The 461,373-nt window shown below is 68.2% G+C and carries 420 protein-coding genes, 5 tRNA genes, 10 pseudogenes and 1 riboswitch (2 of these 436 only partly in view); of the genes and pseudogenes, 163 read left to right on the top strand and 272 right to left on the bottom strand.

What is annotated here, in order from left to right; genetic code table 11:
* The 5 genes from TPAU_RS08760 to TPAU_RS08740 all read right to left on the bottom strand — a co-directional run.
* On the bottom strand, positions 1-456 hold the 5' portion of the coding sequence (locus TPAU_RS08760; RefSeq protein ID WP_013126394.1) for an MGH1-like glycoside hydrolase domain-containing protein. Its footprint begins 2,280 nt before the window's first position; only the first 456 of its 2,736 coding nucleotides appear in the window; the start codon lies at positions 454-456; the stop codon falls past the left edge of the window.
* Positions 457-510: 54 nt separating this feature from the next.
* The gene (locus TPAU_RS08755; RefSeq protein ID WP_013126393.1) at positions 511-1,236 is read right to left on the bottom strand and encodes a pirin family protein; all 726 of its coding nucleotides are present in this window, start codon (positions 1,234-1,236) and stop codon (positions 511-513) included.
* A 9-nt stretch (positions 1,237-1,245) separates the two neighbouring features.
* Positions 1,246-2,904, bottom strand: a complete 1,659-nt coding sequence (locus tag TPAU_RS08750; RefSeq protein ID WP_013126392.1) for an amidohydrolase — start codon at positions 2,902-2,904, stop codon at positions 1,246-1,248.
* Positions 2,901-4,376, bottom strand: a complete 1,476-nt coding sequence (locus tag TPAU_RS08745; RefSeq protein ID WP_013126391.1) for a purine-cytosine permease family protein — start codon at positions 4,374-4,376, stop codon at positions 2,901-2,903. Before TPAU_RS08745 ends, TPAU_RS08750 begins: the two co-directional genes overlap by 4 nt.
* Before the next feature lie 112 nt (positions 4,377-4,488).
* Positions 4,489-4,998 (bottom strand): Lrp/AsnC family transcriptional regulator, encoded by a 510-nt coding sequence (locus TPAU_RS08740; protein WP_013126390.1) that lies wholly within the window; start codon positions 4,996-4,998, stop codon positions 4,489-4,491.
* A gap of 98 nt (positions 4,999-5,096) precedes the next feature.
* Here TPAU_RS08740 and ald point away from each other — a divergent pair, with 98 nt between their 5' ends.
* The gene (gene ald / locus TPAU_RS08735; RefSeq protein ID WP_013126389.1) at positions 5,097-6,212 is read left to right on the top strand and encodes an alanine dehydrogenase; all 1,116 of its coding nucleotides are present in this window, start codon (positions 5,097-5,099) and stop codon (positions 6,210-6,212) included.
* Positions 6,213-6,221: 9 nt separating this feature from the next.
* On the opposite strand, the gene TPAU_RS08730 is transcribed toward ald, so the two are convergent.
* Positions 6,222-8,102, bottom strand: coding sequence for a putative nucleotidyltransferase substrate binding domain-containing protein (locus TPAU_RS08730; RefSeq protein WP_013126388.1), 1,881 nt, complete (start codon positions 8,100-8,102; stop codon positions 6,222-6,224).
* Between the two features lie 138 nt (positions 8,103-8,240).
* Here TPAU_RS08730 and TPAU_RS08725 point away from each other — a divergent pair, with 138 nt between their 5' ends.
* Both TPAU_RS08725 and TPAU_RS08720 read left to right on the top strand, forming a co-directional pair.
* Positions 8,241-9,812 carry an amino acid permease gene (locus tag TPAU_RS08725; RefSeq protein WP_013126387.1) on the top strand — a complete coding sequence of 524 codons (1,572 nt, stop codon included), beginning with the start codon at positions 8,241-8,243 and terminating at the stop codon, positions 9,810-9,812.
* A gap of 86 nt (positions 9,813-9,898) precedes the next feature.
* Complete coding sequence (locus tag TPAU_RS08720; protein WP_013126386.1) at positions 9,899-10,903, top strand: glycerophosphodiester phosphodiesterase; 1,005 nt, start codon at positions 9,899-9,901, stop codon at positions 10,901-10,903.
* A 59-nt stretch (positions 10,904-10,962) separates the two neighbouring features.
* On the opposite strand, the gene TPAU_RS08715 is transcribed toward TPAU_RS08720, so the two are convergent.
* Both TPAU_RS08715 and TPAU_RS08710 read right to left on the bottom strand, forming a co-directional pair.
* Positions 10,963-12,294 (bottom strand): M16 family metallopeptidase, encoded by a 1,332-nt coding sequence (locus TPAU_RS08715; RefSeq protein WP_013126385.1) that lies wholly within the window; start codon positions 12,292-12,294, stop codon positions 10,963-10,965.
* Positions 12,295-12,297: 3 nt separating this feature from the next.
* The gene (locus tag TPAU_RS08710; protein ID WP_013126384.1) at positions 12,298-14,550 is read right to left on the bottom strand and encodes a polyribonucleotide nucleotidyltransferase; all 2,253 of its coding nucleotides are present in this window, start codon (positions 14,548-14,550) and stop codon (positions 12,298-12,300) included.
* Positions 14,551-14,883: 333 nt separating this feature from the next.
* On the opposite strand from TPAU_RS08710, the gene lysX reads away from it, so the two are divergent.
* Together lysX and TPAU_RS08700 are read left to right on the top strand one after the other, a co-directional pair.
* On the top strand, positions 14,884-18,246 hold the full coding sequence (gene lysX / locus TPAU_RS08705) for a bifunctional lysylphosphatidylglycerol synthetase/lysine--tRNA ligase LysX (protein WP_013126383.1): 3,363 nt from the start codon (positions 14,884-14,886) through the stop codon (positions 18,244-18,246).
* A gap of 5 nt (positions 18,247-18,251) precedes the next feature.
* Complete coding sequence (locus tag TPAU_RS08700) at positions 18,252-18,899, top strand: hypothetical protein (RefSeq protein WP_013126382.1); 648 nt, start codon at positions 18,252-18,254, stop codon at positions 18,897-18,899.
* A 26-nt stretch (positions 18,900-18,925) separates the two neighbouring features.
* Here TPAU_RS08700 and TPAU_RS08695 read toward each other — a convergent pair whose 3' ends face one another.
* The 3 genes from TPAU_RS08695 to TPAU_RS08685 all read right to left on the bottom strand — a co-directional run bounded on the left by TPAU_RS08695 (position 18,926) and on the right by TPAU_RS08685 (position 22,027).
* Entirely contained in the window at positions 18,926-20,542 is a 1,617-nt protein-coding gene (locus TPAU_RS08695; protein WP_013126381.1) for an alkaline phosphatase D family protein, read from the bottom strand.
* A 165-nt stretch (positions 20,543-20,707) separates the two neighbouring features.
* Positions 20,708-20,977, bottom strand: a complete 270-nt coding sequence (rpsO, locus tag TPAU_RS08690) for a 30S ribosomal protein S15 (protein WP_013126380.1) — start codon at positions 20,975-20,977, stop codon at positions 20,708-20,710.
* Positions 20,978-21,064: 87 nt separating this feature from the next.
* Complete coding sequence (locus TPAU_RS08685) at positions 21,065-22,027, bottom strand: bifunctional riboflavin kinase/FAD synthetase (protein WP_013126379.1); 963 nt, start codon at positions 22,025-22,027, stop codon at positions 21,065-21,067.
* Between the two features lie 34 nt (positions 22,028-22,061).
* Between TPAU_RS08685 and TPAU_RS08680 the strand changes: the two genes are divergently transcribed.
* A complete protein-coding gene (locus TPAU_RS08680; protein ID WP_013126378.1) occupies positions 22,062-22,760 on the top strand; it encodes a metal-dependent transcriptional regulator in 699 nt (232 codons plus the stop codon).
* A gap of 6 nt (positions 22,761-22,766) precedes the next feature.
* Here TPAU_RS08680 and TPAU_RS08675 read toward each other — a convergent pair whose 3' ends face one another.
* Together TPAU_RS08675 and TPAU_RS08670 are read right to left on the bottom strand one after the other, a co-directional pair.
* The gene (locus TPAU_RS08675; protein WP_013126377.1) at positions 22,767-23,438 is read right to left on the bottom strand and encodes a DNA alkylation repair protein; all 672 of its coding nucleotides are present in this window, start codon (positions 23,436-23,438) and stop codon (positions 22,767-22,769) included.
* Entirely contained in the window at positions 23,435-24,508 is a 1,074-nt protein-coding gene (locus tag TPAU_RS08670; protein WP_013126376.1) for a citrate/2-methylcitrate synthase, read from the bottom strand. Before TPAU_RS08670 ends, TPAU_RS08675 begins: the two co-directional genes overlap by 4 nt.
* 53 nt (positions 24,509-24,561) lie before the next feature.
* On the opposite strand from TPAU_RS08670, the gene TPAU_RS08665 reads away from it, so the two are divergent.
* A complete protein-coding gene (locus TPAU_RS08665) occupies positions 24,562-25,683 on the top strand; it encodes a citrate/2-methylcitrate synthase (RefSeq protein ID WP_013126375.1) in 1,122 nt (373 codons plus the stop codon).
* Between the two features lie 78 nt (positions 25,684-25,761).
* Positions 25,762-26,937, top strand: a complete 1,176-nt coding sequence (locus tag TPAU_RS08660) for a GNAT family N-acetyltransferase (protein ID WP_013126374.1) — start codon at positions 25,762-25,764, stop codon at positions 26,935-26,937.
* On the opposite strand, the gene truB is transcribed toward TPAU_RS08660, so the two are convergent.
* The 3 genes from truB to TPAU_RS08645 are packed head-to-tail and all read right to left on the bottom strand — an operon-like array spanning position 26,890 to position 29,439.
* A complete protein-coding gene (gene truB, locus TPAU_RS08655; protein WP_013126373.1) occupies positions 26,890-27,783 on the bottom strand; it encodes a tRNA pseudouridine(55) synthase TruB in 894 nt (297 codons plus the stop codon). The genes TPAU_RS08660 and truB overlap by 48 nt on opposite strands.
* A gap of 1 nt (position 27,784) precedes the next feature.
* Complete coding sequence (locus TPAU_RS08650) at positions 27,785-28,453, bottom strand: 4'-phosphopantetheinyl transferase family protein (RefSeq protein WP_041944877.1); 669 nt, start codon at positions 28,451-28,453, stop codon at positions 27,785-27,787.
* The gene (locus TPAU_RS08645; RefSeq protein ID WP_013126371.1) at positions 28,453-29,439 is read right to left on the bottom strand and encodes a metallophosphoesterase family protein; all 987 of its coding nucleotides are present in this window, start codon (positions 29,437-29,439) and stop codon (positions 28,453-28,455) included. Before TPAU_RS08645 ends, TPAU_RS08650 begins: the two co-directional genes overlap by 1 nt.
* A gap of 41 nt (positions 29,440-29,480) precedes the next feature.
* Here TPAU_RS08645 and TPAU_RS08640 point away from each other — a divergent pair, with 41 nt between their 5' ends.
* Positions 29,481-30,353, top strand: a complete 873-nt coding sequence (locus tag TPAU_RS08640) for an ion transporter (protein ID WP_013126370.1) — start codon at positions 29,481-29,483, stop codon at positions 30,351-30,353.
* Here the strand turns inward: TPAU_RS08640 and TPAU_RS08635 are convergent.
* Positions 30,268-30,609, bottom strand: coding sequence for an HNH endonuclease (locus tag TPAU_RS08635; protein WP_013126369.1), 342 nt, complete (start codon positions 30,607-30,609; stop codon positions 30,268-30,270). The genes TPAU_RS08640 and TPAU_RS08635 overlap by 86 nt on opposite strands.
* Positions 30,610-30,675: 66 nt before the next feature.
* Between TPAU_RS08635 and TPAU_RS22355 the strand changes: the two genes are divergently transcribed.
* Together TPAU_RS22355 and fmdA are read left to right on the top strand one after the other, a co-directional pair.
* Positions 30,676-30,951, top strand: a complete 276-nt coding sequence (locus tag TPAU_RS22355; RefSeq protein ID WP_013126368.1) for an FmdB family zinc ribbon protein — start codon at positions 30,676-30,678, stop codon at positions 30,949-30,951.
* A gap of 29 nt (positions 30,952-30,980) precedes the next feature.
* Positions 30,981-32,237: a formamidase gene (gene fmdA / locus TPAU_RS08630; protein WP_013126367.1), complete on the top strand. Its 1,257-nt coding sequence runs from the start codon at positions 30,981-30,983 to the stop codon at positions 32,235-32,237.
* Between the two features lie 9 nt (positions 32,238-32,246).
* On the opposite strand, the gene TPAU_RS23135 is transcribed toward fmdA, so the two are convergent.
* The 9 genes from TPAU_RS23135 to rimP form a co-directional block, all read right to left on the bottom strand.
* Complete coding sequence (locus TPAU_RS23135) at positions 32,247-32,669, bottom strand: hypothetical protein (RefSeq protein ID WP_049825807.1); 423 nt, start codon at positions 32,667-32,669, stop codon at positions 32,247-32,249.
* A gap of 45 nt (positions 32,670-32,714) precedes the next feature.
* Positions 32,715-34,040, bottom strand: coding sequence for an MATE family efflux transporter (locus TPAU_RS08620; RefSeq protein WP_013126365.1), 1,326 nt, complete (start codon positions 34,038-34,040; stop codon positions 32,715-32,717).
* The gene (locus TPAU_RS08615) at positions 34,037-34,981 is read right to left on the bottom strand and encodes a DHH family phosphoesterase (protein ID WP_013126364.1); all 945 of its coding nucleotides are present in this window, start codon (positions 34,979-34,981) and stop codon (positions 34,037-34,039) included. Before TPAU_RS08615 ends, TPAU_RS08620 begins: the two co-directional genes overlap by 4 nt.
* Positions 34,978-35,451 (bottom strand): 30S ribosome-binding factor RbfA, encoded by a 474-nt coding sequence (gene rbfA / locus TPAU_RS08610; RefSeq protein ID WP_013126363.1) that lies wholly within the window; start codon positions 35,449-35,451, stop codon positions 34,978-34,980. Before rbfA ends, TPAU_RS08615 begins: the two co-directional genes overlap by 4 nt.
* Before the next feature lie 89 nt (positions 35,452-35,540).
* A complete protein-coding gene (locus tag TPAU_RS08605; RefSeq protein WP_013126362.1) occupies positions 35,541-35,831 on the bottom strand; it encodes a DUF503 domain-containing protein in 291 nt (96 codons plus the stop codon).
* Positions 35,832-35,842: 11 nt separating this feature from the next.
* Entirely contained in the window at positions 35,843-38,647 is a 2,805-nt protein-coding gene (gene infB, locus TPAU_RS08600; RefSeq protein WP_013126361.1) for a translation initiation factor IF-2, read from the bottom strand.
* Positions 38,648-38,847: 200 nt separating this feature from the next.
* The gene (locus tag TPAU_RS08595) at positions 38,848-39,093 is read right to left on the bottom strand and encodes a YlxR family protein (protein ID WP_013126360.1); all 246 of its coding nucleotides are present in this window, start codon (positions 39,091-39,093) and stop codon (positions 38,848-38,850) included.
* Complete coding sequence (nusA, locus tag TPAU_RS08590) at positions 39,090-40,091, bottom strand: transcription termination factor NusA (RefSeq protein WP_013126359.1); 1,002 nt, start codon at positions 40,089-40,091, stop codon at positions 39,090-39,092. Before nusA ends, TPAU_RS08595 begins: the two co-directional genes overlap by 4 nt.
* A complete protein-coding gene (rimP, locus tag TPAU_RS08585; protein ID WP_013126358.1) occupies positions 40,092-40,664 on the bottom strand; it encodes a ribosome maturation factor RimP in 573 nt (190 codons plus the stop codon).
* Between the two features lie 121 nt (positions 40,665-40,785).
* On the opposite strand from rimP, the gene TPAU_RS08580 reads away from it, so the two are divergent.
* From TPAU_RS08580 to TPAU_RS23705, 3 genes are read left to right on the top strand one after another with little or no spacing between them, the layout of a single operon-like run.
* Positions 40,786-41,295, top strand: a complete 510-nt coding sequence (locus TPAU_RS08580) for a hypothetical protein (RefSeq protein WP_013126357.1) — start codon at positions 40,786-40,788, stop codon at positions 41,293-41,295.
* Entirely contained in the window at positions 41,292-41,726 is a 435-nt protein-coding gene (locus TPAU_RS08575; protein ID WP_013126356.1) for a DUF4439 domain-containing protein, read from the top strand. Before TPAU_RS08580 ends, TPAU_RS08575 begins: the two co-directional genes overlap by 4 nt.
* A 27-nt stretch (positions 41,727-41,753) precedes the next feature.
* Positions 41,754-42,503, top strand: a complete 750-nt coding sequence (locus TPAU_RS23705; RefSeq protein ID WP_013126355.1) for a DUF4190 domain-containing protein — start codon at positions 41,754-41,756, stop codon at positions 42,501-42,503.
* An 85-nt stretch (positions 42,504-42,588) separates the two neighbouring features.
* Here the strand turns inward: TPAU_RS23705 and TPAU_RS08565 are convergent, their stop codons facing one another.
* The gene (locus tag TPAU_RS08565; protein WP_013126354.1) at positions 42,589-44,148 is read right to left on the bottom strand and encodes an HNH endonuclease signature motif containing protein; all 1,560 of its coding nucleotides are present in this window, start codon (positions 44,146-44,148) and stop codon (positions 42,589-42,591) included.
* A gap of 117 nt (positions 44,149-44,265) precedes the next feature.
* The gene (locus tag TPAU_RS08560) at positions 44,266-46,023 is read right to left on the bottom strand and encodes a proline--tRNA ligase (RefSeq protein ID WP_013126353.1); all 1,758 of its coding nucleotides are present in this window, start codon (positions 46,021-46,023) and stop codon (positions 44,266-44,268) included.
* 25 nt (positions 46,024-46,048) lie between these two features.
* On the opposite strand from TPAU_RS08560, the gene yaaA reads away from it, so the two are divergent.
* Positions 46,049-46,795 (top strand): peroxide stress protein YaaA, encoded by a 747-nt coding sequence (gene yaaA, locus TPAU_RS08555; protein WP_041944872.1) that lies wholly within the window; start codon positions 46,049-46,051, stop codon positions 46,793-46,795.
* A 32-nt stretch (positions 46,796-46,827) separates the two neighbouring features.
* On the opposite strand, the gene TPAU_RS08550 is transcribed toward yaaA, so the two are convergent.
* The 8 genes from TPAU_RS08550 to mqo all read right to left on the bottom strand — a co-directional run bounded on the left by TPAU_RS08550 (position 46,828) and on the right by mqo (position 58,732).
* Positions 46,828-49,041 carry an MFS transporter gene (locus TPAU_RS08550; protein ID WP_245537864.1) on the bottom strand — a complete coding sequence of 738 codons (2,214 nt, stop codon included), beginning with the start codon at positions 49,039-49,041 and terminating at the stop codon, positions 46,828-46,830.
* Positions 49,042-49,137: 96 nt separating this feature from the next.
* A complete protein-coding gene (locus tag TPAU_RS08545) occupies positions 49,138-51,411 on the bottom strand; it encodes an MFS transporter (protein ID WP_013126350.1) in 2,274 nt (757 codons plus the stop codon).
* 214 nt (positions 51,412-51,625) lie between these two features.
* The gene (gene cobA, locus TPAU_RS08540; RefSeq protein ID WP_013126349.1) at positions 51,626-52,861 is read right to left on the bottom strand and encodes a uroporphyrinogen-III C-methyltransferase; all 1,236 of its coding nucleotides are present in this window, start codon (positions 52,859-52,861) and stop codon (positions 51,626-51,628) included.
* Positions 52,862-52,978: 117 nt separating this feature from the next.
* Positions 52,979-54,325 (bottom strand): cobyrinic acid a,c-diamide synthase CobB, encoded by a 1,347-nt coding sequence (locus TPAU_RS08535; RefSeq protein WP_245537862.1) that lies wholly within the window; start codon positions 54,323-54,325, stop codon positions 52,979-52,981.
* Positions 54,315-54,932, bottom strand: coding sequence for a cob(I)yrinic acid a,c-diamide adenosyltransferase (gene cobO, locus TPAU_RS08530; RefSeq protein WP_013126347.1), 618 nt, complete (start codon positions 54,930-54,932; stop codon positions 54,315-54,317). The genes TPAU_RS08535 and cobO overlap by 11 nt, the downstream gene beginning before the upstream one ends.
* Before the next feature lie 16 nt (positions 54,933-54,948).
* Positions 54,949-56,805: a VWA domain-containing protein gene (locus TPAU_RS08525; protein ID WP_013126346.1), complete on the bottom strand. Its 1,857-nt coding sequence runs from the start codon at positions 56,803-56,805 to the stop codon at positions 54,949-54,951.
* Complete coding sequence (locus tag TPAU_RS08520) at positions 56,798-57,232, bottom strand: GNAT family N-acetyltransferase (RefSeq protein ID WP_013126345.1); 435 nt, start codon at positions 57,230-57,232, stop codon at positions 56,798-56,800. The genes TPAU_RS08525 and TPAU_RS08520 overlap by 8 nt, the downstream gene beginning before the upstream one ends.
* A gap of 3 nt (positions 57,233-57,235) precedes the next feature.
* Complete coding sequence (gene mqo / locus TPAU_RS08515) at positions 57,236-58,732, bottom strand: malate dehydrogenase (quinone) (protein WP_013126344.1); 1,497 nt, start codon at positions 58,730-58,732, stop codon at positions 57,236-57,238.
* 134 nt (positions 58,733-58,866) lie between these two features.
* Between mqo and TPAU_RS08510 the strand changes: the two genes are divergently transcribed.
* Positions 58,867-59,865: an alpha/beta hydrolase gene (locus tag TPAU_RS08510; protein WP_013126343.1), complete on the top strand. Its 999-nt coding sequence runs from the start codon at positions 58,867-58,869 to the stop codon at positions 59,863-59,865.
* Positions 59,862-61,271, top strand: coding sequence for a mycothione reductase (locus TPAU_RS08505; RefSeq protein ID WP_013126342.1), 1,410 nt, complete (start codon positions 59,862-59,864; stop codon positions 61,269-61,271). The genes TPAU_RS08510 and TPAU_RS08505 overlap by 4 nt, the downstream gene beginning before the upstream one ends.
* Before the next feature lie 113 nt (positions 61,272-61,384).
* On the opposite strand, the gene TPAU_RS08500 is transcribed toward TPAU_RS08505, so the two are convergent.
* The 5 genes from TPAU_RS08500 to TPAU_RS08480 are packed head-to-tail and all read right to left on the bottom strand — an operon-like array spanning position 61,385 to position 67,160.
* The gene (locus tag TPAU_RS08500; protein WP_013126340.1) at positions 61,385-62,218 is read right to left on the bottom strand and encodes an alpha/beta fold hydrolase; all 834 of its coding nucleotides are present in this window, start codon (positions 62,216-62,218) and stop codon (positions 61,385-61,387) included.
* Positions 62,219-62,229: 11 nt separating this feature from the next.
* On the bottom strand, positions 62,230-63,753 hold the full coding sequence (locus TPAU_RS08495; RefSeq protein ID WP_013126339.1) for a cobyric acid synthase: 1,524 nt from the start codon (positions 63,751-63,753) through the stop codon (positions 62,230-62,232).
* Between the two features lie 6 nt (positions 63,754-63,759).
* Positions 63,760-64,620 carry a type I methionyl aminopeptidase gene (gene map, locus TPAU_RS08490; protein ID WP_013126338.1) on the bottom strand — a complete coding sequence of 287 codons (861 nt, stop codon included), beginning with the start codon at positions 64,618-64,620 and terminating at the stop codon, positions 63,760-63,762.
* Positions 64,621-64,676: 56 nt separating this feature from the next.
* Positions 64,677-65,273, bottom strand: a complete 597-nt coding sequence (locus TPAU_RS08485) for a GNAT family N-acetyltransferase (RefSeq protein WP_013126337.1) — start codon at positions 65,271-65,273, stop codon at positions 64,677-64,679.
* 48 nt (positions 65,274-65,321) lie between these two features.
* Complete coding sequence (locus TPAU_RS08480; protein ID WP_013126336.1) at positions 65,322-67,160, bottom strand: penicillin-binding transpeptidase domain-containing protein; 1,839 nt, start codon at positions 67,158-67,160, stop codon at positions 65,322-65,324.
* Between the two features lie 122 nt (positions 67,161-67,282).
* On the opposite strand from TPAU_RS08480, the pseudogene TPAU_RS08475 reads away from it, so the two are divergent.
* Positions 67,283-68,577 (top strand): annotated as a pseudogene (locus TPAU_RS08475) (acetyl-CoA C-acyltransferase).
* Here the strand turns inward: TPAU_RS08475 and TPAU_RS08470 are convergent.
* A complete protein-coding gene (locus tag TPAU_RS08470) occupies positions 68,578-69,309 on the bottom strand; it encodes an SDR family NAD(P)-dependent oxidoreductase (protein WP_013126335.1) in 732 nt (243 codons plus the stop codon).
* Positions 69,310-69,347: 38 nt separating this feature from the next.
* Here TPAU_RS08470 and TPAU_RS08465 point away from each other — a divergent pair, with 38 nt between their 5' ends.
* Complete coding sequence (locus TPAU_RS08465; RefSeq protein WP_013126334.1) at positions 69,348-69,719, top strand: ion channel; 372 nt, start codon at positions 69,348-69,350, stop codon at positions 69,717-69,719.
* Between the two features lie 3 nt (positions 69,720-69,722).
* Here TPAU_RS08465 and TPAU_RS08460 read toward each other — a convergent pair whose 3' ends face one another.
* The 5 genes from TPAU_RS08460 to dxr form a co-directional block, all read right to left on the bottom strand.
* Positions 69,723-70,199, bottom strand: a complete 477-nt coding sequence (locus tag TPAU_RS08460; protein ID WP_013126333.1) for a DUF456 domain-containing protein — start codon at positions 70,197-70,199, stop codon at positions 69,723-69,725.
* 92 nt (positions 70,200-70,291) lie between these two features.
* Complete coding sequence (locus TPAU_RS08455; protein ID WP_013126332.1) at positions 70,292-71,125, bottom strand: GNAT family N-acetyltransferase; 834 nt, start codon at positions 71,123-71,125, stop codon at positions 70,292-70,294.
* A gap of 31 nt (positions 71,126-71,156) precedes the next feature.
* On the bottom strand, positions 71,157-72,308 hold the full coding sequence (gene ispG / locus TPAU_RS08450; protein WP_013126331.1) for a flavodoxin-dependent (E)-4-hydroxy-3-methylbut-2-enyl-diphosphate synthase: 1,152 nt from the start codon (positions 72,306-72,308) through the stop codon (positions 71,157-71,159).
* A gap of 16 nt (positions 72,309-72,324) precedes the next feature.
* Positions 72,325-73,563, bottom strand: coding sequence for a M50 family metallopeptidase (locus TPAU_RS08445; protein WP_013126330.1), 1,239 nt, complete (start codon positions 73,561-73,563; stop codon positions 72,325-72,327).
* An 88-nt stretch (positions 73,564-73,651) separates the two neighbouring features.
* Positions 73,652-74,794 carry a 1-deoxy-D-xylulose-5-phosphate reductoisomerase gene (dxr, locus tag TPAU_RS08440; protein WP_013126329.1) on the bottom strand — a complete coding sequence of 381 codons (1,143 nt, stop codon included), beginning with the start codon at positions 74,792-74,794 and terminating at the stop codon, positions 73,652-73,654.
* 111 nt (positions 74,795-74,905) lie between these two features.
* Here dxr and TPAU_RS08435 point away from each other — a divergent pair, with 111 nt between their 5' ends.
* Positions 74,906-75,478, top strand: a complete 573-nt coding sequence (locus TPAU_RS08435) for a DUF6928 family protein (RefSeq protein ID WP_013126328.1) — start codon at positions 74,906-74,908, stop codon at positions 75,476-75,478.
* 77 nt (positions 75,479-75,555) lie between these two features.
* Here the strand turns inward: TPAU_RS08435 and TPAU_RS08430 are convergent, their stop codons facing one another.
* The gene (locus tag TPAU_RS08430; protein WP_013126327.1) at positions 75,556-75,867 is read right to left on the bottom strand and encodes a DUF952 domain-containing protein; all 312 of its coding nucleotides are present in this window, start codon (positions 75,865-75,867) and stop codon (positions 75,556-75,558) included.
* A gap of 126 nt (positions 75,868-75,993) precedes the next feature.
* On the opposite strand from TPAU_RS08430, the gene TPAU_RS08425 reads away from it, so the two are divergent.
* Entirely contained in the window at positions 75,994-76,254 is a 261-nt protein-coding gene (locus TPAU_RS08425; RefSeq protein WP_013126326.1) for a DUF2631 domain-containing protein, read from the top strand.
* A 43-nt stretch (positions 76,255-76,297) separates the two neighbouring features.
* On the opposite strand, the gene rlmN is transcribed toward TPAU_RS08425, so the two are convergent.
* Entirely contained in the window at positions 76,298-77,413 is a 1,116-nt protein-coding gene (gene rlmN / locus TPAU_RS08420) for a dual-specificity RNA methyltransferase RlmN (protein ID WP_013126325.1), read from the bottom strand.
* Positions 77,414-77,470: 57 nt separating this feature from the next.
* Between rlmN and TPAU_RS08415 the strand changes: the two genes are divergently transcribed.
* A complete protein-coding gene (locus TPAU_RS08415) occupies positions 77,471-77,851 on the top strand; it encodes a LapA family protein (protein ID WP_013126324.1) in 381 nt (126 codons plus the stop codon).
* A 49-nt stretch (positions 77,852-77,900) separates the two neighbouring features.
* Positions 77,901-79,172, top strand: a complete 1,272-nt coding sequence (locus tag TPAU_RS08410; protein WP_013126323.1) for an MFS transporter — start codon at positions 77,901-77,903, stop codon at positions 79,170-79,172.
* Here the strand turns inward: TPAU_RS08410 and TPAU_RS08405 are convergent.
* The 9 genes and pseudogenes from TPAU_RS08405 to TPAU_RS08365 form a co-directional block, all read right to left on the bottom strand.
* Entirely contained in the window at positions 79,169-80,059 is an 891-nt protein-coding gene (locus TPAU_RS08405) for a phosphatidate cytidylyltransferase (RefSeq protein ID WP_013126322.1), read from the bottom strand. The two genes, TPAU_RS08410 and TPAU_RS08405, sit on opposite strands and share 4 nt — an antisense overlap.
* Positions 80,060-80,061: 2 nt before the next feature.
* Positions 80,062-80,619: a ribosome recycling factor gene (gene frr, locus TPAU_RS08400; protein WP_013126321.1), complete on the bottom strand. Its 558-nt coding sequence runs from the start codon at positions 80,617-80,619 to the stop codon at positions 80,062-80,064.
* Between the two features lie 45 nt (positions 80,620-80,664).
* Complete coding sequence (gene pyrH / locus TPAU_RS08395) at positions 80,665-81,423, bottom strand: UMP kinase (protein WP_013126320.1); 759 nt, start codon at positions 81,421-81,423, stop codon at positions 80,665-80,667.
* A gap of 10 nt (positions 81,424-81,433) precedes the next feature.
* Entirely contained in the window at positions 81,434-82,357 is a 924-nt protein-coding gene (locus tag TPAU_RS08390; RefSeq protein ID WP_147291074.1) for an SGNH/GDSL hydrolase family protein, read from the bottom strand.
* A 10-nt stretch (positions 82,358-82,367) separates the two neighbouring features.
* Positions 82,368-83,129 (bottom strand): helix-turn-helix domain-containing protein, encoded by a 762-nt coding sequence (locus TPAU_RS08385; RefSeq protein WP_245537861.1) that lies wholly within the window; start codon positions 83,127-83,129, stop codon positions 82,368-82,370.
* Complete coding sequence (locus TPAU_RS08380) at positions 83,126-83,521, bottom strand: VOC family protein (RefSeq protein ID WP_013126317.1); 396 nt, start codon at positions 83,519-83,521, stop codon at positions 83,126-83,128. The genes TPAU_RS08385 and TPAU_RS08380 overlap by 4 nt, the downstream gene beginning before the upstream one ends.
* Before the next feature lie 120 nt (positions 83,522-83,641).
* Positions 83,642-84,466, bottom strand: a complete 825-nt coding sequence (gene tsf, locus TPAU_RS08375; RefSeq protein WP_013126316.1) for a translation elongation factor Ts — start codon at positions 84,464-84,466, stop codon at positions 83,642-83,644.
* Positions 84,467-84,514: 48 nt separating this feature from the next.
* On the bottom strand, positions 84,515-85,363 hold the full coding sequence (gene rpsB, locus TPAU_RS08370) for a 30S ribosomal protein S2 (protein WP_013126315.1): 849 nt from the start codon (positions 85,361-85,363) through the stop codon (positions 84,515-84,517).
* 265 nt (positions 85,364-85,628) lie between these two features.
* Positions 85,629-86,858, bottom strand: a pseudogene (locus tag TPAU_RS08365) (alanine/glycine:cation symporter family protein); the annotation flags it as partial.
* A 68-nt stretch (positions 86,859-86,926) separates the two neighbouring features.
* Between TPAU_RS08365 and TPAU_RS08355 the strand changes: the two are divergent.
* A protein-coding gene (locus TPAU_RS08355; protein ID WP_086012697.1) for an IS3 family transposase occupies positions 86,927-88,161 on the top strand; the annotation gives its coding sequence in 2 pieces (ribosomal slippage) (positions 86,927-87,236 and positions 87,236-88,161; 1,236 coding nt in all).
* Here the strand turns inward: TPAU_RS08355 and TPAU_RS08350 are convergent.
* A pseudogene (locus tag TPAU_RS08350) lies at positions 88,161-88,511 on the bottom strand (alanine:cation symporter family protein); the annotation flags it as partial. The gene TPAU_RS08355 and the pseudogene TPAU_RS08350 overlap by 1 nt on opposite strands.
* A gap of 87 nt (positions 88,512-88,598) precedes the next feature.
* Entirely contained in the window at positions 88,599-89,192 is a 594-nt protein-coding gene (locus TPAU_RS08345) for a TetR/AcrR family transcriptional regulator (RefSeq protein WP_013126313.1), read from the bottom strand.
* A gap of 96 nt (positions 89,193-89,288) precedes the next feature.
* On the opposite strand from TPAU_RS08345, the gene TPAU_RS08340 reads away from it, so the two are divergent.
* On the top strand, positions 89,289-90,764 hold the full coding sequence (locus TPAU_RS08340) for a carboxylesterase/lipase family protein (RefSeq protein WP_013126312.1): 1,476 nt from the start codon (positions 89,289-89,291) through the stop codon (positions 90,762-90,764).
* 4 nt (positions 90,765-90,768) lie between these two features.
* Here TPAU_RS08340 and TPAU_RS08335 read toward each other — a convergent pair whose 3' ends face one another.
* Entirely contained in the window at positions 90,769-91,410 is a 642-nt protein-coding gene (locus TPAU_RS08335) for a TetR/AcrR family transcriptional regulator C-terminal domain-containing protein (RefSeq protein WP_013126311.1), read from the bottom strand.
* Between the two features lie 57 nt (positions 91,411-91,467).
* On the opposite strand from TPAU_RS08335, the gene TPAU_RS08330 reads away from it, so the two are divergent.
* Positions 91,468-92,376, top strand: coding sequence for a quinone oxidoreductase family protein (locus tag TPAU_RS08330; RefSeq protein WP_013126310.1), 909 nt, complete (start codon positions 91,468-91,470; stop codon positions 92,374-92,376).
* Here the strand turns inward: TPAU_RS08330 and TPAU_RS08325 are convergent.
* On the bottom strand, positions 92,363-93,727 hold the full coding sequence (locus TPAU_RS08325) for a dicarboxylate/amino acid:cation symporter (protein WP_013126309.1): 1,365 nt from the start codon (positions 93,725-93,727) through the stop codon (positions 92,363-92,365). The genes TPAU_RS08330 and TPAU_RS08325 overlap by 14 nt on opposite strands.
* Before the next feature lie 221 nt (positions 93,728-93,948).
* On the opposite strand from TPAU_RS08325, the gene TPAU_RS08320 reads away from it, so the two are divergent.
* From TPAU_RS08320 to zwf, 4 genes and pseudogenes are all read left to right on the top strand, one after another.
* A complete protein-coding gene (locus tag TPAU_RS08320) occupies positions 93,949-95,145 on the top strand; it encodes a multidrug effflux MFS transporter (protein WP_013126308.1) in 1,197 nt (398 codons plus the stop codon).
* Positions 95,146-95,154: 9 nt separating this feature from the next.
* A complete protein-coding gene (locus tag TPAU_RS08315; RefSeq protein WP_013126307.1) occupies positions 95,155-96,213 on the top strand; it encodes a M48 family metallopeptidase in 1,059 nt (352 codons plus the stop codon).
* A 102-nt stretch (positions 96,214-96,315) separates the two neighbouring features.
* The gene (locus TPAU_RS08310) at positions 96,316-96,825 is read left to right on the top strand and encodes a M23 family metallopeptidase (protein ID WP_013126306.1); all 510 of its coding nucleotides are present in this window, start codon (positions 96,316-96,318) and stop codon (positions 96,823-96,825) included.
* A gap of 164 nt (positions 96,826-96,989) precedes the next feature.
* A pseudogene (zwf, locus tag TPAU_RS08305) lies at positions 96,990-98,451 on the top strand (glucose-6-phosphate dehydrogenase).
* A gap of 1 nt (position 98,452) precedes the next feature.
* On the opposite strand, the gene TPAU_RS08300 reads toward zwf, so the two are convergent.
* The 5 genes from TPAU_RS08300 to TPAU_RS08280 all read right to left on the bottom strand — a co-directional run bounded on the left by TPAU_RS08300 (position 98,453) and on the right by TPAU_RS08280 (position 102,456).
* A complete protein-coding gene (locus TPAU_RS08300) occupies positions 98,453-98,791 on the bottom strand; it encodes a gamma-glutamylcyclotransferase family protein (RefSeq protein ID WP_013126305.1) in 339 nt (112 codons plus the stop codon).
* Between the two features lie 25 nt (positions 98,792-98,816).
* On the bottom strand, positions 98,817-99,713 hold the full coding sequence (locus TPAU_RS08295; protein ID WP_013126304.1) for a tyrosine recombinase XerC: 897 nt from the start codon (positions 99,711-99,713) through the stop codon (positions 98,817-98,819).
* Between the two features lie 135 nt (positions 99,714-99,848).
* Positions 99,849-100,541, bottom strand: coding sequence for a methionine ABC transporter permease (locus tag TPAU_RS08290; protein ID WP_013126303.1), 693 nt, complete (start codon positions 100,539-100,541; stop codon positions 99,849-99,851).
* On the bottom strand, positions 100,538-101,584 hold the full coding sequence (locus TPAU_RS08285) for a methionine ABC transporter ATP-binding protein (protein ID WP_013126302.1): 1,047 nt from the start codon (positions 101,582-101,584) through the stop codon (positions 100,538-100,540). The genes TPAU_RS08290 and TPAU_RS08285 overlap by 4 nt, the downstream gene beginning before the upstream one ends.
* Positions 101,581-102,456 (bottom strand): MetQ/NlpA family ABC transporter substrate-binding protein, encoded by an 876-nt coding sequence (locus tag TPAU_RS08280; RefSeq protein ID WP_013126301.1) that lies wholly within the window; start codon positions 102,454-102,456, stop codon positions 101,581-101,583. The genes TPAU_RS08285 and TPAU_RS08280 overlap by 4 nt, the downstream gene beginning before the upstream one ends.
* Positions 102,457-102,723: 267 nt before the next feature.
* Between TPAU_RS08280 and TPAU_RS08275 the strand changes: the two genes are divergently transcribed.
* Positions 102,724-103,257 carry a YdeI/OmpD-associated family protein gene (locus tag TPAU_RS08275; RefSeq protein ID WP_013126300.1) on the top strand — a complete coding sequence of 178 codons (534 nt, stop codon included), beginning with the start codon at positions 102,724-102,726 and terminating at the stop codon, positions 103,255-103,257.
* Positions 103,258-103,260: 3 nt separating this feature from the next.
* Here TPAU_RS08275 and TPAU_RS08270 read toward each other — a convergent pair whose 3' ends face one another.
* The 3 genes from TPAU_RS08270 to TPAU_RS08265 all read right to left on the bottom strand — a co-directional run bounded on the left by TPAU_RS08270 (position 103,261) and on the right by TPAU_RS08265 (position 106,266).
* Entirely contained in the window at positions 103,261-104,538 is a 1,278-nt protein-coding gene (locus tag TPAU_RS08270) for an MFS transporter (protein ID WP_013126299.1), read from the bottom strand.
* Positions 104,539-104,814: 276 nt separating this feature from the next.
* Complete coding sequence (locus tag TPAU_RS22915) at positions 104,815-105,018, bottom strand: hypothetical protein (protein ID WP_147291073.1); 204 nt, start codon at positions 105,016-105,018, stop codon at positions 104,815-104,817.
* 13 nt (positions 105,019-105,031) lie between these two features.
* A protein-coding gene (locus tag TPAU_RS08265; protein WP_086012687.1) for an IS3 family transposase occupies positions 105,032-106,266 on the bottom strand; the annotation gives its coding sequence in 2 pieces (ribosomal slippage) (positions 105,032-105,957 and positions 105,957-106,266; 1,236 coding nt in all).
* 79 nt (positions 106,267-106,345) lie between these two features.
* On the opposite strand from TPAU_RS08265, the gene TPAU_RS08255 reads away from it, so the two are divergent.
* From TPAU_RS08255 to TPAU_RS08250, 3 genes are all read left to right on the top strand, one after another.
* Complete coding sequence (locus TPAU_RS08255; protein ID WP_013126298.1) at positions 106,346-107,365, top strand: phthiocerol/phthiodiolone dimycocerosyl transferase family protein; 1,020 nt, start codon at positions 106,346-106,348, stop codon at positions 107,363-107,365.
* Positions 107,366-107,969: 604 nt separating this feature from the next.
* A complete protein-coding gene (locus TPAU_RS23130; RefSeq protein ID WP_013126297.1) occupies positions 107,970-108,107 on the top strand; it encodes a hypothetical protein in 138 nt (45 codons plus the stop codon).
* 169 nt (positions 108,108-108,276) lie between these two features.
* Positions 108,277-108,729: an ImmA/IrrE family metallo-endopeptidase gene (locus tag TPAU_RS08250; protein ID WP_013126296.1), complete on the top strand. Its 453-nt coding sequence runs from the start codon at positions 108,277-108,279 to the stop codon at positions 108,727-108,729.
* 17 nt (positions 108,730-108,746) lie between these two features.
* Here TPAU_RS08250 and dprA read toward each other — a convergent pair whose 3' ends face one another.
* From dprA to TPAU_RS08215, 7 genes are all read right to left on the bottom strand, one after another.
* Positions 108,747-109,913 carry a DNA-processing protein DprA gene (gene dprA, locus TPAU_RS08245; protein ID WP_013126295.1) on the bottom strand — a complete coding sequence of 389 codons (1,167 nt, stop codon included), beginning with the start codon at positions 109,911-109,913 and terminating at the stop codon, positions 108,747-108,749.
* The gene (locus tag TPAU_RS08240) at positions 109,910-111,430 is read right to left on the bottom strand and encodes a YifB family Mg chelatase-like AAA ATPase (protein ID WP_013126294.1); all 1,521 of its coding nucleotides are present in this window, start codon (positions 111,428-111,430) and stop codon (positions 109,910-109,912) included. Before TPAU_RS08240 ends, dprA begins: the two co-directional genes overlap by 4 nt.
* A complete protein-coding gene (locus TPAU_RS08235) occupies positions 111,430-111,798 on the bottom strand; it encodes a YraN family protein (protein ID WP_013126293.1) in 369 nt (122 codons plus the stop codon). The genes TPAU_RS08240 and TPAU_RS08235 overlap by 1 nt, the downstream gene beginning before the upstream one ends.
* A 192-nt stretch (positions 111,799-111,990) precedes the next feature.
* Complete coding sequence (locus TPAU_RS08230; RefSeq protein ID WP_013126292.1) at positions 111,991-113,259, bottom strand: DUF4032 domain-containing protein; 1,269 nt, start codon at positions 113,257-113,259, stop codon at positions 111,991-111,993.
* A gap of 126 nt (positions 113,260-113,385) precedes the next feature.
* Positions 113,386-114,765, bottom strand: coding sequence for an ABC transporter substrate-binding protein (locus tag TPAU_RS08225; RefSeq protein ID WP_041944350.1), 1,380 nt, complete (start codon positions 114,763-114,765; stop codon positions 113,386-113,388).
* Between the two features lie 11 nt (positions 114,766-114,776).
* Positions 114,777-115,712, bottom strand: coding sequence for a carbohydrate ABC transporter permease (locus TPAU_RS08220; protein WP_013126290.1), 936 nt, complete (start codon positions 115,710-115,712; stop codon positions 114,777-114,779).
* 13 nt (positions 115,713-115,725) lie between these two features.
* Complete coding sequence (locus TPAU_RS08215; protein ID WP_013126289.1) at positions 115,726-116,637, bottom strand: carbohydrate ABC transporter permease; 912 nt, start codon at positions 116,635-116,637, stop codon at positions 115,726-115,728.
* A 516-nt stretch (positions 116,638-117,153) separates the two neighbouring features.
* On the opposite strand from TPAU_RS08215, the gene TPAU_RS08210 reads away from it, so the two are divergent.
* Entirely contained in the window at positions 117,154-118,224 is a 1,071-nt protein-coding gene (locus TPAU_RS08210; protein WP_013126288.1) for an ABC transporter ATP-binding protein, read from the top strand.
* 34 nt (positions 118,225-118,258) lie between these two features.
* The gene (locus TPAU_RS08205; protein ID WP_013126287.1) at positions 118,259-119,482 is read left to right on the top strand and encodes a Gfo/Idh/MocA family protein; all 1,224 of its coding nucleotides are present in this window, start codon (positions 118,259-118,261) and stop codon (positions 119,480-119,482) included.
* A gap of 410 nt (positions 119,483-119,892) precedes the next feature.
* On the opposite strand, the gene TPAU_RS08195 is transcribed toward TPAU_RS08205, so the two are convergent.
* The 17 genes from TPAU_RS08195 to rpsP form a co-directional block, all read right to left on the bottom strand.
* A complete protein-coding gene (locus TPAU_RS08195; protein WP_013126285.1) occupies positions 119,893-120,198 on the bottom strand; it encodes a DUF2469 domain-containing protein in 306 nt (101 codons plus the stop codon).
* A gap of 42 nt (positions 120,199-120,240) precedes the next feature.
* On the bottom strand, positions 120,241-120,927 hold the full coding sequence (locus TPAU_RS08190) for a ribonuclease HII (RefSeq protein WP_013126284.1): 687 nt from the start codon (positions 120,925-120,927) through the stop codon (positions 120,241-120,243).
* Positions 120,928-120,933: 6 nt separating this feature from the next.
* Positions 120,934-121,800, bottom strand: coding sequence for a signal peptidase I (lepB, locus tag TPAU_RS08185; RefSeq protein WP_013126283.1), 867 nt, complete (start codon positions 121,798-121,800; stop codon positions 120,934-120,936).
* Between the two features lie 63 nt (positions 121,801-121,863).
* Entirely contained in the window at positions 121,864-122,205 is a 342-nt protein-coding gene (gene rplS / locus TPAU_RS08180; RefSeq protein WP_013126282.1) for a 50S ribosomal protein L19, read from the bottom strand.
* Between the two features lie 61 nt (positions 122,206-122,266).
* A complete protein-coding gene (locus tag TPAU_RS08175) occupies positions 122,267-123,244 on the bottom strand; it encodes a hypothetical protein (protein WP_013126281.1) in 978 nt (325 codons plus the stop codon).
* Positions 123,245-123,300: 56 nt separating this feature from the next.
* Complete coding sequence (locus tag TPAU_RS08170) at positions 123,301-125,691, bottom strand: Tex family protein (protein WP_013126280.1); 2,391 nt, start codon at positions 125,689-125,691, stop codon at positions 123,301-123,303.
* A 9-nt stretch (positions 125,692-125,700) separates the two neighbouring features.
* Positions 125,701-126,120, bottom strand: a complete 420-nt coding sequence (locus TPAU_RS08165; protein WP_013126279.1) for a hypothetical protein — start codon at positions 126,118-126,120, stop codon at positions 125,701-125,703.
* Positions 126,104-126,991, bottom strand: a complete 888-nt coding sequence (locus tag TPAU_RS08160; protein WP_013126278.1) for a hypothetical protein — start codon at positions 126,989-126,991, stop codon at positions 126,104-126,106. Before TPAU_RS08160 ends, TPAU_RS08165 begins: the two co-directional genes overlap by 17 nt.
* Positions 126,988-127,266, bottom strand: coding sequence for a hypothetical protein (locus tag TPAU_RS08155; RefSeq protein WP_013126277.1), 279 nt, complete (start codon positions 127,264-127,266; stop codon positions 126,988-126,990). The genes TPAU_RS08160 and TPAU_RS08155 overlap by 4 nt, the downstream gene beginning before the upstream one ends.
* Positions 127,263-127,565, bottom strand: coding sequence for a YbaB/EbfC family nucleoid-associated protein (locus tag TPAU_RS08150; protein ID WP_013126276.1), 303 nt, complete (start codon positions 127,563-127,565; stop codon positions 127,263-127,265). The genes TPAU_RS08155 and TPAU_RS08150 overlap by 4 nt, the downstream gene beginning before the upstream one ends.
* 81 nt (positions 127,566-127,646) lie before the next feature.
* Positions 127,647-128,723 carry a sensor histidine kinase gene (locus tag TPAU_RS22910; RefSeq protein WP_049825805.1) on the bottom strand — a complete coding sequence of 359 codons (1,077 nt, stop codon included), beginning with the start codon at positions 128,721-128,723 and terminating at the stop codon, positions 127,647-127,649.
* Positions 128,720-129,394 carry a response regulator transcription factor gene (locus tag TPAU_RS08140; RefSeq protein ID WP_041944863.1) on the bottom strand — a complete coding sequence of 225 codons (675 nt, stop codon included), beginning with the start codon at positions 129,392-129,394 and terminating at the stop codon, positions 128,720-128,722. Before TPAU_RS08140 ends, TPAU_RS22910 begins: the two co-directional genes overlap by 4 nt.
* A 79-nt stretch (positions 129,395-129,473) precedes the next feature.
* Entirely contained in the window at positions 129,474-129,764 is a 291-nt protein-coding gene (locus TPAU_RS08135; protein WP_013126273.1) for a hypothetical protein, read from the bottom strand.
* Positions 129,765-129,909: 145 nt separating this feature from the next.
* Positions 129,910-130,599, bottom strand: a complete 690-nt coding sequence (trmD, locus tag TPAU_RS08130) for a tRNA (guanosine(37)-N1)-methyltransferase TrmD (RefSeq protein ID WP_041944861.1) — start codon at positions 130,597-130,599, stop codon at positions 129,910-129,912.
* The gene (gene rimM / locus TPAU_RS08125) at positions 130,599-131,120 is read right to left on the bottom strand and encodes a ribosome maturation factor RimM (RefSeq protein WP_013126271.1); all 522 of its coding nucleotides are present in this window, start codon (positions 131,118-131,120) and stop codon (positions 130,599-130,601) included. Before rimM ends, trmD begins: the two co-directional genes overlap by 1 nt.
* 5 nt (positions 131,121-131,125) lie before the next feature.
* Positions 131,126-131,374 carry an RNA-binding protein gene (locus TPAU_RS08120; protein ID WP_013126270.1) on the bottom strand — a complete coding sequence of 83 codons (249 nt, stop codon included), beginning with the start codon at positions 131,372-131,374 and terminating at the stop codon, positions 131,126-131,128.
* Positions 131,375-131,842 carry a 30S ribosomal protein S16 gene (gene rpsP, locus TPAU_RS08115; RefSeq protein WP_013126269.1) on the bottom strand — a complete coding sequence of 156 codons (468 nt, stop codon included), beginning with the start codon at positions 131,840-131,842 and terminating at the stop codon, positions 131,375-131,377.
* A 215-nt stretch (positions 131,843-132,057) separates the two neighbouring features.
* Between rpsP and gad the strand changes: the two genes are divergently transcribed.
* The 3 genes from gad to TPAU_RS08100 all read left to right on the top strand — a co-directional run bounded on the left by gad (position 132,058) and on the right by TPAU_RS08100 (position 135,785).
* The gene (gene gad, locus TPAU_RS08110) at positions 132,058-133,446 is read left to right on the top strand and encodes a glutamate decarboxylase (protein WP_049825962.1); all 1,389 of its coding nucleotides are present in this window, start codon (positions 132,058-132,060) and stop codon (positions 133,444-133,446) included.
* A gap of 199 nt (positions 133,447-133,645) precedes the next feature.
* Positions 133,646-134,863, top strand: coding sequence for an acyltransferase (locus TPAU_RS08105; RefSeq protein WP_013126267.1), 1,218 nt, complete (start codon positions 133,646-133,648; stop codon positions 134,861-134,863).
* 34 nt (positions 134,864-134,897) lie between these two features.
* A complete protein-coding gene (locus TPAU_RS08100; RefSeq protein WP_013126266.1) occupies positions 134,898-135,785 on the top strand; it encodes a MerR family transcriptional regulator in 888 nt (295 codons plus the stop codon).
* A gap of 15 nt (positions 135,786-135,800) precedes the next feature.
* Here TPAU_RS08100 and TPAU_RS08095 read toward each other — a convergent pair whose 3' ends face one another.
* The 8 genes from TPAU_RS08095 to TPAU_RS08060 form a co-directional block, all read right to left on the bottom strand.
* Entirely contained in the window at positions 135,801-136,685 is an 885-nt protein-coding gene (locus TPAU_RS08095; RefSeq protein WP_013126265.1) for a hypothetical protein, read from the bottom strand.
* Between the two features lie 69 nt (positions 136,686-136,754).
* Positions 136,755-137,831 (bottom strand): amidohydrolase family protein, encoded by a 1,077-nt coding sequence (locus TPAU_RS08090; RefSeq protein ID WP_013126264.1) that lies wholly within the window; start codon positions 137,829-137,831, stop codon positions 136,755-136,757.
* Positions 137,832-137,854: 23 nt separating this feature from the next.
* Positions 137,855-139,423: a signal recognition particle protein gene (gene ffh / locus TPAU_RS08085; RefSeq protein WP_013126263.1), complete on the bottom strand. Its 1,569-nt coding sequence runs from the start codon at positions 139,421-139,423 to the stop codon at positions 137,855-137,857.
* A gap of 19 nt (positions 139,424-139,442) precedes the next feature.
* The gene (locus TPAU_RS08080; RefSeq protein ID WP_013126262.1) at positions 139,443-141,896 is read right to left on the bottom strand and encodes a [protein-PII] uridylyltransferase; all 2,454 of its coding nucleotides are present in this window, start codon (positions 141,894-141,896) and stop codon (positions 139,443-139,445) included.
* 14 nt (positions 141,897-141,910) lie between these two features.
* The gene (locus TPAU_RS08075) at positions 141,911-142,249 is read right to left on the bottom strand and encodes a P-II family nitrogen regulator (RefSeq protein ID WP_013126261.1); all 339 of its coding nucleotides are present in this window, start codon (positions 142,247-142,249) and stop codon (positions 141,911-141,913) included.
* Positions 142,250-142,296: 47 nt separating this feature from the next.
* The gene (locus TPAU_RS08070) at positions 142,297-143,562 is read right to left on the bottom strand and encodes an ammonium transporter (RefSeq protein WP_049825961.1); all 1,266 of its coding nucleotides are present in this window, start codon (positions 143,560-143,562) and stop codon (positions 142,297-142,299) included.
* A 212-nt stretch (positions 143,563-143,774) separates the two neighbouring features.
* On the bottom strand, positions 143,775-145,214 hold the full coding sequence (ftsY, locus tag TPAU_RS08065; protein ID WP_013126259.1) for a signal recognition particle-docking protein FtsY: 1,440 nt from the start codon (positions 145,212-145,214) through the stop codon (positions 143,775-143,777).
* 41 nt (positions 145,215-145,255) lie between these two features.
* Positions 145,256-146,497 carry an FAD-dependent oxidoreductase gene (locus TPAU_RS08060; RefSeq protein WP_013126258.1) on the bottom strand — a complete coding sequence of 414 codons (1,242 nt, stop codon included), beginning with the start codon at positions 146,495-146,497 and terminating at the stop codon, positions 145,256-145,258.
* Between the two features lie 160 nt (positions 146,498-146,657).
* Between TPAU_RS08060 and TPAU_RS08055 the strand changes: the two genes are divergently transcribed.
* The 8 genes from TPAU_RS08055 to TPAU_RS08015 all read left to right on the top strand — a co-directional run bounded on the left by TPAU_RS08055 (position 146,658) and on the right by TPAU_RS08015 (position 154,251).
* Complete coding sequence (locus tag TPAU_RS08055) at positions 146,658-147,254, top strand: hypothetical protein (RefSeq protein WP_013126257.1); 597 nt, start codon at positions 146,658-146,660, stop codon at positions 147,252-147,254.
* Positions 147,251-148,228 (top strand): hypothetical protein, encoded by a 978-nt coding sequence (locus tag TPAU_RS08050; protein ID WP_013126256.1) that lies wholly within the window; start codon positions 147,251-147,253, stop codon positions 148,226-148,228. The genes TPAU_RS08055 and TPAU_RS08050 overlap by 4 nt, the downstream gene beginning before the upstream one ends.
* The gene (locus TPAU_RS08045) at positions 148,225-149,016 is read left to right on the top strand and encodes a hypothetical protein (RefSeq protein ID WP_013126255.1); all 792 of its coding nucleotides are present in this window, start codon (positions 148,225-148,227) and stop codon (positions 149,014-149,016) included. The genes TPAU_RS08050 and TPAU_RS08045 overlap by 4 nt, the downstream gene beginning before the upstream one ends.
* A gap of 39 nt (positions 149,017-149,055) precedes the next feature.
* A complete protein-coding gene (locus TPAU_RS21865; RefSeq protein WP_013126254.1) occupies positions 149,056-149,856 on the top strand; it encodes a hypothetical protein in 801 nt (266 codons plus the stop codon).
* The gene (locus TPAU_RS21860) at positions 149,853-151,343 is read left to right on the top strand and encodes an ABC transporter ATP-binding protein (RefSeq protein WP_013126253.1); all 1,491 of its coding nucleotides are present in this window, start codon (positions 149,853-149,855) and stop codon (positions 151,341-151,343) included. Before TPAU_RS21865 ends, TPAU_RS21860 begins: the two co-directional genes overlap by 4 nt.
* A 28-nt stretch (positions 151,344-151,371) precedes the next feature.
* Positions 151,372-151,495: riboswitch (cobalamin riboswitch) on the top strand.
* 40 nt (positions 151,496-151,535) lie between these two features.
* Positions 151,536-152,501, top strand: coding sequence for an ABC transporter substrate-binding protein (locus tag TPAU_RS08025; protein WP_013126252.1), 966 nt, complete (start codon positions 151,536-151,538; stop codon positions 152,499-152,501).
* On the top strand, positions 152,498-153,238 hold the full coding sequence (locus TPAU_RS08020; RefSeq protein ID WP_013126251.1) for a (2Fe-2S) ferredoxin domain-containing protein: 741 nt from the start codon (positions 152,498-152,500) through the stop codon (positions 153,236-153,238). Before TPAU_RS08025 ends, TPAU_RS08020 begins: the two co-directional genes overlap by 4 nt.
* Positions 153,235-154,251, top strand: coding sequence for an LLM class flavin-dependent oxidoreductase (locus TPAU_RS08015; RefSeq protein WP_013126250.1), 1,017 nt, complete (start codon positions 153,235-153,237; stop codon positions 154,249-154,251). Before TPAU_RS08020 ends, TPAU_RS08015 begins: the two co-directional genes overlap by 4 nt.
* A 16-nt stretch (positions 154,252-154,267) precedes the next feature.
* Here the strand turns inward: TPAU_RS08015 and TPAU_RS08010 are convergent, their stop codons facing one another.
* The 7 genes from TPAU_RS08010 to TPAU_RS07980 all read right to left on the bottom strand — a co-directional run bounded on the left by TPAU_RS08010 (position 154,268) and on the right by TPAU_RS07980 (position 163,021).
* On the bottom strand, positions 154,268-154,840 hold the full coding sequence (locus TPAU_RS08010; protein WP_013126249.1) for a GNAT family N-acetyltransferase: 573 nt from the start codon (positions 154,838-154,840) through the stop codon (positions 154,268-154,270).
* Positions 154,841-154,851: 11 nt separating this feature from the next.
* Positions 154,852-156,294 (bottom strand): NADP-dependent phosphogluconate dehydrogenase, encoded by a 1,443-nt coding sequence (gene gndA / locus TPAU_RS08005; protein WP_013126248.1) that lies wholly within the window; start codon positions 156,292-156,294, stop codon positions 154,852-154,854.
* A 92-nt stretch (positions 156,295-156,386) separates the two neighbouring features.
* Entirely contained in the window at positions 156,387-158,051 is a 1,665-nt protein-coding gene (gene atzF, locus TPAU_RS08000; protein WP_013126247.1) for an allophanate hydrolase, read from the bottom strand.
* Positions 158,048-160,039, bottom strand: coding sequence for a 5-oxoprolinase/urea amidolyase family protein (locus TPAU_RS07995; protein WP_013126246.1), 1,992 nt, complete (start codon positions 160,037-160,039; stop codon positions 158,048-158,050). The genes atzF and TPAU_RS07995 overlap by 4 nt, the downstream gene beginning before the upstream one ends.
* Positions 160,036-160,635, bottom strand: a complete 600-nt coding sequence (locus tag TPAU_RS07990) for an urea amidolyase associated protein UAAP2 (protein ID WP_013126245.1) — start codon at positions 160,633-160,635, stop codon at positions 160,036-160,038. The genes TPAU_RS07995 and TPAU_RS07990 overlap by 4 nt, the downstream gene beginning before the upstream one ends.
* Positions 160,632-161,483 (bottom strand): urea amidolyase associated protein UAAP1, encoded by an 852-nt coding sequence (locus TPAU_RS07985; protein WP_013126244.1) that lies wholly within the window; start codon positions 161,481-161,483, stop codon positions 160,632-160,634. Before TPAU_RS07985 ends, TPAU_RS07990 begins: the two co-directional genes overlap by 4 nt.
* A complete protein-coding gene (locus TPAU_RS07980; protein WP_013126243.1) occupies positions 161,480-163,021 on the bottom strand; it encodes an amino acid permease in 1,542 nt (513 codons plus the stop codon). The genes TPAU_RS07985 and TPAU_RS07980 overlap by 4 nt, the downstream gene beginning before the upstream one ends.
* A gap of 134 nt (positions 163,022-163,155) precedes the next feature.
* On the opposite strand from TPAU_RS07980, the gene TPAU_RS07975 reads away from it, so the two are divergent.
* A complete protein-coding gene (locus TPAU_RS07975) occupies positions 163,156-163,851 on the top strand; it encodes a TetR/AcrR family transcriptional regulator (RefSeq protein WP_013126242.1) in 696 nt (231 codons plus the stop codon).
* A 258-nt stretch (positions 163,852-164,109) separates the two neighbouring features.
* Positions 164,110-166,206, top strand: a complete 2,097-nt coding sequence (locus TPAU_RS22340) for an ATP-binding protein (RefSeq protein ID WP_013126241.1) — start codon at positions 164,110-164,112, stop codon at positions 166,204-166,206.
* A 15-nt stretch (positions 166,207-166,221) separates the two neighbouring features.
* Here TPAU_RS22340 and TPAU_RS22335 read toward each other — a convergent pair whose 3' ends face one another.
* The 19 genes from TPAU_RS22335 to TPAU_RS23115 form a co-directional block, all read right to left on the bottom strand.
* Entirely contained in the window at positions 166,222-167,379 is a 1,158-nt protein-coding gene (locus TPAU_RS22335; RefSeq protein ID WP_013126240.1) for a DNA cytosine methyltransferase, read from the bottom strand.
* Positions 167,380-167,530: 151 nt separating this feature from the next.
* On the bottom strand, positions 167,531-171,115 hold the full coding sequence (smc, locus tag TPAU_RS07960) for a chromosome segregation protein SMC (protein WP_013126239.1): 3,585 nt from the start codon (positions 171,113-171,115) through the stop codon (positions 167,531-167,533).
* Between the two features lie 82 nt (positions 171,116-171,197).
* Positions 171,198-172,484: a glycosyl hydrolase family 28-related protein gene (locus tag TPAU_RS07955; protein ID WP_013126238.1), complete on the bottom strand. Its 1,287-nt coding sequence runs from the start codon at positions 172,482-172,484 to the stop codon at positions 171,198-171,200.
* Complete coding sequence (locus tag TPAU_RS07950) at positions 172,477-174,243, bottom strand: alpha/beta hydrolase family protein (protein WP_013126237.1); 1,767 nt, start codon at positions 174,241-174,243, stop codon at positions 172,477-172,479. Before TPAU_RS07950 ends, TPAU_RS07955 begins: the two co-directional genes overlap by 8 nt.
* Positions 174,240-175,535 (bottom strand): Wzz/FepE/Etk N-terminal domain-containing protein, encoded by a 1,296-nt coding sequence (locus tag TPAU_RS22905; protein WP_013126236.1) that lies wholly within the window; start codon positions 175,533-175,535, stop codon positions 174,240-174,242. Before TPAU_RS22905 ends, TPAU_RS07950 begins: the two co-directional genes overlap by 4 nt.
* Positions 175,535-177,016, bottom strand: a complete 1,482-nt coding sequence (locus tag TPAU_RS23125; RefSeq protein ID WP_013126235.1) for a hypothetical protein — start codon at positions 177,014-177,016, stop codon at positions 175,535-175,537. The genes TPAU_RS22905 and TPAU_RS23125 overlap by 1 nt, the downstream gene beginning before the upstream one ends.
* Complete coding sequence (locus tag TPAU_RS07935; protein WP_013126234.1) at positions 177,000-178,004, bottom strand: CgeB family protein; 1,005 nt, start codon at positions 178,002-178,004, stop codon at positions 177,000-177,002. The genes TPAU_RS23125 and TPAU_RS07935 overlap by 17 nt, the downstream gene beginning before the upstream one ends.
* Positions 178,001-179,242, bottom strand: coding sequence for a lipopolysaccharide biosynthesis protein (locus TPAU_RS07930; RefSeq protein WP_041944346.1), 1,242 nt, complete (start codon positions 179,240-179,242; stop codon positions 178,001-178,003). The genes TPAU_RS07935 and TPAU_RS07930 overlap by 4 nt, the downstream gene beginning before the upstream one ends.
* Positions 179,239-180,381, bottom strand: coding sequence for a glycosyltransferase family 4 protein (locus TPAU_RS07925; protein ID WP_013126232.1), 1,143 nt, complete (start codon positions 180,379-180,381; stop codon positions 179,239-179,241). The genes TPAU_RS07930 and TPAU_RS07925 overlap by 4 nt, the downstream gene beginning before the upstream one ends.
* A complete protein-coding gene (locus TPAU_RS07920) occupies positions 180,378-181,415 on the bottom strand; it encodes a glycosyltransferase family 4 protein (RefSeq protein ID WP_041944345.1) in 1,038 nt (345 codons plus the stop codon). The genes TPAU_RS07925 and TPAU_RS07920 overlap by 4 nt, the downstream gene beginning before the upstream one ends.
* Positions 181,416-181,450: 35 nt before the next feature.
* Positions 181,451-183,190 carry a condensation domain-containing protein gene (locus TPAU_RS07915; protein WP_147291071.1) on the bottom strand — a complete coding sequence of 580 codons (1,740 nt, stop codon included), beginning with the start codon at positions 183,188-183,190 and terminating at the stop codon, positions 181,451-181,453.
* Between the two features lie 50 nt (positions 183,191-183,240).
* The gene (locus TPAU_RS07910; RefSeq protein WP_013126229.1) at positions 183,241-184,356 is read right to left on the bottom strand and encodes a glycosyltransferase; all 1,116 of its coding nucleotides are present in this window, start codon (positions 184,354-184,356) and stop codon (positions 183,241-183,243) included.
* Positions 184,353-184,589, bottom strand: a complete 237-nt coding sequence (locus TPAU_RS07905; protein WP_013126228.1) for an acyl carrier protein — start codon at positions 184,587-184,589, stop codon at positions 184,353-184,355. The genes TPAU_RS07910 and TPAU_RS07905 overlap by 4 nt, the downstream gene beginning before the upstream one ends.
* Positions 184,590-184,787: 198 nt before the next feature.
* Positions 184,788-185,684, bottom strand: coding sequence for an amino acid--[acyl-carrier-protein] ligase (locus TPAU_RS07900; protein ID WP_013126227.1), 897 nt, complete (start codon positions 185,682-185,684; stop codon positions 184,788-184,790).
* Between the two features lie 8 nt (positions 185,685-185,692).
* Positions 185,693-186,142, bottom strand: coding sequence for a DUF350 domain-containing protein (locus tag TPAU_RS07895; RefSeq protein ID WP_013126226.1), 450 nt, complete (start codon positions 186,140-186,142; stop codon positions 185,693-185,695).
* A complete protein-coding gene (locus tag TPAU_RS07890) occupies positions 186,139-187,344 on the bottom strand; it encodes a glutathionylspermidine synthase family protein (RefSeq protein ID WP_013126225.1) in 1,206 nt (401 codons plus the stop codon). The genes TPAU_RS07895 and TPAU_RS07890 overlap by 4 nt, the downstream gene beginning before the upstream one ends.
* Positions 187,344-188,153 (bottom strand): hypothetical protein, encoded by an 810-nt coding sequence (locus tag TPAU_RS23120; protein WP_013126224.1) that lies wholly within the window; start codon positions 188,151-188,153, stop codon positions 187,344-187,346. The genes TPAU_RS07890 and TPAU_RS23120 overlap by 1 nt, the downstream gene beginning before the upstream one ends.
* Positions 188,154-188,156: 3 nt before the next feature.
* Positions 188,157-188,444 (bottom strand): acylphosphatase, encoded by a 288-nt coding sequence (locus TPAU_RS07880; RefSeq protein ID WP_013126223.1) that lies wholly within the window; start codon positions 188,442-188,444, stop codon positions 188,157-188,159.
* Positions 188,445-188,882 carry an OsmC family protein gene (locus tag TPAU_RS23115; RefSeq protein WP_013126222.1) on the bottom strand — a complete coding sequence of 146 codons (438 nt, stop codon included), beginning with the start codon at positions 188,880-188,882 and terminating at the stop codon, positions 188,445-188,447. It abuts the gene before it with no gap.
* 63 nt (positions 188,883-188,945) lie between these two features.
* Between TPAU_RS23115 and TPAU_RS23110 the strand changes: the two genes are divergently transcribed.
* Complete coding sequence (locus tag TPAU_RS23110; protein ID WP_160160262.1) at positions 188,946-189,452, top strand: DUF1648 domain-containing protein; 507 nt, start codon at positions 188,946-188,948, stop codon at positions 189,450-189,452.
* Between the two features lie 168 nt (positions 189,453-189,620).
* Here the strand turns inward: TPAU_RS23110 and mutM are convergent, their stop codons facing one another.
* From mutM to TPAU_RS07835, 7 genes are all read right to left on the bottom strand, one after another.
* Positions 189,621-190,481, bottom strand: coding sequence for a bifunctional DNA-formamidopyrimidine glycosylase/DNA-(apurinic or apyrimidinic site) lyase (gene mutM, locus TPAU_RS07865; protein ID WP_013126220.1), 861 nt, complete (start codon positions 190,479-190,481; stop codon positions 189,621-189,623).
* Positions 190,481-191,230 (bottom strand): ribonuclease III, encoded by a 750-nt coding sequence (gene rnc / locus TPAU_RS07860; RefSeq protein ID WP_013126219.1) that lies wholly within the window; start codon positions 191,228-191,230, stop codon positions 190,481-190,483. Before rnc ends, mutM begins: the two co-directional genes overlap by 1 nt.
* A complete protein-coding gene (locus TPAU_RS07855; RefSeq protein WP_013126218.1) occupies positions 191,227-191,811 on the bottom strand; it encodes a YceD family protein in 585 nt (194 codons plus the stop codon). Before TPAU_RS07855 ends, rnc begins: the two co-directional genes overlap by 4 nt.
* Before the next feature lie 72 nt (positions 191,812-191,883).
* The gene (locus TPAU_RS07850) at positions 191,884-192,675 is read right to left on the bottom strand and encodes an SPFH domain-containing protein (protein WP_013126217.1); all 792 of its coding nucleotides are present in this window, start codon (positions 192,673-192,675) and stop codon (positions 191,884-191,886) included.
* Between the two features lie 130 nt (positions 192,676-192,805).
* The gene (gene coaD, locus TPAU_RS07845) at positions 192,806-193,279 is read right to left on the bottom strand and encodes a pantetheine-phosphate adenylyltransferase (RefSeq protein WP_013126216.1); all 474 of its coding nucleotides are present in this window, start codon (positions 193,277-193,279) and stop codon (positions 192,806-192,808) included.
* A complete protein-coding gene (gene rsmD / locus TPAU_RS07840) occupies positions 193,276-193,836 on the bottom strand; it encodes a 16S rRNA (guanine(966)-N(2))-methyltransferase RsmD (protein WP_013126215.1) in 561 nt (186 codons plus the stop codon). Before rsmD ends, coaD begins: the two co-directional genes overlap by 4 nt.
* 24 nt (positions 193,837-193,860) lie before the next feature.
* Positions 193,861-195,162 (bottom strand): MFS transporter, encoded by a 1,302-nt coding sequence (locus tag TPAU_RS07835; RefSeq protein WP_245537899.1) that lies wholly within the window; start codon positions 195,160-195,162, stop codon positions 193,861-193,863.
* Positions 195,163-195,486: 324 nt separating this feature from the next.
* On the opposite strand from TPAU_RS07835, the gene TPAU_RS07830 reads away from it, so the two are divergent.
* Positions 195,487-197,112, top strand: a complete 1,626-nt coding sequence (locus TPAU_RS07830) for an alkaline phosphatase D family protein (RefSeq protein ID WP_013126213.1) — start codon at positions 195,487-195,489, stop codon at positions 197,110-197,112.
* Here the strand turns inward: TPAU_RS07830 and TPAU_RS07825 are convergent.
* The gene (locus TPAU_RS07825; protein ID WP_013126212.1) at positions 197,085-198,470 is read right to left on the bottom strand and encodes an LLM class flavin-dependent oxidoreductase; all 1,386 of its coding nucleotides are present in this window, start codon (positions 198,468-198,470) and stop codon (positions 197,085-197,087) included. The genes TPAU_RS07830 and TPAU_RS07825 overlap by 28 nt on opposite strands.
* 108 nt (positions 198,471-198,578) lie before the next feature.
* Here TPAU_RS07825 and TPAU_RS07820 point away from each other — a divergent pair, with 108 nt between their 5' ends.
* From TPAU_RS07820 to TPAU_RS07800, 5 genes are all read left to right on the top strand, one after another.
* Complete coding sequence (locus tag TPAU_RS07820) at positions 198,579-199,439, top strand: ribokinase (RefSeq protein ID WP_013126211.1); 861 nt, start codon at positions 198,579-198,581, stop codon at positions 199,437-199,439.
* Positions 199,436-200,320 carry a Vgb family protein gene (locus tag TPAU_RS07815; RefSeq protein ID WP_013126210.1) on the top strand — a complete coding sequence of 295 codons (885 nt, stop codon included), beginning with the start codon at positions 199,436-199,438 and terminating at the stop codon, positions 200,318-200,320. Before TPAU_RS07820 ends, TPAU_RS07815 begins: the two co-directional genes overlap by 4 nt.
* 104 nt (positions 200,321-200,424) lie before the next feature.
* Positions 200,425-200,955 carry a diaminobutyrate acetyltransferase gene (ectA, locus tag TPAU_RS07810; RefSeq protein ID WP_013126209.1) on the top strand — a complete coding sequence of 177 codons (531 nt, stop codon included), beginning with the start codon at positions 200,425-200,427 and terminating at the stop codon, positions 200,953-200,955.
* A gap of 61 nt (positions 200,956-201,016) precedes the next feature.
* Positions 201,017-202,348, top strand: a complete 1,332-nt coding sequence (gene ectB / locus TPAU_RS07805) for a diaminobutyrate--2-oxoglutarate transaminase (RefSeq protein WP_013126208.1) — start codon at positions 201,017-201,019, stop codon at positions 202,346-202,348.
* Positions 202,345-202,737, top strand: coding sequence for an ectoine synthase (locus tag TPAU_RS07800; protein ID WP_013126207.1), 393 nt, complete (start codon positions 202,345-202,347; stop codon positions 202,735-202,737). Before ectB ends, TPAU_RS07800 begins: the two co-directional genes overlap by 4 nt.
* A 25-nt stretch (positions 202,738-202,762) precedes the next feature.
* On the opposite strand, the gene TPAU_RS07795 is transcribed toward TPAU_RS07800, so the two are convergent.
* From TPAU_RS07795 to TPAU_RS07765, 7 genes and pseudogenes are all read right to left on the bottom strand, one after another.
* Positions 202,763-204,238: an amino acid permease gene (locus TPAU_RS07795; RefSeq protein WP_013126206.1), complete on the bottom strand. Its 1,476-nt coding sequence runs from the start codon at positions 204,236-204,238 to the stop codon at positions 202,763-202,765.
* Positions 204,239-204,330: 92 nt separating this feature from the next.
* Positions 204,331-205,212 carry a serine/threonine-protein kinase gene (locus TPAU_RS07790; protein WP_041944343.1) on the bottom strand — a complete coding sequence of 294 codons (882 nt, stop codon included), beginning with the start codon at positions 205,210-205,212 and terminating at the stop codon, positions 204,331-204,333.
* Between the two features lie 37 nt (positions 205,213-205,249).
* Positions 205,250-205,549 (bottom strand): annotated as a pseudogene (locus TPAU_RS07785) (MFS transporter); the annotation flags it as partial.
* Positions 205,550-205,778: 229 nt separating this feature from the next.
* On the bottom strand, positions 205,779-206,555 hold the full coding sequence (locus tag TPAU_RS07780) for an L-threonylcarbamoyladenylate synthase (RefSeq protein ID WP_013126204.1): 777 nt from the start codon (positions 206,553-206,555) through the stop codon (positions 205,779-205,781).
* A gap of 104 nt (positions 206,556-206,659) precedes the next feature.
* On the bottom strand, positions 206,660-207,841 hold the full coding sequence (locus TPAU_RS07775) for an MAB_1171c family putative transporter (protein WP_013126203.1): 1,182 nt from the start codon (positions 207,839-207,841) through the stop codon (positions 206,660-206,662).
* A 2-nt stretch (positions 207,842-207,843) separates the two neighbouring features.
* The gene (locus TPAU_RS07770; protein WP_013126202.1) at positions 207,844-208,428 is read right to left on the bottom strand and encodes a hypothetical protein; all 585 of its coding nucleotides are present in this window, start codon (positions 208,426-208,428) and stop codon (positions 207,844-207,846) included.
* Positions 208,400-208,855, bottom strand: a complete 456-nt coding sequence (locus TPAU_RS07765) for a helix-turn-helix domain-containing protein (protein ID WP_041944844.1) — start codon at positions 208,853-208,855, stop codon at positions 208,400-208,402. Before TPAU_RS07765 ends, TPAU_RS07770 begins: the two co-directional genes overlap by 29 nt.
* Positions 208,856-209,036: 181 nt before the next feature.
* Between TPAU_RS07765 and TPAU_RS07760 the strand changes: the two genes are divergently transcribed.
* The 7 genes from TPAU_RS07760 to TPAU_RS07730 all read left to right on the top strand — a co-directional run bounded on the left by TPAU_RS07760 (position 209,037) and on the right by TPAU_RS07730 (position 214,623).
* Positions 209,037-209,846 (top strand): SDR family NAD(P)-dependent oxidoreductase, encoded by an 810-nt coding sequence (locus tag TPAU_RS07760; RefSeq protein WP_013126200.1) that lies wholly within the window; start codon positions 209,037-209,039, stop codon positions 209,844-209,846.
* A gap of 38 nt (positions 209,847-209,884) precedes the next feature.
* The gene (locus TPAU_RS07755; protein ID WP_013126199.1) at positions 209,885-211,351 is read left to right on the top strand and encodes a 3-isopropylmalate dehydratase large subunit; all 1,467 of its coding nucleotides are present in this window, start codon (positions 209,885-209,887) and stop codon (positions 211,349-211,351) included.
* Positions 211,348-211,977 carry a 3-isopropylmalate dehydratase small subunit gene (locus TPAU_RS07750; RefSeq protein WP_013126198.1) on the top strand — a complete coding sequence of 210 codons (630 nt, stop codon included), beginning with the start codon at positions 211,348-211,350 and terminating at the stop codon, positions 211,975-211,977. Before TPAU_RS07755 ends, TPAU_RS07750 begins: the two co-directional genes overlap by 4 nt.
* Positions 211,977-212,864 (top strand): NAD(P)-dependent oxidoreductase, encoded by an 888-nt coding sequence (locus TPAU_RS07745; protein ID WP_013126197.1) that lies wholly within the window; start codon positions 211,977-211,979, stop codon positions 212,862-212,864. Before TPAU_RS07750 ends, TPAU_RS07745 begins: the two co-directional genes overlap by 1 nt.
* Complete coding sequence (locus tag TPAU_RS07740; RefSeq protein ID WP_013126196.1) at positions 212,861-213,904, top strand: 2-hydroxyacid dehydrogenase; 1,044 nt, start codon at positions 212,861-212,863, stop codon at positions 213,902-213,904. The genes TPAU_RS07745 and TPAU_RS07740 overlap by 4 nt, the downstream gene beginning before the upstream one ends.
* A 32-nt stretch (positions 213,905-213,936) precedes the next feature.
* A complete protein-coding gene (locus TPAU_RS07735; RefSeq protein WP_013126195.1) occupies positions 213,937-214,323 on the top strand; it encodes a GH3 family acyl-acid amido synthetase in 387 nt (128 codons plus the stop codon).
* Between the two features lie 147 nt (positions 214,324-214,470).
* Entirely contained in the window at positions 214,471-214,623 is a 153-nt protein-coding gene (locus tag TPAU_RS07730; RefSeq protein ID WP_041944754.1) for a hypothetical protein, read from the top strand.
* A gap of 53 nt (positions 214,624-214,676) precedes the next feature.
* Here TPAU_RS07730 and TPAU_RS07725 read toward each other — a convergent pair whose 3' ends face one another.
* The 4 genes from TPAU_RS07725 to ctaC form a co-directional block, all read right to left on the bottom strand.
* The gene (locus tag TPAU_RS07725; protein WP_425358565.1) at positions 214,677-215,936 is read right to left on the bottom strand and encodes an IS30 family transposase; all 1,260 of its coding nucleotides are present in this window, start codon (positions 215,934-215,936) and stop codon (positions 214,677-214,679) included.
* Positions 215,937-216,180: 244 nt separating this feature from the next.
* The gene (locus tag TPAU_RS07720) at positions 216,181-216,909 is read right to left on the bottom strand and encodes a hypothetical protein (protein ID WP_013126194.1); all 729 of its coding nucleotides are present in this window, start codon (positions 216,907-216,909) and stop codon (positions 216,181-216,183) included.
* Positions 216,910-217,009: 100 nt separating this feature from the next.
* Positions 217,010-217,441 carry a cytochrome c oxidase subunit 4 gene (locus TPAU_RS07715; RefSeq protein WP_013126193.1) on the bottom strand — a complete coding sequence of 144 codons (432 nt, stop codon included), beginning with the start codon at positions 217,439-217,441 and terminating at the stop codon, positions 217,010-217,012.
* A 3-nt stretch (positions 217,442-217,444) separates the two neighbouring features.
* Positions 217,445-218,545, bottom strand: coding sequence for an aa3-type cytochrome oxidase subunit II (ctaC, locus tag TPAU_RS07710; RefSeq protein ID WP_013126192.1), 1,101 nt, complete (start codon positions 218,543-218,545; stop codon positions 217,445-217,447).
* 232 nt (positions 218,546-218,777) lie between these two features.
* Here ctaC and asnB point away from each other — a divergent pair, with 232 nt between their 5' ends.
* Positions 218,778-220,742, top strand: coding sequence for an asparagine synthase (glutamine-hydrolyzing) (asnB, locus tag TPAU_RS07705; RefSeq protein ID WP_013126191.1), 1,965 nt, complete (start codon positions 218,778-218,780; stop codon positions 220,740-220,742).
* On the opposite strand, the gene TPAU_RS07700 is transcribed toward asnB, so the two are convergent.
* The 7 genes from TPAU_RS07700 to TPAU_RS07670 all read right to left on the bottom strand — a co-directional run bounded on the left by TPAU_RS07700 (position 220,739) and on the right by TPAU_RS07670 (position 226,148).
* Positions 220,739-221,386: a hypothetical protein gene (locus TPAU_RS07700; protein WP_013126190.1), complete on the bottom strand. Its 648-nt coding sequence runs from the start codon at positions 221,384-221,386 to the stop codon at positions 220,739-220,741. The genes asnB and TPAU_RS07700 overlap by 4 nt on opposite strands.
* Positions 221,383-222,132, bottom strand: a complete 750-nt coding sequence (locus TPAU_RS07695; RefSeq protein WP_013126189.1) for a MerR family transcriptional regulator — start codon at positions 222,130-222,132, stop codon at positions 221,383-221,385. Before TPAU_RS07695 ends, TPAU_RS07700 begins: the two co-directional genes overlap by 4 nt.
* Before the next feature lie 51 nt (positions 222,133-222,183).
* Positions 222,184-222,855 carry an oxygenase MpaB family protein gene (locus TPAU_RS07690; protein WP_013126188.1) on the bottom strand — a complete coding sequence of 224 codons (672 nt, stop codon included), beginning with the start codon at positions 222,853-222,855 and terminating at the stop codon, positions 222,184-222,186.
* On the bottom strand, positions 222,852-223,508 hold the full coding sequence (gene trhA / locus TPAU_RS07685; RefSeq protein ID WP_013126187.1) for a PAQR family membrane homeostasis protein TrhA: 657 nt from the start codon (positions 223,506-223,508) through the stop codon (positions 222,852-222,854). The genes TPAU_RS07690 and trhA overlap by 4 nt, the downstream gene beginning before the upstream one ends.
* 46 nt (positions 223,509-223,554) lie before the next feature.
* Positions 223,555-224,544: a carbohydrate kinase family protein gene (locus TPAU_RS07680; RefSeq protein ID WP_013126186.1), complete on the bottom strand. Its 990-nt coding sequence runs from the start codon at positions 224,542-224,544 to the stop codon at positions 223,555-223,557.
* 79 nt (positions 224,545-224,623) lie between these two features.
* Positions 224,624-224,977 carry a HesB/IscA family protein gene (locus tag TPAU_RS07675; RefSeq protein ID WP_013126185.1) on the bottom strand — a complete coding sequence of 118 codons (354 nt, stop codon included), beginning with the start codon at positions 224,975-224,977 and terminating at the stop codon, positions 224,624-224,626.
* Positions 224,978-225,047: 70 nt separating this feature from the next.
* The gene (locus tag TPAU_RS07670) at positions 225,048-226,148 is read right to left on the bottom strand and encodes a glycerate kinase family protein (RefSeq protein ID WP_013126184.1); all 1,101 of its coding nucleotides are present in this window, start codon (positions 226,146-226,148) and stop codon (positions 225,048-225,050) included.
* Between the two features lie 55 nt (positions 226,149-226,203).
* Here TPAU_RS07670 and TPAU_RS07665 point away from each other — a divergent pair, with 55 nt between their 5' ends.
* The 4 genes from TPAU_RS07665 to TPAU_RS07650 all read left to right on the top strand — a co-directional run bounded on the left by TPAU_RS07665 (position 226,204) and on the right by TPAU_RS07650 (position 230,696).
* Complete coding sequence (locus TPAU_RS07665; RefSeq protein ID WP_013126183.1) at positions 226,204-226,890, top strand: DUF3043 domain-containing protein; 687 nt, start codon at positions 226,204-226,206, stop codon at positions 226,888-226,890.
* A 3-nt stretch (positions 226,891-226,893) separates the two neighbouring features.
* The gene (gene cobT / locus TPAU_RS07660; protein WP_013126182.1) at positions 226,894-228,573 is read left to right on the top strand and encodes a nicotinate-nucleotide--dimethylbenzimidazole phosphoribosyltransferase; all 1,680 of its coding nucleotides are present in this window, start codon (positions 226,894-226,896) and stop codon (positions 228,571-228,573) included.
* A gap of 1 nt (position 228,574) precedes the next feature.
* Complete coding sequence (locus TPAU_RS07655) at positions 228,575-229,327, top strand: adenosylcobinamide-GDP ribazoletransferase (RefSeq protein WP_013126181.1); 753 nt, start codon at positions 228,575-228,577, stop codon at positions 229,325-229,327.
* Positions 229,328-229,478: 151 nt separating this feature from the next.
* Entirely contained in the window at positions 229,479-230,696 is a 1,218-nt protein-coding gene (locus TPAU_RS07650) for an oxygenase MpaB family protein (protein WP_013126180.1), read from the top strand.
* A gap of 11 nt (positions 230,697-230,707) precedes the next feature.
* On the opposite strand, the gene TPAU_RS07645 is transcribed toward TPAU_RS07650, so the two are convergent.
* The 6 genes from TPAU_RS07645 to TPAU_RS07620 form a co-directional block, all read right to left on the bottom strand.
* Complete coding sequence (locus tag TPAU_RS07645; RefSeq protein WP_013126179.1) at positions 230,708-231,811, bottom strand: branched-chain amino acid aminotransferase; 1,104 nt, start codon at positions 231,809-231,811, stop codon at positions 230,708-230,710.
* An 87-nt stretch (positions 231,812-231,898) separates the two neighbouring features.
* The gene (gcvT, locus tag TPAU_RS07640) at positions 231,899-232,999 is read right to left on the bottom strand and encodes a glycine cleavage system aminomethyltransferase GcvT (RefSeq protein ID WP_013126178.1); all 1,101 of its coding nucleotides are present in this window, start codon (positions 232,997-232,999) and stop codon (positions 231,899-231,901) included.
* 10 nt (positions 233,000-233,009) lie between these two features.
* The gene (locus TPAU_RS07635) at positions 233,010-233,213 is read right to left on the bottom strand and encodes a hypothetical protein (RefSeq protein ID WP_115329571.1); all 204 of its coding nucleotides are present in this window, start codon (positions 233,211-233,213) and stop codon (positions 233,010-233,012) included.
* 55 nt (positions 233,214-233,268) lie between these two features.
* A complete protein-coding gene (locus TPAU_RS07630; protein WP_013126177.1) occupies positions 233,269-234,606 on the bottom strand; it encodes a D-arabinono-1,4-lactone oxidase in 1,338 nt (445 codons plus the stop codon).
* On the bottom strand, positions 234,603-235,919 hold the full coding sequence (locus TPAU_RS07625) for an alanine racemase (RefSeq protein ID WP_013126176.1): 1,317 nt from the start codon (positions 235,917-235,919) through the stop codon (positions 234,603-234,605). The genes TPAU_RS07630 and TPAU_RS07625 overlap by 4 nt, the downstream gene beginning before the upstream one ends.
* Before the next feature lie 83 nt (positions 235,920-236,002).
* Positions 236,003-237,070, bottom strand: coding sequence for an AraC family transcriptional regulator (locus TPAU_RS07620; protein WP_013126175.1), 1,068 nt, complete (start codon positions 237,068-237,070; stop codon positions 236,003-236,005).
* 44 nt (positions 237,071-237,114) lie between these two features.
* On the opposite strand from TPAU_RS07620, the gene TPAU_RS07615 reads away from it, so the two are divergent.
* The 4 genes from TPAU_RS07615 to lipB all read left to right on the top strand — a co-directional run bounded on the left by TPAU_RS07615 (position 237,115) and on the right by lipB (position 242,207).
* The gene (locus TPAU_RS07615; RefSeq protein ID WP_013126174.1) at positions 237,115-238,632 is read left to right on the top strand and encodes a leucyl aminopeptidase; all 1,518 of its coding nucleotides are present in this window, start codon (positions 237,115-237,117) and stop codon (positions 238,630-238,632) included.
* Between the two features lie 156 nt (positions 238,633-238,788).
* Positions 238,789-240,549 (top strand): 2-oxoglutarate dehydrogenase, E2 component, dihydrolipoamide succinyltransferase, encoded by a 1,761-nt coding sequence (gene sucB / locus TPAU_RS07610; protein WP_013126173.1) that lies wholly within the window; start codon positions 238,789-238,791, stop codon positions 240,547-240,549.
* Between the two features lie 28 nt (positions 240,550-240,577).
* Positions 240,578-241,492: a TIGR01777 family oxidoreductase gene (locus tag TPAU_RS07605; protein ID WP_013126172.1), complete on the top strand. Its 915-nt coding sequence runs from the start codon at positions 240,578-240,580 to the stop codon at positions 241,490-241,492.
* A gap of 10 nt (positions 241,493-241,502) precedes the next feature.
* Positions 241,503-242,207, top strand: coding sequence for a lipoyl(octanoyl) transferase LipB (lipB, locus tag TPAU_RS07600; protein WP_013126171.1), 705 nt, complete (start codon positions 241,503-241,505; stop codon positions 242,205-242,207).
* Between the two features lie 4 nt (positions 242,208-242,211).
* Here the strand turns inward: lipB and TPAU_RS07595 are convergent, their stop codons facing one another.
* On the bottom strand, positions 242,212-243,393 hold the full coding sequence (locus TPAU_RS07595; protein ID WP_013126170.1) for an MFS transporter: 1,182 nt from the start codon (positions 243,391-243,393) through the stop codon (positions 242,212-242,214).
* Between the two features lie 97 nt (positions 243,394-243,490).
* On the opposite strand from TPAU_RS07595, the gene lipA reads away from it, so the two are divergent.
* Both lipA and TPAU_RS07585 read left to right on the top strand, forming a co-directional pair.
* Positions 243,491-244,516 (top strand): lipoyl synthase, encoded by a 1,026-nt coding sequence (lipA, locus tag TPAU_RS07590; RefSeq protein WP_013126169.1) that lies wholly within the window; start codon positions 243,491-243,493, stop codon positions 244,514-244,516.
* A 21-nt stretch (positions 244,517-244,537) separates the two neighbouring features.
* Entirely contained in the window at positions 244,538-245,299 is a 762-nt protein-coding gene (locus tag TPAU_RS07585) for a DUF4191 domain-containing protein (RefSeq protein ID WP_013126168.1), read from the top strand.
* Positions 245,300-245,315: 16 nt separating this feature from the next.
* Here TPAU_RS07585 and TPAU_RS07580 read toward each other — a convergent pair whose 3' ends face one another.
* Positions 245,316-245,798, bottom strand: a complete 483-nt coding sequence (locus TPAU_RS07580) for an RDD family protein (protein WP_013126167.1) — start codon at positions 245,796-245,798, stop codon at positions 245,316-245,318.
* A gap of 190 nt (positions 245,799-245,988) precedes the next feature.
* Between TPAU_RS07580 and glnA (TPAU_RS07575) the strand changes: the two genes are divergently transcribed.
* Positions 245,989-247,422, top strand: a complete 1,434-nt coding sequence (gene glnA, locus TPAU_RS07575) for a type I glutamate--ammonia ligase (protein ID WP_013126166.1) — start codon at positions 245,989-245,991, stop codon at positions 247,420-247,422.
* 83 nt (positions 247,423-247,505) lie between these two features.
* Here the strand turns inward: glnA (TPAU_RS07575) and TPAU_RS07570 are convergent, their stop codons facing one another.
* Both TPAU_RS07570 and TPAU_RS07565 read right to left on the bottom strand, forming a co-directional pair.
* Entirely contained in the window at positions 247,506-247,799 is a 294-nt protein-coding gene (locus TPAU_RS07570) for a P-loop nucleotide/nucleoside kinase family protein (RefSeq protein WP_013126165.1), read from the bottom strand.
* A 30-nt stretch (positions 247,800-247,829) separates the two neighbouring features.
* Positions 247,830-248,783: an NADP-dependent oxidoreductase gene (locus TPAU_RS07565; protein ID WP_041944339.1), complete on the bottom strand. Its 954-nt coding sequence runs from the start codon at positions 248,781-248,783 to the stop codon at positions 247,830-247,832.
* A 139-nt stretch (positions 248,784-248,922) separates the two neighbouring features.
* On the opposite strand from TPAU_RS07565, the gene TPAU_RS23830 reads away from it, so the two are divergent.
* The gene (locus TPAU_RS23830; RefSeq protein WP_013126163.1) at positions 248,923-249,753 is read left to right on the top strand and encodes an IclR family transcriptional regulator; all 831 of its coding nucleotides are present in this window, start codon (positions 248,923-248,925) and stop codon (positions 249,751-249,753) included.
* 11 nt (positions 249,754-249,764) lie between these two features.
* On the opposite strand, the gene TPAU_RS07555 is transcribed toward TPAU_RS23830, so the two are convergent.
* Together TPAU_RS07555 and TPAU_RS07550 are read right to left on the bottom strand one after the other, a co-directional pair.
* On the bottom strand, positions 249,765-251,363 hold the full coding sequence (locus TPAU_RS07555; protein ID WP_160160261.1) for a carboxylesterase/lipase family protein: 1,599 nt from the start codon (positions 251,361-251,363) through the stop codon (positions 249,765-249,767).
* A 229-nt stretch (positions 251,364-251,592) separates the two neighbouring features.
* Positions 251,593-252,432 carry an MspA family porin gene (locus TPAU_RS07550; RefSeq protein ID WP_013126161.1) on the bottom strand — a complete coding sequence of 280 codons (840 nt, stop codon included), beginning with the start codon at positions 252,430-252,432 and terminating at the stop codon, positions 251,593-251,595.
* A gap of 629 nt (positions 252,433-253,061) precedes the next feature.
* Between TPAU_RS07550 and TPAU_RS23465 the strand changes: the two genes are divergently transcribed.
* Entirely contained in the window at positions 253,062-253,433 is a 372-nt protein-coding gene (locus TPAU_RS23465) for a MerR family transcriptional regulator (protein WP_245537858.1), read from the top strand.
* Positions 253,434-253,453: 20 nt separating this feature from the next.
* Here TPAU_RS23465 and TPAU_RS07545 read toward each other — a convergent pair whose 3' ends face one another.
* Positions 253,454-254,446 (bottom strand): amidohydrolase family protein, encoded by a 993-nt coding sequence (locus TPAU_RS07545; RefSeq protein ID WP_013126159.1) that lies wholly within the window; start codon positions 254,444-254,446, stop codon positions 253,454-253,456.
* A gap of 256 nt (positions 254,447-254,702) precedes the next feature.
* Between TPAU_RS07545 and TPAU_RS07540 the strand changes: the two genes are divergently transcribed.
* The 3 genes from TPAU_RS07540 to TPAU_RS07530 all read left to right on the top strand — a co-directional run bounded on the left by TPAU_RS07540 (position 254,703) and on the right by TPAU_RS07530 (position 256,524).
* Positions 254,703-255,374, top strand: coding sequence for a class I SAM-dependent methyltransferase (locus TPAU_RS07540; RefSeq protein ID WP_013126158.1), 672 nt, complete (start codon positions 254,703-254,705; stop codon positions 255,372-255,374).
* 41 nt (positions 255,375-255,415) lie between these two features.
* A complete protein-coding gene (locus TPAU_RS07535; RefSeq protein ID WP_013126157.1) occupies positions 255,416-255,967 on the top strand; it encodes an FKBP-type peptidyl-prolyl cis-trans isomerase in 552 nt (183 codons plus the stop codon).
* Positions 255,968-256,047: 80 nt separating this feature from the next.
* On the top strand, positions 256,048-256,524 hold the full coding sequence (locus TPAU_RS07530; RefSeq protein WP_013126156.1) for a nitroreductase family deazaflavin-dependent oxidoreductase: 477 nt from the start codon (positions 256,048-256,050) through the stop codon (positions 256,522-256,524).
* 3 nt (positions 256,525-256,527) lie between these two features.
* Here TPAU_RS07530 and TPAU_RS07525 read toward each other — a convergent pair whose 3' ends face one another.
* Genes TPAU_RS07525 through glnA (TPAU_RS07515) form a run of 3 tightly spaced genes read right to left on the bottom strand, consistent with a single transcriptional unit; the run spans position 256,528 to position 261,903 of the window.
* Complete coding sequence (locus tag TPAU_RS07525) at positions 256,528-257,466, bottom strand: endonuclease/exonuclease/phosphatase family protein (protein ID WP_013126155.1); 939 nt, start codon at positions 257,464-257,466, stop codon at positions 256,528-256,530.
* A 55-nt stretch (positions 257,467-257,521) separates the two neighbouring features.
* Positions 257,522-260,551 carry a bifunctional [glutamine synthetase] adenylyltransferase/[glutamine synthetase]-adenylyl-L-tyrosine phosphorylase gene (locus TPAU_RS07520; RefSeq protein WP_013126154.1) on the bottom strand — a complete coding sequence of 1,010 codons (3,030 nt, stop codon included), beginning with the start codon at positions 260,549-260,551 and terminating at the stop codon, positions 257,522-257,524.
* Positions 260,552-260,562: 11 nt separating this feature from the next.
* The gene (gene glnA, locus TPAU_RS07515) at positions 260,563-261,903 is read right to left on the bottom strand and encodes a type I glutamate--ammonia ligase (protein WP_013126153.1); all 1,341 of its coding nucleotides are present in this window, start codon (positions 261,901-261,903) and stop codon (positions 260,563-260,565) included.
* Positions 261,904-262,013: 110 nt separating this feature from the next.
* Between glnA (TPAU_RS07515) and TPAU_RS07510 the strand changes: the two genes are divergently transcribed.
* Positions 262,014-262,595 (top strand): FKBP-type peptidyl-prolyl cis-trans isomerase, encoded by a 582-nt coding sequence (locus tag TPAU_RS07510; protein ID WP_013126152.1) that lies wholly within the window; start codon positions 262,014-262,016, stop codon positions 262,593-262,595.
* A gap of 1 nt (position 262,596) precedes the next feature.
* On the opposite strand, the gene TPAU_RS07505 is transcribed toward TPAU_RS07510, so the two are convergent.
* Positions 262,597-263,949 (bottom strand): alpha/beta hydrolase, encoded by a 1,353-nt coding sequence (locus TPAU_RS07505; protein WP_041944337.1) that lies wholly within the window; start codon positions 263,947-263,949, stop codon positions 262,597-262,599.
* Positions 263,894-264,175 (bottom strand): hypothetical protein, encoded by a 282-nt coding sequence (locus TPAU_RS22895; protein WP_147291070.1) that lies wholly within the window; start codon positions 264,173-264,175, stop codon positions 263,894-263,896. The genes TPAU_RS07505 and TPAU_RS22895 overlap by 56 nt, the downstream gene beginning before the upstream one ends.
* A gap of 54 nt (positions 264,176-264,229) precedes the next feature.
* Here TPAU_RS22895 and TPAU_RS07500 point away from each other — a divergent pair, with 54 nt between their 5' ends.
* From TPAU_RS07500 to TPAU_RS07485, 4 genes are all read left to right on the top strand, one after another.
* Positions 264,230-265,978, top strand: a complete 1,749-nt coding sequence (locus TPAU_RS07500; RefSeq protein ID WP_013126151.1) for an NAD+ synthase — start codon at positions 264,230-264,232, stop codon at positions 265,976-265,978.
* A gap of 66 nt (positions 265,979-266,044) precedes the next feature.
* A complete protein-coding gene (gene panB, locus TPAU_RS07495; RefSeq protein WP_013126150.1) occupies positions 266,045-266,905 on the top strand; it encodes a 3-methyl-2-oxobutanoate hydroxymethyltransferase in 861 nt (286 codons plus the stop codon).
* On the top strand, positions 266,905-267,897 hold the full coding sequence (pip, locus tag TPAU_RS07490) for a prolyl aminopeptidase (protein ID WP_013126149.1): 993 nt from the start codon (positions 266,905-266,907) through the stop codon (positions 267,895-267,897). The genes panB and pip overlap by 1 nt, the downstream gene beginning before the upstream one ends.
* A 2-nt stretch (positions 267,898-267,899) precedes the next feature.
* Positions 267,900-269,372, top strand: coding sequence for a CYTH and CHAD domain-containing protein (locus TPAU_RS07485; protein WP_013126148.1), 1,473 nt, complete (start codon positions 267,900-267,902; stop codon positions 269,370-269,372).
* A 4-nt stretch (positions 269,373-269,376) separates the two neighbouring features.
* On the opposite strand, the gene TPAU_RS07480 is transcribed toward TPAU_RS07485, so the two are convergent.
* The 4 genes and pseudogenes from TPAU_RS07480 to TPAU_RS07465 form a co-directional block, all read right to left on the bottom strand.
* Positions 269,377-270,111 (bottom strand): cutinase family protein, encoded by a 735-nt coding sequence (locus TPAU_RS07480; RefSeq protein ID WP_013126147.1) that lies wholly within the window; start codon positions 270,109-270,111, stop codon positions 269,377-269,379.
* A 4-nt stretch (positions 270,112-270,115) separates the two neighbouring features.
* Positions 270,116-271,522: an RNB domain-containing ribonuclease gene (locus TPAU_RS07475; protein ID WP_013126146.1), complete on the bottom strand. Its 1,407-nt coding sequence runs from the start codon at positions 271,520-271,522 to the stop codon at positions 270,116-270,118.
* Between the two features lie 11 nt (positions 271,523-271,533).
* Complete coding sequence (locus TPAU_RS07470) at positions 271,534-272,319, bottom strand: acyl-[acyl-carrier-protein] thioesterase (protein WP_245537857.1); 786 nt, start codon at positions 272,317-272,319, stop codon at positions 271,534-271,536.
* A 51-nt stretch (positions 272,320-272,370) separates the two neighbouring features.
* A pseudogene (locus tag TPAU_RS07465) lies at positions 272,371-272,718 on the bottom strand (ABC transporter permease); the annotation flags it as partial.
* A gap of 69 nt (positions 272,719-272,787) precedes the next feature.
* On the opposite strand from TPAU_RS07465, the gene TPAU_RS07455 reads away from it, so the two are divergent.
* A protein-coding gene (locus TPAU_RS07455; protein ID WP_245537794.1) for an IS3 family transposase occupies positions 272,788-273,980 on the top strand; the annotation gives its coding sequence in 2 pieces (ribosomal slippage) (positions 272,788-273,072 and positions 273,075-273,980; 1,191 coding nt in all).
* A gap of 43 nt (positions 273,981-274,023) precedes the next feature.
* Positions 274,024-274,401: pseudogene (locus TPAU_RS22320) on the top strand (type II 3-dehydroquinate dehydratase); the annotation flags it as partial.
* Positions 274,402-274,473: 72 nt separating this feature from the next.
* On the opposite strand, the gene TPAU_RS07450 reads toward TPAU_RS22320, so the two are convergent.
* Positions 274,474-275,844, bottom strand: coding sequence for an MFS transporter (locus TPAU_RS07450; protein WP_013126144.1), 1,371 nt, complete (start codon positions 275,842-275,844; stop codon positions 274,474-274,476).
* Between the two features lie 70 nt (positions 275,845-275,914).
* Between TPAU_RS07450 and TPAU_RS07445 the strand changes: the two genes are divergently transcribed.
* The 3 genes from TPAU_RS07445 (at position 275,915) to TPAU_RS07435 (ending at position 279,418) form a co-directional block, all read left to right on the top strand.
* Positions 275,915-276,781, top strand: coding sequence for a Sir2 family NAD-dependent protein deacetylase (locus TPAU_RS07445; RefSeq protein ID WP_041944336.1), 867 nt, complete (start codon positions 275,915-275,917; stop codon positions 276,779-276,781).
* 10 nt (positions 276,782-276,791) lie between these two features.
* Entirely contained in the window at positions 276,792-279,005 is a 2,214-nt protein-coding gene (locus TPAU_RS07440; protein WP_013126142.1) for a glycoside hydrolase family 3 C-terminal domain-containing protein, read from the top strand.
* A gap of 62 nt (positions 279,006-279,067) precedes the next feature.
* A complete protein-coding gene (locus tag TPAU_RS07435; RefSeq protein WP_013126141.1) occupies positions 279,068-279,418 on the top strand; it encodes a helix-turn-helix domain-containing protein in 351 nt (116 codons plus the stop codon).
* Between the two features lies 1 nt (position 279,419).
* On the opposite strand, the gene TPAU_RS07430 is transcribed toward TPAU_RS07435, so the two are convergent.
* The 13 genes from TPAU_RS07430 to TPAU_RS07370 all read right to left on the bottom strand — a co-directional run bounded on the left by TPAU_RS07430 (position 279,420) and on the right by TPAU_RS07370 (position 295,233).
* Positions 279,420-280,007, bottom strand: a complete 588-nt coding sequence (locus tag TPAU_RS07430; protein ID WP_013126140.1) for a ClpP family protease — start codon at positions 280,005-280,007, stop codon at positions 279,420-279,422.
* Positions 280,004-280,624, bottom strand: coding sequence for a ClpP family protease (locus TPAU_RS07425; RefSeq protein ID WP_013126139.1), 621 nt, complete (start codon positions 280,622-280,624; stop codon positions 280,004-280,006). Before TPAU_RS07425 ends, TPAU_RS07430 begins: the two co-directional genes overlap by 4 nt.
* A gap of 119 nt (positions 280,625-280,743) precedes the next feature.
* The gene (locus TPAU_RS07420; RefSeq protein WP_083773926.1) at positions 280,744-281,730 is read right to left on the bottom strand and encodes an AurF N-oxygenase family protein; all 987 of its coding nucleotides are present in this window, start codon (positions 281,728-281,730) and stop codon (positions 280,744-280,746) included.
* Between the two features lie 110 nt (positions 281,731-281,840).
* On the bottom strand, positions 281,841-282,974 hold the full coding sequence (proB, locus tag TPAU_RS07415) for a glutamate 5-kinase (protein WP_013126137.1): 1,134 nt from the start codon (positions 282,972-282,974) through the stop codon (positions 281,841-281,843).
* Positions 282,971-284,431, bottom strand: a complete 1,461-nt coding sequence (obgE, locus tag TPAU_RS07410; RefSeq protein WP_013126136.1) for a GTPase ObgE — start codon at positions 284,429-284,431, stop codon at positions 282,971-282,973. The genes proB and obgE overlap by 4 nt, the downstream gene beginning before the upstream one ends.
* A 140-nt stretch (positions 284,432-284,571) precedes the next feature.
* On the bottom strand, positions 284,572-284,835 hold the full coding sequence (gene rpmA, locus TPAU_RS07405; RefSeq protein WP_013126135.1) for a 50S ribosomal protein L27: 264 nt from the start codon (positions 284,833-284,835) through the stop codon (positions 284,572-284,574).
* Positions 284,836-284,882: 47 nt separating this feature from the next.
* Positions 284,883-285,194 (bottom strand): 50S ribosomal protein L21, encoded by a 312-nt coding sequence (gene rplU / locus TPAU_RS07400; RefSeq protein WP_013126134.1) that lies wholly within the window; start codon positions 285,192-285,194, stop codon positions 284,883-284,885.
* 150 nt (positions 285,195-285,344) lie between these two features.
* Complete coding sequence (locus TPAU_RS07395) at positions 285,345-288,467, bottom strand: translation initiation factor IF-2 N-terminal domain-containing protein (RefSeq protein WP_013126133.1); 3,123 nt, start codon at positions 288,465-288,467, stop codon at positions 285,345-285,347.
* A gap of 341 nt (positions 288,468-288,808) precedes the next feature.
* On the bottom strand, positions 288,809-289,219 hold the full coding sequence (gene ndk / locus TPAU_RS07390) for a nucleoside-diphosphate kinase (protein ID WP_013126132.1): 411 nt from the start codon (positions 289,217-289,219) through the stop codon (positions 288,809-288,811).
* Positions 289,220-289,337: 118 nt separating this feature from the next.
* Positions 289,338-289,739: a DUF4233 domain-containing protein gene (locus TPAU_RS07385; protein ID WP_013126131.1), complete on the bottom strand. Its 402-nt coding sequence runs from the start codon at positions 289,737-289,739 to the stop codon at positions 289,338-289,340.
* Positions 289,736-291,151 (bottom strand): bifunctional tetrahydrofolate synthase/dihydrofolate synthase, encoded by a 1,416-nt coding sequence (gene folC / locus TPAU_RS07380; RefSeq protein WP_013126130.1) that lies wholly within the window; start codon positions 291,149-291,151, stop codon positions 289,736-289,738. Before folC ends, TPAU_RS07385 begins: the two co-directional genes overlap by 4 nt.
* Positions 291,148-293,829 (bottom strand): valine--tRNA ligase, encoded by a 2,682-nt coding sequence (locus tag TPAU_RS07375; protein WP_013126129.1) that lies wholly within the window; start codon positions 293,827-293,829, stop codon positions 291,148-291,150. Before TPAU_RS07375 ends, folC begins: the two co-directional genes overlap by 4 nt.
* A gap of 48 nt (positions 293,830-293,877) precedes the next feature.
* A complete protein-coding gene (locus TPAU_RS07370) occupies positions 293,878-295,233 on the bottom strand; it encodes a neutral zinc metallopeptidase (RefSeq protein WP_147291069.1) in 1,356 nt (451 codons plus the stop codon).
* Between the two features lie 323 nt (positions 295,234-295,556).
* Here TPAU_RS07370 and TPAU_RS07365 point away from each other — a divergent pair, with 323 nt between their 5' ends.
* The 3 genes from TPAU_RS07365 to TPAU_RS07355 all read left to right on the top strand — a co-directional run bounded on the left by TPAU_RS07365 (position 295,557) and on the right by TPAU_RS07355 (position 299,423).
* On the top strand, positions 295,557-296,924 hold the full coding sequence (locus TPAU_RS07365; protein ID WP_160160260.1) for a DUF2207 family protein: 1,368 nt from the start codon (positions 295,557-295,559) through the stop codon (positions 296,922-296,924).
* A gap of 82 nt (positions 296,925-297,006) precedes the next feature.
* Positions 297,007-298,641 (top strand): ABC-F family ATP-binding cassette domain-containing protein, encoded by a 1,635-nt coding sequence (locus TPAU_RS07360; RefSeq protein WP_013126126.1) that lies wholly within the window; start codon positions 297,007-297,009, stop codon positions 298,639-298,641.
* Positions 298,638-299,423 (top strand): aminoglycoside 3'-phosphotransferase, encoded by a 786-nt coding sequence (locus TPAU_RS07355; protein ID WP_013126125.1) that lies wholly within the window; start codon positions 298,638-298,640, stop codon positions 299,421-299,423. Before TPAU_RS07360 ends, TPAU_RS07355 begins: the two co-directional genes overlap by 4 nt.
* A gap of 24 nt (positions 299,424-299,447) precedes the next feature.
* On the opposite strand, the gene clpX is transcribed toward TPAU_RS07355, so the two are convergent.
* The 4 genes from clpX to tig form a co-directional block, all read right to left on the bottom strand.
* A complete protein-coding gene (gene clpX / locus TPAU_RS07350) occupies positions 299,448-300,725 on the bottom strand; it encodes an ATP-dependent Clp protease ATP-binding subunit ClpX (RefSeq protein WP_013126124.1) in 1,278 nt (425 codons plus the stop codon).
* Between the two features lie 186 nt (positions 300,726-300,911).
* Entirely contained in the window at positions 300,912-301,580 is a 669-nt protein-coding gene (locus TPAU_RS07345; protein ID WP_013126123.1) for an ATP-dependent Clp protease proteolytic subunit, read from the bottom strand.
* A 17-nt stretch (positions 301,581-301,597) separates the two neighbouring features.
* The gene (locus tag TPAU_RS07340; RefSeq protein WP_013126122.1) at positions 301,598-302,191 is read right to left on the bottom strand and encodes an ATP-dependent Clp protease proteolytic subunit; all 594 of its coding nucleotides are present in this window, start codon (positions 302,189-302,191) and stop codon (positions 301,598-301,600) included.
* Between the two features lie 135 nt (positions 302,192-302,326).
* Positions 302,327-303,712 carry a trigger factor gene (tig, locus tag TPAU_RS07335; protein ID WP_013126121.1) on the bottom strand — a complete coding sequence of 462 codons (1,386 nt, stop codon included), beginning with the start codon at positions 303,710-303,712 and terminating at the stop codon, positions 302,327-302,329.
* Positions 303,713-303,882: 170 nt separating this feature from the next.
* Between tig and TPAU_RS07330 the strand changes: the two genes are divergently transcribed.
* The 5 genes from TPAU_RS07330 (at position 303,883) to TPAU_RS07310 (ending at position 307,710) form a co-directional block, all read left to right on the top strand.
* On the top strand, positions 303,883-304,266 hold the full coding sequence (locus TPAU_RS07330) for a DUF1304 domain-containing protein (RefSeq protein WP_013126120.1): 384 nt from the start codon (positions 303,883-303,885) through the stop codon (positions 304,264-304,266).
* A gap of 9 nt (positions 304,267-304,275) precedes the next feature.
* Positions 304,276-304,794, top strand: a complete 519-nt coding sequence (gene speG / locus TPAU_RS07325) for a spermidine N1-acetyltransferase (RefSeq protein WP_013126119.1) — start codon at positions 304,276-304,278, stop codon at positions 304,792-304,794.
* Positions 304,795-304,902: 108 nt separating this feature from the next.
* Positions 304,903-305,646 (top strand): YoaK family protein, encoded by a 744-nt coding sequence (locus tag TPAU_RS07320; RefSeq protein WP_013126118.1) that lies wholly within the window; start codon positions 304,903-304,905, stop codon positions 305,644-305,646.
* Positions 305,647-305,745: 99 nt separating this feature from the next.
* A complete protein-coding gene (locus TPAU_RS07315; protein ID WP_049825958.1) occupies positions 305,746-307,071 on the top strand; it encodes an MFS transporter in 1,326 nt (441 codons plus the stop codon).
* A 216-nt stretch (positions 307,072-307,287) separates the two neighbouring features.
* Positions 307,288-307,710 carry a nuclear transport factor 2 family protein gene (locus TPAU_RS07310; protein ID WP_013126116.1) on the top strand — a complete coding sequence of 141 codons (423 nt, stop codon included), beginning with the start codon at positions 307,288-307,290 and terminating at the stop codon, positions 307,708-307,710.
* A 19-nt stretch (positions 307,711-307,729) separates the two neighbouring features.
* Here the strand turns inward: TPAU_RS07310 and TPAU_RS07305 are convergent.
* Together TPAU_RS07305 and TPAU_RS07300 are read right to left on the bottom strand one after the other, a co-directional pair.
* A tRNA-Pro gene (locus TPAU_RS07305) sits at positions 307,730-307,803 on the bottom strand.
* A 20-nt stretch (positions 307,804-307,823) separates the two neighbouring features.
* Complete coding sequence (locus tag TPAU_RS07300) at positions 307,824-309,035, bottom strand: benzoate/H(+) symporter BenE family transporter (protein WP_013126115.1); 1,212 nt, start codon at positions 309,033-309,035, stop codon at positions 307,824-307,826.
* A 22-nt stretch (positions 309,036-309,057) separates the two neighbouring features.
* Here TPAU_RS07300 and TPAU_RS07295 point away from each other — a divergent pair, with 22 nt between their 5' ends.
* Positions 309,058-309,573, top strand: coding sequence for a helix-turn-helix domain-containing protein (locus TPAU_RS07295; protein WP_013126114.1), 516 nt, complete (start codon positions 309,058-309,060; stop codon positions 309,571-309,573).
* Here TPAU_RS07295 and TPAU_RS22685 read toward each other — a convergent pair.
* The 4 genes from TPAU_RS22685 to TPAU_RS23295 are packed head-to-tail and all read right to left on the bottom strand — an operon-like array spanning position 309,570 to position 312,915.
* Positions 309,570-310,097, bottom strand: coding sequence for a hypothetical protein (locus TPAU_RS22685; RefSeq protein WP_013126113.1), 528 nt, complete (start codon positions 310,095-310,097; stop codon positions 309,570-309,572). The two genes, TPAU_RS07295 and TPAU_RS22685, sit on opposite strands and share 4 nt — an antisense overlap.
* Before the next feature lie 54 nt (positions 310,098-310,151).
* Positions 310,152-310,928: an ABC transporter ATP-binding protein gene (locus tag TPAU_RS07285; RefSeq protein WP_013126112.1), complete on the bottom strand. Its 777-nt coding sequence runs from the start codon at positions 310,926-310,928 to the stop codon at positions 310,152-310,154.
* Positions 310,925-311,968 carry a FecCD family ABC transporter permease gene (locus tag TPAU_RS07280; protein ID WP_013126111.1) on the bottom strand — a complete coding sequence of 348 codons (1,044 nt, stop codon included), beginning with the start codon at positions 311,966-311,968 and terminating at the stop codon, positions 310,925-310,927. The genes TPAU_RS07285 and TPAU_RS07280 overlap by 4 nt, the downstream gene beginning before the upstream one ends.
* Positions 311,965-312,915 carry an ABC transporter substrate-binding protein gene (locus TPAU_RS23295; protein WP_013126110.1) on the bottom strand — a complete coding sequence of 317 codons (951 nt, stop codon included), beginning with the start codon at positions 312,913-312,915 and terminating at the stop codon, positions 311,965-311,967. The genes TPAU_RS07280 and TPAU_RS23295 overlap by 4 nt, the downstream gene beginning before the upstream one ends.
* Positions 312,916-312,950: 35 nt before the next feature.
* Here TPAU_RS23295 and TPAU_RS07270 point away from each other — a divergent pair, with 35 nt between their 5' ends.
* Both TPAU_RS07270 and TPAU_RS07265 read left to right on the top strand, forming a co-directional pair.
* Positions 312,951-313,643 carry a Type 1 glutamine amidotransferase-like domain-containing protein gene (locus tag TPAU_RS07270; protein WP_013126109.1) on the top strand — a complete coding sequence of 231 codons (693 nt, stop codon included), beginning with the start codon at positions 312,951-312,953 and terminating at the stop codon, positions 313,641-313,643.
* Positions 313,640-314,389 carry an isocitrate lyase/PEP mutase family protein gene (locus TPAU_RS07265; protein ID WP_013126108.1) on the top strand — a complete coding sequence of 250 codons (750 nt, stop codon included), beginning with the start codon at positions 313,640-313,642 and terminating at the stop codon, positions 314,387-314,389. The genes TPAU_RS07270 and TPAU_RS07265 overlap by 4 nt, the downstream gene beginning before the upstream one ends.
* On the opposite strand, the pseudogene TPAU_RS23825 reads toward TPAU_RS07265, so the two are convergent.
* Both TPAU_RS23825 and TPAU_RS07255 read right to left on the bottom strand, forming a co-directional pair.
* Positions 314,373-316,317, bottom strand: a pseudogene (locus tag TPAU_RS23825) (S9 family peptidase). The gene TPAU_RS07265 and the pseudogene TPAU_RS23825 sit on opposite strands and share 17 nt — an antisense overlap.
* A gap of 71 nt (positions 316,318-316,388) precedes the next feature.
* Positions 316,389-316,901 carry a GNAT family N-acetyltransferase gene (locus tag TPAU_RS07255; RefSeq protein ID WP_013126107.1) on the bottom strand — a complete coding sequence of 171 codons (513 nt, stop codon included), beginning with the start codon at positions 316,899-316,901 and terminating at the stop codon, positions 316,389-316,391.
* 251 nt (positions 316,902-317,152) lie between these two features.
* Between TPAU_RS07255 and TPAU_RS07250 the strand changes: the two genes are divergently transcribed.
* Positions 317,153-318,427 carry an acyltransferase gene (locus TPAU_RS07250; protein WP_245537854.1) on the top strand — a complete coding sequence of 425 codons (1,275 nt, stop codon included), beginning with the start codon at positions 317,153-317,155 and terminating at the stop codon, positions 318,425-318,427.
* A gap of 27 nt (positions 318,428-318,454) precedes the next feature.
* Here the strand turns inward: TPAU_RS07250 and TPAU_RS22310 are convergent.
* The 3 genes and pseudogenes from TPAU_RS22310 to TPAU_RS07235 all read right to left on the bottom strand — a co-directional run.
* Positions 318,455-319,546 (bottom strand): annotated as a pseudogene (locus TPAU_RS22310) (APC family permease); the annotation flags it as partial.
* A gap of 188 nt (positions 319,547-319,734) precedes the next feature.
* Positions 319,735-321,054 (bottom strand): proline-rich domain-containing protein, encoded by a 1,320-nt coding sequence (locus TPAU_RS07240; protein ID WP_013126104.1) that lies wholly within the window; start codon positions 321,052-321,054, stop codon positions 319,735-319,737.
* Positions 321,055-321,135: 81 nt separating this feature from the next.
* The gene (locus TPAU_RS07235; RefSeq protein WP_013126103.1) at positions 321,136-321,558 is read right to left on the bottom strand and encodes a DoxX family protein; all 423 of its coding nucleotides are present in this window, start codon (positions 321,556-321,558) and stop codon (positions 321,136-321,138) included.
* A gap of 544 nt (positions 321,559-322,102) precedes the next feature.
* Between TPAU_RS07235 and TPAU_RS22890 the strand changes: the two genes are divergently transcribed.
* The 3 genes from TPAU_RS22890 to TPAU_RS22885 all read left to right on the top strand — a co-directional run bounded on the left by TPAU_RS22890 (position 322,103) and on the right by TPAU_RS22885 (position 324,232).
* Positions 322,103-322,513, top strand: coding sequence for a hypothetical protein (locus TPAU_RS22890; protein ID WP_013126102.1), 411 nt, complete (start codon positions 322,103-322,105; stop codon positions 322,511-322,513).
* Between the two features lie 50 nt (positions 322,514-322,563).
* Positions 322,564-323,756, top strand: a protein-coding gene (locus TPAU_RS07220; protein ID WP_245537794.1) for an IS3 family transposase whose coding sequence is annotated in 2 segments (ribosomal slippage) — positions 322,564-322,848 and positions 322,851-323,756 — 1,191 coding nt in all. Because the reading frame shifts where the segments join, the coding sequence is not laid out codon by codon here.
* Positions 323,757-323,803: 47 nt separating this feature from the next.
* The gene (locus TPAU_RS22885; protein WP_013126101.1) at positions 323,804-324,232 is read left to right on the top strand and encodes a hypothetical protein; all 429 of its coding nucleotides are present in this window, start codon (positions 323,804-323,806) and stop codon (positions 324,230-324,232) included.
* A gap of 17 nt (positions 324,233-324,249) precedes the next feature.
* Here the strand turns inward: TPAU_RS22885 and TPAU_RS07215 are convergent, their stop codons facing one another.
* Complete coding sequence (locus tag TPAU_RS07215; protein WP_013126100.1) at positions 324,250-324,501, bottom strand: helix-turn-helix domain-containing protein; 252 nt, start codon at positions 324,499-324,501, stop codon at positions 324,250-324,252.
* Positions 324,502-324,636: 135 nt separating this feature from the next.
* Between TPAU_RS07215 and TPAU_RS07210 the strand changes: the two genes are divergently transcribed.
* A complete protein-coding gene (locus tag TPAU_RS07210; RefSeq protein ID WP_013126099.1) occupies positions 324,637-324,960 on the top strand; it encodes a hypothetical protein in 324 nt (107 codons plus the stop codon).
* Between the two features lie 7 nt (positions 324,961-324,967).
* Here the strand turns inward: TPAU_RS07210 and TPAU_RS23105 are convergent, their stop codons facing one another.
* Positions 324,968-325,432, bottom strand: coding sequence for a hypothetical protein (locus TPAU_RS23105; protein WP_013126098.1), 465 nt, complete (start codon positions 325,430-325,432; stop codon positions 324,968-324,970).
* 392 nt (positions 325,433-325,824) lie between these two features.
* On the bottom strand, positions 325,825-327,192 hold the full coding sequence (locus TPAU_RS07200) for a hypothetical protein (protein WP_013126096.1): 1,368 nt from the start codon (positions 327,190-327,192) through the stop codon (positions 325,825-325,827).
* Between the two features lie 521 nt (positions 327,193-327,713).
* Here TPAU_RS07200 and TPAU_RS07195 point away from each other — a divergent pair.
* From TPAU_RS07195 to TPAU_RS22305, 8 genes are all read left to right on the top strand, one after another.
* On the top strand, positions 327,714-327,926 hold the full coding sequence (locus tag TPAU_RS07195; RefSeq protein ID WP_013126095.1) for a hypothetical protein: 213 nt from the start codon (positions 327,714-327,716) through the stop codon (positions 327,924-327,926).
* A gap of 50 nt (positions 327,927-327,976) precedes the next feature.
* Positions 327,977-329,169 (top strand): IS3 family transposase gene (locus TPAU_RS07185; RefSeq protein ID WP_245537794.1). Its coding sequence is split into 2 segments (ribosomal slippage): positions 327,977-328,261 and positions 328,264-329,169, totalling 1,191 coding nucleotides; the frame shifts between segments, so codons are not numbered across the junction.
* A gap of 76 nt (positions 329,170-329,245) precedes the next feature.
* Positions 329,246-330,091 carry a hypothetical protein gene (locus tag TPAU_RS07180; protein ID WP_013126094.1) on the top strand — a complete coding sequence of 282 codons (846 nt, stop codon included), beginning with the start codon at positions 329,246-329,248 and terminating at the stop codon, positions 330,089-330,091.
* Between the two features lie 196 nt (positions 330,092-330,287).
* Positions 330,288-330,710 (top strand): hypothetical protein, encoded by a 423-nt coding sequence (locus TPAU_RS07175; RefSeq protein WP_013126093.1) that lies wholly within the window; start codon positions 330,288-330,290, stop codon positions 330,708-330,710.
* The gene (locus tag TPAU_RS21855; protein WP_013126092.1) at positions 330,707-333,133 is read left to right on the top strand and encodes a bifunctional DNA primase/polymerase; all 2,427 of its coding nucleotides are present in this window, start codon (positions 330,707-330,709) and stop codon (positions 333,131-333,133) included. The genes TPAU_RS07175 and TPAU_RS21855 overlap by 4 nt, the downstream gene beginning before the upstream one ends.
* Before the next feature lie 132 nt (positions 333,134-333,265).
* On the top strand, positions 333,266-334,126 hold the full coding sequence (locus TPAU_RS21850; RefSeq protein WP_013126091.1) for an HGGxSTG domain-containing protein: 861 nt from the start codon (positions 333,266-333,268) through the stop codon (positions 334,124-334,126).
* Positions 334,127-334,448: 322 nt separating this feature from the next.
* The gene (locus TPAU_RS07160) at positions 334,449-335,096 is read left to right on the top strand and encodes a recombinase family protein (RefSeq protein WP_013126090.1); all 648 of its coding nucleotides are present in this window, start codon (positions 334,449-334,451) and stop codon (positions 335,094-335,096) included.
* Between the two features lies 1 nt (position 335,097).
* Entirely contained in the window at positions 335,098-336,627 is a 1,530-nt protein-coding gene (locus tag TPAU_RS22305) for a tyrosine-type recombinase/integrase (protein ID WP_013126089.1), read from the top strand.
* Here TPAU_RS22305 and TPAU_RS21845 read toward each other — a convergent pair.
* From TPAU_RS21845 to TPAU_RS07130, 4 genes are all read right to left on the bottom strand, one after another.
* Complete coding sequence (locus TPAU_RS21845) at positions 336,624-337,049, bottom strand: hypothetical protein (RefSeq protein ID WP_049825797.1); 426 nt, start codon at positions 337,047-337,049, stop codon at positions 336,624-336,626. The two genes, TPAU_RS22305 and TPAU_RS21845, sit on opposite strands and share 4 nt — an antisense overlap.
* A 1-nt stretch (position 337,050) precedes the next feature.
* Positions 337,051-337,719: a hypothetical protein gene (locus TPAU_RS22875; protein WP_147291068.1), complete on the bottom strand. Its 669-nt coding sequence runs from the start codon at positions 337,717-337,719 to the stop codon at positions 337,051-337,053.
* 143 nt (positions 337,720-337,862) lie between these two features.
* Positions 337,863-337,933: transfer RNA gene (locus TPAU_RS07135), tRNA-Gly, on the bottom strand.
* Between the two features lie 52 nt (positions 337,934-337,985).
* Positions 337,986-338,765 carry a sulfite exporter TauE/SafE family protein gene (locus TPAU_RS07130; protein WP_041944815.1) on the bottom strand — a complete coding sequence of 260 codons (780 nt, stop codon included), beginning with the start codon at positions 338,763-338,765 and terminating at the stop codon, positions 337,986-337,988.
* Between the two features lie 86 nt (positions 338,766-338,851).
* Between TPAU_RS07130 and TPAU_RS07125 the strand changes: the two genes are divergently transcribed.
* Both TPAU_RS07125 and TPAU_RS07120 read left to right on the top strand, forming a co-directional pair.
* Positions 338,852-339,625 (top strand): AraC family transcriptional regulator, encoded by a 774-nt coding sequence (locus tag TPAU_RS07125; RefSeq protein WP_013126086.1) that lies wholly within the window; start codon positions 338,852-338,854, stop codon positions 339,623-339,625.
* A gap of 9 nt (positions 339,626-339,634) precedes the next feature.
* Entirely contained in the window at positions 339,635-340,435 is an 801-nt protein-coding gene (locus tag TPAU_RS07120) for a crotonase/enoyl-CoA hydratase family protein (RefSeq protein WP_013126085.1), read from the top strand.
* Here TPAU_RS07120 and TPAU_RS07115 read toward each other — a convergent pair.
* The gene (locus TPAU_RS07115) at positions 340,422-341,033 is read right to left on the bottom strand and encodes a helix-turn-helix domain-containing protein (protein WP_013126084.1); all 612 of its coding nucleotides are present in this window, start codon (positions 341,031-341,033) and stop codon (positions 340,422-340,424) included. The two genes, TPAU_RS07120 and TPAU_RS07115, sit on opposite strands and share 14 nt — an antisense overlap.
* Positions 341,034-341,130: 97 nt before the next feature.
* On the opposite strand from TPAU_RS07115, the gene speB reads away from it, so the two are divergent.
* From speB to TPAU_RS07095, 4 genes are read left to right on the top strand one after another with little or no spacing between them, the layout of a single operon-like run.
* Entirely contained in the window at positions 341,131-342,108 is a 978-nt protein-coding gene (gene speB / locus TPAU_RS07110) for an agmatinase (RefSeq protein WP_013126083.1), read from the top strand.
* Positions 342,105-343,565 carry an amino acid permease gene (locus tag TPAU_RS07105; protein WP_013126082.1) on the top strand — a complete coding sequence of 487 codons (1,461 nt, stop codon included), beginning with the start codon at positions 342,105-342,107 and terminating at the stop codon, positions 343,563-343,565. The genes speB and TPAU_RS07105 overlap by 4 nt, the downstream gene beginning before the upstream one ends.
* On the top strand, positions 343,562-344,377 hold the full coding sequence (locus TPAU_RS07100; RefSeq protein ID WP_013126081.1) for a carbon-nitrogen hydrolase family protein: 816 nt from the start codon (positions 343,562-343,564) through the stop codon (positions 344,375-344,377). The genes TPAU_RS07105 and TPAU_RS07100 overlap by 4 nt, the downstream gene beginning before the upstream one ends.
* Before the next feature lie 11 nt (positions 344,378-344,388).
* Positions 344,389-346,071 carry a flavin monoamine oxidase family protein gene (locus TPAU_RS07095; RefSeq protein ID WP_041944814.1) on the top strand — a complete coding sequence of 561 codons (1,683 nt, stop codon included), beginning with the start codon at positions 344,389-344,391 and terminating at the stop codon, positions 346,069-346,071.
* Between the two features lie 4 nt (positions 346,072-346,075).
* On the opposite strand, the gene TPAU_RS07090 is transcribed toward TPAU_RS07095, so the two are convergent.
* Positions 346,076-347,548 (bottom strand): cytochrome P450, encoded by a 1,473-nt coding sequence (locus TPAU_RS07090; RefSeq protein ID WP_013126079.1) that lies wholly within the window; start codon positions 347,546-347,548, stop codon positions 346,076-346,078.
* A gap of 61 nt (positions 347,549-347,609) precedes the next feature.
* Positions 347,610-347,762 carry a hypothetical protein gene (locus TPAU_RS23100; protein WP_013126078.1) on the bottom strand — a complete coding sequence of 51 codons (153 nt, stop codon included), beginning with the start codon at positions 347,760-347,762 and terminating at the stop codon, positions 347,610-347,612.
* Positions 347,763-347,935: 173 nt separating this feature from the next.
* Here TPAU_RS23100 and TPAU_RS07085 point away from each other — a divergent pair, with 173 nt between their 5' ends.
* Both TPAU_RS07085 and TPAU_RS07080 read left to right on the top strand, forming a co-directional pair.
* Positions 347,936-349,096: a sensor histidine kinase gene (locus TPAU_RS07085; protein ID WP_013126077.1), complete on the top strand. Its 1,161-nt coding sequence runs from the start codon at positions 347,936-347,938 to the stop codon at positions 349,094-349,096.
* The gene (locus TPAU_RS07080; RefSeq protein WP_013126076.1) at positions 349,093-349,761 is read left to right on the top strand and encodes a response regulator; all 669 of its coding nucleotides are present in this window, start codon (positions 349,093-349,095) and stop codon (positions 349,759-349,761) included. The genes TPAU_RS07085 and TPAU_RS07080 overlap by 4 nt, the downstream gene beginning before the upstream one ends.
* A 2-nt stretch (positions 349,762-349,763) precedes the next feature.
* On the opposite strand, the gene TPAU_RS07075 is transcribed toward TPAU_RS07080, so the two are convergent.
* Positions 349,764-350,555 (bottom strand): crotonase/enoyl-CoA hydratase family protein, encoded by a 792-nt coding sequence (locus TPAU_RS07075; protein WP_013126075.1) that lies wholly within the window; start codon positions 350,553-350,555, stop codon positions 349,764-349,766.
* A gap of 102 nt (positions 350,556-350,657) precedes the next feature.
* Here TPAU_RS07075 and TPAU_RS07070 point away from each other — a divergent pair, with 102 nt between their 5' ends.
* Together TPAU_RS07070 and TPAU_RS07065 are read left to right on the top strand one after the other, a co-directional pair.
* Complete coding sequence (locus TPAU_RS07070; protein ID WP_013126074.1) at positions 350,658-351,248, top strand: HhH-GPD-type base excision DNA repair protein; 591 nt, start codon at positions 350,658-350,660, stop codon at positions 351,246-351,248.
* A complete protein-coding gene (locus TPAU_RS07065) occupies positions 351,245-351,913 on the top strand; it encodes a hypothetical protein (protein ID WP_013126073.1) in 669 nt (222 codons plus the stop codon). Before TPAU_RS07070 ends, TPAU_RS07065 begins: the two co-directional genes overlap by 4 nt.
* Positions 351,914-351,917: 4 nt before the next feature.
* Here TPAU_RS07065 and TPAU_RS07060 read toward each other — a convergent pair whose 3' ends face one another.
* The 6 genes from TPAU_RS07060 to TPAU_RS07035 form a co-directional block, all read right to left on the bottom strand.
* A complete protein-coding gene (locus tag TPAU_RS07060) occupies positions 351,918-352,610 on the bottom strand; it encodes a hypothetical protein (RefSeq protein ID WP_013126072.1) in 693 nt (230 codons plus the stop codon).
* Between the two features lie 40 nt (positions 352,611-352,650).
* Complete coding sequence (locus TPAU_RS07055) at positions 352,651-352,983, bottom strand: hypothetical protein (RefSeq protein WP_013126071.1); 333 nt, start codon at positions 352,981-352,983, stop codon at positions 352,651-352,653.
* 71 nt (positions 352,984-353,054) lie between these two features.
* The gene (locus tag TPAU_RS23700) at positions 353,055-353,330 is read right to left on the bottom strand and encodes a DUF3618 domain-containing protein (RefSeq protein WP_013126070.1); all 276 of its coding nucleotides are present in this window, start codon (positions 353,328-353,330) and stop codon (positions 353,055-353,057) included.
* A 17-nt stretch (positions 353,331-353,347) separates the two neighbouring features.
* Positions 353,348-354,319 carry a PE-PPE domain-containing protein gene (locus tag TPAU_RS07045; RefSeq protein WP_013126069.1) on the bottom strand — a complete coding sequence of 324 codons (972 nt, stop codon included), beginning with the start codon at positions 354,317-354,319 and terminating at the stop codon, positions 353,348-353,350.
* A 108-nt stretch (positions 354,320-354,427) separates the two neighbouring features.
* Positions 354,428-355,231 carry an Fpg/Nei family DNA glycosylase gene (locus TPAU_RS07040; RefSeq protein ID WP_013126068.1) on the bottom strand — a complete coding sequence of 268 codons (804 nt, stop codon included), beginning with the start codon at positions 355,229-355,231 and terminating at the stop codon, positions 354,428-354,430.
* Positions 355,232-355,237: 6 nt separating this feature from the next.
* On the bottom strand, positions 355,238-355,720 hold the full coding sequence (locus TPAU_RS07035; RefSeq protein WP_013126067.1) for a ribose-5-phosphate isomerase: 483 nt from the start codon (positions 355,718-355,720) through the stop codon (positions 355,238-355,240).
* 332 nt (positions 355,721-356,052) lie between these two features.
* Here TPAU_RS07035 and TPAU_RS22300 point away from each other — a divergent pair, with 332 nt between their 5' ends.
* Positions 356,053-357,108, top strand: coding sequence for a M48 family metallopeptidase (locus tag TPAU_RS22300; protein WP_425358567.1), 1,056 nt, complete (start codon positions 356,053-356,055; stop codon positions 357,106-357,108).
* 46 nt (positions 357,109-357,154) lie between these two features.
* Here the strand turns inward: TPAU_RS22300 and TPAU_RS07025 are convergent, their stop codons facing one another.
* Positions 357,155-357,778: a mycothiol-dependent nitroreductase Rv2466c family protein gene (locus TPAU_RS07025; RefSeq protein WP_013126065.1), complete on the bottom strand. Its 624-nt coding sequence runs from the start codon at positions 357,776-357,778 to the stop codon at positions 357,155-357,157.
* A gap of 158 nt (positions 357,779-357,936) precedes the next feature.
* Between TPAU_RS07025 and pepN the strand changes: the two genes are divergently transcribed.
* Entirely contained in the window at positions 357,937-360,507 is a 2,571-nt protein-coding gene (pepN, locus tag TPAU_RS07020) for an aminopeptidase N (RefSeq protein ID WP_013126064.1), read from the top strand.
* Between the two features lie 59 nt (positions 360,508-360,566).
* On the opposite strand, the gene TPAU_RS07015 is transcribed toward pepN, so the two are convergent.
* The gene (locus tag TPAU_RS07015; protein WP_013126063.1) at positions 360,567-361,034 is read right to left on the bottom strand and encodes a nuclear transport factor 2 family protein; all 468 of its coding nucleotides are present in this window, start codon (positions 361,032-361,034) and stop codon (positions 360,567-360,569) included.
* A gap of 102 nt (positions 361,035-361,136) precedes the next feature.
* Here TPAU_RS07015 and TPAU_RS07010 point away from each other — a divergent pair, with 102 nt between their 5' ends.
* Positions 361,137-361,463 (top strand): YchJ family protein, encoded by a 327-nt coding sequence (locus TPAU_RS07010; protein ID WP_013126062.1) that lies wholly within the window; start codon positions 361,137-361,139, stop codon positions 361,461-361,463.
* 61 nt (positions 361,464-361,524) lie between these two features.
* On the opposite strand, the gene TPAU_RS07005 is transcribed toward TPAU_RS07010, so the two are convergent.
* From TPAU_RS07005 to TPAU_RS06990, 4 genes are all read right to left on the bottom strand, one after another.
* Positions 361,525-362,007 carry a DUF5130 domain-containing protein gene (locus TPAU_RS07005; protein ID WP_013126061.1) on the bottom strand — a complete coding sequence of 161 codons (483 nt, stop codon included), beginning with the start codon at positions 362,005-362,007 and terminating at the stop codon, positions 361,525-361,527.
* A complete protein-coding gene (gene ctaJ / locus TPAU_RS07000) occupies positions 361,994-362,251 on the bottom strand; it encodes an aa3-type cytochrome oxidase subunit CtaJ (protein ID WP_013126060.1) in 258 nt (85 codons plus the stop codon). The genes TPAU_RS07005 and ctaJ overlap by 14 nt, the downstream gene beginning before the upstream one ends.
* Positions 362,252-362,315: 64 nt before the next feature.
* Entirely contained in the window at positions 362,316-362,906 is a 591-nt protein-coding gene (locus tag TPAU_RS06995) for an HNH endonuclease (RefSeq protein WP_013126059.1), read from the bottom strand.
* 143 nt (positions 362,907-363,049) lie between these two features.
* Positions 363,050-364,501 (bottom strand): sensor domain-containing diguanylate cyclase, encoded by a 1,452-nt coding sequence (locus TPAU_RS06990; RefSeq protein WP_013126058.1) that lies wholly within the window; start codon positions 364,499-364,501, stop codon positions 363,050-363,052.
* A gap of 79 nt (positions 364,502-364,580) precedes the next feature.
* On the opposite strand from TPAU_RS06990, the gene TPAU_RS23440 reads away from it, so the two are divergent.
* Together TPAU_RS23440 and TPAU_RS06980 are read left to right on the top strand one after the other, a co-directional pair.
* On the top strand, positions 364,581-364,988 hold the full coding sequence (locus TPAU_RS23440; RefSeq protein WP_013126057.1) for a globin: 408 nt from the start codon (positions 364,581-364,583) through the stop codon (positions 364,986-364,988).
* Positions 364,989-365,050: 62 nt separating this feature from the next.
* Complete coding sequence (locus TPAU_RS06980) at positions 365,051-366,652, top strand: glycoside hydrolase family 13 protein (protein ID WP_013126056.1); 1,602 nt, start codon at positions 365,051-365,053, stop codon at positions 366,650-366,652.
* Between the two features lie 16 nt (positions 366,653-366,668).
* Here the strand turns inward: TPAU_RS06980 and TPAU_RS06975 are convergent, their stop codons facing one another.
* Positions 366,669-367,154: a DUF4188 domain-containing protein gene (locus TPAU_RS06975; protein WP_013126055.1), complete on the bottom strand. Its 486-nt coding sequence runs from the start codon at positions 367,152-367,154 to the stop codon at positions 366,669-366,671.
* An 88-nt stretch (positions 367,155-367,242) separates the two neighbouring features.
* On the opposite strand from TPAU_RS06975, the gene TPAU_RS06970 reads away from it, so the two are divergent.
* A complete protein-coding gene (locus tag TPAU_RS06970) occupies positions 367,243-367,908 on the top strand; it encodes a MerR family transcriptional regulator (RefSeq protein WP_013126054.1) in 666 nt (221 codons plus the stop codon).
* Here the strand turns inward: TPAU_RS06970 and TPAU_RS06965 are convergent.
* From TPAU_RS06965 to TPAU_RS06940, 6 genes are all read right to left on the bottom strand, one after another.
* Positions 367,872-368,513, bottom strand: a complete 642-nt coding sequence (locus TPAU_RS06965; protein ID WP_013126053.1) for a DUF8185 domain-containing protein — start codon at positions 368,511-368,513, stop codon at positions 367,872-367,874. The genes TPAU_RS06970 and TPAU_RS06965 overlap by 37 nt on opposite strands.
* Positions 368,510-368,914 carry an acyl-CoA thioesterase gene (locus tag TPAU_RS06960; RefSeq protein WP_041944807.1) on the bottom strand — a complete coding sequence of 135 codons (405 nt, stop codon included), beginning with the start codon at positions 368,912-368,914 and terminating at the stop codon, positions 368,510-368,512. Before TPAU_RS06960 ends, TPAU_RS06965 begins: the two co-directional genes overlap by 4 nt.
* Before the next feature lie 81 nt (positions 368,915-368,995).
* Positions 368,996-373,210: an NAD-glutamate dehydrogenase gene (locus TPAU_RS06955; RefSeq protein ID WP_013126051.1), complete on the bottom strand. Its 4,215-nt coding sequence runs from the start codon at positions 373,208-373,210 to the stop codon at positions 368,996-368,998.
* A 196-nt stretch (positions 373,211-373,406) separates the two neighbouring features.
* A complete protein-coding gene (ettA, locus tag TPAU_RS06950) occupies positions 373,407-375,080 on the bottom strand; it encodes an energy-dependent translational throttle protein EttA (RefSeq protein WP_013126050.1) in 1,674 nt (557 codons plus the stop codon).
* Between the two features lie 105 nt (positions 375,081-375,185).
* Positions 375,186-375,383, bottom strand: coding sequence for a hypothetical protein (locus TPAU_RS06945; protein ID WP_041944332.1), 198 nt, complete (start codon positions 375,381-375,383; stop codon positions 375,186-375,188).
* Positions 375,384-375,496: 113 nt separating this feature from the next.
* Positions 375,497-376,471 carry an NADPH:quinone oxidoreductase family protein gene (locus TPAU_RS06940; RefSeq protein WP_013126048.1) on the bottom strand — a complete coding sequence of 325 codons (975 nt, stop codon included), beginning with the start codon at positions 376,469-376,471 and terminating at the stop codon, positions 375,497-375,499.
* 162 nt (positions 376,472-376,633) lie between these two features.
* Between TPAU_RS06940 and TPAU_RS06935 the strand changes: the two genes are divergently transcribed.
* The 3 genes from TPAU_RS06935 (at position 376,634) to nirD (ending at position 383,432) form a co-directional block, all read left to right on the top strand.
* Positions 376,634-380,332, top strand: a complete 3,699-nt coding sequence (locus tag TPAU_RS06935) for a bifunctional nitrate reductase/sulfite reductase flavoprotein subunit alpha (RefSeq protein ID WP_013126047.1) — start codon at positions 376,634-376,636, stop codon at positions 380,330-380,332.
* A gap of 138 nt (positions 380,333-380,470) precedes the next feature.
* Positions 380,471-383,020 (top strand): nitrite reductase large subunit NirB, encoded by a 2,550-nt coding sequence (gene nirB, locus TPAU_RS06930; protein ID WP_013126046.1) that lies wholly within the window; start codon positions 380,471-380,473, stop codon positions 383,018-383,020.
* Between the two features lies 1 nt (position 383,021).
* Positions 383,022-383,432 carry a nitrite reductase small subunit NirD gene (gene nirD, locus TPAU_RS06925; RefSeq protein WP_013126045.1) on the top strand — a complete coding sequence of 137 codons (411 nt, stop codon included), beginning with the start codon at positions 383,022-383,024 and terminating at the stop codon, positions 383,430-383,432.
* A gap of 71 nt (positions 383,433-383,503) precedes the next feature.
* On the opposite strand, the gene TPAU_RS06920 is transcribed toward nirD, so the two are convergent.
* From TPAU_RS06920 to TPAU_RS06910, 3 genes are read right to left on the bottom strand one after another with little or no spacing between them, the layout of a single operon-like run.
* A complete protein-coding gene (locus TPAU_RS06920; RefSeq protein WP_013126044.1) occupies positions 383,504-384,220 on the bottom strand; it encodes a sirohydrochlorin chelatase in 717 nt (238 codons plus the stop codon).
* 23 nt (positions 384,221-384,243) lie between these two features.
* On the bottom strand, positions 384,244-385,380 hold the full coding sequence (locus TPAU_RS06915; protein ID WP_013126043.1) for a uroporphyrinogen-III synthase: 1,137 nt from the start codon (positions 385,378-385,380) through the stop codon (positions 384,244-384,246).
* 26 nt (positions 385,381-385,406) lie between these two features.
* Positions 385,407-386,819, bottom strand: coding sequence for a nitrate/nitrite transporter (locus TPAU_RS06910; protein WP_013126042.1), 1,413 nt, complete (start codon positions 386,817-386,819; stop codon positions 385,407-385,409).
* Between the two features lie 155 nt (positions 386,820-386,974).
* On the opposite strand from TPAU_RS06910, the gene TPAU_RS06905 reads away from it, so the two are divergent.
* Positions 386,975-388,186: a cation:proton antiporter gene (locus tag TPAU_RS06905; RefSeq protein WP_013126041.1), complete on the top strand. Its 1,212-nt coding sequence runs from the start codon at positions 386,975-386,977 to the stop codon at positions 388,184-388,186.
* Positions 388,187-388,190: 4 nt separating this feature from the next.
* Here the strand turns inward: TPAU_RS06905 and TPAU_RS21840 are convergent, their stop codons facing one another.
* On the bottom strand, positions 388,191-388,718 hold the full coding sequence (locus TPAU_RS21840; RefSeq protein WP_013126040.1) for a single-stranded DNA-binding protein: 528 nt from the start codon (positions 388,716-388,718) through the stop codon (positions 388,191-388,193).
* A 144-nt stretch (positions 388,719-388,862) separates the two neighbouring features.
* On the bottom strand, positions 388,863-392,180 hold the full coding sequence (gene car / locus TPAU_RS06895) for a carboxylic acid reductase (RefSeq protein WP_013126039.1): 3,318 nt from the start codon (positions 392,178-392,180) through the stop codon (positions 388,863-388,865).
* Positions 392,181-392,410: 230 nt separating this feature from the next.
* Here car and TPAU_RS06890 point away from each other — a divergent pair, with 230 nt between their 5' ends.
* From TPAU_RS06890 to TPAU_RS06880, 3 genes are read left to right on the top strand one after another with little or no spacing between them, the layout of a single operon-like run.
* Positions 392,411-393,529, top strand: a complete 1,119-nt coding sequence (locus TPAU_RS06890) for an LLM class flavin-dependent oxidoreductase (protein WP_049825951.1) — start codon at positions 392,411-392,413, stop codon at positions 393,527-393,529.
* 24 nt (positions 393,530-393,553) lie between these two features.
* Complete coding sequence (gene sfnG, locus TPAU_RS06885; protein ID WP_013126037.1) at positions 393,554-394,663, top strand: dimethylsulfone monooxygenase SfnG; 1,110 nt, start codon at positions 393,554-393,556, stop codon at positions 394,661-394,663.
* A complete protein-coding gene (locus TPAU_RS06880; RefSeq protein WP_013126036.1) occupies positions 394,660-395,847 on the top strand; it encodes an SfnB family sulfur acquisition oxidoreductase in 1,188 nt (395 codons plus the stop codon). The genes sfnG and TPAU_RS06880 overlap by 4 nt, the downstream gene beginning before the upstream one ends.
* 3 nt (positions 395,848-395,850) lie before the next feature.
* Here TPAU_RS06880 and iolD read toward each other — a convergent pair whose 3' ends face one another.
* The 5 genes from iolD to iolC are packed head-to-tail and all read right to left on the bottom strand — an operon-like array spanning position 395,851 to position 402,169.
* Positions 395,851-397,785, bottom strand: coding sequence for a 3D-(3,5/4)-trihydroxycyclohexane-1,2-dione acylhydrolase (decyclizing) (iolD, locus tag TPAU_RS06875; protein WP_013126035.1), 1,935 nt, complete (start codon positions 397,783-397,785; stop codon positions 395,851-395,853).
* The gene (iolB, locus tag TPAU_RS06870) at positions 397,782-398,705 is read right to left on the bottom strand and encodes a 5-deoxy-glucuronate isomerase (RefSeq protein ID WP_013126034.1); all 924 of its coding nucleotides are present in this window, start codon (positions 398,703-398,705) and stop codon (positions 397,782-397,784) included. Before iolB ends, iolD begins: the two co-directional genes overlap by 4 nt.
* 23 nt (positions 398,706-398,728) lie before the next feature.
* The gene (locus tag TPAU_RS06865; protein WP_013126033.1) at positions 398,729-400,264 is read right to left on the bottom strand and encodes a CoA-acylating methylmalonate-semialdehyde dehydrogenase; all 1,536 of its coding nucleotides are present in this window, start codon (positions 400,262-400,264) and stop codon (positions 398,729-398,731) included.
* Positions 400,261-401,211 (bottom strand): class I fructose-bisphosphate aldolase, encoded by a 951-nt coding sequence (locus TPAU_RS06860; protein WP_013126032.1) that lies wholly within the window; start codon positions 401,209-401,211, stop codon positions 400,261-400,263. Before TPAU_RS06860 ends, TPAU_RS06865 begins: the two co-directional genes overlap by 4 nt.
* Positions 401,204-402,169 carry a 5-dehydro-2-deoxygluconokinase gene (gene iolC / locus TPAU_RS06855; protein WP_013126031.1) on the bottom strand — a complete coding sequence of 322 codons (966 nt, stop codon included), beginning with the start codon at positions 402,167-402,169 and terminating at the stop codon, positions 401,204-401,206. Before iolC ends, TPAU_RS06860 begins: the two co-directional genes overlap by 8 nt.
* A 279-nt stretch (positions 402,170-402,448) precedes the next feature.
* Between iolC and TPAU_RS06850 the strand changes: the two genes are divergently transcribed.
* Positions 402,449-403,189 (top strand): GntR family transcriptional regulator, encoded by a 741-nt coding sequence (locus TPAU_RS06850; RefSeq protein ID WP_013126030.1) that lies wholly within the window; start codon positions 402,449-402,451, stop codon positions 403,187-403,189.
* Between the two features lie 3 nt (positions 403,190-403,192).
* On the opposite strand, the pseudogene TPAU_RS23820 reads toward TPAU_RS06850, so the two are convergent.
* Positions 403,193-404,215, bottom strand: a pseudogene (locus tag TPAU_RS23820) (LacI family DNA-binding transcriptional regulator).
* 194 nt (positions 404,216-404,409) lie between these two features.
* On the opposite strand from TPAU_RS23820, the gene TPAU_RS06840 reads away from it, so the two are divergent.
* Positions 404,410-405,294 carry a sugar phosphate isomerase/epimerase family protein gene (locus TPAU_RS06840; RefSeq protein WP_013126029.1) on the top strand — a complete coding sequence of 295 codons (885 nt, stop codon included), beginning with the start codon at positions 404,410-404,412 and terminating at the stop codon, positions 405,292-405,294.
* A 66-nt stretch (positions 405,295-405,360) separates the two neighbouring features.
* Here the strand turns inward: TPAU_RS06840 and iolG are convergent, their stop codons facing one another.
* The 5 genes from iolG to TPAU_RS06815 all read right to left on the bottom strand — a co-directional run bounded on the left by iolG (position 405,361) and on the right by TPAU_RS06815 (position 410,586).
* Positions 405,361-406,362, bottom strand: coding sequence for an inositol 2-dehydrogenase (iolG, locus tag TPAU_RS06835; protein ID WP_013126028.1), 1,002 nt, complete (start codon positions 406,360-406,362; stop codon positions 405,361-405,363).
* Positions 406,363-406,396: 34 nt separating this feature from the next.
* Positions 406,397-407,206: an ATP-binding cassette domain-containing protein gene (locus tag TPAU_RS06830; protein ID WP_013126027.1), complete on the bottom strand. Its 810-nt coding sequence runs from the start codon at positions 407,204-407,206 to the stop codon at positions 406,397-406,399.
* A gap of 5 nt (positions 407,207-407,211) precedes the next feature.
* Positions 407,212-408,270 carry an ABC transporter permease gene (locus TPAU_RS06825; RefSeq protein WP_013126026.1) on the bottom strand — a complete coding sequence of 353 codons (1,059 nt, stop codon included), beginning with the start codon at positions 408,268-408,270 and terminating at the stop codon, positions 407,212-407,214.
* On the bottom strand, positions 408,267-409,280 hold the full coding sequence (locus tag TPAU_RS06820) for a substrate-binding domain-containing protein (RefSeq protein ID WP_013126025.1): 1,014 nt from the start codon (positions 409,278-409,280) through the stop codon (positions 408,267-408,269). Before TPAU_RS06820 ends, TPAU_RS06825 begins: the two co-directional genes overlap by 4 nt.
* A 124-nt stretch (positions 409,281-409,404) precedes the next feature.
* On the bottom strand, positions 409,405-410,586 hold the full coding sequence (locus TPAU_RS06815) for a Gfo/Idh/MocA family protein (RefSeq protein ID WP_013126024.1): 1,182 nt from the start codon (positions 410,584-410,586) through the stop codon (positions 409,405-409,407).
* A gap of 187 nt (positions 410,587-410,773) precedes the next feature.
* Here TPAU_RS06815 and TPAU_RS06810 point away from each other — a divergent pair, with 187 nt between their 5' ends.
* Genes TPAU_RS06810 through TPAU_RS06800 form a run of 3 tightly spaced genes read left to right on the top strand, consistent with a single transcriptional unit; the run spans position 410,774 to position 414,874 of the window.
* A complete protein-coding gene (locus TPAU_RS06810; protein ID WP_218022107.1) occupies positions 410,774-413,233 on the top strand; it encodes an alpha/beta fold hydrolase in 2,460 nt (819 codons plus the stop codon).
* Positions 413,230-414,108, top strand: a complete 879-nt coding sequence (locus tag TPAU_RS06805) for an ABC transporter permease (protein WP_013126022.1) — start codon at positions 413,230-413,232, stop codon at positions 414,106-414,108. The genes TPAU_RS06810 and TPAU_RS06805 overlap by 4 nt, the downstream gene beginning before the upstream one ends.
* Position 414,109: 1 nt before the next feature.
* Entirely contained in the window at positions 414,110-414,874 is a 765-nt protein-coding gene (locus TPAU_RS06800; RefSeq protein ID WP_013126021.1) for a helix-turn-helix domain-containing protein, read from the top strand.
* On the opposite strand, the gene TPAU_RS06795 is transcribed toward TPAU_RS06800, so the two are convergent.
* From TPAU_RS06795 to TPAU_RS06775, 5 genes are all read right to left on the bottom strand, one after another.
* Positions 414,865-416,754 (bottom strand): S9 family peptidase, encoded by a 1,890-nt coding sequence (locus TPAU_RS06795; protein ID WP_013126020.1) that lies wholly within the window; start codon positions 416,752-416,754, stop codon positions 414,865-414,867. The genes TPAU_RS06800 and TPAU_RS06795 overlap by 10 nt on opposite strands.
* Positions 416,755-416,824: 70 nt before the next feature.
* A complete protein-coding gene (locus tag TPAU_RS06790; RefSeq protein WP_013126019.1) occupies positions 416,825-417,991 on the bottom strand; it encodes an alpha/beta hydrolase in 1,167 nt (388 codons plus the stop codon).
* Positions 417,992-418,063: 72 nt separating this feature from the next.
* Positions 418,064-418,723, bottom strand: coding sequence for a response regulator (locus TPAU_RS06785; RefSeq protein WP_041944331.1), 660 nt, complete (start codon positions 418,721-418,723; stop codon positions 418,064-418,066).
* On the bottom strand, positions 418,716-420,347 hold the full coding sequence (locus tag TPAU_RS06780) for a sensor histidine kinase (RefSeq protein WP_013126017.1): 1,632 nt from the start codon (positions 420,345-420,347) through the stop codon (positions 418,716-418,718). Before TPAU_RS06780 ends, TPAU_RS06785 begins: the two co-directional genes overlap by 8 nt.
* A 28-nt stretch (positions 420,348-420,375) precedes the next feature.
* Entirely contained in the window at positions 420,376-421,812 is a 1,437-nt protein-coding gene (locus TPAU_RS06775; protein WP_013126016.1) for a CitMHS family transporter, read from the bottom strand.
* A 285-nt stretch (positions 421,813-422,097) separates the two neighbouring features.
* Here TPAU_RS06775 and TPAU_RS06770 point away from each other — a divergent pair, with 285 nt between their 5' ends.
* Together TPAU_RS06770 and TPAU_RS06765 are read left to right on the top strand one after the other, a co-directional pair.
* Positions 422,098-423,843 (top strand): carbohydrate-binding domain-containing protein, encoded by a 1,746-nt coding sequence (locus TPAU_RS06770; RefSeq protein ID WP_013126015.1) that lies wholly within the window; start codon positions 422,098-422,100, stop codon positions 423,841-423,843.
* A gap of 221 nt (positions 423,844-424,064) precedes the next feature.
* Complete coding sequence (locus TPAU_RS06765; protein WP_041944330.1) at positions 424,065-424,523, top strand: FAS1-like dehydratase domain-containing protein; 459 nt, start codon at positions 424,065-424,067, stop codon at positions 424,521-424,523.
* A 24-nt stretch (positions 424,524-424,547) separates the two neighbouring features.
* Here the strand turns inward: TPAU_RS06765 and TPAU_RS06760 are convergent.
* Positions 424,548-424,621 (bottom strand) — tRNA-Arg (locus TPAU_RS06760).
* A gap of 88 nt (positions 424,622-424,709) precedes the next feature.
* Here TPAU_RS06760 and TPAU_RS06755 point away from each other — a divergent pair.
* The 3 genes from TPAU_RS06755 to TPAU_RS06745 are packed head-to-tail and all read left to right on the top strand — an operon-like array spanning position 424,710 to position 428,626.
* Complete coding sequence (locus TPAU_RS06755) at positions 424,710-425,975, top strand: oxygenase MpaB family protein (protein WP_013126013.1); 1,266 nt, start codon at positions 424,710-424,712, stop codon at positions 425,973-425,975.
* A 47-nt stretch (positions 425,976-426,022) separates the two neighbouring features.
* Complete coding sequence (locus TPAU_RS06750; protein ID WP_041944795.1) at positions 426,023-426,586, top strand: PadR family transcriptional regulator; 564 nt, start codon at positions 426,023-426,025, stop codon at positions 426,584-426,586.
* 9 nt (positions 426,587-426,595) lie between these two features.
* Positions 426,596-428,626, top strand: a complete 2,031-nt coding sequence (locus TPAU_RS06745; protein ID WP_013126011.1) for an NADPH-dependent 2,4-dienoyl-CoA reductase — start codon at positions 426,596-426,598, stop codon at positions 428,624-428,626.
* A gap of 3 nt (positions 428,627-428,629) precedes the next feature.
* Here TPAU_RS06745 and TPAU_RS06740 read toward each other — a convergent pair whose 3' ends face one another.
* A complete protein-coding gene (locus TPAU_RS06740) occupies positions 428,630-429,028 on the bottom strand; it encodes a PPOX class F420-dependent oxidoreductase (protein ID WP_013126010.1) in 399 nt (132 codons plus the stop codon).
* Positions 429,025-429,462 (bottom strand): DoxX family protein, encoded by a 438-nt coding sequence (locus TPAU_RS06735; RefSeq protein WP_013126009.1) that lies wholly within the window; start codon positions 429,460-429,462, stop codon positions 429,025-429,027. The genes TPAU_RS06740 and TPAU_RS06735 overlap by 4 nt, the downstream gene beginning before the upstream one ends.
* 180 nt (positions 429,463-429,642) lie before the next feature.
* On the opposite strand from TPAU_RS06735, the gene cmrA reads away from it, so the two are divergent.
* Entirely contained in the window at positions 429,643-430,449 is an 807-nt protein-coding gene (cmrA, locus tag TPAU_RS06730) for a mycolate reductase (protein ID WP_013126008.1), read from the top strand.
* Positions 430,450-430,523: 74 nt separating this feature from the next.
* On the opposite strand, the gene TPAU_RS06725 is transcribed toward cmrA, so the two are convergent.
* Positions 430,524-432,071: a helicase HerA-like domain-containing protein gene (locus TPAU_RS06725; RefSeq protein WP_013126007.1), complete on the bottom strand. Its 1,548-nt coding sequence runs from the start codon at positions 432,069-432,071 to the stop codon at positions 430,524-430,526.
* Positions 432,072-432,105: 34 nt separating this feature from the next.
* On the opposite strand from TPAU_RS06725, the gene orn reads away from it, so the two are divergent.
* Positions 432,106-432,702 carry an oligoribonuclease gene (gene orn, locus TPAU_RS06720; protein WP_013126006.1) on the top strand — a complete coding sequence of 199 codons (597 nt, stop codon included), beginning with the start codon at positions 432,106-432,108 and terminating at the stop codon, positions 432,700-432,702.
* Positions 432,703-432,792: 90 nt separating this feature from the next.
* Positions 432,793-432,868: transfer RNA gene (locus TPAU_RS06715), tRNA-His, on the top strand.
* Between the two features lie 73 nt (positions 432,869-432,941).
* On the opposite strand, the gene TPAU_RS06710 is transcribed toward TPAU_RS06715, so the two are convergent.
* Positions 432,942-433,139: a hypothetical protein gene (locus TPAU_RS06710; RefSeq protein ID WP_041944329.1), complete on the bottom strand. Its 198-nt coding sequence runs from the start codon at positions 433,137-433,139 to the stop codon at positions 432,942-432,944.
* A gap of 167 nt (positions 433,140-433,306) precedes the next feature.
* Here TPAU_RS06710 and TPAU_RS06705 point away from each other — a divergent pair, with 167 nt between their 5' ends.
* From TPAU_RS06705 to TPAU_RS06695, 3 genes are read left to right on the top strand one after another with little or no spacing between them, the layout of a single operon-like run.
* Positions 433,307-433,702 (top strand): GntR family transcriptional regulator, encoded by a 396-nt coding sequence (locus TPAU_RS06705; RefSeq protein WP_013126004.1) that lies wholly within the window; start codon positions 433,307-433,309, stop codon positions 433,700-433,702.
* Positions 433,699-434,613, top strand: a complete 915-nt coding sequence (locus TPAU_RS06700) for an ABC transporter ATP-binding protein (RefSeq protein WP_013126003.1) — start codon at positions 433,699-433,701, stop codon at positions 434,611-434,613. The genes TPAU_RS06705 and TPAU_RS06700 overlap by 4 nt, the downstream gene beginning before the upstream one ends.
* A complete protein-coding gene (locus TPAU_RS06695; RefSeq protein WP_013126002.1) occupies positions 434,610-435,311 on the top strand; it encodes a hypothetical protein in 702 nt (233 codons plus the stop codon). Before TPAU_RS06700 ends, TPAU_RS06695 begins: the two co-directional genes overlap by 4 nt.
* 42 nt (positions 435,312-435,353) lie before the next feature.
* Here the strand turns inward: TPAU_RS06695 and putP are convergent, their stop codons facing one another.
* Complete coding sequence (putP, locus tag TPAU_RS06690; protein ID WP_013126001.1) at positions 435,354-436,853, bottom strand: sodium/proline symporter PutP; 1,500 nt, start codon at positions 436,851-436,853, stop codon at positions 435,354-435,356.
* Positions 436,854-437,095: 242 nt separating this feature from the next.
* Between putP and TPAU_RS06685 the strand changes: the two genes are divergently transcribed.
* Both TPAU_RS06685 and TPAU_RS06680 read left to right on the top strand, forming a co-directional pair.
* Positions 437,096-437,923: a chymotrypsin family serine protease gene (locus tag TPAU_RS06685; RefSeq protein WP_041944328.1), complete on the top strand. Its 828-nt coding sequence runs from the start codon at positions 437,096-437,098 to the stop codon at positions 437,921-437,923.
* Between the two features lie 38 nt (positions 437,924-437,961).
* Positions 437,962-438,438 (top strand): nitroreductase/quinone reductase family protein, encoded by a 477-nt coding sequence (locus TPAU_RS06680; RefSeq protein WP_013125999.1) that lies wholly within the window; start codon positions 437,962-437,964, stop codon positions 438,436-438,438.
* On the opposite strand, the gene TPAU_RS06675 is transcribed toward TPAU_RS06680, so the two are convergent.
* Together TPAU_RS06675 and TPAU_RS06670 are read right to left on the bottom strand one after the other, a co-directional pair.
* Positions 438,410-439,945, bottom strand: coding sequence for a PH domain-containing protein (locus TPAU_RS06675; RefSeq protein ID WP_013125998.1), 1,536 nt, complete (start codon positions 439,943-439,945; stop codon positions 438,410-438,412). The genes TPAU_RS06680 and TPAU_RS06675 overlap by 29 nt on opposite strands.
* A complete protein-coding gene (locus TPAU_RS06670; RefSeq protein ID WP_013125997.1) occupies positions 439,932-440,456 on the bottom strand; it encodes a PH domain-containing protein in 525 nt (174 codons plus the stop codon). The genes TPAU_RS06675 and TPAU_RS06670 overlap by 14 nt, the downstream gene beginning before the upstream one ends.
* Positions 440,457-440,527: 71 nt before the next feature.
* Between TPAU_RS06670 and TPAU_RS06665 the strand changes: the two genes are divergently transcribed.
* Together TPAU_RS06665 and TPAU_RS06660 are read left to right on the top strand one after the other, a co-directional pair.
* Complete coding sequence (locus TPAU_RS06665; RefSeq protein WP_013125996.1) at positions 440,528-441,697, top strand: acyl-CoA dehydrogenase family protein; 1,170 nt, start codon at positions 440,528-440,530, stop codon at positions 441,695-441,697.
* Between the two features lie 103 nt (positions 441,698-441,800).
* Positions 441,801-441,873 (top strand) — tRNA-Lys (locus TPAU_RS06660).
* Between the two features lie 306 nt (positions 441,874-442,179).
* Here the strand turns inward: TPAU_RS06660 and TPAU_RS06655 are convergent.
* On the bottom strand, positions 442,180-442,575 hold the full coding sequence (locus tag TPAU_RS06655; protein ID WP_013125995.1) for a hypothetical protein: 396 nt from the start codon (positions 442,573-442,575) through the stop codon (positions 442,180-442,182).
* Positions 442,576-442,760: 185 nt separating this feature from the next.
* Positions 442,761-443,003 carry a hypothetical protein gene (locus TPAU_RS06650; RefSeq protein ID WP_013125994.1) on the bottom strand — a complete coding sequence of 81 codons (243 nt, stop codon included), beginning with the start codon at positions 443,001-443,003 and terminating at the stop codon, positions 442,761-442,763.
* Between the two features lie 109 nt (positions 443,004-443,112).
* On the opposite strand from TPAU_RS06650, the gene TPAU_RS06645 reads away from it, so the two are divergent.
* Positions 443,113-444,333, top strand: a complete 1,221-nt coding sequence (locus tag TPAU_RS06645; protein WP_013125993.1) for a L,D-transpeptidase — start codon at positions 443,113-443,115, stop codon at positions 444,331-444,333.
* Here TPAU_RS06645 and TPAU_RS06640 read toward each other — a convergent pair.
* Positions 444,274-445,602 (bottom strand): NAD(P)/FAD-dependent oxidoreductase, encoded by a 1,329-nt coding sequence (locus TPAU_RS06640; protein WP_013125992.1) that lies wholly within the window; start codon positions 445,600-445,602, stop codon positions 444,274-444,276. The genes TPAU_RS06645 and TPAU_RS06640 overlap by 60 nt on opposite strands.
* Positions 445,603-445,748: 146 nt before the next feature.
* Between TPAU_RS06640 and TPAU_RS06635 the strand changes: the two genes are divergently transcribed.
* The gene (locus TPAU_RS06635; protein ID WP_013125991.1) at positions 445,749-446,615 is read left to right on the top strand and encodes a LysR family transcriptional regulator; all 867 of its coding nucleotides are present in this window, start codon (positions 445,749-445,751) and stop codon (positions 446,613-446,615) included.
* Between the two features lies 1 nt (position 446,616).
* On the opposite strand, the gene TPAU_RS06630 is transcribed toward TPAU_RS06635, so the two are convergent.
* On the bottom strand, positions 446,617-446,991 hold the full coding sequence (locus tag TPAU_RS06630; RefSeq protein WP_013125990.1) for a hypothetical protein: 375 nt from the start codon (positions 446,989-446,991) through the stop codon (positions 446,617-446,619).
* A gap of 18 nt (positions 446,992-447,009) precedes the next feature.
* Between TPAU_RS06630 and bcp the strand changes: the two genes are divergently transcribed.
* Positions 447,010-447,483, top strand: a complete 474-nt coding sequence (bcp, locus tag TPAU_RS06625) for a thioredoxin-dependent thiol peroxidase (RefSeq protein ID WP_013125989.1) — start codon at positions 447,010-447,012, stop codon at positions 447,481-447,483.
* Positions 447,484-447,494: 11 nt separating this feature from the next.
* Positions 447,495-448,640, top strand: coding sequence for an acyl-CoA dehydrogenase family protein (locus tag TPAU_RS06620; RefSeq protein WP_013125988.1), 1,146 nt, complete (start codon positions 447,495-447,497; stop codon positions 448,638-448,640).
* A 1-nt stretch (position 448,641) separates the two neighbouring features.
* Here TPAU_RS06620 and TPAU_RS06615 read toward each other — a convergent pair whose 3' ends face one another.
* Positions 448,642-449,406, bottom strand: coding sequence for a MerR family transcriptional regulator (locus TPAU_RS06615; protein WP_013125987.1), 765 nt, complete (start codon positions 449,404-449,406; stop codon positions 448,642-448,644).
* A gap of 39 nt (positions 449,407-449,445) precedes the next feature.
* Between TPAU_RS06615 and TPAU_RS06610 the strand changes: the two genes are divergently transcribed.
* Positions 449,446-449,883, top strand: coding sequence for a DUF6194 family protein (locus TPAU_RS06610; RefSeq protein WP_013125986.1), 438 nt, complete (start codon positions 449,446-449,448; stop codon positions 449,881-449,883).
* Positions 449,884-450,155: 272 nt separating this feature from the next.
* Positions 450,156-450,491: an HIT family protein gene (locus tag TPAU_RS06605; protein ID WP_013125985.1), complete on the top strand. Its 336-nt coding sequence runs from the start codon at positions 450,156-450,158 to the stop codon at positions 450,489-450,491.
* 173 nt (positions 450,492-450,664) lie between these two features.
* Here the strand turns inward: TPAU_RS06605 and TPAU_RS06600 are convergent, their stop codons facing one another.
* The 3 genes in view from TPAU_RS06600 to TPAU_RS06590 are tightly spaced (at most 46 nt apart) and all read right to left on the bottom strand, a layout consistent with a single transcriptional unit that may run on beyond the window.
* Positions 450,665-456,100 carry an ATP-binding protein gene (locus TPAU_RS06600; protein WP_013125984.1) on the bottom strand — a complete coding sequence of 1,812 codons (5,436 nt, stop codon included), beginning with the start codon at positions 456,098-456,100 and terminating at the stop codon, positions 450,665-450,667.
* A 46-nt stretch (positions 456,101-456,146) separates the two neighbouring features.
* Complete coding sequence (acpS, locus tag TPAU_RS06595) at positions 456,147-456,530, bottom strand: holo-ACP synthase AcpS (protein WP_013125983.1); 384 nt, start codon at positions 456,528-456,530, stop codon at positions 456,147-456,149.
* Between the two features lie 17 nt (positions 456,531-456,547).
* Positions 456,548-461,373 carry the 3' portion of a type I polyketide synthase gene (locus TPAU_RS06590; RefSeq protein WP_013125982.1) on the bottom strand. The gene runs 4,483 nt beyond the window's last position, so 4,826 of the gene's 9,309 nt are visible here — the last part of the coding sequence; its start codon lies beyond the right edge, outside the window; the stop codon is at positions 456,548-456,550.

The raw sequence follows: 461,373 nt of genomic DNA, 5'->3' as shown, positions 1-461,373 counted from the left end.
GCGGTCTCGGGCGGCGTTCTCGTCCCGGAGCCGTTGGTAGGGGTACTCGGCCTGCGGATAGCGGTACATCCAGTGCATCCAGCTGTGGGTAGGCGTTCCGTCCAGGGGCCACCAATACTCCTTGACGTCCTCGCCGTGATTGCCCTGAGCGTTGGTGAGACCGAACAGGCGCTCCTTGAGGATCGGATCGTTGTGGTTCCAGAGTCCGACGGCAAGGTTGAGGAAGCCGTACCGATCGCAGATCCCGCCGAGGCCGTCCTCGCCCCAGCGATAGGCCCGACGGTGCGCCTGTTCGAATCCGAAGCTGGCCCAGGCGTCGCCATCGGCACTGTAGTCCTCCCGGACGGTGCCCCACTGGCGCCCGGAGAGGTACGGGCCCCACAGGCGCCAGGCCCCGTCGGGTCCGGGACTCTCCGCGAGGCGGCGGTGTTCGGCAGTCGGATCGGTCTCGCTCACGCGGAGAATCTTGCTACAGCATCACCGCTCGCGCAGGCCCGCCGCGCAATGGGTTCAGCGGATGGCGGAGCGAGCCTGGACGTGCATCTCCCAGAACAGGATCTCCGCGGGTTCGGCGGCGCGCACCCGGGACTCCCCCGCATCGACGGATCGGAGCGCGTCTCCCTCGGTGAGCCGCTCACCGTCGGTCTCGATCGTCCCGGTGACCACGAACAGGTGGCCGAAGGGGGCCGCAGGGAGGATCACGTCCTCGCCGGCGCCGAGCCGGGCCCCGTACAGCGCCGCCGCGTCGTTACCGATGGTCACCGCCGGGCTGTGCCCGGCGATACCGGAGGCCACGGTGACCAACCCGCGCCCGCCGAGCGCGACGTCCGCGGTGCGGTACTCGGGCTCGCCTCCGGGCTCGTTGGGCGGCAGCCACATCTGGATCACCCGAGCGACGGTGCCCGTGGCACGGGGGTTCTGCTCCCGGTGGTTGACGCCGGTGCCGGCGCTCATGGCCTGGACCTGCCCGGCGCGGACGAGCCCCGTCGACCCCGAGGAATCGTCGTGGTGGATCTCTCCGGTCACCACCCAGGTCACGATCTCGGCGTCACGGTGGAAGTGGCGGTCGACACCCGAACCGGGGTCTACCAGATCGTCGTTGTGCACCAACAACTGTCCGTGGGCGTTCGCTCCCAGATCGAAGTTCCCCGTGAACGGCATCGACTGCCGGGTATAGAGCCCCTCCCCTCGCCAGTGCGTGCGGTCGGCGGCGCGGATGACCCTGCTTTCGCTCACCCGTTCAGACTAGGCGCCGCCCCCGGGGGTGGCGGTACGCGAGTAGGCGACCTCGCCGAGAACGTAGGTGGCGCGGACTGTCGCGTCGAGGAGTTCTCGAGGATCCGCTTCGAGCAGGTCGATGTCGAGCACGACGAAGTTCGCTTGCAGCCCCCGGCGGATGCGCCCCGCCGCCGTATCGATACGTCCCGCGTAAGCGCCTCCCGCGGTGAGCGCTCGCAGCGCCTCGCCGCGGGTGAAGGCGCGCTCGGGGTGGTACGGAGGCAGGGTGGGCGCGAGAGCCGATCCTCCGGTCAGCGCGATGTACAGGTTGGCCAGCGCTTCGTGCGGGGCGGTCGGCGCATCGGTGCCCAATGCGATGGGGACGTCGGCGTCGCGGAACTTCTGCCACGGGAATCCCTGCTCCTTCCGACCATCCCCCAGGACTGCTTTCCAGTTGTCCATGATCGCCGGATCACTGTGCACCGGTTGCAAAGACGCGATGATTCCCAGCGCCGCCATACGCGCGATCGTGCGGTCGGTGACGGTCTCGAGGTGCTCGAGTCGATGGCGCGGTTCGCCTGACGGACCTGCTGCAGAGCGGGCGCACTCCTCCAGGATGTCGACGGCGATCTCGCTGGTTCGATCGCCGATCGCGTGCACGGCGATCTGCAGGCCCGCCGCATCGGCTGCCAGCGCGACCGGTGTGAGCCGTTCGGCGCTCCAGATCGGCTCGGCATTGCTCCCGTCCGCGTACGGGCGCCGCATCGCCGCGGTACACGCGTCGATCACGCCGTCCATGATGATCTTCACTCCGCCCACCGAGAACCATGCGGATTCACCGGTGGACTCGAGTTCATCCCGGAGGGCGACCACCCGGTCGACCTGGGCGAGGTTCTGCGCCGGATCGTCGTGCGCGATGAGCAGGACGTGCCCGGTGAGCGGGAACGGGAGCCGTCCATCGCGCGCGAGCACACCGCGCAGAGCGGCGATCTCGATGTCGGACAGCGCCATATCGGTCGCACCCGTGACACCGGACCGGAGATAGGCACGGAACGCGGCCTCGACCGCGTCCCTATGGTCGTCCGCGCTCTGTAGGCCGCTCGCGTAGTCCCTGCCGTACAGCATCCCCGCGGTCTCGTACAGCATCCCGGTCGGGTTTCCCTCGGCGTCGCGAGCAATGGCACCACCGATCGGATCGGCGGTGTCGGGCCCGACCCCGGCCTCGGCGAGCGCGGCCGCATTGACCCATGTGGAGTGAAAATCGTTGGCTTCCAAATAGACCGGCACATCAGGAAGAACTTCGTCGATCATCGCCGCGGTCGGTGCACCGCCGTCGACCGCGCTGAAGAACCAACCACTGCCGATCACCCGCGGTTCATCGGGGTGGGCCGCGCGCCAGTCCACGAGCCGCGACTGGATCTGGGCGAGCGTGGAGCAGTCTCGTAGTTGCACCCCACGCAGGGATGTGCCCAATCCATGAATGTGCACATGGGAATCGATGAACCCGGGTGCCACGAATCGCCCCTGGAGGTCGACCTCGTCGGCCTCGCCTTCCACGGACGCACGCACCTGGTCGAGACCGCCTACCGAGCCGAACACCCCGTCGGTGACGGCGAAGGCATCGGCGACGCCGCCGTCCGGCTCCGAGGTGAATACCGTCGCGTTGTGGAAAATGGTGGTCGTCATCGTTCGTCCTGACGTCGGGGATGGGGTATCGGTACGGCGGCGGCACCGGCGGTGCCGTCAGCCCGGTACAGCAGGGCGTAGCAGCCCGAAGCCACGAGGAGTCCGGCCGGGACGGACAGGTCCAGGCCCGTCAGCGCGGCGACCGGCCCGACCACGACCGTGGTGTTGACGCACAGGCTCGACGCCGCACCGCCGGCGATCAGACTGATCACCCCGGCGCCGCGGAATCCCCGGCGGAACCAGAACGGGCTGCCGGGCGAATCGTCCAGGAGCGCCGCCCCGTTGTAGCGGTTGCGGCGCAGCAGGACATCTGTCGCGAAGACGGCGATGAGCGGCCCGGCGGCGATGACGACGAGCTGCAACAATGCCGACACGGCGGTGGTGAAGTCGCGGGCCACGATCGACACGCCGGTGAGAGCGGCGCCGATCGCGGCGATGATCACCGTCGACGGGATCCGGCGGATCGGGATCCCCAGCGCCTGCAGCGATAGGCCGGCGCTGTACATGGTCATCGCATTCAGGGCGACGGCGCTCGCGATCACCGCGAGCGTGAAGACCGCGAACAGCCAGGTCGGCAGGCCCACACTGAACGCACCCATCGGATCGCCGACCATGTCGAATTGCGGAGCGGTGGCAAGCAGAGCACCCACCATCGTGGTCGCGATGCCGGGGATCGCGCCACCGAGCGCCGTTGCGGTACCGGTTCGCCACGGTGCCGTATCCGCGGGCAGGTAGCGAGCGAGATCGGGGCTGTTGATGAAGGACAGCGGTGTGGACACGAGGATCGTGGCGCCGATCGTCATCGCCCCGGCGAGGGCGAGTCCGGAGAGGGGTTCGGCCGGCCGGTAGGAGAGGTCCGCGTAGGGATCCATGAACGCGGCGGACACCGCCAGTACCACCGTGACACCGCCGATGACGTAGGGGTACGAGGCGACGATCAGCCCGTGCCCGTAGACCGCGAGCACGCTGGTCACGGCGACGATCACCACGATCACCGCGAGGGTGGACAGGGTCGATCCGTGCGCCCCGAACCGGCCGAGCAGCCCCATACCGTTGAGCGATGCGGCCGACCACGACAGCGAGATGTAGACGGCGGCGAGCAGCCAGCCGTAGAGGCCCACGACCAGCTTGTTGCCCCGCACTCCGTATACCGCGCGGGTGATCACCGAACTGGAGGTCCCGGACACCGGACCGCTCACGGCGATGAGGCCGACCAGCACCCATCCGCTCGACGCGATGATCGCGGTGACGAGCACCTGGAGCAGGCTGAGCCCGAGACCGGCGACCAACGTCGCACCCACCGAGATCGATAGGAAGCTGACGCTCGGCGTGGCCCAGACGCACACCAGCGAGCGAGGGCTGCCCCCGCGTTCCGTGTCCGGGACCAGCTCGATTCCCCGCGTCTCGGGCCCGGTGGCGAACTCCGGGGTCGTCAGATGGCCGGACAGTCCGTCCTGCGTGGCATCCGCCATGGCGACACCTCCCACAAAATGAATTGAATTCGTTTTGTGTGAAAGTACGCCGCGCAGAGTCACCGCGCCGGGCGTCGAGGTAAACAGTGCGTTACCGTCCCATCGCCCGGGATCAGAGCGGTGCGGACCCGCGGACGTGCTCGAACACCAGAGAGGTGTTCGTACCCGCGATCTCCTCGCGCGCACTGAGATGTTCGACCAGATGTCGCAGATCGTCGGTGTCGATCGCGGCGACATGCAACACGTAGTCGTCGCCGCCGGCGAGGAAGTAGGCATCGATCACCGGCGGCAGGTCGATCACCGACTCCACGAACTGTCGGATCCGATGCCTCGCCGTCGACCGCAGCCGCACGGAGATCATGGCCCGGAGCGGGCGGCCGACCGCCGCCGGATCGACATCGGCGTAGAAGCCGCGGATCACCCCCGCATCCACGAGGCGCCGTACTCGCGTATGCACCGTGGACGGCGCCAACCCGACCTCGTCGGCCAATGTCGCGTTCGCGACCCTCCCGTCGCGCTGGAGTACCAGCAGAATGCGTCGGTCCACCTCGTCGAGCAGGGGGCGACGATCATTCGGCAGCGGCGGGCGGTACGCGGAGTTCTGAGAATCTTCGACACCCATATCGAAATTTTACAGAATCTTCTTCGAGCAGATTGCTTGATGATCGATGTTTCTTCACACTTGTGACACAGGCCACTGACCGTGAACAGGAGCGCACCATGCGGGTCGGAATCCCCACCGAGATCAAGAACAACGAGTACCGCGTGGCGATCACGCCGGGCGGTGTCGCCGAACTCGCCAAGCACGGCCATGACGTGCTCATCGAGGACGGTGCCGGCACCGGCTCGGCGATCAGCAACGACGACTTCGCCGCCGCGGGCGCCCGTATCGTGCCGTCGGCCGACGACGTGTGGGGCGAGGCCGACCTCCTGCTCAAGGTGAAAGAGCCGATCGCACCCGAATACGCCCGGATGCGGGCCGATCAGACGATCTTCACCTACCTGCACCTGGCCGCGTCGCGCCCCTGCACCGATGCCCTGCTCGCCTCGAAGACCACCTCGATCGCCTACGAGACGGTGCAACTGGCCGACGGTTCGCTCCCGCTCCTGGCCCCGATGTCGGAAGTGGCAGGACGACTCGCCCCGCAGGTGGGCAGCTACCACCTGATGCGCTCGAAGGGCGGCCGCGGCGTGCTCATGGGCGGTGTCCCCGGAACCGCACCCGCGAAGGTCACCGTGCTCGGCGGCGGGGTCTCCGGCATCAACGCCGCGCAGATCGCCGCGGGCATGGGCGCCGACGTCACCGTTTTCGACCTCGACGTCCGCAAGATGCGGGCGGTCAACGCGCAGTTCGGCGGTCGGGTGCACACCAGCTACTCAACCTCGCTCGCACTGGAGGAGGCGGTCGTCGAGTCCGATCTGGTGATCGGCGCCGTGCTGATCCCGGGCGCTGCCGCGCCGAAGTTGGTCTCCACCGATCTGGTGCACCGGATGCGGCCGGGGGCCGTGCTCGTGGACATCGCGATCGACCAGGGCGGCTGCTTCGCCGACTCGCGCCCCACCACCCATGACGATCCCACGTTCACTGTCGGCGAGACGGTCTTCTACTGCGTGGCGAACATGCCCGGAGCCGTGCCGCGGACGTCCACCTTCGCGCTCACCGGCGCCACGCTGCCGTACGTGCTGCGGATCGCCGACAAGGGCTGGCGCGGAGCGTGCACCGACGATCCGGCGCTCGCGGCCGGCCTGTCCACCCACGATGGCGAATTGCTCAACGCCAGCGTCGGCGATGCCCTCGGCATTGCGGCGAAGTCGCCGGAGTCGGTGCTGGGCTGAGCCTTCGGCTCACCACTCCCCCGTATCGAGGTACTGCGCGAGGTTGCCCATCCGGCGCTGCACGGCGGCGATCTCGCGGACGCACTGCTCCAACAGGCCGCGATCGAGCGAGGGGATCCTACGGATGGACAGCACGTCTCCCGGCGTGCGCCCCTTCGCCATCTGCTCCACCTGATACTCCATCCGGATGCGTTCGAGGATCGAGAAGCAGTCCCGGAGCACTTCGGCCGAATCATCGGGCAAGACGGGCGAATCCGCACCGGCCGCAAGCCGGTTGCGGGTCTGCAGCTTGGTCGAACCCCGACTCAAGGCCGCCCACCGGGCGATATTGACAACGGGAACCAGCGCATGGGCCTTGATGTCGAAGGTGCCGCCGCGCAGCGAGATCACATCACGCATGGAGCGAATCCTGGCCTTCGCCGTGAGCGCCTCGCGGAGCATCAGCATGAAAGCGTGCTGATGCTCCGACAGGTGCTGGTACACACCGGCCACCGGCTGCAGGGTCAGATCGCCCCACACCGGGCGGCCGTCCACCAGGAGCGACGCCATCATCATGGCGTTGTTGGAGAGCGGCGCGTCGATCCATTCGCCTGCCGCATAGAGCCATTCGGACTCGGTCCGGCAGAACCGCGGTTGTGCGGCGACCGCACCGTTGGTGTCGGACGGGATGCCGCATTCCTCAAGCCGGTCGTGGACAGCGGTCGCGAGCGCCAGCGCCGCAGAGCGGCGCTGTTCGATCTCCTCGTCGGTAGCGCCGGGCATATCGGTGAGGATGATCGCGCTATCCACATCGGAGCTCGGCACTACTTCCCGCCGCGACACGCTACCGAGCGAGAGCCAGGTGAAATCACCTTCGCGGAGGTCCGGGTGCACGGTCAGTTCGAGCTCGATACAGCGGCGCACCATCGCCTCGATCGCCACTGCCGCAACACCGGAGACGTGCCGGACCGGCGCGTGCTGCCGGGTGAGCACCGGAAAGATCTCACGGATCGTTCGACCGATGTCCGGCAGTTCCTCCGCCGGTGCGCGTTCGATCCGCCGCTGCAGTGCGAACGTGGACGTGGTGGGCACGGTGAGGAAATCGACGTCCTGCACCACCCCCTGGACGACGCCCTTCGGATCCAGCACCGCCATGTAGTGCAGCTTGCGGTCGAGCATGTCGATCAGCACGTCGCTGGAGAGGGTCGAGGCCGGGACCGCATGCAACGGCGCTGTCATCACCGCCGAGACCGGATCGGTGACCGGCCGGGCTGGGGAGATCACCCGCGCCCGCAGGTCGTGGTCGGTGACGATGCCCAAGGGCTCACCGGCGCCGTTCTGCACCACGACGTAGCCGGATTTGGCGTCGGTCATCGCGGTGGCGGCATCGCGGATGCTCACATCGGGAGGGCAGGTGACCGGGTCCCGCCGGACGATCTCACCCACGTTGCGCTCGTTGAGTTGCTCGGACGAACGGCCGGGCGCCGGCTTGGCCAGTTCGGTGGCGAGGAAGGCTGCACCGGCCGGGGTGGAGAACATGTCCGCGACGGCCCACGCGGGCAACTGCGCCAGCGTGACGTCCGTGAGAGCCACGGCGCGCGGGCCGCCCTTGGCCCCCACCAGGATCACCACGTAACCGAAGACACCACCGGGCCCGACCACCTCGTCGACATCGCCCCGGTCCACCGAAGCGACGTTGGGGAGGTTCCACAGCCCCACCTGGCCGGAGAGCACCACGTACGCGTGCTCCGGCGATGCCGACATCCCATCGAGGATGAGCACGCCCCGGGCGTACTCATTGACCGTCGAATCGGCCACCAGGCGGGCACGTTCCTCGTCCGGCAGTCCGTCGAACGGCGCGTGCTGTGAGAGGAAGGCGAACAGCTCCCCGAGGTCGGAGAAGTCGGTCATGCCCTATGTTTACACGCCGCCATCGATGGAGATACGAAAGTCATCTCGCGGTAACACGTCCGCGGAACGGTTGCGGGGTCTACATTCCCATCCAGCGCAGAACCCACGCGCCTTCACGTCGAGGAGAAAGACCCATCCATGACGAAACCCGTCGATAAGTTCGCCGCCGAGCAGGAGGGCTACAAGCAGACCCTCGGTCGGCGACACGTGCAGATGATCGCCATCGGCGGCGCCATCGGCACGGGCCTGTTCCTGGGATCCGCCACCCGCCTCAACAGCACCGGTCCCGCCCTGCTGTTCAGCTATGCCTTCGTCGGCGTGATCGCCTTCTTCCTGATGCGTGCCCTCGGCGAGATGGTGCTGTACCGGCAGAGTTCGGGCGCGTTCGTCTCGTACGCCCGGGAGTTCTTCGGGGAGGGAGCGGCATTCGCCGCGGGATGGCTGTACTGGATCTTCTGGGCATTGACCGGCGTCGCGGAGTTGTCCGCGGTCGCGAAGTACACCAAGAAGTGGATAGACGCGCCGAACTGGGTCACGGTGATCATCGCGCTGGCCATCGTGCTCGCGATCAACCTGCTCTCCGCGCGCGCCTTCGGCGAGTTCGAGTTCTGGGCGTCCATCCTCAAGGTCGGCGCGATCGTGCTGTTCCTGGTCGTCGGGCTGGTCCTGGTGATCGGCCAGGTCACCATCAAGGGCAAGGACGCCGACCCCGCGCTCGGCCTGCCCGCACAGCCCGAACACCAGGCAGGCATCTCGAACCTGTGGAGCAATCCCGGCGGTTTCTGGCCGCACAGCGAGACCTTCGGCTGGCTCGCACCCATCGTCGTGATGTCGGGCGTCGTGTTCGCGTACGCGGCCATCGAGATGGTCGGCATCGCCGCGGGCGAGATGCAGAACCCGCAGCGCGAGGTGCCCAAGGCCGTGAACTCGGTGATCCTGCGGATCGCCGTCTTCTACTGCGGTTCGATCTTCCTGCTGGTGTGCATCCTGCCCACCAGCCAGTACGGCGTCACCGACAACCAGGGCAACTATTCCTCGCCCTTCGTCACCGTCTTCGAGCGGCTCGGCATCGGCTGGATGGCCGACTTGATCAATGCGGTCCTGATCGTGGCCGCGATGAGCTCGCTCAACGCCGGGCTGTACACCACCGGCCGCATGCTGCGCAGTCTCGCCGCCAGCCGCGAGGCCCCGAAGATGTTCATGAACATGAGCAAGTCGGGCGTGCCCGCCACCGGCATCCTGGTGACCTCGCTGTTCTACGTCGCCGGTGCCGTACTCAACGCCCTGGTCCCGGGTAAGGCGTTCGATATCGCGCTCGAGGCATCCGCGATCGCCGTGGTCGGCGTGTGGTCGATGATCTTCATCAGCCACATCCGCTACCGCAAGCTGTCCGATCTCGGACTGGTGCCGTCGAGCTCGTTCCGCGCTCCGCTCGCGCCGTTCATGAGCTACGTCGGCCTGGCCTTCCTGTTCTTCGTGATCGTCGGCATGGCCTACTCGGGCTGGAAGAGCGCCGATGCCTTCTGGGACAAGACCAACTTCGTCGTCGTGGTGATCGGTCTGCCGATCTTCGTGATCGCGCTGCTCATCAGCTGGGTGATCGTGAAGCCGAAGGTCTTCGACCACCTCGGCGGCGACCTCGCTCCGAAGTGGAGCATCAAGGATGCGGTGGAGAACAAGGTCACGCACGCGAACGACAAGCAGGACTGACCGTGTGCCGAACGCCCGCGAGGTCCCGGCCTCGCGGGCGTTCGGGCATTCACCACCGGTTCACCCGCCACCGCTACGGTTCCGCCATGCCTACCAGCCCCCGCACCGTTCGCCGGATCGCCGCCGCAGCGGCCACCGCCATCGTCGTCCTGGGCGGCGCCGCCGTCACCGCACCCGTACACGCGGCACCGTCGTCCTCTTTCGACCTGCAGTCACATCGCGGGGGCCGGGGCGAACACACCGAGGAGTCCCTCTACGGATTCGCCCGCTCCGTGGAGCTGGGAGTGACCACCCTCGAGCTCGACATCGTGCTCACCAAAGACACGGTGCCGCTGATCTGGCACGACCCGACGGTGCAGGCGGACAAGTGCACCGATACCGCGCCCGTGACCCCGGGCGACCCGCAGTTCCCCTACGTCGGCAAGGTGATCCACGACCTGAGCTACGCCCAGGTGCAGACTCTCCGGTGCGATAAGAAACTGCCGAAGTTCCCCGATGCGAAGGTGGTTCAGGGCAACCGGATCGCCACACTGCCACAGCTGTTCGACCTGGTGGCCGGGTATCGGGGCAACACGATTCGGTACAACATCGAGACCAAGATCGAGGCCGAGGACCGGGCGAAGTCGGCGCAGCCGCAGGAGTTCGTGGACCGGATCCTAGGCGCGGCACGGACCGCGGGCGTACTCGACCGGATCTCCGTGCAGAGCTTCGACTGGCGATCGCTGCCGCTGGTGCGGGCGCAGGCACCGACGGTGCCCCTGGTCGCGCTCTACGACGCCACCACCTGGAAGCGGAACTCGGCCTGGCTCGGTGCGGTGAGCTTCGAGAAGTCCGGCGGTGACGTGGTGCGCGCTGCGAAGTCGGCCGGATTCGATGTGCTCTCGCCCGATTACGCACTGTCGGACGCGAAGCTGGTCGCCGCCGCCCACGCCGCCGGGATGCAGGTGATCCCGTGGACGGTGAACGAGGAGGCAGAGATGCGCAGACAGATCGGCTTCGGTGTCGACGGCATCATCACCGACTACCCGACCCGTCTGCGCAGTGTGCTCGCAGCCGAGGGCACGACGTTGCCGCCCGCGTACCGCGCGTAGCCGCAGCGGGGCGGCCACGTCGCTCCCGGTCGCGGGCGGACGCCCTCGCCCCGACTGGATCAGTCGAGCCAGTTCCGCACTGTGGCCGGCAGGCCCCGTTTGCCGCGGTGCGGACCCAGTACCGCACCACCGAAAGGCCGCGAGAGCAGGTCAGCCGCCACACGGTTCACGTCGTTCGCACTCACCCTGTCGATCCGGGCAAGAGTACGAGTGACCGTGCGCTGGTTCTGGTAGTTGATCTCGCTCCGGCCGATCCGGTGCATCCGGGACTGCGCGTCTTCGAGCCCCAGCACGAGGCCGCCGCGCAGCGACCCTTTCGCTCGCGCCAGCTCGTCGGATGTGAGCCCGTTGTCACGGACGTCTTCGAGCACCGCCCGAGCGACCGCCGCCACCTCGCCGAGACGCTCCGGTGAGCATCCGGCGTACACCGAGAAGGCACCTGTGTCGGCGAAGGTGTCGACCGCGGAGTACACGGTGTACGCGAGCCCGCGCTGCTCCCGGATCTCTTGGAACAGACGCGAACTCAGACCGCCGCCGATCGCCGTATTGAGCACCGACAGCGCCCACCGGTCCGGGTGGAACCGGCCGTAGGCGCGAGTACCGGCCACCAGGTGCGACTGCTCTCCCTCCCGGCCCAGCACGGTCAGCGAGGGTGCAGAGGGTAACCGCCGGATCCCGGAACGCACCGGGGCCGACTCCGCCGCGCCGTCGAGTCGTCCCTCGAAGGCCTTGCGCGCCAACGCCACCACACGCGCATGGGAGACATTGCCTGCCACCGCGAGCACCATCCGCTCCGGGGTGTAGCGGCGCCGGTGGAAACCGCGGAGCCGCGCCGCGGTCATCGACGAGACGGACTCCTCGGTGCCCAGCACCGGCCGGCCCAGTGGGTGGCCGCCGAACAAGGCCGCCGTCGCTGCCTCATTGACCAGGTCTTCGGGATCGTCGTCGCGCATGGCGAGTTCTTCGAGCACGACCTCGCGTTCCACCTCGACGTCGGCGGGCCGGCACAGGCCGCCGAGTACGACGTCGGTGACCACGTCGACCGCCAGGTCCAGATCGGTATCGAGCACGTGGGCGTAGTAGCAGGTGTGTTCCTTCGAAGTGAAGGCGTTGATCTCCCCGCCGACCGCGTCGACCTCCGCGGCGAGTGAGGCGGCATCGCGGTGCGGCGTCGCCTTGAACAGTAGGTGTTCGAGGAAGTGTGCCGCGCCGGCGGAGGCCGGATGCTCATCACGGGAGCCGACGGCGACCCACAGGCCCACGGCGGCGGACCGGGAACCCGGCACCGTCTCCGTGACCACTCGCAGGCCACCGGGCAGAACGCTACGACGAACGGGGGCACCCGGTGCGGATGCCCCCGTCCGTGCAGCCTGTCGTTTCAGGCCGCTCAAGTGCTACTCCTCGGTCGCCGCGGCGGCGGGAACGGGCTCGGCCGCCTTATCGTCCTCGACCACGGGGATCAGGCTGATCTTGCCGCGCTCGTCGATATCGGCGATCTCCACCTGCAGCTTGCTGCCGACGTTGACCACATCCTCGACCTTGTTCACGCGCTTGCCGTTACCCAGCTTGCTGATGTGCACCAAACCGTCGCGGCCGGGGACCAGCGAGACGAAGGCGCCGAACGCCGTGGTCTTGACCACGGTGCCCAGGAAGCGCTCGCCCACCTTCGGCAGCTGCGGGTTGGCGATGGCGTTGATCCGGTCGATCGCCGCCTGGGCCGACGGGCCGTCGGCCGCACCGACGAACACCGTGCCGTCATCCTCGATCGAGATGTTGGCGCCGGTCTCCTCGGTGATGGAGTTGATCGTCTTACCCTTGGGTCCGATGACCTCGCCGATCTTGTCCACGGGCACCTTGATGGTGGTGATCCGCGGGGCGTACGGGCTCATCTCGTCGGGGGCGTCGATCGCCTCGGCCATGACCTCGAGGATCGTGGTCCGGGCATCCTTCGCCTGGCCGAGCGCGCCGGCCAGGACCTGCGACGGGATGCCGTCCAGCTTGGTGTCGAGCTGCAGGGCGGTGACGAAGTCGGACGTGCCGGCGACCTTGAAGTCCATATCGCCGAAGGCGTCCTCGGCGCCGAGGATGTCGGTCAGGGCCACGTAGCGGGCCTGGCCGTCGACCTCATCGGACACCAGTCCCATGGCGATGCCCGCGACGGGCGCCTTGAGCGGCACACCGGCGTTGAGCAGCGACATCGTCGAGGCGCAGACCGAACCCATCGAGGTGGAGCCGTTGGAACTCAGCGCCTCCGAGACCTGACGGATGGCGTAGGGGAACTCCTCCACCGAGGGCAGTACCGGCACGAGGGCGCGCTCGGCGAGGGCGCCGTGGCCGATCTCGCGGCGCTTCGGCGAGCCGACACGGCCGGTCTCACCGGTCGAGTACGGCGGGAAGTTGTAGTGGTGCATGTAGCGCTTGGACTTCTCGGGTCCGAGCGAGTCGATCTGCTGTGCCATCTTCACCATGTCCAGCGTGGTGACGCCCAGGATCTGGGTCTCGCCACGCTCGAACAGCGCACTGCCGTGGGCGCGCGGGATCACGGCGATCTCGGCGCTGAGCGAGCGGATGTCGGTGATGCCACGGCCGTCGATGCGGAAGTGGTCGGTGAGGATGCGCTGGCGCACCAGCTTCTTGGTCAGCGAGCGGAAGGCCGCGCCGATCTCGCCCTCGCGGCCCTCGAACTGCGGGCCCACGGCCTCAAGCACCTCGGCCTTGACGACGTCGGTGGCGTTATCGCGCTCCTGCTTGCCGGCGATCGACAGCGCATCGTTGAGCTTCGCGGCACCCGCGGCCTCGACGGCGGCGAAGACGTCGTCCTGGTAGGCGGGGAACAGCGGGAACTCGCCGGTCGGCTTGGCCGCACCAGCGGCCAGCTGCTTCTGCGCCTCGCACAGCACGGCGATGAAGGGCTTGGCGGCCTCGAGGCCCTCGGCCACGACGGCCTCGGTGGGCGCGGTGGCGCCGCCCGCGATGAGCTCGATAACGTTCTCGGTGGCCTCGGCCTCGACCATCATGATCGCGACGTCGGCGTCCTTGCCGGAGCCCGAGACGATGCGACCCGCGACGACCATGTCGAAGACGGCGCGCTCGAGCTGCTCGACGGTCGGGAAGGCGACCCACTGGCCGTCGATGAGGGCGACGCGCACGCCGCCGACGGGACCGGAGAAGGGCAGGCCGGCGATCTGGGTCGACGCCGAGGCGGCGTTGATCGCGACCACGTCGTACAGATCCTTGGGATCGAGCGACATGACGGTCACGACGACCTGAATCTCGTTGCGGAGGCCGTCGACGAACGACGGGCGCAGCGGCCGGTCGATCAGGCGGCAGGTGAGGATCGCGTCGGTCGACGGGCGACCCTCGCGACGGAAGAACGAGCCGGGGATGCGGCCCGCGGCGTACATGCGCTCCTCGACGTCGACGGTCAGCGGGAAGAAGTCGAAGTGCTCCTTCGGGTGCTTGCTGTGCGACGTGGCCGAGAGCAGCATCGTCTCGTCGTCGAGGTAGGCGGCCACCGAGCCGGCGGCCTGCTGCGCGAACCGACCGGTCTCGAACCGGATCGTGCGCGTGCCGAAGGAGCCGTTGTCGATGACGGCCACCGCTTCGGTGATGTCGTCGTCGAACTCGACCTGAGTGTTGTCGGACATGTAGTGAATCAGAACCTTTCGGTACCCAGGCCCGTCCGTGCCCGGCCTCACGCAGACTGCGCGGAGACCTCGTCATTCGACGCGGCGGCGGAGCGCCCCGGTGCGGTCATCGATCGAAGCCGCCGGATACACCGTCGACAGAATGCTGTCGCGGACTCCGGCGGCCACTACCGAGGACCACCCCGCAGGGAGTGACACCGTGGTGGCGCACCGCATCGTCGTGACCGGCCGAAACCGGCGCCGACGTCGAACGGACCTGTGGAAAGGCTATCATTTGGAGTCTTTTCCACGTGAGTCGTACACGCCGTGCAGGCACGCCGAGAGAGGAAGCCGATGCAGCAGAGCGTCCGCGAGCGGACCACCGAGGCGACTGCCACCTGGCTGGCCCGGACGATGTTCTTCGCCGCCATCGTCTCACTGCTGGGCGCGCTGGTCCACGGCGACCGCATCCTGCCGATCCTCGCCGATGTGCTGGGCGTGCTCGGCATCCCCTCGTTCCCCAGCCTGCTGTTCGTCGCGCTGCTGACGGTGCTTAGCGGGGCGCTGCGCCGGCGGCTCCGGGCCGCGCACACCGTGGCCTGCGCTCTCATGGCCACGGAGGTCGCGGCGAACATTTTCGTCCTGGTGCTCGTGGTCACCGAGGAGCTCGGCGACGACGACGGCAGCGCCCGCGTGCCGGCCCTGCTGGCGAACTACTTCGAGGCCCGCTACTCGTTGCCGGGCGCGGCCTTCGCGGCTGCGGTGAGCGCGGCGACGCTCGCCCTGGTCATCGCCGCCCGGCCCGCCTTCCCCGCGAAGCTGGCCCACGGGTCCCGCCGCGCGGCGCTCGGCGTCCTGGTGGGCGGGCTACTGCTGTCGTACCTGGTCACGCTGGCGCTCACGTTCACCTTCCCGGGCCGGCTACGCGGTCCGGTCGAGATCGCGGTGTGGGCGCTGCGCTCGACCTTCGGCGTCTCACTCCCCCGCCCGCTGGACCTGCTGCTCAACGGTCACTCCGGCCCGCAGTGGATCTACTCCTTCGCCGGCATCATGTCGGCGACGGTGCTGATCCTGGCGCTGATGGCGTTCTGGCGCGCCGGTCGCGGCGACGAGCTGATGACCGAACCGGAGGAACTGGAGGTGCGCCGCCTGCTGCTCACCTACGGCGAGGACGATTCACTGGGCTACTTCGCCACCCGGCGCGATAAGTCGGTGATCGCGGCTCCCGATCGCAGAGCGGTGGTCACCAGCCGGGTGGTGGGCCCGGTGTCGATGGCGAGCGCCGATCCGATCGGCGACCGCGAGTCGTGGCCCGCCGCCGTGCACGCCTGGCTGGAGGACTGCCGCCGACACAGCCTGTACCCGGCGGTCCTTGCGGCGAGCATCGACGGTGCCGCGGTGTACGAGGCTGCCGGGCTGCGGACACTCAACATCGGCGACGAGGCGATCATCCACGTCGATCGGTTCACGCTCAAGGGGCGCGAGATGCGTGCGGTACGGCAAGCCGTCACCCGCGTGAGCGGCGCCGGGTACACGCTGCAGGTGCGCCGCCACGCGGACCTCACCACCGAGGAGCTGACGCAGGTCGCACAGCTCGCGGAGAAGTGGCGCGGCGAGGAGACCGAGCGCGGCTTCTCCATGGCCCTCAACCGGATCGGCGACCCGGTGGACGGTCGGTGCGTGCTGGTGACCGCGCACGACGCCGCCGGCGAGGTGCGCGGTCTTTTGAGCTTCGTGCCCTGGGGCACCCGCGGCCTCTCGCTCGATCTGATGCGTCGCGACCGGAACGCGGAGAACGGGCTCAACGAGTTCATGGTGGCCAAACTCGTCGAGGCCAGCGCGGAGATCGGCATCCGTCGCATCTCCTTGAACTTCGCCGTTTTCCGCGCTGTCTTCTTCGAAGCAGACCGGGTGGGCGCGGGGCCCGTCACCCGGATGGTGGATTCGGTGCTCAGCTTCGCGTCGAAGTTCTATCAGTTGGAAACGTTGTATCGGTCGAACGACAAGTACCGACCGGACTGGGTGCCTCGGATCCTGTGCTACGACCCGACGCTCACCGCGGTGCGAGCCGGTATCGCGGTGGGAACCGCCGAGGGCTTTCTGCCGCAGATCGGGCCGAAGTTCCTCTCCGGCCCCACTGTTCCCGACGAGCAGGATCAGCGCGACCCAGAATTCGTCGTGCGCCTCCTCGCCGAGGAGGAGCGCCTACTGCACCGCGAGGCGCCCGCACCACGGCTTTCCGAACAGCAGCGGGTGCGTCGCCGCAAACTCACGGCGATGGAGGCGGCGGGGATGCCCGGCTATCCCCCCTCGGTGCCGCGCACCGCCTCGCTCGCCGAGGTTCGCGGGCACCTCAATGGCCTGGCCCCCGATTCATCGACGGACACCGTTGTTTCCGTGACCGGCAGGGTGCGTGGCGTGCGTGACTACGGTGGCGTCACCTTCGTCGATCTTCACGAGGACAGGGCCACCTTGCAGGTGATCGCCGAGCGCGGTCGTACTCCCGACGACGTGCGCGCCTTCTGGCGCGAGTCGATCGACATGGGCGACCTGGTGTCGGTGACCGGTGAGATGGTCACTTCGCACACGGGTGAGCTCTCGGTTCTGCTCCAGGACTGGGCCATGGCCGGGAAGTGCCTCTCACCGGTCCCGAAGCCGCGGGTGCGACTCGGCGACGAGACCAGGGCGCGCAGCCGCTCCCTCGACCTGATGACCGATGACGGTGCTGTCGACCTGCTCTACCGCCGCTCGCGGGCGGTCGCGGCAATGCGCGCCGCGTTCACCGATCGCGGCTTCACCGAGGTCGAGACGCCGATGCTGCAGTCGGTGCACGGCGGCGCGGCGGCACGCCCGTTCACCACGCACATCAACGCCTACGACATGGATCTGTACCTCCGGATCGCGCCGGAGCTCTACCTCAAGCGGCTCGCGGTGGGAGGCATGGGCCGGATCTTCGAGATCAACCGGAACTTCCGCAACGAGGGCGCCGACGCCACCCACAACCCGGAGTTCACCTCGCTCGAGGCCTACGAGGCGTACGGCGACTACACCACCATGCGAACACTGACCCGCGAGGTGATCCTCGGCGCCGCGATCGCCGTCAACGGCCGGCCGATCGCGGTACGGCCCGACGGTTCCGGTGGAACACGCGAGGTGGACCTCACCGCCGAATGGCCGGTGATCACGGTGCACGAGGCTGTTTCCCGGGCCGTCGGCACGTCGGTGACACCCGACAGCGAGGTCGAGGAGTTGGAGGCGCTGTGCAAGCAGTGGCACGTCGCGGCTCCCCGGGGAGCGTCGGCGGGCAAGCTGGTCATGGAACTGTACGAGGGGCTGGTGGAAAAGCAGACCGAGTTCCCCACGTTCTACTGCGATTTCCCGATCGAGGTCTCGCCACTGGCGCGCAGACACCGCCGCGATCCGCGACTCACGGAACAATGGGACCTGGTGGGTTTCGGCGCCGAGCTGGGTACTGCCTACACGGAACTGACCGATCCGATCGATCAGCGCGAGCGGCTCACCCAGCAGTCGATGGCCGCGGCCGCCGGTGATCCGGAGGCGATGGAACTCGATGAGTCCTTCCTGGATGCCCTGTCGTACGCCATGCCACCGACCGGCGGTCTCGGCATCGGTGTGGACCGGATCATCATGCTGCTTGCGGGAGTGAACATCCGCGCCACGCTGGCCTTCCCGTTCATCAAACCCCAGGACCGCTGAGCCCGGTGGTCGAAGAACAGGCGCGCCTATACGGCTCGTGGCGAGCGAACACGACCGCAGACGCCCTCGCCTTGTTCGAGAACTACCCCGGACTCTGGTGGGTGGCCGGTGGCCACGCGATCGAGGCGTTCACCAAGTCTCCACGCCCTCACAGCGACCTCGATGTCTCGATTCCCCGCGCGGACGTGCCAGTCCTGCGCCGGCATGTGGCCGGACAGTTCGATGTGTGGCAGGCCGACTCCGGCACACTGCGCCCGATGGTCGACGATGCCGACACCGTCACCCCGACGTGCAGCAATCTATGGCTCCGCGAACATGGCGACGCCCCATGGGAGTTCGACGTGCTCCTCGCGATCACTAGCGCAGCCACCTGGACGTACGAGCGCGACCGGCGAGTGAAACTCACGCTCGACGATGCCCTGTGGGACCTCGACGGGGTGCGGTACCTAAGTCCCGAGGTCCAGCTCCTCCACAAGGCGCCCGGGCTCCGCGCCAAGGATCAGGCGGACTTCGACGCCTGCCTACCCCGCCTCGCCCCCGCCCAGAGCGGGTGGCTGCTGTCCGCCCTTGGCCTCGCGCACCCCCGCCATCCGTGGATCGTCGCGCTCCGTGCTCATCGCGGACAGATTCCGCGACGCGTGCCTACGCCGTGAGTACGCTGCTCGGTCGCGGCTGAGACTCAGTCCACGGTGATCTCGGGCCGACCCGACGGGATCGTGACGGTCGCGCGGCGATGCAACGGCAGGCCGCGATTGGCGATCGAATCGGCCACCCGGAACTCCGCCCGCCACTGCTCGTGGGAGAGCCGGTTGAGCATGTAGCCGCGCTGCGCATTGCCGAACTTCACGTGCGGTGAGGCCGCCTTGATGGCCTGATCGGCGGAGTCACTGTCCTTGCCGTCCTTTCCGGACGCGATCGACGTGCCCGCCAATTCCACACCGACCGTGGGAACGTCGCGGGTATAGGTGGACTTCAGCTCCGAGACCACGTTGCGGTGGATATCGCCGACGATGGAGACCAGATTGGGCACCTTTCGCTGTGCGGCACCGTCGAGGATGCGGGCCCGTGAGGCCTCGTAGCCGCTCCACCCGTCCATCGAGACGATGCGGACGCCGTCCTTGTTCCGCGCGAGGTCGGCGATGGTGGTCTGGTGCGCCAGCACGTTCCACCGCGCACCGCCGGTGCCGAGGCCGTCGAGGATCCACTTCTCCTGCGCCGCACCGGTGATGGTGCGACCGGGGTCGGCGGTGGCCGCATCCTGCGGACTGTCCTTGTCGTCGTTGGCCTGGTCGCTGCGGTACTGCCGGGTGTCGAGCACGCTGAACCGGGCGAGGTCACCGAACTCGAATCGCCGGTACATGCGGATATCCGCACCATCGGGGCGCAGGGCCGCGCGCACCGGCGTGTTCTCCCACCACGCCTTGAACGCCGCCGCACGGCGCACGATGAATTCGGACGGCGATTGTCCCTTCTCCGGAATACCAGCAGCCCAGTTGTTCTCGACCTCATGATCGTCGTAGGCACAGATGAACGGCGCCGCACGATGCGCGGCCTGCAGATCGGGGTCGAGTTTGTACAGCGCGTAGCGATCGCGGTAGTCGGCGAGGGTCGTCATCTCGGTCCACGCCGACTTGGGCACGTCCGTGGTGGGGCGGCGCACCGTCGCGGGCTTGATCTCGTACTCGTAGACGTAATCGCCGAGATGGAAGACCACGTCCGGTGCTGCGTCGGCGAGATCGGCGTAGGCGTTGAAGTAGCCGTCCGTCCACGCCTGGCACGAGACCACAGCAAAGGACATCGCACCCACCCGCGCCCCCGCGGCGGGCGCTGTGCGGGTACGACCTACCGGCGAAACGTCGGAGCCACAGCGGAATCGGTAGAAATAGTCGGTGGCGGCCCGCAGCCCCCGGACATCGACGTGCACGCTGTGCCCGTCCTGCGGCACAGCTGCGGTATCGCCGCGCTGGACGACATTGCGGAATCCACGATCGGAGGCGATCTCCCACTGCACCGGAACGGGTCGGTCGGGCATGCCCCCACCGGGCTGCAACGGCCGGCGCGCGAGCCGCGTCCACAGCACCACCGAATCCGGCAGCGGATCGCCCGAGGCCACGCCGAGCGTGAATGGATCACCGGCTGCGACCGGGTCCGCCGCGGCGACGGTCTGGCGCAGCAGCTGCGGAGTGAAGGCGACGCCGCCGACCACGCCCATCCAGGTCATGAACCGGCGGCGGGACGTACCCGCGACGACGGTGCGGCCGGGCAGGACATCGAACGGGGCTGATCGGTGCGACATGGATACAGGTGTTACCGAACGAATGTGACCCGCGCGACACTTCGAGATGGCCACCCCGGCCACGCCGGGTGAAGCGCCGATGAACCGCGCTGGAGCGCAACGCGATGGCCGCCAACGCCGACGGCCCGCCCCGATCAATGGGGCGGGCCGTCGGTGAGGACGTTCTTAGCGGCGCAGGCCGAGGCGCTCGATGAGCGAGCGGTAACGGTTGATGTCGACCGAGGCGACGTACTTCAGCAGGCGACGACGACGGCCGACCAGCAGCAGCAGGCCGCGGCGGCTGTGGTGATCGTGCTTGTGCTGCTTGAGGTGCTCGGTGAGATCGACGATGCGCTTGGTGAGCAGCGCGACCTGGGCCTCGGGCGAACCGGTGTCGCCCTCGTGCAGGCCGTACTCGGCGAGGATCGACTTCTTCTGCTCAGTGGTGAGCGACATGGATAGGCTCCTTCTCAGTATCGCGTCGTCAACATCCGTACCGCCGCCGCGAACCACAGCAGGCACGAACGACCACGTTACCAGAGGTCAGGCGATTCCCAGAATCGCCCGTGTGCGCTCCACGTCGCCGCCCATCGCCGTGAGCAGATCGTCGATGGACTCGAACCTCTCCATACCTCGCACGCGTTCCACGAAATCGACCGCCACGTGCTGGCCGTAGAGATCGGCGGAGGTGTCCAGGACGAAGGCCTCGACGGTGCGAGTTCGCCCGGAGAACGTGGGATTGCTGCCCACGGACACTGCCGCGGGGTACCGCTCCCCCGGCGTCACCTGGCCGACCACCGGTCCGGCACCGAGCACGGTGAACCACGCGGCGTACACGCCGTCGGCGGGGATCGCGGCGAACATCGGCGGGGCGACGTTGGCGGTCGGGAAGCCGAGCTCGCGGCCTCGTCCGTCACCGCGGACCACGACCCCCTCCACGCGATGCGGGCGCCCCAGGGCCTCGGCGGCAGCCTTGACATCACCGGCGTCCACGCAGGAGCGGATGTAGGTCGACGAATACGTCACCGCGTGCTCGGTGAGCAGGGGCACCGAATCGACCGAGAAACCGAACTTCTGGCCGAGCCGGCCGAGCATCTCGACGTTGCCCAGAGCGCGGTTGCCGAAGGTGAAGTTGTCGCCCACCACGACCGCAGCGGCGTGCAGCCGCTCCACCAGCACCGAATGCACGAAGTCTTCGGCGGGCTGTGCCATGACGGTGGCGGTGAAGGGCATCACGCAGAAGACATCGATGCCGAGCTCCTCAGCGAGTTCGGCGCGCCGGGTGAGCGTGGTGAGCTGAGGCGGGTGCGATCCGGGCCGCACCACCTCGGCGGGATGCGGGTCGAAGGTCATCAGGACCGCCGGGAGGCCACGTTCGTGAGCCTCCGCGGTCGCGCGTGCGATCAGTTGGGCATGGCCGCGGTGTACACCGTCGAACACGCCGATCGTCACCACACAGCGTCCCCAGTCCGCGGGAACGTCATTGAGCCCTCGCCAGCGAAGCACGCACTCACCCTATCGGACGGCCTATGGTGGACGCGTGAGTAAGCCTCCCCTGTCTGAGTCGCCCCGGCCCGTCGGCGAGCTGTCCGCGGTCACACAGGACTACCTGAAGCAGATCTGGACCGCCCAGGAGTGGGCGGATGTCAAGGTCAGCACCAAGTCGTTGGCCGATGCGCTCGGTGTGTCCGCCTCCACCGCGTCCGAGGCCATCCGCAAGCTCGCCGACCAGGGACTGGTCAATCACGCGAAGTACGGCGCCGTCACGCTCACCGACGAGGGTCGGGCCGCAGCCACGGCGATGGTCCGGCGGCACCGCCTCTTGGAGACCTTCCTGGTCTCGGAGCTCGGGTACGGCTGGGACGAGGTGCACGACGAGGCGGAGGTGCTCGAACACGCCGTCTCCGAAAGATTCCTGGCGCGCCTCGACGAGCGACTCGGGTTCCCCGAGCGTGACCCGCACGGCGACCCGATCCCCCAGCCCGATGGCACCGTTCCCACACCCGATGCCCGGCTGCTCTCCGAACTCGACGCCGGGGCGACGTGCACCGTCGCGCGCATCTCGGACGCCGACCCCGAGATGCTCCGGTACTTCCAGGATGTGGGAATCTCGCCGGACGCCCGGATCGAGGTCGTGGAGCTGCGCAAGTTCCTCGGGACGGTGGCGGTCACCGTCAACGACGGTGCGCCGCTCGACCTGGGCGATGTGGCCGCCCAGTCGATCTGGGTCCGCGACTGACCGCTGTCACAGGTTCTTGAGCGCCTCACGCCTGGAGAGCCCGCTGAGCACGTCCTCATGGTCGCAGACGTAGGCTCGCACCCAATCGGGATCAGTCTTGGCGTGCTCGCGCAGTGCCCACCCGATCGCCTTGCGGAGGAAGAACTCCGGCTCGGAGAGAGCCGGCTCGATCACCTCGGTCAGCACGCCGGTATCGAGCCGGTCCTTCCGGCTTAGTTGCGAGATGATCGCCAACCTGCGCAACCACAGGTTCTCACCCAGGCTCCATCGCCGCACCGCGTCGGCGGTCTCAGCGGGATACTCGTCGTGGAGGTCCGCGATATGCCGTGCTACTTCATCGACGTGGTCCCACCAGGCGCCCGTCACCGCGATCTTCTCGTGCAGCGGAAGCAGTTCTAGCACTCCCCTCGTCAGCCGGTCGCGCATCAGATGCTGCGCGGCATACCGCTCCTCGCGGAATTCGGCACCGTCCCAGAGATCCTCAACGGTCACCAGCAACTCGTCGAGACCGGCAGGCGGATGCGCGCGCCGCGCGGCGCCGGTGATCGACCGGGCGAGCGGCGCTGGTACACCGAGGAAGGGCATCTCGGACTTCATGTACGCCTGCATCTTCGGCGCGCGATCGGCATCCGCGGCAGCGCGGAGTTCGGCCCGGATTCGGTCGGCCAATTCGGTCATCGCTCACTCCTGCCGTTACCACCGCGCCAGCGCAGCGGCGCCTCGTCGTACTCCTCGGCGATATGCGCCGCCATTCCCACGGTGCGCCCGTACTGGAACAGCACCTCACCGGTCTGCGGCGGCAGCCCCAGCGTGAGGGCGACGACCGCACTCGCGAGATCGATATTGATCCGCCGCTCGACTCGTGCCGCCACCTCGGTCAGTGCTGCGAGTGCAGGCGCATCGGGCTCCTCGGCACGCACCCGATCCAGTACCACCGTCGCCCGCGGATCGTGGTCCCGGTAGATGATGTGCCCGAATCCGGGAATAACGCCAGCCGACGAGGATTCAGCAATCACGTCGGCCACATCGTCGCCGCGGAGCACGCGTTCCAGCAGCCGGTACGCGGCGAGCGGCGCGCCGCCGTGCAGCGGCCCCGACATCGCGCCGTAGCCCGCCACCAATGCATCCAGCAGTCCGGCTCGCGCGGACGCGGCGACGCGGGCCGCGGTGGTCGACGCGGCGAGACCGTTGTCGATCAGACAGGTGGCGATCGCATCGATCCACGGATGATCGAGTCGCACCTCGGGCACCAGGTCGGCGAGCACCGGGAGCAGTCCGAGCGCACGCTCCGGGATCGCCGAGCGATCGGCGCGCAGTGGATCGTGCGCGGCGAGGAGCGCGACGGCGAGCGGGATCCGCCGCTCCAGCCCGACGGCCCGCGCCACGTCGAGATCGACCGTCGGCGGCGGCACCACCACGTCGGCCTCCAGGACGAACCGGGCAGCGCCGTCGAAATTCAGATCCGCACAGACGGATTCGATACCGCGCCCGCGTAGGAACAGGCGGTCCTCACGCAGCGCGGACACCCGAGTCGTCACCGCCCGGAAGCGCAGAAGTCGGTCTGCCTCACGGCGACCGTCGGATTTGGCGGCGGCCAGAGAATCGACCTGGGTGCGGTCGAACAAGGACTCCGCCTGGCCGGGCATGCGTCGGGAGAGGAGCACGCCGCGGCTCACATAGGAGTACAGCGTGCTGCGCTTGACGCCGAGTCGCTGCGCGGCCTCGGACGTGGTGATCCAGGCGTCCACGGGTTGATTCAATCAACATTGCGAGGGTTGATCAACATCGACACACTCAGGACATGACCACTGCGATCACCGCTCCGCGCGGGCTCAAGAACGTCGTCGTCGCCGACACCGAGTTGGGTGACGTGCGCGGCGAACAGGGCTTCTTCCACTACCGCGATCGCGATGCCACCGTGCTCGCCCGCACCCGGACGTTCGAGGACGTCTGGCACCTGATGATGTACGGGGCATTGCCCACCACCGAGGAATCCGCCGAGTTCAGCCGCCGCGTCGGCGAGCTGCGGACTATTCCAGGCAGGATCGTCGACCTCCTCCGCGCCACGGTCACCGACGGCACCGATCCCCTCCGGGCTCTACGCGTTGCAATCTCCGCAGTGGGCCTCGCCGACCTTCCCCTCCTCGACCTGCAGGAGGAGGACCGACGCGACGCGGCGCTGCGCTACGCAGCCGTCTTCCCCACGATCCTGGCCGCGGCGCACCGTCTGGCGTCCGGAACGGACGTGCTCGAACCGGATCCGTCCGCGGGACACGCCGCGGACTACCTCCGGATGGCCACCGGGGGCTGCGCCGCCCGCGACGTCGCTGCCGTCCAGACCTACCTGGTGGCGACCATCGACCACGGTTTCAATGCGTCGACGTTCGCCGGGCGCGTGATCGCCTCCGCCGGCTCCGATATGGCGTCCTGCATCCTGGGGGCGGTGGGCGCCTTCCTCGGGCCACTGCACGGCGGCGCTCCGAGCCGGGCTCTCGCCTCTCTGGACGCCATCGGCGACCCGTCGAACACCCGAGCCTGGGTCCGCGAGCGCGTCGCCAACGGCGACGTGATCATGGGCTTCGGTCACGCCGTGTACCGCACCCATGACCCGCGATCAGAACTGCTCAAGCAGGTCGCCCTGAGTTATGACAGCGCGCTGGTGCGCCGCGCGACGGCCGTGGAGCGCGAGATCGAAGCAGCGATCAACGAGCTCAAACCAGGGCGTTGGCTGTACGCGAACGTCGAGTACTACGCCGGCGTGGTGATGAGCGAAGCGGGCTTGCCACCCACCATGTTCACGCCGACCTTCGCCGTCGCGCGGGCGGTCGGTTGGACCGCGAACGTCCTGGAGCAGGCCCGGGACGGTAAAATCATTCGGCCGTCCGCGCGGTACACCGGGCCCCAGCCCATCCCCGGCGTGTGAGGCACCTGAATTCCAGTGCCTCAACTTTTCGCCATACCGACACCTCCATTGCGCTGATGTTGCAATAACATACCTGGAATGTTGAGCCCCTACTCCGGACGTTTCCGCGTCGGCGACCGCGTCGTCGAACTCCGAGCCCCCCGTTTGTCCGACGCCAAGGCATGGCGTCGCACCAATCTCGAGCACGAGGATCGGTTGCGTCCCGCATTCGGCAGCCCGCACTCCGACTGGGAGGCGGCGCACTCCGCCGCCGAGTGGGCGCACACCTGGCTGGCCGCGCGCTCGGGCGCCGGCGTCCCACTCTCCCGGGTGCTGATGGTCGACGACGGCGACTCCGATCGGATGGTCGGTCAGCAAACCTATGCGGGCCCGGATCCGCGCACCGGCCACGCCGAAGTCTCCACGTGGATCGCCGGCCTGGATGACTCGGCCGTGATCGCGCGGTGGATGTCAGCAATGTGCGTACTCGAGGTTCTCCGCCTCAATCCACACCTGCGCTACATCACGGCACCACTGGCGGTGACGAATGCGCCTGCCATCGCGCTGGCGAAGGCCAGCGGGTTCACCTGGGTGCAAGACCAACGAGGCCTGCGCGAGTACAACGGTCACCCCATCGACCACACCGTGTACGCCCTCGCCAACAGCCTCGAGTCGAGAAGCATGCTGGCGAAGATCGTGTCCTCGTTCAACCCGGAGCCGATCCGGCCACGCCGCACCATCGCCCCCTCGCCGGAGGTCCTGCTGGGCCTTGCCCGCGTGGGTGTACGCCGGGCGCGCGCCGGCCTGCGTCCGAGAGCGGTCGAGACAGCTCGACTCCTCCCCACCCACTCGGCCCAGAACGGGCACGACATCGAGTTCACCTTCGACCCGAGCGGGTATTACACAGTGACCGTCGACGGTACGCAGATGGGCCAGGTGGAGGTGCACGGCGATCCGGGCACCTCGACGACGGAAGTCATCGATCGCCTGCGCGACGAGGAGCAGCCGCAGGCCGCGGTCGCGGCACTCGTCGCCGCCTGTCGCGCCCTCGCCGACCGCCAGGACACCCGGCGGCTCACGCTGGCGTTGGCCGACCGTCATGCGAGTGCCACTTCCCAGCTCACCGCGCTCGGCTTCGAATCCGAAGGCACCGCGCTGCCCACCAGAGGCGACGAGGCGACCCCCCGGGCCGCCTGGACCCGTTACCAGGAACAGTCCGTCGGCGCGTCAAGCGGAGGGGCGCACCACGAAGACCGAGCTCGCCCGGTTGCCTGATTCCTCGAGCAGCGCGATCGCTCGCCCACCGGGAGCCACGGCCGCGTACACACCGGGCATACCGATCGGGTCCAGCCACCGGCCCAGCGAGAGGTCGACGGCCTGCTCATCGGTGATCTCCCGGACGGCGAACCCCGTCGCGATCGCGGCATCGATGTCATAGGACAGCCGCGGTGTTTCGAACAGCTCGTCCAGAGTGACAGCGAGATCGAGACCGTACGGCCCGACGCGGGTGCGCCGCAGCGCGGTCAGGTGTCCACCGACGCCGAGGGCGGCGCCCAGATCACGAGCCAGGGCCCTGACATAGGTGCCCGACGAACACTCCACGTGCACATCGACGTCGAGGAAGTCACCGTCACGCCGGAATGCATGCGCGGCGAACTCGTCCACCCGGACGGGCCGCGCCGTGAGCTGCACATCGGCGCCCTCGCGCACCAACTGATGGGCCCGCTTACCGTCGACCTTGATGGCGCTGACGGTGCTCGGAACCTGCTCGATGTCACCGGTGAGCGGTGCCATCGCCGCGATCACGTCGGCATCGGAGAGTCCCGCGGCCGCTGCGCCGCCGGTGATCTCCCCTTCGGCGTCGTCGGTCGAGGTCGAGGCGCCCAACCGGACGGTCGCCGAATACGCCTTGGTAGTGAGCGCCAGATGACCGAGCAACTTGGTGGCGCGCTCGATTCCGATCACGAGTACGCCGGTGGCCATGGGATCGAGCGTGCCCGCGTGGCCCACCTTGCGGGTGCCCATCGCACGGCGGCACCGCGCCACCACATCATGGCTCGTGAGGCCGGCGGGCTTGTCGACGATGATCAGTCCGGCGCCGTCCGGTTCCAGGTACGCCACCTCACACCACCGCGATCGAGGTGACGATGAGGCCGTCGACGATGCGCCAGCGCCCGTCGAACGAGGCGACCGGCGGACCGCCGTCCGTGGCCTTCCCATCGATCAGGATGCGGGAGGAGAACCTGCCCTCGGCGGAGTCGTCGGTGCGGTCATCGAGTGCGAAGGAGATCTCGGCGTCCTCGAAGCCGAGCCACCGGCCCGTGATCGGGTTCCACGCCTTGTAGGTGGCCTCCTTGGCGCAGAACAGGAGTCGATCCCAGTGCAGGCCGTCATCGGGGCGTCCGGCGAGCACCTCGCGTTCGGACTCGACGGAGACCGTGGGAAGCACCTTATCGGGCAGGGGCAGGTGCGGCTCCGCATCGATGCCGACGGTGCGCACGCCCATCCGGTAACCGACCACCGCACCGCGGTAACCATCGCAATGCGTGAGCGCGCCGACCACGTTGCGTGGCCAGTCCACGCCGCCGCCCTCCCCCTTCACCAGCACCGCGTCACCGATCCCCAGCTCTCCCAACGCCTCCCGCGCGAGGTAGCGGACCGTCGTATATTCAGCCTGCCGCTTGGGCACCGCCTTCGCGATCTGGGCCGCCTCACGAGGGTGCAGGGGCGCATCCACGTCGGACTGTGCCTCCCGGGCCACCACGCCGCGGGGCAGCATCGACTGCAGAATCATTCCTCCACCTTCCGAGCCTCGCGTGCGGCGCGGCGTTGCGCAACCCGCGCCCGCGCCGCATCACGCATGTTCACCGCTCGCTGCCGCGCTTTCGCGGCTTCCGCGGGATCGACCGTGAAATGAACCCCGTACTCCCCCAACGACTCCTCGGTGTACTCGGGAGCCGGCAGGATCTGCCGCAGCAGCGGCTCGGGCAGTCCTCGCTGCTTCCACTCGCGCGGGTAGCCCACCGACACCTCCTCGAACCGGACGCCGTCGTACCAGATGGTCCGCGGGATGTGCAGGTGCCCGTACACCACCGCTTCCGCCCGGTAGCGCAGATGCCAGTCGGCGGACTCGACGGTGCCGCACCACAGCGCGAAGTCAGGGTAGAACAGCACCTCGGTGGGCTCGCGGCGAAGAGGCCAGTGATTGATCAGCACGGTCCGCGAGCCGGCGGGCAGTGCCGCGAGCCGCCTCCGGGTGTACTCCAATCGAGCGGCGCACCACGCGTCGCGGGTGGCATAGGGCTCGGGCGAGAGCAGGAACTCATCGGTGGCGACCACATTGTTCTCCCGCGCCGCGGCGAGCGCCTGCGTCTTGGTCTTGTCCGGGTCGCGGAAGGTGTAGTCGTAGAGCAGGAACATCGCGGCGATCGTGACCGGTCCCGAGGCGGGGTCGTCGAACACCGGATACGGATCCTCGGGCGTCAGCACGCCGTGGCTTCGGCAGAGATCGACGAGATGGTCGTACCGCGCAGCCCCGAAGACCTGCATCGGGTCTTTCGCGGTGGTGTACAACTCGTGATTGCCGGGCACCCAGATCACCGTGGCGAATCGGGGAGCGACGGCCGCCAGCACCTCGTCGAGCGCATCGGTGCGCTCGCAGATGTCGCCGGCCAAGATCAACCAGTCGTCCGGCGTCTCGGGACGGATCCGGTCGACGATCTCTTCATTTCCGCGGTGCCCGACATGCAGGTCACTGATCGCAAAGAGCTTCGCCACCCCTCCACGCTACCGGACTCGGCTCAGTAGTCTCGGGGGCGATGAGCACCACCGAAACCGAAGCCCTGGGCGCCTACCCGCGCAAACCGCCCGTCCTGTGGACCGACTGGGCCATGGTGGCACTCGCCGTGGTCTCGGTCGCCCTCATCGCATGGATCAGCTTCTTCGACGTCGCCGCTTCGACCGAACGCACCATCTTCATCATCGACGGCGTGATCTGCGCCATCTTCGCCGCGGAGTTCCTGTGGCGCTGGCGGCGGGTGGGCTGGCACCCCAAGTTCCTGCTCTACAACTGGTACGAGGTGCTGGGCATGGTGCCCGCCTTCATCCTGACCGCGCCGTGGTTCCGCGCCTTCCGGCTGCTGCGCATCGTCGTCGCACTGGCGAGGCTGGCTCGCGCGATCGACCGGGTGTACGGCGACCGCATCACCGCGGCCGTGGTCACCCGGGCCACCGGCACCGTGGTCGAGGCGGTGAAGCGGCCGATCACGGTGGCCGTGCTCGACGAGGTCGCCGAAGTGCTCCGCACCGGCAACTACACCGCCAACATCGCCGCAGCACTCGAGGAGAACCGCGACGAGATGGACGCGATGATCCTGGATATGGTGAAGAACGACCCGCAGACCAAGCGGGTCAAGTACATCCCGTTCCACGACGACATCATCCGGCTGATCGCCGATACCGTGTTCCGGATGGTCTTCCAGGTGCTCAAGGACCCGCGCACCGACGAATTGGTCTCCGATGTGCTGCGCGAGAACATCGACCAGATGCGGGACTCGGTGCAACGCAAGGATGATCAGGACAAGCGGGCATCCGCGCAGCCAGACGTCACTGGCGCAGGCGGTACAGGATCTCCGCGTGTCCCTGGAGGAACGCCTTCTCGTCCAAGCGCTTCCGACGCATCCACCCGGTGACCTCGGAGTTGCACTTGCTGGCATTGCACGAGCGGCACGCCGGCACCACGTTCTCCCGGGTGTAGCGGCCACCGCGAGAGATCGGTAGCACACAGTCCTTCTGGAACGGTCCCTCGCCGCCGCAGTACGCACAGGCACCCCACAGCTGCACCAGCAGACCCCAGTCCTCGGGGGTCAGATCGTTGTCGGCGGCGGCCACGCGGCGCGCTCGGCGCCGCGCGATCACGGCCTTGCGGCTGCGGCTCTTCGGTGGCATCGCGGGTAACGCTACCCCGGCCTCGAATACCGCGCGGAAATCGGGCGAACGGGATACCGTCCATTCATGCCTACCTATGAATTCCGCTGCCGCAGTTGCGGACCGTTCGACGCGGTCTATTCGATGCGGGAGGTCCCCGATAGCGCCGCATGCACCTGCGGCGCGGCGGCGCCCCGCGGAATCACCGCGCCGCGGCTGGGCAGCGGCGCGACGAGCGCGATACGCCTGATCGACGCCACACGGGCCACCGCCGAACGCCCCGCCGTGGTCTCGGCTCCCCCGCGCCGGGCCGGTGGCGGCGCACCGTCGAATCCTCGCCACGCCGCGCTCCCACGCCCCTGAACACCCCACCGAAGAAGAGAGGTCCGCTCATGCCAGAGGTCGTCTTCCCACTCGATTCCAGCAAGAAGTTCACCGATCAGGAAAAGGTGGGACACAACCGGTGGCACTACGCCATCCCACCGGCCGTCACCGTCAAGCCGGGCGATACCTTCCGAGTGCACTGCCGCGAGTGGTTCGACGGTGCCATCCACAACGACGATTCGGCCGAGGACATCCTCAACGCTCCCCTGACCACGGTGCACACGCTGTCCGGGCCGATCGCCGTGGAGGGCGCGAAGCCGGGCGACCTACTCATCGTCGACATCGTGGACGTGGGCCCGATCCCCCAGGAGGACAGCGGGCCGCTGGCAGGACAGGGCTGGGGCTACACCGGAATCTTCGCCAAGGAGAACGGCGGCGGCTTCCTCACCGACCAGTTCCCCGACGCATACAAGGCGATCTGGGACTTCACCGGCCACACCGCCACGTCGCGGCACGTCCCGCACGTGAGCTTCACCGGGATCATTCACCCGGGCCTCATGGGCACGGCGCCGTCGAAGGATCTGCTGGCCCGATGGAACGCCCGCGAGGCGGCACTCATCGCGACCGATCCCGATCGCGTTCCGCCGCTGGCGCTGCCGCCCGAGCCGAACGACGCGGTCCTGGGCAGCCTGACGGGCGACGCCTTCACCGCGGCCGCCGCCGAGGCCGCCCGCACCGCTCCGCCGCGCGAGAACGGCGGCAACCAGGACATCAAGAACCTCACCCGCGGCACCCGCGTCTTCTACCCGGTGTTCGTGGACGGCGCGAACCTCTCGGTGGGCGATCTGCACTTCAGCCAGGGCGACGGCGAGATCACCTTCTGCGGCGCCATCGAGATGGGCGGCTTCATCGACCTGCACGTCGACATCATCTCCGGCGGCATGCAGACCTACGGCGTCAGCGAGAACGCGATCTTCCTGCCCGGCGGCGATGTGGGCCCGCGGTACGAGCAATTCCTCGCGTTCTCGGGCACCTCGGTGACCCTCGACGACGAACAGCGCTACCTCGACAGCCATCTGGCGTACCAGCGGGCCTGCCTGCACGCGATCGACTACCTCACCACATTCGGCTACAGCCCGGAGCAGGCCTACCTGCTGCTCGGCGCCGCACCGATCGAGGGACGATTGTCGGGCGTCGTCGACATTCCGAACTCCTGTGCCACCGTGTACATCCCGACGTCGATCTTCGACTTCGACGTGACCCCGGGCAAGAACGGACCGACGCGCATCGACCCGGGCCAGGGCGCGCCGCACGCATCCCGCTGACGGGGCGGATCAGCGCGGCAGTTCGGTGGGGATCCCCGGCGGCAGCGTGATCGTGGGCGGCACTCCCGGGGGCAGCTGAATCCCGGACGGCAGAACGATGGTTCGCGGGATCGTCGTAGGTACCCGCGTGGGGTACTGCTGCGTCGGTTCCTGCTGCGTCGGGACCTGCGTCTGCTGGGTGGTCTGCTCCGGGACCGGCGGGTAGGTGGTCTGCGGTGGTGCGGGCGCCGTGGTCGTCGCGGGCGCCGACGACGCGGTCGTGCTCGGCGTCGCCGACACCGTCGCCGGTGCCGACGGATTGACGGTGAACGAGGGCATCGACCCGCCGTTCGACGGGGAGCAGGCGACCACGGCGCCCAGTCCGGCGAGGAGGGCGCCACCGGCCAGCGCGCGCCGCACCGCCGGCGTGCCGAAGTTCACAGTGTTCATCATGTGTGACATACGAACGCATTTCCGGCGGCATTGCAAGCCGCAACCTCAGCCCGGAGCGCCGACCCGCTCCCAGGTGGTACCGGAGAACCGGAGCACGACGGTGAGGCAGCGCAACGCCATGAACGCGGCCAGCCCCGACCAGATACCCGCGAGCCCCCACCCGAACGCGTATGACAACCAGATCAGCGGCAGGAAGCCCACCAGCGCGGATGCCATCGTCGCCGTGCGCAGGAACGCGGCATCGGAGGCACCGAGGAGCACGCCGTCGAGCGCGAAGACCACACCGGCGACCGGGATCATGGCCACGAGGAACCACCACGGCACCCGCAGTGCCTCGAGCACCGCGGGGTCGGTGGTGAAGACGTGCGGCAGACTCCCGCTCGCGGCGGCGAGTCCCGCGGCGATCACGACCGCGAAACCCGTCGACCAGACGGTGACCCGCCATCCTAGGCGCCGCGCGCCGATCCGGTCCTTCGCGCCGAGTGCGGCGCCGACGAGCGTTTGGGCGGCGATCGCCAATGAATCGAGAACGAGGGCGACGAAGTTCCACAACTGCAGGGCGATCTGGTGCGCGCCGACGTACTGGGCGCCCGCGCGCGCAGCGACCGCCCCCGCCGAGATGAAGCAGATCTGGAACGACAGGCTCCGCACGATCAGATCGCGTCCCAGCACCACCTGCGCCCGCACGATCGACGGTCGAGGGCGCAGAGAGGTCGCAGCCCGGATCAGGGCGCCCAGGAACAGCGTTCCGCTGACCGCCTGACCGGCGAGATTCGCCCATGCCGACCCGACCAGCCCCAGCTCGGGCAGCCCGAGGGCACCGTGCACGAGCATCGGGCACAGCACCGTCGACAGTCCCAACCCGATGAGCACGAAGGCCAGGGGTGGTCGTGGCCGCTGCACGCCCCGCAACCAACCGTTCCCCGACATCGTCAGCAGGATCATCGGGATACCGAAGGATGCCACCCGGAGCCATGATTCGGCGGCGGTCGCGATCTCGTCGCGGCCCGCGATCGCCCGCGTCACCGGACCCGCGAGAACCTGCACCAGAGCCAGCAGGACCGCCCCGACGGCGAGCGCGAGCCACGTGGCTTGGACACCTTCGATCACGGCCCCGTCGGTGTCACCGGCGCCGTACCGTCGCGCGGACCGTGACGTGGTGCCGTACGACAGGAAGGTGAGCTGGGTAGAGACGGTGGCGAGGATGAGCCCACCGACCGCGAGTCCGGCGAGCGGCAGCGCACCGAGGCGACCGATGATCGCCGTGTCCCACAGCAGATAGAGCGGTTCGGCCGCGAGGACGCCGAGGGCGGGCAGTGCCTGCCCGAGGATCCTCCGGCCGAGGCGGCGACCCGAGACGACCTCGGTCACACGCGCTCGAGGAAGGCCTGCACCACCTCGTCGGCCGTGCCGCGGGTGGTGTATCCGGCGGCGAGGCGGTGCCCACCGCCGCCGACCTCACGCGCGAACGCGGCGACGTCCACGGCGCTACGGGCCCGCAAGGAGGCCGACCAGGTGCCCGGCTCCCCCTCTTTGAAGAGCGCGGCCACTTCGCAGTCGTCGGCGGTGCGCAGCAGGTCGATGAGGGACTCGGCGGCATCCCAACCGAGCGTGCCCCGGTCGGCCGCCGAGCACACGGCGTACACCACACCGAGTCCGCCGAAGGCGTCCAGCGCGGCGCGCGCGGACCCCAGTACACCGGCGGCCATGGTGAACCAGCCCCGTGGGTGGGTGTCGAGCAGGTCCTGGGCCAACTCCCGTCCCTGCGCTCCGGCGCCGAGCAGCCGGGCCGCCATGATGTGGCCGGTCGGCGAGGTCCACCGGAAGGATCCGGTGTCGGTGACCAGCCCGGCGTACAGGCAGTCGGCGGTCTCGGCATCGAGCGGGACCTGCAGCGCATCCGCGACGGCCAATACCAACTCGGTGGTGCTGTTCGCCGCCGGATCGATGAGGTTGACCGTACCGAAGCCGGTGTTGGTCGCGTGGTGGTCGATCACCACGCGGACAGGGCTGGACAGAAATGACTCCTCCAGCGACCCCAGGCGCTCGGAACTGGCGCAGTCGACCGCGACGGCGACATCCGCCACGTCGATCGGCTCGCGGAAGGCGGCCGCGTCCGCGAGCCGGCCGATTCCGGAGGGCAACGCCGGACCGGGATGGCTGATGGAGACCTCGGCTCCACGCGTACGCAGAACCCGGGCCAGTGCCAGACCGGAGCCGATGGTGTCGGCGTCGGGCCGGATGTGGCAGTACACCGCTACGCGACGGGCACCGTCGAGCGCGTCAGCGACGGCGGTGAGGCCGGACGTCACCGTTCCGCCTCGTCCTCGTCCGACGGCGCGGCGGCGTCCTCGTCCTCGTGCTTGTACGGATCGGCCTCCCCTGCCGGCTTCGCGTTCGCGGCGGCAGCGGCGACGCGCTCGTCCTGCTCTCGCGCCTTGGCCAGCAGCGCCTCCATGGTGGCGACCGCCTCCGGAACGGTGTCCGGTTCGAACCGCAGGGTCGGTGTGAATCGGACCCCGGTGCCTGCACCCACCTTGCTGCGCAGTTGGCCCCGGGCCTTCTCCAGTCCCGCCGCGGCCGACTCGTAGTCCGGTTCCACATCGAGCGTGGGCCCCATCACGGTGTAGTACACCGTGGCGTCATGGAGATCGTTGGTGACCCGCGCGTCGGTCACGGTCACGAAATCGAGCCGCGGGTCCTTGATGTCGTGCTCGATCGCGGTCGCGACGATCGTCGCGATCCGCTTGGCGAGCTTGGCGGCCCGTGCCGGATCAGCCATCGGTGAACCCCTCATTCTCGCGCCCGCATCAACTCGATGTGAGCGAGCATATATCGACCTTGTTTACACGATCGGGACGCAGCACCGCGTCAGTCCTCGGGACCGAACCACCGCCGGCGCACCGAGAGCAGCTCCACCTCGGGGTGTCCCGCTGCGGCGCGCTCGCACCGATCGAGGATCTCGGAGACGTGCGGCTGATCGGGGCCGACCACGCCGACCCCGATCACCGCACGACGGTGCAGGTCGTGGCCGCCCACCTCGGCCGCGCTGACGGAGAACCTCCGCAGCTCGGCGAGGATGGGCTTGACCACCGACCGCTTCTGCTTGAGCGAATGCACATCCCCGAGCAGCAGATCGATCTCGAGGGCGCCGATGAACATGGGCGAGGCCGTCAGGTGCGCGGCTTCTCGACCAGCTCGTAGGTCTCGATGACGTCGCCGACCTTGATGTCGGAGTACGACAGCGTCAGACCGCATTCGTAGCCCTCGCGGACCTCGGTCGCATCGTCCTTCTCGCGCTTGAGCGAGGTGACGGTGAGGTTCTCCGCCACCACGGTCGAGTCGCGCAGCAGGCGCGCCTTCGCATTGCGCCGCATGATGCCCGACTGGACCATGCAACCGGCGATGTTGCCCACCTTGGACGACTTGAAGATCGCGCGGATCTCGGCCTGGCCGAGCTCCTTCTCCTCGTAGACCGGCTTGAGCATGCCCTTGAGCGCGGCCTCGACCTCGTCGATCGCCTGGTAGATCACCGAGTAGTACCGGATCTCCACGCCCTCGCGGTTGGCGAGCTCGGTGGCCTTGCCCTCGGCACGCACGTTGAACGCGATGATGATCGCGTTCGACGCGGACGCCAGGTTGACGTTGGTCTCGGTGACACCACCGACACCGCGATCGATGACGCGCAGCTGCACCTCGTCGTCGATCTCGATTCCGAGCAGAGCCTCTTCCAGAGCCTCCACGGTGCCGGAGTTATCGCCCTTGAGGATGAGGTTGAGCTGGCTCGTCTCCTTGAGCGCGGCATCGAGGTCCTCAAGCGAGACACGCTTGCGCGAGCGGGCCGCCAGGGCGTTGCGCTTACGCGCCGCGCGCCGGTCGGCGATCTGCCGGGCGATGCGGTCCTCGTCGACCACGAGCAGGTTATCGCCTGCACCGGGGACCGACGTGAAGCCGATGACCTGCGCCGGACGCGACGGAGTCGCCTCGGTGATGTCGTCACCGTTCTCGTCGACCATGCGCCGGACGCGACCGTAGGCGTCGCCCGCCACGATCGAATCGCCGACCCGCAGGGTGCCGCGCTGGATGAGCACGGTGGCCACGGGACCGCGGCCGCGGTCGAGGTGGGCCTCGATCGCGACGCCCTGCGCGTCCATGTCGGGGTTGGCCCGCAGGTCCAGCGAGGCGTCGGCGGTCAGCAGCACCGCTTCAAGCAGTGCCTCGACGTTCGTGCCCTGCTTCGCGGAGATGTCGACGAACATGGTGTCGCCGCCGTACTCCTCGGGAACCAGGCCGTACTCGGTGAGCTGGCCGCGGATCTTCTCCGGCTGCGCGCCCTCCTTGTCGATCTTGTTGACCGCCACCACGATCGGGACGTCTGCGGCCTGCGCGTGGTTGATCGCCTCCACCGTCTGCGGCATGACGCCGTCGTCGGCCGCGACCACGAGGATCGCGAGGTCGGTGGCCTTCGCACCACGGGCACGCATGGCGGTGAACGCCTCGTGACCCGGGGTGTCGATGAAGGTGATCAGGCGCTCGTCGCCGTTCAGCTCAGTGAGCACCTGGTAGGCACCGATGTGCTGCGTGATGCCGCCGGCCTCGCCCTCGCGGACGTTGGCCTTGCGGATCGTGTCGAGCAGTCGGGTCTTACCGTGATCGACGTGGCCCATGACGGTGACCACCGGCGGACGGTACTCGAGGTCTTCCTCGCCGCCCTCGTCCTCGCCGTAGGTGAGATCGAAGCTGTCGAGCAGCTCACGGTCCTCGTCCTCGGGGCTGACGACCTGGACGACGTAGTTCATCTCCTCGCCCAGCAGCACGAGGGTCTCCTCGTTCACCGACTGGGTCGCGGTGACCATCTCGCCCAGGTTGAACAGCGCCTGGACCAACGATGCGGGGTTCGCGTCGATCTTCTCGGCGAAGTCGCTCAGCGAGGCACCACGAGCGAGACGGATGGTCTCACCCTGGCCGCGCGGGAGCCGAACGCCACCGGCGATCGGCGCCTGCATGTTCTCGTACTCGGCGCGTTTCGCCCGCTTCGACTTGCGGCCGCGACGCGGCGCGCCGCCGGGACGACCGAACGCACCCGCGGTACCACCGGGACGTCCACGACCGCCGCCACCGGGACGACCGCGGAAACCACCCGCGGGTGCTCCGGTGCCGCCGCCGGGCCCACCGCGGTAGCCACCGCCACCGCCGCCGGGACGACCGCCGGGCCCACCGCGACCACCGGGGCCGGGGCGGCCCTGGGCGGCCGGACGCGCAGCCCGCGAGGGCATGGCGCCGGGGTTCGGGCGGGGAGGCATGCTGCCGGGCGTCGGACGGGGTCCACCGGGACCGGCCGCGGGGCGACCGCCCTGGGGACGGGGTCCACCCTGACCGGGTGCGGGACGGGCGCCACCCTGCGGACGGGGACCGCCCTGACCGGGTGCGGGACGCGCACCGCCCTGCGGGCGCGGACCTCCGGGGCCCGGCTGCGGACGGGGTGCACGCTCGACGGGAGCCTGCGAGGAGAACGGGTTGTTGCCGACCTTCGGGGTGCGCGGGCCGGGCTTGGGGCCCGCCGGACGCGGACCGGGCCGCGACGGCGCTGCCGGGCGATCCTCGGTCGAGGGTGCCGGGGCGCTCGCGGCGGGAGCCGCGGGTGCGGCCGGCGCCTCGGGCGCGGGGGCTGGCTCCGCCGCGGGTGCGGACGGACGGGGTCCCGGGCGCGCGGCGGCGGGCTTGGGAGCCGCATCGGACGACGGGGCGGGGGTGCTCGCGGCCTTGGGGCCGGGCTTCTTGGCCGGGGCGGGCCCCGGCTTCGCGCTTGCGTCGGACTTGGATCCGTACGACTCGCGCAGGCGTCGCGCGACGGGTGCTTCCACCGTCGACGACGCGGACTTCACGAACTCGCCCTGCTCACTGAGCCGTGCGAGAACTTCCTTACTGGTGACACCGAGCTCTTTAGCCAACTCGTGCACACGGGCCTTGCCTGCCACTACTCTCCTCATCTGCGAGGTCGAGGGCACTGGAAAGGTCCCGCCGACCTCGGTTAGTTACACCGATTGCCGTTCATCGCTGGTGCTTCACGGTTTGCTCATGTCTTCAGCTCGATTCCTTCGATTCTTCCGTCCGGTGGTCACTGCAGACCGACCGTCTTCAGACCGTTGTCAATAGTAGCGCGTCCTGGCAAGTCGATTCACGCCAGGGAGTCGTCCAGCGGACCGGATACCCGCAACGCCCGCCGGAACGCGTTCCGGCGGCGTGCCAGCGCGATGCATTCCGGATGGTCGTGCAACCACGCCCCGCGGCCCGGCAGCCGGTGCCGCGCGTCCACGACGACGGTCCGCGCACCGTCGAGCGGGGCCGACGCGACCAGGCGGATCAGCTCCGTCGCCGGGGCCCTGCGCCGGCATCCGATGCAGGTGCGGACCGGTTCGCTCACTCGGCGGCGGCAGGATCGGCATCGGACCGGATGTCGATCCGCCAGCCGGTGAGCCGGGCGGCGAGGCGGGCGTTCTGCCCTTCCTTGCCGATCGCGAGGCTCAGCTTGAAGTCGGGGACGACCACGCGGGCCGCCTTCTCCTTCGGGTCGACGATAGTGACCGACACCACCGACGACGGGGAGAGCGCATTGCCCACGAACACCGCGGGATCGTCGTCGTAGGCGATGATGTCGATCTTCTCGCCGTCGAGATCGCTCATCACGTTGCGCACACGCTGCCCCATCGGGCCGATGCACGCGCCCTTGGCGTTGAGGCCCGGAACGGAGGTGCGCACGGCGATCTTGGAGCGATGGCCGGCCTCGCGGGCCACCGAAGTGATCTCGACGCTGCCGTCGGCGATCTCCGGGACCTCGAGCGCGAACAGCTTCTTGACCAGATTCGGGTGGGTGCGCGAGAGGGTGATCTGGGTGCCGCGCTGGCCGCGGCTCACCCCCACCACGTAGAACTTCATCCGGTCGCCGTGCTCGTAGTTCTCCCCGGGCACTTGCTCGGCGGGCGGGAGCAATCCCTCGTGCCCCTCGCGCTCGCTGCCGATGCGGACCACCACGAAGCCGCGGGCCGCGGCGCGGGCATCGGCCTGCACCACACCGGAGACGACCTCGCCCTCGTAGACGGCGAATTCGCCGAAGGTGCGGTCGTTTTCGGCGTCGCGCAGGCGCTGGGTGATCAACTGGCGGGCCGAATCGGCGGCGATGCGGCCGAATCCCTCAGGGGTGTCGTCCCATTCGGTGATGATGTTGCCGTCGGCGTCGAGCTCCTGGGCGAGCACCTTCACCTCGCCGGTGCGCCGGTTCACGTCGATCCGAGCGTGCGGCTCGTGTCCCTCGGTGTGCTTGTAGGCGGTGAGAAGCGCGACCTGGATGGCCTCGATCACGGTCTCGACGGAGATGTCCTTCTCCGCTTCGATCGCCCGCAGGGTCGCCATGTCGATGTTCATCTAGTCCTCTTCTCCAGTCGTCGGGTCCACCGGTTCGGCGCCCGACAGCACACGCCCGGGCGTGATGCCCGAGAGTTCCAGTTCTTTGGGGTTCGGCTTGCGGAACTCGACTCGCACGGCGGCCGCAGCCACATCGGCGAGTGCGAGGTCCCGGGTGCTCGGTGCGGCGCCCTTGACGCCGGGAAGCACGACGGTGACCGAAGTCTCATCGTCGGACAGTGGGCCGATCCGCGCGAGCAGGGTATCGCCGCCGGCCAGTTCGATCGCGGCCTGCCGTCCCCGGGCGCGTCGCCAATGCCGGGCTTCGCGCAGGGGTCGCTCGGCCCCCGGGGTGGTGACCTCGAGAGTGAAGGCCTGGCCGCCGAAGACGTCATCGGCGCCGTCCACGGCGTCGGAGAGGGTGCGGGCGAGATCGGCGAGCACATCGAGCGTGGGACCGGCGTCGGAATCGACCACGACGGCGATGACCGATTTCGGGCCTGCGTTCGTGATCCGGATCTGCTCCAGATCCAGTCCGGCATCTGCCAGGTGAGGTGCGATGACGGTGCTGACCGCCGCTTCGTCGTATGCCATACGCGCCTCCCTGTGAAATTGTCACCGGACACATCGCCCCGTGCCGAACGCTCCGATCAGTGTACCCGCGAAGCGACTCGCCGCGACCACGGTCCGCGCGGTCCCCCTAGACTCGTCAACCGTGCGCCCCGAACCCGAGCAATCCCGTCGCGGCACCGTCGACCGGCGAACCGCGCTCACGTCCGCGCTCGTCGCAGGCGGTGCCCTGCTGGGCGCGTCCGCCCTCGCGGGCTGCGCGCCCGAGGAGAAGGCCGACGATCCGCAGGCGGTCCGGCTCGAAGCGGCGGCCCGAGCGGCGCAGGCCGATGCCGATGCCGCGCGCGGGCTCGCGGTTCTCGACGGCGCGGTCGGGCCGCAGATGCGCTTGATCGCAGACCAACGCGGCCAGCACGCGAGCGCGCTCTCCGACGAGTTGTCCCGGTACCTGCGCACGCCGACGTCGGTGACACCGGCGCCGACGTCCTCCCCGGCACCAGCGGGTTCGGTGAATCGGCAGAATTTCGCGGCACAACTGGCGCGTTCGGCCAAGGACGCCGGCGATGCGGCGGTCGCAGCATCGGGTTATCAGGCGGCGCTTCTGGGTTCGGTGGCGGCGGCCACCCGCGTGCATGCCGAGGTGGTGCTCGGATGACCCCCGCGCAGGAGGCCGTGGTCGCAGCGCTTCACGCCGAGTACGCCGCGATCTACCTGTACGGCGTGGTGGACGCCTACGCCTCCCCCACCCGGCGGGCCGATATCGCGAAGTTCGCGGCAGAACATCGGGCGCAGCGCGATGCACTGCAGACGGCCCTCGGCGCTGCCGGTGTGCCGGTGCCGGTCGCCGCTGCCGCGTACGCGCCGCCGGAGCCGGTGACCGATCCGGTGAGCGCCGCGAAGGTGGCCGCTGCGATCGAGGATGACAGCGCCGCGGCGTACCGCGGCGTGCTCTCGCGCGGAGACAGCGACGGGCTGCGCCACCTGGGCGTGACGGGGCTCAGTGCCGCCGCGGTACGGGGCGCTCGGTGGCGAGTGGCACTCGGTGTGACGCCGGTGACCGGGCCGTTTCCAGGTATCCGCAGCTGATCCGTCGGTACCTTTACACTTGCGGACATGACTTCTAGCGATCCGCAACAGCCCGGCACCGGGGAGAACGATCCGACGGTGATCGCGCCGCAGGCAGACGGAACCGCGCAGCCCTCGACGGGGGATGCCGAGGCGCCGACCACGGTCCACTCCACGACACCGGATCCGTACGCCGCTCCGGCCGATCCCTACGCCGTATCGAACCCGTACACCGCCCCGCCGAATCCGTACGCTCCCGCGGATCCGTACGCCGCCCAGCAGAACCCGTACGCCCCGTCCGACCCGTATGCGGCCCAGCCGAACCCGTACGCCCCCTCCGACCCGTACGCGGCCCAGCAGAACCCGTACGCCCAGGCGGGCCAGGCGGATCCCTATGCGCAGGCCGATCCGTACGCGCAGGCGCCGCAGGGCGGTGCACTGCCGCAGTACCCGGCCTACCCGAATCCGAACGGCCTCGGCTACCCGACCTACGGTCAGCCCGCGCAATCGGGCACGAATGGCCTGGCGATCGCTTCGATGATCCTCGGCATCGTCTCGCTGCCCGCGTCCTGCTTCTGGGGCTCCGGCCTCCTGTTCGCGATTCCCGCGGTGATCATGGGCTTCATCTCGATGAACCAGACCAAGAAGACCGGCCAGGACGGCTATGGCATGGGCCTGACCGGCGTCATCACCGGCGCCGTCTCGATCCTGCTCGCGATCGCCGCGATCATCTTCTTCATCGCCGTGCTCGCCTCGGACCCGTCGTCGACCGACTACCTACTCGGCGTGCTGCGCTGACATATGTCCAGATGAGGGCCCGCATCGACTGCCGGTGCGGGCCCACCGCCGCTTGAGGAATCGACTCCCATGCGTGCGAGCCGGGTCAGTAGGGCGGCGGCTCATCGTTCCAGCGCGGATCGCCGGGATGTTCGTCGCGCAGCGTCTCCCGTGCACGGCGGTACTTCTCGCGCCGAGCCTCACGCCCAGCGTTACGCAGCTCCACCCGAGTGGGACCATTCGAGCGGGGCACCGCGGGTTTCAGGCGTCGTACTGGTGCGAGCCATTCGATCAGGTCCAGGTCGGGGAACAGATCGTCGCCGGTGACCACAGCCGTGCGGTAGACGTGTCCGGTGGGCGTGTGCCACTCCACTTCTCCACCGGGGAGCACATCGGAAAGCCAGTTCTGCTCGGTCTTGAGCCGATGATGTCGCGGACACAGCGGAACGAGGTTCCCGATCCGCGTCTTCCCGCCCACGGCGTGGTCGCGATGGTTCCATTCGGTGACGTGATCGAGCTGGCACGCGTCGAATCGCACGGCGCAGCCGGGAAACACGCACTCCGGGTAGCGGATCTTGAGGAAGTCAGCCTGCAATGCCGAGGGGCGGTAGCCTGCAACGTCGTGGGCGCACACCCGCGCACCCGTAGGCTTCCCGAGCGAGCGGAATCGGGCCTCGCCGACGCGAGCGATCACCTCGCGCGCCAGGGCGGCGGGAACCGGCTGCCCACCGATCAGCGCGGGCGCATCATCTGCGCCGGCCACGGTGGATTCGTTGAGCACCACAGTCACATCGGCCACCGTCTTCGCCTCGACAGCAGCATGTTTCAGCACCTGCGCCTGCACCTCGCAACCGTCCGATTCGCAGCGGCACCCCAGTGTCTCGTAGCCCTGCACCAAGGCAACCAGACCATCGGCCCGCCGTTCGCCCAGACTCCGCGGATCCTTGCCGCACACCGTGGTGGCGATGCGCTCGACCTCGCGATCCAGGTAGGCCCCGTCCTCACAGAACAAGACTGCGGCCATCTCGGTCAGCCCGTCACGGCGAACGTCGAACCACACCCCGCGCCGCCGAGCACTCGCCGGAACCGGCACAGCATCGGGATCGATCGTGGCGAGCACGCCGTCGGCAAGTCGGCGAGCGGCGCTCTCCGAGACCACGGCCCGCCCGCGGGCCAGCTTGCAGCCGAGGAGCCCGGAGACGGCCTGGTCGTAGCTATGCATCACGGCCGGATCCGTGATCGCCGCGGCGCGGGTGACGACGGCGCGGGCGATGGTCTCGCCGATCCTGCCCTCGTAGAGCATGTCGAACACCAGTGGGGTGCGGTCGCGCAGCGCGAGACTCAGCTCGATCAAGGCACGGGCTGCGCCGGCGCCGCGACCGATCACCGCGCCGACCTCTCCGACCAGCTGATCGAACTCATCGGTGAACCCGGCCCGACAGTCACCTTCCGGCCCCAGAACAGCCGATGAATCAGCCCATTCGGCGTAAATCTGGTCGTGTCGCGTCGCGATCCAGGCGCACCGCCGCGCTACCTCGTGGTTGATGATCCGCGTTGACTCGTCGATCAGCTCGACGACGGAGGTGCGATCGAAGGCGGAGAAATCGCGCCAGAACGGCTCATAGTCGGAGGCCTGTTCCGCCTCGGCGATATTCGAACCATGCATCCCAGATCCCCCGACCTAGCTCTCATGTTCGATTCCACCCCGCCCCCGGACGCCTATCCTTAATGAATTCTGAGAACTCGCGCGCCGCTACAGTCGACCGCCCGCGGCGCCGACCGATCAGCGTGCGGCATCGGCGATCTGCGCGGCTGCCTCGGCAACCGGGATCTCGCGGGACTCCCCCGTGAGACGGTCCCGGAGCTCGACGACACCGTCGGCCCAGCCCCGCCCGACCACGACCACGGTCGGGACGCCCAGCAGCTCGGAGTCCTTGAACTTGATACCGGGCGAGGCCTTCCGGTCGTCGAGCAACACCTGTAGGCCGGCGGCATCCAGCTCAGCGGCCAGCGACTCGGCGCCGGTCCAGGCACCCTCGTCCTTGTTCGCGATGACCACGTGCACGTCGAACGGAGCGACACCCTTCGGCCAACGCAGCCCCTTGTCGTCGTGCTGCTGCTCGGCGATCACGGCGACCAGCCGTGACACGCCGATGCCGTAGCTGCCCTGGGTGAGCCGCACCGGCTTGCCGTTCTCGCCGAGCACATCGACCTCGAAGGCATCGGTGTACTTGCGCCCCAGCTGGAAGATGTGACCGATCTCGATACCGCGTGCGGAGACCAGCGTGCCGCGCCCGTCGGGCGAGGCATCCCCGTCGCGCACCTCGGCGGCCTCGATCGTGCCGTCCGGGGTGAAGTCGCGGCCCGCGGTCAGGTTCGCCACGTGCTGTCCCTGGGCGTCGGCTCCGGTGATCCAGGCGGTGCCGTCGACCACGCGCGGGTCGACGAGATAGCGGACCTCGTTCTGCTGCAGTGCCTTCGGGCCGATGTACCCCTTCACCAGGAACGGGTACTTCTCGAAGTCCTCCGCCTCGATCAGCGCCACCTCGGTGGGCTCCAGCGACGCTTCGAGGCGCTTGAAGTCCACCTCGCGGTCGCCGGGTATCCCCACGCCGAGCAGTTCCCATTCGCCGCCCGGCTCGCGGGTCTTGACCATCACGTTCTTGAGGGTGTCGCCCGCCGTCACCTCGCGACCGAGGATGGAGGCACCGTCGGCGCCCTGGTTGGCCCAGGCGACGAGTGTGTCGATGGTCGGGGTGTCCGGAGTGTCGTAGACCTGCGCGGCGGGCAGCCCGTCGAGCGGGATGGCCGGCGGCGCGGGCGTGACCACGGCCTCGACGTTGGCCGCGTAGTCCGATTCGGTGGAGTGCACGTAGGTGTCCTCGCCCACCGGGCTCACGGCGAGGAACTCCTCCGAGGCGCTACCGCCCATGGCGCCCGAGGTCGCCGACACGATCACATGCTCGATCGCGAGGCGCGCGAAGATCCGCTGATAGGCGGCGCGGTGCTTGGCGTACGCCTCGGAGAGCCCCTCGTCGGAGGTGTCGAAGCTGTAGCTGTCCTTCATCACGAACTCGCGACCGCGCAGGATGCCCGCGCGGGGCCGCTCCTCGTCGCGGTACTTGTTCTGGATCTGGTACAGGATGACCGGCAGGTCCTTGTACGAGTTGTACTCACCCTTCACGGTGAGGGCGAAGATCTCCTCGTGAGTGGGTCCGAGCATCATGTCGGCGCCCTTGCGGTCCTGCAGGCGGAACAGGCTGTCGCCGTACTCCGTCCACCGGTTCGTGGTCTCGTAGGGCTCGCGCGGCAGCAGCGCGGGCAGCAGGATCTCCTGACCGCCGATCGCGTTCATCTCCTCGCGGACGACGTGCTCGACGTTGCGCAGCACCCGCAGGCCCAGCGGCAGCCAGGAGTAGACGCCGGGAGCGATGCGGCGGACGTAGCCCGCGCGGACGAGCAGCTTGTGGCTGGGAACCTCGGCGTCGGCCGGGTCGTCGCGGAGCGTGCGCAGGAAGAGCTGGGAGAATCGGGTGATCACGAGGCCATAGCTTAGTGTGCCCACTGTGCTGATCCTGCTTCCCCCGTCCGAAACCAAGGCCGGTGGCGGTCGCGGTGCCCCCCTGGACCTGAGCCGGCTGACCTTTCCGTCGCTGACGGCCATCCGCGAGCGTCTCGTCGACGCGCTCGTCGACGTCTCGCAGGACGACGGCGCCGCCCGCGCCGCACTCGGGCTGTCGGACGGACAGACCGATGAGCTCGAACGCAATCGGGTGCTGCGCTCCGCACCCACCCGGCCCGCGATCGAGCAGTACACCGGCGTGCTCTACGACGCGCTCGACGTGCGCGGCCTGACCAGGGCGCAGCGCGCGAAGGCGGATGTCCGGCTGGCCGTGGGCTCGGCCCTGTTCGGGGTGGTCGGCGCGGTCGATCCCATTCCCGCGTACCGGCTCTCGTCGGGATCGAAGCTGCCGGGTCTGGGGACGCTGGCCGCCCAGTGGAAGCCCGCACTCGCGGACGCTCTGGCCGAGGCCGATCGCGGGCTCGTGGTGGACCTGCGGTCCGGGGGCTACGCGGCGCTGGGAAAGGTGCCCGGCGCTGTCACCGCCACCGTGGTGACGGAGAGGCCCGACGGGTCGCGGGCGGTGGTCTCGCACTTCAACAAGCATCACAAGGGACTGCTGGCCCGGGCGCTGGTCATCAGCCGCGCCGAGCCCGACGACGCCAAGGGCGTGGTGAAGGTGGCCCAGAAGGCCGGATTGCGCGCGGAGCTCTCGTCCCCCACCGAGGTCACGGTCGTCACCACCGGCTAGTCGCGGCGCGGTTCGTGCCCGAGGTGTCGCCGCTAATCCTCGTCCCGGCGGTGACGACGGGCGCGACGCACGCGGTCGGCCTGGGGCGACGGGGTCGGACGGTGCATCCCATCCTCGGGCAGCGCGTGCCGGCCCCCGTCCTGCGGCGGTACGGGTGGCTGCGGCGGGCGCGGCATCGGCCGACTGGGGCGCTGGACCGGACCGCTCGGTCGCTGCATCGGTTGGCTGGGGCGATGCAGCGGCTGGCTGGGCCGGTTGATGGGCTGGCTCGGCCGGTTCATCGGTGGGCCGGAGCGGGGTCCGGAGGGTCGCTGCGGTGGGACGGGCGGACGCTGGCCCTGGGGCACGTCGGTGCTGTCGCGGTGGATCGGGCCGGACGGTCGCGCCACACCGGCGAGGCCGTCACCCGGCTGCGCGGGCCGGGGCACGGGGCCGCTCGGTCGAGGCGGCTGCGGGCCGGGCTGCTGGCCGTGCGGGGGGCCGGGTCGCGGCGGGGCGACCCGGACGTTCTGCGGGGGTGGGCGCTTGATCGCGAGGAACCGGTCGGTGAAGTACACCGGTTCCGGATCGCCCGGCTTCTCGTTGTACGCCCGATCGAAGTCCTCGCGCCGGATCGCCGCGAACGAACCGGAGGTGACATCGCCCTCCAGCGGCTCCCAATCGTCGTCGACGTCGTCCTCCCCCTCGGTGAAGGCCTGCGCGGGGAACGATGTCGAGTGCACCACGCCGCCGGACTTGCTGGACGCCTCGGCCATCTGCCCTTCGGCGATCTCGGCCGGCGTGAATCGCATGAACGGCACCACCACCAGTCCCGCGATGATGAGGATCACCGCACACGAGATGAACGCGAGACCGTATCCGGAGGCCAGGGCACTGATCTGGTCGGGCGACAGGGTGCTGTGCTTGAGGTGTCCCGTGGTCGGGCCGCCCTCGGCCATGATCCGCGAAGTGACCACCACCTGCACCGAGGCCAGGCCGATGATGCCGCCGAGGTTCTGCCCCACTTCGATGAGCGCCGACATCGGGCCGATCTCGGTGGGCCGCACGCCGGCCAGGGCGCACAGCGGCAACGGCACGATGGCGAATCCCACACCGAGGCCGATGAGGAACACCGGAACACCGATCTGCGGGAAGTAGGCGACGGTCTCGGGTGCCTTGCTCATCAGCGACGGCACGTAGAGGCAGGGGAAGAAGACGATGAGGCCGCCGATGGCGACCAGCCAGCGGGCCTGGATGTACTGGACCAGCTTGGTGCTGGCGGTGATCGAGATGCCCATGCCCACGGCGAAGGGCAACAACGCGAGTCCCGACTGCAGCGGCGAGTAGCCGAGCACCAATTGGAAGGTGAGCGCGACGTAGAAGCCGAGCGTCGGGATCAGTGCACCGCAGACCAGGATGCCGATCATCGCCGCGACCCGGTTGCGGTTGTTGAACAGTGAGAAGGGCAGGATCGGATTCTTGGCGGTGCGCTCGACGACCAGGAACGCGGTCAGGCACACGACGCTCACGCCGAGCGCCGCGTAGACCAGTGGACTGCGCCAGTGCAGCTCCGGCCCGGAGGTGAGCGCGTAGACACCCGCGACACAGCCCGCGACGGCGAGCACGGCGCCCTTGACGTCGAGTGCGTGTCTTCGTTCCGAGGTGGCCTCGTCGAGCGCGAAGTAGCCGCCGATCGCGCAGGCGAGGCCCACGGGCACGTTGATCCAGAACACCAGGCGCCAGTCCCAGGTGGCGAGGAGACCTCCGGCCACGAGGCCCGCGACCGAGCCGAGGCCGGCCATGCCGCCGAAGATGCCGAAGGCCTGATTGCGCGCCTTACCGGGTGCGAACGTGGTCGCGATGAGTGCGAGCGCGGTCGGGCTGGCGATCGCGGCGAAGAAGCCCTGGCTGGCACGAGCGGCCAGCATCCAGGCCTCGCTGGTCGCGAAGCCCGCTAGCGCGGAGGCCACGGTGAACCCGAAGACGCCCAGGATGAACATCTTCTTACGGCCGAAGGTGTCTCCCAGGCGACCACCGAGCAGCATGAACCCGCCGAAGGTGAGCGCATAGGCGCCGAACACCCACACCTTCATGGCATCCGTGAGGTTGAGCGCCTCCTGGATCGCCGGCATGGCCACGAACACGACGGTGCCGTCCAACACCGCCAAGAAGTACATGCCCGAGAGCACGAAGATGGCCAGGCCGAGGGCGTTGCCCTTGACGCGGTACGACGGAGCCTGGGCTCCGGGGGCCATCGTTACGGTCATGGGCTCCGAGGCTACCGGCTCAGGGGCGGTATCCGTAATGGGATCAGGGTGACAATCGGGTCACAAGTGACTGATGTGACCAGTCTCGTGGCGAGGTCAACCCTCATCGCGGCGGTGCCGGCGACCGCGGCTGACACGCTCGGCCTGGGCCGATGGTGCCGGATGATGCATATCGTCGTCGGGCATCGCGTGCCGTCCGCCGGTGCGCGGCGGGGCCGGGGGAACGAACTGCGACTCGTGCGGACGCGGGATCGGCGCGCTGGGCCGCTGCATCGGGCCACTCGGGCGGAGCTCGCCGCTGGGGCGCTGCATCGGTGCGCTCGGATGCTGGGGCGGCGGTCCGGGCCGGCGGATCGGCTGGCTCGCGCGCGGACCGACGGGGCGCTGCGACGGTTGCACGGGGTACTGCGCGCTCGGGGCGGGCCGCGCTGCCGGTGGCCGTGCGGGCTGCGGGGGCACGGCGGGCCGCTGCAGGTCTGCACTCTCCCGGCGGATCGGGCCGGACGGTCGCGCGACGCCGGCGAGATCGTCGCCGGGCTGCGAGGTGCGGCGCGGCAGCGGATCGCTGGGGTGCGAGTACGCCTGCTGCGGCCCGGTCGGAGCGACGGGGCGCTGCGGGGGCGCGACGGGCACGTTCCGGGTGGGCGGCTGCGGCTCATGCGGGCGTTTGATCGCACGGAACCGGTCGGTGAAGTACACCGGCTCGGGGTCGCCGGGCTGCTCGTTGTAGGCGCGATCGAAGTCTTCGCGCCGGATCGCCGCGAACGAACCGGAGGTGACATCGCCCTCCAGCGGCTCCCAGTCGTCGTCCACATCGTCGTCCTCGAAGGCCTGCGCCGGGAACGAGGTCGACGGGATGGAACCACCGGACTTGTTGGACTCCTGAGCCGCCTGCCCCTCGGCGACTTCGTCGGGGGTGAACCGCATGAACGGCACCACGACCAGGCCGGCCAGGATCAGGATCGCGGCGCACGCGATGAAGGCGAGGCCGTAACCGGAGGCGAGCGCGTGCCGCTGCGCCTCGGACAATGCGTCGTGGCTGATCTCGCCGGTGGTCGGGCCGCCCTCCTTCATGATGCGCGAGGTCACGAGCACCTGGACGGACGCGAGGCCGATGATGCCGCCCAGGTTCTGGCACACCTCGACCAGCGCCGACATCGGACCGGTCTCGGAGGGACGCACGCCCGCGAGCGCACAGATGGGCAGCGGCACGATCGCGAGCCCGACGCCGAGGCCGATGATGAACACCGGAATCCCGATGTACGGGAAGTAGCTGACCGTCGACGGGTCCCTCGTCATGAGGGTCGGCACGTAGAGGCAGGGAAGGAAGACGATGAGGCCGCCGATCGCCACGAGCCAGCGGGCCTGGAATTTCAGCGCCAGCTGGCTGGAGATCGGGGCCGAGATACCCATACCCACCGCGAAGGGCACGAGCGCGAGACCGGATTCGAGCGGGGTGTAGCCGAGCACCTGCTGGAAGGTGAGCGCCACGTAGAAGCCCAGCGTGGGGATCAGTGCGCCGCACACCAGGATGGCGATCATCGCGGCGACTCGGTTCTTGTTGCGGAACAGCGAGAACGGCAGGATCGGGTTCTTCGCAGTGCGCTCGACCTGCAAGAACACAGCGAGGGAGACGACGCACACGACGGCGGCGATGTAGACCGACGGGCTCTGCCAGTGCACCTCGGGCCCCATGGTCAGGGCGTAGACGCCGGCGACGCAGCCGGTGACCGCGAGGAACGCCCCCTTGACGTCGAGCGAGTGACGACGCTCGGCGGTGGACTCCTCGAGCGCGACGATCGCGCCGATCACGCAGACGACGCCGACCGGGATGTTGATCCAGAACACCAGTCGCCAGTCGATCGTGGCCAGCAGGCCACCCGCCACCAGGCCCGCGACCGATCCGAGCCCCGCCATCGCACCGAAGATCGCGAACGCCTGGTTGCGTGCCTTGCCGGGCGCGAAGGTGGTCGCGATGAGGGCCAGCGCAGTGGGGCACGCGATGGCGGCGAACAGGCCCTGGCCCGCGCGCGCGGCCAGCAGCCACACCTCGTTGCTGGCGAAGCCGGTCAGCAGCGAGGCGAGGGTGAACCCGGCCACGCCGACGATGAACATCCGTTTTCGGCCGAACGTGTCGCCGAGCCGCCCGCCCAACAGCATGAATCCGCCGAAGGTGAGGACGTAGGCGCCGAACACCCAGATCTTCGCGGCGTCGGACAGATGCATCGCATCCTGGATGCTCGGCATCGCGATGAAGACCACGGTGCCGTCCAGGACAGCGAGGAACATCATGCCGGACAGGACCACGATGGCGACTCCGAGAGCGCTGCCCTTGACGCGGTACGTCTGCGCCGGGGCTCCGGGTGCCATCGTTGAGGTCATGGGGTCCGAGGCTACCGGGCGGTAGAACCTCGCCGGAAATCAATCACGGCGTCTTTTGGGGCGGAAGATGCGGATGTGGCGAAATTTGCGTGCGGCCCGCACCCATCAAACGAGCCTGTTTCCGCAGTCCAGGGGTCCGATCGCAGGCCCGCGGACCGCGTCTCATCGCGGCCGGTCACAATTGCGGCGACACGCCCGAAACCTACCCGGCGGATGGCTTTTCGGACTCATCCGACTGTGTGAAACCCGCGACGGGGCCCACGACGAGCACCGCCGGCGGCGCCACCTCGGCCGCTGCGGAGTCGGCGGCGATGGTGGTGAGCGTGCCCCGGACGGTGCGCTGGCCGCCCGTGGTGGCGCTCTCGACGACAGCGGCGGGGGTGTCCGACGGGCGACCGCCCGCGATCAGGGCCTCGGCGATCACGCCGAGTCGCTCGACCGCCATGAGGACGACCACGGTGCCGCGGAGCCGCCCGAGCGCATCCCAGTCGACGAGGCTGTCGGGGTGGCCGGGCGCGACGTGCCCGGAGACCACCACGAACTCGTGGGTCACGCCGCGATGGGTCACCGGGATGCCGGCCGCTGACGGTGCGGCGATCGAACTGGTGATGCCGGGAACCACGGTGACCGGGATGCCCTCGGCGGCGAGCGCTTCGAGTTCCTCGTAACCGCGGCCGAAGACATAAGGGTCGCCACCCTTGAGGCGCACGACGAACTTACCCTCGCGGGCCCGGTCGATGAGCACCTGGTTGATGGCCTGTTGGGCCATGGCGCGGCCGTAGGGCACTTTCGCCGCATCGATCACCTCGACGTGGGGGGCCAGCTCGGCCAGCAGCCGGGGCGGCGCGAGCCGGTCGGCGACCACCACGTCGGCGACCGCGAGCAGCGCCCGACCACGCACGGTGATGAGATCGGGGTCGCCGGGGCCACCGCCGACGAGAGCGACACCCTCGGGTTTGCGGGTCGGGCGCGCGGCCTCGTCGCCGGTCAGGACGGCGCCGAGGGCGTTGCGAACGGCTGCCGAGCGGCGATGGTCCCCGGCAGCCAGCACCCCCACCTGGAGTCCGTCCGTGGCGACGGTCGCCGGCGTCACCGCGGTGCCCTCGCGGGCGAGGTCGGCGCGCACGCAGAAAGTGCGCTGCGCCTGCGCCTCGGCGACGACGCGTGCGTTCACGGCGGGGTCGTCGGTGGCGGCGAGCGCGTACCAGGCACCGGCGAGATCGCCGTCGGCGTACTCGCGCCGGTGCCAGGTGATCCCGACAGTGGATTCCACTGCCGGGGTGGCCTCGGGCGCGATCACGTGCACGTCTGCCCCCGCTGCGAGGAGTGGAGGCAGACGACGCTGGACCACGGTGCCGGCGCCGACCAGCACGACCCGCCGGCCGCGCAGATCCAATCCGACGAGGTAGGGGTCGCGCGCAACGCCGGGATCCGTCATTCCCAGCAGTTTAGTGAGCGCAGGCCGGAGCGATACGCGGGGCTGGCCTCGCTCGCCGGGGGGTGCGCGCGGCGCCGGTGGTGCGGATGCGGTGCGGAACGCGATCGGGCGGGCGCCTCAGCGCGCCGCTCGAACGAGGCGTTCGGCCACCTCGGGGTATCCGGCGGGATGCACGTGGAGATACGAGGAGTGCACCCCGGGGGCGACGTGGCCGTCGGTGACCGGGGCACCGTCGCCGTCACGCCAGCCCCACGCCGGGGTGCCGGACGGGGCGAGCGCGGTGCGGTGGAATTCGTGTCCGGTCACGCGCTCCCCCACCGCGAACAGCGATCCCGCGGTGAGTGCAACGGCGTCGCGGTAGCCCAGCCGCAGCCGCGGAGTGAAGCTCGCGGCACCGGGCACCACGCCGCACATCGGTACGCCGTCGAGGGATTCGGCGAGGTAGAGCAGGCCGGCGCATTCGGCGTGCACCAGGCCACCATCGGCCACCAGACGTCGGATCTGCTCCCGTAGAGCGGTATTGGCTGCGAGCTTCTCGGCGTAGACCTCGGGGAACCCGCCGGGAAGGACGACGGCGGCGGCCCCGCCGGGCAATTCGTCGGTGAGCGGGTCGAATCGTTGCACCCGGGCGCCCGCGGCGGTGAGCAGGTCCTCGTGTTCGGCGTACCCGAAACTGAATGCCGGTCCCCCGGCGAGCGCCACCGTCGGGCCGCCCACCCGGGCGACCTCCGCGGAGGGGTCCCACGCGGGACCGGCGGGCACCGGCCGCGCGAGATCCCGGATCCGATCGACGTCCACGTGCCGCGCGACCAGATCGGTCATCGCCGCGACCGCGTCGACGGCGGCGGCGCCGCGCTCGGCGGCGGGGATCAGGCCGAGATGCCGGGCGGGCACCTCGAGCTCGGCCGCACCGGGGACGGCACCGAGGGCCTCGAGCCCGACCTGGGCGCATGCGTCCCGGAGCACGCGCTCGTGCCTCGGACTGGAGACCCGGTTGAGGATCACGCCGGCGACGGCGATTCCCGGGCGGTAGGTGGCGAAACCCGCGAGCAGCGCGGCGAGCGACTGGGAATGGCCGCGCACGTCCACGACGAGAATGACGGGCGCGCCGAGGGATTCGGCGACATCGGCGGTGGAGCCGATGCCCTGGGTGCGGCCGTCGGCGGTGATCCTGCCGTCGTACAGGCCCATCACACCCTCGACGACGGCGACGTCGGCCTCCGCGGCCCCGTGGCGGTAGAGCGGCGCGATCCGGTGGTCGCCGCACAGCACCGGGTCGAGGTTGCGGCCCGACCGGCCGGTCGCGAGGGCGTGGTAGCCGGGATCGATGTAATCGGGCCCCACCTTGAACGGGGCGACGGTGCCGGTCCGCGCGAGCGCGCCCATCAGGCCCGTGGCGATGGTGGTCTTGCCGCTGCCCGACGACGGTGCGGCGATCACCACCGCGGGCGTGTCACCACTCAATGCCGCGCTGCCCCTTGCGTCCTTCGTCCATCGGGTGCTTGATCTTGGTCATCTCGGTAACCAGATCGGCGGCCTCGATGAGCGCTGGCGGCGCGTCGCGCCCGGTGATCACCACGTGCTGGTTGCCGGGACGGTCACGGAGCACCGAGACCACCTCGTCGACGTCGATCCAGCCCCACTTGAGCGGGTAGGTGAACTCATCGAGCACGTAGAAGCGGTGTTGTTCAGCGGCGAGCCGGCGGGCGATCTCGGACCACCCCGCGCGAGCCGCCTCGGCGTGGTCCTGTTCGGCATCGTCGGTGCGGCGCAGCCACGACCAGCCCTGTCCCATCTTGTGCCATTCGACCGGTCCGCCGGCGCCGGTGCGCTCGTGCACCTCGTTCAGCGCCACCATCGTCGCCTCCTCGCCGACCTTCCACTTCGCGCTCTTGACGAACTGGAACACGCCGATGTTGAAGCCCTGGTTCCAGGCGCGCATGGCCATGCCGAACGCGGCGGTCGACTTCCCCTTCCCGGCGCCGGTGTGCACGGCGAGCACCGGCTGGTTGCGGCGCTGCCGCGTGGTGAGACCGTCCTGCGGCACCGATTCGACCTTGCCCTGGGGCATTTCGTGCTCCTTCTGCTCAGGCGACGCGGGCCAGATCGGCGGGACTCAGCCCACCCAGCGGGATCAGTTCGGCCCCCAGCGCGTTCGCCACCCGGGCGGCGAGCCCGAGTCGCACCATCGAGGTCTCGCAGTCCACCACGACGCTCGCATGACCGTCAGCGCGCAGTCCCGCGGCGGCGGCCACGGCGCGGGGCAACGGATCGCGCCCCGCGGTGGCACGTCCGTCGGTGAGCAGCACCACGAGCGGGCGCCGAGCATCGGGCCGCAGCGACTCCCGGCGCAACAGTCGGCGGGCCTCGGTGATGCCCTCGGCGAGTGGGGTGCGGCCGCCGGTGCGGGCGCGGGCGAGCCTGGCGACGGCCACGTCGACGGAGCGGGTGGGGGGCACCAGCAGGGTTGCCTCGGTGCCGCGGAACCCGATCACGGCCACCTTGTCGCGCCGCTGGTAGGCGTCGCGCAGCAAGGAGACCGCCGCCTCGCCGACCAGGGCGAGCCGGTCGCGAGCGGCCATGGACCCGGAGAGATCGACGACGAAGACCACCAGATTCCCCTCGGTGGCCTCCCGGATCGGTGCGCGCAAGTCTTCTCGCGCCAGGCGCAGCGGCCCGCTGCTGCGACCGCGGCTCCCCTGGTTCAGCGCCGCGGCGCGGAGCGTCGCCACGAGGTGCAGGCCCGAGCCCGTGCCCGCGGGCGCCGCCCGGACCACGCTGCCGCGGTCGGACCGGGCCTTGGAGCGGCGCCCTGCGGCGCCGCCGGTGCCGAGCCCGGGCACGCTCAGTTTGGCGACGGTGCGGTGTCGTGCGGTGGGCAGCGTGCCGCCCTCCGGAGTGCCGGGCCGATCGTCCCCAGCCGAGTCCGGTTGCGGCGGGGTCGGATCCGACGGTTCGCCGCCGCCTTCGGGGTCGTCCGGGCCATCGGGGTCGGTGTCCGGGTCGGGGTCCTCGTTCTGGCGGGCGTCGTCGAAGGCGCGGTCCAGTTCCTGATCGTCGAGGCCGGGCTCGTCGAAGGGATCGCGGCGCTTACGGTGCGGCAGAGCGAGCGCGGCCGCCACCCGGACATCGTCCTCGGTCACCTCGTCGACGCCGCGCCAGGCGGCGTGTGCCAGCGCCGCCCGGGCGATCACCAGATCGGCGCGCATTCCGTCCACGTCGAACGCGGCGCACACGGCGGCGATGCGGCGCAGTTCGGCATCGGGCAGCGTCACCCGCGGGAGCCGCTCGCGGGCCGTGGCGATCCGGTCCGCGAGAGCGGTGTCCGCGGCGGCGTACTCGGCGGCGAATCCGGCGGGATCGGACTCGAAGGCGAGACGTCGGCGCATCACCTCGACCCGGACGTCCACCTCGCGGCTGGCACGCACGTCGACTGCGAGACCGAATCGGTCGAGCAGCTGCGGCCGCAGCTCTCCCTCCTCGGGGTTCATGGTGCCCACCAACACGAATCGGGCCGGATAGGAACGGGACACGGCATCGCGTTCCACGGTGACCCGGCCCATCGCGGCGGCATCGAGCAGCACGTCCACGAGGTGGTCCGAGAGCAGGTTCACCTCGTCCACGTAGAGAATGCCGCCGTCGGCGTCGGCCAACAGTCCCGGGGTGAAGTCGACCGCGCCCTCACCAAGGGCTCGGTGCAGGTCGAGCGAACCGACCACGCGGTCCTCGGTGGCACCGATGGGCAACTCGACGAGCCGGGCGTCGGCACCATCGGGCCGCGGCGGCAGCAATGGTGCCAAGGCCCGTGCCGCAGTCGATTTCGCCGTGCCCTTCTCACCACGCACGAGGACGCCGCCGACCGCGGGGGCGATCGCACAGAGCGTGAGGGCCAGACGCAGTTCGTCGTGGCCGACGACGGCGCTGAACGGGTACCGGTCAGACATCGGCTGCTCTCCTCATGGGGACGTGCGCAACGCCGTCCTCGACGAATTCGTCGCCGGTGATCGCGAAGCCGTACTTCGCATACATCGGCGCCAGGTGGGTCTGCGCGTCGAGCAGGGCGGGGCGTCCGCCGGCCTCGGCGAGTGCGTCGTTCATCAGCGTGCCGATCAAGCCGCGACCACGGTGCGACGGTGCCGCACAGACCCGACCGATCCGCACCCCGTCGGCGCCCTCGTCGGTGACTCGCACCGTGGCGATCGCGGACCCGTTCTCGCCGATGAACCACAGGTGCACAGTGGACGGATCGAGGTCGCGGCCGTCCACGTCGAGCCAGGGGCTCTGCTGTTCGGCGATGAACACCTCGGCGCGCAGCTTCAACAGCGCGTAGAGCGAGCGCGCATCGAGCTCATCGCCGGTGGCGCGGCGCACCGCTCAGCCCTGGGCGTCCGCCCCGACTCCGGGGGCCAGCTGAAGGGTGCGGTCGGTCCAGTCCCAGACCTGCTGGAACAGCGGCTTGTTGTCGTTGAGAGTGGTGCCGTAGGAGGGGATCATCTCCTGCAGCAGCGGCTTCCACGCCTGCATGTGCTTCGGGAAGCACTTGCCGAGCACGTCCAGCATCGCGGGCACCGCGGTCGATGCGCCGGGCGAGGCACCGAGCAGGCCGGCAATGGACTCGTCCTTCGCGGCGATGACGGCGGTGCCGAACTCGAGGTTGCCGCCACCGGAACCCTTACGGATCACCTGGACGCGCTGGCCGGCGGTGATCAGGTCCCAGTCGCCGCCCTCGGCGCGGGGCACGAACTCCGACAGGGTCTTGACCCGGTCGGCGGGCGACTGGGTGAGCTCGCCGATGAGGTACTTGGTCAGGCCCATCTCCTTGAGGCCCACGGCCATCATCGGGATGAGGTTGTTCGGCTTCACCGACAACGGGAGGTCGGTGTACTTACCGGCCTTGAGGAACTTGGGCGAGAACCCGGCGTAGGGACCGAACAGCAGGCCCTTGTTGCCATCGATCACACGGGTATCCAAGTGCGGCACGGACATCGGCGGGGCACCAACGGCGGCCTTGCCGTACACCTTGGCGGCGTGGTTGTCGATGAGCTCGGGGTTGTGGCAACGGAAGAACTGTCCCGAGACGGGGAAACCGCCGAAGCCCTTGGCCTCCTTGATCCCCGACTTCTGCAGCAGCGGAAGCGCCCCGCCGCCGGCACCGACGAAGACGAACCGCGCGTCGACATAGGTGGTCTCGAGGGTGCGCTGGTTCTTGACCGTGAGGCGCCAGACATCGCCCTTGCGCTTGAGGTCGGTGACCTTGGTGCCGAAGTGCACCGAACCGCCCTTGCCGATGAAGTTCACCAGCTTCTTGGTGAGCGAGCCGAAGTCCACGTCGGTACCGCCCTCGTACCAGTTCACGGCGACCGGATCGCCGAAATTGCGGCCTGCGGCCATGATCGGCAGGCGCTCGCTGAAGGTGGCGGGATCGGTGAAGAACTCCATCCCCTCGAACAGGGTCTGGTTCGCCAAGGCGTCGTACCGCTTGCGCAGGTATTCGACGTTGTCGGCGCCGTGCACGAAGCTGGCGTGCGGAATGGGGTTGATGAACTCGGACGGCCGGTCGAGGATGCCGGCGTCGACGGAGTAGGCCCAGAACTGACGCGAGACCTGGAACTGCTCATTGATGGCGATGGCCTTGGTGATGTCCACGGAGCCGTCGGCGGCCTGCGGCGTGTAGTTCAGTTCACACAGGGCCGAGTGGCCGGTACCCGCGTTGTTCCACGGATCGGACGACTCCGCGGCCGCGGCGTCCAGCGCCTCGAAGACCGACACCGACCAGCTGGGCTCCAGCTTGCGGATCAGGGTGCCGAGCGTGGCGCTCATGATCCCGGCTCCCACGAGCGCGACGTCCGTGGTGATCACGTTACGGGCCATCAGGCTATTCACTCCTCGAGGTGTTTCGCATTCGAGGCCGGGTTGCCTGACCTCGCGTCTGCGCCAGAACCTTACTCTGCGGTACCGAGCCCTCGCGCGGCACGTCAGGTGGCCGCCCTCACTACAGTGATGACGTGGCGACCACTGAGCTGACCTACTCCCCCGACATCCTCGGCGACGATTACGTTGCGCACACCTTCGACCTGGGGCCCGATCCCGACGGCGAGCCCGGAGGCGATATCGCGGCGACCCTGGTCAAGCATGTGGCCGGCCCGGACGCTCCACAACGCGCTGTGCTGTGGGTGCACGGTTTCTCGGACTACTTCTTCCAGACCGCGGTCGCGGAGTTCTTCGCCGACCGCGGTTACGCCTTCTATGCACTGGATCTCCGCAAATGCGGGCGGTCGCTGCGCGAAGGTCAGTCGGCGCATTACGCCACCGACTTCACCGTCTACGACACCGAGCTCGATCTCGCGGTCGAGGCCATCGCGGCCGAGCACCCCGGACTGGGCGTCGTGGTGGCCGCACATTCGACCGGTGGCCTGATCACCCCGCTGTGGTTGGACCGGCGGCGTCAGGCCGGCCGCACCGCGCCGATCGTGGGCCTGGTGCTGGACAGCCCGTGGTTCGACCTGCAGGGCTCCGCCGTGCTCCGTGAGGTCGCCACCCCGGTGGTCAAACTCATCGGCAAGGCGGTCGGTACCCGGCCGGTACCGGTCGAGGCGGTCGGCGTGTACGGGCAGACCATCCACGCCAGCGAGCACGGAGAGTTCGACTTCGACACCGCGATCAAGCCGATCGAGGGCTTCCCCGTGCGGTTCGGTTGGCTGCGGGCGGTACGCGTGGCGCACAGCCTGTTGCACCGCGGCCTCGACATCGGCGTGCCGTCGCTGGTGCTGCGATCCACCAAGAGCTTCGCTCCGAAGGAGTACAGCCCTGAGGCGGCCCGCGCCGATGTGGTGCTCGACACCCGGCAGATCGCCAAGTGGTCCGGCGCGCTGGGCAATCGGCTCACCGTGGTGCCGGTGCCGGACGCCAAGCACGACGTCTTCCTCTCCGAGCAGCCGGCGCGGGAGACCGCCTACGCCGAGCTCGGGGCGTGGCTCGCGCGCGAGATCGAGGCGCGCGCATGAGTGAACAGGTCTTCGATCTGGTGATCGTCGGCTCGGGCGCCGGGAACACCATCCCCGACGAGCGGTTCGACGATCGGTCGATCGCGATCGTCGATAAGGGCCAGGATTACAACGGGGCCTTCGGCGGTACCTGCCTCAACGTGGGGTGCATTCCCACCAAGATGTTCGTCTATCCCGCCGACGTGGCCGACGAGGCGCGCGAAGCCGGTCCGATCGGCGTGGACGCCGAGGTCACCGCCACGCACTGGGCGCAGATCCGCGACCGCGTCTTCGGCCGGATCGACCGCTATGCGGCCGGCGGGTTGCGGTATCGCGTGGACACGTGTCCCAACGTGACGGTTTTCCAGCAGCAGGCATGGTTCCTGCCTGCCTCGGGAGACGGCCTGCACCGACTCGAACTGGCGGACGGCACCGTGGTGGCCGGACGGGACGTGGTGCTGGCCGCGGGGTCGCGACCGGTGATCCCGCCGGTGTTCGCCCAAGGGTCGGCACCGGTGCACACCAACGACTCGATCATGCGGTTGGAGTCGCTGCCGGGCCGCGTGATCATCGTGGGCGGGGGGTACATCGCCGCCGAGTTCGCCCACGTCTTCGCCGGTCTCGGCGCCGAGGTCACGGTGGTGGCCCGCGGCCCGCGCCTGCTGCGCTCCCAGGATCAGACCATCGCGGAGGCGTTCACCCAGGCCGTCTCGCAGCGCTGGGACGTGCGCCTGAGCACCGAGGTCACGGCGACCCGCGCCGCCGGCGATGGAGTGGAAGTCGATCTCACCGACGGGTCCACCGTGGCCGGGGACGTGCTGCTGGTGGCGACCGGGCGCACTCCGAACGGCGACACCCTCGCCACCTCGGCGATCGGCATCGAGCTCGACGGCGCCGGTCGCGTCCCCGTCGACGAGCACCAACGCACCCCCGTGCGCGGCGTGTGGGCGCTCGGCGATGTGAGCACCCCGTTCCCCCTGCGGCACGTGGCCAACCACGAGGCGCGGGTGGTGGCCGAGAATCTGCTGTCGGGCTGGGACGCGCCCGCCGCCACCACTGATCATCGCTTCGTGCCGGGTGCGGTGTTCAGCCGGCCACAGGTCGCCTCGGTGGGGCTCACCGAGGCGGTGGCCCGGGACCGCGGTATCGATGTGGCGGTGGTGGAGCAGCGGTACGCGGACATCGCCTACGGCTGGGCGATGGGGGACGCCGAGGGCGTGTGCAAGCTGATCGCGGATCGGGAGACCGGGCTGTTGGTGGGCGCGCACATCGTGGGTCACCAGGCTTCCGCGCTGATCCAGTCGGCGATCACGGCCATGTCGTTCTCGATCCCGGCGAAGGAGTTCGCACGGGGGCAGTACTGGATCCATCCGGCGCTACCCGAACTGGTCGAGAACGCCTTGCTCGGCCTGCACACCGAGCGATAGAGTCATATGCATGAATCACAATGATTTGAATGCGCCCGGCTGCTCCAACCCCAACTGCACGTGTGAGAACTGCACCTGCGGCGACAGCTGCAGCTGCGGCTCCGACACGTAGTTCAGTTCCGTAGCGTCCGCAGCGCGATCTCCGAGGCCAGGGCCGAGGGATTGCGCAGCGGAAGCCAATGGTCACCGTCCGGGACCTCGCTGAGCCGGTAATCGGCGCGGAGGTACCGGGCGGTACCTCTGGCCTGCGCCTGCCCCGCGATCGCATCGCGCGCGCCCCACACCAGCGTGGTCGGCACCTCGATCAGCGGGCAGTCCAGTCCCTCCCCACCGGGAACCATGTTGGCCCGGTACCAATTCAGTCCCGCGGTGAGCGTGGCGTCGTTCGCGACCGCCTCGATACCGCCGCCCGGCGCCGTGGCGAGCAGCGTGCGCGCACCGTTGTCGAGGAGTTGCTTCTCCGCCTCTCCCGCCGTGAGGAACAGTTCGAGGTAGCGCGAGCGCTGCCGCTGATCCGGATCCGAGGCCATCGCCTCGCCGAACGCCGACGGATGGCCGAAGGAGACGGCGGTCAGGCTCATCGCGCGCAACGGGTACGCCGCGGCGAAGTGCCACGCGACCGTGGCGCCGAGGCCGTGACCCACGAGGTGCGCGTAAGGGATCTCGAGCGCGTCCAGGACGCCGGCGGCATCCTCCGCCAATTGCTTCATCGTGTACGCGTCCACGCCCTCGGGGCGCGCCCCCGCGCTGTAGCCGCGCTGGCGCGGCGCGACAGTGCGCAGACCCGCCTCGTGCAGGCGCTCGCGCACCTGGTCGAAGGACGCTTCGGTCTGCGGAAACCCGTGCAGCAGTAGCACGGGAACCCCGTGCTCAGGTCCCCCGACCGAGACGTCGAAGGTCCACGACCCCACGGGAACCTGCACCGTGCTCGGAGTATCGATCGGCATGGTGGATAACGCTAGTCACTGACGATGCGAAGGCGCGGCAGGATGGGCGAAAACACGCCAGACAGTTGCAAAGGTGCGACGATCGCGTCCACATCGCAGTGTTCCTCGATCGCATCGGCGATCCTGTCCAGCTGGGCGATCCGCGCACCGTCGTAGCTCGTGACCGGTCCGGGATCGAATCCCGGGAAGGCGCGGTGCAGGTAGGCGCGCCGGAACTCGTCGGAACCGAGCAGGCCATGCCAATGCGTACCCAGGACAGGTCCGGCGAGCGCACCCTCCGCACCGTCGGGACCGTCGAGCAGATGCGACTCGGTGCTCCGCACGACGGTGCCGTGGTGGATCTCGTAGCCGGTGGCCCGGACGCCGAGTCCCGTGCCCGCGACGTTCCGGACGCATTTGTCCGCAGCGAACTCGATATCGAGGTCGAGCAGCCCGAGGCCGTCGACCCGGCTCCCCACGGGAGCCTCGATGCCGTGCGGGTCGCCGATCGAACGGCCGAGCATCTGATAGCCGCCGCACACACCGATGATCGGCCGGCCCCCCGCCGCCCGCGCGACGAGTGCATCGGCGAGGCCGCGCTCGCGCAGCCACGCCAGGTCGGCGACGGTGGCCTTGGTGCCCGGCAGGACGACGAGGTCGGCAGCGGCCACATCAGCGGGACGCGTGGTCCAGCGGACGGTGAGGCCGGGCTCGCAGGCGAGCGCCTCGACATCGGTGGTGTTGGACACCCGCGGCAGGGCGATCGCGGCCACCCGGAGTGGGTCGGGGCGACGCGATCCGGGCCCCACCAGGTCGGAGCCGAGGGCGGCGAGGGAGTCTTCGGCGTCGAGCCACAGGTCGGTCAGGTACGGCAGTACGCCCACGGTAGGGCGCCTCGTGATGTCCTCGAGTTGCTCCAGCCCCGGTGTCAGGAGGGAGACGTCGCCGCGGAACCGATTGATCAGGAAGGCGTAGATGTGGCGCTGGTCGTCGGGGTCGAGCACGGCGACGGTACCGGCGAGATGCGCGAGTACTCCCCCACGGTCGATATCGCCGACCACGACGGTAGGGAGGCCCGCGGCGCGCGCGAGGCCCATGTTGGCGATGTCGGTGGCGCGCAGGTTGATCTCGGCGGGGCTGCCGGCGCCCTCGCAGAGCACCACGTCGAACTCGTCACGCAGGCGCTGCAGCGTGGTCGTGACCTCGTCGAGGAGCCACTGCCGGCGGGTGATGTAGTCGCGGGCGCCCACGTCGCCGACGGGCCGGCCGTGCAGGATCAATTGACTGCGCCGGTCGCTACCGGGCTTGAGGAGCACGGGGTTGAATCGGGTCGACGGTGCCAGCCCGCACGCGAGCGCCTGGGTCGCCTGGGCACGGCCGATCTCCCCGCTGGTGCCATCGGTTTCGACGGTTGCCACGGAGTTGTTGGACATGTTCTGCGCCTTGAACGGCGCGACGCGCACACCCCGTCGGGCGAGCAGCCGGCACAGGCCGGCGGTGATGGTCGATTTCCCGGCGTCGCTGGTGGCGCCGGCGATCAGGAGGGCGCCGTGCACGTCGCGCTATTCGCTGGGCAGCGTGAGGATCTCGGCACCGTCGTCGGTCACGACGAGGGTGTGCTCGAACTGCGCGGTCCACTTCTTGTCGGTGGTGGCCACGGTCCAGCCGTCGGACCAGATCTCGTAGTCCAGACCGCCGAGATTGATCATCGGCTCGATGGTGAAGACCATGCCGGGTTCGAGGACGGTGTCGACGTTCGGCTCGTCGTAGTGCAGCACGACGAGGCCGTTGTGGAAGGTCTCGCCGATGCCGTGGCCGGTGAAGTCGCGGACCACGGTGTAGCCGAACCGATTCGCGTACGCCTCGATCACGCGGCCCACCACGTTGAGCTCACGGCCGGGCTTGACCGCCTTGATCGCGCGCTCGGTGGCGATGCGGGTGCGCTCGACCAGGAGGCGGTGCTCCTCGGAGACATCCCCGGCCAGGAAGGTGGCGTTGGTATCGCCGTGCACGCCGTCGATGTAGGCGGTCACGTCGATGTTGACGATGTCGCCGTCCTCGATCACCGTCGAGTCCGGGATGCCGTGGCAGATCACCTCGTTGAGGCTGGTGCAGCAGCTCTTGGGGAAACCGCGGTAACCCAGTGTCGACGGGTAGGCGCCGTGGTCGATCATGTACTGGTGCGCCACCCGATCGAGGTGATCGGTGGTGACTCCGGGCGCCACTTCGGCCCCCGCTGCCTGGAGCGCGTCGGCGGCGATCCGGGAAGCGAGGCGCATCTTCTCGATGGTCTCGGGAGTCTGCACCCACGGCTCGTTACCCTCGTTCGCCGACGGCTTGTCGACGTATTCGGGACGCTCGATCGTCGCCGGGACGGCCAGGCGGGGTGAGACGGTGCCGGGGACGAGTGCAGAGCGGGTCATCCCCCCAGCCTAATCACCCCGCCACGTCTGCCCCCTCTCCCACCTATCGCGCTCCGCTACCCACCCCCCTTGCTGCGGGCGGGGGTGGCGGACCTGGTGGCGGCGGTGGGAATCCAGTAGTGGCAGGTGGGTTCGGGGAAGCCGTGGCCGACGGCGTAGTCGTCGACGGGACGAATCCGGGTGAGCACGCCGCCGGCCGACTCCGCGGTACGACGGGAGGCGAGGTTGTTCTCGTCGCAGGTGACGAGGACCTCGGGCAGGCCGACGCGGGCGGCCTCGGCGATCATCAGGGCCAGTGCCGTGGACGCGACGCCCTTGCGCCGCTCCGAGGGCCGCACGTGGTAGCCGATGTGCCCGCCGAGTTCGGCGAGCACCTCGGTGAGCTCGTGCCGGAGTTGGATCGCACCGAGGTAACGGTCCCCGCGCACGATCCACCGGTTGGTCGCCGGTACCAGGTCGCCGGAGCGGACGACCGTGGTGTTCGCAGTGAGCCGGTCGACCCAGACCGCGAAATCGATGGCCTCGTGCAGGTTCAGGTCACGGGCGAGGGCGTTCCCCGAGCCGGGATGGTGCGTCACGCCGCCCCACTCGGCGGCGTTGCCCAGCCACTCCCCGTGCAGGTCCGCTCGCGGCGCGATCAGCTCGATGTCCATCGGGTCACCGTCTCGCGATCGGGCGCGGCGCGGCAACCGAATTCCGGCTCAGTTGGGCACAGCGCCGACGGGGGCGTCGAATCGGTCGAAGAACTCCTTGGTGACGCCGACGGCGTTGTCGGAGCTGCCGCCCAGCACCACCATCGTGGCGAACGCCAGGTCGCCGCGATAGCCGACGAACCAGGCGTGCGAGCCGCCTTCGACCTCGGCCTCACCGGTCTTGCCGAGGATGTCACCGGACCCGCGGATCAACTCAGCCGTTCCGGAGGCGACCACCTCGCGCATCATCGCCCGCACCCCGTCGACGGCGCGCGGGTCCAGCGGGGGCCGGTCACCGTCGACCTTGGTGGCCTTGCCGCCCAGCAACCGGGGCGTGACCGCGCCACCCTTCGCGACCGCTGCCGCGACGAGCGCCATGGAGAACGGGCTCACCAGGACCTCGCCCTGCCCGAAGCTGTCCTCGACCTGATTCACCATCGCCTTGGGCGTCGGGTATCCACCCGAGGCCACCGGTAGGCCGGGGATGTCGTAGTCCGGCCCCACGCCGAGTTCGGATGCGGCCGTGGGCAGGGCGTCGAAAGCCATCTTCGATCCGAGGTAGGCGAAGCTGGTGTTGCACGACCGGGCGAAGGCGCGCTGCATGGTGACGTCGCCGAGCGCGAACCGGTTGTAGTTCGGCATCTCGCGCTCGCCGATGGTCAGGGTGCCGGGACACGGGACGATGGTGTCGGGTGTCGCGGTGCCGGTGGAGATGGCCGCGGTGGCGGTGACGATCTTCCCGGTCGAACCGGGCGGATACAGGCCGGAGGTGGCCAGTGAACCCTGTTTGTCGGCCTCGGGATTCTGAGCGACCGCGAGCACATCACCGGTGGACGGCTGGATCACCACCATCATCGCCTGTCGGTCGCGCCGGGTATCCACGGCGGCCTGCGCCGCAGCCTGCGCGATCGGGGAGATGCTCACGGTAGCGGCCGCAGCGGTCTGCGCAGGAGTGCTGGTCAGCGTGACCACCTGCGCGCCGGTGTCGGCCTGGACCACCACCTCCCAGCCGTCCTTGCCGCCCAGGTCGCCCTCGACGTTCTTCTTGATCGAGGACATCAGAGCCGGCGCGAAGGTCCGGTCGGTGGGCACCAGGTCGGCCTGCTCGACGAGACTCACTCCGGGTAGCGCCGTGACGTCGCCGGCCAGCTTGCGGAGGTCGTCCTGGTTGACCGTGGCCACCACGTACGGGCCCTGGAACGAGGTGGCCTGTTCGGTGAGCTGCACCGGGTCGAGGCCGGGGACGATGGGTTGCAGTGCGCGCGTGAGCTGCCCGGCCACATCCAACACCGTGGTGGGCGCGGTGACCTTCGCGGCCTCCAGCCGGATCCGGGTCACCACACCGGGCACCAGCACCGAACCGCCGGACGCGGAATTCACCGGCGCCTTGGGCGCGGGCAACGCCTTGAGCACCATCGTCTGGTTCGCACCGAGCCGGGGATGGAGCACCGTCGGATCCCAGCGGACCTTCCACTGCCCGTTCTCCTGGACCGCGGTGAGAGTGCCCTGATAGGTCCACGTGCGGTTCGACCTGCCGCGGTCGGCGGGCAGGTCCCACACGTACTCGTAGTCCACGGCGCTCGTGGAGCCCTGCGTGCGCACCTGGCCCACTTTGAGTGTGACGCCGCGGGCCTGGAGCCCGTCGAAGGTGCCCTGCAACATGGCCTTGGCCGCGGCGGGTGAGCTGGTGAGTGCGGCGGCACCGTCGAGGTTCTTCTCGGCCAGCGCCGCACCGAAGCGCACCGCGACCGGCCCCGGACCGTTGCTGTTCGCGGGCGCGCAGCCGCCGGTCACGACCATCGCCACCAGAGCGAGGATCACGACCACGCGGGTACCCAGCTTGTTCACCGGGCCAGGGTATGACGCTGCGCGGACCGGTTCCGGTTGCCGCGCGGGGGTGTGAAGACTGAGGCGGAAGTGATCGGTGCCGCTCACCTGCCACAGAACTGACTCATGAGTAAGATAGCGCCATGGCCACTCCATCGCGTCGCCGCGCCGTGATCGTTTCCGGTGCCCGCACGCCCTTCGTCCGCGCCTTCGGCGACTACGTCCATCTCGACTCCATCGCGCTCGCCGATCAGGCCGTGCGCGGACTACTCGACCGCGTCCCGGCCGTCGCCGATGCCATCGAAGCCATCGTGTGGGGCGGTGTGATCCTCCCCTCCGGCGCCCCGAACATCGCCCGCGAAATCGCCCTGGACCTGGGACTCGGCCACGGCGTCGAGGGGCACACGGTGACCCGCGCCTGCGCTTCCGGACTCCAGGCCATCACCACCGCCGCGTCGGCGATCGAGCGCGGTGAGTACGACATCATGATCGCGGGCGGCTCGGATTCGGTCTCCAATGCGCCGGTCAACCTGCCCGCCAAGCTGGTACAGACCGCCGCTCCCCTGGCGCTCGGCACACCCTCGCCCCGTGACTACCTGGGCGCCGTGCTGCGCCTGGCCCCGTTCACCGGGCTGCTCCCCAGCCGTCCGACGATTTCCGAACGCACCACCGGCGAGGTGATGGGCGAATCGGCCGACAAGATGGCACGATCCACCACATCAGCCGCGAGGCGCAGGACGAGTTCGCCGCCCGGTCCCATGCGCGCGCCGCAGCAGCCATCGCCTCGGGCCGCTTCGACGACGAGGTAGTGCCGGTGACCACGCCCGAGGGGAAGACCGTGACCCGCGACGGTCTCGTGCGCGATAACACCAGCCCCGAGAAGCTCGCCGGCCTCAAGCCGGTGTTCAACCGCGACGGCACCGTGACCGCGGGGAACGCCAGCCCGCTCACCGACGGCGCCGCCGCCGTCCTCGTGATGAGCGAGGAGAAGGCCCGCGAACTGGGGCTCACTCCCCTCGCCGCCATCCGGTCGTGGAGCTATGTGAGCGTGGACCCGGCCGACGAGGTCTTGATCGGGCCCGCCATCTCCATGCCCCGCGCGCTGGAGAAAGCGGGCCTGAAGCTCGAGGATGTCGACCTCGTGGACATCCACGAGGCCTTCGCCGCGCAGACCCTCTCGGTGCTGGACGCGCTCGCCAGCCCCACCTGGGCGAGGGAACGGCTCGGCCGCGAGACCCCGGTCGGTGAGATCGACGCCGACAAGCTCAACGTGCACGGCGGCTCCGTTTCGATCGGTCACCCGTTCGGCGCCACCGGAGCGCGGATGGCCACCACGATGGCCAACGAACTGGCCCGCACGGGCAAGAAGACCGCGCTACTCGGGATCTGCGCGGCCGGTGGGCACGGCGCCAGCGTGGTGCTGGAGCGCGTCGACTGATCAGGTGACCGAGAGGCCACCGTCGACGCACAGGTTCTGGCCCGTCACGAACCGTGCGCCTTCCCCCGACAGGAACACCGCCGCGGCCGCGAAGTCCGACGGTGCGCCGAGCGTGCCGGTGTGGGCGCGGCGCCGGAAGTAGTCGGCGCGTGCGGGATCGGCGAGCACGGCGGTGGTCATCGGCGTCGCGACCAACCCCGGAGTGAGCGAATTCGCGGTGACCCCGCGCGGCGCCCAGGCCTCGGACTGCGAACGGGTGAGCCCGGTGATACCCGCCTTCGCCACGCCGTAGGCCCCGCTGTTGCCGAAGGCGCGGTGCGCCTGCGTCGACGCGACGTTGACGATGCGACCCCAGCCGCGCTCGGCCATCCGTGGGCCGTAGTGCTGTCCGAGCACGAACGGAGCATCGAGGTTCACCGCAAGGATCTCCCGATAGAGCGCATCGCTGATCTCGCCGAGCGGCGGACGCGGATTCGTTCCAGCGCAGTTGATCAGGATATCGACGGCGTCGGCGCGGGCGTCGACCGCGGCGATCAGGTCCTCGACACCACCGGCGAGGTCGACGCTGATGCCATCGGGTCCGAGCCGACCGCGATCGCGGCCCGCACGCAACACCCGGGCACCGGCACCGTCGAGCGCGGCGGCGACGGCCGCTCCGATCCCGGAGCTGGCGCCGGTCACCAATGCGGTGCGTCCGGTCAGGTCGAACAGTGCCGCCACCTCGGATCGCATGCGGACACCCTACGTGCCAACGCCGTTAGGCTGGAGCGATGTTGGGTCTCACATTGATGTTCAAGAGATTCTTCGGCGCCGTGCGCACGAGCTGGCGGGACCCGTCGACGCGCGGGGCGGTACTCAGCCTGGCGATCATCGTGACCGCGGCGACGATCTTCTACACGCTCGCTGAGAAGTGGTCGGTGATCGACTCGCTGTTTTACGCCGTCTCGGTGGGATTGCCCATGGGCAACGGCCCGCTCAGCCCCACGCTGACGCTGTCGAAGATCTTCACCCTCGTGTACGCGATCCTCGTGGTCGGCCTGTTCGTCACCGTCGGCGGATCACTGGCCAGCGCGATCGTGCAGAACAACACCGAGAAGTTCAAGCGACTCAACCGCAAGGGTTCGGCCGAGGCGGAGGACTGACACTCACGCCAGAACGGCGTAGAGCCAGATGGACACGGCACACAGAGCCCCGGCGAGCTCGATGAGGATGAGCAGGCCCGCCGCCTTGGTGGCGGCGATCGCGCCGGTCCAGCCCGCCCGGACGTCCTTGAGCCGCACCGCTTCGGCGACGAAGGTGCCGAGGATGAAGCCGATCAGCAACCCGATCACCGGGATCACGAAGAACAGCACTATGCCGGTGACACCGCCTGCGACGAGCGACCACTTGCCCACCCCGGCCTTGGCCATGGTGCGGTGGCCGACGAAGTACTTGATCGCCCAGGCCAGCACCATGACGGCAAGCGCTGCGGCGAACACACCCCAGGCCGAACCGCCGGTGAAGATCGCCCAGATCAGGATGCCGAGTGCCACGAGTGTCGATCCCGGCAGCACGGGAATCACGATGCCGAGCAGCCCCAACACCATCAGCGCGACGACCGCGACGTAGCCCCACGAGTTCACGCACGAATGTTAGCGGCAAATCTCGCTGCTGGATGTAAGTCCACCGCGTTCGGCCGGCCGCACCGGCCACCACCAAGGATCGCGAATCGTGCTCAGGTCAGCAGTACCGTCGCGAAGGTGGCCACCTGCTCGAATCCGACGCGCTCATAGGCGCGGCGGGCGGGCGTGTTGAAACTGTTGACGTACAGGCTGGGCACCCGACCGGTGCGACGCACCGCATCGGCGACCGCGGCGGTGCCGGCGCCGCCGAGCCCCTGTCCGCGCAGATCGGGCCGCACCCAGACACCCTGTATCTGGCCGACGGTGCGCGAGACGGCCCCGACCTCGGCCTTGAAGGCGACATCGGGCCCGTCGAAGTAGACGTAGGCACGGCCGCCGAGGATGGTGTTGGCGACCCGGCGGCGGTAGGCGCGGCCGCCATCGCCGACGCGGGGATCGATGCCCACCTCCGCGGTGAACATGGCGATCGAGGCGTCGAGGTAGCGGTCGAGTTCGGCCATCCGGGCCGGCCGTACACCGCGGTGGGGTGCGGTCGCCGCCCCGGCCATCACCATCAGCGGCTGCTCGTCCCGCACTTCCCGGGCGGGGCCCCAGGCGGTTTCGAGGTCGGACCACAGCGGCAGCACCAGTTCAGCGCGGCCCACCACCGACGCGGCGGTGCGGGCGCCCCGGCCCGCGCGGCCGGCGAAGTACCGCATATCGTCGAGATCGCCGCGCAGCGGCATCAGGTTCGCCCCGGCGAAGCACAGCGCGGACGCGGAATCGCGATGCGACCACAGCTCACCGCCGAGTGATCCGGGATCGGTGCCGTACTCCTGCACGCGGCCCGCCACCATGCAGGCGGCGATGGGGTCGGCGTCGAGGACGGACAGCACCTTGGGCAGGTCCCGTGGCGGGACCGGCCTCTCGTGCAGCATCCTCAACACGGGCGACTCCTCACGCTTGGCGACGGCCTACCTACGACACGGTGACCACAGGGGCACCGGTCCCCTCACTATCCCCCGATTCCTCGGCGATCCGCAGCGCTTCCTCGATCAGGGTCTCCACGATCTGCGCCTCGGGGACGGTCTTGATCACCTCACCCTTGACGAAGATCTGGCCCTTGCCGTTGCCGGAGGCCACGCCGAGGTCGGCCTCACGGGCCTCGCCGGGACCGTTGACCACGCAACCCATGACGGCCACGCGCAGCGGCACCTCCATGCCCTCGAGGCCGGCGGTCACCTCGTTGGCCAGCTTGTAGACATCGACCTGCGCCCGGCCGCACGACGGACAGGAGACGATCTCCAGCTTGCGGGGCCGCAGGTTCAGCGACTGCAGAATCGCATCCCCCACCTTGATCTCCTCGGCCGGCGGCGCGGACAGCGAGACCCGGATGGTGTCGCCGATACCCTCGGCGAGCAGGGCGCCGAAGGCGACGGAGCTCTTGATGGTGCCCTGGAAGGCGGGGCCGGCCTCGGTGACGCCGAGGTGCAGCGGGTAATCGCACTGCGCGGCGAGCTGCCGGTATGCCTCCACCATGATCACCGGATCGTTGTGCTTGACGGAGATCTTGATATCGCCGAAACCGTGCTCCTCGAACAGGCTCGCTTCCCAGAGAGCGGACTCCACGAGCGCCTCCGGGGTGGCCTTGCCGTACTTCTCCATCATCCGCTTGTCGAGCGAGCCGGCGTTGACGCCGATGCGAATCGGGATGCCCGCGTCACCGGCGGCCTTCGCGACCTCCTTGACGCGGCCGTCGAACTCCTTGATGTTGCCCGGGTTCACCCGCACAGCGGCACAGCCGGCGTCGATCGCGGCGAAGATGTACTTGGGCTGGAAGTGGATATCGGCGATCACCGGGATGTTCGCCTTCTTCGCGATGATCGGCAACGCGTCGGCGTCCTCCTGCCGCGGGCAGGCGACGCGCACGATATCGCAGCCCGATGCGGTGAGCTCCGCGATCTGCTGCAGCGTGGCGTTCACGTCGTGAGTCTTGGTGGTGCACATCGACTGCACCGAGATCGGGCTGTCGCTGCCGACACCGACGCCACCCACGTTGAGCTGGCGGGTCGTGCGACGAGGGGCGAGCGTCGGGGCCGGGGCTGCCGGCATTCCCAAACCTACGGACATGTGCTGCTACTCCAATTCAGTTGAAGAGCTTGATGGGATTGACGATATCGGCCGTGAGCACCAACAACATGTACCCGCCGGCGAGGGCGAGCACCACATAGGTGAGGGGCGCGAGCTTCATGTAGTCGACGGGGCCGCCCTTGCGCCGGGTGACCAGGTCGCGCAGCTTCTCGTAGATCACGACCGCCATGTGGCCACCGTCGAAGGGCGGGACCGGCAGCAGGTTGATCAGGCCCAGCATCAGGTTGAGCCCGGCGAGCAGGAGGAAGAACACCTGCCACATGTCGCGCTCAGCCACCTCGCCCCCGATCATCGCGGCGCCCACCATGGATTGCGGAGTGTCGAGGCCGCGCTCCTCGCCCTGGATCGACTTGATCAGGGCGGGCACCTTCTGCGGCAGCTGGCCGATGGCGATCACTGTGCGCTTGCCGAGGTCGGCGGTGAAGGCCGCGGTGCCACCGATCGCCGTGAGCGGGTTGTAGTGGTTCGTGCCGCCGAGCGTGCCGACGGTGATGCCGATCGTTGGACCGGTGACCTCGGTGTAATCCTTGGCCTCCGGCGCCTTACGCCACTTCTTGGAGATGATCGGGTCGACGGTGATCGTCTGGTCCTGGCCGTCCCGGACGATGCCGAGGGCGATCGGTCCCGACGCGTTCTGGAGCGCGTCGATCACGGTGTCGGCGTTGACCGGCGTGCCGTTGACCGAGGCGATGACGTCGCCGAACTGCAAGCCGGCCTGGGCCGCCGGGCTGGGCTTGCACTCGCCGATCGGCTGGCCGGGCTTTCCCTCCGGTGTGGGCTTGGTGGTGGCTTCGGCCACACAGCCGGTGCCGGCGACGGCTGCCTGCGCCGGAGTGTTGATTGCGGGCAGCCCGGACACCACGGCGACGCCATAGATCAGCGCGATACCGAGGACGAAGTTCATCGCAGGGCCGGCGAAGAGCACGAAAAGCCGCTTCCACGCGGCCTGCTTGTACATCGCCTTCTCCTGCTCAACGGGCGTTTTCAGCTCGTCCAGCAGCGTCATTCCGGCGATATCGCAGAAGCCGCCCAGTGGCAGCGCCTTGACCCCGTACTCGATCCCGTCCGGGCCCTTAGGGCGCCTGGTCGACCACAGCGTGGGCCCGAAGCCCACGAAGTAGCGCCGCACCTTCATTCCCGTGGCCTGTGCGGCCCACATGTGCCCGCACTCGTGCCACGCGATCGAGGCGAGGATGCACAGCGCGAACGCCGCAATACCCAGGCCATACATCATGGACACCAGGATACCGGGGTCCGCGACTGAGACGGACCGCGTGATCCGCGCTTCCGCTCAGGGCCGAATTCGCGGGCGGCGCCCTCGCTCAGGCGAGCCCCACGAGTTCTGCGGCGCGGGCACGGGCCCAGTCCTCCGCGGCGAGCACATCGGCCACGTCCCGCGGCTCGGCCTGCCACTGGGCACCGTCGGACACCACCTGAGCCACCGTGTCGACGATGGCGAGGAAGGAGGTGCGGCCGTCGAGAAAGGCCTGCGCGACCACCTCGTTGGCGGCGTTGAACACCGCGGTCAGGCTGCCGCCGCGGGTACCGGCGTCGCGCGCGACCGCGATCGCGGGGAAGGTCTGGTCGTCGACCGGAGCGAAGGTCCAGGTGTGCGCCTGGCTGAAGTCGCAGGCCACGGAGGCGCCCGGCACTCGGTCGGGCCAGCCGAGCGCGAGGGCGATCGGCAGCTTCATCGACGGCGGCGACGCCTTCGCGATGGTCGCCCCGTCGACGAAGGTGACCATCGAGTGCACCACCGACTGACGGTGCACGGTGACGTCGATGCGGTCGTAGGGAACACCGAACAGCAGGTGCGCCTCGATGACTTCGAGGGCCTTGTTCACCAGCGTCGCCGAGTTGAGCGTGATCATCTGCCCCATCGACCAGGTGGGGTGCTGGGCGGCCTGCTCGGGCGTGACATCAGCGAGTTCGGCTCGGGTGCGGCCGAAGAAGGGACCACCGGATGCGGTGAGGACGAGGCGGTCGACCTCGGCCGCCGAGCCGCCGCGCAGGCACTGAGCGATGGCGGAGTGTTCGGAATCGACGGGCACGATCTGGCCGGGCGCGGCGCGCCCCAGCACCAGCGAGCCGCCCGCGACCAGCGACTCCTTGTTGGCGAGGGCGAGCCGTGCACCGCTGTCGAGAGCCGCGAGAGTGGGACCGAGGCCGAGGCTGCCGACGACGCCGTTGAGCACGACGTCGGCATCGATGGTCTCCACGAGCCGGGTCATGGCGTCCGGTCCGGTGAGCGCACCGTCGAAGGCCGCCGCTCGCGAGGGGTCGGCGATGCCGATGCGGGCGCCATCGAGGCCCGTGGCGCGGGCCTGCTCGGCCAGCAGGTCCGGGTTGCCACCGCCGGCCCCGAGGCCGACCACCTCGAACCGATCGGGGTTCGCGGCGATCACCTCCAGGGCCTGGGTGCCGATGGAACCGGTGCTGCCGAGGATGAGGACGCGGGTGGTCACCGGCTCAGCGTATCGGCGCGGTGGCCGGTCTCGACCATCCGGCGCGCCCCGCGGGCCGTCCACTAGTCGGCGACAAGCGCGCCGAAAGCGGCCGCCCATAGCGTCCGGGCCATGGGAGCAAGCTGCAGTTTCATCGTCCTGTCGGTCGGCGACCCCAAGCGGTGGTTCGACGATCTTCCGCCCCTCGACGCCGAGGCGACCGACCGCCTCGCACGCAGATTCGCAGGCGATCTCGTGTTCGACGGTGCCACCGACCTCGGGCGCGGCACGGCGCCCTTCGAGGACATGGTCGCCGCGGGGGTCTTCGGTCCGCTCGCGATCGTCGTGGCGCGCGAGCTGGCCACAGAATCAACGGCATTGCCGCTCGCGGTCGTCTCCACGGAGCCGTACACGTGTGTCGACCACTTCGTCCTGCAATCGACGGTCGGTCTGGGCTGCTACGGGCACTGGAGCGAGGGGCGACTGGTCCGTGCGTTCGCCGCGGCGGACAGCGACATCTATGACGACATCGGCGAGCGCATGCCCTTCGAGATCGGTGTGAACTATGACGAGGACCACAGCTTCGGATGGATGGTGAATGAAGCGATGGCCCTGCGCCTTGGATTCCTGTTCGAGGGTCGGTGGATCGAGGACGCGATACGCCCCGGGGATGTTCCTCTGCGCCGCTACCGATACCGCCGCTGACATCACGCCGCGGTAACGTCTCCCCGGCTCACCCAGCCGACTGATCCTGGCGCCGGACGGCACCGTCGTTCCGTGAACTACTCGACCGGCGCCGTGCCGGTCACGGCGGATACCGGCAACGGACCGTAGAGGTGCGGAAAGAGCTCCTCGGCACCGGGCGCGGGCGGCTCGTGGCGCACGTCCAGCCCCGTCGGATCGATGGACAGCAGCACGAGATCGGCGGCGAGAACGTCGGCGTAGAAGCGTTCCCGCACACCGCGCCACTGCTCGGCGGTGGAGCAGTGGATGAATCCGACGTCGGCGAGCGAGGCGCCGCGGGTCGAGACGGTGTATTCGCCCGGCGCCTGCGCGGCGTCCCAGTCGGCGACGAAGGCCAGGTGGAAGATCACCCGGACGACGCTACCGCGCGTTTGCGCCGCCCCTGATACGACGAACCGTCGTAGCGGGATAGGATTCGTGCATACCCCGGGACTTCGCCTCCCGGAACCGCGGTAGGCAGCGACGAAGGAGATTCAGTGGCAACCACCGACCTGGAGCGTCAGAGCACTTCGACGGTCGACGAGGCCGACGTGCCCTCGAAGGACTGGGGCTGGAGCGGCACCGCGCCCAACGCCGCCCGCATCGCCGGCGTGCTGTTCGCGCTGCTGCTGCTCGGCATGACGATCGGCAACCACACCGGTAAAACCGAGGACATCTGGCTGGTGGGTTTCGCCGTCGCCATCCTCGGCGCCATCGCGGTGAACTGGTACACCAGCCGCGGCAAGTGGAAGAACTGACGGACCGCTAGCGTCCCGACGAACGCCTGATCCGTAACGCGGATCAGGCGTTTTCTTCTGCCGCGAGCTGCCCGCACGCCGCGGCGATCTCCTGTCCGCGGGTGTCACGCACGGTGCAGGACACACCCTGCGCGATCACGCGGCGCACGAATTCGTCCTGCCGGTCCTTCGGCGACGCGTCCCACTCGCTACCCGGTGTGGGGTTGAGCGGGATCAGGTTGACGTGCGCGAACTGGCCCAGCTTCGTGCGCAGCTTCTCCCCCAGCATGTCGGCGCGCCAGGGCTGATCGTTCACATCGCGGATCAGTGCGTACTCGATGGACACGCGGCGTCCGGTCTGATCGGCGTAGTACCGCGCTGCGTCCAGCACCTCGGCGACGCTCCAGCGGTTGTTGACGGGTACCAGCGTGTCGCGGAGCTCGTCGTCGGGCGTGTGCAGCGAGACGGCGAGCGTCACCGACAGACCCTCGTCGGCCAGCTTGCGGATGGCGGGCGCCAGGCCCACGGTGCTCACGGTCACGTGCCGCTGCGAGATCCCGAGCCCCTCCGGCGCCGGTGAGGTGATCCGGCGCACGGCCTGCACTACCCGCTTGTAGTTGGCGAGCGGCTCGCCCATGCCCATGAAGACGACGTTCGACAGCCGGCCGGGGCCGCCCGCGACATCGCCGTCCTGCATGGCCTTGGCGGCGCTACGGACCTGGTCCACGATCTCCGCGGTCGAGAGGTTCCGGTCGAGGCCGCCCTGACCGGTGGCGCAGAACGGGCAGGCCATACCGCAGCCGGCTTGGCTGGAGATGCACAGCGTGGCGCGGTCGGTGTAGCGCATGAGCACGGACTCGAGCAGCGTCCCGTCGTGCAGGCGCCACAACGTCTTGCGGGTGGTGCCGCTGTCGGTGGCGATGTGCCGGATCGGTGACATCAACTCGGGCAGGAGCGCCTCGCCGACGGTGCCGCGCGCGGACGCGGGCAGATCGGTCATGGTGGCGGCATCGGCTTCGAGCCGGCCGTAGTAGTGGCGGGCGAGCTGGTTCGCGCGGAACTTGGGCAGACCGAGGTCGACGACGGCCTGTTGCAGCTCGTCGTCGGTGAGGTCGGCCAGGTGGCGCGGGGGCTTGCCGCGCTTGGGCGCGTCGAATACCAGGGGAAGGGAGGTGCTCATGTCTCCACCAGTGTCCCACGGTTTCGCGGTGGGCGATCAGGTGGCAGGATAAGCCGCATGGCAGCGAACGAAGACCGTGTTCGGGACAGCAAAGAGCCCGTGGAGATTCCGGCATACCCCGACGCCGAGGCACCGTCGACCGCGCCCGCCACGAAGGGCGACGGGGTGACCCTCGACGCCTACGACCAGGTCAAGCACACGCGGTCGGCATCGCTGTGGTCCGGACTGGTCGGCGGCGCGATCATCCTGCTCGTGCTGCTCGCGTTCATCGTGCAGAATCAGCAGAACACCCAGATCAAGCTTCTTTTCTGGGAGGCGAACCTGCCGCTCGGAGTATCCCTGCTGATCGCGGCCATCCTGGGCGCGCTCGTGGTGGGCTCCGCGGGCGGACTGCGCATCTTCCAGCTGCGCCGCGCCGCCAAGAAGATGCGCGACTGACGTCCGGGCCGCCGCGAGCCCCACAGTGCCGCGGTGAAACGATGGACCCATGCGTGCGTGGGTCGTCTGGTCAGTGGCGACGTTCGCCTATGTGATCGGCGTTCTGCAACGCACCTCGTTCGGCGTGTCCGGCACCGAGGCCGGCGAGCGGTACGGCGCCGCACCCGCGACCCTGTCGGCGTTCGTCGTGCTCCAGCTCGTGGTCTACGCGGGTATGCAGATCCCGGCGGGTCTGCTCCTGGACCGCTTCGGCTCGCGCCGCCTCGTGTTCACCGGTGCGGTGATCATGGCGCTCGGGCAGATGACACTCGCGCTCAGTGAATCGCTTCCGGTCGCGATCGCCGGCCGCGTGGCCGTCGGAGTCGGTGACGCCCTCACGTTCGTCTCGGTACTGCGCCTGGTGCCCGCATGGTTCCCGGTGCGGCGCATCCCGTTGGTCACACAGCTCACCGGCATGACGGGCCAGCTCGGCCAGATCCTCTCGGCCGTGCCCTTCCTCGCGTTGCTGCATGCGTCCGGCTGGACGCCCGCCTACCTGGGGGCCGCAAGCCTGGGCCTGATCGCGGCGGTGTCGGTGATCGCCGTGGTCCGCGACGCCCCACCCGATCGAGTGGCGCCCCGGGTCACCGTCCGCGTCGGCGACATACCCGGGATCCTCCGGTCGACCTGGATGCACCCCGGAACCCGGCTCGGCTTCTTCACGCATATGGGCGCGATGTTCTCGGTGACCGCGTTCATGCTGATGTGGGGTGTCCCGTATCTCACCCTGGGACAAGGACTCTCGTCGGCATCGGCGGGCGCGATCGTGAGCTTCGGTGTGGCCGCGACGCTGGCCGCTGGGCCGGTGATCGGCTTCCTCACCGGTCGTTTTCCGATGCGCCGGTCGTGGATGGTGATCGGCATCATCGTCGCCAGCGCCACGGTGTGGACGGCGGTCCTGGTGCGCGACGAGCCATCGCCGGCGTGGTTGCTCACACTGCTCGTCCTGGTGATCTCGGTGGGCGGCCCGAGTTCGGCGATCGGCTTCGACTACGCCCGCTCGTTCAACACCACCCGGGTGCTGGGCACCGCGCAGGGCATGGTGAACATCGGTGGTTTCCTCGCCAGCCTCGTCTTGATCCAGGCGATGGGCTCGATCATGGGATCGGGTGAGGGCCTGAGTTTCGACGGGTTCCGGGCAGCATGGATGGCGCAGTATCCGCTGTGGGCGATCGCGCTGATCGGCGTGATCATCACCCGCAGGAAAGCACGACGTCGCGATGGGATCACGCCCCGCCCACTCCGCGAAGTGGTGCGGCGAACGCCCTCCCCGGAACGTTAGGCGGGCATGAGGGCCGTGAGCGCCGCCCAGACGACCACGGCGCTGGGCAGCAGCGAATCCAGGCGGTCCATGATGCCGCCGTGACCGGGCAGCAGGGTGCCCATGTCCTTGATCCCCAGGTCGCGTTTGACCTGAGATTCGAGCAGATCACCCAGGGTGGCCGTGATCACCACGACGGGACCGAGGATCAGCCCCCACAGGGGGTTCACATCGAGCAGGTACTTGAGCACGAGGACGGCGCCGATCGCGCCGGCCACCATCGACCCGGCGAAACCCTCCCAGGACTTCTTCGGGCTGATCGCGGGGACCATCGGATGCTTACCGAACAGCACGCCCGCCGCGTACCCGCCGACGTCGGAGCAGACCACCAGGATGATCAGCGCCGCGACCCGCTGCGGCCCGCGGTTATCGGGCAGCACCAGCATGGCTCCGAAGGCCGCGAACAGCGGCACCCAGGCCAGCACGAAGACGGTGGTGGAGATGTCGCGGGTGAAGGAGTTCGGCGCGGCGGTGCTCTGATGACCCAGCAGCCGCCAGATCATCGACACCAACACCGTGGCGGTGAACGCCGCGAGCACCCCCTCCGGCCCGAGCGGCCAGCACAGCCAGATGATGGCCTGCCCGCCGATCAGCATCGGCCACAGCTCCAGGTTGGTGCCCGCGGCGCGGAACCGCTTGACCACCTCCCAGGTGGCCACGGCCACCGCGGCGGCCACGAGGGGCACCCACAGATGCGGCGCGAACACCAGGATCGCGACGATCATCAAGCCCAGGCTCACGCCCACCGCGATGGCGGCGGGCAGGTTGCGTCCGGCACTGATCCGGCGTTTGGCCGGCGGCGATTCGGCGTCGGGTTCGCCGGTCGCCGATTCCGGGGTATCAGCCACGGCTAGACCTCCATCAGATCGGCTTCCTTGTGCTTGACCAGGTCATCGATCTGCGCGGTGTACTTGGCGGTCGTCTTGTCGAGGTCCTTCTCCGCGCGCGAACCCTCGTCCTCGCCGGCGTCACCGTCCTTGACGAACTTGGCGATCTGCTCGTTGGCCTTGCGGCGCACGTTGCGGATGGACACCTTGGCATCCTCGCCCTTGCTCTTGACCTGCTTGACCAGCTCCTTGCGGCGTTCCTCGGTGAGCTGCGGGATGCCCACGCGGATCAGTTGCCCGTCGTTGGTCGGGTTCACGCCCAGGTCGGAGTTGCGGATCGCGGTCTCGATGTTGCCCAGCTGATTAGCCTCGTAGGGCTTGATCACCACGAGCCGCGCCTCGGGCGTGGTGATGGAGCTGATCTGGGTGATCGGGGTGGGTGAGCCGTAGTAGTCCACCATCACCTTGGCGAACATCGAGGGGTTCGCGCGGCCGGTGCGGATCGACTGAAAGTCCTCCCGGGCCACCGAGACGGCCTTCTCCATCTTCTCCTCGGCGTCGAAGAGTGCTTCGTCGATCACGGTGTCGTCCTTCGTGTAGGCAGTCGGTGGGAGGGTGTGCGGCCGTCAGGGACGGACCAGCGTGCCGATCTTCTGGCCGGCGACGGCGCGGGCGATGTTCCCCTCCACCAGGAGATTGAACACCAGCATCGGCATCTTGTTGTCCATGCAGAGGCTGAACGCCGTCGCGTCGGCCACTTTGAGGCCCTTCTCCAGGGCCTCGCGGTGGGTGATCTCGGTGAACATCTCGGCGTCCGGGTTGGTGCGCGGGTCGCTGTCGTAGACCCCGTCCACGGCTTTCGCCATGAGGACCACCTCGGCACCGATCTCCAACGCGCGCTGCGCGGCGGTGGTGTCGGTGGAGAAGTAGGGCATGCCCATGCCTGCGCCGAAGATCACCACGCGCCCCTTCTCCAGGTGCCGGCGCGCGCGCAGCGGCAGGTAGGGCTCGGCGACCTGCCCCATCGTGATCGCGGTCTGCACGCGGGTGTCGACCCCCTCCTTCTGCAGGAAGTCCTGCAGGGCGAGGCAGTTCATCACAGTGCCGAGCATGCCCATGTAATCGGATCGAGCACGGTCCATGCCACGGTTCTGCAGCTCTGCGCCGCGGAAGAAGTTGCCGCCGCCGATCACCACGGCCACCTCGTGGCCGCTGCGGGCCACCTCGGCGATCTGGTGCGCCACCGCACTCACGACGTCGGGGTCGAGCCCCACCTCTCCGCCGCCGAACATCTCACCGCCCAGCTTGAGCAGCACGCGCTTGTAGCCGTGCCGTGCCGGATCGTGCGAAGAGTCCTGCTGAGTTCCTTGGGCCACGTCTGTCACGGCCCCTATCCTATGCGGGCCGATCAATTCCTCGGAGCCGGTCCTCGATCAGGTTGGCCACGGCGCGCTGTCCGATCTCCGTCGGATGCAGTCCGTTGGCGTCCGGCTCCTGCGCCTTGAGCTTCACGCCTCCCAGTGCCACATAGGGTTCCGCCGCGCACGCGGGCCGCGACGTGGGCGGCGCGATGTACAGGGCGCCGCGATCGGCTGCGACCTCAGCGATGAGTTTCTCCATCCCGGCGTACCAGCGGCGCCAGTGGTCGACGTTCTCCGGCGGGATCCCGGCGCTGTCGAGACAGGCGGCGTTCTCGGGCCCGGAGAGGGTGAACAGCGGCAGGTAACCGACGAGCACGATCCGCACATCGGGAGCGGCGGCCCTGCGGATCGCGTCGACGGTGGCGGCGTACTGGGCGCGGACGAAGGCCCATCCCTGGGTGCCGGGCAGGTTCTGCTCCGCGACGGCACGGCACTGCTCATCGGGCTCGGCGAAGCAGTGCATGACCACTCCCCCGAAGCCCATCGAATTCGCGCCCGCGAGGATGGTGACGAGGCGGGTGTACGGACCGACGCCGTACAGCTGCGGGGACGTGTTGGGTTTCGGCGAGGGCTGGGTGAGGTCGTCGAGGGTGGCGCCGGAACAGGCGCGGTCGGTGAACGAGTAGCGCTGGAGTCGTTGTGCCAGCACGTGCCCGAGGTCGTCGCCGTTGCGGGCGCACAGGTCCATCGCCTGCACCTTCTTGCGGGATCCGGACGCGGCGTAGCTGTCGCCCATGGACACGTACTGTGCGCCGCCGGGAAGGTCGGGGATGTAGCTGGTGGCGTTGGTCTGATAGTGGACGTAACCGCTGCCGCCGCCGATCAGGGTGGAGGCTCCGGTCGCCAGGACCAGGCAGAGCACGACCACTACTGCGATCGCACGACGGGTCCCGGACACCCCGGCGACACTACACAGGGACGAACTCGCTCTCGCGGAGCGCGAGGTAGGCCGACGGGGTGAGCCCCAGGAAGGTGCGCACCTCACGGCTGAGGTGCGCCTGGTCGGAATAGCCGCGCTGCGCGGCGACCTCGGCGGCGGCGCGACCGCCTTCGAGGTCGCGTCGTGCGGCGTCGAAGCGCATCAGGCGAGCGGTCTCTTTGATGCCCATGCCGAACTCAGCGGTGAACTTCATCGCGAGGTACCGAGCCGACCAGCCGGATCGCTCCACGAGCTCGGCGACGGTGACCCGCCCGCGGCGGGCGGCGAGGAGCGACCAGGCCGCGGCGGCGTCGGGCTGGACCTCGCGGCCGGACGTGGCGTACCTCGCCAGCACCGAGGCGGCGATGGTCTCCCGGTCGGCGACGGACGCCGCGGCGACCCGCCCGTGCAACTCGGCGGCGAGCCGCGGGTGGAGGTCGTCGAGTTCGACGGCCTCTCCTGCGAGTTCGGCCGCGGGGGCGCCGGTGAGGGCCCGCACCAAGCTGGGTGCGACGTCCACCTGGACACCGCGTTGCAGCCCGTCGTGATGTACCCAATACGGCGTCGGGTGCATCCCGGACAGGCAGCGCCGGAAGGTGGTGCGCCCGGTTAGACCCGGCCCCGTCAGGTCCAGGCCGTGGCCGAGGTCGATGATCATCGTGAGCGTCGGCGAGGGAACGGCGAGGTGGGTGCCCGGGACGACTCCGCTGATGTCGTAGGCAACGGCCCGGGCGATCGCGGGGTGCGTCACCCCGCGTAGGTACCGAAACTCCATGTGTTGCCCTCCGGGTCGGCGACGGAGAATCCCCGGGACCCATAGTCCTCTTCGGCCATATCGCGCACCAGGGTGGCGTTGATGTCCTTGGCCCGGGCGTAGACGGCATCGGGGTCGGCGACCACCACGTAGAGGTTGCCGCTGCCGGGCACCGAGGAGAAGGTCTTGTCCTGTTTGCAGGCGGAGTGGATCATCACGCGGCCGCCGTCGGGCCACAGCATCTCGGAATGGACCACCTCGCCGTCACCGTCGCCCTCGACGACGATGCCGTCCTCGAATCCGAGGCGGCGCAGCCAGTCCCGGGCGGCGAGCGGGTCGGTGTAGGTGAGTCCGGGCCAGATGTTGGTATCGGTGCGTGTGGTGTTCATGACTCCACCCTGACACCCGGCGGCACCGTCGGGCTTGAAGATTTCCGCACACCCGCGAAACGACTTCGGGCCGTCCAGGCGCTGCGAACAGCACCCGGACGGCCCGAAGGGCGGAAAGGATTACTCCTGGCCGACCTCGAAGCGGGTGAAGGCGAGCACCTTCACGCCGGCCTCATCGAGGACCTGCTGGACCGACTTCTTGCTGTCGGTCACCGAAGCCTGATCGGGGAGAACGGTGTCCTTGTAGTAGGCCACGGTCTTGCCCTCGATGATCTTCGGCAGCGCCTGCTCCGGCTTGCCCTCGGCACGCGCGGTCTCCTCGGCGATGCGACGCTCGTTCTCGATGACGTCGGCCGGAACCTCATCCCGGCTGGCGTAGCGCGCCTTGAGCGCGGCCACCTGCATACCGGCGCCACGGGCGGCCTCGGCGGCGGTGTCACCGTCACCCGAGTACGAGACGAGCACGCCCACGGCGGGCGGCAGGTCCGAGCTGCGCTTGTGCAGGTAGACGGCGACGGGGCCGTCGTACCGAGCGACGCGACGCAGGACGAGCTTCTCGCCCAGCTTGGCCGACGCGGCCTCGATGCGCGATGCGACGGTCTCGCCGTCGAGCGGCAGCTCGAGTACGGCCTCGACGGTCGCGGCGTCCGATGCGGCAGCGGCGCCGACGATCGCGTCGGCGAGCTGCTGGAACTCCTCGTTCTTCGCGACGAAGTCGGTCTCGGAGTTGAGCTCGATGAGCACGCCGTCCTTGGCGGACACGAGGCCCTCGGCGGTGGAACGACCGGCGCGCTTGCCGACGTCCTTGGCGCCCTTGATGCGCAGCACCTCGACGGCCTTGTCGAAATCGCCGTCGGTCTCGGTGAGCGCGTTCTTGCAGTCCATCATCCCCGACCCGGTGAGGTCGCGGAGACGCTTGACATCAGCGGCGGTGTAGTTCGCCATGTGCGACTCCTGTTCGTAGAAGGGAAGGTCGTGCGACCGGTCGCCCGATCAGGCTTCCGGGGTCTCGGTGGGCGCCGAGGCGGGAGCCTCGGTGGCCTTGGCCTCGTCACCGGCGGTGGCGACGGTGGCCGACTCGAGCAGCTCCTGCTCCCACTCGGCGAGGGGCTCACCGGCACCGGCCTCGGGCTTGGCGTCGCCACCGGCGACACCGGCGCGGGCCTGCACGCCCTCGGCCACGGCCGAAGCCACGACCTTGGTCAGCAGGGCAGCAGACCGAATGGCGTCGTCGTTGCCCGGGATCGGGTAGTCGACGAGGTCGGGATCGCAGTTGGTGTCGAGGATCGCGATGACCGGGATGCCCAGCTTGCGCGCCTCGCCCACGGCGATGTGCTCCTTGTTGGTGTCCACGACCCAGATGGCCGAGGGGACCTTGGCCATATCGCGGATACCGCCGAGGGTGCGCTCGAGCTTGTTCTTCTCACGCGTGAGCATGAGGATTTCCTTCTTGGTGCGACCCTCGAAGCCACCGGTCTGCTCCATGGTCTCCAGCTCCTTCATGCGCTGAAGACGCTTGTGGACCGTCTGGAAGTTGGTGAGCATGCCGCCCAGCCAGCGCTGGTTCACGTAGGGCATGCCGACGCGAGTGGCCTCCTCGGCGATGCTCTCCTGGGCCTGCTTCTTGGTACCGACGAAGAGAACGGTGCCACCGTGGGCGACGGCCTCCTTGACGAACTCGTAGGCCTTATCGATGTAGGTCAGCGTCTGCTGCAGATCGATGATGTAGATGCCGTTGCGGTCGGTGAAGATGAAACGCTTCATCTTCGGGTTCCACCGGCGGGTCTGATGACCGAAGTGCGCGCCGCTGTCCAGCAGCTGCTTCATGGTGACGACTGCCATGATGCCTCTTTCGTAGTTGCAGTTTCTCACGCCGCGACGACCTCGTTCCCACTGGTCAGCGGGTCGAGATCGGGCGCGGTGTCCTGGTGTTCCGTCGAGCTGCACTCCCTTGGGGAAGGGAGACCGCGCTGCTCGGCACGCCCTGGGGCGCCGGGGGAACACGCGAAGTCACTCCGCCATAGGGACGGAGCGCGAATCCAGTGTACGCCGCAGTCGTCGACCTGCGAAATCGTCGCGATCTCGCAGGTGGGCGGCACACACCGCGTTAGGCGTCGACGGGGTCGGCGCGACGTTCCTCAGCGCGCTTGTCCCAGAAGTCCGCACCGACGATGCCGAGGCCGGCGGGGTCGAACTGCGGGTCGATCCCCATTTTCTGCTGCCGCTCGAAGTCGCGCAATGCCGCGAAGGCCGCGTTCTGCAACACCAGGATCCCCAACACGTTCAGCCAGGCCATCAGGCCCACACCGAGATCACCCATCGCCCAGGCGTCCTTCGCCGTCGCAACCGCGCCGAAGGCGACCGACACCAGGATCAACGCCTGAAGCAGGAGCGTCAGCGTGCGCCCGAGCGGCGAGTTGATTCCCGGGATCACGTAGGTCGCCGCTCGGCCCATCAGGAACCGCAGATTCGTCTCGGCCATGTAGTAGTAGGCGACGATCGTGGTGAAGCAGAAGAAGGCCAGAGAGATCGCGATGAAGCTGGCTCCGGCGCCATGGAAGACGGTGTCGAAGCCCTGCTGCGGATAGGCCGGCCCGACGGTCGGATCGCCGGTGAGCGCGCCACCGTCCGCAATCACGGGCGCGGTCTGCGCATCGCCGTCGAAGACCTTGTAGGCACCGGTGCTCAGGATGAGAAACCCCGTCGCGGAGCATACGAAGAGGGTGTCGACGTAGACCGCGAAGGCCTGCACCAGGCCCTGCTTGGCGGGATGACTGACCTCGGCGGCGGCCGCGGCGTGCGGCCCGGTGCCCTGGCCGGCCTCATTGGAGTAGATGCCACGTTTGACGCCCCACATGATCGCCGCACCGACGGCGCCACCGATCCCCGCCTCCAGGCCGAAGGCGGACGCGATCACCAGCGTGAAGACCTCGGGAACCACGGAGGCGTTGACGACCATCACGACCAGGGCTGCGGCGATGTAGACGATCGCCATGAACGGCACCACGACGGTGGCGAAGGTGGCGATCCGCTTGACACCGCCGATGATCACGAAGGCCAGAACGATCACGATGCCGACGGCGGCCACCCAGGGCTGCACACCCCACGCGCCGTCCATCGCGACCGCCATCGAGTTGGCCTGGACCATGGGCATCAATAGTCCGCAGGCGAGCACGGTCACCGCAGCGAAGATCAGGCCGTACACCCGGCCGGCGAGAGCGTATCGGGTGTGCGCCCAAGCACGGGAGAAGTAGTACGCGGGCCCGCCGCGGTACTCCCCCGTCAGCCGGTCGCGTTCCTTGTAGATCTGACCGAGCGTGCATTCGACGAAGGATGTGGGGCCTTACCCCCTGTTCTTGGACACGTGTAATCCAGCACATGGCTGGGGGAAGTGAGAATCCAAGGATGGCCAGGAAGAGTTACACCGATGAGTTCCGGTGCCGGGCGGTGGACTTGTATGAGTCGACGCCGGGTGCGACGTTGCAGGGGATCGCGGCGGATTTGGGTGTGCCCCGGGGATCGTTGAAGGGGTGGGTCGACAAGCTCGGCTCCGGGACGAGGACCGCGTCGGCTGCGGCGGGGGTGTCAGTGGGGCGGCGGGAGTCGCAGGCGGCGAGGATCACGAGGCTGGAGGCCGAGAATGGGGTGTTGCGGGTCGAGCAGGCAAAGCTTGCTGAGGAACGCGACATTCTCCGTCAGGCGGCGAAGTATTTCGCCGGGGAGACGAGTTGGTGAACCGCTTCCAGTTCGTTGAGGACCACAAGGACGCCTACGGCGTGAAGCGGTTGTGCCAGGTGATTGGGATCGCGCGGTCGTCGTTCTACGCGTGGCTCGCTGCAGCGCAGGGGCGGGCCGCGCGGACGGCGGCTGACTCGGTGCTGGCGGGCCGGATCCGGGTGCTGCAAGACCCGAAACAGGGCGGGGATCGTGCTTACGGAGCGCCTCGGATCACCGCTGACCTCAACGCCGGCGCAGCCGAGAGTGAGCGGGTCAACCACAAGCGCGTGGCGCGCGTGATGCGTGAGCACGGCCTGGCCGGAATCCGGCTCCGCAAGCGTGTGAAGACAACCGTCCCGGATCAGTCCGGTCGACGCTTCCCAGATCTGATCGGCAGGAACTTCAGCACCGGCGGTCCTGGTCGCCGCTACGTCGGCGACATCACCTACCTGCCCATCGCCGACGGCAGCAACCTCTACCTCGCGTCGGTCATCGACCTGGGCTCACGCAAGCTGGCAGGCTGGTCGATGGCCACTCACATGCGCACCGAGCTCGTCGAAAACGCACTACGGGCCGCGCAGCGCGAACGCGGCACCCTGGCTGGGGCGATCTTTCACTCCGACCACGGGTCGGTCTACACCTCGAAGGCCTACACCGCCCTCTGCGAGCACTTCGGCGTGACCCAGTCGATGGGAGCGATCGGCTCGTCCGCGGACAACGCCCTCGCTGAGAGCTTCAACGCGACCCTCAAACGCGAACTCCTCCAAGGCCGACCAGCGTTCGGCGACCAGGCCACGGCCTACCGGGCCGTGTTCCGGTGGGCCAACCGCTACAACACCCGCCGCCGGCACTCCGCGATCGGCAACATCACACCAAACACCTACGAAACCGCCTACCGCGCTACGCTCACGCAAGCGGCATAACCGAAATGACATCGTGTCCAAGATCCAGGGGCAAGGCCCGTGGAAGCGCCGAGGAAGGCCATCACCCACATCCAGAACAGCGCGCCGGGGCCGCCGAAGGCGATGGCCGTCGCGACGCCCGCGATATTGCCGGTGCCCACCCGTCCCGCCAGTGAGATCGCCAGCGCCTGAAAGGAGCTCACCCCGCTGTCGGACTTCTCTCCGCCGATGAGCTGCTTGATCATCGCCGGGATTTGCCGCACCTGGACGAATCGCGAACGGATGCTGAAGTACACCCCCGCACCGAGGCAGAGGAACACCAGCGGCGGGCTCCAGACGTATTCGTTCAGCGTTGCGATCAGCTCTGACATGGTCCGACCGTACGCAGCACGACGGCACGCGAGGCGGTGATGCGTCAATCCGAAACAAACATTTTGCAAAGCCTCGATAAAGCTGCGTTACGCGAACAGCTCCTCGAGGTGCCGGTCGACCGCGGCGAGCGCCTCCGCCGGCCCGAGGACGCCGAGGTCCAGCAGGGGCGTCAGACCGGTCAGCGCCAGGACGCGATCGGTCTCGACGACCGGGTCCCGTTCCGGCGCGATGGAGCCGTCGGCGATCGCACCCGCGATGAGCGACTGGACCTGCGACCGCCCCTGCTGCATGCCGTCGCGGGCGCGTTCACGGATCTCGGTGTCGTGCAGCGCTTCCAGGATGTAGGCGGCGCTCATACGACTGGTCACCCGGGCGTCGGAATGCAGGGGCAGCATCTCGGTGAGGGTCAAGCGCAGCACATCGCGGGGGTGCGGGTCCGGCCCGAGCTCGGCGAGTCCGAGGGCCACCCGGGCGGCGGTCTGCTCGGACGCGAAGTCCATGGCGAACGCGAGCAGCTCGCGACGACTCGCGAAGTAGTGCTGGAGCTGGCCGTGCGACATGCCCGCTTCCTTGGCGACCTCGCGCAGGCTCAGTTTCAGCACCCCGTGCCGGTCCACGACGCGCCACAGCGCCCGCGCGATCATTTCGCGTCGCTCCTGATGGTTCACCTGTTTCGGCACCCGGCCACCCTCCGATCCTCACCAATACACTTGAAATAATACAGATGGCTGATAACGTCGGAGGCGAGGACACGCCGAGCCGAAGGAGACCGCGGCATGCACGAGCGACCCAGGGTCACGACCGCGGAAGGCACCGTCGAGGGCGAGTACCGCGACGGCACCGCGACCTTCCGTGGCATCCCCTACGCACAGCCGCCCGTCGGCGCGCTGCGGTTCGCCGCCCCCGAGCCGGTCCCGCATTGGGACGGTGTCCGCCCCGCGATCGAGTTCGGCCCCCCGCCTCCGCAATCCGGCCCCGGCCCGAAGGCGGAGGTGTCGGACGATGCGAACTGGCTCACAGTGGCGGTGTGCACCCCGGACCCAGGACGGTCCGCGCTGCCGGTCCTGGTGTGGATCTCCTGCGGCGGCTACATGGCCGGCACCGCGGCGGATCCCATGTTCGATCCGACCGCGCTCGCGACCGCGGGCCTCGTGGTCGTGACCGTCCAGTGCCGGATGGGCGCCGAAGGCTTCGCGCTACTCGACGGCGCACCGTCGAACCGCGGTCTCCTCGACCAGATCGCCGCGCTCGAATGGATCCAGCGGAACATCGCCGCGTTCGGCGGCGATCCCGATGCGGTCACCATCGCCGGGACCTCCGGCGGAGCGGGATCCGTAGCGGCACTGCTCACGATCCCCGGTGCGCGCCCCCTGTTCCGGCGAGCCATCACCCACTCCGTCCCCGGCCTGAACATCACCCCTGCGCTGGCGACGGAGGTCACGGCCGCGCTCGCCGAGCGCCTGCGCGTCGCGCCGACGGCGGCGGGGTTCGCACAGGTCCCGCCGCAACGCCTGGCCGAGGAGGTCACCGCGCTCTGCGCCGATTCCCCCGCGTACAAGAACCGGTGGGGACGCCTCGCCCACCTCGGGATCGTCGTCTGCCCGGTCATCGACGGGGACCTGCTGCCGCAGACCCCATGGGAGGCGCTGGCCGACGGAAACGCCGCGGGCGTCGACCTGCTCGCCGGACACATGCGCGACGAGTTCCGACTGTTCAGCATCATGATGGGCGTGCGCGGCACCTTCACCGAGGAGGACGCCGCCACGGCCCTCGAGGTATTCGCGCCCGGCGACCCCGCCGAGTACCGCGCCGCGTATCCGGGCGCAACGGCCGACGAGACCGTCGAGATCGTCTACTCCGACGCCACCTTTCGCATGCCATCCGTGCTGCTCGCCGAGGCGAACGCCGCGGCCGGAGGGACCTCGTTCCTGTTCGAGATGTGTTGGGAGTCCGAGGTCTACGGCGCCTGCCACAGCATCGACGTCCCACTCGCCTTCGGCACTCTCGACTGCCCCACGGGTGTCCTCTTCTTCGGCGAGGACGCGCCGGACGGTGCGCGCGCGGTGTCGGACGAGTTGCTCCGCTCCTGGGTGCGGTTCTGCGCCACGGGCGATCCGGGCTGGCCCCGCTACGACCCCGAGCGCCGGAGCACCCGGCTCGTCGACGACCCGTCGACGACGGCGCCGTATCCCGAGGAGCGTTCGCGCCGCATCTGGCAGGACCGCCCGCCGACACCCTTCGCCCCGGCCTGACCGGTCAGGTAGCCCCGCCCTCGCGCCGGCGCGCGGCGAGGCCGTCGATCAGGAATCGCACCGCATCGGCGAAACGTTCGTCAGGCGCGCCCCAGGCGGTGGGCCCGGCGGCGACGGCCAACGGGTATTCACGCTCCCCGATCGCGGCGGCGCGAGCGGCCGGGTCGTAGCCCGGCCGAGGCGCACCGTCAATCCCGAAGACCTCCTGCTCCTCGATGACGAAGCCCACGACCAGATCGCGCAGGGTCGACGACGCAAGAGCCGCATCGCGCAGCTCGAAGCCGGCGTCAACGAGAGCGCGCAGCGGCGCCTCGCTCGCGCGCACCACATCGATGTCGGTGAACTTCGAGCCGCTGAACACCCGGGCACCGTCGGTGTGCGCGCGGAGCACGGCCCGCAATCGGTGGGCACCGGCCGCGAGATCGGCGCGCCAGTCGCCCGACGGCGGCGTATCCGGCAGCGCGCGTCGCATGAGCTCGGTGGCCATCGCATCGGTGAGATCGCGCTTGGAGGCGAAGTGCCAGTACAGAGCCGGGGCTTTCACCTCCAGGCGGTCGGCGATCCGGCGCAGGGTCAGCCCGTCGATACCCACCTCGTCGAGTACGGCGAGCGCCGCCTCGACCACGTCCGCGCGATTCAATGCCACCCGCACACCTTAACGGTGTTAGATTCGAGATTGATTTAACGCCGTTAAGGAGATGTCGTGAAAGCCGTGATCGCCACCTACGCCGAGACCCCCGTCCTCGCCGACCTGCCCGCCCCGACACCGTCGGACGTCCTGATTCCCGTGCACATGTCGGCCGTCGCGCTGCACAACCTCACCCGCGGCGTCGCCGATGGCCGGCACTACGCCTCCCCCGCCGATCCGGGCTTCGTGATCGGCGTGGACGGAGTGGGCATCACCGCCGACGGGCGCCGGGTCTACGTCACCACGCCCGGCACGGCGGCAGAGGTGGTCCACGTCCCGGAATCCGCGCTCACCGAGGTCCCGGACGGGCTCGACGACGTGCAGGCCGCCGCCGCGGTCAACGCCGTCATGTCGTCGTGGATGGCGATGACGGTGCGCACCCAGGTCCGGCCCGGGCAGACGGTACTCGTTCTCGGCGCTACCGGTGGGTCGGGCCGCCCCGCCGTCGCGGTAGCGCGGCACCTCGGCGCCCGCGTCATCGCCGCCGGGCGCAACGCCGAGACCCTCGCCGCCGTGGGCGCCGACGCGACGATCGACCTCACCGCGCCGGAAGGCGAGGTCGCAGCCGCCCTAGGCGCCGAGAAGATCGACGTGGTGCTCGACTATCTGTGGGGGCGGCCCGCCGAACTCACGCTCGCAGCTCTCGCGCACCGCGGGCCCGCCGAGTTCGTCCAGGTGGGCACCATGGCCGGAGCCGAGATCGCGCTGCCCGGGGCACTGCTGCGCTCCACCGACATCCGGCTGCTGGGCAGCGGGTTCGGCTCCTTCACCCTCGACGAGCTGGCGGCGGCACGGCCGCACATCCTCGACGCGATCCGCGGCCTCGGCATCACGATGGACGTCGACCCGGTGCCCGCCGAGCGGATCGCCGAGATCTGGCGACGCGATCCGGCGGGCAAGCGGGTGGTTCTCACGCTGCGGTAACAGGCTCCGCATCGGTGGACTCGTCGGCGTAGACGTCCGTACGGGGCGCGTTGTAGGCGTCCTCGTCGAGGATGCCCTCCTGCTTGGCGACCAACGTGGGCACCAGTGCCTGTCCGGTCACGTTGAGCGCAGTACGGCCCATATCGACGATCGGTTCCACGGCCAGCAGCAGACCGGCACCCGCGAGCGGGAGTCCCAACGTGGAGAGGGTGAGCGTGAGCATCACCGTGGCGCCCGTGGTGCCGGCCGTTGCCGCGGAGCCGATCACGGCGACCACCACGATCAGCAGGTAGTCGGTGAACTGGAGGTCGATATGGAAGTACTGGGCGACGAAGATCGCCGCGATCGCCGGGTAGATCGCGGCGCACCCGTCCATCTTCGTGGTGGCGCCGAGCGGGACGGCGAACGAGGCGTACTCGCGTGGCACACCGAGGTTGCGCTCGGTGACCCGCTCGGTGACCGGGAGTGTGCCGATCGAACTGCGCGAAACGAATCCGAGCTGCGCGGCGGGCCACACGCCGGAGTAGAACTGCCGCACCGAAAGGCCGTGCACCCGCACAAGGATCGGGTACACGACGAATCCGACGATCACGAGCCCCAGATAGATCGCCCCGGTGAAGGCACCGAGCGAACCGATCGAGCTCCAGCCATAGGTGGCGACCGCGTTACCGATCAGCGCGGCGGTACCGATCGGCGAGAGCCGGATGATCCACCACAGCACCTTCTGCACGATCGCCAGGAGCGAGGCGTTGAACTGGAGGAAGGGCTCGGCCTTCTGGCCGACCTTGAGCGCGGCGATGCCGATCGCGATGGCGATCACCAGGACCTGGAGCACGTTGAAGCTCAGCGACACCGAGCCGTTGGACAGTTTGGCCTGCAGGCCCAGGAAGTTCGACGGGACGAGGCCGGTGAGGAAGGCCCACCAGGAACCGGAGCTCGACGGCGCCTTGCCCTCCCCGGTGACGGTGGTGTGCTCGCCCGGTTGCAGCACCAGGCCGAGAATGATGCCGATCACCACCGCGATGAAGGCCGTGATGGCGAACCACACCAGGGTCTTGGCCGCCAGGCGCGCAGCGTTGGTCACGTTGCGCAGGTTGGCGATCGACGCGACCACCGCGGTCACCACCAACGGCACCACGGCCACGGTGAGCAACTTCACGTAACTGGAGCCGATCGTGTCGAGTGTGCCCGCGAGCCAATTCTCGTTGCCGTCGGCGGCGGGGCCGAGTCGGCGCGCGAGCAGGCCGAGCAGCACGCCGACGATCAGGCCGAGCGTGATCTGGAAGCCGAAGTTCTTCATCAGGGGCGGAATGCGGGAGGGGGCCGTAGCCGGGGTAGCGGCAGTGGACATGACGGTGTCCTTGTCAGAGATGTGTGGTCCTGGAATCAGGAAGAGGGTGCAGCGAGGTCGACGGGCTTCAGCGGCGACAGAGCGCGCTGGCCGTCTGCACCTGGTCGACGAAGCGTCGACTCGTCAGGAGGCACTGCACCCGACCACGGTAGCCCCCTGCCGGGCCCCGGAGCGAACCGCGGTCCGCGTAGGGTGATGCTTCGCGAGCGAAAGGACCAGTAGTGACCCCGACCGAACGCCCGGCGCCTCCGAAGCTGCGGATCGCCCTGATCCTCGGCTCACTGTCGTCGTTCGGGCCGATCACCACCGACCTGTATCTCCCCGGGCTTCCTTCGGCCGCTGAGGATCTCGGTGCATCGCAGCCGGCGATGCAGGCGACGCTGACAGCGTGCCTGGTCGGCCTGGCGATCGGACAGATCGTGGTGGGACCGCTGTCGGATTCGATCGGCCGCCGCCGCCCGATGATCGCCGGAATGGCGTTGTTCATCGTGAGTTCGCTGCTGTGCGCAGTGGCCCCGTCCGTGTACCTGCTCGACGCCGCCCGGCTGCTGCAGGGGCTCGCCGGCGCGGCGGGCATCGTGCTGAGCCTGGCGATCGTGCGCGACCTGTTCCATGGTGTGGCCGCCGCGCGGATGATCGCGGCGCTGATGGCGGTCAGCGGTGTCGCGCCGATCGTCGCACCGCTCGCCGGAGCACAGTTGCTGCGCGTGCTGGATTGGCGCGGCCTGTTCGTGGTCCTCGCGGTGCTCGGCGTCGCGCTCCTCGCGGTCGCGGCGCTGTTGGTGCCGGAGACGCTGCCCACGGCGGACCGTCGCCCCTCGGGGTGGCGCGCGGTGGGCGCCGGCTACTACAGCCTGGCGCGTGACCGGCGGTTCGTCGCGCTCACCGCGACCAGCGGCCTCGCTTTCGCCGTCATGTTCGCCTACATCTCCACCTCGTCGTTCGTCTTCCAGGACCACTACGGGTTCACCGCCACGCAGTTCAGCGTGGTCTTCGCCGCGAACGCGGTGGGCCTGCTGGTGACCAACCTGATCGGGGGCCGACTGGTGGGCCGGGTGTCCACCTCGGTGCTGGTGTGGACCGGGCTGGCGGGAATGGCGCTGGGCTCGTGCGTCGCGGTCCTGGCCCTGAGCGCCGATCTTCTGCCCCTCCTCGTCGGCTCGCTGTTCCTCGCGGTCTCGAGCCTCGGTCTCGTCATGCCGACGGTGGCCGCTCTCGCACTCGAGGATCACGGCGCGCTCGCGGGCACCGCGTCGGCTGCGCTCGGTTCGGCACGTTTCGTCTTCGGCGGCCTGGCCGCGCTGGTCGCGGGGATCGGCGGGAATCCGACGGTGCTGGGGGTGGTGATGGTCGTCTGTGCCGTCGGTGCCCTGATGGCTTTCGTCGCGGCCAAGCGAGCGCCAACCGCCGCGCGCTAAGTTTGTTGTATGACACTTTCACGTCAAAGAGCCGAATTTCCGGGGATCAGTACGCGTGCGTGGGAGCACCCCGCCGACCGCGCCGCTCTCGTCGCCCTGCGCAGCCTCCGGGGCTTCGACACCCTGCTCAAGGGCATTTCGGCGCTGCTCCGGGAGCGTCAGCACCGGCTGCTCTACCTCGCCTCCGGTGTCCGCGCCGACGAGCGACAGTTCGCCGACCTGCACGCCACACTGCACGAATGCGCCTCGATCCTGGATACCGATACGGTGCCGGAACTGTACGTGGTGCAGTCGCCCACGGTGAACGCGCTCACCATCGGCATGGACACACCGTTCATCGTGGTCACCACGGGCCTACTCGACCTGCTCGATGACGAGGAGCAGCGCTTCGTCCTGGGCCACGAATTGGGACACGCGCTGTCGGGGCACGCCGTGTACCGCACCATGCTCATGCATTTGCTGAGACTGGCGGGGAGTTTCGGCTGGGTCCCGATCGGCGGCTGGGGCCTGCGGGCGATGGTCGCCGCATTGATGGAGTGGCAGCGCAAGTCCGAGCTGTCCGGCGACCGGGCGGGGCTACTCTGCGTGCAGGATCCCGATGTGGCACTGCGGGTGCACATGAAGACGGCGGGCGGAACTCGGCTCGCCGCAATGGATTCGCAGCGGTTCCTGGCGCAGGCGGCAGAGTACGAGCGGACCGGTGACCTGCGCGATGGCGTGCTCAAGCTGCTCAATCTGGAACTGCAGTCGCACCCGTTCTCCGTCCTGCGTGCCGGAGATCTGAACCGCTGGGTCGAGCGTGGCGACTACGGCCGCATCGTAGGTGGCGACTATCCGCGGCGCGAGGACGATACTCGCGCGAATCCCGCCGAAGAGTTCAAGAGCGCGGCGAAGGGCTACAAGGAGAACTTCGATGCCTCCGCCGACCCGCTGATCACCACGCTGCGTGACTACGGGGCGTCGGCGGTGAACACCGTCGGGCAGGGCGTCACCGATGTCGCGACCGGCGTGAGCCGCAAGATCGACGAGTGGCGCCGGAATTCGGCGCGCAAGCACGACGAGGACTGATCCCGCAAGGGCCTCGGACCGCACCTGTGGAGGAACTCGATTCCTGCACAGGCATCGCCGCCGGGCCGGCGCCACGGTCCTGCCGTCGCGGATGCTCGGCGCATGCGCATCATCGCCGGGTTCCTGCTCTGCCTCCTGCTGCCCGCGGCCACGCCGGTCCGGGCGGCGTCGGAGTACGCGTGGCCGCTGGACCCACGGCCGGCCGTGGCCCGTCCGTTCGCGAATCCCGATGAGCGCTGGCAACCGGGCCATCGCGGCGTGGACCTCGCGGGCTCGGCCGGACAGACGGTGCACGCCGCGGGCGCCGGGCGGGTCCATCACGTAGGCCGCGTGGACGACCGCATCGTGATCTCGGTGCTGCATCCCAACGGCCTCCTCACCACCTACGAGCCGATCACCGAATCCGGCGTCGCGGAGGGCGACGAGGTGACCGTCGGCACTGCGCTCGGCACCCTCGCCGCCGGTCATCCGGGCTGCCCGGTCGCCGTCTGCCTGCACTGGGGACTGCGCCGCGGGTCCGGCCACGCGGCGCGATACTTCAATCCATTGCTGCTGGTCGGTGCCGCTCCCGTGCGTCTGCTACCGGACGCCGGCGCAGCACCGTCCGGCTGAACGCCGGGGCGCGCCGCGCGCTCTTCGGCTCGGAGTGCAACGATGCCAGGGTGACAGGCGAACCGGCAGACAGCACTCCCGCCCCTGCGACCGCCCCCGCGGCGGCGGACGACGACGCCAAGGCCGAACGGCTCCAGGAGGCGCAGACCATCGCGTACCCCAGCATGTCCGGCGGCAGCCGGCGCAAGAAGCCCGAACACGATCCGACGGTGGTGGTGCTGTTCGGCGCGACGGGTGACCTGTCGCGCCGGAAGCTGCTGTGCGGCCTGGGATACCTGGCGGTCTCGGGCCTGGGACCGGATATGCGGGTGATCGGTACCAGCCTCGACGATATGACCGACGAGCAGTTCCGGGAATTCGCCCGGACCGCGGTCGACGAGGTGGGCGCCCGCAAGCTCAGCGCTGAGCAGTGGCGCGAGTTCGCGCCCGATCTGTCGTACGTGAACACCTCCGCGGGCCCTGAAGGGCTCGCGAAGGCGGTCGCCGAGAAGGAGCGGGAGCTGGGCGCCGGCCGCGGGCAGCGAGTGCGCCGGTTGTTCTACCTCAGCGTGCCGCCGAAAGCAGCGACCTCGGTGATCGACACCCTCGCCAAAGCGGGTCTCACCGAGGGGTCACGGGTGATCATGGAGAAGCCCTTCGGCGAGGACTTGGAATCCGCGCTGGCCTTGAACGCCGAGGTGCACAAGACCTTCAAAGAGAAGCAGATCTTCCGGATCGACCACTTCCTGGGCAAGGAGGCGGCGCAGAACATCCTGGCGTTCCGGTTCGCCAACGGCCTGTTCGAGCCGATCTGGAACCGCAACTTCATCGACCACGTGCAGATCGACGTGCCCGAGTCGCTGGGGCTGGACGCCCGCGCCGCGTTCTACGAGCCCACGGGCGCGTACAAGGACATGGTGGTCACCCACCTGTTCCAGGTGATGGCCTTCGTCGCGATGGAGCCCCCCCACCGCGCTCGAACCGCGAGCCATCTCGGAGGAGAAGAACAAGGTTTTCCGGTCGCTGGAACCGATCCGGCCCGACGATGTGGTGCGCGGGCAGTACAACGGATACCGGCACGAGAAGGGCGTCGATCCGGAGTCCGACACCGAGACCTTCATCGCGCTGGAGGCCCGGATCGACAACTGGCGCTGGGCGGGTGTGCCGTTCTACCTGCGCACCGGTAAGCGAATGGCCGAAGGGATGCGGATCATCTCGATCGCGTTCAAGGAAGCGCCGAAGTCCATGTTCCCCGCCGGCTCCGGCATCGGTCAGCAGGGCCCCGACCACCTGACCTTCGATCTGGCCGACGAGTCGAAGGTGTCACTGTCCTTCTACGGCAAACGGCCCGGCCCCGGGATGCGGCTGGAGAAACTGGCGATGCAGTTCTCCACCGAGGACACCGATCGCGCCGGCGATGTCCTGGAAGCCTACGAGCGGCTGATCCTCGACGCGATGCACGGCGACCACACCTTGTTCACCACCGCCGAAGGTATCGAATCCCTCTGGGAGCGTTCGATTCCCCTCCTCGACGATCCGCCGCCGGTGAAGCTGTACGAGCCCGGTTCATGGGGCCCGAACTCCATCCACCAGTTGATCGCGCCGAACGCCTGGCGGCTGCCGTTCGAACGCAGCTGGCACGACTGAGTCACCCGGCGAACGCGTACACCCACGCCTGTTCGCCGGACTCGAGCAGCACCCGGACCCGGCGGTAGTCGTCGACCTCGTAGTCGTCGGCAGCGGCCAACTGGGTGTCGTCGAGTTCGAGGACGGTGCCCTCGATCCGGTCGCCCGGGTCGCCGGTGGGCACCAGCATCGGGTGCACATCGGTGCCGCTCCGCGCGATCACCGCGGGGTCGGTGATGGTGAGCGGTTCACTGCGATAGCCCACCAGCGCCGCGGCGCGCGCGGGCACCGGGCCGCCGAAGATCGCCGCCTGCACGCTCGGCAGCCGCAAGGTTCCGTAGGAGAAGACCGGGTTCGTCACCCGCCGACCGTATCCCGGCGCATCGTCAGGCGCGCGGGTGCGCCTGCTCGTGCGCCGCGCGCAACCGAGCCACACTCACGTGGGTGTACAGCTGGGTGGTAGCGAGTGAGCTGTGTCCCAGGAGTTCCTGCACCACCCGTAGGTCGGCACCACCGTCGAGCAGATGGGTCGCCGCGGTGTGCCGCAGCCCGTGCGGCGCCACCTCGCGTCCACCGGGCACCGAACCCGTCACCTGATGCACGACGGTGCGCGCCTGCCGCGGGTCGAGCCGGCCACCGCGGGCACCGAGAAAGAGGGCCGCGCCGGACTTCTCGGCCACCAGTTGTGGCCGGGCCTCGTCGACCCACCGGCCCAATACCTCGGCGGCGGGCGCGCCGTAGGGCACGGTCCGCTCCTTGTTCCCCTTGCCGATCACCCGGACCACGCGGCGGTCCCGGTCGACCGAGCCCACGTCGAGGCCGCACAGCTCGCTGACGCGGATGCCGGTGGCGTAGAGCAGTTCGGTGATCGCCTGATCGCGTACGGCGATCGGATCGCCCTCGGCGGCACCGGAGGCGGCGTTGGTGAGCGCCGCCGCGGCATCGTCGGCGGAGAGGACCCCGGGCAGGGTCCGGCGGGGACGGGGCGCCTTGAGTCGTGCGCCCGGATCGCCGTCGAGGTGACCGCGCCGGGCCGCCCACGCGGTGTAGTTCCGCGCCGAGGAGGCCTGCCGCGCCAGGGTGGTACGGGCCGCCCCCGAAGCCGCACGCTCGCCCAACCACGCCCGCAGCGTCGCGAGATCGAGCCGGTCGACGGCAACCCCACGCTCGGCGGCGAATTCGAACAGTGCCGTGAGATCGGCGAGGTACGCACGCACCGTGTGCTCACTACGCCCGCGTTCGAGCCGCAGATACCGCTCGTACTCCGCCAGCGCCCCGCTCATACCCCAACGATAGGGCCTACCCCCACCCCACCGTCCGATTGAACACCGTTACCGCGGGTCGCCACCTGGGAAAACGCACACGGTAACAGTGTTCAATCGGGAGATGCGGCTCAGCCGCGGGATGGGATTCGCGGGTCAGCCGCGGTGCTGTAGGCGGCGGCTGAGCCAATTACCGAAGAACTGGACGACCTGCACCACCACGATCAGCACCACGATCACCACGAGGGTCAGCTGCCAGTTGGCCTGCTGATAGCCGTACTGGCGGGCGAAATCGCCCAGACCGCCGCCACCGACGTAGCCGGCCATGGCCGACATGTCGACCACAGCGACGAACATGAACGTGTATCCCAGCGCCAGCGGTGCGAGCCCCTCGGGGATCACCACCGTCGCCAGGGTGCGCCACTTGCTGGCGCCCATCGACCGTGCGGCCTCCACCACACCGGGATCCACCGTCACCAGGTTCTGCTCCACGACGCGGCCGATCACGAAGGTGGCCATCACCGTCATCGCGAACGCCGCCGCCTCGACACCGATCCGAGTGCCGATCACCGCCTTCGTGATCGGCGCGATGGCCGTGATGAAGATGATGAACGGAATCGGCCGGATGATGTTCACCAGCACGTTGAGCACGCCGAAGACGAACTTGTTCTCCAGCAGGTTGCCGGGGCGCGTGGCGTACAGCAGGGTGCCGTACACCAGGCCGAGCAGGCCGCCGACGACCATGGTGATGCCGACCAGGCGGATGGTCTCGAAGATCGCATCGACGAAGACCTCCTTCGTGCCGGGAGGGAAGACGTCGTCGAGGAAGGTCACGTAGTTGCCGGTCATCGAGCGACCTCCTGCCCGGTCTGCGGATCCTTGACGTGGGCGAGCGGTCCGAGCTGGTCGATCGCCCGCGTGATCGCGGCGTCGTCGCCGGTCACGGAGTAGGTCAGCGAGCCGAACGGGCGGCCGCCCACCTCGGCGACACCGCCGTACAGCACGCGCGCGGTGGCGCCGTGCGTCGCGAAGACCTCCGCGGCGTCGGGGGCGTCGATATCGTCGCGGACGTCCACTGTCACGACGGTGCCGGGCCTCGCGTCCAGGAGCCGCTGCAGCGTCTCGGGTGCGACATCGTCGCCGACGGCCGCGTGCACCAGATTCGCGGTGGCCTCGGACTCCGAGGTCGCGAAGACGTCGTAGACCGGCCCGTAGTCCACGAGCTTGCCGCGGTCGAGCACGGCGACGCTGTCGCAGATGCGGCGGATCACGTCCATCTCGTGGGTGATCACCACGATGGTGGTCCCGAACTCCTTGTTCACCCGGAGCAGCAGGTCGAGGACCTCACTGGTGGTGCCGGGATCGAGCGCGCTGGTGGCCTCGTCGGCGAGCAGGATCTTCGGGTTCCGGGCCAACGCGCGCGCGATACCCACGCGCTGACTCTGGCCGCCGGAGAGCTGGCTGGGGTACTGCGACGCCTTGTCACCGATGCCGACGAAGTCGAGCAACTCCGCCACCCGCTTCTTCCGCTCGGCCTTGGGCATGTCGGTGAGGGTGAGCGGGTACTCGACGTTGCCCGCCACCGTCCGCGAGTTCATCAAGTTGAACCGCTGGAAGATCATGCCGATGCCGGCCCGCAGCTCGCGCAGGTCGCGCTCCCCCAGGTCACCGACCACCGTGTCGAGCACCCGGACCTCACCGGAGGTGGTGCTCTCCAGGCCGTTGATCGTGCGGATCAACGTGGACTTGCCGGCGCCGGACTGCCCGATCACGCCGGTGATGGTGCCCTCGTCGATCGCGAAGCTGACGCCATCGAGCGCCTTGGTCGAACCGAAATCCCGGGTGGCATCGCGGAATTCGATGGCCACCCGGGGGCGGGTGCGCTCGGTCACTTGGTGCCGCGGGCCGTGACCTGCTGCTGGAGGCTCTCGGTGAGGCTCTGCAGCTCGGCGGCGGGCTTATCGACGAGGATGAACGAGTCGCCCTTGTCCTTCTTCAGCTGATCGAGCACCTTCTGGTCCTTGTACAGCTGCGCCAGCTTCAGGTAGGTGGCGTTGTCCTTATCGGCCTTGCGGACCACGAAAGCATTGATGAAGGGCTGCGACTGCGGGCTGGCCGGATCGTCCTTGGCGATGATCAGGTCCTTACCCAGCTTGGCGTTCTCGGCGGGGTCGTTGTTGACCACGGCGCCGTCGACGCTGTCGAGGCTGAGTGCGGTCTGGTTGGCGTCGACCGGCCTCACCGAGACCTTCGAGGCGGCGGTATCGATATCGGCCGGAGTCACCTGCCGATTGACCTCGCCCTTGAGCTTGATCAGGCCGGCCGACGACAGCACACCGAGTGCGCGGGACTGGTTGGTCGGGTCGTCGGGAACCACGACGGTGCCGCCCTGCGGGATCTCGGCGACCGACTTGTGCTTCTTCGAGTACAGCGGCAGCGGGTAGATCGCGGTGGCGCCGATCGGCACCAGCTCGGTCTTGTTCTTGACGTTGTACTCGGCCAGGAACTGCAGATGCTGGTACTCGTTGATCTGCAGGTCACCGTCGTTGAGCGCGGCGTTGGGCTGCTGGTAGTCGCTGAAGTTGGTGGTCTCGACCGTGATGCCCTGCTCCTTCGCGAGATCCTTGTAGACCTGCCAGAACTGCTGGGCGCCGTCGGTGACGCCGATCTTGATGGTGTCGCCGTCGCCCGAGCCGGAGCCACACGCGGTAGTGGCGAGGGCGAGGGGCACGACCAGGGCGAGCGCGAAACGCTTCATCTTCACGGCTTTGTTTCTCCAACGTCGATGGATACGGGGTTCTCCCGGTTGCGCAACGATACCTACCGGTTGGTACATCCGCGATACAACGACCGGTCCGGGTTCGTCCGATTGTCGACTGACCAGGTTCGACGGTCCGCCCGGGGTTTGACTCATGCGTGTATGAAACGGTCCGGACCCGGTTACGGCCGGTCGCGGTATCGATCACGAATCGAGAAGCCGAGGCGGTGCGGCGCTCGTAGTCTCGTGGAGACGACCGCCCCAGGAGGAACCATGGCAGCGAAGACCCTCACCCCGATCCGCTTCACCGCGGCACCCGAACAGCTGGCCGGCCGGACGATCCTGCGGCTACCCGACGAGGCCAGCGCGGCGTTGCCGTCCCGCGGTCAGGTCGCGGTGACCGGCACCGTCGACGGCCGGGAGTTCGGCACCGTCGTCGAACCGGATGGGCGCAAGGGGCATTGGCTCGACCTCGACGAGCTCCCCGGCGCCCACGGCGACGGGCCGGTGGCGCTGGAGATCACGCCGACCAAACAGTGGCCGGAGCCGGAGGTCCCCGACGATCTGTCGGCCGCCCTCGCCGCGGCACCGGACATCGAGGACGTGTGGGACGACATCACCCCGATGGCCCGCTGGGAGTGGGTCCGGTGGGTGGGCGCCACGAAGAACCCGGCGACCCGCGCGAAGCGGATCGACGTCACGGTGGACAAGATGCGCTCCGGTAAGCGCCGGCCGTGCTGCTTCGACCTCGCGTCGTGCACCGATCCGGAACTGTCGAAGAGCGGCCGGCTGATCGGCGCCCCATAGCCGTCACTTCGGCAGTGGTGCGTGCGCTGTCTCCGGGAGGCGGATCGTCAGCGCGAGCGCGATGACGTTGAGGACGACGAGGTAGATCGGGAAGGCGACATCGGCGCCGGCCTCATGAATGGCGGTACCGATCGCCGGCACCGTGCCGCCGAACAGGGCGGTCGCCACCGAGAAGGCGGCGCCCGTCGCGAGCACCCGGATCCGTGCAGGAAACATCTCCCCGAGCATTGCCGCGGCCACCGACATGAGGATCGCCGAGAGCAACATGCCCGCGCATTGGACCAGCAGCATCGTCGTGGGATTCGCCGACATGGCCGCGAACAACGGGACGGTGAAAACGATGTTGCCGGCGTAGAAGGCGAACATCATGGGCCGCCGACCGATTCGGTCTGAGAGCTGCCCGAGCGGGAGCTGGACCAGTCCGTAGACGACGAAGGCGATCGCGGAGATGGTGACGGCCTGGCGCTTGTCGAGCCCCTCGGTGATCACCGCCCAGGTGGGCGCGTAGGTGCTCCAGGTGTAGAACATGGCTGCGGTCACGGAGGCGAGCACGAAGGCGCGCCACAGCGCCGGCCGGTGCTCGGTGACCAGCTCGCGGAAGGCGGGCCCGGCGCTCGACGCGCCGTCGGCCCGGTAGGTCTCCTCGGCCCGGCGCCGGATCCACCACGCCACCAGGGCGGCCACGGCGCCCAGCAGGAAGGGCACTCGCCACGCCCACTCGGCCATCGCATCGCTGCCGACGGCGTTGACCAGCACGGTGATGAGCACCAGACACAGCACTTTGCCGAGGCTGGAGCTGATGTTGGTGAGGCTGGTGTACACCCCGCGACGGTGCGCGGGTGCGGACTCCATGAGGAAGGCGCTCGCAGCGGCGAGCTCGCCCCCGGTGGACAGGCCCTGGATCAGGCGGGCGACCACCAGGATGATCGGCGCGAGAATCCCGACCTGCGCGTAGGTGGGAGCGAGACCGATCATCAGGCTCCCGACGCCCATCATCCCAACGCCGACGGTGAGCGCGAGTCGGCGTCCGTAGCGGTCTGCCATGCGGCCCATGAGCACCCCACCGATGGGGCGGGTCAGGAAGCCGAGTGCGAAGACGACGAAGGTCGACAGCAGTGGGACGACCGATCCGGCGTCACCGGGGAAGAACTGCCGGGAGAAGTAGATCGCGAGGAAGGAGTACGCGCTCCAGTCGAAGTACTCGACGAGATGCCCCACCGAGCCGGTGAGAATCTGCCGCCGTCGATGCGCCGCCACCGCGGGATTCGCTTCGGTCGTCATCGGCTTCCTCGGGCTCGGGAACGGGTGATCCAGCAGAGGATCCGGGGAATCGTACCCGGACGGACGCCCTGTTCACGACCATGTGAACAGCGAACGAAAGACTCCGCGCGGTGCGCCGGGATTCCGTATGCCATCCATCACAGATGGTGGTACACAACTCCCGGACCCGCCTATCGTGAATTACATGCGATACGCAACTAACATCTCTCCCGCTCCTATCCGGACACTGGCGGCGACGGAGTCCTTCTTCACCCTGGGCGCAGGCATGTACGTCGGCTACGGCGTGGTGACCAACGGCCCGGTCGACCTCGACGCGCTCGCGGCGGCAGCCGCCCGGCTCAGCGCCGCGTACCCGGGCCTGCGCGCGCGGATCGAGACCGGAGATCGCAACGAGGGAACGTTCGTGGTGAACGACGGCGACACACCGGTGGCCGTGACCACGTCGCCCGGTGATGGGCCTTGCCCCTGGATCTTGGACACGATGTCATTTCGGTTATGCCGCTTGCGTGAGCGTAGCGCGGTAGGCGGTTTCGTAGGTGTTTGGTGTGATGTTGCCGATCGCGGAGTGCCGGCGGCGGGTGTTGTAGCGGTTGGCCCACCGGAACACGGCCCGGTAGGCCGTGGCCTGGTCGCCGAACGCTGGTCGGCCTTGGAGGAGTTCGCGTTTGAGGGTCGCGTTGAAGCTCTCAGCGAGGGCGTTGTCCGCGGACGAGCCGATCGCTCCCATCGACTGGGTCACGCCGAAGTGCTCGCAGAGGGCGGTGTAGGCCTTCGAGGTGTAGACCGACCCGTGGTCGGAGTGAAAGATCGCCCCAGCCAGGGTGCCGCGTTCGCGCTGCGCGGCCCGTAGTGCGTTTTCGACGAGCTCGGTGCGCATGTGAGTGGCCATCGACCAGCCTGCCAGCTTGCGTGAGCCCAGGTCGATGACCGACGCGAGGTAGAGGTTGCTGCCGTCGGCGATGGGCAGGTAGGTGATGTCGCCGACGTAGCGGCGACCAGGACCGCCGGTGCTGAAGTTCCTGCCGATCAGATCTGGGAAGCGTCGACCGGACTGATCCGGGACGGTTGTCTTCACACGCTTGCGGAGCCGGATTCCGGCCAGGCCGTGCTCACGCATCACGCGCGCCACGCGCTTGTGGTTGACCCGCTCACTCTCGGCTGCGCCGGCGTTGAGGTCAGCGGTGATCCGAGGCGCTCCGTAAGCACGATCCCCGCCCTGTTTCGGGTCTTGCAGCACCCGGATCCGGCCCGCCAGCACCGAGTCAGCCGCCGTCCGCGCGGCCCGCCCCTGCGCTGCAGCGAGCCACGCGTAGAACGACGACCGCGCGATCCCAATCACCTGGCACAACCGCTTCACGCCGTAGGCGTCCTTGTGGTCCTCAACGAACTGGAAGCGGTTCACCAACTCGTCTCCCCGGCGAAATACTTCGCCGCCTGACGGAGAATGTCGCGTTCCTCAGCAAGCTTTGCCTGCTCGACCCGCAACACCCCATTCTCGGCCTCCAGCCTCGTGATCCTCGCCGCCTGCGACTCCCGCCGCCCCACTGACACCCCCGCCGCAGCCGACGCGGTCCTCGTCCCGGAGCCGAGCTTGTCGACCCACCCCTTCAACGATCCCCGGGACACACCCAAATCCGCCGCGATCCCCTGCAACGTCGCACCCGGCGTCGACTCATACAAGTCCACCGCCCGGCACCGGAACTCATCGGTGTAACTCTTCCTGGCCATCCTTGGATTCTCACTTCCCCCAGCCATGTGCTGGATTACACGTGTCCAAGAACAGGGGGTAAGGCCCGATCCCACCCGGATGGAGCAGTTGCACGGACTGTCGATCGACCAGGGCACCGCGATCGCCCAGGTTCACGTCGTGACCGGCCACGGCGCCGAGCAGGCGGTGTACCTGCTGGTGCATCACGCGCTCGCCGATGGCCACCACGCCCTCGCTCTGCTGCACGAGCTGTGGACCGCGTACACCGCGATCGTCGCAGGTGGCGACGGCGACCTCGCGGAGCGTCCGGATTTTCCCGTAGCGCTGGAGGACATGCTCGCCGAGCGCGGCTATCCGAGCGAGCCGCTGATCGACCCCGCGGCCGCCGAGCCGGCCCCCACAGTCACCACCGCGACCTCAGCTGGACACGACAACGCAGGGGCGGGTTCAGGTGTGCCCGCGCTGACTCGGGCACAACTCTCCGCAGCGGAGACAACGGCACTCATCGATTACGGCCACCGCACCGGTCGCACCGTGAATCAGCTGGTATCGGCAGCCTTCATCGCCGCCACCGCCGCCGTCCGCGGGATCGGCACGACGCGCGTGCTCTACGGCTATCCCGTCGACCTGCGTCGACGCCTGGGTGAACCGGCCGCCGGATTCACCGATGTCACCAATGCGCTCGGCATGGCCTTCTTCCAGGCAGAGACCGAGGAGCCGAGTCTGGATGAGCTGGCCGCCCAGGTGGGCGCACGGCTCGCCGGCGATCTCGAGGCGGGGCTGGTGCAGCGACCGATGTCGATGGCCGCCGGCCCGATGGGGGCGGGCGGCGCCCTTCCCGAGGATTGCGCCGTCGCGGTGATCACAAATTGGGGTCCGGTGCCCCACCTTCCGACACCGGAGGGCCTGTCGCTCAGCGAGTTCTACCCCGCGTTCCACCTGGAGGTACCGGACGGACCGGGCGCCGCCGACTGGGCGGCGATGGCCGCCAAGATGGTCTTCGCCATCGTCTCCTCGTTCGACGGCCGCCTCAACGTGGACCTGTCCGGTGGCGACAATCCCACACCCCTCGCCACCGAGGTCCTCCGAAACCTGCGCGCGTTCACGCTGGCGGACTGACCCCTCCGCCGGCTACTCGAGAGCATTTCTGGAATATGAATGTTCCGGATGTGACCGTCTCCCCCTCCGCGATGACGACGCCCCGGCAGCCGCACCGGACGGATCGGCCACCCCACGATCAAGAAATGACGCGCACGCATCGCGCTCCCGAAAGCGTTCCAGTTGGGGCGTTTATGACGATTCTGTGAACACGGTCGTCCCGCGATCAGTTCTGTACGGCGTACACCATGCAGACGCGCAGGGCACGCCGGGAACCGATACACGCGCCGTATGCGCACAGTTGTGGAATGTTCACGTTCCGCTCTTGTGGCACAATGGACGGCACGCTACATTCACGAAGAATCGATCGCGAACACTGCATACTCTACTCGTTTGCACAACGTGTTATGCCATCAGCCTGCGGCAAGAGAGGTGACCGGTGTGATCCGACGCGAGACAGTGCCACGCGACCGGTCCCAGCGCTCGCAGTCCTGCGCCGCCGCGGCCGCGACATCCCCACACTTCCGCGCTCCTCGTATCGCGGGTGGCCCCTCCGGGCTCGGCGCCCCTCTCTGCGCCGGGCCCGGAAGCGGGCACCATCCCCTCTCTCCGGACAGGCACCGCCATGACAGCCGATGAACCGCCATCGAACAAGGACCGCTTCTGGTCCTGGCGAGTGGGGCTCTCGCTGATCGTGATCCTCGGTGGTTTCGCCGTGAGCCTGGTCATCTTCATCAGCACCCTCCACGATCTCCTGACCTGACCTTCCGTGACACGGCACCGCCCCCTCAGCCTCAGCCCTCAGCCCTCGACCTCAGGATCCGAGCATCGACACCGATATCGCAGCCGAATCCGCAGCGCAGAAGCTCCGGACAGCCCTCCACGTCACCACGACGAAGGTCGACCCGGCCGTCGCGGCCACGACCCTGCACATGGCCGTCCGGAAGCTGCCACTCGATCGCACCACCTCCGCGTCACTACGGCGTGTCGCGGGCGAGCTGACACTCCTGGTCAACAGCGATGTCACCGAGACCATCCGGACCTTCGCCACCGCCACCCTGCTCGGCCACTACGTCTTGATGCGCGAGCGAGAGGCGCACCGGGGCGGTGACCGCCCGGACTTCGTCCGTACGTACCCGCCTCGCCCGCCCGACCCGCACGCCGACCTGTTCGCCAACGCTTTCGCCTGCCATTTCCTCATGCCCAAGGAAGCACTCGACCAAGCCTGGAATGCACACGCCCGGAGCGCCACTGCGACCGCGGACGTCGCCCGGACATTCGGCGTCCCGGTACCGAACCTGATCGAACACACGATGCGGATCAGGTACCGGACCCGCACCACGCTGCGTCGCCCTCTCCCGCAACCCCGGTCGTCCGAGCAGTAGTCGGAGCGCATGCGGTGTCAGCGGTCCTCCGTCGGTGAGCGCAAGCGCCACAGTGCCCCGTCCTTGGTGACCAAGCCCCTGGCATCGAGCATCGCCAGGTGCCCGAGGACCGCGCGAGCGGGTAGGCCGGCCACGGAGGCGATCTCGGACACCGGTAGACCCGATCGCGCCGGCAGCGCATCGTAGACCCGCAACTCACCGGCGGCGAGACCGTCGGTGCGATGCACGGGCACCTCCCGCTCAGGCGCCAGCTCGCCGATCCGGCCGACCTCCTCGATCACCTCGGCGGGCCGGGTGACCAGCCGCGCGCCGTCCCGGATCAGTTGGTGACAGGTGACCGAAGTGGCCACCGTCACCGGTCCCGGCACTGCGCACACCGGGACGTCCCGGTGCCCGGCCCAGGTGGCGGTATTGCGTGTTCCCGAGCGCAGTCCCGCCTCGATCACCACCACCCCGCCGGTCACCGTACCCACCATCCGATTGCGTTGCAGGAAGCGGTGCTTCGCGGGAACGGTGCCCGGTGGATACTCCGAGATCACGGCGCCGTCCTCAGCGATCCTGCGGAACAGGCCGGCGTGCCCCGCGGGATAGGGACGGTCCAGGCCGCCCGCGACGAACGCCACCGTCGGTCCGCCCGCCGCGAGCGCAGCGCGGTGGGCCACGCCGTCGATGCCGTAGGCGCCGCCCGAAACCACGGTGAACCCCTCCGCGGCGAGATCGCCCGCGAAGTGATCGGCCACCCGCTCCCCGTAGCCCGACGGCGCCCGCGTACCCACCATCGCCACCGATCGATCGAGCAGATCGTCGAGGTGGCCGCCGCCGACCATCCAGAGGGCGATCGGCCGCAGTTCGCGCCACTGATCCTCATGGACCTGCGCCGGCGTCCGGGGGCGCGCCGCCAGCACGGCAAGGCGGTACTCCGGCCATTCCCCGTCGTCCGGGGTCAGCAGGCGGCCGCCCAGGTGCTCGATGTGGTCGAGATCCGCCTCGGCGCGGTCGCGATCAGCGCGCGCGGCGGTGGCCTCGGCGACATCCTCGAATCCGGCGGGGAACTCCCTGCGTCGCACCGCCTCCGCAGCGGCGTCCGGTCCCACCGCGTCGATCAGTGCGATCAGTGGCGCGCACGGCGGCTCCGCCACCCGGCTCAGGTATGCCCAGGCACGTCGCGTTCGGGCGCCGGTCATCGCCGGTCCCGATCCCGGAAACCGAGCGCGCCGGCAACCTCGGCCTCCCCCGGCATCGTCAGGCCCCGCAGATCGGCGAGCGACCACGCGACGCGCAGACAGCGGTCCGCGCCGCGTGCGGTGGTGCGCCCCTCGCGCAGCGAGCTCTCGAGCGGTCGCAACGCGGCACGGGAGAGCCGGAAGCGGCGCCGCAACACCACCCCGGGGACTTCGGAGTTGGTCAGCCACCCCTCGGCGGACCAGCGTTCGGCGGCCGCCTCACGCGCCGCACGCACCCGGGCCCGGATCACCTCGCTCGACTCGCCCGCCTCGTCGTCCTGGTGCAGTGCACCGGTGCCGGGCGGCTCCATGCGTACCCACAGATCGACGCGGTCGAGCAGCGGCCCGGACAGGCGTCCGAGGTAGCGTCGGCGCACCGTGGCCGTACAGGTGCAATCACTGTCCCGCGCGGGCGAGCAGGGGCAGGGATTCGCCGCCAGCACCAGTTGGAATCGCGACGGGTACTTCACCACCCCGTCGCGCCGGGCCAGTCGGATCTGCCCCTCCTCGAGCGGGGTGCGCAGCGCCTCCAACGATTTCGGGCCCATCTCGGCGCATTCGTCGAGGAACAGCACACCGCGATGGGCGAGCGACACCGCACCCGGCTTGGCGAGCCCACTGCCGCCGCCCACCAGTGCGCTCACCGACGAGGTCTGGTGCGGTGCCACGAAGGGCGGCACGGTGATCAGCGGGCAGTCGGCGCGCAGGTTCCCGGCGATCGAGTGGATCGCACTGACCTCCAGCGCCTCTCGCGGACCCAGTGGCGGCAGTATTCCCGGCAACCGTGAGGCCAGCATCGTCTTTCCGATCCCCGGCGGCCCGGTCATCATCACGTGGTGTGCGCCCGCGGCCGCCACCTCCAGCGCGAATTTCGCCTCGGGCTGCCCGACCACATCCGCGAGGTCCGGGTATGCCGGTCTCTCCTGCGCGGGGAGCGCGTCCGAAGGCGCGACCAGCACGCCCTCACCGGCGAGCCAGGCCACCACGTCCGCGAGATGGAGTGCGCCGAGCACCTCGATCCCGTCGACCAGCCCGGCCTCGTCCAGGTTGCCGAGCGGCACTACAGCGCGGGTGAATCCTGCTTCCCTCGCTGTGAGAACCGCGGGCAGCACACCCCGCACCGGACGCACCCGTCCGTCGAGTGCCAGCTCCCCGAGTAGGACGCTTCCGATGAGCAGTGATTCCGGAACCCGCTCTGCGGCACGCAGGATCGCGATCGCGAGCGGCAGATCGTACACCGATCCCACCTTCGGCAGCGTGGCGGGCGAGAGTGCCAGTGTGACACGGGTATCAGGGAACTTCAGCCCGATGTTGACGATCGCCGCACGCACCCGGTCGCGAGATTCCTGAAGCACCGTGTCGGGCAGGCCCACCAGGTGCACCGCCGGCAGGCCACCTCCGATGCAGCCTTCGATCTCGACCACCGCACCGTCGATCCCGGTGATCGCCACCGAGTGCACCTTGCTCAGCGCTGACATCAGGCGACCCCCACCCGGTATTCCAGCGTCACCGGGCCACCGGGCGGGGTGAACACCGACGCCACGTCGATCCGCACCCGCCGGTAGGCGTTCTCGCTCTCCGCCAGCCAACGCGCGGTGAGCGCCCGCAACTGCGCGACCTTCCGCGGCGTGACCGCCTCGAATCCACTGCCGTATGCGGTGCCCGAGCGGGTCTTCACCTCCACCACCGCGAGCACTCCGTCCGCGCTCTGGGCGATCACGTCGAGCTCGCCGCGCAGGCCGCTACCCGAGAACCGCCAGTTCCGGTCCAGTACTCGCCATCCCCGGCCGGTCAGGTACTCGCACACCAGGTCTTCGCCGGCGCGACCCACCTCGTTGTTGCCCATGCGGCGATCCTGCGCCGGGCTCCGGACGCTCCGCGCCCCGCGAACGCCACCTGTGGAGAAATGAACGTTTCATACCCAAACTGGGGACGAAGCACCGCCAACCCGTGCACCGCCGCCGGCGGTTCATTCGGAAGCGTGGCAGTGCCTATCCGCGCGTTATCGGGTCCCGCCGGGCGGACCGTCCGGAATCGATCACGCGCCGTCGGTATCGATCTCGACGATCGGCAGCGGACTGGTCGGGGTCTCGATGACGGCGAGCCGCGCCGCGGACCCCTCCGGCGCACCCTCGCGGGAGAGCGCCGCCAGGGCGACATCCGTTCCGACATCCCGGCCGGCACGCTCGCTGAGCAGCCACCTGATCTCCAACAGATCGCAGTAGGCCTGCACAGCCGAGCCGCGACCACCGACCGCCTCGTGCGCCACGTGCATGCCACGCATCGCCACCTCGGTCATCCACAATCGCGCGGCTGTCGACTCGTCCACGTCCTGCCCGAATTCCATGCACAGCTGGGCCTGGTATCCCTGGATGTCACCGATCAGGATGCGCGCCTGGCCTTCTCCGGCCTCCAAACCCGTGAGCCTCAGCAGACGATTGGAGTGCAATCTCCGATCGCCGACCGCGACGCGCACCCGCAGGTCGTCGGCCGAGCCCTCAACGGGGTTGAGCGTCAGCTCCTCCACCGCGAACCCCAAGTCGTTGAGCTGGCGGATCTTCCCGTCGATGTGGAACCGATCGGAGTAGCCCACGACGGGCTCGTCGTGCAGGATCGCCCAGAGCCGTTCGTATCTGCGCCGGATCCCACGCGCTTCGGCGATCAGGCCGTCCGCCATCTCCGATTGCCCGAGGCGTTCGCAGATGTCGAAGAAGCCGGCGGCGACGTTCTCGACGAGGATGTCGAGGTCGTATCCGCGCTGGCCGTCGCTGAGCGCGGCATGGATCTCGCTCGTCTCCGCGTCGACGAGCTGCGCTTGCAGGACTTGGCCGTCGCGGCAGAACAGCGTATTGGCGAGTGAGCAATCGCCCCAGAAGATTCCGTGTCGGTGCAGCTCGACCATGAGACTCGCCATCGCGTCCAACAGCCGCGCTCGATGCTTCGGTTCGTCCAGCGGCAACCGCATGAAGAGCCTGCGGTACTGCCACGATCCGGACAGGTACCGCGTCACCAGCAGCGCCCTGCCGCCCGCCTGCCTGACCACTCCCGCCGGCCGCACGGCGGGGAGCTCCAACTCCTGCAGGCGCCGCAGAACTCGGTACTCGCGCTCCGCCGACTCGACCGACAGCTGTTTCACCGCCCACACATCACCATCGGTCTCGACGAACTTCACGAGGTTCCGGCTCACACCGACCGCGATGTCGCGCAGCGGCACGTCGGGCACACTCCACTGCGCGAGCGGACGGTCCCAGGGCAAGAGCAGGAGCCCAGGGGACATGAACCGCAGTCTGATATCGGGGGCGGTCACTACTTCTCCTCGGTGCTTCGGTCGTCGGACGGGCGATCCGTGAGCGACGACGAGGCGGGCCGGGAGACCGTCGACCACGACCGTGGCCATGATTGCGCCCGACCCGCCCTCGGCGGAATTCGCGTGTCAGCTGTTGCTCTCGAGCAGCCTGTTCATCTGCCGATTCAGCGTGGACAGCGACGATCCCGACGCCGATCCCAGATAGATCGGGTCGAACGCAGACTGCATGAGCGGGACGATGTCGGCGGCATCGGTGGTCACCGGAATCGTGAATGTCGTGCCGTCGTCCACATGCATCGTGAACGGGGTGATGTCCACACCGGCCGCCGCCTGGCGCTGCTTCGCGATGGTCATACCGTTGGGCCGGGCGGGGAAAACCGCACCGGAGTCCCCGACGATGTCCTGGCACGCGTCACTTCCCAAGAACGCCACCCACTCCCCCGCAAGCTCCGGATTCTTCGACTGCTTCGAGACGACGTCCGCGAGTCCGTTGAACATCGACGCCCGTTTCCCGGACGGCCCGACGGGCGTGGGCGCCAAACCGATCGGGAGGGGCTTGCCCTGCGGATCGACGAGCTTGAAGTAGGACGAGATCATGAAGGATCCGGCGAGCGCCATGGCGGCGTTGCCCGCGCTCATCTGCTTGTCGGCACCGATCCCGGACGTGTTGTTACCGGCCACCGCGAAGGGGGCCATGAACCCCTTCTTCGCCAACCCGAAGTACCAGTCGATCGTCTTCTGGACCTTGGGGTCATCGAAGTTGAACCTCGCGCCCCAGGGATTCTTGTCGGTGAAGTTCCACCCGATCGAACCGGTGTACGGCGACCACTGCGATTGCCCGAATCCGCCGTAGCCCGAATCCGTCCCCGCGAGACCGTACGATTTCACTCGCGTCTTGTCGAAGCCGGGCTGGTCACCCCGTACACCCTTCTCATCGACGGTGAGCCGGGCGAGGACCTTCTCGAGTGTGCCTCCGTCGTCGGGGTTCCAGGTCATGCTCTGGAGCTCGGCGTCGGTCACGCCTGCGGCGGCGGTGGCGTCCTTGTTGTAGAAGTACGCGACGGTGTCCCAGTCCTTGGGCACGCCGTACCGCCGACCGTCGGGCCCCTTCCACAGCGCGGCGAGCTGAGGAAGGTAGTCCTCGTCCTTGATCCCCTTGGTGGCGGCGAGTTCGTCCAGGGGCTGGAGCACCTCGAGGTCGAGGTGCTGTCCGAGCTTGGACACGTGATCGGTGAAGACGTCCGGTCCGGTGTCGGCGATGAAGCCCGATGCGAGCTTCGTGAAGTAGCTGCTCCAGCCGTACTGGGTGATCGCGACTTTCCGGCCCGGGTGCGCCGCTTCGAAAGCGTCAGCGCACTTTTGATAGACGGGTTGTTGATTGTTATCCCACAGCCAGTAATTGATCACGTTCGAGGGCGCCGTGCCACCGGAACCGCACCCTGCAGTGGAGGTCACCACGGATACCGCGGCGACCGCTGTCACGAATCGAGAAAACGTCTTGTTCATCGTCCTACTCATCACTTGAGTCCGTTGAATCCGATCGAGTTCACGATGCGTTTGGCGAACACCGCGAACAGGATCAACATCGGCAGCGCCGCCACCAGGGTCGCCGCCATCAGACCGGACCAGTCCGGACCGCTCTGCGGGGTCTGGGATTTGAACACACCCAGCGCAACGGTGAGCACACGGGACGAGTCCGTGTACGACACCATGAGCGGCCAGAGATAGTCGTTCCACGTGGTGATGTACGTCAGGATCGCCAGCGTCGATATCGGCGCCACCGACATCGGCAGGATCAACTTCCGGAAGATGGTCACCTTGGAAGCGCCGTCCATCGTGGCCGCCTCCTCGATCTCGCGCGAGATGCCCAGGAAGAACTGGCGGAGGAAGAACACCGCGAACGGCGTCATCAGCATGTTGGGCAAGGCGATCCCGAGGAGCGTATCGACCAGGCCCAACTGCTTGATCAGCACGAAGTTGGGCAGGTAGGTGAAGATGCTCGGGACCATCAGGCCGGCGAGGAAGACCGAGAAGACCAGGTTGCGGTACTTCCACCGCAGCCGAGCGAAGGCATACGCCGCCATCGCGGAGAACAGCACCTGCCCCACGGTGACGAGCGTGGCGACGACCACCGAATTGAACAGGTACTGCCAGAATTTGATCGCCTGTCCCGATCCGCCGGCATCGACCGCCTCCTGCCCCGTCTGCAGACCGAACACCCGCTTGAACGCGTCCCAGGTGAAGTCCGCTGGGAGCAGACTCGAATTGCCCGCGTACAGAGCCGCATTGCTCGACAGTGCGGTGCGCAGCGCCCAATAGATCGGCAGGACGCTGACGAGGATCACCGCCACCATCACGATCCATGCACCGATGCGGCCGATGCGGGCCTTCGCCGCTCCCCGCTCGGAACGGTTCTCCGACGGCGCTCCGTCGACGATTGCTGTATCCGTCATTGTCTGTTCCCTCTCAGTCCAAGTCGGAGGAGTCGGCCCGCGTCAATCGGTATTGCACGAAGGTGATAACTGACAGCAGGACCAGGAGCGCCACCGACATGGCGAACGCGTAGCCGAACTGGAACCTGCCGAAGGCCACGTCGTAGATGTAGTACTGCAGCACCTGTGTCGCATTGCCCGGACCGCCGGCGGTCGTCACCGCGACCGTGTCGAACACCTGGAACGAACCGATCACCGACACGATGAGCACCAGTGCGAGGATCGGGCGCAGTAGCGGAACGGTGATGCGGAAGAACATCGCGGTCTCGCTGGCTCCGTCCAACTTCGCCGCTTCATAGACGGTGGCGGGGATCATTTGCAGCCCGGCGAAAATGAGGAGGGCGGTGTAACCGACGTGGCGCCACACGTTCACCAGCACGATGGTGGGCATCGCCAGATCGGGATCGTTGAAGAACGCCAGCTTGTCGAGCCCCATCCATTCCAGGACATGGTTGCCGATGCCCATCTGGTAGTCGAGGATCCAGAGGAAGAGCATGCCGGCGACCACGTTGGCCATCAGGTACGGGGAGAGCACGATCCCGCGGACGAACGACGACTGCGTCAGGCGGTGCATCAGCACGGCGATGACCAAGGCGAAAACCATTTGGACCACGATGTTCAGGACCACGAAGTAGAGCGTGACCCGCACTGAGTGCCAGAACACGGGGTCCTGGAACATGCGCACGTAGTTCTCGACCCCGTTGAACTCCGCGGGCGTGAGCATGTTGTATTTGGTGAAGCTGAGCTGTATGCCCCGGATGAGGGGCCAGATGATGAAGACAGCGAGCCCGATCCCCGCGGGGAGGATGAACAACAGAGCGAGCCGGGTGTCGTCGGAACGTCGCGCTCTCCGCCTGCCCTCGGGTCTTCTGGTCACTGCTGTCATTTCTGGTGTCTCCGTTCGATGAAGGGCCCTCCGCCGGCCCAGGGCGACGAAACGAGATAGCGGCGCGCGATCGGGAGGTCGCGGCGACGCGCGAGGCCGTCCGGGGGCGGAACAGTTGGATCGCCCGACCAACACCCGAGGTGGGACAGATCCACGACAGCCTCCGGACGCGACCTCTGCGGCACGGTCCGCCGCACGCCACGGAGCGCGAACCGAACGACACTGAACATTTGTCTTGTGAAACATCTGGTTGTTTCGCCGGCAACCGCGCGAACATGACCCGAATGTGGCGTGCGACACACATTTGCACACTCATCTCGTGTTCGCAAGTGTTGCTTTTCGTTGTATTAAGTGCGATAATGATGCTACTGTGAGGCCCATCACACTCGGACCGGCGGCGCTACCACTGCCCGCGCGTCCCGCACACGGACTCGTCAGCGTCGACCGACGAATCCCGGCCACACCGACCACCGATAGTTCCTCCCGCCACACCGCTCTCACGAAGGAAGACGACCAATGGCCTCAGTAACATTCGATCAGGCATCTCGCTTCTACTCGGGAACCGACAAGCCCGCAGTCGACAAGCTCGACCTGGTCGTCGAGGATGGCGAATTCCTCGTACTCGTCGGCCCTTCGGGTTGCGGCAAGTCGACGTCACTGCGCATGTTGGCGGGACTCGAGGAGGTCGACTCGGGTGCGATCCGTATCGGCGATCGTGACGTCACCGCGGTGCCCCCGAAGGACCGCGACGTGGCGATGGTCTTCCAGAACTACGCGCTGTATCCGCACATGACGGTCGGCGACAATATGGGCTTCTCGCTCAAGCTCGCTCGCCGATCCGCTGCGGAGATCACCGAGCGCGTCGCCGCGGCGGCCCGACTGCTCGACCTGACGGAGTATCTCGACCGTAAGCCCGGTGCGCTGTCCGGCGGCCAACGTCAGCGTGTCGCGATGGGGCGCGCGATCGTCCGCGAGCCGCAGGTCTTCCTCATGGACGAGCCCCTGTCGAACCTCGACGCGAAACTGCGGGTTCAGACCCGTTCGCAGATCGGGGCACTGCAGCGTCGGCTCAACACGACGACGGTGTACGTCACTCACGACCAGGTCGAGGCCATGACCATGGGTGACCGCGTCGCGATCCTCAAGGACGGCCTGCTTCAGCAGTGCGCCTCGCCGCGCGAGCTGTACGACCGGCCGATCAACACCTTCGTCGCCGGGTTCATCGGTTCGCCCGCGATGAGCCTGCTGAGCGCGCGGGTCGAGGGCTCGACTGCGTTCGTCGGTGATCTGGCGATCCCCATGCCGCGCGAGATCGCGGCCAAGAACAACGCTCGAGAGGTCACGGTCGGCGTGCGACCGGAGGGGTGGGTCGCGCAGGAGAACGGAGCGACCGTCGCCGTCACGCTGGTCGAAGATCTCGGCGCGGACGAGTTCGTTCACGGTGACCTGGTGGGTCCCGAGACGGGACGAATCATCGCGCGCCTCAACACCCGGCCGGCACCGCAGGCGGGAACGTCGATTCGGCTGGGCGTCCTCCCCGACCAGGTCCACTGGTTCTCCTCGGACACCGGCCTGCGGCTCGGCTGAGCGCCCCGCACCCAGACAGAAAGCAGGAGGGTCATTGCCTACCCGAGCCGATAACACGATCTCCATTGCCGTGGTCGGTGCCGGACAGTTCGCTGCGCATTTCGCCATGCTGTTCGCGGTCCACCCCGACGTCGATGGCGTGTACGTCACCGACCTGATCCCCGAGCGCGCTGCCGACCTCGCGGAACGCGAGGCTCTCGCGGGCACGTTCGCCGACTTCGATGCGGTACTGGCATCGGATGTGGACGCAGTCGCGATCTTCACGCAGCGCTGGACCCACGGCCCCCTCGTCCTCCGGGCTCTGGAAGCCGGGAAGCACGTGTACTCGGCTGTGCCGATGGCCATTTCGGAAGAGGAGATCCGCGCGATCATCGATGCGGTCCGCGCCACCGGTCTGACGTACATGATGGGTGAGACGAGCTACTACAACCCCGCCACCGTCTTCGCCCGCACAGCGGTCGATGAGGGCAGGTTCGGCCGGATCTTCTACGCCGAAGGCGATTACGTCCACGATATGGACCTCGGCTTCTACGCCGCGTACCAGTACAGCGGCGGCACCGACTGGAAGAAGACCGCCAGCTACCCGCCCATGCTCTACCCCACCCACTCCGTCGGCGGCGTGCTCGGGGCGGTCCCGGGCCACGCCGTCAGCGTGAGCTGCATCGGAGTCAAGGACGACCGCGGCGACGGTGTGTTCGACAAGGAAGTCAGTCAATTCGACAACGACTTCTCCAATGCCAGTGCACTGTTCGAGCTCAATACCGGAGCAGTGATGCGCATCAACGAGATGCGGCGCGTCGGCTACCCATCGCCGATCCGTGAGTCTCGGTTCCGCTACTTCGGCACCGAGGGCAGCTTCGAGCAGCTTGCGCGCGTGAGCGTGTGGCAGGACAAGACGGACTCCTACGACATCAGCGACCAGATCGATTCGCAACCGACCATGCCGCTCGATGACCCGCGCCTCGCCGATATCGCACCGGAGCTCCGTGAAGCGTTCGTCTCAGGACACTCCGCGGTGCACGATGTGGACCGACTACCCGCGGAGTTCGACGGCGTGCCCACCGGCCACGAGGGAAGCCACCACTTTCTGGTCGACGACTTCGTGCGTGCCGCGATCGACGGCACGCTGCCTCCGATCAATGCATGGACCGCCGCCCGATTCACCCTCCCAGGGATCGCCGCGCACCAATCAGCACTCCAAGGCGGCGTCCGTCTGCCGGTTCCGGACTTCGGCGACGCACCGGAGGCGCTCACATGAACGCCGTCCACAGATACAGGATGACCGCCATGAAGAGGGGTGATCGGGTTCGTTTGCTCACCGAACCGTGCACGTACGGATCTGTGATCACCTCGCCCGAGGCCGGTCGCGTGAACGTGCTGCTGGACGACGGTCGCGTCATCGTCGTCGGCCGCCCGGAACTGATCGATATCCAAGCGATTCAGACGCAACGCAGCGCACCCCGGGGAGCAGAGGTATCCGCGCCTCGGCCCGGTGACGCACCGCCCCGGCGGGGTTGGTGACGCGCGGGACGCGGAGGTCCTTCGGGGGTCGGATGGAGGTGGTGGGACTCTCCGCTCGATCCCCGAAGGGCCTCCGTGTCCCACGCGGTCCCCGTGACCGCCGGCACTGCTGATGAGTGCCGAAGGAACCGCTCCGCGGGCACGAGGTCAGTCCGGCAGTCGCAGGTCCGGCTTGTCCAGCTCCTCGATGTTGACATCCTTGAACGTGACCACGCGGGCCTGCTTGAGAAAGCGCGCCGGGCGGTACATGTCCCACACCCACGCATCCGTCATCCGCACCTCGAAGTACACCTCGCCGTCCGCGTTGCGCGGGATCAGGTCCACCCCGTTGGCCAGGTAGAACCGGCGCTCGGTCTCCACCACGTAGGTGAACTGGCTCAGCACGTCCTTGTACTCGCGGTACATGGACAGCTCCATGGCGGTCTCGTACTTCTCGAGATCCTCTGCGCTCACCGGGGCCTCCTCACCTTCTTCCGAACCGACGACCCGATCAGACTAACGCGCCGCCGCCGTTCCCTCATTCGACGTGGCCCGAAGCGCCGCCCGCACGTTCTGATAGCGCATCCGATGCTGGTCGCTCGGGCCCAGCTCGCCCAGTGCGGCCATGTGCGCCGCGGTCGAGTATCCCTTGTGCACCGCGAAGCCGTACCCGTCGTAGTCCGCGTCCAATTCGGCCATCACCCGGTCGCGGGTCACCTTGGCCAGCACACTCGCCGCCGCGATGCACGATGCCGAGGCATCGCCGCCGATCACCGGCAGTGAGGGGATGCCCAGGCCGGGCACGGTGAAGCCGTCGATGAGGACGTACCCGGGCGTCACCTGGAGGGTGGCGATCGCGCGCCGCATCCCGGAGATGTTCGCCACGTGCACCCCGAGCCGGTCCACCTCGGCGGCCGGAATCGTGACCACCGACCAGCTCACCGCGTGCTTGAGGATCTCGGGATACAGCCTCTCCCGGGCGATCTCACTGAGCTTTTTGGAGTCGTCGAGCCGGGCCAGCGAGGGCGGGATCTTCCGCGGCAGGATGCATGCCGCCACCGTCATCGGTCCGGCGCAGGCGCCGCGCCCGGCCTCGTCGATCCCCGCCACGGGACCGAGCCCGGCCCGGCCGAGCACCGACTCCATGGTCGACAAGCCCGACGAGGACCGCACCACCGGGCGCGGCGGCCAACGGTCACGCACGGTTTCTCAGCCCTGCTGCGGGTTGATCGCCTTGACGGTCTGCCAGCGGTCGAACGGGTAGATGATCGCCACGACCTTGCCGCGGATATCGGCCTTCGGGATCGTGCCCTGCAGCCGGTCCTCGATGTGATAGCGCGAGTCCGCGGAGAACATCCGGTTGTCACCCATCGCGAAGACATTCCCCTCGGGCACGGTGACCGGCCCGAAAGGCTTGCCCCAGCACGCATCCTGATTCGCGGCGAATTCCTTCGCGGTATCGGCGATGTACGGCTCGTTCAACTTCTTCCCGTTCACCGTGACACCGGTCTCGGGGCGGCATTGAATCGTCTGTCCACCCACGGCGACCACTCGCTTGACGAGGTCGTTCTCGTCCGGCGGCTGCAGCCCCACGTACGACAGCGCCTCCTGGATACCGCGCAGGACGGTGTTACTCGACCGCACGCTGGGCCGGCCCTCGACGTCCCACGATGAGGTGGGCCCCTTGAAGACGATCACGTCACCCGGCTGGGGGTCGCCGGTGAAGTAGCTGATCTTCTGCGTCACGATCCGGTCACCTGTGCACCCGGCGCAACCGATGAGCGTGGGCTCCATCGACTCCGACGGCACGTACCACTGACGGCCGACGAAGGTCTGCAGGCAGAAAGTGAGCACCAAGGCGACCAGCACGACGACGGCCACTTCGAGCGGCCAGTTCGTCTTCTTCTGCTTCTTCGCGTCCGCGTCGTCGCCGGCCACCTCTTCGGGGCCGGCGTGGCGGCCACGGGCACCGTCGCCCTGCGCGGGCTCACCGGCCCCGGATACGGAGGAACCCCCGGCCGACGATGCGGAATCGTCGGGCTCGGGGGTCTCCTGGGAGTTCGTCTGCTCGGGCACGGGATACACCCTACCGAGCGGGCGAGGCGGCGCCGTCCAACCGGACCGCGACCGGCGCTGGTGTCAGCGCTTCTCCTTGATCTTGGCGGCCTTGCCGCGCAGGTCGCGCAGGTAGTACAGCTTCGCGCGACGCACATCACCGCGGGTGAGCACGTCGATCTTGGCGATGTTCGGGGAGTGCACCGGGAAGGTGCGCTCCACACCGACGCCGAAGGACACCTTGCGCACCGTGAAGGTCTCGCGGATGCCGCCGCCCTGGCGGCGGATCACGACGCCCTTGAACACCTGGACGCGCTCCTTGCTGCCCTCGATGACCTTGACGTGCACGTCAAGGGTGTCGCCGGGGCGGAAGTCGGGCACATCGCTGCGCAGGGACTGCTGGTCAATGAAGTCGAGCGTGTTCATCGCTGGATCACCGTTTCTTGCTTCTTCTTCGCGAGCAGAGGACCCTGGCGGCCCGTCACGACTACTGCCGTGGGGGTTCGACCGGTTCGTACTCCTGGCTTGCCGACTGCTGGGCAGTCGGATAGGCCCGGGCAGCACGCAGCCCAGGCAACCTGTTAATTGTGCCAGATCGGCGCCGCTTTCGAGAAATCGTGAGGCGGCTGGCCATCGAACGCGGTCGCTGCGGCGGTGCCGGCGCGGGCACGACGGTGCGGTCCAACTCCTTCTCCGTGTCTTCCCTCAGGTGCGGCAGCAGGTCGGGGCGCCCCGCCATCAGGTCCTGCACCGCGATCTTGACGCGGATCAGCGGACGCCGAAGCCGACGCTCGCGGCGCAGCGCGCGCAGCATCCGGCGGGAGTCCCGGTCGTAGCGCCAGCGAGCCCACGGCGCGCCGGGCCGGGACAGTCGAATCGCGCCGACCAGCAGCAGCGGGAAGAAGTACAACCCCAGCAGACCTGTCCAGATCTTGCCCTTGAGCAGCACGATCGCCGCCGTCCCCAGACTCACCAGTGCGAATCCGATCTGCGCGGTGCGCTGCGGCGAATCCCGGAATCCGGCCACGTCGACCAGGTCGAGCGGCCGCAGGCCCAACAGCAGCAGGCCGGTCATCGCGATCGCGACGAAGACCGCATCGACGGAGGTGCGTCCCTCCTCTTGCCAGTACACATCGCGCAGATAGAGGATCAGCGCGAACTCGTCGAGCACCAGCGCCGCCCCCAGACCGAAGATCCCGGCGAGCACCGCCGCGGTGGTCTGGGTGGCGGTGCCGAAGTTCGCGATGAGCCCCACCGCGGAACCGAGGCACAGCACCACACCGAACACCACGTGGTGCACGTGCAGGCCACCGGGCCGGACATTGCCGAACCACCAGCGGACCTCGGCGCGGATCAACCGCACGCTGGCGCGGATGCACAGGAAGCCCACGATCAGCCCGACGAAGAAGGCGAACAGCGGCAGCCGTCCCGCCTCCACGATGTCGCGGGTGAACCAGGTGGACATACCTCCAACCTAGCGCCGGATTCGGTCATACCAGGTCAAAGCCATCGATCGTCGCGCTACCTGCCGAAGCCGGCCTTGCGCAGTGCGTCCGCCATCGAGCCCGCAGGTGCCGCCCCGCCGCGCTGGCCTCGGTCTTGGCCGCCCCGGTTCTGCCCTCCGCGGTTCTGGTTCGCCCGGTTCTGCCCGCCACGGTTCTGATTCGCCCGGTTCTGCCCGCCGCGCTGCTGGCCTCCGCGCGCGCCGCGCTCCTTCGGGGCGGCATCGTCGTTCAGGCGCAGGGAGAGGCCGATGCGCTGGCGCTCGACGTCCACGTCGACCACCTTGACCTTGACCACCTCACCGGACTTGACCACCTCGTGCGGATCGGAGACGTACCGATCGGACATCGCCGAGACGTGGACCAGGCCGTCCTGGTGCACGCCCACGTCGACGAACGCGCCGAACGCGGCGACATTGGTGACCACTCCCTCCAGCACCATGCCGGGCTGCAGATCCGAGACCTTCTCGACGCCGGCGGCGAAGGTGGCGGTGGCGAACGCCGGGCGCGGATCCCGGCCGGGCTTGTCGAGCTCGGCGAGGATGTCGGTCACCGTCGGAACACCGAACCGCTCGTCGGCCAGTTCGGCCGCGATCTCGGCGGGCCGGAGCTTCGCCAGCGCCGCGCTGTTACCGATCAATTCGGCCAGCTGCAACCCGGAGCGGTACAGGATCGTCCGCACCACCGGGTAGGCCTCGGGATGCACACCGGACGCGTCGAGCGGATCGTCGCCGCCACTGATGCGGAGGAAACCCGCGCACTGCTCAAAGGCCTTGGGGCCCAGGCGCGGCACGTCCAGCAGCGCCTTGCGGCTGCGGAAGGCGCCCGCGCCGTCGCGGTGCGCGACGATCGCGGCCGCCAGGTTCTCGGTCACGCCGGAGACCCGCGCGAGCAGCGGCACCGACGCGGTGTTGAGGTCGACGCCGACCGCGTTCACCGCGTCCTCGACCACCGCATCGAGGCTTTTCGCGAGGCTGGCCTGCGAGACGTCGTGCTGGTACTGGCCCACGCCGATCGACTTGGGGTCGATCTTCACCAGCTCGGCCAGCGGATCCTGCAGCCGGCGCGCGATGGACACGGCGCCGCGCAGCGAGACGTCCATATCGGGCAGCTCCTGCGAGGCGTACTCGGAGGCGGAGTAGATCGAGGCGCCGGCTTCGCTGACCACGGCCTTCGCCGGCACCTTCCCACCGGAGGCACGGATCTCGGCGATCAGTTCGGTGGTCAGGGCATCGGTCTCGCGCGAGGCGGTGCCGTTGCCGATGGCGACCAGTTCCACATCGTGCCGGGCGATGAGTGCACCGAGCAACGCCTTGGACTTGTCCCACTGATTCTGCGGCTGGTGCGGGTAGATGATCAGCGTGTCGAGCACCTTGCCGGTGCCGTCCACGACGGCGGTCTTGACGCCGTTGCGGAAGCCGGGATCCAGGCCCAGGGTGGGGCGGGTACCCGCCGGCGCCGCGAGCAGCAGGTCCTTGAGGTTGGTCGCGAAGACGTTCACCGCATCGTCTTCGGCGCGCTGCCGCAACCGGGTGCGAGCGTCGACGGTGGCGGACACCATGAGCTTGGTGCGCCACGCCCACCGCACCACGGTGCCGAGCCACTTGTCGGCGGCGCGGCCCTGGTTCGCGACCCCCAGAGTGGACGCGACCAGCGACTCGTACGAGGAGTCCTCGCCGCCGTCGAACTGCAGGGAGAGCACCTCTTCCTTCTCCCCGCGCAGCACCGCCAGCACGCGGTGGCTGGGCATCTGCTCGAGCGGCTCGGAGAACTCGAAGTAGTCGCGGAACTTCTGCGCCTTCTGCGGGTCGGCGCCCTCGCGCAGTCCGGTGCGCAGGGTGGAGTCGGTCCAGAACTTCTCGCGGACCGTGCCCACCAGCTCGGCGTCCTCGGACGCCCGCTCGACGAGAATGTGTCGCGCACCCTCGAGCGCCGCCGCCGCATCGGCGACGTTCTCGCCGAGGTACTCGGCGGCCAGCTCCTCGGGCACCAGGGTCGGATCCGCGAGCAACCGTTCGGCCAGCGGCTGCAGGCCGTTCTCGCGGGCGATCTGCGCCTTCGTGCGCCGCTTGACCTTGTACGGCAGGTAGATGTCCTCCACGCGGGCCTTGGTGTCGGCCGCGAGCAGCGCGGCACGCAGCTCGGGCGTCAGCTTCCCCTGCTCCTCGATCGAGGTGATCACCGCGGCGCGGCGGTCGTCGAGTTCGCGCAGGTAACCGAGCCGCTCTTCGAGCCGGCGCAGCTGCGCGTCGTCGAGGCTGCCGGTGACCTCCTTGCGGTACCGGGCGATGAACGGCACCGTCGACCCCTCGTCCAGCAGCTGGATCGCGGCGGCCACCTGGTTCTCCCCCACCGAGAGTTCCTCGGCGATGCGGGCGGACACGGACTTCACGGGCGCGCTCGAATTCACCCGGCCACCCTACCGACGGCCACCGACGAGAACCGCGACCACCGGCTCGGTCGCGCCGCACACCATCACCGCCTCGTACGCCACATCGGCGAGCCCCGCGCCGCCGTCCCGAACCAGGAACAGCAGCGCCGACAGCGCACGGGCCGCCTGGAAGCCGAGCACGTAACCGGTGTGGTCGCCCTCGGCACGGCGGGCGTGCGCATCGCGGTCCGCCTCGTCCACGGCCACGGCGATACGCTGCGCCTCGCTGTACCTCGATCCGGGCGCCCGCATCTCGTCGAGCAGCACCGCTCCGGTGCCGTCCAATCGCGGATCCGCGGTGCGGTCGAGGGCGTCGCCGACGACCGCGAGCGCCGCCGCGTGCCGCCGATCGGGGGCGACGGAGGCCACCGCGTCCATCAGATCGGGCAGGCTAGCGGAGCGATGCATCGTCGTGCTCCCAACTGGACGAATCCCAGGCATCCGACGCCCAGGATGGTTCGAATCCCAACGCCCGCAGGTGATCGCAGACCTCCGGCGGGGGTTCGACGGCACCGACCACGGGCCCGGGTGCGAAGCCGTGTGCGGCGCAGAAGGTGGCGATCGACAGCTCGGGCCACGCCTCGTTGCCGGCTGCCAATTCGCCGTCGAGGAGCACTATTCCGGGCCGGAGGTAGCCGTCGAGTTCGGTGGTCCCGATCAGCTTCCAGGGGCGCCCGGCCTCGTCGGTGACGGCGGCCACGGCGAGCCGGGCCCAGTCGCGGGCGGGGCCGTCGAGCCCGGCGCAGAGTTCCCGCAGCCGCAGGTCGAGGTCCGTCGGCGCCGAGGACGGTACGTCGTAGTGCGTGCTCCGGTGCAGCCCGCCACCGCCGCCGCGGGCCGCGGCTCCCATCATCGCCGTCATCGGGGCGAACCCGCCGAGCGCGGCGCCGTGTCCGGCGGCGAGCTCCGCGGAACGCGATTGCGCCGCCTCGGCGGCCTCCTCCGCCTCCGCCCGCCCGCGCAGATCGGCCAGGTCCGCGGCCTGTTCGGCTGCGGGATCTCCGGGCGGCGCACCGGTACGGGCTTCGAGCCGGGCGATGGTGGTACGCGCCGCCACCGCGGTCAGCTCGGCGCGGGTGCGCTCCACGAGGCCCGCATAGGCGCTCATGAATCCGGCTCGGGCGGTGCTCAGTTCGGCGGCGGCACGCAGCTCGCCCGACGGTGCCGCCACTCCGAGTTCCGCGGCAAGGCGCCGAGCCTCGCGGTCGGCGTCGAGGTATTCGGCGCGCGCGTCGATGAACTCCCCCGGCTCGCGAGGCCAGAAGTCGTCGGCACTCATCCGGCGGCCGCGATCCGGTCCGCCCCGGCCACGTCGGCGTCGACCGCGGCGCGCGATCCCGCGCGGATCCGGGCGGCGAGGTCGCGCAGTTCGGCGACTGCGGCGCGGTGTGCCCGTACCGCTGCCGCATCGGAGTCGGTGGGCACGGTTCCGAGGGCGCGCACATAGCGGTCCTCCGGCAACGGCAGGTGCACCGGGGCCGGGAGGCCGTCCGCGAGGTTGTCCACGGCGCGTGCGGCGCGCTCCCAGGCCGCCGGATCGAGTTCGAAGCTCATCGGGGTACCGCAGCGAGATCGGCCCGCGACCGGTAGTGCGCCTCCAAAGAATCCGCTGCGCGCCCGGCGAGTTCGGCGATCAACGGACCGAGCCGCTCGGGCGGATGCGACCGCGGTGTGCCCGGTGCGAGCTCGACCTCCACCACGTGTCCGCGCACGTCGACGGTGACGGCGACCAGCCGATCGCCGGACCGGGCGGTGACACGGGCTGCACGGAATTCCTCGTCCAGCGCAGTGAGGGCGGCTTCGCGCCGTTGCGCCTCGGCGAGCAGCGCGGCGGCGGCGGTGTGTTCGGACATGACTCCCCCAAGTCTGCGGGCGCCCCCACGCCCACAGCGATCATCTTCGCGCGTGGCACCGGGACCGCGGGCCGGATTGCGCTATTTCGCCGCCGGCAAGCGCACGCGGAAGCGGGCCCCGCCCAGGGGCGAGTCCTCGACCACGACGGTGCCGCCGTGCGCGCGGGCGATCTCGGCGACGATGGCGAGACCGAGCCCCGACCCACCGTCCTCACTGCTGCGCGCCTCGTCGAGGCGGTAGAACCGGTCGAAGACCCGGTCTCGGTGCGCTGCGGGGATTCCGGAACCGTCATCATCGATGTCGATGGTGACGGCGGTATCGTCGGCGCTCACCGTGATGCTCACCGTCGACCGCGCGTGCCGGGCGGCGTTGTCGACCAGGTTCTGCACCAGACGAGTGAGCTGTGGCCGCGAACCACGCACCGTGGCTTCGACGGCGCCCCGAACGGGCGTCACCGTCCCGCCGGTGGTGACGATCTCGTCGAGCACGTCCGAGATCCGGAAGGTCGTGGCGGGAGGCGAATCGCCCGACTCCAGGCGCGCCAAGGTGAGCAGATCGGTCGCGACCGTCTGCAGTCGTTCGACGTCGACCAGTGCCTCGTTCAGCGCACCCGCCGCGTCGATCCGATCCGGATACCGGGCAGCGACCTCGAGATCCGTGCGCACCGCGCCGATCGGCCCGCGCAGCTCGTGGGCGGCGTCGGCGACGAAGCGCCGCTGCCGCTCCCCTGCTGCTTCCATGCGTTCGAGCGTCTCGTTCATGGTCCGGGCGAGCCTGGCGACCTCGTCGTCCCCTCCGGGCTCCGGCACCCGAAGACTCAGATCGCCCGACGCGAGCGCGCGGAAGCGTTGCTCGATGGCCCCGACCGGCCGCAGAGCCCGCCCGGCGACGTACCAGGCGATGACACCCGTGATCAGTCCCGCCAGTGGCGCGGTGATGACGACGCCGATGCGCGCCCATCGGGTGAAGACCTGTTCCACCGCCACGGTGCCGGTGTCTCGGAACGGATCACCGGGAACCACGGATTCATCCAACCGCGCGACCACGGAGTCACCGAACAACCACAGCAAGCCCCATGCGACGGCCGCATACCCCACGAAGACCACCGCACCGGTCAGGAACGCGAGCCGCAGCCGCACCGAGCCTCGCGGATTCACTGTCGGATCCGATAGCCGTAGCCGCGCAACGTCTCGATCGACTCCGTACCGAAAGGAGCGTCGACCTTGCGGCGCAATGCGCTGATGTAGACCTCGATCCGGTTTCCTGCGACATCTTCCGCTTCGTCCCAGACCGCGCGAGCGAGGTCGGACTTCGCGACCGGCCGCCCCGCTTCGCGGGCGAGGGTCGCGATGACATCGAACTCTCTGGCGGTCAGACTGATCGGCGTGCCATCGCGAGTCACACTGCGGGCCGCGACATCGATCTCCAAACCGCCCACGCGCAGCACCACCGGCCGCCGCGCCGCCCCGTGCCGCAGCAGGGTGCGCAGTCGCGCAAGCAGGACCACATACGAGAAGGGTTTCGTCAGGTAGTCGTCGGCGCCGGCGTCGAGCCCGTCCGCGACGTCGTACTCGCCGTCCTTCGCGGTCAGCATCAGCACGGGCGTCCAATTCTCCCGGCGCCGCAGCTCACGCACCACCTGGTAACCGTTGCGGCCGGGCATCTGGACATCGAGGACGATCACATCGAACTCCCCGGCGTCCGCCGCGATCAGTGCGGCCTCACCGTCACCGACCGTCTCCACGGCGTAGCCCTCGCACGCGAGCCCCTCACTGAGCCCGCGTACGAGACGCTGATCATCGTCGGCGATGAGCACCCTGGGCACCATGAACTCCTTCGCAGGCCACGACCGGCGGCGATCGCACATGCGCCATCGACATTACCGCCGCCGGTCGTACCGCGAGGTGCTAGCGCCCGCGGGTGTCAGCGTCGGGCGCGGCGACCGCGTCCGAGGCCTTGCCGTAGATCTTCCCCGTCGCGTCGCGGAGGTTTCCGTCCTTATCGATACTGACCGGCGTGCAGGTCGCCTTCGAGTAGTCCTCCGGTGCCGCGGGATCGGTGATCAGGACACACCCTGCATCCTGGGTGGGGGCGGGCGCGGCGGGAGCAGCCGAAGCCGCGCCCACGCCCAGTGCGGTGCCTCCCAGAGCGAGCATGCCGATGGTGGCCGCCGTGCGTCGGATCGTCGATGCGTTCATGAGTTCTCCTTCGAGGTTCCCGGATTCCCGGGTCGAAGCGTTCGCTCCGATGCATTCACCGTGCCGTCGGTCGGCTGAAGCGCACCTGAAGCAACCTGAAAGATTCTTCAGGTTGATGAAATCAATTGTACGAGAATGTTTTTCGTCACTCACCCAGGAGGTCGGGGCGGCGCTCCGCAGTCCGCCGCCGGGACTGCTCGCGGCGCCACGCGGCGACTTTGGCGTGGTCGCCGGACAGCAGCACCGGCGGCACCGTCAGTTCGCGCCAGGTTTCGGGGCGGGTGTACGACGGGCCCTCCAGGAGACCGCCGGCACCGTCGGAGAAGGAGTCGTCCTGATGGGAGAGCTTGTTGCCCAGCACTCCCGGGATCAGCCGGGCGAAGGCCTCGACCATGACGAGGACGGCGACCTCACCACCGATCAGGACGTAGTCGCCGATCGATACCTCGGCCACCCGCACACGCCGGGCCGCGTCGTCGAAGACCCTCTGGTCGATGCCCTCATAACGGCCGCAGGCGAACACGATGTGCTGTTCGCCCGCCCACTCCTGGGCCATGGCCTGGGTGAACGGAACGCCCGCCGGAGTGGGCACCACGAGCAGCGCATCGTCGGGGCACACGTCGTCGAGCGCGGGCCCCCATACGGTGGGCTTCATGACCATGCCGGGTCCGCCGCCGTAGGGCGAATCATCGACGGCCTTGTGCACATCGTGGGTCCAGTCCCGCAGATCGTGCACGCCGATGTCGAGCAATCCCTTGTCGACGGCCTTGCCCAGCAGCGCCTGGCGCAGCGGCGCGAGGTACTCGGGGAAGATGGTGATGACGTCGAGGCGCATCATTCGGGGTCCAGCAGCCCCTCGGGCGGATCGATCTCGATGAACCCACCGGCCACGTCGACCACCGGGACGATGGCGGTGACGAACGGGATGAGGATCTCGCGGCCGTCGGGAGCCTTCACCGACAGCAGCTCGCCGCCGGGCGGGTGCAATACCTCGGCGATGACGCCGACCTCGGTGCCGTCCGCGGTACGCACCGCCAGGCCCTCGAGTTCGTGGTCGTAGAACTCATCGGGATCGTCGCTCGGCTGCACATCGGCGGAGTCGATGACGAAGAGCGTGCCGCGCAGCTCGTCGGCGGCGGTCCGGTCGGTGACGCCCTCCAGACGCACCAGCAGCCTCCCGGAATGCTCCCGGGAGGCTGCCACGGTGTACGTCTGAGTGTCCTTCGCGCGGGGGCGCCGTCCGGTGAGGACGGCGCCGTCCGCGAAGCGGAGCTCGGGCGAATCGGTGCGCACGTCCACGACGATCTCGCCGCGAATGCCGTGCGACTTGGCGACCCGCCCGACTACCAGCTCCATCGGAGTCAGCGGACCCGATCGGTGTCGACGACGTCGATCCGGATGCCCTTGCCACCGATGCCGGTGACCAGGGTGCGCAGGGCGGTAGCGGTGCGGCCGCTGCGGCCGATCACCTTGCCCAGGTCGTCCGGGTTCACGTGCACCTCGATCACACGGCCGCGACGGCCGGTGATGAGATCGACGCGAACGTCGTCGGGATTCGACACGATGCCGCGAACGAGGTGCTCGACGGCATCAGCGACGACGGCGCTCATTTACTCGCCCTCGGCCGGAGCCTCGGCGGCGGCCTCGGCCGGAGCCTCGGCGGCCTCCGCGGGCGCCTCATCGGCCTTCTTCTCGGCCTTCTTCTTCGGCGTGGTGGCCGAAGCGGCGGGCTCCTTGTCGGCCTCGGCGAGGGCGGCGTTGAACAGGTCCAGCTTGGAGGGCTTCTCGGCAGCCTTCTTCAGGGTGCCCTCGGCACCCGGGAGGCCCTTGAACTTCTGCCAGTCACCGGTGATCTTCAGGAGGGCGAGCACGGGCTCGGTCGGCTGCGCACCGACACCCAGCCAGTACTGAGCGCGCTCGGAGTCGATCTCGATGAGCGAGGGCTCCTCCTTGGGGTGGTACTTGCCGATCGACTCGATGGCACGGCCGTTGCGGCGGGTGCGGGCGTCGGCGATCACGACGCGGTACTGCGGGTTGCGGATCTTGCCGAGCCGCGTGAGCTTGATCTTGACAGACATCTGCTGTGTTCCTCTTACGTTGTAGTCACTGTGCAATTCAGCGATGCGCCTGGGTGGCGCACCCGGTTTTGCCATCTCGATGCGTGACCGCCGGGCGGCATACGTACCGGCGCCGGTCAGCAGCGGTCCATTCTGCCATGCCCCGCGAGCAGGGGGAAATCACGGCCGCCCGCGGCGCCCTGCCGACGGGACGGTTCGCCGGTAGCGTGCGGCGCATGAGCGAGTTCAGCACGCCACTCGATGATGATTCGGTCCTCATGCCCGCGTATTCGGGGCGGCTCGGAACGGAGCCCGTCCCCCGTGCCCGGCTCGCCGATCACGAGACCGGGCCGGCCGAGGCGTATCGCTTCATCCACGACGAGCTGATGCTCGACGGGCAGTCCCGGATGAACCTCGCGACCTTCGTCACCACGTGGATGGAACCACAGGGTCAGGCGTTGATGGCGGAGGCCTTCGACAAGAACGCCATCGACCACGACGAGTACCCGGCGACCTCCGCGATCGATGCGCGGACCGTCGCGATCGTGGCCGAGCTGTTCCACGCTCCCGGCCTCGATCCGGCCGATCCACTGTCGGCGACGGGAACGACGACGATCGGCTCGTCGGAGGCGGTGATGCTGGCGGGCCTGGCGCTCAAGTGGCGCTGGCGCAAGGCGCGGCTCGCCGCAGGCGGCGATGCGAGCCGCCCCAAACTGGTGCTGGGCAGCAATGTGCAAGTGGTGTGGGAGAAGTTCTGCCGATACTTCGACGTCGAGCCGGTGTACCTGCCGATCGCGCCCGGCCGGTACACCATCACGCCGGAGCAGGTGCGGGACGCGGTCGACGCGGACACGATCGGCGCCGTCGCGATCCTCGGTACCACCTTCACCGGTGAATACGAAGACGTCGCAGGCATCTGCGCCGCACTGGACGCAGTGGCGGAGTCGGGCGGTCCCGATGTGCCGGTGCACGTGGACGCGGCCAGCGGCGGTTTCGTGGCGCCGTTCCTCGATCCCGACCTGGAGTGGGACTTCCGGCTTCCCCGCGTCGCGTCCATCAACGTCTCGGGCCACAAGTTCGGTCTCACCTATCCGGGCATCGGATTCGTGGTCTTCCGCGACCGCGCCGCCCTCGACGAGGACCTGGTGTTCCGGGTGAACTACCTCGGGGGCGACATGCCTACGTTCACCCTGAACTTCTCCCGTCCGGGCGCGCAGATCATCGGGCAGTACTACAACTTCGTGCGGCTCGGGCGGCATGGATACACCCGGGTGATGGAGTCGTTGCGCGGCACCGCCACCTGGCTCGCACGCCAGTTGGCGGCGCAGCCGTACCTGTCGGTGATCACCGACGGTTCGGCACTGCCCGTGGTCACCCTTCACTTGGCCGACGACGCGCCGTTCACCGCGTTCGACGTCTCGCACGAGCTGCGCACCTGCGGCTGGCAGGTGCCGGCGTACACGATGCCGGCCGACGCGCAGGAGGTGACGGTGCTGCGAATCGTGGTGCGGGAGGGCTTCTCCGGCGATCTGGCGGGCAAGCTGCGCGACGATTTCGCGGCGGCGCTCACGCGCCTGTCCGCGGCGGACGGTCGCGCCGCCCCGCGGTCGGTGTTCCACTACTGAACAAGCACACGGCTAAACTAGATATCGGACACGGTGCCGCGTGATCCGTGCCACTGTCGGCGCGTTCGTTGCAGGAGCAAGTTTACCGACCGGTAAACTCAACGGACGTCGCAGTCTGAGCTCCGCACCACTGCCCGGTGTAGCCCCTTGCCAGGCCGCGTCCAGCAACCCCGCAGGATTGGACAGCACCATCTTCTCCATGGCTTCGTACCTGGACAGCACCCGAAGGGTGGCGCCCACACGGGCTGTCGCGCCGGGTGCGGCCCGAGGTCGGGGCTACCTGCATCAACTCGATTTCGTACGCACCATCACCTTCCTTCTCGTCGTGTTCATGCATGCCATGACGAACACGAACGACGAGGTGAACGGCGTCGTCACCAACGCCATCGCGATGAACCTGCATTTCACCCGCAATACGTTCTTCGCGCTCACCGGCCTGGTGCTGGCCTACGGTGTGGTCGAGCGCGGCGCGCGCCTGAGCCCGGTGCAGTTCTGGCGCAAGAGACTGCCCCTCGTGGTGATCCCGTTCGTGATCTGGGCGTTCGCCTACTGGGTCTTCGATATGGCACTGGACGGCCGGTTCTCGACCATTCCGTCGAACTTCGGAGAGTTCTGGGACAACCTGAAGTGGGGCGGCCTCAACGGTTACCAGCTGTACTTCATCTTCGTCACCATTCAGATCTATCTCCTGTTCCCGCTGGTGCTGGCGCTCGCCGAACGCACCCGTGGCGCGCACGGCCGGGTGCTCGTGGTGAGCGGCGTCGTGCAGGTGGCGATCTACGCACTGGCCACCTACTGGAATCCCACCACCGGCTGGTGGGGCGAGAACTTCTGGCACATCTACGCCACCTTCATCCCGTATCAGTTCTTCATCCTGCTGGGCGTTCTCACCGCCTTCCACCGCGACCGGATCGAGGCGATGCTCCTGCGCAACGTGCCCCTCGTGTTCGGCGTCGCGGGCGCCACCATGGCGGGAGCGCTGGCGCTCTACAGCATGCGGATCGACGACGAAACCGCGCCGATCGTGGCATCCGCGGTGTTCCAGCCTGCGAACTTCGTCCTGTACGTGGCACTGGTGGCAGCCGTCTACACCACCGGACTGCTGCTGGCTCGCCACCGCCACCGCGTTCCCCGGCTGACGCGGTTCGCCGCCTACGGCACCAAGCGCTCCTTCGGCGTGTTCCTGGTGCACGTGATGGTGTTGTCGGCGCTGCTGCTGCCGAAGACCGCAGACGGGACGCCGTGGCTCACCGCGGTGCTCCCCAGCCCGGTCGGCACCGTCGTCGCCTACGTGATCACGATCGTGGTCACGCTCGGCATCGTCGAACTGCTCAGCCGCGCACCGAAGGCGCAGTGGTGGGTGGGCCGGCCCCGCCAGAAGCCCCGTCCGGCGCGGTCGCCGCAGCAGATCTCTTGACTCTCCCCTCACTGGAGACTCCAGGCTGGTCCTCGTGACCGAACGAGACGAGCTGTTCAGCATCGTTGATCTCGCCGCCCGAACCGGACTGTCGGTCAAGACGATCCGGTTCTGGTCCGACGAGGGCCTGGTTCCACCGGCCACCCGCAGCGCGGCGGGCTACCGCCTATACGACGCAGAGGCGGTGGCCCGGCTGGAGTTGGTGCACACGCTGCGCACCCTCGGGCTGGATGTGAAGACGGTGCGTTCCGTTCTCGCACAGCAGACCAGCCTGGCCGAGGTGGCGGACGCCCATGCGAGGGCTCTCGATGCCGAGATCCGCACGCTGCGCGTGCGGCGGGCGGTGCTCCGGTCGGTCGCGACCAGGAACAGTACGACCGAGGAGTTGAGAATCATGCACGAGATGGCGACGTTGTCGGCTGCCGAGCGGCAGCGGATCATTGATGAATTCGTCGACGAGGCTTTCGCCGGGATCGCGCCGGAGGCACCCGGGGCGCACATCGCCACCGGGATGCGGTCGATGCCGGCGGTCCTGCCCGACGATCCGACGCCCACACAGGTGGACGCGTGGATCGAGTTGGCGGCCCTGGTCTCCGATCCGGAGTTCCGGGCCCGCGCGCGGGAGATGGCGGTGACCGGGGCGCAGGCCACGGAGCCGCCGGTGATGGTGGATCTGGAGGCTGCCCGTGGCCCCGCGGAGGCCGGAACGGATCCGGCGTCCGCGGAGGCGGGAGCCCTGCTGGAGGCACTGCTCCCCGTGGGAACTGACCGGGCCGCGATGGCGGATCAGATGGTGACCTTCACCGACGCCCGGGTGGAGCGCTACTGGTCGCTGTTGGGCGTGCTCAACGGCTGGCCGCCGCGGCCTGCGATGGTGACCGTGGCGCTCTGGGTGATCGCGGCCCTGCGGGCGCATCCGTAAGGCGCCGTCCCGCGATCAGGACACCGCGACCGTGATCGGCACGGTGCGCACCTGCCCGTCGACCTGGAACTGGACGAACAACCGGTAGTTCCCGGGGGTACCGAACAGGGCGTCGACCTCGACGGTGGGGCCACCGGTTCCGGTCGCGGGCCCGCCCACGGGGTGCAGGTGCGAGAGTGCGAGATCGCCCTCATGGATCGCGGTGACGTGCGCGAAGCTCTGCAGGTAGGGCTGCAGTGCGGTCTCCGGGGCGCCGCCGCGGGAGATGCTGATGGAGAGCCGGGATTCGGTGCCCGCCTTCGGTGTTCCGGCCACCGTCACACCGAACTCGCCCGCAGTGGCCGAAGCCGCGGCGGGCGGGAGCGGCGCTGTGGCGTCCTTGCCGAGGCCCGCGACGGAAACGGGTGTCGACAGGATGATCGCGCCGTCCTTCTCGGCCGCCTTCGGGATCACTTGGGTGTACACGCGGTAGTCACCGGGCAGGGGTGCTGCGATCGGCGCGGTCCACGAACCGTCGGCGGCGGCCTTCGGGTGCACGTGCTGGAATCCGGTCAGGTCGCTGCGCACGAGGTACAGGTGCATCGGTTCGGTCTGCTCGTCCACCACGTCGGTGACGGGCTTGCCGTCGGGCCCGGTGATGGTGAAGGCGATGCCGCCGGTCTGGCCGGGGTCCTTCGCAGTGAGGGTGTAGCCGTTGCGGGTGGCGGAGAGGCTGTCATCGCCCATCCCCGGCATACCGGCGTGCTCACCGGCCGGCGACGAGGCCGACGAGGCCGACGGGGCCGCTCCGTGGCCGGCATGGCCGCCGGAGCCGTCGTCGCCGGTGTTGCTGCAGGCCACAACGGTGGTGGCCACCGCGACGGCGACTGCGGCGGCGAGGAGGGTCCGGGAGGTGCGCATGATGTCCGCCTTCGATGGAGAGGTTCTCGACACCGCCCACCATACCCCCTAGGGGTATTTGGTCAAGCGTTACAGCGGGACCAGATCACCTCGCACCAGCACGGCCGACGGGGCGGGCAGCGCACCGGCGGCCAGTGCGGGCCGCGGGTCTTCGGCGTACACGACGAGATCGGCGGGTGCGCCCTCCTCGATCCCGGCGAAGCCCAACCACTGCCGCGATCGCCACGATGCCGCGGCGATCGCCTCCTCCGGCGGCATCACCGCCGCCAAGGCAGCGATCTCCCGCGGCAGGGCGCCGTGCACGTTGAAGCCGCCGGCGTCGGTGCCCGCATACATCGCCACGCCCGCCTCCCAGGCCGCGCGGAAGGTCTCTTCGCGGCGCTCGAAGAGTGCGATCATGTGCCGGTGGTAGACCGGGAACTTCTCCTGTGCTGGCGCGGCGATCGAGGGGAAGTTCTCGATCTGGATCATGGTGGGCACCAGGGCGATCCCCTTCTCCACCATGACTGCGATCGTCTGCTCGGTCAGCCCGGAGCCGTGTTCGATCGCATCGACCCCGGCGGCCAGCAGACCGGGCAGCGCATCCTCGCCGAAGACGTGGGCGGTGATCCGCGCGCCGGCGTCGTGGGCCACCCGGACGGCTTCGGCGAGCACGTCGTCCGGCCACAGCGGGGCGAGGTCACCGGCCGACCGGTCGATCCAGTCGCCCACCAGTTTGATCCACGGATGCCCCTCGGCGGTCCGCCGGCGCACCGCGTCCACCAACTGCGACGGATCGTCGAGCTGCTCTCCAAGGCCACGCGTATACCGCTTGACCAGGGCGATGTGCCGGCCCATCCGGACGAATCGCGGCAGCCCGGGCTGCCCGTCCAACGGGCTGGTGTCGAGGTCGGAGCCGGGCTCGCGGATCACGGTGACACCCACTCGGACGTCGTCGAGGGCGAGTGCCCGGCCCTGTACCAGATCGGGTTCGCCGTCGGCGACGATGCCCACGTGGCAGTGGGCATCCACGTACCCCGGCACGGCCCAGCCGGTCAATCGGGCATCGGCGGGTGCTCGGTCGCGGGTGATGGCACCGCCGGTCACCCAGAACTCGTCGCGCTCCCCACCGGGGAGGGTGAATCCCGAGAAGTGCACACTGCTCATTCCCGGCACATTAGCTCAGCGGTTCACCGCTTCTTGCGCAGTTGCTCCTCCAGAGCGGCCATATCGATGCCTTCGAGTCCCGGGGGCAGTTGATCGAGACCCTTGGGCATGCTCGACAGGTCCATTCCGGCGGGCATACCCGGCATGCCCGCGGGCATCCCGGGGAAACCGCCGCGCATCTTCGGCTGGGTGGGACCGCGTCCCGAGCCCTTCTTGCCCTTCTTGCCCTTCTGCTTCCGCTTCGGGATCCGCTTCGGAGCGCCGAAACCGGCCATCTGCGACATCATCTTGCGGGCCTCGAAGAACCGATCCACCAGCTGGTTCACATCCGATACGGCGACACCCGAGCCCTTCGCGATGCGCAGCCGGCGCGAGGCATTGATGATCTTCGGATCGGCACGCTCGGCCGGGGTCATACCGCGGATGATCGCCTGGATGCGATCGAGCTGGCTGTCGTCGACGGCCGCGAGTGCGTCCTTCATCTGTCCGGCGCCGGGCAGCATGCCCAGCAGGTTCCCGATGGGCCCCATCTTCCGGATCATCAGCATCTGATCGAGGAAGTCCTCCAGCGTCAGCTCGCCGGAGGTGATCTTGGCCGCGGCCTCCTCCGCCTTCTGCTGGTCCATGACCTGCTCGGCTTGCTCGATCAGGGTGAGCACATCACCCATGCCGAGGATCCGCGAGCTCATCCGGTCGGGGTGGAAGACGTCGAAATCGTCGAGCTTCTCGCCGGTGGAGGCGAACAGGATCGGCTTGCCGGTGATCTCACGCACCGAGAGCGCGGCACCGCCGCGGGCGTCGCCGTCGAGCTTGGTGAGCACCACACCGGTGAAGTCGACGCCCTCGGCGAAGGCCTGCGCCGTCGTGACGGCGTCCTGGCCGATCATGGCGTCGAGGACGAACAGCACCTCGTCGGGGTCGACGGCGTCGCGGATGGCGCGGGCCTGGCCCATCAGCTCCTCGTCGATACCGAGCCGGCCGGCGGTGTCGACGATCACCACATCGTGCTGTTTGGCCTTGGCCTCCTCGATACCGCCACGCGCCACCTCGACCGGGTCGGCCGCGCTGACGCCGAGCGTGCCCTCGCCGCCGACGGACGTGCCGGGGTGCGGGGCGTAGGTGGGTACGCCGGCGCGCTCACCGACGATCTTGAGCTGATCGACGGCGCCGGGCCGCTGCAGGTCGCAGGCCACCAGCATGGGCGTGTGGCCCTGCTTCTTGAGGTGGTGGGCCAGCTTGCCCGCCAGGGTGGTCTTACCGGCGCCCTGCAGGCCCGCCAGCATGATCACGGTGGGCGGGGTCTTGGCGAGGTTGATCCGCCGGGTCTCGCCGCCGAGGATGCCGACGAGTTCCTCGTTGACGATCTTGACGATCTGCTGTGCCGGGTTCAGCGCGGCGGAGACCTCCGCGCCCTTGGCGCGCTCCTTGATGCGGGAGACGAAGGCGCGCACCACGGGCAGCGCGACATCGGCCTCGAGCAGGGCGAGCCGGATCTCCCGCGCGGTGGCATCGATGTCCGCGTCGGTGAGCCGGCCCTTGCCGCGCAGTCCCGAGAGTGCGCCGCCGAGCCGATCGGAGAGGGATTCGAACATTGCTCCAGCTTATCGGAGGCTAGGGACGTTGCGTGTCCTCCGGTGGGGCGGGCGGTGCGGCCTCGGGGAGAACGGCGGCGACGGCGGCCTCCGCACGGGCCCGGAACGCCGTCTCGTCGCCGTTCGCATCGAGACAGAAGACGTCGTCGACGGTGGCGCCGAGGGTCGCGGCGCGGGCCCAGCGCACGTCGAGCCCGGCCTGGTCGAGGGCGGCTGCGATCCGGGCCAGCAGACCGGGCGTGTCTCCCGCGCGGACCTCCAGGACCGCGGTGCCCGCGGTGCCGTCGAACCAGCGCAATTGCGGGGGCGCGGCGACCCGCAACGGCGGCGCCGCCTCGTCGCCCTGGACCGGCGCCGCAGCGTCGCGCTCGCGCAGCTCGGCGATGACATCGGTGCCGTCGAGGGCGGCCAGCAGGCGCTGGCGCACGACGGCCGGATCGGGTGGATCGCCGAACACGGGGACCACCACGAAGCTGTCCACAGCGCTCTCTCCGGCGACGTTGACGATGGCGCTCTGTACCCGGAGCCCGGCCAGGGTGAGCACGGCCGCGGTCCGCGCGAGCACACCGCGCCGGTCGGGGCTGACGACGGTGGCGGTGTAGGTGTGCGGTCCCAGCTTCGGCGCCGGGTCGATCCGCACATGGGTTCCGCCGTCGGCGGCGAGCGCGACGATCTCGGGGTCCACGGGCTCGGGCTCGGGCGGCGGATGGCCGTCGAGCACGCGTCCGGTGCGGCGCACCAGCTCGCCGATGAGTCCCGACTTCCAATCACCCCACACGCCCGGACCGGTGGCCAGCGAATCGGCCTCGGCGAGCGCGTGCAGTAGTTCCAGTAGAACCGGGTCGCGACCGATCCGGTCCGCGACGAATTCCAGAGTGTCCGGATCGTCGAGATCACGCCGCGTGGAGGTGGCCGGAAGCAGGAGGTGGTGGCGCACCATCGCCTCGAGGGTGGCGGTGTCGGTGGCGCTGAGTCCCATCCGGGCCGCGATCGCGACAGCGATCTCCGCACCGATCACGCTGTGATCGCCGCCGCGCCCCTTGCCCAGGTCGTGCAGGAGGGCGCCGAGCACCAGCAGGTCGGGGCGCGCGACGCGAGTGGCGAGGTTCGCCGCGTACGCCGCCGCCTCCATGAGATGTCGGTCCACGGTCCAGGTGTGCACGGCGTCGCGGGGCGGCAGGTCGCGGACCGCGCCCCATTCGGGCAGCAGACGTCCCCACAGGCCGGTGCGGTCGAGCGCCTCGATCACCGGGACGGCGTTGCGGCCGGCCCCCAGCAGGGCGAGGAAGTCGGCGACGGTCTCGGCGGGCCACGGGCTTCTCGGCGCCGGCGCTACATCGGCGAGACGGTGCAGGGTGGACGCGGAGATGGGCAGTCCCGACGCCGCCGCAGCGGCCGCGACGCGCACGGTGAGCCCCTGATCGCGTTCAGGTCGGGCGTCGCGGGCGAGTGCGACCTCCCCGGCGTGCGCCACCACGCCGTCGGCGAGCGGCCGCCGGACGGGCGTGCGGCGCAGCCGGGACACACCGCGGCGGGGCAGCGCGTTCGAGGCGGTGCGCAGTCCGGTGTCGACGGCGAAAGCGACGGTGCGTCCGCTATCGCTGATGATCCGGGCCAAGTCGAATCGGTCGCCGAGACGGAGGGCGGCGGCGATCTCGTCGGCGTCCTGCGCGCGCAGCTGATCGCGGGCGCGGCCGGAGATGCGATGCAGTTCGGTGCGTACGTCGAGGAGACGTTCGTAAGCGTGGGCGAGGTCGTTGCCCGACCGCCCCACGCCCGAGCCCGACGGTGTCGGGATCCCGTCGGTGAGCTGCGCCAACGAGAGCGCCTGCAGTAGTTGCACATCGCGCATGCCGCCGCGACCGCTCTTGAGGTCCGGTTCGGCCCGGTGAGCGATCTCACCGGAGCGACGCCACCGGTCGCCGGCCTGGGCGATCAGATCGTCGAGGCGGGAGCGGATGTCCGCGCGCCACTGCCTACGGACTCCGCTGATCAGCAGGTTGGTGATCTCCTCGTCGCCCACGATGTGCCGGGCGTCGAGCAGCCCCAGCGCCGCGGACAGGTCGGATGCGGCCACCTGGACCGCCTGCGGCACGGTACGGACGCTGTGGTCGAGCTTGATATGGGCGTCCCACAGCGGGTACCAGATGCTCTCGGCCGCTTCGGTGACGCGTTCCGGCGCGACACCGTCGTCATGCAGGAGGATCAGGTCGAAATCGCTGTACGGCAGCAGCTCCCGGCGGCCGAGGCCCCCGACCGCGACCAGCGCGAGGCCACTGTCGGGGCCGATGCCCGCGGCCGCACCGTGGGTGGCGAGCCACACCTCGGCGAGATCGGCCATCGATGACCGCAGGGTGTGCGGGTCGATGCGATGCGGCCCGGATGCCCGGTCCAGCAGGCGGTTCCGCGCGGCGACCAGCTCGGTCGCCGCGCCGGAACGCCCGGGAGTCGTGGACTCGTGCGGAGCCGCCACCGGTGCTCCCCGCCCTACAGCGCGTCGGCGCCGCGCTCGCCGGTGCGCACCCGCACCACGGACTCGACGGGCGTGACCCAGACCTTGCCGTCGCCGATCTTGCCGGTGCGGGCGCCGTCGACGATCACCTGGACCACGGAGTCGACGACGGCGTCGTCGACGACGACCTCGATACGGACCTTCGGCACGAAGTCCACGGAGTACTCGGCGCCGCGGTACACCTCGGTGTGTCCCTTCTGGCGGCCGTAGCCCTGGACTTCACTGACGGTCATGCCGAGGATTCCGGCCTGCTCGAGCCCGGCCTTCACATCCTCGAGCGTGAACGGCTTGACGATCGCGGTGACCAGCTTCATGAATGTTCCTTACTCAGTCGGTGGGAGTCAGCTTAGGTGCCGGTCGCTCAAACCAGGTCGTACGCGGTCTCGGCGTGCTCGGAGTTGTCGATGCCGTCGGCCTCGGACTCCTTGTCGACCCGCCAGCCGAGGGGCTTGAGCGCGTACGCGATGGCGATGGTGAGAACTGCGGTGAACGCCATGGCGACCAGGGCGATCACCACCTGCACCACCAGTTGCTTGTAGTCGCCGCCGTAGAACAGGCCGGTGTCCTTGGCGATGAAGCCCAGGGAGATGGTGCCGATGAGGCCCGCGACCAGGTGGACGCCGACCACGTCGAGCGAATCGTCGAAGCCGAACTTGGTCTTCAGTCCCACACCGTAGGCGGCGGCGACACCGGCGACGATGCCCAGGCCGATGGCGCCGACGGGGCTGATGTTCGCGCACGCCGGGGTCACGGCGACGAGACCGGCGACCACACCGGACGCGGCACCGACGGTGGTGGCGTGGCCGTCGCGGAACTTCTCCACGGCGAGCCAGCCGAGCATCGCGGCGGCGGTGGCGGCGGTGGTGTTGACCCAGGCGAGGCCGGCGGTCATGTTCGCGGTGCCCGCGGAGCCGGCGTTGAAGCCGAACCAGCCGAACCACAGCAGGGCGGCGCCCAGCATGACGAAGGGGATGTTGTGCGGGCGGTAGGACTGCTTGCCGAAGCCGAGCCGCTTGCCCACGACGATGGCCAGGATCAGGCCCGCGATACCGGCATTGATGTGCACCACGGTGCCGCCGGCGAAGTCGATGGGCGCCACGTTGGCCGCACCGTCGGTGGTGCCGAACATCGCGGCGGCGATGCCGCCCTCCTTACCGGAGAGCAGGCCGCCACCCCACACCATGTGCGCCAGGGGCAGGTACACGATGGTGGTCCAGATCGCGGTGAACAGCAGCCAGGTGCCGAACTTCACGCGCTCGGCCAGCGCACCGGAGATCAGGGCCACGGTGATCACCGCGAAGGTGAGCTGGAAACCGGCGAAGACGATGGCCGGAAGTCCGCTGCCGGCCGCGCTCAGCACGTACTGCGTCTCCCCCGCGACCTCCTTGGTCTGGGTGAGCTGGTCCAGGCCGAAGTACGTGAACGGGTTGTCGAAGAGGCCCAGGTAGTTGCCCTCGCCCGAGAACGACGTCGAGTAGCCCCACAGCACGTAGATCACGGAGACCACGCCGAGTGAGCCGACCGACATCATCATCATGTTCAGGACGGACTTCTGGCGCGACAGGCCGCCGTAGAAGAACGCCAGTGCCGGCGTCATGAGCAGCACGAGCGCGGCGGACATGAGCATCCACGCGGTCGTGCCGGTATCGACTTTCCCGAACAGTTCATCGGGGACGGATGCCAAGAGCACGGGTGAAACCTCCTCGCGAGCGCCCTTGCGGCGCAGGTGAGAAAAGCTTGTGCTGCGGGGGTTTCCCGCCGGTCGCGCTGATGTTGCTCTCGTGTAACCGGTCCGGGCGAACTTCGGACCCACGGTTACGGCGGTGTTACCGCTCCAGGTCAGCCGAGCAGCGCGTCGACGAAGGCGCCCGGTTCGAACGGGGCGAGGTCATCGGCGCCCTCCCCCAGGCCGACGAGTTTGACCGGCACGCCCAGCTCGTGCTGTACCGCATAGACGATGCCGCCCTTGGCGGTGCCGTCGAGCTTGGTGAGCACGACGCCGGTGATGTCGACGACCTCGGCGAACACCTTGGCCTGGGAGAGGCCGTTCTGGCCGATGGTGGCGTCGAGCACGAGCAGTACCTCATCGACCTTGGCCTTCTTCTCGACGACGCGCTTGACCTTGTCGAGTTCGTCCATCAGGCCGGTCTTGGTATGCAGGCGGCCCGCGGTGTCGATGAGCACCACGTCGACGCCCTCTTCGGTGCCCTTGGCGACCGCGTCGAAGGCGACGGCGGCCGGGTCGGCTCCCTCCTTACCGCGCACCACATCGGCACCGACCCGCTCGGCCCAGGTCTGCAACTGGTCGGCGGCGGCGGCGCGGAAGGTGTCGGCGGCACCGAGTAGAACGCGGCGGCCGTCGGCGACCAGAACGCGGGCCAGCTTGCCGGTCGTGGTGGTCTTGCCGGTGCCGTTGACACCCACCACGAGCAGCACCGACGGTGCACCCGCGTGCGGCAGCGCCTTGATGCTGCGGTCGTACTCGGGGTGTGCCTCGGCGATGAGGACCTTGCGCAGCAGGGCGCGGGCCTCGGCGGCGTTCGCGACGCCGTGAGTGGCGACCTGCTCGCGCAGTTCCTCGACCACCTTCAAGGTGGTGGGGGTGCCGAGATCGGCCATCAGGAGGGTGTCCTCGATCTCCTCCCACGAATCCTCGTCCAGATCGCCGGCGCCGAGCAGGCCGAGCAGCGAGGCGCCGACGGTCGACTGCGAGCGGGCCAGCCTGCCCTTGAGCCGGTCGAGGCGGCCCTCGGTGGGGGCGATCTCGTCGAGCTGCGTGAGCGGCCTCTCGCCGTGCTCGGCGCGCTCGTTTTCCAGCTCTTCGATCTCGGTGGGTGCCTGCGGGGCGACGGTCGCGATATCGGGTGCGATCTCTTCGGCGAAGGTGCGCCGCGCGTCCTCTTGCGCCTGCTTCTCCTCGGCGAGCCGCTGCTCCTCGGTCTCGGCCAGATCGGCGAGCGTGATTTCGGGCTCGGGTTCCGCTGGTGCCGCCGGCTCCGCCGACGCGGCTTCGGGGGCGACCGGCGCGGCCTCGACCTTCGGCTTCGGCTCGACCTTCGACGTCGCGGGGACGGGCTCCTTCTCGTGGGTGCCCTCGCTGAAGCTGAACCCGCCGCCGGCCTTGTAGCCGCCCGACTTGTCGAGGCTCTTGGGCTCGACCGTCTCGTCCTTGAGCGAGACCTGCCGCCGCTTGTTCAGGTAGTAGCCGGTCGCCAGTGCGATCAGCACCAGCACAACGGCGACGACGGCGATCAGGATCGCGATGGTCGAAGTAGTCACCCCACGACTCTAGTCAACGCCGTTACGGTGCGGATCGGCGCTCATGCGGACGCCCGGCACGCCCAATCGGGGGCGTGTTCGGGCAGTGGTCCGATTGCCACACCGCGCGCCGTCAGGCCCCGGAGCACAGGGAATCGGCGGAGGACCCGGATGGGCAGGGGCATCCGGTTTTCCGTACCGACGGTGCCGGGTGCGGCGAGCGCGGGCGCGAGCACCGCCCGGTGCACGACGCGCTGAACACCTTGAACCAGCACCGTGGGGAGCCACCGCCGAATCTGGACGCGACATAGTAGCCCAACCGGCAGGGGTTCTCCTGTCCTCAGGGCGGGCCCCAGGATCCGCGCGGCCGCGACCGCATCGGCGACGGCGAGGTTGATCCCGACGCCACCAACGGGCGACATGGCGTGGGCGGCGTCGCCGATCAGGAGCAGTCCCTCGGCGTACCATCCGCGCGCTCGATTGAGTTCTACGTTGAGCAGTTTCACCTCCTCCAGCGATTCGAGGGTGGCGACGCGGTCGGCGGTCCACGGCGCAAGCCCGGCAACCTCGCGCCGGAAGCGGTCGAGCCCGCCCGCGCGGAGCGCGATGTCGCTGCCCTTCGGGATTACATAGGCGCACTGCCAATACGTCCCGCGGTCGATCGTCACGGCGAATCGCCCCGCACTCATGCGGCCGAACACCCCGTCGGGATCGCCAGCACGACGGGGCAGCCGGAACCAGAGAACGTCCATCGGTACCCCGAACCGGCGCGGAACGATTCCCGCCGCCGCGCGCACGGCGGAGTCGCGGCCGTCGCACGCGACGGTGAGCGCGGCCCGCACCTCGTGCTCGGCCCCGGTCCGGCGATCGCGATATCGCACGCCGCCGATCGCTTCCCCGTCTCGGACCAAGTCGATCACCTCGGCGTCGCGCACCAAGGTGAAGCTCGGCTCGGTGGCAGCGGCTTCGGCGAGCAGGTCCAGTAAGTCCCACTGTGGCACGAACGCGATGTGCTTGTGCCGCCCCGGAAGTCGGCGGAAGTCTGCGACCACCGCGTCACCGGCGTCGAGTTGCACCGTCATCTGTTCGACCAGGCGGTGCGGGATGGCCGCGAACCGCGCGCCCAGACCGAGCTCGTCGAGCAGCCGCAGCGTCGAGGCATGCACGGTGTCGCCGCGGAAGTCGCGCAGGAAGTCACTGTGCTCCTCCATCACGGTGACCTGCACGCCGGCCCGCGCGAGCAGCAGGCCGAGCACCATTCCGGCAGGGCCGCCGCCCACGATGAGACACCTAGTATTCATCATGCGTTGAAATCTACGTCCGGTGAACGCAGCGGACAAGCCCCCAACGAAGCGCAGATCACACCTTCGGATTCGTGGTGAGCCGAATTATTCGCCGTCCGTACTACCGGGGCTACCGTCACGTCCACCGGGTCATTCACTCCACCGAAAGCGAGATCGACTCATGCGTAAGAACTTCCCCCGCCGAGCCCTGATCGCAGGGGTATCCGTTGTCGCCGCCGCAGCGAGCACGATCGTCGCCGCGCCTGCCGCCCATGCCGACGCCCTCAAGGGCACGTTCTCGATCGGCTCGGGTTCGTATTTCCGGATGATCCTGCCGAGCGGTTCGCAGTCGGGCCCGTTCCTCGCCAACGGCAACTCCACCAACTCGGACAAGACCATTACGCCGCTGTCCGGCTCACTGACCTCGGGCTCGTACCAGTCGCAGGTCACCGGCGCCCGGACCTTCTTCGGCTCCGACTTCGTGACCTCGACGAAGGCCACCGACCCGCAGACCGGCAAGGGCACGTCGGTGCCGAGCATCACCCGCAACGGCTCGTCGCTGTCGGGCGACCTGTCCGCGTTCGGCGTCGCCTGGAACGGCCAGGTCTTCAACCAGGGCGCCCCGAAGCCGGGCGGCGGCTTCCCGGGCAAGACCAGCGCGGTCACGGGTTCGATCAACGGCAGCACCTACACGCTGCAGTGGACCAGCCAGATCGTCGGCGGGCCGTTCAACAACTTCACCGGCCTGTGGCACCTCACGGGCACCTACAACGGGTGACCGCCGCGCCCGACGCGGGCGCCGCACTGCTCGGTGGCGTCCCCCGGCTCCGGGCGGTGGCCCCGCCGCGGACCGCGGCGACGCCCCCGCCCCGGAGATGGCCGGGGCTGCTGCTCCTGGTGATCGGCCTCGGTCTCGCGGTCGGTGCGATCGCCGGCGGGCTTCCGACGACCACCGCCGGGGCCACGAAGATGCTCGACGCCTTCGGCCCGCAGCTGTCCACCGAGTCGCTCACCCGGCTCGGGAGCGACATCGACGCCGTGGCCGCGTTCGGCGAGGCCACCCGAACCGAGGCCGCCGCGGGCCGGCTCCGAAATGCCCCACGCACCGCGGAGTTCGCCGGACGGTCCGCGGCGATCGAGGGCAATGCACGCGGGCTCCTCGACTCGGCCACCGCGGCCCGGGGCGATGTGGATCGGCTCGCCGGTATCCGGGGTCTGGCCACCTTGCCGCAGGTTCTGCTGCTCGTGGGCATCGGCCTCGGGGTCGCGGGCGCGGTACTCCTCTGGGTCCGGGCCACCGGCCCCCGACGCTGGGCCACCGCGGCGGCGCTCCTCGCGGCGGCGGTGCTGGTGATCCATCCGTTCGCATCGGGTCTCGCCGCGAACGCCGGCTCCGCTCAGCGGGTGATCGATCGGTTCGCGCCGATCATGACGCAGCAGCAAGTGGTGACGCTGCAGCAGGACTTCCTCACGCTGGTGGGTGCGGTGGGCGAGATCGACCGCGGCGGTGCGGTGCACCGCACCCCGGAGATCCGCGCGTTCACCGCGTCCTGGCAGACCGTGTCGTCCGATCTCGCGACCCTCACCGGTGCGATCAACGACAACCTCCCCGACTACCAACGGCTCGCGCGCACCAATCGGCTCGCTCCGACGCCCGGGGGCACGTTCGCCCTGCTCCCGTGGGTTGAGCTCGCACTCGGCGTCGCGGCAGCCGGCGCCGTGCTCGCGCTCCGACGAAAGGTGGGCCCATGACCGCCCGCAGGTCCCTGTCCCTCGTGCTCGTCACGCTCGCGCTGGGCGGTGCTGTCGCCTGCGGTTCGCAGTCCGACGGTGCGCCGGCCGAGACGCCCGAACAACTCGTCGGCCTGTTCCGCTTCACCCCCGGGGGATTCGCGGACGGCAAACCCACCGGCACCTACTTCAAGATGGCGATCGTGGGCGGAACCGCGGAGGGGCCGTTCGTATCGAACGCCAACTCCCCCATCGCCGGAGGCGAGGTCACTGCTCTCAAGCCCGGAACGGCGGGCGGCCTCCGCACCGGTGCGTACCAATCGGAGGCCAGTCCCGGTTTCCGCAATGGCGATTCGGTCTCCGGCTCGGTGATCACGCCCACCAAGTTCTTCGACGTGCTGTTCGGCATCTCCACCAACGCCGTCGATCCGCAGACCAAGGCTGCGCTGCCCGCACCGTCGGTGACCAGGACCGGGGGCACGCTGTCCGCGGACGTGTCCGCGTGGGCCGCCTCCTGGAACAACCAGGAGTTCAACCAGGGCGCTCCGAAGCCGGTCCCGAAGACCGATGCGACCGCTGCCGGGCAGCAGAACGTGGCGAAGGCGTGGGATGTGGTCTCGCAACGGTGGCTCGCGCAGCCCGCTGCGGCGAAATCCACCGGCCCGGCCGCCACCGGCACGTTCGATCCGGCGACCCGTCGCTTCACCCTCGACTGGACCAGTCACATCCAGGGTGGACCGTTCAACGACTTCACCGGCGTCTGGCATCTCGAAGGCGTCTTCGAACCCGGTCTGCCGCCTACCCGCTGACCTTCCCCGCTTGCCCTTCATCCGACGAAAGAGCCACGCATGTATCGCCTTCCGCGCACTCTCGGCCTCTCGCTCGCCGCTGCGGTCGCCGTGACCGTTCCCCTCTCCGGGACCGCGACGGCCGCCCCCTCGCCCGCGCCGAAGCCCACGCCACCGGCGGCGTCGGCACCAGCGGGGTCGGCACCAGCGGGGTCGGCACCAGCGGGGTCGGCACCGTCAACGGCGGCCGCGCCGGGTATCGCGGGCGTGGTTCCCGGTGTGAACCCGGCTGATATCCAGTGCCCGCTGGGCTGGCCCAAGCCCCCGGAGAAGGGCGGTCTCGCTTCGCTCATCCTGTTGGCGCCCGCGGCCGGTGCGTTCACCGACGAGGCCTTCGCGGCGGGTCAGGCCTACGACCCGATCCTCAGCCTGTTCGGGCCGTTCCTGGCGGCCTTGTCCCCGCAGATCGAGAAGGCGCAACCCGCCCTGGCGGGCCCGGTCGGGGCTCTCAACGGTGCCGAGCAAGCGGTGTACGACGCCATCAAACCCTGGTACGCCCAGTACCGGCCAAAAGTGATCGACGCGCTCACCACAGCGGGCAACGATCTCGCTCCGGTACTTCAGGAGATGGTGGCGACGCCACTGGGCGCCTGCTTCGTGGCCTGGGAAGCGCAGGTACTCAAGGGGTTGCAGACCGGCCAGTGGTCGCCGATCGTGTTCAGCGGATTGGGTGAACTGGCCGAGCTCGCCCGCAGCGGGAAGGGCGGCGCCCCAGGGGCAGCTGGCGCCGCGAAGCCGGGGCCGCCGAAGTCCTCGCCGCGTCCGGCACCGTCGCCGGTCGTGGTCGCGAAGCCGCGGTGATCGAGCTCCGCGATGTCACGGTGCGGTACGGCTCGACGGTGGCCGTCGAGGGCGTCAGTTTCGTGGCGCCGTCGGGGGCGGTGACCGGGCTGATCGGGCCGAACGGGGCCGGGAAGTCGACCACGCTGCGCTTGATCGCCGGGTTGGAACGTCCTACTTCGGGCACCGTGACCATCGACGGTGCGCCGTACGGCGCACTCCCGAACCCCGGCACGGTGATCGGGGTCCTACTCGATGCGGAGTGGGTGTCTCCGTCGCGGTCGGCGCGTGCCCACCTGCGTTGGCTCGCCGCGGCGATGGGGCTACCGGACGACCGGGTGGACGCCGCACTGGAGTTGGTCGGGCTGCACGAGGTGGCCGAACAGACGGTCGGTTCCTACTCGCTGGGGATGCGGCAGCGGCTCGCGATCGCCGGTGCGGTACTGGGTGATCCGCGCACCGTGGTGTTCGACGAGCCGGTGAACGGTCTGGATCCCGAGGCCATCGCGTGGATCCGGGGTACGCTGCGACGGCTCGCCGATGATGGCCGTACGGTGTTGCTGTCCTCGCACCTGCTCGCCGAACTGGAACAGACCGCTGATCGGGTGGTGGCGCTGCGCGGCGGCGTGGTGGTCGCGGATGCGCCTCTGCGGGAACTCGTTGCGACGCCCCAGACCGACCGGTCCGGACTGGAGGAGCTGTACTTCCGGCTCGCAGACGATGGCGCGAGCGACGGCCGTAGTGACAGCTCGACCGTCGCGATCTCCCCTGCCCCGACCGAGCCGACCTCGCACGGCGCCCTGCGGCGGGCGGTCGCCGCGGAGGCACGCAAGGCCCGGACGTCGCCGGGGTATCGCGCCGTGCTCGGTGCCGTGCTGGCGGTGACCGCGACGGTGGCGATCGTGGTGGGGGTGTTCGCCTCCGCCTTCCACGGCGCCACGGTGACGACAGCCGTGTACGGGTTCGGCCTGGTGGGCGGCGCGCTGCTCGCAGTGTCCGGTGCGCTGGTGGTGGGGCTCGATCGTGACCAGGGAACGCTGCAATTGACCCGGGTACTTCTTCCCCGGCCCGGGCTGGTGTACGCCGCGAAGTCACTGGTCGTCACGGTCGGCGGTGCCGCTGCGGGGTTCGTATCCGCAGCAGCGGCGGTGGCGATCGGAGCGGTAGCCGGACTGTCCGCACCCGCGTCGGAGGTGCTGCGGGCACTGGTCGCCGCGCCGGCGGCGGGGGCGCTGCTCTCGGTGCTCGGACTGGCCGTCGGGTATCTCGCCTCGTCGACGACGACAGCGGTCGGTGCAGTCGTGGGCTGGTGGTTCCTGGTGGAGGCCATCGCGATTCCCGCGTTGCCCTTCGGGCGGTCGGTGCTCGCCTGGCTACCCGCCACGAACGCGCAGTTCGCCACGATCGCAGTCCCGGCGAACACGATCGGTTGGCCGTGGTGGGTGGCACTGGGGGTGCTAGCGGCCTGGTCGGGTGCGCTCACCATCGCCGGGAGCCGGCGGTGGTGAACGGAGCGGTCCGGGCATATCGGTCCACCTGATAGCGTCACGATTCGAGTCGGCCGCGGGAATCCGGTGGGAATCCGGGACTGGCGCGCAACGGTGTGAGGCGGTGAACGAACCGCCTCGAGTCCGATACCGCCCGGCTCGTGATGTCCATCGCCGCCCCCGCGCACGGGGTGGCCGACGAAACGAGTTTCCATGCGCATCGCCGCACCCCCTCTTCTCATCCTGTCCGCAGCCCTGCTCGCCGGGTGCGGCAGCGCACCGTCGAGCGCGCCGCCCGCCGCGACGGGTCCCTTCCCGACCACGGTCACCACGTGCGGCTTCGCCTCCGAGGTGAGGTCGGCTCCGCAGCGCATCGTCACCATGAATCAGGGCGCCACCGAGGTCGCGCTCGCGCTGGGTATGCGCAGTCGGATGGCGGGGACCGGGTATCTCGATGACGAGGTCGCCCCGCGCTACCGGGACGACTACGCGAAGGTCACCGTGCTCGCGCCGAAGTACCCGACGCAGGAGAAGATCTTGTCGGTGAATCCGGATCTGGTGTACGCCTCGTACGCTTCCGCGTTCCGGGACCGGGCGGGCGGGGAACGCCGGAAGTGGGCGGATCGAGGTGTCCCCACGCTGCTCGCCCCGGCGGGGTGCGAGAAGAAGCCCGAACGCGCCACCTGGGATCTCATCTGGGACGAGTTCGCCGCGGCGGGAAAGGCCTTCGGCGCCGAGGCCGCCGCGGCGAAGCTCACCGCGGACCAGAAGTCCGAGCTCGGCAGCGAGGCGCTCGCGGGTGCTGCCCGGGGACAACGCATCCTGTGGTGGGATTCGAAGACTGATATCCCGTTCGTCGGCGCGGGCAAGGGTTCGCCGCAATTGCTCGTCGAATCCGTGGGCGGTGTCAACGTCTTCGCCGACCGCCCGGGCAACTGGGCCGATGTCTCGATGGAGAATGTGATCGGGTCGAATCCTGACGTGATCGTCGTCGCCGATTCCACCGGGAGTCCGGCACAGGCCCGCATCGAGTTCGCTCGGTCCGATCCGGCGATGAGCCGGTTACGCGCCGTGCGGGATAACCGGTTCGTGGTGATCCCCTTCTCGGAGACCACGTCCGGGGTCCGGTTGCTCGATGGTGCGCGCCGTATCGCCGACGGGATCCGGGCCCTGCCGTGACCGTGATCCTGGTGGGGATGTCGGCGGGTATCGATCCGGATGAGCTGACTGCCCTCGCCGCCGATGCGGGAGCGCACGCGGCCTTCCTCCAGGTGTACGACCCGGCGCTGGTCGACGTTCTCGATGACGCCACCGACGGCGGCGCGCGGGAACTGCTGCTGATCGGCTGCGGTTGGGCGCAGCCCGGTCCCAAGCGGTCATGGTTGCGGCGTGTTGCGGCGCATTGGATGCGTGAGCGATTCCTCTCAGGTGCTCCTGTCCCCGCGGTCCTCCTCGCACCCGAGCTCCTGCCGGCGGCACAGTCGCATCTCGTCGCTGCGGCGGTCGCGGAAGGCGGGCGGCCGATGACACCCGATGCGGCGCCACTCGTCTCCGCGGCGTGGGAGAACGTCCCGTCCCATCGGCACCAGGTGCTGGTGTGCCGCGGCCCGCGGTGTTCGGCACGGGGTGCGGCGGCTCTGTCGGCCGCGCTCGGCGCCGAGCTCCGGCGGCGGGCTCTCGACGATGACGATGTGTTGATGACGGTGACCGGATGCCAATTCCCTTGTAACCACGCCCCCGTGGTCACCGTGCAGCCGGACGATGCCTGGTACGGCGGAATCACCGTCGAGGATGTGCCGGCCCTGGTCGAAGACCATCTCGTCGATGGGCGCCGTCTCGCTCATCGGCTCCTGCCTCGCGCGCGGTCCACTCCACCGGAATATTCGGACCGCAGTCCGGGGTTGAGACGGCTATGAAAATCGGTTTCCTGTCATTCGGTCACTGGAGCGATGCGCCCGGATCGCAGACCCGCAGCGCTTCCGACGTCCTCCATCAATCGATCGACCTCGCGGTGGCGGCCGAAGAAGTGGGTGCCGACGGCGCGTACTTCCGTGTGCACCACTTCGCACGCCAACTCGGTTCACCGTTCCCTCTGCTCGCGGCGGTGGGCGCGAAGACCTCACGGATCGAGATCGGTACCGGCGTGATCGACATGCGCTACGAGAACCCGCTGTACATGGCGGAGGACGCGGGGGCCGCCGATCTCATCGCCGATCACCGGCTGCAGCTGGGAGTGAGCCGGGGATCGCCGGAACAGGTGATCGACGGCTGGCGCTACTTCGGATACGAACCCGCTGAGGGCAAGACCGACGCCGACATGGGGCGTTCCCACACGGAACTGTTTCTCCAGGTGTTGGAGGGCGAAGGATTCGCGCAGCCCAACCCACGCCCGATGTTCCCGAATCCGCCGGGTCTGCTGCGGGTCGAACCACACTCCGACACGCTCCGCGAGCGGATCTGGTGGGGTGCCGGCTCCGACGCGACGGCGCAGTGGGCAGCGCGACTCGGCATGAACCTGATGAGTTCGACGCTCAAGAGCGACGAGTCCGGTGAACCCTTCGACGTGCAGCAGGCCACACAGATCCGCGCGTTCCGTGAGGCGTGGGCGGCCGCCGGACACGACCGTGAGCCGCGAGTGTCGGTGAGCCGCAGCATCATGCCGATCATCGATGACGAGAGTCGCGCCTACTTCGGGCACGAAGGCCGCGGTGGCGATCAGTTCGGCACCATCGATTCCTTCCGCGCCGTCTTCGGACGCACGTACGCTGCGGAGCCGGATAGGTTGATCGAGCAGCTCCGTGACGACGAGGCGATCGCCGCGGCCGACACGCTGCTGGTGACCGTGCCCAACCAGCTCGGCGTGGCGTACAACACCCGACTCCTGGAGTCGCTGGTCAAGGATGTCGCTCCGGGCCTCGGGTGGCGTTGACCTCGGAACGTGGTGATCAGCGCAGTGCGCGGCGCATGAGCACGCGCGTGAACCCGTCGAGGGTCGATTCGGTATCGGTGACGTAGGTGAAACCCGCTCGCTCGAACAGCGCGCGGGTGCCCACGTACGCCATGGTGAGATCGACCTTCTCGCCCTGGTTGTCCACGGGATAGGCCTCGACCACCGGAGCGCCGTACGCGCGAGCGAAGGCGACGGCACCGTCGACCAGGTGGTGACTGATCCCCTGCTTGCGGTGTCCTGCGCGCACCCGGACGCACCACAGCGACCAGACATCGAGGTCGTCGACGTGCGGAATCTTGCGGTTCCGGGCGAAGCTGGTGCCGGAGCGCGGATGGACCGCCGCCCACCCGACGGGTTCGGCTGCGTCATAGGCGATCACGCCGGGCGGCGGGTTCTCGGAGCACAGGCCACGCACACGGTCGAACCTGGCGGGGCCTCGCAACTGCTGGTTCTCCGTGCTGCCGATGCGGTACGACAGGCAGAAGCAGTTGCTGGAGGTTTCCTTCTTGGGGCCGATCACCGCCCGGACATCGTCGAAGACGGTGGCCGGGCGGACCTCGATGGGCATCGAGTTGCGTCCTAGTCGGTCTGCACCTCGCTGCGGTCACCGGACCACAGCGTATGGAAGGTGCCCGCCTTGTCGACGCGCTTGTAGGTGTGTGCCCCGAAGAAGTCGCGCTGGCCCTGCACCAGGGCGGCGGGCAAGCGGTCGACGTTGAGCGAATCGAAGTAGCTCAGCGCCGTCGCGAACCCCGGCACGGGCACGCCGGCCTGCGTCGCGGTGATCACCACGCGGCGCCACGCGGCCTCACCGTCGCGGATCGCCTGTGCGAAGTACGGCGCCTCGAGAAGCGTTGCCAGGTTGGGATTCTCGGCGTACGCGTCGGCGAGCACGTTGAGGAACTGCGCGCGGATGATGCAACCGCCACGCCAGATCTTGGCGACGGCGCCCTTATCGATGTTCCAACCGTACTTCTCGGCGCCGGCGATGATCGCGTCGAAACCCTGCGCGTAGGCCACGATCTTCGATGCGTACAGCGCCTTGGCCACATCGTCGACGAACGAGTCGTCGACCGTCGGTGCGTCCGGGCGCGCGATGCCCAGGGCACGGACGGCATCGCGCTGCGTGCGCTTGGACGAGACGGCCCGGCCGAACACGGCCTCCGCGACGCCGCCCACGGGAACTCCGAGGTCGAGCGCGGTCTGCACGGTCCACACGCCGGTGCCCTTGCTCCCGGCCTGGTCGACGACGATGTCGACGAACGGCTTGCCCGTCTCGGCATCGATGTGCTTGAGGATCTCGGTGGTGATCTCGATGAGGTAGCTGTTGAGCGGGCCGGAGTTCCAGGTCTTGAAGATGTCCGAGATCGCCTGCGGCGAGTGGCCGGCCACATTGCGCAGCAGGTCGTACGCCTCGCCGATGAGCTCCATATCGGCGTATTCGATGCCGTTATGGATCATCTTGACGAAATGACCTGCGCCGTCGGTTCCCACATGGGTCACGCAGGCCTCGCCCTCGGCGACCGCGGCGATCGAGGCGAGGATCGGGCCGAGCGTCTCGTACGACTCCGGGGTGCCACCGGGCATGATCGACGGTCCCTTGAGCGCACCCTCTTCGCCGCCCGAGATTCCGGCGCCCACGAAGTGAATGCCAGTCGGCGCGATCCGTGCTTCGCGGGCGATGGTGTCGTGGAAGTTCGCATTGCCGCCGTCGACGATGATGTCGCCCGGCTCGAACCGCTCTTGGAGCTGCTCGATCACCGCATCAGTGCCCGCGCCGGCCTGCACCATGATGATCGCGGTGCGCGGCGTGGCCAGGCTCGCGACGAAGTCGTCGATCGACTCCGATGCCACGAAGTTCGCCTCGGGATGGTTGGCCACCACCTCCCGGGTCTTCTCCGGCGAACGGTTGTAGATGGCCACGGTGTTGCCCTCGCGGGAGGCCAGGTTGCGGACCAAGTTGGAGCCCATCACCGCCATTCCCACCACACCGATGTTCGCCTTGGCGTCGTTGCTGGTCATCGCTCGTTCGTACCTCTCATCGTGGCCGTCGCCGTTCGGCCACCAGGCTACTCCGGCGCCGTCACGGTGAGCACCGGGATCGGCGCGTCGCGCTAGGACCGCGGGGCTGCATCACGATCGAGCCAGTGATCCACGTGCAGCAGGCGTGCGGTGGCCAGAGCGGAGGCCTGGCAGCTGAACCCGACGACGCTCCGCTCGTCGTTCAATCGGACGGCACCGAGCGTCATCGGCGCGGGCAACCGGGACAGGAACGTGCCGAGTGCCGCGGGCGAAATCCGCCACAGCTCGCCGCGGATCGAGCGACCGTCGATAGGGTCGTGCACGAGGCCGGGTTTCGGCGGCACGGTGTCGAGTGCGACGAGGCGGTACTCGGGTGCGGTCGCGACCGGACCGGCCCACCGTGCCCCCAGGGCGGTCAGCTCGCGCTCCAGCGGCTGGCCGCGCAGGTGCGCGCCGAAGACGGCGAGATCCAGCGCACCGACGAACTCGGTGTTCCACGGTTCGGGCGACGGTGCCCCGGTGATCCTGGCGGCGAGGTCGAGTGCCACCGCATCGTGTCCAGCCGGAGCGAGCACGCTGATGCCGAACGGCGCACCGTCGTCGGTTTCCCCCGCAGGCACCGCAACCGCGCACAGGTCGAGCAGGTTGCAGAAGGTGGCGTAGGCGCCCAGTTCGGAGTTCACGCCCACCGGGTCGGCCGCCACATCCGCGATGGTGGGGTGCCGCGGAGCGGTCGGTACGAGCAACCCGGCGCAACCGTCGAGGATGGAGCGGGTGCGCTCGGCCAGCTCGCGCAGGCGTTGCTGGTCGGTTGCCAGACGGTACGCGGGGAGCTCACCGGCCGCGGTGATGATGCCTGCCACGATGGGATCCACGCCGGCATCCGGACCGGCGGTCGCGAGGTATTCGCCGACGGCGCTGTACCGTTCGGCGACGAGTGCACCGCCGTAGAGCAGCCGGCCCGCGGCCAGGAAGTCGGCGACGTCGATGCGGGTCACGCGCAGCCCTGCCTGTTCGGCCTGCGCGACGACTCGCTCGAAGGCCTGGCGCCATGCGTCATTCAAGCCCGGGAGTTCCGCAGGTACGGCCACCGTCGCATCGGGGGCGGCCGCCAGCGGCGCGTCGGCCGGCCATGCACGAGGCCCGGTGGCGCCCATGATCGCCATGGCACGGTTCGCGGCATCGGTATCGCGCGCGAAGACGGAGACGCAGTCGTACGACGCGCAGGCGGGGATCACGCCGTCGGTGCTCACGGCGCCGATGGTGGGCTTGATGCCCACGACGCCCTGGAAAGCGGCGGGCACCCGGCCCGAGCCGGCGGTGTCGGTACCGATCGCGATGTCTGCGTAGTCGAGGGCGACGGCGACGGCGGATCCGGAACTGGATCCGCCCGAGACGTAATCGGGACGGTGGGCGTTGCGGACGGCGCCGTACGGGCTCCGCGTCCCCACGAGGCCGGTGGCGAACTGATCGAGATTGGTCTTTCCGATCACCACGGCTCCGGCGGCACGCAGGGCCGCGACGGCTGCGGCGTCCCGTTCCGCGGTGTACGCGTATCCGGGGCAGGCCGCGGTGGTCGGGAGGCCCGCGACATCGACGTTGTCCTTGACCGCCAGGATGATTCCCGCGAGTGGGCCACCCGCGGCGACGGCGGCGTCGTAGTCGGCCTGGACATCGGTCTCGGGCCGGAGAGTGACGAAGACCTCGGGTCGGTCGTCGGCGGCGATGCGGCGATAGATATCGGCGATACGGCTCATGCTGCGCTCCTGGTGAATTCTCCTGCGGCAGCCCAGCGTCCGCGCTCTTCGGCTCGGGCCATCTCCATGTTCGCTTGCACGCGGGCGATATCGTCGGCCTCGCGAGCGAGGAAAGCCCGGTGCGACGACAGGGAGAACGATCCCGGTGTGATGTCGACGGTGCCGCGCCCGGCGGCGGTGTCGGCGCGTAGATCAGCGAGTTCCTCGGTACTCACCGGGTACCAGCTGATCCGGTCGAAGCTGCGGAGCAGCCAGGGATGCTCGGGCTCGAATCCGCCCGCGGCGGCAGGATGACGGTGGTTCCACACCTGGGTGGTGCGACCGACGAACTGGTAGCCACCGGGGCCCTCCATACCGTAGATGCACAGGTATGCGCCGCCGATCCCGACGGCGTTCTCCGGGGTCCAGGTGCGGGCCGGGTTGTACTTGGTGGTCACCAGGCGGTGCCGCGGGTCGAGCGGGACCGCGACGGGTGCTCCTAGATACACATCGCCCAGACCGAGCACCAGATAGTCGGCGTCGAACACGATGCGCTGCACGTCGTCCACCGAATCGAGGCCGTTCATCCGGCGGATGAATTCGATGTTCCACGGGCACCACGGTGCGTCACCACGGACGCCCAGGACGTACCGTTCGATCGCCTCGCGGGTGCTGGGGTCGTCCCACGACAGCGGGAGCGAGATGGTGCGACTCGGCACGATCATGTCATCGGCAGCGGGGAGCTCCGCCTCGGCCTCGGAGATCCATTCACGGACGGCGTTCTGGGACAGCACTGTCGGGTCGAACTTCACCTGGAGGCTGCGCACGCCGGCGGTGAGGTCGACGAGGCCCCGCGGAGAATCATCGCGCAGTCGCTGTTCGAGCGCGTGGACGCGGGCGCGGAGCTCGAGGTCGAGGGCCATGGGCCCGTATTCGACGAGCACGTTGTCGTCCCCGGAGCGGCGGTAGGTGACGGTGGTCTCGCCGTCGGCGGTCATCGACCGTCCGAGGATGCCGTCGTCGGTGTCACCGCCGGTGGCGATCACGTACGGAACCGCGGCGCGCCGGGCGGTGCCGAGATCAGCCGGTGAGGCGGCGGTGACGGCCCGGACGGGGACGAAGCGCACGGTGTCGCCCGGACGGAGCTGCCCGAGTTTCCAGCGGTCGGCGGTGGTCACGGTCACGGGGCAGACGAAGCCGCCCAGGCTGGGGCCGTCGGGGCCGAGCAGGATCGGGGTATCGCCGGTGAAGTCGAGAGCGCCCACGGAGTAGGCGGTGTCGTGGATGTTGGAGGGGTGCAGTCCTGCTTCGCCGCCGTCGGGGCGGGCCCAGTCGGGCTGCGGCCCGATCAGGCGGACGCCGGTGCGATCGGAATTGAAGTGCACCTCATAGGCGGTGCCGTACAGGGTTTCGATATCGGACTCGGTGAAGTACTCGGGTGCGGAGTGCGGGCCGACGGTCACGGCGAGGTTCCACTGGGTGGTGAGGGCCGGCACCTCCTCGGCGAGGAGGCGGCGCGGTTGCTGGAGGGTTTCCGCTCCCCCGATGGCGAGTTCATCGCCCGCGGTGAGGGTGCGGCCCCCGATGCCGCCGAACTTCCCGAGGGTGAAGGTGGACGCGCTGCCCAGGTAGTCGGGGACGTCGATGCCGCCGCGGAGGGCGACGTAGACGCGCATGCCGAGGTTGCCCGTCATACCTACCGCGAGCTGGTCGCCGGGGTGCACCTCGACCGACGCCCCCATCGGCACCGGCCTCCCGGCCACGGTCACCGTGCACGGCGCCCCTGTGACGGCGATGATGGTCGGCTCGTCGACCGTGAGGGCTAGTCCACCGAGGGTGCATTCGAGTCCGGGGGCGCCCTCCGGGTTGCCGACGGCGACATTCGCGAGCCGGAACGACAGGTCGTCCATCGGGCCGGACGGGGGAACGCCCACCTTCCAGTAGCCGACGCGGCCGGGCCAGTCCTGCACGGTGGTCATCGGGCCGGGGCGGATGATGGTGACGGTCATGCGGGCACCTCCGAGATCTCGAGCTCGACCGCGGTGGGGTCGAATCCGTTGCACGGGTTGTTGATCTGCGGACAGTTGGAGATGAGTACCAGCGTGTCGATCTCCGCGCGCAGCACCACCTTCCGCCCGGGGGCGGAGAGCCCGTCGACGATGCCGAGGGTGCCGTCCGGATCGACGGGAACGTACATGTAGAAGTTCACGTTGCCCACCAGATCGCGCTTGCCGAGGCCGTGGCGGCTGCCTTCGATGAGAAAGTTCTCAACGCAGGCGTGCTGGTGTTTGGTGTGGTGGCCGTAGCGAAGAGTGTTGGATTCCTGCGAGCAGGCGCCGCCGAGGGTGTCGTGCTTACCCACCTCGTCGTCGACGATGGTCATCATGGGCCGGGATTCCTGGTCGCGAATCACGGTGCCCGTTTCGAGGAAGATGTTGCCCTGCCCCAGGATGGTCTGTTGGGCGCTGTAGCGGACGGTGTGATCGTCGGCGCCGTAGAACAGGGTGTCCACGGCCTGGTTGCCGTGCAGATCGGTCATGGTGAGGGTGTGACCAGCGGGGACGATGCCCGACCAGGGGGCGCGCGGGGTGACGGTGGCGATCATCGGATGCTCCTTGCGGCGTGGTGGGCGTCTTCGGAGTTGGCAACGGCCCGGCGGTATTCGGGGTCGACTGTGGTGTCGTCGATCAGCGCCTGCAGGTCGTCGTCGGCGTGCCAGGCCATTAGTTCGAGCATGCCGGTGTCGAAGGTGGGTGACGGGTCGAGCGGGTGCGCGGTATTCGCGACCGCGACGATGCACGGCAGGTGCAGAACCAGGTCCACGCAGTGGCCGGCCCCGGCGCTCCCGGTGGAGGTGAGCGCACCGTCGTCCTCGACGCGCACACCGTGGAAGAACGAGACGGTGGGTGCCACATCGGTAGGGGTGAGTCCGTGTTTCGCGGCAGCCAGGACGAGCAGTTCCCGGCCTGCGGGGCTGTCCGAGTGCGCCTCCCCCGCTCCGTATTTGGCGGTGTTCTGGGCGAGGGTGGTGGTGCCGCAGATCGCGTCGTGGTGCCCGGAATCGTCGGCGACGATGGTGGCGAGCACGCGGCCCTGGTCGGAGAGCAGCGGGTGCCCGGCGCCGAGGTAGGCCTGCCAGGGCACCTTGACGGTGTCGGCCAGGCTCAGCCGTTCCCAGGGCGCATCGGTGCGCCACAACAGGACCGAGGCGCAGGCGGTGCCGGTGAGATCGGTGAGCCGCAGCCGGGTTCCGCGGGCGAGGGCCTTCACCGTGTAGCGGCCCCCGGGAACCGTTTCGGCCCAGGTGAGCGCGTCCGCGGGGACGCCGGTGGGCGGTGCGGGCCAGGCGGTGGCGGGCACCGTCGGCATACCGTCCACGCGACGGTCGGCCTGGGCGCGGGCGTGGTCCCGGGCGCCCTTGGTGGTGGCGGTGTTATCGAGGGAGGTGGTCATACCGGGGTTCCTTCCGGGGTGGCGAACGGGTTCCCGACAGGGCGGGGGTGCGGACGGCGCGGCAAGCACGCGATGCCGAGAACGACGGCGGCGATCACGGTGATCGGGCCGGCCCACTGCAGGAGTGGGAACTGGCCGGTGGGGTCGTAGATCTCGGCACGCGGCCAGGCCAGGTTGATCACCATGGCGGCGCCATAGAGGACGGCGGCGGCGTTGATCGCGATTCCCCAGCGCCCCAGGCTGAACACGGGGCGGCCATCGGAGTCGCGGACTTCTTCGCCGTGCGGCCAGCCCCGCAGTCGCTGGTAGAGCATCGGGACGGTCACGGAGAGGTAGGCCAGGTAGATGAGCACGATGCAGACGCTGGCGAGGGTCGCGAAGATCGCGGGGTTCCCCACGTTCACCAGCAGCACTGCGACGCAGAGGACTCCGATGAGCACGGCGGGAGCGATCGGCGTCTGGGTGCGCGGGTTCACGCGCGAGAGCCGATCCGAGAAGGGCAGCCGATGGTCGCGGGCCATGGAGAAGATGAGGCGGCTGCACGCGGTCTGGATGGCGAGAGTGCAGATGAATACCGCCACGGCCACGTCGAGAAGCAGGACCTTGCCCCAGAACGAGCCGAGGACGGACGAGAGCACGTACGGCAGGCCACCGGCTGCGAGTTCCGCCCCCAGTGTTGGGGCGGCCATGAGTGCGGTGAGCAACATGAGGCCGCCGCCGATCGCGGAAGCGGTGAGGGCGAAGCGGATGGTGCGGGGGGCCACGCGGCGCGGGTTGACGGTCTCCTCGGCGAGCTCACCCGCCGAGCCGAAGCCGACCATCACGTAGGCCGCCATGAGGCCGGACACGATGAAGGCGCCGAGGTAGCCGCTGGAGCCGGTGTCGGTGACGTGCGAGGTGTCGAAGACGACGTCGGGGCCGCGCCGGGCGTGCATCGCGAGGGCGCCGATCACCGCGACCACGCCGACCAGTTCGCAGGTGACGCCGATGGCGTTGATCCGCCCCATCCAATGCACGCCGATGCAGTTGATCGTGGTGGTGAGGACGAGTAGGACGGTACCGAGGAGCACCGCGTTGGCCGCGCCACTCGGGCTGGTCAGGGCGGGATCGTCGCCGACGATCTGGAAGCCGGACCACACTGTGGGGAGCACCACCTGCAGGGCGATCGCCGCCGCGGCGGCGGTGAAGATCTGGGCGAGGATCATGAACCAGCCGCCGAACCAGCCCACCAGTTCGCCGCCCAGCCGGCGCGACCACTGATAGATGGCGCCGGAGATCGGGTAGCGAGCCGCCATCTCGGCGAAACACAGGGCCACGAGGAACTGGCCGAAGTACACCAGGGGCCAGGTCCAGAAGAAGGCGGCGCCGCCCAGGGAGTAGCCCAGACCGAACAGCTGGAAGATGGTGGTGAGGATCGAGACGAAGGAGAACCCGGCGGCGAAGGAGGCGAATGTGCCCAGCGACCGGCGCAATTGGGGCTCGTATCCGAGTTGCGTGAGGTCGTCCGAGTCCAGTTGTCGGGCCTGTGTAGCGGTCATGGGCGGCGGCTTCCGATCGAGGTTTTCTGTCAAGTGATAGAAAACCGTCCCGCGGAGTCATCCGCGTATCGCCGCTGTTGCGATCAGGGAAACCGATGCTACGAACGTGTTTCGCGGGCAGTAGGGTTGGCGAGATGAGCGACGCTGCGCCGGGGGGCGAATCCGCAGGACGACGGGGACGGCCCCGCGCGAATGATCCGCGCCGCCCCGGCGCCACCGCCGCCGACGAGATTCTCGACGCCGCTGCCGAGTTGTTCACCTCACGCGGCTATGCAGGAACCTCCACCAGAGCCATCGCCGAGGCCGTGGGAATTCGGCAGGCTTCCCTGTATCACCACTTCTCCACCAAGGACGAGATCTTGACTGCGCTGCTGGAGGCAACGGTGCAGGCGCCACTCGCGCTCGCCCGCCAGCTCGCCGCGGCCGACGGTGAGCCGATCGACCGGCTGGTGCAGTTGGCGGCGTTCGATGCCGAGCAGTTGGCGACGGCCCGTTTCAACCTGGGCGCGCTCTACCATCTCCCCGAGCTGGCCGGTGACGCCTTCGCCGAGTTCCGTCGTGATCGCGCCGAGCTGGCGGAGCACTACCGCTCCCTCTCCGCAGCCGCCATCGGCGACAAGGACGACCCCCGCACCCTGCTCCCCTTCCGGCTGGTTGAGTCCGTCATCGGCCTCCGCTCCGACGGCACGATCAGCACGAACGACGCACACTCCCAACGAGTGATCGATACCATCAGCAATGCGATTCACACCCTTGTATCAGCATCAATGCACGCCCCCTACGCCGGCCGAGCCCCTCGAATGACCCACGATCGCACTGAAATGCCCTGAGACCGGCAGGATCAATCTTCCTACTTCCCTCAGCCTATGCCGCCCAATGACTGCCCCCGCGCTTCTTCCACTCATCGCACAGCCTGAATCATCCGCGGCCGATAGTCCGTCGGTTCCAAACGCGCATTCCACCCCAGCTACCAAATACCACCGTCGACGTCAGGCCGCCCTCATCTTTGAACAACACCACGGCATCAGCACAGTGCTGTACCCTATTTGGAACGACCATGAGAGCCCGTCACCCCAGGGGGATTGAACGTGACCACGCCGCGCGATGAAGAACTGTTTAGCTTCAGCTGGCTTGCACTAAAACTTCTTGGACGGGGGCTCTATTCGAATCCATGGAGCGCATTGTCCGAGCTCGTAGCCAACGGTCTAGACGCAAACGCTGAAACTGTCTATGTATACATCGATGCATCCATCAAATCCAACGCAACGGTGGAAGTCATTGACGATGGCGACGGTATGAGCAGGGACGAGATCGGCTTATACGCCCAGGTCGGCAGAAACAAGCGGAACGACGAACCGGAAAACAACTCAGCAAAGAATCCACCCAAAGGAAGAAAGGGAATCGGCAAACTCGCAGCGTTGTACCTATCTAACCACTTTTTCCTTCACACTCGACAAGTTGATAGCGCTACAAGTTGGGAACTCGACGCCCGAGATGAAAGGGTTTCGGAGGATGAACATCCGCGCCTTGTGGCCACGACCGCAGGTCCCGAAACTCCAAACGAAACACTTTGGAATTCCCTGGCTTCCGGGACCCGAATCACCCTACAGAATGTCGATCTCACCGGGTACGGCGAACAATCCATTACCGCCCTTGGTTCAAGGCTCGCAAATCAATTTCTCCTTCCGGAAAGCAACTCAGGCGGGACCATTCATATTTGGGTACGCAAGCGAGCCGATGAAACAAACCCCAGATACGGCCCCGTCGAAAAAACCGTCGCGTACAAGAATCTTGTTGAGGTGTCGCAGAATTTCGATCCTGAAGATGTCGCTGACGCCCAGCCTTCTGACTTTCAGCCGTCGGGCAGGTCTGTGCGAATCCCGGCAAAGGGAGCTCCCGGCGGAGAAATTTTGAAACCCGCCAAATTTACAAAGTTTCAACATGACACCCTTGAAGACGAAGCATGGAAGGAAATTGAATCAAGAGTCGATCGCAAACGAAAGACTTACGACAACGTCCCATTTGAGCTCACGGGCTGGATTGGTGTTCACGCCACCATCGACAGTGCAGCTGCACGGGAGAACGACGCACGGTTTGTAAAAAATCGGTACTACAACCCCGCTCAGATTCGCGTGTACGTCCGTGGAAAGCTTGCAAGCGACCGTCTCCTGTCTCAGCTCGGACTAACGGGGACATACACCAATTACATTGAAGGTGAAATTAGCTTCGACATCCTAGATGAAGACACCTTGCCGGATATCGCGACATCAAATCGACAAGACTTCGATGAGACTGATGGGCGAGTCACGTTGCTCAAGGCTTTGGTCCGACCAATAGTCCGCAGATTGATGCTCAGCCGTCAGGAAATTGCAACTGAGATTGCTCGAGCTGTCACGGCCGAGAAGGAACGTAGAGACACTTCAAGCAAGCAGCAGTTCTCACATGAAGTCCAGGAAGAGCTCGCGCAACGAACAGAACTATCAGACACCAGTCGCGCGGAGCTTCACATGGTCATCACCAATAAGATCCAGGGAGATGTCTCACCCAAGCAGAAGTATCGAGTATTTATTTCACATGCGCGGAAGGATCGTGCGTTCGCGACAATGATAGACGAGCTTTTGCAGCTAAAAGGCGCAAAAAAAGACGAAATATTCTTCACGTCACGTCCAGGCGATATTGAGTACGCCCTCGATGACCGCGCCCTGAGTATGATTATCAAGGATAGCATCACCCACTCAAATACGTTGATCTTCTATCTGACGAGCAAGAATTTTCTTGCGAGTCAATACTGCCTGTTCGAAGGTGGCGCGGGCTGGGCAACCCGATCGATTGGCGACTATCTCAAGCTCAACGTGGATTACAAATCCATTCCAGCCTTTCTCACGAACGGGCGGTCCGAGGTGACCGTCCTGAATGGTACCAGCATCGAGCTCACGGTAGATCTTCATAACTACTTTATCCGCGGAATACTCAATCCGATGATCTCTCACTTGAACCGAGGGCGAGAGATCACGGGGGAGCCCCTGATTTCGGAGTTCGAAATTCCGTCGGTGCCAACTGAATTTGAACTAAAGAAACAGGGAAGAACAGCCGCCGACTTTTTCAACGAAGAGATCTCGGAATATTGGCAAATTCTCGTCGAAGATACAATCGACGAGTACCTATCAGATTACCCTAAGCCCTAATCAGGTTCCGTTCACTTAGCACGCGGTAGCTATCCTGTCTTGCTGGATCGATTCCAAGATCGGAACGATATAGTTCTTCGAGAGCCATTCGACAACCGGGGTGCAAACCGCATCTCCGAATCCAGAGTAAGCGTGATGTGGCTTCACTCCCTCAATATCGTACTCAGGAACCCCCATGAGACTCGCATACTCTTTCGGAGTCATCCAACGTATTTGCAGCCGTCCATGGGCATTCACCACAATGAGCGCTTGCTTTGATGACCCGCCACGGGAAGTCCGGAGGCAGCCCGCGATGTCGTCATTTCTCATTTCCCATCGCGGCTCACCTGATCGCATCCTCCGGTAGGCTGTCCGCACCGCAGGGACGTTAGCCGAAATGAGGGCATCTAACCGTTCACGCTGAATCTCAGATAGGGACGACAGATAGGCTGCCACGCGTCCCTCGTTCCACCAGCGCGAATCGTCGTCGTCGAGCCGGTCAATATGAGATGCCAGTCCGATTTTGTCAGTAGAAGGCAGCGTGGGTAGAGCACCACGGTGGGTAACTAGCGAGTCGTCTTCAAATATTGCATTCAGCCATGGTGGCCTGAGGAGGCTCGATCCGCTTCCCCCTTCCACGACTACGTTCTTTGCGCCTACTAGAAAAAGACGAGGCCTCGACTGTGCCACGAAATGTTTCGCATCGATCGACATGACGTCGACAGAGTATCCCAGTCCGTTGAGGGCGCGAATAACGCTCGCGATATCTTCACCTCCACGCCGTGTCGCAAGTGCGTTCACATTTTCCAGAACAACCACCGACGGTCGCGATTCCTTCATCCTGCTAAGAGTCTTCACAAAGTACCAGAATGCTGAGCTAGATGTGCCGCGGTGAATTCCGGCGCGAGTGCCGGCAACAGAAAGATCCGTGCATGGAAACGACGCCCACGCTACGTCGATATCTATTGGATCCTGAGACGCTTCTAGAGTAGCTAGATCCCCGACAATGTAGCGGTGGCCTTCTCGCTCGCCAAAATGTTTCTCGTACAACGCGTACTTTACTGGAGAGATATCATTAGACCAGGCAACCTTTATGTCCGCTTTCTCCAGCCCGATACCAGCGAGGCCAATCCCCGCAAAGAACTCCGCAGCGCGCCACTTGGACTCTGATGTGAAACTTTCGTGTTCGATCATTAGCGTGTTCGCTCCTACGATGCGCTAAGAATTCGGAGTATCAGACGACATTAGCAAAATACCTACCTATCCTATCTGCCGGGCGGAGTACGCGTCGTTGGCCCTAGTTGACTGGCCGCGCCGGTTGCATACTCGCTGGAGTAGGGGATCATCACACAGGCAATACACCCAGCTCCTGGCCACGGATGCGCTGAGAGATCACCTGCGTGATCCCATCGCCCCGCATCGAGACGCCGTACAGCGCATCGGCGACCTCCATCGTCGGCTTCTGGTGCGTGATCACGATCAACTGGGACTTGTCGCGCAGCTGCTCGAACAGGGAGATCAGTCGGCGCAGGTTGGTGTCGTCCAGGGCCGCCTCGACCTCGTCCATCACGTAGAAGGGTGAGGGGCGGGCACGGAAGATGGCAACCAGCATCGCCACGGCGGTCAGCGACTTCTCACCACCGGACAACAGCGAGAGCCGCTTCACCTTCTTACCCGGCGGCCGCGCCTCGACGTCAATACCGGTGGTCAGCATGTCCGACGGATCGGTGAGGATCAGCCGGCCTTCACCACCGGGGAACAGGGTCGCGAACACCTCGACGAACTCGCGCTCCACATCCACCCACGCCTCGGTGAACACCTGCAGGATCTTGGCGTCCACCTCGTCGACCACGTTCAGCAGATCCTGCCGCGCCGATTTCACGTCCTCGAGCTGCGTGGAGAGGAAGTTGTACCGCTCCTCCAGCGCCGCGAACTCCTCCAGCGCAAGCGGATTCACCTTGCCCAGCGTCGCGAGATCCTTCTCCGCCAGCTTCAGCCGCCGCTCCTGCGCCGCCCGGTCGAACGGCAGCCCCTGCGGCTTGACCACGTTCTCGCCCCGTTCCCGGGCCTCCTCGTACTCGGCCAGCTCCAGCGCAGACGGCGGCAACAGCACATCGGGCCCGTACTCGGCCACCAGATCGTCCGGCGCCATGCCGAACGACGTAAGCACCTGCTCCTCCAACTGCTCGATCCGCAGAGCCGCCTGCGCCCGTGCCACCTCATCGCGGTGCACCGCATCGGTCAACTGCGCCAGCCGCGCCGACAGCGCCGTCGACTCCTGCCGCGCCACATCGAGCGCCCCCGCGCGCTGCGCCCGGGTGGTCTCCAGCGAATCTCGATGCGCCGCAGCACGAGCCACCGCACGATCCAGCCGCGACGACACCAGCACGGCACTCTCCGCTACGGCGGACGCCACCGAGGCGGCAGCCATCCGCGTTGCCGCCGCACGCTCCATCCGTTCCCGGTTCGACCGCTCGGCCGCCGCGGCCCGCCGCAATCCCTCGGCCTTACCCCGCACACCGGCCGCACGTTCCTCCGCCGACCGACGTGCCAGCCGCGCCTCCATCTCGACGCTCCGCGCGGCGGACAGCGCCGCAACCGCCGCGTCCCGCTCCTCGGTGCCCACGGACACGGAATCTTCGGGCAGCTGCTCCGCGAGCCGCAGCCGCTCCTCGTGCTCGACCAGCGCGGCCTGCGTCTCGTCTCGCGACGACTCGATCCGATCCCGCTGCGCCACCAGGCGTTCCGCCTCGTCACGCGCGCTGCGGGCGGCCTGTCCGAGCCGGGCCAACTGCTCGTAGATCGCACCCAGCTGGGCATCGGACTCGTGCAGCGCAGCGAGCGCGGCCTCGGTCACCTCACGCCGCGCCGCCAGATCCTCCGTCGCTCCGGCTAACGCGGCCGATACCGACTCCACCGATCGCCGGGTCTCCCCCAGCGATGATTCCGCGGCGTCGATCGCCTTCTGCACCTCCAGCGTGGACTGCCGCGCCGCCGATCCGCCGGTGAGCACTCCATGGGCGATCACGTCACCGTCGACCGTCACCGCCCGCACCTCCGGCCGCGAGTCCACCAGCGACACCGCGGCATCCACCGAATCGACCAGTACCACCGACGCCAGCGCCGACGCGACCACACCGGATAGCGCCGACGGCGCGGTCACGGCGTCCACCGCCCAGACGGCACCGTCGGGCAGCGACCCGCCGGGCGCGGACGGCCCGCTCAGCCCCTCCACCACCAGGGCGGCGCGGCCACCGTCGGCCTCCCGCAACCGGGCCAGTGCCGCGGACGCGACCGAGACCGACGGTGCCGCGACGGCCTCGGCGACCGGCCCCAGCGCGGCGGCGACGGCCTTCTCGTACCCGGCGCGGATCTGCAGGCGTTCGGCGACCGCCGCGGTCACACCATCGATGTGCTCGACGACCCAGGCGGCACCGTCGCCCCGGTCCAGGTTCAGGGTGAGCGCCTCGATCCGAGCCATCAGCGACGCGACCTTCTGTTCTGCCGCGCGCTCGGCCGCCTGCAACTCCTCGACGCGGGCCTGCGCCGCGACGAGCGCGGCGGAACTGCGCTCGTGGTGCTCGTCCAGCCCGGCCTCATTGGCATCGAGTTCGGCGATCTGTCCCTGCACCTGCTCGAATTCGGTCTCGGCGGTCTCGGCCCGCTCGACGGCCTCGGCGATGGCGGCGGTGAGGCGGCCGGCCTCGGCGTCGACAGATTCTGCGCGGGTTCGCAGTGTCTCGACCTGGCCCGCGAGCCGCGCGAGCCCCTCCCGTCGGTCCGCGACCGCGGCCACGGCGGCCATGTGCGCGTTCTCGGCGGCCCGCGCGGCCTCTTCCCGCTCGGCGAGTTCCTCGGCCGCACCCTCCAGAATCATGGCGGCCTCTTCGAGGGCCTCCATGAGCTCTGCCTCCTCCTCGGCGACGCGGTCGGCCTCGGCCTCCAGCTCATCGGGATCGCGGCCGGGTGCGTGCTGTACGGGTTCGGACAGCAGGCGTGCGCGTTCGGCCGCGATGCGCCCCGTGGACGAGACGCGTTCGGCGAGCGCCGAGAGCGCGAACCAGCCTTCTCCCGCGGCCTTCACCGCCGGGTCGAGCGCGGCCACCGCCTCGGAGTGTTCGGTGACCAGTGCGTTCGCCTCATCGAGCTGCGCGGCCACGAGGTTCTGCTCCTCGCGGACCGCTGCCTCGTTGCCGGACTGGTCCGCCAGTTCGGCGCGACGGCGCACCAGATCGTCGGCGGCGAGGCGCAGGCGCGAGTCTCGGAGATCGGCCTGGATGGTCTGCGCGCGACGCGCCACCTCGGCCTGCCGTCCGAGTGGTTTGAGCTGGCGCCGCAGCTCGGTGGTGAGGTCGGTGAGGCGGGCCAGGTTGGCCTGCATCGAGTCGAGCTTGCGGACCGCCTTCTCCTTGCGGCGCCGGTGCTTGAGCACGCCGGCCGCCTCCTCGATGAAGGCGCGGCGTTCCTCGGGCTTGGACTCCAGGATCGCGGCCAACTGTCCCTGACCGACGATCACGTGCATCTCGCGGCCGATACCGCTATCGGAGAGCAGTTCCTGGACGTCCATCAGCCGGCATTTGGTGCCGTTGATCTCGTACTCGCCGGCGCCGTCGCGGAACATGCGCCGCGTGATCGAGACCTCGGTGTAGTCGATGGGCAGCGCACCGTCGGAGTTGTCGATGGTGAGCGTGACCTCGGCGCGGCCCAGTGGCGCACGGCCGGAGGTACCGGCGAAGATGACGTCCTCCATCTTGCCGCCGCGCAGTCCCTTGGCGCCCTGCTCGCCCATCACCCAGCGCAGGGCGTCGAGGATGTTCGATTTCCCCGAGCCGTTGGGCCCGACGACGCAGGTGATGCCCGGTTCGAGGCGCAGAGTGGTCGCCGAAGCGAAGGACTTGAAGCCCTTCAACGTCAGCGACTTGAGATACACGATTGTCGAGAATACCCGGGCTGTCGGATGTCGCGACCTCGCGGTATCGCTCGGCGCGCCTGGTCAGTGGGTGTCGCGGTGATCATCGTGGGGGCTTCGAGCCGAGCGGCTTCGTGCTGAGCGCTCCCCGGGCATCGACGACAAGCTGCCAGTAGGACCCGTCATCGCTGCGAATCACCGGTCCGGCCGCCGGTGAGTCGGCGACGGTGGGCGCACGCATCAGCATCGGACCGAGCACGGTGCTACCACCGACGCCGTAGCGGCCTTGCACGATCCATCCCTCCGGGAAGAGGGACAACGGGAGGTCCTCGGCCGCTCCCGAGATCAGGTTGACGGCAGTACCCTGCGGGCAGCCCGTGCCGTCGATCTGCACTGGGATCGGGGGCGCGGTCGTGGCGGTATCGGTATCGAAGGCGACGTTCGCGAGGTATGGCTGCCGGCAGTACCTGAGATCGATCCCCACCTTCCGGGCACCGATCTTGACGTTCACCAGGCCCAGCTGGGCCGGTCCGCCGTTGGCGTCGCCGATGGCCAGGCCGGTGTCGCAGCCCTCGAACCAACAGTTGGTGAGGAACCAGTCGTTCGCGGCGCCTTCCACCCGGATGTGCATCTCGGTGACCCGCGGGTCACCGGTGCCCACGAGCTCGACGTTGGTGAGCGAGAGTCCGGCGTTGTTGTCTGCGCCCGTCCCGAGGATGCTGATGCGGTTGTTAGTGAACTTGCACGCGGTGACGTAGTTCTGAATGCACTTCGTGGTGATGCCCACCCCGAAGTTGTTGATATCGGAGTTGATGAAACTGGTGCCGCCGGTGTTCTCCTCCATCACCACGCCGCGTTGGCCGTGGAAGCGCGGCGCGGTCTCGGCGTTGTGTTCTCCACGGAGCGTCACCGCGTCGAAGGAGCAGCGGAACGAGTTCGCGAGCTGCACCGCCGTCCCATTCGGTCCGGTCAGATGGAATCCCATGCGGGAGAAGGGGACGCGGTGCTTGTCTCGGAGGGTGATGAGCGTGCCGTCGCCGTCGTACACCACCGTGCTGAGGTCGGCACCGGCGCCGATGATCGTCGTGAAATCGGGGAGGTCGGGAAAGCGGGACACGCGGTAGGCGCCGGGCGGTACGTAGATGGGGGCCCTGCCCGCAGCCGCGCGGACCGCCGCATCGAAAGCGGCGGTGGCATCGGCCTTCCCGTCACCGACCGCCCCGTAGGAGGCGATGCTGATCCGGCCGTCGGGCCCGGGGTCCACGGGGGTCGGGGGCTCGGCGGACGAGCGACAGGCAGCGGCGGTCGTCGCGGCCGCACCAACCCCCAGGCCCAGGAGGAGGCGCCGGCTCAGAGCCCCTGCACGCCCTTGGGCCTCCCTCTCACTCATGGTCGCTCCCGACGGCCCCGCGGTCACTGCACCACCGCAGCACCGATTCCGCGACCGCCGCGCGAACCTCGGCGTGGTAGGCGGGATGATCGCCGAATTCGGTGGACACGATGTCGATTCGCGGGGCGGGACTACGCCGGTTCAGGCTCCGGAGGCCCTCCGCACCGCGCTGTCCGGTGAACCACTCGGCGTCCGGCGGCGCGAGGACCACCGTGGTGTGCACATCAGCATCCGCCAGCGGGCGCAGGAGGACCTCCGGTACCTGGGTGATTCCCGCGATACCGAGGAGGCGCCAGGCCGGGTAGGGAAGCCGGGACTGCAGCAGGGCCTTCACCCGTCCACGGAACGAGCGTTGGAAAGCGGGATCGGACCGTGGCACCCCCTGCGCGTCCGGGCCATCAGCGTTGCGCAGCGCCCGTTTGGTGCGCCACGACCAGATCACGGGGTTGACGAGAACCGCCGCGTCCAAACGGGATTCCCGTCCGAGATACGCCGTCAACCAGGATCCGGAGCACACGCCGACTGCGGCGAGTCCCGCCGAGCCCGGATCCGCAGCGGCAGCGGCGGTATCGGCGTCCTCGCACGCCTCCTCCGAATAGCCGTGCGCGCGTTCTCCGCGACGCACCACCCCGGACTCCCCCGCGTAGCGGCGATCGAAGCGCACAGCCACCACACCGGTTCCGGCAACTCTGCGGGCCAAACGCACCCACTCGCGGTTCGGGCCGTGATGGGTGTCGTTGGCCGTCGCGAAGAACAGAACGCCGGGCGCTGCGTCCCCAGCCGGTTCCGGTCTATGCCCAGGGGGCGTCGTCCGAATACTGAACAGTGAATGGGGACCGAGGTACTCGATGCTCTCGGTCACCTCGCCGCCCGCCGGGTCAGAAAGGCGTGCGGTCCGGCGGATCGGTGGGTCGACGGGAACCTCCGGACCGGTGGCAGCCGTGTCGAGCCAGTCGGTGATCGCGTCGATGGCGTCATCCGGGATGCGCACGAGGTAGTCGGAGGGCTGGACGAACTCGGCCATGTGCTCGACGTCGAGGCGGTCCGCGTCGACCGCCGTCGCGAAGGCCTCGACCCCGCGGTCGCCGCCTCCCGGCCGGGTCGCCACCAGCCATCGGCCATCGGTGCCGATCTTCTCCGGATCCAGGCGCAGCCCGGACAGCTCCGCGGCCGCGGTCGCCGACAACGTGGTTCCGATGAGCGGCACGGAGCCGGACGCCGATCGGTCGTCTGCGCCGACCGCCATCAGGTACAGGGCCCGTTGCTCGCGGAGGAAAGTCCGCCCGGAGGAGACCGGGTCCCACAGCACGACCGGCCCGGTCTCTTGTCCTTCGGTCAGCATGCGGGCGGCCATCAGGCAACCGGCCCGGAGCCCGACGACGGCGGGCGGCCCGGCGTTCAGTGCGCGCAGGTAGGCCAAGCCGGTCCGGCAGCTCGCCACCCATTCCTCGACGGCGTCATCACCGTCTTCGGAGCGCGCGGAATCCCCGGTACCGAGGTAGTCGATGCGGAGGACGGCGAGCCCCCGGTCCGCCAGTTGTGCGGCGAGCCTCCGCATTCCGCGGGTCGCATCGAACTGCTCCTTCGCGAGCGAAGGGAGCAGGAGCACCGATCCCCGGGCGCGGCCCGAAGCGGGCAGATGGAGCGCACCGAACACCGCATCCGGATCCGTTCCCAGGTAGGTGTGCACTTCGCGGTGCGAGACAGGGCCAGCGGCGGCACGATCGTTGTTGCGCTGCTCCTCGGTCACCTCCGTCACGCCTTGGTTCCGATCGGAAGCCGCTGCCACCAGGGGTTCGACTGCGCCGCGACGACGGTGTGCCCGGCCCGGGAGGGCTCGTTCATCCCGAGGGCCCGGCGGTACCCGTCCGGCGATCGCGTGCCCAGGCGCGCCACCACCAGGCGCACGCTCTCGCCCAACCGCGCCGGGGATTCCGCCGGCACGCCGCCGAGGATCACGTAGTCGAAGCCCGCGCCGAGCGTGCGCACCACGTCGTGCGCGCGCGGTGACAGGAGGCGATCGGACACCGTCGAATCCGGTGCGTCCCCGGAGCGAGCCCCGGACGGGAGCACCGTCAACGTGCCCGCCTCCGGCACCAGGGTCCGGGAAAGACTCTGAGCGCCGTCGACGCCCGCGGCCAACGCAGCGCGCAGGCTCGGCTCCGCTCCCTCCGACGCCTCGCCCGCCGACGCCGGGGCGGCGGACGCGGGTCCCACCGCGCGACAGTCGATCAGCAGCACTGCGGAATCGGTGTCGGCCAGATCCTCGGCGAGGGTCTGCGCCATCGGCCAGGCGTCACCCTCGACCGCCGACACCAGAATCGACACACCGGTCTCCGCCGAGGCGGCACCGGCGGCCGCGACGACGGTATCGCGCACCGCGACGCCGTTCTCGGCGCCCACGACCGGGACGCCGAGGTCGTCGCCCAGTTCGCCGGCCGTCGCGACGCGCGGACGAAGCCTGATCAGGACGAAGGCCGCGGCGCACCCCAGGAGGACACCGACCGCGAGACCCGCGGCGCCGTACTTCGACACCGGGGCAACCGATGCGACGGCCCCGGATCCGTCCGTCACGGGGAGCAGCCGCACCCACGGCGGCAACCCGGGCCTGGGGAGTTCGAGTTCGGACACCTCGCGAGCCAGTTGGCGTGCGGTCTCCCCCGCCAGCCCCTGCGCGATCACGTCGGACGGGTGGGTCGCCGTGAACTGCAGCAACAACGTCCCCGGGGCGAAGGTCACCTTCACCTGGGCGGCGATCTCCTCCGGACTCATCGTCAGCTGCAGCGCTTTGGCGACCTCGGCGGTGATCTTCGGGGAGGTACCGAGTTCGGCGTAGGTGGCCATCCGGGCCTGAGCGGCCTGGACGGAGTTGTACATGTCGCCGCCCGAGGTCCCGGAGTTGTTCACCACCACGTAGGACTGTGCCGTCGCGGTGTACACCACGGGCCTGGACTGCGCGTACCCGACGCCGAGCACCGTTCCGGCGACCGCGCAGATCACGACGAGCCACCACCCGCGCCGCGCGAACTGGGTGGCGTCACGGAGCGTCACTATGGGATTCCTTTCGGTACTGCCGCAAGAACCGGAGCGGCGACTCCGGGGCTGGGCGTCGAAGGCGAAGTCCCGCAATCGGACCGCGCACCTCCTTCGCCCCCACTGGCGTCGGTGTACGCATGCCGTTCGCGCTGGCGACCACGCGCCCCCAGAATACGGGTGAACCATACAACTGCAAAGACCGCCGAGGCGAGCACACACTGCTGCAGCCCCTTGCCCACGACCTCCGAGATCCCCAGCGCGCCCCGCTCGAACAGGGCGGGGAGGGCGACGAAAACCACCCCCATCGTGAGCACCGGGACGGATCTCCCACGCAGGCAGCGTGATACGACCCAGACGGCCATCAGGATGATGACCGATTCCACGAGAACACCCTGCGTGCCGCCGATCCGGATGCCCTCGTTGATGTGCCCTTCCGCCAGCGAGACCTGTACGCCCGACATGTCGACGGAACTGGCGCGCACCCGCTCCGCCCAGTCCGGCCCGGCGAGCTTCTTGTCGACACCGAGCTGCGCGGGAATCAGGTTCAACGGCATACGGAGCAGGACATCGGAGATGTCGAGATAGCCGGGCCCCCGGTAGAAAGTGTTGTCGGTAGCGGCTTCGAACAGGTCGAACCGCCGGATCAGCGGCAGGAGCGGCCCCCATGCGGTCGGGTACTGCGCATCGATGCCCGAGGTCAGGTGCGCGGTGGTGGCCCCGACCTTGAGGCCCTGAAGCGCGCCGAAGACGCCCACGGCGCCGAACCCGCCGACCGCGAGCAGCACGGCTCGCGTCTTGGTGAATCCGGTGAGCATCAGACGCACCGTGACCGCCATCAGAGCACCCATGAAGGGGGTCTTCGACGACTGCACCACACCCCACGCGAATTCGCCCCCCACCAGCACCGCCATGGCGATGGTGGTCCACCACGGCGAATCCAGCCGCAGGTAGAGGATGAGGGCCACGGCGCCGATGGCTCCCATCCCGGTGAAGATCGCCAGGTAGGGATTGGCCGCGGCGACCTCACCGGCGCGACTCACGGTGCCGGTGAGGTACGCGAAGCCCCTGGCGGCCAGTCCCACGCACCACAGCACCGCGAAGGTGGCGATCACGGCGGCCGATTGCTTCGGCAGGTCCGCGTCGGGCCGCCGGTCCGGCGACTGCAGGCGTTGGAACAGGACGAAGGCGGCGACGCAGGCCACGTAGATCCAGAGCCCCGAGGCGACCGGCGGGAGCACCTGGGCGACGCCGCGGTCGTATCCCGCGTGGAAGAGCCGCGTATCGGCGATGTTGTCGCCGAACGACGGTGCCGGCGTGGCCACCAGCAGCAGGACCGGGCGCGCGATGAACGAGATCGTCCAGTACGCCGATTGGATCAGCAAAAGCACCCGCGGGGCGCCGCGCCCCGCCGCAGCGACCAGGGCCAGCGCGATCAGGGGGATCGCGGTCTGCACGATGCTGGCCCACCCCGGAGTGACCTCAACCCAGGGCGGCATGGATCTGTTCCGCCCGATCGCGATAGGTGTGGCCGCCGTCGACGATTCTGCGGTGGCCGCGCGCGGCGACCGCGGCGGCCTCGTCGGGAGCTGCGGTGCAGCGACGCAGGATCTCGGCGAGTTCCTCGTGACTGTCGAAGAGGTAGGCCTCCCGGCCGTCGTCGAACAGCGCCTCGTGCTCGACGGTGCGCTCGCCCACGACGAGTCCGGCGGCCGCGGGGACCTCGAAGGTCCGGCAGGTGTGGGTGTCGCGGTTATCCGAGTTGAGGAGCACGAGGTTGGCGCCGATCGTGGCGATCGCGGCCGAAAGTTCCTCGCCGTACTGCGGGCCGGCGATCCGGGCGCCACTGGTCCTGGCTCCGAGGTTCCGACGCCAGCCGGGGCCCGCCAGGTAGAACCGGTCACCGAGTTCGCCCGCTAGGTGGATCAGGAATTCGGTGCGGTCGGGCCGCATCGCTCCGATGAATCCCGCGGCGTACCGGACGGGGCCGCGCCGCGCCACGGGGCGGTGCCAGGCGGGGTCGTAGGCACTGAAGACGTGGATCACCCGGCGCACGCCACGGGCGTCCAGCTCGGGCACGTTGTGCGCCTTGGTGGTGATCACCGCGTCCCACTCGGCCTCGCGTTCGAGGTAGGCCGGCGTGGTGTTGTACGGATTGGTCACATCGTCCGCGCTGTAGTGCACCTTGACCGGCACCGGCAGGGACAGGAGCCGGGCCTGATCGAGATGCACCGTCTTGTAGCAGAACAGGAGGTCGGGACGCAGGGCAGCAACGCATTCCACCAACTCGCGATGCACCCGGTCGACGGTGGCCGGCGATCGCTCGCCGGTGCGTTTGGCGTACCACCACGCCGACGTGCCGCGCGTCGGCACGGTCACGGCGGTGGTGTCGACGACGACGACCTCATGGCCCGCAGCCCGGAAGCCATCGGCGAGGGAACGAGCATTGCTGCCGTACCAGTTGTCGCCCGCGAAGAGGATCCTCATACCGGTGTCTCCTCCGCAAGGGTCGGCGCGACTCCGCGACGGCGCAGTGCCTCCGCGCGGAGGAGATAGAAGGTGGCCGCGGCGGTCTCCGCGAGCGCGATACCGACGACGAGCGTCATCGGTGCGTGGGTCTGGAAGGCGACGCCGAGCGTGATGAAGGCGACCACGGCACCGGTCGCCGCACCGGCCACCACGCCGATCTTGTCGCTGAGCACCGGCAGGACCGCGGTCGCGACGAAGGAGGCCACCGCCATTCCCGGCAGTGACCACGCCCCGACTTGGAGCAGCGGCACCGCGTCGGCGAACTCAGCCCCGAAGAGGATCGGAACGATCCAGGGCGCCAGCACCGTCAACATCAGGGCGGCGAGCGCGCCGAGTCCGGCCACCACCAGCACCATGCGCCGCACCATTCCCCAGAAGTCGGCGCCGATGCGCTTGCGATCGGCCATCCGTGGCAGCAGGGTCCAGCCGACCGCATCGAGCAACGAACCGGTCGCCTGCACCGGCCGGTCGGAGGCGCTGAAGAGGCCTATCGCCTGCCGCGGCAGTGCACCTGCGAAGAGGGCCGCAGCTCCCTGCTCGTACGAGTTCTCGAGCATCCGGGCCAATAGCACCGGAGCCCCGAGCCGGTACAGATCTCCGAGCTCGCGGGGGCGCCCCGGCGGGCCCAGTTCGCGGCACCCCCAGACCCACGACCAGCACACCGGCACCAACGACGAGACGATCATGCACAGCACCGCCACGTGTGCGGTCGGCCGGATCGGTAGCAGCGCCACGAGCAGGAGCAGATACAGCGCGCGCCCCACGGACTGTTGCATCAGGATCACACCGAATCGCTTCATCCCCAGCTGAACCCAGTCCTCCCCGGCGGCGCCGATCGCACCGCCGAACAGCCCGAGCGTGGCGATGTTGAGCAGGTCGGATGTGGAGAACAGATGCGTCGCCGCGCAGAGTCCGCCGAGGAGCGCCACCATCGTGCCGCGCATCAAGCCGTAGGCGCCGCGCAGCTCACTGAGCCCGGGGTCCCCGATCCGTGCGGCGAGGAAGGCGGTGATGCCCTGGTCGGTGACGAGCGCACCCAGGAAGACAGTTGACAGCGCCACTGTCAGAAGACCCATCCCGTACGGGCCGAGCAGCCGGGCGCACAGCGGTAGCGTGATGAGGGTGATGAGGTACTGGCCGTACTTCCCGAACGAGACGAGCGCGACGTCGCGCATCACGCCTACTGCGCCCTTCATCGGGGCCGCCGTCCGTCGAGCGTCCGGTGGATCAGATGCGCCGCCTGCTCCGCGGACGTATCGATGCCGAAGTCCTCGGCGCGGGCCGCGGCTCTGTCGGCGAGCCGGGTCCGCAGGTCCCGGTCGTCGATCAGCCGGTCGATCGCCGCGGCCAGCAGCACAGGATCACCGGTCGGGACGAGAACGCCGTCGACACCGTCGTCGATGATCTCGGTGGGGCCTCCGCTCGCCGCGGCGATCACCGCGCAGTGGGCCGCCATCGCCTCGACGACCACCTGGCCGAAGGGCTCGGCGAGGCGAGAGAAGTGAACCACCACATCGGCGGCGGCGGCCTCGGTGAGCGGCTCGGAGACATTGCCCACGAACTCCACGCGCTCGCCGAGTCCCAGCTCGGCGGTCCGCCGGCGCAGCTGATCGGCGTACTCGTGCTCGCCGAAGAGCGTGCCACCGACGAATCGGACGGCATTCTCGGTGCGCGTTCTCGCGAGGGCCTCGAGCACGAGGTCCTGCCCCTTCCACGGCGCCAAGCGACCGAGCATCAGCACACGCGCCTCTTCGGGTGCGCGCTGCGGCGCACCCCCCGGAACGGAGGTCAGGTCGACGCCGGGGTAGACGACCGCGGCCGGCCGGCTGCCGGTCCACAGGGTGTCGCGGGTGGTGCGGCTGTTCGCGATGAATCCCCGGGCCACGACGCGACCCAGGGCTCGCAGGATGAGGGCGACGGGACCGAAGTAGTCGGGGCTGATGCGATCGTGCACGTGCCAGATCAGCGGGATCCCGGCGCGGCGGGCAGCGACCGTTCCCATCAACAGCGCTTTGGTCGACTCGGCGAGCACGGCCTCGGCGCCCGCTGCCCGCAGAACGCCGCCGATGCGCCATCCGGCCCGCACCATCCGCGCCGCACCGGAGATCCAGCGCAGACGGGATCCGGCGATCGACACGGATGAGCTCGCGAATCCGGTGTCGACGACGGTCGCCTCGACGCCCGCATCCGCCAGGATCTGTTGCAGGGGGCCTGCTTCGGTGAGCACGGCGAGCGGCTCGATACCGTGCTGCGGGAACCGCCGGGCCATGCGGGCCCAGGCGAGTTCGGCGCCCGACGGTGCCGCGGAGTGCGAGAGCAAGGCCACCTTTGTCATCGCACCAGGCTCCGGTACAGCTGCACGTGCCGGTCGGCGCAGCGCTGCCAGGTGAACTCCTCGGCATGCCGGCGGCAGGCGTCGACGTCCGGCCGCTCGCCCTCCAGCGCGCGCACCAGCCGATCCGCCAGCACGTCCTCGTCGAGCGCGGGTACCACCAGGTCCGGCGCCAGCCCGACCACCGAATCCGGAAGCCCTCCGACGTCGGTGACCACCGGCGCCCTTCCCGCGGCCAGGGATTCGAGCGCGACCAGGCCGAAACCCTCGAGCGATCGGGTGGGGACCGCGGTCACCGTGGCGGCGCCGTACGCGGCTGCGAGTTCGGCATCGGAGACCGCGCCGTGCAGCCGGACCGAGTCACCGAGCCGCAGGTCGCTCACGAGCCGCGCGAGCTCCGCGGCCTGCGAACCGGTGCCGACGATGTCGAGTCGCGCGTCGGGCAGGGCGGCCAGGACCGCGGGCCAGGACCGGATCAACACGTCGATTCCCATGCGCCGTTCCAAGCGGCGCACGGTCAGCACCCGGGGTCGGCCGTCCGGAATCGGAGTGGGGCGGAACCGATCCAGATCGGCGCCCGGTGGAATCACCACCACGTCCTCGGGCGACACACCGTAGGTCGAGACGAGGACATCGGCGAAGTACTGCGACAGCACGACGATCGCTGCAGAGCGCCGGTATCGAACCCACTCCCAGGCCCGTTTGGCCTGTACCGCGGCGGGGCTCGCACCGGAGGCGGCGCTCTCCAATGCCCACGGACCGTGGAAGTGCGTCACCAGCGCCGAACGCCCCCGCGCCGGACCGTAGGGCGCGAAGTGCCGATCGAGCACATCGGCATCGCGGCCGGCCGAGCTGGCACGCGCGCGCGTGAGGAGGTTGCCCTCCGGAGGGCCCCAGCTTCCGCCGCCGGGTTCGGCGTCACCGAAGGCGTCGGCGCTCACCCCGACGTCCGCGCGCGCCCGCAGGGCGGCGAAGAGGCTCGCGAAGTAGCTCGGGATGCCGCCACGACTGGTGCGCGGCCATTCGGCGCCCGCCATGTGCACCGTGAGCGGATCGGAACTACTTGCGCCGCTCACGATGTGGCCTTCACACCCGGACCGGTGAACCGCAGCCGGACCTCGTTGGGGCAGGCCGCGCGCAGAACGTCGGGGAGATCGTCGGGTGCATCGGCGCTCACCGTGACCACCGCCCGGACCGGCGGACCCACGGTGATCCGGACATCGTCGACGTGGTCCCCGCACAGGATGTGCCGTATCTCGCCGAGTTCGACGAATCCGCCGGCGACGCGCACCCGCTCGGTCCCGGTCCCGCGGTACACGCACCCCGATTCGGTGAGCTCCACCCGGAGGTCCGTCGGCACCGCGCCGTGGTCGGTGAGCAGGGTGACCCAGCCCGCACTGCCGAACAGGGCCGGATCACCGAGGTCGGTGGACACCGTCATCCCGTGCACGCCGTCCTGTCCGGCCGCACGGGCCAGCTCGACGACATCGGTCGGATCGCCCCACGCCGGTTCCGCCGGATCGGCCTTCGGCGCGGGCTCAAGGACGACGCCGGGCGTACCCGCGAGCGCGCGATGGACCTCCACCTCCGCGGGTGTCAGGGCGCTGATCTCGTTGAGCGGGCGATCCGGTGCGCCGGCGGTGGCATCGAGCCACCGGGCGAGCCGGTCCGCATGCGTCCGCGCCCGCACCGGCGAATACAACTGCGGGTTGAACTCCGTGAACAGGATGAGGTCGCCCGCTCCGGTCTGCGTGATGATCACCGAGACGTCGCTCACCGGACCGTAGCCGTGGACCCGGGTGATCCACTTCTCGTTCTCGGGGTCCGGACGCAGGAAGGGGATCACATTCACGGTGGGCCCGTACAGTCTGCCCGCGCGGATCGCGCCCGGCACCGATTGGAACAGCTCGCGAGCGTCGACGCGGCCGCGTCCCGCACGCGTGATTCCCGCCGAGACCTGATTCGCGAGTTCGCTTCCGGTCGCCGTCTCGCTCACGTCCAGCCGGATCGGCACCACGTTGGTCATCGTGACCGCGGCGGCGCGCTCGCGCTGATTGAGCCGGTTCACCATCACCGAGCCGATGATCGACCGCCGGTTGCCGGAGTAGCGCGCGCAGTACGCGCCGACCAGCCCGATGAGGTGGTGCGGCCACTGCCGCCCGGACGGAGTGATGTGGAGATCGTGGCGAAAGGTGATGGGATCGGGAGCCATCGCCGCCGTCGCGGAGGTGAGTGACAGCTGCGGGTTCGCCCAGCCCTCGGTGGACAGCAGGGAGGACCACATCTCCAGGTCCACCGGGAAGGGTTCGCGGTTCGCGAGCAACTCGTCGACCTCGACGAACTCGAAATGCTCCGGTTCCCGTCCCGCCAGCAGGGCCACATAGACCTTGGCGAGGCGGTTGCGGAACAGAGCGGCGGCGTAGCCGTCGATGCCGACGTGGTCACCGAACATGGCGTATCCCACCCGGCCGTCCACCTCGACCGTCCACTGTTCGCCCAGCGCGCTACCGTCCAGCAGGTAGGGCTTCCGGAACCGCTCGTTCCCCCATTCCAGGAATTCGCCCTCGGACGCGAAGGTGAGATGTCCACGAAAGGGCAACGGGCCGTAGTCGACCTGCAGGTTCGCGCCCTCGGCCAAGATGCGCAGGCCCAGGCTGCGGCACTCGTCGGTGGTGCGGTGCAGCGCCTCGGTGAACACCGCCAAATCGGCGCCCGCAGGCAGCAGCGACGAGGTGCCGATCGTCATCAGCGAGGTGCCCGGTGCGTCATTGCGGCCCCGCACGAAATTCATCTGTTCTGGGAGCAGCCTCACCGCGCCAGAATAGCCGACGGCGGGCGCATCGCCGGGGTCGAATCGCGAGGTCACAGCGACTCCACCACGGTTCGCATCTGCTGGCGGAACCGCCTAGGGCAGAAGCTTTCCGCCCTGGCGCGGATCACCTGCGGATCAAACGACTCGTCGCGGAATCCCGACATCGCGGCGGCGAATCCTGCGACGACGCCGTCGTCGTCGCTCGGTGCGACCAGCACGCCGGTCACGCCGTCGATCACCGAATCGAGCACGCCGCCCTCACCGAGCGCGATGACCGGAGTGCCGCACGCCATGGCCTCCACGGGCACGATCCCGAAGTCCTCGACTCCCGGCATCAGCACCGCCCGTGCCCGCTGCATGAGCTGCACCATGCGTGCATCGTCGACCCGCCCCACGAAGGTGGTCTCGGGGCCGGCGAATTCGCGGCACCGTTGTTCCCACCGTCCCTCGCCCGCCACGATGAGGCGGACCCCGGCGGCCCGCGCCGCGCGTACTGCCAGGTCGGCGCGCTTGTAGGGCACCAGCCGGCCCGCCATGAGGAAGTAGTCCTCCCGCTCCCCCGCAGGCCCGGTACTGAATCGGGTCACGTCGACGGGCGGATGGACGACCTCCGCCTCGCGGCCCCACCACTGTTCGATCCGGCGGGCCACCACACTCGAGTTCGCCACGATCCGGGTGAAGCTCGGCGCCGCGGCTCTCTCGACGGCGCGGGCCTGCTTCGCCAGCAGGGCCAGCGCCAGGCGGCCGGCAGGCGAATTCGCCTCGCCCGCGCGGAGGGTCGAATCCCAGGCCCAGCGCGCGGGCGAGTGCACATAGCCGACGGTCGGCACGCCCACCGTTGGCGCGGCGGCCGCCGCGAGAGCGTAGTGACTGATCACCACGGCATCGACATCGCCGACGCCGACTCCGCGGAGGGCGGCGGGGGCCAAGGGCATCATCGGCGCGTGCGACCGGAGGCCGCCCGCCCGGTACGCCCGATACAGCCGATCGAGCCGCGTGGCGCGGAACCGGTCCGCGAGCTCGGCCGGCACGACCGCGGGATCGGCGAACGGGACGTACACGGGCGCATCGGGCCACTCGCGGAGCAACTCCTCGATCACGGACTCCGCTCCGCCGATCTCGGTCCATCGCTCGTGGATGATCGCGATCCGCGATCCCGAGGTCACGCTCGGAGCCCGTCGATCATCTCGGTCAGCGCGCCGAGCGATCCAAAGGTCTCCTTCTTGAGCAACCGATCAGGGATCTCGATATCGAACTCGTCCTCAATGGCGACCATGACGGCCACGCTGGCGTGCGAGGTCATGCCGAGGGCGTAGAGATCGTCGTCCGGGCCGATCGACTTCGCATCCACGGCGAGCTTGCCGTGCTTGTCGAGAATGGAGCGCAGCGTCTGTTCCACGGCGCACAACCCCTCTGATCGATTGTTCTGACAATGAAGTATTGCTATATGGGTTGCCCTCCCAGGCGACCAGTCATGTCAAGCTACACCAACGTCACGACTATGCGCGATGCGATAGCAACGAGTCGCCGCGGTGCGCGCACGGGGTACTCCATCGGTGACCGCACCCTGCACGGACACCGCACGTCGGACCGGTGGTCACACCCACGACGGAGTCAGGCCGTGCGTGCACACCATCGCCAGGACGATCCTTTCGATCCCGAAACCCACGCACGAGCTGTGCGCTGGCGCACCGTCGAACTGGAGGATGTCGAACCTCTGCCCGAAATGATCCTGGTGGTTGTTGCAGGAGGCGATGGCGGTCGCGGGGTTGTCCGGTCCGTACAGCGGGATCACCAGTTCCGTCTTCAACGCCTGATCGAGTTGGTTGGCCTTGAGCATCCTTCCGGCCCGACCGAAGAACGGATCGTTCGCTGTTTCGGGACGCACACCCAGTCCGAGATCGCTCAGCACGGCTGTGGCGCGGCGGATCCAATCGTCGGCGTGCTCCGCGGCCTGCGCGGCGCTGCCGACCCGTACGTAGTCGTGCGCGCGGAAGGCCTGCATGCGCAGCGGATCGATCGCGGGCTCACGGCGGAAGCAGTACCCGTACACGTCCAACAGGGCACCCTCGAACGGCAGCGTCCCCGTGAGCGTCGGGTAGGCCGGGTGGCACACCGCCGAGACCAGGGCGACCCCGGACGGGCTCAGGCGCCGTTCCCACCCGAGTCCCTCCTCACGATCCGCCAGGAGGGCCCGATGTTCGGGATCGCCGCCGTCGAAGGAGTGCACGCTGCCCGCGAGATCGGGGAACGACGCGACGTAATCGGTCCGGTCGAGCGTCTGGCCTGGGAAAACTGGAGGAAAACGCAGCGTGCGGGGCCTGGTGGCGAAGGCCGCAGCGGCTTCGGCTGACACCCGGGCATCGATCGTCGCGACCACGGCTTCGAATTGCTCACTTCGGCCGTAGAGGCCATCCATCCCGGTGGGAACGAGCCAGTCGTGCGCGATCAGCTCATCACGGAACCGGCGCCGCGCATCATCCAGGTTCGACATCGCGGTCGTTAAAAGACTGCCATCGCCACGATGAGGCCGAGCGCAACGTGGCAGGCGGCGATCACACGAGCCTGGGGCAGGAACAGGTCGGCGTGCATCAGCTCGTCCAGATCGACGCCCGTGACCAGGTCAAGTACCCGGACGCACACGATCTGGGCGATGATGCCGACGAGGCCGTAGATCAGGGAGTACGTGACGCCCTCCACCAGGCGACCACCCGAGGCGTAGATCGCCACCACGATGATGAAGGCCATCGAGAGCATGCCGGCGGCGGTGATGTAGGTGGCGTTGGGCTTGCCCGCCTTGACCAGGTCGCGCAGCTTGCCCGGGGTCGACAGGTCGACCGCGTAGAAGCCGACCACCATCAGTACGAGGCCCACGAGCGCGTACAGGCAGATCGCGCCGACACCGCGGCCGATCGTGTTCAGCTGCACATCGGCGAGGAGTGTCACGTTCACGATGCGGGGGTCCCTTTCGGAGTGATGCGGTGCGGAATGAAGGCGGCACCGTCGTCGGTGATGAGACCGGAGGTCTCACGGATGCCGATGCCGGCGGGCTCGTCGCCCACGATCCAGGCGCCGATGACGGGATGATATCCGTCGAATTCGGGCAGCGGGTCGAACAGCTGGTACACGTATCCCTCGGCGCCGTACACGCCGCCCGTGGCGGTCTCGCGCCCCGCGTCGACGATGGTGAGGTTCGCTCCCTCGCGGCCCAGCTTGGGCTTCTTCACGTATTCGGTGAGGAACCCGGGATTATCGATGTAGGCGGGCAGCAGGTTCGGGTGATCGGGAAACATCTCCCAGAGCACCGCGAGAATCGCCTTGTTCGACAGGATCGCCTTCCACAGCGGCTCGATCCACGTGGTGGCGGGCAGCGACTCGGCGACGCGTTTGCCGAAGTCGTCCTCCAGCACCCACTCCCACGGGTACAGCTTGAACACCGCGTTGATCGGTGCGTCCTCGAGATCGACGAAGGTCTTGAGGTCGTGGTCCCAGCCGATGTCCTCGATCGGGAGGCCGACGGTGTCGAACCCGGCTTCGGCGGCCGTCTCCTGGAGGTAGCCGGTGGTCACGTGATCCTCGCCGGATTCGTCGGCACTCGACCAAGCGAAGTGCAGCTCCGACGGCGGGATGACCTTCTTGATCTCGCCCCAGCGTTCCACGAGCGACTCGTGCAGTGAATTCCATTGGTCGTAGCCGCCCTCGTCCCACGGACGGGTATCCGGCGAGGTCTCCTGGAACCAGTACCACTGCACGACAGCGGCTTCCAGCAGTGAGGTTGGGGTGTCGGCGTTGTACTCCAGCAGTTTCGCCGGGCGCCGTCCGTCGTAGCGGAGGTCGAATCGGCCGTATACGTGCGGATCCTGCCGCTTCCACGACTCCTCGATTGGACCCCATGCCCATTCGGGGATACCGAAATCGGCGTAGCGCTCGGTGAGGATCACGTTCTCGACGGCCTGTAGGCACATCGAATGAAGCACTCCCACTTGCGCTTCCAGAGAGAGAACCTCGTCCATGTCGAACTCGTAGAAGACGGACTCGTCCCAGTACTCGCGGCTACCACCGGTACCGTCGCGCGCCGGCGTGCCGAACACCAGTCCCTGGGATTGGATCGTCTGGCGCCAATTCGGGCGGGGCGTGCCCCGCATCCGCCGCATCAGGAGCCGCTCGACTTGGAGCCGCCGCTGGAGCCGCCCTTGTTCGAGGTGCCGAGGCCGCCGCGGTCGATGTTCTTGCCGTTGTTGCTACTTCCGGCGTTGGTGCCGCCCTTGTTCGAGCCCCCCGAATTCGCCGGTGGCTTACTACCCGCATTGGTCTGGCCGTTGTTGTTGAACGACGTCGCCTTGCCCGGGTCGACGGGCGCACCCGACTGCGTGCGGATGGTGGCATTCGTCGGGCGGTCGTACGTGCCGCCCACCACCCGACCGTTGGATACCGAGCCGCCGTAGTTGTACCGGTAGCTCATGCCGTTGAGCAGGATGAATCCGGTGACCGGGTTGTAGGTACCTGTCGAGCAGTAGCTGTCCGAGACCACCTGAGCGTTGTCGCCCTCGCCCACTACGCAACTCGCGTTGACGGTCTGCTGCGCGGACCCACCGTTGTCGTCCGGGATCGCCGCGTACAGCAGTGCTATGGTGCCGACCACGCCGACGCCTACGCCTGCACCGATCATCTGCTTGCGGCGGCGCGCCTTCTTGGCGAGGGCGGCGGCGGCTTCCTGGGCCTGCCGCTCCTGCTCCGCGGCGCGCTCGCGCTGCGCCCGGTTGCGGGCGCGGGCCTCGGCCACCGTCTCCGGCCGGGCCTCGGTCGACTCGTCCTGCTGCCGAATGCGGCCAGGGCGCCGGGGCTCGTCGACGGTGTCCGGCAGGGACACGGTCGGCGGCATTCCGGGCACGGGGGGCAGGTAATTCGATTCCGGGCCGGGGATCTCTCCCACGGGCCGGTTCTCAGGCACGGGCGGCTGCATCGCTCACCTCTCCTCGAAGTACGGGAGCCCACCACGTGCGGGCCCGAACAACTCCACCACCAGGTCGACCCGGCCGGGACCGTCGCCCGACCACAGACGTTCGAGCAGAGTGTCGCATGCGGATCGGTCCCCCTCGACCACCACCCGGACCCTCCCGTCCGGCTGATTGGCAGCGTATCCGAGCAGGCCGAGTTCCAGGGCCTGCGTCTTGGTCCAGTATCGGAAGCCCACGCCCTGCACACCGCCGTGCACCCAGGCGGTCATGCGGGATTGCTCAGCGACCACGGGCACTCACTCCGTCGTGATGTCGAGGTTGACGACGGTGCCCGCCTTGAGGGTGCGGCCCACGGTGCACACCTGGTCGACGGAGCGCCGGGCGACGACGAGCAGTCGTTCGCGGGCATCCTCGTCCAGTTCGGAGAGGTCGATCTCCAGCACCTCGTTGAGTTCGGGGTAGTTCTCGTTCTCGCGGTCGGCGTCGCCGGAGACCCGGACGGTGGCGTCGTAGTCATCGCCGAGACGACGGGCGAGCGGCCGGTCGGTGGACATCCCCGTACACGCCGCGAGGGCGATCTTCAGCAGCTCACCGGGGGTGAACACACCCTCGACGTCGGCCGATCCGACGAGCACCTCCGCGCCGCGCGAGCTACGCCCCGTGTAGCGACGCACCCCGGTGCGCTCCACCCAGAGTTCGGTCGCGGGTGTCTGTGCGGTCGCATCGTCGGCCATGCGACCAATCTACCTGTAGGTCCGTATCTCGCCGGGCCGGACGTGCAGCGGTACGGTTCGGGCGTGCGCTGGCGATGGTGGATCTTCCTGAGCGCGGTGGTGCTGTGTGCCGCCGCGGTGGTGTGGGCGGCGGTGGCGGGCCCCGACCCGTTCCCGATGCATTTCACGTTCAGCGGCGAGGCCGACTCCTGGGGATCGCGGACCCCCGTCGTGATCGGCTTCGGGGTGTCGGCGGCCGTGCTCGCCGGCCTGTTCGCCGGGTTGGCCGCGTACTCGTCGAAACTGCCGGACTCGGCGATCAACACCCCGCGGCGCGATGTGTGGCTCGCGCCGGACCACCGCGCCGAATTCGACGCGATCGTCGAGCGGTTCTTCCTCACCGTCGGCACCCTGGTGCAACTGCTGCTCGCAGCCACGCTGATCGCGGCGGTGGACGAGTCGACGCGCGGCACGATCGCCGTGGTCATCGCGGTGTTCGCCGTGGCCATGGTGCTGCTGCTGGCGAACCTGATCCGGCGGCTGATGAACCCGCGCCGCGAGGCATCGCAGCCCTCCCGCTCCCGTTCCTGACTCCCGCTCCCGTCGCAACGGGGGCGGGACGACGATCCGGGAGCGGGAACCCGTCGCCCGTGCAGATGTGTAGCCCGACGGCCTGCTGCTGGGCCTCGGCGCGGTGCCTAGGTACCGCTCACGTGTCCGTCACCGGAGCCGTCGTCGCCCTGGACTCGAATCCCCAGCTCAATGACGAGGCGCCGTCTGGCACGTGGGACAGAAGTGCGATCCCCGGTTCATGAATTGCTCGCGGCGCATGATCGTGCCGCACCGGCGGCAGGGCTCACCGTCGCGCCCGTAGGCGTTGAGTGATCGCTCGAAGTAGCCGGATTGGCCGTTGACGTTCACGTACAGCGAGTCGAAACTGGTGCCGCCCTGGTCCAGCGCCTTGCGCATCACCTCGGTGGCATCGTCGACCAGGCGACCGAGCGCGGGCTTGGTCAGGGCGGAAGCCCGCCGCCGCCCGTGCACGCGACTGAGCCACAGCGCCTCGTCGGCGTAGATGTTGCCGACACCGGAGATCACGGTCTGGTCCAGCAGGACGCGTTTGACCTCGGTGTCCTTCGCCTTCATCCGGGCGATCACGGCGGCGCGGTCGAAGCGCGCGTCGAGGGGATCGCGGGCGATGTGCGCCACCGATTCCGGGACGAGCGTCCCGTCCACCTCGACCAGTGGATCGACGGCCCAGCCGCCGAAGGTCCGCTGGTCCACGAAACGAAGCACCGCACCGTCGTCGAGCCCGGCTCGGATCCGCAGATGCCGATCGTCGCCCGGTCCCACCAGCATCTGTCCACTCATTCCCAGGTGCACCACGATCGCGGCGTCCGCGGGGCGTCCTGCGCGGGCGAGCGGCAGCCACAGGAACTTTCCGCGCCGCTCCGCGGAGGTGACCTGCGCGCCGGTCACCTGACCGATCAGATCGGCATCGCCGGCCACGTGGCGGCGGGCGGCACGGGGATGCAGAACCTCGACCGCGGTGACGGTACGACCCACGAGGTGGTCGGCCAGACCGCGGCGCACCACCTCGACCTCGGGCAGTTCGGGCATCAGGCAGGCTCGGGCGTAGCCGATTCCTCAGACTTGGTGGCGTCCAAGGATTTCCACGCCGCCGCGGCGGCCTTCTGCTCGGCCTCCTTCTTCGTGCGGCCGACTCCCTCGCCGAGATCCGCCTCGTCGATCACGACCACGGCGGTGAACTCCTTATCGTGGTCCGGTCCCGTCGACGTGATGCGGTACGCGGGGACACCCAGGTCGCGCTCGGCGGTCAACTCCTGCAACGAGGTCTTCCAATCGAGCCCCGCGCCCATCGTCGACGACGTGGTGAGCATCGGCTCGAACAGGCGCAGCACCACCGAGCGGGCGGTGTCGATGCCGTGCTCGATGTGCACCGCGCCGAGCAGCGCCTCCATGCCATCGGCGAGGATGGAATCCTTGTCCCGACCACCGGTCAATTCCTCACCGCGGCCGAGGTACAGGTGCGCGCCGAGACCGCCCTCTCCCAGCTTCCGCGCGACGCGAGCCAGTGCGTGCATGTTGACCACACTGGCGCGGATCTTGGCCAGCTCGCCCTCGGGCTTATCGGGGTGCGTCACGTACAGCCACTCGGTGACGGAGATGCCGAGCACGCTGTCGCCGAGGAATTCGAGGCGCTCATTGGTGGGCAGCCCACCCGCCTCATAGGCGTACGAGCGGTGCGTCAGTGCCAGCGTGAGCAACTCGTCATCGAGCTCGACGCCCAACGCCTCCAGCAGCGGGGTGCGGTCCGACGCGGGGGGCGCGGGCAGGCGCTTGCTCACTTCTGGTCGGCCCCGCCCTCGGCGCCGGACCCGAACTTCGCCAGGCCCGCCCAGCGGGGGTCGATCTGCTCATGTGCGTGGTCCGGTTCGAGCTCGGCGAGCCGCTCACCGCAGCCCTGGCACAGGCCCGGGCAGTTCTCGGTGCAGACGGGGGCGAGGGGCAGCTCCAGTGCGACGCCATCGATGATGGCCTGCTCGAGGTCGATCATGTCGTCATCGATGCGGAACATCTCGTCCTCATCGGTGGTCTTATCGGTCTCACTATCCGGGTACGCGAACAGCTCCGTGAGGAAGAGGTTCACGGCGCCCGAGATATCGGCCAGGCAGCGAGCGCACTGGCCGGTGGTATCGGCGCTCACGGTGCCCGTGACCAGCACACCCTCGGATACGGCCTGCACCTGCAGGTCGAGGTCGATCTCCTCGCCCGCGTCGATCGCGATGAGATCGACGCCGATCCGGTCGGGGGCGGCCACAGTCCGGTGCACCTGCGCTGACGTGCCCGGGCGGCGACCGAAACTGCGGACGTCGAGGACGTACGGCTTACCGGCCGGCTGCCGCACGGCGGTCTGGGTTTCGTTCACAACTACCTCGGTGTAGGTCGACGATTCGAGTCAAACACCCGAGTGTACGTCCGAACGGGCGTGCTTCGCCAGCTACCGCGCCTCGGCGCGCGAGTCGGCGAATTCCTCCAGGTAGCCGTCGGTGGCGCCGTGGTCGCTGTAATCGTGCACGCCGGCCGCGGTGCGCAACTGCTGGCGGCCGCGGTTCACCGAGCGAACGGTGGCACCGAGCACCTCTTCGAACTGCGCCAGCTTGGTGTCGACGTACACATCGCATTCGCCGCGGAGGCGATCGGACTCGGCGTGTGCGGCGTCGATGATGCGGTCGGACTCGGCCTTCGCGGCCGCCACGACCTCGGTCGCGGACACCAGGCGCTCCTGCTCGGCGATGCCCTCGGCGACGGAGCGCTGGTAGGTGGCGTTACCGTCGGCGGTCAGGCGCTCGGCCTCGGCGCGGGCACGGCCGGTGACCGCCTCGTACTCGCGCTGCGCGCCGCGGCGGATGCGCTCGTCTTCGGCGCGGGCCTCGGCCACCAGCCCGGTCGCGTGCTGATGCGCCTCGGCGACCATGCGGTCGGCCTGCGACTTCGCGTCGGCGAGGATGCGGTCGGCCTCGGCGCGGGAGCGGCTCAGCGTGGCGTCTGCCTCGGAGTTGGCCTGACCGACGGTGGTGTCGTAGTGCGTGCGCGCCTCACTGATCAGCCGGTCCTTCTGATCGAGCACGTCCTGTGCGTCGTCGAGGTCGGCCGGGAAGGCGTCGCGGATGTCGTCGAGAAGTTCGAGGACGTCGCCCCGGGGTACGAGGCAGCCCGCGGTCATGGGGACGCTGCGCGCCTCCTCCAGGATGGCGCCCAGTTCGTCCAATGCTTCGAATACGCGGTACATGCTCCTATTGTGACGGGTGGGACCGATGTTTCGCCGTAACGGCGCCGCCGCGTGTCGAGGCGTTCACGAAATCGGTCGATATCGCGGCTGTGAGCCGCGCAGAGCATCGTCTTACTTGATTCTTCCGGATTCAGGACAGTTTGGCGCGCACGGCGTCCTGCACATTGGGAGGAATCAGGGCGGAGATGTCACCGCCCAGCTTCGCGACTTCCTTGACCAGCGAGCTGGACACGTAGGAGTACTGCGGGCTGGTGGTGAGGAACGCGGTCTCCACCCCCGTGAGGTGCTGGTTCATACCGGCCATCGGCAGTTCGTAGTCGAAGTCGGTGGAATTGCGCAGACCCTTGACGATGCACGCCATCCCCCGGTCGCGGGCGTAGTCGACGAGCAGGCCCTCCCAGCGTTCGACGCTCACGCCGGGCAGGTCGGCGACGTTCTCCTCGATCAGCGCGATCCGCTCATCGATCGTGAACATGCCCTGCTTGTTCGGGTTGACCACCACTGTGACCACGAGTTCGTCGAACAGCTTCGCGGCGCGCCGGAAGATGTCGAGGTGGCCGTTGGTCATGGGGTCGAATGATCCGGGGCAACACGCCTTGCTCATGCCGATCGATCCTGCCAGACGGCGACCTCGATGCGGGTCTCGCCGTAGTCCCGCGTGAGTTCGGGTTCCAGTCCCGCGGGCCAGCTGGCCTGCGGAGTGCGCGCGGACCGCTCGAGAACGACGTAGGCGCCCGGCGCGAGCCACCCCTGCGCCAACGCCGCGAGATCGGTATCGACGGTCGTCGCGGGTAGGTCGTAGGGAGGGTCCAGGAAGACCACATCGAAGGGCTCCGGGGTACCGCCCAGATAAGTCCCGACGGTGCCGCGGCGCACCGTCGCGCCGGGGAGGCCGACGGTGCGGGCGTTGTCCTTGGCCACGGCCGCAGCCTTGGCGTCCTGGTCGACGAGGACAGTACGGGCCGCGCCGCGCGAGAGCGCCTCAAGACCGAGTGCACCGGAGCCCGCGTACAGGTCGAGGACTGCGAGGTCCTCGAAGTCGAGTCGCGCGACGAGCGCGCTGAATACGGCCTCCCGCACCCGATCCGACGTGGGGCGCGTGCCGCGGGGCGGCACCGCGAGCCTGCGCCCGCGAGCCGCCCCGGAGATGATCCTGGTCATCGCTCCACTCTGTCACGCCCGGGCTCAGCCGGCTGCGGCGAGCTTCGCCTCCTCGATCTGGGCGAGCCGGGTGGCGTTGGTATCCGGTCCGGGGACCTCGGTGCCGCGGATCGAGCATCCCTTGGTCTCCTGCAAGAACGGCAGGGCGATGAGACCGATCACGCAGGCCCCCATCATGTAGAACGCCGGGAACTGCAGCCACCCGGTGTTCTCCACCACCGCGTCGTTGACCAGTGGCGCGGTGCCGCCGAACATCGCCGTCGCCACGTTGTACGAGATTGCGAAGCCCGCATACCGCACCTGCGTGGGGAACATCGCCGGGAAGGTGGCGGTGATGGTGGACAGCTGCGGGATGTACAGCAGTCCGAGGACCACGAATCCGACGATCGCCCACCCGAACCCCTGGCCCATCAGCCAGAACATCGGATAGGCCATGATCAACAGGCCGATCAGGCTGATCCACCACATCGGTTTGCGACCGGTGCGGTCCGAGAGGGCGCCGAAGAACGGGATGCACAGCGCCATGAGCACTTGACCGATGAGCATGAGGATCGACGAGTCGGATTCGGTCATGCCGATCGAACCCTGAAGGTACGTCGGCATGTACGCGATCAGCGTGTAGTTGGCGATGTTGAGCGCGATCACCAAGCCGAACATGATGAGAATCGGGCGCCGATAGTTCTGGATGAGGGAGGTGAAGCGATCCCACGCGGATCCTTGCTTCTCCTGCTCGTCGGCCATCTCCTCGAAGACCGGGGTGTCATCGAGTTGGTGCCGCAGATACCAGCCCACGAAACCCAGTGGGATGGCCACGAAGAACGGAATGCGCCAGCCCCACGAGTACATCTCGTCGCGAGTGAGCAACTGCTGCAACACGAGCACGAAGGCCGTTCCGCCCGCGAAACCGCACATGGTGCCGAATTCGAGGAAGCTCCCGTATCGCCCGCGCTTGTCGTCCGGCGAGTACTCCGCCATGAAGGTCGCGGCGCCGCCGTACTCGCCTCCGGTGGAGAAGCCCTGGACCACGCGCAGCGCGATGAGCAGGACCGGGGCCAGCACCCCGACTTGAGCATGTGTGGGAAGTACGCCGATCAGCGCTGTCGCCGAGGCCATCAGGAGAATGGTCGTGGCCAGCACGACCTTTCGCCCGAGTCGGTCGCCGAGCGGCCCCCAGACGAAGCCGCCGAGCGGGCGCAATGCGAACGATACGGCGAATCCGAGCAGTGTTCCCAGTGTTCCGAGCGTTCCGGGGAAGAACGCCTGGGTCAGGTAGGCCGTGGTGGCGGCGTACACGCCGTAGTCGAACCATTCGGTGAAATTGCCCATCGCAGACGCTGCGATGGCTTTGTGCAGCTTGCTCTTCCGTTGCTGCTCGGTCTCCTGGAGTCCCACTGCGGACAGCGGAGAACTCCCGGACGTTGTTGAGTTATCAGGCATGCTCATCAGCCCCTGGCGTTGGTCACCGTGCGGACCGGGCTGCCTGTTGCTAGACGAGCGGGCCCACCGGACGTGTGATTACCGCGCGTTTGACGGTAACAGAATCGGGCTACGTTTCCCGCCTTCGCCGTTCACCTGGTGGACACCCTGGGGCGTCGGCGCTGGTAACCCCGCGTTCTCCCGTTCGGAACTCGGTTGCGCCATTCTCCTCGCATGCCCCTGCGCCTTTCTCAGTCCCGTTCCCTCCAGTCCGCCGCCTCGCGCCGGTCGATCCTCAAGGCCGGTGCCGCCGGCGCCCTCCTCATCCCCGCCGGTCCGCTGCTCGCCGCGTGTGGTGGATCGTCGTCGACCGGGGCGGCGGCATCGTCGTCGGGACTGGTCAAGGACCGTCCCACCCTGACCCACGGCATCGCCTCGGGTGACCCTCGCAACGACGGCGCACTGATCTGGGCGCGGTCGGATGCGCCGGCACGGATGATCGTGGAGACCGCATCGTCGGACTCCTTCACGAACCCCCGGCGATTCGAGGGGCCGCAGCTGGACCCGTCCGCCGACGGTGCGGGACGATTCCGTGTGACAGGCCTGGAATCCGGCCAGACGGTGCACTATCGGGTCACGCTCGAAGGTGAGAACGGGGCCCGCTCGGAACCGCTCACCGGGACCTTCCGCACCGCGCCCGCGGCACCGCAGACCATTACGTTCGCCTGGTCCGGCGACGTGGTGGGACAGGGGTGGGGCATCAACCGCGACGGCGGCATGTCGATCATGGGCGCCATCGCCGACGGGCGCCCCGACTTCTTCCTGCACTCGGGCGATGCGATCTACGCCGACAACCCGGTCCCCGAGTCGCAGAAGCAGAACGACGGCGGCGTGTATCGCAACGTGACCTCGGACGCGAAATCCAGGGTGGCGCAGACCCTCGACGACTTCCGCGGCAATTACGCCTACAACCTGACCGACGAGCACTACCGGCGGTTCGCCGCGACCGTCCCGCAGCTGATCCAGTGGGACGATCACGAGGTGATCAACAATTGGTACCCGGGCGAGAACCTGGCGGGCCAGAACCGCAAGGGATACACCGAGACCGACGTGAACAAGCTGGCCGATATGGCGTACCGGGCGTGGCGGGAATGGCAGCCCGTGCAGCCGACCGAGGCCGCCGACGGCCGGCTCTACCGCAAGATCTCCTACGGCCCTCTGCTCGACGTGTTCGTGCTGGACATGCGCAGCTACAAGGACCCCAATCCGACCGCATGGGCGCGTTCCAACGAAGCCGGAATTCTCGGTGCCAAGCAGACGCAATGGCTGATCGACGGACTGACGTCCTCGACAGCGGTGTGGAAAGTCGTGGCCAACGATCTGCCGCTGAGCATCGTGGTCCCGGATGCCGCGACCGACCCGAAAGACGGCGGGCCGAAGTCCATGGAAGCCGTAGCGCAGGGCGATAACGGAGCGCCCCTCGGCCGTGAGATCGCGTTCTCCCGCATCCTCTCCCAGACCAAGGGCGTGCGGAACATCGTCTACCTCACGGCCGACGTGCACTACACGGCCGCGATCTCGTACCACCCGGATCGCGCCGGATTCCAGGACTTCTCGCCGTTCTGGGAATTCGTGTCCGGACCGCTCAATGCGGGTGCGTTCCCGCAGAGCCCGCTGGATGGCACCTTCGGCGCGCAGTACGAATTCGTGCACGCGCCCGATAAGGCGAACGTCTCCCCCGCCGAGGGATTCCAGCACTACGGTCAGGTGACGATCGACTCCGGCTCGCGGGCACTCACCGTCAACCTGCGCGATGCCAAAGGCACCGCGCTCTACACCAAGGAATTGGCTCCCGCGTAGCGGAATAGCTGGGCGGGGTGATCGACGGCCAGCCGATCACCCTGTCCGAATAGTTTGTGTCGCAGCGTTCCCGGCACGTACTCCGTGGGATACACGCCACGGCGGCGCAGCTCGGGGACGATGAACTCGACGATGTCCTCGAACGTGCCGGGGGTAATGGCATAGGCGAGGTTGAAGCCGTCGACATCGGTCTCGTCGACCCATTCCTGCAATTCGTCGGCCACCCGCTCGGCCGACCCGACCAGCACCGGTCCCATGCCACCGATGCGGCCCCACTTACCGATGTCCTCCACCGTCCACTCCTTCCCGGACGGGTCGGCCTGCTGGAAGTTGGAGACGGCCGAGATGATCGCGTTGGATTTCACGTCCCCCACCGGGTCGCTCGGGTCGTAGGCGCCGAGGTCCACGCCCATCCACCCCGACATGAACACGAGCGAGCCCTCGATGCTGGCGTAGCGGTGGTACTCCTCGAGTTTCGCCTGCGCCTTCGCCTCTGTCTCGTCGGTGACGATGGTGAGCAGCGTGTAGATCTTGGCCGAGTACGGGTCGCGACCGTTCGCGACGAGCCCCTCCCGGATGGTGCGCACCACGGTCTTCAGGATCGCCTTGGTGGGAGCCGCCACGAAGATCGCCTCGGCGTTCTCGGTGGCGAACTTGAGGCCGCGCGGCGACGCCCCGGCCTGGTAGATGACGGGCGAACGCTGCGGCGAGGGCTCTCCCACGTGGATACCGGGGACGTCGAAGTACTTGCCGTGGTGATTGATCGGGTGCACCTTCGACGGATCGGTGAACACGCCGGTCTCGCGGTCGCGGATCACCGCGTCGTCCTCCCACGACCCCTCCCACAGCTTGTACAGCACCTGCAGGTACTCGTCGGCGTGGTCGTAGCGCTCGTCGTGCTGGAGCTGATCGAGCTGTCCCATGTTCTTCGCCGCGGACGGCAGGTAGCCGGTGACCACGTTCCAGCCGATCCGGCCGTCGGTGAGGTGGTCGAGCGTGGTCAGCCTGCGTGCGAAGGGGAACGGATGCTCGAATCCGGTGCCGGCGGTGATGCCTATGCCCAGGTGCTCGGTAGCTCCGGCGATCGCGGAGGCGAGCAGGATCGGGTCGGACACCGGAACCTGGGCGGCGTGCCTGATCGCGGCGTCACCGTTGCCCTTGTAGGCGTCGTAGATTCCCAGCACATCGGCGATGAAGATGCCGTCGAAGGTACCGCGCTCCAACAGTTTCGCCAGCTCGGTCCAGTAGCTGAGCTCCTTGTACCGATGCGATTGGTCCTTCGGATGCCGCCACAGCCCCGGGGACTGGTGGGCGACGCAGTTCATATCGAAGGCGTTGAAGCGGATCTGACGGGTCATGGTGGCCGACGGTAGGCCGCGCGGTCACCCCCCGCCCACCCTTGCGATCAGGCTGACGCCAGCTCAGGCGAGGTGAGCTGCCGCACGGCGAGGCCGTAGGGTTCGGGAATGGCTTCAGTGGTCGTGGTGGGAAGTATCAACCTGGACGCAGTGACCGTGTGCGAACGGTTCCCGCGGCCCGGGGAGACCATCGCAGGAGTGTCGGTCTCGTTCGGGCAGGGAGGTAAGGGCGCGAACCAGGCGCGCTCGGCAGCCCGGTCGGGCGCGGAGACGGTGTTCGTCGGCGCGGTCGGCGACGACGCCGCCGCGGCTACCGTGCTCGGCTCGCTCACCGCGGCGGGCGTCGACATCTCTCCCGTGCGCCGGATCCCCGGTAGCACCGGTTTCGCGAACGTCACCGTCGACGGATCCGGCGAGAACCACATCATCGTGGTCCCGGGCGCGAACGCCGAGGTCACGCTCGACGACACGGGCCGCGCCGCGATCGCGGCAGCGGACGTCCTGCTCCTGCAACTGGAGATCCCGCTGCGCGTGGTGCTCGACGCGGCCCGGATCGCCCGCGCGAACGCAACCACGGTGCTCCTCAATCCCTCTCCGGTGCAAGCCCTGCCCGACGAGCTGGTCGCCCTGCTCGACGGGGTGATCGTCAACCGGGACGAGGCGCGGACCCTCGCCGGATCAGTGCGCCGGGTACCGCACGTGATCACCACTCTCGGCGGCGCCGGGGCGCGCGCCACCGGACCGGAGGGCACCGTCGAATCGCCTGGGCTCACCGTCGACGTGGTCGACACCACCGGCGCGGGCGACGCTTTCGCCGGCGCCCTCGCCGCGAACTGGACCCTGCCGCCCGCGGAGCGCCTGCTGCGCGCGAACGCCGCGGGCGCGCTCACTGCGACCGCCGCGGGTGCGGCCGCAGCACCCACCGCATCCGAGGTCGACGCGTTCCTCGACGAGCGGGCCGCACGATGAGCACGGAGATCTACGAGGTCGGCCCGGGCGGACCGTACGCACTGGTCACCGGACCCGACGGTGCCCTGTGGTTCACCCTGGTCGACAGCGGCGAGATCGGACGCCTGGACCCGGCCACCGGCACCGTCGATCGCCATCCGGTCGGGGCGGGCACCGGCCCCACCGTGATCACGGTCGGCCCCGACGGTGCGCTCTGGTTCACCGAATACCGCGCCCACCGCATCGGGCGGATCAGCATCGCGGGCACCGTGACGCACCACGACCTGCCAGCCGGCAGTGGACCGTTCGGCATCGTCACCGGACCCGACGGTGCGCTGTGGTTCACCCAGACCGCGACCGACCGGATCGGCCGGATCACCGTTGCCGGCGAGGTGACGGAATTCCCGCTCCCCATCGCGGGGGCCTTCCCCTCGGCCATCACCGCGGCGCCGGACGGCGCACTGTGGTTCACGCTGAACGGCGCCGACGCACTGGGCCGCGTCGAGGCCGGCGGCGCGATCTCGATCCACCCACTCGACGCCCCCGGCTGCGCCCCGGTCGGGATCGCCGCAGCCTCCGACGGAGCGCTGTGGATCGCCGAGATCGGAGCCGGGCGCGTGGCCCGGATGACACCCGGTGGCGACATCACCCGCGTCGCCCTGGGCGACCCGAACCCGCGCCCGCACGCCGTGTGCTTCGCCCCCAGCGGAACGGTGTGGGTCACCGAATGGGCCGGCAACGCCGTCACCGAGGTCGCCCCGGTCGGCACCGTCACCCGCTATGAACTGCCCGTTCCCGGTTCCGAACCGCACGGCATCACGGTGGGACCCGACGGTGCGGCCTGGGCAGCCCTGGAATCCGGGGCGTTGGCCCGGATCCTGCCGGAAACCACATCCATGTGACCCACATCACAGACAGCCGCCTCCCAGGGGATACATGAGGGTTTCGAAGGGCAGTTTCGAAGGCAACGTGATTTCGCGTCGGCCGGTTGTTAGCGTCGAGTCCGATGAGCCCGTCTCAGAAGAGCACCACCCCAGCCACCGCGAACGCGGGGGTAACCACCCGGCACCCGTCGCTCGACGACGGTGTGCGGCTGTGGGAAATCGCCCGAGACACGGCAGTTCTCGACCTCAATTCGACGTACGCCTACACGCTGTGGTGCCGCGACTTCGCCGACACCTCGATCGTCGCCGAGCACGACGGTGCCGTGGCCGGATTCGTCTCCGGTTATCGACGACCTGAGCGCCCGGACACGTTGTTCGTGTGGCAGGTGGCCGTCGACGCGGCCCACCGCGGCCACGGCATCGCGTCGCGAATGCTCATCGACCTGTTGGACAGTCTTGCGGTGGCGGGCGTAACACGCCTGGAGACCACGATCACCGCGTCCAACACGGCGTCTCAGGAGCTCTTCGGCTCCGTCGCGAAGCGACGCCATTCCACCCTCACGGTGCGCGATCTGTTCGCTTCGCACCACATCTCCCCCATCGAATCCGAGCCCCACGAGCCGGAGCAGCTCTACACCATCGATCCCGCCTAACGGTTCCGCCGTTCCGCGACGATCGATATCTCCACCGGCCCGTGGTCACCAGGAGGATCACATGTCCACTCTGACCGAGGAAAACGTCCGAACCGAGGACTTCCCCGCACAACGCGAGGTGAGCAGCGGGCAGGGCTTCGACGCCGATATCTTCGCTGACCGCGAGTCCCAGGTCCGCAGCTACTCCCGCTCCTGGCCCGCCGTCTTCGACAAGGCCGAGGGCGCCTGGTTGCAGGACACCGAGGGCAACCGCTACCTCGACTTCTTCGCCGGCGCGGGCGCGCTGAACTACGGCCACAACAACCCGATCCTGCGCGACGCATTGGTCGACTACATCACCAGCGGCCGGATCACCCACGGCCTCGACATGTCGACCGTGGCCAAGGGCGAGTTCCTGCAGACCTTCCAGGACAAGATCCTCACCCCGCGCGGACTCGACTACAAGGTGCAGTTCCCCGGCCCGACCGGTGCCAACACCGTGGAGGCGGCGCTGAAGCTGGCCCGCAAGGTGACCGGCCGCGAGTCGGTGGTCAACTTCACCAACGCTTTCCACGGCATGACGCTGGGCGCTCTGTCGGTGACCGGTAACTCGATGAAGCGCGCGGGCGCCGGTGTACCGCTGGTGCATTCGACCCCGATGCCCTTCGACAACTACTTCGACGGCACGGTCCCGGACTTCTCCTGGTTCGAGCGCCTGCTGGAGGATTCGGGCAGCGGTCTGAATCTGCCTGCGGCGGCGATCGTGGAGACCGTGCAGGGCGAGGGCGGCGTCAACGTCGCCCGCGCCGAGTGGCTCCGCGCACTGGCCGATCTGCTCAAGCGCCACGACATCCTGCTCATCGTCGACGATGTGCAGATGGGCTGCGGCCGCACCGGTCCGTTCTTCTCGTTCGAGGAGGCCGGGATCACCCCGGATATCGTGACCCTGTCGAAGTCGATCGGCGGCTACGGCCTGCCGATGGCGCTCACGCTGTTCAAGCCGGAGCTCGACGTGTGGCTCCCCGGTGAGCACAACGGCACCTTCCGCGGCAACAACCCCGCGTTCGTGACAGCCAAGGCCGCTATCGATGCGTACTGGTCGGATGACACCCTGGAGCACGAGACCCTGCGCAAGGGCGAGGTCATCGAGCGCCGTTTCCAGGCGCTGTGCGAGGCGTACCCGGACGACCTGACCACCCGCGGTCGCGGCCTGGTGCAGGGCCTGTCGTTCACCACCCCGGAGAAGGCGGGCGAGGCGTGCGCCGCCGCCTACCGGTTGGGCCTCCTCGCCGAGTCCTCCGGCCCGCGCGACGAGGTCGTCAAGCTGCTCCCCCCGCTCACCATCACCGACGGTGAGCTGGAGCAGGGCCTCGATCTTCTCGAGCAGGCCGTCGCGGAGGTGCTGTCGCGATGATCGTGCGCACCACCGACGAGATCACCGGCACCGATCGCGATGTGGCCGCGGGACATTGGCGCAGTAAGCGGATCGTGCTGGGCGGCGACAAGGTCGGCTTCTCGTTTCACGAGACCACGATCGAGCCGGGTACCGTCAATGAGTTCCACTACGCCAACCACGTCGAGGCCGTGTGGCTGGTGGAGGGCGAGGGAACTCTGCTCGATCGGGAGACCGGCATCGAGTACCCCCTGGCTCCCGGCACGATGTACCTGCTCGACGGTAACGAGCGGCACACCGTGACCACGCGGACCCGGATGCGCATGCTGTGCGTGTTCAATCCGCCGGTCGTCGGCACCGAGGTGCACGACGAGAACGGCGTGTACCCGCTGGTCGCTGTCCCGGAGTAGAACTTTTCCCACCGTTCCCCGCCGCTCAGTCCTCCTTGGAGTGATCGGCGGGGATCGGCGGTTCCGGCACCACCGGGTAGTTCCCGGTGAAGCCCTCCCGTTCCGCCGCTATCGCCATCACCCTGCCGCGCACCGCGTACCAGCCACCGACCAGCATCGGCACCAGTGCGATGATCGCGATCAGGTTCCAGTAGTTCTCGTAGCACATCAGGACCACGACGGCGGCGAGGAAGACGAGCGAGAGGTAGCTCGTCCACGGTGAGAGCGGTTGACGGAACGCAGGCCGGGTGACGATGCCGCGGTCCGCCCAACGGTGCAGCTGGATCTGGCAGAGCAGGATCATCGCCCAGGTTGCGATGATGCCCAGCGCGGACAGGTCCAGCGCGATGTTGAACGCCTCCTCCGGCACGAACAGATTGAGCACCACCCCGAGCAGAGTGAGCGCGCCGGTCAGCGCGATCCCGCCGAACGGCACCCCGTTGCGGTTCATCTTTCCGGTGAACTTCGGCCCACTGCCGTTGAGCGCCATGGATCGCAGGATCCGGCCCGTTGAGTAGAGTCCGGCGTTGAGGCTCGACAAGGCTGCCGTGAGCACCACCAGATTCATCACGTCACCCGCGTAGGGCACGCCGATCTTGGAGAAGAAGGTGACGAACGGGCTGGTCCCCTTGGCGAACTCGGTGTACGGCACCAGTAGCGCGAGCAGGATCAGTGAGCCCACGTAGAACACCGCGATACGCACGATCACCGAGTTGATCGCGCGCGGCATCACTTTCGCGGGCTCCGCGGTCTCCCCTGCAGCGATTCCCACGAGTTCGACGGCGGCATAAGCGAAGACGACCCCGGACACCACCAGTACCAGCGACAGGGTGCCCTGCGGGAGCAGGCCGCCGTTGTCGGAGATCACCGAGAGCCCGGTGGGTCGCCCGTCCACCTCCGCCCGGCTCGCCAGGAAGATGATGCCCACCACGAGAAACCCGACGAGGGCTGCAACTTTGATGATGGCGGCCCAGAATTCAAGCTCGCCGAAGAGCTTGACCGAGATCACGTTCATCGCCATCACGATGGCCAGCGCGATCAGCGCGATCAGCCACTGTGGCACGGATTCGAACGCGCCCCAGTAGTGCACGTACAGGGCGATCGCGGTGACGTCGACGATCGCGGTGGCGGCCCAGTTGAAGAAGTACAGCCACCCGGTGACGAAAGCGGTCTTCTCCCCGAAGAATTCGCGAGCGTATGAGACGAAGGACCCGGACGATGGCCGGTGCAGCACCAGCTCCCCCAGCGCGCGGAGGATGAAGAAGACGACGACACCGCACACCGCGTACACGAGAAAGAGTCCCGGCCCCGCATCATGGAGGCGACCGCCCGCCCCCATGAACAGGCCCGTGCCGATCGCACCGCCGATGGCGATCATTTGAATCTGTCTCGGTTTGAGACTCTTGTGGTAGCCCTCTTCCTCGTGAGCGAGGGCGGAATGGTCGTAGTCGGTCTGAGTCACGGTCCGGGACTCCCTTTCGCCGCAGTGTGGTCGACTGCGACGAACGTAGGAACAGAGTGTGACGGGCAGGGTGCCGGCGTGTTACGGGCGCACTAACGTCGGCGCCGGTGTCCGGCGACCGGTGGAGCCACGTCCCGCAGCGTGCGTTCCAGGATCCCGGCGAGCTCGCCACAGGTCCGGTATCGATCTTCGGGCCGTTTGGCCAGTGCCTTGGCGAACACAGCGGTGAGCGATCCAGGGAGCCAGCGGCGACGCTGGTCGGGCGCGGGCGGCGCCTCATGCAGGTGCGCGAAGGTGGTCGCGAGCCGGGTGGCGCGCGGAAACGGCGGCGCGCCGGTGAGCAGTTCGAAAGCGGTCGCTGCGAAACCGTACTCGTCCGTGGCAGCGGTCGCCGGGTGGCCGCGCAGGGCTTCCGGTGCCGCGTATCCGATCGAGACGTCCACCGACCCTCTGTCCGGCGGGGCGCTCGGATCGACACTGGCGAGCCCGAAATCGGTAAGAAACCCGGTGGGGCGACCGTCGCGGTGCCCGACCAGGATGTTTCCGGGTTTGACGTCCCGATGCACGATGCCGTGCCGGTGGGCGCTGTCGAGGGCGGCCGCGATGTCGATCACTATTGCGGTGATCACCGGAAGATCGGGCTCCGTGCCGGTGCGAGGCACCAGTCGGACGGCCGGGGAACCGTCGATGTATCGCAGTGCCAGCCACTCCCGTGGCGGTCCGATGACGTGACCGCTCCGGCGGGCCTCGGCGCGCCCCCGCCCGAGCACCGGGACCACGTTCGGATCACGAAACCGCCGTCCGACTTCCGCCTCGCGGTCCATCGTCGCGGCCGACGCGCCGTCTGTGATCCGTCCGACTTTGAGCGCGACTCGCTCGCCGTGGTGGTCCGCCAGGAATACCTGCGCCGCGCCTCCCTCACCGAGTCGTCGCAGCAGTGTGTGGTCCGCGAGCACGTCCCCGGGGTTCAGCACGTCCCCCAGAATAGGCACCGGCGCTGCCTCCTTCGCGTTACGTCGCGGAGTCCGCCGTGAACGCGCTGCCGCGTTCCCGGTCGAGGAAGGTCTCGGACTTGTTCCGCAGGCAGAAGATGTACACGGCCAACGAGATCGCGATGGTGATCGTCACGTAGGCGATGAACCATGGGATGTGGCCGGACTTCTTGGCCGCCTCGTAGATCAGCGGTGCGGTGCCGCCGAAGATGGAATTGGCCAGGGCGTAACCGAGGCCCACGCCCAGCGCCCGCACGTGCGACGGGAACAGCTCGGCCTTCACCAGCGCGCTGATCGAGGTGTACCCGGTGAGGATCATCCCCCTCACCCCTGATCGCGTGCGTCACGGACCTGTATCGGTGCTGCGCCGTGGAGGTACAGCTACACAATCACTGTGGCGATACGAACGAGAAGTGGACCTTTTGCGTCGTACCAGCACCATCGGACAGCTAGACCGCGAAGTTCGCAACATCCCAGTGACCACCCACTCCGTCCGGAGCCCCATGTGAGACGGACAATCACCTGCACGTGTTCCTCTGGAGCTGAGATCAGTAGTAGTCGCCGTGGCGAAAGTCCCAGCTCGGGAAGATTCCCGCGAGATTCGCCATGATCTCGTCCTGCTGCAACCCGCCGCGGATCATCGCCGGAGCCGGCGTTATCGAGCGCTGTCGACGTTGCACCGGAACGAGCTTGCCCTCGGCATCCACGAACGACACCATCACGCCCTGCTCATGGCGAGCCTCAGTGTCGGGCTGGATAGAGCGCACATATTCGTCAGCCTCAATGATCAGGTCCGCCTCGTCGCGGATCCGGTCGCCGATTCCCTCGACCACGCCCCGGTTTCCCATACCCGACGGGTTCGCCGAGCTAGCGAACATCAAGCGACGATGGTCCTCCCACAGCCGTCGCGCGATGTTCTCGGTGGGCCGGCCGAACCGGATCACGAAGCAACTCGTCTGCCGCAGGTCTGTCGCGAGATCCCGCGCCACGGAGTCCGGGAACGAGGCCAGGGCGTCGGGCCGCCAGGGCAGGATGCAGCCCAGCAGGATGTCCTGATCCCAATGAACGCGATAGAGTTCGGCCACTTCATCGTTGAGCTCCGCGAGTTCGGCGAGTTGCTCAAGGGACGAGCAGAGCACGACCCCAGGCTTGGTACGCTTGCGCTGCTTGGCGGCAAACTTCCGCTCCAGCCCCGCGCCGTCCGTGGCGGCCAGGATGTAGCCCACTTTGGTCGGACTGACGATCAGGTGTCCCTCCGAGGCGAGAAGCTCGACCGCGGCTTCCTCCGACTGCGCGTCCCAACGGGCGATCGACGTGGCATGCATCTTTCCTCGATTCCTCTTGCCGTGGTGTGGATCCGACCTTGGCCCCGATCCATACCTTAACAAAGGAACCCATATGTTGAAACATGTGTCTCATATATTGAGACTCATGCGATACGGCTGAGCATCCGCCCCGACGAAGTGAGGTGCCGATACTCCCGCCCCACCACCGCGAGCCAGGAGATGTCGGCTACCGACGGGGCATGCAGAGAGAGCCCCACCGGCTCGCTCGGGGGTGTCGAAGGGCGACTGGGGCGCAGGCGCTCGTCGATGGCGGCGGCGAGCTCCCGCGCCGCCCTGCCTGAGTCACCGGACGCCGCACAGGTCGCAAGCGCGCGAGCGAGCTCGGCCGGGACCATGGCCATCAAACCGTCCTGCACCTCGATGGCCCGGCGATATAGGCGAAAGCCGCGATCTCCGACGACGCTGCCATGCGGCGTCAGTCGAATCCCATCGTCCACATCGCACAGGTCGCGCCAGAGCCGACGCAGGTGCCGGTACTCACGGTTGCGCCGCGCGCGCTCGGAGACCCTGCCCGAGACCGGTGTCCATGCCATCGCGGACAGGCCGATCACCATCACCGAGACGGCAAGCGCCGTGAGCGGTGCGGTCGTCAATTGAAGCACCGAGACGTTGACGCCGAGGACCGCGAGCAGGATCGAGGTCGCCCGAATCGCACAGAACAGCAGGTAGGTTCGCGCACCGAAGGCCGTGATGCGCAGCCCGACTCGCACATTCGGCCGGAACGGGAGCTGCTGGCCGGCGGTGCAGTTCACCAACATCTGCCGCAGCCCGATCGACAGCACCAGGATGTACATGGTCAGGTAGCCGATGATCGCGGGGCTCAGAGCACCACCGACCGGGAACGCGCTGGCCACCTCGACCCGCCGACAATTGGCCCACAATACCGTCATCGCGATCGCGCCGACGCCCGCGACCGTGACGTAGGTCCACACGGAGGCGCGCCGGGGGCTGCCGCCGATCTCCCAGAAAGAGAACGCGATCAAAGTTGAGCCGGTCCACAGCACACCGCCCGAGACGTTGAGGATCAGCCGTGAGATGTTGGGGAGCTCCACGACTCGATCAACGAAGACGTATACCGCGGGCACGGCGAGGGTGAACGTCACGCTCTTGAAGACGAAGGCGCACAGCATCGCGATGGCACCGGTCGACCGACGCCCAACGAGCAATCGACGGACGTGCAGCGCGACTCCCAGCCAGCACATGACCGCGGCGACCACGTACATCGGCGTCCCCAGCGCCGCAAGAACGTTCTCGGCCGACGCCATGGCTAGTTGGCCGTGGCCGCGAAGGTCTCGAGGATTCGGACGACGCGCGGATCAGGTCGGACCGTCGGACAAGGTGCCGAGCGGTGCCGGTGCGCGGTCAGGCGCTGCCCGAGGATCGACGCCATCACCTCCGCCTCCAACTCCTGCCGGTCCTCGTAGGTATGACGCCCCAGAATCCTGGTAGCCGTCCCCTCGCCGGGTAGCCCCGCCGTCGACAACGCGTAGGGCTGCGACGAGACAACCATCTCGCCCACCGCGGTCGATGACGCGTGCGCCAGCATGATGTGGCCCAGTTCATGCAGGATGATGTGCTCCTGATGAAAGGGCATGGTGTTCTGCTCGAAGACGATGTAGTCGACATCGTCGGTCGAGAGCAGCAGGCCGTGTACCGCCGCGCTCTCCAGAGCAAACGGCGTCAGGCAGATCGTCCGCTGCTGATGGCGGGCGACCGCCGCCCGCAGATCCTCGACGCTGACCTGACCCGTGAGATCGAGCGAATCGACGGCGGCGGTACACGCCGACCACGCTGCGGCGACGCGGTCGCGCTCGACCCGGCGCCTACGGCGCGCCTGCAGATACGTCCTCATCGCCATCCCCCTCAATAGGCGGAAGCCCCTGGAGCTTCCGCACGTGATCGAGGACAGTGGTGACGGTCGACAGATTGTCCTCGTCGAGCCCGACGGCACGCATCGCAATCCTGCGGACACCGAGCTCGTTCAGTTGACGCTGATAGTTCTCCGCGAGCGGCACAGCCGGTTCCTGCGCGGTGAAGTACGACACCGACACCCCGAAGTGCTCTGCCAGTGCCACCAGCAGTTCGACCGACGGTCGAGCGCGCGCCCCCGAACGCAGCGCCGACAGATACGCACCGCTGACCCGCAGCTCCGGGTTCAGGTCCTTCAATGCCCGCGCAACCTCGTTGTTGGTGCACTTTCCAGATCCACTGGCGGTTGATTCGAAGAGCGAATTCAACCGATCGGCCAGCGGCGTGTGGACGGTGTCGTGCGCGGTCATGATCGCCATTGAACCACTCACCTCAGCATTCGGCCACCCCTAGCAACCCCCACGCGATGTGGCCCCTGTCACATTGACGTCGTCCACCAGTTGACTAGTATGGCTTTCGAATCAACGACTAGTTGATTCTGACCGAGCTGATTCAACGGGCAGTGCGACCGCAGGCCGGAACGGAGCCGATGTGACCACGATCGAACAACCCCTCCTCAACACGGTGGAGCACCTAGGGCTGGCCGGCAAGACCGTGCTCATCACCGGTGCGACAGCCGGAATCGGCCGAGCGGCGGTCGACCGTTTCGCCGCCGCAGGCGCCAATGTCGTCGCCACCGGACGGGCCGAGGCGGGACTCGGGGCGATCATCGAGGCGTCGCGCCAGCACCCGGCGGGGGCCGGACAAGTGCGGGTCGTGCGCTGCGACGTGGCGTGCGACGACGACGTCGCGCACGCGGTGGGCTACGCGGTGGCCGAGTTCGGTTCCCTCGACGTGGCGTTCAACAACGCCGGCACCTTCGGCCGATTCGCGCCGATTCACCAGGACGACGAGGCCAATTTCGACACCGTGATCGGGACCAACCTGCGAGGGGTCTGGTCCTGCATGCGGCACGAGGTCACTGCGATGCTCGCGAACGGTGGCGGCTCGATCGTCAACACCGCCTCGGTAGCCGCACACCTCGGGCACGCGAAGAGCGCCCTGTACTCGGCTACCAAACACGCGATCCTTGGATTGACCAAGTCCGTCGCGCTCCAATACGCGGACCAGGGCATCCGGGTCAACGTGCTCAGCCCGGGCTCCACGGACACCGAGATGCTGCGGTCGATCTACCCGGACGCGGAGACGATCAACGCGCGGAAGCGCCGAGCCCCGATGCGGCGCCTCGGCGAGCCGACCGAGCTCGCCGACGCGGCACTGTTCCTCGCCAGCCCGTTCAGCGCCTATGTGACGGGCCAGGCGCTCGTCGCCGACGGCGGCGTCATCGCCGGATCGGCCTGATCCCCACCAGACCATCTCAGCCAACGCTCGGAGAAAACATGTCGAAGACTCTGTACGAGAAGGTATTAGACCTCCACACCGTGCGCGACCTGGGTAACGACCAGGTCCAGCTGTTCGTGGGCCTGCACCTCTTCCACGAGGCAACGAGCGCCCATGCCTTCGCGATGCTGGCTGATGCCGGCGCCGCGATCGCCTTCCCCGACCGCAACATCGGCACCGTCGACCACGTCATTCCCACCGATACGATCGCGCGGCCCTTCTCGGATCCGCGGGCCGAAGCCCTCGTCTCCGCGATCGAGGACAACACCCGCCGGCACGGGCTCACGTACCTGTCCCCCGCCGACGGAGAGCACGGGATCGTGCACGTCGTCGGACCCGAACAGGGACTGACCCAGCCTGGACTCACCCTGGTATGCGGCGATTCCCACACAGCCACTCACGGGGCGCTCGGCGCAATCGCGTTCGGCATCGGCACCACGCAGGTGCGCGACGTCTTCGCGACGCAGACCGTCATCGCAACGCGCGTGCAGGTGCGCCGCATCGAGATCGACGGTTCTCTCGGCCCGGGAGTCACCGCCAAGGACGTGATCCTGCACATCATCAGCGTGCTGGGCCCACAGGCGGGCGTCGGCTACGCGTACGAGTTCGGCGGCACCGTCATCGATGCGATGTCGATCGAGGAGCGTATGACCGTGTGCAACATGGCCGTCGAAGCCGGCGCACGGATCGGATACTGCAATCCCGACCAGCGGACCTACGACTACCTTCGGGGCCGGCCGTACGCACCCACCGGCGAGGCCTGGGACCGTGCGGTGCGCTGGTGGGATTCGATCGCCTCTGATGCCGGAGCGGAGTACGCCGACATCGCGCGGATCGACGGCTCCGCCATCGCGCCCCGCGTCACCTGGGGCACCAGCCTGGGTCAGTCGGTGCCCATCACTGGAAACGTACCCGACGACGACCCGCGCGATTCCGTGCGCGCCGCCGAAGCGCTCGCCGCGCGGGAGTACATGGGAGTCATCGCGGGACAGCCCGTCCAAGACATCGCTATCGACGTCGCCTTCCTCGGCTCCTGCACCAACGGTCGGGTATCGGATTTCGTCGCCGTGGGCGACCTGCTCGAACGGAGTGGCCTCACCGTCGCCCCTGGCGTGCGTGCGCTCGCGGTGCCAGGCTCGCAGAAGGTGCACGACGAGCTCGTAGCGCTCGGAATCGACCGAACGCTGCAAGACGCCGGGTTCGAGTTCCGCGCACCCGGATGCTCGATGTGCATCGCGATCAACACCGATCGGCTCGTGGGACATGAGGTCGCGGCGTCCTCATCGAATCGCAACTTTCGCGGGCGACAAGGCTCCCCCACCGGGCGCACCCTGATCATGTCGCCGATCGCAGTCGCCGCAGCCGCCGTCCGCGGTCACGTCGCCGATCCCCGCGAGGTGTTCGGCATCGACGCGGCCACGCCCGCCCGGCAGGATGCCGGGCACCCTGAGAGGAGCCTACTGTGACCACCCGAGCCAGCGCCGTACGCGATCTCATCGTCGGCACCGCGGTCGCCATCGACGGCGACGACATCGATACGGACCGGATCATCCCGGCGCGCTATCTGAAGCTTCCGACCTTCGACACCCTGGGCGAGCACGTCTTCGAGGGCGACCGCTTGAACGCCGCGGCGCTCGGCCGAGTGCACCCGTTCGATGACGAATCCCGTGTCGGCGCACGTATCCTGCTCTCCGGGGCGAACTTCGGCTGCGGGTCGTCGCGTGAGCACGCGCCTCAGGCGCTGAACCGCTGGGGAATCGCGGCCATCATCGCCGTGAGCTACGGCGAGATCTTCCGGGACAACGCCGCGACCATCGGCCTCCCCTGCGTCACCGCTGCCCCGGAAGACATAGCCGTGCTCCGGGAGGCGGTGAACCGCGATGCCGGTACCGTCGTCCGGCTCAGCCTGGAGACGATGACCGCCACCGCCGAGGACCGGACCGTCGAGGTCGAACTGAACAGCTCGCAGCGACACCGCTTCCGCACCGGCTCCTGGGACACCCTCATCACGCTCCAGGAGGCCGCCGGCGCCGCATCCGAGGTCGCCGCGGTCCTGCCGTACCTCAACGACTTCCGGGTCGCGGTGGGCTGATGGTCACCGTCGTCCACGCACCCCGCGCCCCCGAGGTCGCCGCGCTGCTCGCGGCGCATCCGCTGGCGGATCACGTGCGGCCCGGACCGGAACCGGGCGGCACCGTGGTCCACTTCTTCGACTCCGCTCCGATCACGGCCGATGACCTCGACGCGTTCCGCCCGGCCGAGGTGATCATCGCCGGCCCAGCGACGGGAACCGTCGACCTCGCGGCGGCGCGGGCGCGCGGCGTCGCCGTTCTCGACACCCCCGGACTCGCGGCGCACTCCGTAGCCGAATACGCGCTGGGGCTGACGCTCGCGCTGATGCGCGCCCTGCCCAGCACCGACACGCAGCAATGGACGCCCCGATTCGGGTCCGAAGTCGCCGGTTCGACGCTGGGTGTGGTGGGCACGGGCGACGTCGGCCGCCGACTCACGACCCTCGCCCGCGGTCTCGGGATGACGGTTCTCGGGTGGTCGCCTCGGTCGACGGTGGCCGGACTCTCACTCGACGAGGTGCTCAGCCGCAGCGACGCCGTCTCCGTCCACCTGCGCCTGGCGGCGGAGACCGAGGGACTGATCGACGCGGACCGGCTGCGGGCGATGAAACCGACCGCGGTGCTGATCAACACCGCCCGGTCGGCGATCGTGGATAGTGTCGCACTGCGCGAGGCGCTAGCCGCGGGCACCATCGCCGGTGCCGCGATCGACGTCTTCGACGCCGAGCCGGTGCCGCCCACCGACCCGTGGTGGCGCGCCGAGAACGTGATCGTCTCGCCACACGCGGCGTGGATGACCATCCAGGCCGCAGACCGATTCCTCGATGCGGCACTGCAGTACGCCGTCCACCGGGACCGGCGCGCGGTACGCACGGTGCTCCCCGCCACAAAGATGCACGCATCATGAACGGCACAGTGCTCGTCGGAGACGACCACACGCTCGGCGGCGTCCTCGCCTCGGTGGCAGAGGACCTGGCTCGACGGGGGTACTCCGTCCGCCGGCTGGCGGCCGAGCCCGCACCGCGGCGCACCGTAGTGACGCCCGCCCAATGGCTACGCGATCATGGCGATGTCGACGTGGCCGTGATCAGTTCCCGCACCGCGCTCGGGCCCGACGTCCTGGCCGTCGCCGAGCGGCTGCGGGGAATCGTCTTCGGTTCCATCGGGACTAACGGCTGCGACCTCGACGCGGCCACTGCGCGCTCCATCGCGGTCGCCAACGGCGCCACCACCGAGAACGTCGACTCCCTGGCCGAGGCCAACGTGATGCTGATGGTGGCCTTGCTCGCGCGGTTGCAGGTCAAGACAGCGGAATTCGGCAGCCGTCCGAAGGCCTCCACCGCGGTCTCCCGCAGCCGCATGCTGCGTGACAAGACGGTCGGCTTCATCGGGTACGGCCGCATCGCGCAGGCCACCGAGCAGCGGCTCGCCGGCTGGGGCGTCGGACGCGTCCTAGCCCACACCCGGACCCCCGCTCCCCGGCGGTTCCCCGACGTCCGGTTCGTCGACCTGCCCACGCTGCTCGCAGAGGCCGATGTGATCGCGATCAACGCCCCGCTCAACGCCTCCACGGCGAACCTCGTGGACCGCGACATGCTGCGGCGGACCAAGCCCGGTGCGGTTGTGGTCAACACGGCGCGCGGCGGCATCGTCGACGAGGACGCCCTCGCCGAGCTGCTGCGGGCGGGCCACCTCGGCGGCGTCGCACTGGACACCTTCCGGGCCGAGCCCCCGTCGGCGGAGCACCCGCTAACCCGGTGCGATAACGCCATCGTCACCAACCACAACGTCGGCCACACCCGCGAGCTGTTCGACTCGCTGGTACCCACCGCGATCGGCAACGTCGCCGATCTGCTGGCCGGCCGGGTGCCGGCGCACCTCGCCAATCCCGCGGTCACAACGAGCTGGCTGCGTCGGTGGGCGCAGCCGATACCCAGCCTCCCGTAGATCAGAACCGCACTCGTCCAAGGAGTTCCGCCATGCATCTGCCTCGATTCACCGGCTCGACCGACTTCCTGACCCGCACCTCGACCGCCCTGGCCATGCAGCGCGCAAACTGCATGGACCCCGCCGGCGCACAGCAACAGGTGCTCGCCGACATCCTCGATCAGGCGACGGAAACCAGCTTCGGAGTCGACCACGCGTTGTCCTCGGTACGCACCCTCGCGGACTGGCGCGCCGCCGTCCCGGTCCGTTCCTACGACGACTTCCGCCCGTACCTCCAGCGGGCTCAGGCCGGCGAGCGGCGGGTTCTCACCACCTGTGATCCGTACGCCTTCCTCAAGACATCCGGGACATCTGGGGCGCCCAAGCTCGTACCGACCACCCGGCACTGGCGCGCCAACTACCGCGGCCCCGCGCTATAGGCGGATTCTAGGGATCGTCGCAACACCGAGCCTGGTAGGGCCCACCATACGGAAGTGCTCCGCTGAGTATTCCAGCGGAGCGCTTCTGGGATCCGCGGTGCTCGTTGCATTACGTGCACGCATTCGCATATAATCATGCCTATGACGATGACGCGCACTGAGCACCTGGCACACGACCACTCCGACCATGCCCATGGACCCGACTGCGGCCACGAGGCTATCCAGCACGGCGATCACGTGGACTACGTCCACGATGGGCACCGTCACGCTCCGCATGGTGACCACTACGACGAGCACTGATCCAAACGCCGCACGATGTCCTACGCTCGCGATACGAGCGCGGGGCATCGGTGCTAGCGAGCTGTAATGAGGTCACGCAAACGCTCGGCTGGTGTCTTCCAGCCGAGCGTTTTGCGTGGTCGGCGATTGAGTTTCTGGGCGACGAGTTCGAGGTCTTCGCGGCCGTAGGCGCTCAGGTCGGTGCCTTTCGGGAAGTACTGGCGCAGTAGTCCATTGGTGTTCTCGTTGCTTCCGCGCTGCCAGGGTGAGTGGGGATCGCAGAAGTAGACCGGAACCCCGGTGGCGACCGTGAATTGTTGGTGGGCGGCCATCTCGCAGCCCTGGTCCCAGGTCAGTGATCCCCGCAAATGTCCTGGGAGATTTCCGATCAACGAAACCAGCACGTCACGGACTTCTTCGGCGGAGTGGCCGCCAGGCAGGTGGCCGAGCATGACGTAGCGGGTGGAGCGTTCGACGAGTGTGACGATCGCGGACTCGCTGCGAGTACCGACGATCAGGTCACCTTCCCAGTGGCCTGGCACGGCTCGATCCTCGACCTCGGCGGGCCGGTCGGAGATCATCACCATCTTGTCGACGAATCGTCTGGTGCGATGTTCGGCGCGGCGGTGGGGCTTGCGGCGGGTGCGGCCCGTTCGCAAGGCCATCGCGACTTCACGGCGCAGGCCGCCCCGAGCCTGAACGTAGATCGACTGGTAGATCGTCTCGACGCTCACACGCATACTTTGCTCGTTGGGGAACTCGGTCACTAGAGAGTGACATATCTGCTCTGGGGACCACTGGTCCTGCAGTTTGTTCTCGACGTAGTCCCGCAGCGGACCGGCCTGGGCCAGTTTCGCTGGCTTCGGCCGTGACCGGCTCTTTTCCCACCTGCGGTGCGCCTGATGCGGGCGATAGGCACCGTTGACAACGCCAGCGTCGATCTCCCGTTTGATCGTCGATGCTGGCCGGCCGAGCTCCCTGCCGATGGCCCGCAGCGATGCCCCCTCGCGGCGCATGTCAGCGATAGTTTCCCGCTCGGTCAAGGTCAGAAACCGTGGATGCAGGCTCCGCTGCCTCGGTGCATCCGATTCCACTCCGACCCACGTGACCGCACCTGTCAGGTAATCGATCTTGCGTCCGTCGGGATGGATACGAGTATCGCCAATCTTGCGCACCCCTCGATCCCAGTCCCCAGCAGTGCGAACGCTGACACCGACACGCCGAGCAGCGTCCGGCCGCAGCACCCCCTCACGGCGAAGCCGGTCGTACTCGGCCCGGCCGGGATGACCACCATTGCTAGTGCTCCCACGTCCACGCAGGCCCGCCCTGCGCATCCATCCAAACGCCGTATTCACTGTCACCCCCGCCGCCCTAGCAGCGACCGACACATTGCCGTCAGACACGTCCAATTCCTTGAAGAACCTCTTCTTCACCATCGGTGAATGCACGATCCCCGCAACTCCTTGCTATCCGCGGTGTTGCGGGGATCGCTAGAACCCACGCACTCCGGGGAGGGGCCGCAGTCGTCCTACGGGTGGGTCTCGCGTCGGGCGTTCGCGCCGACTGAGGTCTGCCCCGTCAGGCGAGGCGGCGGCGCAGCAGGTAGCTGCTCTGCCCCACCGGCGCGCCGGGCTCGCCGAGGCACACCTCGTGCCAGGAACCCTCGACGGCCGTCAGGCCGCGCTCACGCAGCTGCACATCGAAAGCCTTCGACGTGGGCGTCAGGGCCACCGACCAGCGGCCGTCCACCCGGGTCTGGAGATAGGACGCGGGCGGCAGTTCCAAACAGCGGACCCGGGTCAGGTTCTTCAGGCCTTTGGTGACCTCGAGCTGCTCGAGGACGTCGCCGACCTCCGCATCGTCGATCCAGGCAGGACGGCGCAGCAGCAGTGTCCATTGGGCCTCGTCGGTGGTGTGCGCCGTGAGGTCGCCCCGCAGGCGCTCCAGCGGCGGCACCACGAAGTCGGAACGGACGGCGTCGTCGGCGCCGGGGGTTCCGCGCCGCGCCTGGGCCTTGTTGCGCACCTTGACGCCGTAGGCGGCGGCGAACAGGGCCTCAGCGGCCACTCGGTAGTCCTCCGAGGTGCGCGGGCTGCCGGAGGTGGTGACGCCCAGATAGGAGCGTTCGGGGACGTGCACCACATCGACGTGGCCGACGCTGTCGAAGGCTCCCCCGCCGTAGGCCTCCGGCTCGGTCTCGGCGAAGTCCAACTTCGGCGGGGGTGCGGTGGCGACGGTGCGTCCCCTGCCGCGCAGCTCGTCGTCCGTCAGCTTGCGAACGGACAGCGAGGACTTGGCCGACGTCATACCTGCATGCAATCAGGAGCCGGCGACGATCAGGTGAACACAGACGAACAAGCGGCGCCCGCCCCGATGAACTCGGGACGGGCGCCGCTCGCGATGTCTGTCAGTGCTTCTCGGGACCCTTGTGGTACTCGAAGACCAGGCCCCAGGCCGCGGCCACGACGAGGAAGCCGCCGAAGGCCCACAGCCAGTACAGCTGCAGCGCCACGGAGATGCCGACGATGGCCACCGAGGCCGAGAGCAGGATCGGCCACCACGAGTGGGGGCTGAAGAAGCCGAGCTCGCCGGCACCGTCGGACACCTCGGCGTCCTCGTAGTCCTCCGGGCGGGTGTCGACGCGGTTGGCGACGAACCGGAAGTAGGTGCCGGTGATCAGCGTGAGGCCGCCGGTGAGGAACATGCCGGTGGTGCCCACCCACTCGACGCCGCCGCCGTCATGACCGGTGCCCCAGATGTAGGTCACCACGGTGTAGAGGATGCCCACGGCGAAGAAGAACACGGTGAGCCACTCGAAGAGTTTCGCTTCGACCTTCATGGGTCAGTTCGCTCCTTCTACGGTCGAGGCGGTGCGACCGGTGCGGCGGGTATCGAACGGAGCGGTGCTCGTCGACACACCCGACTCACCGATCGACTCGAGAGCCGTGGCGTTGTCCTTACCGTCCTGGCGCGCCTTGATGTACTGGGTGAACTTCTCCGGCGACACGGCGCGGATCTCGAAGTTCATCATGGAGTGGTAGTCACCGCACATCTCGGCGCAGCGGCCCACGAAGTCACCGGAACGCTCGATCTCGGTGATCTGGAAGCGATTCTGCGAGTGGTTCTCCTTGGGGTTCGGCATCACATCGCGCTTGAACGCGAACTGCGGAACGTAGAAGGAGTGGACCACATCGGCCGAGGCGAGCACGAACTCGATGCGCGCGCCGGTCGGCAGGACCAGGACGGGGATCTCGGCGGACGAGCCCTGCACCTCGACGGTGCTGAACTTCAGGTAGTCGCGGATCTCCTGGAAACGGCCGTGGTTGGGGCCGCGCTCGGGCTGGTGCTCGATCTCACCGGTCTCGGCCTTCTCCTTGGCGGCCTCCTCGTTGAGCTTCTTGAGGTCGGGCTGCTGGCCGTACGGGTTCGGACGCTCGAGCTTGATCGGCGTGCCGCCGTCCTTGCCGTTCTCGGTGATCTCGCGGTACGCGAAGCGCCAGTTCCACTGGAATGCGGTGACGTCGACCGTGACGGCCGGGTTGTCCTCGAGCTTCTCAACCTTGGTCTGCACGATCACGGTGAAGTAGAAGAGCACCGCGATGATGAGGAACGGGACCGCGGTGTACAGCAGCTCCAGCGGAACGTTGTACGCGGTCTGCCGCGGGAAGTCGGGCGAATCGGCCTTCTTGCGGTGGAACGTGATCGTCCAGAACGTGAGCGCCCACACCAGCACGCCCATCGCCAGAGCGGCCACCACGGACCAGCTCCACAGCGTGGTCATCTCACGGGCCTCGGGGGTGACACCCTCGGGCCAACCGAAACGCATCACCTCGTCGGCGGAGCAGCCCGACATTGCGAACATGCCGACAACCAGTCCGGCGGCCACGACCAGGCGCTTACGCCAGGACGCGGGCCCACCGTGGGCGTTACTTCCGGGTGCCAATGTCGCGCCTTCCTGCTGAAACACGGTCAGTGCTGCGGGGCCCGATCCGGCCGCACGGATCCCAGCGGGAACTCAGGGCCGGGGCTGCACGTTCCCCTTGTACTACGCAGCGTAGACCAACGTGGCCCCGTGCACGCTCCGGGGTCACGAAATGGCGAGTCGCGTCGGAGGTGCGGTTCCGCGGCCTGCGGCGTTGATCTCTGCGCGGACGGTTCCGGCATACTGAGTCCTCGTGTGTGGCCTCTTGGGATTCCTGTCCGCGAACCAGCACGCGGGCGATGTCGTCGACGCGGTGACCGCGGCGGGCCGGTGCATGCGGCACCGCGGCCCGGACGAGTTCGGTGGCGCGTGGCACGACGACGATCTGGCCCTGTCGTTCAACCGGCTCTCCTTCATCGACATCGAGCACGCCCATCAGCCGCTGCGCTGGGGACCGCCGGAGAATCCCGACCGCTACGCCCTCACCTTCAACGGCGAGATCTACAACTACCTCGAGTTGCGGGAGCAACTGACGCAGGAGTTCGGGGCGCAGTTCCGCACCGAGGGCGACGGTGAGCCGATCGTCGCCGGCTTCCACTACTGGGGCATCGCGGGCGTCCTCGGCCGTCTGCGGGGAATGTTCGCTTTCGCGATCTGGGACACCGACAAGCGCGAGCTGACGCTCGCCCGCGATCCGTTCGGCATCAAACCGCTGTACGTGGCGACCGGGACCAACGGCACCGTCTTCTCCAGCGAGAAGAAGTCGGTGCTCGATCTGGCCGAGGTCGCGGGTCTGCGGCCGGGCCTGGATCCGCGGGCCGTGCAGCACTACACCGTGCTGCAGTACGTCCCCGAACCCGAATCCCTGCACCTGGGCATCCGTCGGCTGGAGTCCGGGTGCTACGCCACCGTCGTGCCCGGCGGCGATGTCGAGGGCGTGCGGTACTTCGAGCCGACGTTCCCGGTGAAGCCGGTGTCGGGCGGGTTGGAGTCGGCCGAGGCGAAGGCCGTGTATCGCGATATCGCCGATGCTCTGCGCGATTCGGTGAAGATGCACATGCGCGCTGATGTGACCGTGGGCTCGTTCCTCTCCGGCGGCATCGATTCGACCGCGGTCGCGGCCCTGGCGATCCAGCACAACCCGGACCTGATCACGATCACCACGGGTTTCGAGCGGGACGGCTACAGCGAGATCGACGTGGCGGCGGAGTCGGCGGAGGCGATCGGCGCCCGGCACGTGGTGAAGGTGGTCTCCCCCGAGGAGTTCCGCGACGCGATCCCCGCCATCGTCTGGTACCTCGACGATCCGGTGGCCGATCCTTCGCTGGTCCCGCTGTACTACCTTGCGAAGGAGGCCCGCAAGCACGTCAAGGTGGTGCTCTCCGGCGAGGGCGCCGACGAGCTCTTCGGCGGGTACACCATCTACAAGGAACCGCTTTCGCTGGCGCCCTTCGACAAGCTGCCCGGCTGGGCGCGTCGTGCCGCGGGCCGCATCGGTGACCGGATGCCCGAGGGGCAGCGTGGTAAGTCGCTGCTGCAGCGCGGTTCGCTGGCGTTGGGGGACCGCTACTACGGCAACGCCCGTTCGTTCAACGACGCCCAGTTGCAGTCGGTGCTGCGCGATTTCCGGCCGGAGTGGACGCACACCGACGTGACCGCGCCGATCTACGCGAAGACCCGCGGTTGGGGCCCCGTCGAGCGGATGCAGCACCTGGACCAGTTCACCTGGCTCCGCGGCGACATCCTGGTCAAGGCCGACAAGATGACCATGGCCAATTCACTGGAGCTGCGCGTGCCGTTCCTGGACAAGGAGGTCTTCCGGGTGGCGGAAACGTTGCCCGCGGACCTCAAGCTGGCCGGCGGCACCTCGAAGTACGCACTGCGCCGTGCGCTGGAGGAGATCATCCCGCCGCACGTGTTGCACCGGAAGAAGCTGGGCTTCCCCGTCCCACTGCGACATTGGCTGGCGGGCCCGGAACTGTACGACTGGGCGCGGGTGACGATCGAGGATTCGCAGACCGACGAGTGGATCGATCGGCGCGCGGTGCTGGCGATGCTCGACGAGCACCGGGCGAAGGCGCCGGAGGGCTGGCCCGGCGGTACCGATCATTCCCGCCGAATCTGGACCGTGCTGATGTTCATGGTGTGGCACGGCATCTTCGTCGAGGACCGCATCCACCCGGCGATCGAGGAACCGGACTACCCGGTCCGGCTCTAGGCCGTCGCGAGTTGCTGCGCCTCGGCGATCGCCCTTGCCATCAGGCGCGGTTCGTCGACGGTGACATGCACCGTGCGCGGGGCGGGCCACGGGCACGCGTTGACCATCACGGTGGACCCGCACGTCAGGCTGAGCCGGAGGTTGGCGTCGCCACAGGCCAGGGTGGCATCGCCGGAATCGTCGACCCGCCAGGCCGATTGGTCGAAACCGGGGTAGCGCCCCGCGGTCGCGTCCTCGACCGACGACAAGGCGATGGCGACCTCGGTTCCCAGTCCGGTTCGCAGCCGCAGGATGCCGCCGTCGAGTGTGTGCGGCCGGGTGACCATCCCCGCATAGGCGGCGATCAGTAGGTACACGCCGAGCAGGTGCGCGACGAGCGCGAGCCACACCCACGGCGACGGGCCGAGGATCGCGCGCAGGACCACGTCGAGTACCGCCCCTTCGAGTACGGTCATCGCCACGAGGAACCACGCCAGCACGGTCATATCGCGATGGTGAGGGAACGCTTTGCCGCTCGGCCTACGACGCAGGACCCATCGGACGATCACCGATGCACCGCGGGGCGCGGCGAGAACGGCGCCGGCGAGCCGCGGCGGGAGCACCCGGCTCAGCGCCGCCTCGGTGCGCCACCACTCCCCGCTCACGGCCGGCGCCCGATCATCTGCTGCATCATCACGTCGATGCAACGCCGCTGTGCCCGCGACATCCAGTCGGCGGAGTCGAACCACGCGGTCACATCCTCGATCAGGACGCGAGGCGCGTCCGAGCCCGCACCGGCGGAGAACTCGAGTGCGCCCGCCGCGGCGACGATGCGCTCGGCCAGGGCGCGAACCTCGGGCGCGTCGGGATCGGCGGTACGCAGCGCCTCGAAGTCCGTGGCGATCTCGCTGGATGCCGCAACCACCGCCGGATCGTCGAGCGCGCTCTCGTAGGCATCGACGGCTCCCGGCACCACGGCGGTGAGTACCTCCATGACCGCGAGTTCCATCCTGGCCGCGGCGCCGTCGTAGACCTCCGCGATCCGCCGGGCGATGGTGTCGACGCGCTCGGTCATGAGCGAGCCGGAGGCGGTGAACCGGAGTTCTGCCAGGCGTCGGCGGCGGTCACGAATGGCATCCTCCTGCCGGGCGAGGTCGGCGTCGAGCTCGGCGAGCACCTCATCGAGGTCGCGGTGGCGTTCGTCGTCATCGAGCACGTCGGCGATCTCGTCGAGCGACATTCCGGTCTCGGCGAGGCGGCGGATGCGCAGCAGGAGCACGACATCGTCGAGTCCGTAGGTGCGGTATCCGTTCGACTCGCGCGCCGGCTCGCCGAGCAGTCCGATCCGGTGGTAATGCCGAATCGTGCGGGTGGATACGCCGACGATGCGGGCCACGTCTCCGATCCTCATGGTGCCTCCCTCAGTGATGAGAGCAGTACACACCTTGACGCCGCGTCAAGGTCAAGCCCGCGCACGCTGGGCCGCGGCGAAGGCGTCGAAGGCGAACCGGTCGACGGCGCTCCTCGGTACGCCGAGCAATTCCCGCGCACGATCGTGTTGGATGCCGCGCGCGGCGAAGCCGGGAATGGTCCCGAACGCCCAGCGCGGCGGACGCAGTGCTGCGGAACCGAGTTCCGCTCCCTCGGGGGTGAGACGAAGCCCGGCGCAGGCGTCGGCGAAGTACTCGGTGAACGCGGGCCACGTGGCAGGAAGAGGACGCGCCGAGATGCCGTACACGCGGTACCAGTCGCAGCACTCGGCGTACAGCTGCTCATGCTGGGTCGGCGTGAGCGGTCCGGAGTAGGTCTCGATGCCGGCGACCAGCGCGTCCACGTAGGTGGCGTGCTGAAAGTGGAAGAGGCCCGGATCGAGCGCGTGGTACCGCTCCCCCGTTGTGTCGACGCCCTTCACGTGCTCGTGCGCGAATCGGATGATCCAGTCGGACGTCTCGCCGCGGTACGCCATCCGCACGAGCGGTCCGACGGTGCGTTGCTTATGTGCCCACAGGCTCGACGAGACGTGCTCGGTGAAGGCGGCGGCGATCGATGGATGCAACACCTGCAGTGCGACGGCGCGCGGCAGGGCGAGCCGGAATCGGCGGGAGTCGAGGTGCCGCAGCAGAATCGAACTCATCGGAGCAGGATGATCCACATCGCCGCGTAATGACACAGGGCCGCGACCACGGTGGCGGCGTGGAAGAACTCGTGATGCCCGAACACGCCGGGCCAGGGGTCGGGCCAGCGAGTGGCATAGAGCACCGCTCCGCCGCTGTAGAGCACGCCACCGATGGCGAGCAGTGCCGAGGCCGTCCACCCCGCACCGTCGACCAGATCGCCCGCGACGGCCACCACGACCCAGCCGAGGGCGATGTACAGCGGGACGCCCACCCAGCGCGGTGCGTGCGGCCACAGCAGTTTCAGCGCGACGCCGGCGAGCGCGCCGCCCCAGACGACCGCGAGTACCCACCGGGCGACGCCGGACGGCAATGCCAGCACCGCGATCGGCGTGTAGCTGCCGGCGATGAAGACGAAGATCATGCAGTGGTCGGCGCGCTTCATCCAGATGCGCTGCGCGTCGGTCCAGCGTCCGCGATGGTAGGCCGCGCTCACCCCGAACACGCCGAACACGGTGATCGCGTAGACCAGCAGGGCGAGGCCGGCGCCAGCGGATTGCCGGAAGCCGGCGATCACCAGCGGGACGCCCAGAGCGATCGCCCCGAGCGCGCCGAACTGGTGAATCACACCGCGCAACCGCGGTTTGACCTCGGGCACACCGACGACCGTCATGAACCTACGCTACCGTAGGTTACGCGTCGGTAACCGAGAATGTGACCTACAGCGCCGCGAGGATCTCCGCAGCCACCTCGGTGCCGTACGCCTCGGCCAGCCGCTCGGCGGCGTCCTCCTGGTCGTAGTCCCAGGCCTGCGGGCCCACAGTCTCGAGTACCTTGACCGCCACGTACGAGCCGAGCTGGCCCGAACGCTCCAGCGAGAGTCCGGCCTCCAGCCCCACCAGGAAGCCCGCGCGGAAGCCGTCGCCGACGCCCGTCGGGTCCACCCGGCCGCGATCGGGCACCACGTCCACGTGGATGCGCTCGGACTCGGCACCATCGGCACCGGTCACCACGATCTCGGCACCCCGGGCCCCCAGCGTGGTCACGCGGACCTGCACCTCGGCGGTCAGTCGCTCGGCGCTCATGCCGGTCTTCTGCTGCAGCAGGCCCCACTCGTACTCGTTGGTGAACAGGTATTTCGCGCCCTCGACCAGTTCGCGCGCCTCCTGGCCGTTGAGACGGGCGAGCTGCTGTGACGGATCGGCTGCGAACGGGATGCCGGCCTCGCGGCACTGCGCGGAATGCAGGCTCATCGCCGCAGGATCATTCGCGCCCACCACTACCAGATCGAGCGTGCCGACCGTGGCGGCCACGTCAGCGATGGTGACTTCACGGGATTCGGCCATGGCGCCGGAGTAGAACGACGCGAGCTGGGCCATCTCCACGTCGGTGGTGCACATGAACCGGGCGGTATGGGCGGTCTCGGAGACACGAACGGCACGGGTGTCCACCCCGGCGTTCTCCAGCCAGCCGCGGTAGCCCTCGTCGAAATCGGCGCCCACGGCGCCGACCAGCACGGGCTTGTGGCCGAGGCGGCCCATGCCGAAGCAGATGTTCGCGCCGACGCCGCCGCGCTGGATCACCAGTTCGTCGACGAGGAAGCTCAAGGACAGATGCGCGAGGTGCTCGGCGAGCAGCTGCTCGGAGAACTTCCCCTCGAAGCGCATCAGATGATCGGTGGCGATCGAGCCCGAAACAGCTATCGACACAGCAGAACCCTCCCGTGATTCGGCGGACCGTATTCGGGTCAGCGTAGTCGCGAGAGGGTTCGGTGCTGTGCTTCGGGCGTCAGTTGAAGGAATCGCCGCAGGCGCAGGAGCCCGTGGCGTTCGGGTTATCGATGGTGAAACCCTGCTTCTCGATCGAATCGACGAAGTCGATCTTCGCGCCGATCAGGAACGGAGCGCTCATCCGGTCCACGGACAGGTTCACGCCGCCGAACTCGGAGACCACGTCGCCGTCGAGCGAGCGGTCGTCGAAGTAGAGCTGGTATCGCAGGCCTGCGCAGCCGCCGGGCTGCACCTCGATGCGCAGGGCCAGGTCGTCCCGACCCTCCTGGTCCAGCAGGGCCTTCGCCTTGGACGCCGCGGCGTCGGTCAGCACCACGCCGGTGGCTTCGGTCTGTGCTTCAGCAGCAGTCATTCACGTTCTCCTCACACGCTGGGTGTTCGGTTCAACGGTACTCCCTCGCCGGGAATTCCCGGTACTCCCGTCACGCCTCTCGATCGAATACTCCTGCCTCCGCCGCGCCCGCCACCTGCTCGGCCAGGGCACGCAGGGCACCGTCGGCGTCGCGCATCGACGCCTCGACCGATCCCGCGGTCTCGACCAGCGAATAGGCGTGGCGCACGTGGTGCTGCCGGGCGAGAGCGGGGTCAACGGTGACCTGCCCCGCCAGGACCACGGCGTCCACGCCGTGCCGGGCGGCGCGTGCGGCGAGGGCGATCGCCGCCTTGCCTCGCAGCGACTGATCGTCGAATCGGCCCTCCCCGGTGACCACGAGGGCGACCCGGTCGAGCAACTCGTCGAGCCCGGTGGCCCGGGCGACCACCTCCGCACCGGAGGCCCGGTCGGCGCCGAGTGCGAGCAGCGCTGCGCCGAGTCCGCCGGCGGCGCCCGCACCGGGCAGACCGGTGACCACGCGCCCGGTAGCGGCCCGCCAGTCAGCGCTGACCTGCGTTAACCGGGCCTCGAGCGCGGGGATCAGGGCCGACGGTGCGCCCTTCTGCGGTCCGAAAACCGCGGCGGCTCCGGACGGCCCCAGCAGCGGGTTCTCCACATCGGTCGCGGCGATCAGGTGGACGTTGGCGAGCGCGGTCGCGGCGCGTTCGAAGCCACCGAACGCCTCCGCGAGGCCCGCGCCACCGTCGGTGCAGGCCGAACCGCCAAGGCCGACGGTGATCGTCGTCGCGCCGGCGGCGAGCGCGGCGAGGATCAGCTCGCCGACGCCGCGCGAGGTGGCGGCCTCGGCCGACGCCGGAGTGGGCCCGTGCGGCAGCAGGTCGAGCCCGCAGGCCTGTGCGCATTCGAGATAGGCGCTCGCGCCCACGATGAGGAACCGGGCGGGCACGGGGTGGCCGAGCGGACCGGACACCACGGCCGTGTCGGGATCGGTGCCCAGCCCTGCCGCGAGCACATCGACGAAGCCCGGCCCACCGTCGGACTGCGGCGCCAGCACCACCTCATCGGCCGGCCGCGCGGCGCGCCAACCGGCGGCGATCGCGTGGGCAGCCTGGGCGGCGCTGAGCGTGCCCCCGAACGAGTCCGGCGCGACCAGGATCCGCGCGGGGACCCCCGCCAACTGGGACGACATGCGGCGAGTGTAGGCACGGTGCGCGCACTCTCCGCGATCTTCTAGGCTGGACGCCGTGAAACTCCCCTGGCAGAAGGCCGAAGACACGGCTCCCGAGACCGCGGACAGCGCGGGCACCGGTACCGCGGACGACGACGCCGCTGCACCCGCCGCTAAGCCCGCGCAGACCCCGGGCAAGGGCCGCCCCACCCCGAGCCGCCGTGAGGCGCAGGGCCGCAAGCGCGGCCCCGTCGCCCCGGCCCCGCAGACTCGTGCCGAAGCGCGGGCGCGGCGCAAGGAGCTCAAGAACTCCATGTCCAAGGAGGAGCGCAAGGCGGCGGCGGCCGAACGCCGTGCCGCGGCGAACGAGCGGCGCGAACTGATGATGCAGGGCGACGAGCGCTACCTGCCCGTTCGTGATCAGGGGCCGATCAAGGCGATGGCGCGCGACCTGGTGGACTCCAAACGGCACATCGCAACGATGTTCATTCCGATCGCGGTGGCGGTGATGATCTACATGTTCATCACTGTGCAGAGCCCGACGCTGAGCGCGCTCGCGATGCCCATCCTGATGATCCTGATCATCGTGATGGGCATCGAGGGGTACTTCACCGGCCGCCGCGTGAACAAGCGGGTGCAGGAGAAGTACCCGGACACCACAGAGACCGGTTTCAAGCTGGGCTGGTACGCCTTCATGCGCACGACGCAGTTGCGCCGAATGCGCATCCCCCGGCCCCGGGTCTCGCCCGGCGACGCGGTCTGAGTTATGGGCCTGCGCCTCGTCCTGGGCGGTGTCCGCTCGGGTAAGTCGGCTCGCGCCGAGCAGTTGATCACCGCCGCGGCCGGCTCCGCTGCGGTCCGGTACGTCGCCACCGCGCCGCGGCCCGACGGTGATCCGGACCTGGCGTCCCGGATCGACGCGCACCGCTCGCGCCGACCGCAGTCGTGGACCACGGTCGAGACACAGGACCTCGCGGCGCTGTTCGCGACAGGCGATGTCGCCACCCTGGTCGACGATCTCGGGGCCTGGCTCGCCGCGCGGCTCGACGCGGCCGGCTGGGAGAGTCCCGCTCGCGTCGATGACGAGGTCGCGGCGCTGGTGAACGCGGCGGCTGCATACCGGGGCGAGCTGGTCTTCGTCAGCCCCGAGGTCGGCCTATCGGTGGTTCCCGCGACGCACGCGGGACGTGTGTTCCAGGATCTTCTCGGCGATCTGAACGCTCGCCTCGCGGCGGTGGCCGACGGGGTCGAACTCGTCGTCGCCGGGCGCGCGGTGGTCCTGGACGGGCGGGCCGGGCCCGCGCCCGCGCCCGCCCCGGCGACGGCGACGGCCGCCCCGGCCGCCCCGGCAGCGCCCGTCGTCGCGCTCGCCCCGGTCGAACTGCCGCCCTTCGACCCCGACGCCGATCCGCTGTCCTTCCCCTCGGTCACGCCGCCGGATGCCTCCGTGGCGCAGCAGGCGCGGGACCGGCAGCTGCAGCTCACCAAGCCGAAGGGATCCCTGGGCCGGCTCGAGGAGCTCGGTGAATGGATCGCCGCATGCCAGGGGACCTGTCCCCCACGACAGTTCGAGCGGGCCCGCATCGTGGTGATGGCCGGCGATCACGGCGTCGCCGCGACCGGGGTGTCGGCGTATCCGCCGGAGGTCACCGCGCAGATGGTGGCGAACTTCGCCGCCGACGGTGCGGCCGTGAACGTGCTCGCGACCCAGGCGGGGGCATCGGTGCGGGTGGAGGACATCGCCGTCTCGGCCGATACCAGTCCGGAACTGAGCCGCAACAAGATCCGCCGCTCGTCGGGCGATATCGCCACGGCGGACGCCCTCTCCGACGAGGAGACGATCGCCGCGATCGCCGCGGGCCGCCGGATCGCCGACGAGGAGATCGATTCCGGCGCCGACCTCCTGATTCTCGGCGACATGGGCATCGGCAACACCACGCCCGCGGCCGTGCTGATCGGCGCGATCACCGACACCGAGCCCGTGCTCGTGGTGGGCCGCGGCACCGGCATCGACGATAACGCGTGGATGCGCAAAGCGGCTGCGGTCCGTGATGCCATGTATCGCGCCCGGCCCCACGCCGGGAACCCGAAAGCGTTGCTGCGCACGGCCGCCGGCGCCGATCTGGCAGCGATGGCCGGATTCCTCGCGCAGGCCGCGGTCCGCCGTACCCCGGTGATCCTCGACGGTGTGGTGGTGACCGCTGCGGCATTGGTCGCGCACGAGTTGGCACCGGGTGCCATCGGGTGGTGGGTGGCCGGGCATCGCAGCCCGGAACCGGCTCACGATCTCGCGTTGCGCCGCCTCGACCTGGAACCGCTGGTGGACCTCGGCATGCGTCTCGGCGAGGGCAGCGGCGCGACGCTCGCGCTGCCCATCGTCCGGTCGGCGGTGGCGGTACTCGGCGAGATGGCGACGTTCGATTCCGCCGGGGTCTCGCGGGCCTGAGATGCGGTTCCTCCCGACGGCGCTCGCCTGGATGACGGTGCTGCCGGTTCCGCGGCGCCTGCAGCCCGCGGTGGACCGTCCGGGGGCGGGGCGGGTGATCTTCTTCGTCCCCGTGGCCGGGGCGGTGGTGGGCGCGATCGTCACCGGGATCGCGTGGGCGTCAGCGGCTGCGGGACTTCCCTGGGTGCTGATCGGCGCCCTCGCGATCGCCGGGGCGGCTCTGGTGACGCGCGGTATGCATGTGGACGGCTTCGCCGACTGCGTGGACGGTCTCGGCAGCTACGGCCCGCCGGACCGGGCGCGCGAGATCATGCGGCAGGGCAGTGTCGGTCCGTTCGGCGCGGCCGCGCTGGCACTGGTCGTGCTGATCGACGCCGCCGCGATCGGCGACCTGGCCGATCGCGCGCAGTGGATCGCGATCGGCGTCGCGATCGGCGCGGCCCGGGTGGCCGCGGTGATCGGATGCCGGCGGGGTTGGTGCGCCGCGAATCCGGACGGTTTCGGTGCACTCACCGCGGGCACACAGGGCGGTGCGGCGCAGGCCTTCTGGATGTTCGTGGCAGCGATCGCCGCGATCTGGGCAGTGCCGGACGTCCCATGGCAGGGGCCATTGGCGGTGGTCGCGGCGATGCTCGCGGCCGCACTCGCGATGCGGCACTGCGTCCGCCGGTTCGGCGGGGTCAGCGGTGACGTTCTCGGCTTCGGCATCGAGCTGGCGACCGCCGTCGCGCTGGTGGGCCTCTGCGTGCGGTGACGCCCCGGGGGCAGGCACCACGCCCACCGATGGCGATCTCCCGCAGTCGATTGATAGAGATTCACGCATTCTCTTCCAGAGCGCGGGTTCGCCTGGAACAATGGAGGAGAGATTCGACAACGACTGTTGTCGTGTGAGATTGCGAGGCACCATGACCGCAGCCACCTCGAGGCCCATCCCCTCCCGTCATCCCGCCCGCCCGCGCCGCGTGCCGCCGGCGATCACGTTCGTGAGCAGGGCACTGCGTCTCCCGGAACCCACCGACGCCGAGTTCCGGCGGTTCGGTGAGTTGCTCACCGTGGGCGATGAGCCGATGGACGAGCTGGTGGCGTGGATGTACGCCGCGGACACCGACACGCGCAAAGCGATGTTCAACCGCGCCCTCACCGATGGCATCAGCTCGGTGCCGCAGGCGCCGCCGATCCTGCGTGACTTCTTCGAAGACATGGAGACCGTTCCCGAGTGGACCGAGTGGAACACCATTCGCACCGGGGGCCGGCTCATGCGCAGCGGCGGCGCCGACGGGCTCTCCGTGGCCCGCGATGTGGCGCTGATGGGCGGCTACATGTTCTCGGGTTTCAACCAGACGCTCCTGCGGACGGGCGCCTTGGAGAAGGGCTCGAACCGGCGCTTCGCCGAGACCGCGCAATGGGCGCTGGACGTGATCGGCGAGGATGCGCTGCGTCCCGGCGGCGTCGGCTACCGCTCCACACTGCACGTGCGGTTCATCCACTCGCTGGTGCGCCGACATGTGCTCGCGATGGACGATTGGGACTCGGCGGCGTACGGCCTGCCGATCAATCAGACGGATATGGCCGCCACGCTCGTGGGTGCCCTCATCGCACCGGTCGCCACGGGCACGGGCCTGGGCATGCTGGCGAACCCCCGGGAGTACGAGGCGGCCGCGCATCTGACCCGCTACGTGGGCCGACTCATGGGCGTGCACGACGACTTCCTGCCGCACAGCTTCCGCGACAGCCTCCGCATCCTGTTCCAGACCTCACGGGCGTTGTCCACCCCGGACGAGACCAGTCGAGCTCTCGCACAACCGATGGCGGAGGATCCGCTGCACTGGCACTACCCGTTCCTCGGCTGGCTGCGAAGGCGCATCGCGCGCTCGCAGCACCTCTCGATAGCCACGGCCTACCTGGGACCGCACGCCATGCGAGAACTCGGAGTACCGGCCGTGCTCCCCTGGTACCCGGCACTGAAGATCCCGATCAATCTCGTCGAGTCGGCGCTTTTCCAGCTCCCGGGGGGCCGGCGCCGCGGCGCCGAACTCGGCGACCGGCGCCAGGCCCGCCTGATGCGCACGATGATCCCCGACGAGGCCGCCATCGGACACGCCGCACACCACGTCACGAACTGACGCGCACCAGGTCAGCTCAGCGTCGACATCCAGCCGTGCCTGTCCTCGACGGTGCCGCGCTGGATGCCGGTGAGGGTCTCGCGGAGGGCCATGGTGATCTCGCCGGGCTCGCCGTCCCCGATCAGGAAGTCCTCGGTCGCGCCCTTGACCCGCCCGACCGGGGTGATCACGGCGGCGGTGCCGCACGCGAACACCTCGGTGATCTCACCGGAGGCCGCGCCCGCCGTGAGCTCGTCGACGGTGATGCGACGCTCCTCGGTCTCGAATCCCGCGTCACGGGCCAGTTGCAGCAGCGAGCTGCGGGTCACGCCGGGCAGCAGGGAGCCGGACAGCTCGGGAGTGACGATCGTCGCATCCGCACCGGAGCCGAGGACGAAGAACAGGTTCATCCCGCCCATCTCCTCGATCGCCTCGTGCTCGATGGCGTCGAGCCACACCACCTGGTCACACCCCTGGTGCGCGGCCTGCGCCTGCGCGACGAGCGACGCCGCGTAATTGCCGCCGCACTTGGCGAATCCGGTACCACCCGGCGCCGCCCGCACGTACTCGCGCGAGAGCCACACCGACACCGGCTTCACACCGCCGGCGAAGTACGCACCCGCGGGCGAAGCGATCACCAAGAAGCGGTAGCTGTTCGAGGGCTTGACGCCGAGGGTCTCCTCGTCGGCGAAGATGAAGGGCCGGAAGTACAGCGACTCCTCACCTCCCGCGGCCGGAACCCACTCGCCGTCGACCGCCACCAACTGCCGCAGCGACTCGATGAACAGCTCCTCCGGGAGCGGCGGGATCGCAAGTCGCTCGGCCGAGCGCTGGAACCGCGCCGCATTGGCGTCGGGCCGGAACGTGGCCACGGAGCCGTCGGGCTGGCGGTAGGCCTTGAGGCCCTCGAAGATCTCCTGCGCGTAGTGCAGTACCGACGCCGACGGCTCCATCGGAATCGGGCCGTAGGGCAGTACTTCCGCGTCGTGCCAGCCGTGCTCCTCACTCCACCGGAGCGAGACCATGTGGTCGGTGAAGTACCTGCCGAATCCCGGGTTCGCCAGGATCTCGGAGCGCTCAGCCGCAGAGCGGGGGTGGTCGTTGCGGGTGAGGGCGAAGGCCGTGCCAGTTGTCATGGCACATGATTCTACGACCGAGCGCCCGGACCCAATGAGATACCGGTCGGTAGGACGTCCAAGTATTTGCCGGGCCGGGAACGACGCCTACTTGGTGTTCGCCTCCACGAACGGAGGCAACGTGACCTCGCACTCGATCGCACGGCCGCGCACGTCGACGGTCACCACGGTGCCCTTCTCGACACCGGCGCCGGAATCGATGAGCGCCAAGGCGATTCCGGTCTTCAGGGTGGGACTGAACGTGCCCGACGTGGTGCTGCCGATCCGGGCACCGTCGGCTCCCAGCACGGGGAGGTCGGCGCGGAGCACACCCTTACCGGTGGCCTTGAGCCCCCAGAGCCTGCGAGCCGGACCTGCTTCCTTCTCCGCCTGGAGGGCGTCGCGGCCGACGAACTCGGGCTTCTTCCACCCGACGGCCCAGCCTGCGCGGGCCTGGACGGGGGTGATGTCGACGGTGAGCTCGTGCCCGTGCAGGGGATAACCCATCTCGGTGCGCAGGGTGTCGCGGGCACCGAGACCGGCGGGCTGGCCATCGCGGACGGTGATCTCGGGGAGCAGCGCCCGGAACACGGTCTCGGCGTCGCCCCACGCGGGGATGAGCTCGTAGCCGTGCTCGCCGGTGTAACCGGTGCGGCATACGCGCACGGGGGTCCCGTTCAGGGAGGCGTCCTCGTAGGCCATGTACTCCATGTCGGTGGGCAACCCGACGGCCGCCAGCACCTCCGCCGACTTCGGGCCCTGCACCGCGAGCACGGCGTAGTCGCGGTGCTGATCGGTGATGGTGATGCCCTCGGGGGCACGCTCGCGCAGGTGCGCGACGACCGCGGCGGTGTTGGCCGCGTTGGGCACCAGGAACAGTTCGTCGTCGGAGACGTAGTACACGATGAGATCGTCGATCACACCACCGGTCTCGTTGGTGCACAGGGTGTACTGCGCCTTACCCGGCCGGATCTTGTCGAGGTCGGCGGTCAGTACGCGGTTGACGAAATCCTTGGCGCCCGGTCCGGCCACGGTGGCCTTGCCGAGGTGACTGACATCGAAGATCCCCACCGCCTCGCGGACCGCGGTGTGTTCGCCGACGGTGCCCGCGTACTTGACGGGCATCGACCAGCCGCCGAACGGCGCGAACGCCGCCCCCAGCTCGGTATGCACGGCGTTCAGGGGTCCCTCGATCAGCGTCTCACTCATGCCCGGCACTCTAGTCCAGGGCCGCAGTGCCGGAGCGGCCCAACGGTCGCATCCCCTGGTAGATCACGATCGCGGCGACTCCGGCCACCCAGCACGAGGCCGCCGAGACCTTCGAGAAGTCCACCTCACCGCAGAACGAGGCCACCAGATGCCCGATCAGCACTGAGGTGACGATCGCGAGTCGGCCGAGCATGCCCGTGAACACCGGTGGCATCGACTTCTCGATCCACGCCGTCCCGACCTGCCATCGCGGCGATGCTCGGCCGCGGTCACTCGCCGAGTACGGCGTCCAGATAATCGTTGGCGAACACCCGGTCGGGATCGAGCTCGTCGCGTACCGCCAGGAAGTCGCCGAATCGGGGGTAGGCCCGGCGGAAGAAGTCGGCGGTGCGGGTGTGCATCTTGCCCCAGTGCGGACGGCCGCCGTGGTCGATCATGATGCGCTCGACCTCGGCGAAGTAGTCGTCCTCCGGATCGCGCACGTAGCGGTGCGCGGCGATGTATCCGGATTCGCGTCCGCTCGCCGTGGACAGCAGGAGGTCGTCGGCTGCGGCAGCCCGCACTTCGATCGGGAAGGTGATGTTCCAATCCCGCTGCGCGATCTCGGCTTTCAGTGCGGCGAAAGCATCCATCGTGTTCTCCAGCGGCACGGCCCACTCGGTTTCCCGGAACCGCACCGACCGCTCTGTGGTGAACACGTCGGCGGAGTAGTCGATCACGGTGCGGTTGCCCATCAGCCCGGCGGCGATGTTCACCAGGCGGGGCGTGAGCCCGGGCCGGGCGCGGCCGAGCTCGCACATCCCGAGCAGGGCCCCGTTGCCCACCAGCTGGTCGTCCACGAAGCGGCGCACGGGATTGAGCGGCCTGCGCTTGTAGTCCCCGGGCCGCCGGGTGGTGGTCTTGGTCACCGCGATGTCGGTGCCGGGGAACCAGAAGAACTCGAAATGGTCGGCCGACCGCACGGTCTCGAGGAAGCCCTCGGTGGTCTCCGCGAGCGGCGCGCTACTCTCCACCGCCTCCAGCACGAACCGGTCCACGCACTGCACCGTGACCTCGACGAGAACGCCGAGTGCACCGATGCCCAGCGCCACGGCTTTCAGGCGCGGATCGTCCTCACCGATCCTGATGATCTCACCGGTGCCGCTGACCAGTGTCGCGCCCACGACCTGGGTGGCGATGCCGCCGAATCCCAGTCCGGTGCCGTGGGTTCCGGTGGAAATGGCACCGGCGATGGTCTGTCTGTCGATATCGCCCAGGTTCGGCATCGCGAGGGCGTAGGGCTCGAGCAGGCCGGGCACGTCGAAGAGCCGGGTACCCGCACGCAGCGTCACCCGCTTGCGCTCGACGTCGACGGTCTCCAGGCCGCCCTGGTGATCGGGCGCGATGGCCACATCACGCGGAGCGGCGACGGCGGTGAACGAGTGCCCGGCGCCCACCGGTTTGACGGTGCCGCCGCGTTCGCGGGCGCGCTCGATCGCCTTCACCACGTTCTCGATGGTGCCGGGGCGCGAGACGTACGAGGGGCGCGCGGTCACCGTGCGCCCCCAGTTGCGCCACTGCCCCGGCTTCCCGGTCAGCTCGTCGATCCCCGGAATCCATGTGTTCACAGGAAGCACCTTCCCTCGCCGCGATAGGTGGGCACCTGTGCGAGCACGGCACCGTCGGACAACACCGCGATATGCGTTGTGTGTTCGGCCGGTTCCCCGGCCTTGGTGTGGCGGAACCACACTCGGTCACCGAGCGAGATCCGGCGAGCGCGGTCTCCCGTGACCGGAGTCTGCACCTCCCCGGCGCCCTCACGAGCGGTCAGCGTGAGGCCGGCGGGCCACACCGGCACCGGCAGCCTGTCCTCGCCGGCCGCGCCGGAGGCGATCCAGCCACCGCCGTGACAGGTCACGGTGTCGGGCCGGGGCCGACGCACCACGGCCAGGCCGAAGGCCATCGCCGGAGCGGGCCGGAAGTGGGAGTAGCCGTCGAACAGGTGCGGGCCGTAGAGGCCGCTGCCGGCGGCGATGTCACTGATATTCGGATCGCTCGCATTACGCTCGAGCGAGCCGGTGCCGCCGCCGTTGACGAATTCGAGCTCGGCGATCCGGCGCAGGTCGGTGAGGATATCCAGGCGCCGCTCGACGAGCTCGTCCCAGGAGGCCCGCTGCATCGTCCGTAGCAGCGCCCCGGCGCCGGGGCGGCGGATGCTGAGGTCTCCGACGCCGGCGATCTGAGCATCGTAGGTCATCGCTCCCACGAGCCGGAATCCCTTGCGGCCAGCGATCGTCACCGCCAATGCCGAGGCCTCGGCGCGGGTGCGGATCGGCGAGCGCAGCGCGCCCACCGCGCCGAGGACCGGGGCCCGGAAGGACGCGTCGATGTCGATGCAGATCCGCAGTTCGGGGCGACGGCTCGGCGGCACTGCGGCGTCCACCAGATCGAGCTGGTCCGGATCATCGATCATGAGCGTCACGCGCGACGCCGCCTGCTCGTCGGCGGCGAGCGCCGCGATCGCTCCGAGGTCGGCACTGGGATACCCCACCAGAACGTCGGGGCACCCGGGACGCTCGGCACCGTCGTGGTCGGTGCCATCGGCGGCGAGCCAGTGCGCCTCGGCGACATCGTAGGCGAGCACCCCCGCATAGCCGGGAACTCGAAGCAGTGCATCGAGAACCGGGCGTGAGCGCAGCGACTTCGAGGCCACGCGAATGGGTGTACCTCCGGCTCGGCGGCGCATATCGGCCACGTTGTGCCGCAGGGCGTCGAGATCGGCGACGAGGACCGGGGCGTCGAGCCCCTGGGTTCCGGCGTCGATCGTTGCCCAGTACGCCGCCGGGTCGGTCTCCCACGTTCGGTCCACGGTCGACGGGGGTGCTCCCAGATCCACCAGCCCAGTACCGGTCGTGGTCTGCCCCGTGCCGTTCGCCGTCATGGTCACCGATCGTACGTGCGGACGAGCCCGATGACCGGACGTGACCGCACCTGCCCCTCCGGTGTCCGGAATCACCGCGCACCTCATCCGCTCACCGAGCCGTCTCCGCTCCCGCGCAGGTCGGCCGGGGTCCGGCCGGTCCAGGCCCGGAACGCCCGCCGGAAGTCCCGGGCATCGGCGAAACCGACCGCAGCTGCGACCTCGCCGATCGGCATCGAGGTGCTGCGCAGCAGGGATTCGGCACGCTCACGCCGGACCCGGTTGTGGATCGACCGGAACGACTCACCGCCGTCGGACAGACGCCGGCGCAGCGTGCGCTCCGTGGTCCGCAAGTGGCGGGCGACTGTCGCGATGGTTGCGGCCCGCGCCAGATCGGCGCGAAGCAACTGTTCCACCGCCCAGACGTGGTCGAGCTCATCGGCGTCATCCGTTCCGATGAGCCCGCGGCACGCGGCCACCGCCGCCGCGTGCACGGCGGGCTGGCGGCCCGGCAGCGGGAGGTCGAGCAGGTGCCCGGGAATCGTCACTGCGGTGCGGGGCGCGTCGAACCGCACGGGGCACCCGAACACATCGTCATAGACATCGGCGTACGACGGCGCGGGGTACGCCAGCTCGACGCCGATGGGCGCGAGATCTTCGTCCGCCAGCGCAGATCGAACCAGGGTGAGGGAACTGAGGAGCGTCTCCTCGCAGAGGAAGGGCAGGATCTCGGCGACATCGGACCGGGGCAGCACGCCGACGCTGACCGTCCGGGCGTCCTCGGCGACGGTGAAGTCGACCAGGCTGCCGGCCTCCTCGTGCAGGCGCAGCCCGATCCCGACTGCCGCGGCGAGACCGTCGGCGGTCTGCACCGCGACGCCGACCATCCCGAAAGACTGGAGTAACGGCCGGGCACCCACCTGGAGTCCGAGCGGACGATCGGGCGCGGCACGGACCGCCTCGGTGATGAACGCCACCGTCTGGGGGAAGGTCAGGCGCAGCCCGGACAGCCGATCGATCCGCGCGATTCCCGCGCGGTCGGCCCATGCCCGTACCGGATGTCCCTCGCGCCCTAGACGTTCGATGAGGTAGGCGACCACGGGCGCGGGCCTGGCTGCCGTGTGGTCCCGTGCACCGGGCGGCAGCGGGCCCTGTTGTCCCAGGCGTAGCATCCCTACAGGCAAACACACCTGCCGCCACGACGAGAGGAATCCCCTTGAGCACCCCCTTCACCGGTCCCGAGTTCTCGCTCACCCACGACGCGACATCCGTCGCCGACGCTCTGGTGGTGGGCGTCTTCTCCGGCGATGCGGGGATCAGCGTGGACGCCGGCGTTCCGGAGGCCGCACGCGGCCCGATCGCCGAGGCGCTCGCCCTCGTGGGCGCGAAGGGCACACCGGGCGAGGCCGTGCGCGTGCCCGCGCCGGCCGGCGCCGGTCTCGGCGCTGCGACGGTGCTCGGCGTGGGTCTCGGTGCCGCACCCGCGGGCGAGGACCGAGTCCCCGCAGAGACGGTGCGCCGCGCCGCAGGTGTCGCGGGGCGCGCCCTCGACGGAGTCGGCTCGGCACTGACCACTGTGTCGACGCTCGATCTCGCTGCGACCGTGGAGGGCACGTACCTCGGCGCCTACCGGTTCACCGAGTTCCGTCACTCTTCGGCGCCGAAACAGGCGCCACTGGGCGCGGTGGCACTGCTCGTGGCCGAAGGTTCGCAGGCGCTGACCGAGGAGGCCCGCGGCACCGTCGAGCAGGCTCGGCGTACCGCCGCTGCGGTGGCGCTGGCCCGCGATTTCGTCAACACTCCGCCGAATGTGCTCTCCCCCGGCGAGTTCGCCGATCGTGCGCAGCGTCTCGGCGCCGAGGCCGGTCTCCAGGTCGAGGTGTTCGACGAGGAGTACCTGGCCGCACATGGCTACGGCGGCATCGTCGGTGTGGGACAGGGAAGTTCGCGCCCGCCGCGACTGGTGCGACTCAAGCACTCCTCCGGGCTGAACGACGCGAAGCACGTCGCCCTGGTGGGCAAGGGGATCACCTTCGACACCGGCGGCATCTCGATCAAGCCCGCCGCAGGCATGGAGAACATGACCTCCGATATGGGCGGCGCCGCTGCGGTGATCGCCACCGTGATCCTGGCCGCGCAGCTCAACCTCGCGGTGGACGTGACCGCGACGGTCCCGATGGCGGAGAACATGCGCTCGGACACCGCCCAGCGACCCGGAGATGTGATCACCCAGTACGGCGGAACCACCGTCGAGGTGATCAACACCGATGCCGAGGGTCGGCTGATCCTGGCCGATGCGATGGTCCGCGCCTGCGAGGACGACCCCGATTACCTGATCGACACCGCGACCCTGACCGGCGCGCAGATGGTGGCGCTCGGCAATCGCACGCCCGGCGTGATGGGCACCGAGGAGTTCCGCGATCGCGTCGCCGCGCTCTCGCAGGCGGTGGGTGAGAACGGTTGGCCCATGCCCTTCCCCGAGGAATTGCGCGCCGACCTCAACTCCCGCGTCGCGGATCTCGCGAACGTGAGCCCGCACCGGTGGGGAGGCATGCTCACGGCGGGCGTGTACCTCCAGGAGTTCGTCGCCGACGGAGTGCAGTGGGCCCACATCGATGTGGCCGGCCCGGCGTTCAACACGAGCGCGCCGTGGGGGTACATCGGCAAGGGTGGCACGGGCGTACCGGTTCGTACCCTGCTGGCCGTGCTGCGCGACATCGCACAGCGCGGTTGACCGGGCACGGCTGGTGGTTACCGACCAGTAGGCCCCCAACCGCCGCGCAGAACCTGCGGGTGAGGGTAGGGTTTGGAGTCGGCGGAGGCCACCAGCCGAAGCCCACGTTCAGTTGCTCGGATCACAGCAGATAACAACTTCGAGGAGTCAGAGGACATGGCCTTCTCCGTCCAGATGCCGGCACTCGGCGAGAGCGTCACCGAGGGCACCGTCACCCGGTGGCTCAAGCAGGAGGGCGACACCGTCACCGTCGACGAGCCCCTGCTCGAGGTCTCGACCGACAAGGTCGACACCGAGATCCCCGCTCCGGCATCAGGCGTTCTGCTGAAGATCCTGGCCCAGGAGGACGATGTCGTCGAGGTCGGTGGCGATCTCGCGCAGATCGGTGAGGCCGGCGAGGCCCCCGCTCCCGCCGCGGATCCGGCGCCCGCCGCCGAAGCTCCGGCGCCCGCCCCCGAGGCCTCGGCACCGGCTGCTCCCGAGGCCCCGGCTGCCCCCGCCGAGCCTGCGGCCCCCGCCGCATCGTCGGCGCCCGCGTCCGGCACCGAGGTGACGATGCCCGAGTTGGGCGAGTCGGTCACCGAAGGCACCGTCACCCGGTGGCTCAAGGGCATCGGCGACGAGGTGGCGGTCGATGAGCCGCTCCTTGAGGTCTCCACCGACAAGGTCGATACCGAGATCCCCTCGCCCGTCGCCGGCACGCTGCTGGAGATCAAGGCCAACGAAGACGACGTGATCGCCGTCGGCGGCGTGCTCGCCATCGTGGGCAGCGGCGCTCCGGCCGCACCTGCCGCCCCGGCCCCCGAGCCGGCTCCGGCCCCCGAGCCGGCTCCGGCTCCCGAGCCCGCTCCAGCTCCCACGCCCGCTCCGGCCCCTGAGCCCGCTCCTGCTGCGCCCGCGGCGGCAGCTCCGGCACCCGCTGCTCCCGCCGCACCCGCCGCTCCGGCGGCGTCCGCTGCTCCGGCGGCGTCCGACTCGACCCCGTACGTCACCCCGCTGGTGCGGAAACTGGCCGCGGAGAACGGCGTCGACCTGAACGCGGTGAAGGGCACCGGTGTCGGTGGCCGCATCCGCAAGCAGGACGTGCTGGCCGCCGCCGAGGCGTCCAAGGCTCCGGCCGCACCTGCCACCGCCCCGGCCGCGTCGGCGCCCGCCCCGTCCGCCCCGAAGGGTGCGCGCCCCGAGCTGGCCGAGCTGCGTGGCACCACCCAGAAGACCAACCGCATCCGTCAGATCACCGCGAAGGTGACCCGCGACTCGCTGCAGCAGTCCGCGCAGCTCACGCAGGTCTTCGAGGTGGACTTCAGCAAGATCGTGGCGCTGCGCGCCAAGGCGAAGGCGAGTTTCGCGGCGAAGGAGGGTGTGAATCTCACGTACCTGCCGTTCATCGCGAAGGCCGTCATCGAGGCGCTCAAGGTGCACCCGAACGTGAACGCGACGATCAGCGACGATTTCAAGGAGATCACCTACCACGGTGTGGTGAACCTCGGCATCGCCGTCGATACGCCACAGGGCCTGCTGTCGCCGGTCATCAAGAACGCCGACGATCTGTCGCTGGCAGGTCTGGCCCGCGCGATCGCGGACCTGGCCAGCCGCACCCGCAACAGTGGTCTCAAGCCCGACGAGCTGTCCGGCGGCACCTTCACCATCACCAACATCGGCAGTGAGGGCGCTCTCTTCGATACCCCGATCCTGGTCCCGCCGCAGGCGGCGATGCTGGGTACCGGCGCGATCGTCAAGCGCCCGGTCGTGGTGACGGACGCCTCCGGTACCGAGTCCATCGGCATCCACCCGATGGCCTTCCTGCCGCTCACCTACGATCACCGGCTCATCGACGGTGCCGACGCCGGTCGCTTCTTGACCACCGTCAAGCACCGGCTCGAGGAGGGTGCGTTCGAGGCCGACCTCGGCCTCTAGTCGCCACCTCCGCCCGAGCGGGAGAACCATGGAACGACGGATCGCCATCGCCGGGTCGTCGGGGCTCATCGGCAGCGCGCTGTCGGGTGCCCTGACCCGGCGCGGCGATACCGTCGTTCCGCTTGTTCGGGCCGAATCCTCACCCCGCCCCGGCGGGCTCGCCTGGTCTCCCACGGGCCCCGCGCCCGATCTCACGGGTTTCGATGCGGTGATCAATCTGTGCGGCGCGCCGGTCGCCGGCCGCCGATGGACCGGTGCGGTGAAGCAGGAGCTGCGTGATTCGCGCATCGAACCCGCCGCCACGCTCGCCGAGGCGGTGGTCGCCGCGCACGTTCCGGCCTACCTCGTGGCGAGCGGTGTCGGGATCTACGGCGACGCCGGCGAGACCGAGTGCGTCGACGCGCCCGGGGGCACCCCGCCGGGGGCCGGATTCCTCGCCGACCTGTGCATCGAGTGGGAAGCCGCTGCGGTCCCGGCCCGCGCCGCGGGAGCCGCGGTGGCGAACCTGCGCTTCGGCCAGGTGCTCTCCGACGCGGGCGGCATGCTGGCGGTTCTGCGGCGCATCTACCGTCTAGGACTGGGCGGGCGGCTGGGCAGCGGTCATCAATGGATCTCGTGGATCGTGCGCGAGGATGCCACGCGCGCCGTCCTGCACGTGCTCGACGGTGCACTCGCGGGCACGATCACCGGACCGGTCAACATCACCGGCCCCGCGCCGTCCCGCCAGCAGGCGTTCAGTGAGGCGCTGGGCCGCGAGGTCAGCCGGCCCGCCCGCTGGATCGTTCCGCGTTTCGCGTTGCGCGCGACGGCGGGTGAGTTCGCCGATGAGGGCCTGCTCTTCTCGCAGCGTGCGGTCCCCCGCGTGCTGCACGACACCGGATTCCGGTTCGCGCATACCGCGCTTCCCGCGGCACTCGCCGTGGCCCTGGCCGACGGGGCGTAGCGTCGAGACCATGCCCGCACGCTCCGCCCGCGCCGCCAGCACCGACATCGTGGTCGAAGACCTCGGCACGATCGGCTACCAGGAGGCGTTCGACCTCCAGCACGATCTCGCGAACCAGCGCGCCGACGGCGAGATCAGCGACCGCCTGCTCCTGCTGGAACACCCGCCTACGTTCACCGCGGGCCGGCGCACCGAACCGCAGGACCGTCCCACCGACGGCAGCACCGTGATCGACGTGGACCGCGGCGGCAAGATCACCTGGCACGGGCCCGGGCAACTGGTGGGCTACCCGATCATCAAGCTCTCCTCGCCGGTCGATGTGGTCGATTACGTGCGCCGTATCGAGCAGGCACTCATCGAGGTGTGCCGCGGCCTCGGCCTCACCACCGGCCGGATCGAGGGCCGCTCGGGCGTCTGGTTCCCCGCCGACGGCGCGCGCCCCGAACGCAAGGTGGGCGCCATCGGTATTCGCGTGGCACGCGGGGTGACCCTGCACGGATTCGCGCTCAACTGCGACAACACGCTCGGCGGCTTCGACGCGATCATCCCGTGCGGCATTCCCGATGCCGGCGTCACCACGCTGAGCGCGGAGCTGGGGCGCGACGTCACCGTCGGCGAGGTCCGGGAGGCCGTCGTCGATGCGGTGACCCGGGCACTGGACGGCGATCTCGCGGTCACCGACGAGAATCTCCACGCCACCGCCCACCAGGCATGACCGACTAGTTCCGGGCGGGCGCCGGACCGAGGCGCACCGATGCCACACACAGCAGGGCGGCGGCGAGGGCGAAACCGGCACCGACCGCGGCGAACCACGCACTACCCACCACCAGGGCGCCGAGCACCGAGGTGCCTGCCGCGACACCGGCATTCGTGCAGGCGTTGTTCCAGCCGAGTACCGACGCGCGGTGGTCCGGATCCGCCGAGGAGAGGTAGGTCTGCTGCGCGGAGAAGAACGCGCCGCCGCCCGCACACCACACGGCGACCGCCGCGATGACGACCGCGGGTGCCGTCGCCGTGGTGGCCACCGCGATGCCAACGGCGACCACGAGCGCGGCGCAGGCCGGCACCCACGCGGGATGCACGCCGCGCTGCGCCAGCCGATCCACTACGACGCCCGTCCCCACCGAACCGCACATCGAGCCGATTCCGACCACCAGACCGACCAGCCCCAACATCGTGAGGCCGTATCCGAATCGCTGGGAGAGAAGGACTCCCACGTACGTGTACGCGCCGAGTCGGCCGGCCTGCAGCAGCACGGAGGACGAGAACGCGAGCGCAATCCTGCGGTCGCGCCACGGCGCGAACAGCCCGCCCGGCGCCGGCCCCTGCTCCGTCGCAGGCGCGGACGGCAGGCGCCACGCCATCACGGCGGCCACCGCGAGCATCGGCACGCCGATCAGCAGGTAGGGCGCCCGCCAGCCGAGCGCCGTGGCCAGCAGGGCACCCAGCGGAACTCCGAGCACCTGCCCGCCGGCGTAGGCGGCGGCGCCGAGGGACACCGCCCGGCCGCGCTGCGCCGGGGCGGCGTGCTCGGCGAGGTAGGCCCAGATCGACGGCGCGCCCAGCGCCGCTCCGAGACCGGACAGTGCGCGCGCCGCGATCAGCAGGCCCAGCGACGGCGCGACGTAGCTGAGCACGTCCGCTGTTGCGAACACGGCCATGCCCGCGGCGATCGCGCGGCTGCGGGCGAGCCGGTCCGAGAGACGACCGAACAGCGGGCCGGTGATCGCGTAGCAGAGCACGTACGCGGTCACCACGTTCCCCGCTGCGCCCGTGGAGGAATCGAAGGCGCGGGCGATATCGGGCAGGAGTGGGGCGACCAGGTTCATCTCGGCACCCATCAGGAAGAAGACCAGGTAGAGCACGCCGAACGTGCCCCACGGGGTCGTGCCCTGCGTCATCTCCTCGCCTTCCGTCCGGGTCAGATTAGATGATCGAACGACCAGGGGCGCAGGGGCGTGACCCGCGACACCGTCGGGCCCGGCGGGGCGGCGTAGCATGGACCGGGTGAGTACCCCGGATACCCCCCGCAAGCTACTCCGTCTTGAGGTCCGAAACGCGCAGACGCCGATCGAGCGGAAGCCGAACTGGATCCGCACCCGCGCGAAGATGGGCCCCGAATTCACCGAACTCAAGGGCCTCGTCAAACGCGAGGGTCTGCACACGGTGTGTGAGGAGGCGGGCTGCCCCAACATCTACGAGTGCTGGGAAGACCGGGAGGCCACCTTCCTGATCGGCGGCGAGCAGTGCACGCGTCGCTGCGACTTCTGCCAGATCGACACCGGCAAGCCCGCCGAACTCGATCGCGACGAGCCGCGCCGCGTCGCCGAATCGGTGCAGGCGATGGGCCTGCGCTACTCGACCATCACCGGTGTCGCCCGCGATGACCTTCCCGATGAGGGTGTGTGGCTCTACGCCGAGACGGTGCGCCAGATCCACAGGTTGAACCCGAACACGGGCGTCGAGAACCTGATTCCCGACTTCCACGCCAAGCCCGAGCTGCTGGCCGAGGTCTTCGAGTCTCGCCCGGAGGTGCTGGCGCACAATCTGGAGACGGTGCCGCGCATCTTCAAGCGCATCCGCCCCGCCTTCCGGTACGAGCGTTCGCTCGACGTGATCCGCCAGGCGCGCGACTTCGGTCTGGTCACCAAGTCGAACCTGATCCTCGGTATGGGCGAGACCCCGGAGGAGGTGACGGAGGCGATGCATGATCTGCACGATGCGGGCTGCGACATCATCACCATCACGCAGTACCTGCGGCCGTCGCCGCGGCACCATCCGGTGGAGCGGTGGGTCAAGCCCGAGGAATTCGTCGAGCACACCCAGGCCGCCGAGGAGATGGGCTTCGCCGGCGTCATGGCCGGACCATTGGTGCGTTCGTCGTACCGCGCGGGCAAGCTCTACGCCAAGGCGATGGCGCATCACGGCCGCCCTATCCCGGAGAACATGGCGCACCTGACCGCCGAGGGCGATGCGGCGCAGGAGGCCACCTCGGTGTTGAGCCGTATGGCCGCCGCCAAGTAGCCGCGCCGTAAACTGAAAACCATGGCACAGGACAACGCAGCCGCCCAGAAGCTCAAGGCCGCCAAAGCCGAGGCGAAGAAGGCCCGCCGGGCCGCCTCGAAGGAGCGCCGCAAGCAGATGTGGCAGGCGTTCCAGATGCAGCGGAAGGAGGACAAGGCCCTCCTTCCGATCATGATCGGCGTCTTCTTCGCGGCCATCGTGGCATCGGTGGTGATCGGCTACTTCTTCGGCAACTGGTGGATGTTCCTCATCCTCGGAATCCTGTTCGGCGCCCTGGGCGCGTTCATCACGTTCACCCGGCGCCTCGAGCGCAGCGTGTACGCGAAGAACGAGGGCCAGGTCGGCGCCGCGGGCTGGGCACTGGAGAACATGCGTGGCTCATGGCGGGTGAATCAGGCCGTGGCCCGGACCACCCATGCCGATGCGGTGCACCGGGTGATCGGTAAGCCGGGGATCATCCTGATCGCCGAGGGCAACGAGGGCCGGGTCCGCGGTCTGATGGCTCAGGAGAAGAAGAAGACGGCGCGCGTCGTCGGCCAGACCCCGATCTACGAGTTCGTGGTGGGTCCCGACGAGGGGCAGGTGCCGCTGCGCAAACTGCAGAAGCAGCTGAACAAGCTCCCGTCGAACATCAACGGGAAGAAGATCGACGAGTTGGAGGGCCGCCTGGCCGCACTGTCGAACCGTGGCGGCGGTGCGCAGCTTCCCCGCGGCCCGCTGCCGCAGGGCGCGAAGATGCGCAGCGTGCAGCGCACCGTCCGGCGCAAGACCGGCTCGAACTAGTCCTGTCTCGACCGCGCTATCGGCTCCGCACGACGACGGTGCCGGTAGCGCGGTCCTGCATTCCGCGGCCGTCCACATCCTGGATCAGCGGCGGCACCAGGAAGACGATCAGCGCGTTGCGGCCGAGCGCACGAAGCAGCCCCACTCGCATCCCCGGATCCTCGATCCGGGCCACCCGGAGACCGGCGAAATACTGGCCCGGGGTGAAGCCGAACAGCGTGACGGCGAGCACGCCCACCACGAACCAGATGCCCAGCGCGCTGGTGTCGAACGCGGTGGGTTCACCACCGAAGACCTTCGCCGGGCCCGCGATCGCGAGCGCGATCAGGGCGGAGGGCACCCAGTCGAGCATGAGCGCGAGCACGCGGCGACCCGTCGGGGCGATCGACCCGACCCCGTCACGAGGAAGGCCGAGGCCCGCGCCCCGGTACTCGCCGTGCGCGCCCTCGGGCAGCGCCGCGGAGGCGCCGGACAACCATGATCCCGTTTCTCGACCCATGCCTCCAGGGTACGTCCAGGCCCCTGATGAGCGATTTCACAGTCCCAACAGATGTGTAACACCGATGAAACATTCCGTTAGTTCGTGGGCAACACCCCGTCCATAGCGTCAGTTCTCGTAACCTCGGTCACGGAGCGCACCGGTCACCCGGCTCGCTTCCGCCACCGGACGACGAAGGAGCCAGTAACAGGTGTTCACTACCAAAGAGGAACTTCTCGACTACCTCAAGAAGGAGAACGTCGAGTACGTCGACATCCGCTTCTGCGACCTGCCGGGCACGATGCAGCACTTCAGCATCCCCGCATCGGCGTTCGACGAGAGCGTCTTCGAGGATGGCCTGGCGTTCGACGGCTCGTCGATCCGCGGCTTCCAGTCGATCGATGAGTCCGACATGATGCTGCTCCCCGACGTCACCACGGCGCGGATCGACCCGTTCCGGGCGGCGAAGACCCTGAACGTCTCGTTCTTCGTCCACGACCCGTTCACCCGCGAGGCCTACAGCCGCGACCCGCGCAACATCGCGCGCAAGGCCGAGGAGTACCTCGTCAGCACCGGCATCGCCGACACCTGCTTCTTCGGCGCCGAGGCCGAGTTCTACATCTTCGACTCCGTGTCGTACGACTCCAGCATCAACGGATCGTTCTACGAGGTGGACTCGATCTCGGGTTCGTGGAACACGGGCCGCGCCCTCGAGGAGGACGGCTCCCCGAACCTCGGCTACAAGGTGCGGGGCAAGGGAGGCTACTTCCCGGTTGCACCGTACGACCACTACGTCGACCTGCGCGACAAGATCTCGACGAATCTGCAGAACGCCGGTTTCACCCTGGAGCGCGGCCACCACGAGGTGGGCACCGGCGGCCAGGCCGAGATCAACTACAAGTTCGACACGCTGCTGCACGCGGCCGACGATGTTCAGCTGTTCAAGTACATCGTGAAGAACACCGCGTGGCAGGAGGGCAAGACCGTCACGTTCATGCCGAAGCCGCTGTTCGGCGACAACGGTTCGGGCATGCACGCGCATCAGTCGCTGTGGAAGGACGGCAAGCCGCTGTTCTACGACGAGGCCGGCTACGGTGGCCTGTCGGACATCGCGCGCTACTACATCGGTGGCATCCTGCATCACGCCCCGTCGCTGCTCGCCTTCACCAACCCGACGATCAACTCGTACAAGCGCCTGGTGCCGGGTTACGAGGCCCCGATCAACCTGGTGTACAGCCAGCGCAACCGCTCGGCCTGTGTGCGTATCCCGATCACGGGGAACAACCCGAAGGCCAAGCGCATCGAGTTCCGCTGCCCGGACTCGTCGGGCAACCCGTACCTGGCCTTCGCCGCCATGATGATGGCCGGCCTGGACGGCATCAAGAACAAGATCGAGCCGCACGCCCCGGTCGACAAGGACCTCTACGAGCTGCCGCCCGAGGAGGCCAAGGGCATCCCGCAGGCCCCCACCTCGCTCCCCGCCGTGATCGACCGTCTCGAGGAGGACCACGAGTACCTCACCGCCGGCGGTGTGTTCACCGAGGACCTGATCGAGGAGTGGGTCTCGTACAAGCGTGAGAACGAGATCGAGCCGGTCAACCTGCGCCCGCACCCGTACGAGTTCCAGCTCTACTACGACGTGTAAATCGTCTCACTGAACTGCGTGCCGGCCCCGGACCTGATGTCAGGTCCGGGGTCGGCCCGTGTTTGAGGTGTTCCCGGTGAGCGTCACTCGGCCCGGCCGACAACCGCGAGCACCGCCTCCGCCAACTGGCCCGGGCCCAACAGATCCGAGCGCAGCACCACGGTGCCCTCCGGTTGCCGGGACGCCGCCCCCGGATCGAGACGATCGATCGTCCAGCTCGCAGCCCCCCGGTCCGAAGCCCGGTCGACCGCACGCGCGCGGAGGCGAGACCTGATGATCTCCGGGTCGTAGACAACGGCCTCGGGCATCCGGCGATGCAACTCGGCCGCCATTGTCGACTTCCCCGCACCGAAGCCGCCGTTGAGCCAGATGATCATCCGTCCAACGTAACCTGCGAGCCCGGTCGGCTACTGATCGAACCGCAGCACCAATCTCCCTCGGAGGCCGCCGCTCTCGAGCCTGCGATGCGCCTCGCTAGCGGAGCCAGCGGGCAGTACATCGGCGACACGCGCGCTGATGGCACCGGTGGCCGCGAGTTCCATCAGTGCACGCAGTCGCTGACCATCGGCGACCGCAGCCGCGACCACCGGGTAGCGCACCGTAATCCGCCGATCAGGAGCGGACATGCCGCCACCCGCCTCCGGAGTGCGGAGGCTCACGTGAATACCCCCGTCCCGCACGGCCGGAACGGCCTCGTCCCGCAGCAGTGCGGCGTCGACGACGGCATCCACACCTTTCGGAATCACCGCGCGAACGGCTGCCCCGAAGCCGGGCCCGCGCGGAATCGTCCGATCAGCCCCGAAACCGCGCACGAGCGAGACATCCGTGTCGGCTGCGTCCGCGATCACCGTCACTCCTCGTCGTGCTGCCAGTTCCACGACGAGGCCCCCGACCGCACCGGCGGCCCCGCTCACCGCGAGTGTCGATCCGGCGTCCACGTCGGCATCATCGAGCGCGAGTAGTGCGGTCAGCCCGTTCATCGGAAAGGTGGCGGCCTCCTCGAAGCTCAACTCGGCGGGCTTCGCCGCGACCGATGCCGCGTTCACCACGATCCGCTCGGCGTACGCACCACCGCCGTCGAATACCGGCAGCGTCACGGCCACGACGTCATCGCCGGTCCGCCAGGCCGGGTGCGCCGACTCCACGACGACGCCGGCGGCATCCCACCCGGGGACGAACGGAGGTGCGATCGACGAGTAGCGCTCGTGAAAGACTCCTGCTCGCGCAACAACATCCGACGGGTTCACCGCAGCCGCCACCACCCGGACCTTCACCTGCCCCGGCCGGACCGCCGGTTCTGGGACGTCGAACCACCGCAGCACCTCCGGACCACCGGGGTGCTCGAATCCGATGACGCGCATTCTCTCCCCCTTGGTCAGACGGTCATTCCACTCCACACAACCGCACGCGGTGACGTGTTCTTCCCCCGCCATCCGAGATCTCGCCGTCCGGCTCCGAGCAGCTTCGCTTGACCTCACTCAATTCACGTAATCTTTAGCCATGAAGAAGGTTCGGGTCGACAGCCGACCCACCGACAGGCCGACTTACGCGATCGCCTCCGTTGATAACGCACTCCGACTGCTTCTCATTCTCCGCGACGTCGGCGCGCTGCGAGTCAGTACTGCGGCCACCGAACTCGGTGTTGCCGATTCCACCGCACACCGCCTTTTGAACATGCTGGTTTTCCGGGGATTCGCGGTACAGGGGCCCGACAAGCAGTACATGCCGGGGCCCGCACTCGGCGTGCCACCGGCATCATCGGGATGGCTGCGTGCGCTCGACGCTATCGCGCGGCCACATCTCGACGAATTGGCGACCGCAACCGGAGAGACAGCGAATCTGGTCGTCCGGGTCGGGACTCACATACGCTTCGTCTACAGCGCCGAGGGTCACCGGCTACTCCGAATCGGCGATCGACGAGGCCACGTCATGGACGCCGGGATATCTGCCGCCGGACAGATTCTCCTCCTCGATTGCGCGGAGGACGAGCTCCGCGATCTGTATCTCGACCCGTCGACACGCACCAGGGATCGACAGAACTCCACTCCGGTCACACCACCGTTGACCGACGTAGAGTTCTCCGAACTACTGACGCGCCTCGCGGCCGTTCGCCGATCCGATTTCGCCGTCAACCTGGAGAGGACCGAACACGGCGTCGCCGCGTTCGGCGCCGCGATTCGTACACCTCAGGGGAGGATCCTCGCCGCCGCGACCCTCACCATGCCCACCGTGAGATACAGGGAGAATCTTCACGACGGCACCCTATCGAAATTGATCACCGCCGCCCGCGCCATATCCACCGACCTCGCCGGGTTCGGCGAGGTTCAGTGATCGCGCCGGATTCATGACTCGATAACGATCGGGTCGAAATTCGTCCCGTTCCAGATGTCGTCGGACACTGTTTCGCGATACCGCCCGGTGCTGGATGCGGCATCGAAATTCCGCGTCAGCTTCTCAGCCGGAGTGTACGCCGGCCATCCGGGGTCGCCACCGCGCGCGAACGACACCCACCTACTCTGAATCTCCTCGGCCAGAGAGAGCGCACTGTCCGGCGCGGGCTTACCGTAGAGCGCTACGCCTGCCGCCGAACTCTCGACCGTACCGAACACCAGTGGCAGCTCAGCCATATGGCCAGAACCAGCCCCCTTGGTGTTGTAGAGGAACTCATAGAGGTACGTGGTACCTCCCGCTCCTGTATGAGCCTGAGCGAGATGCAAACTGGGCATCCTGAAAATCAGATCCGAAGAAGCGACTTCGTAGAGGTGCGCGTCATCGAGCTCAGGATATCCACGGCGATAGGCATCTGCGCCGCCCGGAACGAGACCGAGCACCTCGTCGACATCCGTTGCAGACACCGCGCCGAATCCACCTTTTTGAAGTATCTGGCTGTTGTACTCATGCTGGGTGTGCCCGACGATGAGCGGCACATCGCGGGCCACGCCACGCGCCAACGCGCGCCACGGCGACTCGGGCAACGATACGGAGTCGATCACGGGAGCGAATCCCGTGGTCATCACTGCCCGGGCTCCCCACTGGTCTCGGCGTGTGGACCGCGCGGCCTCCGCCAGCGCAGCCGGAGCGAAGCGCGCCAGTTCCTCGATGCTGGGGCGCACGCCGAGCTGCTGCGCGATAGCCCCTCCGATCTCCTCGGCAAGCGCTCCGGAAAAGAGGTCACCGGGCACACTCTCCGCGATGGCGCGGCGGTAGAGCCCACGGGCAAGCGGTGATGTCAGAAGGCAGGCGATCGAGCCTGCTCCGGCCGACTGTCCGAAGATCGTGACGTTTCCCGGATCTCCACCGAATACGGAAATGTTGTCGCGTACCCAGCGCAGGACTTCGATTTGATCGAGCAGACCCCTGTTCGCGGGGGCACCACTGATCTGCGCGAACCCTTCCACACCGACCCGGTAGTTGCACGTGACCACGACGACACCTCGTTTGGCCAGGGCCGCACCGTTGTACCGCGCATCAGCTGAGGTCCCCGTCGTGTAGCCACCCCCGTGAATCCACACCAGTACCGGCAGGTCGGGTCGAGAACCTCCGGCGTTGGTGGTCCACACGTTCAGCGTGAGCCATTCATCTCCCCCGTTCGTGATTCCGACGTCCAACGACGGCTCATTACGCTGCGGGTCACCTGCCGGTGGCATCGGCCCGAACCGGTTGGCGTCACGAACCCCCTGCCACGCGCGAGCCGGAACGGGGGCCTTGAAACGCAGATCTCCCGTCGGGGCCGCCGCATAGGGAATACCTCGAAACACCCCGACACCAGTCTCCGTGGTTCCGCGAATCCGTCCGGCCTCAACCGCTACCTCGACCGGACCGTCATCATCGGACTTTCGGAGGTTGCTGCCACATGCGGCCAGGCCCAACACCACCGACGCCCACACTGCGCCGGAAAGGATGAACTGCCGCCGCGCGAAATTGCCAGTCACATCGATCACCTTCTTCAAACCTGCCGTCGGGCGCCTTCACAGCGCTCTCCGAGCAACTGTCGCAGGACGCGTCCATCGGCGATGAACGCGTGTCGAGAGCCGCCGCATCGGTGGACAACCCGAGCAGAGACGTCCTCTACACAGGAAATCCATCCGGCCGCGGCTCTCTTACGCTATAGGCGGCAACAACGAGAAAAGGCGACGATTCTCACTGGCAGAATTCGCCGGTCGATGGTCGTCACAAATAGTGCACGTCTCCGTACACCACTGTGGTGATCCGGCCACGATCGGTCTCGATCGTCGCTCGGACGTAGGGACGGATACTCACCCGTCCGGCAGTGGCCGTGACGCTGACTTCCGTGCCACCGACCTCCAGGATCGCGTCCGACTTCTTGACATCGAATTTACTCAAGGAGACCTCTTTGATTTCGCCGTGACCGATGGTGAAATCAAATTTCTGACTGGGGATGATGTCGCTCTTCGCCCCGAGGTCAGCGCCGACCTTCGCGCTCCCGTTCACCCCGAGTGGAACCTCGACACCGGCGTTACCGCCCACCGTTCCCGACCCGTTTCCACCGGAAGTTCCACCACCACCCGTCACGGAACCGTCGACACCCGCCTTCGGCGTGACGCCGGCGTTCGCGCCCACACCGACTTCGGGGGTCAGCCCGGCGTTCACCGTGAGATTGGGAGTGACCAGACCAACCTTCACCCCGTCTTTCGCCACTGTCACGGGATATCCGATCTGATACCCCACATCGAGTGAGGTCTTCGACTTCGCGATCTCCTTCGCGTTGCCCCCCAGCGCCACGGCGCCGGTCATCGACAGGAATGCCTCTCTGCTGAACGGCGAGGAGTCCAACGGCGGATACACATCCACCTGAGGCTTCCGCAAACCCACCCGGACGAGCACACCGGTGGGCGTCTCTTTGACGACCGATCGGTCTGGAAACGACGTGTGAGCCGGCTTCGTGTTCGGTTCAGCGGATACCGACAACGCGCCCGAAGTCGCGATCAGAACAGACATCGATACGGTGGCGGCGACGCGAATTGCATTGACAATATTGTTGTTGGCCATGAACACATACAACCCCGAAGGTACAACTAAACGCAACCCGAATATGTAGATAGTTCGGTGAGTCGAATCACATACTCGGTTGTGTTCAGGCGCGCCCACCGACTCGATTACGGGGCGCAAAGATATGCGTCATCGCCGCAGCACCAACACGATGAATGCGGCAAGTCCTGAGCAGAAAAGAACGACTCCGACCTCACCGAACATCTGCCACTGTTCTGCAAGAAGCCCGCCACACATCGTGATACCCCACCACATCAACGCGGTTCCGACAGCTACCGCCGCACACGTCCTGAGACAGCTACCATTCACCTCGCATCGCCGCGCCTCACAGTCGCCTTTCGGAATCAATACCACCGGTCCGTTACGGCCGAAACCGGTGCTCGCGGTAATCGAATCATCGCCCGCTACTACTCGGCAACGAGTCCAACGTCACAATTGCCCATACCGTGGCCCGGATGGCTCGCTTGGCCCACTTTGTAACGCCGAAGCAACACTGGCTCGCCGCCATCATCCTCACCGGCCATACCGCTTCGCGCCTGGTCGCCATACCGAATTCTTGTGTGCAGAATCCGCTACGGTGGCGCCGGAGCGATCGGGTAGCAAGAGGGGACCGCAGATCCGCTCCGGCTATGGGCCTCGACGCCATGGATCACGGTGTAAGAATTCATGTACCGCCAAAGGCGCCCGGTACGTACCCGATTCATATTGCGTGTGAATACACATCACTCGCGGGGAATTTCATTACGATGATCAGGAGGGATCAAAACATGGCGCATAATTCACGCCTGCTATCAACTTCTGAAGCTGCGAAAATTCTGGCAGTGTCGCCCCGCACGATCAATCGTTGGGCAGCCGAGGGGCTGATACCCGCAATTCAGCTACCGAGCGGCGTCCGGCGTTTCCGGCTCAACGACGTCGTGGCGGTCTGCGCATCTGAGCGAGAAACCGAGCCCGACGAGGAGAAGGCTCAGCTACCGATGGCAGGGAAGAGCGAGCGATGATTCGGCGGACGCAGCAGGTGTCACTGTCCGAGCGAGAAGAGCCGTTGAGCGTTCTCCCGGCCGATCTTCAGCCGGTCTGATTCGGCCAGCAAGGCGTGGTCGAACCACTCGGTCGCCTCGCCCATGTCCTCATAGGGGTAATCAACCGAGAACAGAACCCTATCGACCCCGAGTTCACTCACTGCAGACAGGACAGCCTTGGTGTGGAAGTGCCCGCTGGTCGTGACGTAGAAGTTCCGCCGGAAATAGTCGCCGACGGGCAGTTGCGCAGTACCCAGGCCGATACCATTTCGTTGTTTCCGCAGGCGGTGCTCCAGGCGCGGCAATAGGATCGAGAGGCCCTCCCCGAGATGACCGACGATCACCTGGAGGCCGGGAAACTCATCGAAGATGCCGCCGAGCATCAGGCGAATGGCGTGGGTCGCGGTCTCGTGGCCGAAACCCCATGCAGATCCGACGAGTGAGTCGTAGCCTTCGTACACCTTCCTTTGGCCGAGCAGCGGCTCTCGCGGGTGCAGGTATACGGGGACATTCAAGGCTGACGCTGTCTCCCAGAAGACGTGGTTGTCCGGGTGATCGAGGTAACGAGCCGTGCCGTCCGGAAGATCCGTGTAGCCATTGATGAGTGCGCCGACAGCACCGGCTCCCACCGCGCGCCGGAGCTCGTCTGCGGCAGCGTCGGGGGACTGCAGCGGAACCGCCGCGAACCAGCCGAATCGGGTCGGGGCCCGATCAACGAACTCCTGCTGGATCGTTTCATTGTCGGATCGAGCAGCATCGATCGCTTCGGCGGTATCGGTGATGGACTGTATGCCCGGCGAGGTGAGCGACAGAATCGAATAATCGATTCCGCACGCATCCATCTCCAGCAGGCGTTCATCGGTCTCGCGGAGCCGGTGTTCCACAGCGGCCATGTATGACGCTCCATTTCGCGCCGACTCGCCCGCACTGTCCCACGTGCGGTCATTGCGCGCCGTGCTGATGTGCTCCTCAAGAACGATCTTGCCCTTCATCTGTGTCCTTTTCTCGTGCCGTGGTCGAGTGACCTCATTCGCTGGTCTCTTGTTTCGAACCTAACTCCGCACCGACGCCATCAGTCGGTCGTTTCTGCTAGCGAGAATTCTCAACCGCTATCCGCGCCCGTGCGTCTCGTACTCGGCACACCAGGCCAAAGACGCCCCGACCATGACGCGTCGCGTCCCATCCCGGAACAAGTGCATGCGTCGTTCCGCGGCGCCCGAAAATCAGTCGCATCGGTAGCCTCGACACATGACTCTCCGACAGTCCCCGATCACGGCATCGAAGGCTTTCGCTGTGCCGGTACGGGGCCTGGAGTGGTTCAACACCCGACATCCGTACAGCCACAACGACTATTTCCATCCGTGGATCCTCAAGAATCTGCCGCAGCGCCGTCGGCGCGCGCTCGACGTGGGCAGCGGAGAGGGATTGTTGGCCGCGCGTCTTGCCGAGCGCTTCGAGCACGTGGATGCTGCCGACATCGACCCCGCCATGAGGTCTGCCACAGCCGAGCGCTGCGCCGCACTTCCGGTCGCATTGCTCGATGGTTTCGACTGCGCGGAGGGCGAATACGACCTGATCACCATGGTTGCAGCGCTACATCACCTGCCGCTGCGCGAGTCTCTGCTCCGCTGCCGTGAACTACTCGCCCCGGGCGGACGCCTGCTCGTGGTCGGCCTGGCACGACAAACACTGGAACCTGCGGATCTCATCTGGGAACTGGGGTCCGCGGTGCTGAATCCGGTGATCGGCGTGATCGAGCATCCTCGTCCCCACCGCGGACCGAGACCGCAACCGCCCTTCCCCGTGGCCGCTCCGAAAGAGACTGTCACCGAGATCGCGTCCGCCGCCGCTGGTCTGTCCGGCGCGAGAGTCACGCGTCGGATTCCCTTTCGATACACCCTGTATTGGACGAAACCGTGACGGCGAGGCAAGCCCGGCGCAGTACCGGGTAGGTTGGCGCCATGTATGCGTCCCGTGTCCTGACCGCCGTCACCGTCGCCACGCTCGCCGCCGCAACCCTCACGGCGTGCGGTTCGGGTCCCAAGTCGGAGGCCACGTGCCCGTCGGGCTCCCCCGGAACGTCGACGGCCCCGGACTGGCGGTATCAGGGCACCCAGGGATCGCTCGAGGTGACCGGGCCGACCGATGCCACCGCGCCGCGGATCAAGGTCGATGGCCCGTTCTCCGTTGCGCAGACGCACGTGCAGACCTTCGCGCCGCGCGGAGATGGCGCCGAGGTGGGCGAGAAAGCGACGGTCTCCGTCTGCTACATGGGCGTCAACGACCGCGATGGGAATGTCTTCGACAGCAGCTACGACCGCGGTACGCCCGCCGAGTTCTCCCTCGACGGGGTGATCCCCGGCTTCAAGAAGGCCCTGGAGGGCCAGAAGGTGGGCTCGACCGTGGGCGTAGCCGTCTCCCCTGCCGACGGCTACCCGGAAGGGCAGCCCTCGGCCGGCATCCAGGCCGGCGACACCCTCGTCTTCGTACTGAAGATCCTGTCGGCGAAGTAGCGGCTTTCTCGGGGATCTTCCCGATGTGCGGGCACGCGGGCCCGGGCACACTGGATGCACCATCGATCCAGGAGGCGGCCGTGCGCACCGTGCTTTACATCCTCGGGGCCCTCGTGCTCCTCCCTATCGCCGCGATCGCGACGATCGTGCTCGGCATGCGCTACGACGTACGGCCGATCCTCGACGCGGTACGGCGGTTCAATCGCGCGGTCACCAATCCGCTCGCGGTCGGCGATGCGGAGAAGGAGGATTCGACACGCACCGTGGTGCGGCACGTCGGCCGCAAGAGCGGCAAGGCCTATCAAACACCCGTCGACGCCTTCGAAACCGGCTCCGACACCCTGATCGTGGCGCTGCCCTACGGACCGGGCACCGATTGGGTCCGCAACATCACGGCGGCGGGCGGCGCCGACGTGCTGCGCCACGGCCGCGAGTTCGCAGTCTCCGCACCGCGGGTGGTGGCGACGGCCGACGTGGTCGACCGGCTCCCCGCGTCGCTGCGCCGCACGCTGCGCCTGTTCAACGTCGAGCACTGCCTGGAGCTGCGGCTCGCCTGACGTTCAGCCGACCTTCGCCAGCACGGCCCTGTGATCGGCGCCGGGGATGTCGTGCGCGGTCACATCGGTAGCACCGAGCCCCCGCACGAGGACGTGGTCGATACCCACCATCGGCGGGTAGGCCTTGTCCGTGGGGTAGGTGGGCAGCCATCCCGCGCCTGCGAGGATGCCCGCGTCCTGATAGCCACCGGAGAGCAACCGCCGGAATTGGGCGTGATCGTAGGTGGCGTTGTAGTCGCCGAGCGCGATCACGGGCCGCCCGGCCGGCACGCCCTGCAGCAGCGTCTCGATCTGCCGCAGTTCGCGTTCCCAGGTCTCGGATTGCAACGGCGGCACCGGGTGCAGTGCGAACAGTTGTACGTCGCCGCGTCCGGGAACGGTGGCCACCGCGGTGATCCCTTCCAGAGTGAACCCTGGGATCGACGCGGCGCTCGCTACCGGGTAACGGCTGTACAGACCGGTGCCATCGGCCATCTCGACCGGCCGGACGAACCCGTACGGCAGGTCGGCCGATATGGTCGACTCCTTGATCCGCTGCGCTGCCGCCGGTGTGAGCTCGGTGACGGCCAGAACGTCGACACGGTTGTCCCGCACCAGTTTCGCGAGCGCCTCGACGTCGCCGGCACCGACCTGCAGGTTCGACGTAGCGACGGTCAGTGTCCGACCCGCGGGCGGGCCGTCGGCGCGGTACAGCGGCGCCTGCACCCAGATGCCCGCCGCGGCGACCGCCACCAGCACGACCAGCCGAAGCCAGGCTCGGATCGAGAGCAGGCACACCAGCGCGAGCACCGCCGAGGCGACGAACAGCACGGGAGAGACGGCTGCGGCGGCGAGGATGACCTTCTGGGTTCCCGGCCAGAAGTGCAACGCCAGTGCGCCGATTGCGCCGATCAACGCCGCGGTGCCCAGAATGCTCACCAGAGGGCGAAGGATGATCCTCATGCCGCCATTGTGCCGGGCGCCGCCGCTGCGGACGCGATGCGCACGGTCGTGGCGGCTATTCGCCCCAGAACACCCGGTCCACCACAGCCCGAGCGCGCCGGGTGGTGCGCAGATAGTCCTCGAGGAAGTCGAGCGAACTGCCGCGCCACCCCGCGACGAAAGCGACGTTCGAGAGCACCGCTCCGGGTCCGGGAAGCTGGTCGACCGGCTTACCGCGCACCAGGAACAGCGCATTGCGAGCACGGGTCGCGGTGAGCCAGGCGTCCCGCAGCAGTTCCACATCGGCCTCGGGGAGCAACTCGTGAGAGCCGATCGCGTCGAGCGACTCCAGAGTCGACGTGTTCTGCAGCGCCGGAACCTCGCTCGCGTAGCGCAGCTGTTCGAGCTGGACGGTCCACTCCACATCGGAGAGACCACCTCGGCCGAGTTTGGTGTGCGTGGCGGGATCGGCGCCGCGCGGGAGTCGTTCGGAATCGACGCGAGCCTTGATCCGGCGCAACTCGTTCACGGTGGCGGGAGAGACGCCACCCGCCGGATACCGCGTCTCGTCGACCATGTGCAGGAATTCCAGCGACAGCGACTCGTCGCCGGCCACGTGGGTGGCACGCAGGAGCGCCTGCACCTCCCAGTGCTGGGCCCACTGCTGGTAGTAGGCGCGATAGGCGGCCAGGGTGCGCACCACCGGCCCGTTGCGCCCCTCGGGACGCAGGCCGGTGTCCACCTCGAGCCCGGGATCCACCGACGGTGCGCCGAGCCGCTTGCGGACGGCGTCCGCCACCTGGTTGGCCCAGCGAACCGCGTCGGCTTCCTCGGCGCCGTACACCGGGTCGCACACGAACAGCACGTCCGCATCGGAGCCGTACCCGATTTCGTGTCCTCCGAGGCGTCCCATGCCGATCACGGCGATCCGCGCCGGGGCTCCGGGGGGCGCCTCGCGGCCGCTGGATTCGCGTTCGGCGATGGTGCTGGCGATCTCGGATACGAGGGCGGCGTCGAGAGCCGCCGCCCACACCGAGGACAACGCCGCACACACCTCGGGCACGGTCAGCATGCCCAGGATATCGGCGGAAGCAACCCGGGCGATCTCGCTGCGTCGCATGGCACGTGCCACGCCGATCGCCCGATCCCGGTGTGGCGCACGGCTGACCGCCGCAAGCATCCCGTTGTACACCTCCTGCGGGGAGGTCTCGGTCAGTTTGGGTCCAGTGGCACCATCGGCGTAGAGCCGGATCACATCGGGCGAGCGGGCGAGCAACTCGGCGACGAAGGTCGACGATCCCAGCACCGTCATCAACCGCTGGGCGACCACGGATTCGTCGCGTAGTACCCGCAGATACCACTCGACATCGCGCAAATCTTCGGAGAGCTTGCGGTAGTTCAGCAGGCCGGCATCGGGATTCGGTGTCTCGCTGAGCCATTCGAGGAGCGTCGGGAGCAGGATGGTCTGGATCCGACCGCGGCGCGAGGAATCGGCCATCGCTTTCAGGTGCGCGAAGGCGTTCTCCGCCTGCCGGAAACCGAGCGCCGAGAGTCGAGAGATGATGGCGTCGTCGGACAGCCGCATCGCATCGGAATCCAGATGCGCGATCGAATCGAGCAGCGGGCGGTAGAAGAGTTTGGTGTGCAGTCGGCGCACTCGTGCCGACTGCCGCTTGAGCTCGGCGCGCAGTACCCCCGTGGCGTCACGGTCGCCGTCCGGGCGCACGTGCGCAGCGCGTGCCAGCCAGCGCCACGCCTCCTCGTGGTCGTTCGGCGGCAGCAGATGCGTGCGCTCCATGCGGCGCAGCTGCAAGCGGTGCTCCAGAAGGCGCAGGAACTCGTACGAGGCAGTGAAGTTCGCACCGTCCTCGCGGCCCACGTACCCCCCCGCGGTGAGCGCGGACAGCGCGGACACAGTGCTCAGCTCGCGCAGCGATTCGTCGGTACGACCGTGTACCAGCTGGAGCAACTGCACCGCGAACTCGACATCGCGGAGACCACCGCGGCCCAGTTTCAGCTCGCGCTCACGCAGCTCGGGGGCGATGTTCTCCTCGACCCGGCGGCGCATCTCCTGCACTTCGGGCACGAAGTCTTCGCGCTGGCTCGCATCCCACACCATCGGGCTCAGGGCGGCGATGTAGTCGTTTCCGAGTTCGAGATCGCCGGTCTGCGGCCGGGCCTTGAGCAACGCCTGGAACTCCCAAGTCTTGGCCCATCGCTTGTAGTACGCGACGTGCGAGTCCAGGGTGCGGGTGAGGCTACCGTTCTTCCCTTCGGGCCGTAGAGCGGCGTCGACATCGAAGAAGGCGGCGGAGCCGATCCTCATCATCTCGCCGGCCAGCCGCGCGCTCGCCGGATCGGCGGGTTCGGCGACGAAGATGACATCCACGTCGGAGACGTAATTCAGTTCCCGCGCACCGCATTTACCCATGGCGATGACCGCGAGCCGGCCTTCCGGATCACTGTCGGGGAAAGCCGTCGCCACCGCGACCGCAAGCGCTGCGGTGAGCGCGGCATCGGCGAGATCGGCGAGATGCGCGCCCACCAACGGGAAAGGGAGTGTCGGCTCGTTCTCCACCAGCTCTGCGAGGTCGCGCGCCGCGAGCACCATGAGAAGATCGCGATAGGCATCGCGGAGTTTCGAGATCGCCGCTCCGCCGGTCACTCCCGCACGGTAGAGCAGGTCATCGTCTCGCCGCCCCGGTACTTTCACCGCGTCCACCGAGGCCACCATCGCCGCGATCAGATCGTCACGACTCTTGAGCGGCGCGGTGTCGGCGAGCAGCCGCCAGGACTGCGGATGGCTGATCAGGTGGTCGCCGAGCGCATCCGATGCACCGAGAAGGCCGAAGAGCCGTCCGCGGAAGGTGGTGTCGGACCGGATCAACCGGTCGATCTCGGGCCAGTCCTCGCCGACGGCCTCACGAAGCCTGACCAGTGCACGCAGGGTCCAGTCCGGATCAGCGGCACGCGAGAGCGCCCACAGCACGTCGCTGCACTCGGAGTTGGCCCATCCGAGGACGCCGAGATTCGCCTCAGCGCTCTCGTCGAGCAGCCCCAACCGACCCGCACTCGGTCGGCGCACCTCGCGATTGGTCGGCGGCACCGTCGGCCCGCCTACAGCGAGAGGTAGCGGTCGAGCTCGAAGGGTGTGACCACCGAGCGGTAATCGTTCCACTCCGACCACTTGTTGCGCAGGAAGTACTCGAAGACGTGCTCCCCCAGCGTCTCCGCGACCAGCTCGCTCTTCTCCATGAGCACGAGCGCATCATCGAGCGCGGTGGGCAGGTCACGGAAGCCCATGGAACGGCGCTCACGCGCAGTCATCTGCCGCACGTCGTCCTCGGCAGCCTCAGGGAGCTCGTAGCCGCCCTTGACCCCCTCCAGGCCGGCGGCGCACAGGACAGCGAAGGCGAGATAGGGGTTGCACGCCGAATCGGGCGAGCGCACCTCGATACGACGGCTGCTGGACTTGTTCGGGGTGTACAGCGGGATCCGCACCATCGCAGAACGATTCGCGGCACCCCAGGTGGCGGCGGTCGGCGCCTCGTCGCCGGTCACCAGGCGCTTGTACGAGTTCACCCACTGATTGGTCACGGCGGAGATCTCGGGCGCATGATGCAGGATGCCCGCGATGAACGCCTTCCCGGTGGCGGAGAGCTGCAACTCGTCGTCCGGATCGTGGAAGGCGTTGGAGTCGCCCTCGAACAGACTCATATGAGTGTGCATGCCGGATCCGGGATGGGCACTGAAGGGCTTGGGCATGAAGGAGGCCCGCACTCCCCCCGCCATCGCGACCTCCTTGACGAGGTAGCGGAAGGTCATCACGTTGTCCGCCATGGACAGCGCATCGGCGTAGCGCAGGTCGATCTCCTGCTGGCCCGGCCCCGCCTCGTGGTGGCTGAACTCGACCGAGATGCCCATCGCCTCGAGGGCCTCGATGGCCGCGCGGCGGAAGTTCGGGGCCGACTCGTGGACGGCCTGGTCGAAGTAGCCGCCGGTGTCGGCGGGGATCGGATTGCCCTGCGAGTCGAGATCCTTCTTGAGCAAGTAGAACTCGATCTCCGGGTGCACGTAGCAGGAGAAGCCGAGGTCGGCGGCACGATTGAGCTGCCGGCGCAGCACGTGGCGCGAGTCACCCCAGGACGGCGTTCCGTCGGGCATCGCGATATCGCAGAACATCCGCACCGAGTGCATCTCGCCGTCGTTGCCCACCCACGGCAGTACCTGGAACGTGGACGGATCGGGCTTGGCGACGGTATCGGCCTCGGACACGCGGGAGAAACCCTCGATCGACGACCCGTCGAAGCCGATGCCCTCGCTGAACGCACCCTCCAGTTCGGCGGGCGCGATCGCCACGGATTTGAGGAAACCGAGCACGTCGGTGAACCACAACCGCACGAAACGGATGTCGCGCTCCTCGATGGTGCGAAGGACGAACTCCTGCTGCCGATCCATAGGTCGACCCTAAGCGAGAGGGTGTTAACTCTGTGTTACATGTACGACGTTCGCGTCGTACACTTCGGTTCCGGAACAATTCCGGTGAGCCAGCACGTAGGGTCCAGAGCGTGGATGCGCGGTTCACCAGGTTCGCGATAGCAGCGGGAACGGTCCCGCTGCTCCTCGTCGGGTGCGGGGCACCCTCCCCCGGATCCGCCGAGCCTGAGCGGTCCGCATCGAGCGATCCCGTCGCGGACTGCCCGTCGGCCGCGCCGGCGGGCGTAGCCAAGGCGGACGTGGTCTTCCACGGCGATGCCGGCCGCGCCCAGATCGTCGCCCCCACCCCGACGACGGCGCCGCGGGTCGCGATCACCACGCCCTTCCGCGTCGATCGCACCCAGGTTCTGCGGGTCCACGGTGGGCACGGCCCGGCACTCGCCGACAACGCCGTGGTCACCGTCTGCTACCAGGGCGTCAACGGGCGCACGGGCGATGTCTTCGACGACTCCTTCGTGCGGTCGACCTCCGCCGAATTCGCCCTCACCGACGTGGTCCCGGGCTTCCGCAAGACGGTCGCCGGCCAACAGGTCGGTGCCACCGTGGTCTCCGCGGTCACGGGCGCCGACGCCTACCCGTCCGGCGAGGCCGAAGCCGGGATCGAACCCGGCGACACCCTCGTCTTCACCGTCGTGGTGCTGTCCGCGAGCTGACCTACGGGGCGCACCGGAGGTCGGCGGGCGGCACCGTGAGGTCACGCAGGTAGGCGGTGACCGCACCGTCGACGCAGGAGTTCCCCTCCAGCGAGACGGTGTGTTGGCTGCCCTCGTAACTGATCAGCGACGCTCCGAGTTGCTTCGCCAGGTTCACACCGTTCTGGTACGGCGTCGCCGGATCGTGCGTGGTAGACACCACCACCAGCTTCGGGGCGCCGACCGCGTTCACCTCGTGCGGTTTGAGGGTCGGCGCCGCGGGCCAGAAGGCGCACTCCCCCTTGGCCGCACGGCCGGTTCCGCGGCCGTCGTCGAGGAACGGCGCGACGCGTCGCAGATCGGTGTCGAGCTTGCCGAGCTCCGCGGGGTCGGTTATGGCGGGGCTGTCGACGCAGTTGATCGCGCGGTTGGCATCCATCATCGGCGAGTACTTCCCGCCCGCATCACGGCTGAGGTACAGGTCCGCCATGCGCTGCAGCAGTGCACCATCGCCGCGTTTGAGGTTCGCCAGCCCGGTGCGCAGCGGCTCCCACAGTTGCTGGGCGTACATGCCCTGGATGGTGGCCGTGGTGGCGTCGCTGTAGCTGAGCATCCGCCGTCCCTGCCCCCGCGCGGGCGTATCGATCAGCGGCCGCACCAGGTTCTGATAGGTGGCGGTGGCCTTGGCCGGATCGGTGCCCAGCGGGCAGTCCGGGCGCGTGGCACAGTCCTTCGCGAAATCGTCGAAAACGGTCTGGAATCCGGTCATCTGCTCCACCGACGAGGTCGCCGAATCTTGCGACGGATCGACGGCACCGTCGAGCACGAGGGCGCGCACCTTCTCCGGGAAGGTCTCGGCGTAGATCGCGCCGATGAACGTGCCGTAGCTGTAGCCGAGGTAGGTCAGCTTCTCGTCGCCGAGCACCGCGCGCAGGACGTCCAGATCGCGGACGGTGTCGATGGTGCCCACGTTCTCCAGGAACTTCTTGCCCATCTTGTCCTCGCAGGACGTGGCGATGTTCCGGTTGAACTCCTCCTGCTTGGCGATACCCTCCGGGGAGTTGTCGTTGCTCAGCGTGAGCATCCGGTTGTCGTCGCGTTGCTGATCGGAAAGGCACTTCACCGCGGGCGAGGAGGCTCCCACGCCGCGCGGGTCCCAGCCGACGAGGTCGAAGTTCCGGGCGAGCTCGAGCTTGCCGAGGTCGCGCGATTTACCCGCCACCAACTGCACTCCGGAGCCGCCCGGGCCACCGGGGTTCATCAGCAGCGAGCCTCTGCGCTCGCCGGTGGCCTTCGTCCGGGCGACGGCGAGCTTCACGTCACCGGCACCGAGATCGTTGTAATCGACCGGGACGGTGACCTTGCCGCATTCCATCCGCGGGTCGTAATTCCATCCGCGGGTCGTAGTCGTCGACGTCATCGGCCTTGGCCATCGCCGCGCACGAACCCCAGTCGACCTTCTGGCTGTAGAACTTCTCGAGCCCGCGCTCGGACTTCGGCGCCGGGCTCACCGGAGCCCCTGGGATCTGCGTCGAGCAGGCCGACAGAGCGGCGACGGTGAGCAGCACGATCGCGCCCGCTGCGCGCTTGGTGGCCTTCATTGTTTCGATCCTGCCATGCGTCGGCGCCGAAGCCCGAGACGATAGGGTTGATTCATGACGCCCCTTCGTGTCGCGGCGTGCCAGATCAACCCCGTCGTGGGCGACCTGGACGCCAATGTCAGCCGGATCACCGCCGCCGCGCGGGACGCAGCCGAGCGCGGCGCGCAGGTGGCCGTGTTCGGTGAGATGGCCCTCACCGGATATCCCGTCGAAGACCTGCTGTTGCGCCGCTCCTTCGCCGTCGATTCGCGCGAGGCGGTGCACGATCTGGCTCACTCCCTCGACGCCGCGGGCTGCGGCGACCTCATCGTGGTGGTCGGCTTCCTGGACCGGGATCCTGACGCTCCGGAGACCAGCACCAACCCCACCGGCGGCGCCCGGAACGCGGCGGGCGTGCTGCACCGGGGCGAGCTCGTGGCCCGGTACGACAAACACTTCCTGCCCAACTACGGCGTCTTCGATGAGAAGCGCTGGTTCACCCCCGGCGACCGGTTGGTGGTCCTCGACGTCGATGGCGTCCGGCTCGGTCTTGCCATCTGCGAAGACGTGTGGTGGCCCGACGGTCCCGTAGCCGGCTTGGGCGAGCTCGGCGTGGATGCGGTGCTGTGCCTCAACGCCAGTCCGTTCGAGGTGGGTAAGCCCGAGCAGCGGCGCGAGGTGGTGGCGCAGCGGGTCGCCGAGGGCGGCGCCCCGGTGATCTACGTGAACCTGGTCGGTGGGCAGGACGAGCTCGTCTTCGACGGTGACTCGTTCGTCTTCGGGCCGGAAGGGGCACCCGCGACCGGCCCGCAGTTCGTCGAGTTTACGCAGTTGGTCGACGTGTCCCCGCGGGGCCGCGAGCACGCCACCACCGTCGAGGGCTGGCAGGTGGAATCACTCGCGCTCGCGGCGCGACCGACACCGCTCGCTCCGCAGGTGGTGACCGATTGGCCCGAGCTCGACGAGTACGCGCAGATCTGGGCGGCCCTGGTCACCGGCACCCGGGACTACGTGCACAAGGTGGGCGGGAGCACCGTCGCCCTCGGCATGTCCGGCGGCATCGACTCGGCCCTGGTCGCGGTGATCGCCGCCGATGCGGTCGGCGCCGACAACGTGTACGGGGTGGGCATGCCCTCGAAGTACAGCTCGGACCACTCCAAGGATGACGCCGCCGATCAGGCGCAGCGCATGGGGATCCACTTCCGGTTCGAACCGATCGAGCACATGGTGGAGTCCTTCGTCGGCCAACTGCATCTGACCGGCTTGGCCGAGGAGAACATCCAGGCCCGCTGCCGCGGTATGACGCTGATGTCGCTATCGAACCTCGACGGGCACCTGGTGCTCGCCACCGGCAACAAGAGTGAACTGGCCGTGGGCTATTCGACGATCTACGGAGACGCCGTGGGCGCCTACGCACCCATCCGCGATGTGGAGAAGTCGCTCGTCTGGGACCTCGCGCGGTGGCGCAACAAGCTCGCCGTCGAGCGCGGCGAGACGCCGCCGATCCCCGAGAACTCGATCACCAAGGAGCCCTCCGCGGAGCTGCGCCCCGGCCAGAAGGACAGCGATTCACTGCCCGACTACGAGATCCTCGACGACATCCTGCGCCGCTACGTGGAGCAGGACCAGGGTGTGGCAGAGATCGCGGCGGACGGGAACAACGGCGCCGGCTACGAGCCCGATCTGATCCGCACGGTGGCCCGCCTGGTGGACCGCGCCGAATACAAGCGGCGCCAGTACCCCCTCGGTCCGAAGATCACCCCCAAGGCCTTCGGCCGAGACCGGAGGATGCCGATCACGAACCGCTGGCACGACCCGGCCTGAGCAGGCCGCACCCACAGACTGCCCGGACCGGAGAGACCGGCTGGGACACGGAAATGGAGTGACACAATGAGCGAAACGCCCCTCTACGGAAGCGGATCCGGCCCAGATTCCGATCCGCAGGCGCGGCCACCGCGCAAGAAGGTGCGCATCCATCATCTCGCCGACCTGAAGGCACGCGGCGAGAAATGGGCGATGCTCACCAGCTACGACTACATGACCGCCTCGATCTTCGACGAGGCCGGCGTGACCGCCCTCCTGATCGGCGACAGCGCAGCGAACACCGTGTACGGGTTCGACTCCACGCTGCCGATGGAGTTGGACGTGATGGCGGCGATGGTCGCCGCGGTGCGCCGCGGCACGAAGTACGCGCTCGTCGTGGCCGACATGCCGTTCGCCAGCTACGAGGAGTCCCCCGAGCAGGCCTACCGCAGCGCCGCGACGCTGATGAAGGCCGGCGCCGAGGCGGTCAAACTCGAGGGCGGCGAGCACATGGCGCCCACCATCGAGTTCCTCCAGCGTCGCGGCATTCCGGTGATGGCGCACATCGGCTTCACGCCGCAATCGGTGAACACGCTGGGCGGCAACCGCGTCCAAGGCCGCAACGACGAAACCGCGGAGAAGATCCGGACCGACGCGAAGGCGGTCGACGCGGCAGGGGCCTTCTCCGTGGTGCTGGAGATGGTGCCCTCGGCGGTGGCCGCCGAGGTCACCGCGGAGATCTCGATTCCGACGATCGGCATCGGGGCGGGCAAGGACTGTGACGGCCAGGTACTGGTCTGGCAGGACATGTCGGGTCTCAATCGCGGCCGCGTGGCGCGGTTCGTCAAGCGGTACGCGAACATCGGCGACGAGCTACTGCGCGGCGCCCAGAACTACGTGGCGGAGGTCGCCTCGGGCGACTTCCCCGGACCGGAGCACGGATTCTGATGCACGACTTCTACCCGCCGATCGACGCCTACAGCACCGAGCTGCTGGACGTGGGCGATGGACAGCTGCTGTACGTCGAACAGAGCGGCAACCCCGACGGCAAGCCCGTGGTGTTCATCCACGGTGGACCCGGCGGCGGTACCTCGCCCGAGTGCCGCCAGTTCTTCGACCCCGAGCGCTACCGGATCGTGGTCTTCGATCAGCGCGGCTGCGGCCAGTCCAAGCCACACATCGCCGACCCTCCCACCGGCGACGGCGATTCGCTCGCCGATCGGCTCGCCGTGAACACCACGCCGCACCTGATCGCCGATATCGAGACGATCCGCGAGCACCTCGGGATCGACCGCTGGCAGGTGTTCGGTGGCTCGTGGGGCTCCACCTTGGGGCTGGCATACGCGCAGACGCACCCGCAGCGGGTCACGGAGCTGGTGTTGCGCGGGATCTTCCTGCTGCGGCGCAGTGAGCTGGACTGGTACTACAACGACGGCGCCTCGCACGTCTACCCGGACAACTGGGAGCAGTACCTGGCCCCGCTCGATGAAGCGGACCGCTCCCCCGCGGCGGACAAGATCGCGGCGTACCACCGGCTGTTGCACTCGGATGACACCGCGGTGGCACTGCGGGCCGCGAAGGCGTGGTCGAAGTGGGAGCGCAGCACCAGCCATCTGATCAACACCCTGGAATCGTCCGCCGATGCGGATGATCCGCGGTTCGCGATCCCGTTCGCGCAGATCGAGAACCACTACTTCGTGCACGGCGGCTTCCTGGACGAAGGGCAGTTGCTGCGCGATATCGAGAAGATCGCCGGCATCCCCGGCGTGATCGTGCAGGGCCGCTACGACGTGGTGTGCCCGGCCCGTAGCGCCTGGGACCTGCACCGCGCTTGGCCCACCGCGGATCTGGTGATGGTGCCCGACGCTGGACATTCGGCGTTCGAGCCGGGTATCCGTTCAGCGCTCATCGCGGCCACCGATCGATTCGCGAAGGACTGAGTATGGCCGAACAGCGTGAGATCGAGACGAAGTACGAAGTCGGTGACGACACCCTCGCGCCCGCGCTGACCGCGGTGCCGGGAGTCGACCACACGTCGGTCGACGAGGTCTTCCACCTGTCCGCGGTGTACTACGACACCGAGTTGCTGGACCTGTCCTCGAATCGGATCACGCTGCGCCGCCGCACCGGTGGTAAGGACGACGGGTGGCACCTCAAGCTGCCCGACGGTGCCGATCGCCGCGAGGTGACCGCGCCCCTGGGCGACGGCGACGACGTCCCGGCCGAACTACTCGAGCGGGTCCGCGCCGTCGTCCGGGGCCGCGTCCTGGCGCCGATCGCGATCGTGGAGAATCAGCGGCACACCACGTACTGCCACGCCGCCGACGGCGAACTGCTCGGCGAGTTCGTCGACGATCACGTCTCGTCGGTGTCATTGCTGCCCGATGGCACCGAGAAGTCCTGGCGGGAATGGGAATTCGAAGTCCCCGACACCGCGCTCGGGCGCAAGACCGCGATCGCCGTCGACAAGGCGTTGCGGGCGGCCGGCGGCGACACCCCCGATTCGGCGTCCAAATTGGCCCGCGCCATCGACGCCGATCCGGTTCGGCGCACCGCCGACCTGCCGAAGAAGGCCTCGCACGCGACGGCCGGTCAGTTGCTCACCGCCGCACTCGCCGCATACCGGGACCGGCTACTGCTGCAGGATCCCCGGGTGCGGGCGCACGGCGTCGATTCGGTGCACCAAATGCGGGTGGCCACGCGGCAATTGCGCAGTGTTCTCACCGAGTACGCCGGCTTCTTCGCCGGGCCTGCCCGTGCGGCCCTGAGCTCCGAGCTAAAACTGCTCGCCTCGGTACTCGGCGCGGTGCGCGATGCGGAGGTGCTCGCGGAGCGCTTCGAGGCGTTCGACGCGGGCGACGAGCTGGGCGGCGCGGGCTCCGCCCTCGCCGAGCGACAACGCGCCGCCGAGGCGCGCGGTTGGGTACGGGTCCACAGCGCCCTCGAGTCCGACCGCTACTATCTGCTGCTCGACGCGATCGACGCGTTGATCGCCGAACCTCCGCTCAAGGAGCGCGCCGATCAGGCGGCGTCGAAAAGCCTGGCTCCCCTGCTGCACAAGCGGATCCGCGCCTTCGCCAAGGAATCGTCGGGCCTGTTGGCCGATCCGGCGGCCACCGACGACGACGTGCACGCCGTCCGTAAACAAGCGAAGCGACTGCGGTACGCCGCCGCGGTGGTCGAGCCGGTGGTCCGTGGCGACCTGCGCGCCGAGGTCAAGGCGCTCGCGGCGGTGCAGCAACGCCTCGGCGAGTTCCAGGACGCGACCATTGCTCGCGACGCCATCGCAGACCTTGCGGCGGAAACGACCGATCCGGTGATCGCCTTCCGCCTCGGCCGTCTCGACGCCGCCGAAGAGCGCCGCGCCCAGCAGGCCCGGGCATCGCTGCCCGACCTGCTCCGGAAACTCCGCTAGGTCGCTACACGCCCGCGATCGCCGCGACCCGGTTGCCGATGTCGGCGCCCGAGTAGTCGCTGTGCGAATTGCTCACCGTCTTCATCAGGTCGCCGGTCCAATGGCACACCGGATCCCCCGTGTTGCACACCGAGATCGTGCGGCTGCCGACGGCCGGCGGCAGCGGAGCCGGGTCAGCACCGCTCACCGGGACCGATGCCTGCGCCATACCCGGTGTGCGGGGCGCGGAACCGAGGTAGCGGGTGGTGTCGTTCGGAATGCGGTCGGGGTCGGCGATGAGGCCGGCCGCCACGACCTGCGGCCGCGGGCCCATGCGCTGCAGCGCTCGGTGCACTGCGGACGCGCCCTGCGAGTACCCGACCAGCACGATCTTCGTGGACGGGCATTCCTTGACCACGATGTCGACATCGCCCTGCGTGTTGCCCGCGCCGATGTTGATGCTGGCCAGGAAGCCGCCGACCTTATCCAGCCCGGTGGGGACCGGTGCCGCCGGATAGTAGATCGGTCGTAGCGCGACCGTCTTGCCCGCACCGCGTACCTTGCCCGCGAAAGCCTGGGCGGCGGAGTTGACCATTGTTCCCATGCCGCCGCCCAGGCCGCCCTCACCGGAGCCGGCGGCGCCGATGAAGGTGTAATCGGCGCACGACGGAGCGGCGGTGACGGGGGCGGCGGTGGCCAGCGGTGCGACCGGTGCGAGGAGAGCTGCGAGGACGGGGACCAGGAAGTGACGTCGGCTCATGGAATCAAACTAGCGTGCCTTCGAAGCGGAAGCCGACCTTTCGAGTGGCAACATCGGCCGATTCCAGTCGGACCCGCACCCGCGCGCCCTCGGGCGGCGCACCGGTACAGGGCGCGATCACTGCCGGATCATCGAGCAGTACCTGGTCTTCGCGCAGCGCGACCGCCTCGAAGATCTCGCCCACGCGGCCGCCGAGGATCACCGCTTCGGTGAGGTCGATGCACGCCCGGTCAACCTTGTTCGCCACAGTATTGGTGCGCTGCATGGTCTCGGCGACGCCGATCAGCGCAGCGCTCGCCCATTCCGGGATCGCGGCTTCCGCACAGGCCGCGAGGCACACCTCGGTCGCGTACCGGTCCGCGAGACGGCGCAACGGGGCGGTGACGTGGGCGTACGGTGCGCCGACTCCGGCGTGCGATGCGTCGGCGGGCAAGGCCACGGCACCCTGCACACCGAAGGCGGCGTATCCGGAACCACGGAGTAGGCGCGCGGCATCGCTCATGACGGCGAGACCGCGGGGCGTACTCACGTCGACGCCGGCGAGGAAGTCGCCGACCGAGGCGCCCTCCGGCCAGGATTGGCCGAGCGCCGCTGCGGTGCGTCGCAGATCGTCGACGGCGTCCTTCGGCGCAGCCGGGAGGGTGCGCAGCAGACCGGCGCCCGCGTCCAGCATGATCGCCGCCGCGCATACGCCGGTGAGCAGCGAGATCTGGGCGTTGTAGCCGTCGAAGTCGGTGCGGGGCTCGATCCGCAGCTCCCAGCCGTCGGCGCCGCGGACCGCCTCCTGTGCCGGGAGGCGCAGCTCGATGGCGCCGTGCGCGCGGGACCAGGCCTGGCGCAGCCGACCCACCTCGGGCAGCAGCGCGACGCTGGGATGGACTCGGCCGGCGTTGAAGTCGGCCTGGACGCCGGCGTAGTCGAGCTGTGCGCGAGAGCGGACCGTCGCGCGCCGGACGGTCGCCGAGGTGACCTCCCCGGCCGCATCGACGCGGATCTCCCAGAGCGCGACCGGCCGATCCTCCCCGGGGAGCAGGGAGCCCGCGCCCTCCGAGAGCGCGCGCGGGTGCAGTGGTACCGAGCCGTCGGGCAGGTACATCGTCTGGCCGCGGCGCCGGGTCTCGTCCTCCAGGGCGCCGCCGGGCGGTACGAGCGCGCCGACATCGGCGATGGCGTAGCGCACGAGGTAGCCGTCACCGTCGGCGACGATGTGCACGGCCTGGTCGAGATCCTTCGACCCGGGTGGGTCGATGGTGACGAACTCGATGTCACGGCGGTCCTGTCGGTCCCCGGCGTGGCGGTCGACGGCCTCCTCGGCCTCGCTCTGGGCCGCGGCGGGGAATTCCTCGACGAGCTCGAACTCGGCGCGGACGGCCGCGAAGTCGACATCGCTGGAGGGAACGGTCCCCCGCATCGGGATTCCGGTCACGCCGGGTCGACCGCCTCGACGCTCATCGCCGCCGCGGTCCGGTCACCGGCCACGAGCCACGCGTACAGGACATCGCCGTCCCGGTAGGCCAGCAGACGCGGGGCATCCTCGAGCTGCAGCGCCGAGTTGTGCTCGACGACGCCACGCAACGGCAGGCGCTCGCGCAGGTCGGGTTGGGTGGCGAGGACTTCCTCCAACGCGGTCCAGTACACGGCGTTGTTGACGTGCTGGATGATGTCGAGGTCCGCGGCGCGCAGTAGGAAGGGCACCTCGTAGGCATCGGGATGCGGCTTCGGGTCGAGCCAGGACTTCCAGCGCAGCACGCCCGGTTCCGCGGCCGCGCCGAAGGTGTTCAGGAAGGTATCGCTCAGTGCCGACGGAGTGAGTGTGTCGATGTTGAAGTTGATCCAGAACGCCTCGGTCTCGATCCGGGTGCCCTTGACCCCGTCGATGTCGATCCGCACGGTGCACCAGCGCGAGCCCATCTTGGAGCCCCAGCGCTCCACAGTGAGCACGTCGGGCTGCTCGCCGCCCTCCAAGATCTCGATCACGGTGCGGCGCACCACCCAGTACGGGTGGATGTCCTCGTAGTCGACGTGACGCAGGTGATCCTGCCCGGTGTCCTGCAAGTACCGCGCCACGCCGTCGAACTTGAGCCGGCGGTCCTGGCTCACCGCATCGCCGCGAACCGAGCGCTGCGCGGTGTAGATGGCGCCACTGTCGAGCAGCTCGCGCCGGCGTTCGGGGTCGGTCACACGCGGGGGAAGGGGGTCTCCGATCACCCTCGGAGTCTTGCACAGCACCGATCGCTGCGTGGGCGCACGTGGCGCCGTTCAGTCCGAGGTGCGCTGGTTGAACGCCCGCAGCGCCAGCGGAGCCAGTACCAGGGTGAGTCCGATCGACCAGGCGATCGTGGCCAATACCGGGTTCTGCAGCGACCACGGCGCATCGGCCCGGAGCGGTACGTCGTTGCCCCACAGCACCCGCATCGACTGCACGAGCGAGGACACCGGATTCCATTCGGCCACCGCGCGCAACCACGGCGCCATCCCCTCGGTCGGCACGAAAGCGTTGGACAAGAAGGTGATCGGAAACATCGTCGCGAACATGAATCCGTTCACGGCTTCGATCGACTGCATGAGGCAACCCACGAGGATGCCGAACCAGATCATCGCGAATCCGGGCCTGCTGCACGGGTAGGTGACATCTGATCTGTGGTGCCGAGGGGTGCCGCTGGAAGGATGTGCACTGTGCCTAAGCCGTATCCGAAGGAGTTCCGCGACGATGTGGTCCGTGTCGCGCGTAATCGTGAGCCGGGAGTCCGTCTCAAGCAGATCGCTGCCGACTTCGGCATTAGCGAGTCGTGCCTGATGAACTGGGTGAAGACCGCCGATGTCGAGGCCGGCTCCAAGTCCGGGAGCAGTGCGGCGCAGTCGGCGACCGAGAGGCAAATGCGTAAGCGGATTCGGCTCCTTGAGCAGGAGAATGAGGTCCTGCGTCGTGCGGCTGCGTATCTGTCGCAGGCGAACCTGCCGGGAAAATGATGTACCCGCTCGTGAAAGAGCTCGCCGACGACGGTGTTCCCGTCACGGTGTCGTGCCGGGTTTTGAAGCTCTCCCGTCAGCCTTACTACCGTTGGCTCGCCGCCCCGGTCCCCGCGACGGAGCTGGTCGAGGCGTATCGCGCGAACGCCCTGTTCGACGCCAGCGTTGATGATCCGGAGTTCGGTCACCGGTTACTCGCAGACGAGGCCCGCGCTGCCGGTGAGCCTATGGCGGACCGCACTGCGTGGCGGATCTGCCGCGACAACCGGTGGTGGAGCGTCTTCGGAAAGAAACGCTCGAGCAAGGGCGGCAAACCCGGGCCCGCGGTCCACGACGATCTATGCACCGTCACCGACGAGCACGGCAGGACTCGTCACCGGTTCACCGCAGATGCACCGAATCGGTTGTGGCTCACAGATATCACTGAACACAGGGCTCGGGAAGGGAAGCTGTATCTGTGTGCGATCAAAGATGCCTACTCCGGGCGGATCGTCGGCTACTCCGTCGACTCGAGGATGAAGGCCCGGCTCGCCGTCAACGCCCTCAACAACGCTGTCGCGATGCGCGGTGATGTCACCGGATGCATAGTTCATAGTGACAGAGGATCGCAATTCCGGAGCCGAAAATTCCGACGTGCCTTGGAATATCACGGACTACGCGGATCAATGGGCCGAGTCGCCTCCTGCGGCGACAATGCCGCGATGGAGTCGTTCTTCAGCCTGCTGCAGAACAACGTCCTCGACCGCCACTGCTGGGCCACCCGGCAGGAACTGCGGACCGCGATCATCACCTGGATCGAACGGACCTACCACCGCCGGCGCCGACAACGCCGCCTTGGACGATTGACACCCATCGCATTCGAGTCCACCATGAACCCGGCCGCGCCACACGCGGCCTGACCAACTTGTCACCTACCCGTGCAGCAGGCCCGAACCCCAGCACTACGGCATCCGAACACTCGGCGATCTGGAGGCGGAACTCACGGCCGCGGCCAATCAGCGGGGTGCCGATCTCGACACATTTCAAAGCAACCATGAGGGCGAACTCGTCAGCCGCCTATCCGCGGCACGGCGAACGCACGATGCCGCGATCCTCAATCCCGGTCCGCTCTCGCACTACGGTCTCTCGCTGCGCGACGTGGTGAGCGTGATCGAACTTCCAGTGCTAGAGGTGCACATCTCAAACATCCACGCGAGAGAGGAATTCAGGCGCACTTCGATCATTTCGGCGGTTGCCAGCGGAACAATTTGCGGCCTCGGATTCCACGGGTACACCCTCGCGCTTGAAGCGGCTCTAGAGCTATTGCGTCGTGCGCAGTGAGTTCACCGACGACGGACTGCACTACCGATCGAAGGTCTCCACACCGCTCTCAGATCAGCGACGCACAAGCGGCTAGATCGCGTCGGCCGAACGGCCCGTGCTCCGGTGCCCGAGCACGGCCACGGTGATCATCAGCCCAACCATCGCGGCGGCCACCACCGCGAACACCCACACGCTGCCATGCTCGTCGAGGATCGGAAGCAGAATGAACGGAAGGAAAGCCGTCACCAGTTTGGTGAGCGAGTACGCCGCTCCCGCGGCGGTACCGCGGATCGCCGTCGGGTACGAGTCGGCGAGGTACACGTGGTAGGCGTTCGAGAACAGGTTCGACGCCAGCGTATACAGGAATCCGGCCATCACGATCTGTGTGGGAGTGGGTGCGAATCCGAACCACAGCCCGAAAACCGCCATCAGACCGGCAGATCCGATCACGAGATGCTTGCGCTCCACCCGTTCCACGATCGGCATGGCGAGCGCGGCACCGAGCGGGTACCCGATGTACGACAACGCCACGAACAACAAGGAGGTCTGGATCGAATATCCCTTGGCCACCAGCACCAGCGGCGCGATGGTGCCGAATCCGTAGTAGCCGAACACCTCCAGGGCGGAGACGATCCACAGCATCACGGTGCGCCGCCGGTACGGCGGGCGGAACAGATCATGGATCGCGATCGAACGGGCCTTGACGGGCCTCAGACTCGGATCGGGATCATCGAGGACCTTGCCCTCCGCGACCGCCTGACTCTCCAGCCGCCGGACGATGGCGTCGGCCTCGCCGTAGCGGCCCTGCGCCTCCAGCCAGCGCGGCGATTCCGGCAGACCTCGTCGCACCAGCCACACCAGGAACGACCCCAGGGCACCGAACACGAAGAGCAGCCGCAAGCCGTCCACCTCGACGGAGCCGATGTGGAAGGTCTGCGGCGTCAGCCACCGGGCTGCGAAACCGACCACCGGCACGCCGAGAAAGGACACCGTGTAGGCCAGCGAGATGTACTTACCGCGGACGTCCTTGGGCAGCAGGTCGGACAGGTACGAGTCGGCAAGGGCGAACTCTCCCCCGATCCCGATGCCAGCGACGAACCGGGTGACCACCAGGAAGGCTACGTTCGGGCTGAACGCACCGGCGAGCGACATGGCGGAGTAGATCGCCAGGTTGATCATGAAGGCGCGCCGGCGCCCCACCCGGTCCGCGAGCCGGCCCATGAACAGGGCACCGAGGAACTGACCGATGAACGCCGAGGCCAACAGGATCTTGAGCTGATCGGAGCCGAGGGCGAAATCGCGGCGCAGAACCGTCGCGATGGTGGCAGCGAGAAAGTTCTCGTACTGGTCGAAGAACAGCCCGAGTCCGATCACACCCACCGCGGCGAAATGGAGCCTGGTCATGGGCAGGCGGTCCAGGCGCGCCGCGATCGACGGCGCGGAGACGGTATCCGTAGACATCCTCACAAGATACTTCGGAAGGCGAAGCCCTTCCCGGTGAGCGGCGTCTCGGGCGGCGTAGAATCGTCTCGTGCGCACCGCGATACCCGCGTGGGAACCTGCGGAACCGACCGTGCCCGATGAAGACTTCACCGACCGTCTCGATCGCGCCGCCGGCCTGCTCCGAGGCCGCCGCATCGTCGCTCTGACCGGTGCGGGCGTGTCCACGGCGTCCGGCATCCCCGATTACCGCAGCCCGGGCGCGCCCCGTCGCACCCCGATGACCCTGCAGCAGTTCCTCGGCTCCCCCGAGTTCCGTCGCCGGTACTGGGCGCGTAACCACCTCGGCTGGCGACATATGGATTCCGCACGCCCGAACGCCGCTCATCGCGGTGTGGCCGGGCTCCCCGGCATCACCGGCGTGATCACCCAGAATGTCGACCTGCTCCACCTCAAAGCGGGCTCGCGCGGCGTGATCGACCTCCACGGGAACTATGCGCGGGTGCGCTGTCTGAGCTGCGATGCGACGATCAGCCGGCATCGGTTGCACGGCATCTTGGAACCGCTCAACGCCGGTTTCACCGCCCGCGTCGCCGGTCGCGGGGCGCTGGAGGTCGCGCCGGACGCCGACGTGGTGGTCGAGGACACCACCGACTTCACCATGGTCGATTGCGGTCGGTGCGGCGGCATCCTCAAACCCGACATCGTGTACTTCGGCGAGTCGGTGCCCAAACCTCGCGTGGCCGAAGCCTTCACCGCGGTCGACCGCGCCGACGCGCTCCTCGTGCTCGGCACCTCGCTGACCGTGATGTCGGGTCTGCGTTTCGTGCGGTACGCGCACAAGCACGGCAAACCGATCGTCATCGTCAACCGCGGGCGCACTCGTGGTGACGCGCTCGCCGATGTCACCGTCGATGTCGACGTGGCGACCGCACTGACCGCGCTCGCCGAGCGTTGAAAGGAACACCATGCCCGATGCCGCCGATCTTCCGCTCGCCGACCGCGCCCGGCTGCTGACCGGGGCCGACTTCTGGACCACCGCGGCGGTACCGGAGGCGGGCATCGACGCGCTCGTCCTCACCGATGGTCCGCATGGTGTGCGCAGGCAACTCGGGTCGTCCGATCACTTGGGACTCAACGCCGCGGCGCCCGCCACCTGTTTCCCACCCGCGGTCGCCGTGGGGTCGAGCTGGAACCCCGAGCTCGCCCATCGGATCGGTGCCGCGATCGCCGCGGAGGCGCGTGCTCTCGGCGTGACCATCGCCCTCGGACCGGGAGTCAATATCAAGCGGCACCCCCTGTGCGGCAGAAACTTCGAGTACTACGCGGAAGATCCTCTCCTCGCCGGTGTCCTCGGAGCCGCCCATGTGTCCGGGCAGCAGGCCGCGGGCACCGGGGCCAGCGTCAAACACTTCGCGGTCAACAACCAGGAAACCGAGCGGATGCGGATCAGCGTCGACGTGGACGCGCGCACACTCCGGGAGATCTACCTGCCCGCGTTCGAGCGGATCGTCAAACAGGCCGGCCCGGCCACGGTGATGTGCTCATACAACCGGATCGCCGGCACCTACGCATCCGAGAACCACTGGCTTCTCACGGAGTTGCTGCGCGATGAATGGGACTTCCGCGGCCTCATCGTCTCCGATTGGGGCGCCGTGCACGACCGGGTGGCCGCCCTCCGCGCAGGACTGGATCTGGAGATGCCGCACGCGCCGCGCAGCGCCGGCCAGGTTCGCGGCGCCGTCGAATCCGGCGACCTGGACGAGGACATCGTCACGACGGCGGCGCAGCGCGTGCTCGACCTCGCGGCGTTCGCACCGTCGGACGCGGAGCCGGAACCCGATCTGCGGGCCCACCACGAGCTCGCTCGCGAAGCAGCCGCGGAGTGCGCCGTGCTGCTCCGCAACGAACACGAGGTACTGCCCCTGCACGCCGGCTCCGGACGGATCGCGGTGATCGGCGAGCTGGCGCGGACCCCGCGCTACCAAGGTGGCGGGTCGAGTCACATCAATGCGAGCACGGTCGACATCCCGCTCGACGAGATCGTCTCCCGGGCAACGAGTGCCGGTATCAGTGCCGAGTTCGCGCCAGGCTACGGCCTGGACCACGATGATCCCGGACTGCGCGCGCAGGCGCAGGCCCTTGCCGCCCGGTCCGATGTCGCCGTGGTCTTCGCCGGGCTCACCGAGGCCGAGGAGTCGGAGGGTTTCGATCGTGCCCACCTCGGGATCGCATCGCAGCAGGTCGCCCTGCTGCGCGCCGTGGCGGCAGCCGCCCCGCGCACCGTCGTGGTCCTCGTCGGCGGCGGCGTCGTCGACCTCGAACCCTGGCACGACGAGGTGGACGCGATCCTTGAGGCCTTCCTGCTCGGGCAGGGCGGCGGCGCCGCGATCGCCGACCTGCTGTTCGGTGTCGCGGCCCCCTCGGGACGCCTGGCCGAGACCATCCCCCGCCGGCTGGAGGACACACCTGCGTTCGGGAACTTCCCGGGTGAGGCCGGCACCGTGCGGTACGGGGAGGGCCTACTGGTGGGGTACCGCTGGTACGTCACCCGCGCGATCGCACCCCGGTATCCGTTCGGCCACGGCCTCGGGTACACGAGCTTCGCCACCGATTCGCTCGACGTCACCGCGACCGGCGACGATTCCGCGGCGGTTCGCGTGACGGTCCGTAACACCGGAGCCCGCGCGGGAAGCCATGTAGTTCAGGTCTACATCGGATCGGACGCCGGCGGCGTGTTCCGACCCCGCCGGTCGCTCGCCGCGTTCCGCAAGGTGGCACTCGCGCCGGGCGAGGCGAGGACCATCGAGTTCACAGTGGGCCGCCGTGCTTTCGCCCATTGGGATACGGTGCGGGACGCCTGGTCGGTTCCGGGCGGCACCTATCGTGTGGACGTGGGTCGCAGCAGCCTCGACATCGACTGCGCCACGGAGGTGGTACTCGCCGGTGACGCCCTGGTGACGCATCTGACGCTGGAATCGACGATCGCCGAATGGGCGGCTCATCCGGTCGCCGGCGCTCCCTTCCGCACCGCACTGTCCGCGTCCGCCGGCGGACTGCCCGTCGACCAGCTCCTCGAACTCGCCGGGTCGATGCCGCTCGGCAAGGCCCTCGACATGATCCCCGGCGACGGGGCCGATCAGGCCCGGGCACAGGTCGAGGCACTGATCGCGGCGCAATGATCCCACGCTGCTGACAGCGGAACGACTACTGCGCCAGTGCCCGGGGGTCGTAGCCTTCGACCATGGAGAGGCGCAGCGAAGGCGAGGCATTGTTCCGGCACGAACTCGGTGCGCAGCTGCGCCGATTGCGGCACGGGCGAGGCGAACGGCTCGCCGATACGGCGCACCGGGCAGGCATCTCACCGCAGTACCTGTCCGAGGTGGAGCGCGGCCTGAAGGATCCGTCCAGTGAGATGCTGGCCGCGATCACAGGTGCGCTGCGCACCGAGGTCGGCGAGGTGATCGTCGAGGTCGGGCTCCGGCTGCGGTCGGCCCGCCGACCGGTGCTGCGCCTCGTTTCGACCGGTTCCGGCCCGCACGTGCCGCGGCCGACGCCGGGGGCCGCGGCGCGCCCGCTCGCCCTCGCGGCGTGACTCAGTGCTCCTCGATCACCTCGTCGATGAGGCCGTAGGCCACCGCGTCCGGCGGCGTGAAGACCCGATCGTGGTCGGTATCGGCGCGGAGCCGTTCGGCGGTCTGCCCGGTGTGACTGGCCAGGATCTGTTCCATCTGCCCGCGCACCCGCACCACCTCATCGGCCTGCAGGATGAGGTCCGGGATCGTGCCGCGGCCCTGCGCCGCGGGCTGATGCAGCACCACTCGTGAGTGTGGCAACGCCACCCGCTTGCCGCGGGCGCCCGCGGCGAGCAGCACCGCACCGACGGCGACCGCCTGCCCCACGCAGGTGGTGGCGATGGGTGAGCGGATGTAGCGCATGGTGTCGTAGATCGCGAGCATCGCGGCGGGATCGCCGCCCTCGCAATTGATGTAGAGCTGGATATCACTGTCGGGGTTGTCGGATTCGAGGAACAACAGCTGAGCGACGACCGCGTTCGCGACACCCGCATCGATAGCGGTTCCGAGGTAGACCACCCGCTCGGAGAGCAGGTACGAGTACACATCGGAGACGCGTTCGCCGTTCGGGCGGCGCTCGATCACGGTGGGAATGGTGTACGTGCTCATCGGGCTGCTCCCGCCAGGTCGAATCCGGTGCGCCGGCGGCGGCCGGGCACGATGTCATCGAAGGACTCCACGATCTCGTCGATGAAGCCGTAGTCCTGCGCCTCCCGCGCCGTGTACCAGCGATCGTGCAGCGAATCCTCGAAGATCTGCTCTTCCGGGCGGCCGGTGTCCTCGGCGATCAGCCCGAGCACGGTGTCGCGGGTGTGCCGCAGGTCGCCCGCCTGGAGTTCGATATCGACGGCGGTGCCGCCGATCCCGGCGGATCCCTGATGCATCAACACGCGCGCGTGCGGCAGGGCGCGGCGCTTGCCCCGCGTTCCGGCGGACAGCAGGAATTGCCCGGCGCTGTAGGCGATCCCGAAGACGAGCGTGGAGACATCGCACGGGATCAGACGCATCACATCACGGATCGCGAGCATGGCCGGGACCGAGCCGCCAGGCGAATGGATCCACAGGGCGATCTCGCGGTCGCTGTCCGCCGCGAGAGACAGCAGTTGGGTGGCCAGCAGGGCGCCGTTGTCGTCGTCGAGTGGACCGTCGAGGATCACGACCCGCTGGTCGTAGAGCTCGCGGCGCACCCGCTCGGTGAACTGGGGGACTTTCGGGTTCTCACTCATGTCCCCGATCGTGCACTGTTACGGATGCGGCGCACCTGCCGATCCGCTTGGCGCGGAGCGGCTTCGAGCAGCGCCGCCGACAGCGGATCCGCTCGGAGCGGAACCCGCAGGCCAGTGAGTCAGCCCGCGGCGTACGCGGGTTCGCTGCGGAACCGCGAGGTGCGTCCGTCGATTCCGAGGGCCCGCCACAGCAACCGGGAGACCGGGTTCATCAGCTTGGTGTGCTCGGCGAGCAGCCGCACATCACCGAAGACCTCGCGCTTCATGGCCTGCGACTCGGGTGAGCGCCAGTACATCTGCTTCCACACCTCGCGCGGGATGTCGAAACGCTTGCGGAACTGGCGTGGCGGCACCGCGATCGCGGTGAGCAGCGAGCGCATCACGAGCGGAAGTGCCAGTGACAGGAGGAACCGCGGGAACGCCCCACGGGTGGGGATGCGGTGTTCGAGCAGCTGATGAGCGAACGAGATGTGCCGCGCCTCCTCGGCGACGTGAAGCTGCATGACCGCCGTCATCGTCGGATGCTGCTCGATACCCGAGCGCAGGAACTGCTTCTGCACATGATCGATCGGCTCCTCGCCGCCGAGCACACCCATGTAGAAGATCATCGGGAACGTCGTGGCCGCCAACGGGATCAGCGGCGACAGGCGTCGGAACCACAGTGGTCCACCCGGCACGTCCATGCCGATGCGGTTGACGAACTCCTGGAACATCAGCGTGTGCTGACACTCCTCCTTCGCCTCGTGCGTAGCGTAGCGGAACTCCGGCGAGTTGTTCGGCTGCACAGCGGTGTACTGCATGATGCCCCGGATCAGCACGGATTCGAACTGCAGACCCACCTTGGCCACATTGGCCTGGCGCCACATGCCCATCTCGATCTGTTTGCTCCGCGGCTGCGCCTGGTACCACTCGGTACGACCGATCGGATCGAAACGGGAATCGAGGATCCACCGCGGGTCGTCCGGGGTCACCGCGAGTTCGGGCGAGTCCCAGTCGATATCGACGTAGGGATCGAAGTTGCGCTGCACCGAGGCCTCGGAGAGGTCCTGCAGCGTCTGCTCGTATTCCGCCTGCCCGGGGAACGGGCGGCCGCGGGTGCGTCCCATGTGCGTGATGTGCAGCGCCACGTCGACCTCCTGGCTGAACGGGTGACACAGTTCTAGCCAGAATGTACCACGCGCCGGACAGTTTCTACAGGACTGTATATACCGGCAGGTCAGCGCACAGGGACCAGATCGTCTGCGTGCACCACTGGCCGGCGCATGTCCGGCGGCAGATCGCCGGTGCCCTGCCCCAGCATCGCCTCCAGCTCGGAAGCGTCGTACGCCACCACGCCACGGGCGCGGACAATGCCCTCGGTATCGCAGAGGTTCACCACATCGCCGCCGGAGAATCCCCCGGTCACCGCGGTCACACCCGCGGGCAGCAGCGAGCGGCGGCGATCGACCACGGCGGCCACCGCCCCGTCGTCCAAAACCAGGTCTCCATTCACGTCGGCCGCGTGCCGCACCCAGAACCGGCGCGCGGACAGGCGGGTCGCGCGGGGCCGGAAGACCGTGCCCACATCGGCGCCGTCGAGGGCCCGGTCGGCGAGCGCCGCGGCGGTGAGCAGAACCGGGACGCCCGCATCGGCCGCGAGCCGGGCGGCGGACAGCTTCGAGGCCATACCACCGGTACCGAGTGCGCCCCCCGACCCGGCGACCACCCCGTCGAGGTCCTCAGGGCCGTCGACGGCACCGATCAGCGAGGCATCGCCCTTGCGCGGGTCACCGTCGTACAGGCCGTCCACATCGGAGAGCAACACCAGCGCGTCGGCCCCCGTCAGATGCGCGACCAATGCGGCGAGTCGATCGTTATCGCCGAACCGGACTTCGTTCGAAGCCACCACGTCGTTCTCGTTGATGATCGGGATCGCACCCAGGGTGCGCAGTCGGTCCAGGGTGCGTTGCGCATTCGCAGCGTGCACGCGCAGGCCCACATCGTGCGCGGTGAGCAGCACCAGCGACACGATCCGGTCGTAGCGCCGGAAGGAAGCACCCCAGGCGTTCGCGAGCTGCAACTGTCCGACGGAGGCCACCGCCTGCTTGGTCGCGAGGTCGGTCGGGCGCCGCTTGAGACCGAGCGGTGCCATACCGGCGCCGATCGCGCCCGAGGACACCACGATCACCTCGGTCCCGCGGTCGAGCCGCGCCGCGATCGCGTCGGTCAGCGCGTCGAGACGGTCGGACGCGAGCCCGTGCTCCAGATCGGTGAGTGCTGAGCTGCCGATCTTCACGACCAGTTTGCGGGCACCCGCGACCGCGGCACGCACGTCCCCCACGGCGAGATCGGCGGCGGGTGCCGCCGTCATGCGTCGTCCCCGTCGTCGCTCGCTAGCCCGCGGCGCACGTCGTGCTGGCGGCGGCGCTCGGCCGCGCCCACGCGTTCGTTCTGCTCCAGCCGGATGTCGGTACCGCGGCCGGTGACCGGCACATCGTCGATGGTGCCGAGCGAAGGCTCCCACTCGAAGCACACATCGCCGATGGTCACCGGGCAGCCGGGCACGGCACCGAGCTTGACCAGCTCGGATTCCACGCCGAGCCGGTTGAGGCGGTCGGCGAGGTAGCCCACGGCCTCGTCGTTGTCGAAGGGAGTCTGCTTGATCCAGCGCTCGGGCCGCGGGCCGCGCACGATGAATCCACCCGGCTGGTCCGGATCGGAGATGACCTCGAACCCGGACTCGTCGATCGCGATGGGCCGGATGACGGGCCGGCGGGCGACGGGGGTTCCCCGCTCCTCGCGATACTTCTGCACCAGGTCGGCGAGGGCGAAGGTCAGCTCGCGCAGGCCGGTGTGGGCGACCGCGGAGATCACGAAGACGGGCCAGCCGCGCGCTTCGAATTCGGGGCGCACCATCTCGGCGAGTTCTTCGGCATCGGGGACGTCGGCCTTGTTGAGCACCACGATGCGTGGGCGCTCGGAGAGCTCACCCAGGCCGGTGTCCGCGGCCAGCGCGGGCTGGTACGCGGCCAGCTCGGCCTCCAACGCGTCGACATCGCTCACCGGGTCACGGCCGGGTTCGAGGGTCGCACAGTCCACCACGTGCGCGAGCACGGCGCAGCGCTCCAGGTGGCGCAGGAAGTCCAGGCCCAGACCACGGCCGGAGGAGGCGCCGGGGATCAGCCCGGGCACGTCGGCGACGGTGAAGGTGGTCTCCCCCGCCGAGACGACGCCGAGGTTCGGCGCCAGCGTGGTGAACGGGTAGTCGGCGATCTTCGGCTTAGCCGCCGAGAGTACGGAGACCAGCGAGGACTTGCCGGCGGAGGGGAAGCCGACCAGACCCACGTCGGCGACGGACTTCAGTTCCAGCACCAGGTCGCGCGCCTGGCCGTCCTCGCCGAGCAATGCGAAGCCGGGGGCCTTGCGGGCTTTGGAGACGAGTGCGGCGTTACCGCGGCCACCGCGACCGCCCTGGGCCGCGTCGAAGCGGGTGCCGGCACCGACGAGGTCGGCCAGCATCTTGCCGTCGGTATCGAGCACGACGGTGCCGTCCGGCACTTTGAGGATCAAGTCCTGGCCGGATTTGCCCTCACGGTTGCCGCCCTCACCGGGCTTGCCGTTGGTGGCCTTGAGATGCGGGCGGAAGTGGAAGTCGAGCAGGGTGTGCACCTGCGGATCCACCTCGAGGATCACCGAACCGCCGCGCCCGCCGTTACCGCCGTCGGGGCCGCCGAGCGGCTTGAACTTCTCGCGGTGGATCGACGCGCAGCCGTGGCCACCGTTGCCGGCCGTGACGTGCACCGTCACCCGGTCGACGAACCTGGACATGCGCTCTCCTTCGATATCCGGCCCGGGGGTCGGGCCGTTCCCGTGTTCGCGGGACTCAGTGGTGTTCAACGAAAAACGGGCAGGGACTCTTCCGTGGAGTCCCTACCCGCTCTTCGTTGAAGCTTGTGTGCTGCTGCGGATCAGGCCTCCACAGCGACCGGCACGATGTTGACCGTCTTGCGGCCACGCTTGGTGCCGAACTCGACGGCTCCCGCCGCGAGGGCGAACAGGGTGTCGTCGCCACCGCGACCGACGCCCACACCGGGGTGGAAGTGGGTGCCGCGCTGGCGGACCAGGATCTCACCGGCGCTGACCTTCTGGCCACCGAACCGCTTCACACCCAGTCGCTGGGCGTTGGAATCACGACCGTTGCGCGAGCTGGACGCGCCCTTCTTGTGTGCCATGTGGCTACTCCTGTACTCGAGTCTTGATCAGTCTTGGAATGCGCCGGTCAGGCGATCGCGGTCACCTTGAGGACCGTCAGCTTCTGCCTGTGGCCCTGGCGCTTGTGGTAGCCGGTCTTGTTCTTGAACTTGTGGATGCGGATCTTCGGGCCCTTGACGTGGTCCACGACCTCGCCGGTGACGGAGATCTTCTCCAGTGCGGCGGCGTCCGTGGTGAGGTTCGCGCCATCGACGACCAGAGCGACGGGCAGCTTGACGCTGCTGCCGAGCTCGCCGTCGATCTTCTCGACCTTCACCAGGTCGCCGACAGCGACCTTGTACTGCTTGCCGCCGGTCTTGACGATCGCATACGTGGCCATCGGGGGCTTACCTCTTCTTCTTCACATCTCGTAGTTCAGCGCGCGGGTGCGCGGCTCGTAAATCACGCGGGTGATCCGAGCGCCGCGCACGATGAAGCGGCGGCGCCGGAAAAGCGACCTTCCCAGGTTACGGGAAGGCCACAACCAGGGTCAAACCGGCTGGTCCGTCTTGTCAGCAGTGTCACTTCCACCGGCCGCAGGGCCCGCCGGGCGGGCGGCCGCGCGGCGGCGCGCTCGCTTACGGGCGGGTTCGGCGGCGGTCTCCCCCGCACCGTCTGCCGCCGGAGCGGTGACCGCCGGTGCACCCGGGGCCTCCTGAGCCAGGTCGACGACGATCGTCTGTGCCGCCGCCGACGTGGTGGTGGGCGCTTTGCGGGCGACCCGGCGGCGACGCGGTGCCGACGGCGCCACGGCGGAGGCCGGTTCCGCAGCCGCCGGCTCAGCGGCCACCGGTGCGGCCGGGGTCGACTCGGCGGCGGCCTGCGGGGCCGGCGCGGTCTCGGTCGGCGCCGACTCGATCGTCGCCGCCTGGCTCGGCGCGTCCTGCTTCGGCTCACGCCGACGACGACGCTCGCGCTTGGGTTCCTGCGTGGGCTCGGTGCTCTGCTCCGCCGGCTTCCCCGCGTCGGCGGGCGCCTCGGCCACCGCCTCGCCGTCCTGCGCACCGTCGACGGGAGTGGAGTCCTCGTCGTCGTGATGCTGCGCCATCGCCTTGAACATCGGGTGCTCGCTCTTATGGGCCGCCTTGTCGTCCTTCGGCGCGACGACGGGCTGCTGCGCACCGTCGGACTTCGAACGCTTGCGCTTCTTGCGGCTGCCCTCGGACTTCTCGCCCGAACGACCGGAGTCGTCGCCACCCGCGGTCTCGACCGGATCCGCGTGGATGATGATGCCGCGGCCCGAGCAGGCCTGGCACGGCGTGGAGAAGGCCTCGACGAGGCCGGTGCCGATCCGCTTGCGGGTCATCTGCACCAAGCCCAGCGAGGTGACCTCGGAGACCTGATGGCGAGTGCGATCGCGGCCCAGGGCCTCGGTCAGGCGCCGCAACACCAGGTCGCGGTTCGACTCCAGGACCATATCGATGAAGTCGACGACGATCATGCCGCCGATGTCGCGCAGGCGCATCTGCCGCACGATCTCCTCGGCCGCCTCGAGGTTGTTACGGGTGACCGTCTCCTCCAGGTTGCCGCCGGAGCCGGTGAACTTGCCGGTGTTCACGTCGACCACGGTCATGGCCTCGGTGCGGTCGATCACCAGGGTGCCGCCCGAGGGCAGCCACACCTTGCGGTCGAGGGCCTTGGCCAGTTGCTCGTCGATCCGGTAGGCCGCGAAGACATCGGGGGCGTCGGCGTGCCGCTTCTCGAACCGCTCGACGCGGGGCATCAGGTCGGGAGCGACCGTGGAGACGTACTTCTCCACGGTGCCCCAGGCGGTGCCGCCCTCGATGACGAGCTTGCTGAAGTCCTCGTTGAACAGGTCGCGCACCACCTTGACCAGGAGGTCGGGCTCCTCGTAGAGCGCGCGCACCCCCTTCGCCTTGGAGGCCTCCTCGATCTCGGCCCACTGCGCCTGCAACCGCGAGACATCACCCGCCAGCTCCTCGGCGCTCACGCCCTCCGACGCGGTGCGAATGATCACGCCCGCATCGGCCGGGACGATCTCCTTGAGGATCTCCTTCAGGCGCTTGCGCTCGGTGTCGGGGAGCTTGCGGGAGATACCCGCGGAGCCGCCACCGGGCACGTACACCAGGAAGCGCCCGGCCAGCGAGATCTGCGTGGTCAGGCGGGCGCCCTTGTGGCCCACCGGATCCTTGGAGACCTGAACGAGAACCTGGTCGCCGGGCTTGAGCGCCTGCTCGATCTTGCGGGCGTTGCCATCGAGTCCGGCAGCGTCCCAGTTCACCTCGCCGGCGTACAGGACGCCGTTGCGGCCACGGCCGATGTCGACGAAGGCCGCCTCCATCGAGGGCAGCACGTTCTGCACGCGGCCGAGGTAGATGTTGCCCACCATCGACGCCGAACTGGACGAGGTGACAAAGTGCTCGACGAGCACACCGTCTTCGAGCACGGCGACCTGCGTGTAGTCCTGCGGGTGCGGCACGGTGTGGCCGTCCTGGCCTTCCGACGGCCCGACCTTGGTGCGTTCGCGCACCACCATCACGCGGTCGACGGCCTCGCGGCGAGCCAGGAACTCGGATTCGGTGAGGATCGGCGGGCGGCGGCGCACGGTATCGCGGCCGTCGCGGCGGCGCTGTCGCTTGGCCTCCAGGCGCGTGGAACCGCTGATGCCGCGCACCTCGTCGCGCCGTGACTTCTGCCGGGGTTCGCGCTCGTGCACCACGGTGTTCGGCGGATCGTCGCTGGCGGCGCTGTCGGCGTCGTCTCCCCCACCGCGGCGGCGACGGCGACGGCGACGGCGACGCGAGCTGCCGTCGGTGACATCCTCGACGTCGTCACCCTCGGACTCGTCGTCCTTGTTCTCGGCGGTCGAGTCCTCACCGTCGGCCTTCTCCGGCGCGGGGGGCTGATCCGCCTTCTCGGGCGTGGCGTCGGCGGCATCCTCGTCGTTCGCGGAGTCCTGCTCATCGGCGTTCTCGCCCCGACCCCGGCCGCGTCCGCGGCGGCCGCGGCGACGTCGGCGGTTGCCGCCGTTGTCATCGTCGGTGCTCTCGCCCGACGGGGCATCGCTCTGCGCCTCGGTTGCGTCGGCCCCGTTAGCGGCGTCGGCATCCGCGGCGTCCTGTTCGCCCGTCGCGGCCGGCTGCGCCTCGGAAGCGGCCTGATCGGACGCCTCGGTGACCTCATCGTTCTTCGGCTCGGCCTTGGCCCGGCTGCGGGTGCGGCGACGCGGCGCGGCGTCGGCCTCGGGCTGCAGGAACAGCGGAACCGTGGTGTCGACTGCCTGCGTGGTCGCGGACTCGGCGGCTGGGGCCGGGGCGGCGAGCGCGGAGAACAACGACGGAGTCTCGTCGGCGGGGGCCGGAGTCTCGGCTGGTGACCCGTGCGAGGCCTCGGTCTCCGCGGGCGCCTCGGGGGTGGCGGCGCCATCGGGGGCGGCCGCGAGTTCGGCGATCCGGTCGCGCACCCGCTCGGCGGCGCTGCGATCGATGCTCGAGTGCGCGCTGCGCGCGACGAAACCGAGGTCACCGAGGTGCGCGAGCACCTCCTTGCTGGTCAGTCCCAACAGACGAGCGAGCGCGTGCACGCGCAACTTCTGCGGGAACTCCTCCCGAGCTTCGTTGTTCTGTTCTTCCGGCGACGGTGTGTCGGCCACTCAAATCTCCTACCGACCCCCGGGCGCGTCACTGATGTCGCGGCCACGCGGGGGCGTGTTCGTGTGGTGCGGGCGAAGTCTCCTACCGCCCCACGTTTGTCAAGGTCTGCACGTGTCTTCGTGCGTGGCGCACGCCCGCTCGACGAATCAGCGAGCAAGCCGGGCCGGTCGACGCTGCGCGGGTTTGCGCGCATCGACGTGCGTCCGCACTCATTATCCCACACGGAGAATACGAAGCGGGAAAGGATCGGGCCCGCGCCGCGCGGAGAGCGCGACACGGGCCCGTGATGGATGTGTGTGATGGGACGGCGAGTCAGTCGCCGTCGGCGGCTACCCACAGGTCAGAGACCGGGGAACCACAGGGCGATCTCGCGGGCGGCCGACTCGGGCGAGTCGGAACCGTGCACGAGGTTCTCCTGGGTCTCCAAGCCGAAGTCGCCGCGGATGGTGCCCGGCGTCGCCTTCTCGACCGGGTCCGTGCCGCCCGCGATCTGCCGGAACGCGGCGATCGCACGCGGGCCCTCCAGGACGGCCGCGACAACCGGTCCCGAGGTGATGAAGTCGAGCAGGGAGCCGAAGAAGGGCTTGTCCTTGTGCTCGGCGTAGTGGCCCTCGGCCACCTCGGTGGAGACGTTCTTGAGCTCGAGGGCCACGATGGTCAGGCCCTTCCGCTCGATACGCGCCAGGATGTCGCCGGTCAGGCCGCGTCGCACGCCGTCGGGCTTGATCAGAATCAGAGTCCGCTCAGTCACGGCACACAGCGTAGCGGTGGACCTTCTCGCCGCGTCAGGCCGCTCAGGATTTCGGGTTGAACGACAGGCACGAGGGCGAAATCCCGACGCGTTCTCACCTGAGCCCGGGTTCGTGACCTCAGTCGGTGATGGGCTCCTGGCCGGGCAGCCGGCCCTCGACGATCCGCTTCTTCACGTCGCGTTCGATGAACACGATGTAGCCCCACACGATGGCGAAGACGATGCCGACCCCGCCGATGCCCGGATGCACGATCCATCCGGCGATCACGGCCACCTGCAGCGCGCAGAACGCGGGAATCGCCCACGGCTTCTTCACCACCATGCACCCAGCGAAGCAGGCGGCGGCGAGCAGCAGCACGTACGCCACCTTGAGGCCGGTCATCCCCGGCGAGAGTTTGAACACCACCGGCAGCGCCAGCAGGATCACGATCATCTCGAGGATCAGCGTGCCGGAGAGGATGCCGCGGAAACTCTTCCACGGATCCTTGGGGGGCGGGGTGAACCGCTGCGGCTGGGTCACTGGGGTTCCTTTCCGAACAGCGAGCGTGCGGCGCCCGCGGTGACCACGGATCCGGTGATGAGTACGCCCACGCCGGAAGCGGGGTCCTCATCGTCGGATTCCTGGTCGGCCAGGGCCACTGCGGTCTCCACCGCATCGACCATGGTGGGGGCGGTGACCACGCGATCCTCACCGAAGATCTCCTCGGCGATCGCGGCGAGCCGCTCGACCTCGAGTGCGCGCGGGGACCCGTTGTGCGTGACCACCACTGTGTCGAGGACGGGTTCGATTTCGGTGAGGATCCCCACCGCGTCCTTGTCGGCGAACACCGACACCACGCCGATCAGGGTGCGGAAGTCGAACTCGCTCTGCACGGTTCGCGCCAGTGCCTGCGCGCCGTGCGGGTTGTGGGCCGCGTCGATGAACACCGTCGGCGCGGTCCGGACGCGCTCGAGGCGTCCGGGCGAGATCACCGTGGCGAAGCCCTCGCGCACGGTGTCCACATCGAGCTGCTGATCGGCACCGGCGCCGAAGAAGGCCTCGACGGCGGCGAGCGCCGTGGCCGCGTTGTTGGCCTGGTGCTCGCCGTGCAGCGGCAGGAAGATGTCCTCGTAGACGCCGCCGAGCCCCTGCAGGCTCAGTTGCTGCCCACCCACCGCCATCCGGCGTTCGATCACGGCGAACTCGGAGCCTTCGCGGGCCACTGCGGCATCGGTCTCGACCGCCTTGTGCAACAGCACGTCCATGGCGGCAGGTTCCTGCTTGCCGACGATCATCACGGTGTCCTTGGGAATCAACCGCTCCGGTGCGCGCTTGACGATGCCCGCCTTCTCACCTGCGATCGACGTGAGATCGGGGCCCAAGATCTCCACATGGTCGAGCCCGATCGGGGTGATGACGGCGACCTCGGCGGTCACGACGTTCGTGGCGTCCCAGGTACCCCCCAGACCGACCTCGACGACCGCCACATCGACGGGGGCCTCCGCGAACGCTGCGAAGGCCATCGCGGTGAGCACTTCGAACTTGCTCATCCGGGGGCCGTCGGCGGCCTCGGACTGCTGGTCGACGAGTTCGATGTAGGGCTCGAGTTCTCGGTAGGTCTCGACGTACTGCTTGGCGGTGAGCGGGACACCGTCGATCGCGATGCGCTCGGTGGCGAGTTGCAGGTGCGGGCTGGTGATCCGGCCGGTGCGGCGTGAAAAGGCCAGCAGCAGCGAATCGATCATCCGCGCCGTCGAGGACTTGCCGTTGGTGCCCGCGATCTGGATCGAAGGATATGCGTCCTGTGGGGAGCCGAGCAGTTGCATGAGCGCCGAGATGCGAGCCAGCGAGGGTTCGATCTTGGTCTCCGGCCAGCGCTGATCGAGCTCGGCCTCGACCTGAGCGAGATCGGCGAGATCGTCGGGATCGGCGGCGAAGGCGGGCACCGTCACGCCGTGGTCCCTCCGAGCTGTGCGATGCGGCCGGTGAGCCGCTCGACCTCTTCCTGTGCGACGGTCTGCCGCGCGCGGATCTTCTCGACCACGGCATCCGGGGCCTTGGCGAGGAAGGCCTCATTGCCCAGTTTGGCCGATGTACCGTCGAATTCCTTCTGCGCCGCCTTGAGATCCTTCTCCAGACGGGCACGCTCGGCACCGAGATCGACGGTGCCCGACGTGTCCAGCTCGACGGTCACAGTGCCGCCCACGAGGCGCACCTCGAGCGAGGCAGTGGCACCGAAGCCGTCCTCGGGCGGGGTGAGCCGGCACAGGCTCGTGGCGGCGGCCTCGAGCGAGCTGAGCCCGGCCTCGTCGAGGCCGGTGAGCCGCGCGGCCACCCGCTGCCCGGGCTTGAGCAACTGATCGCTACGGAACCGTCGGATCTCGGTGACCAGTCGCTGCAGGTCGGCGAAGCGTCGCGCGGATTCGATTCCATCGGTGGGGGTCTCGGCCGGCGCCCAATCCCGGCTCGGCCAGGACGCGATCACCAGCGACTGCTCACCCGTCAGCGCCTTCCACAGCACCTCGGTGACGAAGGGCATCGTGGGATGCAGCAAGCGGAGCACCACGTCGAGGGCTTTGCCGAGCACCAGACGGGTGCTCTCGGCGAGGCCTGCATCCTGCAGTTGCAGCTTCGCGATCTCGAGGTACCAATCGCACAGTTCATCCCACGCGAAGTGATACAGCGCCTCGCAGGCCTTGCCGAGCTCGTTGGCGTCGAGGGCGGCATCGGCATCGGCCTGGGTCGCGGCGAGCCGGTCCAGGATCCAGCGGTCGGCGTCGGTGAGCGAGGAGCGATCGGGCAGTTCACCCACGCGTGCATCGTTCATCAGCGCCAACTTGGTGGCGTTGAACAGCTTGGTGGCGAACTTCTTCGACGAAGCAGCGGCGTCGGCGCCCACATTGAGGTCGGCACCGGGAATGGTGCCTCGGGCCAGGGTGAAACGCAGCGCGTCGGCGCCGTACTCGTCGACCCAGTCCAGGGGATCGATGCCGTTGCCCTTCGACTTGGACATCTTCTTGCCGAACTCGTCGCGCACCAGGCCGTGCAGGAGGACCTCGTGGAAGGGCACTGCGCCGGGGGCCGAGGGCTGCTCGCCGATGAAGGTGCCGAACATCATCATCCGGGCCACCCAGAAGAAGATGATGTCGTAGCCAGTGACCAGGGTGGACGTGGGATAGAACTTCGCCAGGTCGGCGGTCTGTTCCGGCCATCCCATGGTGGAGAACGGGAAAAGGCCTGAGCTGAACCAGGTGTCGAGAACGTCCGGATCTTGCTCATAGCCCGCGGGCGGGGTGTCGTCCGGTCCGCAGCAGACCACCTCGCGGTTGCCGTCGGCGTCGGCAGGGCCGTACCAGACGGGGATCCGGTGACCCCACCACAGCTGCCGGGAGATGTTCCAGTCGTGCATGTCGTCGACCCAGGCGAAGAACCGGGGCGCGAGATGCTCGGGGACGATCGTGGTCTCGCCGTCCCGGACCGCGTCGCCGGCGGCCTTCGCCAGGTGATCCACCTTGACCCACCACTGCATGGACAGGCGGGGCTCGATGGGCTCGCCGGAGCGCTCGCTGTGACCGACACTGTGCCGGTACGGACGCACCTCCTTGACGATGCGGCCCTGCGCGGCGAGCGCCTCGCGGATAGCCTTCCGGGCGGCGAAGCGATCGAGGCCGTCGAATTGCGTTCCGGTACCCGCGATGTGGGCGGTCTCGTCCATGATCGTGAGCATCGGCAGGTCGTGTCGCTGCCCGATGGCGAAGTCGTTCGGATCGTGCGCAGGGGTGATCTTCACTGCACCGGAACCGAATTCGGGGTCCACGTAGTCGTCGGCGATCACCGGGATACGGCGGTCCACGAACGGGTGCGCCAGGCTGGTGCCGATCAGATCCCGGTAGCGCTCATCATCCGGGTGGACGGCGATGGCGGTATCGCCCAGCATCGTCTCCAGACGGGTGGTGGCGCACACGATGTGTGGCTCATCGTCGTTGAGGGAGCCGTAGCGGAACGAGACCAGCTCACCGTCGACCTCCTTGTGGTCGACCTCGAGGTCGGAGATACCGGTCTGCAGGACGGGCGACCAATTCACCAGGCGTTCGGCGCGGTAGATCAGGCCGGCATCGAAGAGCTGCTTGAAGATGGTCTGCACGGCACGCGAGAGGCCCTCGTCCATGGTGAACCGCTCACGTGACCAGTCGATGCCCACGCCGATCCGGCGCATCTGGCCCGTGATGTTGCCGTGGCTGGCCTCTTTGAAGGCCCAGGCGCGCGCGAGGAACTGCTCACGGCCGATCTCGCGGCGGGAGGTGCCCTCCGCGGTGAGTTGCTTCTCGACCAGCGACTGCGTGGCGATGCCGGCGTGGTCGGTGCCGGGCAGCCAGAGCACCTCGTAGCCCTGCATCCGCTTGCGGCGGCACAGCGCGTCCGTGATGGTCTGATCGAGGGCGTGTCCGAGGTGCAGACTGCCGGTCACGTTCGGCGGCGGCAGCACCACGGAGAACGCCGGCTTCGGCGAGGAGCTATCGGCAGTGAAATAGCCCGCGTCCACCCAGCCGTTGTAGATCTCGCCCTCTACGGCGCCCGGATCCCACGAGGAGGGGAGGCGGTCGACGGGCTTCAGCGGCGGAGTAGTCACTCCACGATTCTAGTCAGTGCACGCCGGCGGCCGACGCCGGGCTTTTGCTCAGGCCACGTCGGTCGGCGATGCCGACCACGTGTTGCAGCGGGCCAGCCGATTCGTCTGGTACCCGGTATCCCACCAGGCCTGCGAATGCGCGGAGGTGCCGTGCGTGCGGTCGGGGTCGCCGGGGCGATCGCCGCGCTGCTGATCCTCGTAGGCGGTGGGGTAATCGGCTCGGGTGAACTGGCCGCCGGTGTCGCTGACCGATTTCACCAGCAGCCCACTGAAGCACTGCGCCTGCAGTTCCAGGCGGCGCGACGATTCCAAACCGCGGTCGGACATGCGTCCGTACTGCCGTTCGATCCGAGTCTGCGCGGTGATGATTCCGCTGACGCGTTGGACGTGGTGGCCGTACTCGTGAGCGAACACCGCGAGGTAGATCACCGGCTTGTTGCCGTACCGGTCCACGTCCAAGCCCTTCGGGGGCATGTACAGCGTCTCGTTGGTGGGGCAGTAGAACGCGGCCACGTTCTCGGTCGCCAGGTTGACAGAGCCACAGGGCGAACTGATCAGATCGCCCGTGGGCACCAACACGGTGGGTGACCGGTAGGACAGGTTCGCCGAGCGCATCGCAGCGGTCCACGCCCGATCGAGGCACGGGGCGATGCTGTCGAAGAATCGCTTGCCGGCACTGCTGGTCGAGGGCCAGCCGTCGGCGTTGCAGGCCTGCGTGATCAAGCCGGTCGAGGCGCTTGCGTACAGCGGATTGCCCTGCAACGCGGCGGTACCCGTGGGCGTCGTACCCGCGACGGTGCCTGCGGGCGACGTGGTCGAGGTGGTCGCCGTGGTGCGGGTGGCGCTCGTGGTGCGGTCGACGGTGCTGGTCGGGGCCGCCGATGTGGTGGGCCCGGCCTCGGTGCCGGAGCGGGCGCCGAGATAGAGCACCGCGGTACCGAGCAGGATGGCGATCAGGACGACGATCGTGATCAGCAGGACGATCAGCCAGGTGTTGTCGTTCTTCGCGGCGGCCGGGCGCGGCGCCCATCCCGCATGCTGCCAACCGGGCTGCGGCGGGTAGCCGGCCGGCAAGGTGGGCTGCCGGGGGCCGGCCGGCGGCCGGTAGGGCGAGGCTGCCGGCATCGACCACTGGTTGTAGGGAACAGCCCGGGGCGGGGCGGCAGGCACGGGGCGCCGTGGCGCGGGGACCTGTCGGTACTGCGGATGCATGACGGGCCGAGGCGGCGCCGACGGGACCGGTGGTCGGGGAACCGTCGCGGGACGCGGGCGGGCGGCCACGCGGTACTGACCGGTGGCACCGCGGACCGGAGCGGGGCGGGGCGCCACGGGTGGTGGCACGGGAACGTAGGGGCGCCGCGCGGCCGGGCCGCCACGGCCACTCGGATCCTGCGGATATCCCACTACTCTCCCCCTCGGTCACCCCGGACGTCGGTTACTGTACCCAGACATGTGGGAGGGCAGGCGAGACCTGGGTCGAAGTGGTCGGCGGCGCAGTGGGGGGTGGCTCGCGGCGATCGCGGTGATCGGCGTGCTGTTCGCGACCGCCGGAGCGGGGCCCGCAGCGGCGGAACCGACCGGGGTCGAGGTCGACACGGCCCTCGAGCTCAAGGACGACGGCACGCTCACGGTGAAGACCGTGATCACCACCCCCCCAGGGCAAACCGATCTCGCAGCGCCTACCGCTCGACGTCCCGGTGGAGGGCAACCGGACCCAGCATTTCACGGTGTCGCAGACGCGAGCGGACAACGGTACCGCCACCGTGGCCGACGGTGCGCTGCAGGTCACGGCGCCAGGAGGCCGAACGACGGTCGAATTCACCGTGCGCGGCACCGTTGCCGACGGGCCCGAGCTCCAGCAATTCACCTGGCCGATCGCGGCGGGGTACACCGTCGACCTGGACAAGCTGACGATGCGCTTCGCTTCCCCCAGCGACGCTCCCGATTCACCCTTGTGCGGCATCGGCCAGGTGGGTGAGCGTCGGCTGTGCACTCTGACTGAGACGAACGCGTCGGGGGTCGTCTCCGCTCAGCAGAACGGGCTGCCGCGCGGCAAGGTGGCCGTGTTCACCACGCTGCTGCCCGCCGGCACGGTGAAAGCGGACGCAACGTTCACCGCGACCACCGCAGCGGAGCCCGAGCGGGATACCGGTGGGCTGATCGCGATCTCGGTGGCCACGGTGCTCGCGCTCGCGCTCGCCGGCTACGCCTTCCTGCGCCGCCGGTCCGACCGCGTCGCCGCGGATTCGGCCGGCCCCACCGCGGACTTGCTGGTGCCGGGAGGCACAGGGGTCGCCTTCGCCTCCCCCGACGGCGTGCTGCCCGGTCAGGTCGGCACACTGCTCGGCGGGCGGCTGCGGCCCACCGATGTGGGTGCGACGGTGCTCGACCTCGCGGTCCGGGGCTACCTGTGGTTGGCGGCCCTGCCCGGTGGCGATTTCCAGATTTCGCGGCGCGTTCCGCTCGACGGCGCGGTGACCGCGTCCGAACGTGCCGTGGTGGAAGCGCTGTTGCCCGACGGTGCCGAGACGACCACGGTGTCGGAGCTGTCCGGCGGCGCGCGCCCGGTCGATCTGGTGGCGGTCGCCGATCAGGCGCGCGCCAGTGTGGTCGAACGCGGCTGGCTGCGCTCCGACGCCGGTCCCGGCCTCGGCGGGCGCACCGCGATCGCCTTCGCGGTGGCGGAGATCGGCGCGGTGGCAGCGCTGGTGTGCGCCTTCGTCGGGACCGGTCTGCTGTACGCCCTGGCGGTGCTGATCCTGGGCCTGGGCCTGATCGTGGCGGCGCTGCTGTGGCCCGCCCGAACGGTGGCGGGCAGCCGCCTGGCCGCCGGTATCGGCGGGATGCGGCAGTACCTGATCTCGACGAACGTGAGCGCACTGCCGCCGGAGCAGCGCCCGGTACTGTTCGAGCGGGCGGTCCCGTACGCCCATGCCTTCGGCGATCTCCGGGGTTGGTTGGGCACCTGGGGCGGCACGGTGACAGCGCCGCTGGATTGGTACCGGTCGACGCAGGGACCGGTCGCCGGTCTCGGCACTCTCGCCGCCGTCCTCGACGGTGTCGCCGCTCAGGCCCAGGCCTCGCAGCGGGACTGACGCGCACCGTCGCCCCTCCCTCCCCGAGAGAGTCAGCGAAAACCGGTAGCGGTGTCGACGCCGGGCCCAGCAGGATGGGCATATGGGACACCTTGAGGCGACGCACGTGGAGTATTACCTGCCGGACGGGCGAGCCCTCCTCGGTGATGTCTCGTTCCGTGTGGGAGACGGTGCCGTCGCCGCATTGGTGGGCCGCAACGGCGCGGGAAAGACGACGCTGCTACGGCTGTTGGCAGGCGAGTTGGAACCGCACGGCGGAACGGTGACGTCCAGTGGCGGCGTCGGCGTGATGCCGCAGTTCATCGGGTCGCTGCGCGACGAGCGCACGGTCCGGGACCTGTTGGTCTCGGTCTCCCCCGCGCGGCTCCAGGCGGCGGCCGCCGGCCTCGACGCCACCGAGCTCGCGCTCTTGGACGACGACGGCGACGCGAACCAGCTGCGCTATGCGGACGCACTGGCCGAATGGGGCGACGCCGGAGGCTATCTCGCGGAGACGATGTGGGATGCGTGCACCATGGCCGCACTCGGAGTGCCCTACGACCAAGCGCAGTGGCGTGGCCTCACGTCGCTGTCGGGCGGCGAGCAGAAACGCCTCGCATTGGAAGCGCTGCTGCGCGGCGAGGCCGAGGTGCTGCTTCTCGATGAACCGGACAACTACCTCGATGTGCCCGGCAAGGAGTGGCTCGAGGAGCAGCTGCGGCAGACCCCGAAGACGGTGCTGTTCGTGAGCCACGACCGGGAACTGCTGTCGCGGGCGGCGACTCGGATCGTGGCGGTCGATCCCGCTCCCGGCGGCGCGGACGCCTGGGTGCACGGCGGCGGCTTCGCCAGCTTCCCCGCCGCGAGGGAGGAGCGATTCGCGCGGTTCGAGGAACTGCGCCGCCGCTGGGACGAGCGGCACCAGCAGCTCAAGAAGCTGGTGCTCACCTTGCGCGAACAGGCGAAGTTCAACGACGGCATGGCCTCTCGGTACTCGGCGGCGCAGACCCGGCTGCGCAAGTTCGAGGAGGCGGGGCCACCCCCGGAGCCGCCACGGCAGCAGCAGATCGCAATGCGTTTGCGCGGTGGGCGCACCGGAGTTCGTGCCGTGACGGCGAAGCGATTGGAGCTGACCGGCTTGATGAAGCCCTTCGACCTGGAGGTCTTCTACGGCGAACGGGTCGCGGTGCTGGGTTCGAACGGCTCCGGCAAATCGCACTTCTTGCGGCTGCTGGCGGGAGAGGACGTGGCGCACACCGGCACTGCAACCCTCGGGGCGCGCGTGGTACCGGGGCATTTCGCGCAAACCCACGCGCATCCGGAGTTGCAGGGCCGCACGCTGGTACAGATCCTGCGCGAGGAGCACGCCGCCGATCTGGGGCGGTCGATGCCCGCCCTGCGGCGGTACGAGTTGCATGGACAGGCCGAGCAGCGGTTCGAGAGTCTGTCGGGCGGGCAGCAGGCCCGATTCCAGGTGCTGCTGCTGGAATTCGCGGGTAGCACCGCACTGCTGCTCGACGAGCCCACCGACAACTTGGACTTGGAAAGCGCTGAGGCACTGCAAGATGCGCTGGAGGCGTACGAGGGAACCGTCATGGCGGTCACGCACGACCGCTGGTTCGCACGGTCCTTCGACCGGTTCCTGGTGTTCGGGTCCGACGGTGCCGTTCGCGAGGCCGACGAGCCCGTCTGGCACGAAGCCCGGGTACAGCGCGATCGGTCGGGCGCGGCACGGTGAGTACGCCCGCCCCGGACATCGCCGTGCCCGCCGCGGTGGCGGCGCGCGCTGCCGGCCGGCGGATCACGCCCGTCTGGCGGAACGATCTGGGCGGGATCACCTTTCGCCTCGGCGACGATGAGTACATCAAGTGGATGCCCACGCAGACGCCGGAGCTCGACTTCGACGCCGAGGCCGTGCGGTTGCGGTGGGCGCAACCGCACGTCACGGTGCCCCGGGTGATCGCTCGGGGCAGCAGCGACGGTGCCGAATGGCTGGTGACCGCAGCAATCGCGGGGACTTCGGCGATCGATCCGCGCTGGGCCGACAGCCCGGCTATCGCGGCGCGGGCCATCGGCGCGGGACTACGCCATCTGCATGACACGCTGCCGGTGCACGTATGCCCCTTCGACTGGTCGGTATCCGCTCGCACAGTCGGGCTGACGCCGGCCGAGCGCGCGGCGCTCGGTCCGACACCGCCGATCGACCGGCTCGTAGTGTGCCACGGCGACGCCTGCGCCCCGAACACCTTGGTGGGCGAGGACGGCCGGTTCGCCGGGCACGTCGACCTCGGCTCGCTCGGAACGGCCGACCGGTGGGCCGATCTGGCCGTCGCGGCGATGAGCTTGGACTGGAACTTCGACCAGCCGCGGCCGGACGTGTTGTTCGAGGCCTACGGGGTCGCGCCCGACGAGGCCCGGCTCGCCTTCTACCGGCGCGTCTGGAAGAACCTGGAGCTTCACGAGTCGAGGCTGGCCGCGAATGCGGCACCGAACCTCGACGATCCGCGGGAACCGGCCTAACGGAGAGCGGCTCGTACCGCGGAGCTACGCGCTCTTGTCGCGGCGCTCGTCGCGAGAGCGCTTGCGGGGAACGATGGTCGGAAGCACGTTGTCGCGCACCGTCTCGCCCGTCACGACCACCTTCGCCACGTCATCGCGCGACGGGATGTCGAACATGACGGGGTTGAGCACCTCTTCCATGATCGCGCGCAGGCCACGAGCGCCGGTGCCGCGCAGGATCGCCTGATCGGCGATGGCACCGAGCGCGTCCTCGTCGAATTCGAGCTCCACACCGTCCATCTCGAACAGCCGCTCGTACTGCTTGACGAGCGCGTTCTTGGGCTCGGAGAGGATCGAGACCAGCGATTCCTTGTCGAGGTTGCTCACCGACGCGATCACCGGGAGGCGACCGATGAACTCGGGGATCAGACCGAACTTGATGAGATCCTCGGGCAGCACATCGGCGAAGTGATCGACGGTATCGACCTCGGCCTTGGAACGGACCTCGGTGCCGAAGCCCAGGCCGCGCTTACCGATCCGGTCACCCACCACCTTCTCCAGCCCGGCGAAGGCGCCGGCCACGATGAACAGCACGTTCGTCGTGTCGATCTGGATGAACTCCTGGTGCGGGTGCTTGCGGCCGCCCTGCGGGGGCACCGAGGCCTGGGTGCCCTCGAGGATCTTCAGCAGGGCCTGCTGCACACCCTCGCCCGAGACATCGCGCGTGATCGACGGGTTCTCGCTCTTGCGGGCGATCTTGTCGACCTCGTCGATGTAGATGATGCCGGTCTCGGCGCGCTTGACGTCGTAGTCGGCGGCCTGGATCAGCTTGAGCAGGATGTTCTCCACGTCTTCGCCCACGTAACCGGCCTCGGTGAGGGCGGTGGCATCGGCGATCGCGAAGGGCACGTTGAGCATCTTCGCCAGGGTCTGCGCCAGGTAGGTCTTGCCGCAGCCGGTGGGACCGAGCATGAGGATGTTGGACTTCGCCAGCTCCACGCTCTCGCCGCGGGCGTCCTTGCGCTCGCCCGCTTGGATGCGCTTGTAGTGGTTGTAGACCGCCACGGCGAGGTTCCGCTTGGCGGAGTCCTGGCCGATGACGTAGTTGTCCAGGAAGTCGCGGATCTCGACGGGCTTGGGCAGCTCGTCCAGTTTCACATCGCTGGACTCGGCCAGTTCCTCTTCGATGATCTCGTTGCAGAGGTCGATGCACTCGTCGCAGATGTACACGCCGGGGCCGGCGATCAGCTTCTTGACCTGCTTCTGGCTCTTCCCGCAGAAGGAGCACTTGAGCAGGTCCGCGCCGTCCCCGATCCGTGCCATTGCTGTCCTACTTCCCTAGCTGGTCCGCGTGTTCACCGAGTTCGCGGTGCGTGACGCTTGTTTACGACGGTACCCGTGAACCGCAGTCCCGGCGACCGATATGAATAGCTTGCTGCAGCCGCCGCCGGGGGCCGCGGACCGATGCCTTCGCGGCGTGTCGCGGCCCCCGTGGCGGTGTGCGAATCCCTACTTGGCCGACGCCTTGCGGTACGGGAACACCGTGTCGACGATGCCGTACTCCTTGGCCTGATCGGCCGTGAGGATGTTGTCGCGGTCGGTGTCCTTGCGGATCTGCTCCACGGTCTGGCCGGTGTGGCTGGCCAGGATCTCGTCGAGCCGGTTGCGGGCCCGCTCCATCTCAGCGGCCTGGATCTCCAGGTCGGAGACCTGACCGCGCATGGCGCCGCCGGTGCGCGGCTGGTGGATGAGCACCGTCGAGTTGGGCAGCGCGGCGCGCTTGCCCGGGGTGCCACCGGCGAGCAGGATCGCAGCGGCGGAGGCGGCCGTGCCCAGCACCACGGTGGCGACGTCGCAATGGACGTACTGCATCGTGTCGTAGATGCCCAGAGCGTCGTAGAGGCTGCCGCCGGGCGAGTTGATGTAGATGGTGATGTCGCGGTCGGGGTCCTGCGACTCGAGCACCAGCAGCTGCGCCATCACATCGTTCGCCGAGACCTCATCGATCTGAGTCTTGAGGAAGATGATGCGCTCGTCGAACAGCTTCGCGTACGGGTCCATGACCCGCTGCTCGCCGTTGGCGGCGCGCTCGAAGAACTGCGGGATGCTGTAGCGCGACTGGGCGCCACCGGGGACGTGCAGGCCCTGCGGAGCCATGTTGGGGTAACCGTCGTTCATTGCAGTGGTGTCCTCTCCTACTTGACGGAGCTCGCGCGGCTGACGACGTGGTCGACGAAACCGTAGTCGCGGGCCTGCTCAGCGGTGAACCACTTGTCGCGGTCCGCGTCGGCTTCGATCTTCTCGATCGGCTGGCCGGTGAACTGCGCATTGAGGCGGTTCATCTCGACCTTGGTGTTGCGGAAAAGCTCGGCCTGGATGGCGATATCGGCGGCGGTACCACCGATGCCAGCGGACGGCTGATGCATCATGATCCGGGCGTGCGGCAGCGCGTAGCGCTTGCCCTTGGCGCCCGCAGCGAGCAGGAACTCACCCATCGAGGCGGCCATACCCATGGCGTAGGTCGCCACATCGCACTCCACGAACTCCATGGTGTCGAAGATCGCCATGCCGGCGGAGATGCTGCCGCCGGGTGAGTTGATGTAGAGGTTGATGTCCTTGCTGGGGTCCTCCGCGGACAGCAGCAGCATCTGCGCGCACAGCTGGTTCGCGATGTCGTCGTTCACCTCGCTGCCGAGGAAGATGATCCGCGACTCCAGGAGGCGGCTGTACACCGAATCGTTGAGGTTCAAACCGGCGAGTCCGGTCCGCATAATGGGGTTGGAGGTCATCCGCTGCTCCCTGCCTTTCTTTGCTGACATCGACACTAACGAACGCGCACCCGTGAACCGTCCCCCGGCACGCTCGGGTCCGCTGAGGGCAGAAACGCCCCGCAGCCGTGTGACTGCGGGGCGTCTGTCCGGGGACTACTTCTCGTCGGCCTCGGTGGACTCGGCCTCGGCGGAGTCGGCCTCGGGCGCCTCGTCGGCGTCCTCGCGGTCGAACAGCGCCTTGGTATCGACGGGGTTGCCGTCGGCGTCCACGACCTTCACCTCGAGCACCACATCGGCGAGGCCCTTACCGCGGCGGACCTCCTGGAACAGAGCGGGCAGCTGGCCGGCCTGCTGGATCTGCGCGATGAACTCCTGCGGCTGCATGCCGTAGCGCTGCGACTGGAACAGGATGTGCTCCTGCAGCTCCTGCTGATCGACCTGCACGTCCTGCGCGTCGGCGATGGCATCGAGCAGCAGCTGCACCTTGACCTGCTTCTCGGCGGACTCCTGCGCCTGCTTCTCGAACTCCTCGCGGCTGGTGCCCTGCGCCTTGAGCGCGGTCTCGAGCAGCTCCTCGTTGTGGCCCACCTGGTGCAGCACATCGTGCACGTTGGCGTCCGCCTGCTCCTTGACCACGGCTTCGGGCAGCGGGATCTCGGTGGCCTCGATGAGCTTCTCCAGCACGGCGTCGCGGATCTCGGCGGCCTGGCTCAGCTTCTTGTTCTGCTCGACCCGGCCACGCAGGTCGTCCCGCAGCTCATCGACGGTGTCGAACTCGCTGGCCAGCTGGGCGAACTCGTCGTCGAGCTCGGGCAGCTCGCGCTCCTTGACCGAGTCGACGGTGACAGTCACCTCGGCCTCCTGGCCGGCGAACTCGCCGGCGACGAGGTTGGTCGTGAACTGCTTGGACTCGCCGGACTTGAGGCCGACGATGGCTTCATCGAGGCCGTCGATCAGGTTGCCCGAGCCCACCTCGTGCGAGAGGCCGGTGGTCTTGGCGTCCTCGACGTCCTTACCGTCGACGGTCGCCGACAGGTCGATGGTGACGAAGTCGCCCTCCTGGACGGGACGGTCGACGCCCTTGAGCGTGCCGAAGCGGGCACGCAGGCCATCGAGCTGCTCCTCGACATCGGCGTCGGTGACCTCGAGGCTGGGGACCTCGACCTCGATGCCCGAGTACTCGGGCAGGGTGACCTCGGGGCGCACGTCGACCTCGGCGGTGAAGGACAGGGCCTCGCCGTACTCGAGCTTCTCGATGTCGATCTCGGGCTGGCCCAGGGCCTTGACCTCCGAGTCGAGCACGGCCTGGCTGTACTTGCCGGGCAGCGCGTCGTTGATCACCTGCGAGAGCACGGCGTCGCGGCCGACGCGCGCCTCGATCAGCTTCGCGGGCGCCTTGCCCTTGCGGAAGCCGGGGATGTTCACCTGCTGGGCGAGGGCCTCGTACGCGCGCTCGAAATCGGGCGCGAGCTCGTCGAAGGGAACCTCGACACTCAGGCGGACGCGAGTCGGGCTCAGCTGCTCGACGGTGCTCTTCACTCGTTCTCCTCGGGTTGGTATCGGCAGGATGCCGCGATGATGGGCGGTTTCCTGCGGGCAGCACGAGGCCCCGTCGGGCCTACGGCACTCGGACCAGGGTACTCGACGGTGCTGCGGCTCCACAGCCCGGGCGGTGAGCCCGATCGCGGCCGATCGGCGATGATGTTCCGATGATCGTCCTGGGACTCGCCCTGGCCGCCGGCGCGGCACTCATCCATTGCTTCATCTTCTATCTGGAATCGATCGCGTGGACGTCGGCGCGGGCGCGCGCCGCGTTCGGGACCACCGAGGAGACCGCCGAGATCACCCGGCCCTTGGCCTTCAATCAGGGCTTCTACAACCTGTTCCTGGCGATCGCCGTCATCGCCGGTATCGCGGTGTTCGGAGCGGCACGGGCCGTGGGTGCCACGCTCGTCTACACCGGCCTCGTGTCGATGGTCGCGGCCGCGACAGTACTGGTGCTCTCGGACCGGACGAAGGCGCGCGCCGCGGCGGTTCAGGGCACCGCTCCCCTGCTCGCGATCGTCGTTCTCACCCTGGGTCTCGCGGCCTAAACTGGCGCCATGACCGTCCAGTTACGCGCGATGGAGCGCACGGACCTGCGGTTCGTGCACGGCCTGTTCAACGACCGGGCGGTGATGTCGTACTGGTTCGAGGAGCCCTTCGATGCGCTCGCCGAGATGGAGGACATCTACGAGCGGCACGTGCACGACGAGCGCGAGCGCCGGTTCATCATCGAGTCCAGTGGGGTACCCGTGGGCCTGGTGGAGTTGGTGGAAATCAACTTCATCCATCGCAAGTGCGAGTTCCAGATCATCGTGGCACCGTCGGCGCAGGGCAAGGGCTACGCGGGTATCGCGACCCGGAAGGCGCTCGACTACGCCTTCCGAATCCTCAACCTGCACAAGGTGTACCTGTTCGTGGATGTGGCGAACGAACGAGCCGCCCACGTCTACGAGAAGCTGGGATTCGTCGAGGAGGGCCTGCTTCGGGAGGAGTACTTCTCCAACGGCAGCTACCGGGACGCGCGATTGATGCGGCTGTTCCAGCGGGACTTCCTGGCATCGTCACCACCGGAGTGATCTTCGCCTCACTCACACTATGATGTGAACCAGCCCGCTTTGCGGGGACGCATGTGAACCTGTCCCGCCTGAACAGCGACCACCGTCCCGGATCGGTATCAACGGGACATGACAACCACCACGACGAACCTCCCGAAGCAGTCGGTCGTCTCCCGCGAGGCGGCGATCGGCGCCGATGCACGGCTCTCGTGGCTGCTGGCCGGCGTTGCCGGCATGGTGGGTGCCGTCGCCTTCCTGCATTCGGCCGGCTACTTCGTCACGTTCATGACCGGCAACACCGAGCGCGCAGTTCTGAGCTGGTTCTCGGTGTCGGACAAGGAGAAGGTGGCGGGCGCCGGAGCACTGGCGGCAACGGCGCTCATCGTGGCGTTCGTCGCGGGCGTGGTGGTGGCATCGTTCTGCCGGAGGTTCTTCTGGCACGGTCACCCGCACGGCCCGACGGTGCTGACCACGGTCGGGCTGCTCGCCGCGTCGGGACTGGACTTCTGGTTCGACGGTGTCGCCGAACCCGAGGTGCGATTCGTGCCGATCCTCATCATCACGTTCTCGCTGGGCGCACTCAACACGTCCTTCGTGAAGAACGGCGAGGTCTCGGTACCCCTGTCCTACGTGACCGGGACCCTGGTGAAGTTGGGTCAGGGGATCGAGCGGCACGCGTCCGGGAACGGGACGGTGTACGACTGGCTCGGCTACGCGTTGGTGTACGTGGGATTCCTGCTCGGCGCGGCGGTCGGCGGCGTGGTCGGCTCGATCTTCACCGGGCCACAGGTGATCCTCGCGGCAGGCGTCCTGTGCGGCATCACCACCCTGGTCACGTTCTTCCATTCGGATCGTCGCGCGATCCTGGGGTGACACACGGCCGCGCCCCGATCAGGACCGCCCGCCGGCGCCCCGCGATCACGGCGAGTGCAATCAGTGACTTCACCGGCCGCGGCCCGTAGCTTCCGCTCGGTGAGTACCGCCACCGCCGATCTCGATCCGGGCCCCACCGCGCCCGACCACACACAGCTGCGCCGGGTGATCGCCGCATCGCTGCTCGGGACCACCGTGGAGTGGTACGACTTCTTCCTCTACTCCACGGCGGCTTCGCTGGTGTTCAACAAACTCTTCTTCCCGGACACGAGTTCGTTCGTGGGCACCATGTTGAGTTTCGTCACCTTCGCGGTGGGTTTCGTGATGCGACCGATCGGCGGACTGGTGTTCGGGCACATCGGTGATCGGATCGGACGCCGGCAGACCCTGGCGCTCACGATGTTGCTGATGGGTGTGGCGACCGCACTGATGGGGGCGCTACCCACCGCTGCGCAGGTGGGCGTTCTGGCTCCGATCCTGCTGTTGATCCTGCGAATCGTGCAGGGTTTCGCTCTCGGCGGCGAGTGGGCGGGCGCGGTACTGCTGGCGGTGGAGCACGCGCCCTCGGGGAAGAAGGGACGCTTCGGTTCCGTCCCGCAGGTGGGGCTCGCCCTCGGTCTGGGTTTGGGGACCGCCGTTTTCGCGCTCTTGCAAACCGTGTTCGACGACGATCAGTTCCTCCGGTTCGGCTGGCGCATCGCGTTCGCGGTGTCGATCGTGCTGGTGATCATCGGCATCGTGGTGCGGCTGGCGGTCGACGAGACGCCGGCGTTCGTGGCGGCGAGGGCGTCACTGGACACCACCCGAACACCACTGCGCCAGCTGCTCGGCGATCCGACGTTGCGGCGCAACACGATCGCCGGATGCCTCGCACGGTGGGCGGAGGGCAGTGCGTTCAATGCCTGGGGCGTCTTCGCGATCACTTACGCCACCGCAACGCTCGCGATGAACAAGGTCGAGGTTCTACTGGCGGTAACCCTGGCGGCACTGGTGATGGCGGTCGTGATCCCGGTCGGCGGTGTGCTCGTGGATCGCTACGGGGCAGGCCTGATCTACGGAATCGGAGTGGCGCTCTACGGATTGGCCGTCTTCCCGGTATTCGCACTATTCGGCACCGGATCGATCGTGTGGTTCACGGTGGGACTGGTGGTGGTGTTCGGATTCGTCCACGGAGTCTTCTACTCGGCCCAGGGCACGTTCTTCGCGGGCCTGTTCCCCACCGAGGTGCGGTACACGGGCCTGTCGGTGGTCTATCAATTCTCGGGTATCTACGCTTCCGGCCTCACTCCGCTGATTCTGACCGCCCTGATCCACGGCGCCGACGGTGCGCCCTGGTCCGCCGCCGGTTATCTGGCTGCGACAGCAGTGGTTTCGGTGGCCGCGACAGTGTGGATCCGTCGGCGGGTGACAGCCGCCGTTCGATAATCGATTTCGGAGTCCGTTCACGATCTGCTAGAGTGTTCGATAGATCTGGAGAGCGTGACTGTAAACCGCTCACCGATACAGAGGCCGGGGTGCGTTACAGGCGCCACCGGCCTCGTCCATATCCGTGGTCCGGAAAGACGCGCATCAACCGGTCGACGACCGGCACCGGCGCGGCGGCGTTGACCTCGACATCAGTTGAGGTCATAGCGTCGGGGAATGACCAATCGACCGGCACGCGCGAACCTCGATACCTCCAACCCAGCAGCCGCTACGGTGATCACCGATCTGATCGCTACCTTGCAGTCCGGCTTCGATTCCGGCGATGCGGATCGGTACGACGCGTTCTTCGCGGCAGACATCCTGTGGGGCACGCCAAAGGGGCAGTGGGTGTCCGGGTTCACCGATCTGAACGAGGCGCACCATCGGATGATGAATGGCGTTCCCGTCCAACCCGAGTCCCGGTTCGAGCTGATCAACGCGATCAGCCCCGCCCCGGGCGTGGTCGTCGCTCAGATCCGCCGATCAGCCCTCAATGGCCGGTTCAGCGAGGTAGCGATGTACGTGCTCGTGCGCCGCGGTGATCACTGGTGGCTCGCCGCCGCCCAGAACACACCTGTCACGAACACCCTGCCCTCGTGACCACCACACTGACGAATTGTCGGGATGACAGGATTTGAACCTGCGACCCTTCGCTCCCAAAGCGAATGCGCTACCAAGCTGCGCCACATCCCGCGATCGCGTGCGCGACCAGCCTAGACAGTACCCTCTGGTCGCCTCACGCCGAGCACCCAGTACACCGCGATGCCCACAACCAGGGCCCAGAAGGCAGATCCGATCCCGGCCACCGTCGTCCCCGACGCCGCGACGATGAAGGTCACCGCAGCGGGTACCCGAGCATCGTCGTCGGCCATGGCGCCTGCGCACGCGGCGGCGAATGCGCCGACCAGCGCCACGCCCGCCACGGCCTGCACCACCCCGCCGGGCGCTGCGAGCACGGCGGCGGTCAGGCCTGTACTCAACACGCCGAGCACGAGGTATCCGAGCCCCGCCGACACGCCCGCGATCCAGCGGCGCGATCGATCGTCACCCGCATCGGGACCCGCCGCTAGCGCGGCACTGATCGCGGCCAAGTTGATCGCGTGACCGCCGAGGGGCGCACCGAGTACCGACCCCACCCCGGTCACCGTCAGCGCGGGCCGCCAGGGCACGGTGTAGCCGTACGTCGACATCACCGCAACGCCAGGAATGTTCTGCGAGGCCATGGTCACGATGTACAGCGGCAACGCCACACCGGTGAGCGCCTGCAGGCTCCACGCGGGCGTGGTCCACTCCAGATGGGGCAGCATCGCCGAGACCGCGGGCACCGACGACGATCGCACCAACGACACCCCGATCACCGCCAGCGCCGTCACGAACGCGGCCGGAACCGCCCACCGCGGGCGCACTTTCAACAGAACCAACCACACCACGAGGACAGGTGCCACCGCCACCGGATGTGTCGACAGCGCAGACACCGGTGCCAGGCACAGCGGAAGCAGCACCCCGGCCAGCATCGCTTGCGCGATCGGAGCCGGAATCCGTTGCACAAGCGATGCCAGCGCAGGCCACAGCCCCGTCAGCACCAGAAAGGCACCGCACACCACGAACGCACCCACCGCCGCGGGCCAGCCGCCCGCCACCGCTCCGGTGCTCACCAGCAGCGCGGCACCGGGCGTCGACCAGGCGACCGTGATCGGCATCCGGTAGCGCCAGGACAGCAACACGGTGCTCGCACCCATCGTCACCGTGACGGCGAGCAGGCCCGAAGCGGCCTGACCCGGGGTCGCACCGACCGCCCGCAGTCCCGCGAGAACCACGGCGAAAGCTGAAGTGAAGCCGACCAGGGCGCACACAACACCCGCTCCGATTGGCACCGCGGCCGCTACGTTCGCCGGCCGTGGCGTTCCGATTACAGAACGTTCCATGAACAGAACGTAGCATGGACGCATGCCCTCCCCCGATGTCGGCGGCCGCCTGCGTGAGCTCCGCAGCGAACGCGGCCTCAGCCTGTCCGAACTCGCACGCCGCGCGGGCGTCGGCAAGGGATCGCTATCCGAGATCGAAGCCGGAGGTCGCAACCCCACCGTCGAGACGCTCTACTCCCTCTGCGGCCCGCTCGATGTTCCGCTCACCGCATTGCTCGGCGAGTCCCCCGGAACGGACAGCACGGCACACGGCGGCATGCGGACGGTCCTGCTCTCGGTGCGGCACCTGCCGCACGTCACCGTCGAGGTCTTTCGCCTGGAGTTCCCGGAGAGCTCAGATCACACCTCGCCCGGCCACGGGCCAGCGGTCCGCGAGCACCTCACGCTGGTCGACGGAGCCTTGCTCGTCGGTCCCGTCGGCGACGAAACCGTGGTGCGGCAGGGTGATTCATGCATCTGGACCAGCGACGGCCCACACCGCTTCGCCGCGATCGACGGTCCTGCCGAGGCCGTCGTCGTGATCACGACGCCGCGTTAGAACGCGCGTGCCCCCGTGGTGCTGACGAACATGCCGTGCCCGGTTCCGTTGTTGGTGAACCGGGTTCCCTCGAAGGAAGCCTCGATGGTCCAGCCCCGAGCGGTGTACGTGGCGTAGTCGAGTGTGGCGGGATTCACGACGCCGATGTCACCGAGCACATAGGTGAGCGTGCCGTCGCGGCCAACGTTGACGCCATTGGCACGATCGCCCGTCTCGGTCTTCGGTCCGGGCTTGTCGAATTCAAGCTGGCAGCCGGCGCCGGTCGTGCTCACCCGGCAGCGCGCTTTGCCGCTCTTGGTCTGCATGAACGTGTAGCCGTTCCCGTTATCGGGGATCGCGATCGGCACTGACGTGGCGCGGCTGCTCGGCGGCGCCGTCGACGAGGGGGTCGGCGCTGCCGTCACGGTCTCGGTGACCGGCGTACCGGGCTCCGGCACCGCATCACCGCTCACCGTCGACGAACACCCGGTCAATGCCACCGCACCGACGGCCAGCGCCGCCACCGCGTAGAACCGTGCGCCCACAGGCGACCTCCTCGTGTTCCGACCCATCCGTACGTTGCGACCTCTCCGACGAGCCTAGGTGCTCGGACGCTCCAAGCCGAGGATCGGCCGTCCGTCCGGCCCCGTCGTGACGTGCACACGGGCACCGAAGTGCTCTGCGATCAGTGCGGCGGTCAACACCTCCGAAGCCCCGCCGGAGGCCGCGACCTTCCCGGATGCCAACAGCACCAACCGATCTGCATACTGTCCCGCCAAGGTCAGATCGTGAATAGCGGTGACCACGGTGAGACCATCGTCACGGCGCAGCGTGTCGAGCAATTCCATCGTCTGCTGCTGATGACCGATGTCGAGGGCCGTGGTGGGCTCGTCGAGCAGCAGCACCGGCGCCTGCTGAGCGATGGCGCGAGCCAGGACGACCCGTTGCCGCTCGCCACCCGATAGTCGGTCCAGATCCCGGGAGGCGAAGTCGCCCAGTTCCAATCGATCAAGTACGTCTGCCACGATCCGGCGGTCCTTCGCACCCTCGCGACCGAGGTACGGAATATACGGCGAACGTCCGAGAAGGGCGTATTCGCGCACTGTCATACCCGGGGGCAGATTCGGCGACTGCGGCGCGTACGCGATCAACCGGGCCCGCTTGCGCGGGGCGAGCCCACGCAGATCGGCACCGTCGACGGTGACCCGCCCCTGCCTCGGGACCAGGCCGAGCGCGGCCCGCAGTAACGTCGACTTCCCTGCCCCATTGGGCCCGATCACCGCGGTCCACTCCCCCGACGAGGCACCGAGCGTGACCCCGCGCAGCACCGGACGGCCGTCGAGCTGCACAGCGAGGGAATCGATCTCGATGCTCATGCTTCGCCCCGTGCCCGCATCGCCCGCAACACCACAACGAAGAAGGGACCGCCGACGAAGGCGGTGACGACGCCCAGCGGGAGCTCCCCCGGTGCCACGACCGTACGTGCGATCACATCGGCAACCTCCAGGAACGCCGCTCCGCCCACCAGAGACAGCGGCAGCACCACCCGATAGGACGACGATCGCGCGACCCGCCGGACCACGTGCGGAACCACGATGCCCACGAACCCGATCAGCCCACCGATCGCCACCGCACACGCGGTCGCCAGCGATGCGGCGACCAGCACCACCAGCCGCACGCGGCGCGACGAGATCCCCAGCGAGGTGGCCTCGTCGTCCCCCACGGCCAGTACGTCCAGCAGCCGGCCGTGGAGCACGAGCACGAGCACGGAAGCCGCCGCATACGGCGCGACCGCGAGCAGCAGCGGGCCGTCGGCCGATCCAACGCCGCCGAGCACCCACGAGTAGATGCGTTGCAGCTCCCGCGAATCGAGCTGCATGAGGAAGGTCTGCACCGCGCCGAGGAACGCGGAGACGGCGACCCCGGCGAGCATCAGGGTGGCCGACCCGCCGCCGCCAGCTGTACTCCCCAGCAGGTACGCCAGTACCACTCCGGTGAGTGCGCCGACGAACGCGGCCACCGGGACCGTCGCCGCCGGGTTACCGGGGAGCAGCGCGATCGTCGCCGTGGCTCCCACGCCGGCACCCGCCGCGGCGCCCAGCAGGTACGGGTCGGCGAGCGGGTTCCGGAACACCCCCTGGTAGCCGGCGCCCGCGATAGCGAGCAGACCGCCCACGAGCGCCGCTGCCAGAACCCGCGGTAGCCGCACCTCGATGAGTATGTTCCGATCCAATCGCGAGAGTCCGGAATCAACGTGCACGAAGGGCAATCGATCTGCGAGCTCCCACAGAACCCCGCGCAGCGGCAGATCCGCCGCACCCACGAGGAGCCCGAGCACGGTGGATGCCACCAGCACCATCACCGCGATGATCAGGGTGGCCGGGCGCAGGCCGGAGACGCGCGACGGTGCGGTCACCGCCCGGCCGGAACTTTCCGCGCGGCGTCTGCCACGGCGTCTCCGACTGCACGGTAGAAGTCGGGCAGGCGCGGACCCCAGCGGGAGGTGATGTCGGCGTCCAGGGAGATCACGCCACCGTCCCGAACTGCCCGCAGCTCTCCCCATCCCGGACGCTGGGCCACGGTCGCAGGCCCTTGCCCGCAGCACTGCGCGTCGGCGAGGAAGATCAGATCGGGGTCGGTCTGCAAGAGGGTCTCGCGGGAGAGCTGTGGGTAGCCCGAGCGCTGGGTATCGGCCTCGTCGGCGACGTTGCGCAGTCCGAAGGCTCCGTACACCTGGCCGATGAAGGTCGACGAGGTCACGGTGAACAACTGTGGGTCGAGTTCGTGGAAGTAGCTGAGCTGCCGGGCGGGTCGCGGCGCTGCGGCGAGGGTGGCTTCGATGGAGGAACGCATGCCTGCGACGACGCGCCGTGCCTCCATCGTCTTCCCCACGGCGTCACCGAGGTCGAGAATCTGTTCATAGGCCTGGTCGATGTTCTTCGCCGCCGGCTCGACCAGCACTGGTACGCCCAGCCTCCCCAGCGCGGCGACGATGCCGTCCTGATCGCCGGAGACCACCACGAGATCGGGGCGGTAGCCGGCGATGGCCTCGACATTCGGCTTGAAACCGGAGAGTTTGGTGCGCGGCGCCTGCGCGGGATACGTGGATTGGTCATCGACCGCCACTACCTGATCACCGGCGCCGATCGCGAACAACGTCTCGGTGTGCGTCGGGGCCAGCGAGACGATGCGGCGAGCGTTCGCCGGCACTTCGACGGGGCCGTTGGCGGCATCGACCGTGATCATCGACCGGCTCGCGTCGGACTGCTCGGCGGCCCCTCCGCATCCGGTCACCGCCAGGACGAGTCCCACCAACACTCCGATCACGCCGACCGGGCGCTGGATCCCTCTGCGTGTGACCATGCCCCACAGTCTTGCAAACCCCGTAGTCTGCGGCCATGAACCTGCTGTTGCTATCTCTGAACGCCGGCGCCCTGCCGGAGTTCCTCCTGCGACACACCGGCCAGCGCCCGAGCGGACTCCGCCTCGGCTACATCGACGACGCGACCCGACTGGTGGCCGATGCACCGTATAACGCTTTCGAGTGGAATCAACTGACCGAACTGGGATTTCGGCTTACGCGGATGTCGGTGCGCAGGTACGCCGATTCCCGCGACTTCGATTCGGACCTCGATTCGGTCGACGCCGTGTATCTCGCTGGGGGCCATACGTTCGCGCTGCTCGGCTCGCTACGGAGCAACGGCACCGGCGAGGTCCTCACGCGCCGCGTACGGTCCGGATTGCCTTACGTGGGGCTCAGCGCCGGGTCCGTGGTCGCCGGGCCCACCATCGAACCCGTCGCCCCGCTCGACGATCCGAACGAGACACCCGAGGTCACCGACTACACCGGTCTCGGCTTGGTGGACACCGTCGTCATCCCGCACGCCGACGGCGCGCTGCCCCCGTATCCGCGGTCCCTGATCGACGAGGTGGTCGAGACCTACGGGCGATCGGTACCCGCTGACCCGCGTCAACGACGACCAGGCTCTGCTGGTCGAAGACGGTGTGGCGAGCCTCATCCCGTCTCGAATCACATAACGGCTGCAAAGGTCTTCCCGCCGCCGCGTTCTCCGGGTAGACAGTGGGTATGAGCGATCTCGCCGCACTCGCGTCCGCACTCAAGTCACTGCACGTCAAGGGCGACCCGGTGGTCCTTCCCACGGTATGGGACGCCTGGTCGGCGAGGTCAGCCTCCTCACGATTCGCGGCGCTCACCGTCGGCAGCCATCCTCTCGCCGAGTCGATCGGCCGCGCCGACGGCGAGGGCATGACCTTCTCCGAGGCGATGTCCCGGGTCTCGGAGATCACCCGCGCGGTTCACGTGCCCGTGTCCGTCGACATCGAATCCGGTTATGGCGAGCCACCCGCCGTGCTGATCGACGGGTTGCTCGCCGCCGGTGCCGTGGGCCTGAACATCGAGGACACCGTGCATAAGGACGGCGATCGGCTGCGCGATCCGCAGGAGCACGCCGATCTGATCGCCGCACTCCGCGCCGCGGCCGATGCCGCCGAAGTACCGGTGGTCATCAACGCCCGCACCGATGTGATCCTCCGCAAGATCGGCGATCCGGCAGGCCGGGTCGCCGATGCGATCGCCAGGCTCACGTTGTGCGCCGAAGCCGGTGCCGACTCGCTGTATCCGGTGGGGTACCACGACGACGAGGTGCAACGCCGCCTCGCCGATGAACTGCCTTTGCCGGTGAACGCCATCGCGCACCCGGCCACCGGCGATCTGGCACACCTCGCATCCCTGGGCGTGGGCCGGATCAGCTTCGGCCCGTTGCTGCAATCGGCGCTGGCCGAGCGGGCCGCGGAGCTGTTCACGCGCTGGGAGTGACCCGCGCCGCCTTTCCGGTGCGCAGGTGCTGCTCGAAGTGCTCGTCGATCAGCCGGTACATGGTGAACAGATTCTCGGGGTTGGTGAAGTGATGGCCCTCGTCCTGCGCCACGAAGTACTCAACGGGCACACCCCTCGCACGAAGCGATTCGACGATGGCATCGGACTCCGTCTGCCGCACCCGGACATCGTTGGCGCCCTGCAACACCAGCAGCGGAGTGCGGATCTCGTCGACTTTCTCGATCGGTGAGCGGGCCAGCATATCGGCCCGCTGTTCGGGAACGTCGGGATCGCCGGCGTAGGTGATCCAGCTGTTCTGCAGGTGCGGACGCACGAAGGGCGGCAGGTCCTCCATGAACTTCACCAGGCTGGAGACGCCCACGTAGTCGACTGCGGCCGCGAAGTAGTCGGGCGTGGACGTGACCCCCACCAGGGTGGCGTAGCCGCCGTAGGAACCGCCGAAGATGGCGATCCGATCCGGGTCGGCGTAGCCCTGGCCGACGGCCCACTCGGCGGCGTCGATCAGGTCGTCCTGCATCGTTCCCGCGAGCTGCTTGATCGCGGAGGTGATGTGCCGGCGTCCGTAGCCGGTGGACCCGCGGAAGTTGACCTGGAGCACGGCGTAGCCGCGGTTGGCCAGGAATTGCACCTCGTTGCTGAAGTTCCACAGGTCGTGCGCCCAGGGCCCACCGTGTACCAGCAACACCAGCGGCAGGTTCGCCGGCTCTTCGCCGACCGGAAGCGTGAGGAAGCCGTGCAACGGAAGCCCGTCGCGGGCGGTGAGGTGCACCGCCGTCATCGGCGCGAGATCGGCCGGGTCGAGCGACGGGTGCGCTCGGAACAGCAGCCGGCTCTCCCCCGTGCCGTGGTCGTAGAAGTAGGTGGCGCCCGGGTCTCGATCGTGCAGGAAGCTCACCACCCATCGCTGCTCGGTCTCGTCGGAGGAGACCGCCCCGACAACCCCGTCGGAGAGCTTCGACAGTTCCGCGTACACCTCAGCGAAGTGCGGGTCGATCGGCTCGATGTGGGGCCGGTCGCCCACGAACCGGGCCGCGGTCACGTCGCCGGTGCGACTGCTCAGGAACACGGTTTCGGGGTAAGCCGAAGTCCTCCGATGCCCAGCCCATGGTGCACAGGTTCCGGCCCGGCAGGGCCGCGAGCTCTGTCTGCTCGCCGGAGTGGTCGACGCGCACCAGGCGCGTCTCGTCGATGCCGTCCTGGTGCATGCCGATGATCAGGGCGTCGCCGTCGGCGCTCGGGAACATCGGATACGGGCCGATCGGGTACTCGGGGCCGTTCAGGCGCAGGATCAGCCGCCGCTCCCCCGACTCGTCGATCGCGTAGAACTCGTGATCGCCGTTCTCGGCCTGCTTCGAGAAGAACCGCTCCTCGGTCTCTCGGCCGAAGACGGTGCCGGCCAGACTGTCGGCGGGACTCTCTCGGACCAGCGTCGTCTCCCCGGTCGCGATCTCGACGGTGTACAGGCCGAAGACCATCGGGTCCGGGTTCATCCCCACGAGCAGATGCCCGGGCTTGGTGCGCATCAGATCGGCGCCCACCACCCGGGAGCCCGGCGCCATGGGGGTGAGATCGACGGCGGGGTCCTCGGGGGCGTCGAGGTCGACGCGGTAGATGTGCCAGTCCTCGTTACCATCGGTGTCCTGGCGGTACAGGAGCCAGCGGGGATCGTCGGTCCAGTAGTAGGTCTTGATGCCCCGGCGCTCGTCGCGGGTCACGCACACTGCCTCGTCGTGGGTCTCTTCGATACCGCGGACCCACACCTGGGTGCGTCCATATTTCGGTGCGAGATAAGCGATCCGGTTCCCACCGGGCGAGATCGAGGCGCCGGAGAACTCCGGGTCCGCGAAGAACTCCTCGACCTCGATCCGGCGGGGTCGAATGGCTCCGGTGGGTGTCGTGGCGGTCATGGCGGCTCCCTTTCGTCGCTGTCGACATCCATGGGAAACCATGCCGTCGGGGCACAGTCAAGGAGCGGCGATCAGCTCTCTCGCACCATCCGGAGCTCGTGGCAGGCCCAGGCCTGATCGTGCTGCTCGGCACCGTCGAGTTCGAAGCCGTGTTTGCGATAGAAGGCGAGTGCGCGCTCGTTCCCTGCGGCCAGCCATAGGTAGGCCGGCGTGCCTGGCGTGAGCACCGCGTCGAGCAGTGCGGCGGCGGCGCCCGTCCCGTGGTGTGCGGGAAGCAGGTTGAGGGACCACAGCTGGGTGGTGGTCGGCGCCGGGGCGTCGCGGGCCGGCCCACCGGTGGCCATCCCGACGATCTCGCCGCTCGCGATGTCGACGACGCAGCGGGTCCGGATACCGCGCGCTTCGGCGTCCTCCGCTTGCGCGATGATCGCCTCCCAGCCCGGTACGCGGTCCGCGGGAGTCAGTCCTTCGAGCCGGGCACCGTCGACCATCCCCGGGTAGGTCGCCTTCCAGACGGCGACGTGCACTACGGCGAGGCGAGCGGCGTCGCCCTCACGAACACGACGGATCTCGTACGCGGTCATGCGTAGATCGTGTCCGCCGCGGCACACGGTTTCAAACGATTACGCACCTCACCGCACGCCGATAGTGGTATCTCACATGTATTCGAGTAGGATTTCTCACCAACGAATCGAGAAGTCCAGGGTGAAGACGCAGCCCAGGGCGCGTGGCACGCGGGTGGAGCAGAACGTCGATACACGATAAGAAGTCACAAGCGTCCCCCGGCCAGGCTCCCGTCAGCGCGAAGCCCCGCAGGGCACTCACCGCTGACCTGGTGCGCGTACTGCTCTTCACGGGTGTGGTGGTCGCACACTGCGTGAACTACATCAACTTCACGCCCGACGTGGTGCGGCCGGCCGGGCTTCTCGCAACGCTGCTGCACCTCACGCGCTACGGATTCGTGGCGGTCACTCTCTTCGTCCTCGTGCTCAGCATGCGCGGGCGCGAGATGTCGCCCACCGAGTTCTGGCGCCGCCGCTTTGGGCTGGTCGTGGCTCCGTACCTGGTGTGGACGGTGGTCTATTCGTTCACCGATCATCTTCTGATCGAGGGAGATCCGTTCCCATCGCCCGGGAGGTTCGCCGGCGATATGGTGCGCACCGCGTTGACCGGCGATGCCAAGTACCAGCTGTACTTCCTCCTGATCTCGATGCAGATCTATCTGGTCTTCCCGTGGCTGGCCCGGTTCATGAAGCGCACATCGGGGCACCCCTGGATGGTGCTGTCCGCCGCGGCGGTCATCCAGTTGGCGGTGTTCGCCTTCTATCAGTACTTCCCGGAGCCCGAGGGGCGTGGGTGGGAGACGCTGTTCAACCACATGTGGAAGCTGCTGCCGATGTACGTGCTGTTCATCGCGATCGGCATGCTCGCCGCGCAGCACCAGGACGCAGTGTCGTCGTGGCTACGTGCGCGGGCGATCCCCGTAGTCATCGTGTGCGCCCTGGCCGCGACGTTCAGCATCGTCGCCTTCCTGCGCGCGACGGATCCCGGTGACGTTCCCGAGCCCGCCACATCGGCCTGGAATCCCACGCTCTTGCCGTGGCTCGTCGGGGGTCTTATCCTGCTGTGGCTCGCGGCGATGAAGTGGGACGACATGCGCTCGGCGGGACTGCCGGTCGGTGAACGCGTGGTCTCCTACGCCACTATCCGGGCGTTCGGCGCTTTCGCGGTGCACCCGCTCGTGCTCGACCTTCTGAACTACCTGGGCTTCTACCCGCTCCTCTACGAGTGGTTCCCGGGCTCGGCGATCCTGCGGACCCTGACGCTGGTCGCGGTGGTTCTCGCGATCTCTTTGGTGTTCATCGATACGGTGCTGCGGACCCCGATCAGTCGCTGGGTGGTGGCGCGGGACCGGATCCCGCTGCGCCGCCGCAGGCGCAATCCCGCGACGAGCTCAACAGCCGTTGTCGACGACGCCGAACACGTCGTTCCGGCGGCGACGGTACCGGGCCATGGACCCGACGAGCACGGCGAGGACGAGGGCGATCGTCCATGCGCCGGCGGTGAACTTCATGGCCAGCACCACCACGGCAGCGCTACCGGTCATTAGGGCGCCGAAGCCGTTGAGCGCGGCGCGCAGTTGCCAGTAGGTACCGCGCGCGAGTATCCAGTGCCGCACCATGCCGGCCTGGGCGATGGTGAAGCCGACGAACACGCCGATGGCGAACAAGGGAACGAGTGCGTTCATATCGGCGCCGGAGATCACCAGCAGGATCGCGGCGGTCGCGGCCAGCGCCAGCACACTCACGGTGTAGACGCCGCGCTCGTTGCGGCGACTGAGCGCGGCCGGCAGGTAGCCGTCGCGGGCAACCACGCACAGCAGCGTGGGGAGGCCGCCGAACGAGGTGTTCGCGGCGAGGGCGAGTAGCAACACAGTGGCGCCCTGCACCAGGAAGTACCCCACACCGTGGCCGAGTGAGCCCTCGGCGACCTGGGCGAGCACCGTCACTCCGTCCTGTGGGACCACGCCATACTGCTCGATGAGGGCGGCGATACCGAGCATCATGGAGCCGAGCAGGACACCCAGGATCACCTCGGTGCGCTGTGCGCGCCGCACTCGGGGTTGCCGGAACTCGGGGACGGCGTTTGCGATCGCCTCGACACCGGTGAGGGCGGAGCAGCCGCTCGCGAAGGCCTTGAGCAGCAGGAGGACTCCCACCGTCTGGGTGGCTTCGGGAGGCACGGCCGGGGCCATCGGCTGCCCGCCGGTGAGGAGGCCGACGGCGATCACGGTGAGTACCGATCCCACGAACAGGATGGTCGGGACGGCGAGCGCATATGCGCTCGCGGTGAGCCCGCGCAGGTTCAATGCGGTGATCACCGCGAGCACGAGGAGACTGATCTCCACCAGATAGGGCCGGGTCTCCGGGACCGCGGAGGCGAGCGCCGCGACGCCGGCGGCCACGGAGACCGCGACGTTGAGCACGTAATCGATCACGAGTGACGCTGCGGCGAGCAGTGCAGCGGGCCGACCGAGCCGGGCCCGAGCGACGCCGTAGGAGCCACCGCCCTGCGGGTAGGCCCGGATCACCTGCCGATAGGAGAACACCAGGACCACGAGCAGGACGACGATCGCCGCGCTCACGGGCAGGGTGAACCCGAGCCCGACGGTGCCGGCTGTCGCGAGCACGAGGGCGATCGCCTCGGGACCGTAGGCGACCGAGGCCATCGCGTCGAGGGACAGGCCGGCGAGTCCGGACGAGGTGGTCAGCCGACGCCGTTCGGGGGCGTCCAGCGGGGGTCGTTCGGTACGCAGCATCAGACTCACCGATCGAGTCTGCGGCCGCGTGGGGACGCCGAGTGCCACCCTGACGGTTCCTTGACGTCAAGGAACCGTCAGGAATATCTACACCGAGATCACAACGGCCGCTGCGGCATCCACACCGCCGGTCCGATCGGGATACCGGTCTGCGTCTGGTGAACGGAGGCGGATTGCAGCACCAGGTCGAACCGCTCCGTGCGCATGCGCTGGTCGGTGTAGAGCAGTGTCTGCACAGCCGAGAGGAAGGGCATGGTGATGATGCTGCCGATTACGCCGGCGATCGCGGTGAGTCCGAGCCCCAACACCGACGAGCCGGTGATGTTGTCGAGCGAACCATCGCCCGCCGAGAAGATGGTGCCAACACTGAAGGGAATCGCGATGATGCCCGCAACGATCGAGGTGATCAGATACGTGAGCACCAAGATGCCGAGGAGGCGCCAGTACCCTGGTCGTTGCAGCTGGAATCCTCGTCGCAGCGAATCGATCGGACCCCGGCCTTCGAGCACGACCGCCGCCGTCGCCAGGGCGAAAGCGGGCATCAGGCCCAGCATGACGACGAAGACGAGAACGAGTCCGAGAACCGCCAGGATCGCCGCGGCCGCCCAGCTGCCGCCGAGCACCAGCACCAGCATCGCGATCAGCAGCATGGTGGGAACCAGGTAGATCAGTCCCTGGATCACGACCAGTCCGATCAAGGGCCACAGGCGGGGCTTGAGAGCACGCCAGGCCGATCCAGCATCGGTCCTGTCGCCGAGAACCGATCTCGCCACCACCACCGTGAGCATGCCGGTGAGGATCGTCGTCGCGAGCGCGGTGATCAGCGACATGCCGAGCGAGACAGCCAGTGACGCCATGGAGTTCGCGAGAATCGCGGAGTCATCGTCGGAACCGGTATCGACCGACACAGCGGTGAGCGGGATCTGAGCCAGAAACGTGAGGACCTGGGACACCACCACGATGATCGCGGTGAACCCGATCATCACACCGGGATTCGCACGGATCGCCGCGAACGCTCCGTTGTAGATCTCCCCCACGTTGAGCGGTCGGAGAGGGATGGAACCTGGTTCCGGGGCCGACGGTGCGCCCCAGCCGTAGTAGCTCGGTGGGTAGCCCGGCTGGCCGTAGCCGGGAGGGACCTGTCGCGGCTGCGGATATCCGGCCTGGTAGCCCGACGGTGCGCCGTGGCCGGACTGTGGGGAGCCCTGACTGGGGTTCGGGAATCCTTGCGGCAGGTAACCCCGGTACTCGGCGTGCGGATACCCGGGCTGCGGCGGGACGGGCCCCGATGCCGGGTACCCGGCGTGCGACTCCGCCCCAGGATGGTGCGGCCATTGTGCACCGTCTTGCTGGACCTCGTTCGATGAGCCGGTCTGCTCGTGTCGGCCGGGGTCTGGGCTGCCATCGTTATTGCTCACGCAAGCATCGTGCCCGGCACGAACGATCCACACAAGTGAACTGCTGACCTCGCGCGCATCACCAGGTCGATGACGACGACGCTAGTCGATTCCGGCCGACCTCCGCGCAATGAGCGCATCAAGAGAGAGCGGCGACGGTGCCGCAATCGCAACAATGCCGATCAATCCCGCCGCGAGCGAGAGTGGGAGCGTCACCCCGTCGAAGAACCCTTTACTCAACCCCACCGAGAAGATCGCTCCGATCATGATTCCCACGAGAACCACCGAGGTTATGGGAATCGCGAAACCGACCACGAGCAGTACACCGCCCACGAGTTCCCCGAGACCTGCCACCCAGGCGGAAGTGGTAGGCATCGGCACACCTGAACTCGCGAATCCTGCTGCAACCGAATCGATTCCACGCACAAACACTTTCTGCCATCCATAGGCGATGAAGATCGCGCCGATGACGACCCTGGCGAACAACGCAGCGTACTGCCGGAGCTCGGATGAAACCGCAATCATAGTTTCCCCTCGTGAGGTCAAGGCGTGAAGTCGGGGCCTGCACACGAATGCCATACGAGATCGCGATTCGTGGTCGGATTCGAACGGCGGGGTACTCCACCTGGTGCGCCAAACGGTACCGATCGATTGCGCCAATTGCGACATCCGGTGCGCCATCTTCATACGGCCTTCATGTTGCGAAATCACACACGGAGTGATCTTCGAGAAGGACATTCGGCGGCTACGACGCGGCCGCCGATCGAAAACAGATCGGCGGCCGTCTCTGGAGCGGGTGACGGGAATCGAACCCGCGTAGCTAGTTTGGAAGCTATTTCGGAGGCTCCCGAGGGGTGGGACACGACCAGCCGAAAGCTACCTTTTTCGTTTCCGAACTCCCAGCTAGACAGGGCTTTTCGAGACGGCGACGGACGGACCGCGAACGGTTCGAGACGCGGGGAAACGCTTGCGTACGCGGCCCCAGCGCGGCCCCAGAAGCCTGATTCGAACGCGTGAGCGCTGAAGCTGACGACCAAAGATGTCTGCGCGATCGTCTATCGTCGCGTTCATGACATGGCAGCCGCTCTCGAGACGAAGCAAGGGACTAACTCCCGACGGTCCGTTCGAGGGTGTGCCAGCACATCTGAAGCCGGGCCTCATCTACTGGTTCCAGGGCATATCTGGATATCACAGCAACCGGATGGCCGGCGGCCACCTGCGAAGACTGGCAGTGCTCGTTCGTGCCGCCATCCCGATCCGGGCGGACGACTACGACACCATGGATCATTTGATCAAGCGCGCAGTTGAAGATGACGACTTCTTCTTGGACCTAGTTGACGGCGCCCTGCATGTCTGGGGGCCACAACTTGGGCGGACAGAGGCGCTAGCAGAAGTGCTGTCCGCTGGAGGTTCCGTCTGGCAGATCCACATCGATTCAGGCGGTGTCGGGTTACGGCGCCGGGGCCTGCTGCACGGGTAGGTGACATCTGATCTGTGGTGCCGAGGGGTGCCGCTGGAAGGATGTGCACTGTGCCTAAGCCGTATCCGAAGGAGTTCCGCGACGATGTGGTCCGTGTCGCGCGTAATCGTGAGCCGGGAGTCCGTCTCAAGCAGATCGCTGCCGACTTCGGCATTAGCGAGTCGTGCCTGATGAACTGGGTGAAGACCGCCGATGTCGAGGCCGGCTCCAAGTCCGGGAGCAGTGCGGCGCAGTCGGCGACCGAGAGGCAAATGCGTAAGCGGATTCGGCTCCTTGAGCAGGAGAATGAGGTCCTGCGTCGTGCGGCTGCGTATCTGTCGCAGGCGAACCTGCCGGGAAAATGATGTACCCGCTCGTGAAAGAGCTCGCCGACGACGGTGTTCCCGTCACGGTGTCGTGCCGGGTTTTGAAGCTCTCCCGTCAGCCTTACTACCGTTGGCTCGCCGCCCCGGTCCCCGCGACGGAGCTGGTCGAGGCGTATCGCGCGAACGCCCTGTTCGACGCCAGCGTTGATGATCCGGAGTTCGGTCACCGGTTACTCGCAGACGAGGCCCGCGCTGCCGGTGAGCCTATGGCGGACCGCACTGCGTGGCGGATCTGCCGCGACAACCGGTGGTGGAGCGTCTTCGGAAAGAAACGCTCGAGCAAGGGCGGCAAACCCGGGCCCGCGGTCCACGACGATCTATGCACCGTCACCGACGAGCACGGCAGGACTCGTCACCGGTTCACCGCAGATGCACCGAATCGGTTGTGGCTCACAGATATCACTGAACACAGGGCTCGGGAAGGGAAGCTGTATCTGTGTGCGATCAAAGATGCCTACTCCGGGCGGATCGTCGGCTACTCCGTCGACTCGAGGATGAAGGCCCGGCTCGCCGTCAACGCCCTCAACAACGCTGTCGCGATGCGCGGTGATGTCACCGGATGCATAGTTCATAGTGACAGAGGATCGCAATTCCGGAGCCGAAAATTCCGACGTGCCTTGGAATATCACGGACTACGCGGATCAATGGGCCGAGTCGCCTCCTGCGGCGACAATGCCGCGATGGAGTCGTTCTTCAGCCTGCTGCAGAACAACGTCCTCGACCGCCACTGCTGGGCCACCCGGCAGGAACTGCGGACCGCGATCATCACCTGGATCGAACGGACCTACCACCGCCGGCGCCGACAACGCCGCCTTGGACGATTGACACCCATCGCATTCGAGTCCACCATGAACCCGGCCGCGCCACACGCGGCCTGACCAACTTGTCACCTACCCGTGCAGCAGGCCCCCGGGTTTCGACTGAGATGTCTGCAGCGCTCGGCGGAGCGCTGATCACGTCTGACACTACCAGCGACGAACTTCGCGTGGCGTGGGCAAATGCCTTTGGCCGCAACGGCGATCCCTCCGACGCTTGGGATCACGCGATAAAGGCTCTAGAGGCTGCATTGATACCGGTGGTGACCCCAGGGAAGATCAACGCGACACTCGGGTCCGTTCTGGGCGAACTACGTGCAAACCAGGGCAACAAGTGGAGGTCGTGCTTCCCCGGTAAGGACGACGACCATAGTCCCACGCCCCTCGTGAAGACGCTCGAACAGATTTGGCCGAACATCGACCGTCATCAGGGCGGTGCCTCGCGTCCGCCGACGGAAGCGGAAGCTAGGTCCGTGGTCGCGCTCACTGCGGCACTCATCCAGGCGCACCGCGAGTCGCCACTCGTCTACAAGGTGTAGCGAAGCACCAGACCCGTCTATTCGCCGTCGAATGGAACGCCATCGAGCAACGCGCCCGGCGTGGTGTTGAGACCGTGCGCGAGCTTGAGGATGTTCTCGACCCGCGCGGAGCGCTGGCCACGCTCGACCTGGCCTAAGTACGTCCAATGGACGCCGATCTGAATTGCTGCAGCTTCCTGGCTCAGTCCAAGCTCCTCGCGGCGCGCTCGCACGCGCCGCCCGAACGTCGCAAGGCTCTCGTTGGCGGGTGGCTTCGGCGCAGGGCTCATAACACGGTCAACTACAACCGTCCCGAGCCGCATCATCCAGAGGCAAAACGTCCCATGTGTAATCGTCTAGACTTGGCTTCGCGCCGGAATGCCCGGCCCATCAGGCATGATGCGCCTGTCTAGAGGGAGGCAAACGTGAAGATCGCGAAGTATTGGAAGCTGATAGCTGCGGCCGTCGCAGTGGTCGTGGTGGTGGCAGCGGTCCTGCTTCTCACTCGCAAGTCGCCGGATGAACAGTTCGACGCGAAAGCTGCCAGAGTGAACGCATCCGCTGAGGTCCTAGCCAAGGTGCACCGCGACAGCGCTGACGTGTGCTCCGGTTGGGCCAACCGAGGAGTTGCCGACAAAGAGGTTCGAGAAGCACTGCGACGTACCGCAATTAAGCGCTGGGACGACGGCAAGTTGACGGGGCCAGAGATCCACTACCTGCTCGACACAGCCATCGAGGTCTACTGCTGAGCGCTCGCTACTTCTTGACCTTGCGGCCCGATCCCTTCTGTGGGGGTCGGGCCGCAGTCGGCTTCCGGCCCGGGTTGGGCTTGACCGTCACGGTCAGGGTTTTGGTGGGCTTGTCGAGTGAGGGCGTGACGTCGATCTTCCTGTCGGGCTTGCCGTGGTAGCCGACGATGCCCTTGACGAGGACGCCGCGCCCGTTGGGGCTGCGGAACTCCGCGCCGACCTTCGCGCCCTTGTATGAACCGCCGGTGCCGACGTGGAGGTTCTTCTCAAAACTGCCCTTCACGTACGCATCGCGGACGGCCCGCCGGGCCTTCCGAGCCGTCACCTTGGCCCCACCCGTCCCGGCTGCGAACTTGCCACCCTTGCGCGCTTGGGTCTTGTAGCCGCCGAGAGCGTTGCCCCAGGCGCGGCTCTTGGTGCCGGTGACTTTGCGGCCTGCCGAGCTGCCGCGCTTGACTGCCCGCCTAGCCACGACGACCACCGCGCCCGTATGACGCACCGTCGTTGTAGCGGCGATCCCAGTAGTTGCCGTTGGCGGGTTGGCCGGCGAGGATCCTTGCGCGGCTCTCGGTCGCGTCAAGGGTGTCCGACGCTGCCGTGCCGACGTACCCGCCTTTCGATGGGGACGGATTGGTGCTGACGGGGAGTCCGCGACGGCGAGCCGCCGCCCTCCCTAGATCAGCGCCGTCACCCCCGCTGAACTCGCCGGGGCCGACTTCGGACGCGCCCCGGAGCTTCGATGTACTCGGTTCGTAATAGGCCATGATGTTTGCCTTCCGATCGAGACAGGAACGGCGCGGAGCTTGAGACCCCCGCGCCGCTGACCAGTGCCTACGCACCTACCCGTGTTGCTAATGCCGCCGCCTACAGCGCGAACGTCGGCGCGGCGTAGGTGGAGTTGGCGGTTACCTGGATAACCGCCGCCGCACCGCGGCGCTGCACCCCCACTCCGAAGGATCGAGACAGGAAAGAATCCACCAGCGGGTAGTCGCTCTGATTGCCCGCAATTGCCCGCAGCCCTTGATAATTGGGGTTGGGATGGACCCGCATAGCAACAGGATTCAGCGAACTGTTCGGACCACCAGTTGCGACCACTGCGATGTACCCCGCAGGGATCAGGTGCGATGTGACAGCCATTGCAGGGCCGTACGAACCAAGGACATCGAGGCCCTGGAACTGCGCCGGGGCAATCTGTCCGATGACCGTCTCGTCACTGAGGTACGCAGGTGCGCCCGCACTCAGCACGAAGTCGTACTTGGCCGTAGGTGCGCTGGTCTCGCTCCCCTCAAGGGCACGGGACTCGATCCCGCGACGCCACTCCAGCATTGGCTCCAAGGTCGTCTCGTTGCCGATGATGAGCAGCGTGGACTGCGAGCTGCGCGTGCCGAAGCCCTTGGACGTGATCAGCTTCATCGCGTCCTCAATGTCCTTGGAGTCCAGGGCAGCCGATCCGGTCGTGAAGTAGTGCGAGGTCGATGCCGAGAAGTCCTGGCCGTTGTACGTCGGCGGCTTCATGCCATCGGTGCCGTTGTAGAGGCCGTACACCGTGAGCTGGGTGTCGTCGGCAATCGCAGGCGCGGGGCTGAAGAGGCGATTGAAGATGGAGCCCGTGGTCAACCGGTTGTCGGCTTCTAGACCCGCATCGAAGATGTGCGCAACTTGCTCGGCGCTCGCATCGCGGAGGAACTGCCAGGTGTAAGCCGAACGGGTATCCCAGTCCTTGAACGGCAGTCCGAGCCGCAGGTAATCCTGGTTCGGACGGTAAGCGCTCGGCACACCAAATTCACTGGCGCTCTCAAAATGGACACCGGCATCTGGGCCCTGTGGTACCGCAAGGGCTGCGTCCGTGGTGGTGCAGCTCAGAAGGGAAGCGAGATTCGTGCGGGTCTCGTTCGCGATCGCGAGCGCTGCACTTTGCTCTTTCCAGATCGCCTGGAGTGAGATCCCGTCGATGGTCTCGGTCACCCGAGCGTTGACGTTGGGCGCAAGGTCGCCAGCGGTGTGGTAGCCGCGACGACTTGACACGTCACCGCCGTAGATCGGCGCGAGCATCGCCGGTAGCAAGGACTTCAGGCGCTCAGCTCCTATGTGCTCGGCGATGGTCGAGGTCATCGGTCGGGTTGCTCGTGTCGCAATTCCGGGCGCGATGGTCGTCCGGTCCGCTCGGTTCGGACGCGTGCCCTGGTGCCAGCCGGTCCGGGTATCCATGGGATGAGTGTTCTGGGTGTTCATTATGGGAACTCCTAAGAAGAAGAAGAGGATCGAGCACGAGGGCCACATTGGCTACTTGTGGTGCTCGGAAGAAGAAGAGTGTTGATCTGCGCTCCACCTGGCCCTGCCGTCAGGGAGCAATTGCGGCCCAGCCGCGAGTGCCCGGGGGCACAATGTCGCCGCAGCTCCGCTGCGACCGATACGAAGAAGCCTACCCGAGGCAGGGGATAACGCGCGCTGCGACGACGAGAACGGTTGCAACACTACCTATCCGGCGATAGGCCGGTCGAAGCCGTTCCGATTCGGGTATAGTCGTAGATACCGAGGACGAAAGACGTCCAGGGCTCTCTGAGAAGACCATCGCGCTGCATCATCCGCGACCTCAGCGAAACACCACACAAGTGTGAAGGTGACCCTGGCGCTCGCGCTCGCAAGTCCCAGAGGGCACCCGTAGTTGATCCCACAACTCACACGAGGGTGTCCTCCGCACGTCTCAGGGTCGCTATGGACACCCTCTCGCATTCATCCGAGAGGAAACAACCATGTCCACCACTACGGACAAGATCATCGACGCCGCGAGTGCGGTCAAGCTCATTGCGGGACATGATGGCGTTGTCGAATACGCTGCTGGTAAGCAGGTTTCGCTCAATCCCCGCTACATCAAAGAAGAGACCCAAAGCGGTCGCCTCGCCTGCTACCGCATCGCACGACGGCTCTACTACTCGCCCGCCGATATGGGCCTGCTGCACGGGTAGGTGACATCTGATCTGTGGTGCCGAGGGGTGCCGCTGGAAGGATGTGCACTGTGCCTAAGCCGTATCCGAAGGAGTTCCGCGACGATGTGGTCCGTGTCGCGCGTAATCGTGAGCCGGGAGTCCGTCTCAAGCAGATCGCTGCCGACTTCGGCATTAGCGAGTCGTGCCTGATGAACTGGGTGAAGACCGCCGATGTCGAGGCCGGCTCCAAGTCCGGGAGCAGTGCGGCGCAGTCGGCGACCGAGAGGCAAATGCGTAAGCGGATTCGGCTCCTTGAGCAGGAGAATGAGGTCCTGCGTCGTGCGGCTGCGTATCTGTCGCAGGCGAACCTGCCGGGAAAATGATGTACCCGCTCGTGAAAGAGCTCGCCGACGACGGTGTTCCCGTCACGGTGTCGTGCCGGGTTTTGAAGCTCTCCCGTCAGCCTTACTACCGTTGGCTCGCCGCCCCGGTCCCCGCGACGGAGCTGGTCGAGGCGTATCGCGCGAACGCCCTGTTCGACGCCAGCGTTGATGATCCGGAGTTCGGTCACCGGTTACTCGCAGACGAGGCCCGCGCTGCCGGTGAGCCTATGGCGGACCGCACTGCGTGGCGGATCTGCCGCGACAACCGGTGGTGGAGCGTCTTCGGAAAGAAACGCTCGAGCAAGGGCGGCAAACCCGGGCCCGCGGTCCACGACGATCTATGCACCGTCACCGACGAGCACGGCAGGACTCGTCACCGGTTCACCGCAGATGCACCGAATCGGTTGTGGCTCACAGATATCACTGAACACAGGGCTCGGGAAGGGAAGCTGTATCTGTGTGCGATCAAAGATGCCTACTCCGGGCGGATCGTCGGCTACTCCGTCGACTCGAGGATGAAGGCCCGGCTCGCCGTCAACGCCCTCAACAACGCTGTCGCGATGCGCGGTGATGTCACCGGATGCATAGTTCATAGTGACAGAGGATCGCAATTCCGGAGCCGAAAATTCCGACGTGCCTTGGAATATCACGGACTACGCGGATCAATGGGCCGAGTCGCCTCCTGCGGCGACAATGCCGCGATGGAGTCGTTCTTCAGCCTGCTGCAGAACAACGTCCTCGACCGCCACTGCTGGGCCACCCGGCAGGAACTGCGGACCGCGATCATCACCTGGATCGAACGGACCTACCACCGCCGGCGCCGACAACGCCGCCTTGGACGATTGACACCCATCGCATTCGAGTCCACCATGAACCCGGCCGCGCCACACGCGGCCTGACCAACTTGTCACCTACCCGTGCAGCAGGCCCTATTGACGCTTGGCTCGCCAGCAAGCGCGAGGGCGGTGCCGCATCATGACCATCGCGCCCCGCGACTACTACCGCGACCTGACCCCCGGCGAGCGCACCGAAGTCGACCAGATCGTGGCATCCCACATTCAGCCGACCGGTCCTGGCTGGGACGACATCCCAAGTGGGTCAGCCGGCCACATGCCGTGGCTCGATGACTTGATCCGCGCCGAGCGGCCTAACCACGGCTACCCGGATGACGCCAAATGGTGGGCCTACCTCAGCGGACTCACCGAGTTCAGCTATCACAGCGTGATTCCCATGCCTGGTGCCGAGGAGTTCCTAGCTCGGGTGCTCGATGGCGCACCAGGCGGCCATGAACTGATCATTCTCAGCGAACGGATGCCGTCGTTCATCCAGCACCAGCCGTTCCCGCTGGAGTACCGCAGCGACGAGTTCTACGAGAAGCAATCAGAGGTCGTGAAGCGGTGCTCCTTCGTCATCATCCCGGGTGAGACACCCGCAAAAGCGGCGGAACGCATAGCGCGTAAGCACATCAAGCCTCATCATTACTTCGGGTCGGCATGCGTGTTCTCCGGGTCTGATGCTCCGAAGCCATGTGGCGATCATGACAATCACCCCGCGAACCACCCACCATCCCACGAGGCGCACAAGCTGGCCCTTTTCCGGCGGGGTTCAGTGTTCTGGGCGCTGCCAGTCTGCGACGAATGCCTTTGGGGTTCATTGTCTTTCCGCGGATGGGGCAGGAAATACCTCGACCGCGCTAACCAACGGGGCCTCAGCGTGACTAAATGGCACATGGGTGGCGGCCTAGTCGATGATCTGGAGGCGCACGGCGAGCGCGCGGTGATCGTTGATTACACGTCAGATCCCGGAAACGCCCCGCGCTAGCACCGGCCTCAGAGCAGAGCAGGTCAGCCCCGAATACACCAAAGCCCCGCTCTTATTGCGAGGCAGCGGTGCAGGCGCATCCATCGCGAGCGGGGCCTTGGAGTCAATACGGACGGGCGTTCCAGTAACCCGACAACCAGAAACCCACTGAGAGAACGGTTTCCGATCAATGAAACCCACAAGGAGAGTTCCGACGATGATTCTACCCGATAGCGCGAGGGGCGCTGCGACAGATGACGGCGAACCTAATTGCACTACAACGGGTTCCAACCTCACCGTCGCCCAGGCGGTGGGCCGTCTGTGCGCGTTCTGCGCGGAACAGTGGAAGGACTACCTCCACGCCAGGGCTGGACAACGCGACGCTGAGTACCGCTGGCAGCAGCTAATTCGTGAGCAGCGGCACGCCGAGGAGGGGCAATACCTGTCCCAGCATGACCTGGACGAACTCAATGCCGAGGTCGACAGGGCCGACCGGCTGATGACGATTCGGGCCTCAATCGCACACGAAGCGGCGATCACTGCGAGCACGAGCATGGTGGAGTGCTCGCGCTGCCACGAACTGGAACCGGCGTTGCTTCCACCCGAGCACGCACGCGAACTGTTCGGCGGTGAGGAGTGACCACCAGTAGCTCAGCCACCGTTCCGCCCGCAGACGGCTACGCGGCGTGGGCGCAGGCGTACCTTGACGCGGGCTGGCGCGGGGTACTGCCGCTTCCAGAAGGCATGAAGCTCCCGCCGCCGACGAGCTACACAGGCCAAGGTACGCCGGACCCTGACGCGGCTCAGATTGCGGCGTGGGCGCGGTCCCCGAGATTTGAGCGTGGCAATCTCGCGCTGCGGCTGCCGCCGAATGTGATCGCGCTAGATGTGGACAACCACGACGGCAAACCGGCAGCCGAGACCATCGCGGCGCTAGAGCGCGCGGCAGGGGTACCGCTTCCCCAGACGTGGACGAGCACGAGCCGCTCCGATGGTTCGTGCCACGCCTTCTATCGCGTGTCTCTGTTGGCCGGCGACAGGGGGTGGCCGGGCAGCCTCAAGCAGTTCGGTCCCGGTGTTGATCTGCTCCAAACGGGTCACCGGTATTCGCTGGTGTGGCCTTCGACCAACCCGGCCAACGACGGGGCGCACTACCGCTGGTATCGACCTGACGGGTCGCCCGCTGCCGTGGGCGAAATCCCACGCCCTGAAGACCTGACGGAGCTGCCGCAGTCGTTCATCGACGCGATTACCGCGCCCCGCTCGATCAGCGGCGAGAAGGCTACTGAGGCCGAAGCAACGGCCCTCCTCGACCGGCTCGCGGCCCACCCGGACTACCGCGCGCCGATGAGCGAGCGCATGGCCGAAGCCGTCGCGGATGCCATCGAGCAGTTCCCGGCGGACGGCCACGGCACGATGGTCGCCGTCCAAGGGAAGGTCATCCGCTACGCAGAATTGGGCGACGCCGGTCTTGGCATGGCCTACGCGCTCCTGCGAGCGGGGTTCATCGCTGCCGTCACAGAGCGCTATGCGGATCGTGACACCAGGGGCGACGGTGAGAGCGTGGCGGCGCGCGAGTTCGACAAGGCCTGGATAGGAGCCGGGCGCACTGTCGCGGGTGACCTGACGCCGCAACGCGAGCTGGACGGGCTCTCACTGGCGAGGGCCGCACTCGCCCCCGGTGGCGCATGGCACCCGAACACCCCCGGCGGTGTGCTTGAGCGCGCACGAATCTCTGAGTTGGTGCCGGAGGACGACAACCCGCCGTCGTGGGCGCCGGTGGATCTTGCTGGCGCGCTGGATGCCGACCCGCCGTTGCCGATGTGCCTGGTGCGGTCGGATGGGGTGGCGTTGATGTACCCCGGCAAAGTTCACTCCGTCCACGGGGAGAGCGAGTCGGGCAAGTCGTGGCTCGTGCAGTACAGCGTCGTTCAAGCGCTCCTTGCGGGTGGTGCGGCGTTGTACGTGGATTTCGAATCGGACGCGCGAGATGTGGCTGGCCGGCTGATCGCGATGGGCGTACCGCGGAGCGTGCTCCTCGACAGCAGCCGGTTCGCGTACGTGCGGCCCGAGGTCGACACGAGCATGAACCGGGAGCGCGTAGCGTTCGAGGCAATCTTGGCTTGTGAGTTCACCGTCGCAGTCATCGACGGGGTCACGGACTCAATGGGCATGTACGGCTACTCGATCAAAGACAACGACGACATCGCGCGGTGGCTGCGCGAACTCCCGCGAGCGATTGCGCGGCGTACCGGCGCGGCGGTCGCGATGGTCGACCACGTGACCAAGGACCCCGAGGGGCGCGGCCGCAACGCTATCGGCGGGCAGCACAAGATGGCTGGTGTCGACGGCGCGGCATTCGTAGTCGAGCCGCGTACCGCGTTCGCTGTGGGGATCGCTGGTGTGATCTCTGTTCGCATCGCCAAGGACCGCGCGGGCGAGGTACGGCGTCACGGTGGCGCGTGGCGCAAGTCCGACCGAACCCAACCGATCGCTGAGTTCCACCTCGACGCAACAGAACAAGGGCGGATCGCTGCGCGGCTGGAAGCGCCGGAGAACGCCGGGGCGGTCGGTGACGTAGACAGAACGAAACCAGGAGCACCCACAGGCGAGGCTTCTGAGAGGGTCAAGTTTCGGCCCACCTACTTCATGGAGAAGGTATCGCTGTACTGGGAGGAGACCGAGTTCCTCAGTGAGCGGTCTACATCGAAGACCGTCACGGCGATGTGCCAGGAGCGCAAGGACGCAAACAAGCCGCTGAAGCGCGATAAGTGGCGCGACGCGATCACCCTCCTTGTTGAAGAGGGGTACGCAACATTCGTCGTCGGCGCACGCGACGCCCACGAGCACACCGTTGTGAAGCCCTATCGCCAGGCGACCGACCCGCTCGCCGACCAGTACTCGGAAGCGGTCGCGCGAGCCAAGGGCAAGCTCGAATTCACCACGGAAACGGACCCCGAAGAACGACCTGGCGGACCGAGCGAGGACCGAGCGAACGACCGGGCGACCGCTCGGTCGAGCGACCGAGCGACGGACCGAGCGAACCGGGCGGGCTCCCCGTAGGGGGGCCGCCCGGTCGCGGACCGGAGCGGTCGCGGGGTCAGACCGCCCCGATAACCGAGCGAGAACTCTCGCCCGGTCGAGACCGCCGAAAACCCTGACGAAGTAGACCAAGAGATCGACGAGGAGACCGACATGACTGAGCAGACGACCAACACCGACCAGACCGATACTGATTGGCACGGCACGCCGGCCAATGATCCGCGCCGCCCTGCACCCGAGTGGGACAGCGCGATCGGCGAGGCAGGCGAGTGGGGATGGTGGGAGCCGGACCCTGCGGATGAGGAATGCGAAGTGTGGACGCGTGCGCCCAAACAGGACGCCCCGACAACCCCGGAGGCTGCGGCGAAGTGGGATGCGATGCTGGCGGTGAACGAGAACGCTCGGTGCGTTGCGCACAAGAAGTCGGGTGAGCAATGCAGGCGACTAGCCATCAAGGGTGCGACTGTGTGCCGAGTACACGGCGGGGCTTCCGGACACGTCAAGCGGGCCGCTCGGGTCCGTCTGGAGAACGCTGCCGACCGCATGGCCAAGGAGCTGTTGAAGATCGCGGTCAGTGACAACATGCCCGCGTACGTCAAGCTCGACGCGATCAAGGACGCCCTGGACCGCGGCGGCGTGTCCGCGAAGACCGCCATCGAGGTTGAAGTGGGGCCGGCCAAGGGCTTCGAGCAGGTGTTCTCGGGGATCACTGGCGGCACCCGCGCCGACAGCCGCGCAGCACGAGGGATCACGGACATCGGGCAGGACGATGACCACGCTGCCCACCGCGCCATGATGGAGCAGGACCGCGCCAGTCGCGCGCTCGCCGTGCCCTCGGACCCCGCCCTCACAGGTGAGGCTGACTACCTCGACGCCGAGGTTGTGCCCGCGGGCGTGGTCCAGCCAGCCGCTATCGACCGCACCCCGGCACCCACAGACGACGGTGTGACCGCAGCAGAGTTCGTGCGGGAGGCGAATGCCAAGGCCGCGAGCACGAGGCCGCGGCACACGTAGCCCCCGTCGCACCGCGGCGTCGGGCCGGTACGCCGCTACCGACCGCGAGGGACCGCCGTACGACCGGCTGACTAGGCCGTCGGCGGTTGAACGGACCGAAACGGGACACCGACGAGGAGCGCGAGCCTCAACGGCGTAGGCGCGAAGCAGCCGGCCAGCACGAATGCGAGCGGTACTGCCAGCACAGCGGGATGCAGTATCACAAACCAATAATGAGACTTTCACTCATACCTCAACTAACGTTGAGGCCATAGGCGGAAACGAAGGGTTACGCCCCAAATGTGCAGGGAGAGTGCAGTTGTCGAGCGATCTGGATACGCACATGCTGATGTTCGAGTACAGCCGCGTGAGCACCGAGGAACAGGCCGAAAGCCACAACGGGCTAGAGGCCCAGCGCGCCATGATCCGCGACGAGGCACAGCGACGCGGCTGGGAACTGGAAGCGTTCACCGACGAAGGCGCGAGCGGCAGCCAGATCAACCCAGGCTTAAGGACGGCGCTGGAGCTACTGGCATCTGGCCAAGGTGACGGCCTCGTGGTGGCGAAGATGGACCGGCTCGCACGTTCCGTCGCGCACGCCGTCGAAATTATGGAACTCGCCAAGGCCCAGGACTGGGCGCTTGTCATTCTCGACCTCAATGTCGACCTGACCACCCCGGCCGGTGAGGCGATGGCGAACATGCTCGCTGTGTTCGCTCAGTTCGAGCGGCGCATGATCTCCACGCGCACCCGTGACGCCCTCGCAGCCAAGAAGGCGCGCGGCGAGCGCATTGGCCGGCCACGCCTAGCACCCGCAGGCGTCGTGCGGCGGATCGTGATGGACCGCAACGCAGGCCTGAGCTTCGGACGGATCGCCCGCGCGCTGGAAGCGGAAGGCGTGCTCAGCCCCGCAGGCCGCACCACCTGGCAGGAATCGACAGTGCGACGGATCTACGCGTCAGCGACCGCAGACATTCGAGAGGCGGTGTGACATGGCTTCGGTCCACAAGTTCACCAGCAGAGTTGACGGCAAGCCCTACTACAAGGTCAAGTGGCGCACGCCCGATGGGAAGCACCGCACGAGGGGCGGCTTCGCTCGCCGCAGGGACGCTGAGGCGTACGCGGAGACCGTCGAGTTCAGCGCGCGCCGTGGGCTCACGTTCGACCCACGCAGCGGGGACATGCTGTTCAGGGCCGCAGGGCAGGCGTGGTTGCAGAGCCGCACCGACCTCAAGATCGCGACCCGAACCAACTACACGGGCCAGCTCCGCGCTGATGGGGAGATTGACCGCAGGTTCGGCGGCTACCCCCTCAACAAGATCACCCGCGAGGACCTACAGGCCTGGGTGAACGAGCAGGTAGCAGGCGGTAGTAGTTCCAGCAGCGTCCGCAACAAGTTCTTCATCGTGCGGATGATCCTGTCGCAGGCCGTCGTGGACCGTCGCTTGGAGTTCTCGCCCGCCGACCACGTGAAGCTGCCCGCGCCGCGCCGGAAGGGCAAGCAGGCCAGCACAGCGTCCGGCCAGGCCGCGTCGATGGTCGGCTCTGCGCCATCAGTCCACGGATCGACTGAGGACGCCGCATTCCTCACTGCCGAACAGGTGGAGTACCTGACGGCCGCCACACCCTGGCCGTACAACATCCTTGTCCATATGGCGGCGTGGACCGGCCTGCGCAGCGGCGAGCTGACAGGCCTACAGATCGGGGATATCGACCTTGGGCGCAACTCGACAGTCAGCGTTCAGCGAACGGCCTTGGTTGTGCCTGGTACACCAGCAGACGGAGACAGCCCGGCAACTGCCCCTCGTGCCGTCTACGACACCCCCAAGACCCGCCGATCCAGGCGGCGCGTGCCCCTGACCGCCGCGACCGTTGCCGTCCTCCGGGACTACTTGGCGCCCGCGCCCCGGCTCGACGGCGGCGACCGCCGCTTCAACGCGGCAGCGACCCCACTAGCCCCCAGGATCGACGCCCCGAGCAGCGCGACCGGCGCGCCGACGTACGTTCACCCGAGAGCGGGCGACCCCACCGCACCGCTGTTCCCGAAGATGCGGTTGGTCGCTGGCCGGCCAACGGGCAAGCGCGCCCCGCGCCACGAGACCGGACCCCGCGCGGGACAACCGATGACCCCCGAAGAACAAGCCGCACGCCGCACCGTGGCCGAAGCCCAGGCTCGCCTAGAACTGGACTGGAATGCCGTACTGCTGCACAAGACCTATTACAAGGCGGTGTTCCAACCCGCACTACTCCGCGCCAGCTTAGCCCTGGTGGCCGATGGGCTGCGGCCGATACCCGAGCACGCGACCGCGCACAGCCTCCGGCACACCTACGCGAGCTTCTGCGTCAGCGCGGGCCTGCACCCCAAGCAGATATCGAGCTATTGCGGGCACGCATCCGTGAACACCACGATGGGCATCTACGCACACCTATTCGAGGACGACCACACCGAAGCAATGGCCGCGCTCGGCAGCGTCGGAGCTACCCGCCGCGACAACGTCACCCCGCTGCGCGGATGGGGTTAGCGTGACCCGACGATTACCTGCTCAACTTCGTCGCCAACGAGAATGCTCTTAGTTTCCTCGGCAAGTGACTTGCCCGAAAATTTGAGCCTTTCGCGCCGCTCAACCCTCGGGCCAAAAGCTTCTCCGAGTGGGGTCATTCCACCAACTGTTACGCGCCCAAACGTTTCGAGAACTGCCATCTTCTCGTATACATCCGAAGCCTTCAGGGTTGCTTTAACCATTGGCATTGACCCGATAACTTCATCGGTTTCCGGGTCCACGATGTCCGCCCAATCGGTGTCGAGAACCTCAAATTTCATTCCAGTGCGCACCCCATGCTTGGAGCCGCGGTTGATGACGAGCGAAAAGTCGTCAATGATTCTTGCTACAAATCCTGTAATGGGTTTGCTATCCGCTTCGCTGTTCCCAGGCTGGTCTGACATGTTACTCCTCTTCCGTGTCTTCGTCGGTTCCCCGCAGAACACCTTCAATGACTTCCGCGTCGATGCGACGCCACTCCGACGTGTGAACGCCAGCCACTGAGAGTTGCGTGTTGAGCGTGCTGGCAACAACAGATAGCTGCTTCGAAACGCCAATAAGCAGCTGATGCGCATCAGCGTCGCCAGGGCTCGCGCATAGCCGGTCTGTGACCAACTCGGCTTCCGCAATCGCCTTGGCTGAAGCGTCCACTGCTTCCACCATCTCCAAGTGCCTTGTAAACGCATGTCGAATATGAGGCTTTAGAGCAATCTGCTGCGCGCGGTTCTCCGTCTCCACGCGTTCTCGCTCTTGGTTTACCGCTTTGGTCTTTTCTCTGGTTAGCCTTCGGGTTAACGATTTGGCTTCATTTTTCGCTTCATGAATAGTTTCTCTGAGTGCAGTTATCTCTGAATCATGTTTTCGTTTCTTAAACACCTGCCCGGCAATGAATACTATAGCGGTGTTTCCGCTGGCAATGGCTGTGCTTACCACTGGGTTAACGGCACCCTGTGACGCAATCCAGAACGTCGCGACGGTAAGTCCGCCCCAGGCTGAGGTCGACAGCACCCCAGGGTCAGTGCACCAACGACGCAGCTTCGCCCCTAATGCCTCGCGCGACCCCTCGTCCTCCACGCCGACGATCATCTCATGGAGGTCTGACACGTTCGCTCAGAATCGCCGCGCGGCCCCACCGCGGCCCCAGGACCTCTGCAGAGCCTCTGAACATGACAAAGGCCCTGGCCGGAAACCTACTTCGACCAGGGCCTTTCCATCTGAGCGGGCGACGGGAATCGAACCCGCGTAGCTAGTTTGGAAGACTAGGGCTCTACCATTGAGCTACACCCGCATGATGTGCGAGCAAGCTTACCGCGTTGGTCGGCGCGCGAAAAATCAGGGCATCAAATCAGGTTCGCGGCCATGACGATCGCCACCGTGACCAGGAGTGCAACGTAGCAACGTGCGTGCACGTTATCCGAGATCCGCGGACCCCATCGCCGCAGGTAGACGACCACCGGGACCGATCCGGCAAGCAGCGCACCGGCCGCCCTCACGTCCACCGCGCCGATGACCCCACCGCCTGCCCCCTCGGGCCTACCACCCGACGCCAGCAAGAAGACCACCGCCGCGGGAACAGCGACCGCCAGGGTCAAGGGATTCGCCAGCGCCGTTGCGACCGCCATCCGATGTCCGGACCGGCGCATCACCGGCACCGTCAGCACGCTCCCACCCACACCGAGGAATGCGGCGATAGTCCCGATGGGTAAGCCCACCGCCGGCCGCAGCGGCCGCACCGGTCCGTCGACCACCTCAAGGAAGCCCTTGCGCATGGTCACCGACACGATCGTCACAAGCAGGTACACCAGGAATCCCCACGAGATCGCCCCACCGGGAACCCCTCTCGCAGCGAGCGCACCCACGGCCCCACCCATCCCGAGCAATACCAGAAGACACGTGCTCCCGCGCAGCCCGGCCAGCACATGCGTCGGCGTCGATACTGTCGCGACCAGTGCACCGACCACCATCAGGACCGAGGACGTCGCCACCGCGACGCGCGCCGCGTCGTCACCGAGCCCAACCTCCGCCCACACCAGGACCGGTACCGCCACGAACCCACCACCGAATCCGAACAACGCCGTGGTCACACCCGACGCGACGCCGACGAGAACCAGAATCACGATCATCACTCGACCATTTCACCGTCGGTACTGCACGTCCGGCAATCGAATGTCGGTCGATGAACTTCGAGATTCGGTACCTTGGGACCGTGCGTAATGTGCCCATCGGCGAATTCGAAGACCTCCCACGCGATGTCCTCCCTGTAGGCACCGACTACCCCGACGGCTACGTGCTCGATTGGCACCGACACCGTCGGGCCCAGTTCCTCTACAGCGCAACAGGAGTCATGCAGCTCGAAACCGCCGACGGCGCATGGACGGTCCCTACCGACCGCGCCGTGCTCATCCCGCCGCACACGAACCACCTCATGCGCACGGAGAATGTGAGCACCCGCAGTCTCTATATCGAACCCGTCGCAGTCCCGTGGTGGCCGCGTCAGTGCACTGTGGTCGAGGTGACCCCGCTGCTACGCGAACTCCTACTCACCGCAGTGGAATTCGAACCGGACTACGATCCGGCGGGCCGCGATGGCGCCGACGCCGCACTGATACTGCACGAGGTCGCGTCGCTCGCCTCACTACCGTTGCACGTCCCGCTCCCCGCGGATGCCGAGCTGAACACGCTGTGCCGCGAGTACCTCGCGGCTCCCGACCTGTCCGTGGACAACGCGGCCTGGGCCGCGCGGACCGGGCGCAGTGAGCGCGCCTTCACCCGGCGGTTCCGCGATGCCACCGGTTGCGCACCGGCCCAATGGCGGCGCCGCGCCCGTCTCCTCGCCGCCCTTCCCCTCTTGGGCAGTACGACGGTGACCGAGACCGCGGCTCGCCTCGGCTACGCCACCCCCGCGGCGTTCACCGCGGCGTTCAGCGCTGAGTTCGGATTCCCACCGTCTCGGATGAGCGGCACGCGGCCGAGCACCTAGGGTCGAGGAATGACCGAGCCCATTCTCATCGAGCGCAACGGCCCCGTCGTGACCTGGACGCTCAACGATCCCGCCGCCCGCAACCCGGTCTCCGACGAGGCCGTGATCGCCGCCATCGAGAGCGCGGTCGCCGACGTGAACCGCGATGACACAGTGCGCGCGGTGATCCTCACGGGCGCCGGTTCGGCCTTCAGTTCGGGCGGCAACATCAAGCACATGCGTGACCGAGAGGGCATGTTCGGCGGCGCACCGGCTGCTCAGCGGCAGGGCTATCGTCATGGCATCCAACGGATCCCCCGTGCTGTTTATCACTGCGAGGTACCCACCATCGCGGCGGTGAACGGTCCGGCGATCGGTGCCGGCTGCGACCTCACCATGATGTGCGACCTTCGCGTGGCATCCACGCGCGCAGTGTTCGCCGAGAGCTTCGTCAAAGTGGGACTGATCCCGGGCGACGGCGGCGCCTGGCTGCTGCCGAGGATCGTCGGGATGGCGCGCGCCACCAAAATGGCATTCACAGGTGAGTCGGTCGACGCGAAGACCGCACTCGCGTGGGGCATGGTGTCGAGCGTCGTGGAACCTGACGAACTGCTCCCCGCCGCCCGCGACCTGGCCGAACAGATCGCGGCGAATCCCCCACAGGCGCTACGGATGACGAAACGTCTACTCCGCGAGGGCCAGCATCTCAGTCTCGATGCGCTACTGGAGTTGTCGGCCGCGATGCAGGCGATCGCGCACACCACCGACGATCATCGCGAGGCCGTGACGGCAATGCTCGACAAGCGACCACCGGAATTCACCGGACGCTAGAGCGATCCCCCGCCGGCAGCGCTGGCGCCATCACCCACAGCACGCGAGCACCGTCGGGACCGGCCCGGAAAGTATGCGGCGCGCCCGGATCGAAGGTGAGGGCATCTCCTTCCCCGAGATCGACGCTGCGCTCCGGCGGGAACGCGAGATGCAGCGTGCCGCGTTGGACCAGGACGAAGGAGACGTCGGCGGGCAACTCGTAGGCCTCATCGCCGCTGCCGCCTCCGGGTTCGATCTCGCTCAGCAGCACCTGCATCCTGCGTTCACCCGCGGGAGTGAGCAAGAATTCGGCGAGGCCGGTGCCGCCGAACCGCACCTGCGGGTAGGCGTCGGCGCGCACCACTGCGCCGGTCGCGCCACCGTCGAACAGCGAACCGACGGGCACCTCGAGAATCTCGCACAACTTGATGAGCGTCCCGACCGACGGAGCGGCCAATCCGCGCTCCACCTTCGAGAGATACCCCTTGGTGAGACCGACCCCGTCCGCCACTTGCGCGAGGGTCAGCCGACGCGATCGACGCGCCGAGCGCAGTGCAGATCCCACCCGATCCGGGCCTGGCAGAACGTCATCCGGTCCGGATGCGATTCCACCCAACATCGGTATCCTTCCATGAAACTGAAGTTGACAAGCCCGCTGGTGTCCCACACTATGTGATCCAACCCACAAACGCAGCCCTTTGCGAGAGGATCGTCCCGTGCCCCACGACTCCCAGCCCCACGATTCCGCACCGCTCGGCCCCGTCGACGCCAGTGCGATTCCTCGCTATTGCGGACCCGAGACCTTCGCCCGTCTTCCCCGGCTCGATCAGGTGGACGACGCCGCGGTCGCCGTGCTCGGCATCCCGTTCGATAGCGGCGTCAGCTATCGCCCCGGCGCGCGGTTCGGTCCGGGTCATATCCGCGCCTCGTCGAAACTGCTGCGGCCGTACAACCCCGCACTCGACGTCTCGCCGTTCGCGGTGCACCAGGTCGCCGATGCCGGCGATCTCCCGGTGAACCCGTTCAACATCGAGGAGGCGCTGGCAACGGTCCAGGCCGAGATCACCCGGCTGCGGTCACGGGGTTCGAAGGTGCTCACGCTGGGCGGCGATCACACGCTCGCGCTCCCGATCCTGCGCGCCGTCGCCGCCGACCGCGGGCCGGTGGCGGTGCTGCACTTCGACGCCCATCTCGATACGTGGGACACCTACTTCGGCGCTCCGTTCACACACGGCACCCCGTTCCGGAGGGCCAGTGAAGAGGGCCTGATCGACCTGCACCGATCCATGCACATCGGCATCCGCGGCCCGCTCTACAGCGAGCAGGACCTCACCGACGACGGCGTGCTCGGCTTCCAGGTGGTGCGCTCGGACGACTACGAGAACGACGGTCTGGACGCCGTGATCGAGCGCATGCGCCGCCGTCTAGGCGACGGTCCCGTGTACGTCTCGGTGGACATCGACGTGCTCGATCCCGCGCATGCCCCGGGCACCGGCACCCCCGAGGCCGGCGGCATGACCAGCCGCGAACTGCTCAACACGATCCGCGCCCTCGTGGGCACCGACGTGGTGGGTGCCGACGTCGTCGAGGTGGCGCCGCCCTACGATCATGCCGAGCTCACCGGCATCGCGGCGGCCCACGTCGCCTACGAATTGCTCTCAGTGCTCGCTCGCAATGAGGCGGCCCATCAATGACGATGTTCGATGCACTCATCGCGCGCAAACCTGTCGACCGCATCCTGATCGACAGCGCCGCCGAACACGGGGACGGCCCCACGCTCAAGCGGTCGATGGGCCTGGGACACCTCACAGCCCTTTCGATCGGCGCCTCCCTGGGCACCGGCATCTTCGTGATTCTGGGTGAGGCGACGCCCGAGGCCGGTCCGGCGGTGATCGTCGCTTTCATCCTCGCCGCCGTGACCGCCCTGTTCTCCGCGCTGTCCTATGCCGAGCTGGCCGGCACGATCCCGGTCTCGGGCAGCTCGTACTCCTACGCCTACGCCACTATCGGTGAGTTCTTCGCGTGGGTATGCGGGTGGTGCCTGCTCCTGGAGTACGGCGTCTCCATCGCCGCCGTCGCGGTCGGCTGGGGCCAGTACATCAACGAGTTGTCGCGGACCCTGTTCGATGTGGAGCTGCCCACCGCGCTCACCGCACCCCCGGGCGACGGCGGCGTGGTGAACATCCCCGCCATGGTGATCGTGGCACTGGCCTGCGTGATCCTGATGGGCGGCGCCACCGAGAGCGCGCGACTCAACACCGCGATGGTGATCCTCAAGGTGTGCGTGCTGGTGTTCTTCTGCGCCATCGCCTTCACCGCGTTCAAGTCGAGCAACCTCAGCCCGTTCATGCCCTTCGGTGTCGGCGGGATGACCGCGGCCGCGGCGATGGTCTTCTTCTCCTACATCGGATTCGACGCCGCTTCCACAGCCGGCAACGAGGCCAAGAACCCGCGGCGCGACCTGCCCCGCGCGATCATCCTCTCGCTCGCCATCATCACTGTGCTGTACTGCCTCGTGGCCCTCGCCGCCGTCGGCGCCATGCCATGGCAGGAGTTCGGTGGCACCGAGGCCTCCCTCGCCAAGGTCCTCACGGATGTCACGCAGAGCACCTGGCCGGCGGTCGTCCTCTCGATCGGCGCCGTCGTCGCCATCGCGAGCGTGGTGCTCGCCGTCATGTACGGCCAGACCCGGATCCTGTACACCATGGGCAAGGACGGCCTGGTTCCGTCGGTGTTCGCGAAAGTCAACGCCCGCACGCGAGTTCCGGTACGCAACATCCTCATCGTCGGCACGATCGTCGCGCTGCTCGCCGGTCTGGTTCCCCTGGGCGAGCTGGCCAACGCTACCTCGATCGGTTCGCTGTTCGCCTTCGCGCTGGTCAATATCGGCGTGATCGTGCTGCGCAATACTCGCCCCGATCTCGACCGCACGTTCACCACGCCGTTGACGATCCGTTTCCAGTACGACGGCCGGACGGTCTACCTGCCGCTCGTCCCGGTGCTCGGCGTCGTCTTCTGCACGCTTCTCATGTTCCAGATGAAGGCACCCACCTGGATCGCCTTCGCGCTGTGGACCATGCTCGGTCTCGGCGTTTACTTCGCCTACGGCTACCGGAATTCGAGGATGCGAGACAGCGAGAACGCCGCATGACGGTGACCGTCGGGATGTATCAGGGGCCCTTCGGAACCGGCCCGCACGCCGACGTCACCCGCAATGTGGCGGCGATCGAGGACGCCGCTGTCCGTGCCTCTGCGAGCGGGGCGCAACTGCTGGTGACCCCCGAACTATCGATCACCGGCTACGACATCGGTTCCGCCGCCGTCGCGCTGGCCCGCCCCCGCGGCGGGGAGTACCACGGCGCGATCGCCGCGGTGGCGCGCCGTGCAGGTATCACCATCGTCTTCGGCTATCCCGAGCGCGACGGCGATGCCGTGTACAACGCCTCCGCGGCGATCGCCCCCGATGGCACCGAACTCGCCCATTACCGCAAGACCCACCTCTTCGGCGAGCTGGATCGTGAGGTCTTCAGTCCTGGGCAGGACCTCACCGTCACCTTCCCCTTCGAGGGATTCACATGCGGCCTACTCACCTGTTACGACGTCGAGTTCCCCGAGGCGGTCCGGGCGCACGCCGATGCGGGCACCGATCTGCTGCTGGTTCCCACCGGCCTGATGGAACCCTTCGGCGTAGTGGCAGAGCTGCTGGTACCCGCGCGGGCGTACGAGAGCCAGGTGTACATCGCCTATACCAACCACTGCGGCCGCGAAAAGACACTGGAATACTGCGGTCTCAGCACCGCCGCGAATCCGGACGGCAGCGTCGCCGCCCGGGCAGGTCGCGGCGAGGCACTGGAACTGTTCACCGCGGACGCCGCAGTCCTCGCGGAGTCCCGCACCGTCAACACCCACCTGCGCGACCGGCGCACCGACCTGTACGCCCCCCGGAAAGGACCCGCCCGGTGACCCAGCCCGCGATGCCCGCACACTCCGATCAGGATGCCCGCCCGCTCACGATGTTCGGGCCGGACTTTCCCTTCGCGTATGACGACTGGGTATCGCACCCCGACGGCCTCGGGAGCGTCCCCGACGAAGCGCGCGGCACCGAGGTCGCCGTGATCGGCGGTGGACTCGCCGGACTCACCGCGGCCTACGAGCTGGCCAAGCTAGGGCTGAAGCCCGTTGTGTACGAAGCGGACCGGATCGGCGGCCGGATGCGCAGCGATCGATTCGAGGGCTACTCGGATGACCTGGTCGCGGAGATGGGCGCCATGCGCTTCCCGCCGTCGTCGACCACTCTTCAGCACTACTTCGATGCGATGGGCCTGCAGACGCACCCGTTCCCGAACCCGCTCTCGGAGGCCACCCCGAGCACCGTGATCGATCTCAAGGGTCGCAGTCACTACGCTCACACCGTCGACGACCTGCCACCCGAGTACGGCGAGGTCGCCCGCGCCTGGGATGCGACACTCGCCGACTACGCGGACGCCGCCGAACTGCAGGACGCGATCCGCGATCGGGATGCCCAGCGGATCCGCGCCGTGTGGTCGCGCCTGGTGGACCAGCTCGACGACCAGACCTTCTACGGCTTCCTCACCGCCTCCGAGCACTTCCGCTCGTTCGCGCACCGCGAGTTGTTCGGCCAGGTGGGATTCGGCACGGGCGGGTGGGACACCGACTATCCGAACTCGATGCTGGAGATCCTGCGTGTCACCTGTACCGCGGCCGACGACCATCATCGTGGCGTAGTGGGCGGATCGGATCAACTTCCGAAGCGACTGTGGGACAGTCCGTTCGACGGTCAGCGCTCCGTCCGCGACCTCAACGGCGGCGACCACCGCCCGGCGGTCACCGCGATCCGGCGCACCGCGGGACCCGGCGGCGAGCCGCGATACACCATCGTCGACGCCGGCGGAGAGACCCGCACGTACCGCGCCGCGATCTTCACCGGCCAGTCCTGGATGTTGCTCAACACCATCGACTGCGACGACGACCTCCTGCCCATCGACCACTGGACGGCCGTCGAGCGCACCCACTACATGGGCAGCTCCAAGGTATTCGTCCTGGTCGACCGCCCGTTCTGGCGCGATCCCGACCCGGTGACCGGCCGCGACACCATGTCGATGACGCTCACCGATCGGATGAGCCGCGGCACCTATCTCCTCGACCACGGCTCCGATCAGCCCGCCGTGATCTGTCTGTCCTACACCTGGTCCGACGATTCGCTCAAGCTGTTGCCGCTGGACGTGAACGCCCGGATGGATCTGATGCTGAAATCGCTGGGCGAGATCTATCCGAACGTCGATATCCGCAGTCACGTGATCGCAACCCCGAAGACCGTCTCGTGGGAGACCGAGCGCTACTTCATGGGTGCGTTCAAAGCCAACCTGCCGGGGCACTACCGCTATCAGGAGCGACTGTTCACGCACTTCATGCAGGATCGGCTCGATCCGCGGCACCGGGGCTTCTTCCTGGCCGGCGACGACATCTCGTGGACTGCGGGTTGGGCAGAGGGCGCGCTACAGACGGCTCTGAATGCGGTGTGGGGCGTGGTACGACACCTCGGCGGGTCGACGCACGCGTCGAACCCCGGTCCGGGCGATGTCTTCGACGAGATCGCACCCGTCCGGCTCGGCGACGAGCGCGGTTCGCGTGCCTGAGGAGTCAGCGCCGCGCAGTCGCCCGCACCAGCCCGCCGTCCGCCGGGATCATGGTCACGTTCCGATGCTTCGGTTGCTCCGGTGGCGCCTCGGTCATGGCGAGATCGGTGCGCTTGAGGATCTCCGTGACGACCACGCGGAGCTCGGCAAGCGCAAGGCCCGCCCCCAGACAGCGACGGTTACCCCCGCCGAACGGCATCAATCGCTGGGGTGAGGGGCGGACCCCGAGGAATCGGTCCGGATCGAAGGCGAAGGGCCGCGGGTACAGATCGTCGCGGTGGTGTAGAAGCAGGATGGGCACCAGGGCGACGATGCCGGGTTCCACGGCGTAACGACCGAATCTCCACGGCTCCAGCAGCTCCCGTGCCACCATCGGAACCACCGGGCGGCTACGCATCGATTCGTTGATCAGCGCCTCGACGTACGGGGCGTCGCCGGTGCGCGCGGCTTCGACCGCCCGGGCGTACACCTGCGGATGTCGGGTGAGCCGCTCGAAGGTCCACGCCACACTGTTCGAGGTGGTCTCGTGCCCGGCCAGCACCAGGGTGAGCAACTCGTCCCGGATCTCGCTGTCGGACAGGGGCGCACCGTCGTCGCCCCGCGCCGCCATCAGGACCGTCATGATGTCGCTGCGCCCGGCACCGTCGGGACCGTCGGCGCCCTCCCGGCGCCGTTCGGCGATCACCGAGTAGATCGCCCGGTCGAGCGGGCGGAGCACCAGCTTGAGCACGCCCCGAGGCTCGGGGCTGCGCGCGTTGAGCAACTGCACCACCGTGGCCAGACTCTTCGTGGACAGCCGCAGCAGCCGCACCATCGATGTGCGCACCGCGGTCTCGGCCGGCGTGGCGGTACCGGGAGCGTCGATGCCGAAGACGGCGGACATGATCACGTCGAGCGTGATCGCCTGGCCGATGTCGGCGAGCGCCACCGTCTCGCCCGGCCGCCACTCGTCGATCCGCATCGCCGTGGCCTCGTCGATCCGCTGCTGGTACGCCGCCACCGCGCGACCGTGGAACTGCGGCAGTAGTAGCCCGCGTTGCTGCTTGTGCCGCGCCCCGATCGAGGTGAGCACCGAGTCGGGGCCGATGATCGGACGCAGCGGCGAGAACCTGGTAGCCGACGGTGCGCGGTCCGGCACCGCCATCACGGAGGCGATGTGCGCGGGGTTGGACACGAAGACGGCACGTCCCGGACCACCGAGGAAGTCGGCGCGGAACACCTCGCCGAGCCGATGGGCGTTGCGGAACAACAGGTCGCCTTCCCGCAGAACGAAGTTGACCGACGTGCGGACGGCGTTACCGCCGACGCGCGGTGGCGACTCGAGCGCGAACATCTGCTCGGGCGTGAGCGGTCCCGCCTCGTCGTCGGCGACGCCGCTGGAGGCGATCCCGCTGGGGACACCCGCGGAGCGCAGGTGCCATGCGGGCTCCGGGATTCCGAGCGAACGCGTCATGGTGCGGCTGATCGTGGTTGTCATCGGTGAGCCTCCTCCGTCGATTGTGCGGGCGCCGCTGCGCCCACGAGGGCGCACGGACTGATCAGGAGAGGAGGCCGCACGCGCCGGCCGGGCCCGTGTCGCGGTCGTCCTGTGCGCGGTGCAGCTCGCGCGAGCGATAGTCCAGGCCGTCGCTGTCGTGGGTGAGCCACGCGAGGACGAGAACGAAGGCGGCGATGACGACAACAGTGAACATCTCGGACTCCCTTCCGATACCGCGTGCTGTGTCCGCGGTCACATTCGAGCGTATTGCTGCGATCAGCGCAGGTCAGCGTGCCCAGGGCGGAACCCGCGTCCGCCCCGGGGCGGGGAACCGATTCCACCCCAAGGCGGACGACGGGGCGCTCGCCCGGCGCTACGATGCATCGCATGCGCGGGCTGCGATGGCTGGAGGCGCGGTACCGAAGGGTGCTGGCCCAACTCGGCTACGAGTACCCGCCGTATTACATGGTGATCACCGAATCGGCGATGGTCGCGCTCACCATCGGCGCCGCCGTGCCTCGGTTCCTCGCCGGGCCGCAGGGCCAGCAATGGTTCTGGCTGATCGCCGCCGTCACCGTGTCCGTGCTGCACATGGCGGCCGCGACGCTCCGCGGCGGCACCGTCTCGATCAGCGCACACACCGCGGTCACGATCGTCACCGCCGCCCTGTTCTGGACGGTGTACACGCCGTACGACGTGGTCCCGCTCCTCGTGGTGCTCGGAATGACCCAGGCTGCGGCGGTGACTCCACCCCGGGCGACCGCGCTGCACCTGGTGGCCTTCGAAGCCCTGATCTTGGCGGCCGGGCTCCTCGGGTGGATCCACCAGGCATGGCTGATCGGATTCACCGTGGCATTCGGAGCCGCGGTGGGCCGACTCCTACAGAACCAACTACTGCTCCTGCGGGCCGAGCGGGAGGCCCAGGCGGCGCGGATCTCGTTGGACCGGGCCACGATCGCCGGCGAGGTACACGACGTGGTCGCGCACTCGCTCGCCGTGGTGCTGCTCAACGTGACCGCCGCGCGCCGGGCCCTCGCGGCCGACGATGACCGCGCTGAAGCGGTCGAGGCACTCAGGGACGCGGAGACGCAGGGCCGCGCCGCCATGAACGACATCCGGCGCACCATCGAACTGCTCCGCACCGCGGGTCCCGATGCCGCCCAGCCCGGACTCGCGGACATCCCCGAACTGGTCGCGTCGTTCGAACGGGCCGGGCTCACGGTGGATCTCGACTTCCACTCCCCGACACCCGAGTTGGCAGGTAGCGGAGGGCTGGCCGCGTTCCGCGTGGTGCAGGAGTCGCTCGCCAACGCGGTCAAACACGCACCGGGCGCACGGGTCGACGTCACCGTCGCCCCAGACATTCCGCAGAGCCTCGCGGTGCGGGTCAGCTGTCCGGTCCCGGCCGGGGCCCGACGCTCTCCGGGCGGCTCGGGATTGGAGGGGATGCGGGCACGCGTCGAGAGCGCGGGTGGCACGCTGGATGCCGGCCCGGCCGGGGAGACGTGGCTGGTGAGTGCGATCTTCCCCACCGAGGAGGCTCGATGACCGACGAACCGATCCGCCTGCTGCTCGTGGACGATCAGGACTTAGTGCGGGTGGGCTTGCGCCGAATCCTGCGCCGCCGAGACGGATTCGAGGTGGTCGGCGAGTGCGCGGACGGCGACGAGGTACCCGCCGCGGTCGCCGAAAGCCGGCCCGACGTGGTTCTGATGGACCTACGGATGAAACGGGTCAGCGGCATGGAGGCCACCCGGCGGCTCGGCGAACGGACCGATGCGCCGCCTGTGCTGGTGCTCACCACGTTCCGCGACGATGACCTGCTCTCCGCCGCACTCCGGGCTGGAGTGGCGGGGTTCGTACTCAAGGACTCCCCGGCCGAAGAGTTGATTCGCGCGGTGCGACTGGTAGCCGCGGGCGAGGCCGTGCTCGACCCCGCGGTCACAGGGCGGGTCTTGCAGACGTACCGGGCCGCGCGCCAACCCGCGACCACCCGGGCAGGGGCTGTGGACCCGCTGACCGCACGCGAGGTCGACGTACTGGGACTGGTCGGCCGGGGCCTGTCGAACGACGACATCGCCGCGGAGCTCGTGATCTCGATCGTGACCGTCAAGAGTCACATCGGATCGATCTTCACCAAGCTCGGCGTCCGCAACCGCGCCGAGGCCATCGTGTGGGCGTTCGACAACGGCGTGGTTGCGCCGCGAGCCTGAGATCAGGAGCGCTCGACGAAGTTCGGCTTCTCCTTGGCGATCGCCGCATTCCGGGCGATCGCGCGGTTCTTTCCGCGGAGCAGGCCCAGTTGCAGTGCCTGCTCGACCGGGAAGGACAGCCGCGACCCGCTGTACCAGGTGTTCTCGAATAGCGCCTTCGACGCCGCGACCGCATCGGGTGAGCGCTCCTTGAGCTTGTCGACCAGTGCGAGCGCGTCCTTCATCGGATCGGCCGAGACACCGGTCACCAGGCCCCATTCGAGCGCCTGCTTCGCGGTGAACATCTCGCCGGTCATGGTGAGTCGCTTGGCCAGATCGATCGTGGTGAGCTGCGCGATCGACGCCGACAGCGACATGTCCGGGATGAGCCCCCACTTCGCCTCGAGGATCGAGAAGTCGGCCTCGGTGGACGAGAACCGGAAGTCGGCACCCAGCGCGATCTGCAGGCCGCCGCCGTAGCAGTGTCCGTGCACCACGGCGATCACCGGCGCCGGTACGCTGCGCCACGCCCAACCCGCGGCCTGGAAGTTGTTGGCCGCTGAGATGCGCTTGGGCACGAAGTTCATGAACAGCCGGCGCTGTTCCTTGCCCGCCGAGGCGAAATCGAGGCCGGAGCTGAACGAGCTGCCCTCGCCGCTGATCACGACGGCGCGCAGCGAGCGGTCGTTCTTCGCGCGATCGGCGGCCTTCGCCAGGTCGTCGATCATGTCCAGGGTGAGGCCGTTGTGCTTCTCGGGGCGGTTCAGTCGCACATAGGCGACCTCGTCGCGCACCTCGTAGTCGATGTTCGACATTTCGCTTCTCCTCGATTCCTCGTCATGCGTCCCGGTATGGATGCAGCCTATCCGCCGCGTTGGTCCGCGTACGGGAAGGCGCGGCTCGGTAAACTCACCGGCATGGCCGTCACCTTGCACATCACGGGGGAACCCGAGTCGGACGCCGTGCTCTCCGAGTACCCGTTCGCGCTGCTCGCGGGGATGCTGCTGGATCAGCAGTTCCCGATGGAGCGCGCCTTCGCCGGACCGTGGAAGGTGCTGGACCGCTTCGGCAGCATCGATCCGCACGATATCGCCGCGGCGGATCCCGCCCGGTTCGAGGAACTGTGCACCACGCCGCCGGCCGTCCACCGCTACGGCAAGGCGATGGCGGCCCGGCTCCAGGCGTTGGCACGAATCGTCGTCGACGAGTACGACGGCGACGCCGAACGCATCTGGACCGAGGCCACGACCGGCGCCGATCTGGTGAAGCGGATCGAAGCGCTGCCGGGGTTCGGCGCGCAGAAGGCGAAGATCTTCGCCGCGCTCGTCGGCAAACAGCTCGGCGTCAAGCCGCGTGGCTGGTCGACCGCGGTCGGCGACTACGGCAAGGCCGGGTACCGGTCGGTAGCCGATGTGGTGGACGGCGATTCGCTACAGAAGGTGCGCACGCACAAGAAGGAGATGAAGGCCGCGGCGAAGAAGGCCGCCGAGCAGAAGGCGGGGGCATGACCGGACCGGGCAACCACGACGATCCGAACTACCGGACGGATCAGGCGTACTCGCAGGCGATTCCATTGCCCACGCCGCCTCGCGGTCCCGCCGCTCCCGGTGCCGTACCGGGGGCCGCACCGCCACCTCCGCAGAAGCCGAAGTCGAACCGGAACCTCATCGTCGGGTTGGTCGCGGCGGCCGCCGTAGTCGCGCTCGTCGCGGCGATCGTGGTCGCCGCCTTGCTCAACGATGCGCAGAGCGGCGACGGCGCGGGCACCACCGCGAGTCCGTCCTCGGGACAGACCGCGGAGTTGTTCCGCGCCAACGACTGCCTCTACGACGTTCCCGAGGCACCGAAGGTGGGCAACTGCGACGACGGCGGATCACCGTACAAGGTGACGCAGGTGATGCCGGCGGGCGAGCAGTGCAAGGACGACCAGACTTCGATCTCGAAGGGCCGCTCGTACTGCCTCACGCCGAACCTGAACGTGAACTACTGCTACACGACCCCGGTGCCGGGCACCTGGATCAAGGCGGCTCCCCGGTGCGGCGCGCCCGGCACCATCTCCGTGGTATCGGTGGTGCCCGGGTTCAAGGATCCCAACCGGTGCACCGGCGACTGGGACGTGAACTACACCTTCAACGCACCCGTGTACACGATCTGCGCGAAGTCGTACACCTAGCGGCTCAGCGGCCCTCGGCGTCGCCGATCTCGGTGATCTCGACATCGGCGATCTCCGTGAGCCCGGCATCGACGATCGGCGAGGGGCGAGGGCGCCGCGGCGGCTGACCCGCCGCCCGGGCCACTTCGCTCGCCGTGCGCAGCGCGAACTTCGGCAGGCTGGAGAGCAGGTCGCCGACCGGCTCGGCAACGGTGTTGGCGGCACCGACCACGCCCTCGATATCGACGATCCGCTGATTCATCGCCGCGATCGTCGGGGTGAGCCGGTTCAGCGCATCGGTCATCTCGGCCAGCCGTTGCACCACCCCCTCCTCGGCGGTGAGGGTCTCGACGATGCCGCCCTCGCGGGTGGCCCGGTCGAGCGGCCCGCCCGGCTTGATCACCCGATCGACCGGCCCGTCCTCCTCGAACAGGTCGGCCACCCGGTCGCCCGCGCCGCCCTCGCCGATCAGGCGGTCGATCGCGCTACCCGCGCTGAGCAGGTCCGAGACGCGGTGCACGATGAACGGCACCCGCTGCACGGCGGTCACGATGTTCTCGTGCCGGGTATCGGCGGGAGCGTCGGGGTCGAGCTTCTCCGCGGCCATACCCACCACATCGCGTGCCATCGACGCGGTCTGCTCAGCCGCGGCGAGCCCCAAACCTGCGGCGGCCAGGCCCAGTCGGGCCGGTGCGATCAGCGCCTTCGGAATCTCCATACCTCCAACAGTAGCGCCGTACACCGGGAGGCGACGGGGCTCACACTCCCGGGGTGGGGCTGACCACGTAGGTCACGGCACCGGAGTTGGACGAGATCGCAACGGTGAATCCGTGGCCACGGTAGACGGCACCCACCGCACCTGCGTCGAGCGGAACGTTCGGCGCCACCGGGACCAGCCCGGCGCCGAGCAGGGCCCGGGAGCCGGCGATCGTGTCGTCGCCCACCACGGTGATGCGCCACATCGGGTGCCCCACCTCGATGGTCTCCGTTTTGCGCAGTTCACCGACCACGGGCACCTGGGCCACCGGGTAGCCGTCGGGCAGCCGCGTGGGCGCGGGTGTCGGTTCGCTGCAGCCGGCGAGCACGGACACGAGAAGGGCGGCGCCGAGTGCGGCGCCGCCCTTGATCGTCGTACTACCGGGCCGGACCCGGTGGGAGCCGGTCAGATCGAGATCTTCCCGTCGGCCAGCGCACGGATGATCTTCTTCTCGCGGCGGGCGCGCTTGAACCGCGACCCCACGGCCAGCGCGGCCAGCAGGGCCACGCCGGCGGCTGCGGCGAGCACCGGCGGCTTGGTCAGCGTCGAGACCACCGACTGCTGCGCCTGCGCCGCGAGCTTCTTGGGGTCCGCCCGCTCGCCCAGCTGGTCCAGCGTCGCCGCCAACTGCTCACGGGCGCGCTCGATATCGCGCTCGATGCTCTCGGTGTCACGTGCCACGAGCTTCTACCTCCGGGTCAGCCTGCTTCTGGGTACTTCCCCGACAATAGACCAGCGGCCTCCCCGGCACCGCCTGCCGGTGCCCGGGTGGCGAACGTGGCCTGAACCTGCAGCCACTGTGCGAGCAACTGGCAGCCGGTGAGCTCGTAGTCCTCGTGCCGCAGCCGCGCGAGTGGCTCGGTCGCATACGCGACGTGTCGACTGCCGCGCAGGTTGTAGTCACGACCTCGCACATTGATCCGCGGCAGGTAGCCGAGGATCTCGCGACCGGCGGTACGCAACCGCACCACATCACGCCGCCACTGCCGTGATCCGAATGCGGTGCGGGTGGCGTTCTGGAAGCGGTCGCCGAGGTAGCCACCCACCGCACGCGGCGCCCACGCGGCCAAATCGCGCAGGGTCAGCAGCGCGGTGGCGTCGGCGATATCGCGGACGAAGGAATCGATGCTCGCATTGCAGATCACGTCGTGCGGGTGCGAGATCCAATGGACCGGAAAGCCCTCGACGATCGGCGGGCCGTCACCCGCGACACCGGAACCGGCGAGTGCGGGGTCACTGCCGCGGGGACGCTCGGGGTCGGACACCAGCCCAGCGGCGATCACCGCGGGCGCGTACAGCTCGCCCCGCGCGATGGCACCGAGCACACGGCGCACCACGGTGCACCCCTGGGAGTACCCGATGAGAGCCACCAGGCCCTCGGTCTCGGTGAGGGCGGCGATCAGGCGCTCCACGCCGATGTCGACCGACTCGGCGAAGGACACGCCGTCGCGGGCGGGAACCGGTCCGTACGACGCCGGGTAGCCGATCCAGCGGGCGGTGAAACGCTCGTCCAGTTCGGCGACAACATGGCTGAGCATGCCGGTGACCTCGGTGCGGGTGTCGTCGACCCACGACTCCCCCGTTCCGCCCACGGCGAGAACGGTGATCGCGGCCCGGCCGGGGGTACCCAGTCGCCGGGCCTCCTTGCTGCTGACGGTGACCGCGTTCATCTACTGAACTCTGGTCCCCCGACCTGAACGCCGCCTGAAGGGAGCGTTAAGGAATCCGTGATGTGTCTGAGCTAACAGTGCAGGTCAAACCCCTGCCGGCGACACAGATCAGGTCTGGCAGGTGGGGCACCAGTACAGGTTTCGAGCCTCCATGACCTCGGTCCGGACCGGCGTGCGACACACGCGGCAGGGCTCGCCCGCGCGGCGGTACACGTAGGTACGGGGCCGGTCCGGCGCGTACGACGGGGCGCCGTGGTCGTCTTCGGCGCGCACCACGTGCATACGGCCCCGCTCGACGCCGATCGGCATCAAGGCGACGAGGTCGGCCCAGATGCCGTCGAAGTCCTCACGACCGAGGGCTCTGCCCTCGCGGTGCGGATCCAGGCCGGCACGGTAGAGCACTTCGGCGCGGTAGACGTTGCCGACGCCTGCTACCACCTTCTGGTCCATCAGTAATGCGCCGATCGGCCTGCGGGAGCGACTGATCCGCCGCCACGCCGGGTCCGGATCTGCGTCGGCGCGCAACGGATCGGGCCCGAGCCGGGCCAGTACCTCGTCGATCTGCTCCTCGGAGACCAGATGGCAGGCGGTGGGGCCGCGCAGATCAGTGCCGTCGCGCGGTCCGACGATGCGCATGCGCACCTGCCCGACCGGCGCCGGCGGAGCACCGTCGAGCAGCTCGAAATCGGCGAACGAGCCGTACAGCCCGAGGTGCACGTGCACGGTGAGGCCACCGTCGTACCGGTGCCAGAGGTGTTTGCCCCAGGCATCCGCACCGAGGAACTCGCGGCCGTCGAGCCGCTTCGCTTCGGCGGCGAACCGCCCCTGCGGGCTGGCGACACGCACCGTCTCGCCCCCGAAGCGTCGATCGTGATCGAGGGCGAGCCGATGGAGTGTGTGCCCCTCGGGCACGGGCTACTAGGCCTCGGGAGCGCCGGGCACGGCCGGTGCGACGCCAGTGCGCTCGTACTCGGCGAGGATGTCGATACGCCGCTGGTGGCGCTCCTCATCGGACCACGGGGTGGCGAGGAAGGCGTCGACGATGGCCAGGGCCTCGTCGACGGTGTGCATGCGGCCGCCCAGGCCGATCAGCTGCGCATTGTTGTGCTGGCGCGCGAGCTGGGCGGTCTCCACGCTCCAGGCGAGCGCGCAGCGAGCGCCGGGCACCTTGTTCGCGGCGATCTGCTCGCCGTTACCGCTGCCGCCCAGCACGATGCCGAGGCTGCCGGGATCGGCGACGACGCGCTTGGCGGCGTCGATGCAGAACGCCGGATAGTCATCGAGAGCGTCGTAGGTGTGCGCACCGCAGTCGACGACCTCATGGCCGGCGGCGGTGAGGTGCCGAGCGATCTGGGACTTGAGTTCGAATCCGGCGTGGTCGCCGCCGAGGTAAACGCGCATGATGACAAGTTTTGCACGCGTCGCCTTCGCGTCCGACGGCGGCACAGCCTAGATTCGATGGCATGCATGACAGCACCGAGCAGACCCCCGGCGGGAAACCGGACGACGGTTCCGCCCCCACCGAGTCCGCCCGCAGCGCCGGCTCCGCCTTCGGATCAGACGGATCGGGCGTGCCTGCCACCGGCGCATTCCCGGTCGTCCAACCGAGTGACCTCGGTGGATCCGATTCGGAGGCCCCGACGTCGGCGTTCCCGGCAGCCGATTTCCCGACTGAACAACATCGCAGCATCGGCCAGCACGGGCTCCCTCATCTCGGTGCGCACGATCCTGCGGTGACCGGCACGCAACCGCAGGTCGGCGTACCGCCGCAGTATCCGGGTGGGCCCGTGGCGCCGGTCTATCAGCCGCCCCGGTACGCGGACGCCCCGCGCCGGCACCCCGGCGAGATCCCGCTGCTGATCCTGGTGATCCTGACCACCGCGGTGATCTATGTGGGCGCGATCCTGTTCGCCTTCGTCGGCACGCTGAACTCGTACCTGCTCGTGGTCCTGGTCCTGCCCGTGATCCTCTGGTTCGCCCGTGGTTCGATGTGGGCCACCCCGCGTGTGCAGGGCATTCAGATGACGCCCACGCAATTCCCCGAGGGCTATCAGATGGTGCGCGACGCCGCCGCCCGGTACGGCCTGCGCGAGGTCCCGGACGCCTTCGTCGTGCTGGGCAACGGCCAGATCAACGCTTTCGCCTCAGGGCACGGCTTCCGCCGGTTCGTGGTGGTCTACAGCGATCTGTTCGAGGTGGGTGGCGAGGCCCGCGATCCCGACGCGCTGGCGTACATCATCGGCCACGAGGTGGGGCACATCGCCGCCGGCCATGTCTCGTACTGGCGGCAGATCGGCTCGTTCGCCATGAGCTATCTCCCGGTGATCGGATCGGCTCTGTCCCGCTCGCAGGAGTACACCGCCGACAACTACGGCTACTTCAACCGGCCGTCCGGTGTGCCGGGCGGCATGGGCCTGCTGGGCGCCGGCAAGTACCTGGGCAAGGAGGTCGACTTCGACCAACTCGCCGACCGGGCGACCACCGACCGCGGCTTCTTCACCTGGGTCGTGAACCTCACGGCATCGCATCCGGTGCTCACCTGGCGCGCTGCGGCGCTGCGCAACCGCACCAAGGCGGGCTCGCTCTTCTTCGCCCCGGGCCAGACCGTGCGCGGTGTCGGCGGCGGCGCCGTGGTCCCCTCGGGCCCCGTCCCGACGTTCAGCTCCCAGGAGGTGTTGGCACCCGCGCCCGGGCAGGAGCAGAACACGCTGCCGCCCGCGCAGGGCCCGATCCCGCCGCAGCCGCCGGAGCAGACCCCGCCCGCTCCCCCGGCACCGCCCGCTTCCTAGCCCGAACATCCGAGACCCCCGGCCCGCGCCGGGGGTCTCGTCACGTTCAGTCGAACTCGGGATCCTCGTGCCGGGTCCGCTTGAGCTCGAAGAAGTGCGGGTAGCTCGCGAGCAACACCGTTCCGTCCCAGACCTTCCCGGCGTCCTCCCCGCGCGGGATGCGCGAGAGCACGGGGCCGAAGAAGGCGACGCCGTTGACGTGGATGGTGGGCGTACCCACGTCCGGTCCCACCTTGTCCATGCCCGCGTGGTGGCTCGCGCGCAGCGCTTCGTCGTAGTCCGTGCTCGTTGCGGCGTCGGCCAGATCGGCTTCCAGTCCGGCCTCGGCAAGCGATTCCGCGATGATCGCCGCGTGGTCCTGTTCGCCGCGGTTGTGAATGCGGGTGCCGAGGGCGGTGTACAGCGGCGCGAGCACCTGATCCCCATGGAGCTGAGCGGCGGCGATGAGAACCCGCACCGGGCCCCACGCGGTCTTCATCAGCTCCCGATAGATCTCGGGCAGGTCGTCCTTGCCCTCGTTGAGCACGGCGAGGCTCATGACGTGGAAGTTCACATCGATGTCGCGCACCTGCTCGACCTCCAGGATCCACCGCGAGGTGATCCAACACCACGGGCACAGCGGGTCGAACCAGAAGTCGACGCGATCCTTCGAGGGGGCGGTTTCAGTCACTGCTTCTCCTAGCGTGGATGGATTCGTTGATACCTCGACCACTACCTCAACGCACCGAAGACCGAACCCCTTCCCGCGCACGCGTGGCTCGATCCGAGGTGGCATTGTGGAGCCGAGCCGAAGTCACCCGCAGAACCGAGCATGAAGGAGCGTCGCCCTTGTCCGCCCCCAATCTCACCCAGGTCCAGGCCGCCGAGCGCGCGAGCATCGTGAGCGTGGCGCGCTACGCCATCGACCTCGACCTCACCGATGGGAGCGACGCTCCCGGCGTCGGCACCTTCGGCTCCACCACGACGATCGAGTTCACCGCGACTCCGGGCGCCGAGACCTTCCTCGACCTGATCGCCTCCGACGTGACGGCCACGCTCAACGGTTCGCCCGTCGACGTGACGGGGTACACCGAGGAACAGGGCCTGCGCCTGACCGGGCTCGCGGAACGGAACGAGCTGGTGGTCTCCGGCCGGTTCCACTACTCCAACACCGGCGAGGGGCTGCATCGGTTCACCGACCCGACCGACGACGCGGTGTACCTGTACTCGCAGTTCGAGACCGCGGACGCCAAGCGGATGTTCGCGTGTTTCGACCAGCCCGACCTCAAGGCCGTGTACGACGTGACCGTCACGGCACCGTCGTCGTGGACGGTGGTCAGCAACGGGGCCGAGAAGTCGACTGAGGCACTCGGAACGGGAGCGCAGCGCTGGACGTTCGTCACCACCGAGCCGATGTCGACCTATCTGGTCGCGCTGATCGCCGGGCCCTACGCGGTGTGGACCGACGCGTACACCGACGAGCACGGCACCATCGACCTGCGCCTGTTCTGCCGCGCGAGCCTGGCCGACCACATGGACGCGCAGCGGTTGTTCACCGAGACCAAGCAGGGATTCGGCTTCTACCACAAGAACTTCGGCATCCCCTACGCCTTCGGCAAGTACGACCAGTTGTTCGTGCCGGAGTTCAACGCAGGCGCGATGGAGAACGCCGGCGCGGTGACCTTCCTCGAGGACTACGTGTTCCGGTCGAAGGTCACCCGCTACCTGTACGAGCGCCGCTGCGAGACGGTGCTGCACGAGATGGCGCACATGTGGTTCGGCGACCTGGTCACCATGCGCTGGTGGGACGACCTGTGGCTCAACGAGTCCTTCGCGACCTTCGCCTCGGTGCTCAGCCAGGCGGAGGCCACCGAGTACACCTCGGCGTGGACCACGTTCGCGAACGTCGAGAAGTCCTGGGCGTACCGTCAGGACCAGTTGCCCTCGACGCACCCGGTGGCGGCCGACATCCCGGACCTGCAGGCGGTCGAGGTCAACTTCGACGGCATCACCTACGCCAAGGGTGCGTCGGTCCTCAAGCAACTCGTCGCCTACGTGGGCCTGGATTCCTTCCTCGCCGGGCTGCGCTCCTACTTCGCGGAGCACAAGTTCGGCAACGCCACGTTCGACGATCTGCTGCGGGCCCTGGAAGCCTCGTCCGGCCGCGACCTCTCGGACTGGGGCGCCCAGTGGCTCAAGACCACAGGAATCAACGAACTCGCCCCGGCGTTCGCGCTGGACGGCGAGGGCCGCTTCACCCGGTTCGCCGTGCAGCAGTTGGGGGCGGCGCCTGGTGCCGGCGAGACTCGTGTACACCGACTCCGCATCGGCATCTACGACGACGATGCGGACGGCAAGTTGGTGCGTGTGCACCAGGTGGAGGTGGACATCGACGGCGAGCGCACGGACATTCCGCAGCTCGAAGGGGTGCACCGCGGCAAGCTGATCCTGGTCAACGACGACGACCTCACCTACGCCTCCGTCCGGCTCGACCCGGCATCGCTGGATGTAGCCACGACCCGAGTTGCCGATATCGCCGATTCACTTCCCCGCACCCTCGTGTGGTCCGCGACGTGGGAGATGACCCGTCACGCGAAGATGAGGGCCCGCGACTTCGTGACGCTGGTGCTGGGCGGCATCGGCGCCGAGACCGAGGTGGGTGTGGTGCAGCGGGTGATCCTGCAGGCGCAGACCGCGGTCGAGTCGTACGCCGATCCGGGGTGGGCCGCCGCCGAGGGTCGGGACCGGCTGGCTACGGGGCTGCTGCAGTTGGCTCGTGCAGCGGAGTCGGGCTCGGACTTCCAGCTCGCCTTCGTCAACGCCCTCGCCACATCGGCGCTCGGTGCCGACCAGGTGCAGGTGTTCCGGGCGCTGTTCGACGGTGCTGATCCCGCGTCGGTGGGCCTCGCCGGCCTCACCGTGGATACCGATCTACGGTGGCGCGTGGTGAACGCGCTGGCGCGTTCGGGCGCGCTGTCGGCCGACGAGATCGAGGCCGAGGTGCTCCGCGATCCGACCGCCGCGGGCGAGCGGGCCGCGGCGACGGCACTGGCCGCGCGGCCCGATATCCGGGTGAAGGAGGAGGCCTGGGAGAAGGTGTTCGGTGATGACTCGATTTCCAACACCATGACCAGGGCGATCGCCGCGGGTATCGCAGGGCCGGGCCAGGGTCAGCTCCTGGCGCCGTTCACAGCGCGCTACTTCGCCTCGATCGACGAGGTGTGGAGCCGCCGATCGTCGGAGGTCGCGCAGACCGTGGTGATCGGCCTCTACCCCACGTGGGACGTCTCCGAGAATGCGGTGGCCGCCGCCGACTCCTGGCTGGCGGGCGAGCACCCGGCCGCACTGCGACGGCTCGTGCTGGAGGGACGCGACGGCATCGTCCGGTCGCTGCGGGCGCGCGCCTTCGACGCGAGCTGATCTCGAACCTCCGCGGGCCCCGGGGAACGGTTCCCCGGGGCCCGCGGCGTCCGGCTCGGTCAGCTGATAAACGGGTGTCCACTGACGGTCTTGCCGGGATCGTCCTGGATCACGTCCCAATGCTCGACGATCTTGCCGTTCGCGACGCGGAAGATGTCGGCGACGGCCTGGGCCTTACCGTCGTAGACGGACTTGGCGTAGACGACCACGATGTCGCCCTCGGCCACGATGCGCACGATGCTCGTCGCGTACTTGGGGTCGGCCACGACGGGGCCGAGTACCGCGATGAAGGCCTCGCGACCATCGGCGACCTCGGGATTGTGCTGGATGTAGGTGTCACCGATGTAGCGGTGCGCGGCGCCGGCGAGATCCTTGTTCACGAAGCCCTCAGTGTAGAAGGCGGTGACCACCTGTTTCGGGGTCGACGGGGCCGGAGCGGCGAGCGCCGGGGCGGACACGGTGAACACCGCGGCGAAGGCGAGGAACGCGGCGAGGACGGCGCGGCGTGCACAGGAACTGTAGGACATGCGACCACCATTCATTGAAGTTTCAAGCGTCGCCTGGAATCACATCACGCTCGCACCCGGCACCACAAGGTGACGGTGGCGACACCGCGGTAGGCTCCCGCCGTGACCGACCCGTTCCCGGAGACCGCCGAAGCGCTCATGCGCTCACGCTTCGACGCCTTCCGTCGCGGCGACGCCGCCTGGCTACTGGCCACCTGGCACCCCGACACGCGGCCCGCGACCCTGACGATCGACGACGCCCTCACCTGGCGCGGCCTACAGATCGTGGACACCGTCGCGGGCGGCCCGAACGACGATGCCGGTGTCGTCGAGTTCCGTGCCACCTACGTCGACGACGGCGAATTCGGCGTCCTGCACGAGCGCTCCCGATTCGTCCGGGAGGGCGGCCGGTGGCTCTACGTGGACGGCACCTTCCCCGGCGACACCTGACCCGACCCGACGACGAGAGCCCCGGACCTCACGGTCCGGGGCTCTCGTCTGCGATTGTGGATCAGGCCGTCGGAGGCTTCACCGCCGACGCCATCACGCGCAGGGCGGCGATCAGGCCGTCGATCAGATCGCCCTTCTGGAACGGCGGGATCGCGGCGGTCACACCGAGCTGGGCGACCTTGTCGCCGAGGCGGTCGGCCACCTCGCGGCCGGTGACGACCACGATGTCGTTGCTGTTCGGTGAGACCGCGATGAGCGCTCCGTACTCGGGTTCGGGCGCCTGCCGCAGGACCGCCTCGGCGCCGGCGTACACGTCATCACCGAGGTCTCCGATGTAGACCGAGAACCGGGCCTTCGCATCGCGAGTAGCGCGGATCAGGGCCTCGTCGAGGCCGATCAGCTCCTCGCGGGTGAACGGCGGGTTGACGGGGCTGTCGCCGGCCTGGCGGGCGGCGGAGATCCGGCCGCTCGACGTGATGACCGTGCCGATGGGCAGGTCTCCCGACGGGACGGCGACGCTGTTTCCGTGATCACCACTTGCCACTTGCGGCACCTCCGATCAGGTTCTCGTTCGCATCGTCGCCGTGATGCGCCCCGTGCGGGGCGACCGGGGCTTCGTCGACCGCACTGAACAGCAGGGGCTCGCGGGTCCACGGCTCACCGAGCTTGTACTCGCCGGGCTGCTGGTACTTCTCGTTACGGCCGGTGGCCATCGAGATGACACACAGGACGACGACGATGATCGTGGCGATCACCGTGATCCCGCCGACGATGTTGAGCAAGCTCACTGTGGGCCCCTTTCCTTCTCTGTCGGACGCCCGACGGCGCTGGTCGGTCTTGGAACAACTTAGCCTATGCCGCATCGAGGTCGAGATACCGACTCCACATCGGGTCGACCTCCTTGAGGGTCGAGAGCAGCCGCCAGTGCCGCCCCTGCGGGGGCCGCGGCTCGGTGCGCAGCGTCCACCCCAGTTCGGACAGCAGCCGGTCCGCTTTGCGGTGATTGCACGATGCGCAGCACGCGACGCAGTTCTCCCAACTGTGGCCTCCGCCGCGGGATCGCGGTTGCACGTGATCGATGGTGTCGGCCTTGCCGCCGCAGTAGCCACAGCGGAACCGGTCGCGGTGCATCAATGCTGCCCGGGTCATCGGCACCTGCGCGCGGTACGGGACGCGGACGTACGTGCGCAGCCGGATCACCGAGGGCACAGACAAGGAACGGTCCGCTGAATGCACCAGCGGACCGTTCGGATCGTCGTGGACCACATCGGCCCTATCCCTGAGCATCAGGACTATTGCCCTGCGCATCGATACCGCGGTGAGCGGTTCGTACGTGGCGTTGAGCAGGAGTACCCGGCGCTTGCCCCACGCGCTACGGTCGGTCCGGGAGTCGTCGGCAAGCGCTCTCGTCGCGGAGGTACCCGCGCCGTGCGACCGCTTCATCGACTCTCCTCACGTCTGCTACGGCCCCGCCGCACCCGGCGGAGTCGCCGTAAGTAGTGCACCACGCCGACGACGGTTCCGCACGCTGATTTAGACGCATTTCCCTGGGCGAACAGGCGGACGATCGGTGAACGCGAGGTGACCTACCCTGCGACCACCCGGTCTCGCCCGCCTGCCTTCGCCCGGTAGAGGCGCTGGTCCGCTTCGCGCAGCAACAGTCCCGGAGTGGTCTCCTCGGCCTTTCCGGACGCGCCGCCACAGCTCACCGACACGCGGCGCGCACCGTCGTGGACGAGGCCGAGCGCAAGCACCTCGCGCCGCATCTCTTCGAGGACGGCCGCGAAGTCGATGTCACCGGTCATGATCAGCGCGAGTTCGTCGCCGCCGTACCGGGCGGCGGCATCGGAGCCGCCCACCGGAACGCGCGCGACCACCGAGGCCAACTGGCGCAGTGCCCGGTCTCCCGCGGAGTGTCCGTGCGCGTCGTTGTACGTCTTGAAATCGTCGATGTCGATGAGCGCGAGGTGCACGCGCCCTCCGGATGCCGATGCCGCATGCCAGGCCGCGCTGAGGGCACGGGTGAAGCCCCTGCGGTTGGCGATGCCGGTCAGATCATCGATCTCGGCGAGGCGTTCGAGCGCCAGCGCCTCGCGCTCGAGCCGACGGCGTTCGGCGATCTCACCGCTGATATCGGTGGAGATGCCCACCATGCGCAGGATCCGGCCGGTCGGATCGCGCTCGATCACCCGCCCGCGGCCGCGGACCCAGAGCCACTCGCCCGAACGAGTGCGCAGGCGATGCTCGCAGGAGTACTCCGCGCTCTGTCCACGCATATGCCTGCTCATCGACATCAGGGCCGCTTGCAGATCGTCGGGATGCACACGGCTCTCCCACTCCAGGGCGGTGTCACCGACCTCGTCCTCGGCATAGCCGAGCATGGACTTCCACCGGGCCGAGTAGAACACCGATCCGCTCGCCAGATCCCAATCCCAGATGCCGTCGCCGGAACTGTCGACCGCCACCTGCCACCGGGCCTCGGCCCGCGCCAGGGCCTGCGCCGACCGGTGGGATTCGGTGACATCGCGGGAGACGCCGATCAGCCCGGTGATCCGGCCGGCGGGATCACGGTAGGGCGCCTTGAGGGAACGGTAGACGCGCCACTGCCCCCCGATCTCCCCCTCCTCACGGATCTCGAGCGGCTCACCGCCGGTGATCACCCGGCGATCGTTGGCGGCCACCTGCTCGAACAGCTCCGGTGTGAGGAACTCGCTGTCATCGCGACCGAGGATCTCCGACACCGGACGGTCACCGGCCTCGATGACCTCCATGGCGGCGGCGTTGAGGAACAGGTATCGGCCCTCGGAGTCCTTGACGTAGAGGGAGTCGGGTGCCGCGTCGGCGATGGCCTGCACGTGCCGGAGGCGCCGGAGCTCGGCGCTGTCCGCGCTCGCATCGACCAACGCGCTGAGCGAATCGACGAGTCTCCGTAGCCGAGCGATCTCGGCCAGTGCCTCATCGAGATCGACCGGTGCAGCCGGGCCGCCCGCACGAGCGGTGGGCCGCTCGCGCCCGGGATCGGCTTCCGATGCGTTCACGGGGACACAGCGTAGTTCTCTTGTGTGGAGCTGCAACAGGAGATCGGGAGATGTCGCAGCCCGTGCGAGACTGGAGGGTGTGAGCAGCCCCAGCCAGCAGCAGAGCTTCTACGACGCGGTCGGTGGCGCGGAGACCTTCCGTGACCTCATCCACCGGTTCTACCTCGAGGTGGCCGGAGACGAGTTGCTGCGGCCGCTGTATCCCGAGGCGGATCTCGGCCCCGCCGAGGAGCGGCTGCGGATGTTCTTCGAGCAGTACTGGGGCGGTCCGCGCACCTATTCGGAGAAGCGGGGGCACCCGCGGCTGCGCATGCGGCACGTGCCCTTCCGGATCACCGAGCTCGAGCGGGACGCGTGGCTGCGCTGCATGGACGTCGCGATCGCTTCGATCGGCGACGACCGCATGGAGCCCGCCCGCAAGCAGGAGCTCAGGGCCTACTGTGAAATGGCCGCGCAGATGCTCGTGAACACCCCCTTGGGCGCCTGAGCGCTCTACCCCCGGCACCGCACGATTCCCGCCGTACCCGCGCGGGGAGAACGAGGAGTGAGATGACGCCGCCCGCCGGCCCCGGCCCGCACCGCGATTCGACGCCGTGGTGGAAGGATGCGACCTTCTACCAGATCTACCCGCGATCCTTCTCCGATTCGAACGGCGACGGTGTGGGCGACCTGCGCGGGGTGATCGACCGGCTCGGATACCTGGAGTTGCTGGGCATCGATGCGCTGTGGCTCTCCCCGGTGATGCGCTCCCCCATGGCCGACCACGGATACGACGTGTCGGACCCGCGCGATATCGACCCGCTGTTCGGCGATCTGCAGGATATGGACGACCTGATTCGCGAAGCGCATGCGCGCCGGATCCGGGTCACGATGGATCTGGTGCCGAACCACACCTCCGATCAGCATCCGTGGTTCCGGGCCGCACTCGCTTCCGGGCCGGGCAGCCCCGAGCGGGACCGCTACATCTTCCGGGACGGCCGGGGGCCCAACGGTGATCTGCCACCGAACAACTGGCCCAGTATCTTCGGCGGGCCCGCATGGCACCGCGTCACCGAGGCGGACGGCCGACCCGGCCAGTGGTACCTGCACATCTTCGCTCCGGAGCAGCCCGACCTGAACTGGGAGAACGACGACGTCTTCGAGGACCTGGCCGCCACGCTCCGATTCTGGCTCGGTCGCGGCGTCGACGGATTCCGGATCGACGTGGCGCACGGCATGGCCAAGCCGGCGGGCCTGCCCGATATGGATCTGGCGAACAACCAGATCATGGACAACGACGAGAACGACCTCCGATTCAACGATCCGGGGGTGCATGCGATCCACCGGCGGATCCGCGCCGTGATGAACGAGTTCCCGGACCGAGTGACGATCGGCGAGATCTGGGTCAAGGACAACGACCGCTTCGCCGAGTACATCCGGCCCGACGAACTGCATCTCGGGTTCAACTTCCGGCTCGCGGAGGCGGCGTGGGACGTGCGGGAGATCCGGGATGCGATCGATAACTCGTTGATCGCGGTGGAATCGGTGGGCGGAACGGCCACCTGGACGCTGTCGAACCATGACGTGCCGCGCGAGGTGACCCGCTTCGGCGGCGGCGCCGTGGGACAGGCGCGCGCCCGGGCGATGATCCTCGTCGAGCTGGCCTTGCCGGGAACAGCGTTCCTGTACAACGGTTCCGAACTCGGGCTGCCGAACGTCGATCTGCCCGACGAGGCACTGCAGGATCCCACCTGGGAGCGTTCCGGCCACACCGAGCGCGGTCGCGACGGCTGTCGCGTGCCCCTACCGTGGCAGGGCACCACGCCACCGTACGGATTCTCGACCAATCCCGACACCTGGCTGCCGATGCCCGACGACTGGACGGACCTCACCGCCGAGGCGGAACTGGAGGACCTGCGCTCGACGCTCACGCTCTACCGGACGGCGCTGGAGTTGCGTCGCACCCGGCCGGAATTCCGCGGCGATGCCATCGAGTGGTACGGCTCGCCCCGACCCGGCACCGCCGCCTTCCGGCGCGTCGGCGGGCGGCTCACCTGCGTCGTGAACGCATCGGATACCCCGGTCGAACTGCCCGAGGGCGAGCTGATTCTCGCGAGCGCGTCGCTCGTCGACGGTTTGCTGCCGCCGGACGCGGCCTGCTGGCTGGCGTGATCCGGCTCGGCCGCCGTCAGGCGCCGATGCGCTCGCGGGAGGTCCCGCCGCGGTTGGCCAGCGGCTGCGTGCCGATCGCGGCACCGAGCCCGACGGGCCCTGCGAGGTCGGCGTAGATCGTCTCGTGCGCGCCAGCGGGAACGCGGTAGGTCTCGTGCCACAGGCCCACGCGCGCCGCTCCCGCACCATGAGTCAACCGGTAGAACGTCAGCCAGGCAGGTCGATGTTCGAGTTCGGTGGCGTGCGAGTAGCTCTCGAGTTCGGCGAACGAACGCCAGTACTGCACCACGATCGGACCCGTAGGTGCGATCGCGTTGAACCCGCCGAGATATCCCAGCGCGCCACCCGCGGCGCGGTCGCGTTCGAGTTCGGCCTGCATCCGGAACATCGCCCGGCTCACGAAAAATGCCTGGCCCAGGCGCCAGGCGCGGCGCGGACGCATCCCCAGTAGGAACACCACCAGATCGCCGTCATAGGTGTCGGTCTGCATGTCGTGGTTCATGGTCCGCTCCTCGCGTCCGCCGGATATCCCGCTGGATAACCCACCAACCATATTGGAGAGTGCCACTATCCTATGTCAAGATCATCACATGAAATTGTCGGAACTCTCCACCGAGACCGGCGTCAGCACCGCCTCCCTGAAGTACTACCTGCGTGAATCATTGCTGGCGCCGGGCGATCCGATCACCCGCACCCAATCCGACTACGGCCCGATGCACGTCGAGCGGGTGCGGTTGATCCGCGCGCTGGCCGACTCCGGCGGGCTCTCGCTCGCTCAGATCCGGCGCGTCCTGAACGCCCTTGACAGCCCGGCCGTGGCACGTCACGACATGTTCGGCGTCGCTCAGGAGGTGCTGGTCGAAGCCTCCCCCGTCGTCGACGACGCCGAGTGGAGCGCCCTCGCCGAGGGCTTCGTCCGCGAACGCGGTTGGCGGATCCAGGAGCATGACCCCCTCATCCCCGTCCTGGGCAGCCAATTGCGCGCGCTCCTCGCGTCGTGCCCCGTATCGGATACCGACACGCTGGATCGCTGGGCCGACGCCTCCGAGATGATCGCCTCCGCCGATCTCGACGTACTCTCCGACGACGACGCGGAGGCGCTCAAGACCGTGATCGTCGGGACGGTGTTGTCCGACAAAGTGCTCCAGACACTGCGGCGCCTCGCCCAGCAGGACCGCAGTGCACGACTGCACGACGACGCACGGACCTCACACGCCGGTCAGACCAGTAGCGACGGCCCGGCCTCCCGGCGCTGATACAGCGAGCCGAACCGGGCGTCCACGCGCACCCACGTGGCGGTCGCCGATACCCGCACGGGCTCGTCCGCGCCGTCGGCGGCGAATCCCATGGCTTCCAACGAGAACGCGGTGCGCAGGCTGATCGGTACCGTCTGCCCCGCCCCGGTCACGGCCATCACATCCGAGTCCAGAAGCGACGGTGGCGGCCCCGCTGGACCGCCCGCCTCGCGCCCCACTTCGACGCCGCGTTCGGCGACCGCGCGCAACGCCGCCGCGGGCACATCGTCGACGTGGGTGAACCCGCCGGCGGGTGGCAGAGCGCCGCGCCAGGCCGAGTCGAGCGCGAAGCCGACGTCGACGTAGCCGTCGGCGGCCGACGGGTCCGCACGGACCGATTGGAGGACGGTGGCAGCGCTGCAGACCAGCGAGTCCGGTGCCACGGCGCCGTCGAGCACACGCACCGCGAGCACCCCGAAGCCGGTACGTCCCCATACCTCGACTCGCTCGTCGTCACGGCGCCGTACGCGCAGCACCGCCGAATCGTCGGTCCGGAGCAGCCGAGTGGCGAAGGCCGCGAGGTCGGCACGCACCGGCCCCGCGATGGTCAGTCGCCGATCACTCACCGCGAGAACGACTTCAGATAGTCACGCTGTTCGCCTGACAGTCGGCGCACCCGCTGCTCGGCCACATCGAAGGCGGCGAGGCGCACCGTCGCCACCACCGCCGGAGCGGCCCCGAGCTCCGCTCCCGCGGGCCGGACCTCGTGATGCACCACGAAATCCGCGGCCCGCACGGCGGAGGTCCACACGGTCACCTGGAGAGGTGAGTCCTGATGGCGCAGCTGGCCCCGGTACTCGACCTCCAGCTTCGCGAGCAGCAACCCGTCCAGTAGGTCGCGGGTGGGCGCGTCCGGCGCGAAGAGCAGCGGGATTCGCGCCTCCTCGAGCAGCGTCACCATGCGGGCGTTATTGATGTGCTGGTACACGTCCATATCGGACCAGCGCACATCCACCGGAACCGTCAGGCCCGACGTTCCGTCGTCGAAGGTGGTCCGGACGCCGGTGACGCCCGCCGCGGTGAAGCTGTACTCGGTCACCCCGCCACGCTAGCCGACGCTGCGCAACACCGACCTCAGGGCCCGCGTGGCCACCGAGAGGATCGACTCCTGATTCGCCGGCGGCTCGCCCTCCTCGGCATCGAGGATCTCCGCGAGCAGCGAGCGCACCCGCTCGAGGCTGCGGGAATTGTGCGACTCCCAGTCGGCGATCTTCTGGTCGGCGGGCTCCCCCGGATCGGTGAAGTTGAGCACCTCGATCGTCAGGGCCCGCAACGCGCCGTACAGATCATCACGCAGTGCCAGCCGCGCCATTTCGCTCCATCGGTCGCCACGCGGCAATTCCGCGACGGCCCCCAACATCCGATCCACCCGCAGGTGCTGCATCATCGCGAAGTAGAGCTGCCCGACCTCGTCGTCCTCACGCTCGGTGATATCGGCGATATCGACGACGTCGAGCAGGCTGAACCGATACAGCGCACGGCTCACGCTCAACGCCAACTCGCTCGGAACGCCTGCGGATTCGGCCCGATCAGCAGAGGCACGGGCCTGCGAGTCGTACTCGATTCCCCACTCGCCCATCGCCGCCGACAGTGCCGCGATCCGGCTGGCGTACCGATTGACCTCGGCGCCGATCGCGATGGGCTGCGGCCGGCTGTTGAGCATCCAGCGGGCACCTCGGTCGAGCACCCGCCGGCTCTCGGCGAGCAGCGCCGCGGTCTCGGCGGCGGACACCGGAAGCGCCCGGATCTCGGACCACGTGGTGGGCAGGTCGAAGACCCGGCTCACGGCGACGAAGGCGCGCACCGCATCACTCGCACTGGCACCGGTCTCCTCCGAGAGGCGATATCCGAAACTCACGCCCGCGTTGTCCACCAGTTCGTTGACCACCTGGGTCGCCACGATCTCACGGCGCAGCGGATGGGCGAAGACGGCATCGCCGGCGCGGTCGCGCAGCCGATCCGGGAAGTAGCCGGGCAGGCGGGCGGCGAGCGCATCGTTGTCAGGAAGGTCACCGGCCAGGAGGTCGTCCTTGATCGCGAGCTTCACGTGCGCCATCAGGTTCGCCAGTTCGGGCGAGCTGAGTCCCTGCCCCGCGGCCTGCAACCGGTCGGTCTCCTTGCGCGTGGGCAATGCCTCCAACCGCAGATCGACACCACGATTGCGGGACAGGTCCGCCAGGATCCGGGCGTGCACGTCCACCATCTTCGGCGCCAGGGCGCGCTCCACGGACAGAGCGAGATTCTGGGAGACGTTGTCCGCCAGGACGAGACGGGAGACGTCGTCGGTCATCGAGACCAGCAGATCGTGCCGCTCGTCCCCGGCGATCGCACCTGCGGCGATCTGCCGGTCCAGCAGGATCTTGATGTTCACCTCGTGGTCGGAGCAGTCCACGCCGGCGGAGTTGTCGAGGGCGTCGGTGTTGATCCGGCCGCCACTGCGGTCGAACTCGATGCGTCCCAGCGGCGTGACTCCGAGGTTGCCACCCTCACCGATCACCTTGGCGCGCAACTCATTACCATTGACACGGATGGCGTCGTTGGCGCGGTCGCCGACCGCGAGATCGGTCTCCGTCGAGGCCTTGACGTAGGTGCCGATGCCGCCGTTCCACAGCAGGTCGACCGGTGCCAGCAGGATGGCCCGGATCAACTCGGGCGGGGTCATCTCGGTGACACCGTCGGGCAACGCCAAGGCGGCGCGCACCTCGGGGCTGATCGGCACCGACTTCTGATCACGGCTGAAAACGCCGCCGCCGGCACTGATCTTGTCGGTGTCGTAGTCCTTCCACGACGAGCGCGGCAGGTCGAACAGACGACGCCGCTCGGCGAATCCCACTGCGGCATCGGGGTTCGGATCGAGGAAGATGTCGCGATGGTCGAACGCGGCGACCAGGCGGATGTGCTCGGAGAGCAGCATGCCGTTGCCGAACACGTCCCCGCTCATATCGCCGACACCCGCAGCGGTGAAGTCCTCGGAATGAGTGTCGACACCCATCTCCCGGAAATGCATCTTCACCGACTCCCAGGCACCTCGGGCGGTGATGCCCATGCCCTTGTGGTCGTAGCCCTCCGACCCGCCGGAGGCGAAGGCGTCGCCGAGCCAGAAGCCGTAGCCATCGGCCACGTCGTTGGCTATATCGGAGAACGATGCGGTGCCCTTGTCGGCGGCCACCACGAGGTAGGTGTCATCGCCATCGCGACGCACCACTCGCTCGGGAGGCAACACCTCGCCGTCGGGGCCCAAATTGTCGGTCACGTCGAGCAATCCCGAGATGAACGACCGGTAGCAGGCCACGCCCTCAGCGCGCTGGGCCTCGCGGTCGACCGCGATGTCGCCGGTGAGTTCGGGCGGGTTCTTCACCACGAAGCCGCCTTTGGCGCCGACGGGCACGATCACCGCGTTCTTGACCGCCTGGGCCTTGACCAGTCCGAGGATCTCGGTGCGGAAGTCCTCGCGGCGGTCCGACCAGCGCAGGCCGCCGCGGGCCACCATGCCGAACCGCAGGTGGACGCCCTCCACGCGCGGCGAGTAGACGAAGATCTCGAACCGCGGCCTCGGCTTCGGCGCCTCGGGGATGCGGCCCGGCTCCACCTTGAGCGAGATCACCGGCTTATCGGCATAGAAGTTGGTGCGCACCGTCGCCTGCACCACGTGCAGGTACGCCCGCAGGATCCGATCGGCGTCGAGGCTGGTGATCGCTGCCAGCGCCGTCTGCACATCGGCCTCGGCCTGCGCGGCGGCATCGGCGTCGGCAGCCACCGGGTCGAACGTCGCGCCCCACAGCCGCTGGAGCGCGAGCACGGCATCGCGGTGGTCGAGCAGCACCTGTGCCATGTGCCCGGGGCTGTACCCGAATCCGCACTGCCGCAGGTACTGGCCGACGGCGCGGAGCAGTGCCACCCGGCGCCAGTCCAGACCGAAAGCGAGGATCAATTCGTTGAACCGGTCCACCTCGCACTCGCCGCGCCATACCGCCGCGGCACCGGCGCTGGCCAGTTTCCGGCGCTCGGCGAGGTGCGCCTCGAGGTCGGCATCGGCGACTCCGGCGACAGCCGCGTCACGCAGCGCTTTCGGGGCCCGCAGGCCGAAGTCGTAGACGGTGCAGGTCACTCCGTCGGGACGGCGCACCGTGTACGGCCGCTCGTCGAGCACCTCGACCCCCAACGACTGGAGCACCGGGAGCAGCTGGGACAGGGTCACCCGGCCACCGGTGAGGAACATGGCGAAGCGCAGGCCGGTCTCCTCGCCGGGCGGATCGTAGAAGACCAGGTCCATTCCCTCGGCCGGGAGCCCGTCGATCCGGGTGACATCGGCGAGCGCGAGCTCGGGCGCCTGATCCTCCTTGTAATTCGGTGAGAACCCGGGGAGGTAGGTGCGCACCGTCTCCACATCAGCACCTGCGGCCGCGGCCGCGGCGAGGACATCCTCGTCCCATGTGCGACTCGCCTCGCCGAGCCGTCCGCGGATCCGGGCCTCGTCGTCCGCGCGGAATACCGGGACCGCGGATTCGTCGCGCGGGAGCAACACGAATTGAATTCGAGCGATGGCGGATTCAGTAACCCGGGCGGTGAACCGGTCGACCCGCATACCGGTCTCGTCCTCAAGCACATCGATCAGGACACCCCGGGCGCGGGAGGTGTAACGATCGCGCGGCAGATACACCAGCGCGGTCGCGAACCGAGCCAGTTTGTCGGTACGCAGGAACAGAGCGAGGTCGCCGTCGCTCAGTTCACGAAGCCCCCCGAACACCCGCGCCAGTTCGTCCTCATCGCCCACGATGAGCCGCAGCCGCGGGAACGTCTGGATGTACTCCATCAGACGCTGGTTCGCCGAATCCGCCGGGTCGACGCCGATCCGGGTGAGCACCCGCTCGATCTTCGCCCCCACCATCGGGATGTCGAAGACGTTGTCGTGCAGGCCCAGAACGGTCAGCGCCATCGCGTAGCACACAGTGGCGCCGCCGTCGGCGGGAGTCGCATTGAGCAGGAAGGGCGCGCCGGCGGCATCACCGAGGGGCTGCGCCAGTTCGATCACCGCGATGTCTCCGGCCGCCGGCGCGGGCAACGCGTCGAGCACAGCGCGTACCTGCGGCGCCGGGTCGCTGAGTACCCCGGTGCCCGCACCGTCGCTCCAACTCCCGAGCACCCTGGCGTTCCCGTCCGCGAGCCATGTCATGAAGTCCGACGGGGACCGTCCCGGCGGCTGCGCCGTCACCGCGGCAGCGGTGCGGGGAAAGGCGGACTGGTCGATCGCGGACAGCGCCACGGGCGTGCTCCTCCTGCGGGTCGTGGCAGCGGACACGCGAAATGCAGGGTCAGCACGCGGCGCCGTTGCCAAGGTGTGACGGAGCTGTGAGCTCCGACGACCAGACTACGGGCGGAGAGGGGGCTACGGGCCAGTAATAACGACGACGGCGCCCACCACCGTGGAGGTGACGGGCGCCGTCGTCGGCGGAGAACGCTCAGTCGCGGGTGAGCTTGCGATGCGTCACGGCGTGCGGACGGGCCGCGTCGGCACCGAGCCGCTCCACCTTGTTCGCCTCGTAGGCCTCGAAGTTGCCCTCGAACCAGAACCACTGTCCCTCTTCGACGTTGCCCTCCCACGCGAGGATGTGGGTGCACGTCCGGTCGAGGAACCAGCGGTCGTGCGAGATCACCACGGCGCAGCCCGGGAACTCCTGGAGGGCGTTCTCCAGACTCGACAGGGTCTCGACGTCGAGATCGTTGGTGGGCTCGTCGAGCAGGATCAGGTTGCCGCCCTCTTTGAGGGTCAGTGCCAGGTTCAGCCGGTTGCGCTCACCGCCGGACAGCACCTCCGAGGGCTTCTGCTGATCCGGGCCCTTGAAACCGAAGGCGCTGACGTAGGCGCGCGAGGGCATCTCGTTCTGGCCGACGGTGATGTAGTCCAGACCGTCGGAGACCACCTCGAAGACCGTCTTCTTCGGGTCGATATTGGCGCGGTTCTGGTCGACGTAGCTGAGCTTGACCGTCTCGCCGACCTTCACATCGCCGGAATCCGGGGACTCGAGGCCGACGATGGTCTTGAACAGCGTGGTCTTGCCCACGCCGTTGGGGCCGATCACGCCGACGATGCCGTTGCGCGGCAGCGTGAACGTCAGGTCCTTGATCAGGACCCGGCCGTCGAAGCCCTTGTCCAGGTGGGAGACCTCGACCACCACGTTGCCCAAGCGCGGCGGCGTGGGAATCTGGATCTCTTCAAAGTCGAGCTTGCGGTGCTTCTCGGCTTCGGCCGCCATCTCGTCGTAGCGCTCGAGACGGGCCTTGTTCTTGGTCTGGCGGGCCTTCGCGCCGGAGCGGACCCACGCCAGCTCCTCCTTGAGCCGCTTCTGCAGCTTCTGATCCTTCTTGCCCTGCACCTCGAGCCGTTCGGCCTTCTTCTCCAGGTAGGTGGAGTAGTTGCCCTCGTAGCCGTGCAGCTTCCCGCGCTCGACCTCGCAGATCCACTGCGCGACGTGATCGAGGAAGTACCGGTCGTGGGTCACGGCGAGGACGGCACCGGGATAGTTCGCGAGATGCTGCTCGAGCCACAGCACCGACTCGGCGTCGAGGTGGTTGGTGGGCTCGTCGAGCAGCAGCAGATCGGGCTTGCTGAGCAACAGCTTGCACAGCGCGACGCGACGCTTCTCACCGCCGGACAGTGTGGTGACCGGCGAGTCGCCCGGCGGGCAGCGCAGCGCGTCCATCGCCTGCTCGATCTGCGAGTCGACTTCCCAGGCGTCCACGGCATCGAGCTGCTCCTGCAGCTTGCCCATCTCCTCCATGAGCTCATCCGTATAGTCGGTGGCCATCAGCTCAGCCACCTCGTTGTAGCGGCGCAGGTTGACCATCGTCTGGCCGAGGCCGTCCTCGACGTTCTCCTTGACGGTCTTGGTCTCATCGAGCTGAGGCTCCTGCATCAGGATGCCGACGGTGGCCTCCGGGTCGAGGAAGGCCTCGCCGTTGCTCGGCTGGTCGAGCCCGGCCATGATCTTGAGGATCGACGACTTACCGGCACCGTTCGGGCCGACCACGCCGATCTTGGCGCCGGGGTAGAACGACATCGTGACGTCATCGAGAATGACCTTATCGCCGTGCGCTTTACGCACCTTCTTCATGGTGTAGATGAATTCAGCCACAGTCCCTACCCTGTCTCACACGAAAACCGCCCACCGGGATGCCGGGGGCAAACGTGTCCAGCGTACCCATCGCGGCGGGTGTCGGCGTCACGGCGGTCGGGCGCGTCAGCGGCGCGCACGCAGTGATCGTGCGATGCGCTCGCCGGCGATCACGATCGCTGCCGCCACGATCAGCAGGCAGACGGGAACGTAGAACTCGACCCAACCGTTCGCCACAACGATGATGCCGACGATGAACGGTGCCGCGGCGAGCACCATCAAACCCGCCGCGAGCAGGCTCTTGACGACGTCCCCGACGATCACGTCGACGTCGACCCCTACATTCTCAGACCGCTTCGCCCCGGTGTCTGTTTCATCAACCACAACACGTTTTTACCATCACGAATTCCTCGTGGTGATCGTCTCCGATCGAAGTGTCAGTCCCTGATGCCGAGGAGGATCTTGCCCACCGCGCGTCGCTCGTCGATGCTGAGCAGCGCATCGGTGACTCGGTCGAGCGGGTACGTCTCACCGATCAGCGGTTCGATGAACCCGGCCTCGATCTTCGGCAGGAGGTGCGCCCACTGGCGCTGCAGGTAGCCGGGCCGGGCCAGCGCGTAGGCACCCCACGCGACGCCCACCACATCGAGGTTGTTCAGCAGCAGCCGATTGACCTTGACCTCGGGGATCGAGCCCGCGGTGAATCCGACCACGAGCGCGCGGCCGTCGGTCGCAAGCGATCGCAGCGAATCGGTGAATCGGTCGCCGCCGACGGGGTCGACCACGATGTCAACGCCCTTGCCTCCGGTCGTTGCCGTGACCGCCTCGCGAAAGCTGTCGGCGAGTACGTACTCATCGGCCCCCGCGGCGACCGCGGCCTCCCCCTTCTCTTCCGTAGACGTGACCGCGATGACCCGCCCCGCATCGAAGGCCTTCGCCACCTGGATCGCCGCCGAGCCGATACCGCCGGCCGCGCCGTGTACGAGCACTGATTCGCCGGCGGCCAGGCGACCGCGGTGGAGCAGTGCGAAGTGCGCGGTCAGGTAGTTGAACGGGATCGCGGCCGCCGCCTCGTAGGAGAGTGAATCCGGGATCGGGAACACCGCATCCGGGGAGCACGCGACCTGTTCGGCGAAGCCCCCCAACAGCGGGAGCGCCGCGACCCGCTGCCCGACGGCGAGCCCAGAACCCTCCGGCGCGGCGGCGACCGTACCGGCAACCTCGGCCCCCGGAATGAACGGCAGGTCGGGTTTGACTTGATAGAGGCCGCGCGACTGCAAGACCTCGGGGAACGCGACGCCCGCCGCGCGAACGTCGATGAGCACATTCGTCGTTCCGGGATCCGGGCTCGGAGCGTCTACCAGTTCCAAGGAGGTGGGTCCGCCGAGCGTGGTGATCTGCGCCGTCTTCATGACTGCCCACGGTAGGCGGCCCGGCGCGGCGGCGGAGCCGATCCGGCTCGCCGCACCCCGCCGGGTGGCTCACAGCCCCGATCGCGGTACCGGGCGGACCTCGACACATCGCCGTAACACGCATGCCCGCGACCGGAAACAGCGGCGACGAACCGTGGAGGCATGACGACGACGGCCGCCACGGTGTGCGGATACTGCGGGGTGGGCTGCGGCCTGAACCTGCAGGTCCGCGACGGCCGGGTGATCGCGTCCGTCGGCCGCGAAGACCATCCGTCGAACCGGGGCCGGCTGTGCACCAAGGGGGCCACCACCGTTGATCTGCTCGCCGCGGGTGGCCGGCAGAGCACCGGACTCGTCCGCGCCCACCGCGGCGGTGACCAGGCTCCAGTCGGCGCCGACGAAGCCGTCGCTGAGGCCGGGCGCCGCCTGCGCGCGGTGCGCGACAAACACGGCCCCGATGCGATCGCCGTCTACGTCTCGGGCCAGATGTCCTTGGAGGCGCAGTACCTCGCGACCAAGCTGGCCAAGGGCTTCCTGCGAACGTCCTGGCTGGAGTCGAACTCACGGCTGTGCATGGCCAGCGCCGGCACCGGCTACAAGCAGTCGCTCGGTGCCGATGGCCCGCCCGGCAGCTACGACGATCTGGACCACGCCGACCTGTTCCTGGTGATCGGCTCCAACATGGCCGACTGCCACCCCATCCTCTTCCTGCGGATGATGGACCGGGTCAAGGCCGGCGCGAAGCTCGTCGTGGTCGATCCACGGCGCACCGCGACGGCGGCGAAAGCCGACATCCACCTCGCGGTGCGCCCGGGCACCGATCTTGCACTGCTCAACGGCCTGCTGCGGCTGATCGTCGACGCGGGTGCCGTCGACGAGGGCTTCGTGGCCGCGCACACCGAGGGCTGGGAGGCGATGACCGCTCTCCTCGACGAATACCCGGTCGACCGCGTCGCCGGACTGACCGGGGTCGGCGAGGACCAGATCCGGGCCGTCGCCGAACTGGTGGCTGCGAACCGCAACTGGGTCAGCCTGTGGACGATGGGACTCAACCAGTCCACGCACGGCACCTGGAACACGAACGCCCTGGTGAACCTGCACCTCGCGACCGGCGCGCTGTGCCGGACCGGCGCGGGCCCGTTCAGCCTGACCGGCCAGCCGAACGCCATGGGCGGCCGCGAGATGGGATACATGGGGCCGGGACTTCCCGGCCAGCGTTCCGCGCTGGTGCCCGCGGACCGCGAATTCGCCGAGCGGGTCTGGAACCTGCCTCCCGGTACCGTCCGCACCCCGTCGCCGGGCGGCGGCACTATCGACATGTACCGTCGCATGAGCCGCGGCGAGATCCGCGCGGCATGGATCATCTGCACCAACCCCGTTGCCTCCGTAGCGAACCGGTCCACCGTGATCGAGGCGCTCCAGACCGCTGACGTCGTGATCGTGCAGGACGCCTACGCGGGCACGGAGACCGCCGCCTACGCCGACGTAGTGCTGCCCGCGGCTCTGTGGGCCGAGGCCGATGGGGTGATGGTCAATTCCGAACGCACCCTCACGCTGACCGAGGCCGCGACCCCGCCACCCGGAGAGGCCCGCCCGGACTGGCGGTTGATCTGCGATATCGCGCGCGAGCTCGGCCACGGAGACGCCTTCGACTATCCCGATGCCTCGGCGGTCTTCGACGAGTTCAAGCGGTTCCGGAACACCCAGACCGGCTGGGACGTGCGCGGCGCCGACCACGAACGGTTGCGTCGTGAGCCGGTGCAGTGGCCCGCGGCTCCTGGCGGCCCGGCGCGCAACCCGATCCGCTACCTCGACGCCGAGCGGGGACTGCGGTTCCCGACCCCGTCGGGACGCGCCCGGTTCCTGCCCCGCCCGTACCTTCCGCCGGCGGAACTCCCGGACGATGAGTTCCCGCTGCTGCTGACCACAGGCCGGACGGCGCATCAATGGCACACCATGACGAAGACGGGGCGGGTGGCGAAGCTGAACAAGCTCAATGCCGCCCCCTTCGTCCAACTGCACCCCGAGGACGCAGAACGCCTCGGGATCGGCGACGGCGATCGGGTCGAGATCCGCAGCCGGCGGGGCCGAGCGGTACTACCCGCCACGGTCGATCCCGCCGTGCGGCCCGGTGTGTGCTTCGCCCCGATGCACTGGAACGACGCCTTCGGCACCGACCTGGCGGTGAACGCCGTCACCAGTGATGCCGTCGACCCCGATTCCTTGCAGCCGGAGTTCAAGGCCTGCGCCGTGGCACTGACAGTGGTCGAGCACGCCGTCGTACCGGTCGCGGAGCCCGAAGACGAGATCGGCACCCCCGACCTCACGGTGATCTGGGCGTCGCAGACCGGTACCGCCGAGGCGTACGCGCATTCCTGTGCCGAGGCTTTCCGGGACGCCGGCCTCGCGGTCCGGTTGCGGAGCGCCGACGCCGTCTCGATCGCAGACCTGCGCAGCGACCGGGCCGGGACAGTCCTGTTCACGGTCTCGACCACCGGCGACGGTGACGCCCCCGACAACGGCCTCGCGCTATGGGATGCGCTCGCCCGCGCCGAACCCGGTGACCTCGATGACCTGCGGTACTCGGTGCTCGGCTTCGGCGACCCCAACTACGCCGACTTCTGCGGCTTCGCGCGCAAACTCGATGCTCGCCTCACCCACCTCGGCGGCGCCCGGATCGCCGAACGCGTCTCCTGCGAGCCCGAATTCGCCGAACCCGCCCGCCGGTGGCTGGACAGTGTCGCCTCGGCGCTCGGGACCAGGGCCCAGATCGCCGAGGCCGACGAATCCGAGTACAGCCGCACCCGTCCGCTGCGCACCACCCTCGTCCGGACCGCACGCCTGAGCGGCTCCGGATCGGCGAAGGACGTGCGCACCTTCGTCTTCGACCTACCGGAGGGCACGCTCAGCTACGCGGCGGGTGACGCACTGGGCATCTGGCCGCGCAACCGCCCCGAGGTGATCGCCGAATGGGCCACCCTCACCGGTGTCAATCCGGAGGCGGCACCGCTGGACACCCTCGATCTCACGCGTATCACCCCCGACCTGGTGCGATTCCTGCACGACCGGGCGCCGTCGCACGAACTGGACGCGGCCATCGCCGACCCCGGCGGATTCGCGGTCTGGTCGTGGGGCCGGCAGGCACTCGATCTGATCGCGCAGCACCCGGTACACGCGAGCGCCGACGAGTGGCTCTCCGTGCTGCGGCCACTCACCCCACGCCTGTACTCGATCAGCTCCAGCCCACTCGAGCACCCGCACGAGGTGGCGATCACCCCGTCTATCGTCGGCTTCGACGTGGCCGGAAGGCGACGGCACGGGGTGAGCACCGGCTATCTGGCAGGCCTGCGCCCCGGCGATGAAGTCGATCTTTTCATCCAGCGCACCAAACACTTCCGCCCGCCGGCGGATCCCGGAGCCCCTGCGATCATGATCGGCCCGGGCACCGGAGTGGCGCCCTTCCGCGGCTTCCTGCACGACCGGGCACGATCGGGGGCGAGTGGCGCGAACTGGCTGTTCTTCGGTGAGCAGCATGCGGCGACCGACTTCTACTACCGGCACGAACTCGACGCACTCAGCGCCGACGGCGTGCTCACCCGCCTCGACGTGGCCTTCTCCCGCGATTCCGCCGCCAAGGTCTACGTCCAGGACCGGATGCGCGAGCACGCGGCGGAACTGTGGCAATGGATCCGGGCCGGTGCGCATCTGTACGTGTGCGGGGACGCGAGCCGGATGGCCCGCGATGTGGACGAGGCACTGCGCGGCATCGTCGCCGAGCACGGGCACATGGCCCCGCGAAGTGCCGACGCCTATGTGGCCGCGCTCTCGGCGGAACGCCGGTACGTGCGCGACGTGTACTGAACGCGCTCACACCGCGCGCATGGCCGGTGTGAGGAAGCCGTGATCACAGCGCAACGCGGCAGCACCCCGTCGCAACACCGGGTCCATACCGTCGGTCTCATCAGCTTCGGGCATCGATCCCGGCGAGAGGAGACTCGAATGAACGCCCCGCGCACAGTGGTCGTGGTGGGACACGGCATGGTCAGCCACCGCTTCGTCGAAGCGCTGCGCGCCCGTGACACCGACGGCGTGTGGCGCATCGTCGTCTTCGGCGAGGAGGCCGACGCCGCCTACGATCGCGTGGGTCTCACCTCGTACGTAGGGGCGTGGGATCGAGGCGCGCTGGCCCTGTCCGGGAACGACTACCGCGGAGACGATCTGGTGGAGGTCCGGCTCGGGAGCCGGGTCGCGGCGATCGACGCCGCCGCCAAGTCGGTGACCACCGAATCCGGTGAGCGCACCGCCTATGACGCGCTGGTACTGGCCACCGGCTCATACGCCTTCGTACCACCGGTACCCGGTCACGACCTGCCCGGCTGCCACGTGTACCGCACGCTCGACGACCTCGATGCCATCCGCGCCGACGCCGAGGCCGCGGCAGCACGGGACGCCGAGTCGGTGGGCATCGTGGTCGGCGGCGGCCTGCTCGGGCTGGAGGCGGCGAACGCGCTGCGTTCGCTGGGCCTTCGCCCCCGGGTGGTCGAGGTCAATCCGCGGCTCATGCCGCAGCAGGTCGACTCGGGTGGCGGTGAGCATCTGGCTCGGATGATCTCCGAGCTCGGCATCGATATCAGCCTCTCGTCGGGAACCACTGACATCTCCCCCGGTGAGCACGGCCTGTCGGTGACACTCAAGGACGAATCGGTGGTCGACGCGGCGGTCGTGGTCTTCGCCGCCGGTGTGCGCCCGCGCGATGAGCTCGCCCGTGAGGCCGGAATCGCCGTCGGCGATCGCGGCGGCGTGCTCACCGACGTCGGTTGTGTCACCTCCGATCCCGACGTGTACGCGATCGGTGAGGTCGCTGCGATCGACGGGCGCTGCTACGGACTGGTGGGGCCCGGATACGCCACTGCGGAAGTCGTGGCGGACCGCCTGCTCGGCGGTGACGCCTGCTTCCCCGGTGCCGACATGTCGACCAAGCTCAAGCTGCTCGGCGTGGACGTGGCCAGCTTCGGCGACGCGCTCGGCACCACCGAGGGCGCCCTCGATGTGGTGGTGAGCGACCCGATCGGCGGCACCTACGCCAAGCTGGTGCTCTCCGACGACGCCTCGACCCTGCTCGGTGGCGTGCTCGTGGGCGATGCCTCGCAGTACGGTGTGCTCCGGCCGCTGGTCGGTTCGTCTCTGCCCGGCGATCCCGTCTCACTGATCGCACCGGTGGGCGACGGCTCCCCGGGTATCGGCGTCGGCGCTCTTCCCGAGTCGGCGCAGATCTGCTCGTGCAACGATGTCACCAAGGGCACACTGTGCGGCGCGATCGCCGAGGGCTCGTGCACGGTGGCGGAGCTCAAGGGCTGCACCGGGGCCGGCACCTCGTGCGGGTCCTGTGTGCCGCTCCTGTCGCAGCTGCTCGAATCCGAGGGCGTCACCGTCTCGAAATCGCTGTGCGAGCATTTCTCCCAGTCCCGCGCCGAGCTCTTCGAACTGGTGCAGGCGAGCGGCATCCGCACGTTCTCGGGCCTGATCGATCGGTTCGGTTCGGGCACCGGCTGTGACATCTGCAAGCCGACGGTGGCCTCGATCCTGGCCTCCACCAGCTCCGATCACATCCTCGACGGCGAGCAGGCCTCGCTCCAGGACAGCAACGATCATTTCCTGGCGAACATCCAGCGCAACGGCACCTATTCGGTGGTGCCGCGCATGCCCGGGGGCGATGTGACGGCCGAGCAACTCATCGTGATCGGCGAGATCGCCCGCGACTTCGGGCTGTACACCAAGATCACGGGCGGCCAGCGCATCGACATGTTCGGCGCCACCGTCGATCAGCTGCCGCTGATCTGGCGGCGCCTGGTGGACGCGGGTATGGAATCCGGCCAGGCCTACGGTAAGTCACTGCGCACCGTGAAGAGCTGCGTGGGCAGCGACTGGTGCCGTTACGGCCAGCAGGATTCGGTGCAGATGGCGATCGATCTGGAACTGCGCTACCGCGGCCTGCGGTCGCCGCACAAGATCAAAATGGGCGTCTCGGGCTGCGCCCGCGAATGCGCCGAGGCCCGCGGTAAAGACGTCGGCGTGATCGCCACCGAATCCGGTTGGAATCTGTACGTAGGCGGCAACGGGGGTATGACGCCCAAACACGCGCAACTGCTGGCCGGCGACCTCGACTCCGAGACGCTGATCAAGTACGTCGACCGGTTCCTCATGTATTACATCCGCACCGCCGACCGGCTGCAGCGCACCGCGCCCTGGGTGGAGTCGCTCAAGGGCGGTATGGAACGCCTGCGGGAGGTGGTGATCGACGATGCTCTCGGCCTGAACGCCGATTTCGAGGCCACCGTCGAGCGGCACGTCGACGGGTACGGCTGCGAGTGGAAGGGCGTGCTCGATGATCCCGACAAGCTCGCCCGGTTCGTCTCCTTCGTCAACGCTCCCGGTGCCCCGGATCCCACCGTCGAGTTCGGCGAGAAGAACGGTCGCCGGGTGCCGGTTCTCATGGGAACTCCGGCGATGCCCGCCCGCAAGACCTCGCTCACCGGTCAGGAGGCCTGAGATGACCACCGTCCCCTTCGATCTGCACCGCTGGACACGGGATTGGACGGCAGCCTGTCCGGTGGGCAGGCTAGAACCGCTACGCGGAGTGGCGGTGCTGCTGCCCGACGGCGCCCAGGTGGCTCTGTTCCGGTTGGCGGACGACAGTATCCGAGCGATCGGCAACATCGACCCGATCGGTCGGGCCGCGGTGATGTCGCGGGGCATCGTCGGCGATCGCGGGGGATTCCCGGTGGTGCAGTCACCGCTCAAGAAGCAGGCCTTCAGCCTGCTCGACGGACGCTGTCTCGATGCCCCCGACTTCTCGATCCCCGTGTACGACACCCGGATATCCTTGGACGGCACCGTGTTCGTGGCGAATTCACCCGAGATCAGATTCGGGTATCGGCCGCCTCGACCGGAATCCGCATAACGGAACGCTCATTGCGAGAGCACTGCGCCCCGCGACGAATCCTCGCGGGGCGCAGTCACGTCGCAGGCAGGTCAGCGCGCGGGCGCCACCCGGCCGGTGACCGCGAAGCCGGCGTGTCGGCGGCGCAGACACGCTAGACGCACCACCGCCGGATGCAGCCCCAGTGGATCGGCCACGATATCACCATCGGATTCGCGCAGACGCTGCTGGAACAGCCCCTCCGCCAATAGATATGAAGCTACCGCGACGGTCCGCGCACCGTCGGCACGGGCCGCCGCCACGACCTCGGGCACCGAGGGGTACCCGGAACCGTCCTTCGGTGGCGCCGCGAATGCGATGCGCACCCTGCCCCCGACCAGCGCCGAGAGCATCGCAGCAGTCGCCCGGATCTGCCCTTGTGCCTGGGGATCACGCGTGCCCGCCGCGGCCATCACCACGGCGTCGCCGCGACGCCAGCCGGCGTCGAGCAATCGTCCGAGCATGGCGCGCGCGAGCTCCGGCGATGGACCGAGTGCATCGGTGACGGTGACCGCGGGGTGCGCGGATTCAGCAATCTCGCGCGGAAGATCGTGGCACACATGGAATCCGCTGGATAGGAAGGCGGGTACCACGACGGTGGGGCGCTCCTCGAGGCTCGTCAGCACCTCGCTCGGGGTGGGTCCCAGAACATCGACGAAGGCCACCCGCACCTGCTCGTCCAGCCGATCCGCCATCGCCGCGGCGAGATCGGCGATCATCGCGACACCGTGGTTGTTGCGCGTACCGTGCGCCACCAGCAGGGTTCCCATATCGTCTCCTTCGCGTGCTCGGATCAGTGCTCGTCGAGCGCAAGCCGGTATCCCCGCTTGACCACCGTCGCGATGATCTCCTTGTGGCCCAGCCCGGTTCGCAACCGGGCGACGGCCGCCTCGACGGCGTGCGGATCGTCTCCGCCGAGCGCGGCGAGCAACTCGTCGCGGGAGACCACATCGCCGGGCTCGCGCGCGAGCAGGCGGAGCAGGGTGATCGAGGTGGGCGTGAGGTCGCGTTCGGCACCGTCGACGACGGCGCCGCGCGCGCGTAGTCCGAGGCTGTGCCCGGCCACCCGCAGGTCCGGCCTGCGGCCCGGAAGGTCCTGTTCGACCAGCCGTGCCAGGGCGCCGAGCCGCATCCGCTCGGGGGTCACCGATTCGATCCCCTCACGCTGCAGCGGGGTCGCGGTGACCGGCCCCACGCAGTACGCCACCACCGGGCCGGTGAGGGCGGCGCGCACCGAGTCGGCGACGCCGAGCTCGACGGCACGCTCCAACAGCGAGGCCGCGGCAGGAGCAGAAGTGAAGGTGACGGCGTCGACCTCGGCGAGAGCGATCGCCTCGACGATGCGGTCGAGGCCCGATAAGTCCTCCGGCTGCTCCCACCGGTACACGGGCACCGGCACGATCTCCGCGCCCAGGTCCCGCAGTCCGTCGAGCAAACCCGGGTTGGGGTCCCAGTCGTCGGTCGCGCCGTGCAGCTGGACGGCGACCCGCTGCCCGTGCAGATCCTCCCCCGCGAGGTGACTGAGCACCTCCGCCGACGATTCCGATTTGGGCGACCACTCCTCGCGCAAACCGGCGGCGCGCAGAGCGCCGGTGGCCTTGGGTCCGCGGGAGATCACCCGGCCGCCGCCAAGGGCGGCCACGAGGCCCTCCGCGACGCCCCAGCCCTCGGCGGCCTCCAGCCAGCCGCGGAAACCGATGCCGGTGGTGGCGACGAGCAGGTCCGGTGGTGCCGTGAGCAACTCGTCCGTGGCGGCGCGCAACCGCACATCATCGGACAGCGGCACCATGCTGATCGCGGGGGCCGCGACCACGGCGGCGCCGCGCCGGATGAGCAGAGTGGACAGCTCGTCGGCGCGGCGGGCGGCGGTCACGGCCACGGTGAAGCCGAGAAGTGGGGTGGCCGAGGCCTCGGTCGTCGGACCGGTCATCGGGCTCCTCTCCGGATAGGTCACCGTCACGTGTCAGCGGCTGTGCTGAGCGGTTCGCGGCGGTGCGTCCCGTCGAGCGTGCCATGCGCACTCGGCGCGGGGGTACGCACGTACACCTTCCAGGTGACCAGAGCGGCCACGACGTAGAAGGCGCCGAACACCCAGAAGGCGGTCGTCGCGGTGCCGCTCGCCTGGTAGGACGCACGCAACACCAGGTTGATTCCGACGCCTCCGAGACCGCCGACCGCACCTGCGATACCGATCACGGCGCCCGACATGGCGCGCGAGTAGTGGGTGCGGGTCGCCTCGTCGGCATCGAGTGACCGCGACTTGGCCTCGAAGATCGAGGGGATCATCTTGTACACCGAACCGTTGCCCAGTCCGCTGAGCAGGAACAGGGCGATGAATCCGGCGACATACGCCGCCATGGTCGCTCCGGTCGGTGCTCCCGTACCCGCGCTGGTGGCGGCGGCGATGAGGATTCCGGCGCCGGCGATCATGCCGGCGAACACGTACAGGGTCACGCGTCCGCCGCCGATGCGATCGGCGAGCTTGCCTCCGTAGACCCGCGCGATGGAACCGAGCAGCGGGCCGAGGAAGGCGATCTGCGCTGCCTGTAGCGATGCTTCGGCGGCGGTGGCGCCGCCCGCCTTGAAGGTCGCCTGGAGCACCTGGCCGAACGCGAAGGAGAAGCCGATGAACGAGCCGAAGGTACCGATGTAGAGGAGCGAGACGATCCAGGTGTCGCGGTCTGTGGCGGCCTTGCGCATCGCCGCGGTATCGACGGTGGGAACCTGCAGGTTATCCATGAAGAGGGCGGCACCGATGCCCGCGACGGCGAGCAGGACGAGGTACACGGCGCACACCCAATAGGGTTCGCCGGCACCGGCGGTCGCGATCACCAGCAGGCCAACCAGCTGCACGGCGGGTACGCCGATGTTGCCGCCGCCGGCGTTCAGGCCCAGCGCCCAGCCCTTGAGACGCTGCGGGAAGAAGGCATTGATGTTGGTCATCGACGAGGCGAAGTTGCCGCCGCCGAAACCGGTGAGCGCCGCGCACAGCAGGTACACCCACAGCGGCTGACCTGGATGAGCGAGGATCACGATGGTCGCGATCACCGGGATCGCCAGCACGAAGGCGCTGAACACGGTCCAATTGCGTCCGCCGAACCGTGCCGTGGCGAGCGTGTACGGCAGCCGCAGCAGCGAGCCGACGAGGGTCGCGGTGGCGCCGATGAGGAACTTGTCGGCAGTACTGAGGCCGTACACGTCCTGCGGCATGAACAACACCATCACCGACCACAGCGACCACACCGAGAATCCGACGTGCTCGGCGGCGACGGACCAGAACAGATTCCGCTTGGCGATCTTCTCGCCGCCGTTCTCCCACTGCTCGGTGTTCTCGGGATCCCAGTCGGTGATCGTGTGTGAGCGCGCCATGGTCGACCTCCTGTGCAGCGTGGGGACGCGAATCGAATGCCCCCGAAGGTAGGGAAGCCATGTTGCGGTCCCGCACCCGCGCGTGTCCCGCCGGTAAACCCGTTCTCACGGCGGCGTAACACCGGCGGTGAGCCGAGCGGTGGAACAATCGCCCCATGATTGCGGCGATCCTGGTGGCGACCTCTGCGTTCATCGTGTGGTGTCTGCTGGCGAACCGCATGGAACGGTGGTGGATCTCCGCGCCACTGGTCATGGTCCTGGCCGGCGGGGCGGTCGGGATCGGCGCGCACGGAGCGATCACCATGGCATTGAACACGACGGCCGCGCAGCGGGCCGCCGAGATCATCCTGGCCGTCCTCCTCTTCGTGGACGCGACCGAGGTCCGCGGTTCACTCCTCGGGCGCTATCCGCGGCTCGCCGCCCGCGGCCTGTTCATCGGTATCCCCGTGAGCCTCGCGATGACCATGCTCGTCGGCTGGTTCCTGTTGCCCCGCCTGGGGTGGTCGGTGCTGTTGCTGGTAGCGTGCGTGATCGCGCCGATCGACTTCGCGTCGGCGCCGTCGCTTCTGCGCGACCGGCACGTACCCGAACGGGTGCGCGACGTCCTCACGGTCGAGTCCGGATACACCGACGGCCTGGTGACCCCCGTCTTCCTGTTCGCGCTGCTGTGGGCCGATCCCGCCAACGACAGCGACGACCCGATCGCGGCGCTGGTCAACGCAGCGCCGTCCTCGCTCACCGCGCTGGCAGTGGGCGTGGTGATGGGCCTCGTCGTCGAGACGGGGCTCGTCCGCAGCGACGCTGCGGGGTGGTCGACCGAGCGGAGCCGGCGGCTGGCCCTGGTCGCGACGCCGCTCGTGACCTACGCCGCGGCGGTCGGACTCGGCGGCAACGGCTTCGTGGCGGCCTTCGTCTGCGGAATCGTCTACCGGTTCCGCCGCGGAAGCGCGGCGAACTCGGAGGTGGGTCTGACCGAGGACGTGGGGTCGTTGCTCACCGCGGCGATGTGGTTCGTCTTCGGTGCCGTGACCGTGATCGCGCTGGCCGACGGACTGCCATGGCAGGTTCTCGCCTTCGCGGCGATCGCGCTCACCGTGCTTCGGGTCCTGCCGGAGGCGGTGGCCGTGACCGGAAGCGGGCTACCCCGGTCCGAGGTCCTCGCTCTCGGCTGGCTCCGCCCGCGCGGCACGTCGACCATCGTGTTCGCCTTGATCGCCTTCAACACGCTCCCCGACGGCGACGCCGCGGATCTGATCCTGACGCTCGCCACACTGGTGGTGCTGGGCAGCATCGTGCTGCACACCGTGGGCGCCCCGGTCGCCGTCGCCGGCCACGACCGGCGAGTGCGCCGCCGGGCCGGGGACTGACGCCTCAGAAGTCCGGAACGACCGCGAGTGCGGGTGCTTGCTCACCGACCGATCCGTCGGAGGTGGACGCGGTGCCCGCACCGGACTCGCCCTCGCGCTCCGTCGATTCGGAATCCGGTGCGCCGGACTGCGCCACACCGGCCGCCGGTGCCGCTTCCCGGGTGCGCTCCCCCGGGCCGGTGTACATCGCACCGCACAGCCGCAGGTTCAGGCCTATCCCGTCGGCCTTGAGGTCGAGCGAGCTGTGCTTGTGACCGTCGGCCCCGTCGAAGGTCTCGTGCTTGAGCTCGCCGTGCACCATCACCGGGCGCCCCTTGGCGATCACCCCGCGGGCATTGCGGGCGAGCGCGCCGAAGGCCTTGACGTTGAGCCAAAGGGTGCTGGTCTGCTGCCACACGCCGTTGTCGTCGATGTAGCCGTTGTTGTGGGCCATGGTGAAGCTCAGGAAGTCGTGCCGCTCGTCCCTCGCGGACTGGCGATAGGTCAGATCGTTGGTCACGTATCCGGCGGCGTAGATCATCACTCCGGGCATGACGCCCTCCTCGTCCTCGTCGAGGGAGGCGGCGAGTCCGGCCTCCCGCGTCGAGTCTCACGTGCGGGGCCCGCCGCGGACGGTGTCCGCGGCGGGCCCTGTGGAGGAAACACGTTACATACGCTTACCTGTGGATCGAGCCTCTCAGTCGCGCGCACCGGGCGCGAGCCAGCCCGCGGTCTCGAAGTCGCGCAGGTACTTCTCGATCAGGGCGCGATCGAGCACCGGGATGTCCCCCGGTCCTACTCCGGTCTCACGCACCGCACCACGGAACCGGTCCACCGACAGCGCGGAGGTCCCGGCGGCCGGAGCCGGCTCGCGCACCGCGTGCAGCAGGGGCAGCACCGACCGCTGGCGCGCCTCATCGGGGAGCTGCTGGAGCGCCTGCTCGAACCGGGCGAACCAGGTGTCGTAGTCGTCGATCCGTTCGATGCTCCGGCCCGAGGCGGCGATCCAGTCGACGAAGCTGTCCAGGCTCACGCCGTCATCGTTGGCGTTGAGCACGTGGAAGGTCCGGTACCCCGAACGCCCCGCGGCGCTGAGCGTGGTGATCGCTTCGGCGGTGAAGTCCACCGGCAGCCCGTCGTAGTGCGGGCGGTGTCCACTCGGATCCGGCGTGTAGAACGACGCCGGCGCCAGTCCGGTCTCGGCGATACTCAGGAGCAGGCGGGTGAACTGGTCGACCTCGTTGAACTGTCCGTGGAATCGACTGTGCGCCAAGATCATATCGGAGCGGAACACCCGCACCGGCAGGTCCGCCAGGTCGGCTGCCTCATGCAACAGCACTTCGCCCGCCCATTTGCTCACGGCGTAGCCGTTCGCGTAGGCATCGGCCCCGATGCGCCGTTCGGCGCCGAGCTCGCGAACATCGTCGTCCTCGACCAGGACGCGGCCGTCATCCTGCGGAACCACAGCCACCGTGGAGACGTAATCCACGGACTTGCGGCGCGTGGTGAGTGCGAGTCGCACCACTTCGCCGGTGGCCACCACATTGGGACCGAACAGTTGGTCGTAGGGCAGCACGTGGTTGACGAGCGCGCCGCAGTGCACCACGTGATCGACTCGCCCGGCGAGATCGCTCCAGGTGGCATCGTCGAGTCCGAGTGCGGGGCTGCCGAAGTCACCGGCGATCACGTGGAGGTGATGCTCCGCGAGTGACGTGAACTCTTGTGTCAGGTCAGGATCCGAGTCACCGATCGCGGCCGTGACGCGGCGTCGCGCATCGTCGGCGTCGGCGCCGCGCACCAGCGCGATCACGGTGCCGCCGTGCGGAGCGACCCGTCGCAACCAGTCCAGCAGCAGGAAGCGGCCGAGGTAGCCGGTGGATCCGGTGAGCAGCACGGTGTTCGGCTCACCGGTCGCCGCGGGAAGCGTCGGCGCGAGCGCGAGGAGCTCGGGGTCGATGAACTTCTCCAGCGTCAGGTCGGTGGCCCGGGCGACGCTCGCACCCACGCCGTGCACCGAGTCGGCGGTCGGTGCCGCGACGCCACCCGATCGAGCCTTCTCGATGTGCCGGGCGACGCCGCCGAGTGTGGCGGTCGGTCCGACGATCGTCTGCACGGGGACGGGCACGTCGTAGAGGCCTTCGAGCGTCGTCGCGAGCGAGAGCGCCGACAACGAGTCGCCACCGAGGTCGCCGAATCGAGTGTCGGCGTCGAAGTCCGCGATATCCGCGCCGAGCGTCAACGCAGCCGCCCCGAGCACGGTGTCGATGATCGGGCCCGAGGCGTCGAGAGCGCGCAAGCCCTCGCGTTGACGGGTGTCGGCCTGGGCGTAGAGGTCGTGCAACCGGTCACCGTAGCGGGCGATGAGGGCCGGGCGCACCAGCTTGCCGATCCCCGACCGCAGCCCGTTCTCCTGAGAGAAGGGATCACGTTCGATGAGCACATCGCGCGGCACCTCGTAGGCAGCGAGATCGTTCTCACGGGCGATCGCGGCCAGGCCATCGAGTACGCGGGTGCGGGTCTGCGCATCGGTCTCGCCGTCGGGTCCCGGCGCGGGCACGACGACGCCGATCAGGTAGGAGCGTTCGCTGGTTCCGTACAGGAAGATCTGGTGCACATCGGGACCGGCGGCGTAGATGGCCTCGAGTTGGGCGATCGGCACGAACTCTCCCTGTGCCAACTTGATCACGTTGCTCCGCCGGTCGACGTACTCGAGCCGGTCGGGTCCCAGCTCGGCCATCACATCGCCGGTGCGGTAGAAGCCTTCGTCGTCGCGGATCCGCTTGTCGGAGTTGTAGTACCCGGGAATCAACTGCGTCGACTTGACCAGGAGTTCGCCGCGTGGATGCGGGGAGTCGGTGACGAAGTAGCCCAGTTCGGGGACATCGATCAGCTTGTACTCCGTGACCGGCGGCCGAACGACCACTCCGTCGCGGATGACACCACCGGCCTCGGTGGATCCGTAGCCGATCTGGATATCGATTCCGAGCAACCACTCCATGAAGGTCTGCAGCTCCGACGAGAGGGCGGCGCTACCGCACATCGCGGCCTGCAGCCGACCGCCGAGTACCCGGTCACGCAGTTCGACGCGCGCGGTCTCCGCATCAGTGTCCGCCTCGACGGCCAGATAGCGCTGGTGTATCAGCTCGCACACGCGGGGCACCAGGCCGATGGCGGTGGGCCGGGCGGCGGCGAGGTCGTCGAACAGGGTGGACATATCGGAGGCGCCGGCGAAGTACCCGGTCCCGCCCGATGCCAGGCCGGCGATCAGCCAGTTGCGCCCGTACATATGGCTCATAGGCAGGAAGTGCAGGAGCGACTCGGCCGGCATGTCGATGTCGACGATGCTGTCCACCTTGAGCCAGGCATCGCGAACCAACTGCTCGGTGTACATGGCCCCCTTCGGGGTACCGGTGCTGCCGGATGTGTAGATGAGCGTGACGAGAGGATCGGTGCCGGGCTCGGGCGCGAAGAACTCCGGTGCCGGCAGGGCGGAGCCGGAAAGGATGTCCGCCTCGATGCCCTCGTAGCCGTCGCGTTCGCCGTCGAAGACGACCACCCGCGGGGTAGCCGCGGACTCGGCCAGAGCCTCCTGGGCGAGGTCGACCTGATCGGCACTCACGGCGAGGATCTTCGGCCGGGTCTCATCGAGGATGGTCGCGATGCGAGCGGCGGGGGCCCCGGCCTGGAGCGGCACGTTCGGGGCGCCGAGCAGTGTGGTCGCGAGGTCGACGGTCACGAAGTCCGAGCTGGTGAAGCCGAGGATGGCGACGAAGTCTCCCGGAGCCACTTCGCTCTGCCAGGAGGCCACCAGCGCGGTGACGCGCCGCCAGATCTCCCGATAGGAGACGGTGGCGTAGGGGGTCCCCGGCCCCGCCTCGCGGGTCGCGAAGGCCGGACGATCCGCGAACTGGGCGAAGATCCTGGCGATCACCTGCGGCAGTCGCTCGGTCTGCTGGTCGGCGGGGGGCACCGAGCCCTCTGCGGGGACGCCGTTCTGCACCGTCTCAATCGACATCTGACACCTCATTTCACTACGGAACTCTAACTAACCCCTTCTCTAGCTTAGCTACTGATCGGTAGGTTCGCACGTTCGACGCATCACGAGCCGAAACCTGGCCCCCCGGGCCGCGCGGTGGTGGACTTGCGCTCCGTATCCCGCCCCACTGACGGAAGGCTGCCGTGAGCTCGCCCAACCCTCTCCACCTGCACTGGTTCCTGCCCACCTACGGCGATTCGCGGAACCTCATGGCCGGAGGGCACGGCAGCTCGATGAGTGGCGATCGCCCCGCGAACCTGCACTATCTGAAGCAATTGGCACTGGCCGCGGAATCGAACAAGTTCGAGGCCGTGCTCATCCCGACCGGCCTGTGGTGCGAGGACGCCTGGCTCACGGCGGCGCTCCTCACCGAGTCCACCGAGACGCTGAAGTTCCTCGTCGCACTGCGGCCGGGCCTGGTCAGTCCGTTGCTCTCCGCCCAGATGGCGAGCACCTTGCAGTGGCAGTCGGGCGGCCGGGTACTGCTCAACGTGGTGACCGGAGGCGAATCATCCGAGCAACGCGCCTTCGGTGACGGGCTCAGCAAGGACGAGCGGTACGCCCGCTGCGGCGAGTTCCTCGACATCACCCGCAAGCTCTTCGAATCCACCGAACCCGTCAACGTGCAGGGGCAGTACGTGTCCGCCGAGAACGCCCTCCTCGCACGCCGCCCTGAGCCCGCACCCCCGATCTTCTTCGGCGGCAGCTCGCCCGCCGCGGGCGATGTGGCCGCCGCATACGCCGACACGTACCTCACCTGGGGCGAACCGCCCGCCCAGGTGGCCAAGAAGCTCGACTGGATTCGGGGCCTCGCCGCGGCGCAGGGTCGCGAGTTGACCTACGGCATCCGCCTGCACGTGATCTCCCGGGACACCTCCGAAGAGGCCTGGGCGGAGGCCAACCGCCTGCTCGGCAACCTCGATCCCGCCGCCGTGCGCGCGGCGCAGGCGAACCTCGCCAAGAGCGAATCCGAGGGCCAGCGACTCATGCGCGAACTCTACGGGGGCGGTGCGGCTTTCGACGAGGCCGCCGATGCCCGCTCGCTTCAGGTGTACCCGGGTCTGTGGACCGGCGTCGGCCTGGTTCGCGGCGGCGCCGGCACCGCGCTGGTCGGTTCGCACGACGAGGTCGCCGATCTCATCGCCGAATACGCGGCCCTCGGACTCGATCACTTCATCCTCTCCGGATACCCACACCTGGAAGAGGCCTACCACTTCGGCGAGGGTGTGCGCCCTCGCCTTGCTGCCCGCGGACTGCTCAACGACGGCACCGCGCCGTCGGAGCCCGTGCGCGGCGCCTTCCTGCCCGACCTCTCCCCCACCTCCTAGCAGCCCGAGCCGAAGGGAAGCACCATGAGCACCGAGAAGATCGCCGACGAGATCAAGTTCGCCTACTGGGTCCCCAACGTCTCCGGTGGGTTGGTCACCAGCGACATCGAACAGCGCACCAGCTGGGACTTCGACTACAACAAGAAGCTGGCGCAGACCGCCGAGCGGGTGGGCTTCGAATACGCGCTCTCGCAGGTCCGATACATGGCGAGCTACGGCGCCGAGTACCAGCACGAGTCCACCTCGTTCAGCCTCGCCCTGCTGGGCGCGACCGAGAAGCTCAAGGTGATCGCTGCCGTCCACCCCGGCCTGTGGCATCCGGCAGTCCTCGCGAAGTTCGGCGCCACCGCCGACCACCTGTCGAACGGTCGATTCGCGATCAACGTGGTCTCCGGCTGGTTCGCCGGCGAATTCAAGGCACTCGGTGAGCCCTGGCTCGAGCACGACGAGCGCTACCGCCGCAACGCCGAGTTCCTCGAGGTGATCCGCAAGATCTGGACCGAGGACAACGTGGACTTCGGCGGGGACTTCTACCGGATCCGCGACTTCACCCTCAAGCCCAAGCCGCTCAACACACCCGAGCGCCCCAACCCGGAACTGTTCCAGGGCGGCAACTCGTCTGCGGCACGCGTCAACGGCGGCCGGTACGCCGACTGGTACTTCTCCAACGGCAAGGACTTCGACGGCGTCACCGACCAGCTCGACGATCTGCGTCGCGTGGCCCGGGAAGCGAACCGCGAGGTCAAGTTCGGCCTCAACGGCTTCATCATCGCCCGCGACACCGAGAAGGAGGCGCGGGACACCCTGCGCGAGATCATCGAGAAGGCGAACAAGCCGGCGGTCGAAGGGTTCCGGGATTCGGTGCAGCAGGCGGGCAAGTCCACCTCGGACGGGCGCGGCATGTGGGCCGACTCGACATTCGAGGATCTGGTGCAGTACAACGACGGCTTCCGCACCCAGTTGATCGGCACACCGGAGCAGGTCGCGGAGCGGATCGTCGCGTACAAGGAGCTCGGGGTGGATCTCATTCTCGGCGGCTTCCTGCACTTCCAGGAGGAGATCGAGTACTTCGGCGAGAAGGTGCTACCGCTGGTCCGTGAGATCGAGGCGAGCCGCGCGGGAGCGCTGGTGTGACCCTGGCGCCCGCGATCGATTCCGCCGAGGCCGCGTTCGAGTCGGCGCGGCACCTGGCGAGCCGGTTCGCCGCGACTGCGGCCGACCGGGACCGCGAGCGGCACCTCCCGCACGCCGAAGTCGAGTATCTCTCCGACGCAGGCCTGTTCGCGCTCACCGTGCCCGCGCGATTCGGCGGCCCCGATCTGCCACCCTCCGCGGTGGCAGAGGTGTTCCGCATCCTGGCCACTGCGGACGGTTCGCTCGCCCAGATCCCGCACAGCCACTACGTGTACCTCACCGCGCTGCGTCTCGCGGCGCCGGAGGACTTGCAGCGCACCCTGTTCCAGCAGGTCCTCGACGGCGGACGGATCGCCAACGCCCAGTCCGAGAAGGGGGGTCGGACGGTCGCCGATATCGCGACCACGCTCACCCGCTCCGCTGACGGTGCCCGTCTGGACGGCGAGAAGTTCTACTGCACGGGCTCTCCCTACGCGCACATCCTCGCGGTCCTGGCTCGCGACGCGGACTCGGGAGAGCAGGTCATCGCTTTCGTGCCCGCGGATACCCCCGGAATCACGGTGGTGGACGACTGGAACGGGCTGGGGCAGCGCACCACGGGGAGCGGCACGGTCCGGTTCGTCGATGTTCCGGTTCCGCCCGGCTCGATCGTTCCGCGCTCCCCCGCCGTGTCCGAGCCCACCGGATACGGCGCCTTCGCCCAGCTGCTGCACGTCGCCATCGATACGGGACTCGCCCGCGGCGCACTCGAGGCCGCGGCCGAGTTCGTCCGCACCACGTCCCGGCCGTGGTTCGAGGCGGACGTCGACCGGGCCGAGGACGATCCTCTGGTGATCCAGCGATTCGGCGAACTCACCGTGACGGTCCGCGCCGCGGAGGCCGCGCTCACCGTGGCGGGCACTGCGGTGGACACCGCCTTCCAGGTTCCGGGGCTGGAGCAGGCCGCAGCGGCATCGCTGGCCGTGGCCACGGCCAAGGTGCTCGCCGATCGCGCGGCGACGGAGGTACCGTCGGCGCTGTTCGAGGTGAGCGGCACCCGGAGCGCGGGTGGCGACCTCGGACTTGACCGGTTCTGGCGGGACGCCCGCACGCACACGCTGCACGATCCGGTGCGCTACAAGGTGCACCATCTGGGCCGCAGCACCCTCAATCGAGTGCCGCCGCCGTTGCACGGCGTGCTCTGATCGTCAGCCCAGGAGTGGGCGCTGCCGCGGGCGCTGCCGTTCGTACTCCGCGCGCGCGGCGCGAGTGCTGTCCACGGTCGACACCTCCGCGACCGGTACATCCCACCAGCCGTCGCCGTCGGGGGCGTACACCAGCGGGTCGCTGTGCAGATGGATCACCGTGGGGCCACTCGCGGCCTTGGCGGTGCCCACGGCCCGCGACAACTCCCCGAACGCATCCGGTCCCGGTGCGATATCGATGACGTCGACGCCGTAACTAGCGGCATTCGCGGCCAGATCGACCGGGAGGTATCCGGAGCCGGCCGCGGGATCGCCGGTTCGCGCGTACCGGTAGCGCGTGCCGTACCGCTGGGAGCCGATGGTCTCGGACAGGTGGCCGATCGAGGCGTACCCCTGGTTCTGCACGATGATCACGATCAGCTTGATGCCCTCGGCCACCGCGGTCACCAGTTCTGTATGCAGCATCAGGTACGAACCGTCGCCCACCATCACGACCACGTCGCGGTCGTCTCCGTCCGCGAGCAACCCACGTTTGGCACCGAGACCGCCGGCGATCTCGTAGCCCATGCAGGAGAAGGCGTATTCGACGTGGTAGCCGAGCGGATCACGCACTCGCCACAGCTTCTGCAGATCACCGGGGAGCGATCCCGCCGCCTGCACGATCACATCGCGCGGGTCCATCGCCGCGTGCACCGCGCCGATGATCTCGGGCTGGCCGAGCAGCGCACCACCGGTCGGGGCCAGCGCGAGATCGACGGTCCGGTCCCACTCCTGTTTGCGGGCAGCGACATCGTCGGCGTAACCGGAATCCACTCGGTACCCGCTCAGTTCGACGCGGAGAGCATCGAGCGTGGCACGAGCGTCGGCGATCACCGGGAACTGCGAGCCGTGTTTGTAGGCGTCGAAAGCGGCGACGTTGACGTTGACGAAGGTGACACCGGCGTCCTGGAAGGCAGTGCGACTGGCGGTGGTGAAATCGCTGTAGCGGGTGCCGATTCCGATCACGACATCGGCGTGCGCTGCGGTCGCGTTGGCGGCGAAGGTGCCGGTGGCGCCGATGCCGCCGAGATTCTGCGGGTGGTCCCACACCAGTGATCCGCCGCCGGCCTGGGTGGTGCCCACCGGGATTCCCGTCGCCTCGACGAAGGCACGCAGCGCGTCCTCGGCTCCGGAATGAATCACGCCGCCGCCGGACACGATCAGCGGCCGGGCCGCCCCGCGGATCGCCTCCACGGCACGGGCCAGCGGACCGCGTTCGGGCAGGGGACGGCGCAGGTGCCAGTCCCGGTCGGCGAGGAACTCCTCAGGTACGTCGATGGCCTCGGCCTGGACGTCCTCGGGCAGCGCGATGGTCACGGCCCCCGTCTCGGCCGGGTCGGTGAGCACACGGAGCGCGGCGAGCGCGATCGAGAACAACTGTTCCGGCCGCTGCACCCGGTCGAAGAACCGCGACAGCGGCCGAAACGCGTCCGAGACCTGGATCCCGATGTCGTGCGGATGCTCGATCTGCTGCAAGACGGGGTCGGCGACCCGGGTGGCGAACGTGTCGGAGACGAGCAACAGTGCGGGCATCCGGTTCGCGGTGGCGAGCGCCGCACCGGTGAGCATGTTCGCGGCGCCGGGGCCGACGGAGGCGGTGCAGGCGTACGTGCCGCGGCGACGGTGCATCCGCGCGTAGCCGACGGCTTGGTGCACCATGGCCTGTTCGTTGCGGGCCTGGTGATACGGCATCATGCCGGGGTCGTCGATCGAGGTCTGCAGCAGTGCCTGGCCGACGCCGGCGACGTTGCCGTGACCGAAGATTCCGAAGGTGCCGGGGATCGTCCGCTCGCGGATGGTGCTCACCGTTGCATCCGGTCCGCGAACTTCGTCGACGGTCCATTGGTGCGCGAGGAACTCGACGAGCGCCTGGCCGACCGTCATCCTGCGTGTGGTCATACCTGGCCTCCTTCAGTGGGTGCCGCCGTCGTATACGGCAGCCGGGCGTCGGGCGCCCGGGACGCCCAAGTCTCGCGGAGCCAGGCTTGGCGCGGGTCGTCACTGATCAGCCAGGCCCGGTCGGGATCCGGTCCGGCCATCACGTTGAGGTAGTAGAGGTCGTATTCGGGTGCGGCCATAGCGGGGCCGTGATACCCGAAGGGCACCAGCGCGATATCGCCGGAGCGAACCATCGCGTTGGTATCGATGTCGCCCGCGTTCGACGAATACGTGACGAAGTTGCCGAAGGGGTCCGCATCCGCAGGTACCACGCCGCTGGAGCGCAGTGAGCGCGCGGGTGCGGCCTCGAAGTAGTAGATCTCTTCGAGCCGGGTCTCGTGGCCCGCGACGTACTCGTCGTGCTTGTGCGCCGGGTGACTGCTCCAATTGCCGGCCGGTGTGATCACCTCGCACACGATGAGTGCCGCGGCGTCGAGTGTCGCCGGCGTCCCGAAGTTGTGCACCTGGCGAGTATCCCGCCCGGCTCCGCGCACCTCCACGGGAACGTCCTCGGCACGAATGTGTCGAGTGGGGAGGTGGATCGACGCCGGTGCCTCCGCCACCGCCACCCGCCCGGCGCCGCGCACCGTCACCCCGGTCCCGGCACCCGTGTAGAGCACATCGGTGGGGCCGTCGAAGACGCTGTGCCGTCCGGCCAGCGTGGTGGAACCGCCCTCGTGATCGACGACGCAGCTACCCGCCAGCGGAATGACGATGCGTTCGGTGCCGTCGCCCGGGAGAACCAGCGCGCGGCCACCGAGATCGGCGATCCGGATGCCGGTGTGCCGCCATCGCGGGATCGTGGTGTCCACCACCGATTCCCAGCCGTGGCGGGCCAGATCACCGCGCCGGTAGAACCACTCGTTGGGTGTCGCGGCCATGCTCAATTCCTCCTCGAAGGGCGTCAGTCGTTCTGCGGGAAGCCGAGATTGATGCCGCCGCCCTGAGCGGAGGCGGCGACGGTGGCCCGCTCGCCCGGGTCGGTCCATCGAGTTGTGACCGCCTTCAGCGCGGTGAAGAACTTCACACCCTCGGCTCCATGTGCCTTGGTGTCGCCGAACATGGACTCTTTCCAGCCACCGAAGCTGAAGGTGGCCACCGGCACCGGTATCGGCACGTTGACGCCGATCATGCCCACCTTGATCTCGCGCTGGAAGCGCCGCGCGGCGCCGCCGTCGTTGGTGAAGATCGCGGTGCCGTTGCCGAAGGAACCCGCGTTGATCAGCTCCACACCCTCCTCGTAGGAGTTCACCCGGACCACGGCCAGAACAGGACCGAAGATCTCCTCGGTGTACACCCGCGAGCCGGTGGGTACGCGATCGATCAGGGAGGGGCCGAGCCAGAATCCCTCGGGCGCACCGTCGGGCCGCACCGAGCGCCCGTCGACCACGATGGTGGCGCCGTCTTCGGCGGCGATGTCGAGGTAGGAGGCCACCTTGTCGCGGTGCGTGCGGGTCACGAGCGGGCCCATATCGCAGCCTCGACGGCCATCGCCGATACGCAGTGCACTCATCCGCTCGGTGATCTTCTCGACCAGCGCATCGGCAACGGGCTCGACCACGACGGCCACGGAGATGGCCATGCACCGCTCCCCCGCTGATCCGAAGCCCGCGTTGATCGCGGCATCGGCAGTGAGGTCGAGGTCGGCGTCGGGGAGCACGAGCATGTGATTCTTCGCACCGCCGAGGGCCTGCACGCGCTTACCGTACTTGGCACCGGTCTCGTAGACGTACTTGGCGATGGGGGTGGAGCCGACGAACGAGATCGCCGCGACGTCGGGGTGAGCGAGCAGGCCGTCGACGGCCTCCTTGTCGCCGTTGAGCACGGTGAAGACTCCCCCGGGAAGCCCCGCCTCGCGCCACAACTCGGCCATCCAGATCGCCGCCGAGGGGTCTTTCTCGCTGGGTTTGAGCACCACGGCGTTACCGGCGGCGATGGCGATCGGAAAGAACCAGGCGGGCACCATGGCGGGGAAGTTGAACGGACTGATGACGCCGACCACCCCGAGCGGCTGGCGGACCGAGTGGACATCGACGCCGGCCGAAACCTGTTCGCTGAACTCGCCCTTGAGGTGATGCGCGAGACCGCAGGCGAATTCGACGACTTCTTGGCCGCGGCTGATCTCACCGAGGGCATCGGAGAGAACCTTGCCGTGTTCGGCCGTGATGATCTCGGCGAGTTCGGGCTTGCGGGCCTCGAGGAGTTCGCGGAAACGGAACAGCACCGACTGTCTACGGGCGAGGGAAAGCTCGGCCCACTGCTCCTGCGCCTTGCGTGCGGAGGCGATCGCGGCGGCGATCTCAGTAGCGTCCGCAAGCGCGACCCGCTTGGTGACGATGCCGAGCGCGGGGTCGTAGACGTCAGCGGTGCGGCCGCCCGCGGACGGGTAGGGGGCGCCGTCGATCCAGTGCGGGACGAGGGGCAGTTCGGTGGTTGTCATCGAGTGCTCTTTTCGGATGCGTCGGTCGGAGTAGATCGGGCGCCGTGGACCAGGGCCGCGGCGGTATCGACGGCGGCGACGACGTCGCCGTCGGAGGGGTACAGCAGGGTCCGGCCCACCACGAGGCCGTGCACACCCGGGAGTCCGAGCGCCGCCGACCAGGAGGCGTACACGGAATCCGGATCACCCGCCGGGTCGCCGCCGAGTAACAGGGTGGGGAGGGTCGTCGCCGCCATCACGCGTTCCATGTCGTCGACCACGGGGAGCTTGAGCCAGCTGTAGGCGGAGGTGCTCCCCAGACCACTGGCGATCGCGATGGAGGAGATCACCGCATCGGTGCTGAGGTCGTTGACGATCCGGCCCTCGCTCCAGCGGCTGAGGAAGGGCTCCAACATGATCGGCAATCGGGCCGTGGCCGCCTCCGTGACGGCCCGCGCAGTGGCTTCCAGCGTGGTCGCGGTGCCGGCGTCCTCGAGGTTGATGCGCACCAGCAGTTTGGCGAAATCGAGGCCGTCGCGGCGCATGGTCGGCACGTCGTACGAGGTGTAGCGATCGTCCATCTCGAACGCGGCGCCACGCAGGCCGCCGCGATTCATCGAGCCGACCACGATCTTGTCGTCCAGGACGCCGAGCAGAGCGAGGTCCTCGATCACGTCGGGCGTGCCGAGCACACCGTCCACGCCGGGCCGGGAGACGGCGAGCGCGAGCCGCTGCAGCAGTTCGTAGCGGTCCGCCATCGCCAACGGATCGCGGCCGACACCGAGTGCACCGCGGGCGGGATGGTCGGCGGCCACGATCAGCAGCCGCTTGTCGCCTCGCACGAGCGGACGACGCCGGCGAGCGGCGAGCACCTCTGCGATGGCATCCGGAGTCTCCAGGCGCGCAGCGCGCAGCCGTTCGAAGTCGCCGGGCCCGAGCGGGGCCGCTGCGATGCGCGCATCAGACATGGTCACGCTCCAGATCGTCGAGGACGTCCGCTACCTCGGCGGTGGTGGGCATGGCCGTGGAGCATTCCCGGCGGGAGGCGACGATCGCGCCCGCGATGTTCGCGAAGCGGAGCGCGCGTTCGAGCGGCCAGTCGGCCAGGAGTCCGTGACATATCGCCCCGCCGAAGCCGTCGCCGGCACCCAGCCCGTTGACCACCTCCACCGGGTAGGGCGACACCTCGACCCGCTCGTCGCGAGTCTTGGCGAGCACTCCGCGCGGCCCCTGCTTGACGATGGCGAGCTCGACCCCCCGGTCGAGAAGGGCGTCGGCCGCGCGCTCCGGTTCGCTCTCGCCGACGGCGATGGCGCACTCCTCACGGTTGCCGACGGCCACCGTCACGTGTTCGAGGGCGCGGCCCACTTCGGCGCTCGCCGACGCAGCCGACTCCCAGAACATGGGCCGGTAGTCGAGGTCGAGGATGGTGAGCGGGGCGCGGCCCCGGGCACGCCACGCCGCATGATGGGCCGATCTGCTGGGCTCGCGGGAGAGACCGGTGACAGTGGCCCAGAAGATCCGCGCATCGCCGATCGCGGGCAGGTCGAGTGCATCGCCGTCGATCATCAGGTCGGGCGCGATCGGATCGCGATAGAAGTACAGGGGGAAGTCGTCGGGCGGGAAGATCTCACAGAACGTGACCGGGGTGTTGAGTCCGCTCACGGTTCCCACGTACCGATCGTCCACGCCGAGCCGACGCAGTTCGGTGTGAACGAATCGACCGAACGGGTCCGCGCCGGTCGCGGTGATCACCGCGGACGAGTGGCCGTGCCGCGCTGCGGCGACGGCCACGTTGGTGGCGCTCCCGCCGAGGTACTTGCCGAAAGTCTGCACCTCGTCGAGCCCCACACCGTCCTGCAGCGGGTAGATGTCGACGCCGACGCGGCCGAGAGTGATGAGGTCGAACGGTGCGCCGGTGGTCATGTGCGACTCCTCCAGAGGGTGTGCCGTGATGCGATGCAGCTCACTCTAACCCATATGTCCTGTCATATAAACATCAATCGTTGAGAATTCTCACGATGCACTGTGAACTGCGCACTTCCCGAGCGCGGCGGTGGCCTCGACGGCGCGTCGGGCGCATCGCATGGAACTATTCGACCGTCATGTGCTGACATATGGTCTCATAGTGTGAAAGAGATTTTGTCCTCACATGGAGCGTTCAGGCCCCGGATAATTCCCGCGGTCTGACCTAGACTCATCCCCATGTCGCAGGCCGCCGTCTCCGTCGAGCTGGATCGCACCAGTCCGGTGCCGTTGTACTACCAACTGGCGCAGGCTCTCGAGCAGTCGATCCTGGACGGCCGCCTGGTGCCCGGAGACCGCATCGAGAACGAGATCGACCTGGCCAAGCGGCTGAGCCTGTCCCGACCCACAGCCCGACAGGCGATCCAGGCTCTCGTCGACAAGGGACTCCTGGTACGCAAGCGCGGGGTGGGAACCCAGGTGGTCCGCAACGAGGTGCACCGCGCCGTCGAGCTCACCAGCCTGTACGAAGATCTCGTCGCCGCGGGACAGCGACCGTCGACGGTGCTGCTGGACTACCGTCTCGGCCGCGCCGACGAGGAGGTCGCCGATGAGCTCGGTATCGAGCACGACGCCCAGGTGGTGTCCATCCGCCGGCTGCGCAGCGCCGATGACGTACCGCTCGCGATCCTGACCAATCACCTCCCCGCGGAGCTCGCCCCGGCACCGGACGAACTCCAAGCCAAGGGGCTCTACCAGTGCCTCCGCGGTCGCGGCATCACGATCGCGCACGCGCAGCAGCGGATCGGCGCCCGGATCTCCGCCGGCGACGAGGCCGATCTGCTCGACGAACAGCCCGGCGAAGCGGTCCTCACCATGCAGCGCGTCGCGTTCAACGAAGTGGGCACCGCCATCGAACTGGGGCGTCACGTCTACCGCGCCTCACGGTACTTCTTCGACGTCTCGGTCTTCAGTAGGTGATCCTCACAGCCCCACCAGATTCGGTGGGGTCGCGATCTGGATCGCCGTGGGACGCGGACGCTGCTCACCGGGAATCGCACCGTGGTAGGCCATCACCGCGTACGCGGCTTGCCGCAGATCGGTGCGCAGGTCATGGTGCAGCAAGGCGGTGATCCGCCCCGCCATCAGGAGTTCCCGATTCGACTCGGCGAGATCGTGACCGATGTACGCCCGGTATCCGCGGCCGACTTCGTCGAAGGCCGCGATCACGCCGCGATTCCCGCCGCCGGGGGTGTACACCGCGGCGATCTCGGGCTCATCGGCCAGTACCTCGGCGACGGCTCGGCGGCAAACCTCGTCTGATCCCGCGGTGTTCGGCACCTCGATCACCGTGCGGTCCGGATCGGTGCGCCGGATCTCGCTGCGGAAGCCCATCTCCCGTTCCTCCTCACCTCGGAACTGCTCACCGCCGGTCACGACGAGGTGCGCCCCGGGTCGCGCGCCCACCGACAACGCCGTGAGGTACGCGGCGGTGGCCCCCGCCGCGCGGTTGTCCATACCGACTTACGCGATCCGGGTACTCGCCGGTACGTCGCTCACTACCGTGATCACCGGAATCCGCTGCGTCGTCAGCCGATCGATCGCCTCGGCGACCTCCGGCAGGTCCGGGGCCTTGAGAACGACGGCGTGACTTCCCCTGCGAGCCAGCGCATCCAACTGCGCGACGAGCTCGTCCACCGGCCACTTCTCCCGGATGTGGTACCGCGCCCGGAACACTGCGGGGCGCAGGGTCGGCAGCTCCGATTCGAGGGCCGCGCGAGTCAGAGTCGAGAACCGCCGCGGTGTCTCCATCACCACGTCCAGCATGAACCGTCGCCCTGATAACCGCAGCTGCGTGCGCTGACGATCGAGGTCGGCGATCGCCTGGCGGACCTGTTCCGCGGTGCCCGTTCGCACCCCAGGTCGACCATGCAGCACGCGATCGACCGTGGCCTCACTGACGCCGGCCTGCTGTGCGATCTCGCGGATCGGATACGGATGGGGCACGGATGGATTCCTTACTGTTCGACCCCATCATTCTGATGGGTATTTGATGGATTTGTGGGGTGTTTCTCCGGCTCCGAGTTGGCACGATCGACATGCGGGCACCACCGGATCTCACCGCCGGACGATCGCCCGGACCTGTGCCGGCGGGGTCGAACGCACACTGCCTCCCATGCCTTCGAGAGACGAGACCGACGATGATCGACCTACCCATCCGCCTCGCCGCCGCCCCGATCTCCTGGGGCGTGTGCGAGGTACCCGACTGGGGCTACCAGTTGTCGGCCGAGCGGGTGCTCGGCGACATGCGCGAACTCGGATTCACCGCCACCGAGACTGGACCAGACGGCTTCCTCCCGGCCGATCCTCCGGCCCTGCGCGACGCTCTGGCGGGCTACGGCCTCAGCTGCGTGGGGGGTTTCATCCCGACGGTGCTGCACGACCCGGACCACGATCCGCTCCCCGACCTACTCATGGCGGTGGACCGGATCGTCGCCGTCGGCGGCGAGGTCGCGGTGCTCGCCGCGGCGACCGGCAACGCCGGATACGACGCCCGTCCCACACTCGATGACGCCGGCTGGGAGACGCTGCTGCGCAACCTCGATCGGTTGGCGGGCGCCGCACGCGAGCGCGGAGTGGAGGCCGCGCTGCATCCCCACGTGGGCACCATGATCGAACAGAGACCGGAAGTGCTGCGGGTGATCGAGGGCTCCACGGTCCCGCTCTGCCTGGACACCGGTCACCTCCTCGCCGGCGGGACCGACCCGATCGAGGTGGTCGCGCTCGCCGCGCACCGTGTGCGCCTGGTACACCTCAAGGACGTGCGTGCCGAACTCGCCGCCGCGGTGCGGCGCGGTGAGTACACCTACACCGCGGCCGTGCGCGCCGGGATGTACACACCGCTCGGTGCGGGCGATGTGGATATCGCGGCGATCATCGCCGGTCTCACCGCGGTCGGGTACGACGGCTGCTACGTGCTCGAACAGGACACCATCCTCGACGCCGAAGCCGATGGAGACGGCGCCATGCGCGATGTCGCGGCATCGATCGCGTACCTGCGGACGGTGTGTTCGACATCGGCGTGACGACGAGCCGAAAGGCTCGGGCCCGGGAGTTGTTGACCCGGGCCCGAGCCTTCTCGTCGATTCCACTCAGCGTCGCAGGTGCACGATCTCCCCGGCCCGCAGAGACCGTGCCGCGGCATCGGCGAGAGCCAGCGCAGCGCGGCCGTCACCGAACCCTGGTTCCGCGGGCTCGCCGGATCGGGTCATATCGATGAAGGCGTCGAGTTCGGCACGGTACGCCGGCGTGTAGCGATCGAGGAAGAAGTCGTGGATACGTCCGCGGGTATCGGTCCGGTCCGGTCCGGAGAACTGGACGGAGGTGGCCCGCTGATTGGTGACGTTCAGGGCACCGCGCGCGCCGAAAGCCTCGAGACGCTGGTCGTAGCCGTACGCACACCGTCGGGAGTTGGTGATCGTAGCCAGTTCGCCGCCGATTCCGCGCAGGGCGACCACTGCACCGTCGATGTCCCCCGCAGCGCGGATCTCGTCCGAGACCAGGTTCGCCCCGAGCGCGGACACCGACACCACCTTGCCCAAGAAGAACCGGGCCAGATCGAAGTCGTGAATCATCATGTCGCGGAACAGACCACCGGATCCGCGGACGTAATCCGCGGGCGGCGGCGCAGGATCGCGGCTGATGATCGTGAGCTGCTCCAGCCGGCCGATCTCGCCGGCGGCCACACGGCGCCGAACCTCGGCGAAGGACGGGTCGAACCGGCGGTTGAACCCGAGCATGACGCGGTCCGTGAGGTCACCGAGATCGGCGCGGCAGGCATCGACCCGCTCGATGTCGAGATCGATCGGCTTCTCGCACAACACCGTCTTGCCCGCACGCACCGCACGGGTGAGCAGATCGATATGGGTCGATGTCGGCGACGCCACGATCACGGCGTCCACGTCATCCGCGGCGAGCACATGCTCGACCTCAGTAGTCCACTCCGCCGCGTAGCGCTCGCCGACGTCCTTCGCCGCGGCCGCGACGGGGTCGAAGACCCGCACCAGGCGCGACCGGTCGTTGGCAGCGACCGAATCCGCATGCACCCGGCCGATCCTGCCGCAGCCGATCACCGCGATCCCGGTGGTATTCATCGTTCTCCTCGCTCGGGCCGAACAGCCCGTCCGTTCACTTGCGGAGCTCGTGGCTCAGGGTTTCGAGTTCATCGCCGCCGGCCATCTGCTGGGTGAGGCGGTCGAGCGAGATCTCGTCGTAGGTGCAGTCGAGCTTCTGCCGTCCCCGATTGAGCAACACGAAATGGTCGCCCACGAGGTGCGCGTGGTGCGGGTTGTGGGTGATGAACACGACTCCGAATCCCTGGTCGCGGGCAGCGGTGATGTACCGCAGCACCATTCCGGACTGCTTCACGCCCAGCGCGGCGGTCGGCTCATCCAGGATCAGCACCCGCGCACCGAAGTAGATGGCACGAGCGATCGCGACGCACTGCCGCTGACCGCCCGAGAGCGAACTGATGGGGGCGTCCACGTCGGGCAGATCGATGCCCATCTTGAACAGTTCCTCTTTCGTTGTCGCTCGCATGGCCTGCACATCGAGCGAGCGAAGGAACCCGGAGCGCATCTCCTGGCCGAGGAAGAAGTTCCGCCACACCGGCATCAGACCCACCACGGCGAGATCCTGGTAGACGGTGGCGATCCCCTTCTCCAGGGCGTCCTTCGGTGATTCCAGGCGGGTGGGCTCGCCATCGACCAGCACCTCGCCCTCGGACTGCTGGTGCAGGCCCGCCATGATCTTGATCAGCGTGGACTTACCGGCGCCGTTGTCGCCGAGTACACAGGTGACCTCACCCGCATGCACGCGCAGGTTGATTCCCTTGAGCGCGATGATGTTCCCGTAGCTCTTGCCGACGTCTCGCAGTTCGATGAGCGGTACACCGGGCGGCTCGGTGCCGAGGACGATCTCGTCGTTGTCCGTGGTCATATCGGTTACCTCTTCGCAGCGAAGTTACGGAAGGCGTTGTTGGCGATCACCGCGAACAGCAGCATGACGCCGAGGAAGAACTTGAACCAGTCGGGATTCCAGCCCGCGTACACGATGCCCTGATTGACCATCCCGAAGATGAAGGCACCGACGGCGGCCCCCACTGCCGTGCCGTAGCCGCCCGTGAGCAGGCAGCCGCCGATCACTGCGGCGATGATGTAGAGGAACTCGTTGCCCACCCCCTGGCCGGACTGCACGGTATCGAAGGCGTACAGCAGGTGCTGTCCCACGAACCAGGCGCACAAGCCCACGAACATGAACATGCCGATCTTCACCTTCGTCACCGGCACCCCGACCGCGCGGGCGGAGTCCTGATTGCCGCCCACCGCGAAGATCCAGTTGCCCACCCGGGTCCGCATCAGCACGTAGGTGGCGACCGCGGTGAACAGCAGCCACCAGAACACCGTGATCTTCACATTCACACCGAAGACGCTGATCGTCGAGGCGAACAGGGACCGAGCCGATTCGAAGCCCTGCATATCGGCCACGGTCGGGGTGGCGACCTGACCGGTCACCAGCTTCGTGACCGCCAGATTGATCCCGGTGATCATGAGGAAGGACGCCAGTGTGATGAGGAAGCTGGGGATCTTGGTCCGCATCACCATGTAGCCGTTGAACAGCCCGACCGCCAACGAGAGCGCCAGTGCGAGGAGCGACCCCACCCAGGTGTTCAGATGCAGGTTGTAGGCCAGCATCGATGCCGCCAGGGACGAGAAGGTGACCGCGACGCCGGTCGAGAGGTCGAACTCTCCACCGATCATCAGCACCGCCACGCCGCACGCCATGATGCCGATGGTCGAGCTGGCGTAGAGCACCGTCGCGAACGCCTCGGGGCTGCGGAAGGGCGGCGCGACCACGAGGAAGAAGACGAAGATCGCGATCGCGCCGATCAGCGCCCCCACTTCGGGCCGCACGATCAACCGCTGCAGCGCCTTCTGCTTCTTGACCCGCTCGTCGGTGACGGGTGCACTGCCCGCCGCGTCCACTTCCTGATCTGTCGTCATCGGGTACCCGCCTTGGCGAGCTCGGCGACCGCGTCGACGTTGCCCTTGTCGATGAACGCCGGTCCGGTGGAAACCGCCTGGCCGCCACCGATGGTGTTGCGGTTGGTGAGGTAGAGCCACAGGGAATCGACCGCGAGATACCCCTGGAGGTACGGCTGCTGGTCGACCGCCCAGGCCACGTCGCCGCTGCGAATCGCGTCGATCATCGCGGCATTGGTATCGAAGGAGACGATCGCGGCCTTGCTCGGGGTACCGGCGCGGGCCTTCGCGGCGCCCAGCGCGAAGGGCGCCCCCAGCGCGACGATCCGGTCGATCGACGGGTCCTGTTGCAGCTTCGCCGTGAGCTTGGATTGCACATCGGACATGTCCTCACCGTTGACGTTGAGGTTCTCCACCGTGCCGCCGGAGAATCCCGACTTGACACCGGCGCAGCGCGATTCGAGCTGTACCTGCCCTTGCTGATGGATCACGCAGATCGCCTTCTTGGCGCCTTCGCGCGTGAGCTTGTCGCCCACCGCACGGCCCGCCGTGACCTCGTCCTGACCGAAGTACTGTCCGATACCCATGCCCTGGTACTCGGCGAAGCCTGCGTTGAGCGCCACCACCGGGATACCCGCCTTGGTCGCCGCCGCGACAGCGGGCGCCATCGCACTGGGTGTGGCCAACGTGACCGCGATCCCGTCCACCTTCGCGTCGACAGCGCTCTGCACGAGATTGGCTTGATTGGGTGCCTGCGGATCGTTCGAGTAACGCAGAGTGATGTTGCCCTTGCGCGCCGCCATCTCGGCACCCTTGCGCACGAGGTCCCAGAAGGTGTCGCCGGGCTGCTGATGCGTGACCATCGCGATGGTCAGGCGTTTGGTGCCCGATGAACCGACCGCGCCGCCACCGTCGCCGGTCTCCCGAGGCGCACCGCCGGTACTCGAGCAGCCCGAAACGGCCACGACGACGGCCAAACCCGCCGCGGTGACGGAGATCAGCCCCCGGAACCGACCCGTGGTCTTCAACATGTCTGTCCTTTCGACCTCGCGGATGAGCCGACCCACCCACTGCAGTGAATGTAGTACAGATCACACGCCGTCACTAGAGTTTGTTCAGACATATGCACATTCGCGACAATCGCGGTCCGTCCGGTCACAGGGAGACCCACCTGCCTGCGGCGACCGACTCGGTCATGGCATCGACGACGCGAGCGCTGTACACGGCGTCGGCCGCCGTGGCGCCCTCGGGGACGCCCGTCACGATCGACCGCAGGAAGCACTGCGCTTCGATCACCTTGAGATCGTCATAACTCATCGGGTTCGCCGCGCCCGGCTGGAAAGCCGCGAAGTCGCCGCTCCCGGGTCCGATGTACACGGTGGAGACCGATTGATCCTGATAGGCGCTGCCCAACGAGGTTTCCAACTCGCCCATCCGGCGGTAGTCCCAGCGCACCATCCCGCTGGTTCCGTGCACCTCGAAGCCGTACGAATTCTGCTCGCCCACCGCGACGCGGCTGGCTTCCACGACGCACCGCGCACCGGAGGCCAGGCGGAGCTGCGCTGCGGCGTAATCATCGTTCTCGACCCGGCCGCGTGCGCCCCCGGCGGCCACCCGCTGATGCCCCGAGGTGGCCCCCGCAGGCACGGCTCGCTCGGGGATGAAGACCGCGGAATCGGCGACCAGGGCATCGATGTCGCCGAGCAGGTGCCGCACCAGGTCCACGCCGTGCGAACCGAGATCGCCGAGCACCCCGTTACCACCGCGGTCGCGCTGGTAGCGCCAGGTGAGCGCACCGTCGGGATGGGCGGCGTAATCGCTGAAGAAGCGGAACCGGGCATGCGTCACCGCCCCGATCGCGCCGTCGGCGATGAGGTCGCGCGCGGCACGCACCGCGGGCGCATTGCGGTAGTTGAAGCCGACCGCGGTCATCCGCCCGGCCGCGGTCGCCGCGTCGGCCACCGCGCGAGCATCGTCGGCGGTGAGCCCCACCGGCTTCTCGATCCACAGGTGCTTACCCGCCGCCAGGACCGCGGTTCCGATCTCCCGATGCAGGAAGTTCGGGGCAGTGACCGACACGGCCTCAACGGCGGGATCGGCGACCACCTCGCGCCAATCGGTGTACGCCCGCTCGGCTCCGAACTGCTCCGCGAACTGCGCAGCTCTGCCGGAGACATCGTCGGCGAGCGCCACGAGCACCGCGCGGGCGGGCCCCTCGGGGTAGTGGTGCGAGACGCGGGCGTAGGCCTGGGCGTGCACCCGGCCCATCCAGCCCATACCGATCACGGCGACGCGCACCGGTCGCGGCGTACCGTCCTGGCGGATCGATTCGGTCATAGGACACCTCCGTGGTGGGGTCGATCGGGATCGTTGCCGCCCATCGTGGCAGACATGTGCACGCTAGCGATCAATTGTCCGAACATTATTTCAAAATCGCGACACCTCCCTCGCGTCGGTGCTGGGCTCCCGGGTACCCAGTCCGAGCACCCGGCCTCCCCTGCTCGATTCGACCTATCCTGGGGCGGTGCCGAGACCACGCGTGCCCCGCGCCGCCTTGTTCGGCCGTCGATCCACCACCGCCGCCGCGTTGATCGCGGTCGTGCTGCTGGTCGGCGGTCTGATGTTCGCCTGCTCGCCGGAACGCGGACCGTCGGTCCGGCAGACCGACGCGATGATCGATGGTGCCGGGGTGGCCTTGGACACCTCCTTCTTCGTGCCCGACGGGGCCACCGGCCCGCTTCCTGCGGTGTTGCTGGCCCACGGTTTCGGCGGTTCGAAGAACGATGTCGCCGCGGAGGCGAAGCAACTCGCCGCCGACGGGTACGCGGTCCTGACGTACACGGCCCGTGGATTCGGCGCATCGACCGGACGGGTCGGGCTCGACTCCCCGGACGGCGAGGTCGCCGATGCCCGCAAGCTGCTCGACTGGCTCGGCACCCGCGCTGAGGTGCGGCAGGACGGCCCCGGGGATCCGCGGGTGGGTGTCGCGGGCGGTAGCTACGGCGGCGCCCTCGCCCTCCTGCTCGCCGGGCACGACCGCCGCGTCGACGCGATCGCTCCGCGCATCACCTATTGGAATCTCGAGCAGGCGTTGTTCCCGGGTGGGGTGTACAAGAAGCAATGGGCGGGCATCCTGTTCACCATGGGCGGCGGCTGCGGCAAGTTCGAACCCACCGTGTGCGAGATGTACACCCGCGTCGCACAAGGCGGGGCACTGACCGACGCCGACCGCGCACTGCTCGCCGCCCGCAGCCCGGCGTCCGTCGGCGAGGCGATCCGCGTTCCGACGTATCTCGCCCAGGGCGAGACGGATTCGTTGTTCCCCCTCGACCACGCCGACGAGGCCGCGCGGCGGATCGCTGCCAACGGTGCACCCGTCGCGATGGACTGGATCGCCGGCGGACACGACGGCGGAGATCAGGAGAGCGCCCGGGTCGACGCCCGTACCCGCGACTGGTTCGACCGCTATCTCAAGGGGGAGGACGCCCCCGCGGTGCCCGCCTACCAGGTGACGCGCGCGGGCGGCATCGATTCCGAGACGGGCACGCAGGCGCTGCGTTCCGCCACCACCGACCGGTACCCCGGAATCGGGGGAAGCACCTCACGCACCGTCGAGGTGACCGGCGAGCCGCAGACCGCGGAGAATCCGCCCGGCGGTGCGCCCCCGTCGATCTCGGGCGTACCCGGTCTCGGTGGAAGCCTCGGTGCGGCGGGGGCACTGCTCGGTTCGGCCGGTCTCTCCCGCGACCTCCCAGCCCAGTCCGCTGCGTTCGAGTCCGCACCCCTCGACGCGAATCTGACGGTGACGGGCGCACCGTCGATCACGATCAAGGTCGATTCCGCAGCCCCCGACGCGGTCCTCTTCGCCAAGCTGTACGACGTGAGTCCGGAGGGCTCACACGTGCTGCCGCAGCAACTAGCGGCGCCCATCCGTATCCCACTGACCAACGGCAGCGCCACCACCACGGTCCGCCTGCCCGTGATCGACCACGAATTCGACGCCGGACACCGCCTGCGGGTGTCGTTCTCGACGACCGATCTCGGCTATCTGTCGCCGAACGCCTCTGCGGCGTACACGATCTCGGCGACCGGCCCACTGACGGTGCCCGAGGTTCCCGCGCTGGTGTCCGCCGCGCGCCCGCTCCCCACCTGGGTATGGGCGCTGCCGGTCATCGCCCTTGCCGCAGCCGCGGCGCTGGTCCTGGTCGGGCGCCGGCGTACTCCCGCCGCGGCCGACCCCGACCTCCGCGACGTCGCACTGCAGATCACCGGGCTCTCGAAGAAGTACGCCGGCGGCGACGGCTACAGCGTCCGTGACGTGACGTTCCGCGTGGACCGCGGTCAGGTGCTCGGCCTGTTGGGCCCCAACGGCGCCGGCAAGACCACCACCCTGCGCATGCTGATGGGCCTGATCACCCCCGACGAGGGTGAGATCCGCGTGTTCGGGCATGTGATTCGGCCCGGCGCGCCGGTGCTCTCCCGGGTCGGCGCCTTCGTCGAAGGGGCAGGGTTCCTTCCGCACCTGTCGGGCCGGGCGAATCTCGACCTGTACTGGCGTGCGACGGGACGGCCGATCGAAGACGCACACTTCGAGGAAGCGCTCGCGATCGCGGATCTCGGTTCCGCGCTGGAACGTCCGGTGCGCACGTACTCCCAGGGCATGCGGCAGCGCCTCGCCATCGCGCAGGCGATGCTCGGCCTGCCCGACGTTCTGGTACTCGACGAGCCCACCAACGGGCTCGACCCTTCACAGATCCGCGAGATGCGGGCCGCCATCGTTCGATACGGTGACACCGGCCGCACCGTGATCGTCTCCAGCCACCTGCTCGCCGAGGTCGAGCAGACCTGCACCCACGTGGTGGTGCTGCGGCGCGGGCGGCTGATCGCGGCCGGCACCGTGGACCAGATCGTGCACGCGGACGGCCCCGGCGCGCCACGCAGCCTCGAAGACGCCTTCCTCCAGCTGACGGGTGGTGACGAATGACCGCACAGGCCGATTCCGTGACGGCACACGACGGGGCTGCCACGGGATACTCCCCTGGGCGCACGCTGACGGTGCGGGTGGAACTGGCGCGCCAGTTCCGGCGACGCCGGACTCTGGTGATGGCCGCGCTGCTGGCAGCGCTGCCCATCGTGCTCATCGTGGCGCTCGCCGTGGGCAGCGACGATGAAGGACGGCGCGGCGGGCGACCCTCGATGTTCGATGTCGCCACGGCGTCCGGACTGAACCTGACCGCGACGGTGCTCATCGCGGGAACCGGCTTCCTGCTGGTGATCCCGGTGGCACTGTTCTTCGGCGATGCGATCGCCTCGGAAGCCGACTGGTCGTCGCTGCGATACCTACTGGCGGCCCCGGTCCCCCGCACCCGACTGCTGATCACCAAGGCGATCGTGGCGCTGATCCTGTCGGTGGCGGCGGTCGCACTGCTCACCGCGGTCGCGGTGATCGCGGGAACGATCGCCTACGGCTGGGGCCCGCTCCAATCGCCCACGGGTACCTCGCTCCCCGCGGGCGAGGCGCTGTGGCGACTCCTCGCCGCCGCGGCCTTCATCATCGGCTCGGAACTCGCCACCGCCGGTCTGGCGCTGTGGCTCTCGACCCGCACCGATGCACCGCTCGCAGCCGTCGGTGGTGCGGTCGGCCTCACCGTGATCGGCAGCGTGCTCGATCAAGTCACCGCCCTGGGCGGGCTTCGGGCCGCGCTGCCCGCACACTGGCAGTACGCCTGGACCGATCTGCTCCAGCCTTCGATCGAGTGGGCGGGTATGGCACAGGGCCTGTCCCTCTCGGTGAGTATCGCGGTGATCTTCCTCGCACTCGCGGTGCGCGGCTTCCGCTCCAAGGACATCGTGAGCTGACATGCCCTGGAGCACCAGAGAGCTGGCCGATCTCGCGGGCACGACGGTGCGCGCGGTGCGGCACTACCACCACGTCGGCCTGCTCGACGAGCCCGTTCGGCAGAGCAACGGGTACAAGCAGTACGGGGTCGGGCACCTGTTACGGCTGGTGCGGATCAAGCGGCTGTCCGAGCTCGGATTCTCACTCCAACAGATCGCCGGGATGGGTGATGCCCAGACGCTGAGCGCCGGTGCCGTCCAGGCACTGGACGCGGAGCTCGCGGAATCGATCGACCGGATGCAACAGGTGAGAGACGAGCTGGCCTCCCTGCAGAGCGCGGAGATGCCCACAGACCTCCCCGCGGAAGTCGCGGAATACGTCACCGACATGTCGGATGCCGACCGGTCGCTCATCGTGGTGATGACGCGGGTGCTCGGCCCATCCGGGATCACGGCCTACGCGGATATGCTGCGGTACTCGTCGAGGCTCGGTCCGGACGCCGATCCGACCGGACCCGAATTCGACGCCCTACCAGCGGACGCCGATGAGGCGACCCGGCTGTCACTGGCCGAACGAATGCTGCCCTACTCGATCGCCCTCATCGACAACAATCCAGCGGTCGCCACCGCGACCCTGGAATCCCCCGGCGGGGCGGGGCATTTCGCCCGGACGATCGCCGAGGCGATGCGCGATGTCTACAACCCTGCGCAACTGGACGTGTTGGCCCGGCTGGGCGTGTTGATGGACGCGCACCGCGCCGCGACCGCCCCAAGCGATCAGGGCTGATCCACACTCCGCCCGCCGAGATGGCGGGCCAGGAACCGCTCGGTCGCGCGGTACATGTCCATCACGTTCTCCGGGTTCACGAAACCATGGCCCTCATCGGATTTGATCATGTAGTCGACGTCGCCACCACGCGCACGCAAAGCCTCCACGAGGTTGTCCGACTCCGCCTGCACCACCCTGGGGTCATTGGCGCCCTGCACCACGAAGAGCGGGGTGCGGATGCGGTCGACGCGGGTGATCGGCGACCGTGCGAGCATATCGGCCTCCTGCACCGGGTCCGCTGGATCACCGACGTACAGGTACCAATTGTTGGTCAGGTACGGCCGCGCGGTCTCAGGTGCGGTGCGCATGAAGTTCGGGAGGCTCGAGATGCCCACGTAGTCGATCGCGGCGGCGAAGACGTCCGGGGTGAAGGTGACCCCCACCAGTGCCGCGTAGCCACCGTACGAACCGCCGAAGATCGCGACCCGCGCGGGATCGGCGTAGCCGTGGCCCACCGCCCAGTTCACGCCGTCGATGAGGTCGTCGTGCATCGCGGCCGCGAACTCGCCGATCGCGGCCTTGGTGAACGCCTTCCCGTAGCCCGTCGACCCTCGGAAGTTCACCTGGAGCACGGCATATCCGCGGTTGGCCAACATCTGGACAGCGCCCTGGTAGCCCCACGAGTCGCGGTACCACGGGCCGCCGTGCACCAGCAGGACGAGCGGCAGGTTCGTCGGTTCGATACCGACCGGGAGGGTGAGGAAGCCGGGCAGCGCGAGGCCGTCCCGCGCGGGGATCGTGACCGGTGTCATCGGCGCGAGCAGTTCCGGATCGAGATGCGGGAACGGGCGAAACAGCAGGCGGGACTCCCCCGTCCCGTGGTCGTAGAGATAGGTGACGCCGGGGTCGCGGTCGTGCACGAACGAGACCACCCAACGCCGGCCTTCCCGATCGGACGAGAGCGCGCCCACGTCACCGTCGGACAGCGCCCTGATTCCGGCGAGGACCTCGGCGAATCCGATATCGAGGGCATGGATCTCCTGGCGCTCGCCGAGGTAGCGCACACCCAGCAGTTCGCCGGTCGCGCGGTCGAGGATGAGCGGTGAGGGCAACACCGGCGAGACCAGACCGGTGGTGTCGAGGTCGAGAGTCGGGTGACTGTCCACCTCGATCTCGGTGCCGGTATTGACGTCGAGGCGCACGACCCGCGTGCGGTCCGTGCCGGTGCTGGATCCGATCCACAGGTCACCGTCAGGGGTGGCAGTGATCGGGAAGATGCCCAGTGGGTAGTCGGCACCGTCGAACCGAGCGAGGGGCCGCAACGCGCGCTCCTGCGAATCCCAGCGGCAGATCTCGATATCACCGTCCTCGTCCTGGGTGGCGGCGAACAGGTTCCCGTCGCCGTAGACCCACCCGGCGACGTTTCCCGGGTTGCGCTCGACCAGGGTCAGCGCGCCCGTGGCGATGTCGATCTCGAACACGTCGAACTCATCGACCTTGCGGTTGTTGAGCGAGACGATCGCGGTCCCCGGCCGCGAGGTCGGTAGCTCCATGAGAAAGGCGGTGGCCCCGTCGAACGGGGTCAGGTCGACGGCGGGCGTATCGGGATTCTCGAGATCGACGCGATGCAGGTGCCAGCGCTCGTCACCGCCCCGGTCCTGCAGGTAGAGCAACCATCGCGGATCGTCGGTCCAGTGGTACATCTGCACACTGCGGGTCGCGTCCGCGGTCACGCAGCGAGCTGGCGCGTCGCCGTCGAGCTCCTCGATCCACACATTGAGCCGGTTCTCCCACGGCGCGAGGAAGGCCAGGCGTGTGCCATCGGGCGAGATCTTGGCCGCCGCGCGGACGGGAGAGTCGAAGAACTCCTCGATGGTGATGATGTCCGGCAGTGCCATGGCGCTCTCCTGTCGTCGTCGGTATGTGACTCCAGGAGAAACCATGCCGTAGCGGCATGGTCAAGCGGCGCTACGCGAAGATCCGCGCGAGGAAGGGCGTGGAGTCCTTCATCGACTCCAGGACGGCTCCGCCGTGGTCGGCATTCGGGTACTGATGCAACTCGACGTCGGTGCCGCTCTGACGTAAGGCGGCCGCCAGCGCGATCGACGAGGCGACGGGCACATCCCGGTCGCGCAGGCCGACACCGAGGAACACCGGCCGGTCGTACCCGGATGTCGGCGTGCCCATGTACCGGTCGAGCGCCTCGGATGCCCCGGGCAGCGAGGCGATGTCCTTGGTGAAGAACCCGGTGGGCGATGCTCCGGTCAGCGAATCGCTGAGTTGCGCATAACACTGCACCTCGGCCTTCGCGGCGGCGTCCTTCCCCTTCGGGCTGAGTACCGAATCCACGTTCAAGCCCGGGTTCGCCTCGCGGAACCCGGCGAGGATGTACGCGGTATACGCGGTGGCAGCCGAGCCCAGCCCTGCGGGCAGCGTGAATCCGGGCCCGGCCTTCTTGATGATCTCCTCGATCTTGAACGGCGTCCCGGTCGCGACCACGCCTCGGTAATCCAGTCCGCTGCCCGCGCTGAACCGAGTAGCCCATCGCGCGCTGTTGATCGCCGCGCCGCCGCCCTGCGACTGCCCGACGAGCGCCCACTTCTTGGCCAGGTTCAGCGACCGGTCGGCCTGCGCGGAGACCACCGAATCGACCACGCTGTGTGCGGTCGCGACGCTGTTGAGGTAACTCATCAGGCCGGGCGTACCCAGCCCGGCGTAGTCCGAGGCGACGATGGCGTACCCCTGCTGCAGCCAGTGCCCGAGGTACTGGGCATCACGTGCCGAACGGGGATTGGCGGACGGTGCGCAACCGTCGCCGAGACCGACGGTGCCGTGCGCCCACGCGATCACGGGCCAGCCGCCCGCCGGGGGCGTGCCCTTCGGCGTGAAGATCGCTCCGGTGCTGGTCGCGGGCCGACCGTGCTGATCGGTGGTCGAGTACAGGACCCGCCTCGCGGTACCGGCCTCCGGCAGCGAGAGCGCGGGGGCAAGGGGCACGGAGGTGATCAGCACCCCGCCGCGCTGCGGAACCGCCCCGCTGTATCCGGCCGCGTCGAGACCGGACCAGTCCGGCGCCGCCGAGACGGGCGCCGCCGAGACCGCGACAGCCGCCAGAATCGCGACTCCGGACATCATCCACCGATTGATTCGCATGCGAAGAATATAGCGACCCGCGCCCGCACCGACCCGCCCTTCGCGGACTACCTTTCAGGCCAGTGCATATCGCTGCCGGGGACGCCCCGTGGTGCCGTATTGCAATGCCATCGTGAGTGTTCCGGCGCGGACCTGATCGGCGAGGTAGCGGCGCGCCGTGGCGGGTGAGACCCCCACCCTCTCGGCGATCTCGTCGGCGAGAAGCGGGCTTCCGGCGTCGCGCAGCGCGTCGACGATCCGCCGTTCGGTCACCGAACCGCCATCATCCCGCTTCGGGACGACGCGTTCGGATCGAAGCGCCGAGGCGGCGGCATCGATCTGCTCCTGGGTGATCGCCCCACCGTCGACGATGCGACGGTACGAGGTGTATCCGCCTATGCGGCGGGCGAGTTCGGTAGCAGGGAAGGGTTTGATCAGGTACTGCAAGGCGCCCGCTGCGAATCCGGCGCGGATACTGGCGGCGTCGTCGGCGGCGCCCAGGATGAAGGCGTCGCAGCGCAATTCACGGACGAGATCGATGCCGGATCCGTCGGGCAGATAGACATCGACGAGCGCCAGGTCGACGCGCTCGCGCGCGATGACCGCACGAGCCTCGGACACCGTGCGGGCCGATCCCACCGTGACGAGACCTGGCATGGTGTCGACGATCTTGGCGTGCATGGCGGCGACGCGGAAGTCATCGTCCACCACGAGGACTCGGATCTCGTCAGTCATCATCGCGCACTCCCTCCGGGAGGGTGGCCATCACGGTGGTGGGTTCGTCGGCACCGGCGCCGCCCCGTGAGACGACGGTGACATCGCCGCCGTGGCCCCGGGCGACCTGTCGCGCGATCGCGAGCCCGAGCCCACGCCCACCGGGCACGGTCGGATCGGCACGAGTGGAGATTCCCTCGGCGAACGGATCGTCGATGACGAAGCCGGGGCCGCTGTCGGAGACCACGATCGCGAGGTCGACTCCGTCGCGCAACACGTCGAGCTCCACCTCGCGGGGTTCACCGGCATCGGCGGCCGCGTCGATCGCGTTGTCGATCAGGTTGCCGACCAGAGTCGTGGTGTCGACCGGGTGGGTGAGCACACCGACCAGGGCCGTATCGGCGCCGACCCGCAGCGCGACCCCGCGTTCGTGAGCGCGGGCGGCCTTCGCCGCGACGAAGGCCTTCAGGTGCGGTTCGTCGAGCCGGTCCAAACCCGAGACCGGCGTGACGCCCGCCCGTCCGGCGACCTCGTCGAGATAGGCGAGAGCCTCGTCGGTCCGCCCGTCCCGGAGCAGCCCGGCCACCACATGTACCCGGTTCGCGGACTCGTGACGCTGCGCTCGCAGCGCTGCACTCATCGCCTGCACCGAGTCCAGTTCCCTCGTCAGCGCCTCGATATCGGTGCGGTCCACGGCGGTGAGCACGGTGCCCAGGTCTCTGCCTTCTCGATGCACGCGCCGCGAAGCGACGAGCACCACCCGTTCGTTCACGGCCGCCGCGACCGGTCGCTCGGTCGGGTTCGCGACCACTCCGGCGACGCGAGTCGTGAGACCGAGTCCGGCCAGCGGCGTCCCGGGTTCCGCTGTGACACCGAGCAGCTCGCGAGCGCGTTCGTTGATCACCCGCGCGACTCCATCGGCGTCGATCGCGATCACCCCTTCGGATCCGGAGTGCAGCACCGCGTCCTGTTCGCGGATCAGCTCGGCCATCTCCTCGGGTTCGAGTCCGAGGGTGAGCCGGCGCCAGCGTCGGGCGAGCAGCCCGGAACCGATGATCCCGACCACGAGGGCCAGTGCTGCCAGCCCGATCAGCAACAGGAGTGCCCGGCGAGCGGCGTCGGCGACGGTGCCCATCGGCACGCCGACGCTGACCAGGCCGACCACGGCTCCGTCCGGGCCGTAGACCGGCGCCTTGGCACGCACCGAATCGCCCAGGGTGCCTCGTTGTTCCGTGACTTCGACCCCACCTGCGAGAGCGATCGACGGGTCAGTACTCAGTGGCTTGCCCAACTCGGCCGGGTCCGGGTGGGCGATCCGGTAGCCCGCGTCGTCGGCGATCACCACGAACAGCACACCGGTCCGGTCGGTGACCGTCTGAGCCTGGTGCTGGAGCGGCCCCGCGCTGAGTTCCGCCGGCGTCGCGGGGTGCCCCTGCCTGCGGGCCGCGGACTGCACCGAGGCGCCCGATCGGACATCGGTGTCGGAGGCGACGGTTTCGGCGATCGCCTGGGCACGATGCCCGTACTCGGCGCGGGTCTCCGTCTGCACCCGATGCAGCACGATACCGAAGCCCGCGCCCAGGCTCGCGATGATGATCACCACCTGGAGGAGGAGGATCTGCGTGCGCAGCCTGAACCCGGGCATCCGTCCAGCTTAGTCATCGGCCAGGCTCTCAGAAAGGGATCTGGCCGAGCCCGACGCCCACCACCAGCATCAGGATCGACACCGCGGCGGCACGCCACAGCACCTTCTTGTGGTGGTCGGCGAGCCCGACGCCCGCCAACGCGACCAGCAGCAGGATCGCAGGAACCAGCGGGCTCTGCATGTGGAAGGGCTGACCCGTGATCGAAGCACGGGCCATCTCAGCGGCGCTGATGCCGTAGTTGCTCGCAGTCTCGGACAGCACAGGCAGGATCCCGAAGTAGAAGGCGTCGTTGGACATCAGGAAGGTGAACGGGATCGACAACACGCCGGTGATCACCGCGAGGTGCGGCCCCATCGACGACGGAATGATGCTCGTGACCCAGGCCGCGACCGCTTCGACCATGCCGGTGCCCTTGAAGACACCGGTCAACACCGCCGCGGCGAACACCATCCCGACGACGGAGACGATCGAACTGGAGTGCCGGGTGATGGCCTCCTGCTGCTCAGCAACCTTCGGGAAGTTGACGATGAGAGCGATGGCCGCGGCGATCATGAACAACACCGGGATCGGCAGCAGATCCAGAGTGAGCACCGAGAGCAGAGCGGCGGTGAGGGCAGCGTTGAACCACAGCAGCTTCGGCCGCGCGAACTCGCCGGACGCGGCGGTCAGTGCCGACGCGGCAGCACCGGTTTCCTGCGCAGTCTCATCGACTCCCCCGAGGTCCGTCTCCCGGTGGCCCGCACCGCCGGTACCTCGCGCAACCGGCGCGCCAGTCGGGGCCGCGGGCGGCGTGGGGCCACCGGTCGCCCCGCCTCCGACACCCGCCAGCACCCGCTCGCGCACCGTGATCGTGCCGATCCGCTTGCGCTCCATCAGACCCAGGTGCCAGGCGAAGGCGAGCACCAGCACCATGCCCGCGATGAGCGAGGGGATCATCGGCACGAAGACCTCCGACGGTGAGATCTTCAGGGCTGCAGCGGCGCGGGCGGTCGGTCCTCCCCACGGGAGGATGTTCATGGTGCCGTTGGCGAGACCGGCGACCACGGTGAGCGCCACCGGGCTGACTCCGAGTTTGAGGTAGAGAGGCAGTAGTGCGGAGGTGGTGACGATGAACGTGGTGGAGCCGTCGCCGTCGAGTGACACGACCCCCGCCAGGACGGCGGTGCCCAGGACCAGCCGGGCCGGATCGTCGCGCACGAGCCGCACGACGGCGCGGACGACCGGGTCGAAGAGACCCACATCGATCATCACGCCGAAGAAGACGATGGCGAAGAACAGCATGGCCGCGGTCGGCGCCAAGTCCTTGATGCCGTCGGTGATCATCTTTCCGATCCCGGTACCGGCACCCGCGAGCAGACCGAAGATCACCGGCACGGCGATCAGTGCGACGATCGGCGTCGCTCGGCGGGTCATGATGACGACCATGAAGGCCGCCACCATGGTGAGTCCCAGGACTGTCAGCATCTACGTCTCCTCGGTATGAGTGATCGGGGTCACAGGAGAGCATCGGGTCGACCGCCGTGCAGGCGCGCCCTTGTGCGTGATTCCCACCCTTTTGCGCGTTTCGCTCGAACGAGCGCCGCGGCTTTCCGCCGAGAGGCCGCGCACACTCCACGTTGTGAATTGTGTTGCAGGTGTGGCAATTGTGATAAAAAGACACTCGATGGGCGATTACCGCGCACTCGACAACCACGTTGAATCCTCGCGGGCATCGATGCTTCAAGACAGTGAGCACCAGAGGAGCCCGCCATGATTCGCCAACCCGTTCTGATCCGCACGACCGCAATACTTTTCACGACGATCCTCATGACCAGCGTGATCGCCGGCACGGCCGCGGCCGCCCAGACGACGATCACCCCCTCGGCAATGCGCACCAACTCGCTGCTCGCAGGTGGCCCCACCTACGACCCCACTGCGGGCACGGTGATGCGACTGTCGAACAACGGGACGATCACGATGCCCATCGCCCCCGCGGGAACGGCGACACTCACCGTGCGCGCTCGTGCCGATCTGTGCAAGGGATCACCCGTCGCCACACTGAAAGCCGGCGGCGCGATCCTCGGCACGATCGACGTCACATCGAGCAGCTGGGCCACCTACCGGGTGAGCGGCACGGTGCCACCCGGGCCGAACACTCTCACGATCGAGTACGCGAACGACTACTTCGAGTTCCTCCGCTGCGACCGAAACCTGTACGTGGCGTCCGTGACGATCGACGACGCCGGCGCCCCGGAATCGTGCCCTGCCAACCAGTTCCGCGCACGTTACTTCAACAACACGACGGCGACAGGAAGCCCGGTCGCCGTCCAGTGCGAGAACGCTCCGGGCGGCTCCTTCACCGGATCGCCACTGCCCGGCGTGAACGCCGACAACTTCTCTGTGGAGTACTCCGGTGCGATCGACGTCCCCGCGACCGCCGACCACATCGTCTCCACCACACTCGGCAACGTGGGAGCACGGGTATGGATCGATGACGACATGGTGCTCGACAAGTGGACCCCACAGTGGGGAACCACGAACATCACGAGGCCGATGACACAGGGCCGCCATCAGGTTCGCGCCACCTACTTCAATACATCCGGTATCGCACACTTCGGCTTATCGCTTCCGCGCGCGACGCCGGGGCCGGCCTCCAACAACGGTAACTACTTCGCGGCCGATTCGTTCTGGAACCGACCGGTGCCGCCGAACGCCATCGTCGACCCGCGCAGCGCGGGGTGGATCACCACCTTGGACAGCACGACCTCCGATGGCGTGTGGATCAACAGCACCGACTGGTCGACCACCGTCTACAACGCACCGCCCGGCACGCCGACCACCAATATCACCGTGACCAACTCCAACCGCACAGTGACCATTCCGTATCTCCCGTCGTACCAGCCGACCCGGGACGCGGACGCTCATCTCGCGGTGATCGACGATGCCACCGGTTGCCTCTACGAATTCCAGTCCTTCAACGCCTCTGCCAAATCGGCGATCGCGCAGGCCACGTACAAGGCGTACACCGGCTCCGGCGGGCACACGGCCGGACCGTCCCACGCCGGCGGCGAGTTCTCGTACCTCGCAGGCATGATCACTCCACAGGACGTGGCATCGGGTGTCATCGATCACGCCCTGCGGTACGCGATCCCGCTGGGCGCGCCGTCGTACGTCTACCCCGGCACCCGGACCGACGGTTCGACGATCGGCGGAGTTCCCCAGGGAACACGCCTGCAGCTCGACCCGAATCTCGACCTGAACCAGTTCGGCCTTTCTCCGTTCCAACTGATGGTGGCGCGGGCCCTACAGCAGTACGGCGGGTATAACGCCGATGGGGCTTCAGGCGTCTTCGCCCTGTACGCACGGAGCACCGTGGACGGAACCACCTACCCGCAACCCATCCAACCCCTCCCTGACGCTCTCGTCCGGCACATGCGATTCCTCGCGCCGTCGACGTCGTCGACGGAGATCTACCTGGACCGTGCCGACGACCCCACTTGCAACCAACAGCGCTAATTCACTCTCCAGCAGGGTCGTGACAACGGTCACTGCATATCGGACCGGCGTCCAGCACGAACACCCGGAACGCCGGCACACCTTTGCGAATGCGTCAGGCGCGCACCGTCGCCCGATTTGGCAGGCCGCCCCATATCAGCTAAAACCAACCTGTGGATGATAGTGTTCAGCCCACCGACTCTCACAGCCCCTGGGACGTCTGGTTCAGCGATGCTTTCCAAGTGACCACCGAGGGCGTGCGCAGCTTCGGCCGTGCGACAGGGTGCTGGCACACTCCCTCGCCCTCACTCGGGATCCCGCCGGACGACACTCCGGTGCCGTCGACCCTGCTCGCCGCGCCCACCCTGCACGCGGTGGCCGCGGTAGTCGCCCAGCAGATCAGCAGCCCGAACATGTCGCGCATCTTGCATGCCGGCCAGTCGTACACGTACATCGAGCATCCCCGAATCGGCGACCGGGTCGACATCGGCGCACGACTGGTGGAGCGAACCCACCGCGGCGGCGCCGACTTCTTCGTCGTCGAGACCGGTGCGTACGTCGACGGTGCGCTACGAATCACCGGCACCAGCCGCATCGTCTACGCGGGCGACGCCGACGACGTGTTGACGCTCAGCGATGCCGTGGTCGACGAGGTCATGCTGGCCGGCACCGGCCCGAGTGCGCAGCGCGCACACTCCTGACCGGCGGGTCCCGCGATTCCTCTGCGCCCCCGGCAGGAATCGAACCTGCGACCTAGGGATTAGAAGGCCCTTGCTCTATCCAACTGAGCTACGGAGGCTTGGCGTAGCGATCCTAGCGGAGCGCCGCGAGGACTCCCGACGGCCGCGTTCCGACACCGCACATCGTCCAGATGCTAACGTCCCGATGTGACGAGTGCCACACCCGCAGCCTTCCGGTGGAATGCCGCCCGTACCAGCGGGCGGCATTGCCGAGTCCGGGACGCGATCCTGCGGTGCACCGGATTCGACCTCTTCCCCACGGATGAGATCGCTGCGGAATTCGCTCGATTGCGCACCGTCGGCGACCCCCTCGCCGAACGCTTCGTCAGCACCACCACCGACGGCGACCTCGGCCCCGAGGCAACCCGCGCGTTCGTGGACCTCGCGCTCTCAGAAGGCGTCGACGCCGCACTGGGCGCCGTCGACGTGGACGCGGGGACCGAACGGGCGGCTCGAGAATTGTTCGCTCACTTCGAGAACGTTCCCGACTGGGTGGATCCGACACTCATCGAGCGGGGCGCCGCAGTCTGGCGACGCTGGGGATACGACCTCGGCGCGGTGGGCAACGCCGGCACCCTGGACACCTACACCGAGGGCTCACTCGCCGTCCCCCTATCCCTCTCCGGCGGCTACGCCGGGGCGTCGGCGCTCCACCGGTTCCTGGAGACCAGTCGCTGGTGGATCGAGGTGAGCCGCCCCGGCGCGTTACTGACACCGAGGTCGCTCGGTCGCGCTCTCTCGATGCGGGTGCGGATCATGCACGTGTCGGTGCGCCGGGGCGTGATGCAGCACCCGGAGTGGGATTCCACGCGGTGGGGCCTCCCGATCAGCCAGGCTGAGATGCTGTTGACGCTGCTCGGCGGCAGCGTCGGGCCGGCGAGCGGGCTGTACGCACTGGGATACATCACGACGCCAGCCGAGATCCGGGCCGCATTGCACTTCAACCGCTACCTCGGGCATCTCCTCGGCGTCAGCGCCGAGGAGATCTTCCCGGAGACAGTGGCGGACGGTCTGCGCCTGCTGTACATGTTCGACGCCTCGCGTTCGCACGACTCCGGCCCGGTGGGGACGGAACTCGTCGAATCCTTCGTTCCGGCATTCGGTCCGCAGCCCGGTCAATCACGCCGTGACCGCGCCCGGGCCCGCTGGCACGCGACGGTCCAGTCCGGACACACCCGGCTGTTCATGCTCCCGTGGAACCGGCGCCGGTTCCACCTTCCTGCATCGCTTCCCGGCGTGGCGTACCTGGTCGCTCGAACGCCACTGATCGCGGGGGTCGAACTCGCACGGCACCTGAGTCCGGCCGTGGACCGGTTCTGGCAGCGACGATCGGTCGCGACGTGGGAACGCTGGCATCACTGGGCGCTGGGCAACGAGGAAACCGCGTTTCGGGCGGGTGCCCTACGACGCTAGTACGCAACTAGTTGCATAGCAATTGCTTGCACGGTAGCGTGGCCGGCGTGGCCCTCGAACATGCGCTGCTCGTGTCCCTGAGCGAGCGATCCGGCACCGGGTATCAGCTCACCCGCCGCTTCGACCGGTCCATCGGCCACTGGTGGCGGGCCTCCCACCAGCAGATCTACAAGACTCTGGGGCGGATGACGGACAGCGGACTGGTCACCTTCGTCGAACAGGCGCAGGACGGTAAGCCCGATAAGAAGGTCTACTCGATCACGGACTGCGGCCGCGCCGCGCTCTCGGAGTGGATCCGCACCCCCGGCAAGGACGTCACCGACCGCCGGGAACTCGCCACCAAGATCCGCGGGGCCGCACCGTCGGACCTGCCCGACCTGACCGCCGAGATCCGGCGGATCCGCAACCTGCACGCAGAGCGTGCGGCTCTGTTCCGCGCGTTCGAAGCCGACGACTATCCGTCTCCCGCAGACCTCACCGGCACGGCGCTGCAGCAGTACCTCGTGCTGCGCGGCGGCGTGCTCTCCGAGCAGGGCACCGTCGACTGGCTCGACGAGGTCCTGGCCGCCCTCACTCCCGTAACACCGCAGCTTCAGCCCATCGCAGACTAAGGATCAGCCATGACCGCGAAGTACCCCCTCCTGTTCGAACCCCTGGACCTGGGCCACACCACGCTGAAGAACCGCGTGGTGATGGGCTCGATGCACACCGGCCTCGAGGATCTGCCATGGGACCTCGGCAAGCTCGCCGCCTACTTCGCGGCGCGTGCCAAAGGCGGTGTCGGCCTGATCATCACGGGCGGATACTCCCCCAACATCACGGGCTGGCTGCTGCCCGCCGGCGCGAAGATGTCGAGCCCGATCGATGCGATCCTGCACAAGCGGGTGACCGACGCCGTGCACGCCGAGGGCGGCAAGATCGCGATGCAGCTGCTCCACGCAGGCCGGTATTCCTACCACCCGCTCAGCGCCTCCGCGAGCTCGATCAAGGCTCCCATCAACCCGTTCAAGCCGCGCGCGATGCACGATCTCGAGGTCCGCAAGACCATCAGGGACTTCGGCAATGCCGCACGTACCGCCCAGAAGGCCGGCTACGACGGCGTCGAGGTGATGGGCGGCGAGGGATACCTGATCAACCAGTTCCTCGCCGCACGCACCAACAAGCGCACCGACAAGTGGGGCGGCTCCGCAGAGAACCGTCAGCGCTTCCCCGTCGAGATCGTCAGGGAGATCCGCAAGCGCTGCGGTGAGAACTTCATCATCGTCTTCCGGCTCTCCATGGCCGATTTCGTCGAGGACGGCCAGACGCGCGAGGACATCATCTCGCTGGCGCACCAGCTCGAAGCCGCCGGTGTCGACATCCTCAATACCGATATCGGCTGGCACGAGGCCCGCGTCCCCACGATCGTGACCTCGGTGCCCCGCGCCGCTTTCGCGGCCTTCACGGCGGACGTCACGCGCGCGGTGAACATCCCTGTCTGCGCAGCGAACCGGATCAACATGCCCGCGACGGCCGAGGAGATCCTCGACCGTGGCGACGCGCAGCTCGTGCAGATCGCCCGTCCCTTGCTCGCGGACCCGGAGTGGGCCAACAAGGCTCGCGAGGAGCGAGCCGAGGAGATCAACACCTGCATCGGCTGCAACCAGGCCTGCCTGGACCACGCCTTCGTCCACAAGAAGGTCTCCTGCCTGGTGAACCCGCGGGCGGGTCGCGAAACCGATCTCGTGCTCGCCCCGACGCGATCGGCCAAACGCGTCGCCGTCGTCGGCGCCGGGCCCGCGGGCCTGTCCGCCGCCGTCAGTGCCGCCGAGTGCGGCCACAAGGTGGAGCTGTTCGAGGCCAGCGATCACATCGGCGGCCAGTTCGGCTACGCCGCGAAGATCCCCGGCAAAGAGGAGTTCAACGAGACTATTCGGTACTTCACCACGATGCTCGACCGGAATCAGGTCACCGTGCACCTGAACACCCAGGCGAGCGTCGACGATCTGGCGGGCAAGTTCGACGAGGTGATCATCGCGACCGGCGTAGTACCCCGCGTCCCCTCGTTCCCCGGCGTCGACCACCCCAAGGTGATCACCTACGCCGAGGCGATCAGTGGCGCCAAGGAGATCGGCGACACGGTCGCCATCATGGGCGCCGGCGGCATCGGCTTCGATGTGGCTGAGTTCGTCACCACCGACAAGTCCCCCACCCTGCACCTCGACGAGTGGAACGCCGAGTGGGGCGTCACCCGCCAGGGTGACGTGCCCGGGTTCGTCACCAAGCCGAACCCGGCACCGTCGACCCGGTCCAAGGTGTACCTCCTCCAGCGCAAGACAACCCCGCAGGGCATCGGCTTGGGCAAGACCACCGGCTGGGTGCACCGCGCCTCGGTGAAGATGAAGAAGGTCGAGCAGATCTCCGGGGTGAACTACGAGAAGGTCGACGACGCGGGCCTGCACATCAGCTTCGGCGAGGATCGCAAGGACGCGCGCGTGCTCGACGTGGAGACCGTGATCCTGTGCACCGGCCAGGAGTCGGTGCGCGACCTCGACGCCGCGCTCGCCGAGCGCGGCGTGAAGGCGCACGTGATCGGCGGAGCCGCGCTGGCTGCTGAGTTGGACGCTAAGCGGGCGATCCGCCAGGGCACCGAGGTGGCCGCCGCGCTCTGAGCCCTACTTCAGGGCGTTGCCGCTGAACCGGACGGGGCGGATCGCGATCTTCACGCGATCCGCCGCATCCGGGGGAACGACCGATCCCTGGCCGTAACGCTCAGCGAGCCGGGTGTACAGCGACCCGGTGGGGTCGGGTTCGATCCGGTCCAGCTCGCCCCGGATCTCCAGGTAGCCGTACGGATTCCCCTCCGGCAGGACAGAGATCGCGACCCGCGACTCGTGCTGCAGGTTGCGATACTTCTGCCGGAAGTCGGTGTGGGTGAACCAGATCAGGCCGTCCTCGAAGAGGAACCACATCGGGTTCACCTGGGGCGCACCGTCCGGCCGGACGGTGGCGAGGTCGACGACCAGGGGCTGGCCGAGCAGAGTGCGGGCGGCGGCGGGAATCTCGGCGGTCATACCGCAGACTCTGCCGCATCCTTCTCCGTCGCGGGGGCTTGACCGTCGTTGCGGCCCCGTCCGATCAGTGCGTCGAGGCTGATCGGTCCCGGTCCGGTGAAGGCGAAGAGCAGCAGTATCCAGCAGTACAGCACCGACAGCTCACCGTTGTTCGCCAGCGGCGAGAGGCCATCGCCCGCGTGGTACGCGAAGTACGCGAATGCCATGGACCCGGAGGTGATGATCGCAGCGGGCCGCGTAGCCGCGCCGAACGCGATGAGGAGACCGCCCACCAATTGGATCAGGGCGCCCCACCAGGAGGGCCAGGCGAACACGCCGGGGCTCGACTGCGGACCGTCGAGGAAGCCCCAGTACGTGGCGGCGCCATGGAGTGCGAACAGCACGCCGATCACGATGCGGAGAGCGGAGAGATAGTAGAGCGCCCAGCGATTCATGTCGTCACCTTTGCTTGAGCCGAAGTGGTGAGGCTAACCTAAATGAGGTGCCCGCGGAGTGCCACTCGAAGCGACATCATCGCAGGTCCAGCATGATCGCAATCATCGGGAACGAGCAGTACCGTGATGCCCGATCTCCACGATCCCGCCTCCGCGCGGACCTCAGATAGCATCTGCTCCATGCCTGTACCCGCACCCAATTCCTCTGCACGCGCCGTTGTGACCGGGGGCTCCTCCGGCATCGGCGTGGCCCTCGCGACCGAGCTCGCCCGCCGCGGCCACTCCGTGATCCTCGTGGCCCGCAGCACCGGCCCGATGGAAGAGCTGGCGGCGAAGCTGCGCGCCGAGTTCGGCGTGGAGGCCGAGGTCCGCGGTGTCGACCTGTCCGATCACGTCGCCCGCGACGAGCTGTGCACCGAGCTCGCGGGCCGGGAGATCTCGATCCTCTGCAACAATGCCGGAACCGCGACCTTCGGCCGCGTCATCGACCTCGACTTCGACTACGAGCGCGCGCAGCTGGAGCTCAACGCCAACGCCGTGCACGATCTGACTCTCGCGGTGCTGCCGCAGATGGTCGAGCGCGGCAACGGCGGCATCATGATCACCGGTTCGGCGGCGGGCAACATGCCGATCCCGAACAACGCCACCTATGCGGCGTCCAAAGCCTTCGCGAACACCTTCTCCGAATCGCTGCGCGGCGAACTCAAGAACACCGGCGTGCACGTCACGCTGCTCGCTCCGGGACCCGTGCGCACCGAACTCCCCGACCCCGAAGACCGCTCCACCGTGGAGAAGGTCGTCCCCGAATTCCTCTGGGTCAACACCGAATACACCGCCCGCATCACCCTCGATGCGCTGGAGAAGAACAAGATGCGCGTAGTACCCGGGCTACTGTCCAAGGGCATGTCGCTGGCCGGCAACTACACCCCGCGCGGCATCATGGCCCCCATCGTCGGCGAGATGTACAAGAAGCTCGCAGGCAACTAGACGCGGAACGGACTTCGGGCCGTTGGGATGCCTTCCATGGCACCCCAACGGCCCGAAGTTCTCTGCGCGGTCGATCAGCGGCGACGTTTGGTGCCGAAGATGCTGCGGGAGAGCTCACGGCCGGCGCTGGAGGCCGCGGACCGGAGGAAGGACTTCACGGCCGGGTTGCTCATCACGTCCGAGACCCAGCCGGACTCTTCCTCCTGCTTCTTCGGCGCGGGCGGGGGCGGGGGCGCTTGCTCGGCGGGCGCGTTCTCCTGCTGCGCCTGCTGGGCGTTGGCCGACAGCTTCTCGAAGGCCGAGAGGTTGTCGACGGTCTGCGCGTACTTGCCCCACAGCGGCGAGGCCTGCGCGGCCGAGCGGATCGCATCGTCGCCGATCGCGGACATCAGCGAGCGCGGGGCCCGTAGGCGGGTCCACGCGACGGGCGTCGGGGCGCCCTTGTCCGAGAGCACGGTGACGATCGCCTCGCCGATCCCGAGGCTGGTGAGGGCCTCATCGAGCTTGTAGGCCGGCGAGGTCGGATAGGTCTTGACCGTCTTACTCAGCGCGGCCTGATCCTCCGGAGTGAAGGCACGCAGCGCGTGCTGGATGCGCGCACCGAGCTGGCTGAGCACCGGGTTCGGGATGTCGGTGGGCAACTGCGAGCAGAAGAACACGCCCACGCCCTTCGAGCGGATCAACTTGACGGTCTGTTCGACCTGGTCCTTGAACGCCTTGCTGGCGTCGGCGAACAGCAGGTGCGCCTCGTCGAAGATAAAGACGAGCTTGGGCTTGTCGAGGTCGCCCGCCTCCGGCAGGTACTGGAACAGGTCGGCGAGGACCCACATGAGGAAGGTGGAGAACAGTGTGGGCCGCGCGGCCTGGTCGCCGAGCTCGAACAGGGTGACCACACCCTGACCACCCGCGGTGCGCAGCAGGTCGCCCATGTCGATCTCGGGCTCGCCGAAGAAGGTGTCGCCGCCCTCGGCCTCCAGATTCACCAGGGCGCGCAGGATCACGCCGGCGGTCTGCTTACTGACGCCGCCGATACCCTCCAGATCGGCCTTGCCCTCCGCGGAGGTGAGGTACGCGATCACCGAGCGCAGATCCTTGAGGTCGAGCAGTTCGAGCTGGTTCTGGTCGGCCCAGTGGAAGATCAGCCCGAGGGTCGACTCCTGAGTGGCGTTGAGCCCCAAGACCTTCGATAACAGGATCGGGCCGAACGAAGAGATGGTTGCTCGGATCGGCACGCCGACACCGTTCGTGCCGAGGGAGACGAACTCGGTCGGCACGGCGGAGGGCTTCCAGTCGTCTCCGGTGTCCGTGGCACGCGCCGCGGTCCGATCGCTCGCCTCACCGGGCTTCGACAGACCGGCGAGGTCGCCCTTGATGTCGGCGAGAACGACGGGCACGCCGTTGGCCGATAGCTGCTCGACGATGAGCTGGAGCGTCTTCGTCTTGCCGGTGCCCGTCGCGCCGGCGACGAGGCCGTGGCGGTTCATCATGGCCAGCGGGATGCGCACCTTCGCCGACGGGTCGACGGTGCCGTCCACCAGGACGGTGCCCAGCTCAAGCTCGGGTCCCGAGAATTCGTAGCCCGCGGCAATGGTCTGCGCCGGGGAGTTCGCATTGTCAGTCACGATGCAAACCCTAGCCTTGGATACGCTGAACCGCGTGGACGACAAACTCGTGTGGGTCGATTGTGAGATGACCGGCCTGGATCTGACCTCCGACCGGCTGATCGAAATCGCCGCCCTGGTGACCGATGGCGACCTGAACATCCTGGGCGAAGGCGTGGATCTGGTGATCCACGTCGACGATGCGGCGCTCGACGCCATGCCGCCCGTGGTGCAGGATATGCATGCCAAATCAGGTCTCACCGACGAGGTACGCAGGTCCACGGTGACCGTCCGTGAGGCCGAAGAGGCGGTGCTGGCATACCTGCGCGAGCATATCGAGCCCGGCACGGTGCCGCTGGCGGGAAATTCGATCGCGACGGATCGTCGGTTCATTGCTCAGGAGATGCCGGAACTGGACGGCTTCCTGCACTACCGGATGGTCGATGTCAGCTCGATCAAGGAACTGTGCCGCCGCTGGTACCCGCGGATCTACTTCGGCCAGCCCGACAAGGGTCTGGCACACCGTGCGCTGGCCGACATCCGCGAGTCCATCCGGGAGCTGAAGTACTACCGGAGCACAGCCTTCGTACCCGCACCAGGACCATCATCGGAGGAGATCTCCGCGAAGGTCGAGGAGCTCGGGCCGGCCTGACGCCGCAGGTCACGAGGCCGGCGGTATCGATTGGCTTTACCTGGCGTACGTCGGGTAAAGTACTCCGAGCCTGGCGATCCCAGGCACCTGGTGGGTGTAGTTCAGTTGGTAGAGCACCAGATTGTGATTCTGGCTGTCGCGGGTTCGAGTCCCGTCATCCACCCCAACGTCGAGACCCCGGTCTCTCAGTCAGTGCACTGAGAGACCGGGGTCTTCGTTTCCGCACTGCGCGACGCCGGTCACCGAGGGCAGTCGACCGAGTTCTTGTAGACAACACAACGGCTGTAACTGTCGCTCGACCCGTACGGCACATCTTCGACCTTCGGCGAGGCCCAGGGCTGCCAGATCATCAAGCCCAGCAGAATCATCCCCGCCGTCAACCACCCGGCAGCGAACCGGATCGACTTAGCCAACGCCAACGCTTGCAGATCGGTCACTCTCGAAGAGTAACAGCGCATTTGTTTTCACAAATTTGGACGTCTTCAGAATTTGGCATCACCTCGGAGTCCATCTCACTTGATTTTCCGGCGTCGGAGTTGCATCCCCGGCGAGTTGGTGTCATGGTTAGTTAGTCAGGTAGGCAACCACCGAAGCGAGGGTGTCGATGATCGTCGAAGGCCGCGCGATCTTCCAGCAGATCGCCGAACACGTCGAGGACTCGATCATCGACGGCACGCTCGCCGAGGACGATCAGGCGCCCTCGACCAACGAACTGGCGGCGTTCTACCGGATCAACCCGGCAACGGCGGCTAAGGGGATCGCGCTACTCGTCGACAAGGGGATCCTCACGAAGCGGCGGGGCATCGGCATGTTCGTCACGCCCGGCGCCCGCGATCGCGTTCTTGCCGAACGAGAGTCGGCGTTCGCCGACGCGTTCGTCGAGCCCCTGCTCGCCGAGGCACTCAAGCTGGGCTTATCGGTGAACGGCGTCATCGACCTGATCCGTGCGCGCTCAGAGCGTGCCGAACACCCCGCCACCCAGGAAGGAGTCGCACGATGACATCAGTGATCAGCGCCCGTGGCCTCACCAAGCGCTACGGAGCCGAGACCGTGCTCCGCGGCGTCGATTTCGACATCGAGGAGAACACCATCTACGGCCTGCTCGGCCGCAACGGTGCAGGCAAGACAACGATCATGTCGATCGTCACCGCCCAGAACTTCGCCTCGGCTGGCGACGTTCGCGTGTTCGGCGAAGAACCCTACGAGAATCCACGGGTTCTCTCCCGGATGTGCTTCGTTCGCGAAGGCCAGACATACCCCGACAATGCCACGCCCACACACGCATTCGCGACGGCGGCCCTGTTCTTCCCGCACTGGGATCAGGCATTCGCAGACGACCTGGTCAGCGACTTCCGGATACCGATGAAGACACAGATCAAGAAGCTCTCGCGCGGACAGACCTCAGCGGTCGGCGTAGTCATCGGCCTCGCCTCCCGCGCCGAGGTGACCTTCTTCGACGAGCCCTACCTCGGGCTGGATGCGGTCGCCCGGCAGATCTTCTACGATCGCCTCCTCGCCGACTACGCCGAGAACCCGCGCACCGTGGTGTTGTCGAGCCATTTGATCGACGAGGTGTCGAATCTGATCGAGCGCGTCCTCGTGGTCGACGACGGCGAGCTGCTGCTCGACGAGGAGACCGATGCGATCCGTGATCGCGCCTTCACTGTGGTGGGCGCGGAGCAGGCGGTGGATGCGTTCGCCGCCGGCCGTGAGGAGTTGCACCGCGAGCGCCTGGGCCGGGTCGTCTCGGCCACCGTGCTCGGCACGTTGACCGAGGCCGAGCACCGCGAGCTGACCGACGCCGGACTCGAGGTCGGTCCGGTCTCGCTGCAGCAGTTGATCGTCCGGCTCACGCACCATTCCGATTCCCGATCAGGCCGATCGAGCGCACCGAGGGAGGCCCTGCGATGAACCGCACCGTCAACGTCGTCCGCATGCAGTTGGTGAACCGCACGACGTTCCTCGTGGTCCCCCTGCTGATCTTGACGGCGGCGTTCGTCCTCACACTCGCCATCTACGCGATCGTCTCCCGGAGCATCGGCGCCTCGGAGCCGATGAATGCCGGTGGAGCATCCGGGGCTCCGCTGTGGTACTTCGCGGTCCTGGGTGTTCAAGCACTCACCATGACCTTCCCTTTCTCCCAGGCGATGAGCGTGACACGCCGGGAGTTCTACCAGGGCACGCTCCTCGCGGCCGGTCTCGGCGCCTTCGTCGTCGCCGCCATTTACACGGCGGGCGGCCTGATCGAGGGCGCGACCGACGGCTGGGGCATGCAGGGCTTCTTCTTCCGCATTCCGTGGGTGTGGAATCACGGACCGCTGGTCGCCGGATTCGTGTTCCTCGTCGCCGCGTTCCTCTTGTTCGTGATCGGCTTCGCCGGGGCGACGGTGTACCGCCGGTTCGGACTCCTCGTCCTCGTCGGCCTCGGGTTGACGATCGGGGTCGCGATCGTCGGAGCCCTGTGGCTGATAGGCCACCTCGACGCATGGGCTGCCGTCGGAGACTGGTTCACCACGCAGGGCTCCGTCGGACTCGCCCTCTGGGGAGTCGCTCTCGCCGCGGCCCTCGCCGGCGCAACCTACGCGATCCTGCGTCGCCTCGTGGTCTGAGGCATTCCGCGTACGGCCCGGGGCATCCCCGGGCCGTACGAGTCACGCCGGCGCCTTCTCGGCGAGCCGCGCCGCGCGCTCGAATTCGTCGTCGATGGCTTGGTCGGCCCTGTAGGTGGCGACACTGACGCCGACGGCGACCACCAGGTTGGCAAGGAAGCCCGGCACGATCTCGAACAGATCGATGGGCTTGAACTCGCCCCACAGGAAGACGACCACCGCACCGGTGATCAGGCCCGCCAACGCCCCCTGATGGGTGAGCTTGCGCCAGAACAGGGCGAGAATCACGATCGGGCCGAACGAGGCGCCGAATCCGGACCAGGCGAACCCGACCAGGTCGAGGATGCTCTGCGCCGGGTCGATCGCCAGCATCACTGCGACGACGGCGACCAGCAGCACACCGAGCCGGCCCAGCCGGACATAGGTCTTATCGGTGATGCCCACGGCGCGGCCGGTCTTCTCCGCGAAGATCTTGAACAAGTCTTCGACCAGCGCGGAGGAGCACACCACCAGTTGCGAGGACACGGTGGACATGATGGCCGCCAGCACCGCAGCCAGCACCAGGCCGGCGACGAACGGGTGGAACAAGATCTGCGACAACAGTAGGAACACTGTTTCCGGGTCCTTCGGCGCGCGTTCGGGATTCAGGGTGAAGTAGGCGAGTCCGACGACGGCGGTGGCGATCGCGCCACCCGCGGAGGCCACCATCCAACCGATCCCGAACCGGCGAGCCGTGGTGGCCTCCTGCGGCGACCGCAGCGCCATGAACCGGACGATGATGTGCGGCTGTCCGAAGTAGCCCAGACCCCACGCCGCCGCTGAAATGACGCCGAGTACCGATCCGCCGGCCACGAGGCTGAAGAAGTCCGGGTTCACCGCGGTCACGGTGTCGACGGTGGTCCCGATCCCACCCACTTGGATCAGCGCGGCGATCGGAACGGCGATGAGGGCCGCGAGCATGAGCAGGCCCTGTGCCACATCGGTGAGCGTGGCGCCGAGGAAGCCTCCGAAAAGGGTGTAGATCATCGTGACCACGGCGACGATCAGCATGCCGTGCACGTACGACACGCCGAAGGTGCTGTCGAAGAATTTGCCGGCGGCAACCATGCCGCTGGAGACGTAGAAGGTGAAGAAGACGAGGATGATCACGCCGCACACCAGGCGCAGCGATCGCGACGAATCGCGCAGCCGGTGCTCGAGAAAACTCGGAATGGTGATGGAGTTACCCGCAACCTCCGTGTAGGAACGCAGGCGGGGCGCCACGAACTTCCAGTTCAGCCAGGCCCCGACGGTGAGCCCGATGGCGATCCAGGCCTCGATCAGCCCCTTGGAGTAGATGGCACCGGGCAGGCCCATGAGCAGCCAGCCCGACATGTCCGAGGCGCCCGCACTCAGCGCCGCTACCCACGGTTTGAGACCGCGACCGGCGAGCATGTAGTCATCGAGATTGTCCCGGGTACGGCTGTACGCAAACCAGCCGATCCCCAGCATCGCGACGAAATACAGGGTCACTGCGATCGTCTGATAGACCTGCTCCGACATGGGTGTCTCCCTTCGTCCTGACAACGGTCATGGTAGCCAGTGCACGCGCGGTACACGGACTGACACCAAGTACGCCAAGGTAATAAGGTTCGGCGTCGACTTCCGGCAAATGGTATGGTGGCGAACACATTTGTGCGGCGAATTCAGCGCGCGACACATACGACCGACATCCCTGGGAGGGTTGGATCTTGGCCGAAGGCACGCGCACGAGCAGTTCGCTTCGACGATGGACGCGGTGCCTCTTGGCCACAGCCGCGCTCGGCCTGGTGGCCGCGCCGAACGCTCTCGCCGCCCCGGTCGCGCCCGCACCGCCGAGCCCGAACACGTCGGCACCGGCACAGCCGGCACCGGGCGCACCGTCGACTCCGAAACCCGCACCCGGCGCCCCGGCGCCCGCCACGCCCCCACCACCCGCGAACCCGGCGCCCACGTCGGTCGCTCCCGGTGAGCGCATCGACATCCTGCAACGTTCCCTGGGTGGCGGCCGCTTCGAGTCCCTGCAGTGCACGATGGGCTTCGCTGTGACCGCGCCGAACGGTGAGCGACTCGGCGTGACCGCCGGGCACTGCGGTAGCGCGGAACAGCCTGTGGGCGTGAAGAAGTGGATCGTCGGCGAGGTCGTGCAGTCGGTGGCGCCGAAGGTCACCGAGGATCCGAAGCGTCCCGGGCACTTCTCCCCCACCGATCCATTCCAGCCCGACTGGGCCACCTTCCGGTTGACCGACCCCACGGTGAAGTTGCTCGCCTCGTCACCGCAGATCGCCCCGCGTTCCACGGGCGTCGCACGCCCCGGCGATCCGGTATGCCAACTCGGATCGGTCAACGGTCACCGCTGCGGCACCGTCACGAAGGTGATGAACGACTGGGTGGTGACCGACATCGTGACCAAGCAGGGCGACAGCGGCGGACCGCTGATCCGCACCACCGACAACGCCGCCCTCGGCATCATCACCGACGCGGTCACAGTCACCGACAGCGAGACCGGTGACGTGCAGCAACAGCTCACCCAGTACTACTCGATCAACGCGGTCCTCCGCGCCGCAGGCAATGCCCGGCTCGCCACCAGATAGCCGCACCGAGCACCACGGATCCTGACTACGATTCCGGCATGACGACCGATTCGCTCAAGTCCCGCTTCCTTCAGCTCGGCCGCCACCGCGCCGTAGCCCGTGCCATCAGGGCGACGGTACCGCTCGATAAGGCCGTCACCCGGCTCAGTGGCGGACGGGTGCACCTCGTCCCCGAGGCGCTCCTCCCCCAGATCACCCTGACCACCGTCGGACGGCGCAGCGGAGTCGCCCGCGCGGTGCCACTGCTGTACGTGCACGATGGCGAGGATTTCGTGGTCATCGCCTCGAACTTCGGTCAGGAGAAGCACCCTGCCTGGTCGTACAACCTCGAGGCCAATCCCGACGCCGAGGTGTTGCTCGGCACCCGCCGGATTCCGGTGCACGCCCAGCGGATGTCCGAGGCAGACCGGAAGCGGTTGTGGCCCAGTATCACCGCGATGTGGCCCGCGTACGACGACTACATCGACTGGGCGGGAGATCGGACCATCAAGCTGTACCGGCTGACGCCCCGGTAGGCGCATCCGCCACACCCTCGGGCGTCAGATAGGGACCCACGATCTCGGGTTCGATCACCCGGGCCGTACCCGCGGCCCGCGCCGGGGCGAGGTCGACAGCGCCGAATGAACCGGCCGCCGTCGCCACCGTCAGCGTGAGCACCCGGGCGCGGCGCTGGAAGAAGGTCTCGGTGGTCACGAAGCCGATCACACCGTCGAATTCGAGGACTGTGCGCGTGCGGGCCACCGTTGCGGCGCCGAGCACGACGGTGTCGGCTCCGACGGTGGTGCCCAAGTTGCGGTAACGCACCTGCGCGAGCGGGACCGCGAGCACCACCAGGACGACTGCGCCCACCGCGGGGAGCAACCACCACGCGCCGGGCGCCACCACAGCGAGAGCGACGAGGACGGCGGCGGGTACACCGGACGCGAGGAGTGCACGAGTGCGGCGGCGCTTCAGGGCTGCCGGACCGTGTGGGCCGAGGTCGGTCTCGATTGCACCGGGCCGCCCGAGCACATCGTCGGCGACACGGATCGCCTCACTGCGCGGCGCGGGCGGCAGCAGGCTCGGATTGCGGTCGGTGCCGGTCGCGATCGCACGCAACTTCGCGCCTCCGGGAATCCGCATCAGCACCGGCTCGTGCACCTGAACTCCACGCACCCGCTTGCGTTCGATCGTCGCCGCGACGGTCGAGACGAGGCCGCGCGAGGTATGCAGCGCACCGTCGGACCGGCGGACCAGTCGAAACCCCCAGAAAGCGAAGACATACGCCAACACCGAGATCAGCGTAGACAGCACCAGAACCAGCACAATCGTACCCGGAACCACCACGGCGGCACCAAGATCGAGAATTTTCACCAGCCAAGATTCGGCAATCTCAGAACCACGCTCCCGGAGTCCGGCCTCGTCGACCACCCGGAAGCCGATGCCGGCACCGGCGGCGACCACGGCGAAACCGGTCAGCGAGAACGGTGCGAAGCGCAGCCAGGCCGGCTGCAGGCGGGCCAGTTCCTCATCGGCGACCGTGGGCGTCGGCCCCGCCGCGGCACCGTCGCCGACCGGCGTCTCGGGATCGGCGGCGACGGGACTACGTCGCAGCAGGTCGTGGCCGAGTTGTTCGGCGAGAGCGGCGGGGATGGGGTCGAGCACCAGCGCGGACTCCTTGCCGCCCACACCGGTGCCCACCTCGACCTTGCGCAGCTTGAGCACCCGCTCGATCGGTCCGGCGGTCACATCAACGCTGCGAATCCGATCCCGTCGCGCCGTGGCCGAGACGCGACGCAGGAGTCCATGCCGCAATTCGAGCTGGTCGTCGGTGACACGCCATCGGGTAGTGAGCCACGGCAGCAGTCCCACGAGAACGCTGATGACGAGTCCCACGATCACGATCACAGTGGGCCCCGCGGTCCGACCCAAGAAGAAGACGCCGATCAAGGCGGGAATCAACGACGGCAGCGCTCGCACGACACGCGTGCCGATACCCCACGGGGAGAGCCGGTTCCAGCCCCGGTCGTCAGGTCGCGTCATCGGTGTCCTCCGCCGCGCTCACAGTGAGGTTCGCGGCAATCGATTGCGCCACTTCGGTGGGCAGGCCCGAGATCCGGACGGTGCCCGCCGAAGAGGCCGTGGTCACGGTGACGGTGGAGAGGCCGAAGGAACGCTCCAGCGGCCCGGCCACGGTGTCGATCACCTGCACCCGGGACACGGGAATCAGCACACGCGTGCGCGTGAGCCACCCTGCCTGCGAGTACACCGAGACCGGATTGACTTCCCACCGGTGGAAGGCGTACCGGAAGCGTGGCATCACCACCAGGTGCGCGGCGGCTGCCGCGGCGAGCAGGACGAAGACCACCGCCGTGACGAACCACGGCATGTCGGGTATCAGGGCGATGGCGATCGTCACCACGGGGATGATCACGATCCAGCGCAGTGCGGCCCGCACTGCCCACCACGTCTTGGCCTTCGGGGACACCTGATGCGCGGGCTGCCGCAGCACCTCGTGGGCGCCGTCGACGGCGGGAACTCCGGGGACGGTCATGTTCACAGCTAAGCACGGCTTCCGCCGCGGGGACCACCACCGTGCGGTTATCGTGGCGCGCAGGAGGGCAGATGACCACACATCCCGACGAGTTGGCGGGCCTCACCGGACTGTTCACCGACCAGGAGCGACAGATAGCGCTGTCCGTGCGGGCGCTGTGCGCGGCGGAAGTGGAACCGCACATCGGCCGCTGGTTCGAGGACGGCGCGCCCGACGATCCCCGCGGTCTGATGCGCTCGCTCGGTTCTCTCGGAGTGCTTGGCATGCACCTGGAGGGCTACGGCTGCGGAGGGATGACGGCCACCGAATACGGCGTGGCATGTCTGGAGTTGGAAGCCTGCGATTCGGGGCTGCGCTCGATGGTCTCGGTGCAGGGCTCGCTCGCGATGTTCGCGATCTGGCGGTGGGCGAGCGAGGCCGAGAAGCAGCGCTGGCTGCCCGGTATGGCCGCAGGCGAGGTGGTGGGTTGCTTCGGGCTCACTGAACCGGATCACGGCTCGGACCCCGCCGCCATGCGGACGCGTGCGCGACGTGACGGTGCCGACTGGGTCATCGACGGCCGGAAGATGTGGATCACCAACGGATCCGTCGCCGACGTCGCCGTGATCTGGGCGCAGACCGACGACGGCATCCGCGGCTTCGCAGTGCCGACCGAGACACCGGGGTTCACCGCGAACACGATCAAGCACAAGATGTCGTTGCGCGCGTCGGTGACCTCCGAGCTGGTACTCGACGGTGTGCGCGTACCCGAATCCGCGGCCTTCCCCGAGGTACGCGGGCTCCGCGGCCCACTGTCGTGCCTGAGCGAGGCCCGCTACGGCATCGTGTGGGGAGCAATGGGTTCCGCCCGCACGGCAATCGAATGTGCCCAGCGGTACGCGGTGGAGCGCGAGCAGTTCGGCCGGCCGATCGGCGGGTTCCAACTGACTCAGCAGAAGCTCGCCGATATGTCGCTGGAGTACGTCAAGGGCATCTTGCTCGCACTGCACCTGGGGCGACTGAAGGATGCGACCGGTCTACGCCCGGAACAGGTCTCGCTCGGCAAACTGAACAACGTGCGCGAGGCGATCGAGATCTGTCGCACCGCACGCACCATCCTGGGGGCGAACGGAATATCGCTGGAGTACCCGGTGATACGGCACGCCAACAACTTGGAGAGTGTGCTCACTTACGAGGGGACGGTGGAGATGCACACACTGATCCTGGGCCAGAAACTGACCGGGCAGGACGCGTTCAGGTAAGCGCCTCCCGGCTCGGATACACATCCTGAGCTGCCGATTTCATGTTTCCCGCTTCGTCTTGCTAGAGTTCTTCAGCACGCAGCGAGCAGGAGCGAGCACGCGAGCGCCATTAGCTCAATTGGCAGAGCAGCTGACTCTTAATCAGCGGGTTCGGGGTTCGAGTCCCTGATGGCGCACAATCACCGAGAAGGCCGGGCACCCGCCCGGCCTTCTCGCATTTCCGGGAACCATGGCCCGGACTATCGCCTCGCCGTTCGCCGAACTGCGAAGATGTGCACGTAGTTGACGGTCGAGGAGAATCCCCTCCGCGGGGCGCGGATGAGCGCACTTCGTTGATCGCCTTGCTCGCCTCCACCGAGCAACACTCACGATGAAGGCCGAGGCCTGACGGTTGATCAGCTCAAGCGCCGCACAGTACCGTCGACACGACGCGGCCGATTCTCAGCCCGTATGGATGGCGACGCCGGATAACCGTTCACTCATTAACTGAGCGCACCGCCCACCGCTTCCGATGCGACGACGTAAACAACTCCCCCGAGCAATGCCGCAACCACCATTGCGATCCACAGCACGATCCACCTCGCTGCCGGCCAGCCCACCTCTGCCGGAGCAGGGCGCCCCGGCACCCTACGGCTCAGAACGATGACACCGGCGGCGATCGCGAATCCCGAAATGGCCGCGACTCCAGCCAGCGGCACTCGCACCCACCCGATCGCCACACCGCAGGCGATCCCGATGACGACGAGGCCGATCAGCTCATCGCGTGCAATTTGCCGAAGCGCTTGCACCGGCCCCCACAGCGCGCCGTCCATTCTCACGACATAGATCCAGGCCGCCACGAGGACCATGTAGCCGAACCCCACCGAGTCCACGACCATAGCCCCGGCACCGTACGAACTCCCCACGTAGCAACTATGTCAGATCGCGGACCAGGCATTCAGCGGGCGCGGCCATGAGCCACAGTTAACCCTTCTATTATTAGCTTGGCGAAGGTAAGCTGTCCGTGGGCCTGGGGAGGCCACCTCACTTCACCCGTGCACCGCAGCGTTCTGCCCAGGCTCCTCTACTTCTCGCCGCCCGCACCGTCGTCCTCGTCGTCCGACGCCCCGGACCCGAAACCGAAGGCCGCGGCGATCGCGATACCGATCGACATGCCGAAGCCGATGCCGACCGCCGTGTTGTCGAACACCACCCCGAGTCCGGCCCCGCCAGCGGCGCCGACTGCGATGCACAGAGCCAACATGTTGTAGCCGCGGTCGTCCCACGGCCCCTTCGGCTTCTCCGTGCGCTCCCCGTCGTCGCTCATACCCGCACCGTACCGACTCCCCCGGTGCCCCACCCCCGACGCTAGAATCGGGAGCAATCGGTCGGATCGACATCGACCGACAGCCACGCTCAACCCCGGGGGTTCCGTCATGCGTTTCCGTCGTCCCGCGTCTCGCCGCGCGCTGACCGCCATCGTTGCCACAGTGGCGTCGTTCTCGCTGGTCGCGGGCTGCAGCGGATCGGCGAACACAGCACTGCCCCTGCCGCCCGAGGATCAGAAGATCACGGACTCCACACCGTTCCTCGATCTCCTGCGACCGCAGATCACCTCCAGCGTGAAGAGCGGCGCCGTCAACGTGGCACCGGGCGAGCCGGTGCGGGTCTCCGTTGCCGGCGGCACACTGACCCGGGTCGTCATGACCAACCCAGACGGTAAGCAGGTGCAGGGAGCCCTGAGCCCGGACGGCCGGTCCTGGTCGAACTCGGAGCCGCTGGGCTATAACAAGCAATACAAGCTTCGCGCGGAGGCGAACGGCGTGGGCGGCGTCAACGTGGCCAACGAGACGTTCACGACCGAGTCTCCGAACAGCCTTACCCAGGCCTATCTCTCGACCGCCGACAACTCCGTGGTGGGGATCGGCCAGACCGTAGGCGTGAAGTTCGACGAGAAGATCGGCGACCGCCTCGCCGCGCAACGCGCGATCAAGATCGTGACCGATCCACCGGTCGAGGGCGCGTTCTACTGGATCAGCCAGTCCGAGGTGCGCTGGCGCCCCGAGAACTTCTTCAAGCCGGGCACCAAGGTGAACATCGATGTGAAGATCTACGGCGTCGACCTGGGCAACGGCCTGTTCGGACAGAAGGACGTGTCATCGAAGTTCACCGTGGGCGACGAGGTGATCACCACCGTCTCCGACAAAGACAAGATCGTCCGGGTCACCCGCAACGGCAAGCTCGAGAAGACGATGCCCACCTCCATGGGCGGCACGGGCAACGAGACCCCGAACGGCATCTACATGATCGGCGATCACCGCGAAAACATGATCATGGACTCGTCGACCTACGGTGTTGCGGTCAACTCCCCCAACGGATACCGCACTCAGGTGGACTACGCGATCCAGATGTCGTACAGCGGAATCTACCTGCACAGCGCACCGTGGTCGGTGAGCCAGCAGGGTGTCACGAACGTGAGCCACGGTTGCCTCAACGTGAGCACCGAGAACGCCCTCTGGTACATGCAGAACACCAAGCGCGGCGACATCGTCAAGGTGACGGACACCGCCGGCCCCACCCTGGAGGGGGCCGACGGACTAGGCGACTGGAACGTTCCGTGGTCCGTCTGGAAGGCCGGTAACGCCAAGGTCGGCTGACGCGGCCTCATCGATCAGCTCAGCCCCTGCGGCGGGCTCAACGGCGCGCTCCCGTTCCGCCTCAGCGAAACCGGGTCGTGCCTTACCGACGAAGGCGAGTACCCAATCCCGCAGCACGGCAATGCGGTTGCCCATGCCTGCGAGGTAATACAGGTGCACGGCCAGCCAGCCGACCCAGGCGACGAAGCCGGTGAGCTTCGGCAGGTTCATGGGCGCCTCGATCACCGCATTCGGGGTGTCGATCATCGCCATGCTGCCCTTATCCAGGTAGCTGAAGTGCGTGCCCTGGCCCCGTGCGCCGCGGATGATGTCGGCGGCGTGCCGACCCTGCTGCATGGCGACGGGGCTCTGCCCGGGCAGGTTGTTGAGGTTGGTCATATCGCCGAGGGCGAAGACGTCGGCCCGGCCGCCCACAGTGAGGTCGCGATTGACGAGCAGCCTTCCGGCGCGGTCGGTCTCGCAACCAGTGGCCTCGGCGATGATCCCCGCCAGCGGGTTGGCCTTGACGCCTGCCGACCAGACGACCGTGCCCGCGGGCACGGTGCGCTCGGCACCGTCCTTGCCCTTGACAGTGACCGCATCGTCGTCGATGGCGGTGACGAAGGTGTCGGTGAGGACGTTCACGCCCGCCTTCTCCAAGGTGGCGCGGGTGAAGTCCGAGAGCTTACCGCCGTAGACGGGCAGCACATCGCCGGCGCCCTCCACCAGGTTGATCCGCACGTCAGCGCCGCCGTGATGCTTGCGCGCCAGCTCGGCGAGCTGGCCCGCGACCTCGACGCCGGTCGCGCCGGCGCCCACGATCACGAAATCGCGCAGGACGTCATCGGCCGGGGCGTCGAAGGCACGCAGCACCCGCGCCCGCAGCGCCTTGGCATCATCGAGAGTCTTGAGCGCGAACGTGCGCTCCGCCCACTCGTCGTGACCGAAGTACGCCTGCGCAGCACCCGCCGCGACGATCAGGTAGGTGTAGCGGATCTGCTCGATGCCGTCGGCCGTGGCGTACGTGATCACCTTGCGGTCGGCATCGACGGCGGTGACGTAACCGGTGACCACGTCGACGGTGCGCTTGCGGCGCAGAACCTCGGCGATCGGCGGGGCGATCCGGGCACCGTCCACCACGCCGGTCGCGACCTGGTAGAGCAACGGCTGGAACAGGTGCTCGCCATTCGCCGAGATGAGTGTGGTCTCGATGTCCGACTTGGCCAGCTGCTTGGCGGCGGCGAGGCCGCCGAATCCCGAGCCGATCACCACGACGTGGGTGTTGCGCATGATCGCTCTCCTTCCGCTTCTCGGGCCTGGTAGGCGGCCCTTCTGTTCCTTATGCCACCACTCTTGTCGATAACTCAGACCGTTTCAACGCGCTCCACCACACACTTTTCGATGCGACCTATCTGTTTTCTTCATATGATGGCGGAATGGAGTTCCGACAGCTCGAGTACCTGGTCGCGGTCGCCGATACGGGCGGCTTCTCCCGGGCGGCGCAACGCTGTTTCGTCTCCCAGTCCGCGGTGAGCCATCAGATCGCGGCCCTGGAGAAGGAGCTCGGGGCCGACCTGTTCGAACGCGCGGGGCGCACCGTCCGGCTCACGGACGCCGGAGAGGTGCTGCTCCCCCGGGCGCGCGAATTGCTCCGGCTGCGCGACGAGGCGGTCGACGCCGTGCACCCCCGGCCCGATCGCATACGGCTCGCGGCCAACATGTCCTTCGCTCGATCCGCCCTCGGCGTGATCGCCGACGTTCGCGGCCGCCATCCCGACGCCGAAGTCGACTTCCTGATCAAACCCTTCGCGCAGCGCATCGCTGCGGTCAGCGCGGGCGATGCCGATCTGGCCCTGGTCCGGGGCCGAGTCGACGAACCGGGCCTCTACCTCGAACCGCTCTGGGTGGATCACCTTCTCATCGCCTTCGCGGAGCGACATCCACTGGCAACGCTTGGGCGGGCGCCCACGACGGCGGAGCTCGCGGACTACCCGTTGCTGCTACCGCCTGCGAACGAACAGGTGCTGCTGCATCAACTGGTGGCGCGGGTCTTCGCGGCGGAGGGACTCGATGTGAGACTGGGCCCCGAAGTCCGCGACGGGCAACCGGTGACACTGGAACTGATCAATCACCCGGACGGCTGGACACTGCTGTACGAAGATCCGCGACAGCCCGGTGTGGTCAGCCGACGCAGCGCAGGCTTCCCGCTTCCCGTGGCAGCGGTTCTGCGCGTCGACGCCGATCCGAATCCCTTGGTGGCCGAGCTTCTGGTGGGGCTTTCGAACGGCTACCGCCGGTACTGAGTCACTCCCGGTTCAGCAGGCGACGCCCGAGGGCGCCCACGGTGTCGACGGGGCCGGCGATGGCCTTCTCGGCGGCAGCGATCACGGCGTTCGGGGCGGCGAGGACAGCGTTGACCTTCTCCACCGCGGCGTCCGCTCGCTCAAGCGTCGCGGTGAAGGTGGACAGCAGTCGCTCGAACTCGTCGAGGTTGCGGTTGACCCTCGCGAGGGTCGCATCGAAGTCGGTCATGGTGGTGTCCATGCCCTGCATCGTCTGAGCGAGGCCGTCGAGAACAGTGGTCGCCTGGTCGATGGTGACGTCGGCGTTGAGCGCCGCACTCGCCAGGTTCCGAATCCTGGCCCGACCGCGCCCGGTCGCCTCATCCTGTGTCGCCATAGCGATACGGTAGCTTGCATGACCACTTCTGCGCGCCTCGAACCCGGTGTTAGTGCACCTTCTTTTACTTTGCCCGACCAGAACGGGAACCCGGTATCCCTCTCGGACTACCGCGGACGTCGCGTTATCTTGTACTTCTACCCCGCCGCGATGACTCCGGGGTGCACCAAGCAGGCCTGCGATTTCCGCGACAATCTGTCCGATTTCGAAGCCGCCGGTCTCGACGTCGTCGGCATCTCGCCCGACAAGCCGGACAAGCTCAAGAAGTTCGTCGAACGGGACGGCCTCACCTTCCCACTGCTGTCCGATCCCGATAAGCAGGTGCTTACCGAGTACGGGGCCTTCGGTGAGAAGATGATGTACGGCAAGACCGTGACGGGGGTCATCCGGTCGACGTTCGTGGTGGGCGCCGACGGGAAGATCGAGGTGGCGCAGTACAACGTGCGCGCCACCGGCCACGTCGCCAAGCTGCGCCGCGACCTGAAACTCTGAGAGGACCCGTCTTGGACCGCACCATCTACACCGAGGACCATCTGCAGTTCGGCACCGCCGTGCGCGACTTCCTGCAGAAGAACGTGCTGCCGAACGCCGAGCAGTACACCGACGACAAGCTGATATCCCGTGACGTGTGGCGCGGGCTCGGCGAGCAGGGCGTCCTCGGTCTGGAGATCCCGGAGGCCTACGACGGCGGCGAGGCGGAGGATTACCGGTTCAACGCCATCGCGCAGGAGGAACTGGCCGCCGTCTCGATGGCTTTCGCCAGTTCGGTGGGCATCGACTTCGACATCACCACCCCGTACATCGTCCGATTGGGCACCGACGAGGCCAAGCAGCAGTGGCTGCCGGCCATCGCCGCCGGCGAGGCCGTGGCCGCGATCGGCATGACCGAGCCCTCCGCCGGCTCCGACCTCGCGGGCATCAAGTCGACCGCGGTGCGCAGCGGCGACGACTGGATTCTCAACGGCTCCAAGACCTTCATCACCAACGGTTACACGTGCGATGTGGCCGTGATCGCCGCGAAGACCAACCCCGACGCCAAGGCGCGCGGCATCTCGCTGTTCGCCGTGGATTGCTCGCTGCCCGGATTCGAGCGCGGACGCAAGCTCGACAAGGTGGGCCAGCCGGAGGCGGACACCGCCGAGCTCTTCTACTCCGACCTCCGGGTACCGGCCAGTGCTCTGATCGGCGAGGTGGACCGGGGTTTCTATCACATGATGGAGAAGCTGCCGCAGGAACGGATCGGCTCTGCCGTCGCCAATGTGGCGCACGCCAAGCAGATCTTGGCCGAGACGATCGAGTACACCCGCGAGCGTAAGGCCTTCGGTCAGTCCATCGGTTCCTTCCAGCACAACAAGTTCCTGCTGGCTGATCTGGTGACCAAGATCGAGATGGTCCAGGCGTACGTGGATCAAGCGGTCCTCGCGCACGCCGGCGGCACACTCACCGCGGTCGACGCCGCCAAGGTCAAGTACGTGTCCGCCGAGATCCAGAACCAGGTGCTCGACAGTTGCGTTCAGCTGCACGGAGGCTACGGCTACATGCGTGAGTACCGTGCCGCCCGCGCCTGGATGGATGCCCGCGTCACCCGGATCTGGGCCGGCTCCTCAGAGATCATGAAGGAGATCATCGGCCGCGATCTGGACGTGTAGGTCACGCTCGACTGCGAACGGCACCGTCGGGAATCCCGACGGTGCCTTCGTCTTCCATCCGGTCCGTGATGATCGCGGCGAGCACGCCGCCGGCGCGCATCAGTGCAAGGTGCCGACGGTCGATCGCCGCGATCCGCCCCTCCAGAGCTTCGACCGAGGACGCCTCGTCACCCAGGTCACGCAGGGCGGCGACGGCCCGACGCACCTCGGGGATCCGGTACCCGGCATTGCGCAACTCCGCCACGATCCGGGCGAGGCGCACCTGCGGCACCGGATACCGGCGTGCGGCACCGTCGGTCGCCCGGTCCGGGGCGAGCAGCCCCTCGCGCTCCCAGAAGCGCAGCGTGGAGGCGCGCACACCGAGCGCACCGGCGAGTTCCGAAATCGTCATGTCATCGTCGACGGTGGGCGGCGCCTCGCTCTCGCCCTCGACGTTGACGGCGCGTAACGCCCTCCGCGCGGACAGCGCCTGTTCACGCTCGCGGCGTAGGTCCGCGTGCAGACCGGCGACGAGCTCGACGGCGTCGCCGAGGTCCGCAGATCGTAGGCCGCGGAGCGCGGCCCGCGCACCGACCGGCCCCACCGCCGCGGCCAGATCGCGATAGGCCGCAAGATCACGCACGTGTTCCCGTGAGAAGCGGCGGTAGCCGTTCGCGGCCCTCGGGACCGACGCGATGACCCCGGCTGCCTCCAGATCGCGGATCTGCTGCACGCTGTAACCGGTGGCCGACGACACCTGCGCCGTGCTCAGAGACGTGCCCGTCACCCCAACCCTCCGCTAGCACTACAACCACATACTTCAATAATGAGTATGCAGCAGATCATCGCCTTCATCCGGAGCCTGGACGACGTCGTCGAGCTCGCACCGGAATCCGGCAGCGAATTCCCCGAGATCGCCTGGGGCGATCACTTCTTCTACTTCTCCCCCGGCGGGACGATCCCGCAGCGCGGCCAGCCCTTCGCGACGATCGTCACCAAGGACTATCCCGACGATGACCGGTGCGATCTGGATCCGCCCGGCCGGTTCCGGGTCAATGCGCACGTCGGCCGGTCCCGCCTCGATGAGCTGGTCACCGGTGATCCGGCGGACGACGCAGCCGCCGATCAGGTGATACCGCACCCGCTCTACTCCCGGCAGGGTTGGGTCGCCGTCGTGACGCCGGGTCCCGGGTCAACGGATCTGGTGACGGGTCTGCTCCGCGAGGCCCATGCCGCAGCCGTCGCTCGCGCCGACCGGCACTAGGGCACCGTCGACCTCCCCCACCGCATGCTTCGTCCCCCATCGCAGGATGCTCCTGGCGTAGGGGACAAAGCTGTGAATGGGGGAATCGGCGAGGCGTGGGGGACGAAGCGACGCCCTCCTCTCCCAGCGGGGATCCTTCTTCCCCTGGACGATTCGGCCTCCCATCACCAATTATGGTGGGGAAGCCAAGCCAGGGAGGGGAGCCCACGTCCCGGTTGGGAGCGGACCGAATACGCCCGGCGGGCGCAGCCACTGGCCGTAAGGTGGGCGCCGTGGAGCAGTACACGGGAAATGACTTCTACTGCGACATTGCCATTCCGCGGCGACAACCGGTGGAGGTCGTCCACGAGGACGAACACGTGCTGGCGTTCGAGCACACGCGGCCGCACTGGCCGGAGCACATCGTCGTGGTTCCGAAGACACACATCGCGTCCCTTCTCGAACTCACCGACGGTGATCTCACACTGAAACTCCTCGCAGTAGTCCGACAGATCTCCGACGAACTACTCCGCCGGACGGGAGCGGCCGCAGTCACCACCAACCTGGGCGCATACCAGGATTCGAAGCACCTGCACTTCCACATTCATTCCGGACGCGCGCTCCGCTGAATCGTCGGTGACGGTTCGCACCGTCGACCTCCCCCACCGCATGCTTTGTCCCCCATCGCAGGATGCTCCTGGCGTAGGGGACGAAGCTGTCAATGGGGGAATCGGCGAGGCGTGGGGGACGAACGCGAAAGGGCGCCGCCGGGACCAACCGGCGGCGCCCTCGACGCGACTAGCTACTTCGCGGCGTTCGCGATCACCGAGATGATCTTCGGGCGCAGGTCGGACGCGGCGACGATCTCGTCGACCGAGCCCACCTCCACGGCACGCCGGATGCTGTGCACCTGATCGAACTCCGCGGCCACCTCGCCCAGCTTCTCGGCACGTACCGAGGCCCGCACCTCCTCGAGCTCGGCAGCGAGCCCGGCCCGCTCGGTGCCGGAAGCACCGGCGATGCGCTCCTCCAGCGCCTTGACCCGCGAATCGGCACCGGTGCGGGAATTGACCTCTCCGGAGAAGACCACGGCCGCAGCGGGGGCACCGCCGAGCACCGAGGCGAACGAGCCCTCGACGGCCAGCACCGTCATATTCGGGTTCAGGCGCTTGGAGAACACCACGAAGGCACCGCCGTGGTAGCGCGAGATCACACAGAACACGATGGGGCCCTTGAAGTTCACGATCGCGCGACCGATCTCGGCACCGTACTCCAGCTGAAGCTTGCGCAGCGACTCGGGCGATCCGTCGAAGCCCGACAGGTTGGCCAGCACCACCAGCGGGCGGTTACCGCTGGCGGCGTTGATCGCGCGCGCCGCCTTCTTCGACGACTGCGGGAACAGGGTGCCGGCGGTGTACGTGTCGGGACCGTCGGTGGCCGGGAAGCCCAGACGCGGGACGGACTTCGACTCGATGCCCAGCAGCGCCACCGGAGTACCGCCGATATGCACGTCCTGCACCACCGCGGTCTCCGCGTCGGCCATGCCCGCCCAGCGCTCCAGGATCGGGTGATCCTGGTCGGACAGCGCGCGCATCACGGTGCGGATATCGAAGGGCTTCTTGCGATCCGGGTTCTTCTCCCCGGAGAAGATGTCGCCGACAGTGGTGAAGTCGCTGTCCGCGATCCGGTGCGGGAACGCGGTGATATCGCGGTCCGACGGGTCGTTGGTCTGCGAGGCGCGCGGCGTGGCCTCGCCCGGCGCGATGTAGGTGTGCGCGTAGTGCCGCATCAGAATGTCACGCGCGCCCAGTAGATCCGGCGCCCAGTACTGCGCCTGACCGTTCGGGCCCATGATGCGGTCGTAGCCGCCGATACCGAAGTTGTCCTCCGCCGAGACACCGCCGGAGAAGTCGAGCGACTGCTTACCGGTGAGCACCATGGCCGACTCCGGGGTCATGATCAGCACACCCCTGGTGTGCATGAGCATGGTGGCCTCGGCGTTCCAATACGGCTGCGCTCCCACGTTGATGCCGGCGGAGACGATATTGATCTCGCCGCCCTCCTGCGTGAACTCGACGATCTTCTTGAGCGCCTCGGCCACCCAGTCCATATTCTCGGTACCCGAGTCCATGGAGATGCGGGCACCGGCGGAGAGGGCATACCACTCGACCGGCACCTGCATGCGATCGGCGAGATCGATCGCCGCGATGATCCGGCGGCACTCCCCCTCCGCCAGTGCGCCCAGCGACTTGGTCGGATCGCCGAGTAGCAGGACGCGGGTGATGCCCTCCGGATACTCGGGGGTCGCAGTCTTGATCACACCCGCAACGATGCCCGCGGTGTTACGACCCTTCGGCCGATCGACCGGGACCAGCACATCGCCGATATCGCCTTCTTGCAGGTCGTACTCGGTGAACTCGCCCAGCAGGCCGGTCAACTCGTACGGATAGGCGGTGTTGCGGCTCGCTGCGCGCAGTACCTTCTGCCGGTAACCGTCGATCGGGCTGACCGGCTCATCACTCGGCCCACCCTCGAAGAAGACCGCGTTTCCGGTGGGGCTCAATGCGATCCGCACCTCAGTCTTCTGCAGCGTACCGTCATCGTCCCGACGGCGACCGATGAACAGGACCTCTTCGAGGCCCGCGCCGGCGGCGATCGACTCGACGTGCCGAACGACCTCCGCGATATCAGCCTCGCTGAGGTCGATGGGCGGCCAGATGTACATCACGATCCGGTTGGTGGGCAGACGCTTCGCCGACGGGCGTGCGGCCTGCGCGCGCCGGATGGAATCCACACAGGTGGCCAGCGCGATCTCGGCCGCAGGCAGGGCGAGCAGATTCCCGTTACCGTCGCGCACCGCCGCCAGGTCACGGACCTGGGCGAACGCCACCAGCCGGTCGTCGGCCGGATTCTCCTTGGCGACGGCGCGGTACAGGTACACCTCCTCGTCGTCCGAGGACGGCAGGCGGGTGAGGTCGAACCGGCGGAGCCGTTCGAGCTGCATCCGCTGCGCAATGTACGGGTGCAGGCCGCGGATCAGGCGATCCTCCGCCACCCCGTTCGCCGCGGATCGGAAAGTGAAGTGGTGGTGCATGACCGAGCCATCGCTCCCCGCGACGGTGACGGTGACTCGGCGCACCTGCGGCGGCAGCGGGTGCGCGCTGAGCAGGTTGTCGAGCGTCACCGCCATCTCGTCGAAGTCCTCCGGCTGTTGCTCCCAGCTGAGGTAGATGTCGGCATCCACCGATGCGGCACCGTCGGCCACCTTGGCGAGACCCGTGATAGCGCCGGGCAGTCCCTCGAAGGCGACAGCCGTCGAGGCGAGCAGCCCACCGTCCTTCTCGGCGACCACGAAGGTGGTGCCGTCGACGTCCTGGGTTCGGACTGCGCTGAGCCCCTTGTTGCCGTAGTAGCGGCGGGTGAGCACCTCGAGCATGACGGTGTTATCGGCGCGGGCGTCCGAGACCAGACGCTCCGCCAGGAGAGCGACCAGCGGCTCGGTGCTGCGCACCATTTCGCCGATCCGGTCGGCGCGATCGGCCGCATCGGGCTTACCGTCGAGGTAGGTGAGGTTCTCGCGGACTCGCGAGTACACCGTGCTGCGGTTGCCCTGCAGCAGCGGCTGACCGAACCACGCGAAGACCACGCCGCGGGCGAGGTCGGCGATCGCCGGATACCGGGACTGGGTGGCACCGATCAGGCGCTCCAGCGTGGGACGTGCGTCGACCGACGTGTCCGGCGCCGGCTCGCGCAGCCAGTTCCGCAGCAGCGTGGTGATCGCGGCAACCGTATCCTTCGGGCGCTGCAGGGCCAAGAAGATGCGGAACACCGCACCCTCCAGATCGGCGGTGCGCTCGAGTTCGGTGATGCCGTAGTGCGCCAGGGCCGCCGACAGCTTCGCCTGGAAGATGTCCGGGATGCCGGCGCGCTCGACGTCGAGGCTGCGCAGGTAGGTGTGGAAATGCTCACGGGGGCTGTGCACCTGATCGTCGCTCACCGCGCTCCGCAGGCTCAGCTCCGCGAGATCGGCGAAGACACCGGCCAGGGCCAGCTCGTCGGCGACGGGGCCGGCGCCGACCTCGGAGCGCGCGGCGAGGTAGTCGTCGAGCACCCGGCGATCGTCGGCCGGATCACGGTCGAAACCGAGGAGCAGACTGCGCAGATCGTCCCGGCCGCGGGCGGCACGGGCCTCGGCGTCGGCAGCGGCCGGCTCGGTCACCAGATCGAGCGGGGTGGCCTCCTCGGCGCCGGCGGACTCGGTGTCGTCGCCGAGGGGTTCCAGGCGCAGCATCGCCGCGCCGGCCTCCACCTGGCTACCGACGGTGACCGTGATCTCCTTGAGTCGGGCCGCGAACGGGGCGCGGATCACCGTCTCCATCTTCATCGACTCGAGCACCAGGATCGGGTCGCCGGAGGCCACCTCGTCGCCCACCGATAGCGGCACGGCCACCACGAGAGCCGGTGCGGGAGAACGGACAACGCCACCCTCATCGCGGCTCACACGGTGCGTGACACCGTCCACGTCGACCACGTGCACGGGGCCGTGGGTGCCGGTGGTGAGCCGGTACCGGACACCGTTGACCACGGCCTGGCCCGTGTGATTGTCGAACCGCTCCAGATCGACGTCGGCGGTGCGCACCTCGGGACCGTTCTCGATGACGAGACGGAACCGATGCGCACCGGTGCGCGCGACACGGACGCGGTAGCTCGCGCCACGCAGCTTGAAGTCGAGCGGCTGACCGCTCTCGTGCTGCACCTGCGGGCGGCCGCCGGAGGCGGTCGCGAACAGGCGCTGCAGTTCCGCCCGCTCCTCGTCTTCGTAGGCGTCGATCGCTGCCGAGGCCAACGCGACGGCGGTGTGCCGGTCGGCGACCAGGCGCCCCTCGCCGCGGACCCGGTCGATCCAGCCGGTGTCGGCGCTACCGTCGATCACCTCGGGCTGATTGAGCAGGTCGAGCACGAAACTCTTGTTGGTGGCGCCGCCCTCGATGATGACGCGGGTCTCGTTCATGGCGCGGCGCAGGCGGCCGAGAGCCTGCTCCCGGTCGCTGCCGTAGGCGATGACCTTGGCGATCATCGAGTCGAAGTCGGCGGGGATGGTGTCGCCCTGCGAGACGCCGGTGTCGATGCGGATGCCAGGGCCGGCGGGCAGGTCCAGCAGCGCGATGCGGCCCGGCGCGGGCGCGAAATCGCGATCGGGGTCCTCGGCGTTCAGGCGCGCCTCGATGGCGTGCCCGCGCTCGACGGGACGCACACCGTCGAGCTTGCCGCCCGACGCGACGTGCAGCTGCGCGCGCACCAGGTCGAAGTCGTTGGTGACCTCGGTGATCGGGTGCTCGACCTGCAGGCGGGTGTTCACTTCGAGGAAGGCGAGCAGATCGTCGCCCGGGTGGTACAGGAATTCGACGGTGGCGGCGCCGCGGTACCCCACCTTGATGGCCAGGCGCTCCGCGGATTCCTTGAGCCGCTGCACCTGCTCCGGGCCGAGCACCGGCGAGGCCGACTCCTCGATGACCTTCTGGTTGCGGCGCTGCACCGAGCAGTCGCGCACACCGAGCGCCCACGCGGTCTCGCCGTCGGAGATCACCTGGACCTCGACGTGGCGGGCACCGGTGACCAGGCGCTCGAGGAAGACGACGCCGCTGCCGAAGGCGCGCTCGGCCTCCTCACGAGTACGGAGGTAAGCCTCCTCGAGGTCGGCGTCGGAGGCGACCATGCGGATGCCGCGACCACCACCGCCGGCGGTCGCCTTGAGCATCAGCGGGTAACCGATGTCCTTCGCCTTCTCCTTGGCCTCCTCCAGCGTCTCCACCGGGCCGCGGCTCCACGGCGCGACGGGAACGCCGACCTCTTCGGCGATCAGCTTGGCGCCGATCTTGTCGCCCAGCTGGCGCATGGCCTCAGGGCTGGGCCCGACGAAGGTCACGCCGACCTCGGCGCACTTCTCGGCGAACGCAGGATCCTCGGCGACGAAGCCCCAGCCGACCCACGCCGCATCGGCGCCGGTCTCCTGCAGGGCCTTCCCGAGCAGCTCGTAGTTCAGGTAGGGACGCGCCGCGGCAGGACCCAAGTCGTAGGCGATGTCGGCCTCGCGGACGAAGGTCGCGGTGCGGTCGACGTCGGTGTAGAGGGCGACGGTCTCGATCTGCTGACCGGTCTCCGCGGCCAGGTCGCGTACGGCATGGATGAGGCGCATCGCGGCCTCGCCGCGGTTCACGATGGCGATTCGGCTGAACACTCGCTGTTTCCCTTTCGGATATTTCAGGTGCGGGGCTGGCCCGCGCTCAAGTCTTCTCGATCACCGCGACCGCAGCCGCGGTATCACCGTCGTGGGTGAGTGAAACATGGATCGTCGCGTCCGGCCCGAGGTCGTCCGCGATTCGGCCGTGGACCCGGACCGCGGGCCGTCCCCAGGCGTCCGAGACCACCTCGACCTCGCGCGCCCCGACCTCTTTCTCAGCGGGCCGCTGAGCGTAATAGCCCGACGAGAACGCTTTGAAGACCGCCTCCTTGGCGGCCCACCGGGCGGCCAAGGAACGGACGTCCCCGGCCGCGTCACGCCGCTCGGCCGGGCTGAACGACGACAGCATCGTCGTGCCCGGCCGCGCGAGCTGCTCGGCGAAGTCGGGAACGTGCACGAGATCGATCCCGACGCCCACCACAGCCATGGCGGGAAGCCTATCGGCTATTGGCATCCACCGGCGCACGACGTCCCGTCGTACGTACCACCCTGCCCCAGGCGCAGGTCGTCATCGAGGAGCAGTGCCGCCTCGCGGGTGTCCGTCGTCTCCGAAGAGGAATCGGCACCGAACCGCCGTCCGGCGGGCGGCTTACGGTACAGCTCCGACCGGCCGCACATCGCCGACAGGACCGCGCGCCGCCCGGCCACCTCACGCTCGCGCGCCGCCGCGAGGTACGCCGATCGCGCCTCCGGGGCGAGCGCGGCCAGGAACGCGTCGCGGTGGACCACCGCGATGAGCCCGGACACGTGGCCGAAGCCGAGCGAGGTGAGCAAGCCGGCCTTCGGGCGGAATCCGTGCCCGAACCGCGCCGTCTCGCGCAGCCACACCAGGTGCGGGTACTTGCGCATCTCGTCGTCCACGCAGTCCAGGCTGCGGTTCGGCGGGACCACACCGTCGTTGAGCATCTGGCACATGCCGATCAGCTGGAAGGCGGCGGCACCGCCCTTGGCGTGGCCGGTCAGCGACTTCTGCGAGACCACGAACATCGGCGCGCCCTCGGAGCGACCGATCGAGGCGGCGATGCGCTCATGCAGATTCGCCTCGTTCGGGTCGTTGGCGTTGGTCGACGTGTCGTGCTTGCTGATGATCGACACGTCATCGGCCGCCACACCCAGCTGCCGAAGGCTGCGGGCCATCGGCGATTGCGGGCCGCCCGCTGCCACCGACAACGCACCCATACCGGGCGCCGGGATGGAGGTGTGCACGCCGTCGCCGAAGCTCTGAGCCCAGGCGACCACGCCGAGCACCGGAAGCCCCATCTGGGCGGCGACGTCGCCGCGGGCCAGCAGGATGGTGCCGCCGCCCTGGGACTCGACGAAGCCCGACCGGCGCCGGTCGTTGGCACGGGAGAAGCGGCGCGGGTCGATGCCCTTGGCGAGCATCTTCTCGCTGTCGGCGGTCGCCTGCATCATGCCGAAACCGGTGATGCCCTCGATCGACAGATCGTCGAAGCCGCCGGTGACCGCGAACAAGGCCTTACCGACCTTGATCTTGTCGACGCCCTCCTCGACCGAGACGGCCGCGGTGGCGCACGCGGCGACCGGGTGGATCATCGCGCCGTAGCTGCCCACGTAGCTCTGCACCACGTGCGCGGCGACCACGTTGGGCAGCGCCTCCTGCAGGATGTCGTTCTGGTTCGGCTCACCCAGCAGCGTGTTGATGAACAGGTCGCGCATCGAGCTCATACCGCCCATGCCGGTGCCCTGGGTGTTCGCGACGTTCGCCGGGTGCACGTACTGCATCAGCTCAGCCGGTTCGAAGCCCGCGGAGATGAACGCGTCGACGGTGGCCACCAGATTCCAGATCGCGAGGCGATCGACCGATTCCAGCATCTCCGGGGAGATGCCCCAGTGGCTCGGGTCGAAGCCGTCGGGCACCTGGCCACCGACGCTGCGCAGCAGCTTGGTGCGGCGCGGCACGCGGATCTCGGTGCCCGCCTTGCGAGTGACCTGCCACTCGCCGGTCTCCATCGGCACGGCGACGGTGTTCTCACCGTCGGCGTCGACGAAGGCGCGTGCCTCGGCCTCGTTGGCGACCACGAAGGTCATGTCCTCGGGCAGGAAGACCGACACGAGCAGCGGTGCCGTGGTGTCGACGATGTCGCCATCGTCGCTGAACTCGCGGATGCCGCAGCGCTCCACGACCGCATCGTGGTATTTGTCGGCCAGCTCCGCCTCGGGCACCAGTTCGCCCGACTCGGCGTCGTACCACCCGGGCTCCGGATCGTTCTCCCAGGTGATCATGCCGGTGACCCAGGCCAACTCCGCGACGCCCGCGGCCGAGAGGTGCTCGTCGACCTCCATCTCGAACCGGGTGCGTGAACTGCCGTACGGACCGACCTCGCCGGCGCCGACGATGACCACCATGTCCTCGGGGCGGGCGTCGATGGCGTCCCACTCGGGCTCGGTGAGGGTGGCGACCGGGGCGCCCGGGAGCGCCGCGATGGTGCCCTCGTCGTCCGCCTCGGCGGCCTCGGCGAGCCGGGCCTCCATGGCCTGGTCGGCGAGGGCCTTCATGTCCAGCTGCACGCCACCCAGGCCGCCGGTCAGATCCGCGAACAGCGGCGCCTGCTCGGCGCGCACGCGGGCCTCGGCGGAGGCGTTCTCGAGCAGCTGATCGGCCATCTCGAAGGTCGACCAGGTGCGCACACCTGCGGCCTCGACGGCCTCGACCAGCGGATCGTTGCCACCCATCAGGCCCGTGCCCCGGACCCATCCGATAATGGCGTGCGCCAGGGTAACCCGCTCCGACCAGGACTTCTCCGCGTTCCAGCGGGTGACCAGCGCGTCTAGGGACGCCTTGGCCTCGCCGTATGCGCCGTCGCCGCCGAACATGCCGCGGTTCGGTGAACCGGGCAGCACCACGTGCAGCTTCGACGCGAGGTCGGTGTCCTTGCCGATCGCGGACAGTCCGGCGATGAGCCGCTCCACCGACCACAGCAGGATCTTCATCTCCAGCTCCGCGCGCGGGCCGGCATCGGACATGTCCCCGGAGACGCGCGGCGCGGCGAACGGGAACAGGAGCGTCGGAACCAGGGCCTCCTTATGCACCATCGTGTACGGGCCGACGGTCTCGGCCTGCCGCTCGCCGATCCACTCGACCAATGCGTCGACATCGGCGTAGCTCGACATGTTGGCGGGAACCACCCACAGCGCCGCGTCGGTACGGGCGCTGGTGCGGTAGAGCTCCTTGAAGAAGTTCAGCCGCTTCTCGTCCAGCCGCGACGTGGTGCAGATGACGGTCGCACCGCCGGCCAGCAGCCGGCCGGCGACGGCGGCCGCGATCGATCCCGCCGAGGCGCCCGTGACCACGGCCACCTCATCGGCGTAGACGCCCGGCTCCGGTGTGCTCTTCGCGAGCCCCGACAGGAAGGCGTAAGCGCGGGCGTGCTCCGTGCGGCCCGCCTCGGTGGCCTTCTTCTCCCACCACTGGGCTTGATCCTGCAATGCCTTGCCGGCGCCCTTGGCGGTTTCCAGGATGTGCTTGCTGTAGGTGGGGAAGGTGGCCGGGTCCATGTTCCACACCCGGAGCAGATCCTCGCGGGCGCTGGCCCAGCGGTCGTCCAGGAGCACCGCCTTGTTGCTGTCGAAGGCCGGCGCCACCGCACTGACCCAGTCGTCACCGAGTTCGGTGGCGATCAGCGCGGCCAACTTCTCCGACTCGTCGTCGAGGTCGGGCAATGCCCCCTCGGCCGTTTCCAGGCCGAGCTTGCGCAGCAGCGTATGGGCCGATGCGGCGAGCGCACCGTCGGGACCGGTGATCGCCGAGGTGAACTCGGCGAGCGCCGCGGCGTCGACGGTGGCGCCGCCACCTCCGCCACCGGCGGAGGGCTTGCCGACGGCAACACCCTGGGCGGCCCCCACTTCGAGCACGGCACGGTCGATCAGTGCATCGAGCGCAGCCGCGTTGGACACCGGGCCATCGAGCAGGGTGGCCAGATCGCCGCCGCGCACCGAAGCGCCCTCGCGGGTGCCGGTGGCGAGTGCGAGCACGGTGTGCTGCGCCCAACCGGGGCCGAGCTCCCAGGTGCCGGTCACGTACTCGGTGATGTAGTTCGGGCGCTTACCGGTGGAACCGAGCAGCTTGCGGAGCTGGTTGCCGACGGTCTCGCTGAGCACCGGGCCGAGCGGCTTGTAGGTGCGGGCCAGTTTGGTGACGGTGCCGGCCAGCGTGGGCAGATCGGCCTCCGCGGCACCGTCGATGGCACCGAGATTGAGCTCCGAGCCCAGGTCGAGCAGGAGCTGGTTGCGGCGCGAGCTCACGCCGTCGCACAGCGTCTCGATGGTGTCGGTCTTCTCCAGCTGGTCCGGACGCATCTTGGTCCAGATCGCGATCATCGCGCGAGTGGCGTCGGAGGCATCGAAGGACAGATCGTCGGGCCGGGGCCCACCGGCCGGTGCCGCGGGCGCGGCCGACGGTGCCACCGCGGCGACGGAAACCGGTGCGGCCGAGGCCTCTTCGGTGCCGGCATCGTCCGCCTCGTCCTCGGGGGCGTCCTCATCGGTCGCGAAGACCTTCGCCTGATCGCGCTCGGCGTTGAGCACGGTGGCGGCGGCCCGCTGATACGAGGCCAGCGCCAGGGTGCGGCTCGCGAGGTTCGCGAGCGTCGGAGCCGACGCGAGCCCCACCTCGATGAACCGCTCGACGCCCAGTCCGCCGTGATCGGTGTCGATCAGCAGCTGATCCTGGGTCTCGATCCACCGGACCGGGCTGGCGAACTGCCAGGCCAGGAGCTCGATGAGCAGAGTGCGGGCGGTCGCCATCGGATTCGCGGCGGCGCGCTCCCAATCCGCGACGAGCTCGCGTACCGGCTCGCTGGGAACCACGTCGAGGATCGACAGCGCGAAATCGGCGGTCAGCTCGAACGGGCGGGCCACCAGGTTCGGAAGGTACTTGCCGACCAGCTTCGTGTAGTCGAACTCGGCGGGCACCAGCTCTTCGAGTCGCGCGGCGAACTCGGGGACACCGGCACGCAGCACCGACGAGTGGAACGGGATATCGATGCCGGGCACCAACTGGAAAGCCTTGGGACTGCCGGTGCGTTCGGCGATCGCCGCCTCCAATGCGTCGAGTCCGGCCTGATTGCCGACCACCACGTACTGCGCGCCGCGCAGGTTCAGGTTCACGATCTCGGCGTACTCGTCCGCGCCTTCGAGGCTGCCTTCGACCCAGTTCGCGAGGTCTGCGTCGTCGACCTCGAACAGCTCGGGCCGGATCGCGGCCATGGCGTACGGGCTGCGTCCCTCCGCATCGCGGGGCACCAGCTGCT

The sequence above is a fragment of the Tsukamurella paurometabola DSM 20162 genome (genome assembly GCF_000092225.1).
GTDB lineage: Bacteria > Actinomycetota > Actinomycetes > Mycobacteriales > Mycobacteriaceae > Tsukamurella > Tsukamurella paurometabola.
This window is presented reverse-complemented; position numbering and strand designations above follow the sequence as displayed.

What these genes read in the sequence shown, in the direction of transcription:
- TPAU_RS08750 (WP_013126392.1), bottom strand. Translation starts at nt 2,904, where the DNA reads ATGACGACCACCATTTTCCACAACGCGACGGTATTCACCTCGGAGCCG.
- TPAU_RS08745 (WP_013126391.1), bottom strand. Translation starts at nt 4,376, where the DNA reads ATGGCGGATGCCACGCAGGACGGACTGTCCGGCCATCTGACGACCCCG.
- TPAU_RS08740 (WP_013126390.1), bottom strand. Translation starts at nt 4,998, where the DNA reads ATGGGTGTCGAAGATTCTCAGAACTCCGCGTACCGCCCGCCGCTGCCG.
- ald (WP_013126389.1), top strand. Translation starts at nt 5,097, where the DNA reads ATGCGGGTCGGAATCCCCACCGAGATCAAGAACAACGAGTACCGCGTG.
- TPAU_RS08730 (WP_013126388.1), bottom strand. Translation starts at nt 8,102, where the DNA reads ATGACCGACTTCTCCGACCTCGGGGAGCTGTTCGCCTTCCTCTCACAG.
- TPAU_RS08725 (WP_013126387.1), top strand. Translation starts at nt 8,241, where the DNA reads ATGACGAAACCCGTCGATAAGTTCGCCGCCGAGCAGGAGGGCTACAAG.
- TPAU_RS08720 (WP_013126386.1), top strand. Translation starts at nt 9,899, where the DNA reads ATGCCTACCAGCCCCCGCACCGTTCGCCGGATCGCCGCCGCAGCGGCC.
- TPAU_RS08710 (WP_013126384.1), bottom strand. Translation starts at nt 14,550, where the DNA reads ATGTCCGACAACACTCAGGTCGAGTTCGACGACGACATCACCGAAGCG.
- lysX (WP_013126383.1), top strand. Translation starts at nt 14,884, where the DNA reads ATGCAGCAGAGCGTCCGCGAGCGGACCACCGAGGCGACTGCCACCTGG.
- TPAU_RS08695 (WP_013126381.1), bottom strand. Translation starts at nt 20,542, where the DNA reads ATGTCGCACCGATCAGCCCCGTTCGATGTCCTGCCCGGCCGCACCGTC.
- rpsO (WP_013126380.1), bottom strand. Translation starts at nt 20,977, where the DNA reads ATGTCGCTCACCACTGAGCAGAAGAAGTCGATCCTCGCCGAGTACGGC.
- TPAU_RS08675 (WP_013126377.1), bottom strand. Translation starts at nt 23,438, where the DNA reads ATGACCGAATTGGCCGACCGAATCCGGGCCGAACTCCGCGCTGCCGCG.
- TPAU_RS08665 (WP_013126375.1), top strand. Translation starts at nt 24,562, where the DNA reads ATGACCACTGCGATCACCGCTCCGCGCGGGCTCAAGAACGTCGTCGTC.
- TPAU_RS08660 (WP_013126374.1), top strand. Translation starts at nt 25,762, where the DNA reads ATGTTGAGCCCCTACTCCGGACGTTTCCGCGTCGGCGACCGCGTCGTC.
- TPAU_RS08640 (WP_013126370.1), top strand. Translation starts at nt 29,481, where the DNA reads ATGAGCACCACCGAAACCGAAGCCCTGGGCGCCTACCCGCGCAAACCG.
- TPAU_RS08635 (WP_013126369.1), bottom strand. Translation starts at nt 30,609, where the DNA reads ATGCCACCGAAGAGCCGCAGCCGCAAGGCCGTGATCGCGCGGCGCCGA.
- TPAU_RS22355 (WP_013126368.1), top strand. Translation starts at nt 30,676, where the DNA reads ATGCCTACCTATGAATTCCGCTGCCGCAGTTGCGGACCGTTCGACGCG.
- fmdA (WP_013126367.1), top strand. Translation starts at nt 30,981, where the DNA reads ATGCCAGAGGTCGTCTTCCCACTCGATTCCAGCAAGAAGTTCACCGAT.
- TPAU_RS23135 (WP_049825807.1), bottom strand. Translation starts at nt 32,669, where the DNA reads ATGATGAACACTGTGAACTTCGGCACGCCGGCGGTGCGGCGCGCGCTG.
- rbfA (WP_013126363.1), bottom strand. Translation starts at nt 35,451, where the DNA reads ATGGCTGATCCGGCACGGGCCGCCAAGCTCGCCAAGCGGATCGCGACG.
- TPAU_RS08605 (WP_013126362.1), bottom strand. Translation starts at nt 35,831, where the DNA reads ATGTTCATCGGCGCCCTCGAGATCGATCTGCTGCTCGGGGATGTGCAT.
- nusA (WP_013126359.1), bottom strand. Translation starts at nt 40,091, where the DNA reads ATGAACATCGACATGGCGACCCTGCGGGCGATCGAAGCGGAGAAGGAC.
- rimP (WP_013126358.1), bottom strand. Translation starts at nt 40,664, where the DNA reads ATGGCATACGACGAAGCGGCGGTCAGCACCGTCATCGCACCTCACCTG.
- TPAU_RS08575 (WP_013126356.1), top strand. Translation starts at nt 41,292, where the DNA reads ATGACCCCCGCGCAGGAGGCCGTGGTCGCAGCGCTTCACGCCGAGTAC.
- TPAU_RS23705 (WP_013126355.1), top strand. Translation starts at nt 41,754, where the DNA reads ATGACTTCTAGCGATCCGCAACAGCCCGGCACCGGGGAGAACGATCCG.
- TPAU_RS08565 (WP_013126354.1), bottom strand. Translation starts at nt 44,148, where the DNA reads ATGCATGGTTCGAATATCGCCGAGGCGGAACAGGCCTCCGACTATGAG.
- TPAU_RS08550 (WP_245537864.1), bottom strand. Translation starts at nt 49,041, where the DNA reads ATGACCGTAACGATGGCCCCCGGAGCCCAGGCTCCGTCGTACCGCGTC.
- TPAU_RS08545 (WP_013126350.1), bottom strand. Translation starts at nt 51,411, where the DNA reads ATGGCACCCGGAGCCCCGGCGCAGACGTACCGCGTCAAGGGCAGCGCT.
- cobA (WP_013126349.1), bottom strand. Translation starts at nt 52,861, where the DNA reads ATGACGGATCCCGGCGTTGCGCGCGACCCCTACCTCGTCGGATTGGAT.
- cobO (WP_013126347.1), bottom strand. Translation starts at nt 54,932, where the DNA reads ATGCCCCAGGGCAAGGTCGAATCGGTGCCGCAGGACGGTCTCACCACG.
- TPAU_RS08525 (WP_013126346.1), bottom strand. Translation starts at nt 56,805, where the DNA reads ATGTCTGACCGGTACCCGTTCAGCGCCGTCGTCGGCCACGACGAACTG.
- mqo (WP_013126344.1), bottom strand. Translation starts at nt 58,732, where the DNA reads ATGGCCCGTAACGTGATCACCACGGACGTCGCGCTCGTGGGAGCCGGG.
- TPAU_RS08505 (WP_013126342.1), top strand. Translation starts at nt 59,862, where the DNA reads ATGAGTGAACAGGTCTTCGATCTGGTGATCGTCGGCTCGGGCGCCGGG.
- TPAU_RS08500 (WP_013126340.1), bottom strand. Translation starts at nt 62,218, where the DNA reads ATGCCGATCGATACTCCGAGCACGGTGCAGGTTCCCGTGGGGTCGTGG.
- map (WP_013126338.1), bottom strand. Translation starts at nt 64,620, where the DNA reads ATGACCCGCTCTGCACTCGTCCCCGGCACCGTCTCACCCCGCCTGGCC.
- TPAU_RS08485 (WP_013126337.1), bottom strand. Translation starts at nt 65,273, where the DNA reads ATGGACATCGAGCTGATCGCGCCGCGAGCGGACCTGCACGGGGAGTGG.
- TPAU_RS08470 (WP_013126335.1), bottom strand. Translation starts at nt 69,309, where the DNA reads ATGCGATCCGAGGTGGCGGCACTGTTCGACCTGACCGGACGCACCGCA.
- TPAU_RS08465 (WP_013126334.1), top strand. Translation starts at nt 69,348, where the DNA reads ATGTTGGGTCTCACATTGATGTTCAAGAGATTCTTCGGCGCCGTGCGC.
- ispG (WP_013126331.1), bottom strand. Translation starts at nt 72,308, where the DNA reads ATGTCCGTAGGTTTGGGAATGCCGGCAGCCCCGGCCCCGACGCTCGCC.
- TPAU_RS08445 (WP_013126330.1), bottom strand. Translation starts at nt 73,563, where the DNA reads ATGATGTATGGCCTGGGTATTGCGGCGTTCGCGCTGTGCATCCTCGCC.
- TPAU_RS08435 (WP_013126328.1), top strand. Translation starts at nt 74,906, where the DNA reads ATGGGAGCAAGCTGCAGTTTCATCGTCCTGTCGGTCGGCGACCCCAAG.
- rlmN (WP_013126325.1), bottom strand. Translation starts at nt 77,413, where the DNA reads ATGAGCACCTCCCTTCCCCTGGTATTCGACGCGCCCAAGCGCGGCAAG.
- TPAU_RS08415 (WP_013126324.1), top strand. Translation starts at nt 77,471, where the DNA reads ATGGCAGCGAACGAAGACCGTGTTCGGGACAGCAAAGAGCCCGTGGAG.
- TPAU_RS08410 (WP_013126323.1), top strand. Translation starts at nt 77,901, where the DNA reads ATGCGTGCGTGGGTCGTCTGGTCAGTGGCGACGTTCGCCTATGTGATC.
- TPAU_RS08380 (WP_013126317.1), bottom strand. Translation starts at nt 83,521, where the DNA reads ATGAACACCACACGCACCGATACCAACATCTGGCCCGGACTCACCTAC.
- tsf (WP_013126316.1), bottom strand. Translation starts at nt 84,466, where the DNA reads ATGGCGAACTACACCGCCGCTGATGTCAAGCGTCTCCGCGACCTCACC.
- rpsB (WP_013126315.1), bottom strand. Translation starts at nt 85,363, where the DNA reads ATGGCAGTCGTCACCATGAAGCAGCTGCTGGACAGCGGCGCGCACTTC.
- TPAU_RS08340 (WP_013126312.1), top strand. Translation starts at nt 89,289, where the DNA reads ATGCACGAGCGACCCAGGGTCACGACCGCGGAAGGCACCGTCGAGGGC.
- TPAU_RS08325 (WP_013126309.1), bottom strand. Translation starts at nt 93,727, where the DNA reads ATGTCCACTGCCGCTACCCCGGCTACGGCCCCCTCCCGCATTCCGCCC.
- TPAU_RS08315 (WP_013126307.1), top strand. Translation starts at nt 95,155, where the DNA reads ATGACACTTTCACGTCAAAGAGCCGAATTTCCGGGGATCAGTACGCGT.
- TPAU_RS08310 (WP_013126306.1), top strand. Translation starts at nt 96,316, where the DNA reads ATGCGCATCATCGCCGGGTTCCTGCTCTGCCTCCTGCTGCCCGCGGCC.
- TPAU_RS08295 (WP_013126304.1), bottom strand. Translation starts at nt 99,713, where the DNA reads ATGAGCGGGGCGCTGGCGGAGTACGAGCGGTATCTGCGGCTCGAACGC.
- TPAU_RS08290 (WP_013126303.1), bottom strand. Translation starts at nt 100,541, where the DNA reads ATGACCGGCAACTACGTGACCTTCCTCGACGACGTCTTCCCTCCCGGC.
- TPAU_RS08275 (WP_013126300.1), top strand. Translation starts at nt 102,724, where the DNA reads ATGGCAGCGAAGACCCTCACCCCGATCCGCTTCACCGCGGCACCCGAA.
- TPAU_RS08270 (WP_013126299.1), bottom strand. Translation starts at nt 104,538, where the DNA reads ATGACGACCGAAGCGAATCCCGCGGTGGCGGCGCATCGACGGCGGCAG.
- TPAU_RS08255 (WP_013126298.1), top strand. Translation starts at nt 106,346, where the DNA reads ATGGAGCAGTTGCACGGACTGTCGATCGACCAGGGCACCGCGATCGCC.
- TPAU_RS23130 (WP_013126297.1), top strand. Translation starts at nt 107,970, where the DNA reads ATGACAGCCGATGAACCGCCATCGAACAAGGACCGCTTCTGGTCCTGG.
- TPAU_RS08250 (WP_013126296.1), top strand. Translation starts at nt 108,277, where the DNA reads ATGGCCGTCCGGAAGCTGCCACTCGATCGCACCACCTCCGCGTCACTA.
- dprA (WP_013126295.1), bottom strand. Translation starts at nt 109,913, where the DNA reads ATGACCGGCGCCCGAACGCGACGTGCCTGGGCATACCTGAGCCGGGTG.
- TPAU_RS08240 (WP_013126294.1), bottom strand. Translation starts at nt 111,430, where the DNA reads ATGTCAGCGCTGAGCAAGGTGCACTCGGTGGCGATCACCGGGATCGAC.
- TPAU_RS08235 (WP_013126293.1), bottom strand. Translation starts at nt 111,798, where the DNA reads ATGGGCAACAACGAGGTGGGTCGCGCCGGCGAAGACCTGGTGTGCGAG.
- TPAU_RS08225 (WP_041944350.1), bottom strand. Translation starts at nt 114,765, where the DNA reads ATGAACAAGACGTTTTCTCGATTCGTGACAGCGGTCGCCGCGGTATCC.
- TPAU_RS08220 (WP_013126290.1), bottom strand. Translation starts at nt 115,712, where the DNA reads ATGACGGATACAGCAATCGTCGACGGAGCGCCGTCGGAGAACCGTTCC.
- TPAU_RS08215 (WP_013126289.1), bottom strand. Translation starts at nt 116,637, where the DNA reads ATGACAGCAGTGACCAGAAGACCCGAGGGCAGGCGGAGAGCGCGACGT.
- TPAU_RS08210 (WP_013126288.1), top strand. Translation starts at nt 117,154, where the DNA reads ATGGCCTCAGTAACATTCGATCAGGCATCTCGCTTCTACTCGGGAACC.
- rplS (WP_013126282.1), bottom strand. Translation starts at nt 122,205, where the DNA reads ATGAACACGCTCGACTTCATTGACCAGCAGTCCCTGCGCAGCGATGTG.
- TPAU_RS08175 (WP_013126281.1), bottom strand. Translation starts at nt 123,244, where the DNA reads ATGTCCACCTGGTTCACCCGCGACATCGTGGAGGCGGGACGGCTGCCG.
- TPAU_RS08165 (WP_013126279.1), bottom strand. Translation starts at nt 126,120, where the DNA reads ATGCATCGCTCCGCTAGCCTGCCCGATCTGATGGACGCGGTGGCCTCC.
- TPAU_RS08160 (WP_013126278.1), bottom strand. Translation starts at nt 126,991, where the DNA reads ATGAGTGCCGACGACTTCTGGCCTCGCGAGCCGGGGGAGTTCATCGAC.
- TPAU_RS08155 (WP_013126277.1), bottom strand. Translation starts at nt 127,266, where the DNA reads ATGAGCTTCGAACTCGATCCGGCGGCCTGGGAGCGCGCCGCACGCGCC.
- TPAU_RS08150 (WP_013126276.1), bottom strand. Translation starts at nt 127,565, where the DNA reads ATGTCCGAACACACCGCCGCCGCCGCGCTGCTCGCCGAGGCGCAACGG.
- TPAU_RS08140 (WP_041944863.1), bottom strand. Translation starts at nt 129,394, where the DNA reads ATGGTGCCCAGGGTGCTCATCGCCGACGATGATCAGCGTCTCGTACGC.
- TPAU_RS08135 (WP_013126273.1), bottom strand. Translation starts at nt 129,764, where the DNA reads ATGAACGCATCGACGATCCGACGCACGGCGGCCACCATCGGCATGCTC.
- trmD (WP_041944861.1), bottom strand. Translation starts at nt 130,599, where the DNA reads ATGCGCCTCGACGTCATCACCATCTTCCCCGAGTACCTCGCGCCGCTG.
- rimM (WP_013126271.1), bottom strand. Translation starts at nt 131,120, where the DNA reads ATGGAGCTGGTAGTCGGGCGGGTCGCCAAGTCGCACGGCATTCGCGGC.
- TPAU_RS08120 (WP_013126270.1), bottom strand. Translation starts at nt 131,374, where the DNA reads ATGAGCGCCGTCGTCGCTGATGCCGTCGAGCACCTCGTTCGCGGCATC.
- rpsP (WP_013126269.1), bottom strand. Translation starts at nt 131,842, where the DNA reads ATGTCTGTCAAGATCAAGCTCACGCGGCTCGGCAAGATCCGCAACCCG.
- gad (WP_049825962.1), top strand. Translation starts at nt 132,058, where the DNA reads ATGAGCGAGTTCAGCACGCCACTCGATGATGATTCGGTCCTCATGCCC.
- TPAU_RS08105 (WP_013126267.1), top strand. Translation starts at nt 133,646, where the DNA reads ATGGCTTCGTACCTGGACAGCACCCGAAGGGTGGCGCCCACACGGGCT.
- TPAU_RS08095 (WP_013126265.1), bottom strand. Translation starts at nt 136,685, where the DNA reads ATGCGCACCTCCCGGACCCTCCTCGCCGCCGCAGTCGCCGTCGCGGTG.
- TPAU_RS08090 (WP_013126264.1), bottom strand. Translation starts at nt 137,831, where the DNA reads ATGAGCAGTGTGCACTTCTCGGGATTCACCCTCCCCGGTGGGGAGCGC.
- ffh (WP_013126263.1), bottom strand. Translation starts at nt 139,423, where the DNA reads ATGTTCGAATCCCTCTCCGATCGGCTCGGCGGCGCACTCTCGGGACTG.
- TPAU_RS08075 (WP_013126261.1), bottom strand. Translation starts at nt 142,249, where the DNA reads ATGAAGCTGGTCACCGCGATCGTCAAGCCGTTCACGCTCGAGGATGTG.
- TPAU_RS08070 (WP_049825961.1), bottom strand. Translation starts at nt 143,562, where the DNA reads ATGCTCATGTCCGCCGCGCTCGTGCTGCTCATGACGCCGGCACTGGCG.
- TPAU_RS08060 (WP_013126258.1), bottom strand. Translation starts at nt 146,497, where the DNA reads ATGATGAATACTAGGTGTCTCATCGTGGGCGGCGGCCCTGCCGGAATG.
- TPAU_RS08055 (WP_013126257.1), top strand. Translation starts at nt 146,658, where the DNA reads ATGCGTAAGAACTTCCCCCGCCGAGCCCTGATCGCAGGGGTATCCGTT.
- TPAU_RS08045 (WP_013126255.1), top strand. Translation starts at nt 148,225, where the DNA reads ATGACCGCCCGCAGGTCCCTGTCCCTCGTGCTCGTCACGCTCGCGCTG.
- TPAU_RS21865 (WP_013126254.1), top strand. Translation starts at nt 149,056, where the DNA reads ATGTATCGCCTTCCGCGCACTCTCGGCCTCTCGCTCGCCGCTGCGGTC.
- TPAU_RS08025 (WP_013126252.1), top strand. Translation starts at nt 151,536, where the DNA reads ATGCGCATCGCCGCACCCCCTCTTCTCATCCTGTCCGCAGCCCTGCTC.
- TPAU_RS08015 (WP_013126250.1), top strand. Translation starts at nt 153,235, where the DNA reads ATGAAAATCGGTTTCCTGTCATTCGGTCACTGGAGCGATGCGCCCGGA.
- TPAU_RS08010 (WP_013126249.1), bottom strand. Translation starts at nt 154,840, where the DNA reads ATGCCCATCGAGGTCCGCCCGGCCACCGTCTTCGACGATGTCCGGGCG.
- gndA (WP_013126248.1), bottom strand. Translation starts at nt 156,294, where the DNA reads ATGACCAGCAACGACGCCAAGGCGAACATCGGTGTGGTGGGAATGGCG.
- atzF (WP_013126247.1), bottom strand. Translation starts at nt 158,051, where the DNA reads ATGAGCCGTATCGCCGATATCTATCGCCGCATCGCCGCCGACGACCGA.
- TPAU_RS07995 (WP_013126246.1), bottom strand. Translation starts at nt 160,039, where the DNA reads ATGACCGTCACCATCATCCGCCCCGGCCCGATGACCACCGTGCAGGAC.
- TPAU_RS07990 (WP_013126245.1), bottom strand. Translation starts at nt 160,635, where the DNA reads ATGATCGCCACCGTCACCCCGCGCGCCCCCTGGTCGGGCATCGTCCCC.
- TPAU_RS07985 (WP_013126244.1), bottom strand. Translation starts at nt 161,483, where the DNA reads ATGACCACCTCCCTCGATAACACCGCCACCACCAAGGGCGCCCGGGAC.
- TPAU_RS07980 (WP_013126243.1), bottom strand. Translation starts at nt 163,021, where the DNA reads ATGACCGCTACACAGGCCCGACAACTGGACTCGGACGACCTCACGCAA.
- TPAU_RS07975 (WP_013126242.1), top strand. Translation starts at nt 163,156, where the DNA reads ATGAGCGACGCTGCGCCGGGGGGCGAATCCGCAGGACGACGGGGACGG.
- TPAU_RS22335 (WP_013126240.1), bottom strand. Translation starts at nt 167,379, where the DNA reads ATGATCGAACACGAAAGTTTCACATCAGAGTCCAAGTGGCGCGCTGCG.
- TPAU_RS07955 (WP_013126238.1), bottom strand. Translation starts at nt 172,484, where the DNA reads ATGAGTGAGAGGGAGGCCCAAGGGCGTGCAGGGGCTCTGAGCCGGCGC.
- TPAU_RS23125 (WP_013126235.1), bottom strand. Translation starts at nt 177,016, where the DNA reads ATGCCGCCCTGGGTTGAGGTCACTCCGGGGTGGGCCAGCATCGTGCAG.
- TPAU_RS07935 (WP_013126234.1), bottom strand. Translation starts at nt 178,004, where the DNA reads ATGAGGATCCTCTTCGCGGGCGACAACTGGTACGGCAGCAATGCTCGT.
- TPAU_RS07930 (WP_041944346.1), bottom strand. Translation starts at nt 179,242, where the DNA reads ATGAAGGGCGCAGTAGGCGTGATGCGCGACGTCGCGCTCGTCTCGTTC.
- TPAU_RS07925 (WP_013126232.1), bottom strand. Translation starts at nt 180,381, where the DNA reads ATGACAAAGGTGGCCTTGCTCTCGCACTCCGCGGCACCGTCGGGCGCC.
- TPAU_RS07920 (WP_041944345.1), bottom strand. Translation starts at nt 181,415, where the DNA reads ATGGCGGGCGCCGAATGGCCGCGCACCAGTCGTGGCGGCATCCCGAGC.
- TPAU_RS07900 (WP_013126227.1), bottom strand. Translation starts at nt 185,684, where the DNA reads ATGTCGAACCTGGATGATGCGCGGCGCCGGTTCCGTGATGAGCTGATC.
- TPAU_RS07890 (WP_013126225.1), bottom strand. Translation starts at nt 187,344, where the DNA reads ATGCGGCGGATGCGGGGCACGCCCCGCCCGAATTGGCGCCAGACGATC.
- TPAU_RS23120 (WP_013126224.1), bottom strand. Translation starts at nt 188,153, where the DNA reads ATGCAGCCGCCCGTGCCTGAGAACCGGCCCGTGGGAGAGATCCCCGGC.
- TPAU_RS23115 (WP_013126222.1), bottom strand. Translation starts at nt 188,882, where the DNA reads ATGGCCGACGATGCGACCGCACAGACACCCGCGACCGAACTCTGGGTG.
- mutM (WP_013126220.1), bottom strand. Translation starts at nt 190,481, where the DNA reads ATGCCCGAACTGCCCGAGGTCGAGGTGGTGCGCCGCGGTCTGGCCGAC.
- TPAU_RS07850 (WP_013126217.1), bottom strand. Translation starts at nt 192,675, where the DNA reads ATGTACCGCGTATTCGAAGCATTGGACGAACTGGGCGCCATCCTGGAG.
- coaD (WP_013126216.1), bottom strand. Translation starts at nt 193,279, where the DNA reads ATGAGCAAGGCGTGTTGCCCCGGATCATTCGACCCCATGACCAACGGC.
- rsmD (WP_013126215.1), bottom strand. Translation starts at nt 193,836, where the DNA reads ATGACCAGGATCATCTCCGGGGCGGCTCGCGGGCGCAGGCTCGCGGTG.
- TPAU_RS07835 (WP_245537899.1), bottom strand. Translation starts at nt 195,162, where the DNA reads ATGGGCAATTTCACCGAATGGTTCGACTACGGCGTGTACGCCGCCACC.
- TPAU_RS07830 (WP_013126213.1), top strand. Translation starts at nt 195,487, where the DNA reads ATGCCCCTGCGCCTTTCTCAGTCCCGTTCCCTCCAGTCCGCCGCCTCG.
- TPAU_RS07825 (WP_013126212.1), bottom strand. Translation starts at nt 198,470, where the DNA reads ATGACCCGTCAGATCCGCTTCAACGCCTTCGATATGAACTGCGTCGCC.
- TPAU_RS07820 (WP_013126211.1), top strand. Translation starts at nt 198,579, where the DNA reads ATGGCTTCAGTGGTCGTGGTGGGAAGTATCAACCTGGACGCAGTGACC.
- TPAU_RS07815 (WP_013126210.1), top strand. Translation starts at nt 199,436, where the DNA reads ATGAGCACGGAGATCTACGAGGTCGGCCCGGGCGGACCGTACGCACTG.
- ectA (WP_013126209.1), top strand. Translation starts at nt 200,425, where the DNA reads ATGAGCCCGTCTCAGAAGAGCACCACCCCAGCCACCGCGAACGCGGGG.
- ectB (WP_013126208.1), top strand. Translation starts at nt 201,017, where the DNA reads ATGTCCACTCTGACCGAGGAAAACGTCCGAACCGAGGACTTCCCCGCA.
- TPAU_RS07800 (WP_013126207.1), top strand. Translation starts at nt 202,345, where the DNA reads ATGATCGTGCGCACCACCGACGAGATCACCGGCACCGATCGCGATGTG.
- TPAU_RS07780 (WP_013126204.1), bottom strand. Translation starts at nt 206,555, where the DNA reads ATGCATGCCACGTCGATCGCCCGTTGGGACGCGCAGTCGGAGGAAGCC.
- TPAU_RS07775 (WP_013126203.1), bottom strand. Translation starts at nt 207,841, where the DNA reads ATGGCGTCGGCCGAGAACGTTCTTGCGGCGCTGGGGACGCCGATGTAC.
- TPAU_RS07770 (WP_013126202.1), bottom strand. Translation starts at nt 208,428, where the DNA reads ATGAGGACGTATCTGCAGGCGCGCCGTAGGCGCCGGGTCGAGCGCGAC.
- TPAU_RS07765 (WP_041944844.1), bottom strand. Translation starts at nt 208,855, where the DNA reads ATGACCGCGCACGACACCGTCCACACGCCGCTGGCCGATCGGTTGAAT.
- TPAU_RS07755 (WP_013126199.1), top strand. Translation starts at nt 209,885, where the DNA reads ATGTCGAAGACTCTGTACGAGAAGGTATTAGACCTCCACACCGTGCGC.
- TPAU_RS07745 (WP_013126197.1), top strand. Translation starts at nt 211,977, where the DNA reads ATGGTCACCGTCGTCCACGCACCCCGCGCCCCCGAGGTCGCCGCGCTG.
- TPAU_RS07740 (WP_013126196.1), top strand. Translation starts at nt 212,861, where the DNA reads ATGAACGGCACAGTGCTCGTCGGAGACGACCACACGCTCGGCGGCGTC.
- TPAU_RS07735 (WP_013126195.1), top strand. Translation starts at nt 213,937, where the DNA reads ATGCATCTGCCTCGATTCACCGGCTCGACCGACTTCCTGACCCGCACC.
- TPAU_RS07730 (WP_041944754.1), top strand. Translation starts at nt 214,471, where the DNA reads ATGACGCGCACTGAGCACCTGGCACACGACCACTCCGACCATGCCCAT.
- TPAU_RS07725 (WP_425358565.1), bottom strand. Translation starts at nt 215,936, where the DNA reads ATGCGCAGGGCGGGCCTGCGTGGACGTGGGAGCACTAGCAATGGTGGT.
- TPAU_RS07720 (WP_013126194.1), bottom strand. Translation starts at nt 216,909, where the DNA reads ATGACGTCGGCCAAGTCCTCGCTGTCCGTTCGCAAGCTGACGGACGAC.
- TPAU_RS07715 (WP_013126193.1), bottom strand. Translation starts at nt 217,441, where the DNA reads ATGAAGGTCGAAGCGAAACTCTTCGAGTGGCTCACCGTGTTCTTCTTC.
- TPAU_RS07695 (WP_013126189.1), bottom strand. Translation starts at nt 222,132, where the DNA reads ATGAGGATCGGAGACGTGGCCCGCATCGTCGGCGTATCCACCCGCACG.
- TPAU_RS07690 (WP_013126188.1), bottom strand. Translation starts at nt 222,855, where the DNA reads ATGAGTTCGATTCTGCTGCGGCACCTCGACTCCCGCCGATTCCGGCTC.
- trhA (WP_013126187.1), bottom strand. Translation starts at nt 223,508, where the DNA reads ATGACGGTCGTCGGTGTGCCCGAGGTCAAACCGCGGTTGCGCGGTGTG.
- TPAU_RS07675 (WP_013126185.1), bottom strand. Translation starts at nt 224,977, where the DNA reads ATGACTGCTGCTGAAGCACAGACCGAAGCCACCGGCGTGGTGCTGACC.
- TPAU_RS07670 (WP_013126184.1), bottom strand. Translation starts at nt 226,148, where the DNA reads ATGTCGTCCCAGTTGGCGGGGGTCCCCGCGCGGATCCTGGTCGCGCCG.
- cobT (WP_013126182.1), top strand. Translation starts at nt 226,894, where the DNA reads ATGGGCCTGCGCCTCGTCCTGGGCGGTGTCCGCTCGGGTAAGTCGGCT.
- TPAU_RS07655 (WP_013126181.1), top strand. Translation starts at nt 228,575, where the DNA reads ATGCGGTTCCTCCCGACGGCGCTCGCCTGGATGACGGTGCTGCCGGTT.
- TPAU_RS07650 (WP_013126180.1), top strand. Translation starts at nt 229,479, where the DNA reads ATGACCGCAGCCACCTCGAGGCCCATCCCCTCCCGTCATCCCGCCCGC.
- TPAU_RS07645 (WP_013126179.1), bottom strand. Translation starts at nt 231,811, where the DNA reads ATGACAACTGGCACGGCCTTCGCCCTCACCCGCAACGACCACCCCCGC.
- gcvT (WP_013126178.1), bottom strand. Translation starts at nt 232,999, where the DNA reads ATGAGTGAGACGCTGATCGAGGGACCCCTGAACGCCGTGCATACCGAG.
- TPAU_RS07635 (WP_115329571.1), bottom strand. Translation starts at nt 233,213, where the DNA reads ATGCCACCGGTGTTCACGGGCATGCTCGGCCGACTCGCGATCGTCACC.
- TPAU_RS07625 (WP_013126176.1), bottom strand. Translation starts at nt 235,919, where the DNA reads ATGACGGCGAACGGCACGGGGCAGACCACGACCGGTACTGGGCTGGTG.
- TPAU_RS07620 (WP_013126175.1), bottom strand. Translation starts at nt 237,070, where the DNA reads ATGCTACGCCTGGGACAACAGGGCCCGCTGCCGCCCGGTGCACGGGAC.
- sucB (WP_013126173.1), top strand. Translation starts at nt 238,789, where the DNA reads ATGGCCTTCTCCGTCCAGATGCCGGCACTCGGCGAGAGCGTCACCGAG.
- TPAU_RS07605 (WP_013126172.1), top strand. Translation starts at nt 240,578, where the DNA reads ATGGAACGACGGATCGCCATCGCCGGGTCGTCGGGGCTCATCGGCAGC.
- lipB (WP_013126171.1), top strand. Translation starts at nt 241,503, where the DNA reads ATGCCCGCACGCTCCGCCCGCGCCGCCAGCACCGACATCGTGGTCGAA.
- TPAU_RS07595 (WP_013126170.1), bottom strand. Translation starts at nt 243,393, where the DNA reads ATGACGCAGGGCACGACCCCGTGGGGCACGTTCGGCGTGCTCTACCTG.
- lipA (WP_013126169.1), top strand. Translation starts at nt 243,491, where the DNA reads ATGGACCGGGTGAGTACCCCGGATACCCCCCGCAAGCTACTCCGTCTT.
- TPAU_RS07585 (WP_013126168.1), top strand. Translation starts at nt 244,538, where the DNA reads ATGGCACAGGACAACGCAGCCGCCCAGAAGCTCAAGGCCGCCAAAGCC.
- TPAU_RS07580 (WP_013126167.1), bottom strand. Translation starts at nt 245,798, where the DNA reads ATGGGTCGAGAAACGGGATCATGGTTGTCCGGCGCCTCCGCGGCGCTG.
- TPAU_RS07570 (WP_013126165.1), bottom strand. Translation starts at nt 247,799, where the DNA reads ATGATCATCTGGCTCAACGGCGGCTTCGGTGCGGGGAAGTCGACAATG.
- TPAU_RS07565 (WP_041944339.1), bottom strand. Translation starts at nt 248,783, where the DNA reads ATGCGCGTCATCGGATTCGAGCACCCCGGTGGTCCGGAGGTGCTGCGG.
- TPAU_RS23830 (WP_013126163.1), top strand. Translation starts at nt 248,923, where the DNA reads ATGAAGAAGGTTCGGGTCGACAGCCGACCCACCGACAGGCCGACTTAC.
- TPAU_RS07550 (WP_013126161.1), bottom strand. Translation starts at nt 252,432, where the DNA reads ATGGCCAACAACAATATTGTCAATGCAATTCGCGTCGCCGCCACCGTA.
- TPAU_RS23465 (WP_245537858.1), top strand. Translation starts at nt 253,062, where the DNA reads ATGGGCCTCGACGCCATGGATCACGGTGTAAGAATTCATGTACCGCCA.
- TPAU_RS07545 (WP_013126159.1), bottom strand. Translation starts at nt 254,446, where the DNA reads ATGAAGGGCAAGATCGTTCTTGAGGAGCACATCAGCACGGCGCGCAAT.
- TPAU_RS07540 (WP_013126158.1), top strand. Translation starts at nt 254,703, where the DNA reads ATGACTCTCCGACAGTCCCCGATCACGGCATCGAAGGCTTTCGCTGTG.
- TPAU_RS07535 (WP_013126157.1), top strand. Translation starts at nt 255,416, where the DNA reads ATGTATGCGTCCCGTGTCCTGACCGCCGTCACCGTCGCCACGCTCGCC.
- TPAU_RS07525 (WP_013126155.1), bottom strand. Translation starts at nt 257,466, where the DNA reads ATGAGGATCATCCTTCGCCCTCTGGTGAGCATTCTGGGCACCGCGGCG.
- glnA (WP_013126153.1), bottom strand. Translation starts at nt 261,903, where the DNA reads ATGGATCGGCAGCAGGAGTTCGTCCTTCGCACCATCGAGGAGCGCGAC.
- TPAU_RS07505 (WP_041944337.1), bottom strand. Translation starts at nt 263,949, where the DNA reads ATGGAATGCGGCAAGGTCACCGTCCCGGTCGATTACAACGATCTCGGT.
- TPAU_RS22895 (WP_147291070.1), bottom strand. Translation starts at nt 264,175, where the DNA reads ATGAAGGCCACCAAGCGCGCAGCGGGCGCGATCGTGCTGCTCACCGTC.
- TPAU_RS07500 (WP_013126151.1), top strand. Translation starts at nt 264,230, where the DNA reads ATGACGCCCCTTCGTGTCGCGGCGTGCCAGATCAACCCCGTCGTGGGC.
- panB (WP_013126150.1), top strand. Translation starts at nt 266,045, where the DNA reads ATGAGCGAAACGCCCCTCTACGGAAGCGGATCCGGCCCAGATTCCGAT.
- pip (WP_013126149.1), top strand. Translation starts at nt 266,905, where the DNA reads ATGCACGACTTCTACCCGCCGATCGACGCCTACAGCACCGAGCTGCTG.
- TPAU_RS07485 (WP_013126148.1), top strand. Translation starts at nt 267,900, where the DNA reads ATGGCCGAACAGCGTGAGATCGAGACGAAGTACGAAGTCGGTGACGAC.
- TPAU_RS07480 (WP_013126147.1), bottom strand. Translation starts at nt 270,111, where the DNA reads ATGAGCCGACGTCACTTCCTGGTCCCCGTCCTCGCAGCTCTCCTCGCA.
- TPAU_RS07475 (WP_013126146.1), bottom strand. Translation starts at nt 271,522, where the DNA reads ATGCGGGGGACCGTTCCCTCCAGCGATGTCGACTTCGCGGCCGTCCGC.
- TPAU_RS07450 (WP_013126144.1), bottom strand. Translation starts at nt 275,844, where the DNA reads ATGTCTACGGATACCGTCTCCGCGCCGTCGATCGCGGCGCGCCTGGAC.
- TPAU_RS07440 (WP_013126142.1), top strand. Translation starts at nt 276,792, where the DNA reads ATGCCCGATGCCGCCGATCTTCCGCTCGCCGACCGCGCCCGGCTGCTG.
- TPAU_RS07435 (WP_013126141.1), top strand. Translation starts at nt 279,068, where the DNA reads ATGGAGAGGCGCAGCGAAGGCGAGGCATTGTTCCGGCACGAACTCGGT.
- TPAU_RS07430 (WP_013126140.1), bottom strand. Translation starts at nt 280,007, where the DNA reads ATGAGCACGTACACCATTCCCACCGTGATCGAGCGCCGCCCGAACGGC.
- TPAU_RS07425 (WP_013126139.1), bottom strand. Translation starts at nt 280,624, where the DNA reads ATGAGTGAGAACCCGAAAGTCCCCCAGTTCACCGAGCGGGTGCGCCGC.
- TPAU_RS07420 (WP_083773926.1), bottom strand. Translation starts at nt 281,730, where the DNA reads ATGGGACGCACCCGCGGCCGCCCGTTCCCCGGGCAGGCGGAATACGAG.
- proB (WP_013126137.1), bottom strand. Translation starts at nt 282,974, where the DNA reads ATGACGGCGGCACCCGCCGCCGATCTCGCCGTGGGGGACGTGCGTGCC.
- obgE (WP_013126136.1), bottom strand. Translation starts at nt 284,431, where the DNA reads ATGTCCAGGTTCGTCGACCGGGTGACGGTGCACGTCACGGCCGGCAAC.
- rpmA (WP_013126135.1), bottom strand. Translation starts at nt 284,835, where the DNA reads ATGGCACACAAGAAGGGCGCGTCCAGCTCGCGCAACGGTCGTGATTCC.
- rplU (WP_013126134.1), bottom strand. Translation starts at nt 285,194, where the DNA reads ATGGCCACGTATGCGATCGTCAAGACCGGCGGCAAGCAGTACAAGGTC.
- TPAU_RS07360 (WP_013126126.1), top strand. Translation starts at nt 297,007, where the DNA reads ATGGGACACCTTGAGGCGACGCACGTGGAGTATTACCTGCCGGACGGG.
- clpX (WP_013126124.1), bottom strand. Translation starts at nt 300,725, where the DNA reads ATGGCACGGATCGGGGACGGCGCGGACCTGCTCAAGTGCTCCTTCTGC.
- TPAU_RS07345 (WP_013126123.1), bottom strand. Translation starts at nt 301,580, where the DNA reads ATGAACGACGGTTACCCCAACATGGCTCCGCAGGGCCTGCACGTCCCC.
- TPAU_RS07340 (WP_013126122.1), bottom strand. Translation starts at nt 302,191, where the DNA reads ATGACCTCCAACCCCATTATGCGGACCGGACTCGCCGGTTTGAACCTC.
- TPAU_RS07330 (WP_013126120.1), top strand. Translation starts at nt 303,883, where the DNA reads ATGATCGTCCTGGGACTCGCCCTGGCCGCCGGCGCGGCACTCATCCAT.
- speG (WP_013126119.1), top strand. Translation starts at nt 304,276, where the DNA reads ATGACCGTCCAGTTACGCGCGATGGAGCGCACGGACCTGCGGTTCGTG.
- TPAU_RS07320 (WP_013126118.1), top strand. Translation starts at nt 304,903, where the DNA reads ATGACAACCACCACGACGAACCTCCCGAAGCAGTCGGTCGTCTCCCGC.
- TPAU_RS07310 (WP_013126116.1), top strand. Translation starts at nt 307,288, where the DNA reads ATGACCAATCGACCGGCACGCGCGAACCTCGATACCTCCAACCCAGCA.
- TPAU_RS07300 (WP_013126115.1), bottom strand. Translation starts at nt 309,035, where the DNA reads ATGGAACGTTCTGTAATCGGAACGCCACGGCCGGCGAACGTAGCGGCC.
- TPAU_RS07295 (WP_013126114.1), top strand. Translation starts at nt 309,058, where the DNA reads ATGCCCTCCCCCGATGTCGGCGGCCGCCTGCGTGAGCTCCGCAGCGAA.
- TPAU_RS07285 (WP_013126112.1), bottom strand. Translation starts at nt 310,928, where the DNA reads ATGAGCATCGAGATCGATTCCCTCGCTGTGCAGCTCGACGGCCGTCCG.
- TPAU_RS23295 (WP_013126110.1), bottom strand. Translation starts at nt 312,915, where the DNA reads ATGGTCACACGCAGAGGGATCCAGCGCCCGGTCGGCGTGATCGGAGTG.
- TPAU_RS07270 (WP_013126109.1), top strand. Translation starts at nt 312,951, where the DNA reads ATGAACCTGCTGTTGCTATCTCTGAACGCCGGCGCCCTGCCGGAGTTC.
- TPAU_RS07265 (WP_013126108.1), top strand. Translation starts at nt 313,640, where the DNA reads ATGAGCGATCTCGCCGCACTCGCGTCCGCACTCAAGTCACTGCACGTC.
- TPAU_RS07255 (WP_013126107.1), bottom strand. Translation starts at nt 316,901, where the DNA reads ATGACCGCGTACGAGATCCGTCGTGTTCGTGAGGGCGACGCCGCTCGC.
- TPAU_RS07235 (WP_013126103.1), bottom strand. Translation starts at nt 321,558, where the DNA reads ATGATTGCGGTTTCATCCGAGCTCCGGCAGTACGCTGCGTTGTTCGCC.
- TPAU_RS22890 (WP_013126102.1), top strand. Translation starts at nt 322,103, where the DNA reads ATGACATGGCAGCCGCTCTCGAGACGAAGCAAGGGACTAACTCCCGAC.
- TPAU_RS22885 (WP_013126101.1), top strand. Translation starts at nt 323,804, where the DNA reads ATGTCTGCAGCGCTCGGCGGAGCGCTGATCACGTCTGACACTACCAGC.
- TPAU_RS07215 (WP_013126100.1), bottom strand. Translation starts at nt 324,501, where the DNA reads ATGAGCCCTGCGCCGAAGCCACCCGCCAACGAGAGCCTTGCGACGTTC.
- TPAU_RS07200 (WP_013126096.1), bottom strand. Translation starts at nt 327,192, where the DNA reads ATGAACACCCAGAACACTCATCCCATGGATACCCGGACCGGCTGGCAC.
- TPAU_RS07195 (WP_013126095.1), top strand. Translation starts at nt 327,714, where the DNA reads ATGTCCACCACTACGGACAAGATCATCGACGCCGCGAGTGCGGTCAAG.
- TPAU_RS07180 (WP_013126094.1), top strand. Translation starts at nt 329,246, where the DNA reads ATGACCATCGCGCCCCGCGACTACTACCGCGACCTGACCCCCGGCGAG.
- TPAU_RS07175 (WP_013126093.1), top strand. Translation starts at nt 330,288, where the DNA reads ATGATTCTACCCGATAGCGCGAGGGGCGCTGCGACAGATGACGGCGAA.
- TPAU_RS21850 (WP_013126091.1), top strand. Translation starts at nt 333,266, where the DNA reads ATGACTGAGCAGACGACCAACACCGACCAGACCGATACTGATTGGCAC.
- TPAU_RS07160 (WP_013126090.1), top strand. Translation starts at nt 334,449, where the DNA reads ATGCTGATGTTCGAGTACAGCCGCGTGAGCACCGAGGAACAGGCCGAA.
- TPAU_RS22305 (WP_013126089.1), top strand. Translation starts at nt 335,098, where the DNA reads ATGGCTTCGGTCCACAAGTTCACCAGCAGAGTTGACGGCAAGCCCTAC.
- TPAU_RS21845 (WP_049825797.1), bottom strand. Translation starts at nt 337,049, where the DNA reads ATGTCAGACCAGCCTGGGAACAGCGAAGCGGATAGCAAACCCATTACA.
- TPAU_RS07120 (WP_013126085.1), top strand. Translation starts at nt 339,635, where the DNA reads ATGACCGAGCCCATTCTCATCGAGCGCAACGGCCCCGTCGTGACCTGG.
- TPAU_RS07115 (WP_013126084.1), bottom strand. Translation starts at nt 341,033, where the DNA reads ATGTTGGGTGGAATCGCATCCGGACCGGATGACGTTCTGCCAGGCCCG.
- TPAU_RS07105 (WP_013126082.1), top strand. Translation starts at nt 342,105, where the DNA reads ATGACGATGTTCGATGCACTCATCGCGCGCAAACCTGTCGACCGCATC.
- TPAU_RS07100 (WP_013126081.1), top strand. Translation starts at nt 343,562, where the DNA reads ATGACGGTGACCGTCGGGATGTATCAGGGGCCCTTCGGAACCGGCCCG.
- TPAU_RS07095 (WP_041944814.1), top strand. Translation starts at nt 344,389, where the DNA reads ATGCCCGCACACTCCGATCAGGATGCCCGCCCGCTCACGATGTTCGGG.
- TPAU_RS07090 (WP_013126079.1), bottom strand. Translation starts at nt 347,548, where the DNA reads ATGACAACCACGATCAGCCGCACCATGACGCGTTCGCTCGGAATCCCG.
- TPAU_RS23100 (WP_013126078.1), bottom strand. Translation starts at nt 347,762, where the DNA reads ATGTTCACTGTTGTCGTCATCGCCGCCTTCGTTCTCGTCCTCGCGTGG.
- TPAU_RS07085 (WP_013126077.1), top strand. Translation starts at nt 347,936, where the DNA reads ATGCGCGGGCTGCGATGGCTGGAGGCGCGGTACCGAAGGGTGCTGGCC.
- TPAU_RS07080 (WP_013126076.1), top strand. Translation starts at nt 349,093, where the DNA reads ATGACCGACGAACCGATCCGCCTGCTGCTCGTGGACGATCAGGACTTA.
- TPAU_RS07075 (WP_013126075.1), bottom strand. Translation starts at nt 350,555, where the DNA reads ATGTCGAACATCGACTACGAGGTGCGCGACGAGGTCGCCTATGTGCGA.
- TPAU_RS07070 (WP_013126074.1), top strand. Translation starts at nt 350,658, where the DNA reads ATGGCCGTCACCTTGCACATCACGGGGGAACCCGAGTCGGACGCCGTG.
- TPAU_RS07065 (WP_013126073.1), top strand. Translation starts at nt 351,245, where the DNA reads ATGACCGGACCGGGCAACCACGACGATCCGAACTACCGGACGGATCAG.
- TPAU_RS07060 (WP_013126072.1), bottom strand. Translation starts at nt 352,610, where the DNA reads ATGGAGATTCCGAAGGCGCTGATCGCACCGGCCCGACTGGGCCTGGCC.
- TPAU_RS07045 (WP_013126069.1), bottom strand. Translation starts at nt 354,319, where the DNA reads ATGAACGCGGTCACCGTCAGCAGCAAGGAGGCCCGGCGACTGGGTACC.
- TPAU_RS07035 (WP_013126067.1), bottom strand. Translation starts at nt 355,720, where the DNA reads ATGCGCGTTTACCTCGGCGGCGACCACGCCGGATTCGAACTCAAGTCC.
- TPAU_RS07015 (WP_013126063.1), bottom strand. Translation starts at nt 361,034, where the DNA reads ATGTCCTACAGTTCCTGTGCACGCCGCGCCGTCCTCGCCGCGTTCCTC.
- TPAU_RS06995 (WP_013126059.1), bottom strand. Translation starts at nt 362,906, where the DNA reads ATGAAGCGGTCGCACGGCGCGGGTACCTCCGCGACGAGAGCGCTTGCC.
- TPAU_RS06980 (WP_013126056.1), top strand. Translation starts at nt 365,051, where the DNA reads ATGACGCCGCCCGCCGGCCCCGGCCCGCACCGCGATTCGACGCCGTGG.
- TPAU_RS06975 (WP_013126055.1), bottom strand. Translation starts at nt 367,154, where the DNA reads ATGAACCACGACATGCAGACCGACACCTATGACGGCGATCTGGTGGTG.
- TPAU_RS06970 (WP_013126054.1), top strand. Translation starts at nt 367,243, where the DNA reads ATGAAATTGTCGGAACTCTCCACCGAGACCGGCGTCAGCACCGCCTCC.
- TPAU_RS06940 (WP_013126048.1), bottom strand. Translation starts at nt 376,471, where the DNA reads ATGAAGACGGCGCAGATCACCACGCTCGGCGGACCCACCTCCTTGGAA.
- TPAU_RS06935 (WP_013126047.1), top strand. Translation starts at nt 376,634, where the DNA reads ATGACGACGACGGCCGCCACGGTGTGCGGATACTGCGGGGTGGGCTGC.
- nirB (WP_013126046.1), top strand. Translation starts at nt 380,471, where the DNA reads ATGAACGCCCCGCGCACAGTGGTCGTGGTGGGACACGGCATGGTCAGC.
- nirD (WP_013126045.1), top strand. Translation starts at nt 383,022, where the DNA reads ATGACCACCGTCCCCTTCGATCTGCACCGCTGGACACGGGATTGGACG.
- TPAU_RS06920 (WP_013126044.1), bottom strand. Translation starts at nt 384,220, where the DNA reads ATGGGAACCCTGCTGGTGGCGCACGGTACGCGCAACAACCACGGTGTC.
- TPAU_RS06915 (WP_013126043.1), bottom strand. Translation starts at nt 385,380, where the DNA reads ATGACCGGTCCGACGACCGAGGCCTCGGCCACCCCACTTCTCGGCTTC.
- TPAU_RS06910 (WP_013126042.1), bottom strand. Translation starts at nt 386,819, where the DNA reads ATGGCGCGCTCACACACGATCACCGACTGGGATCCCGAGAACACCGAG.
- TPAU_RS06905 (WP_013126041.1), top strand. Translation starts at nt 386,975, where the DNA reads ATGATTGCGGCGATCCTGGTGGCGACCTCTGCGTTCATCGTGTGGTGT.
- TPAU_RS21840 (WP_013126040.1), bottom strand. Translation starts at nt 388,718, where the DNA reads ATGCCCGGAGTGATGATCTACGCCGCCGGATACGTGACCAACGATCTG.
- car (WP_013126039.1), bottom strand. Translation starts at nt 392,180, where the DNA reads ATGTCGATTGAGACGGTGCAGAACGGCGTCCCCGCAGAGGGCTCGGTG.
- TPAU_RS06890 (WP_049825951.1), top strand. Translation starts at nt 392,411, where the DNA reads ATGGCCGGAGGGCACGGCAGCTCGATGAGTGGCGATCGCCCCGCGAAC.
- sfnG (WP_013126037.1), top strand. Translation starts at nt 393,554, where the DNA reads ATGAGCACCGAGAAGATCGCCGACGAGATCAAGTTCGCCTACTGGGTC.
- iolD (WP_013126035.1), bottom strand. Translation starts at nt 397,785, where the DNA reads ATGACCACACGCAGGATGACGGTCGGCCAGGCGCTCGTCGAGTTCCTC.
- iolB (WP_013126034.1), bottom strand. Translation starts at nt 398,705, where the DNA reads ATGGCCGCGACACCCAACGAGTGGTTCTACCGGCGCGGTGATCTGGCC.
- TPAU_RS06865 (WP_013126033.1), bottom strand. Translation starts at nt 400,264, where the DNA reads ATGACAACCACCGAACTGCCCCTCGTCCCGCACTGGATCGACGGCGCC.
- TPAU_RS06860 (WP_013126032.1), bottom strand. Translation starts at nt 401,211, where the DNA reads ATGTCTGATGCGCGCATCGCAGCGGCCCCGCTCGGGCCCGGCGACTTC.
- iolC (WP_013126031.1), bottom strand. Translation starts at nt 402,169, where the DNA reads ATGACCACCGGCGCACCGTTCGACCTCATCACTCTCGGCCGCGTCGGC.
- TPAU_RS06850 (WP_013126030.1), top strand. Translation starts at nt 402,449, where the DNA reads ATGTCGCAGGCCGCCGTCTCCGTCGAGCTGGATCGCACCAGTCCGGTG.
- TPAU_RS06840 (WP_013126029.1), top strand. Translation starts at nt 404,410, where the DNA reads ATGATCGACCTACCCATCCGCCTCGCCGCCGCCCCGATCTCCTGGGGC.
- iolG (WP_013126028.1), bottom strand. Translation starts at nt 406,362, where the DNA reads ATGAATACCACCGGGATCGCGGTGATCGGCTGCGGCAGGATCGGCCGG.
- TPAU_RS06830 (WP_013126027.1), bottom strand. Translation starts at nt 407,206, where the DNA reads ATGACCACGGACAACGACGAGATCGTCCTCGGCACCGAGCCGCCCGGT.
- TPAU_RS06825 (WP_013126026.1), bottom strand. Translation starts at nt 408,270, where the DNA reads ATGACGACAGATCAGGAAGTGGACGCGGCGGGCAGTGCACCCGTCACC.
- TPAU_RS06820 (WP_013126025.1), bottom strand. Translation starts at nt 409,280, where the DNA reads ATGTTGAAGACCACGGGTCGGTTCCGGGGGCTGATCTCCGTCACCGCG.
- TPAU_RS06815 (WP_013126024.1), bottom strand. Translation starts at nt 410,586, where the DNA reads ATGACCGAATCGATCCGCCAGGACGGTACGCCGCGACCGGTGCGCGTC.
- TPAU_RS06805 (WP_013126022.1), top strand. Translation starts at nt 413,230, where the DNA reads ATGACCGCACAGGCCGATTCCGTGACGGCACACGACGGGGCTGCCACG.
- TPAU_RS06800 (WP_013126021.1), top strand. Translation starts at nt 414,110, where the DNA reads ATGCCCTGGAGCACCAGAGAGCTGGCCGATCTCGCGGGCACGACGGTG.
- TPAU_RS06795 (WP_013126020.1), bottom strand. Translation starts at nt 416,754, where the DNA reads ATGGCACTGCCGGACATCATCACCATCGAGGAGTTCTTCGACTCTCCC.
- TPAU_RS06790 (WP_013126019.1), bottom strand. Translation starts at nt 417,991, where the DNA reads ATGATGTCCGGAGTCGCGATTCTGGCGGCTGTCGCGGTCTCGGCGGCG.
- TPAU_RS06785 (WP_041944331.1), bottom strand. Translation starts at nt 418,723, where the DNA reads ATGACTGACGAGATCCGAGTCCTCGTGGTGGACGATGACTTCCGCGTC.
- TPAU_RS06780 (WP_013126017.1), bottom strand. Translation starts at nt 420,347, where the DNA reads ATGCCCGGGTTCAGGCTGCGCACGCAGATCCTCCTCCTCCAGGTGGTG.
- TPAU_RS06775 (WP_013126016.1), bottom strand. Translation starts at nt 421,812, where the DNA reads ATGCTGACAGTCCTGGGACTCACCATGGTGGCGGCCTTCATGGTCGTC.
- TPAU_RS06770 (WP_013126015.1), top strand. Translation starts at nt 422,098, where the DNA reads ATGATTCGCCAACCCGTTCTGATCCGCACGACCGCAATACTTTTCACG.
- TPAU_RS06745 (WP_013126011.1), top strand. Translation starts at nt 426,596, where the DNA reads ATGACCGCGAAGTACCCCCTCCTGTTCGAACCCCTGGACCTGGGCCAC.
- TPAU_RS06740 (WP_013126010.1), bottom strand. Translation starts at nt 429,028, where the DNA reads ATGACCGCCGAGATTCCCGCCGCCGCCCGCACTCTGCTCGGCCAGCCC.
- TPAU_RS06735 (WP_013126009.1), bottom strand. Translation starts at nt 429,462, where the DNA reads ATGAATCGCTGGGCGCTCTACTATCTCTCCGCTCTCCGCATCGTGATC.
- cmrA (WP_013126008.1), top strand. Translation starts at nt 429,643, where the DNA reads ATGCCTGTACCCGCACCCAATTCCTCTGCACGCGCCGTTGTGACCGGG.
- TPAU_RS06705 (WP_013126004.1), top strand. Translation starts at nt 433,307, where the DNA reads ATGATCGTCGAAGGCCGCGCGATCTTCCAGCAGATCGCCGAACACGTC.
- TPAU_RS06700 (WP_013126003.1), top strand. Translation starts at nt 433,699, where the DNA reads ATGACATCAGTGATCAGCGCCCGTGGCCTCACCAAGCGCTACGGAGCC.
- TPAU_RS06695 (WP_013126002.1), top strand. Translation starts at nt 434,610, where the DNA reads ATGAACCGCACCGTCAACGTCGTCCGCATGCAGTTGGTGAACCGCACG.
- putP (WP_013126001.1), bottom strand. Translation starts at nt 436,853, where the DNA reads ATGTCGGAGCAGGTCTATCAGACGATCGCAGTGACCCTGTATTTCGTC.
- TPAU_RS06680 (WP_013125999.1), top strand. Translation starts at nt 437,962, where the DNA reads ATGACGACCGATTCGCTCAAGTCCCGCTTCCTTCAGCTCGGCCGCCAC.
- TPAU_RS06675 (WP_013125998.1), bottom strand. Translation starts at nt 439,945, where the DNA reads ATGACGCGACCTGACGACCGGGGCTGGAACCGGCTCTCCCCGTGGGGT.
- TPAU_RS06670 (WP_013125997.1), bottom strand. Translation starts at nt 440,456, where the DNA reads ATGACCGTCCCCGGAGTTCCCGCCGTCGACGGCGCCCACGAGGTGCTG.
- TPAU_RS06665 (WP_013125996.1), top strand. Translation starts at nt 440,528, where the DNA reads ATGACCACACATCCCGACGAGTTGGCGGGCCTCACCGGACTGTTCACC.
- TPAU_RS06655 (WP_013125995.1), bottom strand. Translation starts at nt 442,575, where the DNA reads ATGGTCGTGGACTCGGTGGGGTTCGGCTACATGGTCCTCGTGGCGGCC.
- TPAU_RS06650 (WP_013125994.1), bottom strand. Translation starts at nt 443,003, where the DNA reads ATGAGCGACGACGGGGAGCGCACGGAGAAGCCGAAGGGGCCGTGGGAC.
- TPAU_RS06645 (WP_013125993.1), top strand. Translation starts at nt 443,113, where the DNA reads ATGCGTTTCCGTCGTCCCGCGTCTCGCCGCGCGCTGACCGCCATCGTT.
- TPAU_RS06640 (WP_013125992.1), bottom strand. Translation starts at nt 445,602, where the DNA reads ATGCGCAACACCCACGTCGTGGTGATCGGCTCGGGATTCGGCGGCCTC.
- TPAU_RS06635 (WP_013125991.1), top strand. Translation starts at nt 445,749, where the DNA reads ATGGAGTTCCGACAGCTCGAGTACCTGGTCGCGGTCGCCGATACGGGC.
- TPAU_RS06630 (WP_013125990.1), bottom strand. Translation starts at nt 446,991, where the DNA reads ATGGCGACACAGGATGAGGCGACCGGGCGCGGTCGGGCCAGGATTCGG.
- bcp (WP_013125989.1), top strand. Translation starts at nt 447,010, where the DNA reads ATGACCACTTCTGCGCGCCTCGAACCCGGTGTTAGTGCACCTTCTTTT.
- TPAU_RS06610 (WP_013125986.1), top strand. Translation starts at nt 449,446, where the DNA reads ATGAGTATGCAGCAGATCATCGCCTTCATCCGGAGCCTGGACGACGTC.
- acpS (WP_013125983.1), bottom strand. Translation starts at nt 456,530, where the DNA reads ATGGCTGTGGTGGGCGTCGGGATCGATCTCGTGCACGTTCCCGACTTC.